This window comes from Sphingobium phenoxybenzoativorans (assembly GCF_018286635.1).
In the GTDB taxonomy this organism is placed as follows: Bacteria; Pseudomonadota; Alphaproteobacteria; order Sphingomonadales; family Sphingomonadaceae; genus Sphingobium; species Sphingobium phenoxybenzoativorans.
The window spans coordinates 3,332,087-3,752,500 of sequence record NZ_CP073910.1 but is presented as its reverse complement, the minus strand read 5'-3'; the positions used below and the strand labels follow the sequence as shown (position 1 = coordinate 3,752,500).

Genomic DNA, 420,414 nt, shown 5'->3' with positions numbered 1-420,414 from the left:
AGAGCCAATTGCTGTCCCGCCGGATGCAATCGCTGATTTTCGTCGCGGCGGGCGTGTGCGCGGCCTGGCTGCTTGCGGAGATACTGTTCCTGCAATTGTCGGATATGGCGACGGCCGTAAGCAAGGGGCTGAGCTAACCAGACTTCCCGCGAAGGCCCTACCTTTACCGTCAGCGCAGATAGAGTATCGAGACCTGCAACGTCCGCAACGTCGTCATGGCGATCCGATGCTATTGGCCAAGCGTCACTGAAACAAAAAAGCCGCCGGATCGCTCCAGCGGCCTTTTTTGTTTTTACCCGCATGCCGGGCGGCGGCAGTACCGGCCCGATCAGGCGGTCTTGTTATGCTCGCCCTTGACCCAGCGGACAGTGCCCGTGCTGGCGCGCATCACGACGCTCTCGGTGGTCAGCTTGCCGCCGGGCAGGCGCTTTACGCCGCTCAGCAGGGAGCCGTCAGTGACGCCGGTCGCCGCGAAGATGCAGTCGCCGATCGCCAGTTCCTTAAGGTCATAGACCTTGTCCAGATCCTTGATGCCCCATTTATAGGCGCGCTGCTTCTCATCCTCATTGCGGAACAGCAGGCGGCCCTTGAACTGGCCGCCGACGCAGCGCAGCGCTGCACAGGCCAGAACGCCCTCCGGCGCGCCGCCCGAACCCATATACATGTCGATCGTCGTTTCCGGGTCGGTGGTGGCGATCACGCCAGCGACGTCGCCGTCCGGGATCAGCATGATGCCGCAGCCGATGGCGCGCAGCTCGGCGATCAGTTTTTCGTGACGCGGACGGTCGAGTACGCAGACGATGATCTCGCCGGGCGTCACGCCCTTATGCTTGGCGACCGCCTCGACATTCTCCTTCACCGACTTGTTGAGGTCGATAATGCCTTCAGGATAGCCGGGGCCAACCGCCAGCTTCTCCATATAGACGTCCGGCGCATTCAGCAGGCCGCCTTCCTCGGAGATCGCCAGCACGGCGAGCGCATTCGGTCCTGCCTTGGCGGTGATCGTGGTGCCCTCCAGCGGATCGAGCGCGATGTCGATGCGGGGGCCGCTGCCGATGGCGCTGCCGACCTTCTCGCCGATATAGAGCATGGGGGCTTCGTCGCGCTCGCCTTCGCCGATGACGACGGTGCCGTCCATATAGAGGTCGTTAAACGCGATTCGCATCGCTTCGACGGCGGCGGCATCGGCAGCCTTTTCGTCGCCCCGGCCGATCAGCTTGGACGCTGCGATGGCGGCGGCTTCGGTAACCCGCACCATTTCCAGCACCAGAACGCGATCGAGGACCGAACTTGCCTGCACCATATGGAGAATCCCCTAAATTCTTGACGTCGCCGCCCGGATAGGCCGTCCCGCCAGTCTTGTCGAGCATGGGCGCGCGTCCTTTTGTTCCGTTCTGGGGCGTGAGGAAACAGTTTCGCGACAAGGACGTTAGCATCGGAAGGAAGGGTCCGATGATAGCATTCATGCTCGCCATTGCCGTTACGGCTTCCGCGACCGCCGGAGCGCAAGGCCATGGATCGCGCGCCACCGACGGACGGCCCTGCGCCTTGAGCGGAACATGCGTGAACATGCGCAGCGAGGGGGATGATATCCGGCTGTCCCGCTCCCTGCCGCCGGGCGAGGACCGGAAGATGGACGCCTATAATATGTCGCCAAGCCGTCAATGCGGCCTTATCGGCGGCCAGAGATGCCCTGGAAAGGGGCGTCAGATATGGCGGCTGGGCGAACCGGTCCGTCATACGATCGCCCGCAGCTTCGGGCTGAATTGACCCTCGCCAGGCAGGCCGGCGTCAATCGAGGATATGCATGACCATCGGCGCGTCGAGCAGGCTGTCCGACCCGGCCAGCCGCGCCAGCGTATCCGCGATGCGATATTCCTGGCCCTCATGCGTGACGATGGCCATCAGCACGCCGTCCTTCCGGTTGGCGCCACGCTGGATCATACTTTCGATGGAGACGCCCGCATCGCGGGTCGCCGCTGCGATCTCGGCAAGCACGCCCGGCCGGTCCTGCACTTCAAACCGCAGATAGGCTCGTCCGGTCCGCTTGCCCGCATCGGCCTTATGCTGCGCCAGCAGCGACGCGACCGGCATGGCGAAGGGATCGCCATATTCGTCGCGCGCCACGTCGATCAGGTCTGCGACCACCGCCGACGCCGTGGGGCCATCGCCCGCGCCGCGCCCCTGGAAGAACAGCCGGCCGACAAAATTGCCGTCCGCCACCACGGCGTTGAGCGATCCATCTACATGCGCCAGCGGATGATCCATCGGCACCAGCATCGGGTGCACGCGCTGGAACAGGCCCGCCGGGCCATTTTCCGCCATGCCGACCAGCCGGATGCGGAACCCCAGCGCCGCCGCTTCCGCAATGTCCGCGGCGATGACGTGCCGGATGCCGGTGATGTTCACGCCCGCAAAGTCCAGCTCCGTGCCGAACGCCAGACTGGCCAGGATGGACAGCTTGTGCGCGGCGTCCACGCCGTCAATGTCGAAGCTTGGATCAGCTTCGGCATAGCCAAGGTCCTGCGCTTCCTTCAGCACCTCATCGAACCCGCGCCCATCCTTTTCCATCGTGGTCAGGATGTAATTGCAGGTGCCGTTGAGGATGCCATAGACGCGGCTGATCTCATTGGCCGCCGCGCCTTCGCGCAGGCCCTTGATGACCGGGATGCCGCCCGCCACCGCCGCTTCATATTTCAGGGCGACGCCGGCCTTCTCCGCGATCGTCGCAAGGGAAAGCCCATGATGGGCGATCATCGCCTTGTTCGCCGTGACGAAGGGTTTCCCGGCCGCCAGGCATTGCCGCGCCAGGGTGAGGGCGGGGCCGTCCGATCCGCCGATCAGTTCGATGACGACGTCGATATCTTCTCGCGCCGCCAAGGTCGTCATGTCGTCGACCCATTCATAGGATGACAGGTCGACGCCCCGGTCCTTGCTGCGGTCCCGCGCCGAAATGGCCACGACCTCGATCGGACGGCCTGCGCGGCGCGCGATGAGGGCGCTGTTGGTTTCCAGCAGCCGGATGACGCCGCCGCCAACCGTGCCGAGTCCGACTATGGCCAGGCGCAGCGGCCGTTGATCTGTCATGCGTCTTGTCCGATCCCTGAATCACTGACCCCAGAATGCCGGCCAGAGAATATAGGCCAGAGGGTAGGAGGCGCTGATAGACGGACGTCCCGCCCTTTCCAAGGGCTGTCGTTCCCCAATCCGCTTATCCGGCCGTGCGGGTCCTGCCGCACTGCCCCAATCCCGCGCGGACAATCGCATAATCCCGCTTCGCGGCCTCCGCGTCGGTGACGCCCAATGTGCGTGTGGAGGCGATAGGAAGCGTCTGGGGCAGGCTGCAGGCCAGACGATACCAGAGCAGCGTGCCGCGCTGCGGCGTCGCCGCGGCCTCGTCCACCACCTCGCCCAGGGCGACGGCCCATTGCGCCTGCTCGCCGGGGCGGCTGATGATTGACAGCGACACTGGCTGCCCATTTTCGGTTTTCAGGAAAATCTGGGTCTCGCCTTCCCCTGCGATCGTGCCCGCAACATGGAATGCGTCGCCCACGCCCACAATATGCGGCGGCGCATCCTGACCCAGCAGTTCGGAAACCAGCGCCTTTGCGGTGGAGTCCGCCGTCGGCGTCCAGTCGATCTGCGCATCGCGCGCAACGAGCTGCAACTGGCCCGGCCTGGCGCCACGCTGGGCGAAGATCAGCACTTGCCGCTTCTTCAATTTCGGCGCCTTGCCCTTCCGGTCAAGGGGGGCGTCGTAAAGGTAGGAGACGGTCGGCGATATTCCGTTCTCGCCGCGAATCAGTCCAACCACTTTGGCTTCTATATAGAAGCGCTTGAAGCCCGCCGGGACCCCCGTCGCCTGCTTCGCGCTGAGCGCTGTCGCCTGTGTGATTTGTGCTTTCGCTACCACGGGTGCGGCCACCGCCAGATCGGCGTAATCGGCATAGGAAAGGGCGGTCGCGGAGGGAGAAACTGTTGCGGATGATTGAGCAGAAACGGACTGGAATCCATGGTTTGAGGCTAAAATGAGGCATCCGGCTAACAGAATGCGCAGTTTGGGCATGGCGGGTATTTGCATAAGGTTCGTCCTGCTCATTGGGCGTGGCGGCAATGCCACAGGCAAGTGTTTTCCCGGTCGTATAGTGAACGTATTCATCATAATCGATAAAGCGTTTGCGTCACGCGATTGCCCGCGATAGGAGTTGATGAGATAGCAAACAAGCGGACTAGGGCCAAAAGATGAACGGGGAGACCCGGTCACCTGTTGGCCTTTTATGGCCGGTCGGTCGCCAATTTATTGAGAAGTCGAGTTAAGGAGTGTCGTTGCTGAATGGCTTACGCTGACCACTCACAATCTTCGAGTCGCACGATTTCGATCGTCATCGTCGCCATTATCCATGCGGTATTGGGATATGCGTTCGTTACCGGACTTGGCATGAAATATGTCAAAAAAGCGGCAGAACAGTTGAACGTCATCGACGTGAAGGAAGAACCGCCGCCCCCTGACGAGGAGCCGCCGCCCCCGCCGCCCGAAAAGCAGGTCGAGCCACCCCCCGTGGTCGCTCCTCCGCCGATCGTGCAGACGCCGGTCGTCGCCCCCCCGATCCAGACGGTTCGTACGCCTCCGCCGGTGTTCAACCCGGTCCCGGTTGCGGCTCCGCCGCCTCCGCCGGCACCCGTGGTCAGCAAGGCTGCTGGCGCCAAGGGCAATCCCGCAAGCTGGGTGTCCTCGGACGATTATCCCGCGTCGGCCCTTCGCGCCGAAGCGGAAGGCACGAGCGCCATCACCTGGGAGATCAACGAACAGGGGCGTGTCGAAAACTGCCGCGTTACCTCGTCCAGCGGCAATGCCGATCTTGATGAGGCGGCATGTAAGGCGATGACCCGTCGTGGCCGTTACACGCCGGCAGTCGACCAGAATGGCAGCCCCATTCGTTCGAGCCAGTCGCGGCGCATCGTGTGGCGCCTGCCGCAGTGATCTTTCTTTACGGGAAGCAGCCGGCGGCCTTCGCCGGCCCGTTTCTCAATCTTGATTTCTATTTGAGAGGGAAGTGTTGAACATGTTGATCGAAATCGCAGCAGCCGCCGCCCCGAAGGCGGCTAACCCGTACGGCCTTATGGAAGCGCTCGAACAGGGCGGTGTTATCGCCTGGACCGTTTTCATCATTCTCTGCGGCATGTCCGTGGGCACCTTCTACATCCTGTTCACCAAGCTCATCGAGCAGCAGAAGGTGATCAACCAGTCGAAGAAGGTCCGTGCGACTTTCTGGCGCGCCGCCAGCCTGAAGGAAGGCTCGGCCAAGCTGGAGAAGAACTCGGCTTACAAGCAGCTCGTCGATGACGGCATCGCCGCTCAGGAACAGCACAGCAAGCTGACCGACCCCGTTGAAGCCCATGACTGGCTGCACGGCTCGCTCGCCCGTTCGGAAGCCGCAATCAACTCGAAGCTGGGCGGCGGTCTCGCCTTCCTCGCGACGGTTGGCGCGACCTCGCCGTTCATCGGTCTGTTCGGTACGGTTATCGGCATCTACCGCGCGCTGATCAAGATCGGCGCTGCCGGTCAGGCATCGATCGACGCGGTTGCCGGCCCGGTCGGTGAAGCTCTGATCATGACCGCGCTGGGTCTGGCCGTGGCCGTTCCCGCCGTTCTGGCCTACAACTTCCTGCAGCGCCGTAACAAGTCGATCGCCGAGGGCCTGTCGGCCTTCTCGACCGACCTGCTCGGCTACCTGGTTTCCGGCGGCGCCGTGAAGCCGGTTGGTTCGGCTGCTCCGGCTCCGGTTGCGAAGCCCGCGACCGCCGCAGCGACCAAGGCCTGACCTCCAAGTCTCCTGGATGGCGCTCTCGCGCCGTCCAGGCTGCCGGGGGCGATGGAGGGGAAACCCGTCTCGCCCAGGTCACCAAAAGATTGATATGTTAGGATACTGATCAATGGCAATGAGCGTTGGATCCGACGGCGGCGATGAAAAGCCGATGTCCGACATCAACACGACGCCTCTGGTGGACGTCATGCTGGTGTTGCTCATTATCTTCCTTATCGCGGTTCCGGTCGTGGTACAGACGGTCGACCTTAAGCTTCCCAAGGTCGCTTTCGAACCGACCACGACCAAGCCGGAGAATGTCTCGCTCTCCGTCACCTCGGCTGACGATGGCAGTTGCGCGGTTTACTGGAACATGACGAAGGTCAATTCCGAAGATCTGCTCAACCGGGCGGTCGCCAAGCTGGAAGCCGACGTCAAGAAGGCTGGCGGTGTGGAAAACCTGACCCCGGAGGATCTGCCTGAAGTGCATATCCGCGGCGACATCAATGTGCCCTACCGGTGCATTGGCGGCACGATCTACACCATGCAGCGCGCTGGTTTCCCCAAGGTCGGGTTCATTTCCGAGCCGGAGCCGGGCCAGAACGTTCAGCGTCTCTGATCGGTTGAAGCGAGAGGATATTAGCGGATGGCAATGAGTGCAGGCTCAGATGATGGTGAGCCGATGATGGAAATGAACACGACGCCGCTCATCGACGTCATGCTCGTTCTGCTCATCATGTTCATCATCACCATCCCGATCCAGACCCATGCGGTAAAGATCGACCTTCCGCAGAGTTCGCCGCCGACACCGGATCAGATCGACCCTGTAAAGAACAAGGTGTCGATCGATCCGGCTGGCACGATCGCCTGGAACGGTACGCCGATCGATCTGCTGACCCTGCGTCAGTATCTCAATGAATCGCTGAAGCTCCCGGTGGAGCCGGAGCTGCAGTTTCAGCCGGACGCGCAGACCCGCTATGTCGTGGTCGACGAGGTTCTGGCGGAGATCAAGCGGGCTGGGGTCACCAAGATGGGCTTCGTCGGCAACGAACAATATGGCAGCTTCTGATCGCAAATCAGGTCGCGCATAAAAAGACTAGGAGTTTTCGACAATGGCAATGAGTGCTGGCTCTGATGATGGCGAGCCGATGATGGAAATGAACACGACGCCGCTCATCGACGTCATGCTCGTTCTGCTCATCATGTTCATCATCACCATCCCGATCCAGACCCATGCGGTGAAGATCGACCTGCCGCAGAGTTCCCCGCCGACCAATGAGATCATCGACCCTGTGAAGAACAAGGTGTCGATCGATCCGGCTGGCACGATCGCCTGGAACGGTACGCCGATCGATCTGCTGACCCTGCGTCAGTATCTCAATGAATCGCTGAAGCTTCCGGTGGAGCCGGAACTGCAGTTTCAGCCTGACGCGCAGACCCGCTATGTCGTGGTCGATGAGGTTCTGGCGGAAATCAAGCGGGCAGGCGTCACCAAGATGGGCTTTGTCGGCAACGAACAGTACGGCAGCTTCTGATCGTAACCGGATATCGATAAATAGAGAAAAAGGGCCGCTTCTGCGGCCCTTTTTTAATCCAGTTTAAGGCGAATGCGCGATTGCTTGGTTCACGGTTAACCCGTTTGTTACACATGCCTTTTATCAGGAAAGGCGAATATAGGGTCCACAAGACCACGGGTAGCGCACAGTGTCTTACAATGTCTCCGAGGGACGGTCGACCGACCGGCATAATGTCCTGATAGGTGTCCGGCTTCGCCGGCCCGGCGAGACGTGGTTTACCAGCCGCATCGCAGATCTTTCCGTTGGCGGCTTCCGGTTACAGAGCTTCATCAAGCTAGTTCCGGGCATGGAATTGTGGATCATGCTGCCGGGGTTCGAGGGCCGGAAGGCGCAGGTTACCTGGGCAAAGGGGCATGAGGCTGGCTGCGCTTTCGAAAGCCCGCTGCACCCGGCCATCCTTGACCATATTCTGAAAGTCGGCGCCTCCCCCCGCAGGGTCGCGGCCCGATAATCCCGGCCATCCTGTATCCGTCGGCCTGTATCCGGCCGCCTGTCAGCCCGCAGGAGCGTCCTGAAACTGCAGCCGCGCCAACCGGGCATATAGTCCGCCCTTGGCATAGAGCGTCGAATGCGTGCCCTGTTCCGCGATCCGACCATTGTCCATGACGATGATCCTGTCCGCCGCGCGCACCGTCGCCAAGCGATGGGCGATGACGATGGTCGTCCGGCCCTTCATCAACACCTCCAGCGCATCCTGCACCAGCCGCTCTGACTCCGCGTCCAGCGCGGACGTCGCCTCGTCCAGCAACAGGATGGGCGCATCGCGCAGAAGCGCGCGGGCAATCGCCACCCTCTGCTTCTGTCCGCCGGACAGGCGCGTCCCGCCTTCGCCCATATAGCTGTCCAGACCTTCGGGCAGGGCGCGCAGGAACGTCTCGGCATTCGCCGCGCGCGCCGCTGCCCAGATCTGCTCATCGGTCGCGTTCCAGTTTCCGTACCGCAGATTGTCGCGCGCGGAGGCGGCAAATATCACGCTCTCCTGCGGCACCATCGCCATTGCGCTCCGCACGTCGGCCGGGTCGGCATCCTTGAGCGAAACGCCGTTCAGCCGCACCGCCCCGGCATCGGGATCATAGAAGCGCTGCGCCAACTGGATGAGCGTGGATTTCCCCGCGCCGGAAGGTCCCACCACCGCGACGGTCTCACCGGCCTCTATGGTCAGGTTGAAATGCTCCAGCGCGGCGGTGTCTGGTCGTGTGGGATAGCGGAAAGTGACATCCTCGAAGCTTAACCGCGCGCCCGCGCCGCCTGGTATCTGCTGCGGATTCGGCGGGGCGGCGAGATCGGGCCTGGCGACCATAAGTTCGTTCAGGCGGCTGGCGGCTCCCGCGCCGCGCAGAAGGTCGCCCCAGGTCTCGGTCAGCGCGCCGAACGCGCCGGCGACCAGGCCGCCGGTCAGGACGAAGGCCGCGATGCTTCCGCCCGACAGGCGTCCGGCGGCGACATCCAGAGCGCCTTGCCACATCACCAGCACGATGGAACCGAACACCAGGGATATCACGACGCCGGTCATGCACGCGCGCAGGATGATCCGGCGCTTGGCCGTCGCAAAACCCTGCTCGACGGCGGACGCGAAACGCTGCTGCTCCCGCGCTTCCTGTCCGAAAGCCTGCACGATCTTCATCGCGCCGAGCACCTCCGCCGTGATGCTTCCGATGTCGGCAAGCCGGTCCTGGCTGGACCGCGAAAGAGACCGCACGCGCCGTCCGATAGTGACGAGCGGCAGAAGGATGATCGGCAGGCCCAGCAAGAGCAGCCCGGTCAGTTTCGGCGCTATGGTGAACAGGTAGATGATGCCGCCAAAGCCCATGACCGTATTGCGCAGCGCCACCGAAACCGTCGACCCCACCACCTGTTCGATAATCGCCGTGTCCGCGGTCATGCGCGATGCGATCTCCGACGGCCGGTTTTCCTCGAAGTAACGGGGCGCCTGACGCAGCAGGTTGCGTTGCACCGCATTGCGGATATCGGCGACGACCCGTTCGCCCAGCCAGGAGACGAAATAGAATCGGGATGCCGTCGCGACCGCCATGATCGCCACGATCATCAGAAGATATTCGAACCAGCGGCTGATATCCTCCGGCCTGCCGCCGACGAAGCCCCGGTCTATGACCAGCCTGAAACCGCTGGGAATCGCCAGTGTCGCCGCCGCGGCGACAAGCAGTGCGATGGCCGCCGCGACGATCCGCCACGGATAATGCAGGGCCGTCGCCCAGATCATCTTGAGGCTGCCGAGGCGGCGGTCGTTCGGATTTTCCGCCGTTGGCGCGGTTCGGGAGTCTGTCATGATGGGGCCGCTTAGCAGGGGTACCCTGCCGTCTCAATCAGGTACAATGGAACCAAGGTCCAAGCGTAGGAATTTTTGCGTTGCGGTATATATTGGATTAAGGCTCCGCACCGCCCGCTCCGGCGGTGCAACAGAAACGGGATTCGCGATGCTTTACAATGCCTATGAGGTTCAGCGCAGTTTGTTGGCAGGCGCCAGCGCTTGGGCGAATGCGGGCGTGGAGCTGCTCAACAATCCGGCCAATCCGCTGGCCTATTTTGGCGGCGGCCCCGTCATGGCGTCGGCGCTCAACGTGTTCGCGCATGCCGCGGCGCCGCGCGGCAAACCGGAATTCGGCCTGGATCACACCATCATCGATGGAAAGACCGTCGAGGTTTCCGAACGGATAGAGGCGCGGAAGACCTTCGGCCAGCTCAAGCATTTTGTCCGCGAGGGCGTTGCGCCCGGCGCGCCGAAGCTGCTGATCACAGCGCCCATGTCCGGGCATTTCGCGACGCTGTTGCGCGGAACGGTGGAACGGATGCTGCCTGGCCATGATGTATGGATCACGGATTGGCGGGACGCGCGGAATGTGCCGCTGTCCGAGGGCAGCTTCGATCTGGACGATTATGTCGATTATCTGAAGGACTGGCTGATCCATATTGGCGAGGGCGCGCATATGCTTGCCGTTTGCCAGCCTTCCGTGCCGTCCTATGCCGTCGCTGCGCTGATGGCGGCGGAAAACCATCCCTGCCGTCCGCGCACGCTGACCATGATGGGCGGGCCGATCGACACGCGGGAAGCGCCGACCGTGGTCAATACGCTGGCGACGGAGCGGCCGCTGAGCTGGTTCGAGCAGAATGTCGTGGCGACGGTGCCGTTCCAATATCCGGCCAATGGCCGCCGGGTCTATCCGGGCTTCATGCAGCTTGCCGGGTTCATGACGATGAACCTTGGCAACCACATGATGAGCCATTGGGAGATGTTCAAGCATCTGGTCGAAGGCGATGATGAAAGCGCTGACGCCACCAAGGAATTTTACGACGAATATCGGTCCGTCTGCGACATGACGGCCGAATTCTATCTGCAGACCGTGAGTGAGGTGTTCCAGAAGCATAGTCTGCCCAAGGGCGAGCTGATGCATCGCGACACGCTGATCGATCCCACCGCGATCAAGGACATTGCTCTATTGGCGATTGAGGGCGAACGGGATGATATTTCTGGGCTGGGTCAGACCAAGGCCGCGCTGACCATCTCTACCAACCTGCCCGCCAAGCTGAAAAAATATCATATGGCCCCCAATGTCGGCCATTATGGCATCTTCAACGGCAGCAAGTGGCGGACGAAGATCGCCCCCATCGTCGAGGCGTGGATCAAGACGCACGACAAGTAAGTATGTTTGGGGGATAGGATGCAGAGTTTTTCTATCCTGACCAGCCATTAGGCGCAGCGCGCTCCTGCGCAGGCAGGAGCCTGGTTCGGATAGCGGGACTGGCTCCTGCCTGCGCAAGAGCATGTCTCCGGCCAATCAAGACAAGCTCTAGCTGGCGATTTGCGCCGCCAGTTCCAGCGCGCGCGCCGGAGCCACCGCGCCGGTGACCGCGAATGCGACGTCGCCGACCTCCCAATAGGCAATGCTCTCACCCGATCGCGTGGCAAGCAGGGGCTTTGCCTCGGCCGGCGTTTCGGCCTTGCCGGCAAAGAGCGACACGGGTTCTCCTCCCGGAGCGGTCAACGACACGGCGACGGCGGGACCATCGGATGTCGGATAGAGCTGCACATCGCGCACGGCCCATCCTGACGGCATGACGGGCAGTTGAATGCCGGTCGACCGCGCGATTTCCGCCCTGTCCAGCTTCGGGCTTTCGACCTGCGACCGCATTGCCTGGCGCAACAGGCCGTTGCGGTGAGAGGCTGCGGCTTCGTCCACGAAGCTGTTCGCTTGCGCGGCTGCGGGAAATTCTCCCATGGCGCCGCGCGCTATCCATCCGGTGGCGATGAGCGCTGCAATGCCTGCGGCGCGGGCGGCATGCCGCCATGTCCGTCCATTGTCGTTCGCCGCGAGCGGGACAAGGCCGTTTATATTCCTGCGTCCGACCAGCGTCCCCTTGGTCCCGTCGGTTTCCAGGGCGAAGTCGATATCCGTCCACTGCTTTCGCCAGCGGCGCGCGACCAGCCGCTCCCCCGGACGCGCCGCATCGTCCAGCAGGATGACGCCGCCCGGCGCCAGCCGCGAAAACAGGCTGTCGGCGGCGCCGCGAACCAGCGGATGCACGGACCAGGGCGGCCCGTCGATGATGATCATGTCGATCTGATCGGGCAGCGCATCTATATCATACCAGCGTCCCGGCCAGCCTTCGACCTCAGCCTCCAGCGGCGCATGACGGATATCGACCGTCAGGCCATTCTCGGCCAGCCAGTGGCGGGTCGCATCGACAAAGCCCTCATGCTGGTCAAAACTGAGCAGCCGTCCTCCGCCGTTCAACGACAACGCCTTTGCCGTGACCAGCGTGGATGCGCCCGCGCCCAGCTCGACCACGATGCGGGGCCGGAGCCGTTCAATCTGGGTGACGATATGCCGCAGAAATCCGGTATCCGCCTTCCAGCTCCCCAGATGGGGCAGGGCGTCATGCGCAAGGCCCAGCCTGTCCATCAGCGCGCGTTTGTCGGCCTTGCGGCCGCCCCACAGGCTGCGCAGCAACCAGGGCCAGCCGATCGCGCCAAAGGCCATGCGCCAGGCGAAATCGCTCGCCTGCTGGCCAAGGGGCCGCCCCGGCACGGAGTCGTCAAGAGAGAGGAGGCCCGTAAGTTCGCGCGATGTCACATGAAAATCCTTAGCCTTGGGGGAGGGCGTCCCGTTTCTAGCCCGATGATACTGCAGGGGAAAGTCCATCTGCTATTTGCGAAAACGCACTGAGTCTCTATTGGGGTGCGCGTGGTCAAACTGCTCTCCGCAACCGTCGAACGCTGGCCGGTGGCCGGCTCCTTCATCATCAGCCGTGGGGCCAAGACGCATGTCGATGTGATCGTCTGCGAAGTCGGCGACGGCGCGCATGTCGGCAGGGGGGAAGCGACGGCAATCTATTATGAGGGGGAGACCGCCGAGGACTGCGCTCTGGCCATCCGCTCCTATGATGGCCCGCTGGATCGGCAGGCTTTGCTTGGGAAGATGGACAGGGGCGCCGCCCGCAATGCGCTGGATTGCGCCCTGTGGGATCTGGAAGCCAAAATGGCGGGCCGGCCGGTGTGGCAACTCGCCGGACTTGACCGGCCCGGCCTGCTGCCCACGGCCTTCACCATCAGCCTGAACGACCCCGCGCAGATGCAGGCGGACGCCCGCGCCGCCGCCGCACGGGGTTTCGGCCTGCTCAAATGCAAGCTGACGGGCGAGGGAGACCGGGAGCGGATAAAGGCCGTGCGCGCGGGCGCGCCCTCGGTCCGGCTGATCGTCGATGCGAACGAGAGCTGGGCCAATATGGACATTGGCGCGGAGGCGGACGCGCTTGGACGGCTGGGCGTCGAACTTGTTGAACAGCCGGTGCCTCATGGGCGGGAGGATATGCTGGACGGGGTGCGTTCCTCCATTCCCTTCTGCGCTGATGAAAGCTGCCACACCAGCGATGATCTGGACCGGCTGACCGGCTTTTCCGCGGTGAATATCAAGCTCGACAAGGCGGGCGGTCTGACGGAGGCGTTGCGCCTGCGGTCCGCCGCGCGGGCGCGAGGTCTGAAGGTGATGGTCGGCTGCATGCTCGGCACATCGCTTGGCATCGCTCCGGCGGCGCTGGTGGCGCAGGGCGCGGACTGGATCGATCTGGACGGCGCGTTGCTGTTGGCGAAGGATCGGGACGGCGCGCTCATGATGCATGATGGCTTGCTGGAGCCGGGAACTCTGTGGGGAGAGGTTGACGGCGTTGAATCCGCGTAACAAAAGGGCGAACGGGCAGCGGGGCGCCAGCCGATCGGGGATAGCGGTCCTTCGCCTGTGTGATCGACGGGTTCACCCGCAATGGAGCCGCATATGGCCGAACCAGAATTGATCGCCGGGGCGCTCGCCGGCTGGCAGCGGACAATGACCAACTATGGCTGCGTCCTTACCATTCAGGTCGGGGAGAGCGAGGAGCAGTTCGAAACCCACGAATATCAGCGGGTTCTGGTTGCGCTGAACGACCGCCAATTGCGTTCGCTGGCGCGAGACCTGCAACGCGCCGCCGAAACGCGCGGCATCCAGTTGTGGGGCAAGCCGGGCTTCTTCTCGCGCATTTTCCGCCGTAAGAAACTGCCGGATGTTCAGGTGCACCCGCTGGTCGAGGCGTAACCGTCCGGGGCTGATCGCCAGCTCCCTAGGACTTTGCCAATCCGGCCATGGCCTCGCGCAGCGGTTCCGATCGACAGAAGGAGAATGCGCATGTCCTATATCGACGGGTTCGTCCTCGCGGTTCCGACCGCCAACAAGGATCAGTTCATCGCGCATTCCCGGCTGGGGGATTCCGTGTTCATGGAGCTTGGAGCAACCCGCATTCTCGAATGTTGGGGCGATGATGTGCCGGATGGGAAGCTGACCGACTTTCGCCGCGCTGTGCAGGCTACGGCAGACGAAACAGTAGTCTTTTCCTGGATAGAATGGCCCGACAAGACCACCCGCGATGCGGGCATGGCGCGGCTGGACGATCTGGTGAAAACCGATGACCGCTTCAATCCTGAGAAGAACCCGGTCCCGTTCGACGGGAAGCGTATGATCTATGGCGGATTCGCGCCTGTCGTCACGCTTGGGGAATAGAGCGGTTGTTCAGCGGCGGTTGGCCGGGCGTCGCCGACATCCCGTCCTGACTTGCAATTATCAGGGCTAAGGATCAGCATCCGAGACGCCGTGGAGCGGATAAAAAAGGGGAGTGCCATGAAGCGTTCAATCCTGCCGGTATCCGGCCTCGCCGCCATCTTGATATTGACCGGGTGCATGGAAACCATGCCCAGACCGGATCGCCCGCGTCCTCCCCGTCCTCCCCGCCCGGAAAAGCCGATCTGCACGCGAGAATATGCGCCGGTCTGCGCGACAAAAGGGTGGCGGCGCAAGACGTTCAGCAATGAATGCATGGCGCGCGCGGAGCGCTATACGGTGATCAGTCCAAAGCCATGCGATAAAGACAGAAGATAATATTCTGTCGCCAGAGTCCTATAGGGTGAAGGTGATGAGACCTGTCCTTATTCGGCGCTTTTGCCGGTCTGCGCCTTCAATCCCCTTTCAGGATAGGGCATCACCGCCCGTCCGTCCGGCGCGGCAGTGAAGCTCATCTGGGTGGGATAGGCGAACTCAATTCCCTCCTCGTTGAACCGCTTCAGAACGGCGAGGCCGACCTTATGGCGAGTCATGAAGAAGTCATTCTTGTCAGGATCGGGTACGTCGAAATCCATCTCGAAGTCCAGTGAGCTTGCGCCGAACGCGACCAGCCCCGCCTGAATGAACATCATGCCCTGTGCTTCTACCACCTCTCTCAGCATGGCTGGAATCGCCTCCGCAGTTTCCTGCGGCGTCTGATAGATCACGCCTAGCGCGAACTTCACCCGACGGCGTGCGAGCGTCTGCAGACTGGTGATTTCCTTCTGCAGCAGATTGGCGTTGGATATGACCTTCTTTTCGCCGCTGATAGCGCGCAAACGCGTGCTCTTGAGGCCGATCTTCTCCACTCGCGCCGTCGTGGTGTCATAGGTGATGATCTCGCCCCGGCGGAACGGCTTGTCGAAGATGATGGAGAGCGCGGCGAACAGGTCGGAGAAAATGCCCTGCGCGGCAAGGCCGATGGCGATGCCGCCAATGCCGAGACCGGCAACGAGGCCGGAGACGTTGACGCCCAGATTGTCGAGCACAACGACGGTCGCAATGGCGAACAGCGCCACCGTCACGAGAATGCGGATGATCCCCATCGCATTGGCCAGCGTGTCGTTGTCCGCGTCCTCGCCCGTGCGCCGCTCGATGAAGCCGATAATGATTTCGCGCGCCCAGATCGCGCCCTGGAACACGGCGGCGACAGTGAAAAGAAACTGGACGGTCTTGAGCACCAGTTCCGGCGGATTGGCGTAGCCGGCGACCAATCGCGCGGACACCATGACCATGAAGAAATGCGTCGTCTTGCTGATCGCCCGTCCCAGCAGCGCGCCGAAGCTGAGAAATTCCGATTTGCGGGTGAGCCGTTTCCCAAATTCGCGGAACGCCGCAAGCAGAAGGTAAATGAGGACGCCCGCGCCCACGGCGATCATGATCTGCACGGCGTGCAGCGAAAACCAGGCGAGGGTAGTGTTCCACAATTCGGTCAGACTGACCGGGGTGATGGGCAGATCCAGGGCGGCCGCTTTCTTGGCGCTCATAAACTTCCTTCTTCGGTCAGGCCGCCAGCTTCGCCGGGGCGGCGTCGCTGACCTCCAGCGCCTCAAGCAGCGCGATCAGGCCCCGTTCGTGGCGGGACAGATAGCGCGTCTTGCGCGGCAGGCGAAGCCCCTCGCGCCACTGGCTGCGCCCATTTTTCGCTAGATCGAGCAGGGCAGGGTGGATATAGCTTTTCCGGCTGATCGCGGGCGTGTTGCCAAGCGCCTCTGCGACCGGCTCGATCATCTGTTTGAGCGACGCGGCCCCGTCGCCCAGCGCCTCGAACGCCAGCACCGATGCGCCCCAGGTGCGGAAATGCTTGGCTGTGAATGCATCGCCCATCGCTTCGGCGATATAGGCGTTGACGTCCGATGAGGTGACGGGATGCGCCACGCCGTCCTCGTCGAGATATTGGAACAGATGCTGGCCGGGCAGGTCCTGCATCGCGCGCACGAACCGCAGCAGGGCTGAGTCAGTGATCGCCAGCGTCCGCGCCTTGCCGGACTTGGCGCGGTAGGACAGGCGCAGGGTGCGCCCCTTCACATCGGCATGGCGGCGGCGCAGTGTGGTCGCGCCATAGCTCTTATTCTCCCGCGCATATTGCTCGTTGCCGACGCGCACCTTGCCAAGGTCGAGCAACCGCACGACGGCCGCCACCGTGCGGTCCTTGCCCAGTGCGCGCGTGGCGAGGTCGCTTTCAATCCGGGCGCGCAGCAACGGCAGCGCCCGGCCAAAGGAGGCGCAGGCGTCATATTTGGCGGCCTCCCGCGCGGCGCGGAAATCGGCGTGATAACGATATTGCTTGCGCCCCCGGTCATCGAAGCCGGTTCCCTGGATATGGCCATGCGGTGACGGGCAGAACCAGCAGTCGCCATAGGCGGGCGGCATGCCGATCGCGTTCAGCCGGTCGATTTCCTCCCGATCAGTGATCCGCGCGCCGTCCGAGTCATAATAGCCCCAGCCGAGCTTCATTTTCTTGCGGGTGATGCCGGGCAGGCTGTCGTCAACATAGACAAGACCTTTTTTCGGCATCGGGCGGCATCCTTTCCCGGCGGCATTTTCCGCCTGCCTGGATCAACCCGCCGTTCAGGGCTTCGTTCCGGGAGAGCGTCGTTCCGGGAGGGGGGCGTTCCGGGAGGGTGGTCAGGGCTGCCGCTGCAGGGGGCGGGTCGGCCATCGCAGCCTGATCGCGCCAAGCCAGCGCCGTCCCGGCCGTTCGACCAGATGGTAGAGCAGGACTGAGGCGGCGAAGGTCAGGACAAGAAACGACGCCATGGTTACGGGCGGTATCGCCGCCGCATCGTCCACAAATCCGATCTTGAACCAGATGAACAGCATGAAATGCACCATGTAGGTGGCGTAGCTGATCTCGCCCAGATAATGGAGCGGCCGCCAGTGGAGCGGGTTCCGCCGCAGGGTGGAGGCATGGGCCAGCGCCAGGATGAGGCAGGCGGCACCGGCGGGGAAGGCCCAGGTTTCGCTGCCCAGGCCGAGCAGCCACTGGCCCCAGAACATGCCTGCCCCGGCAAAGGCGATGAACATCGCCCGTGCATCCCTGTCCGGCCCGCGCAGCCAGAAAGCGCAGAGCAGCGCTCCGCACCCGAATTCGATCAGGCAACGCAGCAGGCCGAAGCGGGGGATATCGCCGCCCAGCGTCTGTTCCCCAAAGGCCGCCAGCGCCAGATGCAGCGTCGCTAGCAGCACGATCATGGCCGCCAGCAGGTTGGGCCGCCGCACCCGCGCGACCGGCGTCCATAGGACCAGTAGCGGAAACAGCAGATAGGCGGCGAACTCCGCGCTGATCGACCAGGCCGGGTGGTTCCAGCTCAGCGCCGGCGTGAAGCCCCAATTCTGCATCATCGCGATATGCAGCGGCAGCTCCGCCCAGGGATAGTTGGCGTCGTCGCGGCCGCTCATGCGCAGCAGCAGGGCGAACATGACCGTCAACCCAAGCATCACGCCATAGAGCGGATAGATGCGTGCGAACCGCCGCGCCAGGAAAGCGGGCACGGCCGCCGCTCCGCCGGTCAGGATCGCGCGGTGCGCGGACAGGTAGATGACGAAGCCCGACAACAGGAAGAAGAAGTCGACCGCGAGATAGCCCTTGTGCGCGACCTCCATCAGCCATGCAGGCGCCCAGTTTGCGCCGCTGCGGATATGGTAGATCACGACCATCCAGGCGGCGATGCCGCGGGCGGAGGTCAGGCTGCGCAACTCCCCCGTCATGCAATCGCGCCGGTGCGTTGGGCCTGTGCGAAGATGGGGGCGTCGCCCTCCGACTTGCGCAACCGGGTCAGATAAGTGTCGAGGCCGATCTGCAGCGCCAGCAGCATGAACACGAAGGGCTGATAGGCGATGCCGATGAACAGCGCGCCGAGCAGATAGACGATATGCCCCTGTTGCAGCGCCAGCGCCAGGGGCGGCACCCATGCGGTCTTGGCCTCGTCCCGCTTCAGGTAGAAACGCCGCAGCCATTCGGTCCGGGCCAGCGATATGCCGTGGATCATCGCCCAGATCAGGAAGCCCAGATAGCCCTGTTCGCCCAGCATCTCGAAATAGGCGCTGTGATAGGCGCGGCCCTTGTCGATGATCACCTGCCGCTCGGCGGTCAGCAGATTGCCCTTGCCGGTGACCTTGTGCGATTCATAGCGGAAGCTGTTGCCGCGATAGGCGTCGAAGCCCCCACCGGCCGGATGGTCCTTCACATAGTCGAGCGTCCATTTCCACACCGCGATCCGGGTCGATGCGCTCTCGTCGCTCTGATAGGTTTCGATCGTGTTCATGCGGCTGGTGAAGCTCGCCGGCAGGAAGGGCACGGACACGATCGCGACCAGCATCAGCAGGCTGCCATAGAGAAATCGCCGCTGCATATGCATCAGCATCAGCCCGCCCAGCAGGATGATGCAGAGCAGGCCCGTGCGGGTTTCCGTGCCGATCGGGATCAGCAGGCAGGCGAAGCACAGGGCATAGGCGAAGCCGCGCACCCGCCAGTCGGACGGGAAGATCGTGCCATATTTGGCGAGGTACAGGATCAGTGGGATGATCGCGATCGCAACGGTGGAGATCGTGCTGCCTTCGTAGAGGCCGCTATTGTCGTCGACCATCAGGTTGAGCACGCCATAGCCGCCGCCCGACAGCACCGTCTTGATGCCGCCGGTGATGATGATGGAGCTTGCGCACAGGCACATGACCAGCGCCAGCGCCTCTATCCGCAACCGCGTGCGCAGGGTGAGCGGCAGGAAGATGGCAAAGACCAGCGCCTTCCATACCCAGTTCCACTTGGTCGCGGCGTCGATGGGGAAATCGGCATGCGATGTCGTCCACGCGCACCAGCCGAGCAGGGCGATCATCAGCAATTGCCGGAAGGACAGGCGGCTGTCGGCCTTCTTGTCCGCAAGCAACCATGCGCCCGCGGCCAGTGCGAAGGCGATCAGCGATATCGGCACGCTGTTCAGCAGATAATAGGACAGCCGCTGCGGCGATACGATGTCGATATAGGCGTAGACCAGCACCAGCAGGAACGGCCGCCGCAGGGCGAGGGCGAATGCCGCCGCCAGAAATGCCAGGAAAAACAGGTCACGCATCGGGGGTACGGTCCACGCTGCGCCGCCGCCGTTCGCTGTCGAGGTCCGGCCGGCTGAGCAGGCGCCAGAAGGCGATCACTATCAGGCCATGACTGACGAGCAGGGAGAACATGTCGATCATCGATGCTGTGTTCCGGTTCCCTGCGTCCAAAAATGCCGCGCTCCAGCGCTTTTCATGGCCTTACCCGTTCGGGGTTGACGCGACGTTAATCCTTTTAGGTCATTTGCTTGGGCCTATGACGCGCATCCTCCACGTCCTCGACCACAGCCTGCCGCTGCATAGCGGCTACACATTCCGCACACGCGCCATCCTGCGCGCGCAAATGGCGCAGGGGTGGGACGTGCGGAGCATTACCGGCCGCCGTCATGGCGCGGATGCGGGCGCGGTCACGGAGCCGGACGTCGAGACTATCGATGGCCTGATCTTTCATCGTACGCCGGGCGAGGTGGCGTCGGGCAACGCCCTGATCCGCGAATGGCGCGACATCGGCGCGCTTGCCGAATCGATGGAGGCGCTGGTTCACCGGTGGAAGCCGCATCTGATCCATGTTCATTCGCCGGTGCTGAATGCTCTGGCCGCGCAGCGGGTCGCCCGCCGCCACAATATCCCGCTCGTTTATGAAATTCGCGCCTTCTGGGAGGATGCCGCCGTCGGCAACGGCACAGGGACGGAAGGAAGTCCGCGTTACTGGCTGACCCGCCAGCTCGAAACCCACGCCGTCCGCGCAGCGGATGCCGTCGCGGTGATCTGCGAAGGTCTGAAGGGCGACCTGATCGCCCGCGGCATCAGCGCCGACAAGATCATCGTATCGCCCAACGGCGTTGATATGGAAATGTTCGGCACGCCCGTCGCGCCCGACCCGGCGCTGCGCACGCGGCTTGGCCTTGATGGGGCGGAGGTCATCGGCTTCATCGGCAGCTTCTACGATTATGAGGGGCTGGACGATCTGATCGCCGCCATGCCCGCGCTTGCCACCCGTCGCCCGCTGGCCAAGCTGCTGCTCGTCGGCGGCGGCCCGCGAGAGGAAGCGCTGCGCAATCAGGTCGCTTATTCGCCGGTCGCTGATCGTGTCGTATTTGCGGGCCGTGTCGCGCACGGGCAGGTGGAAAATTATTACAGCCTGATCGACATCCTTGCCTATCCGCGCAAGTCGATGCGGCTCACCGATCTTGTCACGCCGTTGAAACCGCTGGAGGCGATGGCGCAGGGCAAGCTGGTCGCTGCGTCCAGCGTCGGCGGGCATTGCGAACTGATAGAGGATGGCGTCACCGGTACGCTGTTCGCGCCCAATAATCCGGCCGCCATAGCGCAGGCGCTGGCCAAGCTGTTCGAGGCACGCCCGGCATGGGATGCGCGCCGCGCCGTCGCGCGCCGCTTCGTTGAGACAGAGCGTAACTGGTCGTCAAATATTTTGCGTTACGAACCGGTTTACCGGCGGCTCCTGAACGGCGCCCGGCGCGCCCGCGCGGCGTGACGGAGCAGGGAAGGGGCTGATGAAGATCAGGCTTCGGGCCTCGCAACGGGCGGCCATATGGGCTGCATCCGGCGCGGCGTTCGCGGTCCTGACCTTTCCGGCGGGGTTGATCGAGGTGGCGGCTACGTCGTCGGGCATCTCGGAGGTTCTGCCGGCCGCCGCGCCGCCGCTGGGCACGACCGCCCGGCTGCTGCTGGCGGGTTTTGCAGGGGTGATGGCGGCGGGCGCCGCGCTGGCGTTCCGCCGGCAGAGCGCTCCGGCCAAGGGAGTAGAGAAGATGGGTTTTGCACTTTCACGCCTGACCGGCCTCGCCAGGCGCCGCGCCCGCAAGCCGGAACCGCTGGTGAGCGATATGCCGATATTGCGGCGTGCCGACGCTCATCCCGATGCGCCGCCGCGCCGCCCCATCTTCGCCAACAGCGACTTTGGCGGCACCGGCATGTTTTCCGAAATGCCTGCTTCGCCCGAAGATCAGACGCCCGATATCGCCGCGCCGGAGATCGAGGCCGCATTTACAGAATCATTGGCGTCTGTTGATGATCCCGTGATCGACGCCGCGATTCAGGACGCGGCATGTGCTGCCGAGGAGCAGCCGGCTCCCCTGCCGCTGGACGGCATGTCTGGTGAGGAAGTGCTGTCGGGCTTTGCGCCGCTGGCCGCGCCCGTGCCGCCTCCCGGCATGGAAGCCCAGCCCGAAGTCCCGGCCGCTGCGCCGCCAAGGGAACCGCGCCCACCCCTCGATGGCCTGACCATCGCCCAGCTTGCCGAGCGGTTCGAACTGGGGCTGGCGCGCCGCGCCATCGCCCGGCCGGTCGCGCCTTTTGATGCGCCCCCGGTGCAGATCGTGCCGGTTGCCGCCCAGCCCGTTCCGCGCGTTATTGCCGACATTCCGCCCGTGCCGCCTGTCGCGGTGAAGCCCGATGTGGATATGCAGGTCGATGAGGCGCTTCGCGCGGCGCTCGGCACGTTGCAGCGCATGAGCGCGCGCTGATCCTCACCAGTCCTCGATAAGCAGCGCTGACAGGGCGACCCGCACCTGGGGCGGGTCCAGCGCTGCATTGGGGTCCGTCCAGCGGCCGTCTATCGCCAGATCGGCGACGATATGTCCGTTTATCGCAAATTCCGCCTCCGGGGCCTGGTCGATGAACAGCGCCACCCGCTGCTGCGCATTGTCGCCAGTGAAGATCAGCACGATCTTGTGGCGTGACCCCTGGAATGTCGCGCTGGCCCAGGGGTGGACCGAGATCGACTCCACGCTGGCGTTTGGACCCGCAAGGGCAAGGATCGACGCCATCAGGCGCTTGTGCGGATCGCGGCGGGCTGGCCGGGGATGATCGGTGGGCGCCATCCTGCTCATCGCGCACCCTCCGATTGATATTTGTTCATGAAATGTTCTACACGATTTTTCATGCGTTCTCCCGGTTCCCGCCCGTTTCGCATGTCGAGCACCAGGCGGGGATCGCGCACCGCCTCACGGCCGAAGCGAGTGGCGGGCATCCCGGTTTCCTTCAGGAAGCGCTCGATGGTCCGCAGTAAATGCATGTCTCTGTCTCCTCCGCCGGTTCCGGCGCGACTCGCCGGTGAATAGGGAGATTCTTATCTCATAGGAAATTTCCTACTTGTCTATAGGATGTTTCCTATTGTATGAAACCGCAATGGATGATTTCTCCGCCCGTCAGACACTCGACCGGCTCATCGTTGAGCGGCGGGACAATTATGGCGCTCTGTCGCGGATGCTGGGGCGCAACTCCGCCTATATCCAGCAATACATAAAGCGCGGCACGCCCCGGAAGCTGGATGAGGCGGACAGGCGGAAGCTGGCCCGCTATTTCGGCGTGGACGAAACGCTGCTCGGCGGGCCGGAGGTCTTGCCCGCGCGCACGGTGGCGAGGGGCGCGATCTTGCCGGTGCCCCGTCTGGCGCTGGGGGCGTCGGCCGGGGCGGGGTCTCTGGATGAGGATGAGCGGAACGCGGGGACCGTGGGGTTTGATCGCGGCTGGCTGCGGACCCTGGGCGTCCGTGAGGATATGCTGTCGATCATCAGCGTCGATGGCGAATCGATGGCGCCGACGCTGGGGCATGGCGATGACATCATGGTCGATCGCGGCGATGACGGCGCGCGTCTGCGCGATGGCATCTACGTACTGCGCCTCGACGGCATGTTGATGGTCAAGCGGATCGCGATGGGGCCAAGGAGCGGGCGGTTTTCGATATTGAGCGACAATCCGCTCTATACCCGCTGGGAGGATATTGATCCGGCGCTGGTGGAGATTATCGGCCGGGTGGTCTGGACCGGGCGGCGGCTGGGCTGAACGGGGATGCTGGTCAGAGGGCTTGCGCTCCCGCGGCGCCTTCGCCACATCGAGGGTCATGAGCACGCCGCCCCTGAAAGCCGTCATCGTCCCTGTGACCCCGCTCCAGCAGAACTGCACGCTGTTCTGGTGCACGCAGACCAACAAGGCCGCCTTTGTCGATCCTGGCGGCGATCTCGACCGGCTGAAGGCCGCGGCGCAGCAGCAGGGCGTGGAGATTGAGAAGATCCTGATCACCCACGGCCATATCGACCATTGCGGGCAGGCGGGCATATTGGCGAAGGAACTGGGCGTCCAGATAGAGGGACCGCATGAGGCGGACCGCTACTGGATCGCCAAGCTCAGCGAAGAAGGCGGAAAATATGGCATCAACGGCCAGGTGTTCGAACCGGACCGCTGGCTTGTCGACGGCGATACGGTGACGGTCGGCAATCTGACCCTGGATGTCATCCACTGTCCCGGCCATACCCCCGGCCATGTCGTCTTTCACCACGCCCCTTCAAAGCTGGCGATTGTGGGCGATGTGCTGTTTCAGGGGTCGATCGGCCGTACGGATTTCCCGCTCGGCAATCATCAGGATCTGATCGACGCGATCACTGGCAAGCTTTGGCCGCTGGGCGGGGACACCGCCTTTGTGCCGGGGCATGGCGCGATGAGCAATTTCGCCCATGAGCGCCGCTCCAATCCCTTCGTGGCGGACCGGGTGACTGGCCTGGCGTGATCGGGCCAGAGGCTGGACTTGACGCTGAACCGAAGCCTCCCCCTGTTCAGACATGCGCGGCGAGGGTGGGCGGCGCTTCGACCTGCCGCATTGATCCATAGGCGACATAGAGCGCGGCTATGGACAGGATGATGATCGTCGCGAACGTCACCAATATGCCGATCATCCGCGCCTTGTGCGGCGTGTCATGATCCATGCCGAATGCGTGCGCGATCCGCGCGAGGATATAGACCAGCGCGAGCAGCCACAGCCATGTCTGTGGGCCGGTCGCCAGTTCGATCAGGCCGAACAGAATGATGACGAACGGCGTATATTCGACGAAGTTCGCCTGCGCCCGCATGCGCTTGACCAGCGGCTCGCAGCCGCCGTCGCCATGCAGCACCTTGTTGGACATGCGCGTGCGGCCGACCCGCATCGCCAGCCACATGTTGAGAAGCGCGGCGGCCGCGGCGAGAGTGAGGGTGATCGGCAGCAGCATGGAGAAGCGTCCTCTTTCTTTGGTGATTGGACATTGGCGGTCCCGTGGCGCAGGGGCAAGGAATGACTTGCGCATCGCGCGGAAATAGCTATAGGCGCATGGCTTCGCGATTGTCCGGGCCGCATGGGTCTGCGGCCTTTTGGTCCGTCAGGTTCCGCATCGGCGCTGATACTATCGCACTGAACTTTGATATACGGAAACAGGTGCCGACATGGCTGTCCCTAAGAGGAAAACATCTCCTTCCAAGCGCGGTATGCGCCGGAGCCACGATTCGCTTCGCGTCGAGGCGTTTCAGGAGTGCTCGAACTGCGGCGAACTCAAGCGCCCGCACAACCTGTGCTCGTCCTGCGGCCACTATAACGGCCGCGAGATCATCGCCGTCGGGGCGTAAGAATCAAGAATTTCTCCTAAAAAGGGGGATGAAGTGAGCAAGCAGCCGCGGATCGCAATCGACGCGATGGGCGGCGATGAAGGCGTGCGCGTGATGATGGCGGGCGTCGCGCTCGCCCGCCGCCGCCATGAAGGGCTGCGCTTCACGCTGTTCGGGGACGAATCGCGCATCAAGGTTGCGCTGGACAATCACCCCAATCTGCGCGCCGCATCGGAAGTGGTGCATACGGACCAGGTCGTCGAAGCGACCGACAAGCCAAGCGTCGCGCTCCGCAAGTCAAAGAACAGCTCCATGGGCCTCGCCATCCAGGCGGTGAAGGCGGGGGATGCCGGCGCGGCTGTCTCGGCCGGCAATACCGGCGCGCTGATGTCGATGGCGAAGGTCGCGCTGCGCACCATGCCGGGAATTGACCGCCCGGCGCTGGCGGCGCTGCTGCCCACGCTCGGCTCCAACGACGTCGTCATGCTTGATCTGGGCGCCAATACGGAATGCGATGCCCGCAATCTGGTGCAGTTTGCGGTGATGGGCGGCGCTTACGCCCGGACCGTGCTTGACTTAGCGCGGCCGCGCGTGCGCCTGCTCAACATCGGCACCGAGGATTTGAAGGGCACGGACGAGATTCGCGATGCCGCTGCGACCCTGCGCGGGGCGATCGCGCTGCCCATGGACTTTGAAGGCTTTATCGAGGGCGACAAGCTGGCGTCGGGCGATGCCGACGTCATCGTCTGCGATGGTTTTGCGGGCAATGTCGCGCTCAAGACGGCGGAGGGCACGGCCCGTTTCGTCACTGACCTGCTGCGCCGCGCCTTCACCAGCTCCATCCGGTCGAAGATCGGCTTCCTGATTTCTAAGCCGGCGATGCACCTGCTGCGGCATCATCTGGACCCGAACAACCATAATGGCGCGGTGTTCCTGGGTCTCAACGGCGTAGTGGTGAAAAGCCATGGCGGCGCGGATGAGAAGGGCGTCGCCAATGCGGTTCATGTCGCCGCGCGCCTGCTGGAAGAAGATATAACGCGCCGGATCGCCGAAGATCTGGCCAATATCGGCGCGCTCGCGCCTGTGGAGATGCCCGCAAAATGATCCGTCGCGCCGTTCTGCTCGGCACAGGCTCCGCCCTGCCGCCGCGAGTTGTCAGCAACAGCGAACTGGCGGAAACGGTCGACACCAGTGATGAGTGGATCGTCGAGCGCACTGGCATCCGTCAGCGCCATATCGCCGCCGATGGCGAGACGACAGCGACGCTGGCGACGGAAGCCGCGCGCAAGGCGCTTGCCGCTGCGGGTGTCGCGCCGGAGGAGATCGGCCTCATCATCCTGGCGACAGCAACGCCGGACCAGACCTTCCCCGCCAGCGCGACTCTGGTGCAGGCGGCGCTGGGCATAGATGATTGCGTCGCCTTCGACGTGGCGGCGGTATGTTCCGGCTTTCTCTACGCCCTTTCGGTGGCGGACAATATGATCCGGGGCGGGGCGGCGGATAAGGCGATCGTCATCGGTTCCGAAACCTTCAGCCGCATTCTCGACTGGGACGATCGCGGCACCTGCGTCCTGTTCGGCGACGGCGCGGGCGCGGTCGTGCTCGGCGCGGAGGAAAGCGCCGATGGCAAGCGTGGAATATTGGCCAGCAAGCTGCATGCGGATGGGCGGCACAATCAGCTCCTCTATGTCGATGGCGGGCCTTCGACCACGGGCACGGTCGGCAAGCTGCGCATGAAAGGGCAGGAAGTGTTCCGCCATGCCGTCGTCAATCTGGCGACTGTCATGCGCGAAGCGCTCGACGCCGCGAACCTCTCCGTCGAGGATGTGGACTGGGTGGTGCCGCATCAGGCGAACGCCCGCATTCTGGACGCGACCGCCCGCAAGCTGCGCCTCGCGCCGGAAAAGGTGGTCATCACCGTGGACCGGCACGCCAACACATCGGCGGCCTCGGTTCCGCTGGCGCTGGACGTCGCGGTCAGCGATGGCCGCATCCGTCAGGGCGACCTGGTTGTCCTGGAAGCGATGGGCGGAGGATTTACCTGGGGCGCCAGCGTTTTACGCATGTGAGACAAGCCGAGCGCCAGTCGCTTGCGAATCGCGGTGAAATGCATCACAGCTAAGGCTAGTCGTTGGCACCTGACGGCTGCTGGGGGAGTAGGTGCATAATGTGTGGGGACACATGGCAGGTAATGGAACGCTCACGCGTGCGGATTTGGCGGACTCGCTTAATCGCCAGATAGGGCTTTCGCGCGCCGAATCGGCATCGATGGTGGAAAGCATTCTCGACATGATGAGTGTCGCGCTCGAAAAGGGTGAGAATGTGAAGATATCCAGCTTCGGCACATTTGTTTTGCGGGATAAGACCGAACGGGTCGGCCGCAATCCAAAGACGGGAATTGAGGTTCCCATCGCACCGCGCCGGGTGCTGACCTTCCGGGCCAGCCAGTCGATGCGGGATCGTATTGCGCGAAGCTGATCGCTAAGGCTCGGCCCGTCGCCCGATGGTTGACCGGGCCAGCGGCGAAGGTGCACGATAGAAGTCATGGAAAAGGCCGAAGGCGCATTTCTCACGATTGGTGAGCTGGCTACGGAGCTTGGTCTCCCGCAGCATATCCTGCGTTACTGGGAAACCCGCTTTCCGCAGCTCCGTCCGCTTCAGCGATCGGGCAACCGCCGCTATTACCGGCCGGCCGATGTCGCCCTGGCGCGGCGGATAAACCGGTTGCTGAACGTGGAAGGCTTCACCATCCGCGGGGCGCAGAAGGCGCTCGCCGACGGCTGGACGGAAAGCACGCCGGTTGAAAAGAAGCCTGCGCCAGTCGCTGAAAAAAGCCTGCTTTCGCGGCTGGAGGCGATTCGGGATGATCTGGCCGCCGCGCTGAAGGACTAGGGGCGCTACATCTTCCGCGCGTAGACCATATCTTCGAACGGAACATCGCCGACCATGAAGGTCATGCGGCCGATTTGCTCAAAGCCCTGCCGCGCATAAAAGCGGCGGGCTTTGTCATTCTGTGGATAGACCGCCAGCAGCAGACGTTTCGCGCCGCGTTCCCGCGCAGCCTCAAGAGCCATCTCCATCAGCGCATGGCCATGACCGCCGCTCTGCCATGGTCCCAGCAGATAGATGCGTTTCAATTCATAGTCGTCCGGTTCGGGATCGACCGGCAGATTGGGCGGTGTCAGCAGCGCATAGCCAACCGGCGCGCCCAGCGCGGTTTCGCCGATGATGACATGCTGTTCCGGGTCGGCGAGCGCGGCTTGATAATAATCCAGCCCGTGCGCCTTGCCGATATGCGCGATCAGGGCGTCGCCCGGATGATCATGCGCGAAGCTGGCGAGAAACGTCGCGCCGCCGAGCAGCGAAAGCGCCGGCGCATCGGAAGGGTCAGCCCTGCGCCAGATGACCGGCGTCACTTACGCTTCCGGCCCCAGTGCGGGGTCCAGGTCGCGCGGCCGGGTGAAGCTGGTGAGGGACGCGCAGTCCTTCTCCACATCCGCCCAGCTCTCGACGGACAGGTCCATGACAGCCAGGCTGGCGGTGGGAAATTTGATCTCCACCTCATCGCGCAGCGGACTTTCGCCATTATCGGCGACCAGGGTGAGGATCAGGTCCTCCAGGCCGGGATTGTGGCCCGCAAGCAAGGCGGTTTCCGCGCTGTCGGGGATATCCCGGATGACGTCGATCAGCGTGACCGAGGAGGCGAGATAGATCCGCCGGTCCCATTGCGGTTCCAGGCGCTCACCATAGCCTTCGAAAAATGTGTCCAGCGTTTCGATGACGCGGACGGCGGGCGATGCGACCAGATGATCGAACGCCATGCCCTTTGATTTCGCGAACTGCCCGATCAAGGCGGCGGCGCGTTCCCCCCTGCCGTTGAGCGGGCGGTCGAAATCACGTTTTACCGGGTCGTCCCAATCCGACTTGGCGTGGCGTAACAGGGTCAGCCGCTTCATTCTCGTCCTGCTGCCTCTCCATGGGTGGCGACGCGAGGGTCATGCACGAAAGCATCGCCGGAGCCAAGCCGTTCGCTGACGGAAACTATGGCCTCATCCAGCGTGACGCGCCGGATCGGGACACCTTCGGGAAAGGCGGACAGCAAACGGCTGGGCATGGCGGCGGACAGGATGACGAAAGTGCCGCGGTCGTCGGCCCGGCGAATCAGGCGGCCGAACGCCTGCGCCAGCCGGGCGCGCACGATGCGGTCGTCATAGGCGCTGCCGCCGCCCGCCAGCCTGCGCGCGGCATGCAGGACCGAAGGTTTGGGCCAGGGCACGCCCTCCATCGCCACCAGCCGCAGCGAATGACCCGGCACGTCCACGCCGTCGCGCAGCGCGTCCGTACCCAGCAGGGACGCGCGCGGATCGTCGCGAAAGATATCGACCAGCGTGCCGGTGTCCATCGGGTCGACATGCTGCGCGAACAGCGGCAATCCGGCGCGCGCCAGCCGGTCGGCGATCCGCGCATGCACCGCGCGCAGCCGCCGGATCGCGGTGAACAGCCCCAGTGTCCCGCCCTGCGCCGCCTCGATCAGCCGGGCATAGGCCCCCGCCATCGCGGGAATATCGCCGCGCTTGATGTCGGTGACGATCAGCACCTCGGCCTGGGCCGGATAGTCGAACGGACTCTGCGCCTCGAACCGGGCGGCGGGGCGGTCCATGTGCAGCGACCCGCTGCGCGCCTCCGCGCTGCTCCAGTCGCCGCCGCCCTTCAGCGTTGCCGAGGTGACGATCACGCCATGCGCGGGTTTCAGCACCGTTTCGGCAAGCGGCCGCGTCGGGTCCAGCCAGTGGCGGTGAATGCCGATGTCGAACTCGCGCCCTTCGAACCGGTCCACGGCCAGCCAGTCGACGAAGTCCGGGTCTGCCGGGCCGCCGATGCGCGACAGGATCGACAGCCATGCCGCCACCAGATCGCATCGCCAGGCAAGCGAGGAGATCGCCCCCTCGATCCGCGCCCGCGCCGCGCCGTCCAGCCAGTCCGGCGCATCCTCAATCACCGCCTCCAGCCGCTTGCCGAGGCGGGTGAGGGGGCGCAGCAACCCGTCCAGCGCCTCCGCCGCCGTCTGCGCCGCGTCGACCAGCGCGCCGTCCGGCTCGGCCAGTTCCGTCTCCAGCCCGTATCCGGCGTCTGCATCCTGCCCCTCGGCCCGCGCATAAACGGTGCCGCGCACGGCGGCGAGCAGCGCCTCGACCGGCCCATAAGGCTCGCCCGCATTGACCCGCTTCAGCCATTCGTCGGACGGCAGCACCTGCGCATTTTTCCGCGCCGCCTCGATCGCCTCGCCGCCCTCAGCATCATAGCTGGCAAGGTCGGACAGACGGGCGGACAGGCCCCGCCGCCGCCCGCGTGACGTTCCCTCCGGCCCGATCACCCATCGGCGCAGCTCGATCGCCTCCTGCCCTGTCAATGCAGCGGAGAAGGTCGAATCCGCAGCGTCGAACAGATGATGCCCCTCATCGAACACCATCCGCGGCGGGCGGGTCGCGCTTTCCCGCCCGCGCGCTGCGTTGACCATCACCAGCGCATGATTGGCGATCACGATATCCGCATCGGCCGATGCCCGCGACGCCCGCTCGATGAAGCATTTCCGGAAATGCGGGCACCCGGCATAGATGCACTCGCCCCGCCGGTCAGTCAGCGCGGTGGTGCCATTGCGCCGGAACAGGATCGGCAACCAGCCCGGCAGGTCGCCGCCGATCATGTCGCCATCCTTGGTGAACGCCGCCCAGCGCGCGACCAGATGCGCCAGGATCGCTGCGCGCCCGGCAAAACCGCCTTGCAGCGCATCCTCCAGATTGAGCAGGCATAGATAATTTTCCCGCCCCTTGCGCACCACGACGCGCCGCTTGCGCACAGATGCGTCGGGGAACAGCCGCTCGCTCTCCCGGTCCAATTGCCGCTGCAGCGCCTTGGTATAGGTCGATATCCACACCGGCCCGCCAGCCTCCGCCGCCCAGAGCGAGGCCGGGGCGAGATAGCCCAACGTCTTGCCGATCCCCGTGCCCGCCTCGGCAAGCAGCATGTTCGGCTGATTGCGCAGCGCCCGCGGCGCGAAACTCGCCGCCGCCGCCTCGGCATAGGCGCGCTGTCCCGGCCGGGCCTCCGCGCCATGCCCGGTCAGCGCGTCCAGCCGCTCCAGCACCGCTTCGCCGTTCAGCGTCACCGTGCGCGGCGCGGGGCGGGCGGCGGCCTCCTCCCATTCCGGCAGCTTGGAAAACAGCCAGCGCTCGGCCTCTTTCGGCGTCGGCAGATGCGGCGTCACAAGCTGCGCCCAGGGCCAGCGCAGCCGGTGCAGCGACTGCGCCGCCGTCCACGCCCCCTCGCGCTCCGCCCATTCCGGGTCGGCCAGCGTCGCAATCAGCGCCTGCGCGGCGGCATGGTAGAGCGCGGGAATGTCGCCCTCCCGCTGCGGCGTCTCCAGCCCCAGCGCTTCGGCCAGCCCCTTCGGCGTCGGCACCAGAAAGCGCGCCGGATGGACGAACGCCCACAGCTCCAGCAGATCGAGGCCGTTCAGCTCAGGATAGCCCAGCCGTTGCCCGGCAAGCGGCGCATTCAGCAGAATGACCGGCGTTTCCGCCGCGATGGAGATGGCCCGCCCCTTGGACGCCTCCCGCGTCTCGTCACCCTCGCGCATCCAGATGCCGCCATGGCTGGCGTGCAGCGCCGGGAAGGAAAGGGGGGAGGGGGATGCCATGCGCTTCCCCTCTTAGGGAAAGCGGAACAAAGGGGAAACCTGGATTTTGCTTTGGCCGGCCCTTCCTTTTCTTCCGTCATCCCAGCGCAGGCTGGGATCTCAGGCGCAGCAGCGCATCCTCTCCTGAGATGGCGAGACAAGTCCCGTGCCTCGTCTCGCCCTGCGCTGGCGCGACGGCAGAGGGGGAAGGTGGAACGATTTCCTCAAACTCCCCTCCCTGTAAGGGAGGGGGCAGGGGTGGGTCGCGAGCGAAGCGAGCACACGGCCTTCCCCGGCAAGCTGCCGCTGACCCGGCATACTTACCCCTAGCTCCTCCCTTGCAGGGTAGGGAACTTAGCGACTGAAATGGGTGGGAAGCGGACATATCCCTATTTCGTCATCCCGGACTTGATCCGGGATCCATGAGCGCAGGCGCTGGTTCAGTCATGCCGGCGTGGATCCAATAGATCCCGGATCAAGTCCGGGATGACGGTAAGGGCATGACGAAGCTTCGTATCTGGCGGTTCTGGAACGCCCGGCCAAAGCCAAACTCCTGTCCTACAGCCCTGGCTCCATGCTCTACTTCCCCACATGGAACAGCATGCAACACCCGCCGTGCGGGGCATCGCCCAACGATCCAGCCAACGCGCCAATGCGACGCAACCGGGACGTATGTGCGACCTTGTTGCGACTCATGTGGGACGTAAGTGCGACGCACATGGGACGCACATGGGACGCAGGTGCGACGTATGTGAGACGCAAGTGGGACCTACATGGGACTTTTGTGGGACTTTTGTGGGACTTTATTGGGACTTTCCGGCCAAAAACACGTCGCAACCCGCAACTTCCGCAACTTCGTTGGATTTATCGGCCCGAAACGCGCTTCGGGTCCTCCGGATTGCAGTCGTCAGCGCGCCACCCGCCGCCCGAATCCTCCGCGCGCCGCCGCCGCTTGCCTCGGCAATGGCGGCATGTTCACCGCCGCCCGCGCCATTTCCAGCGCCGCATGGAGCGGGCCTTCGCTCAGGGGGAAGGGGAAGCGGACGCCCATGCGGTCGACTTCCGTCCACATTACGCGGCCAAAAATACTGTATCCATCCAGATCGATGACGATCTGCGTGCCGGCGGACATGCTGGCCCCGGTGATCAGCGCGCCGTCCTCTGTCAGGTCGACGATCGTGCCCGGCTGGGAGTCAAGCACGGTGGTCACCGTCACGGCGATCTCAACCGCTATCCGTTCGCGTCCGCGTGCCTGCATCGTTCCACCCTTTCGCGGGTATCGTTACGCCTGCATGGTTAATTTTTCGGAAAGCTTAAATGGACCACATCCTACCCCCGTTCGCTTCGAGCGTAGTCGAGAAGCCTTGCGCGCGGCTTCTCGACTACGCTCGAAGCGAACGGGGGAATGATATTCATCTCCAACGCATCGCGCCACTGATCGTCCAATTACGCGCCCTGCTGCGCGACGATCATCCGGTGCAGCTTCTCCGCCTCCGGGATCGCCGCCGCCACGAAACGGTCGGTCACCCGGTCGCCGTCGCTGTCGACATGGCTGCCGGTCTGGATGCTGAGCGTGCCCCAGCCGTCGCGCGCCACCGTAAAGTCGATGGGTCCCATCCGGTCGATGCGGACGGATTCGACCTTGCGCTGCTTGCCGTCGATCACGCGGATCAGGCGGCGGTCGGTCAGGCCGTAAATGGTCCGGCGCGCTTTCGCCCGGTTGGCGAAGGGCTGGTTCAGCATCCACACGCCCACAAGGATGAAGGGGAAGCCGAACAGGGGGAAGGCGATGCCGAAGCCCCATTCCATTTCCGTGCGCGGCATCCGCACCAGCCAGCTACTGGCGGCAAGCCCGGTCCAGACGCAGGAAAAGACCGTCCAGGGAATGGCGAAGGCCCAGATGACGAAATCCGCCTTCATGCGCCGGGCGTCTGGCGCGCCGCTCCACAATGTGCGCTCGCCGGGGGCCAGTTCGGCCTGCAGCAAGGCGCGCATGGACCGGTCATGAGCCTGGGCGCGGAGGACGGGATCGTTACGCATGCGCCTTCCAATAACGGCGGAGACTGAAAAAGACTTAAAGAGACGGGAAACTACCGCTAAAGGCCAGCGCCATGACCGACATCACCACCCTGCGCGACGCCGCGCTCGCATCGAAGGCCTGGCCCTATGAGGAAGCGCGCAAGCTGCTGAAGCGCTATCCCAATGGCGCGCCGGATAAAGGGCATGTGCTGTTCGAAACCGGCTATGGCCCCTCCGGCCTGCCGCATATCGGCACTTTCAATGAGGTTCTACGCACGACAATGGTGCGGCAGGCGTTCCATGCCCTGTCGGACATTCCCACGCGGCTGATTGCGTTCAGCGACGATATGGACGGTCTGCGCAAGGTGCCGGACAATGTGCCGAACAAGGAAATGCTCGCCGGACATCTGGGCAAGCCGCTGACCGAAATTCCCGATCCCTTCGGCAAGTTTGAGAGTTTCGCGCATCATAACAATGCGATGCTGCGGGATTTCCTCGACCGCTTCGGCTTCGACTATGAATTTATGTCGTCGACGGAGCAATATCGCTCCGGCGCGTTCGACGAGGCGTTGAAGGGCGTGCTGCGCCATTATCAGGCGATCATGGACATCATGCTGCCTACGCTGCGCAAGGAACGGCAAGCGACCTACTCGCCGGTGCTCCCGATCAGCCCGAAAAGCGGCATCGTGCTGCAGGTGCCGCTCGAGGTGGTGGATGCCGAGGCGGGACTGGTCCGCTTCGTCGATGAGGGAGAGACGGTCGAGCAGTCGATCCTGTCCGGCGGCGCGAAGCTGCAGTGGAAGGTCGACTGGGCGATGCGCTGGGTCGCGCTGGGCGTCGATTATGAGATGGCGGGCAAGGATCTGATCGATTCCGTCACGCAAAGCTCGAAAATCTGCCGCGCGCTCGGCGCCCGCCCGCCGGAGGGCTTCAACTACGAGATGTTCCTCGACGAGAAGGGCGAGAAGATTTCGAAGTCGAAGGGCAATGGCCTCAGCCTCGAACAATGGTTGACCTACGGCCCGCAGGAGAGCCTGGCCTTCTACGCTTATCGCGAGCCGAAGAAGGCGAAGCAGCTCCATATGGGTGTCATCCCGCGCGCGGTGGATGAATATTGGCAGTTCCGGGGCAATTATCCGAACCAGCCGATCGAGCAGAAGCTGGGCAATCCGGTCCACCATATTCATGACGGCGCTTTGCCGCAGGGCAGCCTGCCGGTGACGTTCGGCCTGCTGCTCAACCTTGTCGGCGTGATGGGCGACGCCAGCCGGGATCAGGTGTGGGGCTATCTGCGCAACTATGTCGCGGACGCCAGCCCCGAAACCTATCCCGACCTTGACCGGCTGATCGGCCATGCGTTGGCCTATCACCGCGATTTTGTCGCCCCGACGCTCAAGCGCCGCGCGCCGGAGGCCAATGAGGCGGCGGCGCTGCGCAAGCTGGACGCGGAACTCGCGGCGCTGCCGGACGGCGCATCAGCGGAGGACATCCAGAACATCGTCTACGCCATCGGCAAGGATGAGGCGTTCGGCTTCGCCGAACTGCGCGACTGGTTCAAGGCGCTGTACCAGACCCTGCTCGGCGCTGATCAAGGCCCCCGCATGGGCAGCTTCATCGCGCTCTACGGCATAGAAAACAGCCGGAAATTGATTGCAGAGGCGCTGGCGGAGGGCTGAACGGAACTCTTTGCCTGCTGCGGTGTTGCAGGCTTTGGTCCATCCCCTTTCGGACTGATGCCGCCAGTCGCGGTGTCGGCCGCGTCTGCAGGCTTTCGCCAGCGGCGCGGCCACGGGGATGCCGCCGGGCCGCGAGCGCTAGGGCTTTACCTCGCCCTCGATATAGTCGATGCGAATGCGCACCCATGTCCCGATTTGCGGCCGTCCGCCGATCCTGGGCGGGATCACCCGGAACTGCCACGCGGCAAGCCGGACCGCGCGCGCGAAACCCGACCCCATGGGCGATTCGCCCAGCGCCTGGCAGTTTTCCACATGATAATCCTCGACCGTCTTGCATGCGACCAGGCCCCAGCCCGTCTGCCTGTTGCCCGGCGGCATATAGGTCGCAAGCTCGGCATGTGTGGGTTTGCGATACCAGTCGGCGTCATAAAGCTGTTCGCCGCCGGGCCCTTCGCCGGGACCATAGGCGGCGGCGCTGCCCTTGCCGCTGTCCGGTCCCGCTGATTGTCCCGCTCCCGCACGCGGAGGCATCTTGGAAATGTCGGCGGCGGCGAAATCCTCCCTGCTCAACGTCACGAAGGGCAGATCGGGTAGGGGCGGTTTGGGCGTAACGGGTTTTTCGACAAGCTTTTCCGCAGGCTTTTTCGGTGCCCCGCCGCTGGCCTTTTTCGTCTCGGCCCCGGACTCCTTCTGCTCCGCCGCCTGTTTCCGGTCGGGCGTCAGCGAGAAGGTGGTTGGCATGCGCTCCATCTTGGGCAGATGCACGGACGGGGCCAGCGTGAAAAATAGCAGCAGGATGAGCGCATGCAGCGCCACCGCCAGCAACAGCGCGAGGCTCCGGCGCCGCAACGGCGCGCTATCGTCGTCAGACAGATGCCGGGGGGAGGCAAAGGGCATTGATCAGGTGCCTAGACGCGGTGCGCCCACGCCGCAATCCGACCGGTCGCTTTATCAGGCATCTGACTCAGATGTAATGTTGAGGGCGACCGGGCGAAGATTCCGGTTTCGTCCGGCCTATATGCTGCAATCGCCCTTGCGCGCGAACGCTGAACGCCGCGCGCAAGGATGGCCTTTGGCCGTGTCGTTTATTCCGGTTGGGGCACGATCCGCAGATAGGGGCGGGGCGCTTCCCATCCATTGGGATAAATGGTCCTGGCTTCATCGTCCGACACCGACCCGGCGATGATCACCTTGTCCCCATCCCGCCAGTTGACGGGGGTCGCAACGCGATGCCGGGCGGTGAGCTGGATGGAGTCCAGCACACGCAGTATCTCGTCGAAATTGCGACCCGTGGTCATGGGATAGCTGAGCATCAGCTTGATGCGCTTGTCCGGTCCCACGATGAAAACCGTCCGCACGGTTGCGTTGTCGGCGGCGGTGCGGCCGTCCGAACCGCCGTCAATATCCTCCGGCAACATGTTGTAGAGTTTGGCGACATTCAGGTCGGTGTCGCCGATCATCGGATAGTTGGGCGCTGTTCCCTGGGTTTCGGCGATGTCCTCCGCCCATTTGGCGTGATTGCCGACCGGGTCGATGCTGAGACCGATGATCTTGGTGTTCCGCTTGTCGAACTCCGGCTTCAGCTTGGCCATATAACCAAGCTCGGTCGTGCAGACGGGCGTGAAATCCTTGGGATGGGAAAACAGGATCGCCCAACCGTCACCGATCCATTCATGAAAATCGATCGTGCCCTGTGTGGTCTCCGCCGAAAAATTGGGGGCCTGAGCGTTGATGCGAAGTGACATGGATTATATCTCCTGAAAGCTGGCGCTGGATGTAACGCCGCTGCCGTATGTCGGGTTGGACGTATCGAATTCCTTCTCCGCGGCTTCCTATGCCCCTCTTTCCGTTACGGCAATGATAACGCCCGCGTCATAACAAGGGTGGCAGCTTTGCCGAAAGGCGAAGCTAATGCCGGGACGGATGCATGGCGGAACGCGCGGCGCACCGGGCGAAAATGCACAGGCCGGGGATTGGCGCGCCCGGCAGGATTCGAACCTGCGACCACCCGCTTAGAAGGCGGGTGCTCTATCCAGCTGAGCTACGGGCGCTCCCCGGCAGCGCAATAACCGGGGCGGCGCTTCGTTGCAAATGCTGCAACGCGCCATGGACGCATTGCAAAGTGGCACGGGCAAGATATGCAGGGCCATGGCCATATCCGCGGACGAACCCATGACGATAATGAAGGTGGAGGCGGACGCCATTGGCGGACGGCCCCTGCGCTATTTCGATTTCTTCATGGCCGCCTTCGTCGCGATCCTGCTGCTGTCGAACCTGATCGGCGCGGCGAAGCTGTCCACCGTCGGCGATTTCACCTTTGGGGCGGGCATTCTGTTCTTTCCGCTCGGCTATGTGATCGGCGACGTGCTGACGGAGGTTTATGGCTATGCCCGCGCCCGTAGATGCGTCTGGGCGGGCTTCGGGGCCATGCTGTTCATGGCGCTGATGAGCTATGTCGTGGTCAGCCTGCCGCCCGCCGACGGCTGGCCGGACCAGAAGGCCTATGAAGCGGTGTTCGGCAACACCTGGCGGATCGTCGCCGCGTCCCTGCTCGCCTTCTGGGCGGGCGAATTCGCCAACAGCTTCGTTCTCGCCAAAATGAAGTTGCTGACGAAGGGCAAGCATCTGTGGATGCGCACCATCGGCTCGACGATCGTGGGGCAGGGGGTGGACAGCCTGATCTTCTACCCGCTCGCATTCCTCGGCATCTGGCAGACGCATCAGGTCGCGCTGGTCATGGTCACCAACTGGGCGATGAAGGTCGGCTGGGAAGCGGTGCTGACGCCGGTGACCTATGCCGTGGTCGGCTTCCTCAAGCGCCGCGAGGGGCTGGATGTCTATGACAGCGGCACGGATTTCACGCCCTTCCGCACGCGGGTCTGATCCATTCCATGAGCGTGACGGACATCGCCATTTTCTGGGGCGGCATAAAGATAGCGGTGGAAGATTATCTCGACCTGTCGTCCGACGCCCTGCATGTGCATGTCAGCATCCTGCTGCTGCTGTTTTTCGCGCTGGTCACGCGGCGGCGGCTCTATCATCCCCTGCCTTATGTGCTGCTGTTCCTGGTGGAGTGCATGAACGAGTTCATCGACATGAACCAGCCGGTGGGCAGCATCGAAAGCAACTGGCCCGCGTCGCGCCACGATATCCTGAACACCATGTTCCTGCCGACGGTGCTGATGCTATTGCTGCGGTGGCGCAACCGGAGCTTCATGCGGCCGGATGGGTAGGAGGAGGGGTTTGTAAAAAGCCTCCCTCCGTTCGGGCTGAGCCCTTCGACGGACTGCAAGGCAGGCGCTCAGGAGAGCCTTGTCGAAGCCCTGCACTCTATTGGTAAGAAGGACAGCCCTTCGACAAGCTCAGGGCGAACGGACCTGGTTACTCAAGCCTTCGTCAGAAAACTCTCGACCAGCCCCTCGAATAGCCGCCGGCCATCGGTGCAGCCATGCGCCGGTTCGATCACGCGCTCTGGGTGCGGCATCATGCCCAGCACATTGCCGGTGTCGTTCAATATGCCGGCGATATTGCGCGCCGACCCATTCACCTGTTCGGCATAGCGCAGCGCCACGCGGCCTTCGCCTTCCAGCCGGTTCAGCGTGTCCGCATCGGCGAAATAATTGCCGTCATGATGCGCCACGGGATAGGTGATGGTCTCACCCGTTTCGTAGCGGCTGGTGAAGGCGGTCTGGCTGTTCTCGACGGTCAGCGCCACGTCGCGGCACACGAAATGCCCGCCCGCATTGCGGAGCAGCGCGCCGGGCAGCAGCCCTGTCTCCGTCAACACCTGGAATCCGTTGCAGATGCCGAGCACGAACGCGCCGCGCTCCGCCGCCTTCGCCACGGCCTGCATCACCGGGGAACGCGCCGCCATCGCGCCGGAGCGCAGATAGTCGCCATAGGAAAAGCCGCCCGGCACGCCGATCAGGTCGATATCGTCGGGCAGCTCGGTCTCGCGATGCCAGATCATCTCCGGCTTGCGGCCGCTGACTTTTTCGAAGGCGACGGCCAGGTCGCGGTCGCAATTGCTTCCCGGAAAGACGATGACCGCGCTTTTCATGGTCAGATGCCCTTTTCGATCCGGTAGTTTTCGATGACGGTGTTGGCGAGCAGCTTCCTGCACATCGCGTCGATATCCTCGTCGCTGGTGCCGTCAGCCAGGTCCAGTTCGATCAGCTTGCCCGCGCGCACGTCATTCACGCCGTCAAAGCCAAGCCCTTCCAGCGCGTGATGGATCGCCCGGCCTTGCGGGTCGAGCACGCCGCCCTTCAGGGTGACGAAGATGCGGGCTTTCATGTCCGGTCATTTCCTTTGCGGGGTTTCGCGCACCCGATAGGCCGGTGCGGGCGAAGGGGCAAGGGGGTTGGGTGCGAGATTGTCACGCAAACGCGATCCTGTGCTGGACATCGATGACTGAAGAAACGTCTCGTCATGGCTGACGACCGGCATGCCGCCGCATCCTCCCGCCATTCCGGCAAAGGCAATCGCCGATTGCGCGGGCTTGCGTCGCTCCGCTATCCCGCAACGATGAGCGAAGAGAATGACGATCCCTCCGGCCCCGCCCACTGGATACGCGAACGCCTGGGCGTGATTATCGGTATTGTGGGCCTCGTCGCCTGGTTCGCGATGCTGTGGTTGATGTTCGGCGACGTGCTCTGACCAAAAGAAAAGCCCCGCCCTTCGGAAAGGGCGAGGCTAATGTCTCCTGCAATGCGTAGGCTGAAAACCCTCAGCCGCCCCGCTTCTTGCGATGCGTGTCCAGGTCGAGAACCGTCGTGTCGGCCCCTTCCGGCAGCAGGCCAAGACGGCGCGCGACTTCCTGATAAGCCTCGACTTCGCCGCCCAGGTCACGGCGGAACCGGTCCTTGTCCAGTTTCTCGTTGGTTTCCATGTCCCACAGGCGGCAGCCGTCCGGGCTGATCTCGTCGGCCAGGATCAGGCGGGCGAAATCGCCGTCCCAAAGGCGTCCGAACTCCAGCTTGAAGTCGATCAGGCGGATGCCGATGCCCGCGAACAGGCCGCACATGAAGTCATTCACGCGGATCGCCATGTCGGCGATGTCATGCATTTCTTCCTGGCTGGCCCAGCCGAAGCAGGCGATATGCTCCTCGGAGATCAGCGGGTCGCCCAGCGCATCGTCCTTGTAGCAATATTCGATCAGCGTCCGGGGGAGCTGCGTGCCTTCCTCGATGCCGAGGCGCTTGGACAGCGTGCCCGCAGCGACATTGCGCACCACCACCTCGATCGGCACGATCTCTACCTGCCGAACGAGTTGCTCGCGCATGTTGAGGCGGCGGATGAAGTGCGTCGGCACGCCGATCTGGCCGAGCAAGGTGAAGATATGCTCGGAAATGCGGTTGTTGAGGACGCCCTTGCCGGAAATCGTGCCCTTCTTCTGGGCGTTGAACGCGGTGGCGTCATCCTTGAAATATTGGATCAATGTGCCTGGCTCAGGACCCTCGTACAGGATCTTTGCCTTGCCTTCGTAGATTTGGCGGCGACGGGCCATTGCGCTGTCCTTGCCTTAAAACAATGCGCCCCGGCACGCGAATCACGGAATGATCGGCGAGCACCGGGGCTGGTCGATCAGGCCCATAGACCAATATTTGGGGGCGTGCAAATGGGCGGGCGAGGCGGTGATCGATCCGGCCCGATTGGCGTGCAAATTCACATGCCGGTCACAAATCGTAAAAGGGCCGGATTTCGATCTCGCTGGGTCCTGGCATGGGGTTGGGGCAGCGCTTCACCCAGGCGACCGCCTCCTCCATATCCTTGACTTCCCAGAGCCAGAAACCCGCGACCAGATCACGCGCCGGGGTGAAGGGTCCATCTATGACGGTGCGGCCGGGGCCGTCGAACGCCACGCGCTTCGCCTGCGAACTGGGCTGCAGGCCGTCGGCCATCAGCAGGATGCCGGCATCGCGCAATGCGTCGTTGAACTTGCCCATCGCGGCCATCATTTCGGTCGTCCAGGGTTCGGGGAACAGTCCCTTTTCGCTGTCGTCGGTGGCTTTCACCAGCACCATCACACGCATCTTCTGTCTCCTGGTTTGGACCGGCCAAGCCGGTCTTATATCGTTACGACGAACGGCTTTTCAGAAATCGGCATCCCGCCGCAAATTTTTTTGGGGCAATTGCCTTCTGCGCCTACTCTCCCCACCATAGGCGCCGTGACACTATCTGACTCGCCGGATCTTGCCGGACTTCCTTCGCCGCCACCTTCTCTCCTCCATGGCGCCGCGCTGTTCCTCGACTTTGACGGAACGCTGGTGCCGCTGACCGACGCGCCGGAGTCTGTGGAGGTGGACGCCGCGCTGATCGGCCTTCTCGCCCGTGCGCGCGATGCGCTTGGCGGACGGCTGGCGATCGTCAGCGGCCGCTCCGTCGCGACCTTGCGCGGCCTGTTCGGGCTGGACGATTTCCTGCTGGCTGGCACGCACGGACTGGAGTTTGCCGAGCCCGGAAAGCCCGCGCATGGGCCCGAACGGCTGAAGGCGGTGGACGAAGCTGAGGCAATCTTCACCAACTTCATCGCTGACAAGCCCGGGCTGCTGGTGGAGCGCAAGACGCTGAGCGTCGGCCTCCATTTCCGCCGCGCGCCGGAATGGATGGAGACGTGCCGTGCGCTCGCCGAAGAAGTGGCGCTGGCGACCGGCCTGATGATCCAGCCGGGCAAGATGCTGTATGAGCTGCGCCCCGGCGGCGCGGACAAGGGGACGGCTGTCGCGGAACTGATGAAATCCGCGCCAATGGCTGGTGGCATGCCGATTTTCGTCGGCGACGACCTGACCGATGAGGAAGGGATGCTGGCGGCGAAGGCGCTGGGCGGATGCGGCATATTGGTCGGGCCGCTCCGCGTTACGGCTGCGCAATGGCATTTGGAACAGGTTGGGGCCGTTAGGCATTATCTCTCTATAATGCCCTGACCTGCCGGTCCGGGCACCTTTGTCCTGCGTCCGCTCCGGGGGTGAAATTGCCGCTAATTGCATATTCCATTTGGGCTGAGTTCGCCAAAGTCCGGCCTTCTTCCCGAAATACCCCGCTGCATCGGCTGGGTGGGTGGTAATGCGTGAACCACCTCAGGCATCCCCGCCGCATGAACGCGATCTTGACCTCTGGCCTATCGGTAATTGTCAGGCATCGGCGCTGATCGATCGCGCCGGTCGCATGATCTGGGCCTGCGTGCCCCGCGTCGATGGCGATCCGGTGTTTTCCGCCCTGCTGGATCAGGGCGACTATGACGCGAAGGACACGCGCGGCTTCTGGGCGATAGAGTTGGAAAATTGCGCGAAGGTTGAGCAATCCTACGTCCGCAACACGCCGATCCTGATGACGCGCCAGACCGACGGGGATGGCAACGCCATCGAGACCTATGATTTTTGCCCCCGCCATCCGCACAAGGGGCGTATGTATCGCCCGGTCGCTTTCGCGCGGATCGTGCGGCCAGTCGCCGGCTCCCCCCGCATCCGCATAAAGCTGCGCCCGACAACGAGCTGGAATGCGGAGCATGTACCCATCACCTACGGCTCCAACCATGTCCGTATGGTCCTCTCCTATATGGCGATGCGCCTCACCACGGATGCGCCCATCGGCCTGATCAGCCAGGAAAGCTTCTTCCGGCTCGAACATGTGACGCATTTCTTCCTGGGACCGGACGAAAGCTTTTCCGACGCCCTGCGTCCCGCCGTCGAGCGCATGTATGACGAGACCGTCCAGCATTGGCAGCTCTGGGTGCGCGGTCTCGCGATCCCGCCCGAATGGCAGGAAGCGGTCATCCGCTCCGCCATCACCCTGAAACTCTGCCAGCATGAGGAAACCGGCGCGATCGTCGCGGCGCTCACCACGTCCATCCCGGAACATGCCGACAGCGGACGGAACTGGGACTATCGCTATTGCTGGGTGCGCGACGCCTATTACACGGTGGAGGCGCTGAACCGCCTTGGCGCGCTCGACGTGCTGGAGGGCTATCTCGCCTATCTGCGCAACATCGTCGACGGCGCGAAGGGCGGCCATATCCAGCCGCTCTATGACGTGCGCGGCAATGCGACGCTGGAGGAGTGGGAGGCGGAAAAGCTGCCCGGCTATCGCGGCATGGGACCGGTCCGTGTGGGCAATGCCGCCTACAGTCAGGTCCAGCACGACGCCTATGGCCAGATCGTTCTTTCCTCGGTTCAGGGTTTCATTGATGAACGGCTGCTGCGCATGGCCGGCCATTCGGACTTTGAGGCTCTGGAGGCCGTGGGCGAACGGGCATGGAAAGTCTATAATCAACCCGACGCCGGTCTGTGGGAGTTGCGCACCCGCCTGCATGTCCACAGCTACAGCGCTGTCATGTGCTGGGCCGCCTGCGACCGCCTTGCGCATGCGGCGCAAGCGCTGGGCCTCTATGAACGGGAAACCTATTGGGCGCATCGCGCAAGCATCATGAAGGAGGCGATCCTTCAGGCTGCCTGGCGGCCGGAAAGCGGCGCGCTGTCCGCGAATTTTGAGGATGACGCCCGCGACGCCTCCCTGCTTCAGCTTCTCGACTTGCGCTTCCTGACCGCGGACGATCCGAAATTCACGGGTACGCTCGTCGCGCTGGAAAAGGATTTGCGGCGCGGCTCGAATATGCTGCGCTACTCCGCGCCTGATGATTTCGGCGCGCCTGTGACAGCGTTCAACGTGTGCACCTTCTGGCTGATCGAGGCTTTGTATAGAACAGGGCGCAAGGCCGAGGCGCGCACCTTATTTGAGGAGATGTTGTCGCGAAGAACGGCGGCGGGCCTCCTCTCAGAGGATATCGACCCGGATACGGGAGAGCTTTGGGGTAATTATCCCCAGACCTATTCGCTCGTCGGCATCATTAACTGCGCCGTCCTGCTGAGCAAGCCTTGGAGTGAGTGCCGATGAGCCGCCTGATCGTAATTTCGAACCGGGTCAAACGCCCCGGCACCGGTGCGGAGCAGGGCGGCTTGGCGGTTGCGCTGTCCTCGGCCCTGCGCGAAAGCCGGGGTATCTGGGTCGGCTGGTCGGGCGAGACGACGGAGCGGTTCACGGGCCAAATCGCCTTTAACGAGGATTCCGGCGTCAAGACCGCGACGATCGACCTGGAGGAGCAGGACGTCGACGAATATTATAACGGCTACGCCAACAAGACGCTGTGGCCGCTGTTCCACTTCCGTATCGACCTGGCCGAATATGCCCGCGATTTTGAGGGCGGCTATAACCGGGTCAATGAGCGTTTCGCCGACACCGCCAGTCCGCTGATCGAGCCGGAGGATGTTGTCTGGGTCCACGATTATCATATGATCCCGCTGGGCCAGATGCTCCGCGACCGGGGGCACAAAAATCGCATCGGCTTCTTCCTGCACATCCCATGGCCGCCGACGCGCCTACTTGTCTCGCTTCCGCATCACAGCGTTTTGGTGGAAACGCTGTTCGCCTATGATGTTGTAGGCTTCCATACCGAAGAATGGCTGGAGTCCTTCCGCCATTATGCCGAGCGGGAAATGGGCGGCACAGTCAGTGGTGATTTCATCACCGTTGGAAACCGCACCATACAGGCGGTCGCCTGCCCGATCGGCATCGACACGCAGGAATTTGTTGCCGCCAGCAATAGCGAGGAGGCGGCGATAATGCGCGAGCAGGTTGATGTTTCTATGCAGGGCCGTTCCCTTATCGTCGGCGTCGACCGGCTGGATTATTCCAAGGGGCTTGAGGAGCGCTTCAACGGCTATGCCCGCCTGCTGAAAGACAATCCGGAATGCCATCGCAATGTCGTGCTGCTGCAAATCGCGCCGCCCTCGCGCGGGGAGGTGGAAAGCTATCAGGAAATCCGCGCGACTTTGGACTCGCTCGCCGGGCGGCTGAACGGCGAATATAGCGACGTCGACTGGACGCCGATCCGCTATGTGAACCAGGGCTATCCGCGCGACCGGCTGGCGGGCGTCTACCGCGCCGCCCGGATCGGGCTTGTCACGCCGCTTCGCGACGGCATGAACCTGGTCGCGAAGGAATATGTCGCCGCGCAGGACCCGGAGGACCCCGGCGTCCTCGTCCTTTCTCGCTTTGCGGGCGCCGCGCTTCAGCTAAAGGATGCGCTGCTTATCAATCCCTATTCGCCGGAGGAGATGGCGGACGCGATACTAAAGGCGCTGGCCATGCCGCTCGAAGAACGCAAGCGCCGCTGGCGCAAGATGATGGACAGCGTGGAGCAGCAGGATGTGATCTGGTGGCGGACCTGCTTCACGGGACGGCTGACGGGCGAAGTTCTCAACCCTGCCGAAGCAGAAACCGCCGCCGGACCTTTGGTCTGATCGGCGCCAATGCGGCAGCCAGGCGGACAGGGATTTCCGCCGGTTTGAATGCCGGCATCCGGGAGGGCGGCCGACGCCCAAAAAATAGTCGTTGAAATTCATGGCCGTGGATTTGTCCCGCCGGGGAATCGCCCAAAATGGATGTTGCGCTTTCCACAAGACGCTATTCATCGACGATAATGCACATTTGGCCGCGCAAAAAATGGATTGTCGTTTCGGGCGTCGCTGTTTGCGCCCTGATCCTGTCCTTTGCCGCGGGCTTTGCCTCGGCCTATCGAATGGGCTTCATATATCGCAACACGATCCGGGCGGTTCGCTGGGTCATGCCTTTCCGGCCGGATAATGATGTTGTCTGGCGCGTGCAGAGCCAGTTGTTTCGCCAACAGCCGCTAGAGGGCGACGTCACCTTCTTGGGCGACTCCCTCATCGCCTTTGGCGACTGGCGGATATTGCTGCCCGGCTACTCCATTCAGAAACGAGGCATAGCGGGCGAAACCACCGCCGGCGTGCGGGAGCGGCTTGAACGGGGAGAAAAGATCCTTCCCGTCGTGGCCGTGATGATTGGAGTAAACGATCCAATGCAAGGCATCCCGCTGGCTCAGACGAAGGACAATCTGAAGGCGATCGTCCATATGCTGCGCGGCCGCCGGATCATCCTGCTCTCAACCCTCTATACCGGGTTCGACTATACCAACGCAGCCGTGACGCAGATGAACCGTTATGAGGCCGAACTATGCAAAACCGGCGCATGCATCTTTGTGGACCTGAACAAAGCCATGTCTAGCGGGGGCAGGATCAGGCCGGAAATGGCGATTGATGGCGTCCATCTCGGCTGGCGCGGCTATTACACATGGGCCGCCCAGATGGGACCGGTGCTCGCGCAATAGGGCCAATCGACATTCAGAAGATGACGTGCGGAAAACCGCCATTTGCAGGTCGTCAGGGCTGAATGCCGATTGGCCCTAGCTGCATCCCGCCTTTTCCGGCTTATTCATAATGAAACCCCGGCGCAGACCAGGATCCGGGCCATGCGCCCGGACCCAGGACTACGCCGGGGTGCCAATTCGCGGACCAGCCGTCACTTGGTGGTGCGTCCCGCCACGGCGCGCCAGGGTGCCGCATATTCGATATGGTTGAGCACGCAGAACGCCTGCATGATCGCCTTCAGCAGATCGCCGAAACCGGCGGAAATCGCCTTGTGATTATCGGCCCAGATGCGCCCGTCAATTTCATCGCGCATGGTCAATTCCTTTCTTCTATCAATGGGTTGTAAATATGGTCAGCTCAGGCGAGGCCCGGTTGGAAATGGCCGCTCGCCGCCGTCTGGGGGTGCGAGAGGCTGGCGGCGCTGGCCGGGCCGATGGCGCTCAGCAGCACGGTGGAACTTAGCAGCAGCGCGAAAAGCGCTGCGGCCAGCTTGCTGCCTATGGCGTGATTGTCGTCATGCATTTTCCTGTCTTTCTTGTGATCTTCCTTGTGTGCAGCCTGTGTTTGCCGGTCGTTCCGGCCCCGTCCATATGGCGAAAACCGTAACGGCGCGCCAACAAAAGGCTGGACAGCATATATAAGCTCAATTTATGGATCGGATATGTCCAATCTTCCGCCATTGGCATCAGTCCGCGTGTTCGAAGCCGCCGCCCGGCTGGAGAATTTTACGGCTGCGGGACAGGAACTGGGCATGACCCAGGCGGCGGTCAGCTATCAGGTGAAGTTGTTGGAGGAGCGGCTGGGCGTCAGCCTTTTCCACCGCGCGGGACGCAAGGTGCAACTGACGGAGCGCGGCCGTTCCCTCGCCCCGGTCATCATCCGCGCCTTTGACGAGATGCGCCAGGGTTTCGCTGCACTGGCGGGCGAGGACAGCTCCGTGCTGACGATAAGCTGCACCAACAGCTTCGCCAATCTCTGGCTGGCTCCGCGCATCGGCGGCTTTCAGATGCGGCAGCCGGGCCTTGCCGTGCGGATCAGTTCATCGGACGCGCTGGTCGATTTCGCGCGGGATGGGATCGATGTGGCGATCCGGGGCGGCAAGGGCGAATGGCCCGGCCTCGACGCGCGCCTGCTTTCGCACAACCGCCTCGCGCCGCTGTGCAGTCCGGCCTTCCTCGCCGCCAATGGGCCGCTGGCCGACGCCCGCGCCCTGCTGGCTCTGCCCCGGCTCTCGCCCAATGACATCTGGTGGTATGAATGGTTCGCGGACATGGGGGTGGAGGTCGATGCCTCCGTCATTCCGCCTTCGATCGCGCTCGATTCCCAGGTGATGGAGGGCAGGGCGGCGATAGCGGGGCAGGGGATCGCCATCCTCAACACCTATTTGTGGAAGGCGGAGATAGAAGCGGGCCTGCTGGTGGAGGCGGTGCCATCCGATGTCATCGAAATCCGCGCCTATTGGGTGGTGAATCCTCACCACGCCCGCAACACGCCAAAGGTGAAGGCCTTCCGCGACTGGATCAGCGCGGAGTTCGCTGCAGAAATCGCGAAGGACCCGGAGGGACGGTTTTTGCCGAGGGGGTAGGGCGGTTCGATGTTGCTAGGCTGGGACGGGCTGCATGAACTGGCTAAGCTCCTGCAGCGCTGCAATGGGGTCACGCAACCTTGGGTCCTGCATTGTTTCCAGAAACCGATCATGGTCAGGATGCAAGGGCATGAATATGGCTTTGCTGGCATATTGCGCCGGAGTAAATGTGCCCCAGTTGGTCAGGCGAAAGAACCCCATACTGTCAGCGCCATAATGATGGGCCAAGTCGACGGCGTCTCCCATTTCCCGGTAATTGTCCGCCTGCACAACGAATGTCAGGTCCAGCCGGTCGATCAGGCCCTTGGCTCTCAGTTCGCTTGCAAAGGCGAGATTTTCTTCCATGACGTGCCAGCGCGCGCCACGCCGTAACAATTCGTGGGTTGGGCCAGTGGCCGCGTCGAGGCTGATGCGCAGGAATGCCACGCGATTGTGAAGGGCGGGGAACCGCTCCCATTCCCGGCGTGTAAAAAGCATGCCGTTCGTCATGATCTGGAAGCGCAGATCAGGATAGTCTTCGGGGCCCAACCGTTCCATGAGCCTGCGAAAATTCTTGCTGGCGAATGGGTCGCCCGACCCGGTTACAAAAACAAGTTTTGTTTGGCGCAGGAGAGGGAGCACGGCTTCCTCTTGCAGTTTATCATACCGGGCGCGTGTTTCGGCATCTGCGGCGAACTTCTTGCTTCGGCAACTGGGACAGGACAGGTTGCATGTCGGGTCATAGGCCAGGTTTACGCGATGTGGCCCCTTGTCCATCCTGACTTTGTTGTTTTCGATGATGTCGCGCCAATGATCGGATCTGGCGGCGACCTCGGACTTGGATGGCAATTGATGTCCGCCGATGAAAGGACAGGCGATCTTGTTGCAATAGCGGAAACTGCCGTCGAGTATGCTGTCGCGTATGTCCAGAGCGACATCGGAATTCCAGACATCCTCCCAATGCTGTTCCGCCAGATTGCCGACAGACGGCAAAACCCAGTTTGAGCAGCACAGGTGGCTGGTGCCATCAAGAACGTCGAGCACCTCAAACGGGATTTCACAGAAGCGGTCGCTAAGATCGTAAACCGGATTTGCGGGATCAATTAGAGATCGGATGTGGAAAATTGCGCCCTGAGCCAGCGTCAGCAGGCTGTTGGTTATCGCGATGGGTTCAATCCTTTTGAGCGCTTCTTCCGGATGTCCGCTGGCGGCCAGGCAAAGCTCTCGCAAAATGCGCGCCTGCAGCTTGAAAAGAAGCTCTATTTCTATTCTGCGGTCAAAGGCCTGAACAATGTCAGGATAGAGATTTAGGACTGTCGGCAGCATCGTCCAGAGATCAGGATGATCCAGCGTGTCCAGAACCTCGATCATCAACGCTTCTACGACGAGGTCGGCATCGCCCATGAGTCGGCACCGCAATTCAAAGACAGCGCTGCGGAAGTCCTTCGCCGTTCGCGTATGTCCAGCGGTTACAAGAAATTGCTCGGCATCGCCCTTTCTGCCGGATGCTGCGGTCAAGGCGGCAAGGAGCAGAACTGTGCCATCGGCAAGGTCCATTATATGGCCTGCTCCATCAGGAAAGTTCGCCAGTCTCAGTAAGTTGGCGGATTCTTCCGCCGTTTCCGCGTCCAGTCTGGAAATCAGCGCATAGGCATCGGCATTGGAGAAATTCTGTTCTAGAGCTTCCAGAAGCTGAAAAATCGCTTCGATCAGCACAGATTGCGCCTGTGCGTCAGATGGCGATATTCCTGCTCGGCGGAGATCGTCGAATGCAAGTTCGATTGCGTCGATGCCTTCATTGCTGATGCGGCTGAGCGCTCGGATGACGACATCTTCATCCGTTGCGGAAAGATGAGCAGAAACGAAGTTCTCAGGCTCTTGCACGGCAGCAACCCCAGCAATCTAAAGAGCCAGAAAAGTAGAGAAAAATTGGTTAATGCTTTGTCAATTCTTTGGGTGTGAGTTGATCGGATTTGGATCAATTCCCCTTTTGCCGGCAGGTTCGGGGTATCGGGGGATCTTCGCTCGGCTTTTAATGCTCCGCCGCCCGGTACGCCCCGATTCCCGTTTCCGACCTTATACGCTGTTCCCGATACCCTGCCTTGTCCACGGCCGCGCGGGGCGACCTGTCCAGCACTGAGAACAGCCAGATCGCGAAGAAGCCGACTGGCACGGAAATGATCGCCGGGGAGGTGTAGGGGAAGGGCGCCGCCTCAAGATGCAGCACATTCACCCAGATTGCGGGCGACAGCACTGTCAGTATGAAGGCGGTCGCCAGCCCCAGCAGACCGCCGATCATCGCGCCCCGCCCGGTGCATCCCTTCCACAGCAGCGACAGGATCAGCACCGGGAAATTGCCGGACGCCGCCAGCGCGAAGGCAAGGCTGACCATGAAGGCGACATTCTGCTTCTCGAACGCGATGCCCAGCAGCACCGCGACGCCGCCCAGCACCAGCGTCGTCACCCGCGACACGCGCAGTTCATCCTTGGAGCTTACTTCTCCCTTGCGGAATACCGTGGCGTAGAGGTCATGGCTCACCGCCGACGCGCCGGAGAGTGTCAGCCCCGCCACCACCGCCAATATGGTGGCGAAGGCGACGGCGGAGATGAACCCCAGGAACGCATCGCCGCCAATGGCGTGGGCCAGGTGGATCGCGGCCATGTTGCCGCCGCCGCGCAGCCCGCCATTGGGGTCCAGATAGCTGGTGTCGGTGGCCACCAGCACAATCGCGCCAAAGCCGATGATGAAGGTCAGCAAATAGAAATAGCCGATCCAGGTCGTCGCCCACAGCACGGATTTCCGCGCTTCGCGGGCATTGGGCACGGTGAAGAAGCGCATCAGGATGTGCGGCAGCCCGGCGGTCCCGAACATCAGCGCCATGCCGAAGGATATGGCGGATATGGGGTCCTTGATGAAATTGCCCGGCCCCATGATCGACCGGCCCTGAACTGCGGCGTCGGCGGGCGTTGCGCCCTTGGCGGCCGCAAGACCGGTCTTGACCTCCACGGCCTTGGCGAACAGCGCTTCGGGAGAGAAGCCGAAGCGGGCCAGCACCATCACGGCGATGAAGGTCGCCCCGGCGAGCAGCATGATCGCCTTGATGATCTGCACCCATGTCGTCGCCCGCATGCCGCCGAACAGGACATAAAGCATCATCAGCACGCCGACGATGATGACGGCATAGGTGTAGGGAAGGCCGAACAGCAGTTTGATCAGTTGCCCCGCGCCCACCATCTGCGCGATCAGGTAGAAGGCGACGACGAGGAGCGTGCTGATCGCCGCGAAACTGCGCACCGGCGGCTGGGCGAAGCGGTAGGATGCGACATCGGCAAAGGTGTAACGGCCCAGGTTTCGCAGCTTTTCCGCCATCAGGAACAGGATGATCGGCCAGCCCACCAGAAAGCCGGTGGAATAGATCAGCCCGTCATAGCCGTCGGTGAAAATCTGCGCGGAAATGCCCAGAAAGGACGCAGCCGACATATAGTCGCCCGCCATCGCCAGCCCGTTCTGAAACCCGCTGATGCCGCCGCCCGCCGTGTAGAAATCCGACGCCGTCTTGGTCCGTTGCGCCGCCCGGCGCGTGATCCACAGCGTCAGCGCCACGAACAGCGCGAACATGCCGATCGCGATCCAGTTGGTCTGTTGCTGCTCCGCCTCGCCTTCAAGGGCGGCGGCGAGTGCCGGTCCCGGCAGGATCAGCAGGATGGCGGCAAGCGCAATGCCGGATGCCCGCCTCATGCTTCCGCCCCGGCGATAATCTCCTGCGTCAGCCGGTCGAACGCGCCATTGGCCTGCCGCACATAGATGGCGGTCAGCAGGATCGCGAGCAGGATCAGGCCGAAACCGACAGGAATGCCCAGCGATGTTACGCCTGCGCCGATGGGCGCTGCAAGCAGTTCCTTGTTGAACGCGACCAGCGCGGTAAAACTGAAAAAAGCGCCGAGCATGATGGCGGTGAGCAGCCAAGCGAGCCGCGTCCGCGCCTTGGTGAGCCGGTGATAGCGCGGATCGGTCTCGATCCTTGCCAGCATATCCTCATCCATTGGCGAACCTCCCACCTGTCTTTTCTCGCGACACCTATGACGGGAAACGAGCGAACAGGCAAAGCGCGCCAGTGGAAGGATGATCGTCCAATTTACCGCGCGGCAACATACTCACATCCGTTCGGGCTGAGCTTGTCGAAGCCCTGTCTTTTTCTTGAATGGCAGGACAGCCCTTCGACAAGCTCAGGGCGAACGGAGTTGCACATGATTTCCCTACCCCGTTTCCTTCACGCAAAGTCGAGAAGCCAGGACGCCGTATTATTTCGCCGCGCATCCTTCCCAATGCGCCGTCAGCAATCGCCGCCATGCCTCCGCGCCCCGGTCCATGCCGGTCAGCTCAAGCCGGAAATCCTTATATTCCGCATGATTGGGCCGCCCAAACCGCGCGGATACGATATGTCCGCGCTTGGCGTCGATCTGCATCACGCCGCCCCCCTTTTCCCCAAAGGCCGGCCCTTCGACCGCATAGCTGATCAGCCCGTTCTTCGTGCCCGTGTAGCGGGCCTGCGCCGCGCCCAGCCAATGCAGCATGTCGTCCGGCCGCGCCGGGTCCAGCCACACTAATGCGAGGCTGAACGCGAGGCTCTTTTGGGGGTCTTTCAGATGCTCCGTCGCTACGGACAGGCTGGCGAGGTCGAAATCATACAGGTGCCAGGGCCGGGACCCGATGGCCACCTGCTCTCGCACTGTCCGGCCTTCTTTGTCGAAGGTCATCACGATCCGGCCATTCTCCTCGGCCAGTGTCGCAAACGCCTCCCGCCCGGCGCCGGGCAACAGGCGTCCGCCGGACAGATGCGTCGCCTCCCATGTTTCCGGGTTCAGCTTTGCGATGACATAGGCGGCGTTGGTGCAGCGCGCCCGCATCTTCACGACTTCCAGCGTGGTTTCATCCTTGCGGTATACATGCACCGCCTCGGCCTCGCTCCCGTCGCTGTTGGACCGCACATAATGGCGGATTTCTCCCACGGCATCGGGCGAAACGGCGAGAAGTAGGGCGGCAAACAGGCTCATGTGTATTATTTATATAATACAGTTATTGTCTATGCAATATACCCTCGCATTCCCCTTCGCCTTTGCACTCTCGCCTCCCGCCAAAACCCCTGCTATCGCGGTTAACGATGACCGACTTTCGCGATCCCTTCGACAGCATCAAAGACCATCCTTTCGACGCCGCGCTGTCCGAACGCTATCTTGTCTATGCCCTCTCGACGATCACGGCCCGTTCGCTGCCGGATCTTCGCGACGGGCTGAAGCCTGTTCATCGCCGCCTGCTCTGGGCAATGCGCCTTCTGAAGCTGGAGCCCAGCAATGCGGATGCGGCGGCGGGCACGGCGGCGGCGGCCCCGGCGCGCAACACCACCGCATACAAGAAATGCGCCCGCGTCGTCGGCGACGTTATCGGCAAATACCATCCGCATGGCGATGCCTCCGTTTATGACGCCATGGTCCGTCTGGCGCAGGACTTCTCGCTCCGGACGCCCCTTGTCGAAGGGCAGGGGAATTTCGGCAATATCGACGGCGATAATGCCGCGGCCATGCGCTATACGGAGGCGCGGCTGACCCAGGCGGCGTCGGACCTGATGCAGGGTCTGGACGAAGGCGCGACCGACTATCGCCCGACCTATAATGGAGAGGATGAGGAGCCGGAGATTTTCCCCGGCCTGTTCCCCAACCTCCTCGCCAATGGCGCGTCCGGCATCGCCGTCGGCATGGCGACCAGCATCCCGCCGCATAATGTCGCCGAACTGATCGACGCGGCCGTGCTGCTGATCGACAATCCAGCGGCCGAACATGCTCAGCTTATGGAGATCGTACAGGGGCCGGACTTCCCGACCGGCGGCGTGCTGGTCGACGGTCCCGCCATCTTCTCCGAAGCCTATGCCACCGGCCGCGGATCCTTCCGCGTGCGCGCGCGATGGCACAAGGAGGAAGGCAGCCGGGGAACCTGGGTGGCGATCGTCACCGAGATTCCGTTCCAGGTCCCCAAGTCGAAACTGATCGAGCAGATCGCCGCGCTGATCAACGACAAGAAGCTGCCGATCCTCGCCGACGTCCGGGACGAGTCCGACGCCGAAATCCGCATCGTCATCGAACCGCGCACCCGTGCCGTCGATCCCGACGTGCTGATGGACAGCCTGTTCCGGATGAGCGATCTGGAAAACCGCTTCGGCCTCAATCTCAACGTCCTCGACGCCACGCATACGCCGCGCGTCATGGGACTGAAGCAGGTGCTGACCGAATGGCTGGCGCATCAGATCGATGTGCTGGTCCGCCGCGCCAATCATCGTCTGGACAAGATCGCCGCACGCCTCGAACTGCTCGACGGCTATATCATCGCCTTCCTCAACCTTGATCGCGTGATCGAGATCATCCGCACCGAGGATGAACCGAAGGCGGTGATGATGGAGGAATTCCAGCTCACGGACCGTCAGGCCGAGGCGATCCTCAACATGCGCCTGCGCTCCTTGCGCAAGCTGGAGGAGATGGAGCTTCGCAAGGAGCATGCCGAGCTGGTCAAGGAGCGCGAGGAGCTGCAGAAGCTGGTCGAAAGCCCGGCCCGCCAGCGCACCCGGCTGAAGCGCGACCTTGCCGAACTGCGCAAGCGCTACGCGCCGGAAACGGAGCAGGGCCGCCGCCGTTCGCTGGTGCAGGAGGCCGGCCCCGCCAAGCTGATCCCGATCGAGGCCTTTATCGAGAAGGAGCCGATCACCGTCATCCTGTCCCAGCGCGGCTGGATACGGGCAATGAGCGGCCATCGCGACCTCGCCGCCGCCGACACGCTGAAATTCAAGGAAGGCGACGGCCCTGCCCACGCTTTCCACGCGCAGACGACCGACAAGCTTTTGCTGGCCGGTTCGGATGGCCGCTTCTACACGCTGGGCGCGGACAAGCTGCCCGGCGGCCGGGGCTTTGGCGAGCCGGTGCGGCTGATGATCGACCTCGACAATGCGACCGAGATCGTGACGCTGTTCCCGGCGAAATCCGGGGGCAAATTGCTGCTGGCTGCTTCCGATGGACGCGGTTTCCTGGCGTCGATGGATGAGATCATCGCTGAAACCCGCAAGGGGCGTCAGGTCGTCAACGTCCGTACGGGCGCGAAATTGCGCATCGTCCGGCCTGTCGTGGCGGAGGCGGACAGCGTGGCCGTTATCGGCGACAACCGCAAACTGCTGGTATTCCGCATTTCGGAACTGCCCGAAATGGCGCGCGGGCAGGGGGTTCAGCTTCAGCGCTACCGGGACGGCGGTCTGTCCGACGCCATCACATTCCGTATGGAGGACGGCCTGAGCTGGGCGATGGGCGGCGAAAGCGGCCGGACCCGGACGGAGGCGGACATGGTTCCGTGGCGCGTGACCCGCGGCGCTGCGGGCCGCATGCCGCCCAATGGCTTCCCCAGGGATAACCGTTTCGGCTGACAAAGCGCGGCGGTGCGATGATCGCACTGACCATATCTTTGTTTTTACAAAAATTTACCATCGTGCCGTATCTAGTGCGCATGGACGGCATGCCGGTGCGAACATGGACAGGGGAAAGTGCGGACTTTGACGCCGCTCCTTTCGATTCGCCCATGGACCGGGCATGCGCCTCTCCCTGCGCCGATTGGCTCGATGCTTTGCCGCAGGCAGCCGCCATTTTGCGCATGGATGGCGAGGTTCCGACCGTTGAGCAAGCCAACGACTTGCTGCTGACGGCCTTTCCCGCATTCAAGCAATCCGGTGGCGCAGACCTGTTCGGCGCGGAAACCAAATGGGTCGAGCGAATCGCGGAATTTCACGCTTCGAAAGGCAAGTCGGACAGCTTCGAAATCCGCCGTGACGGAAAGCTTGGTCCGGAATTTTTCGCCTGCACGGTGGGGCGCCTGCCCAGCCCCAACCGCCTGCTGTTCACGGCCATCGACCGGAGCAGCGAACGCCAGACCGAACGCAACCTGCGCCGCGAGCTCCTGTCCGACAGCCTGACCGCATTGCCCAACCGCACAGGTTTTGGTGAGGAAATCGATGACCGGCTCGCCAATGGCCATTGGCCGTCCGAATGCGGCTATGCCGTGCTCGCCATCGATCTGGTGAGGTTCAGCCGCATCAACGAATCGCTTGGCGCGCTCGCCGGGGACGAACTGATCATCACTGTGGCGAAGCGGCTGAAATCCAGCCTGCGCCAGGGCGATGTGCTCGCCCGAATCGGCGGTAATGAATTTGCGGTGTTCGCGCGCCTGAACAATGGGTTGTCCGACGCCCTGCACATCGTCCAGCGGATCAATGACAGCCTGTCCTCGCCGATCCGTCTCTCAAACCTGCAGATCGGCGTGGATTGCGCCATCGGCTGTTCGCTGTCCAATACGCTGGGCGACGACCCGGACGATATCGTCCGGCAGGCGCAATCCTCGGTGAAGGTCGCCAAGCGCACAGGCAAGCTGGAAATCTATCGCGTCGGTGCGCTCAAGGAAGCGCATCATCGCTTCAAGATGGAAAGCCGCCTGCGCGAAGCCTTGGCCAATGGCGGCCTGACGCTGGCGTTCCAGCCGCTTGTCCATCTGCGGACGGGAGAGGTGACCGGCTTTGAGGCGCTGGCCCGGTGGATCGACCCGGAACTGGGTGAGGTCATGCCGACCGAATTCATCCCCGTTGCGGAGGAATCGGGCCTGATCGTGCCGCTCGGCCGCTGGGCGCTCTATGAAGCGATCCAGACGTTGGCGCGCTGGGACCTGATGCATGGCGAAGCGCTGCCCGTTGGCGTGAACGTCAACCTGTCGGCGATCCAGATGGCGCGTGACGATGTGCCCTCGATTGTCGAGGAGGCTCTGCGTTTCGGCGGCATTTCAGGGAAGCGCCTGACGATCGAGCTGACCGAAAGCGCCATCGTCGCTGACCCTGAAAAGGCGCGCCATGTTCTGGGCGCGTTGAAGGGCCTGGACGTTTCCATCGCGATGGATGATTTCGGCACCGGCTTTTCCAACCTCGCCAGCTTGCAGAGCCTGCCTATCGATTCGCTGAAGATCGACCGCAGCTTCGTGTCCGGCATGCTGATGGACCGGGACAAGGACGCCATTGTCCGCGCTGTCCTGTCCCTTGCCGACTCGCTTGACCTCAACGTGACGGCTGAAGGCATAGAGACCCAGGCGCTTGCCCAGACGTTGCAGAAGCTGCGCTGCTGGCAGGGGCAGGGCTACTATTTCGCGCAGGCGATGCCGGAACAGGAAGCCTTTGATTACTGGCGCGCGCGCTGGAACTTCGAAACGATCTGATCGACGATCTCGCCGACCCGCGTCTCGCCGGGAAAGCCCTCCGCCACCCACTGATCTTCCACCGCCTTCAGGGCGGCCGCTATGTCCGGCCCTGCCGTCAATCCTCCGGCGATGAGCCGTCCGCCGGTGACGCCCAGCACTGGCGGTTGCCAGTCTATCAGAGGAGTGACGCTTTCCACACCGGCTGACCTGTCGAGCAAGAGCCGGTCGATCGCGCCTTCTGTTCCAATGCGGTAGGCCAGCGCTTCAACCGAGCGTGCGTTCTCTACGGTCGGGCCGAGCGCGAGCGCGATCCGCTTGCGCGCGCGGTTGGACAGTTTCAGCCGGGCCGCCACCGCTTCGCCCGTCGCCGCATCCTGGGGCAGCAATGCGCAGAGCCTCCGCAGCGCTGCGCCCTCCACGCCTGCCAGCTTCTCCCGCTGCACCATATCGGCCAGACGCGTGACTCCTGGTTCGGTGATTTCCGGCAGGATCGGCGTCAATATGCCGCCATCAACCATAAGTCTGACCACAGGCGCAGGGTCAGCGGTCGCCAGCAATTTCAACAGCTCATCCGCAATACGTTCGCGCGAGAGGGCCATCAGGCTGTTCGCCTGCGCTACGCATGCCGCATAGGCTTCCCGGTCCGGCTCACCGCCGCCGAACCGCGCCAGGAAACGGAAAAAGCGCAGGATGCGCAGATGATCCTCTGCGATCCGGTCCTCCGCCTTGCCGATAAAGCGCACATGGCGAGCGGCCAGATCAGCGACCCCGCCGAAAAAATCAGTGATCTCCCCGGTCGCCGGATCGGCGTAGAGCGCATTGATCGTGAAGTCCCGCCGGGCGGCGTCCTCGCGCCATTCGGTGGTGAAGGCGACGGTGGCGCGCCGCCCGTCGGTGGATACGTCCCGGCGCAGGGTGGTGACTTCGGCCGGCCTGCCCTCGATCACTGCCGTCACTGTCCCATGTGCAATGCCCGTGGGAACCGCCTTTATCCCAGCCGCCTTCACACGGCGGACGATCTCGTCCGGCACATGAATGGTGGCGATGTCGATATCCTCGACCGGCAGCCCCAGCAGCGTGTCGCGCACGGCGCCGCCGACGAATCGCGCATCGCCGTCCGGCGCGCCCAGCGCATCCAGCAGCCGGTCCAGACCCGGCCGATGCCGCCACGGCGCGTCAGGCAGCGTCTGCGCGGTCATAGCCAAGGCGTTTGGAAAGATTGGCGAGGATGGCGGCGGTCACGCCCCAGATGCGGCGATCCTCCCACATGATCTCATAATAGGAGCGCGCCGTGCCCTGAAACTCCATGGTTCTGCGCATCCGGTTCACCGGGTCGAGCGCATAGGCCAGAGGGAGTTCGAACCAGCTATCCACTTCCTCCGGCTGGGCGATGAGCGGAAGGTCGGGCGGCACCACGCCCAGGACAGTCACAATGTCGAAGCCGGTGAAGGTGTGATAGCGGTCGGATACGCCGATAATGTCGACCGCATCGCGGGGCAGGGCGATCTCCTCCTCCGCTTCCCGCAGGGCGGCGGCGATCTCGCCCGCGTCGCTCTGGTCCACGCGGCCGCCGGGGAAAGCGATCTGGCCCGGATGCTTGCGCAGGGCGGCTGACCTTTGGGTCAGGATCAGACCGGGTTCCGGCCGGTCGGTGATCGCCACCAGGACGGCCGCCGGTGACAGGGCTATGTCTCCGACGATGCGCGGGTCGCGCACTTCCGCCGGGACCAGCATCGCTTCATGCGCATGCCCTTCCTTCAACTGGAAACGCAACCGGTCGGCCAGCGTCATGCGCTGCCCTCTAGCGGGAAAAACGCGCCCCCGCTCCAGATGCCGGGTGTTTCACCCGCCTCGTCCAGCGCGATATTGGCCAGTTCATAATAGACGCTGCGCGCGATCAACGCCTCCAGCCCGCCGCGCACCGCCAGATAGGGGTGGGGACCGTCCGCGCCCTGCCTTATCGTGATGGGATTGTCCCGTCCGGCCACCACGATGTCGCCGGTGTTCAGGCGGAATGCCAGATCGGTCGTATTTCCTTCGCCTTCAATCTTCACTTCGACAGCAACGAACGGAGCGTCCTCTACCGTAATGGAAAGTTTTTCGACCGGCGTGACCAGTACGAACGACCCGTCGGATTCGCGACGCAATATGGTGGAGAACAGGCGGACCATCGCCTCCCGCCCGATCGGCGATCCCTGATGGAACCAGGTGCCGTCGCGCGCGATCCGCATTTCGCTGTCGCCACAATGGTCCGGGTTCCATTGCTCCACCGGCGGCAATTTCTTTTCCTGCAACAGGCGCGCGATATCGCTCAGGGAAAGCGTCGCCAGGTCAGGGGGAGCATCCATCGGCATAGGGCCGAGATAGGGTGCCCGGCGCGCGAACGCAAAAGGGAATAGCGGCGGCGCGAGGGTTCAGGCCGCGATCTTCTGCCGTGGACCCAGCAATCCTTCGTTCGGAACAGGGCCGCCGTTGACGGAAAGCGCCAGCAGCCTTCGCCGCTCAACCGGGCCAGGCACGGCCCAGACGCCGGTCGAATCGGCCGAAAAGCCCCAAAACCGGCCATAATATTCTGGATCGCCGATCATCATCAGCGGGGCGCTGCGCAATGCGCGCGCCTCTGCCACCACCTTGTCCATCAACGCACGGCCATATCCGCCGCCCTGCCGTTCCGGCACGACAGCCACCGGGCCGACCATGATCAGCGGGTCGCTGCTCCCGTCGGGTCTGCGCAGCGACACGGGCCAGCTTTGCAATGTGCCCACCAGCGCTCCGGCTTCGTCCAGCGCCGCGAAGGACAGTTCGGGCAGCCATTCCATGCCGCTGCGAATAGCGTAGGCGGTTCGGCCTCGCCTGTCCGTGCCGAAGGCTGCGTCGAGCAATTGCTCGATCGCGATCGTCGTCTGGGACTGGAGAGGGAGAATCGTTGCCAAGTCTTGCTGTTCCGTGTGCAAAGGGGCATGAGCGCCCCGAAGCGCGGGGCTTTAGCGCCCCACGTTCAAATGAAAAGTAAAAACAAACGGGTCGGCGTGCGCCTCCCCCAACGGGCATGGCATCATGGAATTGCAGAACGAAGACTATCTGATCCTTGAGGTCGAGAATCTCGACGTCAACGTGCTTACCGGCATCTATTCGGAGGAGACTCATCTTCCGCAGCCGTTGCGCATCTCCATCAGGGCGCGGCTTAAGATGGCGGATCGCTATGATCCCGAAACGCCGTTGCGCGCGTCGAAAAATTACATGGACCTGAAACATGCGGCGACTGCCGCGATTCCCTCCGACCGGCATTTCACGCTGATCGAGGCGGTGGCCGAACATATCATCGACACGGTTTTTCTGCAGGATGACAAGGTCGATCAGGTCGAAGTGAAGATCGTGAAGCTGGCCCTGAGCGAACGGGGCGAGAATATCGGCATCACCATGTCGCGCCGCCGGAAATAATCCTCGCGGCCAACGACCTTCGAACGTCCGGGCGCTCAGGTCATGATGAGGCCGATCTCCATCAGCCGTTGGCGCAGATAGTCATGCGCGCTGATCGGCGGGTCGCGGCGCGGATTGTCCGCGCTGACGCACTGCGGCAGCGCGTCGATGATGAAGTCCGGGCGCAGGTGCAGGAAGAAGGGCATGGAATAGCGGGAAAAGCCGCGCCGTTCGGGCGGCGGATTCACCACCCTGTGACTGGTGGAGGGCAGGACGTGGTTGGTCAGCCGCTGCAACATGTCCCCGACATTGATGACCAGCGCCCCTTCCGGCGGATTGACCGGCAGCCAGTGGCCGTCACGGGTGAGCAACTGCAGCCCGCCTTCCTCCGCGCCCAGCAGCAGGGTGATCAGGTTGATGTCTTCATGCGCCCCGGCGCGCACGCCAGGCGCGTCGGCGGACACCGGCGGGTAGTGGAGCAGGCGCAGGATGCTGTTGCCGTTATGCACCGGCTCGGCGAACCAGTCCTCCGGAAGGCCGAGATAAAGCGCGATCGCTGAAAGCAGCAGGCCGCCCACCCGGTCGAACTCCGCATAGAGCCGGGTAAAGCTATCCTGAAACCCCGCTATCTCCTGCGGCCAGACGTTGGGCGGCATAGTCGCAGCCAGCGGATCGCCGGTTGGCAGGTCGCGGCCGACATGCCAGAACTCTTTCAGATCATTCTCGGTCGCATTCTTGGCGATTTCGGTGCCGAAAGCCGTATAGCCGCGCTGCCCGCCATTGGCGGCGGCGTTGTAGGCCTGCTTGGCGGCCTCCGGCAGTGCAAAAAAGGCCTTGGCCTTTTCCCACCCGTCCGCAATCAGCGCCCGGTCCATGCCATGGTCGCGCACCATCGCAAAGCCGAAGCGATGAAAGGATTCGCCAAGCGCCTGGGCGAAATCCGCCTTGCCGCTGTTCGCCATCGAAAGCGTGGGCATGGTGTCCAGAATGGACTGCGGCACCGGTTATATCTCCTTGGTCTGATCTCAGCATCCTAACGGCGCGGCATGCGGATGTCATCTTGGACAAGCGCGCTTCGCCCCGCTATTGGCCAGGCAGACCACACTGCAGGATGGCCCACATGCACTATTGGCTGATGAAATCGGAACCGGACGTTTTTTCCTGGGACGATCTCGTCAAGAAGGGCAAGGCGGAATGGGATGGCGTCCGTAACCATCAGGCGCAGCTTAATATGAGGGCGATGAAGAAGGGCGACCTTTCCTTCTTCTATCACAGCAATATCGGCCTTGAGGCGGTGGGCGTCATGGAGATCGTCGAGGAAGCCGCGCCCGACAGCACCGACGATAGCGGAAAATGGATCGCGGTTCATGTCGCGGCGCGGGATAAATTGGCGAAACCAGTGACGCTCAAGGCCATGAAGGCCGATCCGAAGCTTGCCGATATGGCAATGCTGCGTCAGTCCCGTCTGTCCGTGTCCCCGGTCAGCGAGGCGGAATTCCGCCATATCCTGGCATTATCAAACAGATGACGCCGGTTTCCGTAACGGCAGCGTGACGATTGCGCAGCGTGCAATCGTTCGAACGGTTTTTGCGATTGCCGCGACATTGCATTGCACAATAAGTCGGGCCTCGAAAGAAAAGACAGAGGTGTTTGATCGGCATTCCAAAGGAGTAAACCTATGCGAATGCTGTCCAAGATTGTTATCGCCGGTGTTGCCGGTTCCGTTTCCCTGGCTGCTCCGGCAATTGCCGAAGACGCCGCCAAGTCCCGCTTCGTTCACGAAGGCTATACCTATGTATACCAGGTGAAGGACAGCAAGGACGGCAAGCAGACCATTTCCGGCACCCGCTATCCTGGCGCCACTGCTTTCAACCTGCGCGTTCGTGACGGCAAGGTTTCGGGCATTTCCGGCGGCCAGTCGGTTGCTTTCAATGTTGAGGAAGCGCGCGGCGCAGCCAACTGATCAGATCGCGCCGGTTCAGCCGGCAGTGATGAAAAAAGGGGCGATCCAGCATCTGGATCGCCCCTTTTTCGTTATGATCGACCTTTTAGCGGCAGCGGCGCTTGCTGTCGATTTCCTTGCCGAGCAGCGCACCCGCAGCCGCGCCAAGCACGGTGCCGGTGGTGCGGTTGCCATCGGTATCGATGGCGCGGCCGGCCAGAGCGCCGCCAACGCCGCCGATGATCAGGCCGGTGGTGCCGTCGGACTTGCGGCAATATTGGCGGCCGTCGCGGCCGCGCCATTCGCGATATTCATAGTCGCGATGCCGGCGCGCCTCCGCCTGGTCGGTGGGCAGCACAAAGGTCGCGGGGATCGCAACCGCGGCCGCAGCGAGGGAAAGTATGAGAGTACGCATGGGTTGCTCCTTCCTGGTACTTAACTTCAATCAGTGAACCCGTTCATCATGACGGGGGTTGCATGAACCTCCGGCAACAAGCCAAATGTCTGAAATAAATACCGTCTTTTTAAGAGACAGGCCGTTGAAACCGTACGCCGGACTGATGCAAATCCAGCGCGCCGCGTATATGCTCACACCGGCTTTGGAGGTCGCATGTGCTGAAACACCGGATGGATGATGCCGATGGCATTTTCGAGATAGAGGTCGATGGCAGCATCGACGCTGACAGCTATCGTTCCGTGGTTCAGAACCTGGAGGCGGAGATCAAGGCCAGAGGGAAGATCGCCGTTCTGGAAACGATCCACAGCATAGGCTGGATCAGCCCGGAGATATGGCTGGAGGATCTGTTCTGGTCATCCCGGCATATGGGGTCCTTTTCCCGCGTGGCGCTGGTGACGGACACAAGCTGGCTCGCCAGCCTGGCGGCGACGGCTGCGCTGGCCTTCCCGGTCAAGCTCAAGACCTTTCCTCTGTCGGAGATTGCGGGCGCGCGCGCTTGGCTTGCGGCATGACGGATGCAAGGGCGCTGATCGCCGCGCTTGACCTGCGACCGCATCCTGAGGGCGGCTGGTATCGCGAAACATGGCGCGCGCCGCATGCGGAAGGGGAGCGGGCCGGGGGAACGGCGATCCTGTTTCTGTTGGAGGAGGGGCAAAGGTCGCATTGGCATCGTGTCGATGCAACGGAGATATGGTTCTGGCATGCGGGCCATGCCCTTCGTCTCGCCACGGCCGCGAGCGATGCGGGACCAATCAGCGATATGGTGCTTGGGCCTGACATATTTGCCGGAGAAAGTCCGCAGGGCGTCATAACCGCCGGTCACTGGCAATCGGCGGAAGCGGACAAGGGCTGGGTGCTGGTGAGTTGCACGGTGACGCCGGGCTTTGAATTTCAGGGCTTCACCCTCGCGCCGCCGGGCTGGGAACCGGCATCCCGTTGATCTTGGCTGCTTATTGCGCGCGGGTGTTTTCGGGCCGGATTTTTATCCACATCAATCCACAGCTTTCGCGCGCAGGTAGTTGAAGATTCATCTGAATTCCCTTTGTGCGACTCGCTTTTCATGACAGCTTCAAGACATCGGAAGACGGATAGGACGCCGGAGCGATCCGGGGTTGCGGAAGGGAAACCGGAAGCGAAGTCAGCCGATGATGCCGGAGCCGGAGAAAGGGCGTCGCAAGATGCCGGATCGAAGGGGAAGGCGGGAAAGAACTGACAGACAATCAAGTGCGCGCGCAAGCGAACGCCGGGTTGAAAGGACGTTGTTTCCAGCAATCACTGTCCTTCGGGATGGTGTTGCGAACGCGATGCGGTTCTCCTTGGAGAAAAGCGCGCGGCACGCCGGGGAAAGCGCAGGAGACCCGCAAGGGCCACCAGTGAAGGAACCAGCGGAAGTGGGGACCGGCAGCAATGCCGGCCCCCATTTTGCTTTGAGGGGCTAGGCGCGGATATCGGGGCTTTCTGTTTCAGACGCCCATATCATCCGAACATCCTATCATCCGGCTATGTGAGCTGCCCTGCGCCCTATCGGCAATATCCTTCCTTGCCGCTTTGCACGATCAGGCAGTTCGTCTTGTCCGCCAGATATTTGAAACCGGTCTCTACACCTGCGCCGGGCCGGATCGTCTCCGTCTTGCCGTTGCGCTCAAAAACGATCGTCCCGTTCTGCACCGCGCCTATATAGTCGCCTTGGGTGTCAAGATTATCCTTGATAGTCAGAGCGAAATGGCCGGGCTGTCCGTCCTTTGATGGTTTGATGTCCAGGAACAGCCCTTCCGGTCCCGTCCATCGGCCTGCCCATCCGGCCACCGCTGAAGCCGCCGCGATGTCATCCCCTGCACTCACCGAATCGCTGTCCTCTGCGATATTGGTGATGTCTGCATCGGCGGCAGCGGCATTCTCGGTCGTGTTTTCATTGCCAGCCGGGTTCTGCGGCTGACCGCAAGACACCGCCAAAAAGAATAATGGCAGTCCGATGATAGCGGATTTCTTCATGATCTTTGGCCTCCATTCAGGCTGACCGAACGGACGAGCGGCCGCTTTGATCCTGTATGCCGCCGCAACCATGTCTTTCCCTTGCCCGTCGCACAAGCCTGACTAAAGATGGTGCGGGGCAGCATGAAAACGGGTCGTGCAAGGGGGACAAGGTGGGCAGGGCATCATTTGTAAGGGAATCAGCGGACGTTAGGCGTCAGGCGCTGATCGACGCGACGGCGCGATGTCTGGCCGAACGTGGTGCGGGCGGCGCATCCGTGCGCGTGATCTGCGCGATGGCCGGCGTGTCTCCCGGTCTCCTCACCCATTATTATGAAGGTATTGAAGCGCTGATCCTGGCGACATATCGCGATGTCGGCCGGCGTGTCGGGGAGGCGATGGATGCCGCGGCGGAGAGCGCCGGAGATGACCCCAGGGCGCGGCTGGACGCTTATGCCACCGCCAGTTTCCGTCCTCCGGTATTGGATCCCGATCTGCTTGCGACGTGGGTGGCCTTCTGGAGTCTGGTCAAATCCACCCCGCCGATTGCGGAAGCACATGCGGAAATTTATGCCGCTTACCGGGATGCGATGGAGCGGTTGATCGCGGTCTGCAGACCCAACATGGAGCCTTGTAAAGTGCGCCTGAATGCCGTCGCAATCACTGCGCTGGTGGATGGCTTCTGGCTCGAACTTTGCCTGGATACCAGCAGTTTTACGGCCGAAGAGGCCTGCGACATGACCCGGAAATGGATATCCGATCTGCTCGATTCCTAGCGGACGCGCTTTGATCGATTTTTTCTATCTTTAAGGACCAAAAAAACAATTTCGACATTTGTGCAACCGCACATAAATACGCTCTGCCACACAACAAGACAGGAGCGTTCATGTCCGTACTCAATACACCCATCAAGCCGTTCACTGCGACCGCCTTCAAGCAGGGCAAGTTCGTTGACGTGACCGACGCCGATGTCAAAGGCAAATGGGCGGTTTTCTTTTTCTACCCGGCCGACTTCACTTTCGTCTGCCCGACCGAGCTGGAAGATCTGGCCGATATCTACCCGACCCTTCAGGGCATGGGCGTAGAGGTGTTCTCGGTCTCGACCGACACGCATTTCTGCCACAAGGCCTGGCACGACACGTCGCCGGCGATCGGGAAGATCAATTATTACATGGTCGGTGACCAGAACCACACCATCTCGAACAATTTCGAGGTTCTGCGTCCTGGCGTTGGCTTGGCCGATCGCGGCACCTTCGTCGTCGATCCGGAAGGCACGATCCAGCTTCTGGAAATCACGCCGGAGGGCGTGGGCCGGAACGCGACCGAACTGCTGCGCAAGATCAAGGCGCTGCAATATTGGGTCAGCCACCCCGGCGAAGTCTGCCCGGCCAAGTGGGAAGAAGGCGAAGCAACGCTCGCGCCTTCGCTCGACCTCGTCGGCAAAATCTAAGCGAATCCCCTTGGGGTCGCAGCGTCCGGGGCCGGTTTCGGCCGGTCCCGGAACGTATCGGCCGGGGGATGCATGGGCGGCGGGGCCTTCACCCCATGCTGTCTGATGTTTCGGCGCGGCCTTTGGCGCGCCTTTTTTTACCCCTTTTATAGAATGGAGCCGTCATCATGTTGGACGCCAATCTCAAGCAGCAGCTTTCCGGCTATCTGACCAACATCACGCAGCCGATCGAACTTCTCGCATCGCTCGATGACGGAGCGAAGTCGGCTGAGCTTCTCGGCCTGTTGAACGACATCGCCGCATTGTCGGACAGGGTGTCCGTGGTCCGCAAGGATGATGACAAGCGCAAGCCGTCCTTCATGATCCGCCGTGTGGGCACGGATATCGGCGTCCGCTTCGCCGGCATTCCGATGGGGCATGAATTCACGTCGCTGGTGCTGGCGCTGCTGCAGGTCGGCGGCCATCCGTCAAAGGCGGCGCAGGAGGTCATTCAGCAGGTCAAGGATCTGGACGGCGACTTCGCTTTCGAAACCTATTTTTCGCTCTCCTGCCAGAACTGCCCGGATGTGGTGCAGGCGCTGAACCTGATGAGCGTGCTCAACCCCCGCATCAGCCATACCGCTATCGATGGCGGTCTGTTCCAGGATGAGGTCAGCGAGCGCAAGGTGATGGCGGTGCCCACCATCTTCCTCAACGGCGAACCCTTCGGCCAGGGCCGGATGGAGTTGGAGCAGATCGTCGCCAAGATCGACAGCGGCGCCTCGTCGCGCGCTGCCGAGAAGATCAAGGCGAAGGACCCCTTCGACGTTCTGGTGGTTGGCGGCGGACCTGCTGGCGCTGCCGCGGCGATCTATGCCGCACGCAAGGGAATCCGCACAGGCATCGCCGCAGAGCGTTTCGGCGGGCAGGTGCTCGACACGATGGCGATCGAGAATTTCATCTCGGTACCACATACCGAAGGACCGAAGCTTGCCGCGCATCTGGAGCAGCACGTCAAGGATTATGACGTCGACATCATGAACCTGCAGCGGGCCGAAAAGCTGATTCCGGCGCGGACCGAGGGCGGCTTGCATGAGGTTCGTTTGGAAAATGGCGCTTCGTTGAAAGCCCGCACCGTCATCCTGTCCACCGGCGCGCGCTGGAGGCAGATGAACGTGCCCGGCGAGGACGAATATCGGAACAAGGGCGTTGCCTATTGCCCGCATTGTGACGGCCCGCTGTTCAAGGGGAAGCGCGTTGCTGTAATCGGCGGCGGCAACAGCGGTGTCGAGGCGGCGATCGATCTTGCCGGCATCGTTGCTCACGTCACCCTAATCGAGTTCGACAGCGACCTGCGCGCCGACGCCGTGCTCCAACGCAAGCTGGCCAGCTTGCCGAACGTCAAGGTCATCACCTCCGCGCTTACAACGGAAGTGCATGGCGATGGCGAGAAGGTGACGGGCCTCAGCTATAAGGACCGCAACCGCGATACCCGGCATGATGTCGACCTGGAGGGGATATTCGTCCAGATCGGCTTGGTGCCCAATACCGAATGGCTGAAGGGCGCGATCGCCCTGTCGCCGCGCGGAGAGATCGAGATCGACCATCGCGGCGAAACCTCGCAGCCGGGCATCTTCGCAGCGGGCGATGCGACGACTGTGCCGTACAAGCAGATCGTCATTGCCATGGGCGCTGGATCGACTGCGGCGCTGTCCGCCTTCGACTATCTGATCCGTCTCGCCCCGGCGGATGCAGAGGCCGAGGCGGCGTAACGCGCTGATAAATGCTTCGCGGGCGGGGTTAGGAGCGCATTTCTAACCCCGCAACTTCCGCAACTTCGTAACCCGCATAAGGTGTGGGTCATGCGGAAATGCGGCTTGCTTCCTGGCGCATCCGCCCTCAATATCCGGCGGTTAGTGTGCGCTTTTTCCCCGCAACCGTCCTATTCCGATCACGGCAGCCACAATGACTGCGCCGACGGCCAGACCCAATATGGCCGATGCGCCTGCACTGACGATCCATTCGACAGCGCCTTGCGCAAAGGGCGCGGCGCGGCCCGCGCTTTCGGCGATAGCGTGGATGGCATGGGGCAGGGCGGTGATATGGAAATGCTCCATCCCGTGGACCAATATGCCGCCGCCGACCCACAGCATCGCCGCTGTGCCGACCGGCCCCATCACTGCAAGTATGCGCGGCATGGCATGCACAAGTCCGCGGCCAAGTGCCCGGCGCGCGCCACTACCGCCGCTCGCCATTTTCAGGCCGATATCATCCATCTTCACGATTAACCCGACCACGCCATAGACGCCCGCCGTGATGACGACAGCCACCGCCAGCAGCGCGATGGCCTGATCCAATAGAGGCTCGCCGCTCAACGTGCCCAGTGCGATCGCCATGATCTCGGCCGACAGAATGAAGTCGGTGCGGATTGCGCCGCTGACACTGGCTTCTTCCAGTTCCGCAGGATCGGAGAATTGTTGCGCCTCTCCACCGGCATCATGATGTGGCAGGAAGCTTTCCGCGACCTTCTCTGCCGCTTCGAAGCATAGATAGCTGCCGCCGATCATCAGCAGCGGCGTCAACGCCCAGGGCGCGAAAGCGCTCAGCGCCATCGCGCCGGGCAGGATGAACAGCAGCTTGTTCTTCAGCGATCCGCGAGCGATCTTCGCAATCACCGGCAACTCGCGCGCTGGTGACAGGCCCGTCACATAGCGGGGGGTGACAGCGGCATCGTCAATCACGACCCCGGCGGCCTTCGCGCTCGCCTTGCCGGTTGCGCCCGCCACATCGTCGATCGATGACGCCGCCAGTTTCGCGATTGCAGCGACATCGTCGAGCAGCGCCATCAGGCCAGAAGGCATGGAAACTCCCTTGGAATATATGTGGTCATGCAGATGCGGCGATTTCCGGCAACGCCCAGTCGATGGGTTCGATCCCTTTCGATTCCAGAAAGCCATTGGCTTGCGAGAAATGCCGGCAACCAAAAAAGCCGTTATGTGCCGACAGCGGCGAGGGATGGGGCGCTTTCAATACCAGGTGCCGGCTGCCGTCGACAAATCCGGCCTTGCGCTGGGCATAGGCGCCCCACAGCATGAAAACGACGGGGTCCTGTTTTTGGTTTACCAGCCGGATCACGGCATCCGTGAAAAGCTCCCACCCTTTACCCTGATGCGCGGCGGCCTGCCCCATCTCGACAGTCAGAACGCTGTTCAGCAGCAGCACGCCCTGCTTCGCCCAATGCTCCAGAAACCCGTGCCGCGCTGGGCGGACGCCCAGATCGGTGCCCAGCTCCTTGTAGATATTGACCAGCGACGGTGGCGTACGCACCCCTGGCCTCACGCTGAAGCACAGGCCGTGCGCCTGCCCTTCGCCATGATAGGGGTCCTGCCCCAATATGACGACGCGGACTTGATCGAGCGGAGTCAGGTCGAGCGCCCGGAAATACTCACTGCCCTTGGGGAAGACTCGCGCTCCGGCCGCCTTGCGGTCGATCAGGAACTGCCGGAGCTTCTGCATATGCGGCGTGGCGAACTCGCCGGCCAGCGGCGTCTTCCAGCTTTCATGCAGTTTGACGCTGTCGCTCATTGATCCCCTCTGTCCCTGAGCCGCTGGATCAAGTCAACCATGGTCGCGCTTACTGGCCGGAAAGGGCTTGCCTGCAGTCTTGTATTGCTCGACTGTCCAGCCATGCTTCTTTTCCGCTCCGGTTCGGCATTCCTGCTTTCGCTGATGCTGGCAGTGTCTCCGCTGCCGACGGCATTCGCGATAGGACCGGCGAACGCGCCCGCCCCGCATATGAGCGCGGAAGACAGCCTGCGTGCCGAATTTGCCCGCTTCGCCACGATGACCGACGGCACGGTCGGCATTGCCGTACGCCGGATCGGCGACGATCATGCGGTGATGCTGAATGGTAATACGCTGTTCCCGATGGCGAGCACTTACAAGGTCGCTGTCGCAGGCGCGATCCTTACCCAGGTGGACAGGGGGCAGGTGACGCTGGACACCATGATCCCCGTCGATCGGAGTATGATGGTGTCGGATGGCATCGCGGACATGATGCCGCATCCCGGCCTTTCTCTGTCGGTCTATAATCTTCTCGAACTCATGCTGACGCGCAGCGACAACAGCGCGACTGATGTGCTGGTGAAGCAGGCTGGCGGTCCGCAGGCGATCACCGGATGGCTCCGTTCAGTCGGCATTCGCGATCAACGGGTGGACGGGAATACGGCCCAGCTTCTCTACCGCGCCATGGGCATTTCCCCGGCGGGCGGCAGCTTTGCGCGCAATGTGGACATGGCGCTGCAGGCTGATCCGGCGCTGCGCGAACGCGACGCCCGGGATTTGCCCAACCTGGCCTTCGCCGCCGACCCGCGCGACACCTCCACCCCGGAGGCGATGCTCGATCTGCTGACGAGGATCGCGCAGGGCAGGGCGCTGAAACCGGACACGACACGCACCCTGCTCGATATCATGGCGCGGTGCCATACGGGTCAGAACAGGCTGAAGGCGCTATTGCCGCCGGGGACGCCCATCGCGCACAAGACCGGGACGCTGAACGGCTTGGCCAATGACGTGGGTATTGTAACCCTGCCGGATGGTTCAACGATGGCAATCGCTGTCTTTGTTATGAAGGACAGCAAGGGCAGGGACGTCCGTGACCGCATCATGGCGGAGGCTGCGCGCGCAGCGCACGACTATTATCTTTTTTCAAAGGTCTGACGCGGCCGGGATATGGAAAGGGCGGGCCCTCCCCCGAAGGCCCGCCCTTGCATCCGCGCCCGGCAAGGGCTGCGGATGATTGGACTGCAGTCAGGCTGCGTCCGAAACCGTGTCGTCCGCCTTTGCCTTAGCAGCGAAGCGGCGGCGAGCGACCAGAGCCGCCGCTGCAGCACCGAATAGCAGGATCATTGGCGGCGCGGGAACGTCTGTGCCGCCGCTGCTGCTGCTCGATCCACCGGAGGAGGAGCTGCTAGACGAAGAACTGCTGGAGCTGCTGCCTGAACTGCTCGACGTAGTGGTGCCGAAGCTGGAGGAGCCCGTCGACGTGCTCGACGACCCGCTGCTGCCGGTCGAGGATGACGATCCTGTCGATCCGCCATTGCTGGTCGTGCCGCCGGAGCTGCTCGACGAGGATGATGAGGACGATGAAGAACTGGACGAGGATGAGCTGGACGAGGAGGACGTGCTGCTCACGCCGGACGACGTGCTGACATTGCCCGAAGATGTCGACACGCCGCCCGTAGACGTGGATACGCCGCCGGTAGAGGTTGAAGTCGACACGCCGCCGGTGGAGGTCGAAACGCCCCCCGTCGAAGTCGAGACGCCGCCTGTAGATGTGGAAACACCGCCTGTGGATGTCGACACGCCGCTGGACGTGCTTGTCGATCCGGTAGAACTGCTGGTCGAGGAAACCACAACGCTTCCGCCGCTACCGCCGCCGCTTCCCCCAAAGAAACCGCCGAAAAATCCGCTCGACCCGCCGCCGAAGCCGCCGCTGCCGCCCATCACGACAGGAACCGGCCCGCCGCCGGAAACGACCGAAGGTCCAGCGGCCAGCGGTGCGACGGGAGCCATCGGCATTGGCGGAACGGGCTGCCCGGCGACTGTGACGACGGCTGGCGTGCAGGACGTGACTGTCCGCACCGTCTTGCGCTTCACGGTCCGCGCAACATGACGCGGCTTGGCATAGGCTTTCTTCGTCTGCTTGACGACCGCAGGACGCGGCGATTCAGCGACATGGACCGCGCCGCCACCGATGATTGCTCCACCACATGCGCATGCGCAGAGTTTCGCCATGGCCATTCTAACCGACATATCCGACACTCTTGTTATCACCCCGCCCAACGCCTGGTCCTTGGCGCGCGGAGGCATCTATTAGGGTCAGAAACGCAAAAGACGGGTTAACTGCAACCATATTAACCCTGAATGTGCGTGCCGGATCGGGAAACATTGAACAGTCCGATCAACGAATATGGTTAATGTTCCGCGCCGGGACGCGGTGATTGGCAAAGGTAAACAGGGGGTTGGCTGCGGGCCGTTATGCCGACTTATCCCCAGCCATCGTTAACGGTCTTGCCGTTGCAGTTATTGAACGCTTGTGTCGCCCTATGCCGCTGGCTATAGGCCCGCTCAATCAGCAGTATCGGTCGGCAGGACGATCCACCTGCCGCCCCTCGTTTCGGAGAGCCAGATGGCAACGGTCCAAAGCCCTGACAAGGGCGGAGTCCCTCCTTCGAAGGCAGCCATAGATTTGCCCGATGATTACCGCCCCTCGGCCGACGAGGAGTTCATGAACCCCCGGCAGCTCGAATATTTCCGCCAGCGCCTTCTGGCCTGGAAGAAGCAGATTCTGAGCGAAGCCGAAGGCACTCTGGCTGTTCTCCAGAATGAGCCTTTGCGGGAGCCGGACCTGAACGACCGGGCGTCGAGCGAGACGGACTGGTCCATCGAACTGCGCACCCGCGACCGCCAGCGCAAACTTATCTCGAAAATCGACTCGGCTCTTCGCCGCATCGATGACGGGGAATATGGCTATTGCGAGGTAACCGGCGAACCGATCTCGCTCGGAAGGCTGGAAGCCCGGCCGATCGCCACTATGACGGTTGAGGCGCAGGAACGTCATGAGCGCCAGGAAAAAGTCTCACGCGACGATTAACGCCATATTCGGCAAGCCGCTGAATAATCCGTACAATTCGATACCGCTCCGCGCAGCTCCAGTCAGCGGCGTGATGATCGGACGGAGAATCTTGTCTAGTTAACGGTTTTTCCATGCTTTTCTGACAGTCCCGATCGTACGGTGGAACACCCTATCGGGCAGAAATCATGGGAACGGAATTGGAAGATTCGGACGAAAGAGGCCCGGCGCGTATCGCGCCGCGCGATAGCCTATTTCTGCTGACCTCACTCACCACCTTGCAGGGCGCTTCGCTGGGCAAGGCGCGCATCCGTAATCTTTCGGCGACCGGCATGATGGCCGATTGCGAAGCCGCGCTGGCCAAAGGGCAGCAGGTTATTATGGATCTGCGCGGCGTGGGTCAGGTGTTCGGCAAGATCGCCTGGACCCGCAACGACCGGGTCGGCATTGTCTTTGATCAGGCCATAGATCCGCAATTGGCGCGTAAACCGGTGGCCGAGGGGCGCGGGTCGCATAAAATGCCGGATTATCTTCGTATGACAGGAAAGACCCTTCGCCGCTAAGGCGGTTATGGGTCGAAAATTACGCGCCCAGGCGGAGCAATTGCCCCGCCGGACGCGATCGGGATGCGCCTAACGCGGACGCATCTCCTCTTTTAGCCGCAACTTCTGCTTCTTCAGGGTGGCAACCAGAACGGCGTCGGGCATTGGCCGACTCACTTCCGCCTTGATTCGGGCGTCGAGGCCCGCATGCTTTGCCTGCAGTGCTGAGATGTGGCTTGCTTCCATGACAATCTCCTTGCTTGAGGGGTCTGGATAATCGAGTAGATCACGAATTTTAGAGTCTTCTGTGGTTGCCGCCCTTGAAGCAAGAGGTTTCTGATCCGGTGGGTAAGTGATCGAGTGCGGTCTTCTGTAAGGCCTATAACTGCGGCACTTTCAGAAGCCGCTGGCCGGTATGGTGATCTGCGGATCAGGTCCAAATCTGACTCTCGAGCTGCAATGCTCACGACTCTAAACTGGTTTTCCTTATCCAGATCTGTTCGATCATTTTGCCCATTCGGGTCGTCGCCTTCTCACTCCCCCGATCCGGCGGCAAGCAGGTTTGCTGGCATGTCGATCATGCCAACACTGCTTGCGTCGGAACTTGATAATCCTCGTTTTTCGTCAGCAAAGCCCAGATTGTCCGCGCCATCTTGTTGGCCAGCGCGATTGCCACGAGCATCCGCGGCTTTCGGGCCACCATGCGTGCCAGCCAAGAAGTTTCCGGGATCGATTTGCGACCCACCCAGTTCAGCCGCGACATCGCGCCAATAATCAGCAGCCTGCGGATGTCAGCCTGCCCGGCTTTGGATATTCGCCCGAGCCGCTCCTTTCCGCCGGAAGAGAACTGGCGCGGAACGAGGCCGAGCCATGCGGCAAAGTCGCGTCCGCATTTGAAGTTCTCCATCGGCGGTGCAAATGCCTCCACCGCCAGCGCAGTCAGTGGACCAACGCCGGGGATTGTTTGCAACCGCCGTGCCGTATCGGCCTCGGCAGCCAACTTCTTGATCTTCGCTGTTCGATCATTGATGCGTATGGTCTGCTCAGCAATCTGATCCAGCAACTCCGTGCATTCCTCTTGCATCAGATCGGGCAAATCACTGTTTGGTGCATCCAGTATCTCGGCGATCCGCTTTATCTGGTGCGCTCCTTGCGGAACAGTATGGCCATATTCGTAAAGGCAGGCTCTCAGCGCGTTGATCAGTTCGGTGCGCTGGTGGACGAGCCGTTCGCGGGCGCGGAACAGGATGGCACGGCTTTGTTGTTCGGCAGACTTCGGCTCGACAAAGCGCATCTCGGGCCGTTGCGCCGCGACCACGATCGCCTCAGCGTCTGCAGCGTCATTCTTCTGTCGTTTCACGAACGGCTTCACATACTGAGCCGCTATAAGCTTCACCTCATGGCCAAGCCGGACCATCTCGCGCGCCCAGTAATGCGCGCTGCCACACGCCTCCATCACCACCACTGCTGGTGGCTGTTCCGCCATGAACTTGCCGAAAGCCTGCCGCGACAGCTTCTTCCGATACTGCAGCTGCCCATTCATCGACGCCGCGTGGAGTTGAAAAACATTCTTTGCCAGGTCCACCCCGATCATCGTATCCTTCTTCATGGTTGCCGTCCTTTCCGCTCAGTGGCCTTTCAACTCCACTATCTTGGCACATTGCGATGCCGTCTGGGGAGGGCGGCAACCAACCCATCTGTCTTTAGGCGAATCGCGGTTTGCGATATTTGCAATCATGGTTGCGATGATCCGCTTTGCGGATATTGCGCTGGGCAGGAGTTTTGTAAGCGGCGCAAGGGAGGCCGATTGCGGGACCGAGGTTGAGATGGCGGGGTAATGACCACTGAAGACATCATGCGCCGTCTGGAAATCCTCCGGGTGGAACATCGCGATCTGGACAGCGCCATCATGGCGTTGTCGGACAGCGGGACCAGCGACCAGCTTCAACTCGCCCGCTTAAAGAAGCGTAAACTGCTTCTGCGCGATGAAATCGCCATGCTTGAGGACCATCTGGTCCCCGACATCATCGCCTGATCCCGCTATCGTTAATGTGCCGATCCGGGACGCTTTCGTAACCGCTCTGTAACAAGAAGATTAACGCGACTGACAGCGCCGCGCCGCTGTGGCAGCGTTTTTCTCATGCCATTTTCGGGACATATGAATCGCGGTCTGCATGGCCGCCTGGTCAACAGCCTGTATATCGAGGCCATGGTCATGGCGGACGAGGCTCGCGCTTATTTTTCCGCGCAGGGCGATGCTGATCGCGATGAACTGGCGGTCCCCGCCCGGATCGGATTTTCCTGCGAGTCTCTGAAAGTGACCACCCGGCTTATGCATGTGATCGCCTGGTTGATGGCGCAACGCGGCTGGCAGCGCGGCGAAATAGGGGAGCATGCCCTTGCCGATCCGAAATATCTGCTGGGCGAAGCTGCTCCGACAGATGCAGTCGTACTGGCCGATTTTCCTTTCGCCGCCCGCGCTTTGATCGAGGGAAGCGCCGACCTCTATGATCGCGTTGCCCGCCTTCAGGCCATGATGCGGGGGGAGCGCGATGCGGCGGAGGGCGCCCGCGCGCTTATGGACCGGCTGGAGCAGGCCTTCTGACAAGCAGGCTTATGGCCTCGGCTGGGCGCAAAAAAGCGATGATTGTGTAGCTTCTGCACTGGCGTCTTGAGGGGGATGTGGTCTAGATATCGCCGGATGTCCTCAAGCCCGCGGTTTCTTCGCCATCGCGCGCGCTATTCCCGCTTTGTCCGATCCATTTTGCTGGCCGTGGCGCTTCTTCCCATGGGGGTTGCGGCGCAGGAGCAAATTGTGCCGGACACAGAGACGCCGCTCGCCAATGAACCAGGAATTGGCGTTGATTGGCCTGACATGGGGGAAGCGGACACGGTATCGTCTATCGAACCCGAACCAGGCGATGCCCAACCCGAAGTCGTAGTTGATCAGGCGGCCGCCCCTGGGCAGGAACCGGGGGATATGGCGGAGGACCAGCCGGACGTGCAGTCCGCCGGCCGCTCCGACGGAATGGCGGAGCAGCGCTACACCACCGTCCTCAATGGACTGGACGCCATTCTGAATGACCAGTTTCGCACCCGCTTCAATGAACTTTCCGTATTGAAGCAGGGCGAAGGGAAGCCGGCGAATGTCGCCCAGATTAATCGGCGGATAAAAGAGGACAGCGATCTTCTGGACCGGCTGTTACGGGCCAAAGGCTATTATGATGCGCGCATTCGCGGCGGCATCCGCGCGCCGGTTGATGGCAAGCTCCGCGCTGTGTTCGAGATTACGCCGGGAACGCAATATTTACTCGCTTCGGTAGATTTGTCGGGGCTGGAGGCTGCAGGCGATCGCGCCGATATTCTTCGCGCGGCCTTCCCGGTGAAAGCCGACGATCCGGTCGATGCCGACAATATCGTGATGGCGCAGGGCGCGCTGACACATGCGCTCGGTGAAAATGGGTTCCCCTTCGCCAAGGTGGAGGAACCGGTCGTTCGCATCGATCATGAAGCGCGCAAGGGTGATCTCGACATGATCATCGCGACCGGTGGTTACCGCACTTTCGGCCATATTCTGGTCAAGGATGATTCCCTGTTCAGCGCCCGGCATATTCAGCGGATTGCGCGTTTCGACCCCGGTGACACCTATATGGCGTCGGATGTCGAGGATCTGCGCAAGGCGATCATCGCTACCGGGCTGGTCTCCTCCGCGACGCTGACGCCGCAGGATGCGGGGGATGGCGAGCATGTCGATGTCGCAATCGACGTGTCGCCTGCGCCATTCCGTACGATCGCAGGCGAACTTGGCTATGGCACGGGCGAAGGAGTGAGGGTTGAGGGCAACTGGCAGCATCGCAACTTCTTCCCGCCGGAGGGCGCGGTGCTGGTGCGCGGCGTCGTGGGCACGCAGGAGCAGCTTGCGTCATTTACGTTCCGCCGGAACAATTTTCGCCGCCGGGATCAGGTGTTCACTGCGCTACTTTCCGCGGCCAATACCAACCGGGACGCCTATGCCGCCCGAACGCTTACTTTGTCTGGCACGCTGGAGCGCCAGACCAACATCATTTTTCAGAAAAAGTGGGTCTGGAGCATTGGCGCGGAACTGGTTGCATCGGACGAGCGGGACAGTTTTAGCCGGATTGCGGGCGGCGGCCGCCGCACATTCCTTATCGGCGCCTTGCCGGCCAACCTGACGTATGACGGCAGCGATGACCTGTTGAATCCATCCACCGGATTTCGGCTGGGGGGACGGGTTAGCCCTGAGCTGTCTTTCCAGAACAGCACTTTCGGCTATGTCCGCGCGCAACTGGACGGCAGTGTCTATCAGCCTGTCGGTGACCGGGTTGTCATGGCTGCACGCGCCCGGTTCGGCAGCATTTTCGGGTCAAGCGTTCGCCGGATCGCGCCATCCCGCCGCTTCTATGCTGGCGGCGGCGGTTCAGTGCGCGGCTATGGCTATCAGGATATTGGTCCGCGTGACGCCAATAATGATCCGATCGGCGGCAAAAGCCTGGCGGAATTTTCCTTGGAATCTCGAATCCGTTTCGGAAATTTCGGTGTCGTTCCTTTTGTGGATGCGGGCAATATCTCCACCCAGTTCCTGCCGGACTTCCGCGACCTGCGGATCGGCGCTGGCGTAGGCGTCCGCTATTACAGCAGTTTCGGGCCGATCCGCGTTGATGTGGGAACACCTATCAATCCGCAGCGGGGCGATCCGCGCATCGCTGTCTATGTCTCGCTTGGACAGGCCTTCTGATGGTGGACGAGGCCGCCATCGAAACGCCGCCGTCGTCGCCGTCGCCGCCGCCGCCGCCGCCGCGCCGCCGGGTCGGCTGGCAGCAGTGGCTGCTCGGTGCGCTCCTCGCTGTGGTACTGATCGTCGCGGGGGCGATGCTTTGGCTCGACACAACTTCCGGTCATCGGTTCCTTGCCGGGCGGATCGCCCGGATTTCGCCGCAATCCGGGCTGCGGATAGAGGTCGGCGGCATTGATGGCAGCATTTACAGCAAAGCGGTGCTGCGCGACCTGCGTTTGTCCGACCCGACCGGAGCCTTTTTCACCGCGCCGCGCGTTCAACTCGACTGGTGGCCCTTCGCCTGGTTTTACAATCGCCTGGACATTGACCGGCTCATCATTCCTTCGGCCACCCTGCACAAATTGCCGAAGCTGAGGCCCACAGGCAGAGAGGGGCCGATCCTCCCGGATTTCGATATCCGCATGATGGAGTTTTCGGTCGGCAGGCTTGTCATCGAAAAGCCGATCGTAGGGCAGCGTCGCGTGGCGACATTGCGGGGGGATGCCGACATACGGTCCGGCCGCGCCGTTATAGACCTTTCGGCCCGTGTTCTGGACGGGGCGGATGTGATGCTCCTGTCGCTGGATAGCAGGCCGGACGATGACAAGTTTGATGTCGATATCACCGTGAATGCGCCAAAGGGCGGCGTGCTGGCGGCTATGGGCGGCCTGCGTCAGGACGCGAATCTGCGGGTGAGAGGCAAGGGTAGCTGGACCGAATGGCAGGGTGGGCTAATCGCGACGCTCGACCGCAAATCCGCAGCAGCGATGCGTATTGTCGCCCGGCGCGGCTTTTATACGCTGACCGGCAATGTCGAGGGCGCGGCGATTGCTGGCAATGGTCTTGTTCGGCGCATGACAGCGCCGCAGCTCCTGCTCTCGGCAAAGGGCACGTTCGAAAATCGCCTTATCAAAGGTTCGTTGACGGCCAGTTCGGCTTCCATGACGATGACTGCAGACGGTGGCGTCGATCTGGCGCGCAATGCGTTCGACAATCTTCTGCTCAACCTGCGGCTGGATCGCCCTCAAGCCCTGCTCAAAAATATGACCGGGCGCGACGTGATTGGCCGTGCGCGGTTGGATGGTGCGTTCGCAAGCCCCGGTTTCGAATATATCCTGTCCGCTCGCCAACTCATATTCGGCAAGACGGCGCTCAGCGATGTGCGCGCGGCGGGCAAGGGCAGAAAAGCCGTCGGCGCTCCTCTGGTCCTGCCGCTCAGTCTCTCGGCGCGACGGCTTGACGGCCAGGGAGATATTGTTGCGTCGATCCTGCGGAACTTCCGGCTGGACGGTACGCTCCAGATTCAGGGCCAGCGGATCGTCAGCAATCCGATGCGGGTGCGTGCCGATAAGCTGAATGGCGAAATAGTCGCTCTCGCCGACTTGAAAAGCGGCCGTTACGATGTCGGCCTGACCGGAGATATTCGCGGCTTGGTGATCCCCGGCCTTGGCATTGTCGACGTCCGGTCCAAGGTGCAGGCGGTGCCCGGCATAAAAGGCGCTTTCACGCTGAAGGGGCAGGCGCAGGCCAATATGCGCCGTCTGGACAATAGTTTCTTCCGGACGTTGGGCGGCGGCTTGCCGCGCCTGCGCTCCGGCCTTTCACTGGGGCCGGATGGACGGCTGCTGCTATCGGGTCTCAAGCTCGATACGCCGCTGCTTACCCTTTCCGCCAACGGGTATCGCCGGCCCGACGGCACTTTCCATTTCGACGGTAAAGGCGCGCATAAAACCTATGGCCCGCTGGATTTGAAGCTGGAAGGCAAGATCGACCGGCCGGAAGTGGATCTGCTTCTCGCCCGCCCGTTTGATCCCGGCGGCCTGAAAGATGTGAAGCTTTATCTGGATCCGACAGCGACTGGTTATGATTTCACGGTCCAGGGCGGATCGGTGCTGGGGCCGTTTACGGGGGACGGCCGCATTGATCTGCCACGCGGTGCAGACGCCACCATCGCGGTAGAACGGCTTGCCGTCAGTGGCACGGTCGCGCGGGGCAATATTCATCCGGTGACTGGCGGACTCAACGGCCGGCTGGACATTAGCGGCGCGCTTACGGGCTTTGTCGCGCTTGAACCGGTCAATGGCGTGCAGAAAATCGCGACGGAACTTACCGCCCGCGATGCGCGCTTCGACGGGCCTTTGCCTATTGGAGTTTCGCGAGGAAAGTTGACTGCGACGATCATGCTTGATCCGGCGGGCACGACGATTGATGCGAACGCTGACGCACGGGGACTTCTTGCAGGAACGGTGCGGATCGGACGCCTTACCGGCACGGCAAAGCTTGTGAACGGTTCCGGCACGGCCAACGCCACGCTGATCGGGCAGCGCGGGCGTCAGTTCCGGTTGCAATTCAATGCGGATGTTGCGCCGGAGAAAGTGCGTATCGCTATGACCGGCATGCTGGATCGCAAGCCGATCACGCTGACGGTCCCCGCCGTCCTCACACAAACGGAAGATGGCTGGCGGCTCTCGCCTGCGACAGTCAGCTATATGGGCGGCACTGCGCAATTTGCCGGTCGCATGGGTGGGGAAACGACACAGATTGAGGCAAGACTGCAACGGCTTCCGCTCTCGCTTCTGGATATTGCGAAGGATGAGCTTGGGCTTGGCGGCACCGCGACCGGTACCCTTAGTTTCCTCAAACCTCGCGAGGGTGCGCCGACCGGCAAGGCGGATTTGCGCATCCGCGGCCTTTCGCGATCGGGCCTGGCGCTCAGTTCCAAGCCGATTGATCTCGGCCTCAATGCGGCGCTAACCGCCGAACGTCTCGGCGCACGCGCCGTGGTGGTGAGTGAGGGCAAAACTATTGGTCGCGCGCAAGCGTTGATCAGCCCGCTGGGGTCCGGCGACCTTGCGACGCGTCTTCGCACTGCGCCGCTCTTTGCCCAGCTCCGCTATAATGGCACGGCCGATACGCTTTGGCGTCTGACAGGGGTCGAGATTATCGATCTTAGCGGACCGGCGGCGGTGAGTGCAGACGTGCATGGCACCTTGGACAATCCGGTCATTTCCGGTTCGCTTTCCAGCACCAACGCAGTCATTGACAGCCCGGTGACGGGTATGCACCTGACCAATGTGAAGGCGCAGGGCCGTTTCAACGGGTCTCAACTCGTCATTTCCAACCTGTCCGGCACAGCGAAAGGCGGTGGGACAGTTACAGGCAGCGGCCGTTTCGAATTCAGCGCACAGGGCGTTGGCATCGACCTCGCTATGCAGGCGGATAACGCATCTTTGCTGGAACGCGATGATATCGCCGCCACTGTCACCGGGCCGATCACGATCAAGTCAAATGGCAATGGAGGCACCATTGGCGGTGATCTGGATCTGATCCGCAGTCGCTTCACAATGGGTCGCGCGGCGGCCGTGGCCCAGATTCCAGAACTGCGCGTGATCGAGGTTGACCGGCGGGGGACGGAGTTTGAGCGGGAAGCGCCCGCTGCGCCATGGAATCTCGACATTCACGCCCGCGCGCGCAACCGGCTGACGGTGACGGGGCTTGGTCTCGACAGTGAATGGCGCGCCGATCTGCAACTGGGCGGGACGGTGGTCAATCCCGCCATCAAGGGCACAGCGCAGCTTGTGCGGGGCGGCTATGAATTTGCGGGCCGCCGTTTTGATCTGACCGAAGGCATGATCCGCTTTGACGGATCGACGCCAGTCAACCCGACGCTGGACATCGAGGCGGAGGCGGACGTCAACGACATTAGCGCCACCATAAAGGTGACTGGCACTGGCCTTGCGCCACAAATCAGCTTCACCAGCATCCCTGCGCTGCCGGAGGATGAATTATTGTCGCGTATCCTGTTCGGCAGTTCGATAACGGATCTCTCCGCGCCGGAGGCATTGCAATTGGCATCTGCGGTGGCGGCGCTGCAGAGCGGAGGCGGCGGGCTTGATCCGATCAATGCTGTGCGCAAGGCTACCGGCCTCGACCGCCTGCGCATCCTGCCCGCCGATCCGACAGTCGGACAGGGAACCTCGGTCGCCGCAGGCAAATATCTGACGCGAAAAACCTATGTCGAACTGATTACGGATGGGCAGGGCTATTCGGCAACCCGTATCGAATATCAGGTTACTCGCTGGCTTTCCCTGCTGGCCAGTGTTTCCACCATCGGGCGGCAAAGCGCCAACGTCCGCGTTTCAAAGGATTATTGATATGGCCGGCGCCCGCCAGCGTCTGCGGATAGACGCAACTGCTGCAATCAGCGTAACGGACCTGTTCACGATCGGCATCGGCCCATCCAGTTCGCATACCGTCGGGCCGATGCGCGCGGCGCGCATGTTCATGGAAAGCCTGCCGTCTCAGCCGGAGCGCATTTCCTGTGAATTGTTCGGGTCTCTCGCCCTCACCGGCCGCGGCCACGCGACGGACAAGGCCATCCTGCTCGGCTTGTCAGGAGAGCGGCCGGAAACCGTTGATCCTGATGCGGTCGAGATATTGGTGGATCGTATCCGTTCCTTCCATGCGCTCACCTTCGGCGACTGGACGATCCCGTTTGAAGGGGATCGCGATCTCCTCTTTCGGATGGGTGAGTTTCTTGATGAACATAGCAACGGCATGCGTTTCACGGCATGGCTTGGGGATGGACGGGAGATCAGCCGCGATTATTTCTCGGTAGGCGGCGGGGCTGTGCTGGCGGGTGAGGCAATGGGTTCGGACGGTCCTATTGGTCACAATATCGTCCAGCCTTTTCCTTTTTCGTCCGCTGCCGAGATGTTGGCTCAGGGTGAAGAAACCGGCCTGTCGATCGCGACGCTGGTGATGCGCAACGAAGCCGCCTGGCGGACGCGCGCGGAAACAGAGGCGTTTCTGGACCGGGTCGCCGATGCGATGTCTGCATCGATTGACCGGGGGTTACGGCAGGAGGGCATTCTGCCTGGCGGCTTGAAGGTTCGGCGGCGCGCCAAGACCATTCACGCCCGCCTGCGCGCGGGACAGGAAGGGATGCAACCCGCCGCCGTGTTCGAATGGGTCAGCCTGTTTGCGCTTGCGGTGAATGAGGAGAATGCGGCTGGCGGTCGTGTCGTCACAGCGCCCACCAATGGCGCAGCGGGCGTCATCCCGGCCGTGCTTGCCTATTATCGCAAATTCGTGCCCGGCGCGGACCGGGAAGGTGAGCGCACCATCCTGCTTACCGCCGCCGCCATCGGCTTCCTTTACAAGAAACGCGCCTCAATCTCTGCGGCGGAGATGGGCTGTCAGGGGGAGGTCGGCGTTGCCTGTTCCATGGCGGCCGCCGGACTTGCGGCGGTTCTTGGCGGCACCAACCAGCAGGTGGAGAATGCGGCGGAGATAGGCATGGAGCATAATCTCGGCCTCACCTGCGATCCGATCGGCGGCCTTGTCCAGATACCCTGCATCGAACGCAATACGATGGGCGCGGTGAAGGCGATCAACGCCGCCTATCTCGCCCTCCAAGGCGATGGCCGCCACATCGTCAGCCTGGATGCGGTTATAGAGACGATGCGTCAGACCGGAGAGGATATGGCTACGCGCTACAAGGAAACGAGCCTTGGCGGCCTGGCGGTTAATGTGGTGGAGTGCTGAGGCGGAGGATTGGTCAGGCGAGGGGGAAGGGGATGGGCGATGAGACGGGAAAACGGATTGTCACAAGGCGGGCGGTGTTGCGCGCCGGTGGGGCTGGAGCGTTGTTCGCCGCAACGGGCTGCTCGACCGGGATGTCGCCCGTGACAGCGCCAGCGATCGGAAAGCAGCGTCCGTCGCGAGATAGCCTGGAAGCGTCACTCCAGCGTATAGCCGATCCTGCAGGTGAGGGCGCGCGCGCCTTTCTTACCCTCTATCGCGATGATGCCCGCAGGGCAGCCGATGCGTCCGATGCGCGCTTTGCGTCCGGAACCTCTCTCGGCCCGCTCGACGGAATCGTGATCAGTATCAAGGATCTGTTCGATGTTGCGGGCGAGCCGACCCGCGCGGGTTCCCGTATCCTGAGCGATGCGCCGTCCGCGAGGACGGATGCTGTAGTGGTGCAGCGGCTCCGTCGCGCAGGCGCGGTGATCATCGGCAAGACCAATATGGTGGAATTCGCCTTTTCCGGTGTGGGCGTTAACCCGCATTATGGCACGCCGGGCAACCCGGCAGACCGCCAACGGGTGCCCGGTGGCTCCTCCTCCGGCGCGGGAGTCGCTATCGCCGATGCAATGTGCGAGATTGCGATTGGTACGGACACTGGCGGCTCGACCCGCATTCCCGCCGCGTTATGCGGCGTGGTGGGGTTCAAGCCGAGCAAAGCCCGCATACCGACGGATGGCGCTTTTCCGCTCTCAACGGCGCTGGATTCCGTCGGCCCGCTAGCAGCCAATGTAGCGCAGTGCGCTCGCGCAGATGCCGTCATGGCCGGGGAAATGCCTTGGGATTTACAGGCGGCCTCTCTCGACGGTGTGCGTTTCGGCGTCATCCAGGGGCTACCACTTAACGATCTTGACCGGACGATTGCGGATCGATTCTCAAAGGCCCTTACCGCCATCGGCCGGGCGGGCGCCAAGCTGTCCGACCTGCGGTTCGCAATCCTGGACGACATGGCCCGTGTGAACGCGCCTGTGCCGCTTGTGTCGGTGGAGGCCTATGCCGTTCACCGGGAGCGGCTTGCTGCGCGGGGACCGGATTTCGATCCTTTCGTGCGCAGCCGGATAGAGACGGCGCGCAGCGTTACCGCAGATGATCACGCTCATATGCTGGAAGAACGTAAGCGGCTGATAAGGGCGATGGACGCCGAGCTTGCCGATATCGATGTGCTTGTTCTCCCGACTACGCCAATTGTCGCGCCGCTGATGGCTGAAGTCGCTGATCCGGACGCTTTCATTGCCCGGAACCGGCTCCTGCTGCGCAATACCGCGATTGCCAATTTCTTCGACCTGTGCGCCATCTCATTGCCTATGCCCCCGGTATCGTCAGGTGACCTGCCAGCCGGTCTGATGCTGGTCGCCCGCAATGGACAGGATCACCGGCTTTTTCAGATCGCCGCAGCGGTCGAGAAACGGCTCGCTTAAAAGAATAATTTGCGGAAGCTGAGCGTCACAGCGCGGCCGATCGGATCAAGATAGCCGGGCTGATAGCGCAAGGGCGTCGCGCCCGTCGCATCCGTCACATTGCGGCGGGTGTTGAAAATGTTGGTGATGCCCAGCGAAACGCGCGCGCCGCGCAGGAAGGGATGGTTTTTCACCAACGCCGGCATCTGGCCCAGATTGGCGAACAGGCGCAGGTCGGCGGTGGCGAGACTGCCGAAATCCAATCGCGAATTGCCGCCCAGCGCGCCATCGACATGCGTGCCGCTCTCCCAATTGACGCTCAGCCGCGCGCCAAGGCCGTTATTCACATAGCCTGCCCGCGCCTCTATCTCATGCCTTGGCTGGCCGCCCGATGATCCGGTGGCGTCGCCGTCCAACAGATCAAGCATCGGCACGCCGGGCGCGATGAGGATCGATTCCGTCAGATGCCAGGTGTGGTAGAGGCTGAGCTGGATGCGCCCGCCGCCCTGACCGCCGCCCGGTCCCCGACCGCCGCCAAATCCGCCGCCGCCGGGTCCACCGCCACCCGGACCACCACCGCCAGGGCCACGATCGCCGCCGGCGCCTTGACCGGGACCGCCCGGTCCCTGATTGCGCTGGTTGTTGTCATCCCGGTTGCCGCCTTCGCCGCCCGGCCGGTCTCCACCGGGACCGCGATTGCCGAACAGCGCGCGCAGGTCCGTCGGGCGTTCCTCCGGCTTCGATCCATTCGCGCGCCATGCTTCGAACTTTTTCTGGATCGCCGACTTGATCGGGATGGAGAGGTCGACGCCCCAGCGCAGTTGTTCGCTCTGCGACCGCAGGAAATTGATCGGCCGGGAATCGATTTGCAGCAACGCTCCATCCTCGTCCCGCATGAAGCGTTGCGGGAAGGCCGCCTCGATCGCTGGAGTGGGCGAGGGGAAGGCGGAAATAGGATTGCTGGTCCGGCTGTTAAGATAGTTGGCGGTCAGTGTCAGGTTGGTTTTTTGCAGCGGCTTGATCGTGACCCCCACCCGGAACTGGTCGCGCACGCTTTCATTCAGCGCCGCATTGCCGCCGGAAATCTGAGTGATGAACACCGTCTCGCCACGAGCATAATCGAATACCGATACGTTGGGCGTGATGATCGACGGGTCGTTGATCTGCTGTCCGGTCGGCGCGGCGCGGTCCTGACTTGCGGAAACGAGGAATCGGACCTGTGTCACGGGAGTCCAGCGCAGGCCATAACCGAGCGTGGACAGCGTGCCGAAATCCGAAAGCTCCTGCACGCCTGCATTGATGTTGACGCCCAGATCGCCGATCGCGCCAAGAACGTCCCGGCTGCGGCTTGTGATCGGCAGATCGATGCTCGCCTGTCCGCTCACAATCTCGCGGGAATAGCTGGCATTGAACGCTGTCCCTGATCGCATCGAACTGCTGTCGAAGCCATTGGCCGACGCGCCCAAAGTGATCGATGTCGTTGCCGTGCCTGCGGGGAGGTCGAACAGCGACCCGCTGAGCAGCAGGTCACCGACAACGGCGCGATACCGCGATTTTGCCCGATCGGTCAGACGGTCCGACAGCACAGCGTCGGGCAGCGCGCCATAGGGATTGAATGTCCCGTCACCAGCATTCAGCAAGGATTGAGCGGCATTCGGAGAAAATCCGCGATCCGTCCGTGTCCGCGTGTCGGACAGGTCGCCCGCACCGGTGAAGGACCATTGCCACCCCTTCATCAACCCGCCGTTCAGCGTCACGCCAACATGGCCGGTCGTCCCGCGCACCTGCTGCGCCAGCGCGCCGGCCTGATCGAGATAGCGGTAGAGCCGCGTGTCATTGACGAAGGGCGAAAAGGGGCTTCCGCCCGGCAGCGTGAGCGCCAGTGACGGCAGCCCCTGAAGAGAATCGCTATCGCTCAGCTCGATCCTGCCGTTAATCGAGGTCGAGACATTGCCCAGCGCGCGGGCCAGCGTCGCATTGGCGGAAAAGCTCTCCGTCGCGGGGCTAAGTGTGCGATAGCGGCTGACATCGCTTACGCTGGCGCTGTTGGCCCCCGCCACAAAATCGCCCAGTGCGGGCGCTGCGTTGGCCGCGCCTCCCGGCACTGGAGCCACCGTCACGGTTTGACCGGCCAGCGCGGAGAGCGAAGGATCGATCTCGCCGCCGGTGGTCAATGCAGTGATATTACCGCCCAGGGCGAAGGGACGGGAAGGGGCCGCGGATGTGACGCCCCTCTCACTTTCCAGCAATTGCGCCGCCCGGCTGTATTTCAGATCCAAGGTAAAGCGGTTGTCGCCCCTGATCCGCAATATGCTGCCGTTCAGATTGCCATTCTCCCGCCCGCCATCAGTGGCGATGCCGCCGCGCACATCCGCCAATTCGGCGCGAAACCGCTGGCGCAGGACAATGTTCACGACCTTCTGATTGGGGGAATAGCCATAGCTGAGCGCCACCTGCTCCGGCAGGATATCCACCCGTGCGATCGCCTCGGCTGGCAAATCCTGGATTTCGGCGAAGGCGGATATGCGCTTCCCGTTCAGCAACACTACGGGGCTTCCGCCCGCGGCGTTGACCTGCGGAGCGAGTTCGCTCAGCAATTCGGACACGGATGTCACGCCGAAGGCGCGGATATCGGCGGGGCTGAGCTGCTGCTCCGGCTTGATATCCCCCATCACCGATCCGCGCTGCCGCTCACCGGTAACGAATATTTCCTCGCCCAGATCGTCCCCCGCCATGTCCTGCGAGGCGCCCGTCGCCATGCGGGGACGGTCGGCATCCTGTGCCAGCACCGCGCCGGGCGCAGCGCCCAGCATCAGGGAAAGGCACAGCGCAGAAGAACGACGAATCATGAAACCCCCAAATGATGTTCAGCCCTGCCCTCCTAGAAATGAACTGTCGCAGAACAGTGGCAGGGCATGGGGCAGTTTGTCGCAAAGTGTAACGGGGATGCGACCGGCCGGAGGGCGAAGTTGCGGAAGTTGCGGGTTGTGAGCGGTTTTGGCCGGGAAATCGCATGTAGGTCGCACAAAAGTCGCATGTTGGTCTCACATGCGTCTCACATGCGTCTCACTTGCGTCGCATGTACGTCTCACTTGAGTCTCACCCACGTCGCACTTGGGTCGCATGTGCGTCTCATCCACGTCGCAGGTGCGTCTCACCTGAGTCTCATCTGCGTTGCATGTAGGTCTCATGCGCGTCGCACCTGCGTCGCACTGTGTTCGCAGGGGAGCGCCATATGCGCCCCGGTTGCATAGCATCGGAAGCACGGGTTGGATCATCGCCTGGGCGTGGCGCAGGGTATGTGCCTGATGCTGTTCCATGTGCGGAAGTAGAGCATGGACGCCGGGATGTAGGACAGGAATTTGCCCTTCGCCGCCGCTGCCCCACATAGCAGCCGTGTGTCCGTTAACCCCTCCGGCTCCACCAATTTCCCACCAGCGCCACCAGCACCGCGGCGCCGACCGCTACAATCGTCTCCTCGATCGAATGGCGATTCCAGTCCCAGAATTTCAGGCCCTCCAGCACCGGCATATTGGCCCTCAGGCCGTGCCCATAGGCTTCGATCCATCGATATTCATGCTGCGTTATCTCACGGATAATGCAGGCTATGCTTGCCGCGAAGCAGCCCATCCAGAGGGCGGGGGCCGTCGGTATGCGGAGGCGACGTCCCAATGCCCAGCACAGAAATTGTATGGCGATCGCGACGGGAACATGGGCGAACATGTACGGGCCTATATCAGCTCCCGTCGCGGATTGATCCCCATTCCGCATCTGGGCTAGGGTTGCGCCATGACCGATATCGCTGCAGCGCTTGAAACCTATGCCCTCGAACGCATCGCGGAAGGCCACACTGTCACGCTGTTCTTTGGATCGCATTCGCTGTTGGCGAAGACACTGGCGGTTAGCCCCGACATGCCGGGCATGTTAAGCGGGGAAGGGATGGATGAGACCCAATTCCTCGTCTCCGCCGCCGGCCTTGTCGCTGTGCGCGCCAACAAGATCGAAGCTGTGGAATCAACAGTTGGTTTCCGCAAGGGCTGACGCCCGCAAAATTGTCCTCAGACCAAAGAGCGTCTCATGCATATATTGGGCTTGATCATCCTCGGCATTGTCCTGGCCGGATTTGTGGCGTTCGGCATTTTCCTGTTTATGGCCCGCCTCGGTCATAAGCGCGCCTGGAAAGAATATATCGAGCAGGACAAGGAACGGCGCGCAAGGCGGGAGCGGGAGGGCGCGATCCCGTCTCCAATCAAGCATATGCCGGAAGATTGAGCAGAGGTTTCCGCCGCGCCGCGCGGGAACGCTGATCCCGATAGCGGGTCCGGGCGCGTTGATCATTAAGCGATAACAAAAAAGACCCGGCTGCCTCGCACAGCCGGGTCTTTCCGTTCAACGTCTGATCAAGGGATCAGCCGCTGTAATACATGTCGAATTCAACCGGCGACGGGGACATTTCCCAACGCGCGACTTCCGGCCACTTTAGTTCCAGATAGGCGTCGATCTGGTCCTTGGTGAACACGCCGCCCTTCAGCAGGAATTCCTGATCGGCTTCCAGGGCGTTCAGCGCCTCGCGGAGCGAACCGCAGACCGTCGGCACCTTGGCCAGTTCCACCGGCGGCAGATCGTACAGATTCTTGTCCATGGCTTCGCCCGGATGAATCTTGTTCTGGATGCCGTCGATGCCGGCCATCAGCAGCGCTGCGGTCGACAGGTAGGAGTTGGCGAGCGGATCGGGGAAGCGGAACTCGACGCGCTTCGCCTTGGTGCCTGCGCCGTAGGGAATACGGCAGGAGGCGGAGCGGTTGCGGGCCGAATAGGCGAGTAGCACGGGGGCTTCATAACCCGGCACCAGGCGCTTGTAGCTGTTGGTGGTCGGGTTGGTGAAGGCGTTCAGCGCCTTGGCGTGCTTGATGACGCCGCCGATGAAGAACAGGCAGGTCTCCGACAGACCGGCATAGCCGTCGCCCGCGAAGGTGTTCGTGCCCTTGTTCCAGATAGAGATATGCGTGTGCATGCCCGAACCATTGTCGGCCTTGATCGGCTTCGGCATGAAGGTCGCGGTCTTGCCATAGGCCTGCGCAACCATCTTCACGACATATTTGTAGATCTGGATGCGGTCGCAGGTTTCCACCAGCTTGCCGAAGGTCAGGCCAAGCTCATGCTGGCTGCCCGCAACTTCGTGGTGATGCTTGTCCATGGGCAGGCCCATTTCCAGCAGCGTGGTGACCATTTCGGCGCGGATGTCGGTGGTGACGTCGACCGGGCCGACCGGGAAATAGCCGCCCTTGGCGCGCGGACGGTGGCCGAGGTTGCCGCTCTCGTAAGAGGTGCCGGTGTTGGTCGGCAGTTCGACGTCGTCCAGCTTGTAATAGCTGGAGTTGTAGGTGTTATCGAACTTCACGTCGTCGAACATGAAGAATTCCGGCTCAGGGCCGATGTAGACGGTGTCGCCCAGGCCGGTCGACTGCAGATAGGCCTCGGCGCGCTTGGCGGTCGAGCGGGGGTCGCGCGAATAGAGCGAACCGTCCGAAGGCTCGACGATGTCGCACACCAGGATCATCATCGGCGTCGCGCTGAACGGATCGACATAGACCGCATCCAGATCCGGCTTCAGGATCATGTCGGACTCGTTGATCGCCTTCCAGCCCTCGATCGAGGAACCGTCGAACATCAGGCCGTCGGTCAACTCATCCTCGCCGATCACGCCCGAACACATGGTCAGGTGATGCCAAACGCCTTTGGGATCGGTGAAACGGACATCGACCCATTCGATCTCCTTTTCCTTGATCATGCTCAGAATATCTTTGGGCGTGTTCGCCATGAGTAACCCTTCCTTGGTTGTGGCTTATAGAAGCGATTGATTGGCCAATTTTCCGCGGGCCCCCCTTGGCCCATGTGCGAAACTTGTAATGATCAGATGGCGTCGTCGTCGCGCTCGCCCGTGCGGATACGCAACGCGGATTCGATCGCGGTGACGAAAATCTTGCCGTCGCCAATGCGGCCGGTCTGCGCAGCGGCGGCGATCGCCTCGACCACGCGCTCGGCCAGGCTGTCCTCGACCACAACCTCCAGCTTCACCTTGGGCAGAAAGTCGACAACATATTCAGCGCCGCGGTACAGTTCGGTATGGCCCTTCTGGCGGCCGAAGCCCTTGGCCTCGGTCACGGTGATGCCGGACACGCCGACTTCGTGAAGGGCTTCCTTCACCTCGTCCAGCTTGAACGGCTTAATGATGGCTTCGATCTTCTTCATTTTGCCTTTTCCAACCCCTCTGGCGCATGGCCCGATGTCCAACCCGGACACCCGTTCGATATAATCCCAAAGGTCATAGACAGGCGCCCCCGCGCTCTGCTGCCTCCGGTTAACAATCAATTACCGTGCCAAATGCCGAATCGCCAGACGAGCTTCGGCGATGCAGCAATTTTTGTCCAGAATGCCCAGAATCCGGGCAATTATCGCACTTTCTGCCTATTTTTTTGGCATGGGCTTATATCCTTTCCGCTCCACAACCGATTTGCGCGAAGCTACACTGCCGGGATGGCGGATGCGGACGAGAATTGGGTGAAGGTCAAAGTGCAGATGATGCACGGCGACGAGATCGCGATGGGGCCGGGAAAGGCCGCATTGCTTGACGCCATCGCCCGGACTGGATCGATCTCCGCGGCCGGCAGAATGCTTGGCATGAGTTACCGTCGGACATGGATGCTGGTCGATGTGATGAACCGTAGCTGGCGGAGCAAGCTGGTGGAGACGCAGGCCGGCGGCGGAGCCGGGCGGGGCGCACGCCTGACAGCGGATGGCCAGCATGTGCTCAGCGCCTTTCGCGCCATCGAGGCTGCGATTGGCGATACCGTCCATGGCCCGCTTCTGGACCGGCTCGACGCCCTGCGCAGGCGCGACTAGACCTTCATCCGATTCTGATTGAATCAAAATCTCGGTCTAGTCCTTTGTTATGTCGTGATTTCCCAGTCGCGAAATGTTCCATTTCACTCGAAATCACTCCAGTTCATAAATTCCGGCCGCACGCCTTTGCGGGCAGGGCAAAGCGCGGATCGGTGAGGAATTTCTGATCCGTCAAGCTTTCCATGAACGCGATCATGTCCGCCATCTGCACGCCGGTAAGCGAAACGCGATGCATATGGATCGCTTCGGCCATCGTGCTTGCCGATCCATCATGCATATAGGGGGCGGTGACAGCCACATTGCGCAGCGATGGCGTCCGGAATCGGCCTTTGTCCGCAATATCGCCTGTTTTCTCGAACAGGCCGAGATCTGTCGTAGAGCTTACAGGCAATGTGTGCAGGCTGTCGTTGGTAAGGTCCTGGCCTTGATGGCAATTCCGGCAGCCCGCCGCATTGAATAGCTGTAAACTCCTGCGGGCAGCCGGGCTTAGCGCCGACATGCCGCCCGCCAGAAACCGGTCATAGGAGCTGTCGAGGGATGTCAGGGTGCGCTGGAACGCGCTTAGGGCGGCGGCGACATTCGGAAGATCGATCCGGCCGCTGGTTTCGGGGAAAGCGCGAGCAAACATGATGCGGTAACAGGCGTCCCTGCCAAGCCTGCGGCCTATTTCCGCCTCCTGCCCCTTCATGCCGAGTTCGATGGGATGATCGCCGAGCAAGGGGATGGCCACCTGGGCTTCAAGCTGGTTCAGGCCCGTGTCCGCCCAGGTGAGGTGCCGCCGCCATGCGACGTTCGCCAGGCCCGGCACATTGCGACGGCCGGGATCGCCATGCACTCCCGGCCTTGTGCGATTGCCATCGGCGAAGCCGCGCTTCTGCTCATGGCAGGTCGCGCAGGCCATGGTTCCGTTGATCGACAGGTCCGCTTCATAGAATAGCCGTCGCCCCAGTTCGACCTTTGCGGCGTTCATCGGATTGTCCGCCGTAACGGGTGGAGGGGCTGTTCCGCGCGGGATGCGCCATTGCCAGCTATGGGGAGCGGTTGCGGCCAGCGTCAGGCCGACAAGGGCAATGGCGAATAGCCTGCCTTTCACGGCATCCGGATGATCATCAGCGGCAAAGCCGCATCGCCATTGGCGGCGATCTGCAGGACATGGCGGCCGGGCTTCAGGGGGAAATCCACCATCTTGCGAATGCCCGAACATTCCGGTCCATGTCCGTGTGCGGTCGACTGGATAGCGCTCTTGCCTTCAAGCACGTCGATCCACGCCCCGGACCCAAGCGCCACGCGATATGTGCCCGCTTCCTTCACGGTAAAACGGAACAACCCGCCATGGCTCACCGAACCGCCGGGCTTTTCCGGGCGCGTGAGGTAGCTGATTTCGGGGGTGTTCCGCAGATTGGCCCGCGCCGCCTGCCCAATGTTTATTTCTGCGGCGGCCAGTCCCTTTGCATTGCTGGCCGCGTCAATTGAGACGGGCTGCGCCCATCCCGTAAATTCAGGAGGAAGCGCCGCCGACTGCGCGCATTGCGCCGCATGCGCATGATCAGCCTGATCCATTATCTGAGCGTGGAGTGGCGTCGCCGCGAAGGCGAGGGCGATCAGAAATTTGCGCGGCACGGCTTTTCTCCAGGCGTTCGAACTATATACGGCCATATACAGCGAATCATGCTGCACAAGCAGTTTCGAACATGAAGGGGAACAGGGTTTCATGCGTATTTCAACCAGCATGGCCGCGGGCATAGCGATGGTCATTGCGTCACCGGTCGCGCAGGCTGCCGAGGCCGGTGATCAGGCGAGCGGCGCGTTCACCCTGGGGCAGATCATCGTCACAGCGCCGCGGCCGGAAGATTTGACGATCAACGGCTCTGCTCTGTCCGCGGAGGCGATTTACACCTTCAATCGCAACACGCTCGATGAAGCAGTGAACCTGATGCCCGGCGTTTCCTCGTCGAACAGCGGCGGTTCGCGCAACGAACGCCTTATCTTTGTGCGCGGCTTCGACCGGTTTCAGGTGCCGCTCTCTCTCGACGGCATCCGCGTCTACCTGCCAGCCGACAACCGGCTCGATTTTGGCCGTTTTCTGACCCCGGACATTGCGGAGATCCAGATAGCGAAAAGCTATGCTTCGGTCCTTGACGGTCCGGGGGCGATGGGCGGCGCGATCAATCTTGTCACCCGCAAGCCGACCAAGGAGATTGAGGGGGAGGCGCGGGGAACGCTCAATCTGGACAGCGATGCCGATTATGGCGGCTATAACGTCTTTGCCTTGCTCGGTACGAAGCAGGAGCTGTGGTATGCGCAGGCATCCTACACGCGCAATGTGGTCGATCATTGGGACCTTCCGGGCGGCTATGATCCGGTTCCGGGATCGGCGGAAAATGGCGGCGCGCGAGACTTTTCGGATACGCGCGACTGGCGGGTGAATGCGAAGATCGGCTTCACCCCCAACGCCACCGACGAATATGCGATCAGCTATACCCGGCAGGAGGGCAGCAAGAATGCGCCGCTGCACATAACCGATCCTATCTCGACGCCGCTTCCCGCCGGCGCCCCCAATCCGCGTTTCTGGTCCTGGCCCTATTGGAATATCGAGAATATCTATTTCCTGTCGACCACGGCGCTGGACGACAAGGCCACGATCAAGACCCGCGCCTATCGTAACAGGTTCGACAATCTGCTGCGCTCCTTCGACACGGCGGCCCAGACGACGCAGACGTTGGGCCGCGCGTTCAACAGCTATTATGCGGACGAGGCATGGGGCGGATCGGCACAGTTGGACGTGGATCTCAGTGATGCCTATCGCTTCAGCCTGACGACCCATTACCGGCGCGATAAGCATGTGGAATGGCAGCAATCCTTCCGCACCGCCGCGCCGCTGACCTATACCGAGCCGAAACAGACCACGGTTGAGGACACTTACAGCATCGCGGCGGAAAACCGCTTCATGCTCTCGCCTGCGCTCACGCTGACGGCGGGCGTCAGCTATGATTGGCGCGACACCCAGAAAGCGGAGGAGTTTACCGGCGTTGTCGGTCTCTCATCGGCCACTTTTTTCCGCTATCCGGTGAAGAATGTGGATGCGTTCAATGCGCAGGGGCGGGTCGACTGGACGCCGGGCGCTGACACCACCATCCATGCCAGCGTGTCGTCGCGCGCGCGCTTCCCGACCATCTTTGAACGGTTCAGCACCCAGTTCGGCAATGCGGCGTCCAACCCCGGTTTGAGCCCGGAACGCGCAACAAATTTTGAGCTTGGCGGATCGCGTCAGTTCGGCCCCGCAAGACTCGAAGGCGCGCTGTTCTACAGCCTTATCAGCGACGCCATTGTCTCCGTGCGGCCGGACAATTTCCCCGCCAATACCAGCCAGCGCCGGAACCTCGGTTCGGCCGACTATTATGGGGTGGAACTGGCGCTCAGCGCGCAATTGACGCCCTCGGTCGAATTCGGAGCCAACTATACCTACACGCATCGCTCTTTCGATATTGGCGCCGACCCGCAGGTCACCGCGAATGCGCCCATATTCCGCCTGACGGATGTGCCGTCGCACAAGGGCTTCGTCTATTTGTCCTGGGCGCCCATCGATCAGCTCAAGATCGTGCCGAATGTGGATGTCGCTTCGGATCGCACGACGCTTGACACCTATAATATCGCTGCGCCTTCGGTTACCCGCTATTACCGGACGGGCAGCTATGCGATCGCCAATATCCGTGTGGATTTCGCGGTAACGGAGGGCATCGATATCGGTGTCGGCGCGTGCAATCTGTTCAACGATTATTATGTCCTCAGCGATGGCTTCCCGGAGCAGGGACGCAGCTTCTTCGCCAGCCTGCGTGCGCGATATTGAGGCGGTTCGCCAGCGGAATATGCATGGGCTCCAGCAAGAGCTGGAGCCCCGGACAGACCTCTAAACTGGACTCCTGCTTTCGCAGGAGCACATCTCAGCGAGCGTTATTGTCAGGGTTTCAAGCTATTTCCCTGTCGCGTCGTCCACCGCGCCGCCGATCTTGTCGGCGGTCTGACCGACGGACTGGGCAGCGCCTTCAACCGCTGCATCCTTGCTGTTTTCCTGTGCTACCAGGAAATAGGCGGCGACCGCGACAATGACGACGAGCAGAAGGGCGATCAGCAAGGCCGCCCCTCCGCCGCGCTTCTCAACGATGATCCGTTCCTGCGTTTCGGCCATAATCCTTCTCCTCTTTGAGGGAAGGAAATCGCTGGGCGTCACGAAGGTTCCGGCGCAGCGGCGACCGGCGGCCAATACGCCTATTTATAGGGCGGGCAGTCCCGGCCTGTGGGGCTTTTGGTGAAAATCTCGCATCCCGTCTCGGTGATGCCGATGCTGTGCTCGAACTGGGCGGATAGCGACCGGTCGCGGGTGACGGCCGTCCAGCCATCCTCCATCATCTTCACGCCGGGCTTGCCGGTATTGATCATCGGTTCGATGGTGAAGAACATGCCAGGCCGCAGTTCCGGCCCGGTGCCCGGCCGCCCGATATGCACGACCTCCGGCGAATCATGGAATACGCGGCCAAGGCCATGGCCGCAGAAATCGCGGACCACGCCATAGCGGTGGCGCTCGGCATAACGCTGGATGGCGTGTCCAATGTCGCCCAGCGTGTTTCCCGGCTTGGCCTGCTCAATGCCCAGCATCAGGCATTCATAGGTTATCTCGACCAGCCTGCGCGCCTTCACCGGCGCATCCCCGGCAATATACATGCGGCTGGTGTCGCCATGCCATCCGTCCACGATCGGCGTAACATCGATATTGACGATATCGCCTTCCCGCAATTCGCGGCCGCCGGGGATGCCGTGACAGATCACATTGTTGATCGACGTGCAGCAGCTATGCGTGAAGCCGCGATAACCAAGCGTCGCGGGAACCCCGCCACCCTCCAGCGTCATGCGGCGAACAATGTCATCCAGCTCTCCCGTCGTCACGCCGGGCACCACATGAGGGGCCAGCGCGTCCAGGATCTCGGCCGCCAGCCGTCCCGCCTTTCGCATCCCGGCAAAGCCGGCTTCGTCATATAGTTTGATAGCGGTCGAGCGCGACACGGGCGCGTCGGCGGTCATCGTCATATATTGGGTCATTGGCCCTTTATAGGGCGAAAAGGCCGGAATTGCGAGCGCCGGATTTTCTCATGCGTCCAGATAGCTCACTATGCAGGCCTGTCCTCAGCCGCTATGGCGCAGCCCATGACCGCCGACGCCGCCCGCATCTGGACCGCCGCCCTGATCATTATCGGCGACGAGATATTGTCCGGGCGGACGCAGGACCGCAATGTGTCGCAGATCGCCGCATGGCTGAATGTCCAGGGCATCCGCCTCCGGGAAGTGCGTGTCGTTGCGGACGATACCGACGCCATCGTGGAAGCCGTCAATATCCTGCGCGCCCGCAACGATTATCTGTTCACCACCGGCGGCATCGGTCCGACGCATGACGACATAACCGTGGACGCCATTGCGATTGCCCTGGGCGTGAGAGTCGAAATCCATCCGACGGCGCGGGCGGTGCTCGCGGAATATTATGAGACGCGCGGCGGCTTGACCGAGGCGCGGCTGCGCATGGCGCGCGTCCCCGCGGGCGCGAGCCTGATCGAAAATCGCATGTCCGGGGCGCCAGGCATCCGCCATGGCAATATCTTCATCATGGCCGGCGTTCCGCACATCACTGCGATGATGCTGGAAAGCCTCAGCGGTCAACTGGAAGGGGGGCTACCCCTGCTTTCCGCGCAGATTGGCTGCTGGGTGCCGGAAAGCGAAGTGGCCGAACTGTTGCGTGAGACAGAACGCACGCATGAGGGCTGCCAGATCGGCAGTTATCCTTTCTTCCGGGAGGGAAAGGTCGGCGCGAATTTCGTGATCCGGTCGACCGACCGGCAGTCCCTGGACGCTTGCATGGTGGCTTTGACAGCCGGACTGGAAGCGGCGGGATGGCCAGTGACGCAAGACGGCATCTGACCGGAAACGGGCGGTCCGAAAGCTGGACCGCCCATCTCGGGGGTTATCAGTGTCCGCGCGAAGCGACGACCAGGTAGCCGTTCGCAGCAGTTTGTACGGCGCGGGGATCGCTCATTGCGCCAGCCTTTGCTTCGTCGAAGCAGGCGTAATAGTCGCGCGGCTGCCGCAGGCCATAGCTGCCATTATAATCGCACACCGCCTTGGCGGCGAAAGTGACGCGGCGTTCCAGCCTCTCGCGGCCCTGAGCGGTGCCGAGGTTGATATCCGAAATATCGACCTTCATGGTGCGTGTGATGGAGCCAGCGTCGGCGGTCGGTTCAACCACCAGGTCTGACTGGGCATAAGCTGCCGTAGCGGAACCCAGCGTGGCGAGGGCAAGAAGGCCCAAGGCTCCGGCGGAGCGGCGAGAAATAGTCATTGGCATCCTCCTGACAGGGTTCGCCCTTTGGACAATACCCCAAGTGAAATAGCGTTGCGGACGCCCGGAGGGACCGGGCATGGCCCTAATTGGGCGTTCCGCCGCAGTTTTTCAAGCGTTCCACATGTTTCCAAACGCTGGATTCCGTAGAGGATGTGGCGCCGCTCGCTGAACATTGTGCAACTGCACACGCAAATTTCATTTGCGTGACAACGAATCATGTGTCAGCTTTCGCATAAGCACAAAATGCTCAATTGAATGGTAATGGTTTGGAAAGATGAGATGCTTTCCAGAGCATGTGGTGATTTGCAAATTTTTTATGCGATATTCAGTGTAAAACTGAATATAAAAATTTGAATTTTCTTGAATAACTTCGAAATTATCTCTGCTTGTTCTGCCTGTGTGTGGAGCGGTGAGAGGAATCGTGCAAAAATTTACATGTAATATTCAAGTGTGTTCGGGTTTTTAATGAAACTATTTGAAGCCGATTTCCATGGGCGGATTTTGCGCAGGGGTTCTGCGCCGTTCAGGCCGGGTCTCCGCTTGGGCTTTTTGCGTGCGCGAGGCGCTTTTCGTTGCTCTGCCGCGCGGGGCCATTTTTTTTCAACCGTAAAATTTTTTTCTTCCGCAGCCCATTTTTTATGGCGGGATTGCGCGCAGCCTTCGTTGAAACTGCAAGACCATTTCGCAATGCGCCGCAAATGGGAGGGAAGAAAGCGGATTATTGGGCATCGCAGGACGGTGTGAAAACCGGCGCTGCAGATGGATTTTTAAACAGGGCAAACAAAAAATAAGGTGATCAGGGAGAGGCTCCAACAACGGTAAAAAACAGGGGGCCATAATGAAATTCGTGGGTCTAATTTCCAGTGGCGCGATGGCAGTCGCGCTATGCAGCGCCGTTCCGGCGGTTGCGCAGGAGAGCGCCTCTCCGCAGGCGGCGGACAATGAAGCCGGCGCGGCTATCATCGTCACCGGCACGCGCCGTACCGACCGTACAGTTCTCGACTCGCCGACGCCGATTGACGTCTACAGCGGCGAGGAACTGACCAAGCAGGGTTCGGCCGACATGAATCAGGTCATCCAGAACCTGGTTCCCTCCTTCTCCGTGGCGCGTTACGCCATTGGTGACGGCTCCTCCTTCGTCCGTCCTCCCAACCTTCGCGGCCTCGCGCCTGACCAGACGCTGGTGCTGATTAACGGCAAGCGCATGCATCGCTCCGCTCTGGTGCAGATCGGCGCGAACGCACAGTCGGCTGGCGCCCATTCCGCTGACCTTGCACAGGTTCCGGCGATCGCGATCAAACAGGTGGACGTTCTGCGCGACGGCGCGTCGGCGCAATATGGTTCCGACGCTATCGCGGGCGTTATCAACATGTCGCTGAAGGACGGTAGCGACGGCTTTTCCGGCTACGCCCGTTACGGCCAGTTTTACGAAGGTGACGGCAAGGATTATCAGGTCGCCCTTAATGGCGGCTTCAAGCTGGGCGAAGTTGGTTTCATCAACATCAGTGGCGAATATGTGAATTCCGGCAAGACCAGCCGTGGCGTCACCCGCCCAGGCGCTCTGCAACTGTCGCTGGAGCAGCCCAACATCGGCGTTCCCGCGCTGGCGCAGCGCTATGGCAACCCTGAACTCGAGTCCTATCGTTTCTTCGTGAATGGCGGCTTCGATCTGGGCGATGACAGCAGCGTTTATTTCTTCGGCAATTATGGCCACAGCTTCCAGGAAGAAAGCTTCAACTACCGCCAGTCGGTGAACGCGACCGGCTTCGGCAAGAACGGTATCTTCAACGACTATTTCACCGACTTCGACAATACGCTGCCTGGCATCCAAAGCGGCGCGGCGGGCGGCAACGTCTATGCTCCAAACGGATACAGCCCGATCACGCGTGATTATACGCAGGTTTCGACCTGTTCGGATCCGCTGGTTCAGAACTGGAGCTGCGTCTACTCCGGCGGCTTCACGCCGATCTTCTTCGGCAAGATCGACGACATCTCCGGCACGGCGGGCTACAAGGGCACGCTTGGCTTTGGCCTGAACTACGATATTTCGGGCAGCTATGGCCAGTCGACGCTCAAATATACGATGAACGGCACGATGAACCCGTCGCTGGGCATCACGTCGCCGACGTCCTTCTATCTCGGCAAGCTGGAGCAGCGCGAAACGCTGTTCAACGCGGACTTCAGCTATCCCTGGGAAGTCGGCTTCGCCAGCCCGATCAACATTGCGTTCGGCGGCCAGTATTTTCGGGAGTCCTATGAACTGGGCCTCGGCGACCCGGCCTCCTATGCGATCGGACCCTATACCGGCAATCTGGTCTTCCATCAGGACGGCGCGCCGGTTCTGAATGCTGACGGCAGCCAGCTTTCTGTTGCCCTGCCGGTGGGCGCTAACGGCTTCCCGGGCTATGGTCCGGCGATCGCGGGTGAGAGCAGCCGCAACTCGAAGGGCCTCTACATCGACGTGGAAGCCGATATCACCGAGCAGTTCAACTTGGGCATTGCGGGCCGTTACGAGCATCTGTCGGACTTCGGCAGTTCGACGGTTGGCAAGGTGCGGGCGCGCTATGCGGTCATTCCTGACGTGCTCGCCCTGCGCGGCACGGTCGGCACGGGTTTCCGCGCGCCGACGCCGGGTCAGATCAACACCAGCAGCATCGCGACCACGTTCAATCCGGGTAATCCGAACGCGATCGAGTTCATGACGCTGCCGGTGGCCAGCCCGGTCGCCCAATATCTGGGCGCTATCCCGCTGACGCCGGAAGAGTCGGTCAGCTTCTCCGGTGGTGGCGTGTTCACGCCGGCGCCTGGCGTCTCGCTGAGCATCGACTATTATAACATCAAGGTGAAGGACCGTATCGGCACGACCGGCTCTCGCGTTATCGAGGATGCCGATCGCCCGACGCTGCAGTCCCTTGGTCTGGCCAACTACGCCACGGTGAACGAGGTGCAGTTCCTGACCAACGCCTTCGATACCCGCACGCAGGGTGTCGACGTGGTCGGCAATTACCGCCTGGTCACGGACAGCCTGGGCACGTTCAGCACTACGATCGCCTTCAACTATAACAAGACGAAGGTGATCCGCGTTGGCGTCGACCCGATTTCGGGTGGTCAGGTGATCAGCGACACTCGCATTCAGCAGTTGGAAGGCACGCTGCCCAAGACGCGCGTTGTGTTGACGGAAAACTGGTCCAGCGGCCCGTTCTCGGTGCTCGGCCGCATGAACTGGTACGGCAAATACAAGCTCTATGATGATGGCGCTGGCCTCAATGGCGCAACCTTCGTCGAGCAGAGCTTCAGCAGCGAATTCGTGTTCGACTTCGAAGTGAGCTATTCGTTCAACGACATGTTCACGCTGACTGCCGGTGCGCAGAACATCTTCGACAACTATCCGGATAAGTTCGACAACCGGGCTGGTGGCCTGGGTCCGGTCTATGCCACCACTGGCGGCCGCTTCACCGGCGACGTCTATCCGGACGCTTCGCCGTTCGGCTTCAACGGCGGCTTCTGGTACCTGAAGGCCGGCTTCAAGTTCTGACCGGACTATATTATTGGGGAGGGCGGCCCTGCGGGGTCGCCCTCCTTTTTTGTTATGCCGCGTAACGGCATAGGACCGGGGTCAAGATGACCAATGATATGGCTTCTCCCCATGAGGCGTTCACGCATCGTACGGCCACGCGCGGGGATATAGCCGCCCTTTCGACCGTCATTGACGCCGCGATCGGTGAATTGCAGAAATCTTTCCTGACGCCCGGTCAGATCATCGCCAGCCGCCAGATCATGGGGCTGGACACCCGGTTGATCGATGACGGCACCTATTTCATCATTGAACGGCATGGCGCGATCGCCGGCTGCGGTGGCTGGAGCCGACGTGCGACGCCCTATGGCCACAACGCTTCCGCAAACCGCGATGACCGCCTTCTCGATCCCAGGACCGAGCCTGCCAAAATCCGCGCCATGTATACGCATCCGGCCTACGTACGGCGGGGTATCGGCAGGATGATCCTTGCCTTATGCGAGGAGGCGGCCCGAAAGGAGGGCTTCTCGCGGCTGGAACTGACCTCGACCCTGGCCGGGGCGCCCCTCTACCACGCTTGCGGGTTTCAGGACGTCGCTCGTCTAACTGATAGTAGCGTGCCGATCATCCTCATGCAGAAAATCATCGAGCCAAAAGGGTTTTAGTCTAATGCTTCAATCGGGAAGGGCGCGCGCAATCATGTCGCGGAGCGCCAGTCGCAGCGTTGTTGGATATCGGACCTGCCGGGTTCGCGCCGGGGGTCAGTTCTGATGGATATGGCGCATCTTTCTACGATATTGATCCCGCTGGCCGCTATGCTCGGAGCCGGACTCTTCGCCGGTTTCGCCGCGGGCATATTCGGCATCGGCGGCGGCTTTGTTGTCGTGCCTGCGCTGTTCGTGGTGTTGCCGTTGCTTGGCGGCACGCCCGAAGCGATCGCGCATGTCGCAATCGGCACTTCGGCGGCCACGATCATCGTCACCTCCATTCGCTCATTGCTTGCGCACGCAAAGCGCGGCGCGGTAGAGTTTGAGATATTGCGCGCCTGGGCGCCATGGATTGTCGTGGGCGACGGCATAGGCGTTTTGCTGGCCGGCCGGGTCGATGGCCATGTGCTCACCATGATCTTCGCCGTTGGCGTATTCCTGATGTCGCTCAATTTCCTTTTGCCGAAAATCGGCGGCAAGGTGATCAGTCAGGATATGCCGTCGGGTGTCGCGCGCATGGGTATCGCGGGCGGGCTTGGCACCTTTTCTGCCCTGCTCGGCATTGGCGGCGGCACCATCGCCATCATGGTGATGACCCTGTGCGGCCGTTCCATTCACCGCGCCATCGCCACAGCTTCGGGTATCGGCACTCTGATCGCCATTCCCAGCGCGATAGGATTTGCGATCATCGGGTTGAAGGAAGGGGGACTTCCCTGGGGTTCGCTGGGCTATGTGAACATCCCGGCAGTGATCGCCATTTCCTGCATGTCGATCATCACCGCGCCGTGGGGCGTCGCTGCGGCCCACAGCCTGCCTGCTCCCCTGTTGAAGCGGGTGTTCGGCGTCTACCTGATATTCATCGCCTTCGTGATGTTCCGTAACGCACTCAAGATGTGATCGATCTTATCCTAGGTTAAACGGGTTTTAATGTTCCCTGTTCGTGCTCCGTTCGTCTCGCCTGACGAACGGAGCGCCAGCTTTCGAGCCATTTCTGCGGCAAAGACGCCGCGGGTGGCTTTTCTTTACATCAAATCTGGTCCCTTGAAGGCTTAGAAATGAGCGGACGCGCCGCTGCGACAGAGCGGCGTCCGTCCAGCATCATTCGGGTCGCTATACGGGGATATTATGCGTTTCATGAAAGTGTCCGGCCTGCCTCTGGTGGCCATCATGCTCAGCCTCTCGGCCTGTGGCGGCGATGATGGCGGCGCTGTGCAGGTCGCGCCAATGGGCGCGTCGTCCGAGACGGTGGCGATCGCCGCGCCGGCGCCCTCCGTTGCGCCGTCCAGCACGGTCGTTTCCGATGACGCCGCTGCAACCGTGACGTCCGCAGCCACTGCGGCCACGGCGGTCTATCCCATGCTGCGGGGTATCAACATTGCGGGCGGCGAGTTCGGCAGCAACGCACCTGGACGGATGAACACCGACTATATTTATCCGACAAAGGCGGAGATCGACTATTACGCCAATCTCGGCTTCAAGATCATTCGCGTGCCGTTCAAGTGGGAACGCATCCAGCCGACATTGAACGGCGCGCTGTCCGTCGCGGATCAGCAGGCGATCCGCACGGTCATCACAAATGCGACGGCGCGCGGCATGACCGTCGTGCTGGACATGCATAATTATGGCCAGCGGGCGACAGGCTCCAACTATCAGACGATGGTCAATGTCGGCACTACACAGGTCCCAGGCTCCGCGCTGGCCGACGCATGGATCAAACTGGCCTATGAATATCGCTATAATGGGAGCGTGTGGCTGGGTCTGATGAACGAGCCGCATACGATGAACGCAGCGACTTGGTGGCCGATCGTCAAGAAACTCGTTGTTGATATTCGCGCTGCGGGGCTGTGGAACAAGCTGCTGGTGCCGGGCACGGCGTGGACCGGCGCGCATTCATGGGTTTCGTCGGGAAATGCGGCGAGCTATAACGGCTTCACCGACCCAGCGAACAATTTCGCGCTGGAGGTTCATCAATATCTTGATGCGGACTCCAGCGGCACCTCGGCAACCTGTGTGGCCGGTTCGGGCACCCGCGTAGCGGAAGTCATCAACTGGTCCAAGTCAAAGGGCGGCGTGAAGCTGTTCATGGGGGAGATGGGCGCGACCTCCGGCACCCAGTGCGGCATCGAATATCGCGATATGCTCAACCGGATGGAGGCGTCCGGCGTGTTCCGGGGCTGGACCGCATGGGGCGGAGGCTCGTGGTGGCCTTCCAGCTATATTTTCCGCACCCTGCCGCTGGCATGGCCGAACACGGCGACGCCGACGCCGCATATGAAATATCTGCTTGAATATGTGAACAAGTAAGACGCGCAGAGATGTGGCTGGCGAAACCCGGCTAGCGCGCCAGCTTTGCCGCTACCATTTCAGCGATCGCCAGGCTTGATGTCAGACCGGGGCTTTCAATTCCGAACAGATTGACCAGACCCGGAATGCCATGATCGCCGGGTCCTTCGACGAGGAAGTCGGCGACTGGCGCGCCGTCCCGCGACACAATCTTTGGGCGGACGCCGGCATAGCCCGGCTCCAGCGCTCCGTCGGGCAGGCCGGGCCAATATTTGCGGATGCCGTCATAGAATTTTTCGGCCCGCGCCGGATCGACTTCATATTCCGGTTGCGCCACCGGTTCGGAATCTGGCCCAAACTTGCCGCGGCCGTCCAGACCAATGGTGATATGGAGCGAATGCCCACCCTGGTGCAGCGAAGTGCCGCCCTGGTGCAGAGGGTAGATCGGCCGAGTGAAAGGCGTCTTTCCAGTCAGGGTGAAGTAGTTGCCTTTGACGAAGCGCGCTTCCGGCACCAGATGCGCAGGATAGCCCTGCGTCCGCGCCGCCAGCGCACAGGCGGAAAGCCCAGCCGAATTCACGAAAAGGTTCGCCTTCAACTTGATCGGATCGCTCCCGCCGATCGACACCAGATGGCCATCTTCGCCCAATATGACGTGATCGACGGGCGAATGCAGCACCAGTGACGCGCCGTTCGCCTCCGCGTCGCCCAGCAGGGCGGTCATATAGCCGTGCGCGTCGATGACGCCGGTGGACGGCGACATGACGGCGGCGGCGCAGCGCAGGTTCGGCTCCAGCGCCTTCGCTTCCTCCGCAGTCAGGCGATAGAGCGCGGCCTCTGGCTCCAACCCCTGTTTCGACGCCGCATCCTCGATCCAGTCGAGCTGCGGCAGGTCCTCCGGGTCGGTCGCGACGACCAGCTTGCCGGTTTTCTTGTGATCGATGTGCCGCTCCTCACAATAGCGATAGAGGAGCTGGCGACCACGCACGCAGAGCGAGGATTTGAGCATGCCCGGCGCATTGAATACGCCAGCATGGATCACCTCGCTGTTGCGGGATGACGTTCCCTGACCGAATGCGCCCTCGCTTTCGAGGATCAGCACCTCGCGCCCCGCCATCGCCAAAGCGCGGGCGACGGCAAGGCCGACCACGCCGGCCCCGGCAATGATGACATCCACTTTTTCGGTCATAGCTAAATTATTCCGAAGGCTCGGCCCGCTTGCGGGCATGGTCCAGCTTGCGGCGCTCAATCAGGAGATAGGCGTAGAACCCGCCCGCAATCGCGAAGGAAACGCCAATCACGCTCGCATCAAAGAGGGTCATTCGCTGTCCTCCAGGACCAGCAGATTGTTGATCTGCACCGCCATGAACATGAACGCGACCGCAGCCAGAATCCATGCGCTGGTTGCGATCGCGCCTTTTCCCTCTCCCCAGCGGTTGAACGCCGTCAATAACTGCACCAGCGCCCCACCGTTGAGCAATGCGGATACCCGTCTGACCTTTTCATTGAAGCGGACAGCGCGGATATCCTTCATTGGCCGGGTTATTTCACTCCGCCGGGACGGGCTGGCCCAGACCGAACAGCTTGGCCTGTTCCTCACGCAGACGATCGATGGTCCGGCCTTCCGGCAGGATCACATCGTCATAGGTGAGCACCTTGTCCTTCGGCACCGCATGCTTGAGGATGCAGTTTACCGCGACGCCCATCGGCAGCAGATTTTCCTGCGCCGTGACATCGGCCCGCTCGCACTGGCCGTAGGTGGTGTAGCCGCCCAGATCGTCGATGGTCTCACCCGCTTCCAGATCGCGCTTGGCAGTGGCGACCACCTCGACCAGCGGGGCGCCCAGCGGCTGGAGCACCGGATCGCGCAACAGCACGACGCGGGCGACCGACAATGGCACCTCGAAATGGCAGAGATGATAGGGGGTATAGAAGCTGTAGAGCGGGCCTTCACCCAGCTTATACAGGTTCAGATAATGCTTCTGCTTGGGGTCGTCATGCGTCGCCAGGACATAGACGCCCGGTCCCGGCTTGGTGCCGACGACATAATCGACCGCGCCGCCGACAGCCTTCAGAGCTTCGACGTCATACATGCCGGTCAGTTCGTCGACATGGCCGCGATGGTCATAGCCGGTCATGCCCCGCTTCAGGATCGACATGCCGGTGCCGTTAGCGACGATCGCCTGCTCGAAGCTGATCTTCGTGCCGTCGGCGAAGCTGGTCACCATATAGGGGTCCTGGCCCCACTGCTTGGCGAAGCCTTCCTGCGTGGTCGGGTTGCGATAGGGGTCCTGCAGGCCCTTGATGTTGCCGCACATCAGTGGGGTGAGGCCGATCGACTTGACGAAGCGGAAGAGGTTCATCTCCACGCCCGGCTGATCGCCATCGGTGGCGGTGAAGATGACGCCGGCTTCGTCCGCCTTCTTCTTCAGCAGGCAGCCGACCGTCGCATCCAGTTCCGCGTTCATGGTCACCATGTCACGGCCATGCGCAATCGCGCCCAGCGTGATGTCGGCGCCATATTCGACTGCGCCGGTGGCGTCGATCAGGCAGTCCAGATCGTCGCTTTCATAGAGGATCGCGGGATCGCTGGTGATGGCGGGCTTGCCGTCCTTGATCGCCTGCGCCAGCTCCTTGACGGAGCTGACCTCGACCCACTCCTGGCCAGCCTGCTCATAGGCGGCCTTCGCCTTGTCGAGATTGCGGTTGCAGATCACCGCCAGCACCATGCCGGGCACGGAGTGCGCGATCTGATTGACGATGCCCTTGGCCATGAAGCCCGCGCCGTACATGCCGACCTTGATCGGACGGCCCTCGGCTTCGCGCTCCTTCAGCAGCCTGTCGGTGACTACATTACCCATAAGTACCTCCCTTGCGTCAGAGCCCCTTCATCAGCTCCACGCCGTGATATTCCTCGTTGAAATCCTGCCAATTGGCGTCCTTCTCCGAAATGATCGCGCCATCCAGCGGCCAGGTGATGCCGATCTTCGGATCATTCCAGCGCAGCCCGCGCTCGGCCTGCGGATTGTAAAATTCGCTGGCGAGGTAGAGCGTCTCGGTGTCCGGCTCCAGCGTGACGAAGCCATGGGCGAAGCCGCGCGGCACATAATAGGCCAGGCGGTTTTCCGCCGTCAGTTCGACGCCATGCCACTTGAGGTAAGTGGGCGACGTCGGCCGCAGATCGACGATCACGTCCCACAGCGCGCCCTTGATGCAGCGGACGATCTTCACCTCTGGCGAGGGGGGAAGCTGATAGTGCAGCCCCCGCAGGGTCCCCGCCTCCGCATTGAAGGAATTGTTGGCCTGAACGAAGCGGGTTTCGAGGCCCGCCTCCGCCATTTCCTTCTCGCAGAAGATGCGCTGGAACCAGCCGCGGGAATCCCCGCGCTGTTCCGGCTCGATCACATAGACGCCGTTCAGCGGCGTTTCGTGGAACTTCATGCAGCCAGCCTCAGGTCAGGGGCCAGCACGCCCTCATCGCACAGACCGTTGAGGATCTTCAGGCGGATGAAGTTGGACTGGCGGAAATTGGCGTCGTTGAAGCCGGCCTTGACGAAATTGTCGCGCAGTTCGGCGATCGTGCCTTCCAGCGTTTCGAGCGGCTGATGGTCGGGCGCCAGCTTCTCGAACAGCGAGAAATCGACGCGATACGACCGGTTGTCGGCGGGCGGCGAGGTCGCGATCGTGACCTTGGCGCTGGGGATCATCTTGCCCACGGCGTTGGCGAGGTCGCGGACCTGCACGTTCCACCGCTCCGAACCGGCGTTGATCTTCAGGAACTGGCCGCCGGCCTCCTTGTCGCGGACGATCGCCCATTCAATCGCGCGGCACATGTCGCGGACGTGGATCAGCGGACGCCAGGGCGTGCCGTCCGACAGGACGTCGACGGTGTTGCTGGCGACGGCGCCGGCGACGAAGTCGTTCAGCACGAGGTCGAGGCGCAGGCGGGGCGAGGCGCCGCAGGCGGTCGCGAAGCGCAGCGCCGTCACGGTCATGTCGCCTTCGAGCTGGGCCAGGCCCTTCTCCGTGTCGATCTTCGAATGGGCATAGGCGGTCAGCGGCGCGACCTGGCTGCTTTCCGTGCGGGGCTGACCGTCGGCGGCCGCGCCGTAGATCGAGCAGCTCGACGCGAACACGAAGCGGTCAACGCCGGCTTCGGAGGCGAGCTTTGCGGTCGAAAGGACCGCCTTGCAGTTGATCTCGTCCGTGACGAGCTCGAACCGCTTGCCCATGGCATCGTTGGAAATGGCGGCGAGGGCGACGACCGCGTCGAAACCCTTGAGGTCGTCGACAGTCAGATCGCGGACATCCTTGAACCACTGCTGGTCGAGGACGGCTTCCGGTAGGCGCGACGGATCGGACAGGCAGCTTGCGAACCAGCCGCGATCGACGCCGACCAGGAAAGAGTCGGGAAAGCGCTTGCGCAGGTGCTGGGCAAGGACCGGGCCGATATAGCCCATGTTTCCGGTGATCAGGATACGCATTCTATCTTACTCCCACACGCGCCAGGGCGCTTGTTTCTTGTTCCACAAACCTTCGAGGTAATTCTTGTCGCGCAGCGTATCCATCGGCTGCCAGAAGCCGTCATGCTGGTACACGCTCATCTGGCCCTGGGCGACCAGGGTCTCCAGCGGGCCTTCTTCCCAAACCGTCGTATCGTCGGTGATCGTCTCTACCACTTTGGGGCTGCAGACGAAGAAGCCGCCATTGATGAGGCCGTCGCCGCCCTTGGCCTTCTCGCGGAAGCCGGTGACCTGATTATTCTCGATATGCAGATTGCCGAAGCGGCCCGGAGGCTGAACGGCGGTGACGGTCGCCAGGCGGCCTTCTTTCTTGTGGAGCGCCAGCAGGGCGGGAATGTCGATGTCGGCGACGCCGTCGCCATAGGTCAGGCAGAAGGCTTCCTCATCCTTGATATAGGGATAGACGCGCTTCAGGCGGCCGCCGGTCATCGTGTCGGGACCGGTGTCGACCAGCGTCACCTTCCACGGCTCGGCGCGGTTGGAATGGAGCGTTGTCGTGTTGTTCGACAGGTCCACCGTCATATCGGACAGCATCGTGTGATAATTCACGAAGAAGTCCTTGATGACCTCGCCCTTGTAGCCAAGGCAGATCACGAAATCGTTGATCCCGTAATGGGAATAGATTTTGAGGATGTGCCAGAGGATGGGGCGGCCGGCGACCTCCACCATGGGCTTTGGACGCACAGACGTTTCCTCGGAAATCCGGGTGCCAAGGCCACCGGCAAAAATGACTGCTTTCACTACGCTTTCCTCAATCTTGAATCGACTTCATTCGGGCTGGGCTTTTCCACCCATGATCCAAATTCATCAGGGAGCATAACGGCCCGGCTTTTGCCGTTTCCGATTCGCTGCGTCTGTTCTCCCGCGCTAACCCGAAGACGTTTATTTTTTGCGATAGGGAAACGGCCATGCCTGCGCCGGCTCTTATCCAAGCGCCATCTGGCTGCGTTGTGTTGTCGGATTCCCGATCGATTTTTCCGCTGCAAGGGCGATCGACGCCATCTTGTCCAACCGGCTTTCCAGTTCCGCCGTATGCTCCAGCCCCAGCGTATCGAGGATTTGCGCCCAGCGATGCGCCCAGTCATGCCGTTTCAAACATTGCGCCGCGTTGGTGACCCGCGCAAGCGCCATACGTTCCGTTTGCGCGTCGAGATCGGACAGAAAGCCGCGCAGGTCGGCAACATCCTCGGGGAGGTCGATCACTGCGTCTTCCCAGTCGAAATATTCGCCAAACTCCTGACAGCCGGGGGCCGAACCCAGGACCACGGAGCCGCCAGCCGCACCTTCGAAATAGCGGGTGGACAGCGCCTGTTCCTTGAAATTCTTGCTCTCGCTGCTGGGGTCCACCACCGCATGATTATAGGCGATGAAATATTTGCTGCGCTTGATCGTGTTGGCGGTCATCAAACGATGCTCATGCCAGTTGGTGATCGCGCCCTGCTTGCTGGTGTCATGAGAATACATGAAGCTGTTGTCGGCCCCCGCCAACGCGACCAGCTTTTCATGGATGGGCACTGACCTGCGTCCCATGCTGAACACATCGACAAAGCGTTCCGGGTTTTCCGGGAAAGGCGTGGAAAGGAGGCAATCAGTCGCCGTCGACAGAAACGAAATCGGGACGGTCACATATTTCCGCAGGTTCGGAATGCATTCCCGGTTCAGCACAAACACATGATCGAACTGGTTCAGCAGAGCCAGTTCGGTCTTGGTCGACTCATGCACATGGGACCAGGTTTCCAGAATGAAGGCTACCGCCTTGCCGCACCGCTTACGCCAGTTCTCGATCTGGCCGAGCGCGGTCAGCTCCACCGGGAACTGGCACATGAACATAAACAGATCATAGTCGCGATCGACATGCACGGGCTGCATGTTCGACTGCCCCGCCTTGCCGAACTTTCGCAGCAATTGCGACTGCGACCGGCAGAATAATTCTCCAAACAGGTAGGAGAAACTGGGCCGAATGGCGCGGCCAGCCGTATATTTGGCGCCGGGAGGGGCGAGCACGTCGGCATTTTCGACACCAGCTACGACGTTCAAAAACGCATAGCATTGACCGTTAAATACTTCAGGCCAGGCGTTGTAATTTGACGACAGCAAAACAGATCGCGCAGTCACCACACCGTCCCTTCAGACCCACCGCTAACCCAGCGGCTTGTTGCAGGCGCGATGCGCCAGACGTCTTTTCCCGGCGTCAACCGGGGCTTAAAAGCCGGGGGATAGGGCCGTGGCGACCTTGGTGCCCAAAACCAGCTTCACAAAACCGCCCCCCGGTCGAAAATTGTGAAGAATATAAAATATCACGCTTGGATCATTCATCTGTCCAATGCTGCAAATGCTAAATCGTCGCAGGATGCTGGTCAACGGCATTTACTGGTTTACGGCAGGGTTACGCTGTCCTGAATCTAGACATAGCCGGGTGTTGATTGACGGGTTGCGCTGAAAGCTGACGAAGGACAGAATAAAGGCATTTCTAAGCTGTTGGAACGGAACAAAATGCCTGGAAAATCAGCGGAAAAACGCCGTCCCGGCACATGGGGCTTTGTGGATCGGCGGCACTACGCCATCGAGCTTGGCCTGGCCGTCGTCACGTCGTGCCTTGTCGCCGCGAGCACCATTGCGACTTCGCCGGGCGTCACTGCTCCGCCGGGTTCCGCCAGGCAACCGCTTTACGGCATCAACCTTGCCGGAGGGTCATTCGCGCCGGAGAAGCTGCCCGGCCGTCTTGGCACGGACTATATCTACCCCGACAGAGCGGAGGCCGAGCTGTTTACGGCGCAGGGGTTCGATATGCTCCGGCTGCCGGTATTGTGGGAACGCATTCAGCCTGAGCCGTTCAAGCCGCTTTCCGAACAGGAAATGGCGGCGGTCGACGAGAGCATAAGAAGCGCCGAAGGCTTCAAGACCATCCTGTTCGACGTTCATAATTATGCCCGATATCGGGGCAAGCGGCTGGATCAGGCAGAGGATGGCGGCGCGATGCTTGCCGATCTTTGGACCCGCCTTGCAGAGCATTACAAGGGGTCGCCAAAAATCGCCTTTGGCATCATGAACGAGCCGTTCGACATTGATGCGCCGACATGGAGAAAGATCAACGATCAGGCCGTCGCCGCCATAAGGAAAACTGGAGCAACCAATATGCTCCTGATTTCCGGCACGCGCTGGACCGGCGCGCATAGCTGGACAGAGGGCGGATCGGGTTCCAACGCCGCGGCGTTCGAGGATTTCCAGGATCCGGGCAATAATTATCTGTTTGAAATGCACCAATATCTCGACCCCGACAGCTCCGGCACGCAGGACAAATGCCTGGATGCCGAAGCGGGGAGCCGCAGGCTGGAGGAGGCGACCCAATGGCTGCGGGCGCACAAGGCGCGCGCCTTGCTTGGCGAATTCGGCGCGACCTCAAGCCCTGTTTGCCTCAAAGCGCTTGAGAATATGATGACCTACATCAACGCCAATACGGATGTATGGGCGGGATGGAGCTATTGGGCGGCGGGCGCATGGTGGGGCGGATACCCGATGAGCATTCAGCCCGGCGATGACGGTAGGCAGAAGCCGCAAATGGCGGTGCTGCAACGCTACATGCAACGCTAGGCGTCGCGCGGGATCAGCCTATCGCAACATGCCGGCGATCGCCGGACGTCTGGGCGTTAAAGGCACAGGCATGGGAGTTGGCGTCCCATGCTCTGCAACTTCCTGTCCCGGCTCAACTTCATCCCTTTGCGAGCGCATGAAGCCCGCCAGGAACCACAGCATGCTCGCGACCTTGATTGTGAAGATAGACGTGCCTGCGACCACGAGCGAACAGGCGATAAACAGGCCCGCCGAATATGCGAAGCGTTTCTGGGATGCCGTGCTCTGAGGGAGATAGAAGGAGATGAACATCCATAGCAGAATGAGGCCGGGCAGGGTGGCGGCGTAGATGAAATAGGGATAGCCGCTGTCCACGAAAGCGTAGGATTCCATGATCTTCTGGCCGAGCGCGCCCTCCAGATCCAGTTTCTGCAGCGTTCGAATGGTCAGAGAGAGGCGTCCCGCAAAATCGTCCGCATATGGTCTGTTGGGATCCTCGATGAACCAGGCCACTGCGATCAACAGGGGCGCGATGATGACGTTCAGATAGCGCGGCATCCGCGGATACAGAAAATATCCGGCAGGCGCGATCACCGCCAGGATCAGCGACGTGCGCGTGTTGTTCGTGACCAGAATCGCCACAATCACGGCGATGAAGAAAATTTTCCGCCACGCCGTGAGCTTGGGCCAGAGGCTCATCAGATAGACCGTGAGGAAGGCGGCGAAATTCGCCATCGACACCTGTTCCAGGAAAATGGACGAGGTGCGGTGCGCGGTCAGGCCAAAGCTGAATCGTTCCTTGAAACCCAATGCATTGCCGAAAAGGCCGCTCTTGTCCCAATCGGGAATCTCAAGCCCGCGGGTCTTAAAGAAATATTGCGCCGGCTCGAACAATTGGACGTACATCGGCGTGTCCACAATTTCGATGACAAGCACGACCGCCGTCAGGATCGTCGTAACCAGCACCGCCATGTTCAGCGTGCTCAACCGCGCCCGCAAACCCAGCATCGTGAAAAGGGCGATAATCGCCATATTCCGCATCGTGTCCGGGAAAAACACCTCGTTGATCGCGGACAGATAGATCGTGATCGCCAGAAAGGAGAAAGCCAGCAACAGGCTCGGCAAATCATCTCTGGTGAAGCTGATCCGCAGAATGGCGAGCAGGGCGGACGCCAGGATGACAGGCTCTATGATCAGCACGGAGGTCGCGCTGATCGGCAGTCCCGCTGCGCCGGCCATAGCGAGCAGGCCGTTATAGAAAACGGCCATCACGGCCAGCGCGCCAAGAACGAATTGGTATCGCGTGTCCCGCGCTGTCGCTGCTGCGGTATTGAGCGGCGATACCGGCTGTTCCGAAAAGCGGATGATCGGCGGTTGAGTGGAACGCCGCATTATATCATTGCCTCCCGAAGCGCCTGATCAGGACATCATCACCACGGACGTCTGGGGAACGCCCTTCAGGGTGATCATGTCCACCAGGGCACGCAAATCATTCATCGATGACTCATGCTCACGGACAGCCAGCATCGCGCCATGGACGCCAATCGCGGCACGAGCCACGAGCGGCGCCAGCAATGATCCGCATTCGATGATCACCGCGTCAAAGTCCTCCATCGCGGGAAGCAGGCGATGAACGAGCTGCTCGCGCTCTAGCAGGGCGGACGCGTCAGGACGGGACGGACCAGCGGGAATGACCCACAGATTGTCGATCGCCGTCTGCATGGCCAGGCGGAGCGGCGCGTCCGTCGACGCCAGCAGGGTGCTTACGCCGCTGCGGTTGTTGATACGGAACAGGTGGTTGTGCACCGGCTGATCCAGATTGGCGTCGACCAGCAATGTGCGGGTGCCGCCCTGCGCGCAGACGACGGCCAGGTTGGCGGCGACGAGCGCGGATTCGCGGGCGGCCTCGACGCCGGACACCAATACGATCTTCGCCGCGCCCTGGGTGCTCAGCATGATGCCCAGGTTGAGCAGCATGACCTTGATGCGCTCGACAAATTCATGATGCGGGTCGAAGGCCGCGATAACCCGGTGATCGACCGACTCATCATCCGGCGAGAGGACCTTCACGCCATGCTGACGCTCCTGCGCAATGCGGAGCATCGCAGGCGTGACGAGGCCCATTTCAACCGACGCTTCGCCGAACAGCTTGCCGGTGTTGGACTGGTGATCGAGGATCGATTCCACCTGATCGTCACGCAGGGCGCCCAGGCCGACAAGGACTTCACCCAGGCGGCGCCAGTCCTTCCGGGACTGACGGCCGACCTCAAGATTGTTCGGCAGGTTGTTGCTGGCGGAAGAACGAAGACGCATCAGTTTGCACTCGCATCGGTGAGCATACGGGGAGTCTCGCGGGGCAGGGAGAGACGTGCGACGACCGGCACGCCAATGAGCTTCTCCACATTCGCGAGCGTCCGTACCCTCGGATTGAGATATTCGAGCAGGATGGCGACACCAGCGCCGATCGCAAGGCCCATCATGACGGCGAGCATCGACAGCAGGCCAACTTTCGGGCTGGTCGGGCGGTCGGGCGCTTTCGCCGTGTCGAGCTGCGATACGTTGGCCAATGGCAGGGCGCCGCGAAGCTGCATCTGCGAAGCGCGGCTGCTCAGGTCATTATATCGCTGCTGGGCGGTCGCAAGGTCCTGCTGCAATGTCGCGAATTTGCCAAGGTTGCTCGACATTTCAACCAGTTGCGACCGCTGTGCGTTTGCTGCGCTCTGCAACTGGCCTGCGCGGGCGGCGGCGGCGGCGCTTTCAGCCGCGATGGCCGCCTGGCGAGACCGGACAAAGGCGTCGGTGGCGCTCCGGCGTTCGGCATTGAGGCGCGCCTTAATTGTCGCCAGCTCAGCTTCAGCCGCCTGCAGTGTCGGGTGATTGGGGCCGAGCGTGGCCTCATATTGGCTGACTTGCGCCGCCTTTGTAGCATATTCGGTGCTCAGGCGCTGAACAGTCTCCGTATTCTGCGCGTCGGCGACGCCCTGGGCATCCGATCCGCCCATATTGGCGGCACCGGCGGCGGCGGCCTGCGAACCGGCCAATTGCGACACGGTGGCGGCGAGCGCGCCAGCGCTGGCCTGCGTGTCACCGGAGATGCCGGTCGCCTTCACGAAGCTGCTGAGCGCGCCTTCCGCCCGCTCCACATCCTTGCGTGCTGCGGACATGTTGCCGGACAGGAATTTGGCGTAGGCCTGGGCCGGGCCAGTGCTCAACTCGCGCTGCGCATCAACATATCCGGTCGCGAAACGGTTGGCGAGCTCGGCCGCCTTTTCCGGCTCAGCGGCGACAGCATTGATCGCCAGAACCTTGGTATCGGCCTGTGTCGTCACGGAGATCGCCGACAGCAGCTTGGCGCGGAGCCAGTCGTCAAAAGGCTGACCGCTTTTGCTCTGGCTGCCCCATTTCGCTTCATATTCCTTGCGCTCAGCCGCAGGAATGGCCTGGACGACACGCTGCACGACCTTTGAGCTGCGAATCACCTCTGCCTCTGTCGCGAGGCGATTGTCCTGCTGCGGACCATTATTGTCGCTTTTCAGCGGATCAGGCGCAGACTTGTCGAAATAAAGGCTGGCTGATGCCTGATAGGTGCGGGGAGCAAAGACCAGATATACCGCCATCAATGCGACGATGACGGCGGTGATGATCGCCACCACCTTCCGCCGGAACCATACGACCTCGAACCAATCCGTTAAACTTCTCATGCTTGTTCCCTCGCATAGGACGGCATGGTTCCCTGGGGCTGAGTCAACTCAAGCGCGACTAGCAGGAACTGTGGTGCCAGGCTGTCTTTGAATACCACGAGGTCGCCCTCGCTCGTTATGGCCGAACTCAGCCGCGCCGCAGCGGTTGAAAGGTCCCGTACGGAACCGGATGCCGCTTCCGACATCACCAATTCCTTGATGTCGCTGACATCCAATCCCCGGCGATGCGCGGCTTTCCGCGCGAAATCGGCCAGGCTTTCCGGATGGTCCGCCTCCGCCTGAGCCAGTTGCTTGAACAGGTCGGCGTCGTCAGTGTTGAACTCATTCCATTCGACGAACGCAGCCTCGATACCGCCCAGGACGGCGCCGACCGTAACGGTCGCGACATTATCGTCCAGCGCGACGCAGGCGGCGTGCATCCCGAAAAGGCGGGCGTGGTAGGGCGACCCACAAGCAAGCTCGGCGATTTTCTTCTTGGCGTCGGTCGTGAACACCAATCCGCTGATATTCGCGCAGATATCCAGGATCGTGCAGACTTCCTCGTCTGTCAGAGGCTCGATGGACACCGGCGTAACGTGACGGCGAAGGGAAGGGTGAGCATCGATGAGCGCGGGCACGTCGGACGCAATGCCAACCAGCAGGAACGACACCGGCAAACGCGCATCCGAACTCAGCTTCAGCAGCGACGCCACCTCCGACCGGGTCTCCATATTCTCGATCCGGTCAAATTCGTCGAGGATGAAGATCACGCGGGAATATTTGATTTCAGCGAGATAATTGACGAGATTTCGGGCGCTGCAGTTCGTCCGCGCCTGATCGATCGCGTCTTCGAGCAGTTGCTGATCCCGCGGGTCGAAACAGGTTTTCGGGATCTGTTCGACATAGGGAAGCATCAGTTCCGGGAAAGTGATGCTGCCGATGCTGGCCATATAGAGAACGACTGCGCCTTCTTCATCGGCATAATCGCCAAATACGCGCGCCAGCGACGTTTTGCCCGAACCGCGAGGGCCATAGATGAAGGCGTGGTTGCCGCCATAGAGCGTGCCGCTGAGCAGCGCGGTCAGTTTCGAATCGCGGCCGCGCAGGGCGTCTCGCGAACTGACGGGCTGAGATACGTCGAAGGCCAGCGAAACGCGCTGGCGCTTACGCGCCGATTCCAGCGGGCTTGTGCGCGTGATCTCGGTCGGTTCCGGCACGAAAGGGGCCGGAAATTCCGTGACCTTCGCGCCCGCGCCCAGCTTGAATTCCGGAAAGGCGGGAGGGCTGTCGGCTGTGGTCGACGCTTCATCCTCCGCCGTTTCCGCGGCTTCGGCGGGGACCTCCTCCTCAAAACGGGAGGATTTCTTGCGGCTGAAGAGATCGGAGAACCAGCTCATGATTGATACAGGCCTTTTACTATCCAGCGTTCGAAACCCACCGGCGCACCACTGATCGGCGTGGCGCGCCCGGAATACCCAGAAAACAGCGGAAACATCTCACGGCTCCCGACAGTGCGGAAGCCCGAATCGCTGAAATGTTCGTGCGACGGATGATAACTGCCGCCGCTTTCAGTCTTCTTGGTATTCACACTTGTCGCAGCCATCGACTGACAATTCCTAAACGAAAGGCATTCTTCTCCGCGTGCGACCGGTTATCATTGCTTTTGCCCGAAACAGAAAAAGGGGCCGTCTGCGCGGCCCTCAATTCCCTTAGAGCCGTCCGACCAGATTCACGCCGAATTCAAACCGGTTATATTCCGGTCCGAAAGCGGCGCCGTTAGACGTCCTCTTGGTGTAGGCCGCCTCCGCGTTGATCTCGAAATGACGGTTGGCCAGATAGCGGACGCTGCCGCGAACCTGCGCCAGCTTGTCCTCGCGGTTGATGCCGCGATAGGTGTTCACATTATATCCCGCCGTTCCAGACAGAATGATGTAGCGCAGCAACTCATGGTCGACGCGCGCATTCACACCGGTCGTGAACTGTGCCGAAATGTTGGGATCGCCGCTTTCGGTGATGTTCCGGAAGCCGTTCAGCGTGACCGTGGTCAGGCCGCTGGCATAATAGACCATCTGACCCGTCAGTGCGAAGCCGCCGAAATCGCGATAGAGCGCGGAGTCAAATACGCGGCGGGTGTAACCAGCCGCGACCGTGCCGCGCAACTTACCCGAATCGATTCGCAGGCCGGCCAGACCTTCATATTGGTCGCCGTCACGATTGGCGACGCCAGGCGTGATGAACGAACGGGTGTAGTTGACGTTGGAATAACGTCCCTCGACGAAGCCGCTTGTCGCGCCCGTCAAAGAGGCTTCGACGCGGCCAGTGCCGCGCAGCACCGTGCGATCACGGAAACCCTGATCGAAAGACGTGCCAGCGGCCAGCCTTGCATTGTTGAACTGGGTTTTGTCGACATCGACCGCCACGGTTCCGCGAATGCGGCTGCCGCCGGCGCGGAAGCGCAGATAACCGATATATTGCGCGTAGCGGATAGGCGCGAGCGCGCCGGTCGGGAAGCTGCCCGAATCCTGCCGCTCATAATTGCGGCGGGCCGATGCGCCGCCAGCGAGATAATTGCCGCCGCCCATAGGCATGGTGGCCGATACTTCCGCGCCCAGGCCGGTTTCGTTCGCCGCCTTTTCATCAGCGAAACGGCGAAGCGCCGCATCCACCTTTGCCTGGAAAGAGGCGGTGTCGTCGTTCCCGCCACGCTTTGTGATCGTCAGCGAAGGATCGACGCCCAACCAGAAATCGTTGCTCGCGCCAGTGGCGGTGCCGAACACGTTGCTGGTGTAATTGGCGCCGACGCCAACCTGGGGCAGGACGGTGAGAACGCCGAGCGGAATGCCGCTGGCCTGAAATTCGGGGCGATACCGCTCGGATACGCTGACGCGTTCGCTGGGATAATCGCTAGGCAGGACCGGGATGGGATTCGTCATCACCTGCGCCCAGGCGGGTACCGGCACCAGTGCCGCACCAGCAATCGCTAGGTTGCTGACTTTCTTCGAAAACTTCATAGTTGCCATCTGGCCCCCCAATATTATGGCCCTATTACAATATAGCAGCCTTGCCATATTTGTGCACTGCACATTTGGCTCCGGTCATGCAATAGTCGCCTCATGCCCGAACAAGATACGGGTGTATAGCTGAACACGCCAGATTGAGGGTCATGTTCAGGAATGACACATGTCCCCGCTACCTAGCGCATCGCGCCGCAATCTATTGCACCGCATGATAACGCAGTGCAATAAGGATGCTGCTGTAGCAAATATCGGGAATGGGTAAATCAAATGCTTAAAGCGACATCGAAACAGGCGAGGAGTGTTTACTGGAGAGCCGGAACCGTGGTCTTGCTGGCTGCGATTTGTTCCGCTTGTGTATCAGGTACTCTGCCACCATCCTCGACAACAGAAGTGACTGCAGGGTCCATGCAGCAATATAAGCTGGGCGCTGGCGACAAGCTGCGAGTGATCACATTCGGCCATACGGATCTGAGCGCCGAGTTCCTGGTTTCCGACAGCGGCGTCATCGCGTTCCCGCTGGTTGGACAGGTGAAGGCGGCTGGCCTGACGCTTGATCAATTCCAGCAGAATCTTGCGGCGCAGCTCAAAAATGGCGGTTATGTCGTCAATCCGAACGTCAGCGCCGAAGTCATCGAGTACCGGCCATTCTATATTCTGGGCGAAGTTCAGAAGCCGGGCGCATATCCCTATCAGGCGGGGCTTACCGCTGTAAGCGCGATTGCGACTGCGGGCGGCCTTACCTATCGCGCCAATCAGCGCAAGATTTTCGTACGCCGGGCGGGCACCGCAACCGAAGTTGAGATTTCGGTCACCGCCGCGACGCCGATTTTCCCAGGCGATACCGTGCGTATTGGCGAACGCATTTTCTGATTGATCTATGATGAAACGGCCCGCGCCGGGTAGGCGCGGGCCGTTTCCTTTGCCGGCATCGCTCTATGGGGGAGGATGGCTTCCTTCCACGCGGCCCCATGCCCGTGTCGGATTGCATTGCCGCAAAAACTCTCCATATCCGTAGTATCTTACGGGCGATGAATATCGCAGTTCGCGGTCTTTCCGGTGTCCGGGCCGAGTCCGGCTTTTGGGCATCCCCGTTTTGCAGACCTTGAGGAAAAGGCAGAGATGGAACCAATCTACATTGTTTCGGGCGTTCGCACGGCCATTGGCGACTTTGGCGGCAGCCTCAAGGATTTTGCTCCAGCGGACCTCGGCGCGAAGGTGATTGCGGAGGCGGTCAACCGCGCCGGCGTTCAACCAACCGACGTTCAGCATGTCGTCATGGGTCAGGTCATTCCCACCGTTCCCCAGGACGCCTACATGTCGCGGGTCGCAGCCATCAAGGCCGGGATTCCTGTGGAAGCGCCTGCGCTCACGCTCAATCGCCTGTGCGGTTCGGGGGTTCAGGCAATCATATCTTCGGCGCAAATGGTCGCTCTGGGAGAAGCGGATATTGCGGTTGCCGGTGGCGCGGAGGTGATGAGCCGTTCGCCTCATTACGTCTCGGCCGCGCGTTTTGGCCAGAAAATGGGCGCCATCGAAATGGTGGACGCCCTCATTGCGACGCTCAGCGATCCATTCGAAGGGTTCCATATGGGGATCACCGCGGAAAATGTCGCGGCGGAATATGATATCAGTCGTGAGGCGCAGGATGTGGCCGCCGCGGACAGTCATGCCCGCGCCGCGCGCGCTCAGGCGGAGGGCCGTTTTGCCGATCAGATCCTTCCGATTGAGATCAAGGAGCGCAAGGGCGTTCGTCTGTTTGATGCGGATGAGCATGTTCGCGCGGAAACGACGGCCGAGAGCCTGGCTGGCCTCCGTCCGGCCTTCAAAAAGGATGGCTCGGTAACGGCCGGCAACGCCAGCGGCATTAATGATGGCGCGGCTGCGGTGGTGCTCGCGTCCGGCAAGGCGGTGAAAGAACGAGGCCTTAAGCCGATGGCTCGCATCCTGGGCTGGGGCCATGCGGGTGTCGATCCCCATGTGATGGGCATCGGTCCCATAAAGGCGGTGCCGATCGCGCTTGAGCGGGCGGGTCTGTCACTGTCTGATATGGACGTTATTGAATCGAATGAGGCTTTCGCTGCCCAGGCCTGCGCCGTGTCCAAGACGCTGGGTTTCGATCCTGAGAAGGTCAATCCGAACGGATCGGGCATCTCGCTGGGGCACCCGGTTGGCGCCACCGGAGCTATCCTGACCGTGAAGGCGGCTTATGAACTGGCCCGCACGGGCGGCCGCTATGGTCTGATCACCATGTGCATCGGCGGTGGGCAAGGTATTGCGATGGTGATCGAGCGCGTTTGATTATTGGTCTGGCAAGCGTCACCGGCCCGCCAGTCAGGCGGCCGGGGCGCTGACCAGTTCCAGAACCCGATCGGCCCATTCCTTTCTGCAGATCAGAAGGTCGGGCATATACACGTCTTCCTGATTGTAGATCAGCGGCGATCCATCGACGCGGGATATATGCAGGCCGTGAGCGGCAGCCACGGCGGCAGGCGCACAGCTATCCCACTCATATTGGCCGCCCGTGTGCAGATAGATTTCCGCTTCGCCCCGCACGACGCTCATGGCTTTTGCGCCTGCCGACCCCATCGGGATCAATTCCGCGCCCAGCGCCTCGGCCACTGCAAGGGCTTCTTGCGCAGGCCGGGTGCGTGACACGACCATACGCGGCGGGTTCGCGCCAGCCGGCAACGCCGTTTGCCGATCCGTTCTCAGCACAATCCCGCCGTCAAGGCCGGGCAGGGCGACCGCGCCGATGACGGGTTCGCCATCCACCGCAAGCGCCACATGCACGGCCCAATCGGATCGCGCCTCCCCATATTCGCGCGTCCCGTCGATAGGATCGATGATCCACACCCGCGATTTGGAAAGACGGGAGCCGTCGCATTTGCTCTCCTCGGACAGCAGGCCGTCATCCGGGCGCGCTTCCCTGATCGCTGCCACAAGGAACTGGTTTGCGGTGAGGTCCCCCGCCTTGCCCAGCGCCTTGGGGCTGAAGATGCCCGATGCGCGGACTTCCATTAGGATGCGGCCAGCGGTTTCCGCAAGATGGGCCGCCAGTTCTGCGTCGCCCATGCTCAAAGGTCGGGACTCCATATCCCGATGACGCGCTCCACGATCAGGTCGGCGGCGGCTTCGGCATCCAGCTTGCTCGTGTCGATACGAATTTCGGGCTTTTCGGGCACCTCATAGGGGCTGTCTATGCCAGTGAAGTTCTTGAGCTGTCCTGCCCGCGCCTTTGCATAAAGACCCTTCACGTCCCGTTTTTCCGCTTCGGCGAGGCTGGTGTCGATATGCACCTCCACAAACTCGCCCACCGGCAACATCTGCCGCACCATCTCGCGCTCCGAGCGGAAGGGGGAGATGAAGGCTGTGATGACGATAAGGCCCGCATCGGTCATCAGCTTGGCGACCTCGCCAACGCGGCGGATATTTTCCACCCGGTCGGCGTCGGTGAAGCCCAGATCCTTGTTAAGCCCATGACGCACATTGTCTCCATCGAGCAGGAAGGTATGCCGCCCAAGCGCGTGCAACTTCTTCTCGACGATGTTCGCGATAGTGGACTTGCCGGAGCCGGACAGCCCCGTGAACCAGAGCAGCTTGGGTGACTGCCCCTTCTGCGCGGCGTGCGCCTCCCTGGTGATGTCTACCGCTTGCCAATGGATATTGTCGGCGCGGCGCAGGGAGAAGTGAAGCATGCCCGCCGCGACTGTGGCATTGGTCATCTTGTCGATCAGGATGAACCCGCCAAGATCGCGATTATCGGCATAGGCTTCGAAAGGGATCGGCCGGTCCGTCGACAGATTGGCGACACCGATAGCGTTCAGGTCCAAAGTCCTTGCCGCCAACTGCTCCATCGTGTTGACGTTGACTTGATATTTGGGCTGCTGGACCGTCGCGGTTACCGTCTGCGCGCCGATTTTCATCCAATAGGGACGGCCGGGCAGCATCTCCGCCTCGTCCATCCAAACAATCGTCGCCTCGAACTGGTCTGCGACCTGCGGCGGGCTATCGGCGCTGGCAATGACGTCTCCGCGGGAGCAATCCACTTCGTCGGCCAGCGTCAGTGTAACGGACTGCCCCGCAATCGCATGGTCCAGATCAGCGCCGAGCGTCACGATCTGCTTGACCGTGCTGGTCTTGCCGGACGGCAGGATGCGCACGGCATCGCCAGGGCGGATCGATCCGCTGGCGATCAGGCCGGAAAATCCCCGGAAATCAAGGTTTGGCCGGTTCACCCACTGAACCGCCATGCGGAACGGCTTGCGCGCATCGACGGTGGCGTCGACCTCCACCGTTTCCAGGTGCTGCATCAGCGAAGGCCCGGAATACCAGGGCGTATTCGCGCTCAGGCCGGTGATATTGTCGCCCTTGAATCCGGAGATTGGCATGGCGACAAAACTGGAAATGCCGATCGAGCAGGCAAATTCGGTATAGTCCTTCAAAATCCCGTCGAAAACAGCCTGATCATAATCGACCAGATCCATCTTGTTCACGGCCAGGACAATGTTGCGGATGCCGATCTGGTGCGCGAGGAAGCTGTGCCTGCGGGTCTGGGTCAAAACGCCTTTGCGCGCGTCGATCAGGATGATGGCGAGGTCGGCAGTCGAAGCGCCAGTCACCATGTTGCGGGTATATTGTTCATGCCCCGGCGTGTCGGCGACGATGAACTTGCGTTTCTCCGTCGCGAAGAAACGGTAGGCGACATCAATGGTGATGCCCTGTTCCCTCTCGGCGGCGAGGCCATCGACGAGGAGGGCGAAATCAATCTCCTGCCCCTGCGTACCCACGCGCTTGCTGTCCGCCTCCAGCGCGGCGAGCTGATCCTCGAAGATCATCTTGCTGTCATAGAGAAGGCGCCCGATCAGTGTCGATTTGCCGTCGTCCACTGACCCGCAGGTGATGAAGCGCAGCATCGTCTTGTGCTGGTGCACGTCCAGATAGGCGTCGATGTCCGCTGCGATCAGCGCATCCGTCTGGTAGATTGGCTCAGGCGTGAGGGTCTCGCTCATCAGAAATACCCCTCCTGCTTCTTTTTCTCCATGCTGGCGTCCCCGGCGTCGCGGTCGATAGCGCGGCCCTGCCTTTCCGATGTGGTGGTCAGCAGCATTTCCTGGATCACTTCCGGCAGGGTTTTGGCCTCGCTCTCGACAGCGCCGGTCAGCGGATAACAGCCCAGCGTGCGGAAGCGGATCGAGCGTTCTACCGGCACTTCGCCTTCCTTCAGGCGGAAGCGGTCATCATCAACCATCAGCAACATGCCGTCCCGTTCGACCGTCGGGCGCGGCGCGGAGAAATAGAGCGGAACGATCTCGATCCCCTCCAGATGAATATATTGCCAGATGTCCAGTTCGGTCCAGTTGGAGATGGGGAATACCCGCATGCTCTCGCCCTTGGATTTCCGCGCGTTGTAGAGATGCCATAGCTCCGGCCGCTGCGCCTTGGGATCCCAACGGTGCGACGCGGTCCGGAAGGAGAAGATGCGTTCCTTCGCCCGGCTCTTTTCCTCGTCCCGCCGCGCGCCGCCAAAGGCCGCATCGAAGCCATATTTGTCCAGCGCCTGCTTCAGCCCTTCGGTTTTCCACATATCGGTGTGAAGCGGGCCATGGTCGAAGGGGTTGATGCCTTTCTCCAATGCTTCCGGGTTCTGATAGACCAGAAGCTCCATGCCCGCCGCAGCGGCCGCCTTGTTGCGGAGCGCGTACATGTCGCGGAATTTCCAGGTCGTATCGACATGAAGCAGGGGGAAGGGCGGAGGTGAGGGATAGAAGGCCTTCTTCGCCAGATGCAGCATCACGGCGCTGTCCTTCCCCACGGAATAGAGCATGACTGGCCGTTCGGCCTCCGCCACGACTTCCCGCATGATGTGGATCGCCTCTGATTCCAGCCGCTGCAGGTGAGTCAGCGACGAGGGAGACGGGACGGCGGAAACGGAATTCATGAACGGCAACCTTCTGGGAAACTGTCAGCGGCCACTATCAGGATCGTCTTACAAACATCTAATAAGAAAAACTTTGGCCAACTGTTACTATCCTAGCCGTGACCTAAGTTGATACAGATGCCGCAGAAGGGCGGCATCAAAACGCTTTCGAAACGCCGCCGGATTCCGCATGAGCGGGTCATCATTTCCTGACCTGCTTATGGAAAGCCCGGCCGATGCTCCGTCAAGCCCGCAATTTCATGCTCGAAAAAGGGTTCTGGTCCGAGCGTACGGCCGAACTTGGTGAGGTGGCGGCGCTCGTCCGGCGCATGCGGCCGATGCAATCATCCATTCCCTTGCGCCGCCTTGGCGGCGCGAATGGCGGCGGATATCTGATCCCGGATGATCTGGAAGGCATAAAGGCATGCATTTCGCCGGGCGTATGGATCGAATGCACCTTTGACGAGGCCGTTGCCGACCTGGGGCTGGACGTGCTCATCGCCGATGCGGCGGCGGATGGCCCACCCGCCCGGCACGATCGCTTTACCTTCACCAAGAAATCGGTCGATTCCTTCACGGGCGATGATCGCATCACCATGGACGACCTCTGCCGTAACATCCGCCCTGGCGAGGACCTGCTGCTCGATATGGATATTGAGGGGGCGGAATACCGTGTATTGAGCGCCATTTCCGACGATCTATTATCCCGCTTCCGGATTATGACGATCGAATTTCATCATCTGGGGAACATGCATACGCCCTTCGGTCTCAGCGAGATTGGCGGCGTGTTCGACCGGCTGCTCAGAACGCACAATATCGTTCACATTCACCCCAACAATTCACTGACCGCAGTCAGCCGCGGCGGGATCGCCATCCCGCCGGTCATGGAGTTTACCTTTCTGCGCAGGGATCGGGGCAGCTTTACCCCTTCGACGGGGCCTTTCCCGCATCCTCTGGACGCAACCACAGAGCCGCATCTACCGGAAGTCGTCCTTCCGGCATGCTGGTACGCGAATTGAGGCTAATGCGGCGGGGCTGCGGCCCGTCTATTTCACTTTGGCCAGGTTGGCTGTCATGCGCTTTGCGGCAAAGGGCGGCAGCTTCACTGCCTTGGCTTTCGTAAGGTCAGCCGGCGTGGCTGAGCCAACCTGTATCAGCGCGACCATGCCCATCGCATAATGCGGCAGGCATTTGATGCCATACAGGCCGGGCTTGGTAACCTTCAGCACCGCCTCTTTGTTCATCATGCCCTTCATCGGCGCGGCCCCAGCGGGCAGCATGTCCGGCATTGTTTCGGCATTGTGCGATGGGTCAGTGGGGAGAAAATGGATGACGTCGCCAACGGCGGCCTTCACGAATGACGGTTCAAAAACCATTACTCCGTCTGCGCCCTGATTCTTCATCTGGACGTTTATGTCCTTGGCGAAAGCGGGGCTGGCGCCAGCCAGAAGCATTATAGCGCTCGCGATCCCCAATGATGAAATTCGCATTTATCTCTCCTGTTGCCAGCCGACGAATCTGGCTGTGCGGATTTCTTTCCACCCTAGCAGATGAACAGGCCATGTCCGCCGGGACAAGCAGGATTTGGCAGGTTACAGCTTTGCATTAATCGGAATATTGGGAAGCCGGAAATGGCTTCGCGGCCATGAGGGGAAATCCTATATGGATAATATACTACATAATATTTATCCGAATATATCTGTTTCCGGTTCTGGTTATTTTTAACCCACTGAAGGGGTTTGCGGCATAAGAGCCTATATGGTGCAACAATATATCTGTGCCGTCTTGGTTGTTCGCGTGAGATTGTTCGATGACGGGGCATCGGCTCTTTGGACTGCGCATCAGGAGCGTGACCATAAGGCAGCGGTTCTGCAGATAAGCAAGGTTCGACGGCCGTCAGTCTTGAGCTTTGTCAGATGCGGCGGACCAGTCGCGCTAACCTGGCGCGGCGCTGCTCAATCCAGAGACTGACACACCATTATGTAGGCTTACCGGTTTGCTCCGGTCACCATTCTCGACGCAGCGCGCAGCGAGAGTTGATCGAACTTCATGCGCATGGTCACATAGGGTCCCTGGCGGGTGTAGCGGTCGGCTTCGAAATCGCGGTCGCGATAGCCGCTGATATTATAGCCTGCGGTTATCCAGACATTCTGCGCCGGGGAAACGCCGGCCGACGGGCCGAAGCTGAACGATTTCGCGCCGTCCTTCCAGGCGTGCTGCATGCTGCCAGAGAAGCCGACATCGAAATGCCGGCCGATATCCTTGCGGATTTCCGTTCCGATCACGTCGATGAAGCCATCATAGACATCATCGGCATAGCGTCCCCGGACATATTTCGCACCATAATAGAGGCTGACCTCCAGCCCGTGCCCAGCGCCTTCGTCGCCGGAACGATAGTTTATGGCGATGTTGTTGATCGCCCTTGTGGTCGTTTGGTCACCGTCAGCGAAGGAGGGTACGCCAAGCGTATTATTATTGGAGATGCCAGCGTCGGCGCGGTCGTGACGCAGTTCAAAACGCTCCAACAGCGACCAGCGGCTGTCCAGCGGGCGATAGGCAATGGCGATGTCGGCCGAAGCGAAGGAGGCAACGGCCCCGTCCTTGTCCTTCACCTTATACATGCGCAGTCCGGCGGCGATTGTCTTGCCCTCGCCCAATGTGCGCAGGACATTGGTGGTGACGCCCCAACGATCGGATTCGCTGCCGGTGCGATATTCCAGGCGGCCATTCCAGGACCAGCGGTCCGCGCGGTAAGTGCCGCCGATCGTGGCGGACTGATAATCGCCGTTGATCTGTTCCTGGCCGAGCGATCCGCCCGATGCGGCGGGGTGGAAGGGATTGATGATGTCGCCGGTCGGAATGCGCCCCTTCACCGTCTTGCTGGCGTCCAGCGTTGCGTCGATCGTCCAGCTCTTGCCGATCGGCAGTGACTGGCTGAGGCCATATTGCGCAAAGGTGCGCGGGCCATTCTCGCCAATGGCTTCCTGGTTGAGGGTGCTGAGCAACTTCGCGCCGGTCCAGGGGGCGACATCGAAGCCGAAGCGTGTGCTGTGCGCCTTGAACTTGTCGCCCTCCGCGATCTCATGCTCGGCCAGCACGCGAATGCCGTTGCGGATCTCATAAGCCGCACCGACTGTATGACGAACGGGGAAATCAACGCTGTCATCTGCGCCGCCAAGGGCGAACTGGGTCTCGCCCTTGATCTCCAGCTTCTGGCCGAAGAAGCGCTGGGTTGCGCCCAGCATAAGCAATTTGGACTCGCGCTTCTCGCCGGACAGGGTGGTGTCGGACGCGATCTGCGCGCCGGCATAGAGCAGCCCCTTGTCCCGGCGATATTCGGCGCGGACGTCTCCTGCGGTGCGGCTACCCGCATCCTCCAGATTGTCCTGATGCCAGGCCGATCCAGCGATGCTGATCCGGTCTGACAGGCGAGCGCGGCCATCGACACCGAATTTCCGGGTGCCGGTCTCGCCGCCATTCTGCTGGCCAACGCCGAAGGTCTCGCCCTGCTGCCGGACATAGGCGGTGCCGTCGATCACGCGGCCGTGATGTTCGACCTCGGCCAGCCAGGCGCGACCCTCGCCGATGCCGCCGCCACCGCCGGACGCCGCCTCTGCGCGAATCTCGGTGTTCGGCGTGACGCGTGCCTTGATGTCGATGCCGCCGACTGTCGCGCTGCCGATGGTTTCGTCGCGGATCAGGCTGGCGCCGACCTCCACCTTGCCATCGGCAAAGCGGGTGGCGACGCGGCCGCCAGCGGCGAACTTGCGCGAGCGGCCGCCATAGGTTTCATAGTCAACGACGATGAAAATGGGATTGAGATCCGCATCGCGGCTGAGGATCGGTTCGCGAAAACGGATCGTGCCCGCGTCGGCGTCGATGTCATAATCGATGTGGCGGGTGAGTTGCTTGCTGTCGATGATCCGCTCGGACCGGAAGCGGTCGCGCACCTCGATGCGGATCTTATCCGTATTGGGGACGATGGCGCGGCCGGAGAGGCGATAGGGACCGGACAGGCCGTTGCCCTGAATTTCATCGCGCCCATAGAGCTGGTCGCTGTTGGCGGCGAAGCCGTTGAAGGTGATCCGTTCGCCCTGATATTCGGCCTTCACGCCGTTCAGCGTTCGGCTGTAGCGGGTCAGTTTGGTGTCGACCAAACCAGTCTCAAAATCGCCGAACAGGGCGTAAAATTCCCGGCGCTCCAGCCGCAGGTGGAGTTTGCGACGGGTGGCCGCGTCAAACATCTGGCGGCTGCCATCGCCATAGACAGTATAGTAGCGATCAGGATCGATCGTCCCCAGCAGGCCGCGGTCGGGATCATATTTCTTGTCGCTGTCATAGGCGATGGTGAGCAGCCAGGAGCCTCTAACCTGTCCCTTGGCGTAGAAAGAGAGCTGCCCGTCCGTCACAACCTGGTTGCGTTCGCCCTTGGGTAGAGCGCTGGAGCGGGATTTGAGCATGTCATAGCCGACCGTACCCTTGCCGAAGCCGACAATGACCCAGTCCTGCATCGATGCGGCCAGCCAGGGACGGAATTCGCTGGTCTGGGTGATGCCCTGATCCTGCAGCGTGACGGTGACATGGGCAGCGCCTGCCTGGGTGGTGGGTTCCAGCGAAATGAAGGCGATGCCCTCATCCCCGACCACGCGGGCGGTCGCGCTTGTCTTTTCGCGACCGGCGAGCTGGCGGCCCTGCTGCAACTCAGCCTCTTGCGCAGCAGTATAAGGCTGGTCCACGGAGAAGGGGGCCATGGTGCCCGCACGGACGGGCTTGCCGTCCCGGTCAGTGAGGCGCACGGCGATCAGCGGGCGGGTAAGGCCATCGGCGACGAGGCGGGATTTTTCCGGCACGAAGGTCGCACGCACCGCCTGATTGGCGTAGTGGACCGTTCTCTGCAGCGTCTGAACCACCGCGCCGGAGGCATCCAAAACCGTGGCATCCAGCACATTGTCGCGTTCGCCGAGCGGCAGGCCGGTCCACACAGACACCGAAACGCCGGTTGTATCGTCCGTGTCCGTGCCATCGAAAGTCAGCGGATCGACAATAGCGCCATTGAGGCGAAGCGCGACACGCTGTCCGGGAAGATGCTTTATCACAACGCGGAGCGCCGGCGCGCGGGGGTTGTGATCCGCCAAGGGGAATAGCCAATCGATGCCAGGCGTTTGGTCGGCAAGCCAATTTGGTTTGTTGCCCGCGGCGTCAGCGTCTGACGCCGCATTTATGGGAAGCGCGCTCAACTTCGGATCGGCCGCTCTGCCCGTGCGGCGGAGCTGGAAATCGACACGGTTGAGGCTGCCGCCGCCCGCATCGACGAAACGGGAGAGGGCGCTACCCGCCTGGCGCGTGTCGCTATCGCAGGCGAAGGCCTCATGCGTGGCGGGGATGCTGCGCTGGTCGATCTGAACGACATGCGTGCCGGGCCGGACCCCTTCGACATGATAGAGGCCATCCCGGTCAGTGATGACGAAGGTCCCGTCCTCCATGATCAGCCGTATGCCGGGAATGCCCTTGCGGTCTTTCAGCGGATCGCCGCAGTCTCCTTCCGTAACCCGTCCGATGATCGTCAGGGCGTCGGTGAACAGCAGCGACTTGATGCGTACGGACGCGCTAGCTTCGTTGCTGGCTGCGCCATTGCTGATGGCGACCGCGCGATTGAGCGCTTCGCCCACGGGCGCACCCGGAGCAATATCAACGACATAGCGGATGTCACGCGCTTCGCCGGCGGGAAGGTCCAGTCCGGTGAAGCGGAGTGTTCTGCCGTCGCTCGATACCTCCGGCTCGGCCGTTCCGCGTGTCGATCCGCGTTTGTACCGCAGGCCTGTTGGCAAGGTGTCGTTGATGGCCGGCGCATAGGCAATGCTGTCCGAACTGCGGTTCGTCATGCGCAGGCGATATTGCACAAAATCGCCAGGCGACGCCTGACGAACCGATACGGTCTTTTCCAATGTTATTTCTGAACCAGTTGGTCGATCGATGGGGATGTCGATCTTTACCGGGTCAGGGTCCTTCAACTCGAACGTGCCTCCATAGGAAGCATCGACGATGATAAATGCCCCTTCCGGTCCCTGAAGCTGTCTTATCTCCTCCGGCTTCACGACCGATGGCGCCGTATAACCAGCAGGAGGCTCAATTTTTAACCTATAATGCCCGGGCGGCGCCAGCGGGAAACGGAACGTGCCTTTATCGAAATAATAGTTCCAACCTCCTGAATCCGTGACCGTCGATCCAGTGACGACCCGGTTCGGATAGGCGCTGACTCCATCGTCGCCGAACACCCTAGCGGCGGGAAGCCCTGTCGCCTCATCGATCAGGGTCACGATCGCGCCGTCAATCAGCGCAGCGGTGCGCGAATCGAACACATGGCCTTCCGGGTCGATCAGCAGGGAGGTGGATGAGGACTGGCTGAACGCGTCCCCGGCGAAATACAGGCTGAGCGATCCCTTATTGTCCCTGGTGATGTCGCATTCGCTGTTTCGTCCGGTGCGGCGGCCGCTTGGCGGAACGGCGCCTGCGAACACGCCCGTATCAGGCCCGGTTTCCGTCAACATGATCTGTAATTGACGCACGCCGGAATCGCCAATGACGGTGGAGGTTTCACGCACGGCCGGATCATGATTGCCGCCGGCATTGTCGAGGACGATGACCAGAGGGTTGTCGATATCCAGCGACTTGAGCGGCGATGCGCCCGCGAGTTGATCCGCGCTGACGCCATTTGGCGTGAACCGCAACGGGTCCTTATCGCATTTCAGCGTGGGATAATCGATCTGGTAGCCCGCAGGTAGCCGGCGGAAGCTCAATTTGGTTAGATATCGTGTGTGAATGGCATCCAAAACGGTTCTGTTGGATTGAACGGTCTTTTCTCCGGCGGTTGTGCCGAAGCTGAGTGTGGCGACATTCTCGATCCGCGTTTGCGCGAACGCGCTCCCCGTGATGAGGAGCGCGGCCAGGCCCATCAGGGCAGCGACGACGCGAAGGAGATGCCGGAGTTTCCGCATTATCCGCTCCGCCTCCGGCGCATCGCTGGATACGCCGGAGGCCAGAACCACGGTTTCATGATCGTCAGTTGACGGTGACGCGGAAGGCCGCCGCGACCGGCGCGTTCACGCCGAGCGAGGAGATATTCGCTCTGACTGTGGTGCCGTCGAATGATCCGCCATAAGGATCGCTCTCGTCAGCGCCGCTGGTGTCGTCATCCTCCGTCGAGCCGGCAAGGGTGCAGGCCCCGGCGATGCCCGGTGCGCCCACATTGAGCGAATTGGAGATATAGGTCGTGCCGGCGGGCACGGCGTCGGCCAGGATCACGCCGGTTCCCGTACCCGGACCCGCGTTGGTGACGGTAAGGCAATATTCAATCACCGCCCCTGGGATCGCTTTTGGATTTACGCCCAGATTAAGTGGATCGCTGACGACAGTAGCCGTTTTCGTCATGGAGATTGCGGCAGTCGCGATCTTGTAGCTGTCAAAAGCCCGGCCTTTGCCATCGCGGGCGGGGTCGTTCAGCGAACCCGCGCTATCGGCAAAGACGATATCGACGGTCGTCGGAGAGTCTGCGGTCAACAGGGATGTGGCGACGAGCGCCGCGCCCTGCGTGCCGCTTTGACCGCCAGCCGCCGCTTGCGCCACGAGCGAAACGATCGCGACATCCGCACCGGCGGTGTTCGGGATATTTGCGACGATGAATACCGTAACCGAGGCATCGGCCGCCAGCTCATCGATGAAAGTGGCGGTGTCGACGCCCGCATCATAGGTGCCGTTGCCGTTGGAATCGACGAACACGCGCATGTTGGTGACATCGAAATTGTCGGTGCCGAGCATTGGCAGCGACACGCTTTGCTGATCAGGTGTCAGGATGAAGTCCTGAACCGCGTTTGTGAGGTTGGTAACCTGAAACGTGGTGACCTGATCAGTCGCGCCGATCGCGGTGGAGGTTGCCGTGCCGCCGACTTCCGTAACCGTCAGGTTGACCTTGCGGTCGACCAGGAAGGTCGCAGTATTCGACTGCGCCGTCTGGGTTGAGCCGCCGACCGTATAGGTGACGCTTGCGGTGTTCGCGATGCTCGTGCCGGCGGTTGTGCCCGCCGCCTGCGCCGCGCCGCTCCAGGCCGAGATCGCGGCCGCCGCGGACAGCATTGCAATCTTCGTGATTGCCTTGAACACGGAAATCTCCTGTTTCAAAATCGATGCGAAGCCCAGCGGCCGGAATGTGGGAAAGGTTTGTCCGGTCATTTCAGAACGGCTTCGAAGGCGACCTTGCCGGCCGCGCCTGCGGGGAGGGCGTTGGCGATGCGCCAGCGGACATGGGTGACATCTTCCGGCCGAGCAGCGTGCCAGGCACCATCCGCCCCGCGCACTTTAAGCGTCGCGAGAGGGCCATAGGTCTTGCCGTCTACCGACACTTCGGGCGCGGGCGATCCCTGCGCCGGTCCACGATAGGCCAGCGCATCCGGCAATGGGTTGTTGAGGGTCAAGCCCTCGATCGGCTGCGCACCGCCATTGCGGTAAGCGAGTTGATAGACCACGCGGTCGCCGGGCGTGACCCGTGTGGCGGGCGTCAGGGCAATCCTGGTGGTGCCGTCGGGCGCGGTCGATCGCTGCTGCGCGAATACGGTGTTGGTGACGGTCAGCCCGGCGCCGAAGGCCGGGGCGGCCGTCAAAGCGGCGACGGCCGTGCACAGGCCAATAGGAAAGCGCATGATGGATATCCTGTTCATTGGATTTTCACCTGAAATGTCACGACGCGGGTCGTGGGCTGATCAATGTCGCCAAGGGCGACAAGGATGGAGGAACCTTCGAAACGGCCATTGTCGGCATCAGCGGCGTCGCTGAGCGATGCGCCGTCAATTTTGAGCGATCCGGGCAGATAGGTCGTGCCCGCGGGAATGGGGTCGGCCAGTTGCGCGGCGGTCAGCCGCGCGGACGAGCGGGTGACGACTTCCAGCCGGTAGGTGATCGTCGCGCCCGACACGGGGGAGGAAGTTCCATCGGGCGCGACGACCTGCTGCGACTTGACGACGCTGGCGTCGGCCTCCGTCGCAGTGAAAGGGGTTTCCGCTGCGGCGGCTGCGGATGTCGATCCGACGACTGCGTCAGTGCCATTGTCGCCACGCCCTGCGAAGGTCGTGCCGGGTGCGCCGGCGCCCGTGGCGGATTGGGCGTGAAGCGAGATGACGCCCGCGCCGGCCTGGTTCGACGCGGGGATGATGACGAGCAGTTGCAGGGTCACGCCGGGGCCAATTTCCGGCGTTGCTCCGCCCGCGCCTATGGCGGTATCGATCGCCGGGTCGAATTCGCCGTTGCGGTCGGCATCGATGAACAAAGTGCCGGCGGGCAACGCCGCGCCGCCCGCCGTGGCGCTCAGGACAAAGGCTTCACTGCCATTGCCGCTGTTGGTGAGCAGGAAGGGAATGCCGCGATCCGCCTCTCCGGTCGATACCTCAACCGTGCCTGTGCCCAGCGCCTGTAGTCTGACATCCAATATCTCGCCAACGCGCGTGGCGACCAGATTTGAGGAAATGCTGGCGTTCTCGCCATCCACGGAGAAATGGAGCGATGCGACATTGGTGATCTGGGCGCCGGCCGACGCCTGTGCGCGGGCCGGGGAGGCGGCGCACAGCAAAAGGGCTGCGCAGAATGCCGAAGCATGCGCCCTTTGCCGCCATTTCCCTGTTATAACCGCCCGCATTCAATGTTCCCGCTGGAATACCGGGGAATGAAGGGGCTTTCGGAGTTAACAAATTCAGCAACAATCGGAACGAAAAGGGTACAGTTCGACTAACGTCTAGTCCGCCGTTCCTTTTTCACGGGGGATTATGCGCTCCGGTTGAGGCTTTCGAGGACCTTGCGAGCCGCTTCATGGGCGGCCGGAAGGGCCGTCAAATCTCCGTGATCGACCGTGGACCATTGCTTGCTGAGGGCGGCAAATCCCATGGTGCCCGCCATGCCCGCAATATTGTGCGCGATACGCCCGATATTCTGTCCCTCGTCCAGAGCGTTCAACGCCTCCGTAAGCGACCGGGCGAAACCGGCAAACAGCGAAGCGGCGCGCTCCCGCCCGGCCAGCCGGACCATCCGATATTGCGGGTTTTCGGCATCACGGAAGGGATGGTCCGACACAGGCCCGCTCCAATTTTCCAGCATGGCCATGAACCGGGCCTGGTCCAACGGTGGATCGATCCGATCGTTCATGCCGCCCACAGGCTCAAAATCGGCCTCCGCATACAAGATGGCGGGTATTCCAGCCGCGAAACCAGGTAATGCGCGTATTTCGGTAATCGCGGCGGCTATGGTTTTTGCGCCCGCAGCGCCGTCCAGCAGGATGATCGCCGCGCCGTCCTTCGCATGGGCCGCCGCAGCCTCTATATCCGAAGCCTGCAGGCACGACCATCCGAAGGGCGCCAATACGCCAGTAATCCACTGCTGCAGGGCGTCGTCACGGCTCAAGACGGTAAGCGCGCTTTGCTGGCTCATTGTCGCCTCAAAATCACCAGTAGTGCCATTCTGGTTCGATCTGCTTGATTAATCCTCGACAGGCGTTCGTCAAGGGAGCATGTTTTTGAAAAAGCGGCACTACCTGCTGAGGCGGTCAAAAATATGGTGCGTGAGGGGCGAATATTGTTGGCGGATGATCATCCGCTGGTCCGTGAAGGATTGCAGATAGCAATTCGTGCGCGCTTTCCGGGCATGATTGTCGATGCGGTCGACAGCATAGAGGCGGCGGAAACCGCAGTGCGCGCGCACAAAGCCTATCGATTGATGCTGCTGGATTACCGGTTACCTGACAGTGACGGCTTTTCCGGCTTCTTCCGGATGCAGCATGTATTGGGCACGACGCCCATCGCCATCATTTCCGCCCATGATGAGAAAGCGATTGTCACTGCCGCGCGCGCCATTGGCGCCGCCGGCTTTCTTTCCAAAACCCAGCCGCTCGATGAATTGGCGCGATCCATCGAAACCCTGTTGAATGGAAAGATCGTTTTCCCTGCGAATCTTGGGACGACAGGGGACCTCACAAAGCTGAAGGAACGGATTGAGAGCCTTACCACCGCCCAGATGCGCGTGCTTTCAGCGCTCGCTCGCGGGCATCTCAACAAACAGATTGCGGGCGACCTGGATCTTTCCGAAGCAACCATAAAGGCACATTTGACCGCAATATTCAGGAAGCTGGAGGTTAATAACCGGCTTCAGGCGATGTTGGCGGTTCGAGCCTTCTTCAATCCGGAGGACAAGGGCACGTGATGATGGCCGGTGGAACGCCTAATCTCTGGCGTAATCTGCTTGTGGCCGCTCTTATCTCGATTGCACTCGTTTCGACTGCGTTATGGTTTGGCACTGAATATCGGCGCACAGCGGATACGACCGCTGCCGTCAATCTGTCCTTCCGGCAGCGGCTGGCCATTGAATCGGTCTTTTCGGAAATGAAGGACGGAGAAACCGGTCAGCGCGGCTATGTCATCACCGGTAATCCCGATTTCCTGCAGCCCTATAATAAGGCGCTCCGCGAAATGGACGGTACGCTGGCCAATCTGAGCCAGTTGCTGAAAAACGAGCCGGGAACGGCGCGAGATCTCCAGATATTGCGCCAATTGATCGAGCAGAAATTTGTCGAGATGAAGCGGGTCATCGACGTCAGGCAGCGGCAGGGGCTAAATGCTGCGGCGAGCGTGGTCATGGATGGCCGCGGCAAGCAGCTTATGGACTCGCTGCGTACGCATGTGTCCAAGATGGTGATGGCAAGGAATGCGGCGCTTGCGCAGGATCTGGAATCGGAAAGCAACCGGACGGTCCACACCCTTGAAATCATATGGGGTGGTGTGGCGCTTGCCTCATTAGCTGCCTTCATCATTGCCTATATGCTGTGGGCAAGCCGCCGGGACAGCTATACCGCGCAGCGGCAAGCGATGGATCACCTGACCCGCCAGACCGCGATCTTCAAGAATACGCCAAGCCCGGTGATATTGATCAATCCCAGCGGCAGCATGGAAATCCTCAATCCAGCGGCTGAACATCTGTTCGGTTATCCCTCCACGGACCTTTTGCGCAGGGATATCTCCATCATCGCCAATATCGCGCCGGGAGAGGGGGCCTTTCTGGACCGGCTGGGCGTTACCGGCGATCATATAGCCGAACCCTCCCGCCCGAATGTCGGGGCGCGTAGAAGTGATGGCAGCGTCGTGCCTGTGGATATCACGTTGGGCGTCATGCCTCTGGAGGATGGCATCCATATCGTCGCATCGTTCAGCGATATTTCCGAGCGAGAGAAAATCGAACGGATGAAGGACCAGTTCCTGTCCACAGTAAGCCATGAACTTCGCACGCCGCTTACGTCCATTGTCGGCTCTTTGGGTCTGCTGCGCGGCGGTGTCGCGGAGGAGCTTGCGCCAGGCGCGCAGCGATTGGTGGTCATCGCGGAGAGCAATGCGAACCGGCTTATCCGCATCGTGAACGATCTGCTGGATGTGGAGAAACTACAGTCCGGCCAGATGACGTTCGATTTCCAGCCGCTTGATCTGCGGACGATCGTGGAGAAGGCGGCGGATGCGATGCGCGGTCTATCGGCCACGCGGAATATCCGCATAGAGATTGGTGAGAGTGATGGTCCCGTCATCGTTCGCGGCGACGGCGATCGCCTTATACAGGTTGTTACCAATCTGGTGTCCAATGCCGTAAAATTTTCTCCGGAAGGGTCCACTGTCTCGGTGCTCTGCGGAACGCAGGGAAGCCATGCAAACATCAGGGTCGCGGATCAGGGGCCTGGCATTGAACCCGGTCTCAGGGAGCGTTTGTTCACCCGCTTCGCTCAGGGTCTGGGCTCCTCGACCTCCGCCACGCAGGGTACGGGCCTTGGCCTGGCGATTTCGCGTGAGATTGTGCGGAATCATGGCGGCGACATCTGGCTGGAGGATGCGGCTGGCGGAGGAAGCGTCTTTGCCTTCAACATTCCTCTATGGAATGTTCTGACCGGGCAGGAGGACCTGAATGGTGCTCCCCGCCTGCTGGTCTATGCCGATGCGGTCGGCGCAGAAACGATAAGCGCTGGTTTCGCCGAGCGTGAGATCCGCGCGGATGCCGTCAGTTCACCGGAGGCTGCTCTGGCGGCGATTGAGGGCCGGTCCTACGTCGCGATGGTCCTGGATTTTCAGTTTGCCGCTGATGACGCATTGCCCCTTCTGGGAGTGATACGGTCGCATCCCCGCGCCCGGAATTTGCCGGTCATCGCGATCTCCAGCGAAGATCCGCCGCTGGAGGCGGCGCAGACAGCCTCGCTCGACATTATCGACTGGATAGAAAAGCCGATACAATCTGCGCGCCTGAGTGACGCAATCGAATCCGCTATCAAGCGCACCTCCGGGCATATCCCCCTGGTATTGCATGTCGATGATGACAGCGATCTGCTGGAAATCACCGCCAAGGCGTTGAGCGGCCTTGCGCGGATAGCCCAGGCGACGGACGTGGCCTCCGCCCGCGCATTCCTTGCGGAGCACCGGGTGGACATAGCGATCATAGATTTGGCCCTGCCGGACGGATCGGGTCATGATATATTGGCTGATCTGAACGCGCGGCAGGGGCCTGCGACGCCCGTCATCATCTATTCCGCACAGGATGGTGGACTGGCGCTGGCGCGGGATGTTGAGGCGGTGCTGACGAAATCCAAACGCTCGTTGCCAAATCTTGTCGAAACTGTGCTGTCTATCGTGGAGCGTCGGAAGGGAGAGGAGGGCCTATGACTGAACGGCTGAAAATCCTCTATGTGGATGATGAACCGGATATCAGGATCATTGTGGAAATGGCGCTGGGGCTGGATGAGGCCATGGACGTCAAACTGGCCGAATCCGGGTATGAGGGGCTTGAATTGCTGGGTCGCGATGGCTGGATTCCCGACATTGCGCTGATCGACATGATGATGCCCGGCATGTCCGGCATGGATATGCTCGGCGCGATGCGGGCGCGGGAGGATGTTCGCGCCGTACCCGTCGTTTTCGTGACGGCAAGCGCGCGGCAGGACGACATGAAGCGCTATGTCGATGCCGGGGCGATCGGTGTGATAAGCAAGCCCTTTGACCCTATGAGCTTGGCAAGGACCGTGCGGGAATATTCCGAGCGGTAGCAATTGGGCGCTACCCGTGCCCGAATGAGCGGGTCGCCGACCGGCTTCATGACCCAAGGAACAATATGGCGTTTGGAGGCAGTGTCCTATCGACGGGCGCTGCCTTCGTTCGTAAGGGGGAGGGCCAGGGGAGGAGCAGTAAGGATAATGATGAAACCGGCCGATAGTTTGCCAGCAATTCTCTGCCTGTTTTCAGGCTTTGCCGTTTCTTGCTCCGCAATGGCTCAGGAGCCGGTCGATACAAGCTCGGACATCGTGGTTCTTGGCCAGGGCCTGCCTCTGCCCCCCGGCACGCCCGCCTATGGGTCAGTGACAATAGATCGTGATCGATTGACCAATTCCGCATCCGGCCGGATTGAAAGCGTGCTGGGCGATGTTGCGGGCTTCCAGCAGTTCCGCCGTTCGGACAGCCGTTCGGCCAACCCGTCGGCGCAGGGCGCGACCTTGCGCGCCCTTGGAGGCAATGCGTCCAGCCGTACCCTGGTGATTCTGGACGGTGTTCCGATGGCCGATCCTTTCTTCGGCTATATCCCGTTCAGCGCGTTGGTCCCCGACCGGCTTTCCATGGTGCGGGTGACGCGCGGTGGTGGGGTCGGCGCATTCGGCGCCGGGGCGGTTGCCGGATCGATCGAGCTGGCGAGCGCCACGCGGGAGGAGCTTCCCACGGTATCCGGCAGCGCCTTTTACGGCAGCAAGGACGCGACCGAAGTTTCGGCAAGCTTCACGCCCGATGTCGGCAACGGCTTCATCTCGCTGTCGGGCCGGTGGGACCGCGGCGATGGCTTCCTGACAACACCGCGCGATCAGCGCGTCGCCGCCACCGCGCCCGCCGCCTATGATGGCTGGTCGGTCGGCCTGCGCGCCGTCGCACCGCTCTCGCCCGATATGGAAGTCCAGTTTCGAGGCCTTGTCTTTCATGACGACCGTACGCTGCGCTTCGCAGGCGCGGACAGTATGAGCCAGGGCCAGGATGGCAGCATCCGCTTCGTCGCGCGTGGGCCGTGGAAGGTGGATGCCCTAGCCTATATCCAGGCGCGCAACTTCAGCAACATCGTCATCAGCTCGTCAACTTTCCGTAAGTCGCTCGACCAGCGCAACACGCCTTCGACGGGTCTGGGCGGCAAGATTGAAATCCGGCCGCCCGTCGGTGATGCGCATGTCCTGCGGGTGGGCGTCGATACGCGCCTGTCGAACGGCGATATGTATGAGGTCGCCTATAACGCCAATCTCGCGGCCAATCCGGTGACGGCGCGCCGCCATGCGGGCGGAAAGCAGAGCACCACCGGCTTCTTCGTCGAGGATGACTGGACGATCGGCCGCCTGATCCTGACCGGCGGTGCGCGCGCCGACCGATGGACGATCACTGACGGCTTCTTCGAAACGCGCAACCCGGCCGGAACCGTCACCGGCGATACGCGCTATGCCGACCGCAGCGACTGGCAGTTCAGTGGCCGCGCTGGCGCTCTGTTTCGGCTGAGCGATGCGGTGGCGCTGCGCGGTGCGGGCTATACCGGCTTCCGGCTGCCGACCCTCAACGAACTCTACCGCCCGTTCACGGTCTTTCCGATCACGACGCAGGCGAACGCGGCGTTGGTGCCGGAAAAGCTGAAGGGCGTGGAGGCTGGCGTCGACCTGACGCCGGTAAAAGGCGTGACGCTGGGCCTCACCGCCTTCTATAACCGGCTCGACAACGCTATTTCCAACCGGACGATTAACGCGACGACCCGCATCCGCGAGAATGTCGACGCCATTGTCGCCAAGGGCGTGGAGGTGACGGCGAGCGCGCACCTGACGCCGGCCCTGTCTCTGTCGGGCTCCTATGCCTACAGCTACAGCACCGTGAAGGCGCCGGGGCAGTTGTTCAACGGTTTCACGCCCCTGCAAAGTCCGCGCCATGCCGCCAGCGCGACTATCGCCTGGCAATCGGAAACAGGACCGTCTCTCTCAACCACGCTACGCTATGTGGCGAAGCAATATGAGGATGACCTGCAGACCGACATATTGCCGGATGCATTCACGATGGATGCTGTTGTAAAACTGCCGCTCGGTCATGGCATGGCCCTGACGGCGCGTGGAGAGAATCTTTTCGACGCGACTGTCGTGACGCGCAATGTCGGAGGATCAATGGATCTGGGCACGCCGCGCACATTGTGGATTGGTTTTGGATTTTCTTATTAGGCCAGGAGTAGCAGCAGCAAATGTCCGAAAATCTTTTTCCAGTGCCCGCAGAATGGTCCTCTGGCACTTCGATGACGAAGAATCGCCGCGCTGCCGATCATGCCCGTTCGCTTGACGATGGTGAGGGCTATTGGCTGGAGCAGGCGCGCCGTCTCGATTGGGTGACGCCGCCGTCCAGGGCGAATGAGAGCAGCTTTGCCGAGGGCGATTTCGGCATCAAGTGGTTCGCCGATGGCGTGCTTAACGTGTCCGCCAATTGCATCGACCGGCATCTGGCGACACGCGCTGATGACGTTGCGATTATCTGGGAGCCGGATGATCCCAGCGAAACGCCGCGTATCTTCACCTATCGCGAGCTTCATGAAAATGTCTGCCGTTTCGCCAATGTGCTGAAAGGCGCGGGCGCGAAGAAGGGCGACCGGGTTACCGTCTACATGCCGATGATCCCGGAGGCCGCCTTCGCGCTTCTCGCCTGTGCGCGCATCGGCGCCATACACAGCGTCGTGTTTGGCGGGTTTTCGCCGGAAGCGCTTGCCGGCCGGATTACGGATTGCGATTCCAATATCGTCATCACCGCCGACGAAGGCCGGCGTGGTGGCAAGAAGGTTCCGCTGAAAACCAATGTCGACGAGGCGCTGAAGCATTGCAATTCGGTGCGGAAGGTGATCGTCGTGAAGGCGACCGGCGGCGCGATTGCAATGGAGCCGGGCCGCGACTTATGGCTTGACGAAGAAACCGCAAAGGTTTCTTCTGAATGCCCCGCTGAACCTATGTCCGCCGAGGACCCGCTCTTTATCCTGTATACGTCCGGTTCGACCGGTAAACCGAAAGGCGTCCTGCATACGACTGGCGGTTACCTGCTATGGGCGAGCCTGACGCATGAGCTGTGTTTTGATTACAGGCCGGGCGACGTCTACTGGTGCGCGGCCGACATTGGCTGGGTGACGGGCCATTCCTATATCGTTTACGGTCCGCTTGCGAATGGCGCGACGACGTTGATGTATGAAGGGTTGCCGAACTGGCCGACGCCAAGCCGCATCTGGCAAGTCGCCGAACGGCACAAGGCGCATACGGTGTTCACCGCGCCGACCGTGCTGCGCGCGCTTATGAAAGAGGGCGATGATTTCGTTACCTCGGTGGACCGGTCGTCGATCCGCCTGCTCGGCACGGTGGGCGAACCGATCAACCCCGAAGCCTGGCGCTGGTATCATAGCGTTGTGGGTGAGGGGCGCTGCCCGATCATCGACACCTGGTGGCAGACCGAGACAGGCGCAGCGATGATCGCGCCGATGCCCGGCGCGACCGATCTCAAGCCGGGCAGCGCAACATTGCCCATGCCGGGCGTCGAACCACAGATCGTGGACGGCGATGGCAAAATCCTCGATGGCGCCTGTGAGGGCAACCTCGTCATCGCCCGGTCGTGGCCGGGCCAGATGCGGACGGTCTATGGCGATCATGATCGATTCTTCCAGACCTATTTTTCGACTTTCCCCGGCAAATATACGACCGGGGATGGCGCGCGGCGCGATGCTGACGGCTATTACTGGATCACCGGGCGGGTCGATGATGTCATCAACGTGTCCGGCCATCGCATGGGCACGGCCGAGGTGGAAAGCGCGCTGGTGCTGCATGAGACTGTCGCGGAGGCCGCTGTGGTCGGCATGCCGCACGACATTAAGGGGCAGGGCATTTACGCCTATGTGACGCTGAATGCGAATGAGGAGCCGAGCGAGGAGTTGCGCAAGGCGCTAATCAAATGGGTTCGTACGGAAATTGGCCCAATCGCAACGCCGGATGTCGTGCAGTTCGCGCCAGGCTTGCCCAAAACCCGTTCCGGCAAGATAATGCGGCGGATATTGCGCAAGATTGCGGAGGGTGAAGTCTCTCCGCAAGCGCTGGGCGACACCTCGACTTTGGCCGATCCGTCGGTTGTCGATAATCTGGTGGCGAACCGTGTAGGTTAGGAAATGAAATGAAAGTAGCGGCGCCGATTGTGCGCCGCTACTTGATGCTTCCTATTTTCTGGGCGCAACTCTCGCCCGCAGGTTATTTCCCTTTGGGAGCCTTTGCGGCGATCGCCTCTATCTCGATAAGGAAATAGGGCCCGGCCAGCCCCGCCACCTGAACCGTGGAGCGGGCGGCGAGGTTGGGATTTTCCGCCGTTCCGAAAAATTCCTTATAAGCGGCGTTGAACCCGGCAAAATCCATCTTGCCTCCCAGTTTCGGGTCACCGGCGACGAACACGGTCAGCTTCACGATGTCGGACATGGAATAGCCGATTTTCGCCAGCGAAGCCTTTATCTTGGTGAAGGTGTTGACGGCCTGGGTATGCGTATCGCCGAACGCCTCGAAACTGTCGGTTTTCCCCTCCTCGATGGGGGAAGCAATCGCGCCGCTGAGGATCACGATTTCGGAATTGGGCGGAATGGTCACGCCGTCAAGGATGATCGCGGGTGGCGGATTGGTATGCCGTTCAATGCCCGCGGCTAAGGCTTGGCCCGCGAATGCCAGTTGGCCGGCCAGTGCCGCTGCAACAATATATGCCTTCTTCATCCTAAAAACTCCTTGCCGGGTTTGGGCGGCTCAGCATCATGCTGCCGCCGCGGTTCCTTTCACATGGCCAGCGATACCGGCGATGGCGCGGTGAGCCGAAAGAATGGCCCCCTCCTGCCATCCGGTAAGACGGCTTAGCCAGTCCGCCGCGAACCAGACTCGTCCGTCCGGTTCGTTAAGTTGCGCGTAGGCAGCCTGGGCATCCGGCAAATCGGTCTGGCCAACGCAGCCCAATTGATACGGTATCTGCGCCCAGTTGATGTAGATCGGCTTTGTCAGGTCGCCGCCATGACCGGGATGAAGAATTTCAACTGAACGGCGAGATTCTGCGAGCTTGCCGCTCATGTCGAGCTTCCCGAATGGCGTGAGCGAACCGTCATCCTCTCTTTCAAGATTGAAGCCGGCAACGATTACGCCTTTGTCAGAGAAAAGCTTCGCGCTGGGATACCAAACCAGGTCCACCATCTCCTTCAGGAAAGAGATACCGCCATAGATGTTATTTTCCTTTTCCCAGAAACGCGGCGCTTCCCACGCCACCTTGTAAAGCGCATTCGCCTTGATCGCAGTGGCGGCGGCGATCGTCTGGCGAGAAAGGCCCTTTACGCTTTTCAGGATCGGCGCGGGCATGGTGCATATGCAGAAATCGGCGTGCAGCTTTACCGGTTTGCCGCTTTGGGTGCAGGTTACCTCCACACCCCGGGCGGTGTTCCGGATCTCGCTCACCGGGGACTCATAGCGGACGATATCGCCCAGCGACGCGGCAAAGGCGTATGGGATGCGGTCCATGCCGCCGACCGGCTGGAACATCGTCGCCTGCCAATCAATATGTTCCTCGTAAAATTCCCCTTTGGTCATGTCGGCTTCAAGCAGTTCCGACAAAGGAATAGGCGTGTGGAATTTCTGCTGGACCGGTCCAGCGCCGCGCGCGACCGCATATCCGCCGCGCTCTGTGCCCTTATATTTCATGTCCGCGTCAAGGTCGCCGAAGCCCTTGACCAAATAGCGCAGCTTCTTCAGCTCCTCCGGCGTCATGAGGTCGTCCAGCGTGTGCTGATCGATGGCCTTGGCCAGCAACTCCGCAAGATGCCCGCGCGTGTCATGCATCACCCGGCGCTGTTCAACGGGTTTGCCGCCATTCATCGCGGCCGACTGCATCAGCGCGGAGCGGGATGTGTTGATCTCAACTTCAAGTTCGACGCCCAGTTCGGAACAATATCCCAGCACATGCTTGTGGATGGACGGCAGGCGGGCCGGCCCCATGTTGAAATAATGCCCTTCGTCCCACGAACATTCCTGTTTCGTACCGTCGATGAATTCGACCGTCGTGCCTTTGCGCGCTGTCCAGTTGCGTCCGCCGGGGCGCTTTGCAGCCTCCAGCACGACAGGTTCGAATCCCGCCTTGCGCAGTTCATAGGCAGCGGTCAGGCCCGCTATTCCGCCGCCAGCAATGACGACTTTGCGCCCCTTGCCGAAATCGGCGGGCATCGACGGCAGCGTCGATGCCTCCGCGCGCGGGATCATGCCCAGAGCCTGCATGGCGGAAAAGGTTGCGGCATAGCCGCCAGCGATGGCGACCTGGTTCAGGAAATCGCGGCGGGTGATGCTCATGCGCCCACCCCCCTGAAAAGCTTTTCCGCCTTCTTGTCGGCGACACCTGTCTGCTTGGATGGAATCATACCCGTTACGCCCCTCGAACCGGTTGATACAGCGAGGCTAGTGCGTGGTTAATGAGCGGTCAAGCAGCAGCGAGAATGGTGATTTCCTCCTTAAAACATCATGTCCGTAACGGCCGCAACGGCGCAATGAGCGGATCGATTTCGATGCCGGGATTTGTTACGGCCTCCGCGTGGATGATATAGAGCAACTCACCGAGAGACAGCGCGACTGCCTGCGTCTGGTCGTTTCCGGGCATAACTCGAAGGGCATTGCTCGCCTGTTGGGCATTTCACCTCTCACCGTTGACCAGCATTTGAAAGCCGCGATCAAGACATTGCGCGTTTCGTCACGGGGCGAGGCCGCGCGAATGCTGGCGGCTTATGAAAATGCGCATCCCCAGACTTCGGGTAGCCAAGCGGCACCCATTGCCCAACCCCTCCTTTCCCCCATTATGGACCCATCTGCTGGGGGCGAGGGTGGACAGGAAATGCGGCGGTCGCCGGTTCCTTTCCTCCCTCCCATAGGGGGAGACCGTCATGACCTGACCATCAATCAGAAAATATTCGCAATACTGCGTGTTGCGGTGATCTCTGCCGGCTCTGTCGGCGCTCTGGTCGCCGCCGGGTATTGGATCAACTACATGGTTTCTTGATCCGAAACCCATCCAGACCACCACATCGTCGATCCATTTGACGTGCCGATGCGTCGGCGCGAGGGAGAATTTGCATGCCTCAGATCCAACGGGCCAATCGTTCGGCCAAGAGCGAACTTCACCTGGATTATCGCCGTGGAAAGGCGCTGACTGATCAGATCAAGACTATCTACGCAAACCTGGACGCCGCCGTCGTCGAGACCCTCCGGCTGAATGCCAATATGATCGAAACCGCCCGCGACATTGGACTTGCGCCCGAAAAGGGGCAGAAGCTTTTCAACGGCCTCAACAAATGCGCGTCGACCATGATCGAGAGCCGCGAGGAGTTTATCACCGCCCATCGCACGGCGACCGGCATACGCATGCAGACTAATCAGGCGGAAACCGACTGGGGATGCTTGCCCCCGCCGAACAGCCAGGTGAATGAACCGCATCTGCAGGCTGTGGCATAGAGGATAATTCGGCTTGACCGGCTCGGCATATCATGGTCCGGTCAAGCCGTGATCGTCGCAATCGCTTTCACCATCGCGGTGGTCGTTTCGTGCCTCTACGTCGCCCTTTATGGCGGGCGGACGGGACGATGGGGCGGCGGCATCCTGCTGTCGACATGGCCCATGTCCTGGGCGCTCAGCAAATTGATGCCATCCTACGGCAAGGCCATCCCTGTGCTTTTCCTGGTGGATTTGATGGTATTTATCGGCCTGCTCGTCATAGCTCTCCTGAGCACGAGGCGGTGGCCGATCTGGTGTGCTGCGTTTCAACTCAACACGGTTGCGGCGCACCTCGCCATCATGCTGTCGCCAGTGGTTCTCGGTCAGGCCTATTACGCGATGATCAGCATATGGGGCGTACCCATGCTGTTCGTGATGGTGGTCGGCACATTGCTGGACCGTCGCGCCGAACTCAGGCGCGCATAGGCCGGGTCGCCAAAGTTTAGAAGGATAATGAAGTGGATATCGGTAATCCCGCGCAAATTGCGCAGGCCAGAGCGCGTCTGCGCAATTTGCTGGACGATATGGACAGCATCTCGCGCGAGGGCGGCGATGGCGACCGGCGGTCGAAAATCTTCACAGATGGCGAGGGCAGCAATCTGGCGCTTGTCGCGCGCCGGTTGCTGAAGGAAAGCGATCTGCGGGGCGCGTTTTTCGGTCCCGCATCCTTCTCTGATCCCGCCTGGCATATCCTGCTCGACCTTTTCGTCGCCGCGGCCGAAAGGAAACGGGTGTCCGTCAGCAGTCTATGCGTTGCCGCGCGGGTGCCCTCCAGCACGGCGTTGCGCTGGATCAAACATCTGACTGACGCGGGATTGATCGGCCGCACGGCCGACCATGAAGACCGCAGGCGCTTTTTCATCCACATTGAGCCACAGGCATTTGCCGATATGGCTGCCTATCTTGCCCGCATTTCTGGCGGAACTTCGCCGGTCACTCAGGAAATGGCGGCTCCCCGCCAAGGCTGATGATCGCGAGGCTCAGATGCGAGGCCGCCAGATGTTCGCCCATGCTGTCCAGCATGGCCAGGGCGTCGAGCATCAACGCTATCGCCTCCGCCCGCCGGGCGATGTCCGCCACTTCCGGCTTCGCGCCGCCTGTGGTGTCGTTAGATATTGCCATCCCCACCATTTGGCGGAACTCCATGGTCGCTGACGCCGGATGGGGATGGCGTTGCGCGCCGGACCGGTTTCCGAGTCATCTTTGGTATCCTTATAGTGCGCAAGAACCATGTCGGCGCGCCGAAAGCAATGAGACGATGGTCGACGTTGCAAACTGGGTCACTATTGCCGCCCGGCTTGCGCCATATGCGTAAGTGAAGGTCTTCAGGACTGGATAGAGGATGGCGTTCCTGATCTTGACGCCAGCCAGCGTCCGGACCGGGCGCGGCCGGCGCGTGGAACGGAACAGCTATCTGAATGCTCCAATGCCTGTATAGTCTCGCCTGACGGCAGCGTCAGCCACAGGCGGCATGGCCTTTCATGGTGAAGCCCATGACCGCCGTCAGAGCCAGGGCAGATTGACGAACAGATAAAGCGCATTGCTGACAATAGTTTAACCGGTATGGTGAGTGCTGCAGGCAATCGAATGGAGCAACGGCCATGAAAAATTATCCCATAAAAGCCGTTGTGGCCGTGATGGCGGCAGCCCTGGTTTGCGGCCCCGCCTTTGCCGAAACACAGTATGTGCGGGCCGGCAGGATGGTCGACACGGAAAAGGGAGAGGTTCTGACCGACCGCCTTATCCGTATTGACGATGGCCGTATCGTTTCCGTTACGCCCTATACGCCTCCGCCTGCAGGGGCGAAGCTTGTCGACTGGTCCGCCTTTACCGTGTTGCCTGGTCTGATCGATATGCACACGCATCTTGCCGATTGGGGGCAGACGAACAACGTCGCGGAGCCGTTGCTCCACAGCCAGCAGGAAATCGCCTATGTCGGCGTCCGCAATGCGCGCGCTACGTTGATGGCGGGCTTTACGACAGTGCATGATGTGGGCTGTTTCCGGGCGTTCAGCGATGTTGAACTGCGCAAAGCGATCAACCGGGGCGACGTAATGGGTCCGCGAATGAATGTGGTCGGCGCCTATGTCACCGTTCCGGGCGGCGGCGGTGAAGTGACCGGTTTTGCCCCGGACGTGAAAATTCCCGACGATATGCGCGTGGGTGTCGTTACCGATGCCAATGATACGCGGCTGAAGGTCAATTATCTGTTCCGGCATGGCGTCAACTCAATCAAGCTGATCGCCACCGGGGCGGTTCTTGCGGAAGGGACCGAGCCTGGCGTGCAGGAACTGACGGACGAGGAGATGCGCGCCGCCGTTGACGCCACGAAGGCGAATGGCGGCTGGGTTACAGCCCATGCGCATGGGGCGGAGGGCATCAAGGCCGCCATCCGTGCGGGCGTCCGCGCAATCGAGCATGCGTCGCTGATCGACGATGAGGGCATCGCTCTGGCAAAAGCCAAAGGCGTGTTTCTCGACATGGATGTCTATAATGGCGACTATATCAATGAAATCGGCGCCAAAGAGGGATGGCCGGAGGATCATCTCCGCAAAAATCGGGAAACCACCGATGCGCAACGCGAGGGATTCCGCAAGGCTGTGAAGGCCGGCGTGAAGATCAGCTTCGGCACGGATGCCGGCGTCTATCCGCACGGCCTAAATGCCCGTCAGTTCAAATATATGGTCCGGTACGGCATGACGCCGATGCAGGCGATCCAGGCGGCGACGGTGGTCGCGGCGGACCTGCTGGAATGGTCTGCCGATGTGGGGGCCATCGCGCCTGGCCGTTATGCCGACATGATTGCCGTCGCCGCCGATCCTTTGGCGGATGTCGGCGCGCTCGAACATGTCGATCATGTCATGAAGGGCGGTGAAGTGGTGCGCTGACCGTAGCGGGCCGCCGTCAGGAAAAGCGTTTTAACAGGGTGAGAAGGCTGTCGACGCCCTGACGCGATCCTGCCTGATGATGCGTCATCGCCTTATCCAGAACCTTTTCGACAAAAGCGGATTCGCCTTCAAAGGCGAGCGCCCAGCCGCCAAACTGTCTTTCATTGAGAACCCTGACGCTTAACGTCGTCACATTCCTGTGCCGCGCATCATTCCTGATGCTGGCTTGCAGCGCCGAAATGCTGTCGAATGGCCCTTCCAGAAATTGCACGAACCGCGTCCCGGAAAAGAGCAGCGCTCCTGTGACGTCCAGTGTCGCATTGCGCGAACGCGAGACTTTAATGATGGCCTCTATCGCTGAAGGCGTCTCGCCGAAACTCAAGGTGCTTTCGCTGATATACAGCCATGAATTCAGACCCGTGCGCATGCCGGCACCATAAGGAACGGCATTGAAAAATCCAGATCGGTTCGCCTTACGACGAATGTCTAATTGCCTCTTTTTTTGCAACGCAGCATTCGCACAAATGGTTAACGCCATCGTAACGCGGAAGGGGCGAGATGCGGTTGATAAGAGTCATGACAGTCGACGATTGCGCCGTCGCCCGGCATATGGTGAAGCTGCTCCTCGCCGATCAGCGCGGCATGGAAGTCGTGGCGGAAGCCGCATCTTTCGAGGAGGCTTCCGCCACGCTCGCTGGGAAGCAGATTGATGTCATTACCCTCGATCTCAATTTGCCCGATGCCGCTGGGCTTCCCCTGATCGAGAAATTCACATCGGCCGTGCGCGGGATCGTCGTCATTTCGGGAAATGCTGAACAGCATGCGGACGCTCTGAAGCTGGGCGCGGTCGCATGCCTTGAAAAGTCCCGGATCGTGGATGAGAAGGCGCGGCTGGTGCGCTCCATCCATCAGGCCGCCAAGAAGCGCGGGCCAGCAAAGCGGTTTCCCATCCTTGGACGTCAGGCGGTGCGGGACGCATTCTCTGGCTGGAATGGTTTGGTTGCGTCTGCAAAAGGCGGCGGCTTGCTGAAATAATATCCTTTAATCTCCACGACGCATCAGGCGCACGTCCCATTCCGTTACGCGCGCCCGGTTCTGTCCTGTTCTCTATCTTCCACTATCTGGACAGCCGGTTTCAAAGGCGTATAGCCCCGCCCAACGCACATGCAGCAGAGCGAGGGATTCCGGCCTTATGACCGTTATCAAGGAAACCGACCTGATCGAGAGCGTCGCGGACGCGCTCCAGTTCATCTCCTACTATCACCCGATGGATTATATCCGGGCGCTGGGTGAGGCCTATGAGGCGGAACAGTCCCCCGCCGCGAAGGACGCCATCGCGCAGATTCTGACCAACAGCCGCATGTGCGCGGAGGGGCATCGCCCGATCTGCCAGGACACCGGCATCGTCAATGTGTTCGTGAAGTGGGGCATGGACTGCCGCATGGACGTGACGTCCAAGTCGCTGCAGGAAATCGTCGATGAGGGCGTGCGCCGCGCCTACCTCCACCCGGAAAACAAGCTGCGCGCCTCGGTTCTCGCCGATCCCGCCTTCACGCGCCGCAACACGAAGGACAACACGCCGTCTGTCCTGCATGTCGAGATGGTGCCCGGCTCCAAAGTGACCGTTGATGTCGCGGCCAAGGGCGGCGGGTCCGAGAACAAGTCGAAGTTCAAGATGATGAACCCCAGCGACTCCATCGTCGACTGGGTGCTGGAGATGATCCCGCAGATGGGCGCAGGCTGGTGCCCGCCCGGCATGTTGGGCATCGGCATTGGCGGCACGGCCGAACACTGCGTCCACCTCGCCAAAAAGGCGCTGATGGAGCCGATCAATATGGGCCAGCTCAAGAAGCGCGGGCCGCAGAACGATATCGAAGCGCTCCGCATCGAGATTTTCGACAAGGTGAACGCGCTCGGCATCGGCGCGCAGGGGCTGGGCGGCCTGTCCACCATCCTCGACGTCAAGATCATGGATGCGCCCTGTCACGCCGCGGGCAAGCCGGTCGCGATGATCCCCAACTGCGCCGCCACCCGCCACGCCCATTTCACGCTCGACGGCTCCGGCCCCGCCTATCTGGAGGCGCCCAAGCTCAGCGAATGGCCGGACGTCAACTGGACGCCGGACAAGGCGGCGATCCGCGTCGATCTCGACACGCTGACGCCGAAAGTCGTGCAGAGCTGGAAGCATGGCGACCGCCTGCTGCTGAACGGCAAGATGCTGACCGGCCGCGACGCCGCGCACAAGCGGATCAAGGATATGCTGGACGCGGGTGAGCCTCTGCCGGTCGAGTTCGCCGGGCGCGTCATCTATTATGTCGGCCCGGTCGATCCGGTGGGCGAGGAAGTGGTCGGCCCCGCCGGTCCCACCACCGCGACGCGCATGGACAAGTTCACCCGCATGATGCTGGAGCAGAACCTCCTCGCCATGGTCGGCAAGGCAGAGCGTGGCCCGATGGCGATTGACGCGATCCGCGACCACAAGTCCGCCTATCTGATGGCGGTCGGCGGCGCGGCCTATCTGGTGGCGAAGGCGATCAAGGGCAGCAAGGTCGTCGGCTTCCATGATCTGGGCATGGAGGCGATCTATGAGTTTGAGGTGCAGGACATGCCCGTCACCGTCGCGGTCGATAGCGCGGGTGAGAGCGTCCACCATCTCGCGCCCCTCGTTTGGCGGGACAAGATCAAGAAGGAAAAGCTTCTCGAAGGCGCATAACGCCGGGGCGGCCGCCGGGTGATCACATCTCCCATCTGGCTGCCCGCCACGCTGTTCGCTGGGGCGGTGCAGGCGTGGCGGACGGCGCTGCAGAAACGTGTCAGCCAGAATCTGTCCGTCAATGCGGCGGGACTGGTGCGTTATCTATATGGTTTACCCTTCGCATTCCTGATGCTTGGCCTCTACCAATGGGCGTTCGCGCCCTCCGCCTTCCCAGCGCTTGGGCGGTTGTTCCCGCTCTTTTGCGCCGCCGGTGGTCTTGCGCAGATTATCGCGACGAATTTGTTGTTGATGGCGTTCAATCATCGCAACTTTGTCGTCGGCACCGCCTATTCCAAGACGGAGGCTGTGCAGGGCGCGATCCTCTCCTTCCTGCTGCTTGGCGAAACGCTGAGCGCGCTGAGCTGGGTTGGCATCTTGTGCGGCGTTGCAGGCGTGATGATCCTGTCGACCGGCGGCAAGCGAATGGAGCCGGCCGATTTTGTGCGCGCGCTCGGCAAGCCCTCCGCTTTGTGCGGAATCGCCTCCGGCCTTTTCTTCGCCCTGACAGCCATCGGCATACGGCGCGCGACGCAGGAGGTGGCCACGCCCGACCATATCCGGGCCGCGCTGATCGTCCTGTGCTGCACCATTACGATGCAGACGGTGATGCAGGGCGTCTGGCTGTTCTGGCGCGAGAGGGAACAGGTTTCGCGGATATTCCTCACCTGGCGCTCGTCCGGTCAGGTCGGCTTTCTGGCGTCCCTGGGGTCCGCCTGCTGGTTTACCGGTTTCGCCACCGCGCCTGTCGCGCTGGTGCGGATCGTGGGGCAGGTGGAGGTGATCTTCACCCTCGCTTTCTCGCATTTCTACCTGCGGGAGAAGATGCGGGGCAGCGAAGTGTCGGGCCTGCTCCTCATCGCAATGGGTGTCATATTGGCGCTTGCCGGAACGATGCGCTGAAGCATCTTCCTGCGTCTGCGCATAATGCTAGGGTTTTGCGCAGAAATGGTCTAAGGGGCCGCATCGCGCGGACCATGTGGTTCGCCGCCTGCTGCTCATGAGCAGCCATATCATTGAGAGTTCATGTCTTTTAACAGCCTCCCCACGCTTCTGTCCGAAGCGCTTTCCGCCCGTGGTTATGCCGCGCCCACACCGGTTCAGGCCGCCGTGCTGGAACCGGAAGCCATCGGCCGCGACCTTATCGTTTCCGCCCAGACCGGGTCGGGCAAGACCGTCGCTTTCGGCCTCGCTTTATCTGGCGAATTGCTCAATGCGGAGGGGTTCGCAATGCCGACCCGCCTGCCGCTGGCGATCATCATCGCGCCGACCCGCGAACTGGCCTTGCAGGTCAGCCGGGAGTTGATCTGGCTCTATGGCCCGACTGGCGCGCGCATCGCCACCTGTGTCGGCGGCATGGATGCGTCCAAGGAGCGCCGCAATCTGGCGCAGGGCGCGCAGATCGTCGTCGGCACGCCCGGCCGCCTGCGCGACCATCTGGAGCGCGGCGCGCTCGACCTGTCGGAACTGCGCGCCGCCGTGCTCGATGAGGCCGACGAAATGCTCGACATGGGCTTTCGCGAGGATCTTGAGGAAATATTGGATGCGACGCCGGAGGGGCGGCGCACGCTGCTATTCTCTGCGACCATGCCCAAGCCGATCGTGGCGCTGGCCAAACGGTACCAGCAGGATGCGCTGCGCATCTCTACGGTCGGCGAAGATCGGGGCCATGGCGATATCAGTTATCAGGCTGTAACGGTCGCGCCCGCCGACATCGAAAATGCCGTCGTCAACCTGCTCCGCTTCCACGAAGCGGAGACCGCGATCCTGTTCTGCGCCACCCGCGACAATGTCCGCCACCTGCATGCCGGCCTTACCGAGCGTGGTTTCCAGGCCGTCGCCCTGTCCGGCGAGCATAGCCAGAATGAGCGCAACGCCGCCCTCCAGGCCCTGCGCGACCGTCGCGCCCGCGTATGCGTCGCCACCGATGTCGCGGCGCGCGGCATCGATCTGCCGACCCTCAGCCTTGTCGTCCATGTTGAGTTGCCGCGCGATGCCGAAACGCTGCAGCATCGCTCTGGCCGCACCGGCCGCGCAGGCAAGAAGGGGACGGCCGTGCTGCTGGTTCCCTATCCCCGCCGTAAGCGCGTCGAGTCCATGCTGCGCGGCGCGAAGATCAACGCTGAATGGATTCAGCCGCCGACGGCGGACGATATTCGCCGCAACGATCGTGAGCGTCTGATGGCCGCTCTGCTGGAGCCCGTGGAGGTGGATGACGAGGATCGCGCGCTGGCGCAGCGTCTGCTGACCGAGCGCAGCCCGGAGGAGATCGCCGCCGCGCTCGTCCGCGCGCACCGCGCCAGCATGCCTGCACCAGAGGAAATGCTGGACGCCAGCGCCGCCCCCCGCCGGGATGGGCCGCGTCCTGGTTTTGAGGATACCGTCTGGTTCCGTATGAATATCGGCCGCCGCGACAATGCCGATCCGCGCTGGATATTGCCGCTGCTCTGCCGCCGCGGCCACATCACGCGTAGCGAGATTGGCGCGATCCGCCTCGCCCAGTCGGAAACGCTGTTCGAGGTGCCCCGCCAGGTTGCCGCACGCTTCATGGATGCGGTCAAGCGCACCGTGGCGGATGACCCGGATGGCGAGGGGCTGATCGTCATTGAACCGATCCAGGGCACGCCGCGCGATGAGGCGAAGCATAATCGCCGCAATGACCGTCGCGCCAATGACGGTCCGCCGCCCAAGCGCTATGACGCCAAGCCTGCAGGCCGCAAGACGTTGGGGGCGAAACCCTTCGGTGGACCGGGCGGCGGCAAACCCGGCGGGGGGCGGCCATTCAAGGGGAAGCCCGGCGGCGGGAAGCCTTTTGCGGGCAAGCCCCGGAACAATCGGCCGGGATGATTTGACCTTTACGCCGTTCGTCCTGAGCTTGTCGAAGCTGAGCGCCTGCCTTGCAGGCAGTCGAAGGGGACTGCCTTTTTCTTCAAAGAAGGGCAGGGCTTCGACAAGCTCAGCCCGAACGGTATATAGGTTAAAACCTACCGGATATCTTCATGCCCCGCATCCTAGTCGACGCTGACGCCTGCCCCGTGAAGGAGGAGATCTACAAGGTCGCCTTCCGTCACGAGGCGCCCGTCACCATCGTCAGCAACAGCCCGATCCGCGTGCCGCAGCATCCGCTGATTGGCCGGGTTGTGGTCAGCGACAGCTTTGACGCCGCCGACGACTGGATCGCGGAACAGGCGGCAGGCGATGCCGTGGTGGTCACAGCCGACATCCTGCTCGCCGATCGTTGCCTGAAAGCCGGGGCGAAGGTGCTCGGTTCCAACGGCAAACCCTTCACCACCAGCTCGATCGGCAACGCCATCGCCACCCGCGCGATCATGGCGGACCTGCGCGCGGATGGATCGGCCATTGGCGGTCCGCCGCCTTTCTCAAAGGCCGACCGTTCGCGCTTCCTGTCCGCTTTGGATGAGCTATTGGTGAAGATGAAGCGCGCAGGTTGATGACGGGGGAAGGCATTGGTTGAACTGCTGAAGGCTCGCGCCCTCGATGGCGTTCCGCACGGCTTCCTCGGCCGGATCGGCGGCGTGTCGACGGGTCTCTATGCCGGACTCAATGTTGGCCTGGGATCGGACGATGATCGCGACGCCATCCTGCGCAATCGCGACATCGCTCGTAATGCGGTGCTGCCCGGCAGCATGCTTGTCACCGTGCGGCAGGTGCATTCGCCCGACGTTGTGACCGTAACAGCGCCGGTTGGCGAGGATGAACGTCCGGCTGCCGATGCGCTGGTCACGGATCGCCTCGGCCTGTTGCTCGGTATCCTGACCGCGGACTGCGTGCCGGTGCTGTTCGCCGACATATCTGCAGGCGTTGTCGGCGCCGCGCATGCAGGGTGGAAAGGCGCGATCAATGGCGTCACGGATCGAACGCTTGAAGCGATGGAAGCGCTGGGCGCGGATCGCGCAAACATCGCCTGCGCCATCGGTCCCTGCATTGGCCGCGCCTCCTATGAAGTACGCGAGGATTTCGCTTTGCGCTTTGAAGATGCCGACCCGGACAATGAACGCTTCTTCCTCGCCGGGCGCGAGGGGCATCGCATGTTCGACATAGAGGCCTATGTCGCCCACCGCCTTGCCGCCGCTGGCGTCCAGCGCGTCGAGGCGCTGGGCGAGGACACCTGCAGCCAGCCCGAACGCTTCTTCAGTTACCGCCGGTCCTGCCTGAGGGGGGAGGAAGGTTATGGGCGGCAGATATCGCTGATCGGCTTGTCCGGCTGAGGCATCACCCTTAGCTTGTCCTCACGAGATGCGCCCCAACGGGCGCACAGATGAGGATAGCCATGACTGACAATAATGAAGCCGACCTGACCGGTACGACCCCGCGCCGCCGCCCCAAGCCCGACATCATGGAAATTGGCGGACGCAGGCTGAAGCCCGCCACGCTGATGATGGGGCACGGCTATGATCCGGCGCTATCGGAAGGCGCGCTGAAACCGCCCATCTTCCTCACCTCCACCTTCGCGTTCGAAAGCGCGGCGGCGGGCAAGCGGCATTTTGAGGGCGTCACCGGCATCCGCCCCGGCGGGTCTGAGGGGCTGGTCTATTCCCGCTTCAACGGACCCAATCAGGAGATTGCGGAGGATCGCCTCGCCGTCTGGGAGGATGCGGAGGATGCGCTGCTGTTTTCGAGCGGTATGTCGGCCATCGCCACCGCCCTTATCGCGCTTGTCCAGCCGGGCGACGTCATTGTCCATTCCGCGCCGCTCTATGCTGCGACGGAGGGGCTGATCGGCAAAATCCTCGGCAAGTTCGGCGTGTCCTGGCTCGACTTCCCGGCCGGCGCGACGGCGGAGGAGATCGGCGCGGTGATCGAGAAGGCGAAAGGCATCGGCCGGGTCGCCATGATCTATCTGGAAAGCCCCGCAAATCCCACCAATGTCCTTGTCGATGTGGAGGCGGTCGTCGCGCGCCGCGATGCGCTGTTCGGGGAAGGGGCGGACAGCCCGCCGGTCCTGATCGACAATACGTTTCTCGGCCCGTTGTGGCACAAGCCGCTGGCGCACGGCGCTGACCTCGTAATCTATTCCCTCACCAAATATGCGGGCGGGCATAGCGATCTGGTGGCGGGCGGCGTGCTGGGGTCAAAGGCGCTGGTCGACCGCATCCGCCTGATGCGCAACACCATCGGCACCATCCTGGACCCGCACAGCGCCTGGATGCTGCTCCGCAGTCTGGAGACGCTGGAACTGCGCATGACCCGCGCGGGCGAAAATGCGGCGAAGGTCTGCGCCTGGCTCCGCGACCAGCCGCAGGTGGAAAAGGTGGTCTATCTCGGCTTCCCGGAAAATGCGCGGCAGCAGGATATTTATGATCGGCACTGCGCCGGCGCGGGCTCAACCTTCTCGCTCTACCTGAAAGGCGGGGAGGCGGAGAGCTTCGCTTTCCTTGATGCATTGAAGATCGCAAAGCTGGCGGTCAGCCTTGGCGGGACGGAAACGCTCGCCAGCCATCCGGCGGTGATGACGCACCTGTCCGTTCCGGCGGAGCGCAAGAAGGCGCTGGCGATCGGCGACAATATGGTTCGCATCTCAATAGGGTGCGAGGATGCGGATGACCTGATTGCCGATTTTGAGCAGGCGTTGGCGGCGATTGGGTAACTAGCTAGACATCACAATCATAAACCGTTCGTCCTGAGCTTGTCGAAGGACTGTCCTTTCTTGCGAGGAAGGGCAGGGCTTCGACAAGCTCAGCCCGAACGGGATGAGGGTTACATACTCTCAATCCCAATCCACCCTAGTCCACCCGCGCGCCAGCGCCAGCTTCGCCAGCGGCCTGTGCGGGTTTGCCGCAAAAGCCTCGTCCGCAAATTCCAGCATCGGCGCATCCGACACATGGTCGGAATAGGCGCGGATATGCGTATCCGTGCGCTCCATCCCCCGCGCCGCCATCCACGCCTGGATCATCCGGAGCTTGCCGGTGTCATAGCAATTCTCGCCTGAAATCTTGGCCCGCAGATAGGGCAGGTCCTGGATCAGGTGATCGGTCGCGATCACCGCGTCAAAGCCCAGCCGCCGCGCGATCGGCTCTACATAAAGGCGGAAGGACGCCGTCGCGAGGACCAGCGTATAGCCCTCCGCCCTATCCGCCGCGATCCGCGCCTTCGCCTCGCCGCGAATATTCCCCTGCATCACCTTTTCGGCATAGCTTTCAAGGCAGGGCGCCAGCTTTGTCCGGTCCACGCGGGATCCGATCATCAGCGCCTGGTTGATCTCCTTCAGCTTCACCCGGTCGATCAGCTTCAGAATATAGGCCAGCATGACGAACGGCACGAACACCACCATCACCAGCCGCCAAGGGGAAAGGGCAAGGGCGATATGGACCAGAAAGCCGGTATAGGTTCCGACGAACGTCACGGTCCTGTCCATGTCGTAGAGCGCCAGCTTTTCCGTCATGCCGTTTCCGAAACCTTTATCACCGTCTATTGTTCTATCTCGTGGTTGGGCCGTTTCGGCTTGCCGCGCAACAGATAATGGACCACTAAATTCCCCGCATGAACCGACCGGCAGAACTTAGCGAGGAGACGGGCGATAATGGCGCCGTGCTCCGCCTGTCCGGCAATCTGTCGGTCAGTTGCCTGGGAGAACTGCCGAACCGGCTCGATGCGATTGAGGGGCCGGTAAAGACGCTGGACATGTCCGACGTCGATCATATCGACACCATCGGCGCATGGACCATCCATCGGTTCGTCGCCCGCGTGGATGCCCGGATCGAGGGCGCAAGCGATGACGCCACCCGCCTGATCGAGGAAGTGAACAAGGTCGACGAACCCGTCGCCATCCGCCCCGACAGAACGCCGCCTTTCCAGCGCGTGCTCGGCGAAATCGGTGACGCGACGATCACGGCCGGGCAGACGCTGCTTGGCCTTCTGGGGTTTTTCGGCGCGACATTGGTGACGGCCTGGACGTTGATCCGGCACCCCCGCCGTATTCGCGTCAATGCCGTTGTTCAGCGCTTTGAAGTGGTCGGCGTTTCAGCGCTCGCGATCATCGGCCTGATGAGCTTCCTGATCGGCATCGTCATTGCGCAGCAAGGCTCCGTGCAGCTTCGCCAGTTCGGCATGGAGGTGCTGACGATCAATCTGGTCGGCCGCCTGACATTCCGTGAACTGGGCGTGCTGATGACGGCGATCATGGTCGCCGGGCGGTCCGGATCGGCATTCGCCGCGCAGCTTGGCACCATGAAGCTGACCGAGGAAATCGACGCCATGCGGACCATTGGCGTGTCGCCGATGGAGGCGCTGGTGATGCCACGGGTGACGGCTGCGGTGGTGATGATGCCCTTGCTGGGTTTCTATTCGTCCATCGTCGCGATCATCGGCGGCGGCTTCCTGTGCGCCGTATCGCTCGACATTCCGCCGATCACATTCATTCAGCGCCTGCGGGAAGTGGTGCCGATCACCGACCTCTGGGTTGGGCTGATCAAGGCGCCGGTATTCGGCCTTATCATCGCCATCTCCGGCTGCTTTCAGGGGTTGCAGGTGAAGGCGAATGCGGAGGAAGTCGGACTGCGCACGACCTCGGCAGTGGTTCAGGCGATCTTCCTTGTCATCGTCATCGATGCGTTCTTTGCGGTATTCTTCACTTGGGTAGGCTGGAATTGACCGCCGAGGAAGAAGCCAATGCCGCAGAGCAGGCGCGCGTCGACGAGGCCGTCGAGAAGGCGAAGTTCGCCATTCGTGTGCGCGGCCTGAAAAACAGTTTCGGCAAGCAGGTCGTGCATGAAAATCTCGACCTTGATGTGCGCAAGGGGGAAATCCTTGGCGTGGTCGGCGGTTCGGGCACTGGCAAGTCGGTGCTGATGCGCTCCATCATCGGCCTGCAAGTTCCCGATGAGGGAACGGTCGAGGTTTTCGGCGAATCCATGGTCGACCGGAACGAGGCCGAGGCCGTCGCCATCCGCAAGCGCTGGGGCGTGCTGTTTCAGGGCGGCGCGCTTTTCTCGACCCTGACCGTCGCCGAAAATGTCGAGGTGCCGCTGCGCGAATATTATCCGAATATCGGATCGCAATTGCGCGACGAGATCGCCGCGTACAAGATTCACATGACTGGCCTTCCCGCCGAAGCCGGTCCCAAATATCCGTCCGAACTGTCGGGCGGCATGCGCAAGCGGGCGGGGCTGGCGCGGGCGCTGGCGATCGACCCCGACCTTCTGTTCCTGGATGAGCCGACCGCCGGTCTCGACCCCATCGGCGCGGCGGCGTTCGACGAACAGACGCGCAAGCTGCAAAAGGTGCTTGGGCTGACAGTGTTTCTGATCACGCATGACCTGGATACGCTCTATTCGATTTGCGACCGGGTCGCCGTGCTGGCGGACAAGCAGGTGATCGCCGTCGGGACGATCGACGAACTGCTGGCGACCGACCATCCCTGGATACAGGAATATTTCAACGGCCCACGCGGCAGGGCCGCCACCGAAGCGCAGCAGCGTGCAAAGGCGAAGGGGAACGCGACGGTGTCAGGCAAGCGCAAACTGGACGGCGACGCGCCGGGAAGGCAGTAGGGAAGCGATGGAAACACGGTCCAACAACATCCTGGTGGGCAGCGTGGTGCTGGTGCTCCTCGCGGCCGTCATGATCGCCGCATTCTGGTTCTCCCGCATCGCGGGCGGCGAGGATGCGCTGTACGACATCTATTTCAAACAGTCGGTCAACGGTCTCGCGAAAGGGTCCAGCGTCAACTATTCCGGCGTGCCCTCCGGGCAGGTGAAAGACATCGAGCTTTGGAAACGCGATCCCAGTTTCGTGAAGGTCCGTATTGCCGTGAAGGAGGGGACACCGATCCTGCAGGGGACGACGGCAACGATTGCTGGCGTCGGCTTTACCGGCGTGTCGGAAATCGTTCTGGACGGAGCCGTGAAGGGCGCGCCGCCGATCGTCTGTCCGGCGGAGAATATCACTGGCGCCTGCCCCGATGGCGTGCCGGTCATTCCGACCAAGCCAGGCGCGTTGGGCGAATTGCTGAACAATGCGCCGCAGCTCCTGGAGCGCCTGTCGACGTTGACCGAGCGGTTGACCGAATTGCTCAGCGACAAGAATCAGGCGCACATCTCCGGCATATTGGGGCATCTCGACACGGTGACTGGAGCCTTGGCGAACCAGAGCCCGGAGATTGAAAAGACGCTCGCCGAGACGCGGCTTGCCGTGCAAAAGGCGGGCATCGCGGCCGAGGAGATCGGCAAGCTGTCTGCCACGACCAACGCCCTTCTGGATCAGGAGGGCCGGCCGCTGATGGCGGATCTGCGCAAGTCGATCCAGTCGGCGGACGCCAGTATCCAGACGCTTAACGGCGTGATCGCTGAGGCGAAGCCGGGCGTTCAGGTCTTTTCCAAGCAGACCATGCCGGAGGTCGGATTGTTGATCCGCGACCTGCGCGAAATGTCGCGGTCTTTCCGCGCCATTTCGGAGAAGCTTGATCAGCAGGGCGCCGGCTCGATTATCGGGGCGCCGAAGCTGCCCGACTACAAACCCTGAGCAGAGAGGCATGAAGCCATGAGGAACACTGTCATCTTACCTGCCCGCCTGCTGATCGCCATGCTTCTGCCTGCCGCTGCTTTGACGCTGCCCGGCTGCGTCTCATTCGGCGGCAAGGCTCCCTCGATGCTCCTGTCGCTCAGCGCCGAACAGAAGGTTGCGCCGGGCACGGTTCGCAGCGGCGGTTCGGGCGTCAGCGTTACGGTGGTGGAGCCGGAAGCGCCCAAGAAGCTGGATACCGTCCGCATCCCGGTTCAGGTAAGCCCGACCTCCGTCGCCTATATCCAGAAGGTGCAGTGGGTGGACACGCCCCGGCATCTTTTCCGCAGCCTGCTGTCGGAAACGATCAGCGCATCGGGCACGACCATTGTGCTGGATCCCGGCCAATATTCCGCCGATCCGGGGCGGCGTTTGTTGGGAGAGCTTGTCGATTTCGGGGTCGATGCGCAGTCCCGGATGGCTATCGTGACCTATGACGCGACCTTGGCCGCGCCCGACGGCCGGTCGATCAGCAAGAAGCGCTTTTCCGCCAGCGTGCCGGTTTCGAATATTGAGGGCGGGTCTGTCGGCGGACCGCTCAATCAGGCCGCGAACAAGGTCGCGGCGGAGGTCGCGGCCTGGGTCACGGCAGGGTTGAACGGATAAGCGTTCAGGCGAGGCTCTTGCTCGCCTGTTCGGTCACATCCTTCGACAGGCCAGGCTGGGCGAGGATGCGCTTCAGCGCATTCTGCATCATTTCCCCACGCTCGACATCGAACCGCCGCCAGCGTCCGAGCGGCGGCACCAGCCGCGCGGCCGTCTGCGGATTGATCGGGTCGAGCGCGATGATCAGGTCGGCGACCATGCGATAGCCCTCGCCCGATTTGTGGTTGAACGCCCACTGGTTTGCCGCGAACGCGCCATAAAGCGAGCGCACCCGGTTGGGGTTGGTCAGGGTGAAGGACTTGTGCTGCGCCAGTTCCTTCACATGGGCGACGATATCGGGATGAAAGGCCAGCGCCTGCGTCTGGAACCATTTGTCGAGAACAAGCGCATCCCCCGAATAGCGATTGTAAAAGACGTCCAACGCGATTTCGCGCTTCTCGCCGCTGCTGTTGCTCAGCACCGCGAGCGCCGCCTGCCGCTCCGTCATATTGTCGGCGCGGTCGAACTGGTCGAAGGCCAGATCGTCGGCATCCGCCGCCCCCGATCCGGCCAGATAGGCAAGCGCCGCATTGCGCAGCTTGCGCGCGCCGCGCGCCTGCGGAGACAGGGAGAATCCATTGGCCTCTGTCCGGGCGTGAATATCCCGCCAGAGAGGCTCAAGCGCCTTGCCGATCTTCGCCTGCAACCGGTCGCGCGCGGCGTGGATCGCATCCGGGTCAACGATCGCCATCTGATCACCCAGATAGGATTCGCTGGGCAGCCTGATCGCCTCCGCAATGAAGGCCGCATCCAGGGCGCTGTCATTTGCCGTGTCGCGGATCGCGGCGATCACTGGCGCATCGTCCAGCGGATGCCCGGCGACATCGCCGACCAGCGTGTTCACCATCAATTGCTGCATCGCCTCATAGCGGGCGAACGGATCGTCATCATGCGCCGACAGGAACGCCAGTTCATCCTGGCTGCGTTCCGTCTCGACAATGATCGGTGCGGAAAAGCCGCGATTGATGGACAGGATCGGCGGCGTGTCGAAGCCGGTAAAGGCAAACTCCTGCTCCGCCTGAGTGAGCGTAAGCAGCGTATCGCCGCCATGCTTGCCGCTAGCGCGGTCGAACAGGGCGATGCGGATGGGAATGGCCATCGGTTGCTTGACGGGCTGGCCGGGCGTGGCCGGGATCGTCTGGCGCAGGATGAGCCGCGCCTCGCCGCTCGCATGATTATGCGCCAGCAGCGCCTTGACCCGCGGCGTGCCGGCCTGCTCATACCATAGCCGGAACTGGCGCAGGTCGATGTCCCCGCCATCCTCCATCGCGCGCACGAAATCTTCGCAGGTCGCCGCTTGGCCGTCATGCCGGTCGAAATACAGGTCAGTGCCCTGGCGGAAACGCTTTTCGCCAAGCATCAGCGCCATCATGCGGATCAGCTCGGCACCCTTGTTGTAGATGGTCGCCGTGTAGAAATTGCCGATCTCCATATAGGATTCCGGCCGCACGGGATGCGCGAGCGGACCGGCATCCTCCTGGAACTGCGCGGCGCGCAGGGCGCGGACATCCTCGATCCGCTTGACCGGCGGGGAGCCCATGTCGGCCGAGAAGCTCTGATCGCGGAATACGGTGAAGCCTTCTTTCAGCGAAAGCTGGAACCAGTCGCGGCAGGTGACGCGGTTGCCCGACCAGTTGTGGAAATATTCATGCGCGACAACGCCCTCAACCGCGTCGAAGTCCATGTCCGTCGCCGTATCCGGGTCGGCCAGGATGTAGCGGGAATTGAAGATGTTGAGGCCCTTATTCTCCATCGCGCCGAAATTGAAATCGGCGACGGCGACGATGTTGAACACGTCCAGATCATATTCGCGGCCATAGACCTTCTCGTCCCAGGCCATCGAATGCTTGAGCGCCGTCATGGCGTGGCCGGTGCGGGGAAGGTCATTTTCCTTGACCCAGATGCCGAGTTTCACCTCCCGGCCGGACAGGGTTGTGAAGCTGTCGGCGTTGCAGGCCAGATCGCCCGCAACCATGGCGAACAGATAGCAGGGCTTGGGAAAGGGGTCGTTCCATTCCGCCCAGTGCCGGTCCCCCTCCAGTTCGCCCGCGCCCACCGGATCGCCATTGGCGAGCAGCACCGGATAAAGTTTCCGGTCGGCCTCCATCCGCACATGATAGCGGCTGAGAACATCGGGCCTGTCAGGGAAGAAGGTGATCCGCCGGAAACCCTCCGCCTCGCACTGCGTGCATAGCAAACCGCCGGAGGCGTACAGGCCCATCAACTGCGTGTTCGCGGCTGGCGAGATATCCACCAGGGTTTCCACGACATGCTTTTCGCCCGTCAGCGGGACAACCAGCGCGCCATCCTCCAGCGCATAATCCGCCGCATTCAGCGCGCGCCCGTCAACCAGCACCTCGCGCGGGACAAGCCCGTCGCCGTCAAGGCGCAGCGGGCGATCATGCGCGCCATTGCGGGTGACCGAGAGGCGGGCGCGCACGCGGCTGCTTTGCGCGTCCAGCGTGAAGTCGAGGGCGATTTCCGGCACCAGCCAATCGGGTGCGCGATAGTCTGAACGGCGAATAATGACTGGCGGCAGCGCCGCACTGGTGGTTTGAATATCGGCCATTATTCTCTCCTATGCGGCGATGACACCGCGCACAAGCACCGGCTTGCTGCAGGAGAGGCAGCGCCTCAAAGTGAGGCGGTTAGCTGCCGTTCGGGCCAGGACCGGTCGGGCCACCGCCGCCACCCATGCCGCCAGCGCCCACAGCGCCGATATTGCCGAAGATTTCCTGGAACAGGCTGCGATGCCGCCCAAGCGTTGGCGTCTTGTCGCCGCTCGGCGAAATCTTCTGGACGGTCTCCAGGCCGGTGCGCGACACCTTGGAGACATTGCCCGCTCCATCGAAACTCACGCGCAGCACAGTCTGCGAGACGGGCTTGGGGCTGGCGAAAGCCAATTGGCGCATGTCGCGCGACAGATAATACCAATCGCCCTGACCGAACTGTTCGGAAAAGGTGGGCGTGCCAAGGGTCGCCTCAACCGATGCGCGATTGTCGATTCCGGGCTGAATCGAATCGACCAGCAGCTTGTCGACCTGATAGCCCTGGTGCGTGCGGATGCGCGTGCAGCCTGACGTCATGACCGCAGCAGCGATTACAGCCGTGGTGAGGATAAGACGCCCGCCCCGGAAACGGTGGGAGGATTGGCGCATGATAGTCTCCTGGAGGCCGCGTGGGCTGCTTAGATCACAATTCCGTGCAAGGCCATTGCATTGACGGGCATGCCAATCAATATGGAAATGCGCCGGGGCAGACAAGTGCCGCGCCGCCGGGCGCATCGTCCGACCCCGCAACTCGAACGTCCCGGCCAGTTCGGGCCAGAAACCGGTCATGTCCTTCCTGTCCCGATTATTCCAGCGCCGCGATCCGCGCGACACGATGATCCCGCTTTATAATGCCATCGTGACGGAGGGGCGGCGGCCGCATTGGTATGCGGATGGCGCGGTGCCCGACACGCTGGACGGCCGGTTCGACATGATCGCCGCCATTCTGGTGATGGTGCTGTTGCGGCTGGAGGGCGAAGCGGATCTGAAACAGGAAAGCGTCTGGCTGACCGAGATATTCGTCGAGGATATGGACGGCCAGCTTCGCCAGATCGGCATTGGCGACATGATCGTTGGCAAGCATATCGGCAAGATGATGAGCGCGCTGGGCGGCCGCCTGACAGCCTACCGGCCCGCCATGCAGCCGGGCGGCGATTTGCGGGGCGCATTGGAGCGTAACCTGTATCGTGGGCAGGCGCCTGCGGAGCCGGCGCTTGCGCATGTCGAGGAGGGATTGCGCCTGTTCCGCGCCGGGCTGGACAGCATGGCGGCTGATGCCATTCTCTCCGGCCAGCTTCCCCAATGACGGAGCAGTCCCCCGAATTTTCGCGCATTGTGAAGCTGGATCAGGCGGGCAAGCTGTCCGGCGAGCAGACCGTGAAGCCCACGGAGGAGGAAAGGCTGGCCCTTGCCCGCCGGTTCGGCCTGCTGAGTCTGGACGATATGGAGGCGCGCTATAGTCTCGCCGAGGAAAATGGCGCGTTGACGGCGCGCGGCAGCCTGCGCGCGACACTTTCCCAGTCTTGCATCGCCACCGGAGAGCCGGTGCCCGAGGAGGTCGACACATCCTTTGCCGTCCGGTTCGTTCCCAGCAGCGCCGAGCCTTCGGACGATGAGATCGAACTGGATGACGACGATTGCGACACTATTTTCTACGCCGGTGAAAGCATCGATATTGGCGAGGCGGTGGCGGAAACGCTGGCGCTGGCGATGACGCCCTATCCCCGGTCGCCGAACGCGGACGCCTATCTGAAGAAGATGGGCGTCATGAGCGAGGAGCAGGCCAGTCCCTTCGCGGCGCTGCTGGCGCTCAAGGATTCGAAAAAGGCGAAATAGGCTGCGGGTTCCTTCTTTGTTCCTATCCGTCTTTCTGGTAGGGCAAGGGCATGGACGAAAGCGCGCCTCCGCTGAGGAAGATCATCCATATCGACATGGATGCCTTCTATGCATCGGTCGAACAGCGCGACGATGCAGAGCTTCGGGGGAAGCCGGTCGCGGTCGGCGGCGGTGGGCCGCGCGGCGTGGTGGCCGCCGCAAGTTATGAAGCGCGCGCATTCGGCGTCCGGTCCGCCATGCCCGGCGCCCGCGCCCGGCGGTTGTGCCCCGATCTGATTTTCGTGCCCCCGCGTTTCGACATGTACCGGCAGGTGTCCGGGCAGGTGCGCGGGATTTTCGAGCGGTTCACGGACATCATTCAGCCCCTGTCGCTGGACGAGGCGTATCTGGACGTGACCGAAAACAAGATGGGCCTGGCCTCCGCCACGGAGATCGCCCGTCAAATCCGACGGATGATCCGGGAGGAGACGGGGCTGACCGCTTCTGCGGGCGTGTCCTACAACAAGCTGATCGCCAAGCTCGCCTCCGACGAGAATAAGCCGGACGGTCTTTGCGTTATACGCCCGGCCGAAGGGGCGGCCTTTGTCGCGAAGCTGCCCGTGCGCCGCATTCACGGCGTCGGGCCAGTGACGGCGCGCAGGATGCAGTCGATGGGCATTGAGACGGGAGCGGATTTGCGGGACCGGGACCTGCCGTTTCTGGAGCGGCATTTCGGCAAGGCGGCGCTCTATTATTATCGGGCGGTGCGGGGGCGGGATGATCGCCCGGTTCACGCGCATGAAGGCCGCAAGTCAGTGAGCGTTGAGGATACCTTCTTCACCGATCTTGTGACCCGCGAGGAATTGATCGCGGAGCTGGACCGGATTTCAGAGCGCCTCTGGGAACGGATATCGAAGGCGCGGGCCTATGGGCGGACGGTGACGTTGAAGATCAAGTTCGCCGATTTCGCGATCATCTCCCGCTCCCGTTCTTTCCAGGCGCCAGTGCGGGATCACGCAACGATCGCGGAGGCGGGCAGGGCGCTGTTGCTTGCGCAACTGCCCCTGCGCATGGGCGCGCGACTGCTGGGCCTGGGCGTGCATAATCTGGAGGACCCGGAAGCGGATATGGAAGCCGGACAGCTCGCGCTCGCGATCTAGAGCGGTTGATCCGATTGTACCGGATATGCCGCTCTAGGCTTTTGGGTTTTGCGCGATTTCCCGGTCATCGGGTGATTGCGCCTGATTGGAATCGCTCCAGCGATCAGAAGGGCACCCAGTTCCGCTTTTCCGTGAACTTCATATAGCCCGCATTCACGCCAAGCCGGTAACCGACGCCAAGGCGGATCGGGATCAGCACGATGTCGCCGCGGCGCAGATAGCTGGCGTGGAAACCGCCAACGAAATAGGCCGCGCCTTCGCCTGCCGGGAAGCGCTTGTAGATGTCCTGCGTATCGTAAAGATTATAGACGAGGACGAAGGTATTGCCGGCGTTTCCGCCCGCGTCGAAGCCTATGGACGGGCCGGTCCAATAGACGTCCCGCTTGCCCTCTATCTTGTGGTTCAGCGTGCCGGAGCCGTAGCGCAGGCCGACGACCAGCGCGCCGGACGCTTCGCGCCCGGCGATATAGGCGTTGGGTTCGCCCTGTTCCTTCAAGATTTTCTCGATGATCCCGGCGAGGCCCTCCGCGCCCTTGCCGAATACGCCTTCGGCCGCGCCGATCAGATCGTCCTGCTTGTAGGACGTGCTGGAATCGGGTGCCGCAGGCGGCGTGGCCGCCGTGACGGGCTGGCCGGTCGCTGTCTGCGGTTGCTGGGGCGGGGGGCTGGCGCTGCCGCTGTCATAGATATTCGGATCGGCCGGGGGCGTGTCCGCCGGCGGGGTGCGATTGTCGGGCAGGGGAGCAAGGTCCGCGTCGATCGATGTGTTGGGATCGACGGTCCTGACCTGTGCAAGCGCCGGAGCGGCAATAGGAGCAAGCGTCAGGCCAACTATGGCGGCAACGAATGACGCCGCGCGCGTAATCCGCACGGCCTGAATCTTTATATTCCGGCGCATCGCCCGGCTCTCCCCGATAATAACCCGCTCGCAAATCGAAGCGCCGACTATCGGCCTCGCACATGAAACGGCAATGAACGAACGGCGACCTGAGTCGATTCTGCGCCAGTCCGAATCGATTTTCCCGCCTGTTTGCGCTTTGGAGGACAAAGCTTCCCGGTGAGCGCGCAAAATAGATGTGTCGATGAAGCGTAAAGCGCCGTTGCCTTGCGCGAAACGCGCCGCTATAGCCCGTCGCTCAGCAGCCTCCTGCCCGTGCCTGTGCGGGTGCGAAGCGCCATGTGGAGACGTGGGTGAGTGGCTGAAACCAGCGGTTTGCTAAACCGTCGTGCCCTTAAGGGGGCACCCCGGGTTCGAATCCCGGCGTCTCCGCCAGAATCGCCAACCAAGTAGCTCCTAACGGTCCCAAAAGGGGCTGATTTCCGTCTCGTTTCCTGCTATGTTCTTTTCCGAATAGTCCCATTCGATGCCACCCCAAGCCGGGGGTATCAAGGGTACGATCTGGGGTAGAATTTGGGAGGTCGGGGTATCGGATGTTGACGGATGCACAGGTGAGGGCGGCGAAGCCCCGCGACAAGGCATACAAGATGGCCGACTCCGGCGGTCTCTATCTATATGTGGCTAAGACCGGCCTGCGGTCGTGGCGCATGAAGTTTCAGTTCCAGAACAAGGAAAAGCTGCTGACCTTCGGTCCTTACCCGGAGGTGTCGATAACAGCTGCCCGCGATAAGCGAGACGAGGCGCGGCGGCTCCTGCGGGAGAATATCGATCCATCCGGTGCACGGCAGCGCGCTCGGGCTGAGAAGGAAGAGATCCGGGTAGCCAAGGCCAAGGAAATGACCTTCGAGAAGGTGGCGCGCGACTGGCATGCTTTGCAATCCCCGCGCTGGGCGCCGGTCCATGCGGCCGATGTCATCACAAGTATGGAGCGCGACGTTTTCCCGGATCTGGGCAAGCTGACGCTGCGAGAGATCGAGCCGCCCACCGTATTGGCTACTCTACGCAAGGTTGAAGCCCGCAACGCCATCGAGACGGCCAGACGGTTGCGCCAGCGCATTTCGGCTGTGTTCGCCTATGCCATGTCTGAAGGATTTGCGGCGACCGACCCGGCAGCAGTCGTCATGCGGGCGCTTAAGCCACTGCCTAAGAAGGGCAAGCAGCCTGCAATCGTTAAACTGGATCAGGTGCGCAAGGTCCTGGTCGCGGCCGAAGGATCCGGCGCATCACCCGTTACCAAGCTGGCATCGCGTCTGTTGGCACTGACCGGCGTCCGGCCGGCGGTGGTTCGCGGTGTGACGTGGGACGAGTTTGAAGACGTCGACTGGACGGGGGAGGCAATCGGACCGCGGCGCCCGATATGGCGAATCCCAGCGGCGCGTATGAAGCTGGTTTTGGACCGGAAAGACGAAGAAGCCTTCGAGCACATCGTTCCGCTGTCGTGGCAGGCAGTAGAAGTGCTGCGCGAGACACGGCGCTTATCCGGGAGGGGCAAGCTGGTCTTTCCGGGCCATCGGCACGCCCATAGGCCACTCAGCGAGAATGCGATCGGCTATCTCTATAACCGAGTCGGGTTTCATGGTCGGCACGTCCCGCACGGCTGGCGGGCGGCATTTTCCACAATCATGAACGAGCGCGCGGAGAGGGCCGGAAGCAGGCACGATCGGGCCGTGATCGACCTGATGCTGGCACATATGCCGAAGGACAAGGTCGAGGCGGCTTATAATCGCGCGGCCTATCTGACCCGGCGACGCGAGCTGGCGCAGGAATGGGCTGACATGCTCATTGTGGACTTGATGCCCCCAGCGGACCTGTTGCTTAGGATCGAGGAGTGATGATGCGACCTCACCGCCGCCATTGCGACTGCCCGTGCCCCCGCCATCCACCGCTTACAGAAGAGCAAGACGCCGCGGTTGGCGAGGCGGCTTCACGGAGGCTCCAAGAAATTCTGAAAAATGTTCCGCCCCGAAAAAGGTGGAAGCCGAAATAACTCCATCCTCAGCAGGGTGGATAATGCGAGCCCCGCCCTGTGATAGGCGAGATTGCCTTTCGCTGCCTTGCGACGGGGGTCCCCTAGGATTCCTAGGGACCTCAACTGAAAAAAGGGCCTGGCGTGCAAGGAAGTACGCCAGGCCCAGAGAAGTGCTACGAATCATAACACTTCGGGTCGCTCGCGCGCCGTGCGCCATGATTGTGTCACCAGCAATAAATTGAGTTAGATAATAGGATTTTCATTACACGTCCGAATAATCGTCCTTCGGCTCCGGCGGTGGCCAGTCGTCATCCCGAGGCCGGAAGCGCCTGGGGCGCGCCGAGCCCTGCTCCACCGGCAGCGTCGGGATCGTTCCGTCGAAGGTCACGCGGATGACCGCGCCAAAGGTGTCGTCGCGCTGGAACACCGCCCGGATGTCCGCCAGATGCTGCCCGATCCATTGCGCCTGTTCTGCCGGCACATAACCGATCTGGACGCCGCGCAGGGGATAGACACCGATCGCGCGGCTGTCGGCCGGATTCTTCGGCTCCCGCTTCATCACCATCGTTTCACCGGGCTTGCATATCGCTATTTCGAACCGGCGGGTCGGCCCCTTCGCATTGGGATAGTCGGCACCGACGACAGCGATGGACATGGGAGGGCGGGACATTTTACCCCATAAAAGTAAAACTCAGTTCGTTTTCTGTTTGACGAGAAAACGAACTGAGTTTAATACTATACCTGTCAGACGGAGAGGGAAGCCACCTGATCCCGCTGACAAACCCGAAAGGAAAGAGAGATGCATCTCTCGATCCGGCTTCGGATTTGGAAACTGATCTTCACGATCACGCTCCAAGCCTAGAAGCCCCCGCCCCGGTCACCACAACCGGGGCGGGATAGGGTGAGAAATAGTGGAGGTTGGGCAGCGATGCAACCACATGAGCTTAAGGCGATCAGGCAGGCGATGCGGATGACACAATCTGAGTTAGCCGAGAAGCTGGGCATCACGAAAGAATTTGTGAGTATGATGGAGCGCGGCCGGACGATCGAACCCCGGACGGCCCTCGCCGTCCAGCGGCTATTTGATACGACCCCGCGCTTGGGACCCGAGGGCGGCATCCCCACCACGCTGGTTGAGCGCATGGCCTGCGCTATCTATGGGCAGAAGGTCGGGAACCCGAACTATTGGGGCGCGGTGACGGAGGCGGAGATCAAGGAAGCAAGGGCAGCGCTGGCCGCCCTTCGCCAGCCGACCGAGGCAATTTTGAAGGCTATGCGAGATACAGTGCCGATTGACGGACACGAATGGGAATATGTCGAAAGCGGCGCGGCGGAACATTGGCAAGCCATGATCGACGCAGCGCTGGCGGAGGAAGGGTGATGGCCAAAAACCCGGCAACGGTGCTGATGGGTTATGTACGGCAGGCTTTCCCCAACCGAGAAATCATCCCTGAGCATTTCGCGGCAGCATACGGCCAAGCCGACGGTAGGGGCGACCTAGCGACGATCTGGCTAGAGGGCTGGAGGGCCGGCATCATAGAAGGCGAAGAAAGCCTGTCAGTATTCAATCCATACGCTGATGATACGGAAATCGCGCTGTATGAGGCGTGGCAGGCGGGGTTTGACGCGGCGGGGTGGAGTGGAGCTATGCAGCTTGTTCCCGAACCGCCGTTGATCATCACCGCATCAGAAGCTGAGCTGCGCGCCCTCCGATCCGCCCATGGCGGCCGATCCACTGAGGAGGGTACGGATCTTCACGCCATGTTCGAAGCTATGGCTAAAAAAGGTTGGGTGAAGGAAGTCACGCTAACGGGCGACGGCATTGCGTGGAAGCTGACCCGCGATGGGATAATGCTGGCCCACGGGCAATAAGCGTGGCGAGGGCCAAGATTGGTCCGTTCCCGATTTATTCTTGAAGCGGGACTTACTCCGAATCGTCCGGGTCGCTATAAGCAAAAACGCCAGCCTGACTTGGGGAAGTAGCTGGCGTTTTCGATAATCGATCAGGGAGATCAACTATGTCTAAGGGAGCGTATCTAGGGAATGCGTTAACTCGTCAAGGTCTCCATCGATCCTATATGGAGATTTCTTTATATGACGGACTCTACTTCTAACCAGCTTGCGCTGGTTCCTCATACTTACCAAGCGTCGTTGATCCATCAGCGCTCCGGCGACGGCTACATTAATGCGACAGCGATGTGCAAGGCGGCCGGCAAGAAGTGGAATGATTATTTCCGCATCGGCACCACGAAGGCTTTCCTGGCCGAGCTTTCGACCGTGGCGGGAATCCCCGCAACGGCTCTTGTTCAATCCATACAGGGCGGGAGTCCTGAACTTCAAGGCACGTGGATACACCCCCAAGTCGCCATTCACCTCGCGCAGTGGCTTTCGCCAGAATTCGCAGTCCGGGTCACCGAGTGGGTGTATGAATGGATGTCAGGCAGGCATCCGTCTGAGCGGGTTTGGCGGCAGTTCGAGGATCGCATCTCGCTGGTCTACGACAATGTGCCGCTTGGCTATTTCTGCGTGTTCCGCGCGATCGCAGACCTTTTCGCTTCCATGATTGCCAACGGCGCTGATTTTGGGACGCGAATGATACTGGATATCAGCGTCGGTGGCTGCTGGGCGGCACACTGGAAGTCAGCTAAGCTCTCGGACAAATTTGGAGAGCACGCGAAGTTCCCTCATTATTATCCCGGCTATTTTCCCCAATCATTCTCCAATCCGCAGATGGCTAATTGCTATCCTGAGGACGCGATCCCGACATTCAACCGTTGGCTGCGCGATGTCTACGTCCCTCACAAAATGCCAGCTTATCTGAAAAAGCTCGTGTCGCAGAAGAAGCTGCCGCCGCAGATTGCGAACAATACGCTAGCTGCCTTGGCGGCTCGTGAGGCAGGGCGCGCGTTGCCATCCCCGAATCGGTGAAAGCCTCCGGCGCAGTCTCACGGCTGCGCCAACGCTTCCCGGAGATTCTCCCATGACCGGATCATAAGATCTAGGTTCCGGGCGTTTGTGGTGCAGGCCTTGACGTCGGGCTCATCCACGATGGCCAGTCGACCTTGCAGGGGTTCAGCGGACAGGATGGGATACCGGGCCACACCGGGGGCGGAGGGGGCGCTGCAATCGATCGTGGGCGCTGATTGCAGGCGGTCATCGACATGAGCGATATCATCAGCAAGAGCCTTGTCGCGTTCATCCTGAGCTTCCTTGATGCGGAGATTGGCGTTTTTCTCAGCCGTCAGCGCGGCCAGCTTATTCTGAGCAAAAGCGGTCGCCGTCTTGTCGATGATCGCCACCTCGAAGGCGCGCCGCTCCTCTCTCGCCCACTTCAGGTCGCCCTCAATTTTCGCGCTATGAGTTTGCTCCCACGCGAGCCGGACAGTTTGAACGGTGAGACCAAGGGCGAGCGCAATCGCGGCCCCGCCGAATATCTTGGCGGAGAGGACGGAGAAAATGTTCATTCATCGTCCCCTTGCTGCCACTGATCCCGCGTTTCCATGCCATGTCCGGCAAGCCAGATCGTGACCGCAAAAAGCGCGACAATGATAGCCGCGAATATGCAGCCAGCGACCTGGCCGAAGGACATCAGATGATCCACGTGACCAGGAGACCAAGGGCAAAGCCTATGGCGGTTCCGGCATAGACGTTTCTGGACTTGTACCAGGCCTTGGCGCTGGCGATCTCGTCAGAATAGTTGGGAAGGTCGATCATTTCACATTCTCCGTTGGGATAGGGTTGTTTGTGTCGTTGGCGATTTCCGCTTGGACCGGAGCCGTCGGCGTGGCGTTGGCGCTGGCGGTGATTGCTTCGAAAGCTTTGGCGGTATTGTCCGCGCGCTTCGCATCGGCCGCTTCAGCGCCGAATTTGTTGACGAAGTAGAAGCCGAGCGCAGTCAGAGCCATGCCGCTGATCTGCCCGATGATATAGACAATGATGTCCTTGTTGGCCTCGGGGATCGTCTTGAAAACGAGCAAGGGGAGGGTGGCCACAAAGGCGCTTATGAGGAAGAAAGCGAGGAAGTTTCGGAAGCGCTCCTGCCCCATGCCTGCCGGAGTTTTGTCTACTCCCAGGACGCGGCGCACCGCGGCGTCGAGTTCTTCTTCGCGGGTCATGCTGGCCATTCGGGTAGCGGAACGGTTTGCCCCGACAGTTCATGGGTGCAGTCCGTCAGAAACTGGATTTGGCCGTCAGTGACAAAGGAGTGGCAGATCGAGCATTTCAGTTCAGGAAATTCATCCTTGTCATCCCAGGTGCAATAGCATCCGTCGCCGGGCGGTTGCCCGGGCGCGTAGTGGCCACTTCGGATCAGGATGGAGGGCGTGAAGGTTGGGGCGGCAGGATTGTCATTATATCCCCAGCGAGGCCCGGAGCCTTCGCCCACTGGTACTTGGTGCGCTTGATCGCACCCGGGGCACCAGAATAGCAGACGGTCATCCGCGGCTTGGCGAAGGATTGGCGATAGGGCGCTCATCCCCAGCCACCCAGCACCAGCGCATCCTGAAACCGCCGCGCATATTCGGCGATGCCGGCAGCGCGATCGGTTCCGTTGATGATCCGCCGCGCCTCAGTGAATTGGACAACTGTCCCGAGTTCAGCGGGAAGATAGTCACCGAGACCCTTGCCCGTGAACCACGCTTCCTCCATGCCACGCACGAGTATTTCGGTCGCGATCTGTGGCTTAAGGGCGAGGCCGAAATCCTTCAGCAGTGCGCCGCCAAGGTTGAGCTCTTTGTCCGCACGTTCATAATTCCGGTCCCAGGTGAGCTGGACTAGCCCCCGCCCATATTGAGCCTGACCATACTTGCCGGGCTGTCCATAGGGGCGGCCCTTGCCCTTGCCGATTTCCTCGATCGGCCTGAGGCGCGCCTCGTGCCACGCCGTGGCGAGGCCATATGCGAGCCATGACGTCGACCACCGCGAAGCGGCTTTCAACAGACTTTCGATCACCTCGACCTGAACTTGATCAAGCGGTCCAGTCACGCCGCGGACGCCGGAATAGAAGGTCGCTGGGGTCGATAGATTACGGGTGTCGCCACCGAGCGCGCGCATGATAGCGTTCGCTGTATTTGGCCCCCAGACGCCATCAGGGGTCACTCCCACTTTGCGTTGGATATCAGCTAGCGTCGTCATGTGTCCCCCTTGCGCTTCGCCATCTCGTTTCGAACAGCGCGCTCAATTTCCTGCTCGCGATGGATTTCCCGGGTCAGCTCCAGCGTCTCGCGCATGGTCCCGTCCAGATTTCTGATCGAGGTTGTCAGATCGATCATGACCTGGCGCTCCATGAAGCTGCCCGCCAACAGGACACCTTCGCCCTTCGGCTCGTCAGGCTTGGCTTTCTTTCGCCCAGTCAGGATCCCGCCGACGATGGCCCCGAAACCCGCGCCCAGCCACAGAAGTTGCTGAAGCCATTCCGGCGTTTCAACCGGCATAACTCAATCCCTCCCTACGCCTGAAGGCGGCACGACGGCCGTCGCCAGCAGCGAAGGATAGGGACATGGTGTCCATCACAAACAGCAGGGCGAGATAAGCTATTGCGGGTGAACCCCAGTCGACGCTGAGAGCGCCCCAACATAATCCACCCCATAGCATTATCCGAAAACCACAGCCGATTTGACGAAAGAAGGGCGTGCGGTGCCACGCTCCGTTGATGAGGAGGACAAGCAAGCTCATCACTCCAATAAGGAATGACAGCCACCCCCAGACTGGCTCGGACCAGATCCTGGCCAATGGAGCGAAGAACGGGCGATCAAACAGCGGCTCGGGCTGAAGGACGATCAGGCCCCAGATCGCCTGGGCGGCCGATGTCCCCCATTCCGGCATGCGCTCTCGGAATGTCTCGCGGAAGCGGACGATCAGCATGTTGCCGCTTCCGCCGCAATGGCGAAGCATCCCGCCCGCCCTCCATGTGCATACGTGCGGGAGGGCGGGCGTTCAGCTGTCGTGCGGTTGTCAAAGCCAGCGTTTAGCCTATTGGGCATCGGGCACGCCATAGCGGCTCTTGCTATTCTGGACGCGGTGAGATGACTGCATGCGGAATCGGCTGTGACAAGTTTCGCGGCGAGGCGCGCGCCATGGGAACCCAAGCAAACGAAACACCCATGCGGGGCATTTCGCGCGTTTAACCCTGACCCCGCGTGTTCCAAGTCGGACGTAAGCGGCGGACGAAAAGGTGGCCATGTCGCTCATTCCGCTTCAAGAAATCGATCGATGCGGCCCGGCACCAACGCACCGCGGAAGTGTGCGTTCACGGCAGTCTTGATCAGATCGCGGTCGTCGGGACTTATTTCGATCTCGCCGCCGTCCACAATCTTCATAGCCAGCGCCAGTCGCTTCGACCGCTCACCGATCGACTGCTTTTCCTCGCCATTTTGCGGTGCGATCAGTGCGTCAGCGCATGCGGCGCCAAAAGTCAGCGTTTTCCCGAAGGTTTCGTCCATCTTGGTTTGTATCAGCGCGCCGGCGGTTTCGCCGATATCGTCGGCGATTTCGTTTAGGGCGGTCAGCACAGCCTCGACCGTCACGCCGACGCGGATGCCGGAATTGCGCAGGTCATTGATCGCGCTCGAAAAGTCACGCTTCATCATATTCTCCTGGGTTTGTGATGTCAGGCGGCCAGCGTTCTTTCGATCTGGCCGATGCGGTTTTCGTGATCGTCGACCACGAAAATGGTCTCCTGCAGCGCGACCGCTGCTTTCATGTAAAGGATGCTGTACGCCAGCTCGTAGTGCGTGCTGCCATCATCATTGGCCGCTTTGTTCACCAGCCCCGGCGAAACCTTCAGCGCCTCTTGAGCTATGAGACCCAGATATTCTTTGCCATCATCCCCTTCGTATTTGAGACGATAACGGCGGAAGCGTAACTTACGGAAATCGTCGACCTGCGAGCGAGCGTCGACAATATGATGCTTGAACTTCCGGTCTGAGATGCCGCCCCAGCTGTTGTTCCTGTTGACGCCGTTGCCGCTGGAATAGATCCGCGCGGCATCCCCGACCGTGTCGGTGCAGGTGAGGAAGGTTTCGCTGGTATTGTTGGGCGAGAATGCGTCGAAAGTGATCTGGACGCCGCGAGGGGATGATCCATGCCCATTGGAGACGCGAAGCGCGAACGTGTTCTGGGACTGGCGCAGCTCGTGATATGAACCGCTGGCGAGGAACGTCCCGAGATTGGCCGCTTTGAAGTAGCCCTTCACCTCCAGCGCATTCTGTGGACGCGTGGTGTCGCCGATCCGCGTATTGCTGAAGATCAGGTTAGGCGCAGACCCCGCCACAAACAGATTATATTTGTTCGTGCCGTCCGAGACCTGCGACCGATAGCCAATGGTCTGAGCCGCGCCGCCGGTAATGTCAGCCTGGTCGTAACCGATTGCCGTCCCGGTAATGCGGGAAGCATGCCCAATGTTGCCGCTATAGAAGCTGCGGATGTTGCCGATCGCTCCCGTGCCATCGAGCAGATCGACATCCTGGGCCATGAACACGGTTGCCTCGGCGATCGTGCCGCTGCCCTCATTGGCGATATGGCCTTCCCAGATCCGCGCCGTCGTGATGTTGCCGGTCGAGCTGCCCAGCCGCCCGAGACGGATGAAAGCCTGAGTATAATAGGCGAACGTAACGGTGCCGCCGGAATGCGTAAATTCCATAGCGCCATTGCGCCCGATCACCTGCGCCGCGCTGTTGCCGCCCGCATATGTGTTTTTCTCTACCCACGCGCGGAAATCCGTCGTGCCGCCGCTATGACCGCTATAGGTTCGTTCGACGATCGTATCGCTGGTGCTGCCCGCTGGGAGCGCTCCCAGCGTTTTAGCCCCCAGCTGGCCCTGCAGCGCGCTTAGATAGGCGCGCAAGTCAGGCATGCTCACGTCCTGTCCATCAATAAGGATGTCGGCGATATCGGCCATCTGCTATGTACCCCTTGGTTAAGGTTCGAGCGCGTCCAGACGGGCGCGAATGTCGTCAATGTCGGTTTTACCGTACGTGCCGCCCAGAAGGGCCGCGCTGTCGGCTTCCAGCGGCACTGCTTCGGCCGCATCCGGCGTCGCCGACGATTGCTTGGGCAGCAGCACGGGCTCCGCATAAATGTCCGCATTTTCTTCACGCAGGCCCAACGCGACGCCATAGTCCTGGCTCAGGCTCCATCCGTCGATCGCCCATGTATAGTTGGACAGGCCATAGCGCGCCGTTCCCAGTTGCACGGTTTGCATCGCCCGCGTTTCCAGCCCAGCGATGTTCATCGGCCAATCCACGCGCTTCTCGCATTGGGCGCGGCGAAGCATGATCTCCAGGATGCGTTGTGCGCGCGTATGACTCGTCACATGCGCCAGATCATAGTCCACCTGCCGGATATCGGCTGCCGCTACCCGCCGGGTCGGGATCGGACCAGGCTGGTACAAATCCTCGGGATCGACGAACGTCCCGCTCACGTCTGTGGCCACCGCCTCCGCATCGAGCATCGGGGAGACCCGGATGCCGCCGGCAAGGTCGCGCTCATCCAGCGTCATGGACGGCGGCACCCAATATCCTGGGCGCATCAGGAACACGCCTTCCGAGAAGGTGAAGCCGCCCGCACAGCACGTGACGAACGTGTCGCGTACCTGGCTGGGCGGCGCGCCGACCTCGATCAGGCTGTCGAAGGCATAGCGCTTCTCTGTCCCTCCACTGCCATTGTCGACATTTTCATCGCAGATATTGGTCCAGGCGGACAGCAGCGCGTCGCCCGGTATCTCATCGGCAGCCGCCCCGAATCCTCCTTCCTCGCGCGGCATCGCGAGCCACCAGTAGAAAGCTGGCGTCGCGAGGTTCGTGTAGCCAACCGTTCCGGTGCGGGGGTCGCGAATTTCGTCGCTTCCCTCGATCTCCGCCGACATCGTCGGCATGCCTGCGGACACGACATCCTTGGTCATCTCGAACTTCGCGTAGATCTTCGCCACGCCATAGCCGACATGATCGATTGTCCATTTGCCGCCCGTCGCGGCCCGCCAGCCCGCGGGGGTTTCGTCCGTGTCGTAGGAGCCCCGGCCGAACCATAACCAGGCATGATTGGCATAGACGCCGCTGGTCACCTTGCCGGAGCCGTCTACGGTCACCTCTTCGTCGTTCAGAAACCATTTCGTCACGCCCTTGCAGCGGTGACCGGCCGCAGCCCAGATGAAATAGCGCTCCGTTTTCCCGACAGGATGGTAGAATACCAGCTTGCCGCCCTGCCGCCGCTTGCCGATGATGATGAAGCTGTTCGACACAGAATTGCGGAAGTTGATCGGCGTAGCTTTGGCAGAGGCTGGTTTTCCTGCGAGCTGCTGCATGATAACCCCAGCCGCCACGGATAGCGCTGTAGCGATCAGTGCGGTCGCCAGACTGGTGGCCAATGCAGTCGCGGTAGTTGTACCCAGAGCGGAAAGCAACGCCGGAGCCAGTGCCGGCGCGAGCACGGCTATACCAATCGCGAGACCGAGGCCCACGATACCTTTCACAACCTTTCCCATTACTCAACCCGCCAAGGCAGTCACAGGCCAGGCCTCATCAACCTGACGCATCGGGATCATCGCGCCGCCATAAAATTCGGCGTCCTCGCCCCGGCAGATGCCGATCGCCCAACCGCGCCGGACCACATCGCCACGCTTTGCGACACGGGGATCGACAGGCGTTCCATGCACGGCGCTGATGACAGCGGACATCGTCCTCACCCCAAGCCGCCGCATCATGGCAGCCCACGCGCCAGCGCTGCGCGGCGATGGACCGACGACCGTGCATATGTCCCGCCCGGTGCTGTCCAGAACATGGCCTCGCCACAGGTCTCCGCAGTGATTGCTCCAGTCGGGATCTCTCATACGACAGGATCCTGCTTTTGCTTCGCCCAGAGCAGCGGCACCTCTGTCAGCTTCGGCGCATATTCGAAGAATTTGTCATTGGCATATTTGCGGCGGTGATATTCGTCCGTGAACCGCTTGATACTTGGCCGCTTCTGGTCAATCGCGCGGCTCTCACCCCCCGCGGTGACGGTGATGCTTTCGCCCAAATCATCGATCACATAGGATTGCAACGTCCCCTTCCAGATGCGCTTAACGGCGCGGACCGTCTGGAAATCCGGCGCGAACGCTCCAAGGTAAAGCTCGTATAGGCATCCACGCACAGCCTGGTCGGCAATATCATTGCGAAACTCGCTGGGGATCTGGAACAACGTCGCCTCGATCCCCTGCGCGGAACCGTCGGTGCTTTCCGTCGCCGCGCCGATCGATGCGACACCGTGGATACCCAGCCATTGCCGCATTGCTCCATCGACGGAGGCGAAGGACATCGCGCCCTTGCCAGTGAACGCATAGACGGGATCGGGAAATTCGATCCGCAACGCAAGGAAAGGCTGCAATGTGGGGGCCAGGATTTCCGCCGCCAGCGACGGCGGTAAGTCGCGCCGGTTCATCAGGTCAGATCCTCGGTAAATTCGAGCGCGTAAACGCTTGCCTGACCAATCTCTTCATCGTTCTGCCCCGCATCCTCGCCGCTCAGCCGGAACAGGGATGTTGGTTTCATCGTCACCGCCCGCCCCGACCCGATCGCCGAAGCGAGAGGCGGGTCGAAAGTTACGGTGGTCCGTCCGCCAGCGTCCGCGACCGTGCTGCTATGGATCAGATGGGTCCGCCCATCACCGCCGAAATAATCCCCGGTCTGGAATGGCCGCTGGCCCGGCTTGAAGCCCTTGAAAACCATGCTACTTGCGCCCTGGTCGGCAACATCGTTTAAGGGTTCCGGTGTACCGCTGATAGCGAAGCGCTCGCCGCCCGTGAAATCTTCGCCACCCGTGAAGGTGAAACGCTGTCCAGCGAAACCCTGATAATATTTGCGCAAGCCAATAGGATAGGGTCGCCTGAAGTCCCAGAGTGCCATTCTGTTCGCACCACCGGCCATCTGAATAATCAGGCTGTCGAGTAGGGGCGGGACAAGGGCCGCCGGATGATCGATTTCGCTGGCGACGCCCCGAAATGAGAGCTTGCAGACCCAGCGCGGCGCGGAAAGCGTGTAGACCTTGCGTGTCCGGGTCAGCGGACTTTCCGCCCCGCCCACATGCGGCTGCAGGTAGAATGTCATCCGGAACGGCGAAAGGCCACTTGGCCAAGTAAGATCCGCCATCAGCCTGACCGCCTACCAGATTCGCGAACGCCTTTAATCGCGGCAGCCCTCGCGGCATCAGCGACACGATAGACTTCGGCTCGCGTCGCCAGATCGACGGCACCGGTGAACTGTATGGTCTGATGTACAACCGTCTGAGCAGCCGACCGACCTGCCCCGGCGTTAGCCAGGATGCGGCCGTTAACCTCCGGCACAAATACCTCAGGTCTCTTCTCACCAACGAGATATGCTTGGCCCGCAATCACCGGTCCGCCAAATTCGCGCTTGCCCGAAATCAGGTTGGAAACAAAATCCCCAGCACCACTCGCTGACTTTTGCAGAAAGCCCGACCCACCTCCACCCATCCCGCCGAGCAGATTATTGACGATCGTCTGCTGGATCGCGACGCGGATCAGATCCGAGATGATTTGCTTTGCTACGCCCTTGAAAACGTCCCCAAGGTTCTTCGCGCCCATGATCGCATCGGTAAGGCCGTCATTCAGGTTCTGAAGCCCGCGAACCTGAATGCTCTCCATCTCATCGCTGATGTTTTTGCCCACGCCGCTGACTTCGCGACGATAGCGATCGAGCGGTCCCTCATACTGGCGATTGATGTTCTCCCGGCCCTGGTCCTGCAGGCTGCCCAGGATCGCCAGGCGGCGGCGAGCGATCTCTTTCTGCGTTTCCGTTGCGCTGCGGCTCGCCAGCACGGCGTCCAGTTCGATGCGTTCCTGCTCGAAAGCCAGATCGAGCAGGGAAAGCTCAATTGCCTGCCGTTGGGTGCGTGTATCAGCAAGCCCGGCAGATGCCTGAAGATCATCCCGCGCGTTGGCGTTCGCCGCCTTGGCGAGTTCCTGCGCTTCCTGCGCCAGAGTGTCATCCAGATCGCGGTTGATCCGTCCGGTAAGGATCCCCGGATTGACGCTTGACCCATCGTCCGATCCGTACAGTCGAAGGAGCGCCGCCTTCTGCGCCGCCTTCTGTTCCGCGGTGAAATGCTTATCGGCATCGACTTGGGCGACCCGCTCACGATACTCGGCGCGGAGCAGTTCGAACTGGAGATCCGCGCGCTCGCTGGCATCGGTGACGAGGTCCGCGCGCGCCGCAAGCTCCTCCTGGTTCAGCCGCGCCATTTCCTGAATATGACGCTGCTCGATTTGCTCCGCCGTTGGACCCGATGGCTTCTTCGTCTTCGGCGGTTTTGGGCTGGCCGGGTTCGGCTTTTCCTCGAACGCGGACTCGGGTGTCGCGTTGACTATGCCGGCTTGCTGCTTCGCCAGCTTGATGATCTCGTCATTCTCGGCGATTTTGGCGGCGCGCTCACTGCGCTTCTTATCAGGGTCGTAAATGCCCGAACCGCGCAGCACTGCGTTCGCAACCGGAGCGGCATATTTTAGGATGCTGCCCGATTGATCGGCCTGGCTCTGCTTCGCGCGGAGCTCGGCATTGGCGGTCTCAGCCGCATGAATTCTCGACTGAATGAGGGCAAGTTCAGCGAGCTTGGTGTTCTTCGCCAAAGCAGCCGCCTGCTCGGCAGCAAACTGAAATGCCCCTCCCAGGCCAATGAACTTCCCGGTTGCCGTAGTGGCAGCAGAACCGGCCGTTCCGACGTTGACCCCGGCGGCCTTGGCGCGATCAGCGGCTTTAGCCAGGGCCGCCTCGGCGGAATCAACGGTGCCGATCAAAGCATCCATCTCCGCTTTCGCTTTGATGGACTGGGCCGCCACATAAGACAGGCCGACAACGACAGCGGTGATGGCCAGCCCGGCCGGTCCGCCAAACGCGCCGAGCAGCGCCGACCCAAGCGAACGCGTCGCCGTCGCAGCGGCGAGCGCGCTGCGCACGTAGCCAACCCCCAACCCGGTCACGATCGTAGCAATGGCGGGAATGACGGTTTCCAGATTATCAGCCAACGCCCCGATAGCCGCCGTGAGCGCGGCAGATGCACCGCTAGTTTTCGACGCCTCACCGAAGTAGACCGTGAGGGCATTGTTGAGTTGGGTCATCGCCGCGGCTACGGTCAGCGTGGCTGCGGAGGCTTGTTTCTCCAAGCCGTCGGTGCCTTTCAGGAATGCCTGAAAGAATTCCTGGCTGGTGACCTTCCCCTCAATCACTTCCGCACGGAGCTTCGCTACCGAACCCCCAAAACGATCAATATTACTGGCCACAGCCTGCAGGATCGGGCGAGCGCCCTCATTGATCGAATTGAATTCTTCAGCGCGGACGACGGCGCCGCCAAGCGCCTGCGTCAGCTGCAGGATGGCCCCCGCCGTGGATTCGGCTGTCCCCCCTTGCACCTTCAGCGCCGCTGCTACGCCATTGGAAAATTTCAGTAGGTCGTCCTGTGTGGCACCCAGCTCCTTTCCGCCTTGCGACAGGCGGCCGAACAGTGCGGACAGGCTTTCGATAGAAGTGCCGTATTTCTGGGCCGACGCGAACAGGGCGTTCTGAACGCTTTCGAGGCGCTGCCCCTCCAGTCCTGCGACCTTCAGGCTGTTCTGCATGCGGGTGAAGCCGTCGGTCAGGCTGATGAGTTCGCGGCCACTAAGATAGAGCCCAAACGCACCGGCGAGATTGCGGATCGAATCGCGAATACGGCTGGTCGATGCCTCGATCTGGGCCTGCGCCATCTTGGCGCTCGTCCCGAGCCGCCCCATCGACGAATAGGTTTTTGCAAAGCGCCCATCCAGCTTATCAAGAGCGCGATCGCCGGCCTGTTGGAACCGGTTGAAGATCTGCTCTCCCTGGGCGAGGTTCTTGCGCAGCAGTTCGACTGATGCATCCACTTGGAGCATCAGGGCTTTGACGTCTGTGTCTGCCATGTTGCCCCTGATTGAATTCAGCGCACTGGGGCCGTACCTCTTCCAGAAAGAAGGAGACGGTCATGTTCCCGGCTGGAATTTTACTGTGTGTGTTCGGCGCGCTTTCGGGCGCTTATGCGGTGTTGGCGGGCATGGGCTATCATGCCGCCGACGAGGCCGCTCAAATCGGCCTACAGCAGGTAAGTGCAGGCTTTCTCGCGCTGGTCGGACTGTTGCCCGGCGCGATCTTGATTGCGGGCGCGTCCATCCGGGACGCTATCGTAAGCGGGCGTTAATCCGCTTTCGCCGTGTTCATCTTCTTCCATGCCTCAACGGCAGACCAGAATTCAGCGGGCGTGGAGGACCAGAACTGGCGGGGCGTCCAGTGTAGTGCGGCCGAGGCTATTCCTGCGAGTTGACGACGGGGGTCTCGGTCGTCTGGTTCGTCGTCCCCGTCGTCTTCGCTTTTCCCGAGGCGGCGCATCCCCCTGATACGGCCATCCATAAGATGACCCCCAGCCGGGCGACCACTTCGACCAGGCCGGCCTCATAGACCATCTCGGTGATACGTTGCAGCTGCACGGCCTGAAGCGACGATTGAGTTTCCCGGCCATACGCCCGGATGCACTCCGTCACGACTACAGACGACTCCTCCAACGATATCGCCAGTGCGTCTGACGCCCTTGCCAATTCGAGAAGGGTCTTACCTGTGCCGCGTTCAAAGGCGATAATCGCCTCATAAGAGGGGCGAAGCGTATAAGCCTCGCCCTCTAGTACGAGATCGAATTCCCCGCGAAGCGCGTTCGCAGGCGGGCTTGCGTCCTCCATTATGCGAGCGGCGGCGTCGGTGCGGGATCGACTTTGAGCAGCTGCGCGACAGCGACAGCAACTTCGGTCAAGCCATGTTCGGCGATAGCCCGCGACAAGTCGGCAATGGCCGGTGCATCATCGCCAAGGTAGGGGGCGAGCGCGCCCGCTACATGGTGCGCAAGGGGATTGGCTTGGAGGAGCCGAACCACTTCCGCAGCATTCAGGCCCATCGACGCTATTAGCGCGCCGTCGATATCTGAGGGCTTTTTGACGGTAAATGTTTTGTCGCCGATCTTGATCGTCATAGGTCTTCTCCGATTCGAGGATCAGGCGAGGGTGTCGACTGTGGGGGCGGCAGCCAGGGTTAGCTGCGAAGTGACTTTCAACACGTCATTCTTTGACATGTCGGTGTCGAAATTGCCGATGTAGAGCGAGGCCTGAAACACGACGTCGTCATTATCGCCGGAAGAGCCGCCCTTGCGCACCTGCATGTTTACCGGCGCGCTGCCCTGCGCCAGCGTTTCATAGCGGGTGTAGCCGGTATCGGGCAAGTTGGGGAAAAGCTCGACGTCGATGGTCAGCGACTTGAGACCAGGCGCCTGCGTTCCATACGGAAAATCATCCTTGGTCGAGGTGTCGATCGTATTTGCCTGGCGAGAGATCTTAAGGGTCGTTTGACCCTTCAGCTCCGCATAAGTGCCAGCGACCGCAGTCTCGACCCAAAGCCGATAATTATTCCCGAGTAATTTAGCCATTTTGATGCTCCGTGGACAATAAAAAGGCCCGCCGAAGCGAGCCTGTTGGGTTCAAATGGCTTGCCTCTAGTCGGCGCTTGGGCCGGCTATTTGCCGCGGCAACTGGTTCAGTCTTTCAGCGCGAAGATGTCAAAAATGGAGGTGCCGACATAGCCATCCCCCTCAGGCGTCAAGGTTGCCGTTGACGTTGCAAATGTGAATGTCAGCGTCCAGGGCGCCAAAGCTTCGCTGACGTCGGAGAGGATGCTCTCAATCTGCTGCAAAAATCCAAGGACGGGCTTGCGCTCCTCTCCATCGGTCACGACGAGAATAGTCAGCGCTATCTTCCGATCTGGATCGCCTTTCTCACCAAGTGGAACCGCTTCCATATCGCCAATTATAACCACCGGCGGTAGTGTATCCTCCGGTACGTTTTCAAACACCGACGCGCCTGAAATGGCTATACTGCCCCGAACCCCTGTCAGTAACTCAAAGGTGACCTTTTCCAGGGCATCCATAGCGCTAATCATCGTTACCTCCGGACGCTGCCTTCTTCAGGACGCGATCCCACACAGACTTCAACCGTTGGTTGAGCAGATTGCGAACATCTGGCATGCGCCCGGTGACAAAGCGGCGACCTGAGAAACCTCGCACACGCATCACATATGGTTCGCCCGCGACCTTTCGCCCGCGGACTAGCACGGACCCGGCGACCTTGCGGCGCGTAACCGTGACCAGTTGCGACCGGCGGCCGAGATCGACGATACGGCCATAAAATAGCTTCGCCCGGCCCTTGGGCGTACCGAGCAGGCCAACCCGAAGGCGTAGCGACTTTCGAAGCACCCGCTTCTTGATTCCCGCAGCCAGCTTGCCAGTCCGGCGCGGAGTCCGAGCGATCATGGCCTTCTGGATATCGGCGCCCCCCTGATCGAGGACATCTTCCAACTCCCGATGCATTGCATCGGGCATATTCTTTAATAGCCGACGGAAGGACTTGCCACCTTTCCAGCGTCCCCGCCGTGGCATCAGGTCGACACACCGCTTTCGCAGGTAAGCTCGTTCCTGTCCGACCGCCCATACGGGTCATCGATCGCCCTAATGTTCCAGATCTTGCCGCTGACCTTCTCAACCAGCCGGTGCTTTGTGGTCACATCATCACGGTAGCGGATGACGAAACGCGCGGTGCTTGTGGAGCGCAGAACATTGTCGCGAAGGACTTCATCCCCCCGCATGGGAATCTTCTCTGACCAAATTTCGGCAAGAGGGGTCCACACCTTCGAATGGCCACCCTGGCCGTTAGACGCCAAACTCTCACCCTCGATCCTGATGCGGCATCTGAGCCTACCGACTTGCAGCGGTGTCCAAGCCATCTAAACTGCCCAATTCCGCAAATTGCGACACAGGGCCTTAGCCACATTTTCAGCCCTATTGCCCCCGTCTGCTGCGCCGCGATTGTCGTAATATTCAGTCAACATGATTTTCATCGCCCTCAGGAGATTGGGGGCGAAGTCGATCATTGCGGCAGCATCGGTGAAACCCGCGGTCAGCGAGACCGATATACGGGTGTTTGGAAGGAGCGCTGGGAAGCGCACGCCTGGGGCAGCCGTTATCCTTGCCGGCCGCGTTGTTAGCTGAGCGGTATAATCCGCTGAAGCAAGCGTCTGCGACAACCCATCGGTGTCAGTGTAGCTTATGGTCTCGAGGGTTGTGATCGGCCACGCGCGCAGCCGCGCGTCAAAGGCCGAAACAGATTCAACGATTGCCCGCGAGGTGAGGATCAGGCCGGTGTAATCCTCAACCCACCCCCGTGCTTCGACGATGCAGCTACTGATAAGATCATCCTCATCGTCACCGTCGACGCGAAGGTGCGCTTTGGCTTGCTGAAGACTTAGCGGTTCGCCCACAATTGCCTCATTCTGCACGGTTCGCCGCGCGATCAATTACCAATGGAAATGGCCCCGAGTTTCGCGGCCTTATAAGGTTGTTTCTCCGATGATCCTCCGGACCGTGTCGGCCGCTTCGCCTAAGACACCATTCGGAACTGAAGCAGCTGCTCCTAAATCATCCGTTCTACTTTATCGGGCTGTGACGCTAAACGACGACCGCCAAAAACTCGGCATTGGTCCAGCTCCTATCGTTTGGCCTGCGCGGGTTCGCCCAACCGTCAGCCGGAGGTAGAAGCCTAACGCCCGCGCTGCGTTTTCTGTGATTTAGTTTATCTGAATATTCCGCCCTCGGACCACTATGACGGATATGATGTAATGAAGCGACACCAGCAATCTCCGCTTAAGATAGGCCCTGTAGGATCCGCCTGCTTTTAGTGAGGTACGATATGGAAATGATCTGGATGATGAGATACGATGTCGGGGACAGGCAAGAATTTTACATAGCTGGCGTTGAAACCAAACGGCAGGCGCTAGAGCTTGCTGCTCACAAGGGAGTTGCCGGTGAGCCTGCAGTTATCAAAAAGGTCGTAAATCGGTTTGGACTTCACGCTGGCCAATTTAGTCAACCTCCCATTACCTGACAGCTGAATTGAAGCGCAGCTTGTGTCGCATGGTTGATTCATGATCTCGCCGATCTGAGCAAGCAGGAGGTCGTTAGGATGTATCACCTCCACACCCGCACATAATCTACCTGCATTGTCTGCGGCAGCGTGTATTCTGGCTTCACTGGGGCCTGCATGTTGAGTGTCAGCAGCCAGTAAAAGCGGCTTTGGAAAAATTCATCATCCGCGGCGAACCGGGCGACCTCTTTGCGGTCCTGATAAAAGACCACGGCTTTCCGGCCATCCAGTTCGGATATGCCGCGCAGGTCTACGCCGTGCGTGTGCCACTTGAAGTCCGCCAATTCCGGCACGCCCGTATAATGGCTGCTGTGGACATCCTTTTGCCCCGCATAATGCCAGCGGTGGAAGCTGTGGTGATGGCCCTTGGCGTCGCCCTCGCCGTAATATTCGATGACATCCAGTTCGAGGTGCCCGCGTGACTTCGGATCGTCCGGGGAGAGCAACCAGAAGCCGCCCCATGTGCCTTGGGCGCGAGGAAACCTGATCTTCGCCTCCCAATAGCCGCCAGCTTGTGAAAAGCTGTTCGCGGTTGTCATCGGAGCGCCAGAACCGGCTTGGTCGATGGTGACCGTCTGGACGTTGCCACAGCGAACATCGCCCTTTTCGTCCTTGTAGGCGGTGATATTCAGAACACCGCCGCCGATCTCGTAAGCCTGCCCTGTATGAGGGTCGAACTTGCCGCCTCCATAGTCGGCGTGCTGACGCGCAAAGAGCTTAGGGCCGTATAAGGTGGTGCCCGCGTTGAAGTTCTGCTGATATTTCCCATCGCCGGATATACCGACCAGCGGTTGCCCCTTGAAGGCTTTGGACCACGGGCCGTTCATGCATAAACCTTGAAATTGTCAAAATGCAGGCCTGTATTTGCGCCACTTACATTTGAGAGGTTTCTTATTCCAACCGCCCCCGACGCGGCAAAAGACGTGTCATTGAGATTTATAACCTCAACGTCATTGACGTAGCATCTGATGTTTGAGCCGGAGAAGGCCATCCTAAGCTTGCTTGTTTGCCCGGCAACGGGTGTGTAGGGGACCGACGCAAGCTCGGTGAGCGAGCCGGCGACGTACCTGATCAATGCCCACCTATCAGACCCGCGCAGACCAAAATTGTAGTTGTTAATATTATCGACTTGGCGGCCAATCAGATATTGGGCCTGATTTGTTACTACTGATTGGAAGGTCACTTCAGCTTCGACCGAGTAATCAGCACTTGGTAGGGTGACACCCAATGTATACATGCTTGGGTTCGCAGAAATGTAGGCTGCGTTCGCTCCATCAATAAGTACGCTACCGCTGATTGCGGTCCATGACTGTCCTGTATCAGCCGGGCGAGCCGTGAGATTGGTGCCGTTCGATCCCGTGAAGGTATCAACGGCCAGGGCATTGGCGATGGGCACGGCGCACGCCAAGTCTGCGATCGCGCCAAGGGAATCAGTCACCCGCAAAGTAAAGTTATAGGTGTTCGCGGTCGTCGGTGTTCCAGCGACGGCCCCTGTTGACGGGTTGAGCGATAAGCCAGCAGGAAGCGTCCCCGCAGTGCGCTGGAACGTGAATGGTCCCGTACCGTTCACAACCGTTGGCGTGAAAGAATAAGGAATTCCGATTGCGCCGGATGGAGGATTGCCAGTGAGCGCCAGCGCGCCTGCCGCCATTATGTTAGGTACGATTGCGGTTGCCGCATTCTGAAGAAGCGTCCACATCGTTGCACTTGGGTGCGTGCCGTCAGCAGTCGCATAGTTCGCGGCGCCAGTAACCTTCCAAACGGAGGGCGTGCCGGCGTCAACGACTGTACTCAACAGGTCGATTACACCATCAATCTCGGTGCCGACACGGGCCAGTATCCACGTGTTGAGAGTTTCCTTGTCGCCCCCTACAGTAAAACGAGCTAATGGGGTTTGATTTGCGGCCGTTGCCCAACTGTCTGTGCTAGTCGTGCGAGGCCAGATCAGCGCCTGATAGACTTTTTTGCCCTTAGCCTTGGCAGCTGCCCAGATCGTCAGAAGATTAGCTTGGATGGCGGCTAGAGTGTAATTACCGCCAGACGCTTGGGTAAGATCGTTCGTCCCAAGGTTGCACAACAGCACATCGCAATAATCCAGCGCAGCCTGCCAACCCGTCTGTGTCGCATAAAGATATGCTTGGGAAGAACTCCGCGAATAGTCAGCGAATGGGTAAGGGCCGCCGGAACCAGCGTACAAAGCTGGTTTGATGTATCCGATGTTCCCGTGGCCGTCTCCCACATTGTCATAACTAGCTGCAGAAAAGAGGCTATCGCCCAATAAAAGCGCAGTATTTTTTGTCTTGATGCGCGTGGTCTCGACAAACGCAGCCATGATAGCTGCGGACTGAATTGCGCCACCCGCCGGTATGCTCAGCGCGCCCGTACCGCCTAGCTGAGAAACGGCAGCGGTACTCCCAACAAATGTTTCCCCTATATTTGCGTCCCGATTTCCGCCAGGCATGAGCTGCTGTCCAGATGCAACCAAGAAGCCGACGCGCTGATAATATTCGGCATTAGGCGGGATAGTGATTCCAGCCATTGCGTCAGACGCGTAATCTGTAGCCCCGGCTGGGATCGTGCCGAGAAGGTTACCGCCAAACGTGACCTGAGTGGAGACCCCGTTTCGCTCGATCCATAATTCGACCTGAAGATTGCTTGGCTGATTCTGTTGACCGACATTGTAAAAGAAGCCGTTGAAATGAAATTTCGGACTAGAAATGCCGTCCGGTCCGGCTTTGCAAAGGATACGCGCTTCAAAGCGTGTGTAATTCGATCCACCGCCTCCAACGAGCGAAGAAGCATTCATTGCCTGGCCGCGGGTGCTCGCGATCCTTGCTACCGCAACCGCTCCCGCTGGGCCGCTCCCATAGGCGTAAGCGTTCCGGATATTTCTATTCCGCAATGCAGATCGCGTCATAACCTAGCTCCAAATATGAAAGGGCCGCTCAGCGATGAGCGACCCGACGAGTACGGTCAGTTCATGCGATCCTTTGGTTCTTCAGGTTCTGAGCAACTGCGCTCTCATCAGAAGTCGTTGGATCATTAAAATCGATCCTCACCGCTTCCGCCGTTGCGGTCTCACGTGGGTCATTGTCGACCGCCGGATGCGACAGATCGATGTCAGGTACGATCTGGTGCGGGGCGCCGGAGGCCTCAAAATCTTCAGCGGGCGCAACATCGGCATGCGCGCCATCGTCAGCAGCTAATGCCTGTTCAATAGGACCCATTACGCCAGACCGGGTCTTTCCGCCCTTCTCAGCCGCAAGCAGAGCATTCAGGTCATCCTTCGAAAGGCCTTCCAGCCCGGCAACGACCGTCTCGACATTATTGTCGAGCAGTTTCAGCAAATCACTCATGATGTTCTCCAATGAAATGGGCCGGGGATTTCCCCGGCCCGACAGCCCCCAGACTCAACCTGCGATCAGGTCGAGATTTTCAGAGCCTTCATAGCGTCTGGATTCTTGACCCCGCCGCCCACGCGCTTCGTGGTGTAGAACTGGACGAAGGGCTTGTTGGTGAACGGATCGCGCAGGACCCGAATTCCATAGCGATCAACGACGATGTAGGTTTCCGCCATATCGCCATACAGCGCGACGATATTGTTTGCGCCAACGATCGGCATGCCCGGGATGTCGACGATCGGCACACCGGAGATGGTCGATGGCTGGCCAGCTTCAAAGGCCGGCTGCCAGATGTAGTTGTTACCCGCATCCTTGAGCTTGCGGAGCGCGCCGACGCTGCTGCGGTTTATAAACAGCTTGGCATTCGCCTCATAGTCCGCCGGCAGATCGTAGATGATCCCGAGGATGCCATCAGTCGTGATCGCGGCTCCCGCTCCGCTGTTCGTGACCTTGATATCGCCCCAAGGATGACGCGCGGCATTAGCTGCGCCGGTCACATAGGTAAGAAGGCCATGCGGCTTATTCGAGCCGTCGCCGGACAGGAACGCGATACCTTCCTGACGCGCGAACTCCGTGGAGACCTCGCCTGCCAACCAGGCTTCGATATCGACCTCAGCATCGTCGATCAGGCCCTGGGTGGCGCCGGGGTTCGCGTACAGTTCTCCCAAGGGGAAAGCCAGGGACGTGAACGCCGGCGTGCTGGTGGCGGGACGCGATGCCTGCTCTCCAACCCAACCCGAGCCGATAGCCCGGTCGGTAAAGACCTTGGTGAAGCCCGCACCGCTGATCGTCTGAACCGTTGCATACTCGCGGATTTTGGAAATCTGCTTGAGCCGGCCGGATAGGGTGCGATCCCACTCAACCGGTGCGAGATAACCGCCCTCGCCATCGGTCTTTGTAGCGGCAGCGCGGATCTCCTCCATCTTTTTCGAGGCCACATCTTTCCGGAAGTAAGCCGAGAAATCAGCAGTATATTCCGCATCACGGGGCTGCTCTTTACCGCCGTTCAACTTCGCAGCAGCGATCTGGATGGTGATTTCCTCGATCGATTTTTCGAGATCATCCATCGCCCCATTGAGACGATCGACCTGTTCGCTCAGGACAACATCCGCCTTGCCCTTCAGGGTCTCGTCATTCTTGGCCTTGAATTCCTCGAAGGTCTTGTTGAACTGCGCGAACAGATCTTTGACGTCAGTCGAGACTTCGGCGCGGACGCTAGCGGCAACGATAGCGCGCGGCAGCTTGGGCAGATCGAGCGTCGGCGCAATCAAGGGGTTCACCTCATCTTCGGGCGCAAGCGCCTGCAGGCGGGTAAACGGAAGCGTCAGGTACACGGATGCGGCCGCCAGCAAGGCGGGGATAGACATCTTTTTCATGATAAAATTCCTATTCCAGGATTTTCTTCAGCATGTCGGCGAATAGGGCCGACACTTCGGAGGTGCCGCCAGCGTCCTGCTTGGCGGCGGGGTCCAGGACAGCGTCACGCTTGCCCTTGAGTTTGTTGATGCGGGCGCGCGCCTCACTGCGGGTCGCGCCGCTTGCCATAAGGCTGCGCTCCATCACGCGAACATCGTTGGCGTCACGATCGGCCGCCTTCGCCTTTTCGTCTATCGTCACCTTGTCGGCCGACAGCAACTCATCGGCAAAACCACGCTCGATTGCGGTGGAACCCGACATATAGGTTTCCGCGTCCATCCATTTCGCAATCTCGGCCGCCTTCTGGCCGGTGCGCTGCGCGTATACATCGCACATCGCAGTATCGAATGGTGCGAGGAATTCCGCCGTTTCCTGCATGTCGTGCCGGTTACCGATCGCGATGACCCAGCAATTATGGATCATGATGAAGCTAGCAGCGCCGATCTCGATAGTGTCGCCAGCCATTGCAATGATCGACGCGGCCGAAGCCGCCATACCCATCACCTTGACCGTGATATCATAGGGGTGCTCGCGTAGCACATTGTAGATGGCGAGCCCTTCGAACATGTCGCCGCCAGGGCTGTTGATTTGGACCTCGACAGGGCGATCCCCAATCGCGCGTAGCTGCGCCGCGACCTTCTTCGCCGTCACCCCGCCGCCCGTCCACCAATCCTCACCGATGATGTCAAACATGGTAATGACATTGTCGCCCTGCTCCAAAGCAAGCGGTCGCACTCCGGCCGCGTCGGCCGACCAGCGATCCAGAACCTTGCTGCTGGTCAAGGCAGAGACCGACCGTTCTGCAGGGAGGGGCAAAGCAGCCGGACGCTCGCGCGCGAAGATGCGCGGGAATGAACGATGGCTATTCATCCTTGGGTTCCTTTTTGGCATTCGCTGGTGCTGACGGTGACGGCGGCAGATTTTCGCCGCCCGAAATTGGGTTCATGTCGAACGCGCCCCGGACCTCGTTCGGCGTGCGGTAGGGGGCCTGTCCAAGCGCCTTGGCGAAGAACTCAGCCTGATCTTTCAGAGAGCCACGCAGCAAAGCGCCTTCGTTGAACTTCACGTACAGCTCGTCGGCGTCCTGCTCGGCGATCGTCAGACAGGACCGCTCGATCGCCTGTTCCCACGCGACAAACCACGGCATCAGGCAATAGGTCACGAAGAACAGGCCGAGCGCCTCGATTCCAGAGCCCCAGCTCGTTTCGTCGAACATCAGCAGCGGGCGCGGCACACCCGTGATCCTAGAGATTTCCTCAGCTTGGCGGCGGCGCAATTCATCGAACTGACTGTCTTTGGCGCTGGCGATAAACGGCTTGGCCTTCAGGCCCTCTTCCAGCACCAGCCACGCGCCGGCGTTTTCCACACCCATATTCTGATCGGCCATGCTTTGCTTTAGCCGCGCGATCGCCTCCTCTCCGAGAGTTTCGTCGCTTTCAAGAGCCCCGCCGGCCATCACGCCACCGCTCAGCAACTTGCCGGCCGCACGCTCGGCTTGCGACGCGATGCCGATCGCGTTGAGGGCGATGTCCACCAAGTTGACGCCGATCAGCCCGTCTCGCGTCATTGGATGACGGAAATGAAAAACTTCCTCTTGCTGAAGCGTGACAGTGCCGCCCTTCGGCCGCCGATACTCGAATGTCAGCTTCCAATCGTCCGAAAGTTTCGGTGTAATCACTTTCCTTGGAAGCGGAATGATCTGCAGCACCTCTCTCCGCGGATCGCGGAGGATCAGTCCGTAAGCGTTGCCATCGAGCAGCGCCAAAGTCTGCATGTAGCTTTTGAATTCGAAGGCTGTCTGATAGCTATTAGGGCGCTTTAGCAGCACCCGATACAACTTCCTGTCCTTCGCCTTCTCTATGGTTCCGTCCGGCTTGCGCCGCATCAAATGCGCCGGCAGCATTCCCATGCTGGCCGCAATAAGATTTACCGCACGAAAGAAGGTGCTGTTGCGCAGCGCCATCTTTTCGCTGACGCCAACACCTGTCACGGACTCCGGTCCTTCGCGCAAGAAATCGCGAAGGACCGGGCTGTCCATGTCGTACGAGGTCCACGCCATGACGCCAGGTCCCGAAGGCGGAGACATTGCAACCCGGGTGCCCGACGCACTGTTACGCCGCCCGCCGGCGGCGCGAATATAATCGTTGGGGGAGAGGCCAGCCATTTACCCTCCCTCAGACCCGCAGGACGCCGCGCGTGGCGTAGACCGACTTTTTCTTCGGCTTGTCTGCCGTCGTGGCGGCACCGACCCCCATCGCGATCGTCACCATGCCGTCAATGCGTCCGCGCGAACGGGCCTTCTCGAAACAGCGATTGCCCTGCCCGTCCTCATCCAGGACGGCGTTTGCCGCGCAGGAATAGGTGACAGGCGAAGCGTCGATGACGATACGCTCTTCCAAAATTGCGTCTTCAGTCCGCGTAATCGAATGAGGCATGCACAGCTGCTTGTCCTCAAACCTGATGCGCTTACCCTGCGCGTGGCTGATGATCTTCAGCCCGCGCCCTTCCGGCTTACCCGGCCCCTCATATCGCCAGACAGGAAGCCCAACGACCTCGCAAGCGGTGATAAAATCCGCGATAAATGCCGGATCAACGACCAGTGCTTCAATGTTGTGCTCGGCCACCAGCACTGAAATTTGTTCGGCCACAAATGTATAGTCGATCGTCGCGCCAGGCGTGGCGGTCAGATAGCCGTCTTGCTCCCACTCGACATAGGGCGCGCGATCTGCCTCTGCGCGATCAGCGAGACCATCCTTCGTGGTCCAGTACCAGGTCTTGGACCAAAGAAACCCTTCAGGGTTGCGCCAAGTCGCGGTCAGCGCGGTAAGGTCATTCTTGCGCGACAGATCCAATGACAGCCAGCAGGCCAAGCCCTTCATGGCGCGGCTATCGACCGCGCCCTGCACCGCCGCCCACTTGTCTTCCGACAGCCAGAAGTCGGCCGCCCCAATATCGATCCCGAAGTAGAGCCGCTTCACAGACGACTTCGTCGACGGCCGCAACACGGCTCCTGCCACCGTCTCGCGCAAATTCTCGATCGGAAACGTCTCGCCCAGCGCGGGCAGCGCCTTCGGCCAGTTGTCCTCCGTCTCGAAGATCGATTCCCGGTCGGCTTTGTCGACCCGGGCAACGAATGCAAAGGCCGTGTCGTCCTTCGCTTCGCCCTTGGCGATCGACTGATACATGTCCGAATAGGACGTGCCGACGATCTGCGTCGTCGCAGGCGTGTTTGTCCCCAGGAGCATAAGGGCGTTGCCCCCGACCTTATCGATCGCGCGCTTCCAGTTCTCTAGCGCAGCGTCCGACTTGAATTCGTGGATCTCATCCGCCGCCACATACGAAGGGCGGGGGCCTGACTGGGCATCCCCTCCCGCGAGGGTGCGAAAGAACGATCCGCTGTCCGGGTGTTCCAGCTTCCAGGCGTTATCGCCTTCGCCGCGCACGATGATCTCACCGCGGCTTTCGAGACTGTCCCCCTCATCCTCATCTGGGATCTGTCCCCGGCACATAGCGACCGCGTCGCGGAACAGGACCGTGGCGGTCGCCTTGTCCTGGCCGATCGCGAAGCACTGCGCGCGCGGGATGTTGCAATAGCCCATCACATAAACGCCAAGGGCGCCCATGAGCGGCGACTTTGCCTGCCCCTTCCCCGTCTCCAGCCAGCCAGAGCGAAACCGCCAACGATTCGATGCTGTCCGCCAGCCGAACAGGCTGCCGACCACAAAGGTATGCCACTCCAAGGGGTAGAAAGGCTCGCCGGCGCGAGGCCCGTCCGTCACCGAAAATACGGCAGGCAGAAAGCCCAGCGCGTGCGCTGCCCCCTCAACGCTCCAATGCAGCCCCCGACTTGGCGCATCGCGCAGATCGCGAATGTGCCTCTCGGCGGCGTGCCGCAGCAAGTCGCCAGCTATGAAGTCTCCGCGAACCGCCGCCTCTGCCCAGGCCGTGGTCGGGTCGACCTCGGCCAAATACTTATTCCGCAACCGGCCTCAAGTAGGCAGTCGCCGCGCTGGGCTTCCGCTTCCTCGTAGTGACTTTCGCGCCAGCGCCGCGATCGCGCGGCGAGAGGCATAGATCTTTTTCGGCTGCCGCCGCCGCAGACGCCGCGTTCTGCATCGTAGTCCACCAGGGATTGTACGTCGGGACTTTCGTGCGCGGCGCCTTCATCACCGGCCCGAGCTTGGCGACCTCCTTCGCGGATCGATCGAAATTCACATAGGCGACGACCAGACGGATGATCGCATGTCCATTTGCAACCGACAGCTTCTCGGCCGCCCGAAGCTCGCGAACGATCACGCCCCAATATTCGGCGGCGCGCGCGCGGTCCAATTTACGGCTGAAGAATTTGATCCAGTCAGGCTGGGGCGGAACGCCGTCACCGCCATCAACAGCGGGAAGGGTCATATCAGGTCTCCCGGGTTGCGGGTTCGAAACCCTCCCCCCTCAATCTCAGCCTAAAATGCGCACGGAGAGGCCGTCCGGTGTCCAGGCATCAAGCCACGAAACTTTTGACCCGGGGGGCGTAATAATGTTGCGCCTATTCGATCCGTGCGCCGCCGCGCAACAATGTTACGCGCCTCGGTTCCAAGGGTGATCAGCACTCGTCGGTCGCCCGTCCCTGCCCACGCCCACCGCCTTGATCGGTGCGGCATGGCCGAACTGCTCGGCAGTCACCTCATCATGGCAGTCATCGCACAGGTTGCGCGTGTTGCTGTCCACGTCGAGGCCGCCCAAGGCCAAGGGTGTGTTTCGGCGTGCAAGTGGTGCCCACCTGACTCGGTGATCGGCGCCTAATCGGGGACCACCCCCGGGTCATCTATTGTCGCTCGCGATTGAGGCAGGCGACGAGGCGGAGGATGACGACGGTGGAGACGATTGGACGGATCAGGCGTGCGTATTTCGTACAGCGGCAGTCGGTGCGAGAGATTGCGCGGCGGCTGCATGTTTCGAGGAAGACGGTCAGGAAGGCGATCGAGGCCGAGGACTGCAAGTTCAGCTACGATCGGGCGGTTCAGCCGATGCCCAAGCTCGGTGCCCACATTGCCGAGCTCGAGCGGTTACTGGCGGAGAACGAGCGCAAGCCGCGGCGCGAACGGCTGACGCTGATCCGGTTGTTCGAGGCGCTGCGGGCGCAAGGATATGAGGGCGGCTACGATACGGTTCGCCGCCATGCCCGCCGCTGGCAGCGCGAGGAAGTGGGCCGGACGGCGACCGCGTTCGTGCCGCTGAGCTTCGAGCCCGGCGAGGCTTGCCAGTTCGACTGGAGCCACGAGGTCGTGGTGCTGGCGGGTGTGACGACGACGGTGAAGGTCGCCCATATGCGGCTGTGCCATAGCCGGATGTTCTTCGTGCGAGCCTATCCCCGCGAGACGCAGGAGATGGTGTTCGACGCCCATGCCCGAGCGTTCGCTTTCTTCGGCGGTGTCTGCACGCGCGGGATTTACGACAACATGACCACCGCGGTGGATGCGGTCTTCCTGGGTAAGGAGCGCAAGTTCAACCGCCGCTTCCTGCAGATGTGCAACCATTACCTGGTCGAGCCGACCGCATGCACGCCGGCGGCGGGGTGGGAGAAGGGGCAGGTTGAGAACCAGGTTGGCGTTGTGCGCGAACGATTCTTCACGCCCCGGCTGCGCTTCGCCAGCTACGCGGAGCTGAACGCCTGGCTGCTCGATCGTTGCCTGGAACACGCCAACGCCCATCGGCATCCTGAGCTTCGGGACCGCACCATCGCTGATGTGTTCGAGGACGAGAAGCTCGCGCTGATGCGCATGCCGAACGCCCCGTTCGACGGCTTCCACGCTGTCGCGGCGTCGGTATCCAAGACGTTGCTCGTGCGGTTCGACTACAACAAGTACTCGGTGGCAGCCCGCGCCCTCGGGCGTCCCGTTGAGGTCCACGGCTATGCCGACCGCATCGTCATCCGTCAGGGCGACGATATCGTTGCCGAGCACGATCGCCGCTTCGGTCGCGAGCAGACCGTCTATGATCCCTGGCATTACGTGCCGGTTCTGGCGAAGAAGCCGGGGGCGCTGAGGAACGGGGCGCCGTTCAAGCAACTGGCCTTGCCACCAGCGCTGGAACGTCTTCGCGGCAAGCTGAAGGGCAGCGATGATGGCGACCGGCAGATGGTCAAGATTCTGACTGCAGCTACGGTCGATGGCCTCGATGCGCTGGAAGCGGCTGCCTCCGAAGCGTTGGCCCAGGGAGTCACGAGCGCCGATGTCGTGCTCAATATCCTGGCCCGGTCCCGATCGGCGCCGATGGAGCCCAGCATCGCCACACCCGAGCATCTACAACTCAAGATCGAGCCCGTCGCCGATGCGGGCCGATATGATCGGCTACTGCCCGTGCGGAGGGCCGCATGATGATGGAGCGCCATGAGATTATCGGCCTGATGGCCGAGTTGAAGCTTGCCGGCATGCGTCATGCCTATGACGAGGTCATCGCCGATGCCCTCAAGCGCCAGCATCCCGTCCAGCACGTCGTCGGCGACCTGCTGAAGGCCGAAGTTGCGGAGAAGCACGCCCGTTCCATCAAGTACCAGATGACGGCCTCCAAGCTGCCGCTCGCCCGAGAGTTGGACGGCTTCGAGTTTACCGGCACGCCGATCAACGAAGGGCTGGTTCGCGACCTTGCCGCCGGCGACTTCCTCGCCAGCCAGCGCAACGTCGTGCTGGTCGGCGGTACGGGATCGGGAAAGACCCATCTCAGCATCGCCATCGCCCGCAACTGCATCCGTAGCGGCGCCCGCGTCCGGTTCTACAACACCACCGACTTGGTGAACCTGCTCGAACTGGAGACCCACCAGGGCCGGACCGGCAAACTAGCCGAACATCTCTCCCGGCTCGACCTGTTGATCCTCGATGAGCTGGGCTATCTTCCCTTCGCCCGAACCGGTGGCCAGTTGCTGTTCCACCTCGTCAGCCGCCTTTATGAGCGCACCTCGATCATCGTCACCACCAACCTTGCCTTCGGCGAATGGCCCACCGTGTTCGGCGACGCCAAGATGACCACGGCACTGCTCGACCGCCTTACGCACCACTGCGACATCATCGAGACCGGCAACGACAGCTGGCGCTTCAAAAACCGCAGCTGAACCCCGCCTGCTTGGGAAAGAAGACGATTTACGCCGTGCCGGAACGCCTCCGGGCTACGCCCTCCGCCATTCCGGCACGGCGTTGTCAACGGGCGCCGAAGATTCCGCAAAAGTGGGCATCTAAAATTCCCTAGTTTGGCGGGAGGGTTTGTTTCGGTGATCAGCCGTGATGGAGATCGGGCTTTTCCTTTGCTGGCGGGCGGCCGCGCCGTTTCGGCAAGGGCGGTGGGTTGATGGACGTTGCCATGCGCGCATGCTCGGGCAGGAGGTCGGCGTGCTGTCGCATGCGATAGCTGGAGCCCTCGATCTGGATGACGACAGCGTGGTGAAGAAGGCGGTCGAGCAGCGCGGTGGCCACCACCGGATCGCCAAAGACATCACCCCATTCGGCGAAGCCGCGGTTGGACGTCAGGATCATGGCACCCTTTTCATATCGGGCGTTGACGAGCTGGAAGAAGAGATTGCCGCCCCCGGGCGTGACGGGAAGATACCCGATCTCATCTACGACGAGCAGGGAGGATCGGCATAGGAAGCGGATCCTCTCGCGCAGCGTGCCCTCCCGTTCCGCCTTGGTCAGTGAAGCGATCAGATCGGCGAGCGGGATGAAGTAGACGCTCTTGCCCGCCTTCACGGCCTCGACAGCAAGGGCAGTGGCGATATGGCTTTTCCCGGTACCGGGAGGACCCAACAGATGCACCACCTCGGCCCGGTTGATGAAGTCCAGGCCAGCGAGCGCCAGGATGCGGTTCCGGTCGAGCGATGGCTGGAAGGAGAAGTCATATCCGTCCAGAGTCTTGATGATCGGCAGCCTTGCCATGCGCAGGGCCGCCTTGATCCTGCGGTTCTCCCGGAGCGACAGTTCTTCGTTCAGCAATATGTCGATGGCCTCGATGCCATCGATTTTGCCCTGCTCTATGCCGCGCAGGGTGGCGTCGAGCATCTCCAGGCGCGTGGCATTTTAAGATGGACCAGGCTGCGGCGGATATTATCGACGCGGGATGCGGCACCCCCATGGTTCATGGCCGTTCTCCCCGCGCCAGTTGGCTGCCGATCGCCTGATAGATGGCCAGGGAGCGCACAGCGACATGCTGGCCTATACGACCGATGGCGATTACCTCTTTGCCATGGATACGGCGCTTGGCGCCGCTGCCGCCTGTCCGATGCGTAGGATCGATCCTGTACTGTCGGCGCCCCTCAAGAACCGGGTGCTCGGCAATGACCTGGCCCAGGTCTACGATCCGGATCTTGTCGGGCAACTGCTGGATTTCGACGACGCGCCGGTGCGATCGGGAACGCTGTAGTAATTGCCGCCGACCGACCATCCCATCGTGGCTGACGCGGCGCTCCAGCTTCAGAACAGCGTCAAAGCGGCCCGCCGGAAGCAGCTGCAACTCAGGCTGCTCGGCGGCGAAGGCTTCAGCAATAATCCGCTGCGTCGTGCCGTGGACACGGACGTTGGCGACGGTATCGAGCCAGTCGATCAGCTGGACATTGAGATCGTCCAGATTGCGGAAGCTCCGGCCCAGGAAGAAGTCTTTGCGGAATAGCTGAATGGCCGCTCGACCTTTCCCTTGGTCTTGGCCCGTAGGGACGGCAGGCGCGCGGCACGAAGCGATAATGCCCGGCCAGAGCCAGCAATGATCGATTGTAGATGATGTGGCCCTGATCGTCTTCCCCGGTCACAGCGGTTTTCATGCGATCGTAGAGGATCTCGATCGGGACGCCGCCGAGCGCTTCAAAGGCCTGCATATGACAGCGCAACAGGCTTTGGAGATCCTGATGCATGACGTAGCGCGCAAACAGGAAGCGCGAATGTCCCAGCACCAGGCTGAACAGCCAGACGATCCGGCTGACGCCGGGCTCATCGGTAAATTCGACGACGAACCGGGCAAAGTCGACCTGTGCCTGCACGCCAGGCGGCGTCTCGAACCGAACCTCAAAGGGCTTAGGGCCGTTTTCCGGCCGGATCGCTGCCAGGAACCGCTTTACCGCGGTATAGGCGCCCATATACCCCAGCTCACGGATTTCCCGCGTCAGACGCGCCGCCGTCAGATCGGGAAAGGCCGTCACTCGCTCACGCAAAAATTCCAGATAGGGTGCCAGTTTGTTCGGTCGCCCCAGCATGCGAGGGCCGTAAACCGGGGCCTCGATGCCCCGTTCGATATATTTTCGGATGGTTTTGGGGTCGCGACCAGTGCGTCGGGCAATGGCGGATATCGATACGCCCTGCCGATGTAGTTCGAGGATCATCATCAATTCTCCAAGTCGGATCATCGGCCCCGTCTCCGTGTCTGCAAAGGAGATGAGGACAATGTCGGCTCATCTCATTCTGCCGGGGCTAGCCCCGGCAGAATGAGATGAAGGGGCCACCAACTAGGGAATTTTCAAAGCCCACTTTTGCGGAGAATTGCACGACCGATGACAGGCGTAAGCGCGCATCAAACCCCGGTCCCCTATTGAACGCCGATCCCGGTCCCCGTTTGCGCGCCGATTGACAGTCCATCCGACAGGGTAATGCGGTATACCTGCCGCTCGCCCTGGGGGAATATGCCTGTCACTTCAGATGCGGCCCCGTCGTGAGAAGCCAACTCGTCACCTATATTCAGGCTGCCCATCTGAACCCAGCCAGTGGGCGTCAGAACCTTGCAGTCGTCGGGTTGCGCCTTCCCCATGCTGGCTCGGGCGCCGACCAGCACATAGTCTCCCGGCCTGATGCCATCGGTGAGCTCATTGAAGTCGGACCAACCATACACGAGCAGCCCGGCTTCTATTTCGCCCCGCGCCAGCGCATCGATTCGATCGAGGGCCTCGGTGTAAGCGTCCCCGAAGCGAGCATTACGCTTCACGGCAGATCGAGACTGCACTTCGGTAATTCCCGCCTCGACCGCTTCCGCAGTAAGGCCAATGTCCTTCGACAAATCTGAGAGACTGGCCGCCGCGTGGAGCAGTTGATCGCGCAGGGCTCTTCGGCGCGCCATGTCAATGACATGGTCGACGGCGCCTACCCCGGCGGAGGCATATAGGCTATCCGAGAGACCCAGCAGATACTTTGCTCCGCCAAGTTCGGCAAAGGCTGGCTCCGAGGAAAGCGCCCGTGAGACGGAGATGGCATTAGCTTCGACGCCGGTTGCTAGGATGTTGCCTATTTCGGAATAGACCCTGCCAAATATGGCTTCCGAGAAATGTTCGGCGCGTAGCCGCGCCGCAACTCCGTCATAGAACTTGTTGTGGGCGAGCAGCGCAGCAATTATTCCGCCTTCGGCCTCGGTGGTGCTGGGCAAGGAGATGTCATCAAGAGTCATGTTTCTCACGCAAAAGGCGCTTCAGCGCTTTGCATGCTTCTTAGCCCTTCTATGATAGATCCTGCCTCGGGCGGAATTTGCTGATCGGGCCAGTTATTGCTGTCAGCGAACCACTCAACAAATATCTGAAAACTCTGCAAGGTGCAGGTGCTGCCGGCGCGGAGCCTCTCGAAGAACGCCCCTCGATTGACTACGATTGTAGCGATTCTAGCGAGGGAGCGTCCGCGGCGATCTGCCGAGGCCGTCTCATAGCTCTCGGCCAGACCGAGCAATATTTGTCGTAAATCCAGCATCATGTCCAAATACGGTACAGATACCGCACCGTCAACGGTATATTTACCGCGTTCTCCCCGCGGTATTTCGCGGTATAGGTGCCGCATGGATGGCAAGAATGACATTATTGCGTTGCGGGCACAGGCGGCGCTGACGAAACTTGGGCTTTCAGCGAGGGCTGCGTCCCTGGCTGCAACAGGCCAACCTGACACTCTCCGTTTTGTGTTTTCGAGGGGGGTTGTGCCCTCTTGGCAGAAGATCACCGACTTGGCGGCTGTGCTTCAGCTGCCCCCAGCCTATCTCGCCGGGAATTCTGACGACCCCACGCTCGACGCACGCACGCGGCGGTTTCTCAATAAGATCCGGCTGGAGAAAGGCCTGCCTCAGATAGACGATAGCGGGGCGCTTATCGAGCAGCGTTTTGCCAGCGGTGATATCGCCGCTACGCGCCGATCGGATGTTGAGGCGCTTATCGAAGAGGCTGGCGGCACAGAATCAATCCCAATCTTCGAAGACTTCGGGCATTTGAACGACTTTGTCTTTGTCGATGAATTTGGGGAAGTGGTTAGCGACCAGCTTCATAGCATCGATCTCAAAGAAGCGGCCGCGCGGGCTCGGAGGCCCAGTGGGGCTGAGGGTTATGGTATTCTTTACGGGACCGTCTTGTCGCAGGCAGTTACATCCCACCTCACCGCTAAACCCGAGCTTTTTATCTTCTCTATCGATAGAGAGCCCAAGCCTGGTGATTTTGCCCTACTGCACATTCGAGATGCAAAATTGACGAAGGCAATGCGGTTCATGTTTGTGCGCGTGATAGCATATGCGATCGAGCATATCGAAGTAGAGCGCCCCAGGGATCGCGCGCGGTTGCTCGTGCCACGCACAATTGCGTTGGGCGCACACCGGATGTTGTCAATGTCCGACCTCCTAGGATTGAACTAGTGCGGTAAACCTACCGCACATTTTTATTGACGCGGTAAATATACCTCGTTAACGTTGGTCCATCAGCTGATCGACCGTGTGGTCCGAAGACGCTGAAAACGCAGGAACGCGCTGACGGCGGCAATCGCTTAACACCATCAGCTGCTCGGCCGATCCTGCGCTCTACGACAGGAGGACCCGACGTGCCTAACAGCATTCAGTCGCGGGGCGATAGCGCCTTGCGAGCAGCAGAAATGCGTCGTCAGCTGGCGCAATTCCGAAATAACCCCCTCACGAAGGCCGACCGATCCGTATCGGTTGCAGCTTTCATACGGCGTCACGCCAAGGTCTGCGCTGTGGGAGGGCTTTGAAATGGAACCGATCACAGACTTCCGCATGTTCGATGGCTCGCGTCCGTTTTGTGAGGAAGACGCCCAGCGGTTTCTGAGCCAAGCGTATGCGATGACGCAACTTCTTAGGGTCGCGATCGAGGACGGCGAAAGCGTCACGCAGCACAGAGAATGCTATGATCGGGCGAACTGCCCGAAGGACTGGCCGTCTAAAGTCTATGGCGAGGTCCCCGAAAGCGCCATTGAGGAAATGACGCGGGCGTCGAGAGAGCTCGCGATAGGGGGAATTCGAACGCTGATAGCGCTTGGTGCCCACATCGCTGAGACCGAAGCGGATGCGCTCCGAGCGGAAATTCGCTCTCTGAAAAAAGGTAACGCGGCGTGAGCCTTCAGTGGGAGGCCGCCCTTACGGCATACCGCGCCGCGCGCACCGCAGAGATGGCTCACGACATAGCGACTGGGATAGACGCGTGGCGCGCAACTCCAGACGCGCCGGACTATATCGCTCCTGAGGTGTGGGCCGAGGCAGACCGGCTTCAGGACATCACTGCCGATGCCGAAGAAGCTCTGATGGCAATACCCTCTCCGAGCGCTGGTGCATTTGCATTCAAATATCTGATTGCGAAGGGCGACAAGCGGGGAGCTGACTGTTGGGATGCAATGTTCGAGGCGGAGGCCAAGCGCTTCGCCGCAGTACCGGACTGGCCGCCTTCGCAAGAATTTTCGCTTGCGTATGCAGAATGGCAGCGGCTCCGCGCATTAGCAGATGAGCTGGTGGAGGCGGACCCCAGCGATGGGGGGCTAGGAGAGAAAGCGTTCGCCGCGGCGGGCGATCAGGCCGATCGCGCCATCGCAGCGCCAGTCTCCTGCATCCAGGATCTGGAGGCGAAGGCCCGATTGATAATCAGCGAATATGCATGCTCGACTAAGCCAGATTGGCTAATCGAAGCGCTTGCGGCCGATGCGCGCCGTCTGACCGGTGCCGCATGAATTGCGGTGATTGCGTTTTCTGGCGCCCAGGCGCGCCGGTGCACTCGATGCTTCGGGCGCCGGAGGAATCGTCGTCCGAGATCGGGGTGTGCGAGCTAAAACCTCCTCAGGTCATTGCGGTGAACCACGCAGCAATGAGCGTCCAGCCTGTGACGCATCGGACCCGCGCGTGCGGATCATATGTCCCGATGGAGGAGGATGGCGATGATCCTGGCGGAGGCGAGCCCGTCGACCTGCAAAAATTCAGAGAACAGCGCGCGTCGCGCGCGAAGGAGGCAGCATGAAAGTCGAACAAATCACGCCTTTTTTCCCGGATGATGAGCAATCCCGCCTCTATCAAGCATTTCTGGATGCCAATGCCGCCCACACCATAGCGTGTGCGACGCCAAGCAACACACGAGAGGATCGCGTTCGGGCGGCGATGCTCGTCAGCAAAACACTGGCCGATTTTATGAAGGCCAGTGGCTGCCTGCATCAAGGCAGCCCCAACTCGGACGAGCGTGTCAAGGCGGCCGAGTCTGAGCGGGACAAATTGCTTGATGCCATGAGCGAAGCGTACGCGCTTATTTCGGCGGTCATGAAGGGCGACATGCTTTCATCGGTGCCGCCCGAACGGAGCGAGGCGCGCTGGCATAACATCGCCTGGGTGCTCCTAACGGAGTGCGAGCGCAAGCTACACGCTGCCGTCGGACACACTTTCTGATGGACGAACGCACCATCAGGCCTCGGCAAAACTACGCTTTCGCCGTCTGCCGCAACGGCGCGAGACTGGAGCGGACGCGCTTTGAAACGGTGGGCGAGGCCGGCGAGGAAGCCGAGCGTCAAAGCGCCAGGAATCCCGGCCGCCGATACATCGTCCTGAAGGAAATTGCTCGCGTCATCACCCAACCAAATCCAGCCGCAAAGCCCCCGCCTGCGGCTGGTGGAGCCGGGCGGCAACGCCCCCCCCGTCGCCCGGCTCCAAAGGGCGAGGCCGATAATGCCAGCCGCCGCGCCGTCGATCCGATCATGGATAAATAAGGGTCGGGAGCCCGAGCCTTGGGTGCGCGCCTATATGGTCGGCGAGCGCCAGCCCAACGGCACGTTCCTTATCAAGACGAAGCGAGGGCAGGCGCGCGTGCACGTAGGGTTCGCGGCCATCGAGCGGAACGGAGAGCCGTGGACGATGCATCCCGATAGCGTGAAATCCTTCGTTGCGGAACTTGAAGAAGGCGAGGCCGGATATGGAAACCTGCCCCGTACGCCGTCCAGCGGGCCGGAAGCGGAAGTTGCGCCGCGGGATGACGATACAGATGAGATCACACGTCGCATCCGCGCGAGTAGCGATATCGCTACGCGACCACAGCCCAAGGTCAAAGCAGTTGTGGCGATATCGCCACAACCAACGAGGACAGCGGTCGCTCGGAAGGCAAAGTTCGCCCCGCCACTCGGGATGCCGCCATCGATCGAGAATCGGAACCCGGCAGAGCTCAACATTGACGATGGCTATCAGCGGTCGATCGACACCGGGCCGAGCAAGGCCCTGATTGAGAGGATCGCGCGGTCATGGGATTGGCGGATGTGCCTGCCGCTGGTCGTGTCGAAGCGCGATGACGGGTCGCTATGGGTAATCGACGGCCAGCACCGGCATGCGGCCGCGATGTTGCGCGGCGATATCTCATATCTGCCTTGCTGCGTTGGCGTCTACGGCAGCGTGGCGGACGAGGCAGCGATGTTCGTGGCGATGAACCGCGCCCGGCGCGCCATCAATCGGCTAGATGATTTCCATGCTGCCCAGGCTGGCGGGGATGCAGAGGCGCTTCAGATCGCGGAACTGATAGAGGCGGCTGGCTTCACTGTCTCGCGAAAAACCGGCGTGGCGTCGTGGGTGCCGGGCGAGGTGGCATTCACCTCGGCGATCGGGGCCGTGCTTCGGAAGCATGGCGCTGCCGTGGTCAGCCAGGCCCTCGACATGATGGCGAAGGCCTTCCCGGGCGAGCGCCTCGTCGCCGGCTCCCCAGTATTCACCGCGCTCTGCCGCATCCTGGTCCGACCGCCCGATAACTTCGACCCGGAGCGGCTCGCGGCGGGACTGCGAACCTTCGACATGAAGGGCTGGGCCAGTTTCTTGGCCCAGGCGAAGGGCGGAGACGAGCGGGCGCAGCGGCTCCGGGAAACATTGTTGATGGCGTATGATGATGCTGGAAGGGTGAACGTATGAGCCGGGAGGCCGAACTCCGGGCGAGCGAGCAAATGCGTGATCGCATTGCTGCCTTTCTTCTAGGGGAGGCGCTTAAGAGACGCATGGATTCAGGTGGGGGGAGGGTTCGGCGCGCGCTAATCGGGGTGGCACGAGAGATCGCGGCCATGCCAGGCGAGTTGTTTCATCCGACCGATGGCGACTGCGGCCTCGCCGGCTTTTTCAAGCTCATAAAAGAGCAAGATGATCGCTATTTTGCCGAACTTCGCGAGCGAAGGGAAGGTGGGCCGTGAGGTGTCCCATGGAATCCCAAGGAGCCTCGCTCCCAGCACTTTTGCTTCCGCAGAAGCCCGAAGATCCTCACGGCTGTGAGTGTCTGTCTTGCCTTGATCCGCGCCGGATCTACCCCTGCCTATTGGAGGATGATGATGAACGATAACCTCCCGCCTTCATATGAGGAGGGCGCTATGGCCGTTGCGAAGCACCTTAATACAATGCTGGCCCCGCTCCCCTCGCTCGACGCCGCCCTTCGCGCCGCAGAGGAATGGAAGCGCGGAGATATGGGTCCGGAGATCACGGTCCCGCAAATATGGATCCGTATCGTAACCGCCGCCTTTGAGGCGCAAGTTCTCGGTCGGCGAAACCGCGAATTAAATGCGAAGCTAGGCCTGGACCGACCACAAGCGCCTATGGACGATGAGCTTATGGATGACGTTGCCGCAGATCTGGCGAACGTTGCAGCCCAACGCACATTTCAGCCATCGGAGGCTGCCGGGGTCCTTTATCGGGCGGCCACGATCATTGCGGTGGCCCATATACCACCGGAACGGGCACTGAAGGCTCTCGATGAGATGGCTGCAATCGTGCGCGCCGACGTTGCGCTTGCTATTGGGCATGGAGCGACGAAGCAATGACCGAAAAGACCTACGCCACTGGGAAGCCTCTTCCGCCGCGCTCAGAATGGGTGCCACGCCTGTTTTTTCGGAAAGAGGGCTTTTACGTCATCGACCTCCCAAGCGATGACGATCTGAACGCGCACGCAGAGGCGAACCCAGGCACCGTTCGGATAGAGGATGCTGCCGGCAACCTCCTGTGGCCAGAGGGCACGAAGCAATGACCGACCGGTCCAAAGACAACTTCTGTCGCCTGGCCGACGTGAAGGCCAGAACACGGCTCTCGCGGACAACCATATACCGCCGCATCGCCGCCGGCAGCTTTCCTCGGCCGGTCCAGCTCAGCGCCGGGCTGGTGGCGTGGTACGAATCGGATATCGATTCCTGGGTTGCCAATCCCATGGGGTGGGTGTCGGCCGCATGACAGCGGTAGGGGTATAAGTTGGGGTATCGGAATTAGGTAAGCTTTAAGAACCACGCAATTTAGCCGAAAATGTCCGTAGTTGTGATGGGCGGCGTCTCCGCCAAAAGTCCTTTTCACGACGCGCAAGACTATCGTGAGGGATCGGCTAATCCTTTTAAAATCGGATGCTTAACTTGCCGGCTTGGCTTTGAGCCGGAAAGAGGCGCATCGCAGCTTGGCTGCGCAATTGGGCGGCGGCCCGATACGCGATCTCGCCGGCGAGCGTCGACGCTCATTTAAGGGCGATTTCATACTTCCTATCTAGCGAGCATGCGAGCAGGCGCTCCAAGCGATTTACTCCGGTCTCAAAACGGTATTTTTTGACGAGGCGCGCCGCCTTGCCAGCCGGACGCCGTTGGCGTACCGGAAACCCGTCAAGCCTTGGGCCGGTCGATAAAATGGCTGGCGCATTGCGTTCAACTCCATGCACTTCATGATGGTGGGATTACGATGAGCATCTACCTGGATTACTTGGCCGAAATCAAAAGCAGAGAAGAGCAGGGGCTTGCCCCCAAGCCGATCGACGACGGCATACTTCTTGGTGAGGTCATTGCCCTGATCGTGGATGCGGGTAACGAGCATCGCGCCGACGCGCTCAAATTCTTCATCTACAATACGCTCCCCGGCACAACGAGCGCCGCGGTGGTCAAGGCCGCCTTCTTGAAGCAGATCATCCTGGGCGTCACCGCCATCCCGGAGATTACCCCCGCCTTCGCCCTTGAGCTGCTGTCGCATATGAAGGGCGGTCCCTCGGTTGAAGTGCTGCTCGACATCGCGCTCGGTGACGATGCCGCGATCGCCAAGCAGGCGGGCGAAGTGCTCAAGACCCAGGTTTTCCTTTATGACGCCGACATGTTCCGTCTGCGGGATGCCCTCCAGGCGGGCAATGCCGTCGCGAAGGATGTTCTGGAAAGCTATGCCGCGGCCGAGTTCTTCACCAAGCTTCCAGATGTCGAAGATGAGATCAAGGTCGTCACCTTCATCGCCGGCGAAGGCGATATCTCGACCGATCTGCTGTCCCCCGGAAACCAGGCGCATTCGCGTTCGGACCGCGAACTGCATGGCCAGTGCATGATTTCGCCCGAAGCGCAGCAGGCCATTGTGGCGCTCAAGGCGCAGCATCCCGACAAGCGCGTGATGCTGATCGCCGAAAAGGGCACGATGGGCGTCGGCTCGTCGCGCATGTCCGGCGTGAACAATGTGGCGCTGTGGACCGGCAAGCAGTCCAGCCCCTATGTGCCCTTCGTCAATTTTGCGCCCGTGGTGGGCGGCACCAACGGCATCTCGCCGATCTTCGCGACCACCGTCGACGTGACCGGCGGCATCGGCATCAACCTGAAGAACTGGGCCAAGAAGACCGACGGAGAGGGCAAGCCGATCATCAACAATGACGGCAACCCGGTCCTTGAACAGAAATTCTCGGTCGAAACCGGCACTGTGCTGAAAATCGACGTGAAGAACCGGAAGCTCTGCGACGAGAATGGCGAGGAGCTGGTCGACGTCGCGGCCGCATTCACGCCGCAGAAGATGGAATTCATGAAAGCCGGCAGCTCCTATGCCATCGTCTTTGGCAAGAAGCTCCAGTCCTTCGCCGCCGAGACCCTTGGGATCGAACCAACCCCGGTCTACGCGCCGAACAAGGAGATCACCGTCGAGGGCCAGGGCCTGACCGCGGTCGAGAAGATCTTCAACCGCAACGCCGTGGGCGTGACGCCGGGCAAGATATTGCACGCCGGTTCGGACGTGCGCGTGAAGGTGAACATCGTCGGTTCCCAGGACACCACCGGCCTGATGACCGCACAAGAGCTTGAAGCGATGGCGGCGACCGTCATCTCTCCGCTTGTTGACGGCGCCTATCAGTCGGGCTGCCACACGGCGTCCGTCTGGGACAAGAAGGCGCAGGCGAACATTCCGAAGCTGATGAGCTTCATGAACAATTTCGGCCTGATCACCGCCCGCGATCCGAAGGGCGTCTATCATTCGATGACGGACGTCATTCACAAGGTGCTGAACGACATCACCGTGGATGACTGGGCGATCATCATTGGCGGCGATAGCCACACCCGCATGTCCAAGGGCGTGGCCTTCGGCGCGGATTCCGGGACGGTCGCGCTAGCGCTTGCGACCGGCGAGGCGACCATGCCGATCCCGCAGTCGGTGAAGGTGACGTTCAAGGGCACGATGCAGCCGCACATGGACTTCCGCGATGTGGTGCATGCGACCCAGGCGCAGATGCTGGCCCAGTGCGGCGACAATGTCTTCCAGGGACGCATCATCGAAGTCCATATCGGCACGCTGCTCGCCGACCAGGCGTTCACCTTCACTGACTGGACGGCGGAGATGAAGGCCAAGGCCTCGATCTGCATCTCGCAGGATGAGACGTTGATCGAATCGCTGGAGATCGCCAAGTCGCGCATCCAGATCATGATCGACAAGGGCATGGAAAATGCCGCAGGCACGCTGAAGGGCCTGATCGCAAAGGCCGACGCCCGCATCGCCGAGATCCGCTCTGGCGTGAAGCCCGCGCTCGCACCCGACGCCAATGCAAAATATTTTGCCGAGGTCGTGGTGGATCTGGATATTATCGACGAGCCGATGATCGCCGATCCCGATGTGAACAATATCGATGTATCCAAGCGCTACACCCACGACACGATCCGCCCGGTTTCCTACTATGGCGGGACCAAGAAGGTCGATCTGGGCTTCGTGGGCTCGTGCATGGTGCACAAGGGCGACATGAAGATCGTCGCGCAGATGCTCAAGAATATCGAGAAAGCCGACGGCAAGGTCGAGTTCAAGGCGCCGCTGGTCGTCGCTGCGCCGACTTATAATATCATCGACGAACTGAAGGCCGAGGGCGACTGGGATATTCTGCAGAAATATTCGGGCTTCGAATTTGATGACGTGAAGCCGAAAACCACCAATCGTACCGAGTATGAGAATATCCTCTATCTCGAACGTCCGGGCTGCAATCTGTGCATGGGCAATCAGGAAAAGGCCGAGAGGGGCGACACCGTGCTCGCCACGTCCACTCGTCTGTTCCAGGGCCGCGTGGTCGAAGATTCCGCCGAAAAGAAGGGTGAATCACTGCTGGCCTCGACCCCGGTCGTGGTGTTGTCGGCCATTCTCGGCCGCACGCCTAACGCCGAGGAGTATAAGTCTGCCGTCGAAGGGATCGATCTTACCAAGTTCGCACCGCCGAAATCCGCTTCGGCCGGTTCCTCGTCCGTGCACTTCTAGGTTTCGAACCGGGTTCTAGAGGAAATATACTGGCGGCAGGCGTCGCGGGCATAGGGCCTGCGGCGCCTGCTGCTTTTCTCGGCGGCCGTTAAAGCCCCGACAGTGAAAGCTCGCGCGCGGCTTGCCGCAACGCTGGCAGATGGCGCGCGCGCAAATCCGCAAGTGAAGTCCGGTTCGCCTGCAGCCCTATATTTATTGCGCCGATAATGCCTGTCTTGCCGGTGATCGGCACTGCGATCGATCGCAATCCGGCTTCAAGCTCCTGATCGACCACGGCATAGCCCTGCTCTGCGGTCTGCGCGAAAATGGCGCGGAGTTTCACGGGGCTGGTTTCAGTCCTGTCGGTACGTTGGATAAGCGCAGTGCGCGCCAGATAGGCGTTCTGCTCCTCAATGCTTGCCGCGGCGAGGAGCACGCGGCCCATCGATGTGCAGTAAAGCGGCAGCCTGCTGCCCACACGCAAGGCAATGGACATGATCCGCTCGGTTTCCGACCGGCCGACATAGACCAGCTCGTCGCCGTCGCGGACGCCCAGCGAACAGGATTCGTGCAATGTCTTGCACACATGATCCAGAATCGGCTGCGCGATCGCGGGCAGATCGCTGGACGACAGATAGGCATATCCCAACGTCAGCGCCTTGGGCATCAGGGTGTAGTGGGGGCCGTTCCGCGCCGCATATCCCAGCTCCACCAGCGTATGGAGACAGCGGCGCGTCGCCGCCTTGCTCAATTTTGTCAGCCCGCTCGCATCGGCGACCGTCAGCGGGCGGCGCTGTTCGGCGAAACAGCTCATCACGCTCAACCCTCGCGCCAGGGACGTCATGAAATCGGGGTCGCTGGCGCTGCTCATAGATATTCCTTGCGAGACATATCGCTCCGATAGCATCCAGTTTCATTGCGGGAAAGTCCGATAATCGGATTATAATCCGATTATCGGTTGACTCTCTTTTGCGGCGGGATCACAGGTGGGTCTACGGAATGGGGAAGTGATATGATCGACAAGGGCGTGCCTACGCCGGCGGCGGCGGTCGCAGGCATCTTCCACGGCGCATCCGTCATGATCGGCGGTTTCGGCACGGCGGGCATGCCCGACCAGTTGATTGACGCCCTGATCGATCAGGGTGCGGGCGATCTGACGATCATCAACAATAATGCGGGAAATGGCGAAACGGGGCTGGCGGCGCTCATAGCCGCCGGGCGGGTGCGGAAGATCATCTGCTCCTTTCCCCGGCAGTCTGACTCGCACCATTTCGACGCCCGTTACCGCGCGGGAGACATAGAGCTGGAGCTTGTGCCGCAGGGCAATCTGGCCGCCCGCATTCATGCCGCCGGGTCCGGGCTTGGGGCCATTTTCACGCCCACCGGTTTCGGCACGCTCCTGGCCGAAGGGAAGGAAACGCGGGAAATCGACGGTAAGAATTATGTTCTCGAATATCCAATCCATGCCGACTTTGCGTTGATCAAGGCGGAGGCGGCGGATCGCTGGGGTAATCTTGTCTACCGCAAGACGGCGCGCAATTTCGGTCCGATTATGGCGATGGCGGCGAAATGCACAATCGCGCAGGTCGCCCGGATTGCGCCATTGGGCGGCATCGATCCCGAAACCATCGTCACGCCGGGCATTTTCGTCCAGCGCATCGTCCATATCGCATCCGCCGCCCCGTCCGCGGCGCAGGCCGCCTGACCGGGATGCCGCCATGCAAAGATTGAACCGGGAGCAGATGGCGCGGCGCGTGGCGCGGGACATTCCCGAAGGGGCCTATGTGAATCTGGGCATCGGCCTTCCGACCCTGGTGGCGAATTTCCTTCCGGCCGAGCGGGAGATATTCCTGCAGAGCGAAAACGGCCTGCTTGGCATGGGACCTGCTCCCGCGCGGGGGGCGGAGGACCCCGACCTCATCAATGCCGGCAAGCAACCCGTGACGCTGTTGCCGGGCGGCAGTTTCTTCCACCATGCGGACAGTTTCGCGATGATGCGCGGCGGGCATATCGACATCTGCGTGCTTGGCGCATTTCAGGTCTCGACGCGGGGCGACCTGGCCAACTGGCACACGGGCGCGCCGGATGCGATCCCGGCGGTCGGCGGAGCAATGGACCTGGCGATCGGCGCAAAGCGGACTTTCGTCATGATGGAATTGCTCACCAAGACGGGCGAGAGCAAGCTGGTCGATCAATGCACCTATCCCATCACGGGGATGGCCTGCGTTTCCCGCATCTATTCCGACATCGCCATTTTCGACATCGCTCCGCAGGGCGCGAGCGTCGTGGAAATGGCGGAAGGGCTGACGCTGGATGAGCTGCGCGCATTGACCGGAGTACCGCTGATCGCCGGGGCGGCGCTCCAGCCCGGCTGAGCGCTTTTCCAGAGGATATGCCAATGATTGACGCCTTCATCTGCGACGCGGTCCGCACGCCTGTCGGCCGCTATGGCGGCATATTGTCGCAGGTGCGCGCCGACGATCTGGGCGCGGTCCCGCTGCGCGCGTTGATCGCCCGCAATCCGGCGCTGGATCCGGCGGCGATCGAGGAGGTCTTTTACGGCTGCGCCAACCAGTCGGGCGAGGACAATCGCAATGTCGCGCGGATGAGCCTGTTGCTTGCCGGCATGCCGCAGGAGGTGCCCGGCGTTACGCTCAACCGCCTTTGCGCGTCGGGGCTGGAGGCGGTCGGCGCAGCGGCGCGCGCCATCCGCAGCGGGGAAATGGCGTTGGCGATCGCGGGCGGCGTGGAAAGCATGACGCGCGCGCCCTTCGTCATGGGCAAATCGCCCGGCGCCTTTGGCCGCGCGCAGAAGCTGGAAGACACGACGATGGGGTGGCGTTTCGTCAATCCGGCCCTCGACGCGCTCTACGGGACGGAAGCGATGCCGCGCACGGCGGAGAATGTCGCGCAGGACTATCATATATCGCGCGCGGATCAGGACGCTTTCGCGCTTCGCAGTCAGCAGCGCGCTTTTGCTGCGCAGCAAAATGGCTATTTCGCGGAGGAGATCACGCTCGTTGCGGCGCCTAGCCGGAAGCGGGGCGAGGTCGTTGAAGCGGCTGTGGATGAGCATCCGCGGAAGGACACTACGCTGGAAGCTCTGTCTGCGCTGAAGCCCCTGTTCGGCGGCGAGGGCACGGTCACGGCGGGTAACGCATCCGGGATCAACGACGGCGCCGCCGCCATGATCATCGCCAGCGAGGAAGCGGCGAAGGCTCATAACCTTCGGCCGCGCGCCCGCATATTGGGCATGGCCTCGGCCGGCGTCGCGCCGCGCGTCATGGGTATCGGGCCGGTCCCCGCAACGCAGAAGCTGATGGCGCGGCTTGGCCTCTCCATCGCTGATTTCGATGCGATAGAATTGAACGAAGCCTTTGCCAGCCAGTCGCTTGCCGTTCTTCGCGCTCTTGGCCTGTCCGATGATGCAGCGCATGTGAATCCGAATGGCGGCGCGATTGCGCTTGGTCATCCGCTGGGCATGTCCGGCGCGCGGATCGTAATGACGCTTGCGCATCAGCTTGAACGCAGCGGCGGACGCCTGGGCCTGGCCACTTTGTGCATTGGGGTGGGAATGGGCCTCGCGCTGGCCATTGAGCGAGTATAGCCCGCGAGCGGCCGCCCCGCATAAAATGCTTTCGCCTGGAACTGTGGTGATGGAGTGACCGCGCCGTCATGCCGGGATGCGCATCGGCTTTCTTTTCAATCATGATCAGGTTCATCAGGTCGCCCACAGCCTTCCCATTGCGATGGCGCTCGCCAGAAGCGGCCTGGGCCATGACATCGTCATCGCGACCACCAACCCCCGGTTGAAGGCGGCGGTTGGACGGCTGATGCGCGGTTTTGGCCATAAGATTGAGCATGTCGAACTCGGCCTGGAGAGCAAGACGTCCAGATGGCTAAGCGGCGCGCTGGAGCATGTCGTGCCCGCGACAAAGATACTCGTCTATCGCGACAATCTGGATTTCTTCCGGTCTCTGGACATTCTTGTCGTGGCGGAAAAGACGTCCCTTATCCTCAAGACGCGCTATGGGCTTGAGGACCTGAAGATCGTCCATACCCGCCATGGCGCCGGGGATCGTGCGATAGGATTCGACAAGGCCAGCGCCGGTTTCGACCATGTGCTGGCGTCAGGCGAAAAAATTCGCGACCGGCTGATAAAGGACGCTGGCTTGCCGCCTTCGAAAGTTTCAGTGGTCGGCTATCCCAAATTCGATCTTTCCCGGAAGGATGATGCGCCTTTCTTCGGCAATGGCCGGCCGACGGTGCTCTACAACCCGCATGTCTCGCCGCATCTGTCCTCCTGGTACAAGGCCGGGCGGCAGGTGCTGGACTTCTTCCTGCGCAATGACGATTTCAACCTGATCTTCGCGCCGCACGTCATGCTGTTCGAACGGCCGTTTTCGGTCAGTATCGACCGGCTGCGCATCGACCGCGCCGGGCGTATCGACCCGCGCTTCCTGCGCGCGCCCAATATTCATATCGATCTGGGCAGCCTGGCGTCCACGGATATGACCTATAGCAATGCCGCCGACATATATCTTGGGGATGTCAGCAGTCAGATATATGAATTTCTGCGGCGTCCGCGACCATGCCTGTTCCTGAACACGCATGGCGTGCATTATCGGGAAGATCGCAACTATGCGCATTGGCAGAGCGGGCCGGTGATAGAGGATGCGGGCCGCCTGGGCGATGCCCTTGCCGACGCCATGGCCACGCATGACCAATATCTGCCGGTTCAGCGGGCCTTGTTCGATATGAGTTTCGACCTGACCGCCGAACCCTCCGCCGACCGCGCCGCGCGGGCGATCCTGGCCCTGGTGAATGCGGAGGCAGAGGCGCCGCAATGGCGCGCGGTCGCCTGACATGTCCGGCCCGCGTATCGCCTATATCATCAATTCTCTGGAGGGCGGCGGCGCTGCGCTTCCCGTGCCCGATGTGATCGGGACGATGATCCGGTCCGGGGCACAGGTCCGGCTGTTCGCCCTGTCCCGCCGGGATGGCCGCGCAGCCAGCGCACTGGACGCCGCCGGGATCGACTATCGGGTTTCGGAGGCGGGAAAGTCGGACCATCTGGCGGCGGCCCGCTGGCTGCGCAGGGAATTGAAGGCGTTCGGCCCGACCGTGATCTGGACATCGCTGACGCAGGCGACGATCATCGGCCAGATCATGGGGCTGTTGATGCGGACGCCAGTGGTCAGTTGGCAGCATAACGCCTATCTGAAACCGGCGAACCGCCGCTTGCTCGCGTTGACGCGCCGCCTCAGCCGCCTCTGGGTCGCGGATTCCCGGTCGGTCGCGGCGCTCACCCACAGCCAACTGGGCATCGACCCGGCCGACATCATGATATGGCCGCTATTCCACGCTGACCCCGATGCTCCGGCCTCTTTGCTTCCACGAAATGACGGCATGTTCCGCATCGGCAGTCTTGGCCGCCTGCATCCAAACAAGGGATATGACATACTCGTGGCGGCCCTCGCCATTGTCTCGCGTGATGCGCCGGAGGTTGCCGGGCGGTTGCAGGTCGTGATCGGCGGGGAGGGCGCAGAGCGGGACCGTCTCACCGGGCTGGCCAGTCAATATGGCGTCACCAACCTGCTGCTTGCCGGATACCAGGCGTCGCCAAGGAATTTCCTCGCCGGTCTGGACGGTTATATTCAACCCTCCCGCGCCGAGGGGCTGTGCATCGCCGCGCATGAGGCGATGCAGGCGGGATTGCCGGTCATCGTTTCCGACGTTGGGGAAATGCCCCATTCCGTATTGCCTGGCGAGACGGGCCTGATCGTACCCCCGGAAGATGCGCAGGCGCTTGCCAGCGCCATTATCGCGCTGGTCCGCGATCCGGCGCGGGCAGGGTCGATGGGGGCCAGCGGCCGGGCGCGCATCCTGTCCGAATTCAGCGCCGCCCGGTTCGAAGCGGCTGGCCGGGCCGTCATGGCGCGCATCAGCGAATGGGGCGTCGCCGCGCCGCGCACCGGCATTTCAAAAAATAACCCTTTGCCCGACTGAGGTGGCCGATCCCGCCTGACGTCATGCGCTTCGACACGATGCTGACGGCAAATAAGGGACGCAAGCAATGACGAACGCGCAACGGCTGGACGCAGATATTCCCGGCCCATCGGTCGATGTCGCGCGGGCGGCACCAGACGCTCGTCCTGCGATCCAGATTGTGCCGCGCGCCATCCCGGTTCCCATCTCGATCTTCGATCTCGATCGCACCCTTACCCGGCACGGTACCTACACGCCGTTCCTCATCTATGCGGCGTTGCGTATCGCGCCCTGGCGCATCGCATTGCTGCCGCTGATGCTTTTCGGCATGATCGCCTACAAGCTGGGGTTCGTCAGCCGTTGCCAGCTCAAGGTGCTGCAGCATGGCTTGCTGATCGGCCGGTCGCTGCCCAGGCGCAGGATCGATTCCCTCGCCAGGGGGTTTGCCGATCGTCTGTGGCGGAAGGGGATATTGAAAAAAGGAGTCCTCCGGATCGCACAGGAGCGCGCGGAGGGCCGCCGCGTCATGCTCGCCACCGCCGCGAACAGCTATTATCTTCAGGCGATAGCCGACCGTATCGGTATTTCCGAAGTCATCTCAACCCGGTCTGTCTGGCACGGCGACATATTGCGCCCCACCATCGAAGGCGACAATTGCTACGGCGCGGCCAAGCGCAGCATGACGATGGCCTATCTGGAGGATGCCGGGCTTGACCGGAGCGATCTGCACCTGCGCTTTTTTTCCGATCATGTGTCCGATCGCCCGACTTTCGAATGGGTCGATGAACCGATCGCGGTCAATCCGTCGCCAAAGCTGATGAAATTCGCCAGGCAAAAGGGATGGGAAGTGCTCGACTGGACATGAGCGGGCTTTCCGTTCCGGCCAAAGTCATCCGGCGCCATCCGCCGGATTCCAAAAATATGCTTTCCCAATAAGGCCGCCTCTGCGAACAGTCGGGTATGAGTTCGCATCAGGATAATGGTCTGAAGGCGCTCTATGCTGTGCACCGCACCGAGTTGCTGCGCTTCCTGACGGCGCGCACCGGCGATGCGGCGGAGGCGGAGGACCTGCTCCAGGAATTATGGCTGCGCACAACCCGGCATGATAGCGGGCCGGTCGGCAATGGGCGGGCCTATCTTTACCGCATGGCGCAGAATCTGATCGTTGACCGGCTGCGGGAGAAGCAGCGGCGCATGGCGCGCGAACGGCGATGGGCGGACCAGGAGACGGACTTTGTGGCGGCCGGAACAGAACCCGCCGACCGGAGGCAGACGGCGGAGGAGGACATGCTGGCGCGCGAGGAAGTCGCGACCCTTGTCTCTGCGGTGATGAACCTGCCGGCCGGGGCGCGGAAGGCGTTCGAACTGCATAAGCTGGAGGGTTTCAGCCATGCGGAGGTCGCCGCGCAGTTGGGCATAAGCAAGAGCGGCGTGGAAAAGCATATGGCCGTCGCCATGAAATATTTACGGCGCGCATTGCTGGACTGAGGTAGGTGGGGAACGGGGACGTCTTGATGGATGTAAAGGGAGAAGGGACACGCTTGCCATGAAGGCGCGGCCGGAAATAACAGAGCAAATGCTGGACGAGGCGCTGGCCTGGCACATGACGCTGGAGGCCGATGATGCCGATTGGGACGGCTATACGGCATGGCTGGAGGCGGATCCGCTCCACCGGGACGCCTTTGATGCGGTGGCGCTGGTCGATGCGGCGGTGATGGACAATCGTACGGCGATCAGGGACCTGGTGGCCATCCGGCAGCCCGAATCTTCCACTGCGTCGCCATCGCGCCGCTGGATGCTGGGGGGAGCGATTGCGGCGGCGATCGCGCTTGTCTTTGCGATCCCCATGCTCCGGAAGGATGGCGCAGTTTCCACCTACCGCACAGCGCCGGGCGAAAGCCGCGACCTTGCATTGGCGAACGGCACGAATGTCACCCTGTCCCCCGCCAGCACCATCATCGTCACGGGCAAGGATGCAGCGAAGATCGAACTGGCCAGCGGAGAGGCCTATTTCGATGTCAGGCATGATCCAGGCCGCACATTGACCGTCGCCGTGAATGGCTATCAGGTCACCGACATCGGGACCCGCTTTGTCGTCAATGCGGCTGGCGGCCAATTCCATGTTGGCGTGTCGGAAGGCATTGTGTCCGTAACCTCGCCAGATGGCGGACGGGCGGTTCAGATCAATGCCGGTCAGCAGATGTTCAGTGGAGGCGGCGCCGCGACGATTTCCTCCGTTCCCGCTGCCGATATTGGTAGCTGGCGCTCCGGCAGGCTGTCCTATAGTGACGCTCCATTGCCCATCGTCGCTGCGGATATCGCGCGTTATTCGGGCAAGGCCATCACTGTCGATCCGTCGCTGGAGAAGAAGCATTTTTCGGGCATACTGGTCATCGGTGACGGAACCAGGCTGGTCGACGATCTCGCGACGGTCATGGATATCCGGGTCAGTCCTCAAAAGGACGGCTATCGCCTCGGCGCTGCTGCTTCTCGCTGAGGCCGGGGCGTTTCCCACGAGCGCGTGGGCGCGGGAGCCGCGCTATGAAATGGATATTCCCGCCGGGCCGCTGAGCGCCAGCTTGGCCGCTTTCTCTCGGATTACCGGGCTTTCCATCGGCTTGCCCGGCGCGATGCCGCGCGCGACGTCCCGGCGGGTTTCCGGCGCGATGTCGGCCGATGCGGCGCTGCGCCGTCTGCTGCGCGGCACGGGGTTGCGCGCCGTCCGCTTGAGCGCGGCCGTATACCGCATCGAACCCGTCCCCGCCGTGCGGGGGCAGCCGGTGGAGGAGCCGCCCTCTCCGCCGCCTGGCGGGGCTGAGTTGCCTGCGGCCGATATTGTCGTGACTGCGCAAAAGCGGCCCCAATTTCTCGCTAATGTGCCATTGTCCATTTCCGTGCTGGCGGCGGCGGACATGCCCGGCGGCATTGCTTCCCCGGAAAGCCGGAACATCGTCTCAGCCACCGAAGGGCTGGCGATGACCAACCTTGGCCCCGGCCGGAACCGGCAGTTCATCCGGGGCGTGGCGGACAGTCCGTTCAACGGCCTCAGCCAGTCGACGGTCGCCGTGCAGATGGATGAGGCGCGGGTGACCTATGACGCGCCCGACCCGGACCTGCGCCTGTTCGATATTGATCGGGTCGAGATATTGAAAGGGCCGCAGGGGCCGCTCTACGGTTCCGGCGCGCTTGGCGGCATTTATCATATCGTCACCCGGAAACCAGACCTGGACGCCATCGCGGCGACGGCGCGCCTGACATCGGAAGCCGTGCAGCATGGCGGCATTGGCGGCGGCGTCGATGCAGTGATCAACATGCCGGTTGTGGACAACCGGCTGGCGATCCGTTTCGTTGGCTACCGTTCCTATGCCGCAGGGTGGATCGACAATGTGAACCGGCGGGACGATACCAATTCCAGCCGGACATTGGGGGGGCGGCTGGCGCTACGCTGGCGGCCTTCGGATGACTGGACGGTCGATGTCGGCGGGACGCTGCAGGACCTGAATGTGAATGACAGCCAATATGTGCTGGCGTCCGACGATACGCTCGAACGCGACAACGCCATTGCCGAACCGAATGACAACGATTTCCGCATGGTGAACGCCACGGTGCGGGGGCAGCTTGGCGATATGCGCCTGCTCTATGCGGCCAGCTTCATCGACCATGATGTCGATTATACGCTGGAGGCGACCGCGGCTTCGCCCTTTTTCGGCCTGTCCGGCCCCTCCGCCTATCGCAACAAGCGGGAATATAAGCTGTTCAACCAGGAGGTCCGCCTGTCCGGCGGCCGCTGGCTGGTCGGCCTTTCCTATATGCACGCGAAAACCCACGACATAGGGACAATCCAGCAAGCGCAGGGCGACCCGCAGGCGGTGAGCATAGAGGATCGCTCGGCCACCGAATATGCGGCCTTTGGCGAGGCGAGTTTCCGGCTATTCTCGTTGATCGACGGCACGGTTGGCGCGCGGCTCTATCACTCCGTGACTAGCGACGAGAATGATGAGCAGGATGGACGGCGGGAATTGCGGCTGCACAAGACCGTTCTATCGCCAAGCATATCGCTATCCATGCCGCTTTCGGATCGCGGCCTGGTGTATCTGCGTTACGCGCGGGCGGTGCGGCCCGGCGGTCTCGCCTCTGCCGGAACGCCGGGGGATTCCCGGTTCGCATCCGACGAACTTGGCACCGTCGATCTGGGCATGAGGCGATCATCGCGAGATGGCCGGCTGTCTGCATCGGCAAGCCTCTATTACACGATATGGACCGATATCCAGTCGGACTATCTGTTACCCAATGGCCTGGTGTCCACGCGCAATGCAGGCCGCGGCCGCATCGTTGGCGCTGAAGCTGCGGTCGAATGGACGATTGGGGGCGGGTTCACCCTTGCCGCCGGGGCCAGCGCCCAGAGCACGCGCCTGACCCATGCCGAAGATGATCTGGAACTGGAGGATCGCCGCCTGCCGATCGCGCCGGACATAACCGGGCGGATCATCCTGTCCAAAGCGTTCAGCCTTGGCGACTGGCGGGCGCTGATTTCCGGTCAGGCCAATTATATCGGCCATGCGCGCCTCACCTTCGATCAGGACCTCGACCGGAAGATGGGCAATTATACGCTATATGCCCTGAATGCGTCGATGGCGCGCGGGCCGCTCACCCTGACGGCGCGGATCGACAATCTGTTCGACGTGAAGGGCGACAACAGCTTTGCCTTCGGCAATCCCTTTTCCATCCGCGCCGCCGAGCAATATACGCCGCTCCGCCCGCGCACGCTCACCCTGTCGGTCAGCCGCGCCTGGTAAGGGCGGTCAGGCGAAGGCCGGTTCCGGCAATCCCCGCAATATCTTGTCCAGCGTCAGCGGATAGTCGCGGATGCGCACGCCGCAGGCATTGTAGACAGCGTTGGCGACCGCCGCGCCCGCGCCGCAAATCCCCAACTCGCCGATGCCCTTCGCCTTCATCGGTGAGGATTTGTCATCCAGTTCCTCAACGAACAGCACATCCTGATCGGGAATGTCGGCGTGCACGGGCACCTGATATTCGGCCATGTCGTGATTGACGAAATAGCCGAAGCGGGGATCGACGATCAGTTCCTCCATCAACGCGGAGCCGACGCCCATCGTCATTGCGCCGATCACCTGGCTGCGCGCCGATTTCGGGTTGAGGATCCGTCCGGCCGCGAAAGCGCCGCCCATGCGCCGCACCCGCGTTTCGCCGGTATGCATGTCGACGCCCACCTCGCAGAAATGCGCGCCGAATGTCGCCTGCGCATAGGCCTTGTCCAGATCGCCATATTCCATGCTGTCCTCGGCGGAGACGCCCTCGCGGCCCGCTGCCTGCTTCAGCGGAATGGAACGGCCGCCGGACTTGATCATCCCGTCCTCGAACGTCGCGTCCTCCGCATTGAATCCCGCTTTCTGCGCCAGGATGCCGCGCGCTGCGACACAGGCCGCATAGACGCCAGCCGTCGAACTGTTCGCCCCCCATTGGCCGCCTGATCCCGCGGATTCCGGAAACTTGCTGTCGCCCAGGCGAACCTGCACGGCTTCCAACGGCACGCCAAGCATTTCGGCGGCTGTCTGGGCAATGATCGTGTAGCTGCCGGTGCCGATGTCGGTCATGTCGGTCTCAACGATGACGCCGCCCTTGCCGTCCACTTTCACCCGCGCGCCGGACTTGCCGACCAGATTGTTGCGGAACGCCACCGCCATGCCCATGCCGACCAGCCATCGCCCATCGCGCACCTGGCCGGGCCGGGGATTGCGTTTCGCCCAGCCGAACCGGTCCGCGCCCTGGCGCAGACATTCGACCAGCTTGCGGCTGGAGAAGGGACGGCCGGGTCCGGCCTCCGGATCATATTGCACATCGTTGCGGATGCGCAGTTCGACCGGATCGACACTGCATGCCTCTGCCAGCTCATCCATCGCGATTTCCAGCGCCAGCAGGCCGACCGCCTCACCCGGCGCGCGCATCGCATTCCCCTCCGGCAAATCCAGTGTCGCCAGCCGGTGCGCGGTCATCCGGTTCTTGCCGCCATAGAGCAGCCGGGTCTGCATGGCGCCCGTCTCAGGACTGCCGCCGGGCAGGTCGCCCGACCAGCATTCATGCCCGATCGCATCGATCACGCCGTTGCGATCCGCACCGATCCTGATCCGCTGGATGGTGGCGGGCCGGTGCGTGGTATTGTTGGGAATCTGCGGCCGCGCGAGCGCCACCTTGACCGGCCGTCCCGCCGCCCGCGCGCCCAGCGCCGCCAGAACCGCGTCCGCGCGCACAAACAGCTTGGACCCGAATCCGCCGCCGATATAGGGCGACATGACGTGGATATCCTCGCGCTTCATCTTGAGCGTCAGGGCCATCTCCTTCACGGCCCAGGCGATCATCTGGTTGGACGTCCACAGCGTCAGTCGCCCGCCCAGCCATGCCGCGGTCGTCGCGTGCGGCTCCATCATCGCATGGCTGTGATCGGGGGTCGTATAGGTCCGATCGATCTTGACCGCGGCCTTCCCGAATGCGCCTGCAAAGTCGCCCACCGCGCTGTCGGGATCGCCGCCGAAGCCGGCAGGGGGCTTCACCGCAGTATCTTTTTCGGCGGCGAGCACGAACTTCCCCGCCTCCTGCGCATAATCGATCCGCACCAGCTTTGCGGCGTCCCGCGCCTGTTCCAGCGTCTGCGCGACGACCAGCGCCAGCGCCTGGTCATAATGTTCGATCTTCGGCCCGCCGAGCAGATAGGCCGTGTTCATCGATCCTTTGCCCAACGGTCCGGCATTTTCATGCGTCACCACGGCAAGAACGCCGGGCGCGGCCAGCGCATCGCGGCTGTCGATGGACTTGATGCTGCCCTTGGCGATGGCCGATCCGACGATCCAGCCGTAGGCTGCGTTGGGTGCGACATCATGCCGTTCATAGGCGTAGGGCGCGCTGCCAGTTACTTTCGCCGGTCCGTCGATCCGGTCATGCGGAATGCCGACCACCTTACCGCGGTCGATAGGGTTGATGGTTGCTGGCTGATCGAACTTCATGCCCTTGCCTCCGCGAAGATGGACGCCAGCGTCCGGGCCGTCAGATCCTTTTTGAACGCATTGTCCCGCGTGGTTTTGGCTCCGCTCAACGCTGCTTCCGCAACGGCCTTTGCCCCCTGCGCCGCAGCCGTATCGGCCGCATTGACCCGCCATGGTTTCGGCGCCAGTCCGCCAAAGGCGAAGCGGCCGCCCTTGTCGGGAGTGAACACGGCCGCGACCGACACCAGCGCAAAGGCGTAGGAGGCACGGTCCCTGACCTTGCGATAGATATGCGTTCCGCCAATGGGCTTTGGCAGGGTGACAGACAGGATCAGTTCGCCAGGCGCGAGCGCGCTCTCCACCTCCGGCCTGTCTCCCGGCAGCCGGTGGAAATCGGCGATGGGGATCGACCGTTTCGTCCCGTTCGGCGCGACCGTATCGACTGTCGCGTCGAGCAGGCGCATGGCCACGGCCATGTCCGACGGATGGGTGGCGATGCAGGCGTCGCTCGTGCCCATGATCGCCAGATTGCGGCTGATGCCTTTCATCGCGGCGCATCCGGTTCCCGGCTTGCGCTTGTTGCACGGCTTGGTCGTGTCGTAAAAATAGGGGCAGCGGGTCCGTTGCAGCAAATTCCCCGCCGTCGTCGCCTTGTTGCGCAATTGCCCCGAAGCGCCGGCCAGCAGCGCCCGGCTCAACACGGCATAGTCGCGCCGCACGCGCTTGTCCGCGGCAAGATCCGTATTCCGCACGAGCGCGCCGATACGCAGGCCGCCCTCATTGGTCGCTTCGATCTTGTCCAGCTCAAGCCTGTTGACGTCGATCAGATGCGCGGGCGTTTCAATCTGCAGCTTCATCAGGTCCAGCAAATTGGTGCCGCCCGCGATGAAGCGCGCGCCGGGGCGGGAAAGAGCGGCGGCGGCGGCCTGCGCGGGGCTTTCCGCGCGTTCATAGGTAAACGCCTTCATGCCTTGTCCTCCCCTGCCACGTCGCGGATTGCGGCGATGATGTTCGAATAGGCGGCGCATCGGCAGATATTGCCGCTCATCCTCTCGCGCGCCTCCTCGTCCGAAAACGCCACATTATTCAGGTCGTGGGTGACATGGCTGGGAATGCCCGCCTCGATCTCGTCCAGCACAGCGACAGCGGAACAAATCTGCCCCGGCGTGCAATAGCCGCACTGATATCCGTCATGCACGACGAACGCCTTCTGCATGGGATGCAGCTTTTCGGGGGATCCCAGCCCCTCAATCGTTGTGACTTCCTGTCCGTCATGCATCACGGCGAGCGTCAGGCAACTGTTGATCCTGCGCCCCTCGACAATCACGGTGCACGCGCCGCATTGCCCGTGATCGCATCCCTTTTTGGTGCCGGTCAGGCGCAGATGCTCACGCAGCGTATCGAGCAAGGTCGTGCGCGGGTCCAGGGTCAGGTGATGATCCTTCCCGTTGATCCTGAGCGCTACGGGCACCATCGCATCGTCTCCCTTGGCGGGTGTGGCGGCCTGCGCGCGCGGGATCGCAGAGGTCGCGCATGCGGCTGCGCTCGCGCCTAGAACAGTCCTGCGGGTCACAACGCCGAAATCGCCCACCGTCATATAGCCTCCGCGCGTGATGTTTTGCCGTTGTAAAGACGAAGCAGGGACCAAATTGATCCATGACGTCTGGAGAGTCAGCCGCCCAAATCCTCGATTCTATCGATGTCCACGAGCGTAACGGGGTCAGCGTATATGAGGTGCGCGCTTTGCAAAAGGGCCTTCGCCCCTGCACCTCCTCGCAAATCTTGGAGTTGTGCGAAATGTTCGCGTCCGAACAGGGCTGGGGGCATCGCGGCCTTGCCATCGGAGGACGCCACGACAGGGAAATTGTCGCGGTCATGCGCATCGATGATCCTGCGGATATGATCGCCGGAGACGAAGGGCATATCGGCCAGGCAGATGAGCGCTGCGTCGATTTCCGGCAGTTGCGATGCCGCCCGTATCGCCATGGCGATGGAATGCGCCATTCCGGCGGAGGGCCGCGAGGGGTGGACGACAGCGAAGCCTTCCGCTCTTGCAACGTCCGGCGTTTCCCCGCCGGCGGCGCATATCGCCATCAGCGCGCCAAACTCCATGCCCGCCAGCATAGCGGCTGCATGCGCCATGAGCGGGCGGCCCTGCAGCACAGCCAGCAGCTTGTCATCCGGTCCGAACCGCTCCGAACGTCCCGCCGCGAGCAGGATCGCAGCGATCCGCCGTGGCCCATCCATCACCCATTCCGTCCGTTGAGCGCCTTCACCATCCCTGCGCAGATCGACAGGGCGATCTCCGCGGGGCCGATGGCGGCGATGTCGATGCCCGCCGGTCCTTCGATCCTGGCAAGCTGCGCGGCGGAAAAGCCTGCGGCCGCAAGGCGCTCAAGCCGGGCGGCATGGCTTTTGCGCGATCCAAGGGCGGCAATATAGCCGGTTGGCGCGCGCAGCGCCGCCATCAGGCCCGGATCATCGATCTTGGTGTCGTGGCTCAACGTCACGACCGCAGTGGCGCTGTCCGGTTTCAGCGCAGCAATCGCCTCGTCGGGCCACCGGTCGTCCAGCTCCACGCCGGGAAACCGTTCGGGCGTCAGGAACCGGCCGCGCGGATCGACGATGATCGTCCTGACGTTCGCATGCTGCGCTATCGCGGCGAGCGATTGGGCGATCTGCACCGCCCCCACGATGATCATCCTGCGCGGCGGCCGGTATATGTTGACGAACATGCCGGGGGCGTCTCCGGCGCGGCTGACTCCGCTTTCCAAATTGGTGGAAATTGTGAAGTGGTGGCCGGACGATCCCGCCTGCGCGGCCTCCTCCAGCAAGGCGAGGGGAAAGGAATGATCGCTTACCGGCTGGACCAGCACGGCGATCTCCCCGCCGCACGGCAGGCCGACTTCCCACGCATTGTCGTTGCTGACGCCATAGGAGCGCGATCGCGCAATGCCGTCCGCGATGACGCTTGCGGCGGTCTGCAATATGTCCCCCTCGACGCAACCGCCGGATACCGACCCCTCGAACCGGCCATCTGCGTTGATCAGCATATGGCTTCCGCGCGGCCGTGGCGCTGAACCCCAGGTGGAAATCACCGTCGCCAGAGCCATTGGGTCGTCTCGCCATTCGCGGGCCTTCGCCCACAGCTTTTCGGTTTCGGTCATGAACCCCGGTGTCGTCGACAGGTTGAGCGGCCAATATAACGTGGCGCGGCCGAATTTCGATCCCGCGCCGTCAATGGCCCGCGTCATCAAAGTAAAGCGCGGGCGCTTCCTATCCGGCGAAGGGCGTTTCGGCGACGCCGGGAACATCCACCGTAAAGCGGAATATCGCGCCCGATAGCGGTTGCTCCGCCAATTCGCTTTCGCTGAGGCCGGCGCGCGCGGTAGTGACATAGGCGGTGCGCATATCCGCGCCGCCAAAGGCGATCATCGTCGGACGTTTCACGGGCAGGGGGACTTCCGCCACTATTTCGCCTGTCGGCGAGAGGCGAACGACGCGGCCGCCGTCGAACAATGCGGTCCAGTAATAGCCCTCGATATCCACAGACCCGCCGTCCGGCCGTCCCTCTCCCATGGGGAACTGGTGCAATATGCTGCGGCCTGACAAGGCGCCGGACGCTGGGTCTGCGGCATAGCGGCGCAAGGCATGGCTTGGCGTATCGGTGTGGAAAAATGTTGCGCCGTCGGCCGTGAACGCCGCGCCGTTGCAGGTCAGCATGCCGCCCTCAATCTCGCTGATCCCGCCATCCGGATCCAGGCGGTAGAGCGCCGCGTCCTGCGCCGATTTCGCCATATTGACGCTGCCCGCCCAGAAGCGTCCGGCGGGATCGGTGCGGCCATCGTTGAACCGGATGTCCGGGCGTCCGGCGAAAATCTGTTCGCCAAAGGGCATCGGTTGCGCGTCCCAACCGGCAATGGTCGCAAAGCCGTCCTTCATCGCCAGCAGCAGCCCTCCGCCAGCGCGGAAAGCGAAACAGCCTATGGGCGCTTCGAAGGCGCGGCATTCATCCCGCCCGCTGACCGGATCGAAACGGTGCAATTCGTTCCGCGCAATATCGACCCAGTAGAGCCTCGCCTCGCCATGATGCCAGCGCGGACCTTCTCCAAGCGTTGCGCGGGCGTCAAGCGCGACGTCCCATTGTGTCATAATGGCCGCAACTCCGCTATTTTTTGATGCTGGCTAAAGGCGCCGATTGCTTATTCGGCTTGGCGCTTTAAGCACAATGATGCCCTTCACGAAAGGCTGGACATGGCAAAGCCCGAACCTTGGCGACTGTCTCTGGATATCTATCCCTTCATCTCCACGATTGAGACCCGGTATCAGGATCTCGATATCATGGGCCACGTGAACAATGTGGCGATGGCCGGAATTTTTGAAACGGCGCGGGTGCGCTTTCATCGCCATCTGGGCCGTCATCCCCATGATTCCGGCGTGCGCTGGCTGATTGCCGCGGTATCGCTCAACTATCTTCAGGAAGCGCATTATCCGCAGGAAGTCACGGTCGGCTGCGCGATCGACCGCATTGGCACGACGAGCTGGACAGTGACGTCTGCGGCGTTCCAGCATGGCGAATGCGTGGCGACATGCGACACGGTGGTCGTCACCCATGGACCGGAGGGCCGCCGCAACATCGACGATTTCCTGCGCGAGGCGATGGACGCGAACGCCATACACAGGCCCTGACCCGTCTCCTGATCCGGCCTTCCCTCAATCCATGAAAAGGGGAGGGCGCTTGGTCATCTCCGCCGCGACCGCCTCCCGCTGATTGGGCTGTCCCAGAATGTCGGCTTGCGCCAGGCTTTCCGCCTGCAGGATCGCCGCGCGCTCCGCATCCTCGGTCAGTCCCGCAAGCTGCTTGGCGTGGCGGATGGCGTCCGGGTTCCGGCTGGCGATCGTCCGCGCCATTTCCAGCGCGGCCGCATGGGCGTCGGGCGCCATGCGCGTGACCAGGCCGATCGTCTCCGCCTCTGCAGCACCGACTGTCCGCCCCGTATAGGCCAGTTCGCGCAGGACATCGCTGCGCACCAGACCCCGCGTCAGGGCGAATGCCCCCATGTCCGGCACCAGCCCCCATTTGATTTCCATCAGCGACAAAGTGGCGTCGGGTGATGCGATGCGGATGTCCGCGCCGAGCGCGATCTGCAATCCGCCGCCGAAGCAGGCGCCGTGGACGGCGGCGATGACCGGCATCGGCAGGTCCCGCCACAGCATCGCGGCATGCTGGAACAGATTGCTGTTCCCGAACCGGCGGGGCAGCAGGTCGGGGAACCCCTGACCGAAGCTCGCAATGTCGATCCCCGCGCAAAAGGCGCGGCCTTCTCCCGACAGCAGGACCGCGCGGACATCGCGCCGCGCCCGCAGCGTTTCGCCCGTCTGCGCGATGGCCTCCAGCATGGCATTGTCCAGCGCATTCATCTTGTCCGGGCGATTCAGCCGGACCTGCGCCACGCCCTCCGCGATCGACAAAGCCACTCTTTCGCTCATCGCCATCCTGTCCTTCCGCTTATGCTTTCCATGATCTTAACCATTTGTTGAGATATAGGGCATAGCGTTCCTCGCCAAAGAGGTGGACCGCCAATGCAGATTTTCACGCGCACTCGCGATGATGGGGCCGAGGACCGGGATCATGACCCGCGTCCGGTGTTGCGCCGCATCCGCCTGCTGGTCGTGGATGAAAATGCGACGGCGCTGTCGGTCATGGGCCGCCGCCTTTCCCACATGGGCTATGATGTGGTGCTGGCCGAAAACGGCTTTGTCGGCCTCAACACCCTTATGGCGCAGAAATTCGATCTGATCATCATCGACATGGGCATGCAGATGCTGAGCGGCATCGCGACGATGAAGAAGATGCGCGCTTCCGGCTTGCTGGGTCAGGCGTCGGTCATGATGATCACTGGACAGAGCGACAGCGCCGGGATCGTCGAGGCGCTTGAGGCCGGTGCGGACGACCAGATCGTCAAGCCCTTCGATTTCGAGATACTCGATGCGCGCATCCGCCATGTCGTGACCCGCGCGCAGCGGATCGGCGAACTGTCCCGCTATAATGACGAACTGGACGCGCGCATCGCCCGCCGTGCTATGGAGCTGGGCGAGGCCCGCGCCACGCTGGAAGAAATGCAGGCGGACCGCGCCCGCCTCGTCGCCTCCATCCAGGCGCTGCATGACGAACTGGAACGGGTCAATCTGGCGAAGGGTTGATCTTATCCCGGGGCAAAACCCGCCCCCGTTCGGGCTGAGCAAAGTCGAAGCCTTCCACTGAACGAAGTGAAGTGGCTTCGCTGTCGCTCAGCAGAGCCCTTCGACTTCGCTCAGGGCGAACGGAGCGGTATTTACACCATTCCAGTGGTTATCGCTTGAGCCAATGGCTCGCGATAAACCACGCCGTTATCGCCCCCGCCAGCGCCGCGCAGACCCCCACCACGCCCCAGAAGGCCCAGGGTTCATGCGCATAGGGAATGCCATCCACATTCATGCCGAGCAGGCCGGTGATGAAGGTCAGCGGCAAAAACACCAGCGCAACGATCGATATGATCAGCGCCTGCAGGTTCATCTGTTCCGCGCGCAGGTCCGTCAGCCCTTCATGCGCCAGCGCCGAGCGTTCCCGCACCGCCTCCAGCTCCTCGGCCATGCGTGCGCAGCGGTCGGCCGCTTCCTGCAGGTGCAGCCGGTCGTCATCCTCCAGCCAGGGCGCTTCGGCCATCGCCAGCCGCTCGATCGCCTGCCGCTGCGGCGCGATGAACCGGCGATAGGCGATGGCGGTCGCACGGATGGCCGACACCCGCCGCCGCGACTCCGTGGGGCCTTCCTCGCTGATCTCGCTCTCAATATCGTCCAGCGTGTCGCCCAGTTCGGCCACTTCCGGGTCCAGAACGTCGGTGATCTCCTGCGCCAGGCAGGCGATCAGGTCGCCGGGATCGTGGATGGTTCCGTTCATCATCCGCGCCATGATCGGCTCCAGCGCCGCCAATGTGCGGTAGCTGACGGAAATGACCCGGCCCTTCTGCGCCCAGATGCGGATCGAGACCAGAGCGTCGCCAAAATCGCCCTCCGCCTCCACGCCCGGTCCGCGCAGGTTGATCAGCGCGCCCGGCCCCATGAAGGTGCAGCGCGGCCGCGTCTCCTGCGCCACCAGCGCGCTGATTGCGGGTTCCGGCATGTCGGACAGACGCCCGGCGATGTGCCGCGCATCTTCCTTGCGTCCATCGATATGCAGCCAGACGAAATAGGGCGTCGTGGGGGAGGCGCAGAAGGCGTCCAGATGCTCCTCATGCGTCGTCTGCCCGTCATGCACGAACACCCGGCTCATCGCGGCATCTCCAGCCAGAGGGACAGGCCCGGCGGGGGCGAAGCGGGCGGCATATCGGCGGCGATGCGGACGGCATCGGCCCGCGCCCGGTTCAGTATCGCGCCGGGCACATCGGGATGATGATAGACATGATCCGCCTCGCCGAGCAGCCGCGCGGCGCGCAGGGTCAGTTCGTCGGGATCGGTTGAGTTCAGGCGGATCGTTTCCAGCCCGTCGGGGCTGCCGGTCTCTCCGCCCTCGACCCATTTCTCCACGGCGTCCGCCGCATCGTCGCTGAGCGGATCGAGCCTGCCGCCCGCCGCCAGCGCCGCGTCGATGGCGCGCCTACGTTCCGCCGCGCCGGGCCATTTCGCCTTGATCGCCGGCCGCGCCGCCTCCAGCGCCTTCGCCAACACACCTAGACGCGCGGGCAGCAGCGCCTCGATCCGCTGCCGCACCGACTTGGCCAGCCCCGCAGACGCGCCGCCGGTGCCGATGGCGATCAGCACCGGGTCCCGGTCGACAATGGCGGGCAGGGTGAAATCGCACAGCGCCGGGCGGTCGACGGCGTTGACCAATATGCCCCGCGCCTTCAACCGCGCGATCGCGGCCTCCGCCTGCGCTGCATCTTCGATCGCCACAATCGCCAGCGCCGCTGCAGTCGTCTCATCCGCCACGATCGCGCCCGCCCGCTCCAGCAACCGCCGCTTCGCCGCCGCCGCCTCGCCATCGCCCAGCAGGATCACCGGCCGGTTCGTCAATCGTACGAACAGCGGCAGGCTGTGCATCGCGTTACGCCTTTACCCAGTCGGGGATGCTGTCGCCCGCGATCAGCGTTTCGATGGGCGAGCGGGCGCGCACCACGGCCCATTTGCCGCCCGATACCAGCACCTCCGGCGTCAGCGCCCGGCTGTTATAGGTGTTCGCCATCGTCGCGCCATAGGCCCCCGCGGTCATGAACGCCACCAGATCGCCCGGCTCCACTTCCTCCATGTCGCGATTGGTGGCGAAGGTGTCGCCGCTCTCGCACACCGGCCCGACGACGCTTGCCGTCACGCGCTTCTCGGTCGCCTTCACCGCGCGGATATTGTGCCAGGCGTCATACAGGCTCGGCCGCAGCAGGTCGTTCATCGCCGCATCGACGATGACGAAGGGCTGCGTTGCGCCCTGCTTCACCCGCACGACGCGCGACACCAGCGCGCCCGCATTGCCCACGATCACCCGGCCCGGTTCGAACAGCAGGCGCACGTCCCAGTCCGCCGTCACCCGCGTCACCATCGCGCCATAGTCGGCGGGGCTGGGGGGCACGGGCTGGGACGGGTCGTAGGGGACGCCAAGCCCGCCGCCCAGATCGGCGGTGCGGATGACATGGCCGTGATCGCGCAGCACTTCGATCAACGCGCCGACCTTCTCGAACGCCGCCTCCAACGGGGCGAGGTCGGTGAGCTGACTACCGATATGGACGGCGACGCCCTGCACGTCGAGGCCCGCAAGCTGCGCCGCCCGGTCATAGGCGGCGACAGCATCGGCATAGGGAATGCCGAACTTGTTCTCCGACTTGCCGGTGGAGATTTTCGCATGCGTACCCGCATCGACATCCGGGTTGATGCGGTAGGCGACGGGTGCGATCCTGCCCATCGACAGCGCCACCTGCGACAGCATTTCCGCCTCCGGCTGGCTCTCCAGATTGAACTGGTAGATGCCCTTGTCCAGCGCCAGCCGCATTTCCTCCTCGGTCTTGCCGACGCCGGAAAAGACGATGCGGTTCGCAGGGATGCCAGCCGCCAGCGCGCGCAGCAATTCGCCGCCCGACACGACATCCGCGCCCAGGCCAAGGCCCGCCAGCGTCGCCAGCACGGCGGCATTGGGATTGGCCTTCACGGCAAAGGCGACCAGCGGGTCTTTCAGCTTGTCGAGGGCCGCGCGGAATACGCCCACATGGCGGGTCAGCGTGGCGGTGGAATAGACGTAAACGGGCGTGCCGACGGCATCTGCAATCTCTGCGAGCGGCACCTGCTCGACATGCATGGCGCCGCGCCGGTAATCGAAATGATCCATTGTCTCTTTGTCTGTCTCTTAATGTTCTGGGGGCAGTTCGAACGGGTCGTCCTGCCGCTCGTCCGACTGCCGGAGCAGTTCGGCATTGCGTTGCGGGCGCGCCTGCGTGGGTGCTTCCATCAATTGCTGGGCGGTCGGTACTTCGGTGGCACCGCGCGGGATGGGGGGCGTGCCCTGGCCCTCGGCGGGTTTGAGCGCCTGACGTCCGCCGCATGCGGCTAATGCGACGGTGAATGCGACGGTGGTCGCCAGTTTCCACATCATGCCTTGGCCTCCAGTGCGGCGCGCGCCTGCGCTATCCGCTCGCGCACCTGCGCGGGCGCAGTGCCGCCATGACTGACGCGGCTCGCCACCGACGCATCGATGCTCAGCACCGCAAACAGCCGCTCGTCAATGCGCGGGTCGATGGCCTGAAGCTCTGCAAGCGACAAAGCGGGCAGGGACACGCCCTTGTAGTCCGCCGCCTTCACCGCGCGCCCGGTGATATGGTGCGCCTCGCGGAACGGCACATTCGCCTCCCGCACCAGCCAGTCGGCCAGGTCGGTCGCGGTCGCATGGCCGCTTTCGGCAAGCGCGCGCATCCGGTCGGTGCGGAACGTCACCGTCTCGATCATCCCCGTCATGGCCGCGATTGACAGGCCCAGCAGGTCGTGCGCCTCGAATACTGGCGGCTTGTCGTCCTGCATGTCCTTGGAATAGGCCAGCGGCAGGCCCTTCATCGTGATCACCAGCGCGTTCATGCACCCGGCGATCCGCCCGGCATGGCCGCGCACCAGTTCGGCGGCGTCCGGATTGCGCTTCTGCGGCATGATGGAGCTGCCGGTCGAATAGGCGTCGGGCAGCGACACGAAGCCGAAGGGCTGGCTCGCCCAGATGATGAACTCCTCGGCCAGCCGCGACAGGTGGAGCGAGCACTGCGTCGCCGCCATCAGATAATCGAGCGCGAAGTCCCGGTCGGACACGCTGTCCAGGCTGTTGTCGGTCGGCTTGGCGAAGCCCAGCGCCGCCGCCGTTGCGTGCCGGTCGATCGGGAAACCGGTCCCGGCCAGCGCCGCCGCGCCCAGCGGGCTTTCATTGAGCCGCGCCCGCGCATCGGCAAAGCGCGACCTGTCCCGCCGGACCATCTCATAATAGGCCATCAGGTGATGGCCCAGCGTCACCGGCTGCGCCGATTGCAGATGGGTAAAGCCCGGCATCACGGCGTCGGCATTGTCCTGCGCCCGCCCAACCAGCGCCGTCTGCAGGGCGGAGAGGCCCGCATCCACCTCGTCCATCGCGTCGCGCACCCACAGGCGGAAATCGGTCGCCACCTGGTCGTTGCGCGACCGTGCCGTATGCAACCGCCCCGCCGCCGGACCGATCAGTTCGGCCAGCCGCGATTCGGTGACCATGTGGATATCCTCCAGGTCCAGGTTCACCGGAACGCCGTTCGCCTCATATTCGGCGGCGATTATATCCAGCCCCGTGCTGATTGCGACCGCGTCTCCGTCCGCGACGATGCCCTGCTTGGCCAGCATCGCGACATGCGCCTTGGACCCGGCAATGTCCTGTTTCCACAATCGCTTGTCGAAGGGGATGGAGGCATTTATCTCCCGCATGACTGAAGCGGGGCCGGCCGCGAAACGCCCGCCCCACATGGAATTGGAGATGTCCTTGCGATCCGTAATTGCCCTGCTCCTGCTGACCGGCGCGTTGAGCGCATGCGATAGGCAATCCGCACCCAAGGAGCAAGCGAATGGCTCCGCCGAAATCACCGCGGATGAGGTCGCTCCCGACGAAGTGAAGGATAGTGCGGCAGGCGATGGTGAAGGCGCCTTCAAATATACGCTCGATCGCAGCAAGGCGGGTACGCCCGCGCCCGATTATGCGTTCGTCTCGCCCGATGGCGGCGACGCGACTCTGAAGGATTTCGCGGGCAAGCCGCTGCTGGTGAACCTGTGGGCGACATGGTGCGCCCCCTGCGTCGCGGAAATGCCGACGCTGGACGCCATTGCCGGGGAATATCAGGCGCAGGGGCTGCAGGTCCTCACCATCTCCCAGGACAATCAGGGCGCGAAACAGGTCGACCCCTTCTTCGCCAAGCGCAAGTTCACGCATTTGAAGGCGTGGCTCGACACGGAAAACCGGTTCAGCCTGGGCTATGGCACCGGCATGCTGCCGACAACGGTGCTCTACGACGCCGAGGGCAAGGAAGTCGCCCGCGTGATCGGCGCGATGGACTGGCACAGCAAGGAAGCCAAGGCGCTGATCGCGGAGACGCTATAGGCGCGCGTGAGGGGAGGGAGAGGTTGTTGGCTTCCGCCCGCTTCTCCCACATCCGTTCGTGTCGAGCGAAGTCGAGGCACCCCGCGCAGTCGGCGGATCAGGTGACCGAACAATGATCACCCTACCATCGTTCGGGCTGAGCTTGTCGAAGCCTTGTCCTTCCTTCCACGGTCTAATGAAGAAAAGGGCAGTCCTTCGACAAGCTCAGGACGAATGGGGTTGGTGAAGGAAATCAGCCGAAGCCGCCTCACCTCACATCAGGATATAGCGCGACTTCCAGCAATCCGGCCTGGCGTTCTTATCCTTGACCGCAGCCTTGTGCACATGCCGATGCTTGCCGCAATCCCACGCGAACATGTCCTTCATCGCCGCAATGGGCGCGAGGCTCAGCAGCAGCGGCGCCAGCGCAAGGGAAAGAATGGCGGAAAGCTCCATAGCGCAGCTTTATTGCGCTGGCGTTCCTTTCTCCAGCATGAATGTGCTATACGGAGCTGATAGAGCCGTTTGGTCAGGAGCCACCGTTTGCGAGCATTGCATAGATCAAGCAAAGTGGTTGCATGAAAGAAGATATGCGCGTTTACCGAAAGACCTTTATTTCCGGTAGTTTGATAGTGATGACGAGTGCAATTGCACTTGCCTTCACAGGTAGCGTCATAATTTTCGATCCACATCGACAAGTCGCTTCCGCAAATGTCATTGACGGTTGGGGACGGCGGCAGAAACTTTTCTATGTAGGGGTCGGCCATATTGGTGTGCCAAAGCTTGAGGGCGCCGTGGAAATCAGGTGTGTTAACGGTGATGTCGTTCAGAGCTACTATGTAACTAGAGGCGTCCACACATGGCTGAGCGTGGGTAGCATTGGTAGTTGCGCGGCCCGCTAGGTGTGGTCCGCCTCCTTCCTTTCTTCATCCCAGTGACGGCTGAGATATCATGAGGCTGGATCGGTCCAGCTTATGCTAAGGTGACGGATGAAGGCGCTTTAACTCCGACGTCCAAACTCACACATGCGCGACCGTCGTATGCCCCGCGCAGCAGGCCGCGCGGCTCTGTTCGACATACTCCGCTTCCTGCCACCAATAATGCTGGTGCGCATCGGCGAGGCGGGGGAGGATCATATTCTCCGCCGCCGCCGCTTCCTGCTTCTCGAACGGCGCGATCAGCGAGTCCGGGGTGTGGACGAAGCCGTTCATCACCACCTGCCGCACGGCCGCCACATCGTCGATCTTCTTGAGGGGGTCGCCCTCCACAAGGATCATGTCCGCCAGCATCCCCGGCGCGATCCGGCCGATCGGCTCATCCAGAAATTCGCCGCTGTTGCGCGTGGTGGACAGCAAAGCCTCATGCGGGGTCATGCCGAACCGCACCATGCCGCGCATCGCGAGGTGGAGGCTGATCGCGACCAGGTCGATCGGCGCGTCAGTGCCGTTGATGACGTGCCAGCCAAAGCCCATCGTCTGCTTGATCTGGGCGACCTGCCGTTCCAAGCTTTCCTTGAACGGCGTGACGTCCATTTCCTTCATCGCCTTCACCCGCGCCATCAGCTTGGCATATTCCCAGGGCGGGAACAGGGTGCGGATGCGCTTGTCCTCGGCAATGCTGCTGTCCTCGCCCAGAAGGTAGGAGGCGATGAACAGGGTGGGGGTGCGGCTGCCCTTGGCCCCCGCGAACAGGCCGTTCACATCCTGATAGCCGCCGCCCAGCGCCGTGATTGTCCGCGAATAGCCATAGCGGTTGGTCGCGCCCAGATGCTCCATACAGTCCATGCCGCTGTGCAGCGCCGGATAATGATAATGGGATGACAGGTGCATGCCCATCTTGTGCGACGCATCGACGACCGTTTTCTGCACGTCATGGGGCAGGCGGACATAGGTTTTCACCATGTCGTAGGACAGGGCGTCGGCGCGGGCGAGTTCCAGCTCCATCTGCCCCGGCTCTGTCACCGGACGCATGAAATTGTAGAAGATGCGCGATCCATCGATCGCCTCGCCGGTGGCATAGTGCCGCGCCGCGATGCGCGCGCCGCTGTCAATCGCCTCCCGGTCCTCAACCATATGATAGGCGGGGCAGCCGGGGGAGCGGGTAGCGGTGATCCCCATCGCCAGCCAGGCGCGGCCCATGCGGTCGCCATAGCCATAGCCCGCCATCTGCCGGTGGGTGTGCATGTCGATCAGGCCGGGCAGCAGGACCAGGCCGGAGCCGTCAACGACCTTGGCGTTCGCGTCGGTCGCGCTGCCCTTGGGCAGCACCGCCGCGATCTTGTTGCCCTCAACCACCACGTCCATGTCGGTCTTATATTCGGGCGCTGTGGCGTCCCACATCCGCCCGGCCCTGATGACGGTGCGACCCGCGGGCTTGGCATTGGCCCAGTCCAGGCGGCAGGGGACTGTGCGCGGAACGCCGCCGGCGGCCGGCACCATCCGCAGCTTCCCGTTGGAGAGATAGAGGAGCGAGGCGGAATCGCCGCTCCAGCTTGGCGCGTCGGTCACTTCCGTCGTGATCTGTTTCGGCGCGCCGGTGAATTTGCCGGCCTCATCCACCGCCACGACCCACAGGGTGCTGGCAAAGACATAGGCCATGCTCTTGCCGTCCGGCGACCAGACCGGGCCGTCGACGCCGCGCACGCCCAACGACTTGCCCGGCGCGACGGGGGCATAGCCGCCCTTGCCAGTGGCGCGGTCGACGGTCAGTATCTCGCTCAATCCCTCGCGGTAACGGGCGGAGATCGGCTTGAACGCGGAATAGGCGATGGTCTTGGCGCCGGGGCCGAAGGTCGGGCGGCCCGGTTCCCACAGCGCGTCATAGACTTTCTGCACAGCGCCGCTCGCAACCTCGACCGTGTGCAGCGCGCCCTCCTGATCCAGGAAAGCGATCAGCGCGCCGTCCTGCGACCAGGCCGCATAGGTCGCCGCCTGATTGGGCAGGTTGGTGAGTTGTTTCTCCTTCCCCGTCTTTACGTCATGCAGGAAGATGTCGAGTGTGCCGTTCCGGTCGCTGGAATAGGCGATGGTTTTGCCGTCCGGCGACCAGGCCGGGTCGCATTTATGATAGCCGTCCTTCACCAGCCGCTTGGGCCGCCCGCCGATGGGCAGCAGCCACAGGTCATTGAGCGCGACGAACGCCACCTGCTTGCCGTCGGGCGACAAAGCGGGTCCGGCGATGCCGACCACCGGCTTTGGCGTCGTCGAATCGAAATCGCGGGTCTTTTTCTTGTAGTCGGGCGTAGTGACCGGCACCGAGACCTTGAACGGCACGACTTCCGATGCGCCGCTGGGGGAACGCCGCCTGATCTTGCCGTTCGATCCGTAGAGGAACCCGCCGCCGGGCAACCACCCGGCGCGGAAGGGATAGAGATCCTCCCCGGTCACCACATCCTTGCCGTCATGGACCAGCGTCATCGTGCCGGGGCCAGCGCGCGTGTAGGAAATGCTGCCGTCCGGCGCGAAGCTGGGGGCCTGGATCGCCGAGGGGCGCATCCGGTCGGCGGAGGCGGGCACGGAGGCCAGTTGCGTGGCTGCGCCGTCCAGGCCGCAGACCATCAGCTTGGTGCCGTCCGCCACATAGGCGATCTTTTTGCTGTCCGGGGACCAGCAGGGTTCGGAATCGTTGGATTTGCCCTGCGACAGCAGCTTCACCGCGCCGCTGGCGACATCGAGGAGGTAAATGGCGTAACGCCCCTCCGCCCGGTCGCTGGCGAAGGCGATGGTCTTGCCGTCGGGCGACCAGCGCGGTTCGCGGTCGTCGAACAGGCCGTCGGTATGCTGAGTCAGCGGACCGCCTTCGGCCGCGACCGACCAGAGGTGGAAATTGCCGGTGCGATAGGACTGAAAGATGATCCGGCCGCCGTCCGGCGACCAGTCCGGCTGGCCAAGATCGTCAAAATCGCCGGTCAGGCGCTTGGCCGCGCCGCCCGCGACCGGCATGGTCCACAACAGGCCGAGCAGGTCGAACGCCACCATCTTGCCGTCACGCGACACGGAAAGGGCGACATTGGTTGCGTCCTCCACGGTGACGCTGGTCTCGGTTCCGGGGCCGGGTTTCCCCGTACCGCCGCCCTGCGCCAGCGAGCCTGCGCTCCCCGCCGCAAGTAACCCCACGCCGCCCAAAGCCAGAGCTTCGCGGCGGTTGAGCGAACCGATCGCCTTTTTCATCATCATCTCCGTCAGAAATATGGGGCGATGGAGTGCCCAAGAAAACGGCCGCCCGAATATCGGGCGGCCGCGAGGGGATCAGAAATTGAAGTTGATCCGTCCGTAGTAAAGTCCGCCGCTGATGCCGTAGGGCGAGTAGGCGTTGTAGTAGAGCTGGCCGCCGAACTGGTTCACCGGTGATAGCTTTGTCGGATAGATGTTGAACAGATTGTTCGCACCCACCGAGATCTTGATGCCTTCGGAAATCTTGTAACCGGCTTCCAGGTCGAAGATCACCTTGGGCTTCACTTCCTCGTCGACGAACTGCAGCGAACATCCTGCCGATCCCGCCGCGCAGGCGACGCCTGCATCGGTGGCGAGAACGCGAGACGCCGCCATCTGGGTGATCTTGCCGTACCGCGTGGCGCGCAGGTTCAGCGAGAAGTCGTCCAGATTCCACAGCACGTTGCCGATGAACTTGTCACGCGGCGTGCCCTTGGTGAAGTCGCCCTGCTTGGCGCGGCCGATCAGGACGAGACCTGAACTGGCGAGCACGGCCGGGATGTCGTCGATATGGGTGAACACGGTCTTGTTGAAGTTCGCCGACAGGCTGAACGTCGCTGTGCCCGCCCCGCCCAGGTCGGCGCGATAGGTGCTGACGATATCGAGACCGCGGGTGCGGGTGTCTGCGGAGTTGGAGAAGTAGAAACCGCCAGCAACGCCGGGAATGCCAGCCGCGCTCAGCACATTTCGAACCAGCGTGCCGCTGAGCGTTTCGCTCAGCATGATCCGGTCCTTGATCTTGATCTGGTAGGCGTCGATCGTGATGTTCAGGCGCGGTATCGCGGTAAAGACTATGCCCGCCGAATAGTTGGTCGATTTTTCCGGCTTGAGCGGCTGGGCGCCCAGCGCGATCGCCGCCGCCGAGTCGACCGGAAGGGCCTGCACGGGCAGAAGGACGTTCACGCCGTTGACCGGCACGCCGATGGTGCTGGACGAGGCATAATGCTGCTGCTGCAGCGTCGGGGCGCGGAAGCCGGTGCTGGCCGTGCCGCGAACCGCGAAGCCGGTGACCGGCTCGATGCGGACGGAGGCCTTGCCAGTGTCGGTGGTGCCGAAGTCCGAATAATCCTCATGCCGTCCGGCCAGGCCGATCTCGAACCCTTCGACGATCTTCTGCTCCAGGTTCAGATAGGCGCTCCAGTTGTTGCGATCCCAGGTGCCCGATCCTTCCGGCAGGAAGCCGGTGACGCCCTGAGCGCCCGCCGTGCGGAGCACGCCGGCGAGGTAGGTGCCGGGGGGCGAACGATATCCGCCATCGATATAGGATGCCGGTTCGCCAGCCCCGATCGTGAACTTGTTCTCACGATATTCGGCGCCCGCCGCAACGAATAGCGGTTCCGCAAGGCCGATTTCCAATTCCTTCTGCAGGTCGAAATTGGTCGTCCATTCGGTGGACTTCACCAAGCCGAGATAGAAGGTAGTCGGGCTTGCCGGACCCATCGAGGCGTTCAGCGATGTCGTATGCTCATACTTCACCTCATCTTCCGAATAGGTGGTGCTGAGGTCAAAGTGGATGCCCGCCGGGCCGTCGCCGCGAATGCCGCCAGCGAACTGGAAGTCGGTGTCGCGGACGTGGATGCGCGGAATATAGCCTTCAGGATATACCTCGTAGATGTTGTTGCTGGCGGCTGGGGTACGGAATGTCAGCCATCCAGCGGCATGACGCTTTGAAAAGGTCCCAAAGCTGTAAAGCTCTAAGGCATCGCCAACAGGCACCATGGCGTCATAAGACACATTGCCGCCGACAACTTCCGGCTGGCCCGGTTTTGTGCGGAAACGGTTCGTCGTCGCGTCGCGCGGATCGAGGACGCCGCCAATGTTGGGATAGAAGGGGCTGGCCGTGATCTGCGTGCCGCGGATCGTGTTTTCCTGCATCGATCCATCGGCGGACAGGTGGATATATCCGCCGTCGCCCAGCGCGAAGCCCTTGTCGATCTGGAAACGGCCCTGCTCGCCGCCGCCGTCGAGATAGGCGCCGCCAAGAACGGAGGCGCTGCCCGACGTGTCCTTCTTCAGGATGACGTTGACGACGCCTGCGATCGCGTCGGAGCCATATTGCGCCGACGCGCCGTCGCGCAGCACTTCGATCCGCTCGATCGCATTGCCCGCGATCAGGTCGAGGTCGGGCGGGGACTGGCCGTTCTGGACTGATCCGTTGATGAACAGCGTCGCGGTGTTGTGGCGGCGCTTGCCGTTGACCAGCACGAGCAATTGGTCGCCGCCCAGGCCGCGCAGCGACAGGGTGCGGACGGCCCAGCTTGCGCCTGCGCCATTGTTCGACACGTTGATGGACGGGACGAGCGTGCCCAGCAAGTCGCGGACGGACTGCTTGCCGCTGGTTTCCATGTCCGCCTTGCTCAACACGTCGATCGGCGCAAGGCTGTCGGCAACCGTGCGGGTCGTCTGGCGGGTGCCGGTGACGATGATCGGGCTGGCGTCCTGTTCATCCTCCGGCGCGGCCGAAGGCGCCATCGCCAGTACGCCTGCGTCCGTCGGATTGGCGGTCGCCGCCTGCGCGAACTGCAGCGAAAGCGGGCTGCGCCGCGCCGCCGAGCGGGTGCCGCTGGGGGCCAGCGCAATCACGCCGTCCCCGGCTTCGGAATGTTTCAGCGGCGTTCCCGCCAGCAACTGGTCCAGCGCCTGTTCGGTGGAAAGCCAGCCGGAGACGCCGCGGCCGCGGAACGGAGCGACCTCATCATAAGGAAAGAGAATCCGCATGCCCGATTGCGCCGACAATGCGCGCAATGCTTCGCTGAGCGGTTGCGGCTTGATATCGAACTTGTGGCGGGCGCTGATCGTCGAACTCAGCTTTGATGTCGCGGCCATGGCGGCGGGAGAGGCGGCGGAGGCCATAAGTCCGGCAACAATTGCCGTGGCTGCTACGCCTGTAAGCGAAATATTCATGCGTCGAAAGAAGTGCATATGTTTCCCCTGTCAAATCAGATGCGCTAAATTCTCGATTTATTATCGTTATGATTTTATTCGATTTTCCCTTTTTCTAACCTCTCCGTTGTATTTGTTCAGAGCAAGCAGCTCCCTGTTCGCGCGGATGGCTCCGGCAAACCAATAATGGCTTGGCTCGATGTAACTGGTCTTTGTTATGCAGCGTGAGGCTGCTTGCTAGGAGTAACGAACCGTTGTCATAATTCCTCCATCACGGAGGTTTTATTTCAACAAGGGTGTAAAAACCGCGTTCTCCGTTACGTCATTCATGCGCAATTTCGATCCGCTGCGCGCCCAGCCGCTCCGCCTCCGCAGGGTCGTGCGTGACATACAGGATCGGCAGATGCAGCTCGTCGCGTATCCGTTCGATCACGGTCATCACTTCTTCGCGCCTGGGTCTGTCGAGAGAGGTCAGCGGTTCGTCCATCAGCAATGCGCGCGCGCCGGACAGGAGCGCCCGGCCGATGGCGACCCGTTGCGCTTCGCCGCCGGAAAGGGAGGCCGGCCACCGGTCCAGCAGCCCGCCAATCCCCAGGAAGGATATGGTTTCCTCCAGGCTGATCCACCGGTCGCGCGCTTCCGCCAGCCTGTGTCCGTACAGCAGGTTGCCGCGAACCCGCCGGTGCGGGAAAAGCCTGCCATCCTGAAACACATAACCGATGCGCCTTTTATGCGCGGGCATATCGGTCCCCGCCGCCGCGTCGAACATCGTTTCGCCGCCGATGCGGATATGGCCGCTGTCTGGCCGCAATATCCCGGCGACCATATTCAGGATCGAGGTCTTGCCCACACCCGACGGACCGAACAGCACGGTTACGCCATCGGCCGGAGGAATGCGCGCGGAGACGGTGGTCCCGCCCATTCGCCGCGTTACCTGCACGTCAAAGGACATGGCCGCTCCTGCCGGTCGATGCCCGCCGCGCCATGGCCTCCGACGCGACTAGGGCGGCCAGCGACAGCAGCACGGATATTACGGCCAGCCGGAACACGGCGCTGTCGCCGCCGGGCGTCTGCAAGGCGCTGTAGATTGCGATGGGCAGGGTGCGCGTCTCCCCCGGAATGTTGGATACGAAGGTAATGGTCGCGCCAAACTCCCCCAGCGACCGGGCGAAGCCCAGCACCGCGCCCGTCACTATGCCCGGCAGGGACAGCGGCAGCGTAACCGTCAGGAACACATGCCACCGGTTCGCGCCGAGCGTGCGGGCCGCCGCCTCCAGCCGGTGATCGATCGCCTCGATGGACAGGCGGATGGCCCGGACCATTAGGGGGAGCGCCATGACCCCGGCGGCGATGGCCGCGCCGGTCCAGCGGAACAGCACGCTGACGCCGAACCAGTCGCGCAAAAGGCCGCCCACCGGTCCCTGCGGTCCGAACGCCAGCAGCAGCAGCCAGCCGACAACCACCGGCGGCACGACCAGCGGCAGGTGCACCAGTCCGTCGAGCAGCAATTTTCCGGGAAAGCGTCCGCGCGCAAGCAGCCATGCGAACAGGAAGGCGAAGGGCAGGGTGGCGATGACCGCCGCCAGGCTGACCTTCATCGACAGGCCGATGATCGCCCAGTCGTCAGGGGACAGGATGGCGCTCAACGCGGTGTGAAGCCATAGCTGCGGAAAATCGCCTTGCCCCTCGCCGACAGCAGAAACTGGCGGAAGCCTTCCGCCTCCGCGCTTGGGGCGTCTTTCAGCAGGGCGATGGGGTAGGTTATGGGCGGATGGCTGTTCGGCGGGAACAGGCCAGCGATGCGCACCTTGGCGGATGCGCGCGCATCGGTTGTGTAGACGATGCCATAGGGCGCAATGCCTCGCTCCACCATCGCCAGCGCGGCGCGCACGCTTTCCCCGCGCGCCGTGCGATCGGCGACGCTGTTCCAGACCCCAAGCTTGATCAGCGCCGCTTTGCCATATTTCCCGGCGGGCACGGCGTCAGGATCGGCCATGGCGAGGCGGCCGCCGCCAAGCGCGCGGGCCAGCGGAAATCCCGGCCGGATCGCCATCCGTCCTTTCTGCGTCACTGGGGCGATCAGCACCAACTGGTTCGACAGGAAGGACCGGCGCGTCCCGGCCCTTATCTTCCCCTGTTGCTGCACGGCGTCCATCCATTCCTCATCGGCGGAGATGAACATGTCCGCCGGGGCGCCGGACTGAATCTGGCGGGCGAGGGCGGAGGAGGCGGCAAAGGACAGGACCGGTTTCGCATGACCCTGCGCCGCCCACATGTCCGCCGCCTTGGTCAGCGATTCCTGCAGGCTGGCGGCCGCCAGCACCAGCGGCGCCTTTGTTTGCGCCATGCCATGCTGCGCCGTCGCGAGGGCGAGGATGAACAGAATTTCCTTCAGCCGGCGAAACATCGGCACTTCCCTGTTAACGCGCTATATTTGTCCAGCTATAGCGTCAGCAGGAAGAGACTACAGGATAAATTGCGGCGGTTCAGTGGCCCGCGCGGCGATTAAGGTCGTGCCCCAGCGCCAGGATCATCACGCCGATCACGGTATAGACGCCTTCCTCGCTGCCATGCGGCAGGTTGAGCGCGCCAGCCATGATCCCCAGGCCGAGCGCGCCGATGGCCGCCGGCATCATGAACCCATGGGCTATCGCGCCGTTGCCGAGCGCCACCGCGCCAAGGACGATCGCCAGGAAAAGGCCGGTCTCATGGAATATCGGATTGGCAAAGAATCCACCGGCGGAGGAGAGTGCGCCCAGCAGAATCGCCGTCGTCAGGCAATGTGCGGCGCACAGGCCGGACAGCGCGACGGCCAACCGGTCCAGTGATCCTCGTGAAAGCGCATTCTGAAACATCAATACCGTCCTGGACACGCACATAGTCCGGGAAGGTTTAAGATACAATATATCATTGCAGAAATTTGTGGAGGCAGTGTGAACTTTCCTCATGGTCCCAGCCCCGTTCTCGACCCCCTCCTCGACATTGCCGAGCCGAAGGGAGTAGGGGGAATTTATGACCGACTCCTCCCCAATCCCGGCGGCGCAGCCCGCCATCGCCATCGAGTCCCTGTCAAAAGTCTATAAGGGCGGAAAGCAGGCGCTCGACAATGTGACCTTCAACGTCCCGCGCGGGCAGATTTTCGGATTGCTCGGACCCAATGGCGCGGGCAAGTCGACGCTGATCAACATCCTGTCCGGCATGGTCAACAAGACCAGCGGCACGGCGCGCATCTGGGGCTTCGACATCGACGCCAATCCGCGCAACGCGAAGAATTCGATCGGCATCGTGCCGCAGGAAATCGTGTTCGATCCCTTCTTCACGCCGTTCGAGACGCTGGAGAACCAGGCGGGCTTCTATGGCGTGCCGAAGGATCAGCGCAAGACGATGGAGCTGCTGCGCGCGGTGCATCTGGAGGACAAGGCGAACGCCTATGCGCGCACGCTGTCCGGCGGCATGAAGCGCCGCCTGCTTGTCGCCAAGGCGATGGTGCATTCGCCGCCGATCCTGGTGCTGGACGAGCCGACGGCGGGCGTGGACATCCAGCTTCGCCAGCAGCTCTGGGCCTATGTGAAGCATCTCAACAATCTGGGCGTCACCATCGTCCTCACCACCCATTATCTGGAGGAGGCGGAGCAGCTTTGCGACCGCATCGCCATCATCAACCATGGCCGCCTGATCACGGACAAGCCGACCCGTGAACTGGTCGGCATGGCGCAGGAGAAGGTGGTGGTGGTGACGGTGGACCGCGCGCTTGCCGAAGTGCCAGTCGCGCCCTGCTTTGAAAAGGTGGAGCTGACTACCGACCGGACGCTGACCATCACCTATCAGAAGGACAAGGCGAACGCCGGTCAGGTGCTGGCCGCGATCCAGGAAAAGGGGCTGCAGATCGTCGACGTGTCCACGCGCGACCCGGATCTGGAGGATGTGTTCCTGAACCTCACGGCGGCGGCCGCCTAGCGCGCGTCCTGCAATTCCGTCCGGGCTGAGCTTGCCGAAGCCCCGCACTTTCTTAAGAAGGACAGCCCTTCGACTTCGCTCAGGGCGAACGGGCAAAAGATAACGTCAGGAAGAAGATGTCCACCACCACCTATGACGTCGTTATCATCGGTTCCGGCGCGGCCGGCCTGACCGCCGCGATCAATCTGGCGCAGGACAAGAAGGTTCTGGTGCTGGCCAAGGGCGCCCTCGACGGCGGGTCGACCAACTGGGCGCAGGGCGGCATTGCCGCCGTGCTGGATGGCGGCGACAGTTTCGAACAGCATGTCGAGGATACGATGGTTGCGGGCGCCGGCCTCAACAATCGGGAGACGGTGGAGTTTGTGGTCTCCAACGCCCCCGCCGCGATCGAGCGGCTGGCGGCGCTTGGCGTCCCGTTCAATGCGGGCGAGGATTTCGGCGAACGCTGGCACCTGACGCGCGAGGGCGGGCACAGCCACCGCCGTATCGTGCATGTCGATGATGCGACCGGCGCGGCCGTGCAGCAGGCGCTGGTGAAGGCGGCGCAGGCCAATCCCAACATCACGCTCGCCACCGACATGGTCGCCATCGACCTGATCACCAGCCGTCATGGCGAGAAATATTCCGGCGACGGCCATGTCTGGGGCGTCTACGCCTTCAACCGCAAGACCAAGCATGTTGATGCGCTGCTGGGCAAGGCGACGATCCTGTGCACCGGCGGGGCGGGGCGCACCTATCTGTTTTCCACCGCGCCGCGCGGGGCGACCGGCGACGGCATCGCCATGGCTTGGCGCGCTGGCTGCCGCGTCTCCAATATGGAGATGAACCAGTTCCACCCGACCTGTCTCTATAATCTGGAGGTGAAGAACTTCCTGATCACGGAGGCTGTGCGCGGCGAGGGCGGCCTGCTGAAACTGCCCCCTGGCGTGCCCGGCGGCGGCAAGCGCTTCATGGACCGGTTCGACAAGCGCGGCGAACTCGCCCCCCGCGACGTCGTCGCCCGCGCCATCGATCATGAGATCAAGCGCCTCGGCCTCGACTATGTGCATCTCGACATCAGCCACAAGCCGCCGGAATTTGTGAAGCATCACTTCCCGACCATCTACGCCCGGCTGCTGGACCTAGACATCGACATCACCAGGGAGCCGATCCCGGTCGTTCCGGCGCAGCATTATACATGCGGCGGCGTGGTCATCGACCTGGACGGCAAGACCGACCTGCCGGGCCTTTACGCCGCGGGCGAGGTGACGGAAAGCGGCCTCCACGGCGCGAACCGCCTGGCGTCCAACTCCCTGCTCGAATGCTTCGTATTCGGCGAGGCGGCCGCCCAGCATATCCGCGCGCATTGGGATGAGCTGCCAGCCCCGCCGCCGATCCGCGCCTGGGACGAAAGCCGCGTCACCGATTCCGACGAGGAAGTCATCGTCCAGCACAACTGGAAGGAAATCCGCCGCTTCATGTGGGACTATGTCGGCATTGTCCGCACCACCAAGCGGCTGGAGCGCGCCCAGCACCGCGTCAACCTGCTCGCGCAGGAGGTCGACGACTATTATGGCAATTTCCGCGTGACGCCGGACCTGATCGAGCTGCGCAACCTGCTGGAAGTCGCGCGCCTCATCGTCCGCTCGGCGCTCCACCGCAAGGAAAGCCGGGGCCTGCACTATACGCTCGACTATCCCGAAAAGCTGCCGGAGGCGGTGGATACCGTTCTGGCCCCCTGATTTGCGCGGATGACGGAACGGCACTGCGCCTGCTATGCGGGGTCATATGAGCCGTTATCCCCTGCAATGCGCCACATGCGCGGTACGCGAACAGGCCGTCTGCGCTGCGCTGACGGAGGCCGAGCGCGGCGAGTTGATGCGCATCGGCGAGCATCGCACGCTGGAGCGGGGCGACGCGCTGATCGATGCGGGGGAGGATAATTACGCCTGCGCCACGCTCATCTCCGGCGCGCTGAAGATCAGCGCCATCGACCGGGATGGCACGGAACGGATCGTAGCGCTGGTGCATCCCGCCGGGTTCGTCGGCGAATTGTTCACGCCGACCGCGCATCATCATGTCACGGCGCTGACGGACAGCCTGGTCTGCCTGTTTCCGCGCAAGCCCTATGAAAAGCTGGTCGACGCCTATCCCCACATGGCGCATGCGCTGCTGCGCCGGTCCGCGCTGGACCTTGCCGAAACGCGGTCCATTATCGACTTGATCGGGCGCAGGGGATCGCGGGAGCGGGTCGCCGGGCTGCTGCTGGTCTTTGCGCGGGCGGCGGCCTGCGATCCGGGCGGCGTTGCGACGCAGTTCGATATGCCCCTGACGCGCGGCGAAATCGCCGGCCTGCTTGGCCTGACGATTGAGACGGTGAGCCGCCGCCTGACCGATTTCAGCCGGGAAGGCATCATCAAAAAGGAAGGCGCGCGAGGGGTCAAAATCCTCGACGCGCCCAAGTTGGAGGAGCTGGTTCGATAAGGATCAGCGCACCATCGCCGCGATCAGTGCGATGCAGATCCCCCAGATCAGGATCAGCACCGGCATGATCAGCACCTGGGTCGCCGCCCCCGTTCCGCTGACATGGCCGGTCATGCATTCGAAGCCCTCGCGCATGAAGGCGCTCATCGTCCGCGGCCATCCCGGCGGCGGCGGGGCCATCCGGGCGAACAGCGCCGGGGTGCCGAACGCGGCCAGCACGAACAAGACGAAGATCGCCATCGGGATGACCAGATCGGGCGCCATGAAGGCGATGCCCATGACGGCCAGATAGGCCAGATAGCCGCCAACCGTCATGGCGTAGAGGGCGGGGGGCAGGTCGAATGTCCGCCCATATTCCCCGCGCGCCGCCGGAACGGGCCGGGCGATGGCGATCTGGTCACCGGTGATCTTTTCGGCGGCGAAATGTTCGGCTGGATAGTGGCGGGTCATTGTCAGGCTCCCGTGAAAGAGTATGGAGCCGGTTTAGCGGCGCCTGGCGCGCGCTGGCTTTGACGCCCGTCAAATTCCCTTCAGAAAATCGGAAAGCGCGGCGGTGAACAGCTTCGGCTGATCCGCCATCACCATATGGCCGCTGGGGCCGATCGGCGTCAGCACCGCATTGCGGGCGGCGGCATAGGCGGCGCGGAACTGCTGGACCAGGCTGGCGCGGATGCGCGCATCGGAAGGCACGGCGTAGAGCACGCGCAGCGGCACGGCCAGTTTCCCCAATTGCGGGCCGAGATCGGTATGCGCTAGCTCGGTCAGCGCCTTGGCGATCACGTCCGGGTCGCTGCCCTTGGCTCCCGGCTGCCGCGCCAGCATTTCGGCGAACATGTCCCGCCCGGCCTTGGTTCCGGTGAAATATTGGCCGAGCTGATCCGCCAGATAGCCCATGCCGCTGGCCGTGCCGCCGATCATGCCTGCGCCCTCCGGCAGCATGTCGATCACCATCGCCCGGCCCGCCGCGCCGCGCAGGGCGAGCATCATGGCCAGCGTGCCGCCCATCGAATGGCCGACAACCGCCGGCCGCGCCAACCCCATCGATGACATATAGCGGGCGATCTCATCCGCAAGCGGCGCTATCAGCGGGCCGGTCTTGTTGAGGTCGGGCGGCAGGCCCGCAAAGCCGCGGACCTGCACCAGATGATAGCGATAGCCCGACACGCTGGTTATCGCCCCGTTCCATATGCCCGGACCACTGGCGAGGCCGGGGATCAGGAGGACATCGCGTCCGGTCCCGCGAACCGTGACCGCGATCCTGCGGGATGCGAATGGCGTGGCGGCGAAGCCCGGAATGGCGCTGATGGCCAGCAATGCGCCGCCGCCCAGCACTGCGCGGCGCGTCGTTTTGATGTCGATCGTCATCCATTCATCCTGCCAAATGCGCCTTTAACCGTAGATGAGCGGCGCATTCAGGATTGTTAAGGCTCCTTACACCCTATTTTCAGAATCATCCGTCGCAAACGCTTTTGCGCTTTACAGGCGCGCGAGGATGTTATGAACTTGAAATCTGTGGGCAAAAGGACGGAAAGTGCGGGGAATTGAGCGGCGGGCGACCGCCGATCGCATCATCATCAGGCGCGGGGGCGCTCGGAATGGCCTAGGTGGCAAGACGGTCGCGGGACTGCTGGCCGCAATAGCCCTTGCCGCCTGTGTCGGCCCGGCGACGCCGCGTCCGGTCACGTCTCCGCTGGCTGGACCTCCCCGGCCGGTCGCCAACCCGCCTGCGCCTTTCCAGGATTATAACCCGCGTTCGCGCCCGTCTCCGGCGCTTGTGTCCATCATCCAGTCGCTCGGCCGGGGCTTTAACGGCCATGCCGGCATTGCCGTGAAGCGCGTCGATGCCGACTGGGTTGTTTCCTATAACGGCAATGAGCTGTTCCCGCAGCAAAGCGTGTCGAAGCTCTGGGTGGCGATGAACCTGCTCGACAATGTCGATCGCGGCAAGCTGAAGCTGACCGACAGCGTGACGCTTGGGCGCAGCGACCTCACTCTGTTCCATCAGCCGCTGGCCGCGATGATCGGCAAGGACGGCTACACCACCACCTATGCCGACCTGTTCCGCCGCGCGATGACGCAGAGCGACAATACCGCCAATGACGCAATGCTGCGCCGTTCGGGCGGGCCGGATGCGGTGCGCGGTTTCCTTGCCCGCCGTTTCATCTCCAACATCCGCTTCGGCCCCGGCGAGCGCCTGCTGCAAAGCGCGACGGCGGGTCTGGACTGGAACCCCAGCTACTCGCTCGGCCGCAACTTCTACACCGCCCGCGCCAACCTGCCGATGTCGGTGCGGAACAAGGCGCTGGACGATTACCTCGCCAATCCGCCGGACGGCGCCGCGCCGATCGGCATCGTGACCGCGCTCGCGAAGCTCAAAAAGGGGGACATGCTCTCCGCCACATCCACCCGCTTCCTGCTCGATACGATGCATGAGGCGAAAACGGGGCCGCAGCGGATCAAGGGCGGCGTGCCCGCCGGCTGGACCTATGCGCACAAGACCGGCACGGGGCAGGACCTGCCGCCGCGCTCCACCGGCTTCAACGATGTCGGCATCATGACCGCGCCGGACGGCACCAGCTATGCGGTCGCGGTGATGATCGGCAGCACGACGGTCTCCATCCCCGAACGCTGGGCGCTGATGCAGGGCGTGGCGCGGGCGATAGCGGCGAACCACGACAAATATTGAGCGGCGTTTTGCGTCCGTTCTTGTAGGTGAACCTTCGCCGATTTCGTCACCCCGGGCTTGACCCGGGGTCCCGCTTTAATCTTTGAAACGAACCCGAAAATAGCGGGACCCCGGATCAAGTCCGGGGTGACGACAAACATAGGTGCTCTTAACCCGTCATCCCGCACCCACTGGAGACCCGGCGGGTTAACCGCTATCTCCCTCCCCATGTCCGAGAATCAAACCGCCGCCGCGAAACCCAACCACCTCTACCTCGTCGACGGCAGCGGCTATATCTTCCGCGCCTATCATCAGCTTCCGCCGCTCACCAACCGGCACGGGCAGCCGGTCGGCGCGGTCTACGGCTACACATCAATGCTGTGGAAGCTGGCCGCGGAGCTGGACAAGGCGGACGGTCCGACCCACCTCGCCGTGGTGCTGGACAAGGGCAGCCATACCTTCCGCAACGACATGTATGACCAGTATAAGGCGCACCGTCCGCCGCCGCCGGAGGATCTGGTCCCCCAATTCCCGCTGATCCGGGACGCGACCCGCGCCTTCTCGCTGCCCTGTATTGAAGAGGCTGGTTTCGAGGCCGACGACATCATCGCCACCTACACCTGCCGCGCGGTGGAGGCGGGGTGGAATGTCACCATCGTCAGCTCCGACAAGGACCTGATGCAGCTCATCCAGCCCGGTGTCGACATGTACGACACGATGAAGAATGAGCGGCGCGGCGCGGATTATGTCGTGGGCAAGTTCGGCGTGCCGCCCGAAAAGCTGGGCGATGTGCTGGCCCTGATGGGCGACAGCGTGGACAATGTCCCCGGCGTCCCCGGCATCGGCCCCAAGACCGCGTCGAAGCTGATCACCGAATATGGCGACCTGGAATCGGTGCTCGCCGCCGCGCCTTCGATGAAGAAGTCGAAGATGCAGGAAAACCTGATCGAGCATAGCGACATGGCCCGCCTCTCGCGCAAGCTGGTCGCGCTCCATTGCGAGATGACGCTGCCGGAGCCGCTCGACGACCTGACGCTCAAGGGCATTCCGGAAGAACCGTTGCGCGATTTCCTTGAGCATCACGGCTTCAAGGCGCTGCTTAATCGCCTGGGCGGACCGGCCGCGGCCGTAGCCGTGGCCGCGGCGTCCGCCGCTATCACTTCCGGGACGCCTCCGCCGCCGCCCCAGATCGAGGACGCGCCGCCGATCGACTGCTCCGCCTATGAAACGGTCGTGACGGAGGAGGCGCTGGATCGCTGGATCGCTGCCGCCTATGCCGAAGGGATCGTGGCGGTGGATACGGAAACGAGCGCGCTCGACGCGGTGTCCGCCGCGCTTGTCGGGGTCAGCCTGTCCACCGGACCCAACCTCGCCTGCTACATCCCGGTCGGGCATGGCGGGATGGACATGTTCGCGGAAAAGCCGTTGCAGCTTCCGCTCGATCTGGTCCTCGCAAAGCTCAAGCCGCTGCTGGAGGACGACAGCATCCTGAAGGTCGGGCAGAATATCAAATATGACCTGACTGTTCTGGGCCGCCACGGCATCACCGTCGCGCCGTTCGATGACACGATCGTCATGAGTTTCGACCTCGACGCCGGGCAGAGCCTTGCGGGACATGGCATGGATGAGGCGGCCAAGACCCATCTCGGCCACACCTGCATCAGCTTCAAGGATGTGGTCGGCTCCGGCAAGAACCAGATCAGCTTCGCCGAGGCGCAACTGGACAAGGCGACCGCCTACGCCGCCGAGGATGCCGACGTCACCCTGCGCCTGTGGAAGCTGTTCAAGCCGCGTCTGCATCAGGAAGGGGCGACCCGCATTTATGAAATGGTCGACCGCCCGCTCGTCCCCGTCATCGCGAAGATGGAGCATACCGGCATCAAGGTCGACCGCGAGCATCTCTCGCGCCTGTCGAGCGAGTTCACGGACGGCATCGCCCGGCTGGAGGGGGAAATCCATGCGCTCGCCGGTCAGCCCTTCGCCATCGGCTCCACGCAGCAGCTTGGCGCGATCCTGTTCGACAAGCTGGGCCTGAAGGGCGGCAAGAAGGGCAAGTCCGGCGCTTACTCCACCGATGTCACGATCTTGGAGAAGCTGAAGGCCGAAGGGTCGGAGATTTCCGGCAAGGTGCTCGACTGGCGGCAGCTATCCAAGCTCAAGTCGACCTATACCGACGCGCTGCAGCAGCAGATCAACGCGCAGACCGGCCGCGTCCACACCAGCTACTCGCTGACCGGCGCGCAGACCGGCCGCCTGTCATCCAACGACCCCAATCTTCAGAACATTCCGATCCGCACGGAGACCGGCCGCCAGATCCGCCACGCCTTCGTCGCGGAGCCGGGCAATGTCATCCTCGCCGCCGACTATAGCCAGATCGAACTGCGCCTCGCCGCCCATATGGCGGACGTGCCCGCGCTCAAGGAGGCGTTCGCGAACGGTGAGGACATTCACAACCGCACGGCGGAGGAACTGTTCGGAGAGGTCAACCGCGACACGCGCGGCCGGGCCAAGACGATCAACTTCGCCATCCTCTACGGCATCAGCCGCTGGGGCCTCGCCTCCCGGCTGGAGATCAGCGCGGACGAGGCGCAGGACATGATCTCCCGCTATTATGAGCGTTTCCCCGGCATCAGCGTCTACATCAACGAGACGCTGGAGAAGGCGCGGGCGCGCGGCTACACCGAAACCCTGTTCGGCCGGAAAACCTGGTTCCCCCGCATCCGCGCCTCGATCCAGCATGAGCGGCAGGGGGCCGAGCGCGCCGCGATCAACGCGCCGATCCAGGGCACCAGCGCCGACATCATCAAGCGGGCGATGGCGCGCATGGGACCTGCGCTGGAGAAGGCGGGGCTGCCGGACGTGAAGATGCTGCTGCAGGTCCATGACGAACTGGTGTTCGAACTGCCCGAAAGCGATGTGGAGGCGGCCAGCGCGATCATCCGCGACACGATGGCGGGCGCGGCCGAACCGGCGGTGAAGCTCAGCGTGCCGCTGGGGGTAGAGATCGGCACCGGCCCAAGCTGGGGCGCGGCGCATTAAAGAGCGACGCTAAGCCGACAACACCCCATGCTCCTGCGCAGGCAGGAGCCCAGTCCCACCGTCTGAACTGGACTCCTGCTTTCGCGAGACCCTCATATCCCCCTCCGTTCGCCCTGAGCTTGTCGAAGGGATGTATTTCCTTCGACTGCATCGAAAGAAAGGACAAGGCTTCGACAAGCTCAGCCCGAACGGAGGAGGCATAAGTGATTTACGCAAAGGTACTCCCCGCGCAGGAGCACACTTCAATGCGCTCCACCCCCTTGGCCAAAATGCCAGTTGTGCGCGTCCGGAATCTTCCTCAAAGCGCGGCTCCGTCTCACCAAAAGGCCATCGATGTTTCACATAACGCACGATCCGCGGACCAATGTGCTGCGGATCACCGTGAAGGGTTTCTGGAACCCCGCCGACGTTCCCGAACTTGCAAAGGGCATCGACGCCAGCCTGCGCGAGATCGGGGACGATTTCGACGCGATCGTCGAATCCTTCGACTTTCCGGTCCAGGCCAATGATGTCGCGGACCTGCTGACCGCCGTCATGCGCGGCGGCATGGCCCGCACATCCGGCCGCGCGGCGGTGGTCGTGGGCAGCCTGCTCAACCGCGCCCAGGCCGAACGCACGCTGGTCCATCCGCGCGTGCGCATATTCATGACGATGGAGGAAGCGGAAGCCTGGCTGGCGCTCCCCGCCCAGGATGCGGACATATCCCCTATTTCGTCATCCCGGACTTGATCCGGAATCCATGAGCGCAGGCGCTGGTGTAGTCACGTGGGCGTAGAGCCAATAGATCCCGCATCACGTGCGGGATGACGAAGGGGTGGAGCGCGGCAATTCTCATCATCGTCATCCCAGCGCAGGCTGGGATTTCAGGCCCCGTGACGTGACCTCTCGTGAGATGGCGAAACGAGTCCCGTGCCTCGTTTCGCCCTTCGCTGGCATGACGAGAAGGGGTGGGGAGTGGACGGTCTGCTACTCCTTGATCCGTTCGGGCTGAGCCTGTCGAAGCCCTGTATTTTCTTAAGAAGTGCAGCCCTTCGACAAGCTCAGGGCGAACGGAGAGTGAGAGTCCACAAATGGTCGCCTGCTGACTGGCAGGTTTCTGCACGCGTTGAGGGCGAGAGAATGATCCATTTCTGCGAAATCGGGTGGATTTCAGTCTGGCCGCTTTCGTAACACCTTGCTCATTTGTCTATGTCGACGCAAATAGTTCAGCATGAAAAGAAAGCATATTCATGCAGGCACGGCTTTGTCGCTCACTGGATTTGCAGTATCCCTGACGTTGGCGACGCTATACCACGCCGCAATTTCTGAGAGTGAGGCGGCTATCAACGCTCTGCTTGGCCTTGCGGGCGGCAGTCTTCTTGGCTGTGCCTATTTCCTGCCACGATCCGTGAGGCTATGGATACGGAAGCCTTCACCACGCCGGTAATATCCGCTTTCGGGCAGAGCGATCAATCTCGCCAATGGCAAAAACTGGCCGCCTTAAGACTGGCTGCCTTCCATGCATCTCTTGCGTCAGGCGACCGCCATGAGGGCTTTTGAATAGCCCTGTCCTACATCCCGGCGGCCATGCTCTACTTCGGCACATGGAACAGCCGTCCGCACCCGTCGCGCGCCAGGCCAGAGCGATGATCCAGCCTATGCGCCCTAACCGCGACGCATATGGGACGCACCTGCGACCCAAGTGCGACGTAGGTGAGACTCAAGTGAGACGCACATGCGACGCAAGTGAGACCTACATGAGAGGTAGGTGCGACGTACATGAGACCTACATGCGACTTTTGTGCGACCTACATGCGACTTCCCGGCCAAAACCGCTCACAACCCGCAACTTCCGCAACTTCGGCTCGGATGTGGCCCGATTGCCCCTAGCTTCGCGGCCGCGCCTGGCGGTAGGTGCCCAGCACCCGCACCCATTTGGTGTGGAACTCCAGCTCCTTCAGCGCACGGTCGACGCCCGGGTCCTCCGGACTGCCTTCGATGTCCGCAAAGAATTCGGTCATCGAGAAGCTGGCGCCGCGCTGGTAGCTTTCCAGCTTGGTCATGTTGACGCCGTTGGTCGCAAAGCCGCCCAGCGCCTTGTAGAGGGAGGCGGCGACATTCTGCACCTCGAACATGAAGGTCGTCATCACCGGTCCGCCGGGGGCGGGCATCGACCCTTCGCGCGCCAGCACAAGGAAGCGGGTCATATTATCGTCGCTGTCCTCGATATTCTCCGCGACCATGCGCAGGCCGTAAAGCTCGGCCGCCAGATGGGGCGCGATCGCGCCTTCGCCCGGCTGGCGCGTCTCAGCGATCAGCGCGGCTGCGCCCGCCGTATCGGCATAGCTGACCGGCTGGATGCCCCGCGCGCGCAGATAGTGGCGGCACTGGCCCAGCGCCTGCGGATGGCTGGTCGCATTCTTCACTGGACTGTCGTCGACCGCCATCAGGCAGTGGCGGATGCGCAGAAAATATTCGTCGACGATGTGCAGGCCCGATTCGGGCAGCAGGAAATGCATGTCGGCGACGCGGCCGTGCAGCGAATTTTCGATCGGGATGATGGCCCGGTCGGCCTTCCCATCCCGCACTGCGTCAATGGCGTCCTCAAAGGCGAAGCAGGGCAGCGGAATGCAATCCGCCGCATAATCCAGCGCCGCAAGGTGGGAATTGGCCCCTGGCGCGCCCTGATAGGCGATTGCGCGCGACGGATCGGCCGCCGCCTTTTCGGCCATTTCGGCGACCAGACGCCGGGCGGGGAGAGGATAGTTTTCCATTGGCGTCCGCGCGCTTACGGGCTTCATCGGGTCCACGCAAGCCAAGCTTGCGCGTTCGCGCTTGCGTCATTATGGCGGGCTACTTAAGGGGTGGCGCGAAAATCAGGGCGCCGGCGAAGAATCGGGAGGAAATCGGACGCATGGACGATCGTTTCAATACTATTGCCGGCTGGGCGTTGTTCGCGGGCATCATTGCGCTCGGCGGCGGCATCGTCAGCAGCAAGTTCTTCCATGAAGAGCGTCCAGAGAAGATGGGCTATGAAATTGAGGGCGTCGAAGCCGAAGGCGGCGAAGGGGCCGCTGCCGGTCCGGGCCTGAACACGCTGCTCGCCAGTTCCGACGTGGCGGCGGGTGAGAAGGTGTTCGCCAAGTGCGCGGCCTGCCACACCATCGCCGCTGGCGGCGCGAACGGCATCGGCCCGAACCTGCACGAAGTGGTGGGTGACAAGGTTGCGACGGGCCGTGGCGGTTTCGCTTTCTCCGACGCGCTGAAGTCGAAGGGCGGCACCTGGACGTTCGAGGCGCTGGATCACTGGCTCACCAGCCCGCGTGAATATGCGCCGGGCACGAAGATGACCTTTGCGGGTCTGGGCAATCCGGTTGATCGCGCCAACCTGATCGCTTATCTCAATACGCAGGGTTCCAACCTGCCGCTGCCGGCCGCCGACGCGGCCCCCGCCGCCGCTGGCGACAATGCGGGCGCGGCGAACGCTGCGGAGGGCGAGGGCAATGCCGCCGCTCCGGCCGAGGCGGCCAACGCCGCGGAGTGATCCCGTCGTGGCGGATGGCATGGCTGGGGCATCCGCCATTGCCGTCCGCGACCTGACCGGCGCATCGCTGATCGATGCGCTGGACGGTCTGGCTGATCTGCGCATCGCCGTGTTCCGGGCTTTCCCCTATCTCTATGAGGGGGACCGCGCCTATGAGCGCGATTATCTCAGCGCCTATGCGGAGAGCGGCGGCGCGCTGGTTGCCGGGGCGTTCGACGGGGACCGGCTGGTCGGCGCGGCCACAGCGGCCCCCATGGCCGACCATGCGGCGGAGTTCGCCGCGCCGTTCCGTGACCGGGGCATGGATATCGCCGACATCTATTATTTCGGGGAATCGGTGCTGCTGCCGGAATATCGCGGGCGGGGCGTGGGCCACGCCTTTTTTGACCGGCGGGAGGCGCGCGCGCGGGAATTGGGTTTCGCCCATGCCAGCTTCTGCGCGGTCATACGGCCCCCGGACCATCCGGCGCGGCCGGCGGATTATGCGCCGCTCGACCCCTTCTGGCGGCGGCGCGGCTTTGCTCCGGTCGAGGGCCTGACCGGCGCATTTGGCTGGCGCGACGTGGGCGATTCTATGGAAACCCAGCATCCCATGCAGTTCTGGCTCAAGTCCCTCCGGTAGCGGTCAGCCATGCGGCAATCGCGTCGCGGCCTGCGCCGCTGATCCGCACCAGCACCCGCCGCCTGTCGCCATCGTCATGCTGCCGTTCGACCAGGCCCTGCCGCTCCAGCTCACGAAGCCAGCGCTGCGCCGTCGTCACCGGAACGGCCGCCGCCACGCAGGCGCTCGTCACGGAAACCGCCTGTCCCTCCGCGCTGGCGGCGAACAGGTCGAGCAGGATGTCCCAGGCCGGATCCGCAAACAGGTCGGCGGGCAGATATCTGCCCCGCAGTCGGCGGTTGCGGAGAATATTTCTGGCGGCCTTTGCAAGGCCCAGATAGCCTTCCCCGGCATATTCAGCGGGGAGGGGGCGGCCGGTATCGCCTGTGCGGTCGGTGGTGGCGCGCCCGGATGGATCAGGCTTCATCTTGCCGGTTGTGAAGTTCATGCCCGTTCCCGGAACGCTGCCGCCTCCCCCTGGCATAGTCGTCCAGCATGATGCCAAAGGGCATTACGAGCTGGACCGGTATGCTCCAGAAGCTTTCCAGCGCCTGATAGACTTTCGGTACAAAGACCGGATTGATGGCGGTCGCGATATGCGTGCACACGCTCAGCGCGTGGAAGGCCGCCATCCATATTGGCCAATAGCTGTGGCTGCGCAGCGCCAGGATGACGAGACCCGCCAGCAGGGCGAGATCGACCGCAAAGACCGCCATGTTGGTGCTGGCCCAGTGGACGTCTATCCATGACGCGGGGATGGTCAGCATCGCCGCCGACATCAATAGAAAGGCCGCCCACCGGCCATCCCGCCCGCCCCGCAGGAATGCGTAGCCGCAACTCAACAGGAGCAGGGCGAGAAAGGAAAGCTGCATGGTGGCCATGGCCGGACCCGATCACGACGGGATCATGCCGGTCAAGCCGTAATGGCCGGACGCCTTCACGCCGCCGATACCGGGACGTCCGCGGCCGAGGCCAGCGGCCCGGAGCCGAGGCATCCATAGTCCACAACGCTGAGATTGCTCTCGCCCTTGATGACCGTAAGCGCGCGGTGCGCGGTCATGATCTCTTTGCGGCCCTCGACCACCTTGTTGAAACCGGCGGCCACCGATTCGAGCACCTTCTGGCCCTTTGCGGCGGACAGGTCGGCTCCCTCGCTGGCTTCCAGCAGCGATACGGTCAACCGCGCGGTGTTGAGCAATGCGCCGTCGATCCCGGAAAACACGTTGCGGACATCGGCGGCAACGGTGTGGCCGGCGGCGTAGGTGAATGTGGGCATGGCTTCTCCTTTCGCGCCCGGACGGCGCGTTGGCCTGAGTGTCGCATGGGAAGTGGGGGAGCATCCTCACGTGCTGAGAAGATGCATCGCTCCCTCGATCAAAGTGACGATGGCGGACATCGCCAGCGCCGCGACGATCGCCACCTTGGCGATCTGGGCGAGGGTCTCGGAGACATTCAGGTCATGCTGGCGTCCTCCAAAAGGGGGAACCCGCCATGACCAGCGTGGCCGTGCGCCCTGTGGCGGTCCGGGCTTTTCGCCCGCGTCGCGCCACTCACCGCCGCCCGCCGCGCCATGCTGTCCCCCATGTTGCGTCGGCGACCAGTCATCCGCCGGGGAGGCGGCCTGTGCAATGGACGCCGGTGGTGATCCTGATTTTTGGGAGTGCTCCAAATCCTGCAATCGCCGCGCCGCATCCCGGCGATTGGTCGCGCCGGTCCGCGCCATGGCCGCCTTTACATAGGTATCGACGGTCAAGGGTGTGAGGTTCAGTTCCTTGGCGATTTCCTTGGACGACATGCCTTTCGCGACGAGGCGAAGGCAGGCCTTCTGACCTTCCGTCAGGGCATATGGCATTTCGTCCGGCACATGACCGCTATAGGCAGGCGAAAGAAGCGGTGGGTAGCGTAAGCCTCAGGAATGGATGCATCTCACCCGCAACCGGGCATCGCATCATCCTTGTAGAAATCACACACGGCGCGCCAACCTTCTTCGGCCGTTTCCACCCAGGTAATCAGGTCGAGGTCCGCCTCCGAGATGACTCCCTCCTCCGCCAGAGCGGAGAAATCGACGACCCGAGTCCAGAACTCCCGGCCGAACAGAAGGATCGGGATCGGCTTCATCTTGCCGGTCTGCACCAGAGTCAGCAGCTCGAAAAACTCGTCGAAGGTGCCAAAGCCGCCGGGGAAAACCGCCAGCGCCCGCGCACGCAGCAGGAAATGCATCTTGCGCAGCGCGAAATAATGGAACTGGAAGCTCAATTCCGGCGTGACATAGGAATTGGGCGCCTGCTCGTGGGGCAGAACGATATTCATGCCGATCGACTGGGCGCCTGCGTCGTCCGCGCCGCGATTGGCTGCCTCCATGATCGAGGGGCCGCCGCCTGAACAGACGACAAAATGACGGCATCCGGCCTCATTGGGCGGATAATCCGCCGCGATCCGCGCAAGCTTGCGCGCTTCGTCATAGTAACGCGCCTTCTTCGCCAGATTCTCGGCGATCAGCCGCTGCCGGTCATCGGTCGCCGCGTCGATGCGAGCCTGCGCCGCCTCCGGCTCCGGGATGCGCGCCGACCCGTAAAAAACGAAAGTGGACTCGATTTTCGCTTCATCCAGCAAGAGTTCGGGCTTCAACAGCTCCAGTTGAAACCGCACCGGGCGCAGGTCCTCCCGCAGGAGAAATTCCGTGTCCTGGAACGCCAGCCGGTATGCGGCGCTGCTGGTTTGCGGGGTTTCTATCGCCTTCTGGGCGTCACGCGCTTCCTGCCGCGCGGGGCGGAACTTGCGTTCCTCTATTTCTTTTTTTGTCATGAGGGGCAGGTAGCGATCCGGGCGGCGCCTGCCAAGGTGTGAGCCATATTAGCCGCGCCCGACCCGTCAGCGGCAATAGCCGCCTTTCCCGCCCATATCGAAATGCAGATGGTCGTGATGTGCGGCGTTGTAATCCGGGCTGAGCACTGTGCGGAACCGCTTGCAAGCGCTTGTCCGGACCACGCGTAGAAACTCCCGCACCCGTTCGTCATTGCTGTTCCAGCCGGCACGAATGTCAATGCGGCGGCCGTCGGCGAGAGTGAATGCAGCGACATCGACCGCATTGCTGCTGGCATGTTCGCTGAGCTTCGAACTGCCCGCAATGGGGCGGCAGTTATAGGTGCCGAAGGTTTCCACCTTCACCAGTTCGCTGCCCAGGATGAGCCGCGCGGCGGGCGTCACGCCATAACGCGCCCAGGCGGAAAAATTGGCGGCGAGGCCGCATGTCATCGCGCCCAGATTGCTGGTGGGAACGCCGATATCCGTCAGCTTCACCGCGCCGATCGCGCTGCACCCGCCACCATAGCTTTTGTCGGGCAGCCGTTCGAACATGATGCCGGTGGACGCCAGCCTGCCCATGCATTGCCGCGTTTCCTCCGCCTGCGCCGCTGAAACATGGGGCGTTGTGCCGGGTCGCCGCCCGGACTTTGGACCCACGGAGCATCCCGCGAGAAGGGAAAGGATCGCCAGCGCAGCGATTGAACGGCGCTTGGCGGAAACGATCTGGATAACCCGGCTGGCCCGCATGGCGCCGGGCTATAGCATATCATGGTTAGCGCGCCACAATTAAGCTGCCGGAATATGCAATTTCGCGCTGATTTGAACGGCTTGTGCTCCGCTCACGCCCCATGCGCCGAAAAGGGCCTTTGGAGTCCTTCTCCATCGGGTGTAAAGGGACAGATAAACAGGGGGAGTCGAGCAATGAACCGCTTCGCTTATCTTGTATTCGGCATAATATCCTATCTGATATTCTTCGCCGCCTTTCTGTATTTTATTGCTTTTGTTGGCAATTTTCCGCTGGTGCCATTTACCGTCGACCAAGGCCGGCCAATCCTGCCGGTGTGGCAGGCCGCTGCGATCGACATTTTCCTCATCGCCCTGTTCGGCGTGCAGCATAGCGTGATGGCGCGGCCCGCATTCAAGCGCGCCTGGACGCGGATCGTGCCCGAACCGGTCGAACGCAGCGTCTATGTGCTGTCCGCCAGCATCGTTCTCATGCTGCTCTGCCATTTTTGGCATCCGATCCCCGCAGTTTTGTGGGATGCGGGGAGCGGGCCGCTGGCGATGTTGCTGCTCGCCATCTTCGCACTGGGCTGGCTGATCGTATTGCTCAGCACATTCCTCATCAGCCATTTCGAACTGTTCGGGCTGAAACAGGTGTGGAGCAACATGCTGGGTCATGGCGCGACAGAGCCGGTATTCCGCACGCCATTCTTCTACCGGCTTGTCCGTCATCCGCTCTACAGCGGTTTCATCCTCGCCTTTTGGGCGACGCCCAGGATGACGGTGGGGCATGTGCTGCTGGCGGTTGGGATGACCATCTATATTCTGATCGCGATCCGTCATGAGGAGCGGGATCTGACGGCATTGTTCGGCGAAAAATATGTGGCGTATCGCGGACGGGTCGGCATGCTGACCCCTCGCCTGAGACGTTAGGCCAGTCTCCAGCTTCGACCTTCGTCTCCTCCTCCTTGGTGGTTGACTATTAACCGGAACTCTTTAGGAGCGCCGGCGGGCCACGCGGTCCCAACGCCGCGCGTGCTCTCTGCAAGGAGATGCATTACATGACTGACGTTACCGAAGCCGGCGCCACTATTGCGCCTGCCGCCAAGCCCGCAACCAAGCCGGCTCGCCCCTATTTCTCCTCTGGTCCCTGCGCCAAGCCTCCGGGCTGGAGCGCCGCCAAGCTGGCCACCGAATCGCTCGGCCGCTCGCATCGCGCCAAGATCGGCAAGACGCGCCTCGCCTATTGCATCGACCTGATGCGCGAGCTGCTGCGCCTGCCGGAGACGCACCGTATCGGCATCGTGCCGGGTTCCGACACGGGCGCTTTTGAAATGGCGATGTGGACGATGCTGGGCGCGAAGCCCGTCACCGCCGTCGCCTGGGAAAGCTTTGGCGAAGGCTGGGTGACGGACGCAGCCAAGCAGCTTAACCTGAACCCCACCGTTGTCAGGGCGGACTATGGCCAGCTTCCCGATCTCAAGCAGATCGACTGGTCGAACGACGTCCTGTTCACCTGGAACGGCACGACTTCGGGCGTGCGCGTGCCGAACGCGGACTTCATCCCGGCGGACCGCGAAGGGCTGTCCTTCGCCGACGCGACCAGCGCCGTGTTCGCCTATGACATCGACTGGGCGAAAATCGACGTCGCCACCTTCTCCTGGCAGAAGGTGCTGGGTGGCGAGGGCGCGCACGGCGTGCTGATCCTTGGCCCCCGCGCCGTCGAGCGGCTGGAGACCTACACGCCCGCATGGCCGTTGCCCAAGGTGTTCCGTCTCGTTTCCAAGGGCAAGCTTGCCGAGGGCGTGTTCAAGGGCGAGACCATCAACACCCCGTCGATGCTGGCGGTGGAGGACGCGATCTTCGCGCTGGAATGGGGCAAGTCGATTGGCGGATCGGCAGGTCTGATCAAGCGGTCCGACGCCAATGCGGCTGCGCTGGACAAGATCGTGGCGGAGCGGGACTGGCTCGGCCATCTCGCGACCGATGCGGCCTCGCGCTCCAAGACCAGCGTCTGCCTGACGGTAGAGGGCGCGGACGAGGCGTTCATCAAGACCTTTGCCGGGCTGCTGGAGAAGGAAGGCGCTGCCTATGACGTCGCGGGCTATCGCGACGCCCCGGCGGGCCTGCGCATCTGGTGCGGCGCGACGGTCGACACGGCGGATATTGAAGCGCTGGGACCGTGGCTCGACTGGGCCTACGCCACCGCCAAAGCGGCTTAAGCTCTCCTCCATTAATCGTCATTCCGGCGAAAGCCGGAACCCATCTCTCCCCACGCTCAGGCATTGCCAAGACGCACATGGGTCCCGGCTTTCGCCGGGATGACGAGCTTTTAGATCAAAGGATCACCAAAATGCCCAAAGTATTAATCAGCGACAAAATGGACCCCAAGGCGGCCCAGATCTTCCGTGATCGCGGCGTGCAGGTCGATGAGATCACCGGCAAGACCCCGGAGGAGCTGAAGGCGATCATCGGCGATTATGACGGCCTCGCCATCCGCTCCTCGACCAAGGTGACGAAGGAAATCCTCGACGCCGCCACGAACCTTAAGGTCATCGGTCGCGCAGGCATCGGTGTCGACAATGTCGATATCCCCTACGCTTCGTCGAAGGGCGTGGTGGTGATGAACACCCCGTTCGGCAACTCGATCACCACGGCCGAGCACGCCATCGCCCTGATGTTCGCGCTCGCCCGCCAGCTTCCCGAAGCCGACGCCTCCACCCAGGCCGGCAAGTGGGAGAAGAACCGCTTCATGGGCGTCGAAGTCACTGGCAAGGTGCTGGGCCTGATCGGTGCGGGCAATATCGGTTCGATCGTCGCCGACCGCGCGCTGGGTCTGCGCATGAAGGTCGTCGCCTATGACCCGTTCCTGACCCCGGAACGCGCCATCGACATGGGCGTGGAGAAGGCGACGCTGGACGAGCTGCTGGCGAAGGCGGACTTCATCACGCTGCACACGCCGCTGACCGACCAGACGCGCAATATCCTGTCGAAGGAAAACCTCGCCAAGACCAAGAAGGGCGTGCGCATCGTCAACTGCGCGCGCGGCGGCCTGATCGACGAGGCAGCGCTGAAGGAAGGGCTGGACAGCGGCCATATCGGCGGCGCGGCGCTCGACGTGTTCGTGACCGAGCCGGCCAAGGAAAGCCCGTTGTTCGGCACGCCCAACTTTGTGTCCACCCCGCATCTGGGCGCGTCGACAGACGAAGCGCAGGTCAATGTCGCGATCCAGGTTGCAGAGCAGCTCTCCGACTATCTGCTGGACGGCGGCGTCACCAACGCCCTCAACGTGCCCAGCCTGTCGGCCGAGGAAGCGCCGAAGCTGAAGCCCTATATGGCGCTGGCCGAAAAGCTGGGCAGTCTGATCGGTCAACTTGAGGGCGATGGCATCAAGGGCGTTGCGGTTGAGGTTGAGGGCCATGCCGCCGAACTCAATCCCAAGCCGATCACCGCAGCCGTGCTCGCCGGCCTGATGCGCGTCTATTCGGACACGGTGAACATGGTCAATGCGCCGTTCCTGGCCAAGGAGCGCGGCCTTGACGTACGCGAGGTGCGTCATGACCGCGAGGGCGATTATCAGACGCTGGTCCGCGTCACCGTCACCACGGACAGCGGTGAGCGGTCGGTCGCGGGCACCCTGTTTGGCCATGCGCAGCCGCGCCTTGTCGAACTGTTCGGCATCAAGGTGGAGGCGGACCTTGCCGGGACGATGCTCTATATCGTCAACAAGGATGCGCCGGGCTTCATCGGCCGCCTCGGCTCCACCTTGGGCGCTGCGGAAGTGAATATCGGCACCTTCCATCTCGGCCGCCGCAACCAGGGCGGGGAGGCGGTTCTGCTTCTGTCCGTCGATGGCACCGTCACCGAGCCGCTGCGCTGGGAAATCTGCAACCTGGCTGGCGTGAACACGGTGAAGCTGCTGCGTTTCGCCTAAGTCACTTCATACCTAAATTCCGTTCGGGCTGAGCTTGTCGAAGCCTTGTCCTGATCTTTTCCAGGATAAGGGCAGTCCTTCGACAGGCTCAGGACGAACGGAGGGTGGATAAGCGCGCCAAATCCGCTAAAGGCCCATCCATGACTGCCGCTCCGCCCCGTGGCGCCCAGGGCTTGTTGCCTGAGGGCCTTTCCGACCGCCTGCCGCCGCAAGCGGAGGCGTCCGCGCGGTTGGCGCGCAAGGTTCTCGATACCCTGGCGGCCCATGGCTATGACCGGGTGATGCCGCCGCTCGCGGAATTTGAGGAAACGCTGATCGGCCGGTTGAAGTCGGCGCGGGCGCAGGACTTGCTGCGCGTCGTCGATCCGGTGTCGCAGCGGACGCTTGCCATCCGGCCGGACATGACGGCGCAGGTCGGCCGCATCGCCACCAGCCGCCTTGCGGGAGCGCAGCGGCCCTTGCGCCTGTCCTATTCCGGCCCCGTCGTCCGCCTGCGCGCCAACCAGTTGCGGCCGGAACGGGAGCGGTTGCAGGTCGGTGCGGAACTGATCGGCACGGACAGCGTCGCCGCCGCCGTAGAGATCGTCAATGTCGCGATCGAGGCGCTGCAGGCCGCCGGAGTTACCGGCATCACCATCGACTTCACTCTGCCGGATCTGATCGACACGCTGGCCGCCGGTCCGTTGCCGCTGAGCGAGGACGAGATTGAGAGCGTGCGGGCCGAACTGGACGCGAAGGATGCGGGGGCGCTTGTTGCGCTGGGCGAGGGGCCTGCCGCCTATCTGCCGCTGATCGAGGCGGCGGGGCCGTTCCACGCCGCGATGGAGAAGCTGGAGGCGCTCGACATTGGCGGCGCGCTCGCCAGCCGCATTGCTGGCCTGCGCGCCATCGCCAAGCCCATCGGCTGGGACATCACCCTGACGCTCGACCCCACGGAGCGGCACGGCTTCGAATATCAGCTCTGGTTCGGCTTCTCGATTTTCGCCGAGGGGTTTGTCGGAGAGATCGGCCGTGGCGGCAGCTACGCCATTGTCCGGCCCGATGGCAGCGAGGAGCCTGCAATGGGCTTCTCCCTCTATCCCGACCCGCTGATCGACGCCGGGTTCGGCCGGGTGGAGGCGCGGCGGGTGTTCCTGCCCATCGGCCATGATGGAGAGCAGGCGGCGAAGCTGCGGGCGGAAGGTTGGCAGACGATCGCCGCCTTGTCCGAAGGCGAGGATGGCGCGGCGCTTGGCTGCACGCACTGGCTCGAAGGTGGGGCGCTCAGCGCCTATTGAGAGCGAACGCTTCGGCCAGCCAGGCGTCCACCACAGGCGTTGCGGCATAGTTCAGGTCGCCCAGCGACCGGTTGATCTCCATATGCCCGCGCAGCCCCGTACCCTCAACGCCCTTCACTTCGGCGGGCGTTCCCGCCTTCCGTAATGCCGCCGCCAGCGCCTCCGACTGCGCCGCGCCATCCTCCCGTTGGACATGGAGAATCAGGAAGCGCGGGGCATTGGGCTTTGCGGCCTGATAGGTAGGAGACAGCGCCTTCTGTCGCGCCGGATCGTCCCCGAAAGCCTGCAGGTAGGTGTTACGCATGAAGCGGCCGCCCTCGGCGATCTGGCGGGGCACGTCATAGGCCGCCCCGTCCAGCGGAATCACGCCCCGGATCGCATCGGGGCCAAGACCGGCCTTCGTCAGATAGCGCATGTCTGTGCCGACCAGGGCAGCCAGATGCGCGCCCGCGCTATGCCCCATAATGGCGACGCGGCGCGGATCGAAACCAAGCTCGCCCGCCCGCGCGATCAGCCAGGCGGTGGCGTCGGCGACGTCCTGGGCCTGCTGTTCGACGGTATTTGCGGGAACCAGCCGGTAATCGATTGAGGCGAAGGCATAGCCCAGACCGAGGAAATGCGTCACCTTCGTCCCACCGGTGGCGTTATCCTTGTCGCCGCGTTTCCATCCGCCGCCATGCACGAAAATCACCAGGGGCGGGGGCAGGGGCGGACCGGGTTGCGCCGCTTTCCAGAAATCCAGCTTTTGCAAAGGATCGGCGCCATAGGCCATTTCCTGCGCGGGTGGCGGTGGATCGGCCTGCCGCCGCTGCATCAGCCGGTCGCGCAACGGCCCGGCAGTCGCGATGTGGCTGTGCATCGGCATCAGCATTGTCGCGATGAACCAGACAGCCAGACCGGCAAGGATCAATCTGCGCATCGTTGCAATTCCCGCAGCCTATCGATGTGCCAGATATCGCCTTGCAGGGAGGGGCGGGTAAAGGTCCACATTTGTCATAAAGTGTAACGCCCCATCCCGCGCAGCATCCATCATGGAGCGCTTGACGCCTCCGGCGCGGGGGGCTAACCGCCGCCCCGCAGGGCGTATGCCCAACCGATTCATGCCCGGCTGCCGAGTCCTGTCGAAGGGCGGCCTGGGTTCGCTCTGGCAGGGCGGAGTCGTATATCCATGGCAAATGTGACCGTGATCGGCGCCCAGTGGGGCGATGAGGGCAAAGGCAAGATCGTCGATTGGCTGGCGGAGCGCGCCGATGTCGTCGTTCGCTTTCAGGGCGGGCATAATGCCGGGCACACGCTGGTCGTAGGCGAAAATGTCTACAAGCTGTCCCTGCTTCCCTCCGGCATCGTGCGCGGCACGCTGTCGGTGATCGGCAATGGCGTTGTCCTCGACCCCTGGCACTTCAAGGAGGAGGTCGCCAAGCTCGCGGGGCAGGGCGTCACCATCACGCCGGAGAATCTGCAGATCGCCGAAACCTGCCCGCTGATCCTGCCTTTCCATCGCGACCTTGACGGTCTGCGCGAGGATGCGAGCGGCGCTGGCAAGATCGGCACGACCCGCCGCGGCATCGGCCCTGCCTATGAGGACAAGGTCGGCCGCCGCGCCATTCGCGTGTGCGACCTTGCCCATCTCGACGATCTCGGCCCGCAGATTGACCGGCTGACGGCGCATCATGACGCCTTGCGCGCGGGCTTCAACGAGCCGCCGATCGATCGCGACGCGCTGATGGCCGAACTGCGCGCTATCGCCGACTTCATCCTGCCCTTCGCGAGACCCGTCTGGCTGACCCTTAACGAAGCCAAGAAGCGCGGCGACCGCATCTTGTTCGAGGGCGCGCAGGGGGTGCTGCTCGATGTCGATCATGGCACCTATCCCTTCGTCACTTCGTCCAACACCATTGCCGGGACGGCGGCGGGCGGATCGGGCCTTGGCCCCTCTGCGGTCGGCTTCGTGCTTGGGATTGTGAAGGCTTACACCACGCGCGTCGGCTCCGGCCCGTTCCCAAGCGAGCAGGAGAATGAGGTCGGTGAGCGGCTGGGCACGCGCGGGCATGAATTCGGCACCGTCACGGGCCGCAAGCGCCGCTGCGGCTGGTTCGACGCTGTGCTGGTGCGCCAGTCGGTTGCGGTATCCGGCGTAACCGGCATCGCGCTGACCAAGCTTGACGTGCTGGATGGGTTCGACGAGCTGAAGATTTGCACCGGATACCGGATCGGCGACCGGCATTATGATTATCTGCCCGCCCACAGCCAGGATCAGGCGAAGGCCGAGGCGGTCTATGAAACCATCGAGGGTTGGCAGGATACGACGGCTGGCGCGCGGAGCTGGGCTGATCTTCCCGCACAGGCGATCAAATATATCCGCCGGATCGAGGAGCTGATCGGCTGCCCGGTGACGCTGGTGTCGACCTCTCCCCAGCGTGACGACACGATTCTGGTGCGCGATCCCTTCGCGGATTGATCCAGCCAAGTTGCGGAAGTTGCGGGTTGCCATTGCATCCCGCAACTTTGCCTTTTTGAGCGCTCGTGGGTTGGCGAGTGGCAGCGGCAACCGGCTGTTGGCGTAAAGCGGAGACAGGCTGATTCCATCCGGCATTGTTGAGGCTCCCGACAGATTGTTCGGCGCGGGAAGGTTAACATTGGAGTGGTGGTGTAGGACAGGAAGCTCCACAGGCCATCCCGTGGCGGCTTTCGAGCCTAACCCTTCAAACGCCCGAACGGCAGCAGGGTCCGGGACAGGTCTGCCGCCGCCTTCCCCTTATTGGCGCGAAGGGAGGGAAGGATCGCTGCGGCGTTGCGCTTCATAAGCTGATCGAGCGGCGCGACGGCTGGAGCCGCAATGGCCGCTTCGGCCAGTTTGCGGGCGCTGTCGACATCGTCGCTGTCCTGCCGGATCGTCATCATCGCGGCGAGGCCGGGGAAGAAGGCGCGGTTCCGGCCAAGGGCCACTGCCCGGTCCAGCGCGGCGTCGCCCACCGCCCTGCGCGCGCCAAGCACCGTGCGGGCGATGAAGCCGCCAAGCTGGTCTATGGCGTCCAGGTGCCAGCCGGCGACCACCATCTGCGCCTCCGCATCGCGCGGGTCCTTCGCCGCCAACGCCTCGAATATCTTCAGGGATGTCTGGGCGTCGGTGCGGCTTTTGGTCAGCTTCGCGCGATAGCCGATGCCGATCCCCCGTTGCAGCGTCGCCTCCCGGTCGCCGGGGGACTTCGCCAATATGGCGTCGGCGGTGGCGATGGCGCGGTTTATCAGGGTCAGCGCGGTCGCCTTGTCGGCTGTCTGGAATGCCGCGACAGTCAGGATTTCACGGGGCGTATCCGCCATGGCCGGGCAGGGGACCAGCGCCGCGCAGGCCGCGACCCCAAATAGATATCCGCGCACTGGCCGTCCTTTCTTCTCAATCGAAAACGATCCGGCCCCGGCTATCCTCAGTCGTCGCGGGACCTCACACTAATCATGCTTCGGCGGCGGCGTCCATTGCACAGATGCTTGGTTGATCGGCTTTTCCGCATGCGGCATGTCTTGTCCGCCCCCATGATGGAGAGACGAACCGATGGCCCTTTCGATCCTCATTCTTTACGGCTCCTACCGCGAAGGCCGGATGGGCATCCGCCTGGCCGACTATCTGGTGGCGGGTTTCAACGGGGCTGGGCATGCGGCGGAGCTGATCGATGCGAAGGCGGTCGGCCTGCCCATGCTCGACAAGCGGTATAGCGACTATGCGGTGGGGGAAGCGCCACAGGCGATGGCCGCGCTGGCGGAAAAGCTGCGCGCGGCGGACGCCTTCGTCTTTGTCGCGGGCGAATATAATCGCGGAGTGCAGCCGGGCCTTAAAAATCTGGTCGATCATTATCTGGCCGAGTTCGCCCGGCGGCCCGCCGCCATCGCTAGCTATTCCGCCGGACGTCTGGCCGGGACGCATAGCAACGCAGCGTGGCACGTCACCCTGTCCGGCATGGGCATGGCGGTCATCCCCAACACGCTGACCGTGGGGCAGATCGGCCAGACGCTCGATGACAAGGCGCAGCCTATGGGTGAGGGCGGCGCGGCGCTGGAGCGCGGCTTCCCGAAGTTTGCAAATGAGCTTGCCTGGTGGGCGATGGCGGCGAAAGGCGGCCGGGGCTGATCAGCGGACGGATGTTCGCGCCATCGCCCGATCCACCCACAGCACGGCATAACCGGCCAGAATGAAACCGGCGGCAATCGCTGTGCAGTTGATCGCGACCTGCGTCCAGCCCAGTTTCGCGACGTTGATGAAGGGATAGGCATAGCCGTCGCCAGACAGGCCGCGCGCCAATGCATAGGGCAGATAGAGGGCGGGAAAGATTGCCCATAGCAGCGGGTCGGTGCGCTGTGATGCGCCCTTGGAGGCGAAAGCCAGCCACCAGAGCGGCACCAGCACCGGCGTCACCTTGTGCAGCAGCATATCGGCCAGGAGCGCGCCGCCGCTCAGTTCCAGCAGGCCGCGCAGCAACAGCATATAGACGATGCCGACCAGCATGATCGCCAGCATGACCCCGGTGATCATGCGGGGGGAAACGGCCCGTCCCACAGCCAGGGCGGTGAACAGGATGGCGACCAGCAGGTTGGTCGTCACCGTGAAGAAGCGCAGCAATATCCAGAGGGTCTGCGCGGCCGAGCCATTCTGTCCGAAGGTCGCGGCGAACTGTATGCTAAGCCCTGCCCAGGCGATGACGGCGACACCCGCCGCCGCCAGCCGGGGCAGCGCCCCGGTCACCTCTTGCGGCTGCCGCTGACCATATCCTCGGCCAGATCCAGACCTGCCCGTCCGTGCGAGGCCGTGCGTGATGGGGCGTGGGGCCGCTCCTCATATTCCGGTTCCTCGACCTCCAGCATGCCTTCCCATTTGGTGATGACGGATGTGGCGATGGCGTTGCCGATCACATTGGTCGCGGTGCGGCCCATGTCCATGAAATGATCGACCGCGAGGATGAAGGCGACGCCTTCGACCGGCAGGTTGAACTGGCCCAGCGTCGCCGCGACGACGACCAGCGATGCGCGGGGCACGGCGGCGATGCCCTTGCTGGTGACCATGAGGACCAGGAGTATGGTGATCTGCGTGGCGATGGGCAGGTCGATATTATAGGCCTGCGCGATGAACACCGTCGCGAAGGACGCGTACATCATCGACCCGTCCAGATTGAAGCTGTAGCCCAGCGGCAGCACGAAGCTGTAGATACGGCGCGGCACGCCGAACTTGTCGAGCTGCTCCAGCATCTTGGGATAGGCGGCCTCCGACGATGCGGTCGAGAAAGCGATCAGCGCAGGTTCCCGGATGTACCGGGCCAGCGTGAACATGCGCTTGCCCAGGAACAGGAAGCCGACGAACGCCAGCACCGCCCAAAGCACCGAGAGAGACAGGTAAAATTCGCCGATAAGCTGTCCGAACGTCACCAGCACGCCAAGGCCCTGCGTGGTGATCGACGATGCGATCGCGCCGAATACGGCGACCGGGGCCATGCGCATGACATAACCCGTCACCTGCAGCATCAGCTCGACCAGCGATTCGACCACGGTGACGATCGGCTTGCCCTTTTCGCCGATGGCGGTCAGCGCAACGCCGACGAACAGGGAGAATACCACGATCTGAAGGATGGAATTGTCCGCCATCGCGCCGATCATGGATGTCGGAAATACGTGCAGCACGAAGTCGCGCAGGTTCAGCGCCTCTGTATTGACGCCCGATTCCGCGCCGCTCCTTACCAGATTCAACCCCTCGCCGGGCGAGAACAGATTGACCGAGACAAGGCCGATGGAAAGCGAGATCAGGCTGGCGATGATGAACCAGGCGATCGCCCGTCCACCGATCCGCCCCAGCGCCGCGCTGTCGCCCATATGCGCGATGCCCGCGACCAGCGTGGAGAACACCAGCGGCGCGATGATCATCTTGATCAGATGCAGGAAGATGTCGGCCAGCAGGTGGAAATAGCCAGCGACCTCCTCCGCCAGTTCCTTGTTCGGGCCTATCCAGGCATGTGCGACATAACCGGTGATAACGCCCAGAAGCATGCCGATAAGAATGAAGGAAGTAAGGCGTTTGGCCATTGGGTCCCCGGATTTACATGGTCGGGCTGCGATGGACCCGGTTCGTCTAGGCTTTGGTCGAGCCTATCAAGCTAAGACGTATGGCGCAACGCATGCCGCCAGTGGGAGGAGAGGCGAGGGCGGATTTTGCGTTCGGGATGGGGAGCATGGAGGCCCCCTTGTCGTCCTTCTTCGCGAAAAGGCGGTGCTTCGGCAAGCTCGGCCCGAACGGTTGCTTTCTGGATATAATCACCCGCACTGGGCGCGGTGCAGCATCATCTGGTCGGCCAGCACAAGGGCCATCATCGCCTCCACCACCGGAACGCCGCGAATGCCGACGCAGGGGTCGTGCCGTCCCTTGGTGATGATGTCCGCCGCCTCGCCCTCGCGGGTAATAGTGTCGACGGGGATCAGGATGGAGCTTGTCGGCTTGAAGGCGATGCGGACCTTGATCGGCTGACCGGTGGAGATGCCGCCCGCAATGCCGCCCGCATGGTTCGCGCCGAACAGGGGAAGGCCGTCTGGGCCGGGGCGCATCGGGTCCGCATTCTGTTCGCCGCGCAGGCGGGCGGCGGCGAAGCCATCGCCGATCTCCACGCCCTTCACGGCGTTGATGCTCATCATCGCCGCCGCAAGCTCGCTGTCGAGCTTGGCGTAGAGCGGCGCCCCCCAGCCGGCCGGCACGCCGCTGGCGACGCATTCGACGACAGCGCCCAATGACGATCCGTCCTTGCGCGCGCCATCGACCAGCGTTTCCCAGCGCTTCGCAGCGATGGGGTCCGGGCAGAAGAAGGGGTTTTCGTCAATCTGTGCGGCGTCGAACCGGGCATAGTCTATCGCATCGCCGCCAATCTCGCTGACATAGGCGAAGATATCGACATCCGGGATCACCAGCCGCGCCACCGCGCCCGCTGCGACCCGGCTCGCGGTTTCCCGCGCGCTCGACCGCCCGCCGCCGCGATAGTCGCGAAAGCCATATTTGGCGTCATAGGCATAGTCGGCATGGCCGGGGCGGTACGCCTTGGCGACGTCGGAATAATCCTTCGACCGCTGGTCGACATTCTCGATCATCAGGCTGATCGGCGTACCGGTCGTCTTGCCCTCGAACACGCCGGACAGGATGCGGACCTGATCCGGTTCCTGCCGTTGCGTGGTGAATTTGGACGTGCCGGGCCGGCGCTTGTCCAGGAAAGGCTGGATATCAGCCTCGTTGATCGCCAGCCCCGGCGGGCACCCGTCCACGACCGCGCCGATAGCGGGGCCATGGCTCTCCCCCCAGGTCGAGAAACGGAATACACGGCCGAAGCTGTTGAGGCTCACTTCTCCAGCGCCATGTCCGGCGCGTCCTCGGCCTTCATGCCGATGACGTTATAGCCTGCGTCGACATGATGGATTTCGCCGGTCACGCCGGAGGCGAGGTCGCTCAGCAGGTAAAGGCCCGCGCCGCCGACATCCTCGATCGTCACGTTGCGACGGAGCGGAGAGTTATACTCGTTCCACTTCATGATGTAGCGGAAGTCGCCGATGCCGCTTGCCGCCAGCGTCTTGATTGGCCCGGCGGAGATGGCGTTGACGCGGATATTCTCCGGCCCCAGGTCCATCGCCAGATATTTGACGCTGGTTTCCAGCGCGGCCTTGGCCACGCCCATCACGTTATAATGCGGGATCACCTTTTCCGCGCCATAATAGCTGAGCGTCAGCAGCGATCCGCCATCGGGCATCAGCGCCCGCGCGCGTTTTGCCACTGCGACGAAGCTGTAAGCGGAAATGTTCATGGTCAGCAGGAAATTGTCCAGGCTGGTGTCGACATAGAGGCCGCGCAGCTCATTCTTGTCCGAAAAGCCGATGGCGTGAACCACGAAGTCCAGCGTGCCCCATTTTTCCTTGATCGTGTCGAACGTCGCGTCCAGCCCCGCCATGTCCGACACGTCGCACGGAATCAGGAAATCCGATCCGACTTCCGCGGCGAGGGGCCGCACGCGCTTTTCCAGCGCCTCGCCCTGATAGGAAAAGGCCAGTTCCGCGCCTTGCGCGTGCAGCGCCTGCGATATGCCCCAGGCCAGCGACTTGTCATTGGCGAGACCCATGATGAGGCCGCGCTTTCCCTTCATCAGGTTGCCCGTGTTAGATGCAGTCATTCGGGCTTAACCTCCTGTATTCCTGCCGCGGCATCATGTTCCTCCTCAGGAAACTCGGCCAGCGACGCATTGAGTTCGGCGCCAATTACCACGCCAAGCCCGACGAGAAAGAAAAAAATAAGCACGATCATGACACCGGCCAGGCTGCCATAGGTCAGGGCATAGCCGCCAAGCTGCCCCAGAGCGACCGGAAGCAGCAGCAATGTGCCATACCACCATGCCGTCGTCAGCACCGCGCCGGGCCATTTGGGGAAGCGCGGATCGCGATAGGCGCTGGGCGTGAGCGCGGCGAATAGAAAGTAAAGCGCGACGGCCAGGATCGCCATCGGCGCCAGCTTTGTCGCCGCCACTATGTTGATCGCGTCATCGGCGAAGGGCAGCAGGCGATGGAGAAATTCGTCGGCCGCGGTGATCATCACCTGAAGGGAGAAGGCGAACATCGCCGCCAGCACGCTGACCACGATGATGCCGATCGATCCGAGGCGATATTGCCAGAAGGCGCGGCCGCTCTTTGTGCCATAGGCGCGGCGTAATATGTCGCGGATGGTTTCTATCAGGCTACCGGTCGTCCACAGGCCGACCAGGCCGCCAAGCCAGAGAAGGCCGCTGGACGAGCGGGCGGACAGCACATCCTCTATCGGCGCGCGCAGCACGTCGGCGACGCTGGGCGGCACGGTGAACAGGAAGGCGTTGACCGCCTGTATGCCGTCCTGCGTCCGGCCGAAGATGCTGGCGATGGCGGCGGCCACGATGAAGAAGGGGAACAGCGCCACCAGCGAGAGATAGGCGAGGTTCCCGGCATGAATGAAGCCGTCCGTATAGACGCCAACCGCCACGCGCTTGACCACTTCGATGGCATAGGCCCCGTGGCGGAGGCGGTAGGGGCTGTATTTCGCGCGTTCCCGCCCATCGCGGCGATATAGCCTGCGCGCTTCGGGCGATTGGGGTGATATGTCCCTCATGCCCCTGGGATGATCCTAGACGCCCAGATTTCCGCGCACGGGCCGGGTGTCCGTCCACCCCTCCAGGAAACTCGCCAGGGCATCATCAGCGGCGGGCACATCGACGATCAGGGTGACGAGCTGGTCGCCGCGCTGGCCGTTCTTGCCCGTAAAGCCGCGCCCCTTGAGGCGCAGGGTCTTGCCGGATGACGACCCGGCGGGAACGCCCAGCATCACCGGGCCATCGACTGTCGGGACGCGGACCTTCGCGCCCTTCACGGCTTCGTTGATGGTGATGGGCAGGTCCAGCCGCACATTGTCGCCGTCGCGGGTGTAGAAGGGGTGGGGCTTGACCTCTATCGTGACGATCGCATCGCCTGCGCCGCCCGCGCCCGGCTGACCCTTGCCGGACAGGCGCATCTGCGTGCCGGTTTCCGCGCCTGCGGGCAGTTTCAGGTCGATGGTCTTGCCATCCTGCAGGGTGATGCGCTGCGGCGCCAGCGTTGCCGCATCGACGAAGCTGACGGCAAGGCGATAGGCGGTGTTTGCGCCCTTGGGGGGCGGGCCTGCGCGTCCGCCCCGGCCAAAGCCGCCAAATCCGCCGCCGCCACCGGCCGCGCGCCGTCCGCCGCCGAATATCCCCTCAAAGATATCGCCGAAGTCCGCGCCCTCGCTGTTGAATTCGAAGCCGCCGCCTTGTTGGCCGCCGCGGCCGCCGAAGCCGCCACCGCCAAACCCGCCGCCGCCGAACGGATTGGTCGGGTTGCCGTCGCCGTCAATCTCCCCCCGGTCGAAGCGTGCGCGCTTGTCCTTGTCAGTCAGAAGGTCATAGGCGCGGGTAATCTCGGCGAACTTGTCGGCCGCCTTGGGATTGTCCTTGTTCCGGTCCGGGTGATGCGTTTTGGCGAGCGTGCGGTACGCCTTTTTGATGTCGCCTTCGCTCGCGCCGCGGGCAACGCCCAATATGCTGTAGGGATCGGCCATTCTTGCCCTGTTCAGTGTCCGGATATGTTTCTGGCCTGCATGTGGCGAAGAAATGCCCGCGCTTCAAGTTTGTTGCAAAAAGCGGGAGACCCCGGAACGGACTGGTAACCTCCCAACACTCGTCCCAACACCCGTCATCGCGGACCTGATCCGCGATCCATGAGCGCAAGCCTCAGCCCGTTCGCGCTATAGAGAGCCAATGGATCCCGGATCAGGTCCGGGATGACGAAAAAGGGCGGCGGGGATCTATAATCCCCGCCGCCCCAATATCTTCCGATATTCAGTAAAGGCTTATGCAGCGAACTGGTTCATCGTGTTGTGGATGCCGCCGGCCTTCAGGGCTGCTTCGCCAGCGAAATATTCCTTGTGGTCGTCGCCGATGTCGGAACCAGACATGTTCTGGTGCTTGACGCAGGCGATGCCCTCGCGGATTTCCTTGCGCTGCACGCCCTTGACGTAACCCAGCATGCCCGCATCGCCGAAATATTCCTTGGCGAGGTTGTCGGTGCTGAGCGCGGCCGTGTGATAGGTCGGCAGGGTGATGAGGTGGTGGAAGATGCCGGCGCGCGCCGCCGCATCCTTCTGGAAGGTGCGGATCTTCTCGTCCGCCTCGTCGGCGAGCGCCGTGCCGTCATAATCGACGCTCATCAGCTTCGTGCGGTCATAGGCCGAAACGTCCTTGCCCTCGGCTGTCCACGCATCGAACACCTGCTGGCGAAAGTTCAGCGTCCAGTTGAACGACGGCGAGTTGTTGTAGACCAGCTTCGCGTTCGGGATGACTTCACGGATGCGGTCGACCATGCCGGCGATCTGCTCGATATGCGGCTTCTCGGTTTCGATCCACAGCAGGTCGGCACCGTTCTGCAGCGACGTGATGCAGTCGAGGACGCAGCGGTCCTCGCCAGTGCCCTTGCGGAACTCGAACAGGTTCGAAGGCAGGCGCTTGGGACGCAGCAGCTTGCCGTCGCGGTTCAGGATGACGTCGCCGTTGCGCGCCGTCGCCGGATCGATTTCCTCGCAATCGAGGAAGCTGTTGTAAAGGTCGCCAATATCGCCCGGCTCCTTGGAAACGGCGATCTGCTTGGTGAGGCCGGCGCCCAGCGAGTCGGTGCGGGTGACGATGATGCCGTCCTCAACGCCCAGCTCAAGGAAGGCGTAGCGGCAGGCGCGGACCTTGGCGAGGAAGTCCTCGTGCGGCACCGTGACCTTGCCGTCCTGGTGGCCGCACTGCTTCTCGTCGGACACCTGGTTCTCGATCTGCAGGGCGCATGCGCCGGCCTCGATCATCTTCTTGGCGAGCAGGTAGGTCGCCTCGGCATTGCCGAAGCCCGCGTCGATGTCCGCGATGATGGGAACGACATGGGTTTCATAATTGTCGATGGCGTGCAGCAGGCGCTGCGCCTCAACCTCGTTGCCGGTCTCGCGCGCCTTGTCCAGATCGCGGAACATCAGGCCCAGTTCGCGGGCGTCGGCCTGGCGCAGGAAGGTGTAGAGTTCCTCGATCAGCGCGGGAACGCTGGTCTTTTCGTGCATCGACTGGTCGGGCAGCGGGCCGAAGTCGGAACGCAGCGCGGCGACCATCCAGCCGGACAGATACAAATAGCGGCGGTCGGTCGACTGGAAGTGCTTCTTGATGGAAATCATCTTCTGCTGGCCGATGAAGCCGTGCCAGCAACCCAACGACTGGGTGTATTGCGCAGGATCGGCGTCATAGGCGGCCATGTCCTTGCGCATGATCGCGGCGGTATAGCGCGCAATGTCCAGACCGCTCTGGAAACGGTTCTGCAGGCGCATGCGGGCGACGGATTCGGCGCTGATGCCGTCCCAGGTGCCGCCCTGGCTCTGAATGAGGCCAGTGATCTGGCTGATATGATCTTGATAGGACATCGCGTCTTCCTCGTGGTTCGAAAACTTCGGGTTCGGAAACAGTGGCGCCCGGTTACATTGCATCGCAGCAGGGGCGTGAGAGGCGGCGAGGTCCATCTGTAAAACTTTACAGATTTTCATTGTAATGTTGTAAGGAAGATACAAACCGCAGGATTCGTGGGAATTATGGCTAACGAACGTCCAGTCTATATGGGGCCGCGCCTCAAGCGTCTGCGCCGGGACCTTGGCCTTACACAGGCGCATATGGCGGCCGACCTGGAGATATCCTCCTCCTATGTCGCCCTGCTGGAGCGCAACCAGCGGCCGCTGACCGCCGATATGCTCCTGCGCCTTGCCCGCACCTACAAGATGGACATGACGGAGCTGGCCGGGGATGGCGGGGCGGAATTTACCGCCCGGCTGCAATCCGTGCTGAAAGACCCGATGTTCGCCGACATCGACCTGCCGCCGCTTGACGCCACTGACGTCGCGACCAGCTATCCCGGCGTCACGGAGGCGCTGTTGCGGCTCTACACCGCCTATCGCGAGGAGCAGTTGGCGCTGGCCGATCATGGCGTAGAGGCGCGGGCGGCGGATGGCGCATATGATGCCGATGCGTCCGATCCGGTCGGCGATCCCGTGGCGGAGGCGCGGCGCTTCCTGGCCGCGCGCCGCAACAGCTTCCCTTTGCTCGACGATTCGGCGGAACGGCTGGCCCAGACCTTCGGAGTGCAAGGGGCGACGGGGCAGGAGGGGATCATCGGGCATCTGAAGGCGCGCTACAATCTGCGCGTCCGGCGGCTGCCCTCCGACGTGATGATGGGGTCCATGCGGCGGCTGGACCGGCATCGCGACGAATTGCTGATCGACGATTCGCTCGATGCCGCCAGTCAGATGTTCCAGCTCGCGCTCCAGCTTTCCTATCTGGAACTGCGGCGGGAAATCGACACGGTGCTGAAGGAAGGCAGTTTCGCCACCGAGGCGGGGGAGCGGCTGACGCGCAAGGCGCTGGCGAGTTACAGCGCCGCCGCCTTGCTGATGCCCTATTCCGCCTTCGCCCGCGCCGTCGAACAGCGGCGCTATGATGTGGAGGCGCTGGCCCGGCAGTTCGGCACCAGCTTCGAACAGACGGCCCACCGCCTGACGACCCTGCAGAAGCCGGGGCAGGAGCGGGTGCCCTTCTTCTTCATCCGGATCGATCCCGCCGGGAACGTGTCGAAGCGGCTGGACGGGGCGGGGTTTCCCTTCGCCCGGCATGGCGGCGCCTGTCCGCTATGGTCGGTGCATCAGGCGTTTCGCACGCCGCGCCAGATCGTAACCCAATGGCTGGAACTGCCGGACGGGCAGCGCTTCTTTTCCATCGCGCGCACGGTGACCGCGGGCGGCGGCGCGTTCGGGGCGCAGCGGGTGGAGCGCGCCATTGCGCTCGGCTGTTCCGCCGAACATGCGGGGAAGCTGGTCTATACCCGCGACCAGCCCGACGCCGCCTCCGTCGCCGCGACGCCCATCGGCGTCACCTGCCGCCTGTGCCATCGCGCCAATTGCGCCGCCCGCTCGGCCCCGCCGATCGGCCGCCAGATATTGCCCGACGACTATGTGGGTTCGAGCGCGCCGTTCACCTTCGCGGATGTTTAGCCGCGCTGCGTAAACCATCCGTTCGCCCTGAGCTTGTCGAAGGGCTGTCCTTCTTCACGACGATGAAAGGAAGGGCAGGGCTTCGACAAGCTCAGCCCGAACGGATATAGGTTGGCGGATTACCCTAACTCAAAACCCCGCACTGACCGTACTGAACGTCTGGCAGGGGGCCAGTGAGTAGCCATCACGCCGCCGCCCGCCGCTCCTTCAGTTCCTCGTTCAGCATCTCGGCTAGCAGGAACGCCAGCTCCAGGCTTTGCGCCGCGTTGAGCCGTGGATCGCAATGGGTGTGGTAGCGGTCGGCCAGGCCCTCGTCGGTGATGGCGATCGCACCGCCGGTGCACTCCGTGACGTTCTGGCCGGTCATCTCGCAATGGATGCCGCCACCGAAGCTGCCTTCCGCACGATGCACGGCGAAGAAGCCGCGCACTTCGGCCAGGATGCGGTCGAACGGCCGGGTCTTATAGCCATTGGCGGCCTTGATGACATTGCCGTGCATCGGGTCGCACGACCACACCACCGGCTGCCCTTCGCGCAGGACGGCGCGGACCAGCTTGGGCAAGCCCGCCTCGATCTTGTCATGGCCGTAGCGAGTGATCAGCGTGATGCGGCCCGGCTCCCGCGCCGGGTTCAGCGTATCGAGCATCCGCAGCAGCGCGTCCGGCTCCAGGCTCGGCCCGCATTTCAGGCCGATGGGATTGCCGATGCCGCGCAGATATTCGACATGCGCAGACCCTTCGAACCGGGTGCGGTCGCCGATCCACAGCATATGCGCGCTGGTGTCGTACCAGTCGCCGGTGATGCTGTCCTGCCGCGTCAGCGCCTGCTCATAGGGGAGCAGCAGCGCCTCATGGCTGGTATAGAAGCTGGTGCCGCCAAGCTGCGGCACGGTTTCGGGCGACAGGCCACAGGCGCGCATGAAGGCAAGCGACTCGCCGATCCGGTCGGCGACGGCGTCGAACTTCGCGGCCAGAGGGCTGCGGCCCATGAAATCCAGCATCCAGCCATGGACGCGATCAAGGCTGGCATAGCCGCCGGTCGAGAAGGCGCGGAGCAGGTTCAGGGTCGCCGCCGACTGGTTATAGGCGCGCACCATGCGCTGCGGGTCCGGCTCCCGGCTTTCGGCCGTGAAGGCGATGTCGTTGATATTGTCGCCGCGATAGCTGGGCAGCTCCACGCCATCGATGGTTTCCGTGTCGGCGGAGCGCGGCTTGGCGAACTGGCCCGCCATGCGGCCGACCTTCACGATGGGCAGCTTGCTGGCGAAGGTCAGGACAACCGCCATCTGCAGCAGCACGCGGAACGTGTCGCGGATGTTGTTCGGGTGGAACTCGGCGAAGGACTCGGCGCAATCGCCGCCCTGCAGCAGGAACGCCTCGCCATTAACGGCGCGCGCCAGATCGGCTTTCAGCGCGCGGGCCTCGCCTGCAAATACCAGCGGAGGAAAAGTGCCAAGCTGCGCCTCTGCGGCGGCAAGCGCCTGTGCGTCACGATAGGTCGGCATCTGCCGCCCTTCATGAGTTCTCCAGCTCTGGGGCGTCCATTTCGCCGCCACGGCACTATCTCCTTCTGTTACACGGATGGGCAAAAATTAAGGGACGCCCTATGCGCGTGGCCGACACATAAGGCAAGTCCACTCCGTCAGGAGCTTTACCTCCTTACCCTAAAGCCCGCCTTCGCGAAAATGGATTGCCTGGATTACTCTGATCGGCCCGTTGCCCGGTTCAACTCCAGCAGCCTTGCCGCCATCGTAAGCAGCATGGCGGCCGCGGCCGCGAACCAGAGCGCGTTGATGGCGAAGGCGTTCCAGGCGAACGCGCCAGTGATCGCGCCCATTGCAAGCGCCGCCCATAGCATTGCGAAGGGCAGCCATTTCCGCCGGTCGCCTCCCCGCAATGCCGACGCGATCTGCTGACCGGTCTTCACCAATGTTCCGGTCATATAGGTGAGCCCGATCGTGACCTCTCCGTCGCGTTCGAACACGGCGTTTTCCGTCCCCATCGCCAGCGCGGTGATAAAGGCGGCGACAAGGGCGTGACCGGACGCGCCGCATGCGGCCGCGAGGATGATCAACAGGGTCATCAGGGCAAGCACCGTCTGTTTGCGCGCCGCGCCGGCCGACGCCCCGGCCAGTGAGGCAATGATGACTCCCAGAAGGAATGTGCCGATCAACCCCCCGGCCATGGCCACATCCCGGCCATGCCCGGCGATGCCAACGCCCAGCCGCGTGGTATTCCCGCTCATGAAAGAGACGAAGAAGCCGCCCAGCGCCATATATCCGACAGCATCGACATAACCGGCCAGCGCGGACAGACAGGCGGCAAGGGCCTGTGTGCGTCGGTCATAGCGCGTCATGCTGCCTGTCCCCCCGCGCGGTTAATCCAGCCGGATATTCCACTCCCAGCGCAGCGGATCGCCGTCCATCACATCTACGCCTTTGGCGATCAGCGCATCGCGGATTGCATCCGACGCCGCGAAATCCTTCGCCACGCGCGCAGCCTGGCGGCGGTCCAGTTCGGCCTCTATCTCCGCCTCGCTAATCTGTGCGTCCTTCGGCCGGAGGCGCAGGTCCGCACGGCTGAGCGCAAGGATATTGAGGCCGAGCGCCTTGTCCATGATCGCGATGGCGGCCAACGCCTGATCGGCCGGAAATTGCTTCGTCGACAGCACCAGTTCAAAATGTGTGAGTGCGCGAACCGTATTGAGATCGTCCGCCAGAGCTTCGTCGAAAAGCCGGATTTGTTCGATGAGCTTCGGATCAGAGATGTGCTCCTGCGAAAGCAGGAGCCCAGACGATAGGGCCGTACTAGGTTCCTGCTTTCGCAGGAACACCGGCTCGTCAGGGGTGCGTTTGCGCAACGCTTCCATGGTGATGATCAGGCGCTTCAACCGCGTCAGCGCTGCGCCCACGATCTCGCCGGAAAACTCCAGTTCGCTGCGATAATGCGCAGACAGGCAGAGCAGGCGATAAGCAAGCGGATGCACGCCTGCGTCGATCAGCGAGAATAGCGTGGTGAAGCCGCCCTTCGACTTGGACATCTTCCCCGATCTGTCGACCAGGAAATTATTATGCATCCACCAGCGCGCGCCGGTGAAGCCAGCCCCGACGTCCGAAGCCGCGTCCGAGCATCCGCAGAACGCCTGGTTCTGGGCAATCTCATTGGGGTGATGAATCTCGCGGTGGTCGATGCCACCGGTATGGATATCGAACGGGTGGCCGAGCTTCGCATGGCTCATCACCGAGCATTCCAGATGCCAGCCCGGCGCGCCCTTGCCCCAGGGCGAGTCCCATTCCATCTGCCGGTTCTCGCCGGGCGCGGACTTGCGCCAGATGGCGAAGTCCTGCGTGTTGCGCTTGCCGGCGACCGGGTCGATCCGGCCCTCGCCTTCATCGTCCTTCGTCCGGGCGAGGCGGCCGTAATCGGGAACGGTCGACACATCGAAATAGAGGCCGCTGTCAATCTCGTAGCAATGCCGGTCGGCGATGGTCTTTGCGAACTCGATCATCTGCGGCACATAGTCGGTTGCGACCGTCCATTCGCTTGGCTCTATGATGTTGAGCGCGGCGATATTGCTCTTGAAGGCGTCGGTATAATGGGCCGCGATGTCCCAGATGCTCTTGGCCTGTGCGCGGGCGGCGGCCTCCATCTTGTCGTCCCCGGCGTCGGCGTCGCTGGTCAGATGGCCTACATCCGTGATGTTGATGATGTGGGTGACGGCATAGCCCTTCCACAGCAGCGTCCGCCGCAACGTGTCGGTAAACACATAGGCGCGCAGATTGCCGAGATGGGCATAATTATAGACGGTAGGCCCGCAGCTATAGACGCGCGCCTCGCCCGCCATGATCGGCGTGAAGCTCTCCACGGAGCGCGTAAGGCTGTTGAACAGGCGCAGGGGGGCGGTGTCGGTCATGCCGGGTGCATGGTGCGGTTGCCGGAGAAGGTCAATCCTCGTCGAACAGTCCCGCAAGCTGCTCGACCATCGTCCCGCCAAGCTGTTCAGCGTCCATGATCGTCACGGCGCGCTTATAGTAGCGGGTCACGTCATGGCCGATGCCGATGGCGACGAGCTGCACCGGCGAGCGGTTTTCGATCCATTCGATCACCTGCCGCAAATGCCGCTCCAGATAGGTGCCGCTGTTGACCGAGAGGGTGCTGTCGTCCACTGGCGCGCCGTCCGAGATGACCATCAGGATGCGGCGCTCCTCGGTCCGCCCGATCAGGCGGTTATGCGCCCAGAGCAGCGCTTCGCCGTCGATATTCTCCTTGAGCAGCCCCTCGCGCATCATCAGGCCCAGATTCTTGCGCGCGCGCCGCCAGGGTTCATCGGCCTTCTTGTAGACGATATGGCGCAGGTCGTTGAGGCGGCCGGGCAGGGGAGGCCGTCCCGCCGCCAGCCAGTCCTCGCGACTCTGCCCGCCCTTCCAGGCGCGGGTGGTGAAGCCGAGAATCTCGGTCTTGACGCCGCACCGCTCCAGCGTGCGCGCCATGATGTCAGCGCTGATCGCGGCGATGCTGATCGGCCGCCCGCGCATGGAGCCGCTATTGTCGATCAGCAGGGTGACGACGGTGTCGCGGAACTCGGTGTCCCGCTCGATCTTGTAGGAGAGCGACCGGGTCGGATCGATGATGATGCGGGCGAGGCGGGCGGCGTCCAGCATGCCCTCCTCCTGGTCGAAATCCCAACTGCGTGACTGCTGCGCCATCAGGCGGCGCTGCAGCCGGTTGGCGAGTTTCGTCACCGCGCCCTGCAGGCTGACGAGCTGCTGATCGAGGAAACCGCGCAGGCGGGTCAGCTCATCCTCGTCGCACAGGTCGGTCGCGAATACGATCTCGTCATGTTTGGTGGTGAAGGCGGTGTAATCGAAGCCCGGCGGCAGATCCGACATCGGCCGGTTGGGGCGGACGGGCATCATGCCTTCCTCACCCATATCGTCGGCGCCGGCGTCGCTGTCCGCGTCAAACTCCTCGCTATATTCGCTGTCGCCGTCCTCGCTTTCGCCGCTTTGCTGTTCGGCGCGCGCTTCGGTCTGGGCGTCGCTGTCCCCGGTCTGCTCCTCGCCCTGGTCGCCCTCGTCCTGCTGCTGCTCCTGGTCCTCGCCGTCTTCCTCGCCCTGCTCGTCCGTCGGTTCAGGCGGGGAGTCGGCGTCGACCAGCTCCAGATGCTCCAGCATCGCGGTCGCCAGCTTCTGGAAAGCGCGCTGGTCGTCCAGCGCCAGGCCAAGCGCGTCGAGATCCGGCCCCGCCTTATCCTCTATCCACTGGTCGACCATATCCATGCCGTCCCGCGCGGCTTCAGGCGCGGGCTGTCCCGTCAGCCTTTCCCGGACCTTGAGCGCTATGGCGGTGCTCAGCGGCACTTCATCCCTGTTCCGCGCGCGGATGATGGGATCGGACTTCAACCGCATTTCCAGCGCGTGGTTCAAATTCTCCCGCACGCCCTCCATCTGGCGCGATCCAATGGCCTCGACGCGGGCTTGCTCGACAGCATCGTAGACGGCGCGCGCCACGGCCTCGGCCGGGAGGGCCGATCCATGAATCTTCGGATTATGATGGCGCAGCTTGAGCGTATTGGCGTCGGCAAAGCCGCGTGCGATCGCCACCTGATCGCGGGGCAGGTTGCGGCCCGGCGTCGGCACCTTGATCTGCTTGCCCGACATGTGCGGGGCATCGGCGGTGAAGCCGACCTCGACTTCCGCATCGCGCGCCATCGACCGCGCCGCGCCGGACAGCACATCCTTGAAAGCGTCGAGGTGGGAGCGTTCGGCCATCAGTCGAGCAGCAATGCGCGGATCGTCCGCTTTGCGTCCGCATCCACGCCGATCGACGCCAGATAGCCGTCCACGCCGCCATGGCTGGCGTCCAGCTCGTCGAAAAATGCGTCCAGATAGGCGGTGTCTGCGGCCAGCAATGGCGCGATCAGCTCCGGCGCGCTCTGGGCGACGCGGGCGACCTTGGTGTTGCGCCGGCCGAACAGCATGGGCCAGTCGGCATGGTCGTTGGTGAGGAGATAATCCTCATCGATCAGCGGACGCGGAACGCCGAGCATCGTCAGGATCAGGGCAGCGCCAACGCCGGTGCGGTCCTTGCCCGCCGCGCAGTTGATCAGCAGGGGGGCGTCGCCACGCGCGAGCTGGGCGAACATCGCGCTGTAGGACGGGGCATGATCGGCCGGGATTTCGCGATACAGATGGGTCATCGCCTGGCGCATTTTTTCCGGCGTCGCCGCCTCATCCTTCAGGATTTCCGAAAGGACGCCGCTGCTTTCGATATAGTCCCGGCTCCAATAGGCGATGCCGGCCGGCTCATGCCAGCGCGTCGGTTCCGCCTTGCGCTCATTTGAGCGGCGGAAATCGCATATGCTGCGGATGCCCAACGCCCGCAGATGATCCTCATCCGCTTCGGTCAGCAAGGTCATCGTGCCTGAACGATAGAGCATGCGGCGCTTCACGACCCGGCCATCGCCCGTCGGATAACCGCCGAAATCGCGCAGGTTGAAACTTGCCTGCAACGGAATGAGACGAGGGGAATGTTCAGCCTGAACGGTCACCCGGCCTTGCCCACAACGCTTTCCGGCAGATCCTTTCCGAACACGCGCTGGTAATATTCGGCGACCAGCACGCGCTCCGCCTCATCGCATTTGTTGAGGAAGGACAGGCGGAAGGCGAAGCCGACATTCTTGAAGATCAAGGCGTTCTGCGCCCAACTGATCACCGTGCGCGGGCTCATGACGGTCGAGATGTCGCCGTTGATGAAGCCCTGGCGGGTCAGTTCCGCCACCTTGATCATATTCTCCACTTCCTTGCGGCCGCCCTCATGGTCGTACTCGCCCGACTTGGCGAGGACGATCTGCGCTTCCGTGGCGGCGGGCAGATAGTTGAGCGTGACGACCAGGTTCCAGCGGTCCATCTGGCCCTGGTTGATCTGCTGCGTGCCGTGGTAGAGGCCGGTCGTGTCGCCCAGGCCGACGGTGTTGGACGTCGCGAACAGGCGGAACCAGGGGTTCGGGCGGATGACCCGGTTCTGGTCGAGCAAGGTCATCTTGCCGTCCGTCTCCAGCACGCGCTGGATGACGAACATCACGTCCGGGCGGCCGGCGTCATATTCGTCGAACACCAGCGCGACCGGCCGCTGCAACGCCCAGGGGAGCAGACCCTCCCGGAACTCAGTGACCTGCTGCCCGTCCTTCAGCACGATGGCGTCGCGGCCGACCAGGTCGATACGGCTGATATGCGCGTCCAGATTGATGCGGATGCATGGCCAGTTGAGGCGGGCCGCGACCTGCTCGATATGGGTCGACTTGCCGGTGCCGTGATAGCCCTGCACCATGACGCGGCGATTGTGGGAGAAGCCCGCCAGGATCGCCAGGGTGGTGTCCGGGTCGAACACATAGGCGGGGTCAAGGTCGGGCACGCGCTCGTCCGCCTCCGAAAAGGCCGGGATCTTCATGTCGACATCGACGCCGAACGTCTCGCGCGCGTCAACCTCCCGGTCGGGCGAGTCCAGCAGCGTCTCGCTGCGCGTGTCTGGCTGGGTGTTGGGGATGTCGGTCATATGTGCAAATCTTCCTGCGAGTCCCCCAAAGCCCCTAACCGATTGGGGAAGGCGATGTCGATAGATTGAGATAAGGCAAAAACAGGATCAAGCTGTCCATTCGGCCAGATGATCCTCCTGCCCGATGAGCGCCAGCCCATGCGCGATGGAGGTAAGCTCTCCGCCTGTCGCAATCTGGCCGGCGCCGAAACGCCGGTCGAAAATCGCCCGGATTGCGGGAATGAGGGACGATCCGCCGGTCAGGAACACGCGATCGATGTCCTGCGGCGTCACGCCCGCATTTGCCAGCGCCTGATCGACGCTTGTCTCGATTCGGGCGATATCTTCGGCGATCCAGCGCTCAAAGTCGGAACGGGTTACCTCGGCCTCGATGCCCAGACCGCCCCCGTCGAAATGAAAATGCGCGCTGTCCGCGCTCGACAGGGCGCGCTTGAGCTGTCCGACCGCATCGTAAAGTGGATAGCCAAGCTCCTGTTCGATCAGGGCGATCATGCGGCCGATGGCGTCCGGATCGGCCGCGCTTTTCTGAAGCCGCTCCAGTTCGGCCATGGTCTTGCGGTTACGCATCAGGGCAAGGCGCGACCAGTCGGCAAAGTCCGCGAAATAGCTGCGTGGGATTTCCAGGTTTTTGCCGAACGACCGGTAACTGCCGCCCTTGCCAAGCATCGGAAGCACCAGATTGTCGACAATACGATAGTCGAAACGGTCTCCGGCAATCCCGACGCCCGCCGAACCCAGCGGGATGCAGCGCCGCTCCGATCCTGGCGTGCCTATCTTCACGATGGAAAAATCGCTGGTGCCGCCGCCAAAGTCCGCAACCAGGATGGTGGCCGGTTCGGTAATGCGCGAGGCGTAGCTGAACGCCGCGCCCAATGGCTCATAGACATAATGTATGTCCGTTCCCCAGGCGGAGAACATCGCGTCATACCGTCGCCGGGCGAGCGCCTCATCGGGCCGCGATCCTGCATATGTGACCGGACGTCCGACGATTATCCGGCTGGGCAGGGCCTTCAGCGCGCCGCCGCCATGCTCGGCCATGCGTTCGAGGAACATGCGGCCGAGTTCCTCGAACGCATAGCGTTTCTCGAACACGGTCGCATGTTCGAAGATCGGGCTTGCCGCCACTGATTTGAACGACTGGATGAACCGGCTGTCCTGCGGATATTCCAGATATTCCGCGATCGCCCATGGCCCGGCCTCATGCGCCATCCCGCCCCTGACCCCATCGTCGTGCCAGAAGCACAGGGCGGAACGGAACACCGGACCGGTCGCCTGTTCCCCGGCAAATTCCACCAGATCGGAACGGCCGCCTTCGCCCAGCGCCGCGACGCTGTTGGTCGTGCCGAAATCTAGGCCCAGAGCGCGTGCGCCGGTCTGCATGGAAAGTCTCCGGGAATCTGTGGAAGGGCCGGGGCCTATGGCAGCGAAGCAACGCCATCACAAGGGCGCCGCCAGGATAAGGCCGCTATGCGAAAGCGGGCGCTTTTCTCAACTGTCCATAGGCTGCGATGACATCCTGCAACGCCTGCTCATGGCTACGGTCGCCGCCATTATGGTCGGGATGGAAGCGGCGGACCAGTTCCGTATAGCGCGCGCGCAGCGCCTTGCGATCGGCGTCAAGGTCAAGGCCCATCAGGTCCATCGCCTTGCGGTCATCGGGCGAGACGAACTTGCCGTCGGCCCGTTGGCGATTGGCCTGTTCGGCCCGTTTCATGCGATCCCGGAACTTCGCCCCGATGGCGTCCAGTGGATCGGAAAAGTCCGCCCAGCGGGGCGGCGGGCTGGCCGCATTGCTGGAAAAGGCGCGGGTTTCCCGTTCCCATCCGGCATAGGGGCGCTGCGCGTCGGCGATTTGTTCGGCGCTCATGCCGTTGAAGAAATTATATTTCTGGTTGAACTCGCGAACATGATCCAGGCACAGCCAGCGCCAGCGCGGACCGTCCGACCCTGTGCCATGCCCGCCCTCCGGCGGCGCGCGGAATTCGCCCGCTTCCTCGCAGCCGGGCACAGCGCAAGGACTGCCCTGGCGTTCCACGCGGCCATGAAAGCGGTTATGCCGTTTCGTCGAGAAGGGATCGGTAGCCAAAATCGTCCTGATGCAAACTAAGCCGGTTCGCTTATATAAGGCCCATGACCAAGGAATCGAAAGGCCCCGTGGCCACTGAAATTGAAGCGCGTCTACGCGCCGCCCTGAATCCCGCCCGGCTGGCGGTGATCGACGATAGCGAGATGCATCGCGGACATGCCGGCCATGACGGGTCGGGCGAGAGCCATTTCACCGTGGAGGTGGTGGCGGACGCCTTCACCGGACAGAGCCGCGTGGCCCGGCAGCGGATGGTGAACGCCGCCCTGTCCGACCTGCTGCGCGACAAGGTTCATGCGCTGGCGATCAAGGCGCGCGCGCCGCAGGAGGCTTGACGATCCGGGCCTTATCCTCTTTCCCTTGGCGGAGGAGGGCGCGAGAAATGGAGAAGCGAGCATGGCGGATTCGTCTGACTCGGGCGCCTATGACTTCTGGTACTGGCCCAGTATCCCCGGCCGCGGCGAGTTCGTCCGGCTGACTCTGGAGGCGTGTGGCATTCCCTATAGGGACCGCGCGCGGGAAGATGGGGCCGAAGCAATGATGAAGGACATGGCCGGGCATGTGGAAGGCCCGGCTTACGCTCCACCCTATATCGGCATTGATGGTCAGACGGTTTCCCAGACCGCAAATATCCTGATGTTCCTGTCGGAACGGCATGATTGCGGCCCTACGACGATGAAGACGCGCTACTGGCTGAACCAGGTGCAACTGACCATCATGGATGTCGTGGCAGAGGCGCATAATGTGCATCATCCGGTGGCCGCCATGCTCTATTATGAGGATCAGAAGGCAGAGGCCGCGCGTGCCGCGGAGCAATTTCGCAAGGAACGGATACCGGGATATTTCGCCTGGTTTGAAAAGGCGTTGAAGGCGGCGGCGGGGGACTGGCTGACCGGCAGCCGCTGGAGCTATGCCGACCTGTCCCTGTTTCAGCTCGTTTCCGGCCTGCGCTACGCGTTTCCGAAACGGATAAAGAGCATAGAGGGCGACTATCCCCGGCTGATGAAACTGTGCGATCTGGTGGCCGCCATGCCGGAACTGAAGGACTATTTCCGCAGCAACCGGCGAATCGCATTCAACAATGACGGCATCTTCCGTCACTATCCGGAGCTTGACGCTGCATGACCGAAATTGGCGGGCCGCAAGGCGACCTGATCATCCAGACCATCACGCCGACCAGCCACAATCTGGGCGACTTCCGCGTTTATCGCAGCCTGCCGGTGAAAGAGCGGACGATGGTTGGCCCTTTCATCTTCTTCGACCAGGCGGGCCCCGCCAAATTCGGTCCGGGGGAGGGGATAGATGTGCGCCCGCATCCGCACATCAACCTGGCCACCGTGACATATATGTATGAGGGCGCTTTCCTCCACCGCGACTCCCTTGGATCGGAACAGTTGATTGAGCCGGGCGCCGTCAACCTGATGACGGCCGGGAAAGGCATCGTCCATTCCGAACGATCGCCGCAGGAGGAGCGCGACCGGGCTTCCAAGCTCTCGGCGATCCAGACATGGCTTGCGCTGCCCGACCGCAATGAGGAAATGGACCCGGCCTTCGAGCATGTATCGGAGGACAGGTTGCCCGTCCTCAACGACCGGGGGGCCAGCGCCCGCGTGATCATGGGCAGCCTATGGGGTCAGTCCGCGCCGGTCACGACCTACGCCAACACCATCTATGCGGACATCATGCTGCGTCCGGGCGGGTCGATCCCCATCGATGCGGAGGCGGAGGAACGGGCGCTTTATGTCTCCGGTGGCGATGCGGGGCTGGATGGCGTCGCCCTTCTGCCGCAGACGCTCTATGTCCTGCGTCCCGGCACCCGCGCCACATTGCACAGCGTGGATGGCGGCCGGGTGATCCTGTGCGGGGGAGAGGCTTTTGTGACGCCGCGCCATGTGTGGTGGAACTTCGTGTCATCGACAAAGGACCGGCTGATGCAGGCGCGTGAGGATTGGGAGGCAATGCGTTTCCCGCTGATCCCCGGCGATGATCAGGAATTTATCCCGATACCGCAGGGGCGGCCCAAGACTGTCAGCTATCCCTGAACAGACCCATGCAATTCGCGCATTTCGACGCCGGGCGGTTCCTGGCCGACTATTGGCAAAAGAAGCCGTTGCTGATTCGCAACCCGTGGCGGTCATGGGCGAATCCGGTCGAGCCTGACGAGCTTGCCGGTCTTTCCTGTGAGGAGGATGTCGAATCCCGGTTGATCGTGCAGGCCCGCGGCGGGTGGAAGGTCGAACATGGCCCTATCCCGGAATCGCGTTTCGGCAAGCTGGGCAGGAACCCCTGGACGCTGCTGGTGCAGGCAGTGGACATCCACGCGCCGGACGTCGCCGCGCTCATCGCGCCATTTCGCTTCATTCCCGACTGGCGCATCGACGATGTGATGGTGAGCTACGCCACCGACGGGGGCGGCGTAGGCCCGCATTTCGACCAGTATGACGTGTTTCTGATCCAGGGTCTTGGCAGGCGGCGCTGGCAGGTTGGGGCGATGTGCGACGCCGCCACGCCATTGCTGCCGCATGACGATCTGCGCCTGCTCGCCGATTTTGATGTGGCGGAGGAATGGGTGCTTGAGCCTGGCGATATCCTCTACATCCCGCCCCGGATGGCGCATAATGGCGTGGCGATCGGCGATGATTGCATGACCTATTCGATCGGTTTTCGCGCGCCGTCCCGCAGCGACCTGATCGAGAATTGGTGCGGCGACTTGCTCGGCCGGTTGCAGGACGACGACCGATATGAGGACCCGGAGCCTGCGCCGCAGGACAATCCGGGGGAAATTTCCGCGCCGGCGATTGCGAAGCTGCACGCAATGATCATGGAGACCATGGGCGACCGGGCCGCCTTTGCCCGCTGGTTCGGGCAGCATAACAGCGCCCCCAAATATCCTGAGGTGGATTTCAGGCCCGAACAGCCGGTCACCGGCAGGGATGTGCAGGCCTTCATCGCCGATGCCGTTCCGCTGACCCGCAATCCGGCCAGCCGCTTCTCCTTCATCCGGCAGGACGCCGACTCGCTGTTGCTGTTCGTCGACGGGCAATGTTTCGAATTGGCCGGTGAAGCCGCCGCGCTGGCGGAACGGCTGTGCGCGGGAGGACGGATCGAGATGGATCAGGCGCTTGGGCGGTCGGCTGCAGCAATGGAATTGATCGTCGCCCTGTTCAATCAGGGTAGCGTGGCTTTCGAAACCGGGGATTGAGGGCGGCTGGTCCGGCGGCCGCTTCCCGCCATGCGCCGGGCTGCAAGCCGTCGACCGTCCATTCGCCGATGCTCCACCGCACCAGCCGCAAGGTCGGATGGCCCACCGCCGCCGTCATGCGGCGCACCTGCCGGTTGCGTCCCTCCCCGATCGTCAGCCTGATCCAGCAGTCGGGCACGCTCTTGCGGAATCGCACCGGCGGATCGCGGGGCCATAATGCGGGATCGTCGATGCGTTCGGCCTCGGCCGGGCGGGTCGGGCCATCCTTCAACTGCACGCCGCGGCGCAGAGCGGCCAGGCTGTCCTCGCCAATCTCCCCCTCCACCTGCACCAGATAGGATTTGGGCATTTTGAATTTCGGATCGGCGATCTGCGCCTGAAGCCGGCCATCGCCGGTCAGCAGCAGCAGGCCCTCGCTGTCCATGTCGAGCCGCCCGGCCGGATATATGCCGGGCAGGTCGATGGCGCTCGAAAGGGTCGGCCGGTCCGAACCCATGGTCCCCCGATCGGTGAACTGTGAGAGCATGCCATAAGGCTTGTTAAACAGGATCAACCGCGCCACGCTTTGCTCATTCCTGTTTAGGGAGACCAGCGTCACCATTAGGGAAATCCATCGCCTTCACCAAGGGGCGGGATTGACGCATGGCGCGGCGCGCAATCTGGCGAAAATATGATCCCGATACAGGGGGATAACTTGCTCCAGATTAATACTTTGGTCGATCAGGCGCTTCCAGCAAGGCCCCGTTCCACTGATCATTAACCTCCGGATGCGATGTGCGGCCGGGCGAGAAAGCCTATGGGCGCGGCGGAAGTTATCGGGAGTTTCATGGTGGGCGAGGGACAGGATTCCGGGCCATTTTCGGTCCGCAGGGACATTGCGACGGGCATTGTCCATGTAACCGGCAACGGCTTCTGGACGATGGCGGACATCGACCGGCATTTTGAGAAACTCGGCAATTCCGTGCGGTCTGCGCGTACGGCCGGCGCGCGGGTCATGGCGCTGGTCGATCTGCGCGGCGCGGTCACCCAATCGCCTGAGCTGGTGTCTCACCTCGCGGACCGCGCGGGCGCGGTTTATACTGAAGGGGACAGGATAGCGATCGTCGTGCATTCAAACCTGGCGAAGATGCAGATGCGCCGGGTCGTGCAGAGCGCCGAGTTCGAAATGTTCCTGATGCCCGATGCTGCGGAGGCATGGCTGATGCAGGACCGGCCGGCGGAGGCGGGCAGGCCGGGCTGACCGGCAACATCCCCGACAGCAATCATTGCCCTTTGCCCTTACCCCGCGTAAAGCGCGCGGATTATGGCCCGCCCGCTCATCATCGCCATTCCCAAGGGACGCATCCTGGAGGAAGCGCTGCCCCTGCTCGCCCGCGTCGGCATAGAGCCGGAGGCGGACTTCCATAACAGCAAGAGCCGGGCGCTTCGCTTCGCCACCAACCAGCCCGATGTGTCGATCATCCGGGTCCGCGCCTTCGACGTCGCGACCTTCGTGGCGCATGGCGCGGCGCAGCTCGGCATTGTCGGATCGGATGTCGTCGATGAGTTCGACTATTCGGAGCTTTATGCGCCGGTTGACCTGAACATCGGCCATTGCCGCCTGTCGGTCGCGGAGCCGGAGGGGCTGGCGGCTGAGGATCAGGCGACGATGAGCCATGTGCGCGTCGCCACCAAATATCCCGGCCTCACCCGCAAGCATTTCGAGGCGATGGGCGTGCAGGCGGAATGCGTGAAGCTGAACGGCGCGATGGAGCTTGCGCCTTCGCTCGGCCTGTCCCGCCGGATCGTCGATCTTGTGTCGTCGGGCGCGACGCTGAAGGCTAATGGCCTGGTCGAGACCAGCGTCATCATGGACGTGTCCGCCCGGCTGATCGTCAACCGGGCGGCGTTCAAGATGCGGTCGGGCGAACTGACGCCGCTGGTCGAGGCGTTCCGGCGGGCCGTGGGGGTCAAGGATGCCGCTTAGGCTGGACAGTCGGGATGCCGGTTTCGCCGCCGCCTTCTCCGCGCTGGTCGATGCCCGGCGTGAGGCCGACGAGGATGTGTCGCGGGATGTGACCGCGATCCTGAAGCGCGTTCGCGCCGAGGGCGACGCGGCGCTGGCGGACTATACGCAGCGGTTTGACCGGCATGATCTGGAAGCGAGCGGCTGGAGCGTGACCGCCGCCGAGCGCCGCGCCGCGCTCGATGGCCTTTCGACGGAATTGCGCGACGCGCTGGAACTCGCCGCCGCGCGCATCGCCGCCTATCATGAAAAACAGCGGCCGCAGGACAGCGACGGAACGGACAGCGCCGGGGTCCGCCTTGGCGCGCGCTGGAGCGCGGTGGATGCGGCTGGTTTGTATGTGCCGGGCGGCCGCGCGGCCTATCCCTCGTCGCTGCTGATGAACGTCATCCCGGCCAGGGTTGCGGGTGTCGAGCGCATCGCGATGGTGACGCCGACGCCCGGCGGCGAGATGAACCCGCTTGTCCTGGCGGCGGCGGAGATTGCCGGGATTGGCGAAGTGTGGCGGGTCGGCGGCGCGCAGGCGGTGGCGGCTCTGGCCTATGGCACGGAAAAAATCCGTCCCGTCGATGTGATCGTGGGGCCCGGCAACGCCTGGGTCGCGGAGGCGAAGCGCCAGCTTTATGGCGTGGTGGGCATCGATATGGTCGCCGGGCCGTCGGAAATCGTGGTGGTGGCGGACGGCAGGAATGATCCCGACTGGACCGCCGCCGACCTGCTCAGCCAATCCGAACATGACCCGACTAGCCAGTCGATCCTGTTCACTGACGATGCGGCCTTTGCCGACGCCGTGGCGACGGCGGTGGAGCGGAAGCTTCCCAAGCTTACGACGAGGGAAACGGCGACGACGAGCTGGAACGCCAATGGCGCGATCATCCTTGTCGAGGATCTGGTTTCCGCAATGCCGTTTGTCGACCGCCTTGCGCCGGAACATCTGGAGCTGGCCGTGGACGATCCCGATGCGCTGTTCGCGCTGGTCCGTCATGCGGGGTCCGTGTTCCTGGGCCGCATGACCCCGGAAGCGGTGGGCGATTATGTCGCGGGTCCCAACCATGTCCTGCCGACCGGCCGCCGCGCCCGTTTCTCCTCCGGGCTTTCGGTGCTGGACTTCATGAAGCGCACCAGCTTCCTTGCGCTCGATCAGCGCGCGATCGACGCGATCGGCCCGGCCGCGGTGGCGCTCGCCAAAGCGGAGGGCCTGCCCGCCCATGCCGCATCGGTGGCGCTGCGCCTGAAATAGGGGCGTCCCTGTCGCTGTCCCCTGTTGACGGGGCCGCTGACGACTGGCGAGGGACGCTCCCCTCCCTTGCAGGGAGGGGACCTGAAGGCTGGAATGGGTGGTTAGCTGCCTCATCTATTCCATGCCTCGTCATTCCCGCGACCCGAAGGGCGACCGTAGGTCAACGCGGGAACCCATCTCGCCTCCCACGCCTTGTGTGCCCAAGGCGTGTTGGGTCCCCGCTTTCGCAGGGATGACGGAAAAGGGTGGATTGCGGACCGACAGCTTTCTGGACAAATCAGGGCTAAAGCGGACCAGCGATTTTGCGGAAAGCCTAACGAGAAAGCCTTGCCGGTAAGACAACCGTCAAGGGCTTCGATCTCTTGATTATTGAATGTTGCACCATATCGCGAATATGCCTGCAATCGCCGACTGCGCCCGCCATCAATCACATCTACGGTATAGTATTCTACCGAGTTGGTCAGGCGCACCATTCCAGCTTTGGGGTTCTTTCGCTGTCGCAAAGACAAGCGGCCTCCCCAGTTTTTTCCCAGACAAAAGGCGATTTCGTCTAATGATCGTTCGGTTTAGCCCTCAAAAGCAAGTCGGTCAGAGGTGGGGTCATCACCACTTGTATGAGACGGGATAAAGAAGACAGCCGCAAATCCGATCAAGCCCAAGACGCCTGTCCACGGGACATAGCGATCAAATGGGTCTAGTCGAAACATTCTCATGGATCAGGATATAGCTGGCTGCGGCAGGTTGGGGAAAGACGGAGATAGTCGCTGGATGTCCTCAAATGGTCGCTGTCCGCCTTAAACTTTGCGTGGAAGCACCATGCTTAATATTCCGCTGCTGGCGATCACAAAGCACATTCCGAGAAATAGAATTTGCGTGAGGGGCCGCGTTCCAAACTCATCATCCGCGCCGCTTTGAATGTCGAAATAATATCCTGTGGCAACAGCGATGGTAGGTATGATTGATGCTGCCGTCCAAAGCATCATCCGCCGTCTCCAGATCAGCCAGAAGACGAGCAAGCCCCACATAGCAAAGATGATCATGCCCAAACCCATTAAGACGGATTTATCAGGGCCATACGAAATGCGGAAGGGCCGCTTTTGGTAAGGCGCTTTTAGCGAGCCAACGTCTAATTCTGGTCGCTTCCAGACCGGCTGCTTAATTCAGCCCGCCTGACGAGTTGCAGCCATTCCGCCAAATGCCTGTCCTACATCCGGGCGTCCGTGCTCTACTTCCGCACATGGAACAGCATTCTGCCCCCGCCGCGCATCACGCCGTAGCGATGATCCCGCCGATGCTTCAGAGGCGTCCCGACTGCGACGTAAATGAGACGCAAGTGAGACGTACATGCGACGTGGATGAGACGCACGTGCGACCCAAGTGCGACGTGGGTGAGACTCAAGTGAGACGCACATACGACGCAAGTGAGACGCATGTGAGACGTACATGCGACGCAGGTGCGACGCAGATGAGACCAACATGCGACTTTTGTGCGACCTACATGCGACTTTCCGGCCAAATTCGCGCACAATCCGCAACTTCCGCAACTTCGCTCCCCCGGATCATGCGCGAGGGCCGCGAAAGCGCCGTCAGCAGGGGGTTTCTGGCCTCACGCTCCGTACCGGATTTCGACCGGCTCCACCTCATCGATCATGCCCACCACGGTTTCGCCCGGCAGGATCGGTCCAACGCCGGCCGGCGTGCCCGTGAAGATCAGGTCGCCGGGAGCCAGTCTGACGTAGGTCGACAGGATGGCGATAACTTCCGGCACGCTCCAGATCATGTCGGCGATACGCCCCGACTGCCGCAACGCGCCATCAATGGTAAGGGCGATTGCGGCGTCCGCCGGTGGCGCGCCGGCTTTGAGCGGACCCATCGGCGCGGACTGGTCGAAGCCCTTGGCCATGTCCCATGGACGGCCGCCCTTCTTGGCCTCCGCCTGAAGGTCGCGCCGGGTGAGGTCGATCCCGACAGCATGACCGAATATCAGGGCATTCGCATCGGCAGGGTCGATATCGCCGCCGCCTTTGCCCAGCGCCACGACCAGCTCGACCTCATGATGCAGGTCCTTTGTCATGGAAGGGTAGGGCAGCAGGCCGCCCGGCGTCACGGCGTCGCCCGGTTTGGTGAAGAAGAAGGGAGGCTCCCGCTCCGGATCGCTGCCCATTTCACGGGCATGCTCGGCATAGTTGCGCCCAACGCAGAAGATGCGCCGCACGGGAAACATCTCGCTCGACCCGGCTATGGCTATCGCGGGGGCCGCGACTTCCGGCAAATCCATGCGCAAGACCTCTATCTGGAGGAGAGGCTTGCCCCATTGCACGGAAGGCTGAATGAAAGCCACTACCGATGTGGCAGGCTCTATCTCCCGCCTTTACCGGAAAGGGAGCGACCAAAGCAGCTCCCCTCCCTGCAAGGGAGGGGTTGGGGGTGGGTAGCGAGCGAAGCGAGCAACTGATCCCGCTGATGTGGCCGTCCCGCTTCGGCTTCTCCCTTGCGGCGAGGGAGCCGCCCTTCAGTTCTCGACAAGGCCGAACCGGACGGAGTAGGGGGAACCCATGAACGAACGCTCGAAATCCCGCTCCGCCGCGCGTCTGGCCGCCGTGCAGGCGCTGTATCAAAAGGAAATGGAAGGGACGCCGCTCCCGATCCTGCTGCATGAATTTCATCAGCACCGGCTGGGCGCGACAATTGAGGATGTGACCTACGCCCCTGCGGAGGCGTCCTTCTTCGACGATGTGGTTTCGGGGGTCGATGCGCGGGCGGAGGAAATCGACGCGCTGATCGCGAGCAAGCTGGGCAAGGGGTGGACGCTGGAGCGACTGGACAAGCCGATGCGGCAGATATTGCGCGCGGGGACCTATGAGTTGCTGGCGCGGATCGATGTGCCCACCGGGTCGGTCATCAGCGAATATGTCGATGTCGCCCATGCTTTCTACGACAAGCGCGAATCGGGTTTCGTCAACGGCCTGCTCGACGCGGTGGCGAAAACGGTCCGCGCCTGATTGACCGGCGAGTCCGCCTTCCTTTCCCTGCTCCGGGCCGGAGCCGCCGATCCCGCCGCCCGGGGGCTGATGGATGATGTTGCGGTGCTGGATGTGGGCGGGGCGCGCCTGATCGTCACCAGCGACACATTGGTCGAATCGGTCCATTTTCTGCCCGGCGATCCGCCCGAAACCATCGGGTGGAAGCTCGCGGCGGTGAACCTGTCCGATTTGGCCGCCAAGGGCGCGAAGCCGGTGGCCTGCCTGATGAACTATGCGTTGTCGGGTGATGCGGCGTGGGATGCGGCGTTCCTGTCCGGCTTGCAAGAGGCTCTTGACCGCTATGGCATGCCGCTGGTCGGCGGCGACACGGTAGCGATGCCCGCGGGCGCGCCGCGCAGTTTCAGCCTCACGGCGATCGGGGAGGCGACTTCCGAAGTCATCCCGGCCCGCTCCGGGGCGCAGGCGGGCGATATTCTCTACGTCACCGGTCCTGTCGGCGATGCGGGCGCGGGATTGACAGTGCTGCAGGCCGGCCGCGATGCGCCGGCCGCGCTGATCGAATCCTATCGCCGCCCTCGGCCGCGGGTCCGGGAGGGCGGGACCCTCGTCTCCGCCGTCCATGCGATGATGGATATTTCCGACGGCCTTCTGATCGATACCGCCCGGATGGCTCAAGCCAGCGGTCTGGCGGCTGTCATTGAACATATCCCGGTATCGACGGAACTCGCCGGACTTGCGGGCGGTGGTATCGGCGCATTGCTGGCGGCCGCCACCGCAGGGGATGATTATGAGCTTCTGTTCGCTCTGCCCGATGGGGTCGATCCACTGGTTGCCGCGATACGGGTCGGACGTTTCGAGGCTGGGGAGGGGCTGACATTGTTTCTGGACGGGGCATCCGTGCCTCTGCCGCCTGCGCTGGGGTACGAACACGGGACATGATCGGCCGTTAAGCGGCTTGACGCGGCGCGTCCCGCCGATACTCTAACCTTTCGATTTGTTCAGCTTCGGATGAGGAGGCCGGCCATGCCCATGCGCCGCCCAATGCCCGGACTGCCAGAGCGACCGGAATGGACCCTTCCGGCCGCGCTTCCCCTTTGCGCTATCATGCTGCCCGGTTTTCCCTGCGGAGCGGCCATGACCTAGACAACAACGGGGGAGAGGAACCACAATGACAATAGTATATATCGCCATGGCGTGCGGCGTACTCGCCGTACTCTACGGCATAGTGACAAGTCAGCAGGTGCTCGGCGCATCGCCGGGCAATGAGAAGATGCAGGCGATCGCGGCCGCGATCCAGGAAGGCGCAAAGGCCTATCTGACGCGGCAATACCGCACCATCGCCATGGTCGGCATCGTCGTTGCGATATTGGTGCTGATCTTCCTGGGCGTGACGTCCGCTGTCGGCTTCCTGATCGGCGCTGTCCTGTCCGGCGCGGCCGGATTCGCGGGCATGAACATATCGGTGCGCGCCAATGTCCGGACGGCGGAGGCTGCGCGCGGTTCCCTGCAGAGCGGCCTCACCGTCGCTTTCCGGGCGGGCGCGATCACGGGGATGCTGGTGGCGGGTCTTGCGCTGCTCGCGATCTCGGTTTTCTTCTGGTATCTGACCGGCCCCGCCGGACACGCGCCGGATGATCGCGCGGTCATCGACAGCCTTGTGGCGCTGGCCTTCGGCGCTTCGCTCATCTCCATCTTCGCCCGTCTGGGCGGCGGCATCTTCACCAAGGCCGCTGACGTGGGCGCTGACCTGGTCGGCAAGGTCGAGGCCGGCATTCCGGAGGATGACCCCCGCAACCCGGCGGTCATCGCGGACAATGTCGGCGACAATGTCGGCGACTGCGCGGGCATGGCCGCCGATCTTTTCGAGACCTATGTGGTCACGGTGGGCGCGACGATGGTGCTGACGGCCTTGCTGGTCACAGGCATCGACAATGCGGAACTGATGAAGCTGATGTCCCTGCCGCTGCTGGTTGGCGGCGTGTGCATCATCACCTCGATCATCGGCACCTATCTGGTCCGGCTCGGCTCCAGCCAATCGATCATGGGCGCGCTCTACAAGGGCTTCTGGACGACAGCGCTGCTGTCGATCCCTGCCATCTATGTTGTTACAAACTATGTGCTGGGCGGCATGAACATCGTGTTCGGCGCTGATTTGGACGGCAATGGCGGCTACACCGGCATGGCGCTGTTCTGGTCGATGATGGTGGGCCTGGGCGTCACCGGGCTGCTGGTCGTCATCACCGAATATTATACCGGCACCAATTATCGCCCGGTCCGGTCCATCGCGAAGGCTTCGGAAACCGGCCACGGCACCAATGTCATTCAGGGCCTGGCGATCAGCCTGGAATCGACGGCGCTGCCAACGCTCGTCATCGTGGTTGGCATCGTCATCGCCTATCAGCTTGCGGGCCTGATCGGCATCGCTTTCGGCGCAACCGCGATGCTGGCGCTGGCGGGCATGGTCGTGGCGCTCGACGCCTATGGACCGGTGACCGACAATGCGGGCGGCATCGCCGAAATGTCCGGCATGGAGGACAGCGTCCGCGTCAAGACCGATGCGCTCGACGCCGTGGGCAACACGACCAAGGCTGTGACGAAGGGCTATGCCATTGGATCGGCGGGCCTTGCTGCGCTGGTGCTGTTCGGCGCCTATACGGAGGATCTGAAATTCTACAACGCTGCGCTCGGCCTGACCGAGCCGGTCGATTTCAGCCTCTCCAATCCCTATGTCATCGTCGGTCTGCTGCTCGGCGCGCTGCTGCCCTATCTGTTCGGGGCAATGGGCATGACTGCGGTCGGCCGCGCGGCGGGCGACGTGGTGAAGGATGTGCGCGAGCAGTTCGCCACCAACACCGGCATCATGGCCGGCACGTCGAAGCCTGACTATGCCCGCACCGTCGATCTGGTGACGAAGGCGGCGATCAAGGAGATGATCATCCCAAGCCTGCTGCCAGTGCTTGCCCCGATCATCGTCTATTTCGCGATCGCCAAGGTCGCCGGGATAGCCAATGGCTTCGCGGCGCTCGGCGCGTTGCTGCTGGGCGTCATCGTCTCCGGCCTGTTCGTCGCCATTTCCATGACCAGCGGCGGCGGCGCATGGGACAATGCCAAAAAATATATCGAGGACGGCAATCACGGCGGCAAGGGGTCGGACGCGCACAAGGCGGCCGTAACCGGCGACACCGTGGGTGATCCGTACAAGGATACGGCGGGTCCCGCGGTCAACCCGATGATCAAGATCACCAATATCGTCGCGCTGCTTCTTCTGGCGGCGCTGGCGCACGGGGCATGATCGTCTGATCCGGCCAATCTGGATCAGTCTCCCGAATATGCATTGAAGAAAATAGAAGGCTCTTTCGCTATCCGGCAGCGAGGGAGCCTTTTATTCTGGGGGGACAGGGTGCGGTTTTTCACAAAATGTGCGGGTTTGGCCGGAGCGGCGTTGCTGGCTGCGGCCTATCCCGCCGGAGCGCAGGATGCTGTCAAGGACCCGGCGGGTTCCGCAGTCAAGCGGTGGCCGGTCGAAGCCTTCGCTGAGCTTCCCTTCATGGATAATCCCCAGCTTTCCCCCGCCGGAGACAAGATCGCCGCCCGCGTCGCCATCAATGCGGAACAGCGTTTCGTCATCATGGATATTCATGGGGCGCATGATAACAGGTCGCGCATCATGTCGCTGGGCGACAATGACCTGAACTGGTGGACATGGGTCAATGATGATTGGCTGCTTCTGGGCCTTGGCGCGGAACAGCCGATGGAAGGCATGCCCTGGTACATTACGCGGGCGGTCGGGCTGAGCGTCCAGACCGCAAAGGTCAATATGCTGGCCTCCCGCACGGCCGCGCAGAATGGCGATGACGCGATATGGATAGCGCGGGATGGAACGCCGCGCATATTGCTGTCCTATCAAACCTCAATTTATGGCGACAATGTCGGATTCTGGCCGAAGGTGGACGAAGTGGACATCTCGACTGGGAGGCTGCGCACTGTCGTTCCGTCTCATAGTAACGTCAGGTCCTGGTATGCCGACGCGTCGGGCGCCGTCCGCATAGGGATCGGATACAATGACGCCCAACGCACGTCGACGATGCTCTATCGACCGGACGCAAAGACGGCTTTCAGGACAGTTGCGCGGGCGAACCGGCGGAAAGATGAATCCCTGATCGTTCCACAACTTTTTCTGCCCGAAGCGGGAAAGGCAATCGCCAGCGACGACAGTGATGGCGCGGAAGCGCTATATGAGTTCGATCTTACCACGCTGGAATTGGGCAAGAAGATTTTCGAGGTTCCCGGTTATGATATCGGTGAGATCGTCCCCGATCGCACGCAGACCGGGCTCGCCGGCGTCCGCTATACCGATGAGCGGCGGCGCGTGCATTGGTTCGACTCTGATCTCGCCACCGTGCAGGCGGATATAGACAAAGCGGTCGGGACTCGTCGCGCCACCATCACATCCATGTCGCGCGATCAGTCCAAGCTGCTCGTCCATGTCGGGGGACCCGACCGCCCCGGCGCTTATTATTATTTTGATCGTCCGTCAGGCGCGATGAACCTGCTCGCCAGGGTGAATGAGACGATAGGTCTGGCGCGCCTCGCACCTGTCCGCACCGTCCGGTACAAGGCGCGGGACGGACTGGAGATCGCGGCCGTGCTTACCGTGCCGGAAGGCCGCCCGGAAAAGAACCTGCCCCTGATACTCATGCCGCATGGCGGCCCGTTTGCGCGGGATGAGGAGAGTTGGGACTGGTGGGTCCAGTTCCTGGCCAATCGTGGCTATGCGGTGCTCCAGCCAAATTATCGCGGATCGTCCGGCTATGGATCGAGTTTTGCCGAAAAGGGCGAGGGGCAATGGGGTCTGGCCATGCAGGACGACCTTAATGACGCGGTTGACTGGGCGGTGAAGGAGGGAATCGCGGATCCCAAGCGCGTGTGTATCGCCGGCGCGTCATATGGCGGCTATGCGGCCATGCGCGCCGCGCAACGCGACGGCGGCAAATTCCGCTGCGCCATATCCTATGCCGGGGTATCCGATCTGGCGGCGATGATGCGCTATGACAGCCGATTCCTGTATCATGGCGCGCGCAGCGATTGGCTGAAGGCGCAAGCGCCCGACTATCGCGCCGTGTCTCCCGTAAATTTCGCCTCCAGTTTCTCTACGCCCATCCTGCTGATGCATGGCAAGAAGGACCGGCGAGTGCAGGTTGGCCAGTCGCGAGAAATGGCGGAAAGGCTGAAAGCGGCGGGCAAGGATTATATCTATGTCGAGCAGCCGCTGGGCGATCACCATTTTTCGCGCGAGGCCGACAGGCTGGACTTCCTGAAAAGGCTGGAGGCGTTTCTGGCCGAGCATAATCCGGCCTGACGTTCTGGCGCGCTCGATGCCGCTTTGCACCGCCTTCCCTAGCGCCTAAAGGGGCGGCATGGCGATCTGGGAAACGCATATCCGGCAACTTGCCCTGCTTGAAGAAAAAGGCCGCCTGCGCGCGCTTTCTCCGCGCACTGGCCGGGACTTCGCATCCAACGATTATCTTGGCCTGGCGTCGGACCCGACGATCGCGCAGGCGGTGGCGGATGCGATCGGGAATGGCGTGCCGGTCGGTTCCGGCGGGTCGCGCCTGTTGCGCGGCAATGCGCCGGAGCATGAGGCGCTGGAGGCGAAGGCGGCCGCATTTTTCGGGGTGGAAGCGGCGCTGTTCCTAGCCAATGGTTTTGCCGCAAATCTCGCGCTTTTCTCCACTCTGCCCCAGCGGGGCGACCTTGTGGTGGCCGACGAGCTGATCCATGCCAGCGTTCATGACGGGCTGCGCCAGTCGAAAGCAGCAACTCTCTTTGCTCGCCACAATGATCCGCAATCCTTCCATGATCTCATCGCCGGATGGCGCGCGAAGGGGGGCAAGGGAACAGTCTGGATCGCCGCGGAAACGCTCTACAGCATGGATGGCGATATCGCGCCCATCGATGCGCTGGCGGCGATAGCCGACCGCCATAGCGCCATGCTGGTGCTGGATGAGGCTCATGGAACAGGTGTGTTCGGGCACAAGGGCAAGGGCATCGCGGCGCATCTGGATGGGCAGGCCAATGTCGTCTCGCTCCATACCTGCGGCAAGGCGCTGGGTGCGGAGGGCGCGTTGATCTGCGGCCCACGGCTGGCGATCGACTATCTGGTCAATCGTGCGAGGCCGTTCATCTTCTCGACCGCGCCATCGCCCTTGATGGCGGTGGCGGCGAGCGCTGCGTTGGATCGCGTGGCCGACGGAGACGATCTGCGGTCGCGGCTGTCCGAATTGCGGGGGGAGGCGGATGACGCGATCTGCGCGCGGCTGGGGCTGCCCATGTCGCGCAGCCAGATCATCCCGATCATGATCGGTGACGACAAGCGCACCATGGCGGCTGCGGCGGCGCTGCAAGCGGCGGGCCTGGACGTGCGCGGCATTCGCCCACCGACCGTTCCCACCGGGACTTCGCGATTGCGCATCTCCCTGACGCTGAATGTTGGGAAGGGCGATATCCGCGAACTCGGCGAAATCGTGCAAGGCATCATCCCATGACCCAGGCCCTTGTCGTGACTGGCACCGATACGGGCATAGGCAAGACTGTCTTTGCAGCCGGTCTGGCGGGTGCGCTCGGCGCGCACTATTGGAAGCCGGTGCAGGCGGGCGTCGATCCAGAGGGAGACAGCGAGACCGTCGCGCGCCTCTCCGGTCTGTCGCCCGATCATATTCTGCCGGAGGCTTATCGGCTGACGGTCCCCGCTTCGCCGCATCTTGCCGCCCGGATGGATGGCGTGACCATCGATCCTGCGCGTCTCGCGCTGCCGGTGCTGGGGAGGCAGCGGCTGGTCGTCGAGGGGGCGGGCGGCGTACTGGTTCCGCTGTCCGAAAGCCTCAGCATGGCGGACCTGTTCGCCAGGTGGCAGGCGCCGGTCATCCTTTGCGCCCGCACAGGGCTGGGCACGATCAACCATAGCCTGTTGAGCATAGAGGCGCTCAAGGCGCGGGGCGTGCCCATGCTCGGCGTCATCTTCATCGGCGAGCCGCATGGCGAGAATGAGCGGATCGTGCCGATGCTGGGCCAAGTCAGGTCACTGGGCAGGCTGTCTGTAATCGACCCGCTGACGCCCGGCGGCCTTGCGCGCGCGATGCGCGAATGCGTTGATATATCGGCAATCGAGGCGGCGCTCGATGCGACGATCGAGAGCAAGCCTTGAGCTCGCCGGTCTGGCATCCCTTCACCCAGCATGGGCTGAAGGAAGCGGTCCCTCACATCGTGCGCGGCGAGGGAGCGGTTCTCCATACGGCTGATGGCCGGACGCTGATCGACGGCATTTCGAGCTGGTGGGTGACCACGCATGGCCATTGCCATCCGCGCATCGCGGCGGCCATTGCGGAGCAGGCGTCTCGGCTGGATCAGGTGATTTTCGCCGGATACACCCACGATCCGGCAGAGGAGGTCGCGCGGGGCCTTGTGGAGATGACGCCGGAGCCGCTGGCCCATGTCTTTTTTTCCGACAGCGGATCGACGGCGGTGGAAGTCGCGCTGAAGATGGCGCTTGGATATTGGCACAATATCGGAAACCCCCGGCACCGCATCCTGGTGCTGCAGCATGGCTATCATGGCGACACGATCGGCACGATGTCAGTGGGAGAAAGGGGGGTCTATAATCGCGCCTACGCTCCGTTGCTGTTCGACGTATCGACAATTCCCTTTCCAGCGATTGGTGTCGAAAAAGAGACGTTGCTCGCGCTGGAGGCCGCCTGTTCCGCCGGTGAGCCGCCCGCTGCCTTCATTGTGGAGCCGCTGATCCTGGGTGCAGGCGGCATGCTTACTTATGATGCTATGATCCTGCGCGAGATGGCCGACATCTGCGCCCGCTATGGTGTCCTGTTCATCGCCGACGAGGTGATGACGGGATGGGGGCGGACAGGCACATTCCTGGCTTGCGAGCAGGCGGGCGTGACGCCGGACATCTTATGCCTGTCCAAAGGGATTACCGGTGGATCGCTGCCGCTGGCGGTCACGCTGGCGACGAAGCCGATTTTCGACGCCCATTATTCCACCGACCGGTCGCGGCAATTCTTCCATTCCAGCAGCTATACCGCGAACCCGATCGCCTGCGCCGCCGCGGCCGCCAATATTGCGATATGGCGGGAGGAGGATGTGCTCGCGTCCGTCGACCGGCTGTCGCGTAGACTCGCGGAGCATATGGCGACACTCGCTGCGCACCCGGCATTCGAGAATTCACGTCAGGCCGGTGCGATAGCTGCGATCGACATGAAGGTAAGGGATGCCGGCTATCTTTCCGATCTCGTGCCAAAGCTCCGCGCATTCTTTCTGGACCGCGGTATCTTGCTGCGGCCGCTTGGCAACACCATCTATGTCATGCCGCCTTATTGTATCGATGACGATCAACTGGCGCACATCTTCGATGCGATAGGAAAGTCTGCAGCCTTGTCCTGACGACGATGGGCACGGTTCGGCTTTTCATTCGCGGCTTTTGGCGCTATGGCGGCGCGAATTTTCTCAGGCTTATCGGAATATATGGCGAAAGAAGAACTTCTTGAAATGCGCGGATCGGTTGTGGAGCTTCTCCCCAACGCCATGTTCCGCGTGAAGTTGGAAAATGATCACGAAATCCTCGGCCACACCGCTGGCAAGATGCGCAAGAACCGCATCCGCGTGCTGGTGGGCGACGAAGTGCTTGTCGAACTGACGCCTTATGATCTGACCAAGGGTCGGATTACCTACCGCTTCAAATAATCGGAATTGGGCGAGATGCGCCTGATCCTTGCATCGGCATCGCCGCGCCGCCTCGATTTGCTGAAGCAGATCGGCGTGACTCCTGATGCCGTTGATCCCGCCGACATTGACGAAACTCCGCGCAAAGACGAGCCGCCTGCGCGTTACGCCGCGCGTGTTGCGGCGGAGAAGGGCGCGGCCGTGGCCGAGCGCCATCCCGGCGCCCTGATCCTGTCCGGCGACACCATTGTTGCCGCTGGCCGCCGCATATTGCCCAAAGCGGAAACCGTGCAGGATGCGCGCATGTGTCTGGAACTGTTATCCGGCCGCCGTCATCGTGTGCTGAGCGCAGTCACCCTGATCGCGCCGGATGGAAAGGCGCGTCATCGGTTGTCGGAGAGCATCGTCACGTTCAAGCGTCTGCATCCCGATGAGATCGACGCTTATATCGCAAGCGGAGAGTGGGAAGGGAAAGCGGGCGGATACGCCATACAGGGGCGCGCCGCCGGGCTGATCCGCACTATTCAGGGCAGTCATCCTGGGATCATGGGGCTGCCGCTCTATGAGGTGCGGACCTTGCTTCTTGCAGTGGGATATCCTTGTGACTGAATGGCTATATGAGGAAGGCGTTGGCGAAAGCCGGGCTGCGCTGATTGAAAAGGGCCGGCTGGCCGAGGCGTTGGTCGAGCGTGAGGGACGCCATGTGCTGGCCGGGGCCGTGGCGCAGGGGCGGCTGGTCCGCACCGTCATTCCCCGAAAACGCGGCATCGCCCGCCTCGACAGCGGCGAGGAAGTGCTGATCGAGCCGATCCCACCGAAGATCGCCGAGGGCGCGGTCGTGCTCATCGATATTCTGCGCGAGCGCATTGGCGAGGAAGGACGCGACAAGCTGGCCAAGGGGCGCATTGCCCAGCCGGGGACGAAGGCGCGGCCGGGACCGAGTCTGCTTCAGCGGCTGCGCGCGACCGGCATCCCGATCACCCCCTGTCCGGCGCATGAGGAGGATCGGCTGGAGGCGCATGGCTGGTCCGAAACGCTGGAGGAGGCCATGACCGGCGATGTCGGCGCGGAAGATGCGGCGCTCCGCATTTTCCTGACGCCCGCCATGATCCTGATCGACGTTGACGGCTCGTTGCCCCCGGCGCAGCTAGGTCCGAAGGGTGCGAAGCTGGCCGCGCAGGCGATCCGGCGTATGGGGCTGGCAGGTTCCATTGGCATCGATCTGCCGACAATGAACAACAAGGATGAGCGCGCCATCGCAGCGGCGCAGATCGACAAGATCTTGCCGCTGCCGTTCGAGCGGACCGCCGTAAACGGTTTCGGGTTCATCCAGATCATCCGCAAACGGGAACGGCCAAACCTGATGGAGATTGTGCGGGAGGATAAGGTGCTGACCGCAGCTCTTGCGCTTATCCGCCGGGGAGAACGGCATGGCAATGGCGGCCCGGTGACGCTGGTTTCCGCGCCGGCCGTGATCGACAGATTGCACAAAGCGCCGGACTGGATTGCCATCCTGGAGCGCCGTCGCGGTGGCCATGTCAGCTTGCGCGCCGATGCTGCGCTCGCCATATCCGCTGGCTATGCCGAATAAGACTCATGTCTGCCCCGTTTGCGGCAAGCCGCAGACGCAGGAACAACGCCCCTTCTGCTCGACCGCCTGCCGGGATCGGGACCTTCTCCAGTGGCTGGGGGAGGGGTATCGGGTTCCCGGACGGCCCGTTGCAAACGAGTCAAGCAATCATGAAAATGACGAGGATTAAAGGGTAGACATCAGGCCCGGCCCGCGCCTATAGGCAGCGCTCCCAATCGCGCCACACTTCGCTGGCGCGCTCGCCCGGGTAGCTCAGTTGGTAGAGCATGCGACTGAAAATCGCAGTGTCGGCGGTTCGACTCCGTCCCCGGGCACCATTTCCCTGTTCATCATTGTTCGTTGCCGGCCGCAAATGACGGAATGGTCCGGCTCCCGTCCTCCGTATCCAGGCGGCGCCTGATTTTTTGCATTCCGGCAAGCAGAATGTCTGGAAGGCGCGGGCAGACGGGCCATGGCGTGCAGGCGTAATAAGGGGCAATTTCTCCGGTGGCGTCATGTGGGAGCAGTTCGCCAAGACCGTTGTTGAGAATCGCGCGAACGGATCGATGCCGCAATCCATATTTCGCCGGTCACGGGACAGTCCATTGCAATGATTGCCTGGTGATGCGCGTCCCTTTGGTCGCCTGAAGCCTGTGATTTAAGCCATCTGACGTGGGTCATTTCCCCGCCAGAAATTTTTGTTGCACGCTGCCTAATAAACTGTAACATGTGTGTGCGTTTTAATCGTATCGATATAAGAACGATGGGACGGAGAGGACATGCCAGATAACGCTCTTACCAAGGGGGTGAACGCGCGTACCGGACGGGAGCCGCGTTCGTGAGCCAGCAACAGCCGACGGCGCAGGTCGCCGCTTTCCTCAACCGCGCGCACGCCATGCTCATTGGCGGCGATTGGGTCCGCGATGCGAGCGCTGGCGAGACGTCTATACTCGACCCGGCGACGGGGGCGTCCGTTGCGTCGGTTCCGGCGGGAGGGCAGCAGGAAGTCGATCGGGCAGTTGTCGCCGCAAGGGCCAGTTTCGCTGATGCCCGCTGGCGGGGCCTGCCCGCCAATGAGCGTCGCCGCATTCTGTGGCGTTTCGCTGATCTTATCGAAGCAAATAAGGGCGAATTCACGCAACTCGAAGTGATCGATAATGGCATGCCGCTGGCGTTTGCGGAGTGGGAGATCAGCGCGTGCGTCGATTGGCTCCGTAATGCTGCAGGTCTGGCTACGCAGCTTTATGGCCGCAATGCGTCCAGCGCGATGTCGGGCGGTGGCATGGATATGCACGCCTATACGGAGGTCAGTCCGGTCGGCGTCGTTGCGCTGATTGTCCCGTGGAATGCGCCAGCCGGAAACCTGATGATCAAGCTCGCGCCTGCGCTTGCCGCCGGCAATAGCTGTGTCGTGAAACCGGCTGAGGAAACGCCGCTGTCCACGCTGCGGCTTGCCGAACTGGCACTGGAGGCCGGGATTCCCGAAGGCGTTTTGAACGTCGTCCTTGGCCTTGGGCATGTCGCTGGGCAGGCTCTGGCGGATCATCCCGGTGTCGACAAGATTTCGTTCACCGGCTCCACTGAGACGGGAAAGAAGATTGTCCGGGCGTCTGCCGGCAATTTGAAGCGTGTGACGCTGGAGCTTGGGGGAAAATCACCCGCTATCGTTTTCGATGACGCTGATCTGGAAGCCACGATCCCGCAAGTCGCCATGGGCATTTTCGCCAATACCGGACAGGTCTGCTTCGCCGGGTCCCGGCTGTATGTTCAGCGCGGCGTCTATGACAAGGTGGTTGCGGGCGTGGCGGATTTCGCGCGTTCGCTCAAGATCGGCAGCGGCTTCGACCCGGCCAATATGCTCGGCCCCCTCATTTCCCGGAAACAGCGTGACCGCGTAACCGGCTTTATCGGTAGCGGCCGGGAGCAGGGTGGCGAGGTTGTGACTGGCGGAAACGCGGTCGGCGACAGCGGCTTTTTCGTCGAGCCGACGATCTTCGCGAACGTCCATCGCAATATGGACATCATGCGTGAGGAGATTTTCGGCCCGGTGCTGGTGGCGACGCCGTTCGACGGGATGGATGAGGTCGTCTCTGCCGCGAACGACACCCGCTATGGGCTGGGCGCCGGGATTTTCTCGCGTGACGTCAACAAGGTGCATCTGATTGCGCGCCGCCTGGAGGCGGGCAATGTCTGGGTGAACTGCTATGGCGTCGTCCACCCCTCGCTCCCGTTCGGCGGGTTCAAGGAAAGCGGGTGGGGCCGGGAAATGGGTGCGGAAGGGTTCGCAGCCTTCACGGAGGTCAAGTCGGTATTCGTGAAACTGACGGCGTAACCCGGTCACAGAGCCGAATCGCCAAAGGGAGAAGGTGATGGGTAAGTCGCGTTGGATATTGGCGTCGGCTTTTGTGGCGATAGTTGTTGCCACTGCCTCTTGCGCCCCGCGGCAAGCGGAGGTTTCCTCTCCCGCGCGCGACCGGCTGGCCGAAGCCGCAAGTGAACCGCAAAACTGGCTGACCCACGGCGGCACCTATGATGAGCAGCGCTTCTCCAGCCTGGCCTCAATCAACGCAACAAATATTGGGCAGCTCGGTCTTGCATGGTTCCATGATCTGGGCACCACGCGCGGGCTGGAGGCGACGCCGCTGGTGGTCGACGGCGTCATGTATGTCACAATGCCTTGGAGCAAGGTCGTTGCACTGGATGCGGAGACCGGGCGCGAGATTTGGACTTATGATCCGCAGGTGCCCGGCAGCTTCGGTGTCAGCGCCTGCTGCGATGTCGTCAATCGTGGCGCGGCATATCATGACGGGCGCGTTTTCGTCGGCACGATCGACGGCCGTCTGATCGCCCTGGACGCAAAGAGCGGGACGCTTGTCTGGTCCGTGCAGACGACTGATCGTGACAAGCCCTACACCATCACCGGCGCGCCGCGCGTGGCGCGTGGTAAAGTCTATATCGGCAATGGCGGCGCTGAATATGGCGTGCGCGGCTATGTTTCTGCTTATGATGAAAAGACCGGGCAACTGGCGTGGCGTTTTTATACCGTCCCCGGCGACCCGTCGAAGCCGGACAACGCAGCGTCCGACGCCATCATGGCGAAGCTGGGCCGTGCCACCTGGTTCGGCGACGCCTATTGGAAATTCGGCGGTGGCGGCACCGTCTGGGATTCGATCGTCTATGATCCCGATCTCAACCGGCTCTACATCGGCGTCGGCAATGGCGGGCCATGGAACCGCAAGATCCGGTCTGAGGATAAGGGCGACAATCTGTTTCTTGGTTCTGTGGTCGCGCTCGACCCAGACACCGGCGCCTATATCTGGCATTATCAGGAGACGCCGGGCGACACGTGGGACTTCACTTCGACCCAGCAGATCACACTTGCGACGCTGAGGATCGAAGGGCGCGATCGCAAGGTCATCATGCACGCGCCGAAAAACGGCTTTTTCTATGTGATCGACCGGGAAACCGGGAAGCTGATCTCCGCCGACAAATTTGTGCCGGTGAACTGGGCGGAGAAAGTCGATCTCGCCACTGGCCGTCCGGTCGAGTCGGAGGGCGCGCGGTTTCAGGACAAGCCCTTCCTGGCGAATTCCGGCGCATCGGGCGCGCACAACTGGCACCCGATGGCTTACAGCCCTGCAACCGGCCTTATGTATATTCCGGCGCAGCAGGTGCCCTTCCTTTACGTCAAGGACTCGAAATTCCGGTATCAGCCCGGTCTCTGGGCGCTTGGCGTTGATATGATGAGCACGCCGCTTCCCCAGACGCCTGCCGAAATCGCGGCAATGAAGCAGGCGCTGCAGGGCCGCCTGATCGCCTGGGACCCTGTGGCGCGCAAGGAAGTATGGCGCGCACCCCATTCGGGCACATGGAATGGCGGCATTCTCGCAACCGCCGGCAATCTCGTTTTCCAGGGCCTCTCCGACGCCACCTTTCGCGCCTATCAGGCGGACAATGGCAAAGAATTGTGGAAGTTCGATGCGCAGACGCCGATCCTGCCTGGCGCCATTTCCTATAGCGTCAAGGGCACGCAATATGTCGCGATCGCAGCCGGCAATGGCGGCGGCTTTGCCCTGTCGCTTCCCGCTTTCGACGGACCTCGCCCCCGTCCGACCGGACGGGTCCTAGTGTTCAAGCTTGACGGTAACGCCAAGTTACCGCCGGTCGAGGGTGGCGTCATGGATGCCAATCCGTCTTCAGACCGCTTCACCCAGGCTCAGGTGGAGGAAGGCAATCAGCTCTTTGGCCAGATATGCGCCGCCTGCCATGGCATGGGGACTATCAGCGGCGGCATTGTACCCGATCTGCGGCGCTCCGGCGCGCTGGCCGACAAGGACATGTGGCAACAGATCGTGATCGGTGGCGCTCTTGAAAGCCAGGGCATGGTCGGTTTCGCCAAATATCTCTCGCCCCAACAGGCGGAGACGATCCGGGGTTATGTCTCGGCGCAGGCGGACAAGCTCAAGGCAAAGGGGAAGGAGTGAGGACATGCCGACGCTGCTGACCCACATCCTCGTCAAACCGCACGCGCAGGAGCGATGGGAGGAAATCCTCCGCGATATGGTGCGGCACACTCATGCCGAGGAGCCGGGATGCCTCCGCTACGAATATTGGCGGGGACAGGAGCCGGGGCGCTACTACGCCTTATTGTCTTTCGAGGATGTACAAGCCTTCTACGCGCATCAGGTGAGCGCCTATCACGACCATTATCTCGACGATTTCGCGGATATGTTCAGCGACATGCGGCTGGAATGGATTGATCCGGTAACCGATGGCGGTTCGGGCCTGCCCCGGACCCTTAGCGCGGCTCTGGATGACGATGCGCCCGCGAAATTGAGGACGCAACTCGCCCTTTACCCGATCCTTGTCGCCCAATGGTGGAGGGACGCAGACCCAGGAAGCTGAGGCAATACCGGTCCGACCGCAGGCGACATGCGGCGGCCATTTTAACAGGAGAGGATGAATGAGTAGGACGGCATATCTGCTTGTCTCAGCGGCGGCGCTCGCCCTCGCTGCACACATACCGGCTTCGGCACAGACGGCTTCGACACCGGCGCCTCCACAGGGGGCCGATGAAGAAACCAGCGGTCTGGCCGATATTGTTGTAACGGCGACCCGCCGCGACACCAACCTGCAGCGCACAGCCATCGCGGTATCGGCGGTGGACCAGTCGATCATCGAACAGTCCAACCCTCGCTCGCTCGGTGATCTGGCCGTGTTCGTCCCCAACTTCTCGGCGGCGACCGTGACGAACTTCAATGCCGCATCCTTCTCGATGCGCGGCATTGGCCAGAACACGATCATCATTTATTTCGAGCCGCCGGTCGCCGTTCTGGTCGATGATTTCGTCATGCCTTCGGTCCAGACCCAGTTGCTCGACACATTCGATGTCGCCCAGGTGGAGGTGTTGCGCGGCCCACAGGGGACGCTGTTCGGCAAGAATACCACCGGCGGCGCAGTTGTTGTGAAAACGAAGAAGCCCGAACTCGGCACCATCGGCGCGGAACTGCGTGGCCAGGTTGGCGATTTCAAGACACGCAAGCTGCAGGGCGCGTTCAATGTGCCGATCGGCGATACCCTCGCGTTCCGCGGCGTCATTGGTTACGAATATTCGGACGGCTACTATCGCAACGGGGCCTGTTACGGGCTGGTCGTGTCCTTTGTTCCTTCAAAATTCGCCGGGCGCACCGGCTGTGGGGATGGTGAGCGCCTTGGCGGCCGGGACGTTTGGAACGCACGGGCGAAGCTGCTGTGGGAGCCGTCCAGCAATTTCAACGCCCTTCTGCAATATGAGAATATCCGGGACGATTCCGAGAGCATTCCTGGCGTCAACGAAACCAATACGGGCGTTCTGTTCGATATTCTTGGCGTCGGCCGGTCCAATCCCGCAAGCAAGGACCCGCTCAACAATGCGGGCATCAGCAACCGTGACGATACCCTGCTGTTCATGCAGAAGGGGCATCGCGTTTATGTGGACGGCCTCTATCTCAACATGAACCTGAATGTCGGGTTCGGCACCTTCACCTCGGTCAGTGGCATCCGTAAGCAGAAGTCGCGTTTGCCCAGCACCTATCCGGATCAGGCGCCGGTCGCGGCGGATGGGGAAATTCTTTCGCTGTTCGACGCATCGCGCGATGACGACCGCAAGACATGGCAGCAGGAACTTCGGTTCGCTTCCGACCTTGGCGGCGCCTTTGATTTCGTGGCCGGCGGTTTCTATCAGCATGACGAAGCAAGCTATTGCGTTACCGAGACGCTGGGCTTCCAGGATTTGGTGACTGCGCCGACACCCTACGGGACTTGGAACCAGACACCCTATATCCTCTGCAACGCGCAGAAGGGGCGTTCTACAGCGGTCTTTGCCGAGGGCACATTGAAGCTCGCGGAAGGGCTGACCCTGACTGGCGGCGCGCGTTATACCTGGGAAAAGAAACGGTGGTGGGGCCGCCAACAGGTGTTCATCCCGCAACTCAACGGCGGCAACGATCCCTCAATCATCGTCAATGAGGCGCTCGACGCCAATGTCTTCGACTATCCTGCGGGCGTCATCCAGATCGGGGCGAAAAGCAGCGATCCGACATGGCGGGCAAGCATCAGTTATCAGGCAAATCCAGACCTGTTTCTCTACGGCACCTATTCACGGGGGTTCAAAGGTGGTGGGTTCAATGACCAGATCGGTACGTTTCATCCCTTCCTGAACGCTGATGGCTCTGACAACAACGCCTTGTTCGCCGCGGCTGCGGCGGCGACCAAGCCGGAAACGGCCGACAGTTTCGAGATTGGCGTAAAGAGCGAGTTCCTGGATCGCAGGGTCCGGTTCAACGTCACCGGCTTCCATGTCACCTATAGCAATCTGCAAAAGCAGATTGTGGTGCCGTTGATAGTGAACGGCCAGCCTTTTCAGGTCACAACCTTCTTCAATGCGGCCAAGGCCGTGGTGAAGGGGGTTGAAGCGGAACTGACAGCAATCCCAGCACGGGGCCTGACGTTGCGGGGCGTATTTGGATATCAGGACGGCAAATATAAGGAATATGTGACGCCGATTCCGGCGGGCTATAATCTCGCCGATGCGCCGCTGGACCGTGCGCCGAAGGTCACCTGGTCGGCGGATGCAACCTATGAATTGCCCATCAGCGACTTCAAACTGCTGCTTAATGGCAATGTGAACTATGTCGGCCGCAACCTGTTCACCCAGTCGATCGACAGTCTTGCTGACAATACTTACCTGAACGCACGCACATTGCTGAATGCCTCGATCACTTTGGCGCAACAGGATGACAGCTATTATGTCCGCCTAATCGGTCAGAATCTCGCGGACAAGCGCTACAAGACCGCGTCGCAGGTGGTGGGCGGTCTTTGGCAGAACAGCCAATATGGTCCGCCGCGTTACTTCGGGCTGGAGGTTGGCCTCAAATTCTCCTCAGCGGCCAACTGACAAACTGGACGGCCGGGGCATGTCTCCGGCCGCCCTATTTTACGGGACCGACTTCCAGTTCGGCGCGCAGTGCCGATAACTCCTTGTGCAATTTCTCCAGCCTGTCCGCTATACGCGGCCGGAAGGCGTCATTCGCGACGCTCAGCGCCGTCATCAGGAAATTCACTTTCAACTCGCGGGCCATGCATTCGTCCGGCACCCGGCCGGTCGCCCATTTGTGAAAGAGGACATATTCCGTGTCCGTCTGATACATGGCGATCCGTTGCAGATCGATGCCGGGTAGCAATTCCCCGCGCTGTTGCGCATTGACCAGCCATTTTTCGATGCGTTGATAGGGCACGCTGCGCAGATCCTGTAAAACGGCTTCGCGCGGCTTGGACGCAAAATAAAAATTGATGATGAGCCGCGCAAACTCCGGTCCACGGAATAGTTCCTCCGCAATCCAGTCATATTCCCGGAACACTGCATCGACATCCTGCCCGCGCGGCTTGTGCGAGAGCACTGTGGTCAGCGATCCCATATGCTCGGCAAGCGCGGCATAGATAATGCCCTCACGGTCGCCAAACGCGCGATAGAGCGTCCGGGCTGCGACTCCCGCCCTATCGCAGAGCCTGGCGATCGTCAGATGCTCCTCGCCGCCCTCGTCCAATATTTCGATGGCGGTGCGCAATATCCGTGACCGCCGCGCGATCATCTCCGCACTGAGATAAGGGCCGAGGGAGCGGCGCTTCCTTGGATTTTTGCGAGGCTCAGTCATGCGGCCCCGGATAGCGCAGCCCGGCCTTCTAGAAAACCGGTTCGAAACAATGAACGAGAGTTTGGCGATCACGAGGCCATGCATGGCAATGCCAAAGAAGCGCATCCGTGTTAAGATTGACGCGCCTTCGGCCTCGGATTACCTCTCTGCAGGCGGTTGCCGCAGAGTAGCCCGATGGGAGATTCTTGATGGCTGCCCTGGCAATTCCCGACCATATTCCACCGGAACTTGTCGTCGACCTCGATATTTATGACCTGCCGGGCGCCAGCGATGACCCGCAGCGCGCCTGGCTTAACTTTCGAGGTTTCGGGCCGATCATCTGGTCGCCGCATAATGGTGGCCATTGGGTTGCTACGGAGGGTGCCGACGTCGCAGCCTTCTTTCGCGACCACAAGCGTTTCTCTAGCGCCAGCGTTACTATTCCAAGCGTACCCGCCGATCCCTTGCTGCCGCTGGAGGCGGACCCGCCCACGCATGGCGATTATCGCCGGGCGATCATGTCCTTCCTTACGCCTGTCCGCGTCCGCGCGTTGGAACAGGACATTCGCGTCCTTACCGGCGAATTGATCGATGGCTTTCTTCCGGCTGGCGCTTGCGAATTTATTGGAGACTTTGCGCATCGATTGCCGCTGATCATCGTGTTGCGGCTCCTCGACCTTCCGATTGCCGATCGCGCCTGGTTGCATGCCCGCACCGAAGTTTTTGCGCGCCATCCCGATCTTGAAGCCAAGCTTACCGCTTATGGCGAAGTGCGCGCTTATCTTGATGACCGGATCGCCGAGCGCTGCTCCAAGCCGGGCGACGATTTGATCAGCCATCTCCTGTCGGCGGAGGTCGATGGCCGTCCGTTGAACTCCGGCGAACTGTTATCCACCTGCACCATGGTTACCTTTGCCGGTCTTGATACCGTGGCGGCTATGTTTGGCTTCATCGCGCTCTTTCTGGCGCGGAACGCAGAGATGCGGCGCTTTATCGTCGGCCATCCCGACCATATGTCCGCAATCGTGCCGGAGCTACTGCGCCGTTATGCCACCAGCAATATGGGCCGGGTGCTGGCGGAAGATGTGGTGCATAACGGCGTGACGATGAAGCGCGGCGATCATATCATGCTGTCGCCGAGCCTCCATAACCTTGATCCGGCGATCTTCCCCGACCCCGAACGGATCGATTTCGGCAGGCCGCCGCGTCACATCAGCTTCGGTACAGGCGTGCATAGCTGCGCTGGCGCCCAGCTTGCTAGGATGGAGGTTCAGATATTCATTGAGGAATGGCTCCGCCGCATCCCGGACTTTTCGGTCGCCGCAGGTGCTGAAGTCCCGGCGCGTGCGGGGCCGGTCAACACCATCGATCATCTCCCTCTGGTGTGGAAACCGCCATCATAGTTGAGCGCCATAACGCATAAGTGGCGCAAGCACTCTCTGATCCATTAGCTTGTGGTTCCAGAAGCAGGCGTCATGATGCGATGACCGAGGGGAGAGAGGAATGGCGTTCAATATCACCCTGCCGCGATTGATGCGGATCGGCGCGGGCGCTGTGCGGGATCTGACCGAGGTTCTAACGTCGTTCGGGCTTAGCCGTCCGTTGATCGTAACCGACCGCTTTCTGTTTGAAACAGGGCGGGCTGCGATGCTGCAGGATGCCGTTGCCGCAGCAGGACTGGAGGCTCGGATATTCTTCGACACAGTGGCTGAGCCAACGGCGGCATCCATTGAAGCGGCCCTGGCTTTTCTTCTGGAAGGCGATAATGATTGCGTGGTCGGTTTCGGCGGCGGCAGCCCGATCGACAGTGCAAAGGCGATCGCCGTGCTTGCCGTTCATGGCGGGCGCTGCCGCGACTATAAGGCGCCGCATCTCCAGGATATGCCGGGGTTGCCTATCATCGCCATTCCGACGACTGCGGGCACTGGTTCGGAAGCTACGCGCTTCACAATCATCACCGATGAAGTCAGCGACGAGAAAATGCTCTGTGCGGGCCTCGCCTATCTTCCAGTCGCGGCGCTCATTGACTTTGAGCTGACTCTGACGATGCCGCCCCGCTTGACTGCGGATACGGGGATAGATGCGTTGACGCATGCGATGGAAGCCTATGTGTCGCGGCGCGCAAACCCATTTTCGGACGGATTTGCCCTATCAGCGATGCGAGCGATCGCGCCGAATCTCCGCCGTGTCTGGGCTGATCCGGGCAATCGTCAGGCTCGCGAGGCGATGATGCTCGGTTCGACGCAGGCGGGGATAGCCTTTTCAAACGCCAGCGTTGCGCTTGTGCATGGGATGAGCCGGCCGATCGGTGCGCATTTCCATGTGCCGCATGGATTGTCGAATGCTATGCTGCTGCCAATGGTGACGGCCTTCTCCGCGCCTGCGGCACTGGCCCGTTACGCCGACTGCGCCCGCGCCATGGCCATTGCAGGGGATGAGGAAAGCAATCAGGGAGCGGTCGGCAAGCTGTTGGAAGAACTGGAGCGGTTAAACGCAGACCTGCAAGTTCCGTCTCCAGCAGCCTATGGCATTGATCCTGACAAATGGTTCGCCTTGTTGCCCCTCATGGCGGAACAGGCGCTCGCCTCCGGATCGCCAGGTAATAACCCCATTGTCCCGACCGTCGAACAGATGGTGGAAATCTATCGCCACGCATGGGCTGCTTAGCGTGCGGTCAAGCGGCTGAGGCCCGTTCTTCGATCAGCGCGTTCTGCATCGCGATGGCGTTGCGCTTCGGCGGCGCGCCAAACATGCGCGCATATTCGCGGCTGAATTGCGAAGGACTTTCATAGCCGACCTGAAAGCATGCCGTTTCGACATTGACGGCGGTCGAGACCATAAGGCGGCGCGCCTCCAGCAAGCGCAGTTGCTTTTGATATTGAAGCGGCGTCATCGAGGTCAGCGCCTTGAACTTACGGTGAAAGGCGGAAGGGCTTAGCCGGGCGATGGCGGCGAGTTCTTCAATCCTTACAGTTTCCCTGAAGCGATCCCGCAAATCGTGCAAGGCGTCCATCACTGGACGCGACGGGCTGTTCGCCAGGGTCATTCTGGCGATGTCGCCGCTATGCGGACCGGTGAGTAGCCAGTAGCAGATTTCCCGCATGATTACGGGATATAGCGCCGATATCGCCTGCGGCGTGTCGAGCAACCGCACAAGGCGCAGCGCGCAATCGGCGAGCGGTCCCTGAAAATCCGTCACGAGGACGCCCCGGCCAGGCTCTCCATTCGATCTGGGCGGTTCCTTCAGGCCTTCGGCGACGCTTCGCATGATAGCGACATCCAGCTCAAACGCGAGAACCAGGCACGGTTCGCCGGGTGTCGCCTCGATCACACGGCCGACAGAGGGCGTCTCCACGCCAATGACGAGCGCCTGTCCCGCCCGGTACTCCAACTGGGTGCCTCCAAACGTCGCCCATTTTGCGCCCTGGGCCACGACGCACATGGAAGGTTTGAAAATCATGTGCGCCGGCGGCTTGGGATGGTCGGACCGCATGATCGCCATGCCATCGATAGCCGTCATGAACGGAGAGTCTCCGGGATGGCGTTCTGTATATCGCAACAGCGCATCCGCCAACGGATTCATACCCATGCCTTCATGCTGAACCTGATCCAGACAATATATGTAGAGCAGGAATAGGCAAGAAATAGATCGGTTCTGGCATTCCGAGTGACGGCGTGAACGCTGCATTATGTGGCCATAATTTTCCGCCTCTCCATCCTTTCGAGAAAGAAAGCGAAGTTATGTCAGATAGTAAGATCGCAATCATTACCGGCGGCAGCCGGGGAATTGGCCGGAACACTGTGCTTTGCCTGGCCGCACGCGGCGTCCGCACGATATTCACGTATAAGTCTAATCGTGCAGAAGCGGAGAAAGTGGTGGCGCTTGCTTTGGAAGCGGGCGGGGAGGCGGTTGCTCTCCCTCTCGATGCCAGCGATGTTGCGTCGTTTGACAGCTTTGTGGATCAAGTGCGGGCCACCTTGGCTGTGCTGGGAACGGAGCGGTTCGACTATCTCGTCAACAATGCAGGCACCTCATCCAATGCGACCTTGGAGACAATCACCGAGGCGGAAATGGATGCGCTCTACAATGTGCATTTCAAGGGCGCGATGTTCTTGTCGCAGAAGCTGCTGCCGCTCATGAATGATGGCGGCCGTATCGTGAATATATCCTCCGGTCTCGCCCGTTTCGCTATGGCGGCGCGCATCGGCTATGGCCCGATCAAGGCGGCCGTGGAGGCTTTGAGCCGGAACATGGCTCTGGAACTGGCGCCGCTCCGGATCGCTGTGAATGTCGTTGCGCCAGGCGCGATCGCCACCGATTTCAGCGGTGGGATCGTCCGGGACAATCCGGAGGTGAACAAGGCGGTCGCCGCCCACACGGCGCTTGGCCGCGCTGGTTTGCCCGAAGATGTAGGACCGGTGATTGCCGGGCTGCTCTCGGATGCATTTGGCTGGGTCAATGCCCAGCGTATCGAAGTCGCTGGGGGTGTTCATATATAGGAGTTTGCCGGACGCCCGGCCAGCGTTCCAGAATGTTGGATGTGATGTGCAGGACGGGCAAGGTCTATTGCTCGTTCCGCCGCCTTTCTTTTTCCTCCGTTTGCCACACCGTCTCGCCGGTTTGCCATTGAGTCGGGCAGCCCTTGCAGTCCTTCATCCAGGCGTCCTGGAATACCGCGAAACGTAGTTTGACGCCCTCCATTGTCGCACCCTCCAGGTTCGCCTCGTAGAATTTCGCTTCCATGAGGTCCGTGTTGACGAAGCGCGCGCCATGAAAAGTCGCGCCCTTCAGCAGAGCCTTTTCCAAAGTCGCCGCCGTCATATCGCTACGGTCGAATATGGCCTTTGCCGCCCGGACGAAGGAGAGGTCAGCGCCGCGTAAGGACGCGCCGGTGAGGTTCGCCCCTCCCATGAACACTGTCGTCATGCGTGCGCCTTCCATGTCTGCGCCAGTCAGGTTCGCGCCTGAGAGATTGGCATGCCGCAGATCGGCGCGTGACAGTTTCGCTTGCGAAAGGTCCGCGCCTGTCAGGTCGGCATTGGATAGGTCGGCGAAGCGGAGGTCCGCGCCGGGGCATTTCGCCGCGGGTCCAATGTGGCATCCATTGATGATCCATGGGTCGGGGCGTTCTTCGACATTGACGATCACCTGTTGCGCCTGAACGGGGGCGGCGATGCACAGGGCGGCATATATAAAACTGGCTATTCGCATGGCGTCATCCTCGGAAAGCAAGGCCGCCCGGCACGACCGGCGAGGGAGGTCGCTGGTCGTGCCGGGCGGCGGTATGTCCGGGCGTTCGCTGCACCCGGAATACCGGTAGGAATCAGGCTTCGGGCAGTTCAAATACCCAGAAGGACCCGCCTTGGCTGACCGACTTGGTTAGGTCCGCCATGTCGCCGCCCCAGAGCGGAACTGCGCCGCCATAGCCGGAGGCGAGGCCGATATATTGCTTGCCTTCCGACTCCCAGGTGATGGGCACCGACACGACGCCCGATCCGGTCTGGAATTTCCACAGTTCTTCGCCTGTCTTGGCATTGAACAGCTTCACATATCCATCGCTGGTGCCCTGCACGACGATATTGCCCTTGGTCGTGAGGTTGCCGCCCCAGAGCGGCAGATGCTCCTTGGCTTCCCAGGCGATCTTGCCGGTCGCCGGGTCCATGGCCCGCAGCACGCCGACATGCGTGTCGAACTGCTTGCGGATGCGGAACCCCTGACCGAGATAGGCAGCGCCCTTGTTATAGGTGACGTTCTCCGTCCAGTAGTCCTCCGACCAATCGTTCGAGGGGATGTAGAAATATCCGGTGCCGGGGTTGTAGGACATCGGCATCCAGTTGGTGCCGCCAAGGAAGTTTGGCGTCACCTTGATGCTTTCGCCCTTGTCCTTGCCAGGGGCAGGGGGCGGCGGACGCTGGCCGGGATTCTCATTCGGGCGGCCGTTCGCCACATCCCAACTACTGGCCCAGCTAATGTCTGGCACAAACGGGTAGATGCCCAGCGCCGATCCCTTCTGCTTGCTGATCTTGCCGTCGCGCTTCGTCAGCTTGTCGAGATCTGTCAGGAAGAAATAGCCGTTGCGATCGGCATGCGCGCCGGCGCGGATGGTCTTGCCGTCCTTCTTGTAATCGAACAGCACGATCGGGTTGTTGCCCGAAAAGTCCCAGGCGTCATTGGGCGTGTGCTGGAAGAAACCGACCGGCTCACCTGTCGACGGTTCAATATAGACCTGCCCCGACGTGTAGAGGCTGTCGCCCGGCGAACGCTTCCATGTGTTCCAGGGGGCGGGGTTGCCGGTGCCGATGATGATGGTGTTGGTTTTCTCATCATAGGTGGCCGACTGCCAGGGAGCGCCGCCGCCATGATTCCATGCCTCAACCTTCTTGCCGTCCTTGTCGTTCGGCCAACTGGGCGCCTTGGGATCGCCTGTGAAGGTCGAAGGCTTGCCGTTCAGGCGGCCCTGATGCCCTTCGACCATCGGACGCATCCAGATTTCCTCACCGGTGTCCGGGTCTCGGGCGTAGAGCTCGCCGACTACGCCGAATTCGTCACCTGATGATCCGTGGATCAACAACACCTTGCCGGTTTTCTTGTCCTTCACAATCGTCGGCGCGCCGGTCATGGTGTAGCCCGCCTTGTGATCCTGGAACTTCTTGTTCCAGATCACCTTGCCGGTCTTGCGGTCCAGCGCGACCATGCTGGCGTCGAGCGTGCCCATGAAGATCTTGTCGCCATAAATGGCGGCGCCGCGGTTCACCACGTCGCAGCAGGGGCGGATGTCATCCGGCAGACGCGCGGCATAGGACCAGATTTTCTTGCCGGTCTTGGCGTCGAGCGCAAAAACGCGGCTGTAGGAAGCGGTCACATAGATAACGCCATCGTAGAAAAGCGCTTGGCTCTCCTGCCCGCGTTGCCGTTCGTCGCCGAAGGAGAATACCCATTTGGGCACCAGCTTTTTCGCTGTATCGGTATTGATCTGGTCAAGTGTGCTGTACCGCTGGGCGCGCACGCCAAGGCCGTACATCAGCACATTGTCGTTGGTTTTCTCGTCATTGAGAATGTCTTCCCAGGTCACGCCGGGCAGCTTGAAATCATGCTTGGGCGCTGCATTCTGCGCCAGTACCGGCCCCGCCAGCATCATCGCCAGTGCGGACACCGCCAGACGCCCCCGTCTTCCTTCCATCGCATCCTCCTTTGACCAGCAGCGTTCGTCGCCGCTTACAGGGAGGAGAGTAGAGAGGGTTTCTGAGATGGTCCTGAGATGATCCTGAGAAGTCTCTCAGAATGACTTATGCTTTGGTCCCATGCCGCAGGGCAAATCCGATGCCGCGCACAGTCGCAAGATCGGGCGCGGACGGGTGGTCGGCGAACCGCTTGCGCAGATAGCCGACATAGACGTCGACCGCATTCTCGGTAACATCGGCATCGGCACCCCATGCGCTGTCCAATATCTGGCCGCGGGTCACGACTTGTCCCGGCTGACGGGCGAGGAACAGAAGCACGTCAAACTCACGGCGGCTGAGATCCAGATCACGGCCCTCGACCTGCGCGGTGCGGCCCCGGACGTCCAGCGCCAGCGACCCTATGACCAGCCGGCCCTCGCTTCGCGCATCGCTGCGGCGGATCATCACCGCCAGTCGAGCGAGCAATTCTTCGAATGAGAAGGGCTTGGTCAGATAATCGTCCGCGCCGCAGCGAAAGCCCTCCAGCTTCTCGTCCAGACTGGCGCGCGCAGTCAGCATGCAGATCGGCACATCAACGCCGTCAAGTCGCAGGACCCTGCACAAATCCGCCCCGTCCATATCGGGCAGGCCCAGATCGAGGATAGCTGCGTGGAACAGGCCGGAGGACAGGCGCGGGCGGGCGCGCTTGCCGGACGTCTGCCATTCCACAGCGTAGCCTTCCGCCATCAGTCCGCGATGGATGAACCGCCCGATGCCGGGATCATCCTCCACCAGCAGGATATTCATGACAACACCGGCAAAGACAGGGACACGCACAGTCCGTCGCCGTTGCGATGATTGGCGGCCATGATATTCCCCCCATGTTTGTCGGCGATCCAGCGCGCCAGTGACAGGCCAAGGCCAGTACCCCCCCGACTGCGGCCGGCGGCGGTCTGCACATAGGGATCAAAGATACGATCCAGCTCAATCTCCGGCACGCCTGGTCCCTCATCGCTGATCGCAATCCGCGCACGATCCTTATCGGCCTGCAGATGCAGCGTTACAGACCCCGCTGGAGGCGAGAATTTGACGCCATTGTCGATGATTGCGACCAGCGCCTGACACAGGCGTTCCTGATCCCCGGCCACCGGTACAATGTCCGGCGCACAGTCTAGGTTCAATGTAATGCCGCTTGCCAGCGCGAAGGGCGCGGCCATGCCATAGGCGTCACGCACGACCTCGCCTAGATCGAACCGGTCGCTGTTCAGCGCCAGCGCGCCATCCTCCGCGCGTGCCAGCGTCAGCAGATCGTCAAGACGGCGCTGGAGGAACAGGCTGCTGTCCAGAATATGCGTGAGTGCGTCATGCAATGCGTTTCTGTCTCCAGGATGACGCAACGCCACCTCCGCCTCTCCGCGCATTACGGTAACGGGCGTCCGCAATTCATGGCTGACCTTGGACAGGAACAGGCGGCGTCGTCCGTCAATGTCCTTCAACTCGTCATTCGCGCGTTGCAGCGCTCCGGTGCGGCGTGCGACCTGATCCTCCACTGCGCTCGCCATGCTGTTGAAGCGGGTGGCGAGGTTTCGCAATTCGCCCAAACCGGCGGGTCTCACTCGCGCGGGCCGTTGTTCTATGGCGATTTTGCCCGTGCCTTCCACAAGCGCCGCGATGGGCATCACTATACCCCGCCATAAGAGGAAGCCGATCATCGCGCACAGAAGCAGGATGAAAAGCGCAACACTCCAGATCATCGCGTCAATTCGCGCCTGAACATCCTGAATCGAAAGGGTCGCTTCCTCCGCTTCCTGTTTCTCACGCAGGGCGATTTCATGAGACAGGCGGCGAGCCTTCATCCAGTCCAGCGTTTCGTCAGGCCCATCGATCATCGCTGCAAGATGCTGCGCAGCATTCCCCTCCCGCGCCTGATGCTCCTGGCTTTCATCATCCTGACCAATGAGCGCGCGTTCGCTCTGGATTGTGGCGAGATAGTCGGGGACGCTGATCCTGACGGATTGGTCCAGCACATGCTTTTGCCGGTTGTCGGCGACCGTGCGCGCCATGATGTCGGCCTCCAGCCGCGTGACCAGCAATGCCTGCCGGTGCGCCATATCGACGCGCGCCAGCAGGCGAGCGCCGGACGAATGGCTCCAAACGGACGTAGCAATGAGAATGCCGAGGGATGACAGCAACGCGATTGCGCTAAGGACCATTGTCGTCCTGAAGGTCATATCCTTGCCTGCCCCGTCTCTCCACGCGCCTGGCCGTCGGGCGGTCAAGCTGGCCGCGGGATGCTAACAGCCAGCGGAGGTTCGGCGCATTATACTTTAGGCCAACGGCTGTTCACGGCGCATAATCTGCGGTGGCTGTTCCGACTCCGCCCTGGCTGGGACATGCAGCGACACCGCAACTGGCATTGCCTATTGACCGGATGCGAGGTTGGCGGTTCAGACGGTTTCGAAATATCGAGGTCGCCAATGTCTGACAGTTCCTATCTTCTCACCCTGTCCTGCCCCAATCAGCCGGGTATCGTCGCGAGGGTGACCGCAAAGCTGTTCGAGCATGGCGGCAATATTCTGGAAGCGCATCAGTTCGACGACACCGAAACCGGCCGCTTCTTTACCCGAATCCTGTTCAATCTCACCGTTGGCGACAGCGCCGGGCCGCTCATCGAGGACTTCGATGCCGTGGGTGAACATTATGGGATGGACTGGGCGATCCGGCCTGCGAGCACGCGGCGGAAAGTGCTGCTGCTGGCTTCCAAATTCGATCATTGCCTGGTCGATCTGCTCTACCGCTGGCGCAATGGCGAGTTGAAGATGGATGTGGTGGGCATCGTCTCCAACCATCCGAGAGAGACTTTCGGCGCGGCGGACTTTGGAGAGGTTCCCTTCCACTATCTGCCAGTGTCGCCCAGCACGAAATCGGAACAGGAAGCACAGATAAAACATATCGTGCAGGCCAGCGGCGCAGAGCTGGTGGTGCTCGCCCGCTATATGCAGATATTGTCGGATGACCTGGCGGCTTTTCTGGCGGGGCGGTGCATCAACATCCACCACAGTTTCCTGCCGGGCTTCAAAGGCGCCAAACCCTATCATCAGGCGCATGCGCGGGGCGTCAAACTGATCGGCGCAACGGCGCATTATGTTACCGCCGACCTGGATGAGGGGCCGATCATCGCGCAGGATGTCGAGCGCATCAGCCATCATGACTCGCCCGACGACCTGATCCGCAAGGGGCGCGACATTGAACGGCGCGTTCTGGCGCGCGCCGTGGCCGCCCATCTGGAGGGGCGATCATTCACCAACGGACACAAGACCGTCGTCTTTCGCGAATGACACCGTTGTCGGCGGAGTCGCGTCAAATATCCGCGATTCCGCGACGGCAATGCTGTTCACATTACGGTTAATTGCTGCATATGGAACCGCGCACACCGAATGCCGTGGAGACTGGCGTGGATAATGAAATTGCAAGGCTGACGGAGGTGCAGAAAAAATGCCTGCGTCTTGTCGCCGAAGCAAAAACATCCAAGGAAATCGCCATCGAAACGGATCTGACCCCCATGACGGTCGATCAGTATCTGCACCGGGCAATGGCGATTCTGGGGACGACGAGCAGGCGGGAAGCCGCGCGGCGATTCGTCGAGTGGGAGGCGTCCCAGCAGTTAAGACGGTTTGAATTCAAATCGACGCCGGTTGCGGAGCCGCAGGAATCCGCCAATCCTCCAGTCACAGTTCGCGGTAAGAACTGGTTGGCAGCGCTCAGGCTGCCACCGACAGGAGGAAAGCCAAATGACCTCGACTCCGTAACCAGACTGTTCGCGATCTTCCGGATCGCGCTTGTTTCGACGGTGGTTACAATCGCCATCGTCATTATCGCAAAAGGCGGCTTCATTCTTCTTTCGTAAGAACAGCGCCGCCTATCCCAGACATCCAGAAGCAAACAACGCTGCACCCTTCGGGCAGCGAAGGAGGACTCATGCAAGGATATAATCCAATGACCGCCCGCCGGATCGTGGTGGAAATCAACCGCACTCATGCGGCGATCGACGCATCGCTGATGCGGATGACCCAACTTACGTCGAGTTTCTTGGCCGCCAACAACGAAGCCAAGCTGCCGGCATCGGCTGCACAGGTTGCCCTGGAGGATATGGTGAAAGGCCTGACCACGATCGTAGAGGGTCGCGGCCAGTTCGTGTCCGCCCATCACAAGATGGTGGAAATGAAGAACGCGTCGAACCTGAAGAACACGGAAATCGGCTGCTCGCCCGGCCCGATCTGCAACCCCTTCCAGCCGGTGCAGCCGCAAACGTCGCACCTGCGCGAGGTGTCATAAGCAGCGTGACGGTCTTGACTGATATCGAGAGCTGCTAAAGTGCAGCAACAGATGACGCTCCTGCACCTCTATGTGATCTTCACCCTATGCTGTTGCGGTTACGCACTGGCGGCGGGCGGCGTGACCGGCAGGGCAGGGGCGGCAGTCATCCTGATCAAGACCGTGCTGGACCTGTCTACGGCCTGGATCGATTACTCCTGGCAGGGAACGATGTATCCGTTGTTGTTCATCGACGTCGTTTGCCTTGCCTGTTTCATGGTGCTCGCCATGCGGAGCGATCGGTTGTGGCCCCTATGGGCTGCGGGTTTCCAGTTTGTGGCGGTGCTGATCCATCTGGCTACATTCTGGCAGATCGACGTCGCTCCAAAGGCCTATCAGGCGCTCCAGCAGGTTTGGACCATTCCCATGCAGCTCGCGATGCTGTCGGGGATCATGGCTGATCAGCGATCCCGGTTCGCCAAGGGCCTGTTCCGGCGAGAGCCGGACGCCGGCTGACATAACCCCGGCAGGTCTTTCAACAAGAAAGGCTCCGGGACTTTACAGGAAAAGACAATGACAAAGGGTCACACAAATGCCCTTCCGGGCATTCCTGAATCGAAAAAGCATGCACAACGCACGCTTGAACATCTCAAGGAAATCGCTGCGAATCCGGACAGGATGGCGATGCCGGTCTCATTCCCGTCGCGGCCCCGCAAGGAAGGCCGGGCGGGTGCCGTGAGCCATTATCTGCGGATGCGCCGCTACCGCGAGAAACTGTTCGGCGAAATCTTTGCAGATCCGGCGTGGGACATGCTCCTCGAACTCTATCTCGCCGAGTTGGAGAAGCGTCAGTTGAGCGTGACCGCTGTGTCGGTTGCCGGCGCGGTTCCGCCCAGCACTGGTATCCGCTGGATCACCACCATGACGGAAGCGGGCATGATAGAGAGGGTGGCAGACCCCTATGATCGCCGCCGGACCTATCTCCATTTGTCCAGAACGACCTATGACCTTCTGGACGAGTGGACATCGCGGGCGATGGTCGCCGAATAGCCTGTCAAATTATCCGCCGAGTCAGGGCATCTGGCGCGGCGGCGCCATGGAAAGCTTATTGGAACGCCAGCGACTTGACCTCGCATTCATTGGCCAGTTCCAGCAAAGCCTTTCGCGAACGGCTCGGCGGCATGCGCCCGGCGAGTTTGCGATAATTGCGCGCGGCGGCGCTGAGGCGTTCAAGCTCGGTCATTTCTGCAAATCGCGCGATCCATAAAAAAGTTCCACCGCGCTGAAAAATTGGGAGATTTTCAGGAATCCGTGTCGACTTCATCGGTATGGACCTGGAAGGAGACGAGCGTGGCAGTGCCGAAAGCAGTGGTTAGCGCTGTTTCCGTCGCGTCCCTTCCACAAGCCATGAGGATGCGCCCGATCCGCGGCACATTATGCCGCGCGTCATAGGTGTACCAGGCACCGTCGACATAGGCTTCGAACCATGCGCTGAAATCCATCGGCGCATCGACGGGCGGAATGCCGATATCCCCCAGATAGCCAGTGCAATAGCGCGCCGGGATATTCATGCAGCGGCACAGGGTGACCGCCAGATGCGCGAAATCGCGGCATACGCCTACCTGTTCTGAATAGCCGTTCCAGGCGGTACGATCAGCGCGGGCATGCTCATAGCCAAAACATATATGGTTATGGGCGAAATCCACGATCGCCTCGATCCGGCCGCGTGCCGAAGCAATGCCGCCGAACTGGTTCCATGCCACCTGCATCAGTCTGTCCGTTTCGCAGTAGCGGCTTCCCAATAGGTAGATGAGCACGTCGTCGGGCAGGTCCTCGACCGGCATCTGCGGCCCATCGGGTGCGCGCACGTCAGGCTCCCCCTTATCGGCTATTACGAAATCGGTCGAGAGGGTGACGCGGCCGGGTGGTAGCGTCAGCCGCGTGCACAGGTTACCGAACATGTCGATATGGTTGCGCATGGCGATATCCGGCGACACAGCGATCTGGTGGGGCGTGCGCAGATCCTTCTCGCGCGAGGGATGAATATTCAGAAGCGCCAGCATTGCCGTGGGCGCCGGTATATCGAAGGCGATCTCATATCCCGCGCGGATCAGCATAGATGCGCTATTCCTTCCGGCATGCGGCCAGCATGAGAGGGCAAACCGGTTCGTGTCCGGCATCATGCTTAACGCGTTGCTGTGAATGCCGTTCCAGAGGCCATCATCGCTGGACAAATTCCAGTGATCCCTGTTTGGATGGCGTCCGGCGAATGGAACCAAAAAGAGGTCGCCGGATTATGAAAGCACTATAATCAGAGAGGTGCCGCCATGATCCGGCTTGCTATAATTTCCCTCGTCATCGCTGCCGTACTTGCCGTTCTTGGTTTCGGTGGAGCGGCAGGCACATTTGTCGGAATTGCGAAGATTCTGTTCTTTATCGCGCTCGCCATTTTTGCGTTGTTCCTTGTCATGGGCCTTCTGGCCGGCAAGGGAATCAAGAATGCGATAGACTGACAGCGGGCTTTTCAGGGGCCGTCACTCGGAAAGACTGGTGATGGCCCCTGTCAAATGGTCCCGCACGTGCCGTGCCATATTGAGGGGATCGAAAGGCTTGCGGATAAACCCCATTGCTCCCACGGCGCGGTATTTGGCCAGATCGGACGGCTGATCGTTGGCGCTGACAAAGATAATGGCGATATCCGCCATATGGTCTGACGCTCGCATGGCGTTGGCAAGCTGACACCCGTTCATTTCCGGCATCATCATGTCCAGCAGGGCGAGGTCAGGTATCCACTCCCGCTGATTTAGGAGCGCCAGCGCTTCTTCGGCTGACCCCGCCGACCGGACCTCCATCAAGGGGTCCATTTTCAAGGCAAGTTCCAAAACCGCCCTGATATCAGGTTCATCATCGACGCACAGGATGCGCAGGATGGAGGAGGAGTGATCAGGGGGCGTATTCGTCATCGTGATAATGCGGCGCGAGCTTTATACATCGAAACAGCCTTCCCCGACGCCCTCATTGCGATAAGGTTTTCTGACATATGCTTTCGACTCTACGTCGAGCGACACCGGATTTCTATGGTTAGTCTTGAGTGCCGGAAGTTGTCGATACTACATTCGTCGGTTTCTGAATTGTTAACGATGAACAGAGGCTGTTTTGCTTCAGATTGCTGGATTAGAATTTTTCCGGGGGAGCGTTAGCAAGGTAGTGGCCGCGCGAACCCGATTGCCACCATGCCGGAAGGGCGATAAAGGCCGATGTTGCGATGCAACAGAATCGAAAAACCTTATCAATCAAGATGGCGAAGGATCAGCTTCCTGATCTCTCGCCCGACGATCCCGCCAATCTGATCGCTCAGGCCATTCAGGTGCGGGTGTGTTTGACCGCTGTATATAACAAGGCGTCTTTCCTGATGGCGCCGCATATCCTGTATACGAAGCATGATGACCTGTTCATCGACGCGATGACGGTTGAATGCGACGGGAAAGCGCCGCGTGAACCAAAGCTTGGCACATTCAAGCTGTCCGGACTGAACGATGTGGCGATGACAGGACAGCGGTTCACGCCGCTGGAGGGCTTCGATCCCACGGATCGGAAATATTCGGAAAATACGGTGCGCGCTATCCGGCTGTAGGAGAAAGTGGCCTACTCGCCGCCGCTTTCCTGCGCCGCGCCCTTGAAGCCCTGAGCCACCACATACCATTCCACGCTGCCCTTGCGGCTCGCGGGCGGCTTGGCGTGTTTGACCGTGGTGAAATGCTTCTTCAGCACCGCCAGCAGCTCTGTGTCAGTGCCGCCCGCAAAAGCCTTGGCGACGAACGCGCCGCCGGGACGCAGATTTTCGATCGCGAACCATGCGGCCGCCTCGACAAGGCCCATGGTGCGGAGATGATCGGTCTGGGCGTGGCCGACCGTATTGGCCGCCATGTCCGACAATACCAGGTCCGGCGCGCCGCCCAGTGCATCGAGCAATAGGTCCGGAGCCTTGTCGTCCATGAAATCCATCTGAAACAGGGTCACGCCGTTGATGGCGTCCACCGGCAGCAGATCGATGCCGACCACCTGCGCTTTGGGAGCAAGCTTGCGGACCACCTGCGCCCAGCCGCCCGGCGCTACGCCCAGATCGACGACATGGCGGGCGCGGCGGAGGAGAGCGAACTTCTCGTCCAGTTCGATCAGCTTGAAAGCGGCGCGGCTGCGCCATCCTTCCGCCTTGGCGCGGCGCACATAAGGATCGTTGAGTTGCCGCTCCAGCCAGCGGTTTGACTGGGCCGTGCGTCCCTTGCTTGTCTTGACCTTTACCCGGCCGCCTGCGCCCCTCATCGCGCGCTTCCATCCCGGTCCATAAGGCCGCGTAATATCCCCTCCCGAATGCCGCGATCAGCAACTCCCAGGCTCTTGGCGGGCCAGATATCCAATATGCATTCCAGTATCGCGCATCCCGCAACGACCAGATCGGCCCGTTCATTGCCGATGCAGGGCAATTGCCGCCGTTCGGCGATAGACATGGCCGCCAGCCGGGAGGAGATGCCGCGCATGGCCTCGGCAGGTACGATCAGCCCGTCGATCGCCTGCCGGTCATAGCGCGGCAGTTCCAGATGAATGCTGGCCAGCGTCGTGACCGTGCCCGAAGTGCCGAGCAAGCGGATATCATCGGCATCCCTGGGCAACCGGCTGGCGAGCGCCTGAAACGCGTCCTTTACGCGCGTGCGCATGCGGTCATAGGCAAGCAGGCGCTCGGACGGGCTTTCGGGGTCGAATATCTCGCTTTCGGTCAGCGACACCACGCCCCAGGGCGCACTTTGCCAGTCGAGAATCCGGGGCGTCTCCGTGCTGGTGTCGACCAGGACCAGCTCCGTCGATCCGCCGCCAATGTCGAAGATGAGCGCCGGGCCGTCTCCCGGCTCCAGCAGGGCATGGCATCCCAGCACCGCCAGGCGCGCTTCTTCCTGCGCGGTGATGATGTCCAGCGCTATGCCCGTTTCCCGATAGACTCGTTCGATGAAGTCATTGCCGTTGCTGGCGCGGCGGCAGGCCTCCGTCGCCACGGAGCGGGCGAGGGTGACATGACGGCGCTTGAGCTTTTCCGCGCAGATGGTGAGCGCGGCGATGGCGCGCTCAATCGCCGCGTCGCTGATCCGGCCAGTGCCTGCCAGCCCTTCGCCCAGCCTGACAATGCGGGAAAAGGCGTCAACCACGACAAAGCCATCGGCAGAGGGGCGTGCGATCAGCAGCCGGCAATTGTTGGTGCCAAGATCGATCGCGGCATAGGATTTGCGATTCTGCCAGCCCGCGCGGGGTCTGACCGCCGCTGCCTTGGCCATCTGGTGAGCCGCAGGGGCGCCCCCGCCCTTTGCTGAACCGGCTGGGGGTGTCTGCGGCGTTGGGCTGCTGCGCTGCGCCAAGGCCGTACTCATCTTATGCTCTCCGCGCGCCGGAAAGGCGGCGGTACTTGATGTCAGAGTAAGCCGGTGGCGGCCAAAGCGCAAGTTGGCCTCTGGCGCTATGCCGCCCGTGCTGTGTCATATCCCGGAACAGTGCAGCGTGAACGGTCTTGACCATCGTAAAGCACCGGCCTATCTGCGCCCTTCGCTCCGGCCGTGGCCGGATGCTGGTGCCCCGTCGTCTAAAGGTAAGACTACGGACTCTGACTCCGTCAATCGAGGTTCGAATCCTCGCGGGGCATCCACTTTCCCATGCTGTATTTTGTTCGCCCGCCTGTGGTAGAACCTGTCCATGGACATCGTGCAGATCCTTGGCGTGGCCGCGAGTGTCAGCCTACTGGCCGGTTGGCGTCTGTATCTGTGCATATTTGCGGTCGGGATGGCGATGCGATTCGGCTGGGTGGCGACGCCGGAGCATCTTCAGGCGCTGAACGTGCTGTCCAATGGCTGGATCATCGGTATTGCCGGGACCGGCGCCGTGGCGGAGTTCCTGGCGGACAAGGTGGCGGTGGTCGATACGGTCTGGGACGCGGTGCATACGCTGGTCCGCCCGGTCGGCGGGGCGTTGCTGGCGCTGGCGCTGGTCGACGCCGGCGATCCCGCCTGGCAGGTCGCGACGCTCCTGCTGGGTGGCGGAGCGACGCTGCTCACCCATTCGGCCAAGGCCGGCACACGCGCCATTGTGAACACCAGTCCAGAGCCGTTCAGCAACGCCATCGTGTCGACCGGGGAGGATGTGGTGTCGGGCGGGATGCTTATCGCGGTGCTGGCCAATCCGGTGCTGGCGGTCATATGCGCGGCGATAATCCTGGCAGGGACGATTGCGGCGCTGCTCATCCTTCGCCGTCTGCTATTCCGACGTCGCGCCGGGCCGCCGGATACGCAGTCCGGCAGAATTTTCGATCCTCCGGCGGCGTAGTTAATGATGTTCTCATCTTTCCCCGTCACATTGGCCCATGAACGGGCTTTTCGGGGTAAAGGGATCATGACGGCATTCGCAGCGCTGACTTACGGGTTTCTGGCCAGCTTCATCCTGTCGGCGGCAAGCCGCAACAACAAGCTGCAACGGCCGCATCCGCCCGTGCTCATCTATGTCGGCTATGTGCTGTGCGGGCTTTCGCTTGGCGCGTCAGTCATTCTGGGCGTTGTCGCCGTCAGGCATTTCGCCTGACAGACTGCAATCCGTTTCAGGCCATCAAGGCGAGAAGCGAGATCGTGGCAGTAATGAAGGCGAAGGTCGCGCCGATTTTGAACAGGAACCGCGCGCTGTCGGCATGTTCCTTGTAGAACAGGGTCAGCTTGTCGTTCCAATCCAGTTCCACCTGCTCGGGCGCACTGACGACCGGATGGAGATCTGTCGTGGGGCTGGAATTCATCTAACCACTCCTACCTCGTGCCCTATCTGCGCATTGCAATACGCTTTTCGGGCGAACCGGCTTCCTGTATTTTCGCCTGAATTTCTGGCGGGGGTGGACCGGTTCTTTACGGTTCGCGCTTGATGGTTGCCCGTATGGACTCAGCAAATTCGGGCATCGCGACCTGCCGTGTTTGCCTATGGCGATTCTTGCTCTTGCCCATTTTCTACTCAATTCGCCGCAAAAAGGCAATAATGGAGCATTAACCCTATTGACGTCCGCGCCAACGCCGGAAAGCCGCCACTCCCATGACCACCGCGCTGGCGATCGCGGCGATCCCTGCGGAGATGACCAATAGCGCCCATGCGCCGGCCACGATGAGGCCGGTCAGGAAATCGACGAGGATGAGGGTTAGGTGGATCAGGGGCCGCTTCCGGGACGGCTACTGCCCCGGCTCCCCCAGCGCCTTGGCTTCCTGATATTTCAGTTCAAGAAAGCGATTCTGCGTCGCCAACTTGTCGAGGTCGCCGCTGGCGAGCTGTTCTGTCATCCGGTCAATCTCGCCGTCGATGACGGACAGGCCGTCGATCAACTGCTGTTCCGGCACGCGGCCATTACGTTCCTCGCGGCGCAGCGGCTCTGGAATGCTCTGATAGCCAGTGACCAGTTCAGGCAAATGATCGGACAGCAGCTTGCGCACCTCCACCGCCGCCGGTTCGTGCGGATTGAGCCGGCTGAGCTGGGGGGCAAGCGTTTCCAGGCGCACGCCAATGCTGTCGATCAGCTTGACCGCGGGCGGAGGCAGGGCCTTGCGCTGACTTTCCAGCCATATTTCGGTCTGGAGGGGCAGGGCCTTCAGGTCGGTTTCCGCAAGCGCCGCCGCCTTCACTGTCCGTTCGGACGGCAGGACGGCGATCAGGAGGGTGGCGGCAATGATTGCGCCGAGCACGATCATCACCCCATTAGGACCGAGCGGCAGGAACCAGCCAGTCACCACAGCGGCAATCAATATGGCGAAGGCGGCCGCCGCTATTCGTCCAAGCTTACGCAGCATGCCCGCATTGCGCCGCGCGCGGGCGCGTGAGGACAGGCTTTGCCCACGCTCGCTGTGACGGCGTAAAATCGCCTCCGCATCGGCGAGAACCTGATCGGACCGGCCCATCGCTTACGCCTCGATAGCGCTCAGCAGGGGATTGCTGGCCGCGCCGCCGCTCAGTTGCGCCTGCGCCTGGCCCTCGGCGCGAGCGATATAGCCTTTCGACTTCTCCACTTCGTTGGAGAGGGTGCCGATCGTCGTCTTCATCGATTCCAGCGCCTTGAGCTTGAACGTGTCGATGCTGTCCATCGTATCGTATATATTCTGAAAGGCGCGTTGCAGCGTTTCGATTGGGATCGTGCTCGACGCGGCCTGCTCATGGATTTGCGCGGTCTGGGTCTTGAGCATCTCGCCGGTGGAATCGATCATGTTCGCGGTCGTGGTGTTGAGCGCGGTGATCTGCTCCAGCACCAGCTTCTGCCCGACCAGCGCCTGGGCGACAGTGACGGCGGTGCGGAGTGCCGCAACGGTGGTGGTCGACGCGCGGTCGACTCCCTTCACCAGCTCGACATTATTCTTCTTGACCAGATCGAGCGCCAGATAGCCCTGCACTGTCACCGCCATCTGCGTCAGCAGGTCCTGGCTGCGCTGGCGGACGTAGAAAAGCGCAGTCTCGCGGATGGCCTTCGCCTTGGCCGGATCGGTGGAATCAAGCTCCAACGCCTTGGTTTCAAGGCGGCTGTCCATCGTCTTGCTGATATGGATCATCTGCTCCAGCTTGCCCATGGACGCCCACATATTCTGGCGCTCCACGTCGATGGCGGCATTGTCCTTGATCAGCGTGTCCTTGCCGCCCGCCAGGCTGCCGAGGATGCCGTTGATATGGCCTTGCGCGCTTTTGTAGCCGTCGAAATAATTGCGCATCCGGTTGCCGAACGGGATGATGCCAAACAGCTTGCGGGGCGCGGTCAGGCTGCCGCGCTTCGCCGGGTCAAGGTCCTCGACCGTGCGGCGCAGTTCGGCGAGGTCGGCGCCAACGCTGTTATCGGAATCCATGGCGCGCACGGGACGGTCGAGGAAGCGGTTGCTATGCCCGGCGGCGTCGGCAATTTCCTTGCGGCCCATATTGGTGAGTTGGTCGACCCGCATGCCAAATTCGGGACTGTTCGCATCCTGGGCGACCAGATCCTCGATAAAAGCGTCAACCTTCTCGTCGAGTTTCGACCGTTTGCCGTCGTCCAGCGGCACCAGTCCCGCCGCCTTTTCCGGCGTCACGGTCGGCACGGGATTGGGCGCCTCCAGGGTGAGAGCGCCAATCTCTTGCTGCGTGTCGGTCGTGGTCGCGGTCGAAGCCATATCATCTCCTCTGGTGTTATATGTATATAAAACACCTCGGCATCAAGTGGGATGCGGCAACCGGTATAACGGTGATGGCCCCGCTACGGAAGCCGTACAGCATCATCCATTCCGCCGCTTTCCGTTGCATTCCGCCGTGCTTCACATAATGATAACCATATTAGGGGATGCCTGTGGCTGACAAAGCGCCGTTTGGCGGCGCATTGGGGGGAAGCCATATGGAGCCATATGATCTGGTGGTGATCGGCAGCGGCCCGGCAGGGCGCCGCGCCGCAGTGCAGGCCGCGAAGCTTGGCAAGTCGGTTCTCGTTGTGGAGGGCCGCCGGCGGGTGGGCGGCGTTTCCGTCCATACCGGCACTATTCCTTCCAAGACATTGCGGGAAACCGTCCTCAACCTTTCCGGATGGCGCGAGCGGGGTTTTTACGGCCGCTCCTACCGCGTGAAGAAGGATATCGACGGCAGCGACCTCGGCACGCGCCTCAACAAGACGCTGGAGCATGAGGTCGATGTGCTGGAGCATCAGTTTCAGCGCAACGGCGTGCGCACCATGTCCGGTTTCGCCCGCTTCCTCGACCCGCACAGGGTGGCGATCACGTCGCCGGACGAGAGCGAGCTGATCGTCCAGGGCGAGAAGATATTGATCGCGGTCGGCACAGCGCCGTACCGCCCGGCCGATATTCCCTTTGATGACGTCTCCATCCTCGACAGTGACGCCGTGATTGAAGCGCCGCGCGTGCCGCGCAGTCTTACGGTGGTGGGCGCCGGAGTCATCGGCATCGAATACGCCACCATCTTCAGCGCGCTGGACGTGGCCGTTACGCTGGTCGAACCGCGCACGACCTTCCTCGATTTCATCGATCGGGAAATCATCGAGGAATTCATCCACCAGTTGCGCGACCGGGGCATGATCATCCGGCTGGGTTCGCCGGTCTCCACGGTGGAAAAGGACGACAGCGGAAAGGTCGTCACCACGTTGGAGGATGGCCGGGCGATCCGCACCGATATGCTGCTCTATGCAGCCGGGCGCGTGGGGGCGACAGCCACGCTGGGTCTGGACACATGCGGGCTTGAAACCGATAGGCGCGGCCGCCTTACGGTCGATCCCGCGACGTTCCAGACTTCCGTGCCGCATATCTATGCCGCCGGCGATGTGATCGGTTTCCCCAGCCTCGCCTCGACATCGATGGAGCAGGGGCGGATCGCCGCCTGTCACGCCTTCAATCTGCCGATGCCGCCCGCCCCCCAATATTTCCCCTATGGCATCTATGCCGTTCCGGAAATCTCCACGGTCGGCATGAGCGAACAGGAAGTGCGCGAGAAGGGAATCAAATATGAGTGCGGCGTCGCGCGGTTCCGCGAAACCTCGCGCGGGCACATCATGGGACTCGATCAGGGCCTGATGAAGATGATCTTCTCGCTCAAGACCCGGCGTCTACTTGGCGTCCATATATTGGGCGAAGGCGCGACGGAACTGATCCACATCGGCCAAGCAGTGCTTAACCTGCACGGAACGCTCGATTATTTTATCGAGAATACATTCAACTATCCGACATTGGCGGAGGCGTACAAGATCGCGGCGCTTGATGCATGGAACCGGATGCCGCGCGTCTGACATGTTGCAAGATGAAACAATTCGCTGTTAACGGGGCCAGTAACCATGATGCCGCGATTTCACCCTAGTCTATTGGCGCAAGACGTGGCTATTTGCGAATCCTGTTTGTCCTGTTTCTGATCTTTGGTTAACGGCATCCGATGACAACCGACCCATCAAGGCAGATATGGAAAGCCGGTGTCGCGCTCAGCGACGCCTGGCTGCATTTTGCCGAACAGGCGGTGCGGGAGGAGCATGAGAGCAAGCCGGGGTTCACCGGTACGCTCCAGCATCTGGTCGCCGTGGCGCAGAGCACGCGGGACGGGAAGAAGATATTGTCTGCCCTGCAGGAAGTGGGAAAAGCGCATCTCGACAAGCTGGAAAGCCGCAAGCTGCTGCAGGACATGCTGATCGAGGTTCTGGCGACGGATCATCTGATCGCCACCGGTTATGCGGGGAAGGACAAGAAGGCCGCCCCGGTCCCCATCGATCCATCCTTTTTTGCCGAGGCCAGCGCGGATTGGGATAACAGCGTCGTCCGTCTGAACGGCACCACCTATGAGCGGGTGCGGATCACCGATCCCGCCGCCATTCCCGCCGCTGCAGCCAAGCCCGTGCTGGAACTGGCGACGATCGCCGAAGCGGAACCGGTCGCGGAAACGCCGCCTGCCGCCAAGGTGGAAAAGCCCGCCGCCAAGGTGGAAAAGAAGGCCAAGCCGTCAAAGCCCAAAGCAAAGGTGAAGGCGAAGAAGCCGCCAGTCCTCCCGTCGAAACCCGTCCAGCCGTCGAAGAAGGCGGCGGAAAAGCCGGCGAAGGCGAAAGGGAAAGCGAAGGTGGAAACGCCATCGCCAGCACCGGTCCCGGTCGTCGAGGCTGTTGCGGCGGTCAGCTCCGCGCCCGCTTCCGCCGCGCGCTCCAAGGTGAGCGAAGGCATCCATGCGGCGCTGGAGAAGCTGGTCGCGTCGGAGGCCGGTTTTGCCGACCTCAATCGGCGGAGCGCTGCGCAGAAAATCCGCGATGAGCTGCATGCCGCCTATGAGAAGGGCAACGGCCTGAGCGATCCGAACCTGGCGCGCTATATCCGCAAGAAGTGCGGGTTAAAGACCGTAAAGCACTGATCCCACCGGCGTCCGGGTCCTTTCCGCCCATTTTACCGCGCTGTTGCGGTGCAGCGGACTTTCCGCTAAGGGCGCGCCCAACAGTCCTCACAAAATGAGCAGATCCTTCATGAGCCTCCGCAATGTGGCCATCATCGCGCACGTCGATCATGGCAAGACCACGCTGGTTGACCAGTTGTTCCGCCAGTCCGGCACGTTCCGCGAAAACCAGCGCGTCGAAGAACGCGCGATGGACAGCAACGACCTGGAAAAAGAGCGGGGCATCACCATTCTGGCCAAGCCGACGTCAATCGAGTGGGAAGGCACGCGGATCAACATCGTCGACACGCCCGGCCACGCCGACTTTGGCGGCGAGGTGGAGCGCATCCTGTCGATGGTCGACGGCGTGATCCTGCTGGTCGATTCCTCCGAAGGCGCGATGCCGCAGACCAAGTTCGTGACCGGCAAGGCGCTGGCGCTGGGCCTGCGCCCGATCGTCGTCGTCAACAAGGTCGACCGTCCGGACGAGCGCATCCAGGAAGTGCTGGACGAGGTGTTCGACCTGTTCGTCAGCCTGGAGGCCACTGACGAGCAACTCGACTTCCCGGTGCTCTATGCGTCGGGCCGCAACGGCTACGCCAATGAGGATCCGTCGCTGCGTTCGGGCACGCTGACGCCGCTGTTCCAGAAGATCGTCGACCATGTGCCGCCGCCGGCGCTGGACGTCGATGCGCCTTTCACCTTCCTGGTGACGCTGCTCGACCGCGACAATTTCCTGGGCCGCGTGTTGACCGGCCGCGTGACCAGCGGCACCGTCAAGGTCAATCAGGCGATCCATGCGCTCGATATGGAGGGCAAGATCATCGAGACTGGCCGCGCCTCCAAGATCATGTCGTTCCGTGGGCTGGAGCGCGTGCCGGTGGACGAGGCGAAGGCGGGCGACATCATCTCGCTTGCCGGCCTGACCGTCGCGACTGTCGCCAACACGATCGCCGACACCACAGTGACCGAGCCGATCCAGGCGCAGCCGATCGATCCGCCTACGCTGTCGATGCGCTTTGCCGTCAATGACTCGCCGATGGCGGGCCGCGAGGGCAGCAAGGTGACGAGCCGCATGATCCGCGACCGCCTGGAGCGCGAAGCAGAATCGAACGTCGCCATCAAGGTGACCGAGAGCGCCGACAAGGACAGCTTCGAAGTCGCTGGCCGCGGCGAGCTTCAGCTTGGCGTGCTGATCGAGACGATGCGCCGCGAGGGCTATGAGCTGGGCATCAGCCGTCCGCGCGTGCTGTTCGGCGAGGATGAGAATGGCGGCAAGACCGAGCCGTATGAAACCGTCGTCATTGACGTGGACGAGGAGTTTTCCGGCACCGTCGTCGACAAGATGAACATCCGCAAGGCCGAGATGACCGACATGCGTCCGTCCGGCGGCGGCAAGACCCGCATCACCTTCTCCGCCCCATCGCGCGGGCTGATCGGCTATCATGGCGAATTCCTGTCCGACACGCGCGGCACGGGCATCATGAACCGGCTGTTCGAGAAATATGGTCCGCACAAGGGCAAGATCGAGGGCCGCAAGAATGGCGTGCTGATCTCCAACGGCGCGGGTGAGGCGAATGCCTACGCGCTGGGTCCGCTGGAGGAGCGTGGCATCCTGATGGTTGGCGTTGGCGAGGCGCTCTATGAAGGCATGATCGTCGGCGAGAACGCCAAGCCGGAGGACCTTGAGGTCAATCCGATGAAGTCGAAGGCGCTGACCAACTTCCGCGCCAGCGGCAAGGACGACACGGTGCGCCTGACGCCGCCCCGCCGCCTGACGCTGGAGCAGGCCATCGCCTATATCGACGATGACGAAATGGTCGAGGTGACGCCCAAGTCGATCCGTCTGCGCAAGCGCTGGCTCGACCCCAATGAGCGCAAGCGCCAGTCCCGCTCCAAGGCGGCCTGATCGGGCCGGGCGGACGTCCGCCCGCTGAACATCTAGTTAACGCCATATTCCCGTCCGGTTCAGCCGGGCGGGAATATTTCTTCTCCTACAGGCTGGCGGCGCCCCCTCCAGCCCGGATGAGGAGGAGCGTGAAGATGAACATTTTGTGGAAAGGCGTGACTGCGGTCCTGATCGCGGGCAGCGCCATGATCGCGGCGTCGGCCCCCGCGCAGGCGCATGACCGGTACGGCTGGCGCGGCGACAATTACCGTGGCGATTATTATCGCGGGGATCGCTGGCGCGGCGACCGCTGGGACCGGTATGACCGCCGCGACTGGCGCCGGGACCATCGCCGTTCCAACTGGCGCGGCGACCGCCGCCGGTGCTGGAACGAGTGGCGGTATGACCGCTATCGCCATCGCGATGTCCGGGTCCGCATCTGCCGCTGATAGCATAAGCCAGGCATGAGGTTTGGCCGTCGATCGCTCCTACAGGCGGTTGACGGCCCGGCCGCATCGGCGCTAGGCGCTCTGCCATGACAGACACGCCGCCAGATCGCCTTTCGACCAACCCGCGCAGCCCCCATTTCGACATGGATGTGCTTCAGCGGGGCATCGGCATCCGCTTCAAGGACCGGGTGCGCACCGATGTCGAGGAATATTGCATTTCCGAGGGCTGGATCCGCGTCGCTGCGGGCAAGACCCGCGACCGGCATGGCCAGCCGCTGACGATCAAGCTGTCGGGACCGGTCGAAGCCTGGTTCGAAAATGCGGCCGAAAGCGACGGGGAACGCGAGGGTATATAGCTTTTTCGCGCTTTTCGGGTTCCGGATTACTCCAGAAATTTCATATATTTGCGCGATTCCAACACAAGTTGGATTTGTTGGAACCCTCGCCTTTGTTGGACAGCTCCGCCGGGCCGCTGCGGCGTCCCGGAACCGGCCGATTAGCGGCCGCCGGTGTTCCTGCCGAGCGCGGCGATCTGGGTGGGGGCGCCGGGCGTCTTGTGCGCTTCCGGATAGATGAAGCCGTTGGCCGGGTTGCTGCGGATGCCGAGGTCGCTGATCGGGCCGTACCAGACGCGCACGTCGGTCCAGTCATTGTTCGGCGATACGTCGATGGCGCGCACATCATGTTCGATGCCGCCGCGATAGGACCAGTTGGCGTGGTCCAGCAGCACTTCGCGGGAATTGACGATGCGGCTGACGACGGCGACATGGCCGGCGGGCATTGCGCGGCTGGCGGCGAAGGAGAGGACCGCGCCCTCGCGGGGTTCCTGACCCTTGTCGTACAGACCGTCCGCCTGCGCCCACCAGTTGGCGGCGCGGCCGAAAAGCTGAATGCCGGAAACCTGACGGGCATAGGGCGCGCATTGCAGAACGCCAGCGACGGCCGGATTTGCGACCGTCAGACAGCCAAGCGCCAACACCAGCGCAATGGCTGCGCGAAACCCTTTAATCATGCGATTGCGACCCCTCGCTCTCTTGTTGGAAGGGTTAAGGCAGGTCGCGGTTAATAAGAAAATACGACGAACGTCGATCCTGCGATGAGTCGTTGCTGCAGCGCGTCAAAGAACGGTTCGCCGCATAAGGCGCGACCCGGCCATGGTCAGGCGGGGCGGATATGCCCCTGTTCGACGTGCAGGCGGGTCGCCGCGCCGAGGGCCGAGAAAAGTTCGGATTCGGTGCCGGTCATCCATACCTGCCCGCCGGTTGCAGCGAGCCGGTCGAACAGGGCCGCGCGCCGGGCGGGATCAAGATGCGCCGCCACTTCGTCCAGCAGCAGCACGGGCGGACGGCCGGACCGCTGCGCCACCAGGGCGGCATGGGCGATGATGATCGACAGCAGCAGCGCCTTCTGCTCCCCCGTCGAACAAAGCGCGGCGGGCTGGCCCTTTTCCGCGTGGATGACGGAGAGGTCGCTGCGGTGCGGGCCGCTGAGCGCGCGCCCGGCGGCGGCGTCCCTCCGCCGCCCTTCGCGCAATTGGTCGACCAGCGGTTCGCCGTCCGCACGCCATCCCTGTATGGACAGGAGCGGGCGGGCGAAGGGACCATCCGGCTGATCCATGAGAGCCAGTCCGAGCGCCGTTACCGTATCCTGACGGGCGGCCGCCAGCGCCGCGCCATGCTCGTCCATCTGCGCCTCCAGCGCCGCCAGCCAGGACGGGTCGGCCGGGCGGTCGTCGGTCAGCAATTTGGTGCGGGCGCGCATCGCCGCCTCATACCGGGCGCTGTGCGTGGCGTGGCCGGGGTGCAGCGCCAGCGTAAGCCGGTCCAGAAAGCGCCGCCGTCCCCCCGGCGCTTCAGTGAACAGCCGGTCCATCGCCGGTGTCAGCCACAGCACGGCCAGATGTTCGGGCAGGGCGGTCGCGGTGCTGGCGGTTCCGCCAACGCGCACCTGCCGCCGGTCCGGCGCGTCCGCGACGATGCCGGTGCCCAGCGTTACGCCGTCCACCTGCGCCGCAATGCCGAAGCCGCCGCCGCCGTCCTGCCGCGCCATTTCCCGCAGCGGCGCGCCGCGCAGGCCCCGGCCGGGGGCCAGCAGCGATACGGCCTCCAATATATTGGTCTTGCCCGCGCCATTGTCCCCCGTCAGCACCACAAAAGGGTGCGCAGGGACGATCAGCGCATCTTCATGATTGCGAAAGTCGCTGACGGTCAGGCGGCTGAGCATCGCCGGGCTGTAGCGGGCTTTGGCGGCGATGGGCAGGGAAATCAAAAGGCCCGCCACGGCAAATAATGCCATGACGGGCCAGTCTTTCCTCCCCAGGAAAGCTCGGTGTGGCGGACCCGGCGTTTAGCCGAGGCGGCCCAGGCGATGATAAAGATTACTGAACTTCGCCGACTCCGGCTTGTCCTGTATCTTCTTGATGTAGTCTGCAATCGCTTCCTTCATCAGCCCAAAATCTTCGGTCGAGAAGACGGCGCGGGAACGTGTAGGTTCGGTCATGGTCTTGCTCCTTCTGTCCCAAGCATGTGGCCGAGGCGGCGGAACAAGGCGAGAAATTTTGTAAAGATTTGATGTGTATCTGTCGCGATGAAATGCAAATCGGTTGTAAATTTGTAAAAATTCATACAAGTTGGACGCGGTATATCGGGGTGCTCTTTCGGGGGCGGCAGGATTTAATGGGCGGCAGGGTAAATCATGGCGGCGCATAGCAAGCTTTTCGCGGGGCACGCCATCCGCCGGCTGCGCCGTTCCGCCGGGTTGACGCAGGTGGCGTTGGCTGACGCGCTCGATATTTCGCCCAGCTATTTGAACCTGATCGAGCGTAACCAGCGATCGATCTCCGCCGCGCTGATGCTGCGCCTGGCCGAACGGTTCGACTTCGATCCGCGCCGGTTGGGAAGCGAGGAGCCGGGCGGCGGCATGGACGGCCTGCGCCGCCGTCTGGCCGATCCGATGTTTGCGGACCTTGGCATCGACCGGGCGGAAATGGAGGAATGGCTGGCCGCTGCGCCGGGCGGGGCGGAGGCTTTCGCGCGCGCGTTCGACCGGATGGGGCAGGGCGGCGGCGCGCAGGCGCCGGATACCGGATCGATCACCCTGGTTCGCCGGGAAATAGAGCGGTGGCGCAACCATTTCGCCGATCTGGACGCGCAGGCGGAAACGGCGGCCGACGAACTGCGCCTGACCGCCGGAGACCTGTATGGCGCGCTGTCCGAGCGGCTGCGCGTGCGGCACCAGCTTACGATCCGAATCCTGCCGGCCGACACCTTGCCGGACCAGATTCGCCGGCTGGACCTGCATGCCCGCCAGTTGCAGTTGTCGGAGATGCTGGACGGCGCGTCCCGGCTGTTCCACGCCGCCTATCTGCTCGGCGACCTGGAGGCGCGGGACCAGATCGACGCGCTGGTGGCGGGGGCGGGCTTTGCCGACCGAACGGCGGACCGGCTGTTCCGCCGTCACCTGACCGCCTATTTCGCCGCCGCCGTGATGATGCCCTATGCGCGTTTCCTGCGGGCCTGCGAGGGCAGCGGTTATGACCTGCTGCTGTTGCAGCGGCGGTTCGGCGCGAGCTTTGAACAGATCGCCCACCGGCTGACCACCCTGCAGCGTGTCGGCGCGCGGGGGCTGCCCTTCTTCATGCTGCGCATCGACCGGGCGGGGCAGGTGTCGAAACGCTATGCCGGGGCCAGCGCAGCGCCGCTGGTCGAGGCGGATGGGCGGTGCCCGCTCTGGGATATTCACGCCGCCTTCGATTCGCCCGGCCGGATCGTCCCGCATCTGATCGCGCTTGAAGATGGCGAGCGCTGGTTCACCCTGTCCCGCACCGTCGAAGGGCAGGGCGCGGGACTGGGCCAGGAACGGTCGATATTTTCTGTGGCGCTGGGGTTGCAGGCCGGTTTCGCAGCGCCGATGCTGCATGCGCGCGGGCTGGATCTAGAGGGCGGCGCGGCGCAGCCGGTCGGCCTTGGCTGCCCAGCGTGCACGCGCCCGGACTGCACCCAGCGCAGCGCGCCGCCGCGCGGCCGGACGCTGCAGTTCAGCGAGCGGGAGCGGGGCCTGTCCCCCTTCGCCTTTGCCGCGGATTGAGGCGGGCCGCTGGAACGATCATGGCGGCCGGGTCGTTATCTCCCTTAAGGAAGGGAGATTTCTCATGGCCTACAGGTCGGTCAACGACAGCGAGGGCTGCAACTCTCCATTGCCCCTTAATGCGCAATCCCGGCTGCACGGGAATGGTGTGATTATCGCCATTGTGGCGATTGCGCTGATATTGGCCATAGGCTTTTTCTATGTCGCGTCGGAACGCCGGGATGATGCGCGCTCCAATGCCGCGATCGGCGCGGCCGAAGCGGTGGACCAGGCCGCGCGGAATGTGGGCGACGCGACCAAGAAGGCGGCGGAAAAGCTCCAGTCCGGGGAGTAGGGCGGGGCTGCCCTTCTCAGGCTTTTCGTGACGCCGTTCGACTGTGCGCGCCAAAGGGGTCCTTTGTCTCAAAGGAAGTGCAGGGCTTCGACAGGCTCAGCCCGAACGGGTTTGGATAATCCGCTCTGGATAGGGCCGATCAGTTGGACATGCGGCGTGCTCCTGCTTTCGCAGGAGCACGCTTTATCCAGGCCGGACACGGTCCAGATCCAGGCCGGAGACGGTCTAGTTAGCCGGTCATTCAGGAAATATTGGTGATTTTGCGCGACACTCTTGTCAGTGTCGGGAATATTGACATGCGTGTGTAAACTTTCCCGCTCTCCGGTGCCGGAACAATGCAGGAAGCGATGAACGCATGGTCAGACTGTTCAAACATTATGTTCCCCATGCGGTATTGCTGCTCGGCCTGCTCGATTTCATGTTGCTTCTGGCGGCCGCCGAAGCCGGATGGGTGCTGCGCGCGCAACAGATCGGCATGGCGGTCCACGGCATTCAGGAACGCTATGCGCCGCTGCTGAGCTTCGGCATTTCGCTGCAGGTCGCGATGATCGCGGTCGGTGTCTATGGCGTGGAATCGCTGCAGTCGATCCGCTTCGCCGTGGCGCGGCTGATCGTCGCCATCTCGCTTGGCGTGATATTCCTCTCCGTTCTCTATTTCCTGATCCCCGGCATGACGCTGTGGCGGTCCAACTCGCTTTACGCGATGATCTTCGCCTTCCTGTTCCTTGTCACCCTGCGCATCGTGCTTGGCTCCATGCTGGGCGGGGAAGCGTTCAAGCGCCGCCTGATCGTGCTGGGCGCGGGGCATCGCGCCGACCGCATCCGGCAGCTTGAACAGCGCCGGGGCGCGGGCTTCCTCGTCGTCGGCTATATCGGCATGAATGACGGCGAGCAGGTGGTGGCGGAGGCGATCAACCGCACCGCCATTTACAACCTGGCCGATTTCGTCGTGAAGCTGGGCGCGAGCGAGGTGGTACTGGCGCTGGAGGAGCGGCGCAACGCGCTGCCGATGCAGGACCTGATCCGCATCAAGACGACCGGCGTGCATGTGAACGACCTGTCCACCTTCCTTGAGCGCGAGACGGGCCGGGTGGACCTGGACACCGTCAACCCGAGCTGGCTGATCTTTTCCGACGGCTTTTCGGCGGGGCGGCGCATTTCCAGCTTCGCCAAGCGGATGTTCGACATTCTGGCCAGCGCGATCCTGCTGATCCTGACCGGGCCGATCATCGCGATCGCTGCGCTGTGGGTGAAGCTCGACAGCAAGGGGCCGGCTTTCTACCGGCAGTTGCGCATCGGTCTCTACGGGCAGGAGTTCCAGATCATCAAGCTGCGCACGATGCGGCAGGATGCGGAGGTGCATGGACAGGCGATCTGGGCGGAGGTCGACGATCCCCGCATCACCCGCCTTGGCCGCTGGCTGCGCAAGCTGCGCATCGATGAGCTGCCGCAGAGCTGGACGGTGCTGAAAGGCGAGATGAGCTTCGTCGGCCCGCGGCCGGAGCGCCGCCAGTTCGTCGAGGATCTGGAACAGCATCTGCGCTATTATGCCGAACGCCATATGGTGAAGCCGGGCATCACCGGCTGGGCGCAGATCAACTATCCCTATGGCGCGTCCATCGAGGATGCCCGGCACAAGCTGGAATATGATCTCTATTACGCCAAGAATTACACGCCGTTCCTGGACCTGCTGATCCTGCTGCAGACGCTGCGCGTCATTCTGTGGCCGGAGGGGGCGCGCTGAGGCGGCCATGAGCAGCATGCTGCAATTTCTGGGAGACTGGGGACATGCCCTGGCGGCGGCGCTTTTCGCGGCGCTGGCGGTATGGGTGTCGCGCGGGCAGGGCAGCGGCGCGGAACGCCGCCTGCTGGTGACGGCGCTGGGCATGACCGCCTTCTGGGCGCTGTACGCGGCGTTCAGCGGCATGCGCGGCGCATTCCTGGGTATTTCCGAATGCCTGCGCAACGCCGCATGGCTGCTGTTCATCTTTGCGCTGCTGCACCGGGGCGAGGGGCGGCAGACGGCGCATCCGCGCGCCGTGACGGTGATATACGGCGTGCTCGGCATATTGCTGGCCCTGCAGATCGGCATTGCGCTCTATGCGATGGAGATCGGCCGGGACACGGACTTTTTCGTGACCGCGCTGGATACGGTGAAGGTGCTGCGGATGATGGTAGCGGCGGGCGCGTTGCTGCTCGTCCATCATCTTTTCACCATTTCGGCGCCGGAGGGGCGCGCGCGCATCGGGCTGCTGATGGCGGCGCTGGTGGCGATGTGGACTTATGACCTCAACCTCTATGCGCTGAGCTATCTGTCCGGCGGCGATGTCGATGAACTGTTCGCCCTGCGCGGCATCGTCATGGCGTTCGTCGCGCCGGTGATGGCGCTGAGCGCGCGGGCGGCGGGCGGCGGGCGCTTGCGTTTGTCCCGCACGGTGGCCTTCCGCTCGCTCTCGCTGGTGGCGGTCGGCGTCTATATAATCGTCGTCGCGGTCATCATGATGGGCATCGACTGGATCGCCGGACCCTATGCCCGGATCATAGAAATCGGCGCGATCTTCTTCCTCGCCGTGGCCGTGCTTGGCCTGGTTCCGGCGCGGGGATTGCGCGCTCTGATCAAGGTGCAGGTCGCCAAGCATTTCTTCCAGCATCGCTATGATTATCGCGCGGAGTGGATGCGCTTCACCGATACGATGGGCAGGCCCGGCGAGGACGCCGCGCCCTTCGACCAGCGCGTCATCAAGGCGGTGGCCGACATCACCGAATCCCAGGCAGCCTTGCTGATGCTGCCCAGCGAGAGCGGCGGCCTGGTCCTGCAGGCGTCGTGGAACTGGAGCGATTCGGGCGCTCCGGTGCCCGCCATTTCGGCGAGCGATGCCGCAGCGATCGAGAGCACCGGCTGGATCGTTGATCTGGACAGCGTGCGCGCGGGCAAGAGCGACTATGCGATGCCCGAATGGATGCTGGCGGACCGCAATGCCTGGGCGCTGGTGCCGCTGATCCATTTCGACCGGCTGGCCGGGGCGATCCTGCTGGCGCGTCCGCTGGTCGATCGCAAGCTGGACTGGGAGGATTTCGACATGCTGCGCGCCGCGGGGCGGCAGGTCGCAAGCTATATCCGCGAGGCGCAGGGGCAACAGGCGCTGGACGATGCGCAGCGGTTCGACGAATTCAACCGCCGCTTCGCCTTCATCATGCATGACATCAAGAATCTGGTGAGCCAGCTTTCCCTGCTTGCCCGTAATGCCGAGCGTCACGCCGACAATCCTGAGTTCCGCGCCGACATGGTGCTGACGCTGCGCGAGTCCGTGGGCCGGATGAACGAGATGCTGGCCCGCCTATCGCAGCATAACAGGATGACGCAGGAGGAGCCGCGCGCAATGCCGGTCAGCCCGATTGCGGAGCGGGTGGTGCGGACCAAGGGCAAGGCGCATCCGGTCGAGATAAGCGGGGAGGGCGTCGACGCCTTCGCCGATCCCGCGCGCGTCGAGCAGATATTGGGGCATCTGGTGCAGAACGCCATCGACGCCAGTGGTCCCGGCGCGCCGGTCATCGTGCGGCTGGGCCGGAACCGGGATTGCGCGACGATCGATGTCGTGGACCGGGGGTGCGGCATGACCGCCGAGTTCATCCGCCGCGACCTGTTCAAGCCCTTTTCCTCCAGCAAGGCGGGCGGGTTCGGCATCGGCGCATTCGAGGCGCGCGAACTGGCCCGCGCCATGAACGGCCGGATAGAGGTGCTGAGCCGTCCGGGCGAAGGAAGCTGTTTCACGCTGTTCCTGCCGCTGGCGGCGCAGAATGGCGGCCATCATCATCGTGAAAGGGCGGCCTGATGGCTGATACGCGACCCAAATTGCTGATCGTCGAGGACGATGCCGGCCTGCAGCGCCAGTTGCGTTGGGCGTATGAGGATTATCAGCTTTTCATCGCGGGGGACCGTGAGGAAGCGATGGAGATCATGCGCGCCGAGGCGCCCGATGTCGTGACGCTGGACCTTGGTCTGCCGCCCGATCCCGACGGCACGACCGAAGGTTTCGCGACGCTGGCGGAAATATTGCAGGTAAAGCCCGATACCAAGGTCATCGTCGCGTCAGGGCATGGCGCGCGGGAAAGCGCGCTGAATGCGATTTCCGGCGGGGCGTATGATTTCTACCAGAAGCCGGTCGACATCGACGAACTGGGCCTGATCGTCGGCCGCGCTTTTCATGTGCATGCGCTGGAGCAGGAAAATGCCCGTCTGGCGGACCGGCCGGGCGAGGATAATCGCGCCCTTGGCCGCCTGATCACGGCAGCGCCGGAAATGCTGAAGGTCACGCGGACGCTGGAGCGCGTCGCCACGGCGGACGTCTCCGTCATGCTGCTGGGCGCCAGTGGGACCGGCAAGGAGTTGCTGGCGCACGGGCTGCATGACGCCAGCCATCGCCGCGAGGGGGCCTTCGTGGCCATAAACTGCGCCGCCATTCCCGAAACGCTGCTGGAATCCGAACTGTTCGGGCATGAAAAAGGCGCGTTCACCGGCGCGATCAAGACGACTCCGGGGAAGATCGAGCAAGCCGAGGGCGGCACGCTGTTCCTGGACGAGATTGGCGACATTCCGCTGCCGCTGCAGGTGAAGCTGCTGCGGTTCCTGCAGGAGCGGGTGATCGAACGGGTTGGCGGGCGTCAGGCGATTCCGGTCAATACCCGCATCGTGTGCGCCACCCACCGCAATCTGGACGCGATGATCGCGGCCGAGACATTCCGCGAGGACCTCTATTACCGGCTTGCGGAAATCGTCGTGCATATCCCGGCGCTGAAGGACCGGCCGGGCGATTCCGTGCTGCTGGCCCGCCATTTCCTCACGCGCTTTGCCGGGGAGATCAACCCTGCGGTCAAGGGGCTGTCCCCCGACGCGCTGGCCGCGCTCGACGCCTGGCCCTGGCCCGGCAATGTGCGCGAGCTGGAAAATCGCATGAAGCGGGCGGTTATCATGGCCGACGGCAAGATGGTGACGGCCGCCGACCTCGATCTGGACGGAGAGGGCGGCGAGGGCGCGGAGGTCATCAACCTGAAGGCTGCGCGCGAGATCGCCGACCGCAAGTCCATCCGCCGCGCCATCGCCCGCAGCCAGGGCAATATCTCCAGCGCGGCCAAGATGCTCGGCATCAGCCGCCCGACGCTCTACGACCTGCTCAAGCAATATGAGATGCAGGATTGATGCGCCGCCATTGGATTTTCCTGGGCGCGGCGCTGGTCGCGGTGCCGGCGCTGGGCGTGCCGTTGATGATGCTGCGCGCCGGGACGCACGATCCGCAGGCCAGCATGGCGAAGGGGCTAGACGCGCTTCAGAAGGGTGATCCGCGCACCGCCCGTGTCGAGTTGATGAACGCCATCAAGGCGCGGCCGGACTGGGCCGATGCGCGCATCGCGCAGGCGCGCGTGCTGATCGACCTGGGCGATGGCGTCGGCGCGGAGGCTGAGCTGCGGCGGGCGCGGGCGCTTGGCTCCGCCCCCGGCAAGACCCGGCACCTGATGGCGAACGCCTATCTGCTACAGGGGGAGGCGGACGAAGCGATTGCCGAGGCGCAGACCCCGGACGCCATGCCCGCGCAGCGCGGCTATGCGCTGCGCATCATCGGCCGCGCCCGGCTGGCCAAGGGGCAGACCGGCGCGGCGGAGCAGGCGCTATCGCAGGCGGTCGCCCTGTCGCCGCGCGATCCGGCCGCATGGAATGACGTGGCGCGGCTGCGCATCGCCAGCGGGGATCAGGCAAGCGCCATTCAGGCTTCGGAAAAGGCGGTTTCGCTCGCCCCCCGCAATGTCGAGGCGGTCACGTTGCGCGCGATGCTGATCCGCGATCAATATGGGTTGAAGGCTGCTCTGCCCTGGTTCGACCGGGCGCTGGCGCTTGATGCCAACCATGTTCCCACTCTGACCGAATATGCCGCGACGCTGTCCGACATCGGGGAGGCGCGGCGCGCGCTGGCGATGACACGCCGGGTGATCGCCCTGGAGCCGCATAACGGCCGGGCCTTTGCGCTGCAGGCTTTGATGGCGGCGCGTGCGGGGCGCTATGATCTGGCGCGCGCGATGCTGAACCGCGCTGGAGGCAATGGCGGGGCTTCGGCGCTGCTGGTGAGCGGCATACTCTATCTGAAGGGCGGCAATCCGGCGCTGGCGCAGGGCGCCTTCGCCAAGCTGCTGACGGATCAGCCCGACAATGCGCAGGCGCGCCTGCTGCTCGGCAGGGCGCTGTTCGACCAGGGGAATTTTGCTGAGGCCGCCGGGGTGCTCGCCCCGCTGATCGACCGGGGGGAGGCGGGGAGCTATGCCTTTACGCTGGCCGCGCGGACGCAGGAGGCTCTGGGCAACCGGGCGATGGCGGACATGTTGCTGGCGAGGGCGGCCGCGCCCGGCCAGACGGCCATCGGCGCGCTGGCGACAGGCGGCGACATGGCGGCGCTGGCCGAAGCAGCCTCGACCCATCCCGATGCCGCGCCGGCGGTGATCCCCTATGTCCGGGCGCTGCTGTCCACGGGTCAGGCGGGCGCTGCGGTGTCCCGCGCGACCACGCTGCGCAACGCCAATATGGGCGCGCCGGCGGCGCATGTCATTCTGGGCGATGCGCTGCTGGCGGCCGGGCAGCCGGACAAAGCGGCGCGCGCCTATGAACAGGCGGCGGACCTGCGTTTTTCGGAGGATGTCGCGCTGCGGCTGGTGTCGGCGTGGCGGCGGGCCGGGCAGCCGGAGCGCGCCGCGCAGATATTGAGCCTCTATCTCAGCCAGAATCCGGGAAGTTTCGAAGCGAACCGGATCGCCGCATCGGCATGGCTCAGCGTCCGCAACTGGGACCGGGCGATCGCGCTGCTGGAGCCGCTTTCGGCGCGGGCGGGCAATAATGACGCGCTGTTGATGGCCGACCTCGCCTGGGCATGGCTCGGCAAGGGTGACAAGCCGCGGGCGCTTGCTTATGCGGCCAAGGCCTACAGGCTGCAGCCGCTCAATCCCGTTGCGGCGGACGTCTATGGCTGGACGATGCTGCAGGCCGGGCAGAAGCAGCGCGCCGTCGATGTGCTGGAAAAGGCGCTGGCGCTGGCGCCGGGGCATCCGATGCTGAAAGGGCATCTGGACAGGGCCTATGCGGCGGTTGGCGAAAAGGCGAAGCTGGCGGCGCTTTAGGCGGCCTGATGCGTTGGGAATGCAGCGTGCTCCTGCGAAGGCAGGAGTCCAGTTCAGACGGGGGGACTGGGCTCCTGCGTTGGCTTCGCCGCCCTTCGGGTCGCAGGCGCACGCGGCTTTTACATAGGACGCCAGACATCGAGAGGGCGCGTGTCTGTGCTTCTCGACTTCGCTCGAAGCGAACGGAAGCGGGGGAGTGCGCCTGATCAGGCGGGTGTCAGACCCGGTCAGCCTGCACGACGATTTCCAGCGAGCGCAGCGCCGACAATATCCGCATCAGATGGGCGGCGTCCTGCACCTCCAGGTCGATAATGTCGGTGTGGAACGGCCCTTCGCGGTTCACAAGCTGCAGGTTGAGGATGTTCGCCTTATTCGCGCCGAAGATGTTGGCGACCGACGCCAGCGCGCCGGGCTGGTTCTTGACGATGATCGACAGGCGGGCGGTGCCGCCCTTCGACTTCACGTCCCAGGCCAGGTCGACCCAGTCGGCGTCCGCGCCAGCCTCCAGCGATGAACAGTCGATCGTGTGGACCTCGATCGGTTCCCCCGTGCGTCGGATGCCGACGATGCGGTCGCCGGGCACCGGGTGGCAGCAATCGCCAAGCTGATAGGCGATGCCGGGCGTCAGGCCGCGGATCGACACCGGGTTATGCTGGCGGGGATGCGCTTCCTCCGCGCCCTCACCGCTGGTGGAGCCGGGGATCAACGCCTCCATGACCTCGCCGTCAGTGACGCGATGCGTCGCGATGGCGATCATCAGTCCGGCGCGGTCGGTCAGTTTCAGGCGCTTCAGGCCCGCCTTCATCGCCTTCTCGCCGACCTCGACGGGCAGGCGGCTGGCGATTTCCTCGAACAGCTTCTCGCCCAGCGCGATTGTCTCGTCCCGCTGCTTGTGGCGGATGTAGCGGCGGATGGCGGCGCGCGCCTTGCCAGTGATGGCAAAGGTCAGCCAGCCGGGCTGCGGCTCCTGCCCGTCGGATTTGAGGATATCGACCTGATCGCCATTTTCCAGCGTGGTGCGCAGCGGCACGACCCGGCCGTTTACCTTCGCGCCGACCGTCTGGTTGCCAAGGCTGGTGTGCACGGCATAGGCGAAGTCGACCGGCGTTGACCCCTTGGGCAACTGGTGCAGCTCCCCCTTGGGCGTGAAGGCGAAGATGCGATCCTGATACATCGCCATGCGGGTATGTTCGAGAAGCTCGTCCGGGTCCTGGCTCTGCTCCAGGATTTCGACCAGATCGCGGAGCCAGCCAGCCTGGCCGTCCGGCTTGCCTTCACTCTGCTTATAGGCCCAGTGCGCGGCGAGACCGAACTCGCTGTCCCGGTGCATTTCGCGGCTGCGGATCTGAACCTCGATCCGCGCATTCTCGCTCATGATGACGGTGGTGTGCAGCGACCGGTAGCCATTGCGCTTAGGCGTGGAGATATAATCCTTGAACCGGCCGGGCACCATCTTGTGCTTCTGATGGATGATGCCCAGGGCGCGATAGCAATCCTCCGTGCTGTCGGTGATGACGCGGAACGCCATGACGTCGGTAAGCTGCTCGAAGCTGATGTGCCGCTCCTGCATCTTGCGCCAGATGGAATAGGGATGCTTTTCCCGGCCGGACACAGTGACGCGGATGCCCGCATTGCCCAGCAGCATCTGCAAGCCGGAGGCGATCCGCGCCACCTTGTCGCCGCCGCCTTCCTTCAGTTGCTCCAGCCGCCGGGTGATGCTGTCATAGGCTTCCGGTTCCAGTTCGCGGAACGCCAGCAACTGCATCTCGCGCATGAAATCATACATGCCGATCCGCTCCGCGAGCGGGGCGTAGATATCCATCGTCTCGCGGGCGATGCGGCGGCGCTTCTCCTCATTCTTGATGAAGTGCAGCGTGCGCATATTGTGCAGCCGGTCGGCCAGCTTCACCAGCAGCACGCGGATATCGTCCGACATCGCCAGCAGGAATTTGCGGAGATTTTCGGCGGCGCGCTCGGTTTCGGATTGCGCCTCTATCTTGCTTAGCTTGGTGACACCATCGACCAGTCGGGCGACGTCCTTGCCGAACACGCTCTCAATCTCGTCATGCGTGACCAGCGTATCCTCGATCGTGTCGTGCAGCAGCGCCGTCACGATCGTCTGATCGTCCAGATACAGGTCGGTGAGGATGCCCGCCACCTCGATCGGATGGCTGAAATAGGGGTCTCCGCTGGCGCGCTTCTGGCTGCCATGCTTCTGCACGGAAAAGACGTAGGCGCGATTGATCATCGCTTCGTCCGCGTCCGGATCGTAGCGTTTCACACGTTCAACAAGTTCATACTGGCGCAACATATGTTTACCGATGTGGGGGATTTTTGTCGCTATGCAACAAAAAAGGCACGGTCAGGCATATTGGCGGAACGCCTTGGTTTTTTGGCCACACCCCAGAAGCCGGGCGGACGTTCAGGGCATTGATACGTTTTGATTGTAAACTTATATTGCAAAATGATTCCGCGCGGCGGTCACAATTTTGCAACACCGCGCGATTTGGAGTATCTACGGAGTCATGCTGGACGAAGTTTCCCGTGAGCAGTTATCCTGCGCCCCGATTTGCGGCCTGCCCAGCGCGCTTGAGGCGATGGGGGAGAAATGGTCGTTCCTTATCCTGCGCGGCGCGTTGGCCGGTATCCGGCATTTCGAGGATTTTCAGTCCACGCTGGGCATCGCCCGCAACATCCTGGCCAATCGCCTGGCGCGGCTGGTCGAAAAGGGCATCATGGTGCGGGAGACGATGACCTGCGACCGGCGCAAGGTGGAATATCGCCTGACCGAAAAGGGCAAGGAACTGGCCCCGGTGATGATCGCCCTGCGGCAGTGGGGCGAAAAGTGGGAATGCGGCGTGCCGTCCGTGCCGACGCTTGCCGACCGCCGCGACGGTCAGCCGATTCAGCCGATCCACATCCTGTCGCATGACGGCCGCACGCTCGGCCTGTGCGATCTGGTGTGGATTTACCCGGACGAAATCGCGCCGGTGGGCGGCGAAGAAGAAATCGCCGCCTGATCCTGCGTCCGCGCGTCAGCTTGCCCTTCACCCTTTTCCGATAATTCGCTAGTCTCTGCCGGATGTCGGTCACGCCACTTCAAGCCGAACCGTTTTTTGCGGACAAGAATCGCGCTTTCTGGAATCTGCAGACGCTGGGCTGGCTTGGCGCCTTCCTGCTTCGCGCTTCGTCCACCGTGGCCAATGGGCAGCCATTGTCCAGTCTGGTGCCGGTGCTGATCTCCACCGTCACCGGCTATTCCGTGACATTGTTGATGGCGGTGATCTTCCGCCTGCTGCTGCGCCAGCGGCCTCTCGTCACCTGGGGCGTGTCGATCCTGGTGATTCTCGTGGCGGCGGGCATGTGCGCGTTCATCGACTCCTGGGTCTTTTCCACCCAGAACCGGGGCAGCGATACGGCGGGGCTGCAGCTTTTTCTGGGCGCTGCCTATCTCAGCACCACGCTGCTCGGCGCATGGTCGGCCCTCTATTATGCGATCAACTTCTATCTGACGGTCGAGCAACAGGCGGACCAGTTGCTGCATCTGGAAACCCAGGCGAGTTCCGCGCAGCTCGCGATGCTGCGCTACCAGCTCAATCCCCATTTCCTGTTCAACACGCTCAACAGCATCTCGACCCTGGTGCTGCTCAAGGAAACCGACCGGGCGAACGCGATGCTGTCCCGCCTGTCATCCTTCCTGCGCTACACGCTGATCAACGAACCCACGGCGCAGGTGACGCTGGAGCAGGAGGTGGAGACGCTGAAGCTCTATCTGGACATTGAAAAGATGCGGTTCGAGCATCGGCTGCAGTCGGTTTTCGCCATCGACTCCTCCGTCTCGCAGGCCCGGCTTCCGTCCCTGTTGCTGCAGCCGTTGGTGGAAAACGCCATCAAATATGCCGTCGCGCCAAAGGAGGAGGGCGCCGAAATCACCGTCACGGCGCAGCCTGCCGGTGAAAATGTGCGGATCGTCGTGTCCGATACGGGTCCGGGATTGAATGAAGCCAATGTCAGGCCGAACCTGTCCACCGGCGTTGGCCTGGCGAATATCAAGGACAGATTATTCCAGGCCTATGGGGAACGACATTCGTTCGATGCGCGTTCCACGCCGGGAGGCGGTTTTTCTGTGACCATAGAAATGCCCCTCGTAACGGAAGAACAGACGAAAGTGGCCGCATGACAATCAGAACGATCCTCGTGGATGACGAAAGCCTTGCCATCCAGGGGTTGAAACTGCGCCTTGAGGCGCATGAAGATGTCGAAATCATCGACACATGCATGAACGGCCGTGAAGCCATCCGGTCAATCAAGACCCACAAACCGGACCTTGTTTTCCTCGACATCCAGATGCCCGGATTTGACGGCTTTTCCGTCGTGCAGGGCATGATGGAGATCGAGCCGCCCCTGTTCATCTTCGTCACCGCGTTCAGCGATCATGCGATCCGCGCGTTCGAGGCGCAGGCCGTCGATTATCTGATGAAGCCGGTGGAGCAGGACCGCCTGGCCGACGCGCTGGACCGCGTGCGCCAACGGCTGGGCCAGAAGCGGCAGGTGCAGGAAGCGGAACGGCTGCGCGAGGTGCTGGCCGAGGTCGCGCCGCAGGCGATGAGCGATTTCGTGACGGAGGAGGATACGCCTGCCTCCAGCCGGTTCGAAAAGCTGATCAACATCAAGGATCGCGGCCAGATATTCCGGGTGGACGTGGATTCGATCGAGCGGATCGACGCCGCCGGCGATTATATGTGCATCTACACCGCCGACAATTCGCTGATCCTGCGCGAGACGATGAAGGATCTGGAAAAGCGGCTGGATCCGCGCAATTTCCAGCGCGTCCACCGCTCCACCATCGTCAATCTGAGCCAGGTGCGGCAGGTGAAGCCGCACACCAACGGCGAATGCTTCCTTGTGCTGGAATCCGGCGCGCAGGTGAAGGTCAGCCGCTCCTATCGCGATGTCGTGGCGCGTTTCGTTCACTGACCGCGCACACCGGTTTTGAACGCAATCGCCGGGAAGCGCAGGCGAACCGCATCGGCCATAGGATGTCCTGCAAAACAGACGGCCCCGGATTTTCGCGGCCCGTCTGCAGGACAAGGAGATATGTCATGGCCTATTCGCGCAAGATCATTGCTTCGCCGGTCGGCGCCCTGACGCTGGTCGCCAGCGACAAGGGGCTGGCGGCGATCCTGTGGCATGATGACGATCCCGGCCGGGTGCGCCTGGGGCCGGTGTCGGACGCGGCGGATCATCCGGTGCTGGAGGAAGCGGCGCGCCAGTTGGCGGCCTATTTCGAGGGGAAGCTGAAAGTCTTTTCCGTGCCGCTCGATTTCCGGGGAAGCGAATTTCAGCGCGCGGTCTGGGGCGCATTGCTCACCATCCCCTTCGGCGAAACCCGCAGCTATGGAGAGATTGCGAGCCAGATCGGCAAACCCTCCGCATCACGTGCGGTTGGCGCGGCAAATGGCAGGAATCCGATTTCCATCATTGCGCCCTGCCACCGGGTGATCGGATCGACCGGCAAGCTGACAGGTTTTGCCGGCGGTCTCGCCGCCAAACAGCATCTGCTCGATCTGGAAGCGAAGGCGGCTTAATCCAGATTAAGATAATGAATGTTTCGATAATTCAATAAGGGAAGCATTCGTAACGGTTGCAGTTGGCATTGTGCTCGACTTGGAGGTCGGACAGGTTCACTTTTTGAGCAAGGTCGTTCGTCCTTGGATGAGGGAACCATTTTCTGGAGAGCACAGGTCCCCTGGCTGATGAGCGCGGTCGCGCAATGCCCAGGCTTTGGCGGAGCCTGGCGGTTGCCGCGATATTGCCCATAGGGCTGACGATATTGGGCCTGTCTCTCAGTTCGGCCTATCAGCGCAATCTCCACAATCTGCATGACGCCTCCCTCTCTCTGAGGCAGGCGAATGCGGCGCAGACGCTGCTCCGCGACGTGAAGGATGCGGAGCGGAGCCAGCGCGGCTATGCGCTGACCGGCGACAGAAGTTTCCTGGCGCCGTTCGAGCGAGTGGAAAGCGGGCTGGCGGCGCAGCTTTCCGCGCTGGACCGTCTCGCCGCCGCCAGCGACAGCAATACGCAGACCACCCTGCGGCATCTGGACCGCCTGACCGAAGCCAAGTTCGTCGAGATGCGCAGCGTGATTGAGGCGCGCGACCAGTCCGGGCTTGCCGCCGCAGCCGCCATGGTGGGTTCCGGCCGCGGCAAGGCGCTGATGGACTCCATAGAGGCGGAAACCGCCAAGCTGATCCGCCTGCAGGATATCAGGGTGGCCAGCAGCGAGCAGCAAGCCGCCGACCGGTCCGGCATGGCGCGGCTGATCTATTGGTCCATGGTGTTGTGCGTCTCGCTCATAGGTTTCCTGATCGCCTATGTGATGTGGAGCAACCGGCGTGGCCGCTACTTGGCCAACCGCGCCGCGGCGGAGGCCTATAATCGGCAGGCGGCGCTGTTCGAAAGCGACTTTAACGCCGTGGTCCTGATCAACCCCAGCGGCGGAATAGAGATATTGAACGGGGCGGCGGAAAAGCTGTTCGGCTATCCCAAGACCGCGCTGATGCGCCGCGACATATCGCTGATCGCCGACCTCGCGCCGGGGGAAGGGGCGTTTCTGGACCGGTTGGGCCTGACCCCGGAAGGGCTGGCCCAGCCGTTGCGGACTCATGTGAAGGCGCGAACGGCCGATGGCGGGACCGTTCCGGTGGAGGTTGCGCTGGGCATCATGCAGCAGGCCGACGGAGCGCATATCGTGGCGTCTTTCCGCGACGTGTCGGAGCGGGACAAGGTTGAACAGCTCAAGGACCAGTTTCTCTCCACCGTCAGCCATGAACTGCGCACGCCGCTGACCTCCATTGTCGGATCACTCGGCCTGCTGCGCGGCGGGGCGGCGCATGACCTTCCGGCGCCGGTGCAGCGGCTGGTCGTCATCGCGGAAAACAACGCCAACCGCCTTATCCGCATCGTCAACGACCTGCTGGATGTGGAGAAGATGCAGTCGGGCGAGATGCGGTTCGATTTCCAGCCGATGGATTTGCGCATCGTGGCGCAACAGGCGCTGGACGGCGTGCGTCCCGTCGCGGACCTGCATAATGTCTTGCTGGAGATCGACCTGCCGGGCCAGCCGGTCATCGTCCGCGGAGACCAGGATCGTATCGTGCAGGTGGCCACCAACCTGCTGTCCAACGCGATCAAATTCTCGCCCGCCGGTTCGGCCGTCACCCTGACCCTTGGCGTGCGGGACAATGATGCGTGCATTTCCGTCCGCGACCGGGGGCCGGGCATAGACGCGGAGTTGCGCGCGCGGCTTTTCACGCGGTTTGCTCAGGCGATGCGCCGGTCGGACACGGCCGGGCCGGGGACGGGCATCGGCCTCACTATATCGCGGGAAATCGTGCATAATCATGGGGGTACGATCTGGTTTGAGGATGCGGAGGGAGGCGGAAGCCTGTTTGCTTTTGCGGTCCCCCTCTGGAACGCCCTTACCGGGCAGGAGGATCTGAACGGCGCGCCCCGCCTGCTGATCTATGCCGATGCGGCGGAAGCGCAGGCGATCAGCACAGGCTTTTCGGTGCGCGCCATTCGCGCCGACCTTGTCCATACGCAGCAGGAGGCGCTGGCGGCCATCTCTGCGCGTCCCTATCTGGCGTTCGTTCTGGATTTCCAGTTCGCCGATGGCGACGCCGTGGGAATCGTGCAGGCGATCCGCGACAATCCCGCGGGCCGCAACCTGCCCGTGATCGCGATCGCGCCCAGCGACCCCGTGGTAGAGCCAGCGCAGATGGCCGCTCTGGACATTATCGACTGGATAGCCAAGCCGATTGCCGCCAACCGGCTGGACGAGGCGGTGAACGCGGCCATCCGGCGCGCATCGACGTCAATGCCGCTGGTCCTGCACATTGATGACGACAGCGACACGCTGGAGATCACCGCCAACGCGCTCAGCGGCCTTGCCCGGATCGCGCGGGCGACGGACCTCGCCTCCGCGCGGGCGTTCCTCGCCACGAACGCCGTCGATATCGCGATTGTGGACATTGCGCTGCCCGATGGATCAGGCCTGGACATTCTTCCCGCCCTGTCCCCGGCAGGCGGGCCGGCCACGCCAGTCATCATCTATTCAGCGCAGGATTCCGGTCATGATCTGGCCGCCGATGTCGAGGTGATATTAACCAAGTCCAAGAAATCATTGCCTAATTTGGTCGAAACAGTCATGGGGATTCTTGATCGCCAGCGGGGGGAGGGGGCGTCATGACCGACAGGTTGAAGATTTTATATGTCGATGATGAAGCGGATATCCGAACCATCGTGGAAATGGCGCTCGCGCTCGATCCGGGGATGGAGGTGCGCCTCGCCAGTTCGGGGCAGGACGTGCTGGAGATGTTGCAGCAGGGGGCATGGGTTCCCGATCTTGCCCTTATCGACATGCTGATGCCTGGCATGACCGGCACGGATGTGATGGCGGCGCTGCGCGAGCGCGGCTGGACCGCGAATATCCCGATCGTGTTCGTCACCGCCAGCGCCTGGCAGCGGGATATCGACCGTTTCATCGATGCGGGCGCGCTGGGCGTTATCGCCAAACCCTTCGATCCGCTGACGCTGGCGGATACGGTGCGCAGCTTCGCGGAGCAGGCGAAGGCGGAATGAGGGAAGGCGGGAGGCGGCCGCCGGTCCGGCATTTTTGCCGCATATGGGTTGAAATTGCGCGACTCTGCTGGTAGTGGGCCTGCCACACGACGCGGGCTGCGCCTGCGGCGAACCCGTTTTATTGCATTTCGGTTGGCCCGTCAGGCAGGGAATGTCCTGGCGAACCACCGTTTTTCGATTGGAGACTGAAGGCGTTATGCAAATCATCGTTCGCGATAACAATGTCGACCAGGCGCTGCGCGCTCTCAAGAAGAAGCTGCAGCGCGAGGGCGTGTATCGCGAGATGAAGCTTCGCCGTCATTACGAGAAGCCGTCTGAAAAGCGCGCTCGCGAAAAGGCCGCCGCCGTGCGCCGCGCCCGCAAGCTGGAGCGCAAGCGCGCCGAGCGCGACGGCGTCCGGTAAGGACTGCCGGTAAGACCGAATATCGGGGGCGGCGCGGCTGCCGCCGCTTCCTGACCTATCCCTCGACATAGCAAGGCTCCCGCCATGTCCACCGTTACGGCTGTCCCGCTTCTCCCGATCGCCAAGGGGTCGCTGACCCGGCTGTGGATAGGCGTTGCGATCCTTCTGCTGGCGGCCGGCGCCTTGGCCTGGGCGGGCACCGTGTCTCTGCAGCCGCTGGGCTTCGAGGTGCTGGAGGAAGGCGAAGGCCCCAGCCCGACGCTCGACGATGTGGTGCTGGTCTCCTATGTCGGCAAGCTGACCGACGGCAAGGTCTTTGACCAGAGCGAGCAGCAGGCATTCCCCGTCGGCGAAGTCGTCCCCGGCTTCAGCCAGGCCCTGCTGAAGATGAAGAAGGGCGGCCATTACAAGGTCACCATCCCGCCGCGCCTGGGCTATGGCGCGAAGGCGGCTGGCCCGATCCCCGCCAATTCCACGCTGATCTTCGACGTGCATCTGCGCGACTTCAAGTCGAAGGAAGAAATCATGCGGATGCAGCAGCAGATGCAGATGATGCAGGGTGGCACAGGCGGCCCGCCGATGCCGGGCGCTGCGCCGGGCCAGTAAGCCCGAATCGCCTGTTTTTCTGGAAATGATCGCAGGATTTTAGGCCCGCGCTGTCGCGGATTTGGCGGCGCGTCGCAATTTTCTGCGACTTTGGTATGGTGTTGCCGCCACGGCGCGCCCGCTTAATTTTTGCGAAAGGATATGGAGCCGACTGAGGATTCTCCATCAGTGGGATCGACAGTTTTGCGCGCCATATCTCCATCCACCCCCGAATCCGGCTCATTGTTGATGCACGTCCAGTGGACGCCATCTGCCATCGGCGAGGCGGAGTTCAGTTCCGGCCTGGACCTGGACACGCAGACCGTCCGCGTCTCAAGCGGCGGCCTATGGACGCAGGCGGATGCCGAACGGTCATTGGTGGTGCATAAGCGGATCATCCGGGAAGCGCGGCTGCGTTTCGGCAGCGTCAAGGCGATGATCGACTTGCGCGACGTGATCCGGCCGACCCTGGAATCGGCCCTGTGGTTCCAATCGACAAATTCCGAAATCTATCGGGAGGATGACCGGATCGCCGTGGTGGTGAAATCGTCCGTTTTCAAAATCCAGCTTCGTAAAGCGTTGATGGTCGGCACGCGCGAGGCGTTTTTGTCGATGGATGCTGCGGAAATGTGGCTCCAGGCCTATTCCATGATGAACGGCCGCGTCGCGTGAAGCGATCCCGCGGCGCGGATCACGCCGCCTTTCGCCGTCCCTTCGCCCCGGCCATCGCTTTCGACCGCTCCTCCAGATAGACCTTGATCATCGCGACGATCGGGTCGGCGAGGAACAGGCCCATGATGCCGAACAGCGCGCCGAACAATATCTGCGCGCCCAGCACGAGGGCGGGGGCGAGGTCGGTGGCGCGCTTCGCCACCATCGGCACGATCAGATAGCCGTCGACCATCTGCACCGCCAGATAGACCCCGAACGCATAGAGTCCCGTATCCGTGCCGCCGGAAAATCCGACGAGGATGATCAGGATGCCGGAGATGATCGAGCCGATATTGGGCAGAAAGGCGAAGATGCCGGTCAGCACGCCCAGCAGCGCCGCCATCGGCACGCCGCCCGCCCACAGCAACAGCCAGGTGCCGATGCCCTCGACCAACATGCCGATCAATCGCCCGAACATCAGCCGCCGCAGCGTCCAGCCCATCCGGTCAGCGATGACGTAGAAATTCTCCCGCTTTTCCATCGGCAGCATCCAGGCGACGCCGCGTTCGTAGAGTTTGGGTTCGATCGCGATGAAGATCGCCAGCACCAGCATCATGACCATGCTGGTGATCGCGCCGACGGCGGTGCTGACCGCCTGAGTCACGCGGCCGAGCGAACGGAGCGCCTGATTGCCTAGCGTTTTCAGATCTTCCGGCGTGGTGGTGATGCCCAGTTGCTGCGCCCAGCCGCCGATGCGGCCGACCTGCAGCTCCACAATATGGCGCATCGCCTGCGCCTGCGCGGCGAGGTTCGATCCGGTCAGATAGACCGTCCAGCCCATGAAGGCGACGACGCCCAGCAGGACGATAGCCAGCCGCCAGCCGCGCGAGATAGGCAGGACCCGCTTCAACAACCGCGCGCCGCCGTCCATCATCGTTGTGAGGACGAGCGCGCCCAGGATCAGCATGATTGGCTGGGCCAGCAGGACGAGCAGCGCCACCATGATGCCCAGACCGAACCAGACGCCCGCCCGTTTCAATTCCTCCCGCACCAGCGGGCTGCGCATTTCCGAGGGGCCGGGGGCCTCTACATGGTCCTGCGCATCGCTCATCGCTGCGCCGGTCCGGCGGTGGCGGGGTGCAGGCTGTTGCCGGCCCGGCCGCTGCGGAGCGAGGTGATCCAGCTCAGCGGATTGAAGGTCGCGTCACCGTCCAGCGAGAATGTGATAAATTCCGCCCGGCCGCCAATCGCCTCATAGGGCACCGCGCCGCCAAGGCCGTTTTCGGCGAGCGTCGCGCGGCTGTCCGCGCTGTTGTCGCGATTGTCGCCCATCAGGAAAACATGGTTAGGCGCCACGCGCACCGGACCGTACCAGTCCAGTTCGCTCGGCCCGACGTCTATGATCGTATAGCTTTTGCCGTTGGGCAGCGTCTCGCGCTTCACCGGCAGTTCGCAATATTTGCGTCCGTCCCGGTCCTCCACCAGCGCGCCGGGGAACTGGCTGGGCGGGCAGGGGGCGTTGGCGTCGACGGGAATGCGCAGCGGGGCCAGCGTCTGTTGCGGTACCGGTACGCCGTTCAGCAGCACCTGACCGCCGCGCACCTCTATGATGTCGCCGGGCAGGCCGATGACGCGCTTGATATAATCCTCCCGCTTGTTCTGCGGGGAGGCGATGACGATGTCGCCGCGTTCCGGCAGGCTGCCGAAAATGCGTCCCTTCATGAACGGCAGCGGGTGGAAGCTGGGCGACACATAGGACCAGCCATAGGGATATTTGCTGACCACCAGCCGGTCGCCCTTCAACAACACCGGCATCATCGATTCCGATGGAATGTAAAAAGGCTTGGCCACGAAGCTGTGAAAGGCGAGCACCGCCAGGATCAGCAGCGATATGCTCTTTATCTCTCCCCACCAGTCGATCGGCGGCTTTTCCTGTGCGGCCGTCTCGGGTGCGGCTGCCGGTTGGTCGTCTGTCTGCATCTCGGCTGCCGTCGTCATCAGGGAGTCACCATGTGTGTCCTGCGCCTTATTGGGGCAAGGCTTCTATAATTACAAATGCCTGCGCCCATGGATGATCGTCGGTGAGCGTCAGGTGAATGACCGGGCGGTGGCCCGCAGGCACCATAGCCTCCAGCCGCGCCAGCGCGCCGCCCGTCAGGTGCAGGGTGGGGGCGCCGCTGCGCGCATTGACGACGCCGATATCCTTCATGAACACGCCGGCCTTGAACCCCGTTCCGACCGCCTTGGAAAAAGCCTCCTTGGCGGCGAAGCGCTTGGCCAGCGTGCCAGCCTTGGTGAAGGGGCGGCGATTGGCCTTGGCCTGTTCGACATCAGTGAATACGCGCCGCTCGAATCGTTCGCCGAAGCGGTCGAGAGACTGCTGGATTCGCTCGATATTGCAGAGATCGGAGCCGAGGCCGATAATCATGACGGCCTGAGATCCCAGCCTGCGCTGGGATGACGCGCTGTGTTGAGATGAAAGGCTGCGCCCCTCACCGCACCAGGTCCATCTGCCGCCGCATTTCGCGGATGCTTTCCTCCAGCCCGCCGAAGATCGCCTCGCCGATCAGGAAGTGGCCGATATTGAGTTCGGCCAGTTGCGGGATCGCGGCGACGGGACCGACATTGTCAAAGGTCAGGCCATGGCCGGCATGCGGTTCGATCCCGTTCTTCGCCGCCAGCGCCGCGCCATCGACGATGCGGCGCAATTCCTCGGCGCGTTCGGCGCCGGTCACATGGGCATAGCGGCCAGTGTGAAATTCCACCACCGGAGCATTCAGCCGGATCGCGGCGTCGATCTGCTTGGGGTCGGCCTCTATAAACAGGCTGACGCGAATGCCGGCGTCCAGCAGCTTGCCGACGATCGGTTGCAGCGCCGTGAATTGCCCGGCGGCGTCCAGTCCGCCCTCGGTCGTGCGCTCCTCGCGCTTTTCCGGCACGATGCAGGCGGCGTGCGGCCGGTGGCGCAAGGCGATGTCCAGCATCTCATCCGTCGCCGCCATCTCCAGATTGAGGGGGACGGTCAGCGCCGCCATCAGCGATGCGATATCCTCATCGCGAATATGCCGCCGGTCCTCCCGCAGATGGGCGGTGATGCCGTCAGCGCCCGCCTTTACGGCGATCAGCGCCGCCTTCACCGGATCGGGATGTTCGCCGCCGCGCGCGTTGCGGATGGTCGCGACATGGTCGATATTGACGCCTAGCCGCAGGAAAGTGCCCGGCGTCATCGATCAGACCTTCCTGCTGCCGGGCTTGATCGCCGGGATCGCCGCCAGTTCAGGCGGCAGGTCTTCAGGATCGTAGACCGGAAAGTTGATCTGAACGAGCGGATAGAAGGGAACGCCCAAATCCGCTTCGCCGGCGGAGCGGTCCACAAGCGCGACCTCCGCCAGTATTTCCGCGCCTTCCGCGCGCGCCGCATCCATAGCCTGCCGCGAGGAAAGGCCGGTAGTGACGACATCCTCGACCATCAGCACCTTGGCGCCCTTGCGCAGAGAAAAGCCCCGGCGCAGCTCGAACGTGCCTTCCGGCCGCTCCAGGAACATCGCGTCGACGCCAAGGGCGCGGCCCATTTCATGCCCGATGATGATGCCGCCCATCGCGGGGGAAATCACCGCTTCAATCTCATTGCGCAATTCGCGCGGCAGCTTCTGCGCAAGGCCGCGGGCGAGGGCCGAGGCGCGTTCGGGATTCATCAGTACGCGCGCGCATTGCAGATAGTTGGCGCTGCGCTTGCCGGACGAAAGAATGAAATGGCCCTCCAGAAGCGCGCCCGCCGCCCTGAATTCGGCCAGTGCCTCGTCTTCTGTCATGCCATCATTACCCCTTGTTGTGCGGCAAGGCAGATAGGCGGCGGCAAGCCACGTTGCAACAGCGAAGAAAATAGGCTTTTAGACGCTTGAGGCATGGGATAAGCATCCCTATAAGCCGCCGCAGTCCAAGGATTAATAGCTCCTGAAAAGGGGGCGCGACTGGACCGCGTGGACGGAAAAAGGGGCTAGGGGTACATAACGCTTATGAAAATGGTGAAATCGCTTGTTCTCGCAGGATTGCTGGCCTTTTCGCCAGCCCTGGGAATGACGCAGACTGCCTTTGCGCAGGACAATGCCGCCTCTGCCGAATCTGCCGCCGCCCCGGTCGCTGAAGCCGCCGCCCCCGCTGCGGCGGCTCCCGCCGAATCGGCTGCCGCGCCCGCCGCTGCTCCTGCAGAAAAGGTCGCCCCGCCGCCGCGCATGAAGCCCACCGAGGGCATCGGCATGCCGATGCCGGGCGAAATCACCATCCAGAAGCAGTTCACCGACACCGGCCGTCAGGCGCTGTGGATGCATGACTGGCTGCTTCTGCCGATCATCACCTTCACCTCGATCTTCGTGCTGGTCCTCCTGGCGTGGACGATGTTCCGCTATCGCCGTGCGGCCAATCCTGTGCCGTCGAAAACGTCGCACAACACCCTGATCGAGATCATCTGGACGGTCGCCCCGGTCCTGATCCTGCTGGTGATCGCGGTGCCGTCGATTGGCCTGCTTGCCGACCAGTATAAGCCCGCGCCGAAGGATGCGCTGACCGTCAAGGTCACTGGGTATCAGTGGTATTGGGGTTATGAATATCCCGACCAGGGCATTCCTGAATTCGTGTCCAACATGCTGACGAAAGAAAAGGCCGCCGAAAATGGCGAACCTTATCTGCTGGCGCCGGACAACCGCCTTGTTCTGCCCGCTGGCAAGCCGATCAAGCTGATCATCACCGGCGCTGACGTGATCCACAGCTTCGCCGTGCCCTCGCTCTGGGTGAAGATGGACGCCGTTCCCGGCCGTCTCAATGAAAAGAGCTTCACCATCGACAAGCCCGGCGTCTATTACGGCCAGTGCTCCGAGCTTTGCGGCGCGCGCCATGGCTTCATGCCGATCGCGATCGAGGCTCTGCCCCCCGCGCAGTTCGACCAGTGGGTGCTGTCGCAGGGCGGCAACCCGAAGGGCAAGGCGGAAACGCCGGCCACGACCGCAGCCGCAGCGCCCGCCAGCGCACCAGCCAAGATTTGATGTAAGGGCCCCACACCCATGACGACCACCACAGCCAATCCCGACGATTTCCACGGGTCCCACGCGCATGACGATCATGGCGATCATCTGCCCGGCTTCTTCGCCCGCTGGTTCATGTCCACGAACCATAAGGACATCGGCACGCTCTACCTGATCTTCGCGATCATCGCGGGTATCATCGGCGGCAGCATTTCCGGCCTGATGCGCGCGGAGCTTGCGCATCCCGGCATCCAGTATCTGCACACCTGGGCGCAGATGATGGACGGCCCGGACGCATCGCTCGACCAGGCCTATCATCTGTGGAACGTGCTGATCACCGCCCACGGCCTGATCATGGTGTTCTTCATGGTCATGCCGGCGATGATCGGCGGCTTTGGCAACTGGTTCGTGCCCATCATGATCGGCGCGCCGGACATGGCGTTCCCGCGGATGAACAACATCTCCTTCTGGTTGCTGATCCCCGCCTTCGTGCTTCTCCTCGGCTCGACCTTCGTGCCCGGCGGCACCGGCAATGGCGCGGGCACCGGCTGGACGGTCTATGCACCGCTCTCGACCAGCGGTTCGGCCGGTCCGGCCGTGGACATGGCGATCCTGTCGCTGCACATCGCGGGTGCCAGCTCGATCCTGGGCGCAGTCAACTTCATCACCACCATCTTCAACATGCGCGCGCCGGGCATGACCCTGCACAAGATGCCGCTGTTCGTATGGTCGGTTCTGGTCACCGCCTTCCTGCTGCTGCTGGCACTGCCGGTTCTCGCCGCCGCGATCACCATGCTGCTGACGGACCGCAATTTCGGCACCACCTTCTATGACGCGGCCGGTGGCGGCGATCCTGAACTGTACCAGCATCTGTTCTGGTTCTTCGGCCATCCCGAAGTCTACATCATGATCCTGCCGGGCTTCGGCATCATCAGCCAGATCGTCTCGACCTTCAGCCGCAAGCCGGTGTTCGGCTATCTCGGCATGGCCTACGCCATGGTCGCGATCGGCGTCGTCGGCTTCGTCGTGTGGGCGCACCACATGTTCACCACCGGCATGTCCGTGAATGTGAAGATGTATTTCACCGCCGCCACGATGGTCATCGCGGTTCCGACCGGCATCAAGATCTTCTCGTGGATCGCGACGATGTGGGGCGGATCGATGAGTTTCAAGACCCCGATGGTCTGGGCGATCGGCTTCATCTTCATGTTCACCGTCGGCGGCGTGACCGGCGTGGTCCTCGCCAATGGCGGCGTCGACGACGTGATGCACGACACCTATTATGTCGTCGCGCACTTCCACTATGTGCTGTCGCTGGGCGCGGTCTTTGGCCTCTTCGCCGGGTTCTACTACTGGTTCCCGAAGATGAGCGGCAAGATGTACAACGAGTTCCTCGGCCAGCTCCACTTCTGGGTGTTCTTCATCGGCGTGAACCTGCTGTTCTTCCCGATGCACTTCCTGGGCCTGTCGGGCATGCCCCGCCGCTATCCCGACTATCCGGAGGCCTTTGAGAAGTGGAACACGCTCGCCAGCCATGGTTATGAGATCATGGCGGTCGGCATGCTGATCTTCTTCGTGAACCTCATCTGGTCGCTGGCCGCCGGCAAGAAGGCCGCCGACAACCCGTGGGGCGAAGGCGCGACGACGCTGGAATGGACGCTGAGCAGCCCGCCGCCGTTCCACCAGTTCGAAACCCTTCCGGTTATCGACTGACAGGCATAGCCCCTTCCGTTCGCGGAAGGGGCAGGGTGGGAAGGCCCACGCCTTCGGGCGCTGCGCCTTTCCCGACCCCTCCCTTCAATGGGGAGGGGAGGAATTGAAATGACGACCGCTACGTTAGACGCACGCACCTTGCCCGCCCACTGGCGCGATTTCCTGGCGTTGACCAAGCCCAGGGTGATGACGCTTGTCGTTTTTACGGGGCTTTGCGGACTGCTTGCGGCGCCCGGCGGCATCCACCCGATCCTGGGCTTCACCACCATATTGTGCATCGCGCTTGGCGCTGGCGCAGCGGGCGCGCTCAATCAGTGGTATGAGGCGGAGATCGACGCGCAGATGAAGCGCACCGCCGGCCGTCCGCTGCCCGCCGGCCGCATGGACCGGCAATCGGCGCTGCATTTCGGTGTCGGCCTGTCCTTCTTCTCGGTCATTCTTCTCGGCCTCGCCGCCAACTGGCTGGCGGCAGCGATCCTGGCGGTGTCGATCCTGTTCTATGTGATCGTCTACACCATGTGGCTGAAGCCCCGGACCGCGCAGAATATCGTCATTGGCGGCGCGGCCGGAGCCTTTCCGCCGGTTATCGGCTGGGCGGCGGTCACAGGCGATGTCAGCGCGCTTCCGGTCGCGCTGTTCGCCCTGATCTTCTTCTGGACGCCGCCGCATTTCTGGGCGCTCGCCCTGTTCGTCAAGACCGACTATGCGAAGGCGGGCATCCCGATGCTGCCGGTCGTCGCGGGCGAAGTGGCGACCCGCCGCCAGATATGGCTCTACACCGCGATCATGGCCGCGGCGGCGATGGCGCCGGTTCTCCTGCGGCTTACCGGGCCGATTTACGGCACCGTCGCGTTCCTGGGCACGGCGCTGTTCGCGATATTCGCATTTCAGGTGTCCGTCCGCCGCGAGAGCGATCCTGAAAAGATGCAGCCTGAGCGGCGCCTGTTCAAATATTCCATCCTCTATCTTTTCCTGCTGTTCGGGGCGATCGTCATTGACCGGTGGGTGTTCGCATGACGCCCGATGAGGAAAAGGAAGTCCGCGCCCGCCAGCGGTCGCGCGCTATGGTCATGGGCCTGCTGCTGGGAGCGCTGGTCATCCTGTTCTACGGCATCACCATCGCAAAGATCGCGAACCACTGATGGCGACGGCGCCCCAGACGCTCGCGCATCGCAATCGCCGCACCATGCGGATCGCCTTGCTCGTGGCGATCGGTTCGCTGTCGATGGGCTTCGCCTCCGTGCCGCTATACCGCATATTCTGCGAACAGACCGGCTTTGGCGGGACGACCCAGCGCGCCGACGCGGCCACGAAGGTCAAGGTTGCGACCGGGCACACCCTGTCCATCCGCTTCGATTCCAATGTGACGCCGGGCATGCCGTGGAAATTCTATCCCGAACATCGCACGGATACCGTGACGGTCGGCGCGCGCGACATGGCGATATTCGTGGCGAAGAACATGTCGGACAAGCCGGTGACTGGCACTGCCGCCTTCAACGTCACGCCGACGCAGGCCGGGGCCTATTTCACGAAGATCCAGTGTTTCTGCTTCACCGAGCAGACGCTGCAGCCGGGGCAGGAGGTCCGCATGCCGGTCCTCTATTATGTCGACCCGAAGATCCTCGATGACCCGGACAATAAGGATACGCAGCAAATTACCTTGAGCTACACCTTCTACCCGGTTGAGAACGGGAAAAAGCCAAGCTAAGGCAGTCGATAGATAACGAACAGGGAAGACGAGACGATGGCAGGCGCCAAGAACCACGATTACCACATTCTCCCGCCCAGCATCTGGCCGCTGTTCGGCTCGATGTCGGCTCTGGTCATGGCGTTCGGCGCGATCATGTGGATGCATCCCGATGCGCTGCCCGCGCATGGCGGCTGGGTCTTCTTCGCTGGCGTCGCGGGCGTCCTGTTCACTTTCTATAGCTGGTGGGCGAAGGTCATTGGCGAGGCGCATGCCGGCGATCATACTCCGGTGGTCCAGCTTCACCTGCGCTACGGCATGATCCTGTTCATCGCGTCGGAGGTCATGTTCTTCGTCGGCTGGTTCTGGGCCTTCTTCGATTTCTCGCTGTTCCCTTCGGCCCTGCCGCCGATCGACGGCCTGTTCCCGTCGAAGGGCATCGAGGTATTGAACGCCTTCGAACTGCCGCTGCTCAACACGCTGATCCTGCTCTGCTCCGGCACCACCGTCACCTGGGCGCACCATGCGCTGATCCACGGCGACCGTGACGGCCTGATCAAGGGCCTGTGGTGCACCATCCTGCTGGGCCTGCTCTTTTCCTGCATCCAGGCCTATGAATATGCGCATGCGCCGTTCGACTTCGGCGGCACGCCTTATTCCTCCGGCTTCTACATGGCGACCGGTTTCCACGGTTTCCACGTTATCGTAGGCACGATCTTCCTGATCGTGAACCTGGTCCGCGCCTATAAGGGGCATTTCACCCCGCGCCAGCATTTCGGTTTCGAGGCGGCAGCCTGGTACTGGCACTTCGTTGACGTGGTGTGGCTGTTCCTTTTCTGCGCCGTCTATGTCTGGGGCGGCTGGGGCGCGCCCGTTCACGCTGGCTGATAGAGCGAGAGGCGCTTCGATGACCGGGCAGGATTACCATCTCGCTCAGGTGAACATCGGGCGCCTCGTCGCTCCCAAGGGCGATCCGCGCGTCCAGCCTTTCTTCGACGCGCTGGACCGCATCAACGCGCTGGCGGAGGCGTCGCCCGGCTTCATCTGGCGGTTGAAGGATGAGGGCGGCAACGCCACCGATATCCAATATTCGCCGGACCCGTTGCTGATCCCCAACATGTCGGTCTGGGCGGATGCCGAATCCCTGTTCGATTTCGTCTATCGCAGCGCCCACACCCCGGTCATGGCCCGCCGCCGGGAATTTTTTGAGCGGTTTCAGGGCGCATATCAGGCGCTCTGGTGGATTCCCGCCGGAACCGTCCCCACCGTCAATGACGCGCTCTCGCGGCTCTGGCTGCTCGATCGCTTCGGCCCAAGCGCTGACGCCTTCACCTTCAAGTCGCGTTTTCCCAAGCCGGGTCTGGCCGGGCCGCCGCAGGATTTGCGGCCGGACCCCTGGTGCATGGGGCGTGCCTGATACCCAGCCGCAGGCCGGCGCGTCGGCTGCGATGCCGTTGCTCATCGCATCGGCGCGGGGATTGTGCCCGCAATGCGGCCAGCCCACCCTGTTTGCTGCGACGGTTCGCTTCTCAAAGGACTGCCGCGCCTGCGGGCTTTCCTTCGCGCAATTCAATGTGGGCGACGGGCCAGCGGCCTTCCTGATCCTGATCGTTGGAGCGCTTGTCACCGCTCTGGCCGTGATAACGGAGGTCAAGGCGCATCCGCCCTTCTGGCTGCATATCCTGCTGTGGTTGCCGCTGACGATCGTGGCTGTGATGGGATTGTTGCGCATCGCGAAGGGCGCGCTGCTGATCCTGGAATATCGCAACAAGGCGCGTGAGGGCACGCTGGCGCGGCCGGGGTCTGCGTCATGATCCGCCGTCTGCCGCTCATTCCGACGCTCCTCGTCGCTATCGCCATTGCGGTCATGATCGGCCTTGGCGTCTGGCAATGGCAGCGAAGCGGGGAGAAGGAGGCGATGATCGCGATCCTGCGCGCCAATCCCGCCAAGCCTTCCACCAGTTTCCCCGCCATTGGCCCGGTTGCCCCGGAACTCTTGTTCCGCCGCTCGTCGACCCATTGCCTGCGCGTCGTCGGCTGGCGGGATGAGGCGGGAAGGGCGGCGGACGGCTCCATGGGCTTTCGCTATATCGCCGAATGCGCGACCGGGGCCGAGGGACCGGGCGTGCTCGTCAATCTGGGCGTGGGCGGCAAGCCCGGATTGAAGCCCGGCTGGACTGGCGGACAGGTAGAAGGCTGGATCGCGGAGGAGCCTGATCACCGCTCCCTGCTCTCGCGCCTGGTTGAGAAGCCCATGCCGCTGCGCCCGATGCTGATCGCCAGCGCTCCTGCGGCTGGGCTGAAGGCGGCCGCACCGCCGAAGGTCGAGGACGTGCCGAACAACCATATCGCCTATGCCGTGCAATGGTTTCTGTTCGCGGGGATCGCGGCAGTGATCTACGGGCTGGCGGTGCGCAGGCGGCTCGCCGGTACTCCAGACACCCGTTCGCCCTGAGCTTGTCGAAGCTTCGAACGAGTCACGCGCCTCGTTCGAACCTGAGCGCCTGCCTCGGCAGGCGGTCGAAGGGGGCTGTCCTTCTTTGAAGGTAAGGACAGAGGTTGACCTACGGTCGACTGCGTCTCGACCGGCTCAGCCCGAACGGTACATAGGAGTTCCCTTAGCGCTAAACCCTTGCTCCCCGGCCCGCACAACGCTACCGCGCCAGCCACCATGAAATATATAAGCACCAGGGGGAGCGCGCCCGCGCTCGGATTTGAGGAGGTCACGCTCGCCGGTCTCGGATCGGACGGGGGGCTGTATCTGCCCGAAGCCTGGCCGTCTTTCACGCGAGATCAGATCGCGGCCCTCGCGGGTCTCTCCTATGTCGAGACCGCCGTGCGCGTTATGGCTCCCTTCGTCGCCGGATCGCTCAGCGAAGAAGAACTGCGCGACCTGTGCACGCAGGCCTATGGCCGTTTCAGCGTGGATGCGGTGACGCCGCTGGTTCAACTCGATCACCAGCATTGGCTGCTGGAACTGTTCCACGGACCGACGCTGGCGTTCAAGGACGTCGCGCTGCAGCTTCTGGGCCTGTTGTTCGAGAAGTTCCTGTCGCGCCGTGACGATCATCTGACCATCGTCGGCGCGACGTCCGGGGACACCGGCTCCGCCGCCATCGATGCCGTCGCGGGGCGGGAGAAGATCGACATCTTCATGCTGCATCCCGATGGCAGGGTGTCCGATGTGCAGCGCCGCCAGATGACAACGGTGCGCGCGCCCAATGTCCATAACATCGCCATTGATGGCAGCTTCGACGACGCGCAGGCGCTGGTGAAGCAGATGTTCAACGATCCCGGCTTTTCCAGCCGCTTCCGTCTGTCGGCCGTGAACAGCATCAACTGGGCGCGGCTGATGGCGCAGGTCGTCTACTATTTCTACGCCGCTGTACGGCTTGGCGCGCCCGAGCGGGAGATCGCCTTCTCCGTGCCGACCGGCAATTTCGGCGATGTGTTCGCCGGCTATGTCGCCTCGCGCATGGGCCTTCCGGTGAGGCAGCTTATCGTGGCCACCAACGTCAACGATATTCTCCATCGTGCGCTCAGCGATGGCGATTACAGCCAGGGCAAGGTCGTCGCCACCGCCACACCCAGCATGGACATCCAGGTCAGCTCCAACTTTGAGCGGCTTCTGTTCGATGCGGGCGGACGTGATGGCGCGGCGCTGGCCGAACAGATGCGCGGGTTTGAAGCGACGAAGGCCATGCGCCTTACCAATGCGCAGCGGGAGGGCGCCGCCGGGCTATTCTCCTCCGCGCGCGTGGATGCCGATGGCATGACGCTCGCGATGCGCTGGGCCTATGAGGGCGGTGGGCAGGTCATTGATCCGCATACGGCAGTTGGCCTCTGCGCTGCGAAGGGGGCGGATATCGATCCCGCAATCCCCATCGTCACGCTGGCGACCGCGCATCCGGCGAAGTTCCGCGACGCCGTGGAACGCGCAACCGGAACCCGGCCTGCATTGCCCGCTCGCATCGGCAGCCTGTTCGATCGCGAGGAAGCCTACACGAAGCTGCCCGCGACGTTCGAGGCGATTACCGGCTTCGTAGCGGAGCATGCGACGGCGAGGGGCTGACGTTTTTCTTCCACCGTTCGTCCTGAGCTTGTCGAAGGACTGTCCTTCCTCTTAAGAAAGTGCGGGGCTTCGACATTCAGGCGAGCCACGCGTCTCGCTTGAACAGCCCGTACGGATGACAGATGGACCTCCAAACCCTCATCGGCGAACCCTGGCCCGATTATGGCCTGATCGATTCGGGCAATGGGCGGAAGCTGGAGCGCTATGGCTCCTACCGTTTCATTCGCCCCGAACCGCAGGCGATGTGGGCGCCCGCCACAACCGACTGGGCGTCGGATGGCGAGTTTATTCCCGGATCGGACGATGAAGGCGGCGGCCGATGGTATTATGACAGGCCGGTTCCGAAGGATGGCTGGCCGCTGGCGTGGAACGAAGTGACGTTTCAGGCAAGCTGTACGCCATTCCGCCATCTTGGCTTCTTCCCGGACATGGCGCCGGTTTGGGAGTGGATGCGCGGACAGGTAGCCGGCAAGGCGGAACCGCAGGTGATGAACCTGTTCGGCTATACCGGCGTCGGCACGCTGGCGATGGCGGCCAGCGGCGCGCAGATGGTGCATGTCGACGCCTCCAAGAAATCCGTTTCCGCCGGTCGCGCCAATGCCGAGCTATCGGGCCTTGGCGATCGCCCGATCCGCTGGATCGTCGATGACGCCGCCAAATTCGCCGCGCGGGAGGTGCGCCGGGGCCGCCGCTATGACGGCATCCTGCTCGACCCGCCAAAATATGGCCGGGGGCCGGATGGCGAAGTGTGGCGGCTGGAGGAGGATTTGCCCGGCCTGATCGGCAATTGCCGCGCTTTGCTCGACGCCGACAGCAATTTCCTGTTCCTGACGGTCTATGCCGTCCGCATGTCGGCGCTGGCGATTGGCGAGTTGCTCGCCCAGTCCTTCGCGGACCTGCCGGGCAAGGTCGAAGCAGGGGAACTCGCCGTGCGGGAGGAGGCGAGGGGGCTGCTGCTCCCCACCGCCATCTGGGCGCGGTGGTCGCGTTAGGGTTCGATCCGTCGCAGCGCGATTATCCGCAAATGCCGTGAACTCCTGCGGAGGCAGGAGGCCAGTTCATGCCCAGCAACGCGGCGCGTGCGTTCAAACCACATCCTCCAGCGGCCGTCCCTTGCGCGCGCGCAGGTCGGCCAGCAGCGTGCGCATCGCCCATCCGCACGCCTTGGCCATTTGCGCGCCAGTCAGCCCCCAATGGTCGCGCATTTCGAGCCAGGGCGTCGTGTGCAGCACCTGAAGCATGGCGGTGGCGAGCAGTTGATCTTCCTCGCTCAGATCCTGCGTCGCGTCCGCCGCCGCCGCGCGATAGCTTTCCGTGCGGCGCTTGCGCTCCGACATGCGGACCGCGCGCCCTTGCGGGGTGGACCGGATGACCGTCGCCAGCGGCGCAATCCTGTCAAACCCTTCATAGATGGCGGGGAGGGATGAGAGCATCTCCTCCTCTGACCGGGGAAAGGTGACCGATGGTCCCGCCAGCCCCGTCACGCGCTCCCACACCGACTGCATCAGGCTCTCGCGGTCCGGGAAATAGCGATAGACGGTGCGCCGCCCGATTCCGGCGCGCTCCGCCACCCGGTCGTGATTGATGTCGCTGCCCTCGGCGATCAGTGCGATCAGGGCGTCGACCATCCGCGATCGTGCATTTTCCTTGGCGTCCGTGCGACCAACGGGCGTATCATTCTTATCTGTCATGCCGACCCGATAGTGCGTGGCATAAAAAGTGTCAAATTATGATTGACACATTTTGTGCCATCCTTATGAGGCGCTGCCACAGCGAATGAGAAAGGGGCAAGCCCATGTTGTTTCATCTGTCCATCGCAGCCCATGAGCCGCGCCATGTGGCGGAGGTTATCGCGGAATTTTGGGGAGGGGAGGCGCTGCCCTTTCCGCCGGTTTGCGAAGGGTGCTGGATCGCCTTTGCAGGGGATGAGCGCGCCACCGCGATGGAGGTCTATCCGATCGACACGCGCTTGAAGGAAGCGGATGGCGACGCCGACGCCTATGGCGAGCGGGGGCATGAGGGGCGCTACACGGCGACCCACGCCGCCATCGCGACGATACTTTCCCAGGATGAGGTGCTGGCGATCGCCGCGCGGGAGGGCTGGCCAGCGAAATATCGCAAGCGCGGCGATCAGTTCGGCGTCATCGAATTGTGGATAGAAGGCCGCCAGATGATCGAGCTTCTGACATCCGAGATGCAGCGGGAATATTTCGCGACCACAACCATCGCGAACTGGAAAGCGATGTTGGCAGCGGAACCGGTCAGTGCCTGACGCGCTGGCCCGCTCCCTGTCCTTTGGCCGGTTGCAGCATCTGGTTCAGGCCATCGCGCTATTCGGCCTGACCGGATTGCTGGCCCCGCTGGCCGCGGACATGGCGCGCAGCCTGATGCGGTTCGCCGCGCCCTATCTGGGGCGATCCTGACCCGCGCCGGTCCGGCCGTGGAGGGAGTCCCACAGCTTCGCCGTTCCGGCCTCCTGCGCCTTGTTCACATATTGCGCGGCCACCAGCCATCCTTTGATGGGCCGTAACGGAAGGACAGTGGTGATGAGCAAGATCGGCAGGCCGACGAGCAAATGGACCCAGAGCGGCGGGCGGGCCAGTATCTCCAGCATCACGATGAAGATCACGCCCGGCACGCAGGCGAAGAGCTGTACGAACACGGCCGGGCCATCGGCGGGATCGGCGAAGGAATAATCCAGCCCGCACGCCTCGCAATGGTCCCTGATGGTCAGGAAGCCCTGAAAAATATGACCCTCGCCGCAGCGTGGACAACGCCCCAGCGCGCCGGTCTGCACCGGGGAAAGCATCCGCCGGGTCCCATTTGCTTCGCCTGCCGCAGCGCCATTATTCCATGCGTCCATCGGAAATCTCCTTGGCGGCGATATCGGACGGCGCGGCGGCGCATTCAATTGCGCATTTTGTCCCAGGCCCGCAGGCTGCAGCACCCCTTATTTCGGGCAGCTTTCCTCTGGCCCGGCGATGATATCCAAGCATTGCCCGTCAATCTCTCCCCTGGGCACGGAAAGGCCGATGGTTGCAGCGAGCGTCGGCATGATGTCCGCCGTTTCCACACCCAACGGCTGTTCAAAGCCCGCCAGCCCTTTGCGCCAGAACAGGATCGGCACCCGCCGGTCCAGGTCCCATGGGCTGCCATGCGTTGCGACATAGCCTTTGGTCGGATCGGCGATCGGCGTGATGCGAGGTTTCAGCATGACGAGGAAGTCGCCGGACCGGCCGGGATAGAAGCTCGCGCGCGCCTCCTGGATCAGGCTCCAGCTTTCTGGCGGGCCGGACGGGCTGGGCGTCGCCGCGATCTCGGCATTGGTCAGCACTGTCTGGATCTGCGGATGGGTTTTCCAGATCGCCATCAGCGCATCGGCGACTTTTTTGCGCTGAGCCGGCGAAAGCGTCCTGGCCAAATACATGTCGCCAGCGGGACCATCCCCATAGAGCAGCGTGCCGGACAGGCCCGTCTTTGCCGCCAGTGTCGCGTTCAGCGCCCTCGGTTCGAGCGCGGGGTCGATGCGCGCTTCCATCGGCATGGCGTTCTGGCGATGGCGTTCGGGAAGGTCGTGACCGCCATGATCGGCGGTCAGCATCACTTCATAGTCGATGCCGTCCGCATCCAACCGGTCAAAGAAGGCGCCGAGCTCGCGATCCAGCGAATATTGCTGAATGCACATCTCCGCGCCCTCGGTGCCGTAGGTGTGGCCGATATAGTCGTTTGCCGACAGGCCGATGGAGATGATATCGGTCTGCGACTGCTTGCCGAGGCCCATATTCTCGATCAGTGCGGCCGCCAGCACCAGCGTTGCGGCATCCTGTTCGGGGGAGGCGCGGAACGCCCTGGCGTCGCCCGCCTTGCGGGCGAAACGGCCAGTGCCGACGCTCTTGCCCGCGCCGATATCGACGGCGAAATCGCGTGACGCGCATTCGGCGGGAAGCTCCATTCCCGGACGATCCTCGTTCAGCATCTTGGCGACGCCGGCATTCACCTGCGTTACCAGTGCGTTGTCCACCCTTCCTTTCAGCGTGACATAACCCTTGCCGCCCCACCACCAGAGCTGATCGGCGGTCGGCCCGCCCATCATGATTGCCGCCCGGTCCTTGCCCGCTACGGACACGACGCGGGTTGCGGGGTTCGCCGCCTTCATCCGTCCGCCAAGCGTCGGGACTTTCAGATGGAGGGCGGAGGCGACATAGGCCTCGCTAGTCGTTTCCGGTTGGCTTTCATCTTCTGCGCAATAGACGGCCTTGTCCGCCCGCGCCGTTTCCAGATCGAACCAGGTATTGGCGATGATGCCGGTGCGCGACGGGCGGCTGCCGGTCAGGATGGTGGAATGGCCGGGGCAGGTTTCTGTTGCGGCATGGCTTTGATAGCCGCGCGGGAATACCGCGCCCTGCGTCATACGCTTCATGCCCGCGATATAATGCTGGCGATATTCGTTAAAGAGATCGCCCGAAAACTGGTCTACGGAGATCGCGACGATCAGCTTCGGCGGCGTGGCGGGCACGGCGGGCGTCGCGGCGGCCGGAGTCGCGCTTGCAGCGGCGCTCTGGGCGTTCAACAACGCTGGAGCGCAGAGGGCGGCCATCGCGGAGGCAGTGGCAAGAGCGCGGCGAAAGATCACGGGGGAAACTCCTTGCTTGACGGCTGCACCGGCGAGACCTAGCCCGCGCAGGGGGTGCTGCACAGAGGCCCGATGCGGATTTTTCATTTCCTCCTGATGACAATGGCGGCGCTGCTGCTTGCTCCAGTGCAGGCTGTTGCGCAGTTGCCGGGCGCTGCGGGCGCCGATCACATCGCCGCCCGGTTGGTTGCGGAGAGCGACGCGCCCGCGCCGGGCAGCCGCGTGACTCTGGCCTTTGTCATGGAACCGGAACCCGGTTGGCACGGCTATTGGGAAAATCCAGGCGACGCCGGTCTGGGCATGACGGTCAAATGGACGCTGCCGTCCGGCGTATCGGTGGGAGCGTTACGTTATCCAGTGCCGGAAACGCTGTTGATCTCCGGCCTGATGAACCATGTCTATGAGGGGCGATATGCTATCCTCACGACACTCGATATTCCTGCATCCCTGAAGCTGGGAACGAAGCTTCCGCTGCGTGTCCGCGGGGACTGGCTTGCTTGCACGGACCAGATATGCGTACCGGCCGGGGCCGACCTTGCGCTCGACCTGACGGTTGGCGACGGCGCGATTTCTCCAAAAATGCGTGCGGTATTTGATGGTTATCGCGCACATTTGCCACGACCTCTTGGATCGCAGGCGCGCTTTGCGTTGGCCAATGGCAAATTCCGCCTCGCCATTCCCTTTCCCGCCGCCGCGCAGATTTCCCAGCCCTGGTTCTTCGCGCTGACCGACGGCGCGTTCAAATATGCCACGCCGCAGCGGGTCACGCGCAATGGCGACATGCTGATCGTCGAGAGCGATGCGGCGGAAACGGCCCTTAAGGAAGTGAAAGGCGTTTTGCGCACAGGCGATCATGTCGGCCTGTCGATCGACGCCCGGCCCGGCGCCGTCCCCGCCGCCGGAACGCCGGTAGGCGGCGGGCAAGGCGCAACCGGAGGCCCCGGTGGCCTTTCGACGATCCTGTTCGCATTTGGCGGCGCGATCCTCGGCGGCCTGATCCTCAACATCATGCCTTGCGTCTTTCCGATCCTCAGCCTCAAGGCATTAAGCCTCGCCAAGGCGGGCGGCGATGCGGCGGGGGTGAAACGGGAAGCATGGGCCTATGCCGCTGGTGTGATCGCGACCTGCCTGGCGCTCGGCGCTGGCCTGCTCGCCCTGCGGGCGGGCGGGGCGGCCGTGGGCTGGGCGTTTCAGCTTCAGGACCCGCGCGTCATTCTGCTGCTGCTTGTGCTTGTCACCGCCATCGCCCTTAATCTGGCGGGGTTGTTCGAACTGCGGGCGATCGGCGCGGGGCAGGGACTTGCCGGCAAGCGCGGCGTCGCCGGCGCATTCTGGACCGGCGTGCTTGTCGCGTTCGTTGCGACGCCCTGCACCGGACCGTTCATGGGCGCGGCGTTGGGGGCTGCGCTGGTGTTGCCTGTGCTCGCCGCGCTGGCGATATTCGCCGGGCTGGGAATTGGGCTGGCTCTGCCCTTCCTCCTCATCGCTCTCGTGCCCTCGATCCGCGCCCATATGCCAAAGCCGGGCGCATGGATGGGCGCATTCCAGCGCTGGCTCTCCATTCCCATGTTCGTCACCGCGCTTGCGCTCGCCTGGCTGCTGGGGCGGCAGGTGGGCGTCAGCGGGATGACTATTGGCCTTGGGGCGGCGCTTGCGACTGGTCTGCTGCTTTGGCTGGTCGGCCTGCGTCAGCATGCGGGGCGGACCACCGCCATCGTCGCGCCGGTTCTTGCCGCCTTGATCCTTGTGGGCGGAATGGTCCTTCTGCCGCCCGCCGGATCGGCATCCGCCGCAGCCAGCAGCTCCACTGCGAGCATCCCGTTCGACGAGGCCCGGCTCTCGCAACTGCGTGGCGAGGGAAAGCCGGTGTTCCTCTATTTCACGGCCGACTGGTGCCTGACCTGCAAGGCCAATGAAGCCGCCGCCATCGACCGCTCAGAGGTTGCCGAAGCCTTCGCAAAGGCGGGCGTCACCATGATGGTCGGCGACTGGACCAATGCCGATCCCGCCATCGGGCGCTTCCTCGAAAGTCATGGCCGCTCCGGCGTTCCGCTCTATCTGTGGTATGCGCCGGGGAAAGACGCGCAGGTCTTGCCGCAGGTGCTGACCCCCGCCACTTTGACGGCGCTCGTCAATGGCTAAGCAGCGCGCCGACCAGATGCTGGTCGACCGGGGACTGGTGGAGAGCCGCTCCCGCGCCCAGGCGATGATCCTTGCGGGCCTCGTTTTTTCGGGCGACCGGAAGGTCGAGAAGGCCGGGCAGCAGATCGCAGAGGACGCCGCCATCGAGGTGCGCGGCCGCGACCATCCCTGGGTGTCGCGCGGCGGCATCAAGCTTGCCCATGCGCTCGACCATTTCGGCTGGGATGTGACTGGCGCGGTGGCCATGGATGTCGGCAGCTCGACGGGCGGGTTCACGGACGTATTGCTGAGCAAGGGCGCCGCCCGCGTCTATGCGGTCGATAGCGGCACCAATCAGCTCGCCTGGAAATTGCGGTCCGACCCTCGCGTCATCGTCCATGAAAAGACCAGCGCCCGCATCCTTACCCCGGACCATATTCCTGAGCGTGTCGATATCATCGTGTGCGACGCCAGCTTCATTGGTCTTGCCAAGGTTCTGGACCGTCCCTTGACCTTCGCGGCTCCGCAGGCGCGCCTTATCGCCCTTATCAAACCGCAGTTCGAGGCCGGGCGGGAGGAAGTGGGGAAGGGCGGCGTGGTTCGCGATCCCGCCATCCATGACCGGGTTTGCGGCGAAGTGCGCGCATGGGTCGAAGGTCTGGGCTGGCACGTCGATGGCATCGTGCCAAGCCCGATCACCGGGCCGGAAGGCAATGTCGAATTTCTTATCGCCGCCCGGCATGGCCATGGGCATGGTGGACTGTAACCGAAACTTCGTTGAGGCGCAGTAGGCAAGCACTGTTGCATGGCAGCAAGACACGGAGTAGCGCACCTATCCATGCGATATCTTGGGGTTACATGCGTCGCGGCGCTCTTTCTTGCCGCATGTGGCAATGGCGGCGACAAGAGGGAGCGTCCTGCGCCCCTGGTCGAGGCGAAGCCGGTTGGCCAGGCGACCTTTTCCGACGCCGTGGATGCGGTCGGCACGGCGCTCGCCAATGAGCAGGTGATATTGTCCGCGCCGGTGACGGAGCGGATTACGGCGATCCATTTCACTGATGGCGGCTTTGTTCCGCGCGGCGCGATCATCGCTACGCTGGCGCAGGCGCAGGAGCGCGCAGAGCTGGCGGCGGCGCAGGCCCGCGTGCAGGAGTCCGGGCTGCAGCTTACCCGCGTCAAGGCGTTGAAAGATCGCGGGTTTGCGACAAACGCCAGCGTGGAAAACCAGATCGCGGTAGCTGATGAAGCGCGCGCCACGGCGCAGCAAGCCAATGCCACGATCGGAGACCGGATCATTCGCGCTCCCTTCGCCGGCTATGCCTCGCTGCGCACCGTTTCGGCGGGAGCTGTCGTCACGGCGGGCACGCCCATCGCCACGATCAGCGATATTTCCAGGATCAAGCTGGACTTCACGGTCCCGGAAACGCAGTTGACCTCCATAAGGGAGGGCCAGTCGATCGTGGCGATGGCCTCCGCGTTCGGGGACAAGCCCTTCCGCGGCACGATCGCGACGATTGATCCCGTGATCGACCCGACATCCCGCGCCGTGCGCGTGCGCGCGATCCTGCCCAATCCCGACAAGGCGCTGAAGCCGGGCATGCTGATGACTGTGCGCATACTTTCACGGGAACGTACGGCCATGGCCGTGCCGGAACTGTCCCTGGTCGGGGATGGCGAGGACCGGTACGTGTTCGTCGTGAATGACGACCGGAAGGCGAAACGGGTCAAGGTTGTCACCGGCACGCATCAGAATGGCGTGGTGGAAATCATCAGCGGCATCTCGCCGGGACAGCGGATCGTGACCGAAGGCGTCGTGAAACTGTCCGATGGCTTGCCTTTCCGCCTGGCGGAGGATACGCCGCCGGCTGCAAAGGGCGCGGCGCCTGCGGCGTCCGGGCATTAGCGGCTGAACCATGCAACTTTCCGACCTCTCGGTCCGCAGGCCGGTATTCGCCGCCGTCGTGGCGGTTCTGCTCTGCATCGTGGGCGTGGTGGGCTATGTCAGCCTGTCCGTCCGGGAATATCCGGATACGGACCCGCCCGTCGTGTCCGTCGAAACGACCTATACAGGCGCGGCCGCATCAGTCATCGAAACCCGCATCACCCAGATATTGGAGGATGCGATCTCCGGCGTTCAGGGCATCCAGACCATTTCCTCCCGGTCGGAAGATGGCCAGTCGCGCATCAGCATCGAATTCGACCCCAGCCGCGACATCGACTCCGCCGCCAATGACGTGCGCGACCGCGTGGGATCGGCAGTCCAGGATTTGCCGGAGGAAGCGCTGGCGCCGCAGATCCGCAAGGTCGACGCCGATGCGCGCCCCATATTGTTTATCGTGTTCACCAAGCCTGACTGGAGCCATGTCCAACTCAGCGATTATGTCGACCGCAACCTTTCCGACCGCTTCTCCGCCATAAATGGCGTAGCGCGCGTGTTCATAGGCGGCGAGGCGCGGCCATCGACCCGCATTTGGCTGGATGCGGAAAAGCTGGCGGCGCTTGGCCTGACGCCAGCCGATGTGGAAAATGCGCTGCGCTCGCAGAATGTGGAACTGCCCGCCGGACGGCTGGAATCGAAGGATCAGAATATAACGCTGCGCGTCGAGCGCGCCTTTCTGTCGCCGGAAGACTTTGCGACGCTGGTCGTCCGGCGCAGCGCCGATGGGTATCAGGTCAAGCTGGGCGATGTCGCCCGGATCGAGGAGGGAGCGGAAAACCCCTATAGCGACTTCCGCGTGAACGGCGCGACCTCCGTTGGTCTGGGCATCATCAGGCAGTCGGGCGCGAATACGCTGGACGTCGCCGCCAACGCCAAGCAGATGATCGAGGAGATACGTCCAACTCTGCCCAAGGGCATGGTGGTAACGATCGGCACAGACGAGTCCCTGTTCATCAGCCGCGCGATCGAGAATGTCTATCACACGCTGGGCGAAGCGGCGGTCCTCGTCATCCTGGTCATTTTCATATTCCTGGGCAGCATCCGCGCGACGATAATCCCCGCGGTCACAGTGCCTATCTGCCTGTTGGCGACATGTGCGGTGATGTGGCTGCTCGGCCTGTCGATGAACTTGCTGACGCTGCTCGCCTTCGTGCTCGCCATTGGACTGGTTGTCGATGACGCGATCGTGGTGCTGGAGAATGTCTATCACCGGATCGAGCAAGGGGAGGACCCACTCGTCGCGGCTTTCCTGGGTACGCGTCAGGTCGGCTTCGCCATCCTTTCGACGACGCTGGTCGTCTGCGCGGTATTCGTGCCTGTCATGTTTCTAGCCGGGCAGACGGGCCTGTTATTCCGCGAACTTGCGATTGCGATGATCGCCGCTGTCGCCTTTTCCGGCTTCATCTCGCTCAGCCTGGCCCCGATGCTGTGCTCGAAACTGCTACGGCGGACGGAACGGGGCCGCTTTACGCAGTGGATTGATGAAAGATTTCAGAAGCTTGAGACCCGTTATGCAAACTTTCTGGACAGGGTGATAAGGCGGCCTATTCTATCCGTGGTGGTCATCGTCCTGTTTCTCTCCGTATCCGGCGGACTTTTCCTGACGCTCGGCAACGAACTGGCCCCTGCAGAGGATACTGGCGTTGCCGAAGGCACAGTGATCGCGGCCGAAGGCACCGGTTTCGACAAGATGCGCAATTATATGATGCAAATCGAAAAGGTGCTGTTGCCAATCAAGAAGGAAGGCGAAATCGGCAATGTCGTTATAATCACGCCTGGCGGCTTTGGCCCCAGCGACGACTATAACAGCGGCACTGTCATCGTGTTCCTGCGACCGTGGGAGGAACGGAAAACCAATACCGCTCAATTGGTTGACCGTATCAACAGGATACTTACCCAGCAGCCCGGCACGCGTGGGAATGTGGCGCCGCGTTCCGGCCTGTCGCGCGGACGCGGCCAGCCGGTCAACCTTGTTATCGCCGGTTCCACCTATGAAGGACTGGTCGCCGCGCGCGACCGCATCATGGCGGCGGCCGCCAGCAACCCCGGACTCATCAATCTGGACAGCGATTACAAGGAAACCAAGCCGCAGATGCGGATCGACGTGAATACACGGCGGGCGGGCGACCTAGGCGTATCGGTCGACGATGTCAGTCAAGCGCTGCAGAGTATGCTGGGCTCACGCCGCGTATCGACCTATGTCGATAGGGGAGAGGAGTATCGGGTTCTGGTGCAGGCGGACAGACCGGGACGCCAGACGACGGCCGATCTCGCACGAATACAGGTGCGGACGCGGGACGGCGCGCTGGTGCCCTTGTCATCGGTGGTGACGGTGCGCGAGATAGCCGGACCCCGCCAGCTCAACCGCTACAACAAGTTGCGCGCCATAACGCTCACCGCTGGTCTGGCGCCGGGCTATTCCCTGGGTTCGGCCTTGCAGTTCCTGGAGGATCAGGCGCGTCAATCGCCCGAAGTCTCGGCCATCGGCTATCGCGGCGAAAGCCAGTCGCTGCGCGAAACTGGAAGCGCCATCTGGCTGGTCTTTGGCCTCACCATCCTGATCGTCTACCTGCTGCTGGCGGCGCAGTTTGAAAGCTTCATCCATCCCGGCATCATCATCGCCACCGTTCCGCTGGCGGTGGGCGGCGGCATTATCGGTCTTGCGCTGACGGGGGGTACGATCAATCTCTACAGTCAGATCGGTATCGTCATGCTGGTCGGCCTGGCGGCCAAGAACGGCATTCTGATCGTGGAATTCGCCAATCAGCTCCGGGACGAAGGGCTGGAGTTTGGCGAGGCGATCCGCCGCGCGGCGACGCGCCGCCTCCGCCCGATCCTTATGACCTCTGTGGCGACCGTGATGGGCGCGGTGCCGCTGGTCATCGCCACCGGGGCGGGTGCGGCATCGCGCGCCAGCATTGGCGTTGTGGTGGTGTTCGGCGTTTCCTTCGCCACACTGTTAACCCTGTTCCTGATCCCAATCCTCTATTCGCGGGTTGCAGGGCGAACCGTTTCCCCGCAAACGGTAGGACGACGGCTCGATTCGGCGCTGGGGGATGCGCCGGATAAAGCTCCCTGAAAGCCTTCTTCCCGGAGGAAATCACCGCCGATGAACGAAATCGCGTCGAAAGGGCAGTTGCGGTTGTCCTATCTGCGGTGGGCATTGTTCACCGTACCGGCCGTTGTTTTCCTTGGGTTCCTGTCGGCTCGCGTGTCGAACAGCGGCTATGGCAATCGCTGGTTCGTGCAGTTGGTCAAACCCGATTTCATGCCGCAGCCATGGGTTTTCCCGGTGGCCTGGACGGCGTTCTATATCCTGATGGGTCTTGCGCTGGCGGTGATCCTGCATGCGCGCGGCGCGCGCCTGCGAGGGCTGGCGATCCTGTTTTTCCTGCTGCAACTGGTGGCCAATCTGGCCTGGTCGCCCTTGTTCTTCGCCATGCACAAGGTGACCCCGGCGCTCTACCTGATCGGCGGGATATTCGTTCTGGCGTTGATCACCACGATCCTTTTCCTCCAGATCCGCAGGGCTGCAGCGCTGCTGATGCTGCCCTATCTCATCTGGTTGGGCTTCGCCGCTGCATTGAACTATGAGATCAAGCGGCTGAACCCGGAGGCCGAAAGCCTTGTCACACCGGCTCTGCGTACCCAGATATAGAGCCGTATTGGTGATGTAAGTCACCGGATTGAACAGACAGGTGCGTTATGCAAAGTGAAAACCGTTTCTTCGACGATCTCGCCAAGCTGATCAACGGCGCGGCCGGGACGATCGCGGGCGTCGGCCGCGAGGTTGAGTCCAATGCGCGCGAGCGGGCGAAAGACTGGATCGGTGGTCTGGATTTCGTCAGCCGGGAAGAATTCGATGCCGTAAAGGCGATGGCCGCAGCCGCGCGCGAGGAAGTGGAAATCCTCAAGGCGCGCCTCGACGCGCTGGAGGGCAAGGCGCCTGCGCCCCGCAAGGCTGCGGCGAAGAAGCCTGCATCCAAGGCAAACTGACCGGCATTATCCACAGGCCGTCCACATATTCGTTCACAGCGCGCGCCTGTCTTTTGCGGGGGGCTGGTGCTAAGAGAATGGGGCAGGGATCAGCCGAACAAAGACAAGTGGCATGATGGATAGCGACGAATATGAAAATGAGGGGCAGGAGGCTGCTCCCATCGATATGCTGGCCGCCTATTTCGAGGCGCATGGCTGGGCGTTCGAGCATGCTGGCGAGGATGAGATCATCGCCAACACGCAAGGAAGCTGGGCGCAATATGAACTGCGCGCGATCTGGCGCGAGGATGATCAGGTTCTGCAGCTTCTGGTCCTGCCCGACATTCGCGTCGCGGACGACAAGCGCAGCGCGATCTATGAAACCATCGGCCTGATCAACGAGCAGCTCTGGCTTGGCCATTTCGAGCTTTGGTCGTCCAGCGGTATTGTCCTGTTCCGTCATGGCGCGCTGTTGGCGGCGGGCGAAACGATGACGCTGGATCAGGCGCAGATCCTTGTTGAGACGGCCCTCGACGAATGCGAACGCTTCTATCCAGTGTTCCAGTTCGTGCTGTGGGGGGGCAAGACGCCGGCAGAGGCCATTTCGGCCAGCATGATCGAGACGCGCGGCGAAGCCTGACCGCCGTCCGCCGGAAGGAAACCTGAATGGTCGATGCCTGGCCCCAGCATCTGTTCATGGTCGGCTGCGGCAATATGGCTGGGCAGATGCTGTCCCGCTGGCTTGCTTGCGGCCTCGACCCCGCCAGCGTCACGGTGCTGCGACCCAGCGGCAAGCCCGTTGCGCCGGGCGTTGAGGTCATCACGCATTTCCCCGCGCGTTTTCCCGATGGGACTGCGCTGATATTGGGCATGAAGCCCCATCAGTTCGAAAATGTGGCCGCAGAGCTTGCCAAGGTCGCGGGCACGCCGACCATGTTCATTTCCATCCTGGCCGGTACAACCGCTGCGCAACTGCGCGCTGCCCTGCCCGAAGGCGCGAATATCGTTCGGGTCATGCCGAATACGCCGGTGGGCGTGGGGCAGGGGGTGTGCGCGCTCTATACCGATGAGCTGACGGAATTGGCCGCCCGCTCCGCAGCCGAAGCGCTGATGCGGCCGCTGGGCCTCGCTGAGTGGATCGCGGATGAGGCGCAGTTTAATCTGGTGACGGCCCTGTCAGGCTGCGGACCGGCCTATCTGTTCCGTTTCATTGACGCGCTGGGCATTGCTGCGGCGCGGCTGGGCTTGCCGGAGGATCAGGCGGCTCGCCTGGCGCTGGCGACCGTGCGGGGGGCATCAACCCTTGCCGTGGAGGCGGGCGAGAGTCCCGGCATACTAGCCGATCGTGTCGCCAGTCCGGGAGGAATGACACGGGAGGGCATGAATGTGCTCGATGCGGGGGAGAGCTTGATTGCCCTCCTCACCGAAACCCTGCGCGCTGCGCGTGATCGGGGCGAGGAAATGGCGCGGAAGGCTTAGGGGCAAGATCGGTTGGGCGGGCCTGTTGAACGGCTCAAGAATCTATTCTGGCTTTCTCTTTACGCCCGAACCGCAATTCGCTGACAATGACGCCTGCGACGATCAGGAAGCCGCCGAGCAGCGCCGCGGCGGGCAGGCGTTCCCCCGCCATACGGCCGATGATGCCTGCCCAGACCGGCTCACCGGCATAGATCACCGTCGCGCGCGTAGGCGAAACCGTCCGTTGCGCCCAGTTCATCACCACCTGGATCACGGCGCTCATCAGGCCAAGCCCGCACGCGGACAGAAGGAGCAGCCAGGAAAAATGCGGAATCGCTTCCCCAGCGGGGACCATGCATAGGAACGCCGCAAGGGATGTAAAGCCAAGCTGAATGACGGTCACCCGCAATACATTGACCTGACCCGCCCACATGCTGATCAGGATGATCTCCACCGCAATGGCCAGCGTGCTGACGAGCGTCAGCAACTCCCCCTTGCCCAACGCCAATCCCTGCTGCGGCCCCGCCACCAGCAACAGTCCGCCAAAGGCCAGCGCAACGCCGATCCAGCTCATCAGATGCGGGGGACGGCGTAATATTGCCCATTGGAGCAGCGGCACCAGCGGCACATAGACAGCGGTTATGAATGCCGACGTGCTGCTGGGAATGGTCTGCAGCCCCCAGGTCTGCAGCGTGTAGCCGATGAATATGCCAAGCCCGATCGCGCTGCCGGCAATCCATTCCTTGCGGGTCACGCCGCGCAGGAGGGGGGCGGCCACAATGGCTGCCGCGACGGTGGCTGTGGCGAAGCGCAACCCGACGAAGAACAACGGCCCGGTAACCGTCATGGCGTTCTTCACGATCAGGAAAGTTGCACCCCACAGCAAAGTAATGCCGATCAGCGCAAGTTCGGCGCGGCCGATCATCAGCCGCGGCGCAGGGGTCTTGTCTAGGGAAGGATTGTGCAACATACTGCGCAGACCGTTATGAGCACTATATTGCACAGTCAAGAGGAGAGTGCCGATCGCTCGCGCCCCGATGTTTTGGCGCATGTCGGCACCAATCTGCGCCGCATGCGGCAGGAAAAGGATCTGAGCCAGTCAGCGCTTGCGGAGAAGTCAGGCATCAGCCGCCGCATGATCGTGGGTCTGGAAAGCGGGGAGGCCAATATAAGCCTTTCCAGCCTGGATCGTCTGGCCGCGGCGCTCGACGTCAGCTTTTCGGAAATGGTGCGGTCGCCGGATGCGCCGGACAACCGGCGAATAGGCACGCTGGCATGGGCCGGCGCGCACCCCGACAGCCATGCGACGCTGCTGGGGACAACCCCGGCCGCACGGGAGGCGGAACTGTGGCTGTGGTCACTGGGTGAAGGGGAGCGCTATCCTGCGGAAGCGGACGCGGGTCACTGGCATGAGATGCTGTTCGTGATCGAAGGGACGCTTGTGGTGGAAACGACGGAGGGCGCGCATGTGGTGGAACCGGGCGACTATCTGATATTCAGCAGCGCCCGGCCCTATGTTTTCTCCAACGGATCGGCCGGTAATGTGCGCTTCGTGCGCAACGTCGTTTTCTAAAAAACGGGCCGCGCCAAGGCGCGTCAGTCCTTCTTCATATCCTTGCCGGCCTGCTCCAGCGTGGACCCAACGTCCTTTTGCGCCTTGTCCACTTCGTGCCCCGCCCTTCGGGCGGCATTGGAGGCTGCATCGCCGATCTGATCGCCGGTTTGCTCAATGGCGTTGCCTGTCTTGTGCAAGCCGGACTGGATATGATCGTCTGCGTTGTTGACGCCGCGGGTAATGTCGCTGCCAATCGCATCGCCTGCATCCTCAACCTTGTCCGCCGCCTTTTCCGAACATGCGGCGAGGCCCAGCGACAGGACTGCTGCTGCCGTAATGATTGATATGCGCATGGTTGCTCCTTTGGGGATTGTTGGGCTGCGCTATCAATCGATGGGCTAGCGGAAGGGTTCCTCTGCAATGCTGCAGAGGTCAGCCATTGCCCCGGAGGGCCGCCACCATTGAGCGGTCCTCAACGGGAATCAGCCCCTCCAGAACGCGCCAGAATCCCGTGACGGAGCCTTGCCCCGCCTGCGTATAGGCGGCGGCCATCCTTTCGCGCAGGGCGCGGAACAGTTCGGCCTCCAGCGCAACGCCCGATTCCGTCAATCGCAGCAGCTTTTGCCGGCGATCGCGTATGCCAGGACTGGTCTCAATATATTTCCGCTCTATCAGTTCATTGAGGACGCGGCCCAGCGATTGCTTGGTGATCGCCAGCACCCGCAGAAGTTCGCTGACCGTCAGATCCGGCTGGCGCGATATGAAATAGAGGGCGCGATGATGGGCGCGGCCAAGCCCTTGCGGCTCCAGCATCTGGTCGATCGAACGAATCAGGTTGCTGTACCCGAAATACAGCAGTTCCACGCCGCGACGGATTTCATCCTCACGCAGGAACAGGGGGGAGGCGGGTGAGATTTGAGCGGTCATGTCTATCTGTTTTTGCCGGGCTATCGGTGAGCGTCTCTCATACAGATTCTCCGCCGTCTGCATAATGCTGATCTCGCATAGGAAGGCGGATATGTAATCCGGATTGCAAAGGGATTTGCCGGGTTCCATTTCACGACCGAAGCGCTATAGGCCGTGGCTCCGGCGAGAACCGGAGCCTGCTGGGGCGTCGCCAAGCGGTAAGGCAGCGGCTTTTGATGCCGCCATACGCAGGTTCGAATCCTGCCGCCCCAGCCAACCGAACTATAGAAATAACGAAGGTGATTCTACGCCGGTTTGGGCCCTTACGCTCAGGGGAGAATCACCTTCGCTGGTCTCCGCCGGGCGGCTATCCGAAGGGCTACGCCTTCCACCCGAAGCCTCATGCCGTGGGCACCGTGCCTCCGTCGATTATATATTCGGCGCCGGAAATCGACGCTGCGCGCGGTGAGCAGATGAATGTAATGAGATCGGCAACTTCCTCAGGCTTAGCCGGCCGGCCCAGCGGGATGCCGCCGAGGGCATCCATGATGATTTTCTTGCCGCCTTCATAATCGGTCCCGGCTTTTGCGGCGAGCCGTTCCGCCATCGCCACGGCGGCGTCGGTCTCGACCCAGCCGGGTGAGACGCGAACCACGCGGACACCCTTTGGCGTTACTTCCTTCGACAGGCTCTTGCTGTAGGTCGCAAGGGCGGCCTTTGCAGCGGCATAGGCGGTGGTGGAATCGGGCAGCGGCAATATGTGCTGGATCGACGTGACGTGGATGATCACGCCCTTTCCCTGCGCAATCATCGCGGGCAGCAAGGCGCGGTCGAGCCGGACCGCAGGCATGAGATTATGGTTCAGCTCCTTTTCCCATTCCGCATCGTCCAGTACGGCAAATCCGCCGCCGGGCGCGCTCGATCCACCGAGCACATTGACGAGGATGTCCACGCCGCCAAGCCGGTCGAGCGCCACGGCGGCGAGGTGGGCGCATCCTTGCGCCGTCATCAGATCGGCAGCGACGTAATGCAGACCGTGCTGTTCTTCGGAAGGCACGGTGCGGGCCGCAGCGATGACGGTAACGCCCGCTTCGAGGAGGCTGGCGACCACCGCCGCGCCCACGCCTTTCGTGCCGCCGGTGACGAGCGCACGCTGGCCGCTCAAGCCGAGGTCAAAGCTCATGCCCTGATCTCCAGACGGGCGATTTCGTCGCCCGCAAGGGTGAAGGCGTAGCGCAGGTCGACAGGGCTTCCTGGGAAATCGCCAGTCAGATGCGCGGTGACGACCTGTTCGCCGCCGTCCGCAGTGATCGCAATCGGTTCGGCGAGGTAGCGATAGCGCGCGGATGCTTCCGCCTTCCAGCGGGAGATCGCTTCCCGGCCATGATGGGTCTCATTCTCGTCAATCACCACAGCGTCGATCGTGAAGCAGGCCGCGATCGAGCGGCCCTCAGCGGCATCGGCGGCGAAATAGGCGGATATGGGATCTGGCAGGGCAAGGGGCATGATTGATCTCCGGTATCGATTGTGCGCCGGAGACATCGCGCCTACTGTAGGAAAGAACAAGAACGCACGAAAAAGTAAGGTACTTACGGAAAAGTATGCAGAAGGAATATACGCAGGAAACGGCGGCCGAAGGCGTGCAGAATGCGCTGAGCCTGCTCGAAGGGCGCTGGAAACTCATCATCCTGTTTCACCTGTTCGGCGGGCAGATCATGCGCTTTTCCGAACTGGAGCGCGCGATCCCCAAGGTTTCGCAGAAGATGCTGATCCAGCAGTTGCGGCAGATGGAGGCCGACGGCATCGTGCGGCGTATTGTCCATCATCAGGTGCCGCCGAAGGTGGAATATGGTCTGACCGATTGGGGCCAGGCATTATGCCCCGCGCTGGACGCGCTGCTCACATGGGCAGAGCAGCGCTAGCATCTGTTCCATCCGTCGAGTGGGCGGCCGCCCGATCCTTGGGATTTCAATCTCTGTCCATTTCAACAGCAGAGCAGATTTTCAGGCGCTCACGCATTGCGCTTGTAATGCGGCGCCGTCGCATAACCGACATCGGATGCTCTACGCCATTTGGAGTAGCCAGATGCCGTTGAGGAATGTGTACGGGAAAAAGGAGGGAGCACGCCGTAGGCGCGTGCTCCCCCAGGGGGCAGATCAGAATTTGACGCTCAGACGCCCGTAATAATAACCGCCGTAGAAACCGAACGGCGAGTTGGCGGCGTAGTTGCCGGTGCCGATCGTGTTCACCAGCGTCATGAGGTCGGGATAAATATTGAACAGGTTGTTCGCGCCGACTGCGACCGTCGTGCTCTCCGTCAATTTATAGCTTATATCGAGATCGGTGATCCATTTCGCGCTGAAATGCTGGTCGTTCACCGCGGCAGACTGAATATAATCGATCTTGCCGTAGCGCGTTTCGCGCAGGTTGACGCTGAGGCCGCCCAGCGACCAGTCGCCGCTCAGGACCAGCTTCGTCGTCGGCGTATTGTCGGTGATGAAGCCCTGCTGCTGCCGGTTGAACATCGTGACGTTCAGCCCGGACAGTTCCGGCGGATTGGCCGCAAGCTTGTGAATCTTGGTCTTGTTATAGTTGAATGCCGCAGATAGTCGCAGCGATCCGAGATCACCCAGCCGCGTGTTGTAGGTCGCGACGACATCGACGCCCTGCGTGTTGGTATCGAGCGCGTTGGTGAAGTAGCGAACGGAGTAGGGCTGGAACCCGTTTGTAGCGAGGATCGCGTTGACGCCCGCGCCGGTCAAAAAGCTGGACAGCAGGATGCGGTCGCGCAGTTCGATGCGATAGGCGTCGGCCGTTACCGAGAATCCCGGCAATGGCGTCAATGAAAGACCAGCCGAGAGGTTCAGCGATTTTTCCGGCTTCAGCGGTTGTGCGCCAAGCGCGATGCCGACCGGGGAATCGGTTTTTACCGTTTTAGAATCAATCGGCTGGATCACGCCATTCACGACGAAAATCTGCGTCGAGGTCTGGGCGAAGCCGATCTGCGACAGGGACGGCGCGCGGAAGCCGTTGCTGACGGTGGCGCGCAGCGCCACGCCATCCATGATTTCATAGCGCGTCGACAATTTGCCGCTGAACACATCGCCGGAACTGTCATCATAATGCTCGAAGCGTCCTGCGGCGTTCACAAACCATGGATCAGTGATGTTGGTGGCAAGATCGATATAGGCGGCATAGCTGTTCCGCGAGAGGTCTGCGGCATCGCTGGGATGAAGGGTGATCGCGCCCTGCGCGCCCACCTGTGCCGCCTGACCGACCAGGCCGCCATAATTGGCGGGATAGATATATCCGCCATTTCTGTAGGCCGCTTCATCCTTGGGCACCGTCTTGAAATTCTCCCACCGGTGCTCAAGCCCAAAGGCCAGGGTGAGAGGCTTGGCGAAGCCGAGTTCGAGATCACGGGTGACGTCGAAATTGGTCGTCCACTGATTGAACGCCGATGTGAACGTCGTGAACTCCGTGGGGCTTAGCGGACCCAGCGATGCGTTAAGCGAGTTTTGCGAGCCATGGGTGTCGAAGTTGCGGCCGAAGGTGGACGAGAGATCCCAGCTCCACGGACCCGCCTCGCTGCGCACGCCGGCGAGGAACTGGAAATCCTTCTCGCTCAGTGTGTAGTCCGGCGCGAAACCATCCGGGTGGACCTGAAGGATGTTCTGATTGCTGTTCGGCTTGCGGAAACCCTGGCCGATGGTCGCGTCACGATAGCCGAGGGTGCCGGTTGCATAAGCCTCTACGCCGCCGAAATCATAACCGGCATTGGCGATCATGTTGATCGAGCTGGTGCGCGGCAGGCCGCCCTTGACCAGCCAGTTCCTGTCAACCGTAGTCTCGCGCGGATCGGGCTGGCCATTGACCCGGAAATAGAGCTGTTCGGTGTGGGTGGAGTTGCGGACGGTGCGGCTCTGGTCGCGTCCGGCGACCGTCAACGACAGGAAGCCGGCGTCGCCGAGCTTGAAACCCTTATAAAGATCGAACGAGTAGGTTTCGCCATCGGAACGGTCATGCCATTTATAGCGCTGACCCGCATTCAGGACGAGTTGTCCGCTGTCATCTTCCTTGAGGGTGATATTGATGACGCCAGCGATCGCGTCCGAACCATATTGCGCGGACGCGCCGTCACGCAGCACCTCTATGCTGCGGATCGCACCGTTCGGAATAAGGTCCAGGTCGACGGGATTGCTGCCGCTCGACATGCTGAAGCTGGACAGGTTGATAAGGGCGCTGTTGTGACGCCGCTTGCCATTGACCAGCACGAGGACATGGGCGCCGCCCAGGCCACGGAGACCCGCAGGGCGGGCAAGGCTGTCCCATGAAGATGAGGCGACTGTCTGCGCCTGAAAGGACGGGACCAACTGCGTAAGCACATCGCGGAGCGATGTCGCGCCGCCCATTTTTTCGAGCTGATCGCCGCTGACCACATCGATCGGCGCGGCGCTTTCCGTTACCGTCCGCGGCTGGCCACGCGTTCCCGTGACCACGAGCACGCCGTCGCTTGGCGTTTCTTCCTGCGCAAATGCCTGACCGCTACCCATGAACGCCAGGGCGGCGACAGTTCCCCAAAGTCGGCTCTTGTATGTCATTTTAGGTTCTCCGCAACTTGCTGAAACTGAAAATCGAGAACCTCTCCCTGTCTCGTCCCTGTTTGGTTTTTTGTCTGTTTTTCTGTGTGTTCACGACGCTTCGCTGAGAGTGCGCCAATCAATCCGCGCGAATTTTGTCCGGAGATCCTTGCTCTATTTGAGCGCATCCGGCGGTGAGGGTTTGAGCAGCGGCTTGGGCACATGGCGCGGGACGAACAGGCGGCCGTCCTTGATCACGATGTTGCCGTTGCGGATCACCGTTTCGACCTTCGCAAGATCGTCCAGATTTTGATCCGGGTTGCCGTCCACGACGATGACGTCGGCCAGCTTGCCTGCCTCCAGCGTTCCCAGCTTGTCGTCCATATCCATGATCTGCGCATTGGTCCGCGTCGCGGCGATCAGCGCCTTGGCTGGCGTGTAGCCCGCTTTCTGCAGGAATTTCAGTTCCGCGATGTAGATATTGGGCGCGCGCTCAAAGCCTTCCGAGCCGGTATCGGTGCCAACGCCGATGATTACCCCGGCCGCGATCAGCTTCTTGAGCATATCGAAATTGCCCTGCGCATTCATCGAGAAGCGCCGCGACGTCGGTCCGGTATAGAGGCCGCCACGCATGTCGAGCACCTGTTGATAAAGCTGCATCGTCGGAATGGCGGCCACGCCCTTCTTGGCCATCAGCTTGATGGTCTCTTCGGTGCGCGGCAGCGGGTGTTCGATAGAATCAACGCCTGCTTCAACGGCCATCTGCGTGTAGATGGTCTCGCAGTTGCAGGTGACCTTCAGGCCAAGGCTATGGGCTTCCTCGACGGCCGCCTTTACTTCGTCAGGGGCGAAGTGGCTGGCGATCTTGATGTGGCTGGCGCCCATCTTGAACGTCTCGCGCACGGCCTTGCGCCAATCGTCGGCCCCGTTCGCTTCGCGCGTATAGACGGGCTGCTCACCGCCAGCTCTTTGCGTTTCCAGGATCATCGCATGATAGGTGGAACCCCGATTGGCGCTATGGCCGCCGGTGCCGGTAATGATATGGCCAGCCGCAAAGACGCGGGGGCCCGGCGCCATATCCTTTTCCAGCCATTCGCTGATGATCGTGCCGGCGTCGCGCGGCCCGCCCAGGTCGCGTATCGAGGTGACGCCATTTTCCAGATAGAGGCGGAGGTTGCGTAGCGCCCGAAGGGTTGCATTGCCTTCGCTGCCGATCTGATCAGCCGGTGTTTCCGGAATCGGATATGTCGCATGAACATGCATGTCGATCAGGCCGGGCATGATTGTTTTCCCGGTTACGTCCATCACGGTCGCATCCGCCGGCCAATCGGTCGAAGCGGCCGGAAGCACGGCCACGACCTTGTTCTGCCTGATGACAAGCGACCCGGCATAAGCCGCATCCTTCACGGCATCGAAGATGCGGCCGCCGCGAAGGACCAGCGTGCCATCGAAGCCCTGCTTTTTAGGGAGAACGGGCACGCGCTGCGGATTATCCGCAGTTACCTGATCAGGGGTCTGTACCGTCCGCCTGTCATGGAAATCCTGGGCCAGCGCCGGCACTGATAGACCGGCCAGCAGACACGCCAATAGCCGTCCGAAATTCGTCATTCCTTTACCCCCGAAATCATGCATTCGCTCCCTGATAGAAGCGCCGGTCACCGCAGCGTTTCAGGCGGTGAGGGTTTAAGCAGCGGCTTAGGTTCATGGCGCGGGACGAACAGGCGGCCGTCCTTGATCACGATGTTGCCGTTGCGGACCACCGTTTCGACCTTCGCAAGATCGTCCAGATTTTCATCGGGTCGCCCGTCAACGACGATGACGTCCGCAAGCTTGCCCGGCTCCAGCGTTCCCAGCTTGTCGCCCATGTCCATGATCTGCGCATTGGTCCGCGTGGCGGCGATCAGCGCCTTGGCCGGCGTGTAGCCCGCTTTTTGAAGGAATTTGAGTTCCGCGATGTAGTAATTGGGCGACTTTTCGAATGCCGGAAGGCCCAGGCTGTCCGTACCGACGCCGATCGTGACGCCGGCGGCGATAAACTTTTTGAGCATGTCGAAATTGGATTGCGACGTCATGGAGAACCGGCGCGAAGGGGAGCCTGTGTAGGCGCCGCGCATGTCGAACAGATCCTGATAGGTCTGCATCGTCGGGATGGCGGCTACGCCCTTCTTGGCCATCAGCTTGATGGTCTCGTCGGTGCGCGGCAGCGGGTGCTCGATCGAATCGACGCCTGCCTCAACCGCCATTTGCGTATAAATCGTCTCGCAATCGCAGGTGACCTTAAGCCCCAGATTATGGGCTTCCTCAACGGCGGCCTTCACTTCGCCGGGGGCGAAGTGGCTGGCGATCTTGATGTGGCTGGCGCCCATCTTGAACATCTCGCGCACCGCCTTGCGCCAATCGTCAGCGCCGTCGGCCTCGCGCACATAGATCGCGCTGTAGGTGGATGAACGCTCGGCCGCATGACCACCCGTGGCGGTGATGATATGCCCGGCTGCAAAGACGCGCGGTCCCGGCGACATGTCCTTTTCCAGCCATTCGCTGAGGATATAGGATGCGTTCATCACGCCGCTCATGTCGCGAACGGATGTAATGCCGTTCTCCAGCGAATAGCGGAGATTGGTGAGGCCGCGCAGAACGGCATAGCCTTCCATGGCCTTAAGGTCGGCCGGCGTGTCGGACGAGGTTACGTTCGGGGAATAGATATGGACGTGCATGTCGATCATGCCGGGCATGACCGTCTTGCCGGTCACGTCCATGACCGTTGCGTCAGCAGGCCAATCAGTCGATCCGGCCGGAAGCACGGCCGCGACCTTGTTCTGCTTGATGACGAGCGATCCGGGATAGGCGGCGCTTTTCACGGAATCGAAGATGCGCCCGCCCTTCAATACCAATGTGCCGTCGAAACCCTGTTTCTTTGGAATGACCGGTATGCGCTGGGGATTGTCGGACGTCGCCTGATCGGGAAACTGCACTGTCCGCCGATCATGAAAATCCTGAGCGGCAGCAAGCCCGGCGCACAATGCCGCCAGAATGGACGCCCCCGCCAGTCGTACAATTCCAGCCTTCATTTTCGCCCCTTGCCGCTTCCTGTGGAGGATGACGCAGGCGCAAAGGGAAGCCGCATGCCGGAAATCGCCGGAGATGCGTTAGGTGATGTTAGTTTTCGTTAGAATGACGGAAAGTGGCTTGAATTCGTTACGAATGATTGGATTTTTGCAAAAAATGCAAAGGAGAAACCCGATAAACTGGAGGTCGCGCGGATAACGCACTTCCTGGCGCCGCTCGTTATCAAATGTGCGGTGAGAACAGCGAAGCGGCACGATTGCGAGGCGGTTCTGACACAGCAAAACGGAGGAGAGGAGGACAGGAACTCAGGGGGATGAGGGAATGGAATCTGCGCACAAATCGACCGCGCCGTGCGGCGGGATGACGCTGAGCAGTTACATACCGGCGCTCAGAGCCTTCTTCGTCCGCAATGTCCGCGATCAGACCCTCGCCGATGACATGACCCAGGAAGTCATGCTTCGCCTGCATGTGCGCCAGGAAAACAAGACAGCCATAGAGAATATGGAAGGCTATCTCTTTCGAATTGCGGCGAGTGTGATGACCGATAATGCGCGGCGGGACAAAGTCCGTCACCGGTCGTCTCATGGAGAACTGTCCGAATTGGATCATCCCGTTGAGGAATTGTCTCCAGAGCGCGTCCTCCAAGGAAGGGAACAGATAGCCCTTGTCGCGGCAGCGTTGGAAGAACTGCCAGAGCGTACGCGGGACGTCTTTGTTCTCAGACGGTTCGAGGAACTATCTTATGCCGAGATCGCCCATAGACTCGATATATCGGTTAGCGCGGTTGAAAAACATGTCGCCAAGGCAATGCGGCATATCCTGCGCCGGACTGCCGGCTGATGGATGTCGCTGACGGATGGCGAAGGGAGATCCTGCCAAGGCGCGCATAGAAAGAGCGACGGAGCTTTTTGCGCGGCTCCAGAATGAAGGCGCGACCGGCGAGGATCGGGAGGCTGCCGCTATATGGCGGCGCGAGGCGGCCGAGAATGAACAAGCCTGGCAGGAGGTCGCTGCGCTATGGGCGTTTCTTGGTGAAGCCCGGCATGAGCCGCTGCTGGCCAGCATGCGTGCGCGCACACAGGACAATATTGCGTCCGTTCCGGCTTCTGCCGCGTCCCGGCGGTGGTTGCCAATGGCGTTGGCGTCATGTCTGATCGGGCTGATCTGTGCGCCGGTCATTTGGTGGAGTCTGCACCAGAAGGACGATCCCGGCGTGAAGGCCGCTCCGGCCATGGCGCGCGACGGTTATATGCGGCAAATCTATGCGTCGGATGTGGGGCAGCGCAGGATTGTGAGCCTGTCCGACGGATCGACAATTGAACTGAACAGCGGCAGCGAAGTCATGGTCGCCTTTTCCAGTCATCGCCGCGATGTGCGGCTGGTGAAGGGCCAGGCGCTCTTTTCCGTGAGCAAGGACAAGAGCCGCCCCTTCGTGGTTGATACCGGCGCGTTGAAGGTGATTGCCGTCGGCACCGCCTTCGACGTGCGGAGGGGGCAGGATGGCGCGGACATTACGACGATGGAGGGTTTGGTCCGCGTCGAGCCGCATGTGCGTTCCGCTGCGCTGCAGCCGACTCTGGTGCCGGCAGGAAGCAAATTGTCGATGCTGTGCGATACCCTGAAGGTCGGCAAAGTCGATGTTCGCAAGGAAACGATCTGGACCAGGGGGCTGATCGTCTTTGACGGCCGGTGCCTGAGCGATGTCGCCGAGGAGATGAATCGCTATTCCCAACGCAAGCTGACGGTCAGTCCGTCAGCCGCGAACCTGACGATCAGCGGGACTTTCCAGGCCAGCAACGCACTGGCTTTCGCCCGCACCCTGCAGCAGCAGGGATTGATTGAGATGGACGACACAGGCCGCGAAATTCGCCTGTCCGCCCAGTCTCCCGCCGTGATGACCCACGCCCTTTGCCGTCGCAAAAAAATATGATGCTTAGCCAGTAAATGCTGACCCCCGGTCAGAGCGGAGACTCGCCAAAAAGCGGCCCACAAAAGCGACGGGGAATGCGACGGTGATTCGATTTTTTGCGATATGAAAGAATATTCCGATTGTTGGATAAATAGGGTGGATATCATTCGAATTTACGTGGAACATGAAAAAATATACGAAAAAAATCGGATGAATTAGAGAGCACCTTTCATCGAAAGTTCGGCATAAAGGCGAGGTCAAAAGCCTTTATGGAGTGTCCTAAATGTCCCTGCTGGAGAAGTTCGAACGGTATCCGCTCACATTCGGCGCGACGCCGATTGAGCATCTGCCCAGGCTTACCGAAGCCCTTGGCGGCAAGGTGCAGATTTACGCCAAGCGGGAGGATTGCAATTCCGGCCTCGCCATGGGCGGCAACAAGCTGCGGAAGCTGGAATATATCGTTCCCGACGCGATCGCGTCAGGCGCCGATACATTGGTATCTATCGGTGGCGTGCAGTCCAACCACACCCGCATGGTCGCCGCGACAGCCGCCAAGATCGGCATGAAAAGCGTCGTTATCCAGGAAAAATGGGTGCCGCATCATGACGCGGTATATGACCGGGTGGGCAATATCCTGATGACCCGCCTGATGGGCGCGGACAGCCGCCTTGTCGAGGACGGGTTCGACATCGGCATCCGCAAAAGCTGGGAAGATGCGATCCAGTCGGTCAAAGATGCGGGCGGCAAGCCCTACGCCATTCCGGCGGGCGCCTCGGTGCATAAATTCGGTGCGCTCGGCTATATCGGCTTTGCGGAGGAAGTCGCCGAGCAGGAGAAGGAGCTTGGCTTCACCTTCGATTATATCGTGGTGTGCGTTGTGACGGGCTCCACCCAGGCCGGCATGGTCGTGGGTTTTGCGGCCCAGGACCGGGCGGACCGGGTGATCGGCATCGATGCTTCGGGCACGCTTGAACAGACGCGCGCGCAGGTCCGGCAAATTGTCGACAATACGGCCGAACTGGTCGGTCTTGGCCGGGAAGTGCGCGAGGATGAAATCGTCATCAATCCCGACTATGCCTATCCCGCCTATGGCGTCCCTTCCGAGGAGACGAATGAGGCGATCCGCCTGGCCGCTCGCACGGAAGCCATGATGACCGACCCTGTATATGAGGGCAAATCGATGCAGGGCATGATCGACCTGACCCGGAAGGGCTTCTTCCCCGAAGGATCGAAGGTGCTCTACGCGCATCTGGGCGGCGCGCCCGCCCTCAATGGCTACAGCTATTATTACAGGAACGGCTGACCTTACGCTTCGCAAGCCCTTGGGCTTCGCCAGCATTGACGTTTCGCACTGGGGATAGGGCTGGCGTCTGGCCAGCCTGATCCAAAGCCGCACGCGCATTTCCATTGTGCCCCTGCGCTTGCCGGTCTCCCGGCAAGCGCAAGGATTTTACCTGCACATTTCAAACGCAAGGGAGCGTATCATGCAAATATTCCGGTGGTTGAAATCCTCCATTCTGTCCACGGCCGCTATCGTGGCCGCCGCTGCTTTGACGCCTGCGCAGGCCGCAGAGGTCAAGAATGTCGTCATTGTGCATGGCGCTCTTGCCGACGGTTCGGGATGGCGGAAAGTGTATGATCTGCTCTCCGCCAAGGGCTATAAGGTGACTATCGTGCAGGAGCCGATGACGTCTTTGCAGGATGATGTGAATGCGACGCATCGCATTCTCGCCATGCAGGACGGGCCAGCCATTCTGGTCGGGCACAGCTATGGCGGTGTCGTCATCACTGAGGCGGGCAATGCGCCGAATGTCGCGGGCCTGGTCTATATCGCCGCATTTCAGCCGGATGCCGGGGAAACGCTGCTAAGCCTGGCGGGTCAGCAGCCTGCCGCGACCAAGGGCATATTGAGCACCCCGGATGGCTTCCTGTATCTCGACCCGAAGGTCTATGCGCAGGATTTCGCCGCGGACGTACCGCAGGCCGATGCGGAATATATGGCCAGGTCGCAGGTTTTTCCGGCGCAGGAAAGCTTCGCCACCAAGATAAAGGCGCCAGCCTGGAGAGCCAAGAAAAGCTGGGCGCTGGTCGCGTCCGAAGATCGCGCCATCCATCCCGATCTTCTGCGCATGATGGCCAAGCGCGCGGGCAGCAAGTCTGTCGAAGTTGCGGCCAGCCACGCCGTTTTCATGTCCCAGCCAGCGGCCGTCGCGGCGCTGATCGAGGATGCGGCCAAGGGCGTTTCCGACTAATCGGCTATTGCCCCGAAATACAAAAGGCCGGGCCGGACAGTGAAGTCCGGCCCGGCCTTTTTGTGTTCGCCGTGACCGGTCAGGTGACGATCTGAAGCGGTGTTTCAACCAGATCGCGGAAGGCGGCCATGAATTGCGCGGCAACCGCGCCGTCTATCGCACGATGATCGAAGCTGGCGGTGGCGGCCATGATGGTCGCCAGCGCGATCTCCCCATTCACCTTCCAGGGCTGCTCGACGCCTGCGGCAACGCCCAGGATCAGCGCCTGGGGCGGATTGATGACCGGGAACATCTCATCAATGCCGAACATGCCCAGGTTGGAGATCGAGGCGGTGCCGCCCTGATATTCCTCCGGCGTCAATTTGCCCTCCCGCGCCTTGGCGGCCAGAGCCTTGCTTTCCAGAGCGATGGCCGACAGCGAGAGCGAACCGGCATCCTTGATGACCGGCGTGATCAGGCCGCCCTCAATAGCCACGGCCATCGAAATGTCGGCGCGGCTAAAGCGATGCAGATCATCGCCGCCGAACTGCACATTCGCGTCGGGGACCCGATGAAGCGCAAGCGCAAGCGCCTTGATCAGGAAATCATTGACGCTGAGCTTGATGCCGCGCGCGGCGAGGCTGCCGTTGAGATCGGCGCGCAGGGCAAGCAGGCTGTCCAGATTGCAGCGCGCAGTCAGGTAGAAGTGCGGAACGGTCTGCTTGCTCTCCGTCAGGCGCTTGGCGATCGTGCGCCGCATGTTCGAGAGCTTGATCGTTTCCACCGGCACGCCAGCGGGCGGCGGCGCGATTTTGGCGGCCGCCAGAGCGAGGGGGGCGGCGTCATTGGCTGGCGCCGGACGGACCAGAGGCGGCAGGCGCAGGTCGGCCTGAACGATCTTTCCACGCGCGCCCGATCCCGTGATCGACGCGAGAGAAATGCCCTTTGCCGCAGCAACCCGGCGGGCGAGGGGGGTCGCGTTAACGCCTGCTTCCACCGTCAGTGGAGCGGCGGCGGGGGCAGGAGCAGGAGCCGCCGCTGGCGCCGGCTTGGGCGTGTCGATGACGGCCACTGCCGCTTCGGACGGTTGCGGCGACGCCTTTGGCGCTTCGGCCGCAGCGCTGGGTTGCGCGGCGGACGGCGCTGGAACGGATTCGCCTTCCTCGGCAAGCAGGGCGATGACGGTGCCGACCGGGACGTCATCCGTGCCCTCCGTCACGACGAGCCGGGCGATGCGCCCTTCATCGACAGCCTCAAACTCCATCGTCGCCTTGTCGGTCTCAATCTCCGCGATCAGATCCCCGGCCTTGACGCTGTCGCCTTCGGTCACGAGCCATTTGGCAAGCGTGCCTTTCTCCATCGTGGGGGAAAGGGCGGGCATTTTCAGTTCGATCGGCATGTCAGTTCCCCAGGAAGAGTTCGGCGGCCGCTTCGACGATGGCGTCGGCGTCCAGCCGGTAGGTGCGGTAGAGATCCGGAAGATCGCCGGTCTGGCCGAAACGGTCCGTGCCCAGCGGGCTGACGCGCATGCCCTTCACGCCGCCCAGCCAGGACAGCGCGCCCGGCGATCCGTCGAGCACGGTGATGAGACCCGCGCCCGGCGCGAGCGATGACAGCAATGTGTCGGCGTGGCAGGGTTCGGCGTCCTTGCCGTTCCAGCGCGCGGCGCCCTTTGCCGACCAGCCGCGATGCAGCAGGTCAGGCGAGGTGACATTGAGCAGGCCCAGCCCCGGAATATCCTCGACAAGCTGTTCCCATGCCTGGAGCGCTTCGGGCGCGACGACGCCCGTAAAGACGATCGCCGCCTCGGCGCCGGCCGCCGGCTTGCGCAGCCAGTAGCCGCCCTTGAGGGCATCATCTTCCCAGCCGCCATCTTCCCGGACCGTCTGTTCAATCGCGCGGGTCGAAAGGCGCAGATAGACGGACGATCCATCCGGCTTCTGCATATCGTCAAAGGCAAAGCGCATCATCAGCGCCAGCTCGTCCGCATAGGCCGGTTCGAAATAGGTGAGGTTGGGCTGACCCATGCCGATCAACGGCGTGTTGATCGACTGATGCGCGCCGCCTTCGGCAGCCAAAGTGATGCCCGATGGCGTTCCCACCAGCAGGAAGCGGGAGTCCTGATAACAGCCATAGTTCAGCGCATCGAGGCCGCGCGAAATGAACGGGTCATAGACCGTGCCGACAGGCAGGAGCCGGGTGCCGAAATGCGGAGCGGCGAGACCCAGCGACGTCAGCATGATGAAGAAGTTATTCTCCGCAATGCCCAGTTCGATGTGCTGCCCGGCCGCATGCTGCGCCCATTTCTGCGCCGAAGGAATCTTGGCCTTGTGGAAAACGTCGGCCAGTTCCTGACGACGGAACAGTCCGCGCTGATTGACGAAGCCGCCCAGATTGGTGGTCTGCGTGACGTCCGGCGCGGTCGTGACGATATGATCGCCCAGCGGTTCGCCCGATTTGGCCAGGTCCAGCAAAATCCTGCCGAACGCAGCCTGGGTGGATTGCTCCGCGCCGTCGGGAACAGGCAGGCGGGCGGGAACCGGGACGGCAGCGGCAACCGGCTCCGGATCTTTCGACGCCAGCGGGCTGGCCTCGACAAACGCCTTGAGCTGCGCAGCGGCATTGTCGCCAAGGCCGCCCCAAGGTTCCCATTCCCGTCCCTCGTCAATGCCCAGGCTGGCCCGGAATTTTTCCATCTGGGCCGGGTTCATCATGCCCGAATGATTGTCCTTGTGGCCAGCCAGCGGCAGGCCAAAGCCCTTGACGGTATAGGCGATGAACAGGGTGGGCCGGTCGTCATTCGCGCCGTCGAACGCCTCGATCAGCGTTTCGACGCAGTGGCCGCCCAGATTGGTCATGAGTACGGCCAGCGCATCATCGTCGAAACTGTCCAACAGCTTCTTGACGTGCGGCTTGCCGCCAATGTCGGCGATCAGCCGTTCGCGCCACGCCGCGCCGCCCTGATAGGTCAGCGCCGCGAAATCCGCATTGGGGCAATTGTCGATCCACTGTTCCAGCGTCTTGCCGCCGGGCCGCTCAAACGCTTCGCGCTGCCGCTTGCCATATTTCAGGGTGACGACCCGCCATCCGCAGGTTTCGAAAATGTCGTCGAAACGGCGGAACATGCGGTCGGCGGTGGTATTGTCCAGCGACTGGCGATTATAGTCGACGATCCACCAGCAGTTACGCAGGTCGTGCTTATAACCCTCGATCAGGCATTCGTAGATGTTGCCCTCATCGAGTTCGGCGTCGCCCATCAGGGCGATCATGCGGCCCGCATCCTGCTCCTTCATCTGGCCATGCGCGATCAGATAGTCCTGAACCAAGCTGCTGAAGGCGGTGACAGCGACGCCAAGGCCGACCGATCCGGTCGAGAAATCGACAGGAATGGCGTCCTTCGTGCGGGACGGATAGCTTTGGACGCCGCCCAGGCCGCGGAAGCGCTGCATCCGGTCCAGCGACTGATTGCCCAGCAGATAGTGGATGGCGTGCAGGACCGGGCCTGCGTGCGGCTTGACCGCAACCTTGTCCTGCGGGCGCAGCGCATGGAAATAGAGGGCGGACATGATCGCCGTCATCGAGGCGCAGCTCGCCTGATGGCCGCCGACCTTCAGCCCGTCCCGCTTGGGCCGGATGTGGTTGGCGTTATGCACCATCCAGGAGGAGAGCCATCTGAGGCGCACTTCCAGCGTGCTGATGGCGCTGACGACGTCCTGTCGCTCATTAGGGATGGTCTTGATCATGTTCGTCCTCTGCCCAAACCGGGAATATCGTCGATTAGCGCCCCAATGGGCGGCATGTCCTTGCGAATTCGCATGGCGGGCAGCGCATTTTTGGAATATAATGCCAATATATCAGGTTTTGGATTATATATATGCCAACATACGATCTTGATGAGCTGGACTGGAAGATTCTTGAGCAGGTTCAGACCGACGGACGCATCACCAATCATGAACTGTCGGAGAGAATAGGCCTATCCCCAAGCCCCTGTCTGCGGCGGCTGAAGCATCTGGAAGCCGAAGGGGTGATCTCACGCTATGTCGCACTGGTGGACCCCGGCCAGGTCGGCCTGGGGGTCAGCGCGTTCATCCGCGTCCGGCTGGACCAGCAGGGGGACCATCATCTCGACGCTTTTGAAAAGGCGGTCGCCGAAATTCCCGAGGTGATGGAATGCTATCTGATGACCGGCGACGCCGATTATCAACTGCGCGTACTGGTCGACTCGCTGGCGTCCTTCGAGGACTTTCTTCGCTATAATCTGACCCGCATGCCCGGCGTGTCGCAGGTGACCACGAGTTTTGCGCTACGCCCGGTCGTATACCGGACGGCGTTGCCCGCCCTTTCGAAGAAAAGCGCCAAGAGCCGCGACTGACGGACAGGCTGGGCATCGGCTGGGCGGGTTTCCGATTGCCTTATGACAATGCCAAGTGGATACCGGCCGAGGCCGGGTGCTGGATTTCGGCTGTTCCCTCTGAGCGGAGAGGCTGATCATTACGAGCGAAGGCAGAATGAAGCGAAAGGCGTGGTCGGCATCGCATGCGCGGGTGCAGCAGATGGCGGACAAGCGCGAGCGTATATTGGATGCCGCGCGCGACCGCTTCCTGGCCGAAGGATTTTCGGCCGCGAGCATGGACAGAATCGCTGAGGAAGCCGGCGCGTCGAAAATGACGCTGTATCGCCACTTCAAGAGCAAGGAGGCGCTCTTTCTGGCGGCGATCAACCGGGACTGCGCGCAAATCTATGCCGTGGAGGAGCATGACCCGGCGATCACGCGGGAGGCAGCCGCGCAATCGCTGTCGGATTTCGGCCAGACCTTCGTCATGGCCATCACAGAACCGGGCGTGCTGGGCCTGTTCCGCATGCTGATGGGCGAAATGGCCCGGTTTCCAGAGCTTGGCCGCCTTTTCTACGACGCCGCTCCGGCGCGATCGATCGCCGTGATCGAACGCATCCTCTCCGGCCTGCTGCCCGCGGCCGAAGCCGATATGCGGGCCAGGGCATTCATGCATCTGTTGATGGGAGACACCTATCAGCGCCTTGCCCTGGGCAAGATCGATTTCGCGCAAAGCGCGACGGACTTCCCCGCTCAGATCAGTCTGGCGGTGGAATTGATCCTGTCCGGAATAGGAAAGGTCACCCCCGAAGAAAGACCTTGATGCGATACCCAATAGTATCGTATTAAACTGTGTGCACTTTGGCGGTAAGCCTGAGGTGCTGCAGAGAGGATTCGGGAGAGCTTCATGAGTGAGGACAAGGTTGCGCCGGGCCATGACCTGGCGCGGGATACGAAGGGCTGGAGTTGCTATACGACCCCTCCGGCGGAAAGCCTGGAGCTGTTCGAAAGCGCGCGGGCGCGCTGTCCGGTCGCCCATAGCAGCGAACATGACGGCTTCTACATGCTGCTCGACCATAAGGATGTCCGCAAGGCGATGGCGGATTACCGCACATTTTCTTCGGAGCCGCAGGTGCTGCGCCCCATGTTGCCGCGAAAGCAGATTCCGGCGCTGGAGATGGACCCGCCCCGGCACAGCGCCTGGCGCGCCCTGTTCAATGCAGCCGTCACGACCGCCACGCCCGCTGCGATGGAGCCTTTTGTGCGGCAGGACGTCCGGCGGCATATCGCAAGCTTCATCGGCAAGGGATCATGCGACATCGTTGCGGAACTGGCGGAACCCGTACCGGCCGAGACCATCTGCCACCTTGTCGGCATAGATGATGACAAGGTTCCACCGATCCGGGAAGCCGCCCTCGCCATGTTCGCGGCGCAGGGTGATCCGGAGGAATTCGGCAAGCGACAGGCCGTTTTCGGCGCGCTTACGGTGACGGAGGTCCATGAACGGCGCGCGCGGCCGCGGGAGGACTTCTTGACCTCCCTTGCCGATGTGGAGGTTGAGGGCAGGTCGCTGGACGACAATGACTATGTTGTCCTCCTCTCCGCTTTCCTGGGGGCGGGGCATCACAGCACGACATCCGCCATGGCCAGCCTGATCTATGAGGTGTTTTCCCGGCCGGATGTCCGCGACCTTTTGATCCGCGACCCCGGCAAGATTCCGGTGGCGGTGGAGGAAGCGCTTCGGCTGAGGCCGCCTTTCTTCGGCTTTTTCCGGCGCACGACGAAGGCGGTGGACGTGCAGGGCGTGGAAATACCGGCGGGCAAGGACGTGTATATGGGCTGGGCGGCCGCCAACCGCGATCCGCAGATATTCGAGCGCCCGGCCGAATTTTCGATCGATCGCCCGGCCAGCCGCCATTTCAGCTTCGGCTTCGGCATCCATATCTGCCCTGGCGCGCCCCTCGCCAGAATGGAGCTGTGCGTGATGCTGGAAGAATTGCTGAGGATGATACCGGATATGCGGATCGAGAGCGGCGCTCCCGTCTATCAGTTCGGGGGCGGGGATTATTCCTTCATTCCAGAATTGCATGTGTCGTTCGCGCCGCGGGAGGCGTAGCACTGATCATCGGGATAAGAACCGGCATCGCTTCTTTTGCGAGGCGATGCCGGATGGCCTTTAGGGACGCTTACCGGTCATCGGGCGCGATATCGTGATCGATCAGTTTGCGCAGGCAACGCATGAAGGTGGCGCGGTCTTCCTCTGACAATGGCGCAAGTATTTCACGCTGGGCGGCCTGCACCTTGGGCAGATTTTCCAGCAGCAGCTCGGTGCCCATGGCCGTCAGGTGCATGGTCCACGCCCGGCTGTCGGCCTTGTCCCGTTCGCGTTCCACCCAGCCGCGCGCGACCATGCGGCCAAGCATCTCCTTCAAGGTGCTCTTGTCGATGCCTGTCGCCTCTACAAGATCGCGCTGGGACGCTCCCGGCCGCTGGCCCAGCGCCAGCATCAGTGCGAATTGCTGCCGCGTCAGGACGTCGCCGACAAGGCGAGTGAAGATATCGAATGACCGCTGGTGATTCCGGCGCAGCAAATGACCCGGCGCGGACATAAGGTCGAAGTGACGCAATTTCGCGGGCAGATTGTGATCCTTCACGTCTTCGGCTTTCTTTCCCTTGTCCGACCGCCGCCCCTATGCAGCATCGGACGAAGGAAATCACGCCCTCACGGAAAACTCCACCCGTCCAAGCTTCTGCACAAGGAGGCGAACATGCTGTCCCGGCGCGAGATGTTCGGCGGCGGTGGCGCCCCCGGCCATGACGATATCCCCCGCCTTCAAAGGTTCGCCGGCGCTGTCCGCCAGACGCGCGGCCGCCACGAGCGAGCGGAGCGGGTGACCCAGAATGGCTGCGGACGATCCTATCTGTACCGGCTGCCCATCAATTTCCAATATCATTCCCAGATTGGAGATGTCGGCCGCGGGGTCGGTCCATGGACCGACGACGAAGCTGGATGACGAACTGTTGTCGGCAACCACATCGGTCAGCGAGAATTTGAAATCCTTGTAACGGGAATCGATGATTTCCAGTGCGGGGGCGATGCCGCCGACCGCCGCCAGCGCTCCGGCCGGCGTCACCTTGCCGGCAAGGGGCGCCTTCAGGACGAAGGCGATTTCCGGTTCGACGCGCGGGTGCACATAGGCGGAAAAATCGATGCTGCCGCCATCCTCGACCAGCATCTGATCCGTCAGGCGGCCCCAGATCATTTCATCGATGCCCATCTGGGCCATTTTGGCGCGGCTGGTGAAACCCATCTTTATGCCAACGCGATTTTCGCCGCGCTGATACCGGCGGCCCAGCGATGCCGCCTGAACCCGGTAAGCGTCGTCCAGCGTCAGAGGGTCTTCCAACTGCGGGGTGGCGGTCGCGTTGCGCGCGGCGTCATCGAGCCGCGTGGCGATGTCCATGATCTCAGGCATCGGCCTGCTCCTTTTGTTTCAACATATCGAGCGCGACGTCGACGATCATATCCTCCTGTCCGCCGACCATCTTGCGACGGCCCAGCTCCACAAGGATGGCCCGCGTGTCGAGGCCATGATCCGCCGCCGCCTTTTCGGCGTGGCGCAGGAAGGAGGAATAGACGCCCGCATAACCGAGCGTCAGCGTCTCGCGGTCTACCCGCACCGGGCGGTCCTGCAGCGGCCGAACCAGATCCTCGGCCGCGTCCATCAGCGCATAGAGATCGCAGCCATGATTCCAGCCATAGGTATCGGCGGCGGCGATAAAGACTTCCAGCGGCGCATTGCCCGCGCCCGCGCCCATGCCCGCCAGACTGGCGTCGACCCGGACTATGCCATTCTGGACAGCGACGATGGAATTGGCGACGCCGAGCGACAGATTATGATGGGCGTGGACGCCGCGCTGCGTCTCCGGCTTCAGCACCCGGTCATAGGCCTGGCACCGTGCGGCATAGCCGTCCATCGTCAATGCGCCGCCGCTGTCAGTCACATAGACGCAATGCGCGCCATAGCTTTCCATCAGCTTGGCTTGGCTCGCCAGCGCGTCCGGTTCGCTCATATGGCTCATCATCAGGAATCCGGACACGTCCATGCCCAGATTGCGGGCGGCCTCGATATGCTGTTTCGACACATCGGCTTCAGTGCAATGGGTCGCGATCCGCACGGACCGGACGCCCATTTCATAGGCATGCTTCAGGTCATGTACGGTGCCGATGCCGGGCAGCAGCAGGGTGGTGAGGATGGAATGCTCCAGCACCTCGGCAACCGCGCCGATCCAGTCCCAGTCGGTATGAGCGCCGAAGCCGTAGTTGAAGCTCGACCCCTGAAGGCCGTCGCCATGCGCGACCTCTATGGCGTCGACCTTGGCGCGGTCGAGCGCGCGGGCAATGGCCTGCACATGGCCCAGGCCATATTGATGCCGAATGGCGTGCATGCCGTCGCGCAGCGTCACGTCCTGAATGTAAAGCTTTTGTGTTGTGGGATCGAAGGCCATGGTCCGGTCCTGATAAAAGGGGTCAATAGCGCCTTAAGCGGCGATCTGCTCACGGTCGCGCAGGGCGATCTTTTCCGCGGTCTTGAGCGCCGCGGAAGTCATGATGTCGAGGTTGCCGGCATAGGCGGGCAAATAGTGGGCGGCGCCTTCCACCTCCAGGAACACCGAGACCTTGAGGCCGGTAAATTCGCCATCCATTTCCGGGATGCGGAGCGGCTTGTTGGAGCCGATATGTTCGAACTGCACCGCCTGTTTCAGGCGGTAACCCGGCACATAGCTCTGCACTTCCTTCACCATCTGCTCGACGGACGCGGCGATAGCCTCCTGATCTGCGTCGTCGGTGAGGCAATATACGGTGTCGCGCATGATCAGGGGCGGTTCCGCGGGGTTCAATATGATGATGGCCTTGCCGCGCGCCGCGCCGCCGACATCGACGATCGCCTGGCTTGTAGTCTCAGTAAACTCATCGATATTGGCGCGGGTGCCCGGACCGGCCGATTTCGACGCGATCGATGCAACGATCTCGCCATAACGCACCTTCGCCACGCGATTCACGGCGGCGACGATGGGGATTGTCGCCTGTCCGCCGCATGTCACCATGTTCACATTGGGCGCATCCAGATTGGCGTCGCCATTGACGGGCGGGATCGTATAGGGGCCGATCGCGGCGGGCGTAAGGTCGATCACCCGCTTGCCATGCGCGATCAGCGCTTCGCTATGCCGGGCGTGCGCGCCTGCGGATGTGGCATCGAACACGATGCCGATATCGGCAAATTCGGGCATGGCCATCAGTCCATCCAGCCCGCCGGCAGTGATGGGAACGCCCATGCGCGCCGCACGCTTCAACCCATCGGATTCCGGGTCGATGCCGACGAACGCTCCCATTTCCAGCACGTCGGACAGCCGCATGATCTT

At 62.3% G+C, this 420,414-nt stretch carries 422 protein-coding genes, 5 tRNA genes and 2 pseudogenes (2 of these 429 only partly in view); 222 read left to right on the top strand and 207 right to left on the bottom strand.

Going from position 1 to position 420,414, the window contains the following annotated elements; translation table 11 throughout:
- Positions 1–137, top strand: the 3' end of a protein-coding gene (locus tag KFK14_RS18625) for a PilZ domain-containing protein (RefSeq protein WP_212608718.1). Its footprint begins 418 nt before the window's first position; the window shows 137 of its 555 coding nt (coding positions 419–555); the start codon falls outside the window, past its left edge; it ends in the stop codon at positions 135–137.
- 191 nt (positions 138–328) lie between these two features.
- Here KFK14_RS18625 and glpX read toward each other — a convergent pair whose 3' ends face one another.
- Complete coding sequence (gene glpX, locus KFK14_RS18620; RefSeq protein WP_070156287.1) at positions 329–1,303, bottom strand: class II fructose-bisphosphatase; 975 nt, start codon at positions 1,301–1,303, stop codon at positions 329–331.
- Positions 1,304–1,452: 149 nt separating this feature from the next.
- On the opposite strand from glpX, the gene KFK14_RS18615 reads away from it, so the two are divergent.
- A complete protein-coding gene (locus tag KFK14_RS18615) occupies positions 1,453–1,770 on the top strand; it encodes a hypothetical protein (protein WP_212608717.1) in 318 nt (105 codons plus the stop codon).
- A 21-nt stretch (positions 1,771–1,791) separates the two neighbouring features.
- On the opposite strand, the gene KFK14_RS18610 is transcribed toward KFK14_RS18615, so the two are convergent.
- Positions 1,792–3,087: a homoserine dehydrogenase gene (locus KFK14_RS18610; protein ID WP_212608716.1), complete on the bottom strand. Its 1,296-nt coding sequence runs from the start codon at positions 3,085–3,087 to the stop codon at positions 1,792–1,794.
- 124 nt (positions 3,088–3,211) lie between these two features.
- On the bottom strand, positions 3,212–4,081 hold the full coding sequence (locus KFK14_RS18605; RefSeq protein ID WP_212608715.1) for a hypothetical protein: 870 nt from the start codon (positions 4,079–4,081) through the stop codon (positions 3,212–3,214).
- A 252-nt stretch (positions 4,082–4,333) separates the two neighbouring features.
- Here KFK14_RS18605 and KFK14_RS18600 point away from each other — a divergent pair, with 252 nt between their 5' ends.
- From KFK14_RS18600 to KFK14_RS18575, 6 genes are all read left to right on the top strand, one after another.
- The gene (locus KFK14_RS18600; RefSeq protein ID WP_070156284.1) at positions 4,334–4,981 is read left to right on the top strand and encodes an energy transducer TonB; all 648 of its coding nucleotides are present in this window, start codon (positions 4,334–4,336) and stop codon (positions 4,979–4,981) included.
- 82 nt (positions 4,982–5,063) lie between these two features.
- Positions 5,064–5,822: a MotA/TolQ/ExbB proton channel family protein gene (locus KFK14_RS18595; protein ID WP_070156283.1), complete on the top strand. Its 759-nt coding sequence runs from the start codon at positions 5,064–5,066 to the stop codon at positions 5,820–5,822.
- A gap of 112 nt (positions 5,823–5,934) precedes the next feature.
- Positions 5,935–6,423: an ExbD/TolR family protein gene (locus tag KFK14_RS18590; protein ID WP_070156282.1), complete on the top strand. Its 489-nt coding sequence runs from the start codon at positions 5,935–5,937 to the stop codon at positions 6,421–6,423.
- Positions 6,424–6,450: 27 nt separating this feature from the next.
- Entirely contained in the window at positions 6,451–6,873 is a 423-nt protein-coding gene (locus KFK14_RS18585; protein WP_212608714.1) for an ExbD/TolR family protein, read from the top strand.
- A 43-nt stretch (positions 6,874–6,916) separates the two neighbouring features.
- Positions 6,917–7,339 carry an ExbD/TolR family protein gene (locus tag KFK14_RS18580; RefSeq protein WP_070156280.1) on the top strand — a complete coding sequence of 141 codons (423 nt, stop codon included), beginning with the start codon at positions 6,917–6,919 and terminating at the stop codon, positions 7,337–7,339.
- A 169-nt stretch (positions 7,340–7,508) separates the two neighbouring features.
- On the top strand, positions 7,509–7,832 hold the full coding sequence (locus KFK14_RS18575; protein ID WP_070156279.1) for a PilZ domain-containing protein: 324 nt from the start codon (positions 7,509–7,511) through the stop codon (positions 7,830–7,832).
- A gap of 42 nt (positions 7,833–7,874) precedes the next feature.
- Here the strand turns inward: KFK14_RS18575 and KFK14_RS18570 are convergent, their stop codons facing one another.
- The gene (locus tag KFK14_RS18570) at positions 7,875–9,668 is read right to left on the bottom strand and encodes an ABC transporter transmembrane domain-containing protein (protein ID WP_212608713.1); all 1,794 of its coding nucleotides are present in this window, start codon (positions 9,666–9,668) and stop codon (positions 7,875–7,877) included.
- A 148-nt stretch (positions 9,669–9,816) separates the two neighbouring features.
- On the opposite strand from KFK14_RS18570, the gene KFK14_RS18565 reads away from it, so the two are divergent.
- The gene (locus tag KFK14_RS18565) at positions 9,817–11,040 is read left to right on the top strand and encodes a polyhydroxyalkanoate depolymerase (protein WP_070156277.1); all 1,224 of its coding nucleotides are present in this window, start codon (positions 9,817–9,819) and stop codon (positions 11,038–11,040) included.
- Positions 11,041–11,187: 147 nt separating this feature from the next.
- On the opposite strand, the gene KFK14_RS18560 is transcribed toward KFK14_RS18565, so the two are convergent.
- On the bottom strand, positions 11,188–12,471 hold the full coding sequence (locus KFK14_RS18560) for a class I SAM-dependent methyltransferase (protein WP_212608712.1): 1,284 nt from the start codon (positions 12,469–12,471) through the stop codon (positions 11,188–11,190).
- Between the two features lie 111 nt (positions 12,472–12,582).
- Between KFK14_RS18560 and dgcA the strand changes: the two genes are divergently transcribed.
- The 4 genes from dgcA (at position 12,583) to KFK14_RS24360 (ending at position 14,802) form a co-directional block, all read left to right on the top strand.
- Positions 12,583–13,575, top strand: coding sequence for an N-acetyl-D-Glu racemase DgcA (dgcA, locus tag KFK14_RS18555; RefSeq protein ID WP_212608711.1), 993 nt, complete (start codon positions 12,583–12,585; stop codon positions 13,573–13,575).
- Positions 13,576–13,668: 93 nt separating this feature from the next.
- Entirely contained in the window at positions 13,669–13,965 is a 297-nt protein-coding gene (locus tag KFK14_RS18550) for a hypothetical protein (protein WP_212608710.1), read from the top strand.
- 90 nt (positions 13,966–14,055) lie between these two features.
- Positions 14,056–14,427 carry a DUF1428 domain-containing protein gene (locus KFK14_RS18545; RefSeq protein ID WP_212608709.1) on the top strand — a complete coding sequence of 124 codons (372 nt, stop codon included), beginning with the start codon at positions 14,056–14,058 and terminating at the stop codon, positions 14,425–14,427.
- A 117-nt stretch (positions 14,428–14,544) separates the two neighbouring features.
- Positions 14,545–14,802 carry a Kazal-type serine protease inhibitor family protein gene (locus tag KFK14_RS24360; RefSeq protein ID WP_212608708.1) on the top strand — a complete coding sequence of 86 codons (258 nt, stop codon included), beginning with the start codon at positions 14,545–14,547 and terminating at the stop codon, positions 14,800–14,802.
- Between the two features lie 47 nt (positions 14,803–14,849).
- Here KFK14_RS24360 and KFK14_RS18535 read toward each other — a convergent pair whose 3' ends face one another.
- From KFK14_RS18535 to KFK14_RS24270, 5 genes are all read right to left on the bottom strand, one after another.
- Positions 14,850–16,010 carry a mechanosensitive ion channel family protein gene (locus KFK14_RS18535; RefSeq protein WP_212608707.1) on the bottom strand — a complete coding sequence of 387 codons (1,161 nt, stop codon included), beginning with the start codon at positions 16,008–16,010 and terminating at the stop codon, positions 14,850–14,852.
- A 16-nt stretch (positions 16,011–16,026) separates the two neighbouring features.
- Positions 16,027–17,040, bottom strand: a complete 1,014-nt coding sequence (locus KFK14_RS18530; protein WP_212608706.1) for a DNA topoisomerase IB — start codon at positions 17,038–17,040, stop codon at positions 16,027–16,029.
- A gap of 111 nt (positions 17,041–17,151) precedes the next feature.
- Positions 17,152–18,234: an acyltransferase family protein gene (locus tag KFK14_RS18525; protein WP_212608705.1), complete on the bottom strand. Its 1,083-nt coding sequence runs from the start codon at positions 18,232–18,234 to the stop codon at positions 17,152–17,154.
- Positions 18,231–19,592, bottom strand: a complete 1,362-nt coding sequence (locus KFK14_RS18520) for a putative O-glycosylation ligase, exosortase A system-associated (protein ID WP_212608704.1) — start codon at positions 19,590–19,592, stop codon at positions 18,231–18,233. The genes KFK14_RS18525 and KFK14_RS18520 overlap by 4 nt, the downstream gene beginning before the upstream one ends.
- Positions 19,585–19,713, bottom strand: coding sequence for a hypothetical protein (locus KFK14_RS24270; RefSeq protein WP_281417165.1), 129 nt, complete (start codon positions 19,711–19,713; stop codon positions 19,585–19,587). Before KFK14_RS24270 ends, KFK14_RS18520 begins: the two co-directional genes overlap by 8 nt.
- 115 nt (positions 19,714–19,828) lie before the next feature.
- On the opposite strand from KFK14_RS24270, the gene KFK14_RS18515 reads away from it, so the two are divergent.
- Together KFK14_RS18515 and KFK14_RS18510 are read left to right on the top strand one after the other, a co-directional pair.
- On the top strand, positions 19,829–21,067 hold the full coding sequence (locus KFK14_RS18515; RefSeq protein WP_212608703.1) for a TIGR04063 family PEP-CTERM/XrtA system glycosyltransferase: 1,239 nt from the start codon (positions 19,829–19,831) through the stop codon (positions 21,065–21,067).
- A 19-nt stretch (positions 21,068–21,086) separates the two neighbouring features.
- Positions 21,087–22,058: a hypothetical protein gene (locus KFK14_RS18510; RefSeq protein ID WP_212608702.1), complete on the top strand. Its 972-nt coding sequence runs from the start codon at positions 21,087–21,089 to the stop codon at positions 22,056–22,058.
- A 3-nt stretch (positions 22,059–22,061) separates the two neighbouring features.
- On the opposite strand, the gene KFK14_RS18505 is transcribed toward KFK14_RS18510, so the two are convergent.
- Both KFK14_RS18505 and KFK14_RS18500 read right to left on the bottom strand, forming a co-directional pair.
- Positions 22,062–22,424, bottom strand: coding sequence for a hypothetical protein (locus KFK14_RS18505; protein ID WP_212608701.1), 363 nt, complete (start codon positions 22,422–22,424; stop codon positions 22,062–22,064).
- Positions 22,421–22,609: a hypothetical protein gene (locus KFK14_RS18500; protein WP_212608700.1), complete on the bottom strand. Its 189-nt coding sequence runs from the start codon at positions 22,607–22,609 to the stop codon at positions 22,421–22,423. Before KFK14_RS18500 ends, KFK14_RS18505 begins: the two co-directional genes overlap by 4 nt.
- 113 nt (positions 22,610–22,722) lie before the next feature.
- On the opposite strand from KFK14_RS18500, the gene KFK14_RS18495 reads away from it, so the two are divergent.
- Positions 22,723–23,379 carry a S24 family peptidase gene (locus tag KFK14_RS18495; protein ID WP_212608699.1) on the top strand — a complete coding sequence of 219 codons (657 nt, stop codon included), beginning with the start codon at positions 22,723–22,725 and terminating at the stop codon, positions 23,377–23,379.
- 58 nt (positions 23,380–23,437) lie between these two features.
- Positions 23,438–24,100 (top strand): MBL fold metallo-hydrolase, encoded by a 663-nt coding sequence (locus tag KFK14_RS18490; protein WP_212608698.1) that lies wholly within the window; start codon positions 23,438–23,440, stop codon positions 24,098–24,100.
- A 46-nt stretch (positions 24,101–24,146) separates the two neighbouring features.
- Here the strand turns inward: KFK14_RS18490 and KFK14_RS18485 are convergent, their stop codons facing one another.
- Complete coding sequence (locus KFK14_RS18485; RefSeq protein ID WP_212608697.1) at positions 24,147–24,578, bottom strand: MAPEG family protein; 432 nt, start codon at positions 24,576–24,578, stop codon at positions 24,147–24,149.
- Positions 24,579–24,789: 211 nt separating this feature from the next.
- Here KFK14_RS18485 and rpmF point away from each other — a divergent pair, with 211 nt between their 5' ends.
- The 5 genes from rpmF to KFK14_RS18460 all read left to right on the top strand — a co-directional run bounded on the left by rpmF (position 24,790) and on the right by KFK14_RS18460 (position 27,840).
- Entirely contained in the window at positions 24,790–24,969 is a 180-nt protein-coding gene (gene rpmF / locus KFK14_RS18480; protein ID WP_070156263.1) for a 50S ribosomal protein L32, read from the top strand.
- Between the two features lie 33 nt (positions 24,970–25,002).
- Complete coding sequence (plsX, locus tag KFK14_RS18475; RefSeq protein ID WP_083276890.1) at positions 25,003–26,052, top strand: phosphate acyltransferase PlsX; 1,050 nt, start codon at positions 25,003–25,005, stop codon at positions 26,050–26,052.
- Positions 26,049–27,017 (top strand): beta-ketoacyl-ACP synthase III, encoded by a 969-nt coding sequence (locus KFK14_RS18470; protein WP_212608696.1) that lies wholly within the window; start codon positions 26,049–26,051, stop codon positions 27,015–27,017. Before plsX ends, KFK14_RS18470 begins: the two co-directional genes overlap by 4 nt.
- A gap of 112 nt (positions 27,018–27,129) precedes the next feature.
- Positions 27,130–27,426, top strand: a complete 297-nt coding sequence (locus KFK14_RS18465; RefSeq protein WP_070156261.1) for an integration host factor subunit alpha — start codon at positions 27,130–27,132, stop codon at positions 27,424–27,426.
- Between the two features lie 66 nt (positions 27,427–27,492).
- Complete coding sequence (locus KFK14_RS18460; protein ID WP_070156260.1) at positions 27,493–27,840, top strand: MerR family transcriptional regulator; 348 nt, start codon at positions 27,493–27,495, stop codon at positions 27,838–27,840.
- Between the two features lie 5 nt (positions 27,841–27,845).
- Here KFK14_RS18460 and KFK14_RS18455 read toward each other — a convergent pair whose 3' ends face one another.
- The 5 genes from KFK14_RS18455 to KFK14_RS18435 form a co-directional block, all read right to left on the bottom strand.
- Positions 27,846–28,364 (bottom strand): GNAT family N-acetyltransferase, encoded by a 519-nt coding sequence (locus KFK14_RS18455; protein ID WP_212608695.1) that lies wholly within the window; start codon positions 28,362–28,364, stop codon positions 27,846–27,848.
- On the bottom strand, positions 28,365–28,904 hold the full coding sequence (locus KFK14_RS18450; protein WP_212608694.1) for a SixA phosphatase family protein: 540 nt from the start codon (positions 28,902–28,904) through the stop codon (positions 28,365–28,367).
- Complete coding sequence (locus tag KFK14_RS18445) at positions 28,901–31,645, bottom strand: ATP-dependent DNA helicase (RefSeq protein WP_212608693.1); 2,745 nt, start codon at positions 31,643–31,645, stop codon at positions 28,901–28,903. The genes KFK14_RS18450 and KFK14_RS18445 overlap by 4 nt, the downstream gene beginning before the upstream one ends.
- Before the next feature lie 886 nt (positions 31,646–32,531).
- Positions 32,532–32,882 (bottom strand): PilZ domain-containing protein, encoded by a 351-nt coding sequence (locus KFK14_RS18440; protein WP_212608692.1) that lies wholly within the window; start codon positions 32,880–32,882, stop codon positions 32,532–32,534.
- Between the two features lie 188 nt (positions 32,883–33,070).
- On the bottom strand, positions 33,071–33,664 hold the full coding sequence (locus tag KFK14_RS18435; protein WP_070155016.1) for a hypothetical protein: 594 nt from the start codon (positions 33,662–33,664) through the stop codon (positions 33,071–33,073).
- 71 nt (positions 33,665–33,735) lie between these two features.
- On the opposite strand from KFK14_RS18435, the gene KFK14_RS18430 reads away from it, so the two are divergent.
- Positions 33,736–35,319, top strand: a complete 1,584-nt coding sequence (locus tag KFK14_RS18430) for a lysine--tRNA ligase (RefSeq protein ID WP_212608691.1) — start codon at positions 33,736–33,738, stop codon at positions 35,317–35,319.
- A gap of 138 nt (positions 35,320–35,457) precedes the next feature.
- Here the strand turns inward: KFK14_RS18430 and KFK14_RS18425 are convergent, their stop codons facing one another.
- The 3 genes from KFK14_RS18425 to KFK14_RS18415 form a co-directional block, all read right to left on the bottom strand.
- On the bottom strand, positions 35,458–36,216 hold the full coding sequence (locus KFK14_RS18425; protein ID WP_212608690.1) for a hypothetical protein: 759 nt from the start codon (positions 36,214–36,216) through the stop codon (positions 35,458–35,460).
- A 188-nt stretch (positions 36,217–36,404) separates the two neighbouring features.
- A complete protein-coding gene (locus tag KFK14_RS18420; RefSeq protein WP_070155008.1) occupies positions 36,405–37,064 on the bottom strand; it encodes a peroxiredoxin in 660 nt (219 codons plus the stop codon).
- A gap of 229 nt (positions 37,065–37,293) precedes the next feature.
- Positions 37,294–37,370: transfer RNA gene (locus KFK14_RS18415), tRNA-Arg, on the bottom strand.
- A 121-nt stretch (positions 37,371–37,491) separates the two neighbouring features.
- Between KFK14_RS18415 and KFK14_RS18410 the strand changes: the two genes are divergently transcribed.
- Positions 37,492–38,202 carry a queuosine precursor transporter gene (locus KFK14_RS18410; RefSeq protein ID WP_212608689.1) on the top strand — a complete coding sequence of 237 codons (711 nt, stop codon included), beginning with the start codon at positions 37,492–37,494 and terminating at the stop codon, positions 38,200–38,202.
- Positions 38,203–38,210: 8 nt separating this feature from the next.
- Complete coding sequence (locus KFK14_RS18405; RefSeq protein WP_212608688.1) at positions 38,211–38,552, top strand: hypothetical protein; 342 nt, start codon at positions 38,211–38,213, stop codon at positions 38,550–38,552.
- Positions 38,553–38,704: 152 nt separating this feature from the next.
- On the opposite strand, the gene purQ is transcribed toward KFK14_RS18405, so the two are convergent.
- Together purQ and purS are read right to left on the bottom strand one after the other, a co-directional pair.
- On the bottom strand, positions 38,705–39,379 hold the full coding sequence (purQ, locus tag KFK14_RS18400) for a phosphoribosylformylglycinamidine synthase subunit PurQ (protein ID WP_212608687.1): 675 nt from the start codon (positions 39,377–39,379) through the stop codon (positions 38,705–38,707).
- A gap of 2 nt (positions 39,380–39,381) precedes the next feature.
- Entirely contained in the window at positions 39,382–39,615 is a 234-nt protein-coding gene (purS, locus tag KFK14_RS18395; protein WP_212608686.1) for a phosphoribosylformylglycinamidine synthase subunit PurS, read from the bottom strand.
- 135 nt (positions 39,616–39,750) lie between these two features.
- On the opposite strand from purS, the gene KFK14_RS18390 reads away from it, so the two are divergent.
- Positions 39,751–39,978: a hypothetical protein gene (locus KFK14_RS18390; RefSeq protein ID WP_212611286.1), complete on the top strand. Its 228-nt coding sequence runs from the start codon at positions 39,751–39,753 to the stop codon at positions 39,976–39,978.
- Between the two features lie 70 nt (positions 39,979–40,048).
- On the opposite strand, the gene purC is transcribed toward KFK14_RS18390, so the two are convergent.
- A complete protein-coding gene (gene purC / locus KFK14_RS18385; RefSeq protein WP_070154934.1) occupies positions 40,049–40,828 on the bottom strand; it encodes a phosphoribosylaminoimidazolesuccinocarboxamide synthase in 780 nt (259 codons plus the stop codon).
- Positions 40,829–40,997: 169 nt separating this feature from the next.
- Positions 40,998–41,354, bottom strand: a complete 357-nt coding sequence (locus KFK14_RS18380; RefSeq protein WP_212608685.1) for a YciI family protein — start codon at positions 41,352–41,354, stop codon at positions 40,998–41,000.
- Between the two features lie 135 nt (positions 41,355–41,489).
- Here KFK14_RS18380 and otsB point away from each other — a divergent pair, with 135 nt between their 5' ends.
- From otsB to KFK14_RS18360, 4 genes are all read left to right on the top strand, one after another.
- A complete protein-coding gene (gene otsB / locus KFK14_RS18375; protein ID WP_212608684.1) occupies positions 41,490–42,245 on the top strand; it encodes a trehalose-phosphatase in 756 nt (251 codons plus the stop codon).
- A 139-nt stretch (positions 42,246–42,384) separates the two neighbouring features.
- Positions 42,385–44,211, top strand: a complete 1,827-nt coding sequence (locus KFK14_RS18370) for a glycoside hydrolase family 15 protein (protein WP_281417164.1) — start codon at positions 42,385–42,387, stop codon at positions 44,209–44,211.
- Positions 44,208–45,617, top strand: coding sequence for an alpha,alpha-trehalose-phosphate synthase (UDP-forming) (locus KFK14_RS18365; RefSeq protein WP_212608683.1), 1,410 nt, complete (start codon positions 44,208–44,210; stop codon positions 45,615–45,617). Before KFK14_RS18370 ends, KFK14_RS18365 begins: the two co-directional genes overlap by 4 nt.
- A gap of 179 nt (positions 45,618–45,796) precedes the next feature.
- Positions 45,797–46,504, top strand: a complete 708-nt coding sequence (locus KFK14_RS18360) for a GDSL-type esterase/lipase family protein (protein ID WP_212608682.1) — start codon at positions 45,797–45,799, stop codon at positions 46,502–46,504.
- A 191-nt stretch (positions 46,505–46,695) separates the two neighbouring features.
- On the opposite strand, the gene KFK14_RS18355 is transcribed toward KFK14_RS18360, so the two are convergent.
- Both KFK14_RS18355 and KFK14_RS18350 read right to left on the bottom strand, forming a co-directional pair.
- Entirely contained in the window at positions 46,696–46,857 is a 162-nt protein-coding gene (locus KFK14_RS18355; protein WP_171905810.1) for a hypothetical protein, read from the bottom strand.
- Between the two features lie 44 nt (positions 46,858–46,901).
- A complete protein-coding gene (locus KFK14_RS18350) occupies positions 46,902–47,066 on the bottom strand; it encodes a hypothetical protein (RefSeq protein ID WP_171905809.1) in 165 nt (54 codons plus the stop codon).
- Positions 47,067–47,205: 139 nt separating this feature from the next.
- On the opposite strand from KFK14_RS18350, the gene KFK14_RS18345 reads away from it, so the two are divergent.
- A complete protein-coding gene (locus tag KFK14_RS18345) occupies positions 47,206–48,129 on the top strand; it encodes a LysR substrate-binding domain-containing protein (RefSeq protein ID WP_212608681.1) in 924 nt (307 codons plus the stop codon).
- A 15-nt stretch (positions 48,130–48,144) separates the two neighbouring features.
- Here the strand turns inward: KFK14_RS18345 and KFK14_RS18340 are convergent, their stop codons facing one another.
- The 4 genes from KFK14_RS18340 to KFK14_RS18325 all read right to left on the bottom strand — a co-directional run bounded on the left by KFK14_RS18340 (position 48,145) and on the right by KFK14_RS18325 (position 53,163).
- The gene (locus KFK14_RS18340) at positions 48,145–49,992 is read right to left on the bottom strand and encodes a radical SAM protein (RefSeq protein ID WP_212608680.1); all 1,848 of its coding nucleotides are present in this window, start codon (positions 49,990–49,992) and stop codon (positions 48,145–48,147) included.
- Between the two features lie 148 nt (positions 49,993–50,140).
- On the bottom strand, positions 50,141–51,847 hold the full coding sequence (locus KFK14_RS18335; RefSeq protein WP_212608679.1) for a cation acetate symporter: 1,707 nt from the start codon (positions 51,845–51,847) through the stop codon (positions 50,141–50,143).
- A complete protein-coding gene (locus KFK14_RS18330; RefSeq protein WP_212608678.1) occupies positions 51,844–52,152 on the bottom strand; it encodes a DUF485 domain-containing protein in 309 nt (102 codons plus the stop codon). Before KFK14_RS18330 ends, KFK14_RS18335 begins: the two co-directional genes overlap by 4 nt.
- Positions 52,153–52,410: 258 nt before the next feature.
- A complete protein-coding gene (locus tag KFK14_RS18325; protein WP_212608677.1) occupies positions 52,411–53,163 on the bottom strand; it encodes a hypothetical protein in 753 nt (250 codons plus the stop codon).
- Positions 53,164–53,270: 107 nt separating this feature from the next.
- Between KFK14_RS18325 and parC the strand changes: the two genes are divergently transcribed.
- Together parC and KFK14_RS18315 are read left to right on the top strand one after the other, a co-directional pair.
- Positions 53,271–55,568, top strand: a complete 2,298-nt coding sequence (gene parC / locus KFK14_RS18320; protein ID WP_212608676.1) for a DNA topoisomerase IV subunit A — start codon at positions 53,271–53,273, stop codon at positions 55,566–55,568.
- 80 nt (positions 55,569–55,648) lie between these two features.
- Positions 55,649–57,394 carry a putative bifunctional diguanylate cyclase/phosphodiesterase gene (locus KFK14_RS18315; RefSeq protein WP_070155040.1) on the top strand — a complete coding sequence of 582 codons (1,746 nt, stop codon included), beginning with the start codon at positions 55,649–55,651 and terminating at the stop codon, positions 57,392–57,394.
- On the opposite strand, the gene KFK14_RS18310 is transcribed toward KFK14_RS18315, so the two are convergent.
- Genes KFK14_RS18310 through KFK14_RS18295 form a run of 4 tightly spaced genes read right to left on the bottom strand, consistent with a single transcriptional unit; the run spans position 57,358 to position 60,309 of the window.
- Entirely contained in the window at positions 57,358–58,575 is a 1,218-nt protein-coding gene (locus tag KFK14_RS18310; RefSeq protein WP_212608675.1) for a CCA tRNA nucleotidyltransferase, read from the bottom strand. The two genes, KFK14_RS18315 and KFK14_RS18310, sit on opposite strands and share 37 nt — an antisense overlap.
- A complete protein-coding gene (locus tag KFK14_RS18305) occupies positions 58,553–59,167 on the bottom strand; it encodes a CoA pyrophosphatase (RefSeq protein ID WP_212608674.1) in 615 nt (204 codons plus the stop codon). The genes KFK14_RS18310 and KFK14_RS18305 overlap by 23 nt, the downstream gene beginning before the upstream one ends.
- Entirely contained in the window at positions 59,164–59,730 is a 567-nt protein-coding gene (locus tag KFK14_RS18300; RefSeq protein ID WP_212608673.1) for a DUF1285 domain-containing protein, read from the bottom strand. Before KFK14_RS18300 ends, KFK14_RS18305 begins: the two co-directional genes overlap by 4 nt.
- Positions 59,731–59,790: 60 nt before the next feature.
- Entirely contained in the window at positions 59,791–60,309 is a 519-nt protein-coding gene (locus KFK14_RS18295) for a GNAT family N-acetyltransferase (protein ID WP_212608672.1), read from the bottom strand.
- Between the two features lie 124 nt (positions 60,310–60,433).
- On the opposite strand from KFK14_RS18295, the gene KFK14_RS18290 reads away from it, so the two are divergent.
- Positions 60,434–60,817: a dihydroneopterin aldolase gene (locus KFK14_RS18290; RefSeq protein WP_212608671.1), complete on the top strand. Its 384-nt coding sequence runs from the start codon at positions 60,434–60,436 to the stop codon at positions 60,815–60,817.
- Positions 60,818–60,852: 35 nt separating this feature from the next.
- Here KFK14_RS18290 and KFK14_RS18285 read toward each other — a convergent pair whose 3' ends face one another.
- Positions 60,853–61,797 carry an isopenicillin N synthase family dioxygenase gene (locus KFK14_RS18285; RefSeq protein ID WP_212608670.1) on the bottom strand — a complete coding sequence of 315 codons (945 nt, stop codon included), beginning with the start codon at positions 61,795–61,797 and terminating at the stop codon, positions 60,853–60,855.
- Positions 61,798–61,916: 119 nt separating this feature from the next.
- Between KFK14_RS18285 and KFK14_RS18280 the strand changes: the two genes are divergently transcribed.
- Together KFK14_RS18280 and KFK14_RS18275 are read left to right on the top strand one after the other, a co-directional pair.
- Positions 61,917–62,324 carry an EVE domain-containing protein gene (locus KFK14_RS18280; protein WP_212608669.1) on the top strand — a complete coding sequence of 136 codons (408 nt, stop codon included), beginning with the start codon at positions 61,917–61,919 and terminating at the stop codon, positions 62,322–62,324.
- Between the two features lie 156 nt (positions 62,325–62,480).
- Positions 62,481–62,759 (top strand): hypothetical protein, encoded by a 279-nt coding sequence (locus tag KFK14_RS18275; RefSeq protein WP_070155038.1) that lies wholly within the window; start codon positions 62,481–62,483, stop codon positions 62,757–62,759.
- An 85-nt stretch (positions 62,760–62,844) separates the two neighbouring features.
- Here the strand turns inward: KFK14_RS18275 and KFK14_RS18270 are convergent, their stop codons facing one another.
- Complete coding sequence (locus KFK14_RS18270) at positions 62,845–63,153, bottom strand: glycine zipper 2TM domain-containing protein (RefSeq protein WP_070154900.1); 309 nt, start codon at positions 63,151–63,153, stop codon at positions 62,845–62,847.
- A gap of 197 nt (positions 63,154–63,350) precedes the next feature.
- Between KFK14_RS18270 and KFK14_RS18265 the strand changes: the two genes are divergently transcribed.
- Both KFK14_RS18265 and KFK14_RS18260 read left to right on the top strand, forming a co-directional pair.
- The gene (locus tag KFK14_RS18265; RefSeq protein ID WP_139139241.1) at positions 63,351–63,707 is read left to right on the top strand and encodes a SpoIIAA family protein; all 357 of its coding nucleotides are present in this window, start codon (positions 63,351–63,353) and stop codon (positions 63,705–63,707) included.
- A complete protein-coding gene (locus KFK14_RS18260; RefSeq protein WP_212608668.1) occupies positions 63,704–64,135 on the top strand; it encodes a cupin domain-containing protein in 432 nt (143 codons plus the stop codon). The genes KFK14_RS18265 and KFK14_RS18260 overlap by 4 nt, the downstream gene beginning before the upstream one ends.
- A 581-nt stretch (positions 64,136–64,716) precedes the next feature.
- Here the strand turns inward: KFK14_RS18260 and KFK14_RS18255 are convergent.
- Entirely contained in the window at positions 64,717–65,187 is a 471-nt protein-coding gene (locus tag KFK14_RS18255) for a hypothetical protein (protein WP_212608667.1), read from the bottom strand.
- Positions 65,188–65,339: 152 nt separating this feature from the next.
- Between KFK14_RS18255 and KFK14_RS18250 the strand changes: the two genes are divergently transcribed.
- The 3 genes from KFK14_RS18250 to ahpF all read left to right on the top strand — a co-directional run bounded on the left by KFK14_RS18250 (position 65,340) and on the right by ahpF (position 68,367).
- Complete coding sequence (locus KFK14_RS18250; protein WP_246524699.1) at positions 65,340–65,942, top strand: TetR family transcriptional regulator C-terminal domain-containing protein; 603 nt, start codon at positions 65,340–65,342, stop codon at positions 65,940–65,942.
- Positions 65,943–66,052: 110 nt separating this feature from the next.
- Entirely contained in the window at positions 66,053–66,616 is a 564-nt protein-coding gene (gene ahpC, locus KFK14_RS18245) for an alkyl hydroperoxide reductase subunit C (protein ID WP_212608665.1), read from the top strand.
- Positions 66,617–66,783: 167 nt separating this feature from the next.
- Entirely contained in the window at positions 66,784–68,367 is a 1,584-nt protein-coding gene (gene ahpF / locus KFK14_RS18240; protein ID WP_212608664.1) for an alkyl hydroperoxide reductase subunit F, read from the top strand.
- Positions 68,368–68,508: 141 nt separating this feature from the next.
- Here the strand turns inward: ahpF and KFK14_RS18235 are convergent, their stop codons facing one another.
- Together KFK14_RS18235 and ung are read right to left on the bottom strand one after the other, a co-directional pair.
- The gene (locus KFK14_RS18235; RefSeq protein ID WP_212608663.1) at positions 68,509–69,456 is read right to left on the bottom strand and encodes a DUF808 domain-containing protein; all 948 of its coding nucleotides are present in this window, start codon (positions 69,454–69,456) and stop codon (positions 68,509–68,511) included.
- Positions 69,457–69,481: 25 nt separating this feature from the next.
- Complete coding sequence (gene ung, locus KFK14_RS18230; protein WP_212608662.1) at positions 69,482–70,180, bottom strand: uracil-DNA glycosylase; 699 nt, start codon at positions 70,178–70,180, stop codon at positions 69,482–69,484.
- Positions 70,181–70,219: 39 nt separating this feature from the next.
- On the opposite strand from ung, the gene bla reads away from it, so the two are divergent.
- The 4 genes from bla (at position 70,220) to KFK14_RS18210 (ending at position 73,792) form a co-directional block, all read left to right on the top strand.
- The gene (bla, locus tag KFK14_RS18225) at positions 70,220–71,314 is read left to right on the top strand and encodes a class A beta-lactamase (RefSeq protein WP_343227765.1); all 1,095 of its coding nucleotides are present in this window, start codon (positions 70,220–70,222) and stop codon (positions 71,312–71,314) included.
- Positions 71,315–71,393: 79 nt separating this feature from the next.
- On the top strand, positions 71,394–72,269 hold the full coding sequence (locus KFK14_RS18220) for a hypothetical protein (RefSeq protein WP_212608661.1): 876 nt from the start codon (positions 71,394–71,396) through the stop codon (positions 72,267–72,269).
- Positions 72,270–72,785: 516 nt separating this feature from the next.
- On the top strand, positions 72,786–73,250 hold the full coding sequence (dksA, locus tag KFK14_RS18215) for an RNA polymerase-binding protein DksA (protein ID WP_070154886.1): 465 nt from the start codon (positions 72,786–72,788) through the stop codon (positions 73,248–73,250).
- 167 nt (positions 73,251–73,417) lie between these two features.
- Positions 73,418–73,792, top strand: coding sequence for a PilZ domain-containing protein (locus KFK14_RS18210; protein WP_070154885.1), 375 nt, complete (start codon positions 73,418–73,420; stop codon positions 73,790–73,792).
- A gap of 69 nt (positions 73,793–73,861) precedes the next feature.
- On the opposite strand, the gene KFK14_RS18205 is transcribed toward KFK14_RS18210, so the two are convergent.
- A complete protein-coding gene (locus tag KFK14_RS18205) occupies positions 73,862–74,017 on the bottom strand; it encodes a YdcH family protein (RefSeq protein WP_070154883.1) in 156 nt (51 codons plus the stop codon).
- 331 nt (positions 74,018–74,348) lie between these two features.
- The gene (locus tag KFK14_RS18200) at positions 74,349–75,380 is read right to left on the bottom strand and encodes an IS110 family RNA-guided transposase (RefSeq protein WP_212608660.1); all 1,032 of its coding nucleotides are present in this window, start codon (positions 75,378–75,380) and stop codon (positions 74,349–74,351) included.
- A gap of 228 nt (positions 75,381–75,608) precedes the next feature.
- Here KFK14_RS18200 and KFK14_RS18195 point away from each other — a divergent pair, with 228 nt between their 5' ends.
- The 6 genes from KFK14_RS18195 (at position 75,609) to KFK14_RS18170 (ending at position 85,573) form a co-directional block, all read left to right on the top strand.
- The gene (locus tag KFK14_RS18195; RefSeq protein ID WP_070154881.1) at positions 75,609–75,806 is read left to right on the top strand and encodes a YdcH family protein; all 198 of its coding nucleotides are present in this window, start codon (positions 75,609–75,611) and stop codon (positions 75,804–75,806) included.
- Between the two features lie 105 nt (positions 75,807–75,911).
- The gene (locus tag KFK14_RS18190) at positions 75,912–76,376 is read left to right on the top strand and encodes a DUF1465 family protein (RefSeq protein WP_212608659.1); all 465 of its coding nucleotides are present in this window, start codon (positions 75,912–75,914) and stop codon (positions 76,374–76,376) included.
- 96 nt (positions 76,377–76,472) lie between these two features.
- Positions 76,473–78,527 (top strand): autotransporter assembly complex protein TamA, encoded by a 2,055-nt coding sequence (locus tag KFK14_RS18185; protein ID WP_212608658.1) that lies wholly within the window; start codon positions 76,473–76,475, stop codon positions 78,525–78,527.
- Positions 78,527–82,720 carry a translocation/assembly module TamB domain-containing protein gene (locus KFK14_RS18180; RefSeq protein WP_212608657.1) on the top strand — a complete coding sequence of 1,398 codons (4,194 nt, stop codon included), beginning with the start codon at positions 78,527–78,529 and terminating at the stop codon, positions 82,718–82,720. Before KFK14_RS18185 ends, KFK14_RS18180 begins: the two co-directional genes overlap by 1 nt.
- Position 82,721: 1 nt before the next feature.
- Positions 82,722–84,113, top strand: a complete 1,392-nt coding sequence (locus KFK14_RS18175; protein ID WP_212608656.1) for an L-serine ammonia-lyase — start codon at positions 82,722–82,724, stop codon at positions 84,111–84,113.
- A gap of 32 nt (positions 84,114–84,145) precedes the next feature.
- Entirely contained in the window at positions 84,146–85,573 is a 1,428-nt protein-coding gene (locus KFK14_RS18170; protein WP_212608655.1) for an amidase, read from the top strand.
- Here the strand turns inward: KFK14_RS18170 and KFK14_RS18165 are convergent.
- Both KFK14_RS18165 and KFK14_RS18160 read right to left on the bottom strand, forming a co-directional pair.
- Positions 85,570–88,401: a TonB-dependent receptor gene (locus tag KFK14_RS18165; protein WP_212608654.1), complete on the bottom strand. Its 2,832-nt coding sequence runs from the start codon at positions 88,399–88,401 to the stop codon at positions 85,570–85,572. The two genes, KFK14_RS18170 and KFK14_RS18165, sit on opposite strands and share 4 nt — an antisense overlap.
- A gap of 556 nt (positions 88,402–88,957) precedes the next feature.
- Entirely contained in the window at positions 88,958–89,275 is a 318-nt protein-coding gene (locus KFK14_RS18160) for a hypothetical protein (protein WP_070154870.1), read from the bottom strand.
- Positions 89,276–89,341: 66 nt separating this feature from the next.
- Here KFK14_RS18160 and KFK14_RS18155 point away from each other — a divergent pair, with 66 nt between their 5' ends.
- Together KFK14_RS18155 and KFK14_RS18150 are read left to right on the top strand one after the other, a co-directional pair.
- A complete protein-coding gene (locus KFK14_RS18155; protein ID WP_212608653.1) occupies positions 89,342–89,593 on the top strand; it encodes a hypothetical protein in 252 nt (83 codons plus the stop codon).
- A 36-nt stretch (positions 89,594–89,629) separates the two neighbouring features.
- Positions 89,630–89,824: a hypothetical protein gene (locus KFK14_RS18150; RefSeq protein ID WP_212608652.1), complete on the top strand. Its 195-nt coding sequence runs from the start codon at positions 89,630–89,632 to the stop codon at positions 89,822–89,824.
- Positions 89,825–89,960: 136 nt separating this feature from the next.
- Here KFK14_RS18150 and glnA read toward each other — a convergent pair whose 3' ends face one another.
- Both glnA and KFK14_RS18140 read right to left on the bottom strand, forming a co-directional pair.
- Positions 89,961–91,373: a type I glutamate--ammonia ligase gene (gene glnA / locus KFK14_RS18145; protein ID WP_070154864.1), complete on the bottom strand. Its 1,413-nt coding sequence runs from the start codon at positions 91,371–91,373 to the stop codon at positions 89,961–89,963.
- Between the two features lie 92 nt (positions 91,374–91,465).
- Positions 91,466–91,804, bottom strand: coding sequence for a P-II family nitrogen regulator (locus tag KFK14_RS18140; protein ID WP_070154862.1), 339 nt, complete (start codon positions 91,802–91,804; stop codon positions 91,466–91,468).
- A gap of 285 nt (positions 91,805–92,089) precedes the next feature.
- Between KFK14_RS18140 and KFK14_RS18135 the strand changes: the two genes are divergently transcribed.
- Entirely contained in the window at positions 92,090–92,455 is a 366-nt protein-coding gene (locus KFK14_RS18135) for a winged helix-turn-helix domain-containing protein (RefSeq protein ID WP_212608651.1), read from the top strand.
- Between the two features lie 103 nt (positions 92,456–92,558).
- Here the strand turns inward: KFK14_RS18135 and KFK14_RS18130 are convergent, their stop codons facing one another.
- The gene (locus KFK14_RS18130) at positions 92,559–93,548 is read right to left on the bottom strand and encodes a cytochrome c peroxidase (RefSeq protein WP_246524697.1); all 990 of its coding nucleotides are present in this window, start codon (positions 93,546–93,548) and stop codon (positions 92,559–92,561) included.
- Complete coding sequence (locus KFK14_RS18125; protein WP_246524696.1) at positions 93,545–94,075, bottom strand: homogentisate 1,2-dioxygenase; 531 nt, start codon at positions 94,073–94,075, stop codon at positions 93,545–93,547. The genes KFK14_RS18130 and KFK14_RS18125 overlap by 4 nt, the downstream gene beginning before the upstream one ends.
- 91 nt (positions 94,076–94,166) lie before the next feature.
- Here KFK14_RS18125 and KFK14_RS18120 point away from each other — a divergent pair, with 91 nt between their 5' ends.
- Positions 94,167–96,302 carry a TonB-dependent receptor plug domain-containing protein gene (locus KFK14_RS18120; RefSeq protein WP_212608649.1) on the top strand — a complete coding sequence of 712 codons (2,136 nt, stop codon included), beginning with the start codon at positions 94,167–94,169 and terminating at the stop codon, positions 96,300–96,302.
- 123 nt (positions 96,303–96,425) lie between these two features.
- Here the strand turns inward: KFK14_RS18120 and KFK14_RS18115 are convergent, their stop codons facing one another.
- Both KFK14_RS18115 and map read right to left on the bottom strand, forming a co-directional pair.
- The gene (locus tag KFK14_RS18115; RefSeq protein WP_070155069.1) at positions 96,426–96,641 is read right to left on the bottom strand and encodes a hypothetical protein; all 216 of its coding nucleotides are present in this window, start codon (positions 96,639–96,641) and stop codon (positions 96,426–96,428) included.
- Between the two features lie 80 nt (positions 96,642–96,721).
- Positions 96,722–97,549: a type I methionyl aminopeptidase gene (map, locus tag KFK14_RS18110; protein ID WP_212608648.1), complete on the bottom strand. Its 828-nt coding sequence runs from the start codon at positions 97,547–97,549 to the stop codon at positions 96,722–96,724.
- A gap of 105 nt (positions 97,550–97,654) precedes the next feature.
- Here map and KFK14_RS18105 point away from each other — a divergent pair, with 105 nt between their 5' ends.
- Positions 97,655–98,419, top strand: a complete 765-nt coding sequence (locus tag KFK14_RS18105; protein ID WP_212608647.1) for a competence/damage-inducible protein A — start codon at positions 97,655–97,657, stop codon at positions 98,417–98,419.
- Positions 98,420–98,465: 46 nt separating this feature from the next.
- Here the strand turns inward: KFK14_RS18105 and KFK14_RS18100 are convergent, their stop codons facing one another.
- The gene (locus tag KFK14_RS18100) at positions 98,466–98,837 is read right to left on the bottom strand and encodes a UrcA family protein (RefSeq protein ID WP_070155073.1); all 372 of its coding nucleotides are present in this window, start codon (positions 98,835–98,837) and stop codon (positions 98,466–98,468) included.
- Positions 98,838–99,412: 575 nt separating this feature from the next.
- Here KFK14_RS18100 and KFK14_RS18095 point away from each other — a divergent pair.
- The 5 genes from KFK14_RS18095 to KFK14_RS18075 all read left to right on the top strand — a co-directional run bounded on the left by KFK14_RS18095 (position 99,413) and on the right by KFK14_RS18075 (position 105,365).
- Positions 99,413–99,631, top strand: a complete 219-nt coding sequence (locus KFK14_RS18095) for a hypothetical protein (RefSeq protein WP_212608646.1) — start codon at positions 99,413–99,415, stop codon at positions 99,629–99,631.
- A gap of 47 nt (positions 99,632–99,678) precedes the next feature.
- Positions 99,679–102,375, top strand: coding sequence for a TonB-dependent receptor plug domain-containing protein (locus KFK14_RS18090; RefSeq protein ID WP_212608645.1), 2,697 nt, complete (start codon positions 99,679–99,681; stop codon positions 102,373–102,375).
- Between the two features lie 86 nt (positions 102,376–102,461).
- Complete coding sequence (locus KFK14_RS18085) at positions 102,462–103,019, top strand: GNAT family N-acetyltransferase (protein WP_246524695.1); 558 nt, start codon at positions 102,462–102,464, stop codon at positions 103,017–103,019.
- Between the two features lie 111 nt (positions 103,020–103,130).
- A complete protein-coding gene (locus KFK14_RS18080; RefSeq protein ID WP_212611225.1) occupies positions 103,131–103,958 on the top strand; it encodes a sulfite exporter TauE/SafE family protein in 828 nt (275 codons plus the stop codon).
- A gap of 228 nt (positions 103,959–104,186) precedes the next feature.
- Complete coding sequence (locus KFK14_RS18075; protein ID WP_212608644.1) at positions 104,187–105,365, top strand: glycoside hydrolase family 5 protein; 1,179 nt, start codon at positions 104,187–104,189, stop codon at positions 105,363–105,365.
- A 31-nt stretch (positions 105,366–105,396) separates the two neighbouring features.
- Here KFK14_RS18075 and KFK14_RS18070 read toward each other — a convergent pair whose 3' ends face one another.
- The 8 genes from KFK14_RS18070 to KFK14_RS18040 all read right to left on the bottom strand — a co-directional run bounded on the left by KFK14_RS18070 (position 105,397) and on the right by KFK14_RS18040 (position 111,904).
- Positions 105,397–106,533 carry an NAD(P)/FAD-dependent oxidoreductase gene (locus KFK14_RS18070; RefSeq protein ID WP_212608643.1) on the bottom strand — a complete coding sequence of 379 codons (1,137 nt, stop codon included), beginning with the start codon at positions 106,531–106,533 and terminating at the stop codon, positions 105,397–105,399.
- A gap of 7 nt (positions 106,534–106,540) precedes the next feature.
- Positions 106,541–106,666: a hypothetical protein gene (locus tag KFK14_RS24265; protein ID WP_281417163.1), complete on the bottom strand. Its 126-nt coding sequence runs from the start codon at positions 106,664–106,666 to the stop codon at positions 106,541–106,543.
- Positions 106,663–106,878 (bottom strand): hypothetical protein, encoded by a 216-nt coding sequence (locus tag KFK14_RS18065; protein WP_212608642.1) that lies wholly within the window; start codon positions 106,876–106,878, stop codon positions 106,663–106,665. Before KFK14_RS18065 ends, KFK14_RS24265 begins: the two co-directional genes overlap by 4 nt.
- Positions 106,879–106,891: 13 nt before the next feature.
- Positions 106,892–108,205: an NAD(P)H-dependent oxidoreductase gene (locus KFK14_RS18060; RefSeq protein ID WP_212608641.1), complete on the bottom strand. Its 1,314-nt coding sequence runs from the start codon at positions 108,203–108,205 to the stop codon at positions 106,892–106,894.
- 16 nt (positions 108,206–108,221) lie between these two features.
- Positions 108,222–108,785 carry a dTDP-4-dehydrorhamnose 3,5-epimerase gene (gene rfbC / locus KFK14_RS18055; RefSeq protein ID WP_212608640.1) on the bottom strand — a complete coding sequence of 188 codons (564 nt, stop codon included), beginning with the start codon at positions 108,783–108,785 and terminating at the stop codon, positions 108,222–108,224.
- On the bottom strand, positions 108,782–109,828 hold the full coding sequence (locus tag KFK14_RS18050) for an NAD-dependent epimerase/dehydratase family protein (protein WP_212608639.1): 1,047 nt from the start codon (positions 109,826–109,828) through the stop codon (positions 108,782–108,784). Before KFK14_RS18050 ends, rfbC begins: the two co-directional genes overlap by 4 nt.
- Positions 109,829–109,834: 6 nt before the next feature.
- A complete protein-coding gene (gene rfbF / locus KFK14_RS18045) occupies positions 109,835–110,608 on the bottom strand; it encodes a glucose-1-phosphate cytidylyltransferase (protein ID WP_070155085.1) in 774 nt (257 codons plus the stop codon).
- Positions 110,609–110,791: 183 nt separating this feature from the next.
- Positions 110,792–111,904 (bottom strand): glycosyltransferase, encoded by a 1,113-nt coding sequence (locus tag KFK14_RS18040; protein ID WP_212608638.1) that lies wholly within the window; start codon positions 111,902–111,904, stop codon positions 110,792–110,794.
- A 456-nt stretch (positions 111,905–112,360) separates the two neighbouring features.
- Here KFK14_RS18040 and KFK14_RS18035 point away from each other — a divergent pair, with 456 nt between their 5' ends.
- On the top strand, positions 112,361–113,458 hold the full coding sequence (locus tag KFK14_RS18035; protein ID WP_212608637.1) for a glycoside hydrolase family 5 protein: 1,098 nt from the start codon (positions 112,361–112,363) through the stop codon (positions 113,456–113,458).
- A gap of 18 nt (positions 113,459–113,476) precedes the next feature.
- Here the strand turns inward: KFK14_RS18035 and KFK14_RS18030 are convergent, their stop codons facing one another.
- The 6 genes from KFK14_RS18030 to KFK14_RS18005 form a co-directional block, all read right to left on the bottom strand.
- Positions 113,477–114,829: an ARV1 family protein gene (locus KFK14_RS18030; RefSeq protein WP_212608636.1), complete on the bottom strand. Its 1,353-nt coding sequence runs from the start codon at positions 114,827–114,829 to the stop codon at positions 113,477–113,479.
- Between the two features lie 27 nt (positions 114,830–114,856).
- Positions 114,857–115,750, bottom strand: a complete 894-nt coding sequence (locus KFK14_RS18025) for a cyclic di-GMP-binding domain-containing protein, MshE-related (RefSeq protein ID WP_070155089.1) — start codon at positions 115,748–115,750, stop codon at positions 114,857–114,859.
- Positions 115,750–117,138 carry a GumC family protein gene (locus KFK14_RS18020; RefSeq protein WP_212608635.1) on the bottom strand — a complete coding sequence of 463 codons (1,389 nt, stop codon included), beginning with the start codon at positions 117,136–117,138 and terminating at the stop codon, positions 115,750–115,752. Before KFK14_RS18020 ends, KFK14_RS18025 begins: the two co-directional genes overlap by 1 nt.
- Positions 117,135–118,514 carry an ATP-binding protein gene (locus KFK14_RS18015; protein ID WP_212608634.1) on the bottom strand — a complete coding sequence of 460 codons (1,380 nt, stop codon included), beginning with the start codon at positions 118,512–118,514 and terminating at the stop codon, positions 117,135–117,137. The genes KFK14_RS18020 and KFK14_RS18015 overlap by 4 nt, the downstream gene beginning before the upstream one ends.
- A complete protein-coding gene (locus KFK14_RS18010; protein ID WP_212608633.1) occupies positions 118,511–118,720 on the bottom strand; it encodes a hypothetical protein in 210 nt (69 codons plus the stop codon). The genes KFK14_RS18015 and KFK14_RS18010 overlap by 4 nt, the downstream gene beginning before the upstream one ends.
- A gap of 106 nt (positions 118,721–118,826) precedes the next feature.
- Positions 118,827–120,137 carry an outer membrane beta-barrel protein gene (locus KFK14_RS18005; RefSeq protein WP_212608632.1) on the bottom strand — a complete coding sequence of 437 codons (1,311 nt, stop codon included), beginning with the start codon at positions 120,135–120,137 and terminating at the stop codon, positions 118,827–118,829.
- A gap of 402 nt (positions 120,138–120,539) precedes the next feature.
- Between KFK14_RS18005 and KFK14_RS18000 the strand changes: the two genes are divergently transcribed.
- Both KFK14_RS18000 and bktB read left to right on the top strand, forming a co-directional pair.
- Entirely contained in the window at positions 120,540–121,004 is a 465-nt protein-coding gene (locus KFK14_RS18000; RefSeq protein WP_171905815.1) for a polysaccharide biosynthesis/export family protein, read from the top strand.
- Between the two features lie 249 nt (positions 121,005–121,253).
- A complete protein-coding gene (bktB, locus tag KFK14_RS17995; protein WP_212608631.1) occupies positions 121,254–122,432 on the top strand; it encodes a beta-ketothiolase BktB in 1,179 nt (392 codons plus the stop codon).
- Positions 122,433–122,465: 33 nt separating this feature from the next.
- On the opposite strand, the gene KFK14_RS17990 is transcribed toward bktB, so the two are convergent.
- The 3 genes from KFK14_RS17990 to cysD are packed head-to-tail and all read right to left on the bottom strand — an operon-like array spanning position 122,466 to position 126,072.
- Positions 122,466–123,206, bottom strand: a complete 741-nt coding sequence (locus KFK14_RS17990; RefSeq protein WP_212608630.1) for a 3'(2'),5'-bisphosphate nucleotidase CysQ — start codon at positions 123,204–123,206, stop codon at positions 122,466–122,468.
- A 2-nt stretch (positions 123,207–123,208) separates the two neighbouring features.
- Entirely contained in the window at positions 123,209–125,143 is a 1,935-nt protein-coding gene (gene cysN, locus KFK14_RS17985; protein WP_212608629.1) for a sulfate adenylyltransferase subunit CysN, read from the bottom strand.
- Positions 125,143–126,072: a sulfate adenylyltransferase subunit CysD gene (gene cysD, locus KFK14_RS17980; protein WP_070155107.1), complete on the bottom strand. Its 930-nt coding sequence runs from the start codon at positions 126,070–126,072 to the stop codon at positions 125,143–125,145. Before cysD ends, cysN begins: the two co-directional genes overlap by 1 nt.
- Before the next feature lie 215 nt (positions 126,073–126,287).
- On the opposite strand from cysD, the gene KFK14_RS17975 reads away from it, so the two are divergent.
- Positions 126,288–127,070 (top strand): FkbM family methyltransferase, encoded by a 783-nt coding sequence (locus KFK14_RS17975; protein ID WP_212608628.1) that lies wholly within the window; start codon positions 126,288–126,290, stop codon positions 127,068–127,070.
- 27 nt (positions 127,071–127,097) lie between these two features.
- On the opposite strand, the gene KFK14_RS17970 is transcribed toward KFK14_RS17975, so the two are convergent.
- From KFK14_RS17970 to KFK14_RS17945, 6 genes are all read right to left on the bottom strand, one after another.
- Positions 127,098–127,541 carry a pseudoazurin gene (locus KFK14_RS17970; RefSeq protein ID WP_070155111.1) on the bottom strand — a complete coding sequence of 148 codons (444 nt, stop codon included), beginning with the start codon at positions 127,539–127,541 and terminating at the stop codon, positions 127,098–127,100.
- Positions 127,542–128,039: 498 nt separating this feature from the next.
- Positions 128,040–133,046, bottom strand: a complete 5,007-nt coding sequence (locus tag KFK14_RS17965; protein ID WP_246524694.1) for a hypothetical protein — start codon at positions 133,044–133,046, stop codon at positions 128,040–128,042.
- Positions 133,047–133,110: 64 nt separating this feature from the next.
- Complete coding sequence (locus KFK14_RS17960; RefSeq protein WP_246524693.1) at positions 133,111–134,277, bottom strand: DUF11 domain-containing protein; 1,167 nt, start codon at positions 134,275–134,277, stop codon at positions 133,111–133,113.
- A complete protein-coding gene (locus KFK14_RS17955) occupies positions 134,274–134,744 on the bottom strand; it encodes a hypothetical protein (RefSeq protein WP_212608627.1) in 471 nt (156 codons plus the stop codon). The genes KFK14_RS17960 and KFK14_RS17955 overlap by 4 nt, the downstream gene beginning before the upstream one ends.
- A 14-nt stretch (positions 134,745–134,758) precedes the next feature.
- Positions 134,759–135,733, bottom strand: a complete 975-nt coding sequence (locus KFK14_RS17950; RefSeq protein WP_212608626.1) for a hypothetical protein — start codon at positions 135,731–135,733, stop codon at positions 134,759–134,761.
- Between the two features lie 125 nt (positions 135,734–135,858).
- Positions 135,859–136,518 carry an Hpt domain-containing protein gene (locus KFK14_RS17945; protein ID WP_212608625.1) on the bottom strand — a complete coding sequence of 220 codons (660 nt, stop codon included), beginning with the start codon at positions 136,516–136,518 and terminating at the stop codon, positions 135,859–135,861.
- A 123-nt stretch (positions 136,519–136,641) separates the two neighbouring features.
- Here KFK14_RS17945 and KFK14_RS17940 point away from each other — a divergent pair, with 123 nt between their 5' ends.
- The 5 genes from KFK14_RS17940 to acs all read left to right on the top strand — a co-directional run bounded on the left by KFK14_RS17940 (position 136,642) and on the right by acs (position 144,297).
- Positions 136,642–137,286 carry a response regulator transcription factor gene (locus tag KFK14_RS17940; protein ID WP_246524692.1) on the top strand — a complete coding sequence of 215 codons (645 nt, stop codon included), beginning with the start codon at positions 136,642–136,644 and terminating at the stop codon, positions 137,284–137,286.
- Entirely contained in the window at positions 137,286–139,775 is a 2,490-nt protein-coding gene (locus tag KFK14_RS17935) for a CHASE3 domain-containing protein (protein ID WP_246525064.1), read from the top strand. The genes KFK14_RS17940 and KFK14_RS17935 overlap by 1 nt, the downstream gene beginning before the upstream one ends.
- Entirely contained in the window at positions 139,772–140,155 is a 384-nt protein-coding gene (locus KFK14_RS17930; RefSeq protein ID WP_212608623.1) for a response regulator, read from the top strand. The genes KFK14_RS17935 and KFK14_RS17930 overlap by 4 nt, the downstream gene beginning before the upstream one ends.
- Before the next feature lie 219 nt (positions 140,156–140,374).
- Positions 140,375–142,333 carry a TonB-dependent receptor plug domain-containing protein gene (locus tag KFK14_RS17925; protein ID WP_425516691.1) on the top strand — a complete coding sequence of 653 codons (1,959 nt, stop codon included), beginning with the start codon at positions 140,375–140,377 and terminating at the stop codon, positions 142,331–142,333.
- Positions 142,334–142,353: 20 nt separating this feature from the next.
- Entirely contained in the window at positions 142,354–144,297 is a 1,944-nt protein-coding gene (acs, locus tag KFK14_RS17920) for an acetate--CoA ligase (protein ID WP_212608622.1), read from the top strand.
- Between the two features lie 82 nt (positions 144,298–144,379).
- On the opposite strand, the gene KFK14_RS17915 is transcribed toward acs, so the two are convergent.
- Both KFK14_RS17915 and KFK14_RS17910 read right to left on the bottom strand, forming a co-directional pair.
- Positions 144,380–144,886, bottom strand: coding sequence for a RidA family protein (locus KFK14_RS17915; protein ID WP_212608621.1), 507 nt, complete (start codon positions 144,884–144,886; stop codon positions 144,380–144,382).
- Between the two features lie 36 nt (positions 144,887–144,922).
- Positions 144,923–146,494 carry a flavin monoamine oxidase family protein gene (locus tag KFK14_RS17910; protein WP_212608620.1) on the bottom strand — a complete coding sequence of 524 codons (1,572 nt, stop codon included), beginning with the start codon at positions 146,492–146,494 and terminating at the stop codon, positions 144,923–144,925.
- 238 nt (positions 146,495–146,732) lie between these two features.
- On the opposite strand from KFK14_RS17910, the gene KFK14_RS17905 reads away from it, so the two are divergent.
- The 4 genes from KFK14_RS17905 (at position 146,733) to KFK14_RS17890 (ending at position 148,653) form a co-directional block, all read left to right on the top strand.
- Positions 146,733–147,194 carry a helix-turn-helix domain-containing protein gene (locus tag KFK14_RS17905; RefSeq protein ID WP_212608619.1) on the top strand — a complete coding sequence of 154 codons (462 nt, stop codon included), beginning with the start codon at positions 146,733–146,735 and terminating at the stop codon, positions 147,192–147,194.
- Between the two features lie 74 nt (positions 147,195–147,268).
- Positions 147,269–147,646: a hypothetical protein gene (locus KFK14_RS17900; RefSeq protein WP_070155133.1), complete on the top strand. Its 378-nt coding sequence runs from the start codon at positions 147,269–147,271 to the stop codon at positions 147,644–147,646.
- Positions 147,647–147,694: 48 nt separating this feature from the next.
- Positions 147,695–148,111: a hypothetical protein gene (locus KFK14_RS17895; RefSeq protein ID WP_212608618.1), complete on the top strand. Its 417-nt coding sequence runs from the start codon at positions 147,695–147,697 to the stop codon at positions 148,109–148,111.
- Positions 148,112–148,143: 32 nt separating this feature from the next.
- Positions 148,144–148,653 carry a MarR family transcriptional regulator gene (locus tag KFK14_RS17890; protein ID WP_246524691.1) on the top strand — a complete coding sequence of 170 codons (510 nt, stop codon included), beginning with the start codon at positions 148,144–148,146 and terminating at the stop codon, positions 148,651–148,653.
- Here the strand turns inward: KFK14_RS17890 and KFK14_RS17885 are convergent.
- Positions 148,619–148,816: a hypothetical protein gene (locus tag KFK14_RS17885; RefSeq protein ID WP_246524690.1), complete on the bottom strand. Its 198-nt coding sequence runs from the start codon at positions 148,814–148,816 to the stop codon at positions 148,619–148,621. The genes KFK14_RS17890 and KFK14_RS17885 overlap by 35 nt on opposite strands.
- Before the next feature lie 470 nt (positions 148,817–149,286).
- Between KFK14_RS17885 and KFK14_RS17880 the strand changes: the two genes are divergently transcribed.
- Positions 149,287–150,573 carry a Xaa-Pro dipeptidase gene (locus tag KFK14_RS17880; protein WP_212608617.1) on the top strand — a complete coding sequence of 429 codons (1,287 nt, stop codon included), beginning with the start codon at positions 149,287–149,289 and terminating at the stop codon, positions 150,571–150,573.
- Between the two features lie 16 nt (positions 150,574–150,589).
- On the opposite strand, the gene KFK14_RS17875 is transcribed toward KFK14_RS17880, so the two are convergent.
- Complete coding sequence (locus KFK14_RS17875; protein WP_212608616.1) at positions 150,590–151,111, bottom strand: BLUF domain-containing protein; 522 nt, start codon at positions 151,109–151,111, stop codon at positions 150,590–150,592.
- A 38-nt stretch (positions 151,112–151,149) separates the two neighbouring features.
- On the opposite strand from KFK14_RS17875, the gene KFK14_RS17870 reads away from it, so the two are divergent.
- From KFK14_RS17870 to KFK14_RS17840, 7 genes are all read left to right on the top strand, one after another.
- On the top strand, positions 151,150–151,608 hold the full coding sequence (locus KFK14_RS17870; protein ID WP_212608615.1) for a response regulator transcription factor: 459 nt from the start codon (positions 151,150–151,152) through the stop codon (positions 151,606–151,608).
- 157 nt (positions 151,609–151,765) lie between these two features.
- Positions 151,766–153,286, top strand: a complete 1,521-nt coding sequence (locus tag KFK14_RS17865; protein ID WP_212608614.1) for a fumarate hydratase — start codon at positions 151,766–151,768, stop codon at positions 153,284–153,286.
- A gap of 18 nt (positions 153,287–153,304) precedes the next feature.
- On the top strand, positions 153,305–154,228 hold the full coding sequence (locus KFK14_RS17860) for a DMT family transporter (RefSeq protein ID WP_212608613.1): 924 nt from the start codon (positions 153,305–153,307) through the stop codon (positions 154,226–154,228).
- Between the two features lie 123 nt (positions 154,229–154,351).
- Positions 154,352–156,172 carry a DEAD/DEAH box helicase gene (locus KFK14_RS17855; RefSeq protein WP_212608612.1) on the top strand — a complete coding sequence of 607 codons (1,821 nt, stop codon included), beginning with the start codon at positions 154,352–154,354 and terminating at the stop codon, positions 156,170–156,172.
- A gap of 152 nt (positions 156,173–156,324) precedes the next feature.
- Entirely contained in the window at positions 156,325–156,777 is a 453-nt protein-coding gene (locus tag KFK14_RS17850; RefSeq protein WP_212608611.1) for a YaiI/YqxD family protein, read from the top strand.
- Positions 156,778–156,792: 15 nt separating this feature from the next.
- A complete protein-coding gene (gene pgeF / locus KFK14_RS17845) occupies positions 156,793–157,554 on the top strand; it encodes a peptidoglycan editing factor PgeF (protein ID WP_212608610.1) in 762 nt (253 codons plus the stop codon).
- A gap of 62 nt (positions 157,555–157,616) precedes the next feature.
- Positions 157,617–158,933, top strand: a complete 1,317-nt coding sequence (locus tag KFK14_RS17840) for a cystathionine gamma-synthase family protein (protein ID WP_212608609.1) — start codon at positions 157,617–157,619, stop codon at positions 158,931–158,933.
- A gap of 120 nt (positions 158,934–159,053) precedes the next feature.
- On the opposite strand, the gene KFK14_RS17835 is transcribed toward KFK14_RS17840, so the two are convergent.
- Entirely contained in the window at positions 159,054–159,728 is a 675-nt protein-coding gene (locus KFK14_RS17835; RefSeq protein ID WP_212608608.1) for an HAD family hydrolase, read from the bottom strand.
- 98 nt (positions 159,729–159,826) lie between these two features.
- Here KFK14_RS17835 and KFK14_RS17830 point away from each other — a divergent pair, with 98 nt between their 5' ends.
- The 4 genes from KFK14_RS17830 to KFK14_RS17815 are packed head-to-tail and all read left to right on the top strand — an operon-like array spanning position 159,827 to position 163,450.
- Positions 159,827–160,936 carry an MlaE family ABC transporter permease gene (locus KFK14_RS17830; RefSeq protein ID WP_212608607.1) on the top strand — a complete coding sequence of 370 codons (1,110 nt, stop codon included), beginning with the start codon at positions 159,827–159,829 and terminating at the stop codon, positions 160,934–160,936.
- On the top strand, positions 160,933–161,835 hold the full coding sequence (locus KFK14_RS17825; protein WP_212608606.1) for an ABC transporter ATP-binding protein: 903 nt from the start codon (positions 160,933–160,935) through the stop codon (positions 161,833–161,835). The genes KFK14_RS17830 and KFK14_RS17825 overlap by 4 nt, the downstream gene beginning before the upstream one ends.
- A gap of 7 nt (positions 161,836–161,842) precedes the next feature.
- Positions 161,843–162,805 (top strand): MlaD family protein, encoded by a 963-nt coding sequence (locus KFK14_RS17820; RefSeq protein WP_070155164.1) that lies wholly within the window; start codon positions 161,843–161,845, stop codon positions 162,803–162,805.
- Positions 162,806–162,823: 18 nt separating this feature from the next.
- Positions 162,824–163,450, top strand: coding sequence for an ABC-type transport auxiliary lipoprotein family protein (locus KFK14_RS17815; RefSeq protein ID WP_070155166.1), 627 nt, complete (start codon positions 162,824–162,826; stop codon positions 163,448–163,450).
- Positions 163,451–163,454: 4 nt separating this feature from the next.
- Here the strand turns inward: KFK14_RS17815 and pepN are convergent, their stop codons facing one another.
- Both pepN and KFK14_RS17805 read right to left on the bottom strand, forming a co-directional pair.
- Positions 163,455–166,058: an aminopeptidase N gene (pepN, locus tag KFK14_RS17810; RefSeq protein WP_212608605.1), complete on the bottom strand. Its 2,604-nt coding sequence runs from the start codon at positions 166,056–166,058 to the stop codon at positions 163,455–163,457.
- A 79-nt stretch (positions 166,059–166,137) separates the two neighbouring features.
- Positions 166,138–166,647, bottom strand: a complete 510-nt coding sequence (locus tag KFK14_RS17805; protein WP_212608604.1) for an outer membrane protein assembly factor BamE — start codon at positions 166,645–166,647, stop codon at positions 166,138–166,140.
- Between the two features lie 178 nt (positions 166,648–166,825).
- On the opposite strand from KFK14_RS17805, the gene KFK14_RS17800 reads away from it, so the two are divergent.
- From KFK14_RS17800 to dinB, 3 genes are read left to right on the top strand one after another with little or no spacing between them, the layout of a single operon-like run.
- Complete coding sequence (locus tag KFK14_RS17800) at positions 166,826–167,344, top strand: ubiquinol-cytochrome C chaperone family protein (protein ID WP_212608603.1); 519 nt, start codon at positions 166,826–166,828, stop codon at positions 167,342–167,344.
- Positions 167,341–167,874: a YceD family protein gene (locus KFK14_RS17795; RefSeq protein ID WP_212608602.1), complete on the top strand. Its 534-nt coding sequence runs from the start codon at positions 167,341–167,343 to the stop codon at positions 167,872–167,874. The genes KFK14_RS17800 and KFK14_RS17795 overlap by 4 nt, the downstream gene beginning before the upstream one ends.
- 50 nt (positions 167,875–167,924) lie before the next feature.
- A complete protein-coding gene (gene dinB / locus KFK14_RS17790; protein ID WP_212608601.1) occupies positions 167,925–169,013 on the top strand; it encodes a DNA polymerase IV in 1,089 nt (362 codons plus the stop codon).
- Positions 169,014–169,116: 103 nt separating this feature from the next.
- Here dinB and KFK14_RS17785 read toward each other — a convergent pair whose 3' ends face one another.
- On the bottom strand, positions 169,117–169,911 hold the full coding sequence (locus KFK14_RS17785; RefSeq protein WP_070155176.1) for a DUF1134 domain-containing protein: 795 nt from the start codon (positions 169,909–169,911) through the stop codon (positions 169,117–169,119).
- 283 nt (positions 169,912–170,194) lie between these two features.
- On the opposite strand from KFK14_RS17785, the gene KFK14_RS17780 reads away from it, so the two are divergent.
- Both KFK14_RS17780 and KFK14_RS17775 read left to right on the top strand, forming a co-directional pair.
- Positions 170,195–170,286 (top strand) — tRNA-Ser (locus KFK14_RS17780).
- Positions 170,287–170,498: 212 nt separating this feature from the next.
- Complete coding sequence (locus KFK14_RS17775) at positions 170,499–171,743, top strand: tyrosine-type recombinase/integrase (RefSeq protein ID WP_343227764.1); 1,245 nt, start codon at positions 170,499–170,501, stop codon at positions 171,741–171,743.
- 399 nt (positions 171,744–172,142) lie between these two features.
- On the opposite strand, the gene KFK14_RS17770 is transcribed toward KFK14_RS17775, so the two are convergent.
- The gene (locus KFK14_RS17770) at positions 172,143–172,550 is read right to left on the bottom strand and encodes an HIRAN domain-containing protein (protein ID WP_246524689.1); all 408 of its coding nucleotides are present in this window, start codon (positions 172,548–172,550) and stop codon (positions 172,143–172,145) included.
- Between the two features lie 258 nt (positions 172,551–172,808).
- Between KFK14_RS17770 and KFK14_RS17765 the strand changes: the two genes are divergently transcribed.
- The 3 genes from KFK14_RS17765 (at position 172,809) to KFK14_RS17755 (ending at position 174,808) form a co-directional block, all read left to right on the top strand.
- Entirely contained in the window at positions 172,809–173,261 is a 453-nt protein-coding gene (locus tag KFK14_RS17765) for a helix-turn-helix transcriptional regulator (RefSeq protein WP_281417161.1), read from the top strand.
- Positions 173,261–173,752: a hypothetical protein gene (locus KFK14_RS17760; protein ID WP_212608598.1), complete on the top strand. Its 492-nt coding sequence runs from the start codon at positions 173,261–173,263 to the stop codon at positions 173,750–173,752. Before KFK14_RS17765 ends, KFK14_RS17760 begins: the two co-directional genes overlap by 1 nt.
- Positions 173,753–173,974: 222 nt before the next feature.
- Positions 173,975–174,808, top strand: coding sequence for a KilA-N domain-containing protein (locus KFK14_RS17755; protein ID WP_212608597.1), 834 nt, complete (start codon positions 173,975–173,977; stop codon positions 174,806–174,808).
- Between the two features lie 17 nt (positions 174,809–174,825).
- Here KFK14_RS17755 and KFK14_RS17750 read toward each other — a convergent pair whose 3' ends face one another.
- The 15 genes from KFK14_RS17750 to KFK14_RS17695 all read right to left on the bottom strand — a co-directional run bounded on the left by KFK14_RS17750 (position 174,826) and on the right by KFK14_RS17695 (position 185,801).
- Positions 174,826–175,344 carry a hypothetical protein gene (locus tag KFK14_RS17750; RefSeq protein WP_212608596.1) on the bottom strand — a complete coding sequence of 173 codons (519 nt, stop codon included), beginning with the start codon at positions 175,342–175,344 and terminating at the stop codon, positions 174,826–174,828.
- Positions 175,341–175,469 carry a hypothetical protein gene (locus KFK14_RS24260; protein WP_281417160.1) on the bottom strand — a complete coding sequence of 43 codons (129 nt, stop codon included), beginning with the start codon at positions 175,467–175,469 and terminating at the stop codon, positions 175,341–175,343. Before KFK14_RS24260 ends, KFK14_RS17750 begins: the two co-directional genes overlap by 4 nt.
- Positions 175,469–175,594: a hypothetical protein gene (locus KFK14_RS24255; protein WP_281417159.1), complete on the bottom strand. Its 126-nt coding sequence runs from the start codon at positions 175,592–175,594 to the stop codon at positions 175,469–175,471. Before KFK14_RS24255 ends, KFK14_RS24260 begins: the two co-directional genes overlap by 1 nt.
- Complete coding sequence (locus tag KFK14_RS17745; protein ID WP_212608595.1) at positions 175,591–175,995, bottom strand: hypothetical protein; 405 nt, start codon at positions 175,993–175,995, stop codon at positions 175,591–175,593. The genes KFK14_RS24255 and KFK14_RS17745 overlap by 4 nt, the downstream gene beginning before the upstream one ends.
- Complete coding sequence (locus KFK14_RS24090) at positions 175,992–176,354, bottom strand: ubiquitination-like system serine protease family protein (protein WP_246524688.1); 363 nt, start codon at positions 176,352–176,354, stop codon at positions 175,992–175,994. Before KFK14_RS24090 ends, KFK14_RS17745 begins: the two co-directional genes overlap by 4 nt.
- A complete protein-coding gene (locus tag KFK14_RS17740; protein ID WP_212608594.1) occupies positions 176,351–176,932 on the bottom strand; it encodes a lysozyme family protein in 582 nt (193 codons plus the stop codon). Before KFK14_RS17740 ends, KFK14_RS24090 begins: the two co-directional genes overlap by 4 nt.
- A 77-nt stretch (positions 176,933–177,009) precedes the next feature.
- Entirely contained in the window at positions 177,010–177,312 is a 303-nt protein-coding gene (locus KFK14_RS17735) for a hypothetical protein (protein ID WP_212608593.1), read from the bottom strand.
- A complete protein-coding gene (locus KFK14_RS17730) occupies positions 177,302–177,742 on the bottom strand; it encodes a hypothetical protein (RefSeq protein ID WP_212608592.1) in 441 nt (146 codons plus the stop codon). Before KFK14_RS17730 ends, KFK14_RS17735 begins: the two co-directional genes overlap by 11 nt.
- Positions 177,743–178,065: 323 nt before the next feature.
- Entirely contained in the window at positions 178,066–178,467 is a 402-nt protein-coding gene (locus KFK14_RS17725) for a hypothetical protein (protein WP_212608591.1), read from the bottom strand.
- Between the two features lie 20 nt (positions 178,468–178,487).
- On the bottom strand, positions 178,488–179,732 hold the full coding sequence (locus KFK14_RS17720; protein WP_212608590.1) for a tail fiber domain-containing protein: 1,245 nt from the start codon (positions 179,730–179,732) through the stop codon (positions 178,488–178,490).
- Between the two features lie 63 nt (positions 179,733–179,795).
- Positions 179,796–181,346, bottom strand: a complete 1,551-nt coding sequence (locus KFK14_RS17715; protein ID WP_212608589.1) for a phage tail protein — start codon at positions 181,344–181,346, stop codon at positions 179,796–179,798.
- A 15-nt stretch (positions 181,347–181,361) separates the two neighbouring features.
- Positions 181,362–181,703 (bottom strand): DUF6950 family protein, encoded by a 342-nt coding sequence (locus KFK14_RS17710; RefSeq protein ID WP_212608588.1) that lies wholly within the window; start codon positions 181,701–181,703, stop codon positions 181,362–181,364.
- Positions 181,700–182,293 carry a hypothetical protein gene (locus KFK14_RS17705; RefSeq protein WP_246524687.1) on the bottom strand — a complete coding sequence of 198 codons (594 nt, stop codon included), beginning with the start codon at positions 182,291–182,293 and terminating at the stop codon, positions 181,700–181,702. Before KFK14_RS17705 ends, KFK14_RS17710 begins: the two co-directional genes overlap by 4 nt.
- Positions 182,293–183,000: a hypothetical protein gene (locus KFK14_RS17700; protein WP_212608587.1), complete on the bottom strand. Its 708-nt coding sequence runs from the start codon at positions 182,998–183,000 to the stop codon at positions 182,293–182,295. Before KFK14_RS17700 ends, KFK14_RS17705 begins: the two co-directional genes overlap by 1 nt.
- Positions 183,000–185,801, bottom strand: coding sequence for a tape measure protein (locus KFK14_RS17695; protein ID WP_212608586.1), 2,802 nt, complete (start codon positions 185,799–185,801; stop codon positions 183,000–183,002). The genes KFK14_RS17700 and KFK14_RS17695 overlap by 1 nt, the downstream gene beginning before the upstream one ends.
- Before the next feature lie 62 nt (positions 185,802–185,863).
- On the opposite strand from KFK14_RS17695, the gene KFK14_RS17690 reads away from it, so the two are divergent.
- Positions 185,864–186,076 carry a hypothetical protein gene (locus KFK14_RS17690; RefSeq protein WP_212608585.1) on the top strand — a complete coding sequence of 71 codons (213 nt, stop codon included), beginning with the start codon at positions 185,864–185,866 and terminating at the stop codon, positions 186,074–186,076.
- Here KFK14_RS17690 and KFK14_RS24355 read toward each other — a convergent pair.
- From KFK14_RS24355 to KFK14_RS17605, 17 genes are all read right to left on the bottom strand, one after another.
- Positions 186,073–186,264, bottom strand: a complete 192-nt coding sequence (locus KFK14_RS24355; protein WP_425516690.1) for a phage tail assembly chaperone — start codon at positions 186,262–186,264, stop codon at positions 186,073–186,075. The genes KFK14_RS17690 and KFK14_RS24355 overlap by 4 nt on opposite strands.
- Positions 186,183–186,608, bottom strand: a complete 426-nt coding sequence (locus KFK14_RS17680) for a hypothetical protein (RefSeq protein ID WP_212611285.1) — start codon at positions 186,606–186,608, stop codon at positions 186,183–186,185. Before KFK14_RS17680 ends, KFK14_RS24355 begins: the two co-directional genes overlap by 82 nt.
- Complete coding sequence (locus KFK14_RS17675) at positions 186,608–186,895, bottom strand: hypothetical protein (protein ID WP_212608583.1); 288 nt, start codon at positions 186,893–186,895, stop codon at positions 186,608–186,610. Before KFK14_RS17675 ends, KFK14_RS17680 begins: the two co-directional genes overlap by 1 nt.
- A 21-nt stretch (positions 186,896–186,916) precedes the next feature.
- Positions 186,917–187,345, bottom strand: coding sequence for a phage tail tube protein (locus KFK14_RS17670; RefSeq protein ID WP_212608582.1), 429 nt, complete (start codon positions 187,343–187,345; stop codon positions 186,917–186,919).
- 107 nt (positions 187,346–187,452) lie between these two features.
- Entirely contained in the window at positions 187,453–187,842 is a 390-nt protein-coding gene (gene gp17, locus KFK14_RS17665) for a tail completion protein gp17 (protein ID WP_212608581.1), read from the bottom strand.
- Positions 187,843–187,846: 4 nt separating this feature from the next.
- A complete protein-coding gene (locus tag KFK14_RS17660; RefSeq protein WP_281417158.1) occupies positions 187,847–188,350 on the bottom strand; it encodes an HK97 gp10 family phage protein in 504 nt (167 codons plus the stop codon).
- Complete coding sequence (locus tag KFK14_RS17655) at positions 188,350–188,694, bottom strand: phage head closure protein (protein WP_246524686.1); 345 nt, start codon at positions 188,692–188,694, stop codon at positions 188,350–188,352. Before KFK14_RS17655 ends, KFK14_RS17660 begins: the two co-directional genes overlap by 1 nt.
- Positions 188,695–189,228 carry a head-tail connector protein gene (locus tag KFK14_RS17650; RefSeq protein ID WP_212608578.1) on the bottom strand — a complete coding sequence of 178 codons (534 nt, stop codon included), beginning with the start codon at positions 189,226–189,228 and terminating at the stop codon, positions 188,695–188,697.
- A gap of 706 nt (positions 189,229–189,934) precedes the next feature.
- On the bottom strand, positions 189,935–190,717 hold the full coding sequence (locus KFK14_RS17645; RefSeq protein ID WP_212608577.1) for a family 16 glycosylhydrolase: 783 nt from the start codon (positions 190,715–190,717) through the stop codon (positions 189,935–189,937).
- Positions 190,714–192,807, bottom strand: a complete 2,094-nt coding sequence (locus tag KFK14_RS17640) for an Ig domain-containing protein (RefSeq protein WP_212608576.1) — start codon at positions 192,805–192,807, stop codon at positions 190,714–190,716. Before KFK14_RS17640 ends, KFK14_RS17645 begins: the two co-directional genes overlap by 4 nt.
- 61 nt (positions 192,808–192,868) lie before the next feature.
- Entirely contained in the window at positions 192,869–193,246 is a 378-nt protein-coding gene (locus tag KFK14_RS17635; RefSeq protein WP_212608575.1) for a hypothetical protein, read from the bottom strand.
- 65 nt (positions 193,247–193,311) lie between these two features.
- On the bottom strand, positions 193,312–194,667 hold the full coding sequence (locus KFK14_RS17630; protein WP_212608574.1) for a phage major capsid protein: 1,356 nt from the start codon (positions 194,665–194,667) through the stop codon (positions 193,312–193,314).
- 10 nt (positions 194,668–194,677) lie between these two features.
- Positions 194,678–195,577: a head maturation protease, ClpP-related gene (locus KFK14_RS17625; RefSeq protein ID WP_212608573.1), complete on the bottom strand. Its 900-nt coding sequence runs from the start codon at positions 195,575–195,577 to the stop codon at positions 194,678–194,680.
- Positions 195,570–196,871: a phage portal protein gene (locus tag KFK14_RS17620; protein ID WP_212608572.1), complete on the bottom strand. Its 1,302-nt coding sequence runs from the start codon at positions 196,869–196,871 to the stop codon at positions 195,570–195,572. Before KFK14_RS17620 ends, KFK14_RS17625 begins: the two co-directional genes overlap by 8 nt.
- 10 nt (positions 196,872–196,881) lie before the next feature.
- Positions 196,882–198,675, bottom strand: coding sequence for a terminase large subunit (locus tag KFK14_RS17615; RefSeq protein WP_246524685.1), 1,794 nt, complete (start codon positions 198,673–198,675; stop codon positions 196,882–196,884).
- Between the two features lie 4 nt (positions 198,676–198,679).
- Positions 198,680–199,111: a P27 family phage terminase small subunit gene (locus KFK14_RS17610; RefSeq protein WP_212608571.1), complete on the bottom strand. Its 432-nt coding sequence runs from the start codon at positions 199,109–199,111 to the stop codon at positions 198,680–198,682.
- Positions 199,112–199,276: 165 nt separating this feature from the next.
- The gene (locus KFK14_RS17605; RefSeq protein ID WP_212608570.1) at positions 199,277–199,426 is read right to left on the bottom strand and encodes a hypothetical protein; all 150 of its coding nucleotides are present in this window, start codon (positions 199,424–199,426) and stop codon (positions 199,277–199,279) included.
- Positions 199,427–199,563: 137 nt separating this feature from the next.
- Here KFK14_RS17605 and istA (KFK14_RS17600) point away from each other — a divergent pair, with 137 nt between their 5' ends.
- On the top strand, positions 199,564–201,075 hold the full coding sequence (istA, locus tag KFK14_RS17600; RefSeq protein ID WP_212608569.1) for an IS21 family transposase: 1,512 nt from the start codon (positions 199,564–199,566) through the stop codon (positions 201,073–201,075).
- Positions 201,075–201,806, top strand: a complete 732-nt coding sequence (istB, locus tag KFK14_RS17595; RefSeq protein ID WP_281417191.1) for an IS21-like element helper ATPase IstB — start codon at positions 201,075–201,077, stop codon at positions 201,804–201,806. Before istA (KFK14_RS17600) ends, istB (KFK14_RS17595) begins: the two co-directional genes overlap by 1 nt.
- 160 nt (positions 201,807–201,966) lie before the next feature.
- On the opposite strand, the pseudogene istB (KFK14_RS17590) reads toward istB (KFK14_RS17595), so the two are convergent.
- From istB (KFK14_RS17590) to KFK14_RS17580, 3 genes and pseudogenes are all read right to left on the bottom strand, one after another.
- Positions 201,967–202,826, bottom strand: a pseudogene (gene istB / locus KFK14_RS17590) (IS21-like element helper ATPase IstB).
- Positions 202,823–204,080, bottom strand: a pseudogene (gene istA, locus KFK14_RS17585) (IS21 family transposase). Before istA (KFK14_RS17585) ends, istB (KFK14_RS17590) begins: the two co-directional pseudogenes overlap by 4 nt.
- Positions 204,081–204,259: 179 nt before the next feature.
- Positions 204,260–205,108, bottom strand: a complete 849-nt coding sequence (locus KFK14_RS17580) for a DnaB-like helicase N-terminal domain-containing protein (RefSeq protein WP_212608568.1) — start codon at positions 205,106–205,108, stop codon at positions 204,260–204,262.
- A 378-nt stretch (positions 205,109–205,486) separates the two neighbouring features.
- On the opposite strand from KFK14_RS17580, the gene KFK14_RS17575 reads away from it, so the two are divergent.
- The 11 genes from KFK14_RS17575 to KFK14_RS17525 all read left to right on the top strand — a co-directional run bounded on the left by KFK14_RS17575 (position 205,487) and on the right by KFK14_RS17525 (position 214,417).
- Complete coding sequence (locus tag KFK14_RS17575; RefSeq protein ID WP_212608567.1) at positions 205,487–206,323, top strand: hypothetical protein; 837 nt, start codon at positions 205,487–205,489, stop codon at positions 206,321–206,323.
- 351 nt (positions 206,324–206,674) lie between these two features.
- Positions 206,675–207,037 (top strand): hypothetical protein, encoded by a 363-nt coding sequence (locus KFK14_RS17570; RefSeq protein ID WP_212608566.1) that lies wholly within the window; start codon positions 206,675–206,677, stop codon positions 207,035–207,037.
- The gene (locus KFK14_RS17565; RefSeq protein WP_212608565.1) at positions 207,034–207,642 is read left to right on the top strand and encodes a hypothetical protein; all 609 of its coding nucleotides are present in this window, start codon (positions 207,034–207,036) and stop codon (positions 207,640–207,642) included. Before KFK14_RS17570 ends, KFK14_RS17565 begins: the two co-directional genes overlap by 4 nt.
- Positions 207,643–207,922: 280 nt before the next feature.
- Positions 207,923–208,345 carry a hypothetical protein gene (locus KFK14_RS17560; protein ID WP_212608564.1) on the top strand — a complete coding sequence of 141 codons (423 nt, stop codon included), beginning with the start codon at positions 207,923–207,925 and terminating at the stop codon, positions 208,343–208,345.
- Complete coding sequence (locus KFK14_RS17555; protein WP_212608563.1) at positions 208,345–208,662, top strand: hypothetical protein; 318 nt, start codon at positions 208,345–208,347, stop codon at positions 208,660–208,662. Before KFK14_RS17560 ends, KFK14_RS17555 begins: the two co-directional genes overlap by 1 nt.
- Before the next feature lie 22 nt (positions 208,663–208,684).
- Positions 208,685–209,842, top strand: coding sequence for a DUF6551 family protein (locus KFK14_RS17550; protein ID WP_212608562.1), 1,158 nt, complete (start codon positions 208,685–208,687; stop codon positions 209,840–209,842).
- Entirely contained in the window at positions 209,839–210,114 is a 276-nt protein-coding gene (locus tag KFK14_RS17545; RefSeq protein WP_212608561.1) for a hypothetical protein, read from the top strand. The genes KFK14_RS17550 and KFK14_RS17545 overlap by 4 nt, the downstream gene beginning before the upstream one ends.
- 174 nt (positions 210,115–210,288) lie before the next feature.
- Positions 210,289–210,735, top strand: a complete 447-nt coding sequence (locus KFK14_RS17540; RefSeq protein WP_212608560.1) for a hypothetical protein — start codon at positions 210,289–210,291, stop codon at positions 210,733–210,735.
- A complete protein-coding gene (locus KFK14_RS17535; protein ID WP_212608559.1) occupies positions 210,732–210,938 on the top strand; it encodes a hypothetical protein in 207 nt (68 codons plus the stop codon). The genes KFK14_RS17540 and KFK14_RS17535 overlap by 4 nt, the downstream gene beginning before the upstream one ends.
- Positions 210,935–211,138, top strand: a complete 204-nt coding sequence (locus KFK14_RS17530) for a helix-turn-helix transcriptional regulator (RefSeq protein WP_212608558.1) — start codon at positions 210,935–210,937, stop codon at positions 211,136–211,138. The genes KFK14_RS17535 and KFK14_RS17530 overlap by 4 nt, the downstream gene beginning before the upstream one ends.
- Positions 211,139–211,627: 489 nt before the next feature.
- Positions 211,628–214,417, top strand: a complete 2,790-nt coding sequence (locus KFK14_RS17525; protein ID WP_212608557.1) for a bifunctional aconitate hydratase 2/2-methylisocitrate dehydratase — start codon at positions 211,628–211,630, stop codon at positions 214,415–214,417.
- A gap of 88 nt (positions 214,418–214,505) precedes the next feature.
- Here KFK14_RS17525 and KFK14_RS17520 read toward each other — a convergent pair whose 3' ends face one another.
- A complete protein-coding gene (locus KFK14_RS17520; protein WP_212608556.1) occupies positions 214,506–215,267 on the bottom strand; it encodes an IclR family transcriptional regulator domain-containing protein in 762 nt (253 codons plus the stop codon).
- 141 nt (positions 215,268–215,408) lie between these two features.
- On the opposite strand from KFK14_RS17520, the gene KFK14_RS17515 reads away from it, so the two are divergent.
- The 9 genes from KFK14_RS17515 to KFK14_RS17475 all read left to right on the top strand — a co-directional run bounded on the left by KFK14_RS17515 (position 215,409) and on the right by KFK14_RS17475 (position 225,180).
- Entirely contained in the window at positions 215,409–216,101 is a 693-nt protein-coding gene (locus KFK14_RS17515; protein ID WP_070155182.1) for a 3-oxoacid CoA-transferase subunit A, read from the top strand.
- Positions 216,102–216,114: 13 nt separating this feature from the next.
- A complete protein-coding gene (locus KFK14_RS17510; protein WP_212608555.1) occupies positions 216,115–216,771 on the top strand; it encodes a 3-oxoacid CoA-transferase subunit B in 657 nt (218 codons plus the stop codon).
- Positions 216,772–216,794: 23 nt separating this feature from the next.
- A complete protein-coding gene (gene pcaF / locus KFK14_RS17505; RefSeq protein WP_212608554.1) occupies positions 216,795–218,003 on the top strand; it encodes a 3-oxoadipyl-CoA thiolase in 1,209 nt (402 codons plus the stop codon).
- Between the two features lie 76 nt (positions 218,004–218,079).
- On the top strand, positions 218,080–219,261 hold the full coding sequence (locus KFK14_RS17500; protein WP_212608553.1) for a hypothetical protein: 1,182 nt from the start codon (positions 218,080–218,082) through the stop codon (positions 219,259–219,261).
- 1 nt (position 219,262) lies between these two features.
- Positions 219,263–220,405: a glycosyltransferase family 4 protein gene (locus KFK14_RS17495; RefSeq protein ID WP_212608552.1), complete on the top strand. Its 1,143-nt coding sequence runs from the start codon at positions 219,263–219,265 to the stop codon at positions 220,403–220,405.
- 67 nt (positions 220,406–220,472) lie between these two features.
- Positions 220,473–221,249: an HAD family hydrolase gene (locus tag KFK14_RS17490; protein ID WP_212608551.1), complete on the top strand. Its 777-nt coding sequence runs from the start codon at positions 220,473–220,475 to the stop codon at positions 221,247–221,249.
- A gap of 95 nt (positions 221,250–221,344) precedes the next feature.
- Positions 221,345–221,872, top strand: a complete 528-nt coding sequence (locus KFK14_RS17485; protein ID WP_212608550.1) for an RNA polymerase sigma factor — start codon at positions 221,345–221,347, stop codon at positions 221,870–221,872.
- A 58-nt stretch (positions 221,873–221,930) separates the two neighbouring features.
- Positions 221,931–222,881, top strand: coding sequence for a FecR family protein (locus KFK14_RS17480; protein WP_212608549.1), 951 nt, complete (start codon positions 221,931–221,933; stop codon positions 222,879–222,881).
- Positions 222,882–222,930: 49 nt separating this feature from the next.
- Positions 222,931–225,180 (top strand): TonB-dependent receptor, encoded by a 2,250-nt coding sequence (locus KFK14_RS17475; protein ID WP_212608548.1) that lies wholly within the window; start codon positions 222,931–222,933, stop codon positions 225,178–225,180.
- Between the two features lie 6 nt (positions 225,181–225,186).
- Here the strand turns inward: KFK14_RS17475 and paoC are convergent, their stop codons facing one another.
- The 6 genes from paoC to KFK14_RS17445 form a co-directional block, all read right to left on the bottom strand.
- Positions 225,187–227,403 carry an aldehyde oxidoreductase molybdenum-binding subunit PaoC gene (gene paoC / locus KFK14_RS17470; protein WP_212608547.1) on the bottom strand — a complete coding sequence of 739 codons (2,217 nt, stop codon included), beginning with the start codon at positions 227,401–227,403 and terminating at the stop codon, positions 225,187–225,189.
- Complete coding sequence (locus KFK14_RS17465) at positions 227,400–228,350, bottom strand: FAD binding domain-containing protein (protein ID WP_212608546.1); 951 nt, start codon at positions 228,348–228,350, stop codon at positions 227,400–227,402. Before KFK14_RS17465 ends, paoC begins: the two co-directional genes overlap by 4 nt.
- Positions 228,347–228,979 (bottom strand): aldehyde dehydrogenase iron-sulfur subunit PaoA, encoded by a 633-nt coding sequence (gene paoA, locus KFK14_RS17460; protein ID WP_212608545.1) that lies wholly within the window; start codon positions 228,977–228,979, stop codon positions 228,347–228,349. The genes KFK14_RS17465 and paoA overlap by 4 nt, the downstream gene beginning before the upstream one ends.
- A gap of 74 nt (positions 228,980–229,053) precedes the next feature.
- Positions 229,054–229,629 carry a nucleotidyltransferase family protein gene (locus tag KFK14_RS17455; RefSeq protein WP_212608544.1) on the bottom strand — a complete coding sequence of 192 codons (576 nt, stop codon included), beginning with the start codon at positions 229,627–229,629 and terminating at the stop codon, positions 229,054–229,056.
- Entirely contained in the window at positions 229,629–230,549 is a 921-nt protein-coding gene (locus KFK14_RS17450) for an XdhC family protein (protein WP_212611213.1), read from the bottom strand. Before KFK14_RS17450 ends, KFK14_RS17455 begins: the two co-directional genes overlap by 1 nt.
- 109 nt (positions 230,550–230,658) lie before the next feature.
- A complete protein-coding gene (locus tag KFK14_RS17445; RefSeq protein WP_212608543.1) occupies positions 230,659–231,534 on the bottom strand; it encodes an SMP-30/gluconolactonase/LRE family protein in 876 nt (291 codons plus the stop codon).
- 102 nt (positions 231,535–231,636) lie between these two features.
- On the opposite strand from KFK14_RS17445, the gene KFK14_RS17440 reads away from it, so the two are divergent.
- Positions 231,637–232,071, top strand: coding sequence for an acyl-CoA thioesterase (locus tag KFK14_RS17440; RefSeq protein ID WP_212608542.1), 435 nt, complete (start codon positions 231,637–231,639; stop codon positions 232,069–232,071).
- A gap of 24 nt (positions 232,072–232,095) precedes the next feature.
- Here KFK14_RS17440 and KFK14_RS17435 read toward each other — a convergent pair whose 3' ends face one another.
- Entirely contained in the window at positions 232,096–232,872 is a 777-nt protein-coding gene (locus KFK14_RS17435) for a crotonase/enoyl-CoA hydratase family protein (protein WP_212608541.1), read from the bottom strand.
- 93 nt (positions 232,873–232,965) lie between these two features.
- Between KFK14_RS17435 and KFK14_RS17430 the strand changes: the two genes are divergently transcribed.
- A complete protein-coding gene (locus KFK14_RS17430; RefSeq protein ID WP_070155211.1) occupies positions 232,966–233,586 on the top strand; it encodes a response regulator transcription factor in 621 nt (206 codons plus the stop codon).
- Between the two features lie 148 nt (positions 233,587–233,734).
- Here KFK14_RS17430 and KFK14_RS17425 read toward each other — a convergent pair whose 3' ends face one another.
- The 5 genes from KFK14_RS17425 to argH are packed head-to-tail and all read right to left on the bottom strand — an operon-like array spanning position 233,735 to position 238,368.
- Positions 233,735–234,694 (bottom strand): zinc transporter ZntB, encoded by a 960-nt coding sequence (locus tag KFK14_RS17425; protein WP_212608540.1) that lies wholly within the window; start codon positions 234,692–234,694, stop codon positions 233,735–233,737.
- Complete coding sequence (locus tag KFK14_RS17420; RefSeq protein ID WP_212608539.1) at positions 234,691–235,461, bottom strand: precorrin-2 dehydrogenase/sirohydrochlorin ferrochelatase family protein; 771 nt, start codon at positions 235,459–235,461, stop codon at positions 234,691–234,693. Before KFK14_RS17420 ends, KFK14_RS17425 begins: the two co-directional genes overlap by 4 nt.
- A 4-nt stretch (positions 235,462–235,465) precedes the next feature.
- Positions 235,466–236,731, bottom strand: coding sequence for a diaminopimelate decarboxylase (gene lysA / locus KFK14_RS17415; protein ID WP_212608538.1), 1,266 nt, complete (start codon positions 236,729–236,731; stop codon positions 235,466–235,468).
- Between the two features lie 18 nt (positions 236,732–236,749).
- Positions 236,750–236,995, bottom strand: a complete 246-nt coding sequence (locus tag KFK14_RS17410) for a hypothetical protein (protein WP_212608537.1) — start codon at positions 236,993–236,995, stop codon at positions 236,750–236,752.
- The gene (gene argH, locus KFK14_RS17405; RefSeq protein ID WP_212608536.1) at positions 236,992–238,368 is read right to left on the bottom strand and encodes an argininosuccinate lyase; all 1,377 of its coding nucleotides are present in this window, start codon (positions 238,366–238,368) and stop codon (positions 236,992–236,994) included. The genes KFK14_RS17410 and argH overlap by 4 nt, the downstream gene beginning before the upstream one ends.
- Before the next feature lie 10 nt (positions 238,369–238,378).
- Between argH and KFK14_RS17400 the strand changes: the two genes are divergently transcribed.
- Positions 238,379–238,996 carry a TlpA family protein disulfide reductase gene (locus KFK14_RS17400; RefSeq protein WP_246524684.1) on the top strand — a complete coding sequence of 206 codons (618 nt, stop codon included), beginning with the start codon at positions 238,379–238,381 and terminating at the stop codon, positions 238,994–238,996.
- A gap of 252 nt (positions 238,997–239,248) precedes the next feature.
- On the opposite strand, the gene KFK14_RS17395 is transcribed toward KFK14_RS17400, so the two are convergent.
- The 7 genes from KFK14_RS17395 to KFK14_RS17365 all read right to left on the bottom strand — a co-directional run bounded on the left by KFK14_RS17395 (position 239,249) and on the right by KFK14_RS17365 (position 248,924).
- Positions 239,249–239,431: a hypothetical protein gene (locus tag KFK14_RS17395; RefSeq protein ID WP_070158115.1), complete on the bottom strand. Its 183-nt coding sequence runs from the start codon at positions 239,429–239,431 to the stop codon at positions 239,249–239,251.
- Positions 239,432–239,994: 563 nt separating this feature from the next.
- Positions 239,995–243,144 carry an amidohydrolase family protein gene (locus KFK14_RS17390; RefSeq protein ID WP_212608534.1) on the bottom strand — a complete coding sequence of 1,050 codons (3,150 nt, stop codon included), beginning with the start codon at positions 243,142–243,144 and terminating at the stop codon, positions 239,995–239,997.
- Between the two features lie 78 nt (positions 243,145–243,222).
- Positions 243,223–246,039 (bottom strand): TonB-dependent receptor, encoded by a 2,817-nt coding sequence (locus KFK14_RS17385; RefSeq protein ID WP_212611212.1) that lies wholly within the window; start codon positions 246,037–246,039, stop codon positions 243,223–243,225.
- A gap of 352 nt (positions 246,040–246,391) precedes the next feature.
- Positions 246,392–247,021 carry a molybdenum ABC transporter ATP-binding protein gene (locus KFK14_RS17380; RefSeq protein WP_212608533.1) on the bottom strand — a complete coding sequence of 210 codons (630 nt, stop codon included), beginning with the start codon at positions 247,019–247,021 and terminating at the stop codon, positions 246,392–246,394.
- Entirely contained in the window at positions 247,011–247,706 is a 696-nt protein-coding gene (gene modB, locus KFK14_RS17375) for a molybdate ABC transporter permease subunit (protein WP_212611211.1), read from the bottom strand. The genes KFK14_RS17380 and modB overlap by 11 nt, the downstream gene beginning before the upstream one ends.
- A 5-nt stretch (positions 247,707–247,711) precedes the next feature.
- Complete coding sequence (modA, locus tag KFK14_RS17370) at positions 247,712–248,476, bottom strand: molybdate ABC transporter substrate-binding protein (protein WP_212608532.1); 765 nt, start codon at positions 248,474–248,476, stop codon at positions 247,712–247,714.
- Positions 248,477–248,555: 79 nt separating this feature from the next.
- Positions 248,556–248,924: a MerC domain-containing protein gene (locus tag KFK14_RS17365; protein ID WP_246524683.1), complete on the bottom strand. Its 369-nt coding sequence runs from the start codon at positions 248,922–248,924 to the stop codon at positions 248,556–248,558.
- 157 nt (positions 248,925–249,081) lie between these two features.
- On the opposite strand from KFK14_RS17365, the gene KFK14_RS17360 reads away from it, so the two are divergent.
- The 3 genes from KFK14_RS17360 to KFK14_RS17350 all read left to right on the top strand — a co-directional run bounded on the left by KFK14_RS17360 (position 249,082) and on the right by KFK14_RS17350 (position 252,489).
- Positions 249,082–250,026, top strand: a complete 945-nt coding sequence (locus KFK14_RS17360) for an ABC transporter ATP-binding protein (protein ID WP_070153117.1) — start codon at positions 249,082–249,084, stop codon at positions 250,024–250,026.
- A gap of 116 nt (positions 250,027–250,142) precedes the next feature.
- Entirely contained in the window at positions 250,143–251,747 is a 1,605-nt protein-coding gene (nadB, locus tag KFK14_RS17355) for an L-aspartate oxidase (RefSeq protein WP_212608530.1), read from the top strand.
- 46 nt (positions 251,748–251,793) lie between these two features.
- Positions 251,794–252,489, top strand: a complete 696-nt coding sequence (locus KFK14_RS17350; protein ID WP_212608529.1) for a Crp/Fnr family transcriptional regulator — start codon at positions 251,794–251,796, stop codon at positions 252,487–252,489.
- 3 nt (positions 252,490–252,492) lie between these two features.
- Here KFK14_RS17350 and KFK14_RS17345 read toward each other — a convergent pair whose 3' ends face one another.
- Positions 252,493–252,939, bottom strand: coding sequence for a hypothetical protein (locus tag KFK14_RS17345; protein ID WP_212608528.1), 447 nt, complete (start codon positions 252,937–252,939; stop codon positions 252,493–252,495).
- A gap of 69 nt (positions 252,940–253,008) precedes the next feature.
- A complete protein-coding gene (locus tag KFK14_RS17340) occupies positions 253,009–253,854 on the bottom strand; it encodes an alpha/beta fold hydrolase (RefSeq protein ID WP_212608527.1) in 846 nt (281 codons plus the stop codon).
- Between the two features lie 208 nt (positions 253,855–254,062).
- Here KFK14_RS17340 and KFK14_RS17335 point away from each other — a divergent pair, with 208 nt between their 5' ends.
- The 3 genes from KFK14_RS17335 to KFK14_RS17325 all read left to right on the top strand — a co-directional run bounded on the left by KFK14_RS17335 (position 254,063) and on the right by KFK14_RS17325 (position 258,922).
- Complete coding sequence (locus KFK14_RS17335; RefSeq protein WP_425516689.1) at positions 254,063–255,175, top strand: serine hydrolase; 1,113 nt, start codon at positions 254,063–254,065, stop codon at positions 255,173–255,175.
- A 207-nt stretch (positions 255,176–255,382) separates the two neighbouring features.
- Entirely contained in the window at positions 255,383–258,193 is a 2,811-nt protein-coding gene (gene polA, locus KFK14_RS17330; RefSeq protein ID WP_212608526.1) for a DNA polymerase I, read from the top strand.
- A gap of 333 nt (positions 258,194–258,526) precedes the next feature.
- On the top strand, positions 258,527–258,922 hold the full coding sequence (locus KFK14_RS17325; RefSeq protein WP_212608525.1) for a hypothetical protein: 396 nt from the start codon (positions 258,527–258,529) through the stop codon (positions 258,920–258,922).
- Between the two features lie 1,136 nt (positions 258,923–260,058).
- Here the strand turns inward: KFK14_RS17325 and KFK14_RS17320 are convergent.
- A complete protein-coding gene (locus KFK14_RS17320) occupies positions 260,059–260,946 on the bottom strand; it encodes a prephenate dehydratase (RefSeq protein WP_212608524.1) in 888 nt (295 codons plus the stop codon).
- Between the two features lie 140 nt (positions 260,947–261,086).
- Here KFK14_RS17320 and KFK14_RS17315 point away from each other — a divergent pair, with 140 nt between their 5' ends.
- Together KFK14_RS17315 and KFK14_RS17310 are read left to right on the top strand one after the other, a co-directional pair.
- Complete coding sequence (locus tag KFK14_RS17315) at positions 261,087–261,716, top strand: c-type cytochrome (RefSeq protein ID WP_070153101.1); 630 nt, start codon at positions 261,087–261,089, stop codon at positions 261,714–261,716.
- 19 nt (positions 261,717–261,735) lie between these two features.
- Positions 261,736–262,338, top strand: coding sequence for a GNAT family N-acetyltransferase (locus tag KFK14_RS17310; RefSeq protein ID WP_212608523.1), 603 nt, complete (start codon positions 261,736–261,738; stop codon positions 262,336–262,338).
- Here KFK14_RS17310 and KFK14_RS17305 read toward each other — a convergent pair.
- The 6 genes from KFK14_RS17305 to KFK14_RS17280 form a co-directional block, all read right to left on the bottom strand.
- Positions 262,322–262,765, bottom strand: coding sequence for a MarR family transcriptional regulator (locus tag KFK14_RS17305; protein ID WP_212608522.1), 444 nt, complete (start codon positions 262,763–262,765; stop codon positions 262,322–262,324). The genes KFK14_RS17310 and KFK14_RS17305 overlap by 17 nt on opposite strands.
- Positions 262,734–263,198, bottom strand: a complete 465-nt coding sequence (locus tag KFK14_RS17300) for a hypothetical protein (RefSeq protein WP_212608521.1) — start codon at positions 263,196–263,198, stop codon at positions 262,734–262,736. The genes KFK14_RS17305 and KFK14_RS17300 overlap by 32 nt, the downstream gene beginning before the upstream one ends.
- Positions 263,199–263,254: 56 nt before the next feature.
- Positions 263,255–263,593, bottom strand: a complete 339-nt coding sequence (locus KFK14_RS17295) for a hypothetical protein (protein WP_212608520.1) — start codon at positions 263,591–263,593, stop codon at positions 263,255–263,257.
- A 66-nt stretch (positions 263,594–263,659) separates the two neighbouring features.
- Positions 263,660–264,169 (bottom strand): helix-turn-helix domain-containing protein, encoded by a 510-nt coding sequence (locus tag KFK14_RS17290; protein ID WP_212608519.1) that lies wholly within the window; start codon positions 264,167–264,169, stop codon positions 263,660–263,662.
- A gap of 74 nt (positions 264,170–264,243) precedes the next feature.
- Positions 264,244–265,122 (bottom strand): LOG family protein, encoded by an 879-nt coding sequence (locus KFK14_RS17285; RefSeq protein WP_070153089.1) that lies wholly within the window; start codon positions 265,120–265,122, stop codon positions 264,244–264,246.
- Positions 265,123–265,188: 66 nt separating this feature from the next.
- Positions 265,189–265,869 (bottom strand): extensin family protein, encoded by a 681-nt coding sequence (locus tag KFK14_RS17280; RefSeq protein ID WP_070153086.1) that lies wholly within the window; start codon positions 265,867–265,869, stop codon positions 265,189–265,191.
- Between the two features lie 174 nt (positions 265,870–266,043).
- On the opposite strand from KFK14_RS17280, the gene mddA reads away from it, so the two are divergent.
- From mddA to KFK14_RS17260, 4 genes are all read left to right on the top strand, one after another.
- Positions 266,044–266,778, top strand: a complete 735-nt coding sequence (mddA, locus tag KFK14_RS17275) for a methanethiol S-methyltransferase (protein WP_212608518.1) — start codon at positions 266,044–266,046, stop codon at positions 266,776–266,778.
- Between the two features lie 128 nt (positions 266,779–266,906).
- Complete coding sequence (locus tag KFK14_RS17270; RefSeq protein ID WP_212608517.1) at positions 266,907–268,067, top strand: phosphoserine transaminase; 1,161 nt, start codon at positions 266,907–266,909, stop codon at positions 268,065–268,067.
- A gap of 131 nt (positions 268,068–268,198) precedes the next feature.
- Positions 268,199–269,779: a phosphoglycerate dehydrogenase gene (gene serA / locus KFK14_RS17265; RefSeq protein WP_070153077.1), complete on the top strand. Its 1,581-nt coding sequence runs from the start codon at positions 268,199–268,201 to the stop codon at positions 269,777–269,779.
- Between the two features lie 140 nt (positions 269,780–269,919).
- Positions 269,920–271,056 (top strand): ATP phosphoribosyltransferase regulatory subunit, encoded by a 1,137-nt coding sequence (locus KFK14_RS17260; protein ID WP_212608516.1) that lies wholly within the window; start codon positions 269,920–269,922, stop codon positions 271,054–271,056.
- Here the strand turns inward: KFK14_RS17260 and KFK14_RS17255 are convergent.
- Positions 271,043–271,870, bottom strand: a complete 828-nt coding sequence (locus KFK14_RS17255) for an alpha/beta hydrolase (RefSeq protein WP_246525060.1) — start codon at positions 271,868–271,870, stop codon at positions 271,043–271,045. The genes KFK14_RS17260 and KFK14_RS17255 overlap by 14 nt on opposite strands.
- Before the next feature lie 354 nt (positions 271,871–272,224).
- Between KFK14_RS17255 and KFK14_RS17250 the strand changes: the two genes are divergently transcribed.
- Positions 272,225–273,514 (top strand): adenylosuccinate synthase, encoded by a 1,290-nt coding sequence (locus KFK14_RS17250; RefSeq protein WP_070153070.1) that lies wholly within the window; start codon positions 272,225–272,227, stop codon positions 273,512–273,514.
- Positions 273,515–273,750: 236 nt separating this feature from the next.
- On the opposite strand, the gene KFK14_RS17245 is transcribed toward KFK14_RS17250, so the two are convergent.
- Entirely contained in the window at positions 273,751–274,377 is a 627-nt protein-coding gene (locus tag KFK14_RS17245; protein WP_246525059.1) for a hypothetical protein, read from the bottom strand.
- Positions 274,378–274,606: 229 nt separating this feature from the next.
- Here KFK14_RS17245 and KFK14_RS17240 point away from each other — a divergent pair, with 229 nt between their 5' ends.
- Entirely contained in the window at positions 274,607–275,179 is a 573-nt protein-coding gene (locus tag KFK14_RS17240; RefSeq protein ID WP_212608514.1) for an NADPH-dependent FMN reductase, read from the top strand.
- Here KFK14_RS17240 and KFK14_RS17235 read toward each other — a convergent pair whose 3' ends face one another.
- The 7 genes from KFK14_RS17235 to KFK14_RS17205 form a co-directional block, all read right to left on the bottom strand.
- A complete protein-coding gene (locus tag KFK14_RS17235; RefSeq protein WP_246524682.1) occupies positions 275,180–275,791 on the bottom strand; it encodes a Pr6Pr family membrane protein in 612 nt (203 codons plus the stop codon).
- Complete coding sequence (locus tag KFK14_RS17230; protein ID WP_070153052.1) at positions 275,788–277,119, bottom strand: dicarboxylate/amino acid:cation symporter; 1,332 nt, start codon at positions 277,117–277,119, stop codon at positions 275,788–275,790. The genes KFK14_RS17235 and KFK14_RS17230 overlap by 4 nt, the downstream gene beginning before the upstream one ends.
- Before the next feature lie 228 nt (positions 277,120–277,347).
- Positions 277,348–278,418, bottom strand: a complete 1,071-nt coding sequence (gene aroC / locus KFK14_RS17225; RefSeq protein WP_212608513.1) for a chorismate synthase — start codon at positions 278,416–278,418, stop codon at positions 277,348–277,350.
- On the bottom strand, positions 278,415–279,209 hold the full coding sequence (gene fabI, locus KFK14_RS17220; RefSeq protein WP_212611207.1) for an enoyl-ACP reductase FabI: 795 nt from the start codon (positions 279,207–279,209) through the stop codon (positions 278,415–278,417). The genes aroC and fabI overlap by 4 nt, the downstream gene beginning before the upstream one ends.
- Positions 279,210–279,232: 23 nt before the next feature.
- Entirely contained in the window at positions 279,233–280,198 is a 966-nt protein-coding gene (locus KFK14_RS17215) for a YihY/virulence factor BrkB family protein (protein ID WP_070153042.1), read from the bottom strand.
- Between the two features lie 15 nt (positions 280,199–280,213).
- Entirely contained in the window at positions 280,214–281,161 is a 948-nt protein-coding gene (locus KFK14_RS17210) for a DnaJ C-terminal domain-containing protein (protein ID WP_070153040.1), read from the bottom strand.
- Between the two features lie 291 nt (positions 281,162–281,452).
- Positions 281,453–283,048 carry an isocitrate lyase gene (locus KFK14_RS17205; RefSeq protein WP_070153037.1) on the bottom strand — a complete coding sequence of 532 codons (1,596 nt, stop codon included), beginning with the start codon at positions 283,046–283,048 and terminating at the stop codon, positions 281,453–281,455.
- Between the two features lie 165 nt (positions 283,049–283,213).
- On the opposite strand from KFK14_RS17205, the gene KFK14_RS17200 reads away from it, so the two are divergent.
- Entirely contained in the window at positions 283,214–284,662 is a 1,449-nt protein-coding gene (locus KFK14_RS17200) for a helix-turn-helix domain-containing protein (RefSeq protein WP_070153034.1), read from the top strand.
- 184 nt (positions 284,663–284,846) lie between these two features.
- Here KFK14_RS17200 and KFK14_RS17195 read toward each other — a convergent pair whose 3' ends face one another.
- The 8 genes from KFK14_RS17195 to KFK14_RS17160 all read right to left on the bottom strand — a co-directional run bounded on the left by KFK14_RS17195 (position 284,847) and on the right by KFK14_RS17160 (position 294,301).
- Positions 284,847–286,217: a class II 3-deoxy-7-phosphoheptulonate synthase gene (locus KFK14_RS17195; protein ID WP_070153031.1), complete on the bottom strand. Its 1,371-nt coding sequence runs from the start codon at positions 286,215–286,217 to the stop codon at positions 284,847–284,849.
- 143 nt (positions 286,218–286,360) lie between these two features.
- Positions 286,361–287,017: a YoaK family protein gene (locus KFK14_RS17190; protein ID WP_212608512.1), complete on the bottom strand. Its 657-nt coding sequence runs from the start codon at positions 287,015–287,017 to the stop codon at positions 286,361–286,363.
- Between the two features lie 21 nt (positions 287,018–287,038).
- The gene (cysS, locus tag KFK14_RS17185; protein ID WP_212608511.1) at positions 287,039–288,574 is read right to left on the bottom strand and encodes a cysteine--tRNA ligase; all 1,536 of its coding nucleotides are present in this window, start codon (positions 288,572–288,574) and stop codon (positions 287,039–287,041) included.
- Positions 288,575–288,605: 31 nt separating this feature from the next.
- On the bottom strand, positions 288,606–290,432 hold the full coding sequence (gene cobT, locus KFK14_RS17180) for a cobaltochelatase subunit CobT (RefSeq protein WP_212608510.1): 1,827 nt from the start codon (positions 290,430–290,432) through the stop codon (positions 288,606–288,608).
- A complete protein-coding gene (locus tag KFK14_RS17175; RefSeq protein WP_070153013.1) occupies positions 290,432–291,211 on the bottom strand; it encodes a tyrosine-protein phosphatase in 780 nt (259 codons plus the stop codon). Before KFK14_RS17175 ends, cobT begins: the two co-directional genes overlap by 1 nt.
- Positions 291,208–292,215: a cobaltochelatase subunit CobS gene (cobS, locus tag KFK14_RS17170; RefSeq protein ID WP_212608509.1), complete on the bottom strand. Its 1,008-nt coding sequence runs from the start codon at positions 292,213–292,215 to the stop codon at positions 291,208–291,210. Before cobS ends, KFK14_RS17175 begins: the two co-directional genes overlap by 4 nt.
- An 87-nt stretch (positions 292,216–292,302) precedes the next feature.
- Complete coding sequence (locus KFK14_RS17165) at positions 292,303–293,595, bottom strand: Hsp70 family protein (protein ID WP_212608508.1); 1,293 nt, start codon at positions 293,593–293,595, stop codon at positions 292,303–292,305.
- Between the two features lie 85 nt (positions 293,596–293,680).
- A complete protein-coding gene (locus KFK14_RS17160; RefSeq protein WP_070153004.1) occupies positions 293,681–294,301 on the bottom strand; it encodes a J domain-containing protein in 621 nt (206 codons plus the stop codon).
- 44 nt (positions 294,302–294,345) lie between these two features.
- On the opposite strand from KFK14_RS17160, the gene KFK14_RS17155 reads away from it, so the two are divergent.
- From KFK14_RS17155 to KFK14_RS17140, 4 genes are all read left to right on the top strand, one after another.
- Complete coding sequence (locus KFK14_RS17155; RefSeq protein ID WP_212608507.1) at positions 294,346–294,633, top strand: BolA family protein; 288 nt, start codon at positions 294,346–294,348, stop codon at positions 294,631–294,633.
- Between the two features lie 61 nt (positions 294,634–294,694).
- A complete protein-coding gene (locus KFK14_RS17150; protein WP_070152998.1) occupies positions 294,695–295,423 on the top strand; it encodes a glutathione S-transferase in 729 nt (242 codons plus the stop codon).
- Positions 295,420–296,340, top strand: coding sequence for a pirin family protein (locus KFK14_RS17145; protein WP_212608506.1), 921 nt, complete (start codon positions 295,420–295,422; stop codon positions 296,338–296,340). The genes KFK14_RS17150 and KFK14_RS17145 overlap by 4 nt, the downstream gene beginning before the upstream one ends.
- Before the next feature lie 8 nt (positions 296,341–296,348).
- Entirely contained in the window at positions 296,349–297,500 is a 1,152-nt protein-coding gene (locus KFK14_RS17140; RefSeq protein ID WP_212608505.1) for a cupin domain-containing protein, read from the top strand.
- On the opposite strand, the gene KFK14_RS17135 is transcribed toward KFK14_RS17140, so the two are convergent.
- On the bottom strand, positions 297,463–298,062 hold the full coding sequence (locus KFK14_RS17135) for a pseudouridine synthase (protein WP_246524681.1): 600 nt from the start codon (positions 298,060–298,062) through the stop codon (positions 297,463–297,465). The genes KFK14_RS17140 and KFK14_RS17135 overlap by 38 nt on opposite strands.
- Before the next feature lie 264 nt (positions 298,063–298,326).
- On the opposite strand from KFK14_RS17135, the gene KFK14_RS17130 reads away from it, so the two are divergent.
- The 3 genes from KFK14_RS17130 to hisD all read left to right on the top strand — a co-directional run bounded on the left by KFK14_RS17130 (position 298,327) and on the right by hisD (position 300,745).
- Positions 298,327–298,740, top strand: coding sequence for a hypothetical protein (locus KFK14_RS17130; protein WP_212608503.1), 414 nt, complete (start codon positions 298,327–298,329; stop codon positions 298,738–298,740).
- A gap of 63 nt (positions 298,741–298,803) precedes the next feature.
- Complete coding sequence (gene hisG / locus KFK14_RS17125; RefSeq protein ID WP_070152982.1) at positions 298,804–299,466, top strand: ATP phosphoribosyltransferase; 663 nt, start codon at positions 298,804–298,806, stop codon at positions 299,464–299,466.
- Positions 299,456–300,745, top strand: a complete 1,290-nt coding sequence (hisD, locus tag KFK14_RS17120) for a histidinol dehydrogenase (protein ID WP_212608502.1) — start codon at positions 299,456–299,458, stop codon at positions 300,743–300,745. Before hisG ends, hisD begins: the two co-directional genes overlap by 11 nt.
- A 794-nt stretch (positions 300,746–301,539) precedes the next feature.
- Here the strand turns inward: hisD and KFK14_RS17115 are convergent.
- Complete coding sequence (locus KFK14_RS17115) at positions 301,540–301,785, bottom strand: hypothetical protein (RefSeq protein WP_212608501.1); 246 nt, start codon at positions 301,783–301,785, stop codon at positions 301,540–301,542.
- A 566-nt stretch (positions 301,786–302,351) separates the two neighbouring features.
- The gene (locus KFK14_RS17110; protein ID WP_212608500.1) at positions 302,352–303,023 is read right to left on the bottom strand and encodes a fumarylacetoacetate hydrolase family protein; all 672 of its coding nucleotides are present in this window, start codon (positions 303,021–303,023) and stop codon (positions 302,352–302,354) included.
- A gap of 277 nt (positions 303,024–303,300) precedes the next feature.
- Here KFK14_RS17110 and nusB point away from each other — a divergent pair, with 277 nt between their 5' ends.
- The 16 genes from nusB (at position 303,301) to KFK14_RS17030 (ending at position 321,467) form a co-directional block, all read left to right on the top strand.
- Positions 303,301–303,747, top strand: a complete 447-nt coding sequence (nusB, locus tag KFK14_RS17105; protein WP_070152970.1) for a transcription antitermination factor NusB — start codon at positions 303,301–303,303, stop codon at positions 303,745–303,747.
- Positions 303,748–304,668, top strand: a complete 921-nt coding sequence (gene thiL, locus KFK14_RS17100; RefSeq protein WP_212608499.1) for a thiamine-phosphate kinase — start codon at positions 303,748–303,750, stop codon at positions 304,666–304,668. It begins immediately after the preceding gene.
- Positions 304,669–304,897: 229 nt separating this feature from the next.
- Complete coding sequence (locus KFK14_RS17095; protein ID WP_212608498.1) at positions 304,898–307,021, top strand: sodium-translocating pyrophosphatase; 2,124 nt, start codon at positions 304,898–304,900, stop codon at positions 307,019–307,021.
- Between the two features lie 108 nt (positions 307,022–307,129).
- Positions 307,130–309,088, top strand: a complete 1,959-nt coding sequence (locus KFK14_RS17090; RefSeq protein WP_212608497.1) for an alpha/beta hydrolase family protein — start codon at positions 307,130–307,132, stop codon at positions 309,086–309,088.
- A gap of 58 nt (positions 309,089–309,146) precedes the next feature.
- A complete protein-coding gene (locus KFK14_RS17085) occupies positions 309,147–310,274 on the top strand; it encodes an 8-amino-7-oxononanoate synthase (RefSeq protein ID WP_212608496.1) in 1,128 nt (375 codons plus the stop codon).
- The gene (gene bioD / locus KFK14_RS17080; RefSeq protein ID WP_212608495.1) at positions 310,271–310,933 is read left to right on the top strand and encodes a dethiobiotin synthase; all 663 of its coding nucleotides are present in this window, start codon (positions 310,271–310,273) and stop codon (positions 310,931–310,933) included. The genes KFK14_RS17085 and bioD overlap by 4 nt, the downstream gene beginning before the upstream one ends.
- Positions 310,930–312,183, top strand: coding sequence for an adenosylmethionine--8-amino-7-oxononanoate transaminase (locus KFK14_RS17075; protein ID WP_212608494.1), 1,254 nt, complete (start codon positions 310,930–310,932; stop codon positions 312,181–312,183). Before bioD ends, KFK14_RS17075 begins: the two co-directional genes overlap by 4 nt.
- Before the next feature lie 81 nt (positions 312,184–312,264).
- Positions 312,265–312,483, top strand: a complete 219-nt coding sequence (infA, locus tag KFK14_RS17070; protein ID WP_037524582.1) for a translation initiation factor IF-1 — start codon at positions 312,265–312,267, stop codon at positions 312,481–312,483.
- Positions 312,484–312,498: 15 nt separating this feature from the next.
- A complete protein-coding gene (locus KFK14_RS17065; RefSeq protein WP_212608493.1) occupies positions 312,499–313,071 on the top strand; it encodes a Maf family protein in 573 nt (190 codons plus the stop codon).
- Entirely contained in the window at positions 313,064–314,053 is a 990-nt protein-coding gene (locus tag KFK14_RS17060; protein ID WP_212608492.1) for a ribonuclease E/G family protein, read from the top strand. The genes KFK14_RS17065 and KFK14_RS17060 overlap by 8 nt, the downstream gene beginning before the upstream one ends.
- The gene (gene yacG / locus KFK14_RS17055; RefSeq protein WP_212608491.1) at positions 314,043–314,222 is read left to right on the top strand and encodes a DNA gyrase inhibitor YacG; all 180 of its coding nucleotides are present in this window, start codon (positions 314,043–314,045) and stop codon (positions 314,220–314,222) included. The genes KFK14_RS17060 and yacG overlap by 11 nt, the downstream gene beginning before the upstream one ends.
- A 72-nt stretch (positions 314,223–314,294) precedes the next feature.
- Positions 314,295–314,370: transfer RNA gene (locus tag KFK14_RS17050), tRNA-Phe, on the top strand.
- A 500-nt stretch (positions 314,371–314,870) separates the two neighbouring features.
- Positions 314,871–316,364: an aldehyde dehydrogenase family protein gene (locus KFK14_RS17045; RefSeq protein ID WP_246524680.1), complete on the top strand. Its 1,494-nt coding sequence runs from the start codon at positions 314,871–314,873 to the stop codon at positions 316,362–316,364.
- Positions 316,365–316,401: 37 nt separating this feature from the next.
- Positions 316,402–318,516 carry a PQQ-dependent dehydrogenase, methanol/ethanol family gene (locus tag KFK14_RS17040; RefSeq protein ID WP_212608490.1) on the top strand — a complete coding sequence of 705 codons (2,115 nt, stop codon included), beginning with the start codon at positions 316,402–316,404 and terminating at the stop codon, positions 318,514–318,516.
- Between the two features lie 4 nt (positions 318,517–318,520).
- Positions 318,521–318,937: a putative quinol monooxygenase gene (locus KFK14_RS17035; protein WP_212608489.1), complete on the top strand. Its 417-nt coding sequence runs from the start codon at positions 318,521–318,523 to the stop codon at positions 318,935–318,937.
- Between the two features lie 58 nt (positions 318,938–318,995).
- Positions 318,996–321,467 carry a TonB-dependent receptor gene (locus tag KFK14_RS17030; RefSeq protein WP_212608488.1) on the top strand — a complete coding sequence of 824 codons (2,472 nt, stop codon included), beginning with the start codon at positions 318,996–318,998 and terminating at the stop codon, positions 321,465–321,467.
- 34 nt (positions 321,468–321,501) lie between these two features.
- Here KFK14_RS17030 and KFK14_RS17025 read toward each other — a convergent pair whose 3' ends face one another.
- The gene (locus KFK14_RS17025) at positions 321,502–322,224 is read right to left on the bottom strand and encodes a TetR/AcrR family transcriptional regulator (protein ID WP_212608487.1); all 723 of its coding nucleotides are present in this window, start codon (positions 322,222–322,224) and stop codon (positions 321,502–321,504) included.
- A 188-nt stretch (positions 322,225–322,412) separates the two neighbouring features.
- Between KFK14_RS17025 and KFK14_RS17020 the strand changes: the two genes are divergently transcribed.
- Complete coding sequence (locus KFK14_RS17020) at positions 322,413–323,606, top strand: cytochrome P450 (protein ID WP_212608486.1); 1,194 nt, start codon at positions 322,413–322,415, stop codon at positions 323,604–323,606.
- Between the two features lie 100 nt (positions 323,607–323,706).
- Positions 323,707–324,870, top strand: a complete 1,164-nt coding sequence (locus tag KFK14_RS17015; protein ID WP_212608485.1) for an iron-containing alcohol dehydrogenase — start codon at positions 323,707–323,709, stop codon at positions 324,868–324,870.
- A gap of 7 nt (positions 324,871–324,877) precedes the next feature.
- Here the strand turns inward: KFK14_RS17015 and KFK14_RS17010 are convergent, their stop codons facing one another.
- A complete protein-coding gene (locus KFK14_RS17010; protein ID WP_212608484.1) occupies positions 324,878–325,723 on the bottom strand; it encodes an AraC family transcriptional regulator in 846 nt (281 codons plus the stop codon).
- A 221-nt stretch (positions 325,724–325,944) separates the two neighbouring features.
- Between KFK14_RS17010 and KFK14_RS17005 the strand changes: the two genes are divergently transcribed.
- Entirely contained in the window at positions 325,945–326,703 is a 759-nt protein-coding gene (locus KFK14_RS17005) for an SDR family NAD(P)-dependent oxidoreductase (protein WP_212608483.1), read from the top strand.
- Between the two features lie 64 nt (positions 326,704–326,767).
- Here the strand turns inward: KFK14_RS17005 and KFK14_RS17000 are convergent, their stop codons facing one another.
- The 4 genes from KFK14_RS17000 to KFK14_RS16985 all read right to left on the bottom strand — a co-directional run bounded on the left by KFK14_RS17000 (position 326,768) and on the right by KFK14_RS16985 (position 331,577).
- Positions 326,768–327,415, bottom strand: coding sequence for a pentapeptide repeat-containing protein (locus KFK14_RS17000; protein ID WP_212608482.1), 648 nt, complete (start codon positions 327,413–327,415; stop codon positions 326,768–326,770).
- A gap of 112 nt (positions 327,416–327,527) precedes the next feature.
- The gene (locus KFK14_RS16995; protein ID WP_212608481.1) at positions 327,528–329,384 is read right to left on the bottom strand and encodes a methanol/ethanol family PQQ-dependent dehydrogenase; all 1,857 of its coding nucleotides are present in this window, start codon (positions 329,382–329,384) and stop codon (positions 327,528–327,530) included.
- A 106-nt stretch (positions 329,385–329,490) separates the two neighbouring features.
- Positions 329,491–330,201 carry a response regulator transcription factor gene (locus KFK14_RS16990; protein WP_246524679.1) on the bottom strand — a complete coding sequence of 237 codons (711 nt, stop codon included), beginning with the start codon at positions 330,199–330,201 and terminating at the stop codon, positions 329,491–329,493.
- On the bottom strand, positions 330,168–331,577 hold the full coding sequence (locus KFK14_RS16985) for a sensor histidine kinase (protein WP_246524678.1): 1,410 nt from the start codon (positions 331,575–331,577) through the stop codon (positions 330,168–330,170). Before KFK14_RS16985 ends, KFK14_RS16990 begins: the two co-directional genes overlap by 34 nt.
- Positions 331,578–331,841: 264 nt before the next feature.
- On the opposite strand from KFK14_RS16985, the gene purU reads away from it, so the two are divergent.
- The 5 genes from purU to KFK14_RS16960 all read left to right on the top strand — a co-directional run bounded on the left by purU (position 331,842) and on the right by KFK14_RS16960 (position 334,728).
- Entirely contained in the window at positions 331,842–332,702 is an 861-nt protein-coding gene (gene purU / locus KFK14_RS16980) for a formyltetrahydrofolate deformylase (protein ID WP_212608479.1), read from the top strand.
- A 116-nt stretch (positions 332,703–332,818) separates the two neighbouring features.
- Positions 332,819–333,271 (top strand): helix-turn-helix domain-containing protein, encoded by a 453-nt coding sequence (locus KFK14_RS16975; protein ID WP_171905753.1) that lies wholly within the window; start codon positions 332,819–332,821, stop codon positions 333,269–333,271.
- An 89-nt stretch (positions 333,272–333,360) separates the two neighbouring features.
- Positions 333,361–333,699, top strand: a complete 339-nt coding sequence (locus KFK14_RS16970) for a hypothetical protein (RefSeq protein WP_083276685.1) — start codon at positions 333,361–333,363, stop codon at positions 333,697–333,699.
- Between the two features lie 51 nt (positions 333,700–333,750).
- Complete coding sequence (locus KFK14_RS16965) at positions 333,751–334,194, top strand: hypothetical protein (protein ID WP_070152781.1); 444 nt, start codon at positions 333,751–333,753, stop codon at positions 334,192–334,194.
- 57 nt (positions 334,195–334,251) lie between these two features.
- Positions 334,252–334,728: a helix-turn-helix domain-containing protein gene (locus tag KFK14_RS16960; protein ID WP_070152778.1), complete on the top strand. Its 477-nt coding sequence runs from the start codon at positions 334,252–334,254 to the stop codon at positions 334,726–334,728.
- A gap of 55 nt (positions 334,729–334,783) precedes the next feature.
- Here the strand turns inward: KFK14_RS16960 and KFK14_RS16955 are convergent, their stop codons facing one another.
- Together KFK14_RS16955 and KFK14_RS16950 are read right to left on the bottom strand one after the other, a co-directional pair.
- Positions 334,784–335,002 carry a hypothetical protein gene (locus KFK14_RS16955; protein ID WP_212608478.1) on the bottom strand — a complete coding sequence of 73 codons (219 nt, stop codon included), beginning with the start codon at positions 335,000–335,002 and terminating at the stop codon, positions 334,784–334,786.
- On the bottom strand, positions 334,980–335,795 hold the full coding sequence (locus tag KFK14_RS16950) for a transglutaminase-like domain-containing protein (RefSeq protein ID WP_212608477.1): 816 nt from the start codon (positions 335,793–335,795) through the stop codon (positions 334,980–334,982). The genes KFK14_RS16955 and KFK14_RS16950 overlap by 23 nt, the downstream gene beginning before the upstream one ends.
- Before the next feature lie 210 nt (positions 335,796–336,005).
- On the opposite strand from KFK14_RS16950, the gene KFK14_RS16945 reads away from it, so the two are divergent.
- Entirely contained in the window at positions 336,006–336,191 is a 186-nt protein-coding gene (locus KFK14_RS16945) for a DUF1328 domain-containing protein (protein ID WP_070152773.1), read from the top strand.
- Positions 336,192–336,212: 21 nt separating this feature from the next.
- Here KFK14_RS16945 and KFK14_RS16940 read toward each other — a convergent pair whose 3' ends face one another.
- Positions 336,213–336,641 carry a response regulator gene (locus tag KFK14_RS16940; protein ID WP_070152770.1) on the bottom strand — a complete coding sequence of 143 codons (429 nt, stop codon included), beginning with the start codon at positions 336,639–336,641 and terminating at the stop codon, positions 336,213–336,215.
- Between the two features lie 335 nt (positions 336,642–336,976).
- Between KFK14_RS16940 and KFK14_RS16935 the strand changes: the two genes are divergently transcribed.
- A complete protein-coding gene (locus KFK14_RS16935; RefSeq protein WP_212608476.1) occupies positions 336,977–337,312 on the top strand; it encodes a hypothetical protein in 336 nt (111 codons plus the stop codon).
- Between the two features lie 11 nt (positions 337,313–337,323).
- Here the strand turns inward: KFK14_RS16935 and KFK14_RS16930 are convergent, their stop codons facing one another.
- Positions 337,324–338,001, bottom strand: a complete 678-nt coding sequence (locus KFK14_RS16930; RefSeq protein WP_070152767.1) for an RlmE family RNA methyltransferase — start codon at positions 337,999–338,001, stop codon at positions 337,324–337,326.
- Positions 337,998–339,083 (bottom strand): Ppx/GppA phosphatase family protein, encoded by a 1,086-nt coding sequence (locus KFK14_RS16925; RefSeq protein WP_070153137.1) that lies wholly within the window; start codon positions 339,081–339,083, stop codon positions 337,998–338,000. The genes KFK14_RS16930 and KFK14_RS16925 overlap by 4 nt, the downstream gene beginning before the upstream one ends.
- Before the next feature lie 210 nt (positions 339,084–339,293).
- Here KFK14_RS16925 and KFK14_RS16920 point away from each other — a divergent pair.
- The 3 genes from KFK14_RS16920 to KFK14_RS16910 all read left to right on the top strand — a co-directional run bounded on the left by KFK14_RS16920 (position 339,294) and on the right by KFK14_RS16910 (position 340,293).
- Positions 339,294–339,367, top strand: a tRNA-Gln gene (locus tag KFK14_RS16920).
- Between the two features lie 47 nt (positions 339,368–339,414).
- A complete protein-coding gene (locus KFK14_RS16915) occupies positions 339,415–340,041 on the top strand; it encodes a DUF4126 domain-containing protein (RefSeq protein ID WP_212608475.1) in 627 nt (208 codons plus the stop codon).
- Positions 340,042–340,107: 66 nt separating this feature from the next.
- Positions 340,108–340,293, top strand: coding sequence for a hypothetical protein (locus KFK14_RS16910; RefSeq protein ID WP_212608474.1), 186 nt, complete (start codon positions 340,108–340,110; stop codon positions 340,291–340,293).
- A 16-nt stretch (positions 340,294–340,309) separates the two neighbouring features.
- Here the strand turns inward: KFK14_RS16910 and KFK14_RS16905 are convergent, their stop codons facing one another.
- The 3 genes from KFK14_RS16905 to KFK14_RS16895 form a co-directional block, all read right to left on the bottom strand.
- A complete protein-coding gene (locus KFK14_RS16905; protein WP_070152760.1) occupies positions 340,310–340,498 on the bottom strand; it encodes a hypothetical protein in 189 nt (62 codons plus the stop codon).
- A gap of 421 nt (positions 340,499–340,919) precedes the next feature.
- On the bottom strand, positions 340,920–341,639 hold the full coding sequence (locus tag KFK14_RS16900) for a hypothetical protein (RefSeq protein ID WP_212608473.1): 720 nt from the start codon (positions 341,637–341,639) through the stop codon (positions 340,920–340,922).
- Positions 341,640–341,642: 3 nt separating this feature from the next.
- Positions 341,643–342,869: a toxic anion resistance protein gene (locus KFK14_RS16895; RefSeq protein ID WP_212608472.1), complete on the bottom strand. Its 1,227-nt coding sequence runs from the start codon at positions 342,867–342,869 to the stop codon at positions 341,643–341,645.
- Between the two features lie 173 nt (positions 342,870–343,042).
- On the opposite strand from KFK14_RS16895, the gene sthA reads away from it, so the two are divergent.
- The 5 genes from sthA (at position 343,043) to KFK14_RS16870 (ending at position 348,290) form a co-directional block, all read left to right on the top strand.
- Positions 343,043–344,482, top strand: a complete 1,440-nt coding sequence (sthA, locus tag KFK14_RS16890; RefSeq protein ID WP_246524677.1) for a Si-specific NAD(P)(+) transhydrogenase — start codon at positions 343,043–343,045, stop codon at positions 344,480–344,482.
- A 140-nt stretch (positions 344,483–344,622) separates the two neighbouring features.
- Positions 344,623–345,579, top strand: a complete 957-nt coding sequence (locus KFK14_RS16885; RefSeq protein ID WP_212608471.1) for a hypothetical protein — start codon at positions 344,623–344,625, stop codon at positions 345,577–345,579.
- Between the two features lie 109 nt (positions 345,580–345,688).
- Positions 345,689–347,506, top strand: coding sequence for a translational GTPase TypA (gene typA / locus KFK14_RS16880; protein WP_212608470.1), 1,818 nt, complete (start codon positions 345,689–345,691; stop codon positions 347,504–347,506).
- A gap of 134 nt (positions 347,507–347,640) precedes the next feature.
- Positions 347,641–347,934, top strand: a complete 294-nt coding sequence (locus tag KFK14_RS16875; RefSeq protein ID WP_212608469.1) for a hypothetical protein — start codon at positions 347,641–347,643, stop codon at positions 347,932–347,934.
- 86 nt (positions 347,935–348,020) lie between these two features.
- Entirely contained in the window at positions 348,021–348,290 is a 270-nt protein-coding gene (locus tag KFK14_RS16870) for a DUF3297 family protein (RefSeq protein ID WP_070152739.1), read from the top strand.
- A gap of 140 nt (positions 348,291–348,430) precedes the next feature.
- On the opposite strand, the gene KFK14_RS16865 is transcribed toward KFK14_RS16870, so the two are convergent.
- The 3 genes from KFK14_RS16865 to KFK14_RS16855 all read right to left on the bottom strand — a co-directional run bounded on the left by KFK14_RS16865 (position 348,431) and on the right by KFK14_RS16855 (position 350,433).
- The gene (locus tag KFK14_RS16865) at positions 348,431–348,946 is read right to left on the bottom strand and encodes a CHAP domain-containing protein (protein ID WP_212608468.1); all 516 of its coding nucleotides are present in this window, start codon (positions 348,944–348,946) and stop codon (positions 348,431–348,433) included.
- 146 nt (positions 348,947–349,092) lie between these two features.
- On the bottom strand, positions 349,093–350,157 hold the full coding sequence (recF, locus tag KFK14_RS16860; RefSeq protein WP_212611204.1) for a DNA replication/repair protein RecF: 1,065 nt from the start codon (positions 350,155–350,157) through the stop codon (positions 349,093–349,095).
- 123 nt (positions 350,158–350,280) lie between these two features.
- Entirely contained in the window at positions 350,281–350,433 is a 153-nt protein-coding gene (locus KFK14_RS16855; protein ID WP_171905941.1) for a hypothetical protein, read from the bottom strand.
- 195 nt (positions 350,434–350,628) lie between these two features.
- Here KFK14_RS16855 and KFK14_RS16850 point away from each other — a divergent pair, with 195 nt between their 5' ends.
- From KFK14_RS16850 to KFK14_RS16825, 6 genes are all read left to right on the top strand, one after another.
- Complete coding sequence (locus tag KFK14_RS16850) at positions 350,629–352,020, top strand: helix-turn-helix domain-containing protein (protein WP_070158103.1); 1,392 nt, start codon at positions 350,629–350,631, stop codon at positions 352,018–352,020.
- 64 nt (positions 352,021–352,084) lie between these two features.
- The gene (locus tag KFK14_RS16845; protein ID WP_212608467.1) at positions 352,085–352,354 is read left to right on the top strand and encodes a hypothetical protein; all 270 of its coding nucleotides are present in this window, start codon (positions 352,085–352,087) and stop codon (positions 352,352–352,354) included.
- 355 nt (positions 352,355–352,709) lie between these two features.
- Entirely contained in the window at positions 352,710–354,098 is a 1,389-nt protein-coding gene (locus KFK14_RS16840; RefSeq protein ID WP_212608466.1) for a TIGR03013 family XrtA/PEP-CTERM system glycosyltransferase, read from the top strand.
- Between the two features lie 7 nt (positions 354,099–354,105).
- Positions 354,106–356,187 (top strand): XrtA/PEP-CTERM system histidine kinase PrsK, encoded by a 2,082-nt coding sequence (gene prsK / locus KFK14_RS16835; RefSeq protein ID WP_212608465.1) that lies wholly within the window; start codon positions 354,106–354,108, stop codon positions 356,185–356,187.
- Positions 356,187–357,551 (top strand): PEP-CTERM-box response regulator transcription factor, encoded by a 1,365-nt coding sequence (gene prsR, locus KFK14_RS16830; protein ID WP_212608464.1) that lies wholly within the window; start codon positions 356,187–356,189, stop codon positions 357,549–357,551. Before prsK ends, prsR begins: the two co-directional genes overlap by 1 nt.
- Positions 357,551–359,512 carry a tetratricopeptide repeat protein gene (locus KFK14_RS16825; RefSeq protein ID WP_212608463.1) on the top strand — a complete coding sequence of 654 codons (1,962 nt, stop codon included), beginning with the start codon at positions 357,551–357,553 and terminating at the stop codon, positions 359,510–359,512. The genes prsR and KFK14_RS16825 overlap by 1 nt, the downstream gene beginning before the upstream one ends.
- A 217-nt stretch (positions 359,513–359,729) precedes the next feature.
- Here KFK14_RS16825 and KFK14_RS16820 read toward each other — a convergent pair whose 3' ends face one another.
- Complete coding sequence (locus KFK14_RS16820) at positions 359,730–361,823, bottom strand: RelA/SpoT family protein (RefSeq protein ID WP_212608462.1); 2,094 nt, start codon at positions 361,821–361,823, stop codon at positions 359,730–359,732.
- A 214-nt stretch (positions 361,824–362,037) separates the two neighbouring features.
- Here KFK14_RS16820 and KFK14_RS16815 point away from each other — a divergent pair, with 214 nt between their 5' ends.
- The 9 genes from KFK14_RS16815 to KFK14_RS16775 all read left to right on the top strand — a co-directional run bounded on the left by KFK14_RS16815 (position 362,038) and on the right by KFK14_RS16775 (position 369,815).
- Positions 362,038–362,532, top strand: coding sequence for a winged helix-turn-helix transcriptional regulator (locus tag KFK14_RS16815; RefSeq protein WP_070154292.1), 495 nt, complete (start codon positions 362,038–362,040; stop codon positions 362,530–362,532).
- A 62-nt stretch (positions 362,533–362,594) separates the two neighbouring features.
- On the top strand, positions 362,595–363,692 hold the full coding sequence (locus KFK14_RS16810) for a sensor histidine kinase (protein WP_212608461.1): 1,098 nt from the start codon (positions 362,595–362,597) through the stop codon (positions 363,690–363,692).
- Positions 363,689–364,489, top strand: coding sequence for a LytR/AlgR family response regulator transcription factor (locus tag KFK14_RS16805; RefSeq protein WP_070154288.1), 801 nt, complete (start codon positions 363,689–363,691; stop codon positions 364,487–364,489). The genes KFK14_RS16810 and KFK14_RS16805 overlap by 4 nt, the downstream gene beginning before the upstream one ends.
- A 125-nt stretch (positions 364,490–364,614) precedes the next feature.
- Positions 364,615–365,100 (top strand): methylated-DNA--[protein]-cysteine S-methyltransferase, encoded by a 486-nt coding sequence (locus KFK14_RS16800; protein WP_212608460.1) that lies wholly within the window; start codon positions 364,615–364,617, stop codon positions 365,098–365,100.
- Positions 365,101–365,285: 185 nt separating this feature from the next.
- On the top strand, positions 365,286–367,763 hold the full coding sequence (locus KFK14_RS16795) for an ATP-binding protein (protein ID WP_212608459.1): 2,478 nt from the start codon (positions 365,286–365,288) through the stop codon (positions 367,761–367,763).
- Complete coding sequence (locus KFK14_RS16790) at positions 367,760–368,155, top strand: response regulator (RefSeq protein ID WP_212608458.1); 396 nt, start codon at positions 367,760–367,762, stop codon at positions 368,153–368,155. The genes KFK14_RS16795 and KFK14_RS16790 overlap by 4 nt, the downstream gene beginning before the upstream one ends.
- A 196-nt stretch (positions 368,156–368,351) precedes the next feature.
- Positions 368,352–368,558 (top strand): 30S ribosomal protein S21, encoded by a 207-nt coding sequence (gene rpsU, locus KFK14_RS16785; protein WP_004208618.1) that lies wholly within the window; start codon positions 368,352–368,354, stop codon positions 368,556–368,558.
- Between the two features lie 84 nt (positions 368,559–368,642).
- Positions 368,643–369,164, top strand: a complete 522-nt coding sequence (locus tag KFK14_RS16780) for an FKBP-type peptidyl-prolyl cis-trans isomerase (protein WP_212608457.1) — start codon at positions 368,643–368,645, stop codon at positions 369,162–369,164.
- 168 nt (positions 369,165–369,332) lie between these two features.
- On the top strand, positions 369,333–369,815 hold the full coding sequence (locus KFK14_RS16775) for a hypothetical protein (RefSeq protein WP_212608456.1): 483 nt from the start codon (positions 369,333–369,335) through the stop codon (positions 369,813–369,815).
- Between the two features lie 19 nt (positions 369,816–369,834).
- Here KFK14_RS16775 and KFK14_RS16770 read toward each other — a convergent pair whose 3' ends face one another.
- The 5 genes from KFK14_RS16770 to pyrE all read right to left on the bottom strand — a co-directional run bounded on the left by KFK14_RS16770 (position 369,835) and on the right by pyrE (position 373,606).
- Positions 369,835–370,905 (bottom strand): AI-2E family transporter, encoded by a 1,071-nt coding sequence (locus tag KFK14_RS16770; protein WP_212608455.1) that lies wholly within the window; start codon positions 370,903–370,905, stop codon positions 369,835–369,837.
- Entirely contained in the window at positions 370,902–371,774 is an 873-nt protein-coding gene (gene lepB, locus KFK14_RS16765; protein ID WP_246525057.1) for a signal peptidase I, read from the bottom strand. Before lepB ends, KFK14_RS16770 begins: the two co-directional genes overlap by 4 nt.
- A 46-nt stretch (positions 371,775–371,820) precedes the next feature.
- A complete protein-coding gene (gene acpS, locus KFK14_RS16760) occupies positions 371,821–372,222 on the bottom strand; it encodes a holo-ACP synthase (RefSeq protein ID WP_070154269.1) in 402 nt (133 codons plus the stop codon).
- A gap of 64 nt (positions 372,223–372,286) precedes the next feature.
- On the bottom strand, positions 372,287–373,021 hold the full coding sequence (locus tag KFK14_RS16755; RefSeq protein ID WP_212608453.1) for a pyridoxine 5'-phosphate synthase: 735 nt from the start codon (positions 373,019–373,021) through the stop codon (positions 372,287–372,289).
- Between the two features lie 3 nt (positions 373,022–373,024).
- The gene (gene pyrE / locus KFK14_RS16750; RefSeq protein WP_070154265.1) at positions 373,025–373,606 is read right to left on the bottom strand and encodes an orotate phosphoribosyltransferase; all 582 of its coding nucleotides are present in this window, start codon (positions 373,604–373,606) and stop codon (positions 373,025–373,027) included.
- A 204-nt stretch (positions 373,607–373,810) separates the two neighbouring features.
- On the opposite strand from pyrE, the gene coxB reads away from it, so the two are divergent.
- From coxB to KFK14_RS16700, 11 genes are all read left to right on the top strand, one after another.
- The gene (gene coxB / locus KFK14_RS16745) at positions 373,811–374,833 is read left to right on the top strand and encodes a cytochrome c oxidase subunit II (protein ID WP_212608452.1); all 1,023 of its coding nucleotides are present in this window, start codon (positions 373,811–373,813) and stop codon (positions 374,831–374,833) included.
- Positions 374,834–374,851: 18 nt separating this feature from the next.
- Positions 374,852–376,525: a cytochrome c oxidase subunit I gene (ctaD, locus tag KFK14_RS16740; protein ID WP_212608451.1), complete on the top strand. Its 1,674-nt coding sequence runs from the start codon at positions 374,852–374,854 to the stop codon at positions 376,523–376,525.
- A 108-nt stretch (positions 376,526–376,633) separates the two neighbouring features.
- On the top strand, positions 376,634–377,542 hold the full coding sequence (locus KFK14_RS16735) for a heme o synthase (protein WP_246524676.1): 909 nt from the start codon (positions 376,634–376,636) through the stop codon (positions 377,540–377,542).
- Entirely contained in the window at positions 377,539–377,667 is a 129-nt protein-coding gene (locus tag KFK14_RS24250) for a hypothetical protein (RefSeq protein WP_281417156.1), read from the top strand. The genes KFK14_RS16735 and KFK14_RS24250 overlap by 4 nt, the downstream gene beginning before the upstream one ends.
- Complete coding sequence (locus KFK14_RS16730; protein ID WP_212608449.1) at positions 377,667–378,233, top strand: cytochrome c oxidase assembly protein; 567 nt, start codon at positions 377,667–377,669, stop codon at positions 378,231–378,233. Before KFK14_RS24250 ends, KFK14_RS16730 begins: the two co-directional genes overlap by 1 nt.
- Positions 378,234–378,269: 36 nt before the next feature.
- Positions 378,270–379,100, top strand: coding sequence for a cytochrome c oxidase subunit 3 (locus KFK14_RS16725; protein ID WP_070154254.1), 831 nt, complete (start codon positions 378,270–378,272; stop codon positions 379,098–379,100).
- A gap of 19 nt (positions 379,101–379,119) precedes the next feature.
- A complete protein-coding gene (locus KFK14_RS16720) occupies positions 379,120–379,629 on the top strand; it encodes a DUF3291 domain-containing protein (RefSeq protein ID WP_212608448.1) in 510 nt (169 codons plus the stop codon).
- Positions 379,630–379,660: 31 nt separating this feature from the next.
- Positions 379,661–380,026, top strand: a complete 366-nt coding sequence (locus tag KFK14_RS16715) for a DUF983 domain-containing protein (protein ID WP_212611203.1) — start codon at positions 379,661–379,663, stop codon at positions 380,024–380,026.
- Positions 380,023–380,667 carry an SURF1 family cytochrome oxidase biogenesis protein gene (locus KFK14_RS16710; protein WP_212608447.1) on the top strand — a complete coding sequence of 215 codons (645 nt, stop codon included), beginning with the start codon at positions 380,023–380,025 and terminating at the stop codon, positions 380,665–380,667. The genes KFK14_RS16715 and KFK14_RS16710 overlap by 4 nt, the downstream gene beginning before the upstream one ends.
- A gap of 216 nt (positions 380,668–380,883) precedes the next feature.
- Complete coding sequence (thrC, locus tag KFK14_RS16705) at positions 380,884–382,284, top strand: threonine synthase (protein ID WP_212608446.1); 1,401 nt, start codon at positions 380,884–380,886, stop codon at positions 382,282–382,284.
- A gap of 122 nt (positions 382,285–382,406) precedes the next feature.
- Positions 382,407–383,276 (top strand): class I SAM-dependent methyltransferase, encoded by an 870-nt coding sequence (locus KFK14_RS16700; RefSeq protein WP_212608445.1) that lies wholly within the window; start codon positions 382,407–382,409, stop codon positions 383,274–383,276.
- A 93-nt stretch (positions 383,277–383,369) separates the two neighbouring features.
- Here the strand turns inward: KFK14_RS16700 and KFK14_RS16695 are convergent, their stop codons facing one another.
- Positions 383,370–383,975 carry a TetR/AcrR family transcriptional regulator gene (locus KFK14_RS16695; protein WP_212608444.1) on the bottom strand — a complete coding sequence of 202 codons (606 nt, stop codon included), beginning with the start codon at positions 383,973–383,975 and terminating at the stop codon, positions 383,370–383,372.
- A gap of 104 nt (positions 383,976–384,079) precedes the next feature.
- Here KFK14_RS16695 and KFK14_RS16690 point away from each other — a divergent pair, with 104 nt between their 5' ends.
- Positions 384,080–384,556: a hypothetical protein gene (locus tag KFK14_RS16690; protein ID WP_212608443.1), complete on the top strand. Its 477-nt coding sequence runs from the start codon at positions 384,080–384,082 to the stop codon at positions 384,554–384,556.
- A complete protein-coding gene (locus KFK14_RS16685) occupies positions 384,549–384,707 on the top strand; it encodes a hypothetical protein (RefSeq protein ID WP_212608442.1) in 159 nt (52 codons plus the stop codon). Before KFK14_RS16690 ends, KFK14_RS16685 begins: the two co-directional genes overlap by 8 nt.
- Here the strand turns inward: KFK14_RS16685 and KFK14_RS16680 are convergent.
- Positions 384,689–385,147 carry a DUF983 domain-containing protein gene (locus KFK14_RS16680; RefSeq protein WP_212608441.1) on the bottom strand — a complete coding sequence of 153 codons (459 nt, stop codon included), beginning with the start codon at positions 385,145–385,147 and terminating at the stop codon, positions 384,689–384,691. The two genes, KFK14_RS16685 and KFK14_RS16680, sit on opposite strands and share 19 nt — an antisense overlap.
- A gap of 87 nt (positions 385,148–385,234) precedes the next feature.
- A complete protein-coding gene (locus KFK14_RS16675) occupies positions 385,235–386,881 on the bottom strand; it encodes an alkaline phosphatase family protein (protein WP_212611202.1) in 1,647 nt (548 codons plus the stop codon).
- A gap of 108 nt (positions 386,882–386,989) precedes the next feature.
- Between KFK14_RS16675 and KFK14_RS16670 the strand changes: the two genes are divergently transcribed.
- The 8 genes from KFK14_RS16670 to proC all read left to right on the top strand — a co-directional run bounded on the left by KFK14_RS16670 (position 386,990) and on the right by proC (position 396,431).
- Positions 386,990–389,059: a protein-disulfide reductase DsbD family protein gene (locus KFK14_RS16670; RefSeq protein WP_212608440.1), complete on the top strand. Its 2,070-nt coding sequence runs from the start codon at positions 386,990–386,992 to the stop codon at positions 389,057–389,059.
- A complete protein-coding gene (locus KFK14_RS16665; RefSeq protein WP_212608439.1) occupies positions 389,052–389,804 on the top strand; it encodes a TlyA family RNA methyltransferase in 753 nt (250 codons plus the stop codon). Before KFK14_RS16670 ends, KFK14_RS16665 begins: the two co-directional genes overlap by 8 nt.
- A gap of 72 nt (positions 389,805–389,876) precedes the next feature.
- The gene (locus KFK14_RS16660; protein WP_212608438.1) at positions 389,877–390,941 is read left to right on the top strand and encodes an efflux RND transporter periplasmic adaptor subunit; all 1,065 of its coding nucleotides are present in this window, start codon (positions 389,877–389,879) and stop codon (positions 390,939–390,941) included.
- A 10-nt stretch (positions 390,942–390,951) separates the two neighbouring features.
- On the top strand, positions 390,952–394,056 hold the full coding sequence (locus KFK14_RS16655) for an efflux RND transporter permease subunit (RefSeq protein WP_212608437.1): 3,105 nt from the start codon (positions 390,952–390,954) through the stop codon (positions 394,054–394,056).
- 30 nt (positions 394,057–394,086) lie between these two features.
- Entirely contained in the window at positions 394,087–394,635 is a 549-nt protein-coding gene (locus tag KFK14_RS16650; RefSeq protein WP_212608436.1) for a TspO/MBR family protein, read from the top strand.
- A gap of 47 nt (positions 394,636–394,682) precedes the next feature.
- Positions 394,683–394,973: an accessory factor UbiK family protein gene (locus KFK14_RS16645; RefSeq protein WP_070154229.1), complete on the top strand. Its 291-nt coding sequence runs from the start codon at positions 394,683–394,685 to the stop codon at positions 394,971–394,973.
- A gap of 112 nt (positions 394,974–395,085) precedes the next feature.
- Positions 395,086–395,592, top strand: a complete 507-nt coding sequence (locus KFK14_RS16640) for a type III secretion system chaperone family protein (protein ID WP_070154227.1) — start codon at positions 395,086–395,088, stop codon at positions 395,590–395,592.
- Between the two features lie 26 nt (positions 395,593–395,618).
- Entirely contained in the window at positions 395,619–396,431 is an 813-nt protein-coding gene (proC, locus tag KFK14_RS16635; protein ID WP_212608435.1) for a pyrroline-5-carboxylate reductase, read from the top strand.
- Positions 396,432–396,465: 34 nt separating this feature from the next.
- Here proC and KFK14_RS16630 read toward each other — a convergent pair whose 3' ends face one another.
- Complete coding sequence (locus tag KFK14_RS16630) at positions 396,466–397,380, bottom strand: DMT family transporter (RefSeq protein ID WP_212608434.1); 915 nt, start codon at positions 397,378–397,380, stop codon at positions 396,466–396,468.
- A 27-nt stretch (positions 397,381–397,407) separates the two neighbouring features.
- Between KFK14_RS16630 and KFK14_RS16625 the strand changes: the two genes are divergently transcribed.
- Complete coding sequence (locus KFK14_RS16625) at positions 397,408–397,983, top strand: helix-turn-helix domain-containing protein (RefSeq protein ID WP_246524675.1); 576 nt, start codon at positions 397,408–397,410, stop codon at positions 397,981–397,983.
- Between the two features lie 23 nt (positions 397,984–398,006).
- Here KFK14_RS16625 and KFK14_RS16620 read toward each other — a convergent pair whose 3' ends face one another.
- Positions 398,007–398,318: a hypothetical protein gene (locus KFK14_RS16620; protein ID WP_212608432.1), complete on the bottom strand. Its 312-nt coding sequence runs from the start codon at positions 398,316–398,318 to the stop codon at positions 398,007–398,009.
- 79 nt (positions 398,319–398,397) lie between these two features.
- On the bottom strand, positions 398,398–398,892 hold the full coding sequence (locus KFK14_RS16615) for a MarR family winged helix-turn-helix transcriptional regulator (protein ID WP_070154319.1): 495 nt from the start codon (positions 398,890–398,892) through the stop codon (positions 398,398–398,400).
- Positions 398,893–399,072: 180 nt separating this feature from the next.
- On the opposite strand from KFK14_RS16615, the gene KFK14_RS16610 reads away from it, so the two are divergent.
- Positions 399,073–399,147: transfer RNA gene (locus tag KFK14_RS16610), tRNA-Gln, on the top strand.
- 124 nt (positions 399,148–399,271) lie between these two features.
- On the opposite strand, the gene KFK14_RS16605 is transcribed toward KFK14_RS16610, so the two are convergent.
- Positions 399,272–400,054 (bottom strand): SDR family oxidoreductase, encoded by a 783-nt coding sequence (locus KFK14_RS16605; RefSeq protein WP_212608431.1) that lies wholly within the window; start codon positions 400,052–400,054, stop codon positions 399,272–399,274.
- Positions 400,051–400,377: a nuclear transport factor 2 family protein gene (locus tag KFK14_RS16600; protein WP_212608430.1), complete on the bottom strand. Its 327-nt coding sequence runs from the start codon at positions 400,375–400,377 to the stop codon at positions 400,051–400,053. The genes KFK14_RS16605 and KFK14_RS16600 overlap by 4 nt, the downstream gene beginning before the upstream one ends.
- Positions 400,378–400,472: 95 nt before the next feature.
- Here KFK14_RS16600 and KFK14_RS16595 point away from each other — a divergent pair, with 95 nt between their 5' ends.
- Entirely contained in the window at positions 400,473–400,793 is a 321-nt protein-coding gene (locus tag KFK14_RS16595; RefSeq protein ID WP_212608429.1) for a winged helix-turn-helix transcriptional regulator, read from the top strand.
- 234 nt (positions 400,794–401,027) lie between these two features.
- Here KFK14_RS16595 and KFK14_RS16590 read toward each other — a convergent pair whose 3' ends face one another.
- The 3 genes from KFK14_RS16590 to KFK14_RS16580 all read right to left on the bottom strand — a co-directional run bounded on the left by KFK14_RS16590 (position 401,028) and on the right by KFK14_RS16580 (position 406,519).
- Positions 401,028–403,472 carry a TonB-dependent receptor plug domain-containing protein gene (locus tag KFK14_RS16590; protein WP_212608428.1) on the bottom strand — a complete coding sequence of 815 codons (2,445 nt, stop codon included), beginning with the start codon at positions 403,470–403,472 and terminating at the stop codon, positions 401,028–401,030.
- A 153-nt stretch (positions 403,473–403,625) separates the two neighbouring features.
- Positions 403,626–405,059: an amidohydrolase family protein gene (locus KFK14_RS16585; RefSeq protein WP_212608427.1), complete on the bottom strand. Its 1,434-nt coding sequence runs from the start codon at positions 405,057–405,059 to the stop codon at positions 403,626–403,628.
- A gap of 47 nt (positions 405,060–405,106) precedes the next feature.
- Positions 405,107–406,519, bottom strand: coding sequence for an amidohydrolase family protein (locus KFK14_RS16580; RefSeq protein ID WP_212608426.1), 1,413 nt, complete (start codon positions 406,517–406,519; stop codon positions 405,107–405,109).
- Positions 406,520–406,838: 319 nt separating this feature from the next.
- Between KFK14_RS16580 and KFK14_RS16575 the strand changes: the two genes are divergently transcribed.
- From KFK14_RS16575 to KFK14_RS16560, 4 genes are all read left to right on the top strand, one after another.
- Positions 406,839–407,357 carry an RNA polymerase sigma factor gene (locus KFK14_RS16575; RefSeq protein ID WP_343227763.1) on the top strand — a complete coding sequence of 173 codons (519 nt, stop codon included), beginning with the start codon at positions 406,839–406,841 and terminating at the stop codon, positions 407,355–407,357.
- A 16-nt stretch (positions 407,358–407,373) separates the two neighbouring features.
- Positions 407,374–408,447: a FecR family protein gene (locus KFK14_RS16570; protein ID WP_212608425.1), complete on the top strand. Its 1,074-nt coding sequence runs from the start codon at positions 407,374–407,376 to the stop codon at positions 408,445–408,447.
- A 262-nt stretch (positions 408,448–408,709) separates the two neighbouring features.
- Positions 408,710–409,729, top strand: coding sequence for a 1-aminocyclopropane-1-carboxylate deaminase (locus tag KFK14_RS16565; RefSeq protein ID WP_070154198.1), 1,020 nt, complete (start codon positions 408,710–408,712; stop codon positions 409,727–409,729).
- Positions 409,730–409,910: 181 nt separating this feature from the next.
- Positions 409,911–410,678 carry an alpha/beta fold hydrolase gene (locus KFK14_RS16560; RefSeq protein WP_212608424.1) on the top strand — a complete coding sequence of 256 codons (768 nt, stop codon included), beginning with the start codon at positions 409,911–409,913 and terminating at the stop codon, positions 410,676–410,678.
- 79 nt (positions 410,679–410,757) lie between these two features.
- Here the strand turns inward: KFK14_RS16560 and KFK14_RS16555 are convergent, their stop codons facing one another.
- A complete protein-coding gene (locus KFK14_RS16555) occupies positions 410,758–412,056 on the bottom strand; it encodes a pyruvate dehydrogenase complex dihydrolipoamide acetyltransferase (RefSeq protein WP_212608423.1) in 1,299 nt (432 codons plus the stop codon).
- A 1-nt stretch (position 412,057) separates the two neighbouring features.
- Positions 412,058–414,400, bottom strand: coding sequence for a transketolase (locus KFK14_RS16550; RefSeq protein ID WP_212608422.1), 2,343 nt, complete (start codon positions 414,398–414,400; stop codon positions 412,058–412,060).
- Positions 414,401–414,531: 131 nt separating this feature from the next.
- Between KFK14_RS16550 and KFK14_RS16545 the strand changes: the two genes are divergently transcribed.
- The 3 genes from KFK14_RS16545 to KFK14_RS16535 all read left to right on the top strand — a co-directional run bounded on the left by KFK14_RS16545 (position 414,532) and on the right by KFK14_RS16535 (position 417,106).
- The gene (locus tag KFK14_RS16545; RefSeq protein ID WP_212608421.1) at positions 414,532–415,029 is read left to right on the top strand and encodes an Lrp/AsnC family transcriptional regulator; all 498 of its coding nucleotides are present in this window, start codon (positions 414,532–414,534) and stop codon (positions 415,027–415,029) included.
- 136 nt (positions 415,030–415,165) lie between these two features.
- Entirely contained in the window at positions 415,166–415,813 is a 648-nt protein-coding gene (locus KFK14_RS16540; protein WP_212608420.1) for a TetR/AcrR family transcriptional regulator, read from the top strand.
- A gap of 84 nt (positions 415,814–415,897) precedes the next feature.
- Positions 415,898–417,106: a cytochrome P450 gene (locus KFK14_RS16535; protein WP_212608419.1), complete on the top strand. Its 1,209-nt coding sequence runs from the start codon at positions 415,898–415,900 to the stop codon at positions 417,104–417,106.
- A gap of 70 nt (positions 417,107–417,176) precedes the next feature.
- On the opposite strand, the gene KFK14_RS16530 is transcribed toward KFK14_RS16535, so the two are convergent.
- The 4 genes in view from KFK14_RS16530 to KFK14_RS16515 are tightly spaced (at most 60 nt apart) and all read right to left on the bottom strand, a layout consistent with a single transcriptional unit that may run on beyond the window.
- Positions 417,177–417,644: a MarR family winged helix-turn-helix transcriptional regulator gene (locus KFK14_RS16530; RefSeq protein ID WP_212608418.1), complete on the bottom strand. Its 468-nt coding sequence runs from the start codon at positions 417,642–417,644 to the stop codon at positions 417,177–417,179.
- A 60-nt stretch (positions 417,645–417,704) separates the two neighbouring features.
- Positions 417,705–418,466 (bottom strand): 2-keto-4-pentenoate hydratase, encoded by a 762-nt coding sequence (locus KFK14_RS16525; protein ID WP_212608417.1) that lies wholly within the window; start codon positions 418,464–418,466, stop codon positions 417,705–417,707.
- Complete coding sequence (gene dmpG / locus KFK14_RS16520; RefSeq protein ID WP_070154181.1) at positions 418,459–419,499, bottom strand: 4-hydroxy-2-oxovalerate aldolase; 1,041 nt, start codon at positions 419,497–419,499, stop codon at positions 418,459–418,461. The genes KFK14_RS16525 and dmpG overlap by 8 nt, the downstream gene beginning before the upstream one ends.
- A gap of 33 nt (positions 419,500–419,532) precedes the next feature.
- On the bottom strand, positions 419,533–420,414 hold the 3' portion of the coding sequence (locus KFK14_RS16515; protein WP_212611199.1) for an acetaldehyde dehydrogenase (acetylating). The gene runs 63 nt beyond the window's last position; only the last 882 of its 945 coding nucleotides appear in the window; the start codon falls outside the window, past its right edge — the gene reads right to left on this strand; it ends in the stop codon at positions 419,533–419,535.

Excerpts from the sequence above, each read along its gene's own strand:
- KFK14_RS17705 (WP_246524687.1), bottom strand. The coding sequence starts at position 182,293 with ATGAACCGGCGCGACTTACCGCCGTCGCTGGCGGCGGAAATCCTGGCC.
- KFK14_RS18010 (WP_212608633.1), bottom strand. The coding sequence starts at position 118,720 with ATGGCTGCGACAAGTGTGAATACCAAGAAGACTGAAAGCGGCGGCAGT.
- KFK14_RS17745 (WP_212608595.1), bottom strand. The coding sequence starts at position 175,995 with ATGACCCGCGAAGAAGAACTCGACGCCGCGGTGCGCCGCGTCCTGGGA.
- KFK14_RS18470 (WP_212608696.1), top strand. The coding sequence starts at position 26,049 with ATGATCCGTCGCGCCGTTCTGCTCGGCACAGGCTCCGCCCTGCCGCCG.
- KFK14_RS17950 (WP_212608626.1), bottom strand. The coding sequence starts at position 135,733 with ATGCGGGCGGTTATAACAGGGAAATGGCGGCAAAGGGCGCATGCTTCG.
- KFK14_RS18060 (WP_212608641.1), bottom strand. The coding sequence starts at position 108,205 with ATGGGTAATGTAGTCACCGACAGGCTGCTGAAGGAGCGCGAAGCCGAG.
- KFK14_RS17425 (WP_212608540.1), bottom strand. The coding sequence starts at position 234,694 with ATGAGCCGGGTGTTCGTGCATGACGGGCAGACGACGCATGAGGAGCAT.
- KFK14_RS17830 (WP_212608607.1), top strand. The coding sequence starts at position 159,827 with ATGAACCGACCGGCAGAACTTAGCGAGGAGACGGGCGATAATGGCGCC.
- KFK14_RS16585 (WP_212608427.1), bottom strand. The coding sequence starts at position 405,059 with ATGACGAATTTCGGACGGCTATTGGCGTGTCTGCTGGCCGGTCTATCA.
- KFK14_RS17740 (WP_212608594.1), bottom strand. The coding sequence starts at position 176,932 with ATGCGCGCGCTCGGTGGCGACACCCGTAATCTATCGACCCCAGCGACC.
- KFK14_RS17130 (WP_212608503.1), top strand. The coding sequence starts at position 298,327 with ATGGTGGGCGAGGGACAGGATTCCGGGCCATTTTCGGTCCGCAGGGAC.
- KFK14_RS18365 (WP_212608683.1), top strand. The coding sequence starts at position 44,208 with ATGAGCCGCCTGATCGTAATTTCGAACCGGGTCAAACGCCCCGGCACC.
- KFK14_RS18485 (WP_212608697.1), bottom strand. The coding sequence starts at position 24,578 with ATGCTGCTGCCGATCACCCTCACTCTCGCCGCGGCCGCCGCGCTTCTC.
- KFK14_RS17145 (WP_212608506.1), top strand. The coding sequence starts at position 295,420 with ATGACCGAAATTGGCGGGCCGCAAGGCGACCTGATCATCCAGACCATC.
- KFK14_RS17640 (WP_212608576.1), bottom strand. The coding sequence starts at position 192,807 with ATGACGCGATCTGCATTGCGGAATAGAAATATCCGGAACGCTTACGCC.
- KFK14_RS17765 (WP_281417161.1), top strand. The coding sequence starts at position 172,809 with ATGCAACCACATGAGCTTAAGGCGATCAGGCAGGCGATGCGGATGACA.
- KFK14_RS18605 (WP_212608715.1), bottom strand. The coding sequence starts at position 4,081 with ATGCAAATACCCGCCATGCCCAAACTGCGCATTCTGTTAGCCGGATGC.
- KFK14_RS17670 (WP_212608582.1), bottom strand. The coding sequence starts at position 187,345 with ATGGCTAAATTACTCGGGAATAATTATCGGCTTTGGGTCGAGACTGCG.
- KFK14_RS16550 (WP_212608422.1), bottom strand. The coding sequence starts at position 414,400 with ATGATCAAGACCATCCCTAATGAGCGACAGGACGTCGTCAGCGCCATC.
- KFK14_RS17580 (WP_212608568.1), bottom strand. The coding sequence starts at position 205,108 with ATGACTCTTGATGACATCTCCTTGCCCAGCACCACCGAGGCCGAAGGC.
- rfbC (WP_212608640.1), bottom strand. The coding sequence starts at position 108,785 with ATGAAGTTCCACGAAACGCCGCTGAACGGCGTCTATGTGATCGAGCCG.
- KFK14_RS17300 (WP_212608521.1), bottom strand. The coding sequence starts at position 263,198 with ATGGCCACCATGCAGCTTTCCTTTCTCGCCCTGCTCCTGTTGAGTTGC.
- KFK14_RS17150 (WP_070152998.1), top strand. The coding sequence starts at position 294,695 with ATGGCGGATTCGTCTGACTCGGGCGCCTATGACTTCTGGTACTGGCCC.
- KFK14_RS17630 (WP_212608574.1), bottom strand. The coding sequence starts at position 194,667 with ATGAAAAAGATGTCTATCCCCGCCTTGCTGGCGGCCGCATCCGTGTAC.
- KFK14_RS17940 (WP_246524692.1), top strand. The coding sequence starts at position 136,642 with ATGGTGCGTGAGGGGCGAATATTGTTGGCGGATGATCATCCGCTGGTC.
- KFK14_RS16595 (WP_212608429.1), top strand. The coding sequence starts at position 400,473 with ATGCAGAAGGAATATACGCAGGAAACGGCGGCCGAAGGCGTGCAGAAT.
- KFK14_RS18155 (WP_212608653.1), top strand. The coding sequence starts at position 89,342 with ATGACCGATATCGCTGCAGCGCTTGAAACCTATGCCCTCGAACGCATC.
- KFK14_RS24250 (WP_281417156.1), top strand. The coding sequence starts at position 377,539 with ATGACGCCCGATGAGGAAAAGGAAGTCCGCGCCCGCCAGCGGTCGCGC.
- KFK14_RS24360 (WP_212608708.1), top strand. The coding sequence starts at position 14,545 with ATGAAGCGTTCAATCCTGCCGGTATCCGGCCTCGCCGCCATCTTGATA.
- cobS (WP_212608509.1), bottom strand. The coding sequence starts at position 292,215 with ATGACCGACATCCCCAACACCCAGCCAGACACGCGCAGCGAGACGCTG.
- KFK14_RS18565 (WP_070156277.1), top strand. The coding sequence starts at position 9,817 with ATGCTTTACAATGCCTATGAGGTTCAGCGCAGTTTGTTGGCAGGCGCC.
- KFK14_RS16770 (WP_212608455.1), bottom strand. The coding sequence starts at position 370,905 with ATGAGCGATGCGCAGGACCATGTAGAGGCCCCCGGCCCCTCGGAAATG.
- KFK14_RS17435 (WP_212608541.1), bottom strand. The coding sequence starts at position 232,872 with ATGAGCGAAAGAGTGGCTTTGTCGATCGCGGAGGGCGTGGCGCAGGTC.
- KFK14_RS16755 (WP_212608453.1), bottom strand. The coding sequence starts at position 373,021 with ATGACGCCGGGCACTTTCCTGCGGCTAGGCGTCAATATCGACCATGTC.
- KFK14_RS18535 (WP_212608707.1), bottom strand. The coding sequence starts at position 16,010 with ATGAGCGCCAAGAAAGCGGCCGCCCTGGATCTGCCCATCACCCCGGTC.
- KFK14_RS17945 (WP_212608625.1), bottom strand. The coding sequence starts at position 136,518 with ATGAGCCAGCAAAGCGCGCTTACCGTCTTGAGCCGTGACGACGCCCTG.
- KFK14_RS18570 (WP_212608713.1), bottom strand. The coding sequence starts at position 9,668 with ATGACAGACTCCCGAACCGCGCCAACGGCGGAAAATCCGAACGACCGC.
- KFK14_RS17015 (WP_212608485.1), top strand. The coding sequence starts at position 323,707 with ATGGCGTTCAATATCACCCTGCCGCGATTGATGCGGATCGGCGCGGGC.
- fabI (WP_212611207.1), bottom strand. The coding sequence starts at position 279,209 with ATGAAGGGAAAGCGCGGCCTCATCATGGGTCTCGCCAATGACAAGTCG.
- KFK14_RS24090 (WP_246524688.1), bottom strand. The coding sequence starts at position 176,354 with ATGAGCGCCCTATCGCCAATCCTTCGCCAAGCCGCGGATGACCGTCTG.
- KFK14_RS17965 (WP_246524694.1), bottom strand. The coding sequence starts at position 133,046 with ATGCGGAAACTCCGGCATCTCCTTCGCGTCGTCGCTGCCCTGATGGGC.
- KFK14_RS16790 (WP_212608458.1), top strand. The coding sequence starts at position 367,760 with ATGACCGACAGGTTGAAGATTTTATATGTCGATGATGAAGCGGATATC.
- KFK14_RS18590 (WP_070156282.1), top strand. The coding sequence starts at position 5,935 with ATGGCAATGAGCGTTGGATCCGACGGCGGCGATGAAAAGCCGATGTCC.
- KFK14_RS18270 (WP_070154900.1), bottom strand. The coding sequence starts at position 63,153 with ATGCGTACTCTCATACTTTCCCTCGCTGCGGCCGCGGTTGCGATCCCC.
- KFK14_RS17385 (WP_212611212.1), bottom strand. The coding sequence starts at position 246,039 with ATGGCCTCCGCCGCCTCTCCCGCCGCCATGGCCGCGACATCAAAGCTG.
- KFK14_RS17255 (WP_246525060.1), bottom strand. The coding sequence starts at position 271,870 with ATGCAGCGGCGGCAGGCCGATCCACCGCCACCCGCGCAGGAAATGGCC.
- KFK14_RS17900 (WP_070155133.1), top strand. The coding sequence starts at position 147,269 with ATGCCTCAGATCCAACGGGCCAATCGTTCGGCCAAGAGCGAACTTCAC.
- KFK14_RS18075 (WP_212608644.1), top strand. The coding sequence starts at position 104,187 with ATGCGTTTCATGAAAGTGTCCGGCCTGCCTCTGGTGGCCATCATGCTC.
- KFK14_RS18585 (WP_212608714.1), top strand. The coding sequence starts at position 6,451 with ATGGCAATGAGTGCAGGCTCAGATGATGGTGAGCCGATGATGGAAATG.
- KFK14_RS16675 (WP_212611202.1), bottom strand. The coding sequence starts at position 386,881 with ATGGCCGCCCTCTGCGCTCCAGCGTTGTTGAACGCCCAGAGCGCCGCT.
- KFK14_RS17450 (WP_212611213.1), bottom strand. The coding sequence starts at position 230,549 with ATGACCGAAACCGAAAAGCTGTGGGCGAAGGCCCGCGAATGGCGAGAC.
- KFK14_RS17210 (WP_070153040.1), bottom strand. The coding sequence starts at position 281,161 with ATGGCCGATCCCTACAGCATATTGGGCGTTGCCCGCGGCGCGAGCGAA.
- KFK14_RS18165 (WP_212608654.1), bottom strand. The coding sequence starts at position 88,401 with ATGATTCGTCGTTCTTCTGCGCTGTGCCTTTCCCTGATGCTGGGCGCT.
- bktB (WP_212608631.1), top strand. The coding sequence starts at position 121,254 with ATGGAACCAATCTACATTGTTTCGGGCGTTCGCACGGCCATTGGCGAC.
- KFK14_RS18490 (WP_212608698.1), top strand. The coding sequence starts at position 23,438 with ATGAGCACGCCGCCCCTGAAAGCCGTCATCGTCCCTGTGACCCCGCTC.
- rpmF (WP_070156263.1), top strand. The coding sequence starts at position 24,790 with ATGGCTGTCCCTAAGAGGAAAACATCTCCTTCCAAGCGCGGTATGCGC.
- KFK14_RS18450 (WP_212608694.1), bottom strand. The coding sequence starts at position 28,904 with ATGAAGCGGCTGACCCTGTTACGCCACGCCAAGTCGGATTGGGACGAC.
- KFK14_RS16605 (WP_212608431.1), bottom strand. The coding sequence starts at position 400,054 with ATGAGCTTTGACCTCGGCTTGAGCGGCCAGCGTGCGCTCGTCACCGGC.
- KFK14_RS18030 (WP_212608636.1), bottom strand. The coding sequence starts at position 114,829 with ATGCGGCGTTCCACTCAACCGCCGATCATCCGCTTTTCGGAACAGCCG.
- polA (WP_212608526.1), top strand. The coding sequence starts at position 255,383 with ATGTCCGAGAATCAAACCGCCGCCGCGAAACCCAACCACCTCTACCTC.
- KFK14_RS17525 (WP_212608557.1), top strand. The coding sequence starts at position 211,628 with ATGAGCATCTACCTGGATTACTTGGCCGAAATCAAAAGCAGAGAAGAG.
- KFK14_RS16645 (WP_070154229.1), top strand. The coding sequence starts at position 394,683 with ATGCAAAGTGAAAACCGTTTCTTCGACGATCTCGCCAAGCTGATCAAC.
- KFK14_RS16700 (WP_212608445.1), top strand. The coding sequence starts at position 382,407 with ATGGACCTCCAAACCCTCATCGGCGAACCCTGGCCCGATTATGGCCTG.
- KFK14_RS16805 (WP_070154288.1), top strand. The coding sequence starts at position 363,689 with ATGACAATCAGAACGATCCTCGTGGATGACGAAAGCCTTGCCATCCAG.
- KFK14_RS18330 (WP_212608678.1), bottom strand. The coding sequence starts at position 52,152 with ATGGATGAGGATATGCTGGCAAGGATCGAGACCGATCCGCGCTATCAC.
- KFK14_RS18210 (WP_070154885.1), top strand. The coding sequence starts at position 73,418 with ATGGGAACGGAATTGGAAGATTCGGACGAAAGAGGCCCGGCGCGTATC.
- dksA (WP_070154886.1), top strand. The coding sequence starts at position 72,786 with ATGGCAACGGTCCAAAGCCCTGACAAGGGCGGAGTCCCTCCTTCGAAG.
- KFK14_RS17500 (WP_212608553.1), top strand. The coding sequence starts at position 218,080 with ATGCGCATCGGCTTTCTTTTCAATCATGATCAGGTTCATCAGGTCGCC.
- hisG (WP_070152982.1), top strand. The coding sequence starts at position 298,804 with ATGGCCCGCCCGCTCATCATCGCCATTCCCAAGGGACGCATCCTGGAG.
- KFK14_RS18420 (WP_070155008.1), bottom strand. The coding sequence starts at position 37,064 with ATGTCACTTCGCATCAACGCTCAGGCCCCCAATTTTTCGGCGGAGACC.
- KFK14_RS17800 (WP_212608603.1), top strand. The coding sequence starts at position 166,826 with ATGTCCTTCCTGTCCCGATTATTCCAGCGCCGCGATCCGCGCGACACG.
- KFK14_RS18615 (WP_212608717.1), top strand. The coding sequence starts at position 1,453 with ATGATAGCATTCATGCTCGCCATTGCCGTTACGGCTTCCGCGACCGCC.
- KFK14_RS17455 (WP_212608544.1), bottom strand. The coding sequence starts at position 229,629 with ATGGATGGGCCACGGCGGATCGCTGCGATCCTGCTCGCGGCGGGACGT.
- cobT (WP_212608510.1), bottom strand. The coding sequence starts at position 290,432 with ATGGCCGAACGCTCCCACCTCGACGCTTTCAAGGATGTGCTGTCCGGC.
- KFK14_RS18255 (WP_212608667.1), bottom strand. The coding sequence starts at position 65,187 with ATGAAGAAATCCGCTATCATCGGACTGCCATTATTCTTTTTGGCGGTG.
- KFK14_RS18100 (WP_070155073.1), bottom strand. The coding sequence starts at position 98,837 with ATGACTATTTCTCGCCGCTCCGCCGGAGCCTTGGGCCTTCTTGCCCTC.
- istB (WP_281417191.1), top strand. The coding sequence starts at position 201,075 with ATGATGGAGCGCCATGAGATTATCGGCCTGATGGCCGAGTTGAAGCTT.
- KFK14_RS17515 (WP_070155182.1), top strand. The coding sequence starts at position 215,409 with ATGATCGACAAGGGCGTGCCTACGCCGGCGGCGGCGGTCGCAGGCATC.
- nadB (WP_212608530.1), top strand. The coding sequence starts at position 250,143 with ATGTCCACCACCACCTATGACGTCGTTATCATCGGTTCCGGCGCGGCC.
- KFK14_RS17805 (WP_212608604.1), bottom strand. The coding sequence starts at position 166,647 with ATGCGCCAATCCTCCCACCGTTTCCGGGGCGGGCGTCTTATCCTCACC.
- KFK14_RS17285 (WP_070153089.1), bottom strand. The coding sequence starts at position 265,122 with ATGACAAAAAAAGAAATAGAGGAACGCAAGTTCCGCCCCGCGCGGCAG.
- KFK14_RS16810 (WP_212608461.1), top strand. The coding sequence starts at position 362,595 with ATGTCGGTCACGCCACTTCAAGCCGAACCGTTTTTTGCGGACAAGAAT.
- ahpF (WP_212608664.1), top strand. The coding sequence starts at position 66,784 with ATGTTGGACGCCAATCTCAAGCAGCAGCTTTCCGGCTATCTGACCAAC.
- KFK14_RS17240 (WP_212608514.1), top strand. The coding sequence starts at position 274,607 with ATGGCCCTTTCGATCCTCATTCTTTACGGCTCCTACCGCGAAGGCCGG.
- KFK14_RS17350 (WP_212608529.1), top strand. The coding sequence starts at position 251,794 with ATGAGCCGTTATCCCCTGCAATGCGCCACATGCGCGGTACGCGAACAG.
- KFK14_RS17675 (WP_212608583.1), bottom strand. The coding sequence starts at position 186,895 with ATGACGATCAAGATCGGCGACAAAACATTTACCGTCAAAAAGCCCTCA.
- KFK14_RS17245 (WP_246525059.1), bottom strand. The coding sequence starts at position 274,377 with ATGGCGGATACGCCCCGTGAAATCCTGACTGTCGCGGCATTCCAGACA.
- argH (WP_212608536.1), bottom strand. The coding sequence starts at position 238,368 with ATGTGGGGCGGGCGTTTCGCGGCCGGCCCCGCTTCAGTCATGCGGGAG.
- KFK14_RS17695 (WP_212608586.1), bottom strand. The coding sequence starts at position 185,801 with ATGGCAGACACAGACGTCAAAGCCCTGATGCTCCAAGTGGATGCATCA.
- proC (WP_212608435.1), top strand. The coding sequence starts at position 395,619 with ATGGTCGATGCCTGGCCCCAGCATCTGTTCATGGTCGGCTGCGGCAAT.
- KFK14_RS17095 (WP_212608498.1), top strand. The coding sequence starts at position 304,898 with ATGACAATAGTATATATCGCCATGGCGTGCGGCGTACTCGCCGTACTC.
- KFK14_RS17465 (WP_212608546.1), bottom strand. The coding sequence starts at position 228,350 with ATGAAGGCGTTTACCTATGAACGCGCGGAAAGCCCCGCGCAGGCCGCC.
- KFK14_RS16575 (WP_343227763.1), top strand. The coding sequence starts at position 406,839 with ATGGAATCTGCGCACAAATCGACCGCGCCGTGCGGCGGGATGACGCTG.
- paoC (WP_212608547.1), bottom strand. The coding sequence starts at position 227,403 with ATGAAGTTCGATCAGCCAGCAACCATCAACCCTATCGACCGCGGTAAG.
- KFK14_RS16800 (WP_212608460.1), top strand. The coding sequence starts at position 364,615 with ATGGCCTATTCGCGCAAGATCATTGCTTCGCCGGTCGGCGCCCTGACG.
- KFK14_RS17065 (WP_212608493.1), top strand. The coding sequence starts at position 312,499 with ATGCGCCTGATCCTTGCATCGGCATCGCCGCGCCGCCTCGATTTGCTG.
- KFK14_RS18465 (WP_070156261.1), top strand. The coding sequence starts at position 27,130 with ATGGCAGGTAATGGAACGCTCACGCGTGCGGATTTGGCGGACTCGCTT.
- KFK14_RS18185 (WP_212608658.1), top strand. The coding sequence starts at position 76,473 with ATGTCCTCAAGCCCGCGGTTTCTTCGCCATCGCGCGCGCTATTCCCGC.
- KFK14_RS17230 (WP_070153052.1), bottom strand. The coding sequence starts at position 277,119 with ATGGCCAAACGCCTTACTTCCTTCATTCTTATCGGCATGCTTCTGGGC.
- KFK14_RS18105 (WP_212608647.1), top strand. The coding sequence starts at position 97,655 with ATGACCGCCGACGCCGCCCGCATCTGGACCGCCGCCCTGATCATTATC.
- KFK14_RS17110 (WP_212608500.1), bottom strand. The coding sequence starts at position 303,023 with ATGGATTTGCCGGAAGTCGCGGCCCCCGCGATAGCCATAGCCGGGTCG.
- ung (WP_212608662.1), bottom strand. The coding sequence starts at position 70,180 with ATGAGCGACAGCGTCAAACTGCATGAAAGCTGGAAGACGCCGCTGGCC.
- KFK14_RS18170 (WP_212608655.1), top strand. The coding sequence starts at position 84,146 with ATGGGCGATGAGACGGGAAAACGGATTGTCACAAGGCGGGCGGTGTTG.
- KFK14_RS16695 (WP_212608444.1), bottom strand. The coding sequence starts at position 383,975 with ATGACAGATAAGAATGATACGCCCGTTGGTCGCACGGACGCCAAGGAA.
- KFK14_RS17390 (WP_212608534.1), bottom strand. The coding sequence starts at position 243,144 with ATGAAAAAGGCGATCGGTTCGCTCAACCGCCGCGAAGCTCTGGCTTTG.
- KFK14_RS17555 (WP_212608563.1), top strand. The coding sequence starts at position 208,345 with ATGGACGAACGCACCATCAGGCCTCGGCAAAACTACGCTTTCGCCGTC.
- thrC (WP_212608446.1), top strand. The coding sequence starts at position 380,884 with ATGAAATATATAAGCACCAGGGGGAGCGCGCCCGCGCTCGGATTTGAG.
- KFK14_RS17475 (WP_212608548.1), top strand. The coding sequence starts at position 222,931 with ATGGATATTCCCGCCGGGCCGCTGAGCGCCAGCTTGGCCGCTTTCTCT.
- hisD (WP_212608502.1), top strand. The coding sequence starts at position 299,456 with ATGCCGCTTAGGCTGGACAGTCGGGATGCCGGTTTCGCCGCCGCCTTC.
- dmpG (WP_070154181.1), bottom strand. The coding sequence starts at position 419,499 with ATGGCCTTCGATCCCACAACACAAAAGCTTTACATTCAGGACGTGACG.
- KFK14_RS17485 (WP_212608550.1), top strand. The coding sequence starts at position 221,345 with ATGAGTTCGCATCAGGATAATGGTCTGAAGGCGCTCTATGCTGTGCAC.
- glpX (WP_070156287.1), bottom strand. The coding sequence starts at position 1,303 with ATGGTGCAGGCAAGTTCGGTCCTCGATCGCGTTCTGGTGCTGGAAATG.
- KFK14_RS17035 (WP_212608489.1), top strand. The coding sequence starts at position 318,521 with ATGCCGACGCTGCTGACCCACATCCTCGTCAAACCGCACGCGCAGGAG.
- KFK14_RS17620 (WP_212608572.1), bottom strand. The coding sequence starts at position 196,871 with ATGGCTGGCCTCTCCCCCAACGATTATATTCGCGCCGCCGGCGGGCGG.
- modA (WP_212608532.1), bottom strand. The coding sequence starts at position 248,476 with ATGTTTCGCCGGCTGAAGGAAATTCTGTTCATCCTCGCCCTCGCGACG.
- rpsU (WP_004208618.1), top strand. The coding sequence starts at position 368,352 with ATGCAAATCATCGTTCGCGATAACAATGTCGACCAGGCGCTGCGCGCT.
- KFK14_RS16955 (WP_212608478.1), bottom strand. The coding sequence starts at position 335,002 with ATGAAGTCGACACGGATTCCTGAAAATCTCCCAATTTTTCAGCGCGGT.
- KFK14_RS18015 (WP_212608634.1), bottom strand. The coding sequence starts at position 118,514 with ATGAGCTGGTTCTCCGATCTCTTCAGCCGCAAGAAATCCTCCCGTTTT.
- KFK14_RS17955 (WP_212608627.1), bottom strand. The coding sequence starts at position 134,744 with ATGCGCTTTCCTATTGGCCTGTGCACGGCCGTCGCCGCTTTGACGGCC.
- parC (WP_212608676.1), top strand. The coding sequence starts at position 53,271 with ATGACCGACTTTCGCGATCCCTTCGACAGCATCAAAGACCATCCTTTC.
- KFK14_RS17710 (WP_212608588.1), bottom strand. The coding sequence starts at position 181,703 with ATGAGAGATCCCGACTGGAGCAATCACTGCGGAGACCTGTGGCGAGGC.
- KFK14_RS18140 (WP_070154862.1), bottom strand. The coding sequence starts at position 91,804 with ATGAAGAAGATCGAAGCCATCATTAAGCCGTTCAAGCTGGACGAGGTG.
- KFK14_RS16840 (WP_212608466.1), top strand. The coding sequence starts at position 352,710 with ATGGTCAGACTGTTCAAACATTATGTTCCCCATGCGGTATTGCTGCTC.
- paoA (WP_212608545.1), bottom strand. The coding sequence starts at position 228,979 with ATGACGGTGGGCGATTTCGGCGTTGTGACCCGCAGGACTGTTCTAGGC.
- KFK14_RS17795 (WP_212608602.1), top strand. The coding sequence starts at position 167,341 with ATGACGGAGCAGTCCCCCGAATTTTCGCGCATTGTGAAGCTGGATCAG.
- KFK14_RS17310 (WP_212608523.1), top strand. The coding sequence starts at position 261,736 with ATGGCTGGGGCATCCGCCATTGCCGTCCGCGACCTGACCGGCGCATCG.
- KFK14_RS16875 (WP_212608469.1), top strand. The coding sequence starts at position 347,641 with ATGAACATTTTGTGGAAAGGCGTGACTGCGGTCCTGATCGCGGGCAGC.
- KFK14_RS18370 (WP_281417164.1), top strand. The coding sequence starts at position 42,385 with ATGCGTGAACCACCTCAGGCATCCCCGCCGCATGAACGCGATCTTGAC.
- KFK14_RS17855 (WP_212608612.1), top strand. The coding sequence starts at position 154,352 with ATGTCTTTTAACAGCCTCCCCACGCTTCTGTCCGAAGCGCTTTCCGCC.
- KFK14_RS16560 (WP_212608424.1), top strand. The coding sequence starts at position 409,911 with ATGCAAATATTCCGGTGGTTGAAATCCTCCATTCTGTCCACGGCCGCT.
- KFK14_RS16710 (WP_212608447.1), top strand. The coding sequence starts at position 380,023 with ATGATCCGCCGTCTGCCGCTCATTCCGACGCTCCTCGTCGCTATCGCC.
- KFK14_RS16780 (WP_212608457.1), top strand. The coding sequence starts at position 368,643 with ATGTCCACCGTTACGGCTGTCCCGCTTCTCCCGATCGCCAAGGGGTCG.
- KFK14_RS18120 (WP_212608649.1), top strand. The coding sequence starts at position 94,167 with ATGCGTATTTCAACCAGCATGGCCGCGGGCATAGCGATGGTCATTGCG.
- KFK14_RS17570 (WP_212608566.1), top strand. The coding sequence starts at position 206,675 with ATGGAACCGATCACAGACTTCCGCATGTTCGATGGCTCGCGTCCGTTT.
- KFK14_RS16665 (WP_212608439.1), top strand. The coding sequence starts at position 389,052 with ATGGCTAAGCAGCGCGCCGACCAGATGCTGGTCGACCGGGGACTGGTG.
- KFK14_RS18135 (WP_212608651.1), top strand. The coding sequence starts at position 92,090 with ATGGCGGATGCGGACGAGAATTGGGTGAAGGTCAAAGTGCAGATGATG.
- KFK14_RS17850 (WP_212608611.1), top strand. The coding sequence starts at position 156,325 with ATGCCCCGCATCCTAGTCGACGCTGACGCCTGCCCCGTGAAGGAGGAG.
- KFK14_RS18405 (WP_212608688.1), top strand. The coding sequence starts at position 38,211 with ATGAGCGTGACGGACATCGCCATTTTCTGGGGCGGCATAAAGATAGCG.
- KFK14_RS17735 (WP_212608593.1), bottom strand. The coding sequence starts at position 177,312 with ATGCCGGTTGAAACGCCGGAATGGCTTCAGCAACTTCTGTGGCTGGGC.
- KFK14_RS16970 (WP_083276685.1), top strand. The coding sequence starts at position 333,361 with ATGACCGCCCGCCGGATCGTGGTGGAAATCAACCGCACTCATGCGGCG.
- KFK14_RS16535 (WP_212608419.1), top strand. The coding sequence starts at position 415,898 with ATGAGTGAGGACAAGGTTGCGCCGGGCCATGACCTGGCGCGGGATACG.
- KFK14_RS17260 (WP_212608516.1), top strand. The coding sequence starts at position 269,920 with ATGACTGCCGCTCCGCCCCGTGGCGCCCAGGGCTTGTTGCCTGAGGGC.
- KFK14_RS17835 (WP_212608608.1), bottom strand. The coding sequence starts at position 159,728 with ATGACGGAAAAGCTGGCGCTCTACGACATGGACAGGACCGTGACGTTC.
- ctaD (WP_212608451.1), top strand. The coding sequence starts at position 374,852 with ATGACGACCACCACAGCCAATCCCGACGATTTCCACGGGTCCCACGCG.
- KFK14_RS18550 (WP_212608710.1), top strand. The coding sequence starts at position 13,669 with ATGGCCGAACCAGAATTGATCGCCGGGGCGCTCGCCGGCTGGCAGCGG.
- KFK14_RS16855 (WP_171905941.1), bottom strand. The coding sequence starts at position 350,433 with ATGACCGAACCTACACGTTCCCGCGCCGTCTTCTCGACCGAAGATTTT.
- KFK14_RS17010 (WP_212608484.1), bottom strand. The coding sequence starts at position 325,723 with ATGACGGCTATCGATGGCATGGCGATCATGCGGTCCGACCATCCCAAG.
- KFK14_RS17155 (WP_212608507.1), top strand. The coding sequence starts at position 294,346 with ATGACCAAGGAATCGAAAGGCCCCGTGGCCACTGAAATTGAAGCGCGT.
- KFK14_RS16525 (WP_212608417.1), bottom strand. The coding sequence starts at position 418,466 with ATGCCTGAGATCATGGACATCGCCACGCGGCTCGATGACGCCGCGCGC.
- purU (WP_212608479.1), top strand. The coding sequence starts at position 331,842 with ATGTCTGACAGTTCCTATCTTCTCACCCTGTCCTGCCCCAATCAGCCG.
- KFK14_RS17930 (WP_212608623.1), top strand. The coding sequence starts at position 139,772 with ATGACTGAACGGCTGAAAATCCTCTATGTGGATGATGAACCGGATATC.
- KFK14_RS18315 (WP_070155040.1), top strand. The coding sequence starts at position 55,649 with ATGGACGGCATGCCGGTGCGAACATGGACAGGGGAAAGTGCGGACTTT.
- KFK14_RS17910 (WP_212608620.1), bottom strand. The coding sequence starts at position 146,494 with ATGAGCATCACCCGCCGCGATTTCCTGAACCAGGTCGCCATCGCTGGC.
- KFK14_RS16915 (WP_212608475.1), top strand. The coding sequence starts at position 339,415 with ATGGACATCGTGCAGATCCTTGGCGTGGCCGCGAGTGTCAGCCTACTG.
- KFK14_RS18305 (WP_212608674.1), bottom strand. The coding sequence starts at position 59,167 with ATGACGCTGGCCGACCGGTTGCGTTTCCAGTTGAAGGAAGGGCATGCG.
- KFK14_RS17530 (WP_212608558.1), top strand. The coding sequence starts at position 210,935 with ATGACCGACCGGTCCAAAGACAACTTCTGTCGCCTGGCCGACGTGAAG.
- KFK14_RS17785 (WP_070155176.1), bottom strand. The coding sequence starts at position 169,911 with ATGCGCCGGAATATAAAGATTCAGGCCGTGCGGATTACGCGCGCGGCG.
- KFK14_RS24260 (WP_281417160.1), bottom strand. The coding sequence starts at position 175,469 with ATGTCCTTCGGCCAGGTCGCTGGCTGCATATTCGCGGCTATCATTGTC.
- KFK14_RS17870 (WP_212608615.1), top strand. The coding sequence starts at position 151,150 with ATGACAGTCGACGATTGCGCCGTCGCCCGGCATATGGTGAAGCTGCTC.
- KFK14_RS17975 (WP_212608628.1), top strand. The coding sequence starts at position 126,288 with ATGCTCCGTCAAGCCCGCAATTTCATGCTCGAAAAAGGGTTCTGGTCC.
- KFK14_RS18090 (WP_212608645.1), top strand. The coding sequence starts at position 99,679 with ATGAAATTCGTGGGTCTAATTTCCAGTGGCGCGATGGCAGTCGCGCTA.
- bioD (WP_212608495.1), top strand. The coding sequence starts at position 310,271 with ATGACCCAGGCCCTTGTCGTGACTGGCACCGATACGGGCATAGGCAAG.
- KFK14_RS16935 (WP_212608476.1), top strand. The coding sequence starts at position 336,977 with ATGGCGAAGGATCAGCTTCCTGATCTCTCGCCCGACGATCCCGCCAAT.
- KFK14_RS17625 (WP_212608573.1), bottom strand. The coding sequence starts at position 195,577 with ATGAATAGCCATCGTTCATTCCCGCGCATCTTCGCGCGCGAGCGTCCG.
- KFK14_RS17250 (WP_070153070.1), top strand. The coding sequence starts at position 272,225 with ATGGCAAATGTGACCGTGATCGGCGCCCAGTGGGGCGATGAGGGCAAA.
- KFK14_RS17360 (WP_070153117.1), top strand. The coding sequence starts at position 249,082 with ATGACCGACTCCTCCCCAATCCCGGCGGCGCAGCCCGCCATCGCCATC.
- KFK14_RS17340 (WP_212608527.1), bottom strand. The coding sequence starts at position 253,854 with ATGACGATCGACATCAAAACGACGCGCCGCGCAGTGCTGGGCGGCGGC.
- KFK14_RS18260 (WP_212608668.1), top strand. The coding sequence starts at position 63,704 with ATGACGGATGCAAGGGCGCTGATCGCCGCGCTTGACCTGCGACCGCAT.
- KFK14_RS17380 (WP_212608533.1), bottom strand. The coding sequence starts at position 247,021 with ATGTCCTTTGACGTGCAGGTAACGCGGCGAATGGGCGGGACCACCGTC.
- KFK14_RS24265 (WP_281417163.1), bottom strand. The coding sequence starts at position 106,666 with ATGACCCTCTTTGATGCGAGCGTGATTGGCGTTTCCTTCGCGATTGCG.
- KFK14_RS18190 (WP_212608659.1), top strand. The coding sequence starts at position 75,912 with ATGCCATTTTCGGGACATATGAATCGCGGTCTGCATGGCCGCCTGGTC.
- KFK14_RS18425 (WP_212608690.1), bottom strand. The coding sequence starts at position 36,216 with ATGCCCTTTGCCTCCCCCCGGCATCTGTCTGACGACGATAGCGCGCCG.
- KFK14_RS18520 (WP_212608704.1), bottom strand. The coding sequence starts at position 19,592 with ATGCGTGACCTGTTTTTCCTGGCATTTCTGGCGGCGGCATTCGCCCTC.
- KFK14_RS17865 (WP_212608614.1), top strand. The coding sequence starts at position 151,766 with ATGACCGTTATCAAGGAAACCGACCTGATCGAGAGCGTCGCGGACGCG.
- KFK14_RS17540 (WP_212608560.1), top strand. The coding sequence starts at position 210,289 with ATGGCCGTTGCGAAGCACCTTAATACAATGCTGGCCCCGCTCCCCTCG.
- KFK14_RS17480 (WP_212608549.1), top strand. The coding sequence starts at position 221,931 with ATGAAGGCGCGGCCGGAAATAACAGAGCAAATGCTGGACGAGGCGCTG.
- KFK14_RS16720 (WP_212608448.1), top strand. The coding sequence starts at position 379,120 with ATGACCGGGCAGGATTACCATCTCGCTCAGGTGAACATCGGGCGCCTC.
- KFK14_RS16950 (WP_212608477.1), bottom strand. The coding sequence starts at position 335,795 with ATGCTGATCCGCGCGGGATATGAGATCGCCTTCGATATACCGGCGCCC.
- KFK14_RS17215 (WP_070153042.1), bottom strand. The coding sequence starts at position 280,198 with ATGAGGGACATATCACCCCAATCGCCCGAAGCGCGCAGGCTATATCGC.
- KFK14_RS18325 (WP_212608677.1), bottom strand. The coding sequence starts at position 53,163 with ATGAGCCTGTTTGCCGCCCTACTTCTCGCCGTTTCGCCCGATGCCGTG.
- coxB (WP_212608452.1), top strand. The coding sequence starts at position 373,811 with ATGAAAATGGTGAAATCGCTTGTTCTCGCAGGATTGCTGGCCTTTTCG.
- KFK14_RS17320 (WP_212608524.1), bottom strand. The coding sequence starts at position 260,946 with ATGGAAAACTATCCTCTCCCCGCCCGGCGTCTGGTCGCCGAAATGGCC.
- KFK14_RS17510 (WP_212608555.1), top strand. The coding sequence starts at position 216,115 with ATGCAAAGATTGAACCGGGAGCAGATGGCGCGGCGCGTGGCGCGGGAC.
- KFK14_RS17915 (WP_212608621.1), bottom strand. The coding sequence starts at position 144,886 with ATGAAGAAGGCATATATTGTTGCAGCGGCACTGGCCGGCCAACTGGCA.
- KFK14_RS16885 (WP_212608471.1), top strand. The coding sequence starts at position 344,623 with ATGACAACCGACCCATCAAGGCAGATATGGAAAGCCGGTGTCGCGCTC.
- KFK14_RS17885 (WP_246524690.1), bottom strand. The coding sequence starts at position 148,816 with ATGGTGGGGATGGCAATATCTAACGACACCACAGGCGGCGCGAAGCCG.
- KFK14_RS18545 (WP_212608709.1), top strand. The coding sequence starts at position 14,056 with ATGTCCTATATCGACGGGTTCGTCCTCGCGGTTCCGACCGCCAACAAG.
- KFK14_RS17700 (WP_212608587.1), bottom strand. The coding sequence starts at position 183,000 with ATGGCGGATCTTACTTGGCCAAGTGGCCTTTCGCCGTTCCGGATGACA.
- istA (WP_212608569.1), top strand. The coding sequence starts at position 199,564 with ATGACGACGGTGGAGACGATTGGACGGATCAGGCGTGCGTATTTCGTA.
- KFK14_RS16570 (WP_212608425.1), top strand. The coding sequence starts at position 407,374 with ATGGCGAAGGGAGATCCTGCCAAGGCGCGCATAGAAAGAGCGACGGAG.
- KFK14_RS17200 (WP_070153034.1), top strand. The coding sequence starts at position 283,214 with ATGGCTAACGAACGTCCAGTCTATATGGGGCCGCGCCTCAAGCGTCTG.
- recF (WP_212611204.1), bottom strand. The coding sequence starts at position 350,157 with ATGCTCAGCCGCCTGACCGTCAGCGACTTTCGCAATCATGAAGATGCG.
- purS (WP_212608686.1), bottom strand. The coding sequence starts at position 39,615 with ATGAAAGCCCGCATCTTCGTCACCCTGAAGGGCGGCGTGCTCGACCCG.
- KFK14_RS17440 (WP_212608542.1), top strand. The coding sequence starts at position 231,637 with ATGGCAAAGCCCGAACCTTGGCGACTGTCTCTGGATATCTATCCCTTC.
- KFK14_RS18430 (WP_212608691.1), top strand. The coding sequence starts at position 33,736 with ATGACCGACATCACCACCCTGCGCGACGCCGCGCTCGCATCGAAGGCC.
- KFK14_RS18290 (WP_212608671.1), top strand. The coding sequence starts at position 60,434 with ATGGAATTGCAGAACGAAGACTATCTGATCCTTGAGGTCGAGAATCTC.
- KFK14_RS18050 (WP_212608639.1), bottom strand. The coding sequence starts at position 109,828 with ATGCGTATCCTGATCACCGGAAACATGGGCTATATCGGCCCGGTCCTT.
- KFK14_RS16825 (WP_212608463.1), top strand. The coding sequence starts at position 357,551 with ATGCGCCGCCATTGGATTTTCCTGGGCGCGGCGCTGGTCGCGGTGCCG.
- KFK14_RS17025 (WP_212608487.1), bottom strand. The coding sequence starts at position 322,224 with ATGACTGAGCCTCGCAAAAATCCAAGGAAGCGCCGCTCCCTCGGCCCT.
- KFK14_RS17445 (WP_212608543.1), bottom strand. The coding sequence starts at position 231,534 with ATGACACAATGGGACGTCGCGCTTGACGCCCGCGCAACGCTTGGAGAA.
- KFK14_RS17750 (WP_212608596.1), bottom strand. The coding sequence starts at position 175,344 with ATGAACATTTTCTCCGTCCTCTCCGCCAAGATATTCGGCGGGGCCGCG.
- KFK14_RS18235 (WP_212608663.1), bottom strand. The coding sequence starts at position 69,456 with ATGCCTTCTGGCCTGATGGCGCTGCTCGACGATGTCGCTGCAATCGCG.
- KFK14_RS18280 (WP_212608669.1), top strand. The coding sequence starts at position 61,917 with ATGCACTATTGGCTGATGAAATCGGAACCGGACGTTTTTTCCTGGGAC.
- KFK14_RS17520 (WP_212608556.1), bottom strand. The coding sequence starts at position 215,267 with ATGAGCAGCGCCAGCGACCCCGATTTCATGACGTCCCTGGCGCGAGGG.
- KFK14_RS16600 (WP_212608430.1), bottom strand. The coding sequence starts at position 400,377 with ATGCCCCTTGCCCTGCCAGATCCCATATCCGCCTATTTCGCCGCCGAT.
- KFK14_RS16735 (WP_246524676.1), top strand. The coding sequence starts at position 376,634 with ATGACGACCGCTACGTTAGACGCACGCACCTTGCCCGCCCACTGGCGC.
- KFK14_RS17935 (WP_246525064.1), top strand. The coding sequence starts at position 137,286 with ATGATGGCCGGTGGAACGCCTAATCTCTGGCGTAATCTGCTTGTGGCC.
- bla (WP_343227765.1), top strand. The coding sequence starts at position 70,220 with ATGGTCGCGCTTACTGGCCGGAAAGGGCTTGCCTGCAGTCTTGTATTG.
- KFK14_RS18300 (WP_212608673.1), bottom strand. The coding sequence starts at position 59,730 with ATGCCGATGGATGCTCCCCCTGACCTGGCGACGCTTTCCCTGAGCGAT.
- cysN (WP_212608629.1), bottom strand. The coding sequence starts at position 125,143 with ATGAGCGAGACCCTCACGCCTGAGCCAATCTACCAGACGGATGCGCTG.
- KFK14_RS18035 (WP_212608637.1), top strand. The coding sequence starts at position 112,361 with ATGCCTGGAAAATCAGCGGAAAAACGCCGTCCCGGCACATGGGGCTTT.
- KFK14_RS17880 (WP_212608617.1), top strand. The coding sequence starts at position 149,287 with ATGAAAAATTATCCCATAAAAGCCGTTGTGGCCGTGATGGCGGCAGCC.
- KFK14_RS18205 (WP_070154883.1), bottom strand. The coding sequence starts at position 74,017 with ATGGAAGCAAGCCACATCTCAGCACTGCAGGCAAAGCATGCGGGCCTC.
- KFK14_RS17925 (WP_425516691.1), top strand. The coding sequence starts at position 140,375 with ATGGCTCAGGAGCCGGTCGATACAAGCTCGGACATCGTGGTTCTTGGC.
- KFK14_RS16930 (WP_070152767.1), bottom strand. The coding sequence starts at position 338,001 with ATGAGGGGCGCAGGCGGCCGGGTAAAGGTCAAGACAAGCAAGGGACGC.
- KFK14_RS18505 (WP_212608701.1), bottom strand. The coding sequence starts at position 22,424 with ATGAGCAGGATGGCGCCCACCGATCATCCCCGGCCAGCCCGCCGCGAT.
- KFK14_RS18440 (WP_212608692.1), bottom strand. The coding sequence starts at position 32,882 with ATGCAGGCACGCGGACGCGAACGGATAGCGGTTGAGATCGCCGTGACG.
- purQ (WP_212608687.1), bottom strand. The coding sequence starts at position 39,379 with ATGAAAAGCGCGGTCATCGTCTTTCCGGGAAGCAATTGCGACCGCGAC.
- KFK14_RS16795 (WP_212608459.1), top strand. The coding sequence starts at position 365,286 with ATGCCCAGGCTTTGGCGGAGCCTGGCGGTTGCCGCGATATTGCCCATA.
- KFK14_RS17775 (WP_343227764.1), top strand. The coding sequence starts at position 170,499 with ATGGCCGACTCCGGCGGTCTCTATCTATATGTGGCTAAGACCGGCCTG.
- KFK14_RS16670 (WP_212608440.1), top strand. The coding sequence starts at position 386,990 with ATGCGGATTTTTCATTTCCTCCTGATGACAATGGCGGCGCTGCTGCTT.
- KFK14_RS17575 (WP_212608567.1), top strand. The coding sequence starts at position 205,487 with ATGGATGGCAAGAATGACATTATTGCGTTGCGGGCACAGGCGGCGCTG.
- KFK14_RS17495 (WP_212608552.1), top strand. The coding sequence starts at position 219,263 with ATGTCCGGCCCGCGTATCGCCTATATCATCAATTCTCTGGAGGGCGGC.
- KFK14_RS17730 (WP_212608592.1), bottom strand. The coding sequence starts at position 177,742 with ATGCTGATCGTCCGCTTCCGCGAGACATTCCGAGAGCGCATGCCGGAA.
- KFK14_RS17140 (WP_212608505.1), top strand. The coding sequence starts at position 296,349 with ATGCAATTCGCGCATTTCGACGCCGGGCGGTTCCTGGCCGACTATTGG.
- KFK14_RS18355 (WP_171905810.1), bottom strand. The coding sequence starts at position 46,857 with ATGCGCGATGAAATTGACGGGCGCATCTGGGCCGATAATCACAAGGCG.
- KFK14_RS17815 (WP_070155166.1), top strand. The coding sequence starts at position 162,824 with ATGAGGAACACTGTCATCTTACCTGCCCGCCTGCTGATCGCCATGCTT.
- KFK14_RS18335 (WP_212608679.1), bottom strand. The coding sequence starts at position 51,847 with ATGAGGCGGGCATCCGGCATTGCGCTTGCCGCCATCCTGCTGATCCTG.
- KFK14_RS17030 (WP_212608488.1), top strand. The coding sequence starts at position 318,996 with ATGAGTAGGACGGCATATCTGCTTGTCTCAGCGGCGGCGCTCGCCCTC.
- mddA (WP_212608518.1), top strand. The coding sequence starts at position 266,044 with ATGAACCGCTTCGCTTATCTTGTATTCGGCATAATATCCTATCTGATA.
- KFK14_RS16865 (WP_212608468.1), bottom strand. The coding sequence starts at position 348,946 with ATGATTAAAGGGTTTCGCGCAGCCATTGCGCTGGTGTTGGCGCTTGGC.
- KFK14_RS17085 (WP_212608496.1), top strand. The coding sequence starts at position 309,147 with ATGGCGATCTGGGAAACGCATATCCGGCAACTTGCCCTGCTTGAAGAA.
- KFK14_RS18580 (WP_070156280.1), top strand. The coding sequence starts at position 6,917 with ATGGCAATGAGTGCTGGCTCTGATGATGGCGAGCCGATGATGGAAATG.
- KFK14_RS17645 (WP_212608577.1), bottom strand. The coding sequence starts at position 190,717 with ATGAACGGCCCGTGGTCCAAAGCCTTCAAGGGGCAACCGCTGGTCGGT.
- KFK14_RS18195 (WP_070154881.1), top strand. The coding sequence starts at position 75,609 with ATGACCACTGAAGACATCATGCGCCGTCTGGAAATCCTCCGGGTGGAA.
- purC (WP_070154934.1), bottom strand. The coding sequence starts at position 40,828 with ATGGCCCGTCGCCGCCAAATCTACGAAGGCAAGGCAAAGATCCTGTAC.
- KFK14_RS18175 (WP_212608656.1), top strand. The coding sequence starts at position 82,722 with ATGGCCGGCGCCCGCCAGCGTCTGCGGATAGACGCAACTGCTGCAATC.
- KFK14_RS17970 (WP_070155111.1), bottom strand. The coding sequence starts at position 127,541 with ATGCGAATTTCATCATTGGGGATCGCGAGCGCTATAATGCTTCTGGCT.
- KFK14_RS16995 (WP_212608481.1), bottom strand. The coding sequence starts at position 329,384 with ATGGAAGGAAGACGGGGGCGTCTGGCGGTGTCCGCACTGGCGATGATG.
- KFK14_RS18435 (WP_070155016.1), bottom strand. The coding sequence starts at position 33,664 with ATGCGTAACGATCCCGTCCTCCGCGCCCAGGCTCATGACCGGTCCATG.
- KFK14_RS16690 (WP_212608443.1), top strand. The coding sequence starts at position 384,080 with ATGTTGTTTCATCTGTCCATCGCAGCCCATGAGCCGCGCCATGTGGCG.
- KFK14_RS17400 (WP_246524684.1), top strand. The coding sequence starts at position 238,379 with ATGTCCTTGCGATCCGTAATTGCCCTGCTCCTGCTGACCGGCGCGTTG.
- KFK14_RS18275 (WP_070155038.1), top strand. The coding sequence starts at position 62,481 with ATGCTGTCCAAGATTGTTATCGCCGGTGTTGCCGGTTCCGTTTCCCTG.
- KFK14_RS16715 (WP_212611203.1), top strand. The coding sequence starts at position 379,661 with ATGCCGTTGCTCATCGCATCGGCGCGGGGATTGTGCCCGCAATGCGGC.
- KFK14_RS16620 (WP_212608432.1), bottom strand. The coding sequence starts at position 398,318 with ATGCGCATATCAATCATTACGGCAGCAGCAGTCCTGTCGCTGGGCCTC.
- KFK14_RS16650 (WP_212608436.1), top strand. The coding sequence starts at position 394,087 with ATGAACGAAATCGCGTCGAAAGGGCAGTTGCGGTTGTCCTATCTGCGG.
- KFK14_RS17000 (WP_212608482.1), bottom strand. The coding sequence starts at position 327,415 with ATGCGAATAGCCAGTTTTATATATGCCGCCCTGTGCATCGCCGCCCCC.
- KFK14_RS16630 (WP_212608434.1), bottom strand. The coding sequence starts at position 397,380 with ATGTTGCACAATCCTTCCCTAGACAAGACCCCTGCGCCGCGGCTGATG.
- map (WP_212608648.1), bottom strand. The coding sequence starts at position 97,549 with ATGACCCAATATATGACGATGACCGCCGACGCGCCCGTGTCGCGCTCG.
- glnA (WP_070154864.1), bottom strand. The coding sequence starts at position 91,373 with ATGGCGAACACGCCCAAAGATATTCTGAGCATGATCAAGGAAAAGGAG.
- KFK14_RS17165 (WP_212608508.1), bottom strand. The coding sequence starts at position 293,595 with ATGCAGACCGGCGCACGCGCTCTGGGCCTAGATTTCGGCACGACCAAC.
- KFK14_RS16985 (WP_246524678.1), bottom strand. The coding sequence starts at position 331,577 with ATGGTCCTTAGCGCAATCGCGTTGCTGTCATCCCTCGGCATTCTCATT.
- KFK14_RS17190 (WP_212608512.1), bottom strand. The coding sequence starts at position 287,017 with ATGACGCGCTATGACCGACGCACACAGGCCCTTGCCGCCTGTCTGTCC.
- KFK14_RS18495 (WP_212608699.1), top strand. The coding sequence starts at position 22,723 with ATGGATGATTTCTCCGCCCGTCAGACACTCGACCGGCTCATCGTTGAG.
- KFK14_RS16680 (WP_212608441.1), bottom strand. The coding sequence starts at position 385,147 with ATGGACGCATGGAATAATGGCGCTGCGGCAGGCGAAGCAAATGGGACC.
- KFK14_RS17315 (WP_070153101.1), top strand. The coding sequence starts at position 261,087 with ATGGACGATCGTTTCAATACTATTGCCGGCTGGGCGTTGTTCGCGGGC.
- KFK14_RS17560 (WP_212608564.1), top strand. The coding sequence starts at position 207,923 with ATGAAAGTCGAACAAATCACGCCTTTTTTCCCGGATGATGAGCAATCC.
- KFK14_RS18525 (WP_212608705.1), bottom strand. The coding sequence starts at position 18,234 with ATGACGGGGGAGTTGCGCAGCCTGACCTCCGCCCGCGGCATCGCCGCC.
- KFK14_RS18460 (WP_070156260.1), top strand. The coding sequence starts at position 27,493 with ATGGAAAAGGCCGAAGGCGCATTTCTCACGATTGGTGAGCTGGCTACG.
- nusB (WP_070152970.1), top strand. The coding sequence starts at position 303,301 with ATGAACGAACGCTCGAAATCCCGCTCCGCCGCGCGTCTGGCCGCCGTG.
- KFK14_RS18310 (WP_212608675.1), bottom strand. The coding sequence starts at position 58,575 with ATGACCGCGCAGACGCTGCCTGACGCGCCGTGGCGGCATCGGCCGGGT.
- KFK14_RS16540 (WP_212608420.1), top strand. The coding sequence starts at position 415,166 with ATGAAGCGAAAGGCGTGGTCGGCATCGCATGCGCGGGTGCAGCAGATG.
- KFK14_RS17820 (WP_070155164.1), top strand. The coding sequence starts at position 161,843 with ATGGAAACACGGTCCAACAACATCCTGGTGGGCAGCGTGGTGCTGGTG.
- prsR (WP_212608464.1), top strand. The coding sequence starts at position 356,187 with ATGGCTGATACGCGACCCAAATTGCTGATCGTCGAGGACGATGCCGGC.
- KFK14_RS24355 (WP_425516690.1), bottom strand. The coding sequence starts at position 186,264 with ATGCGCCGCCTCGGGAAAAGCGAAGACGACGGGGACGACGAACCAGAC.
- lysA (WP_212608538.1), bottom strand. The coding sequence starts at position 236,731 with ATGGATCATTTCGATTACCGGCGCGGCGCCATGCATGTCGAGCAGGTG.
- KFK14_RS16820 (WP_212608462.1), bottom strand. The coding sequence starts at position 361,823 with ATGTTGCGCCAGTATGAACTTGTTGAACGTGTGAAACGCTACGATCCG.
- KFK14_RS16905 (WP_070152760.1), bottom strand. The coding sequence starts at position 340,498 with ATGAATTCCAGCCCCACGACAGATCTCCATCCGGTCGTCAGTGCGCCC.
- KFK14_RS18005 (WP_212608632.1), bottom strand. The coding sequence starts at position 120,137 with ATGGCAACTATGAAGTTTTCGAAGAAAGTCAGCAACCTAGCGATTGCT.
- KFK14_RS17020 (WP_212608486.1), top strand. The coding sequence starts at position 322,413 with ATGGCTGCCCTGGCAATTCCCGACCATATTCCACCGGAACTTGTCGTC.
- acs (WP_212608622.1), top strand. The coding sequence starts at position 142,354 with ATGTCCGAAAATCTTTTTCCAGTGCCCGCAGAATGGTCCTCTGGCACT.
- KFK14_RS17660 (WP_281417158.1), bottom strand. The coding sequence starts at position 188,350 with ATGCCACGGCGGGGACGCTGGAAAGGTGGCAAGTCCTTCCGTCGGCTA.
- KFK14_RS17990 (WP_212608630.1), bottom strand. The coding sequence starts at position 123,206 with ATGGGCGACGCAGAACTGGCGGCCCATCTTGCGGAAACCGCTGGCCGC.
- KFK14_RS17295 (WP_212608520.1), bottom strand. The coding sequence starts at position 263,593 with ATGCCCACATTCACCTACGCCGCCGGCCACACCGTTGCCGCCGATGTC.
- KFK14_RS17725 (WP_212608591.1), bottom strand. The coding sequence starts at position 178,467 with ATGATGAAGCGTGACTTTTCGAGCGCGATCAATGACCTGCGCAATTCC.
- KFK14_RS17345 (WP_212608528.1), bottom strand. The coding sequence starts at position 252,939 with ATGACCCGCCACTATCCAGCCGAACATTTCGCCGCCGAAAAGATCACC.
- KFK14_RS16725 (WP_070154254.1), top strand. The coding sequence starts at position 378,270 with ATGGCAGGCGCCAAGAACCACGATTACCACATTCTCCCGCCCAGCATC.
- typA (WP_212608470.1), top strand. The coding sequence starts at position 345,689 with ATGAGCCTCCGCAATGTGGCCATCATCGCGCACGTCGATCATGGCAAG.
- KFK14_RS16565 (WP_070154198.1), top strand. The coding sequence starts at position 408,710 with ATGTCCCTGCTGGAGAAGTTCGAACGGTATCCGCTCACATTCGGCGCG.
- KFK14_RS17545 (WP_212608561.1), top strand. The coding sequence starts at position 209,839 with ATGAGCCGGGAGGCCGAACTCCGGGCGAGCGAGCAAATGCGTGATCGC.
- KFK14_RS18360 (WP_212608682.1), top strand. The coding sequence starts at position 45,797 with ATGCACATTTGGCCGCGCAAAAAATGGATTGTCGTTTCGGGCGTCGCT.
- KFK14_RS17760 (WP_212608598.1), top strand. The coding sequence starts at position 173,261 with ATGGCCAAAAACCCGGCAACGGTGCTGATGGGTTATGTACGGCAGGCT.
- KFK14_RS18500 (WP_212608700.1), bottom strand. The coding sequence starts at position 22,609 with ATGCATTTACTGCGGACCATCGAGCGCTTCCTGAAGGAAACCGGGATG.
- KFK14_RS16545 (WP_212608421.1), top strand. The coding sequence starts at position 414,532 with ATGCCAACATACGATCTTGATGAGCTGGACTGGAAGATTCTTGAGCAG.
- KFK14_RS17840 (WP_212608609.1), top strand. The coding sequence starts at position 157,617 with ATGACTGACAATAATGAAGCCGACCTGACCGGTACGACCCCGCGCCGC.
- KFK14_RS17205 (WP_070153037.1), bottom strand. The coding sequence starts at position 283,048 with ATGTCCTATCAAGATCATATCAGCCAGATCACTGGCCTCATTCAGAGC.
- KFK14_RS16900 (WP_212608473.1), bottom strand. The coding sequence starts at position 341,639 with ATGGGCCGGTCCGATCAGGTTCTCGCCGATGCGGAGGCGATTTTACGC.
- pepN (WP_212608605.1), bottom strand. The coding sequence starts at position 166,058 with ATGGCCGATATTCAAACCACCAGTGCGGCGCTGCCGCCAGTCATTATT.
- KFK14_RS16945 (WP_070152773.1), top strand. The coding sequence starts at position 336,006 with ATGATCCGGCTTGCTATAATTTCCCTCGTCATCGCTGCCGTACTTGCC.
- KFK14_RS18115 (WP_070155069.1), bottom strand. The coding sequence starts at position 96,641 with ATGGCCGAAACGCAGGAACGGATCATCGTTGAGAAGCGCGGCGGAGGG.
- KFK14_RS17490 (WP_212608551.1), top strand. The coding sequence starts at position 220,473 with ATGACGAACGCGCAACGGCTGGACGCAGATATTCCCGGCCCATCGGTC.
- KFK14_RS17610 (WP_212608571.1), bottom strand. The coding sequence starts at position 199,111 with ATGACCCTTCCCGCTGTTGATGGCGGTGACGGCGTTCCGCCCCAGCCT.
- KFK14_RS18510 (WP_212608702.1), top strand. The coding sequence starts at position 21,087 with ATGAAGATCAGGCTTCGGGCCTCGCAACGGGCGGCCATATGGGCTGCA.
- gp17 (WP_212608581.1), bottom strand. The coding sequence starts at position 187,842 with ATGGATGCCCTGGAAAAGGTCACCTTTGAGTTACTGACAGGGGTTCGG.
- KFK14_RS18515 (WP_212608703.1), top strand. The coding sequence starts at position 19,829 with ATGACGCGCATCCTCCACGTCCTCGACCACAGCCTGCCGCTGCATAGC.
- KFK14_RS16590 (WP_212608428.1), bottom strand. The coding sequence starts at position 403,472 with ATGACATACAAGAGCCGACTTTGGGGAACTGTCGCCGCCCTGGCGTTC.
- KFK14_RS16640 (WP_070154227.1), top strand. The coding sequence starts at position 395,086 with ATGATGGATAGCGACGAATATGAAAATGAGGGGCAGGAGGCTGCTCCC.
- acpS (WP_070154269.1), bottom strand. The coding sequence starts at position 372,222 with ATGATTATCGGCCTCGGCTCCGATCTCTGCAATATCGAGCGAATCCAG.
- KFK14_RS16960 (WP_070152778.1), top strand. The coding sequence starts at position 334,252 with ATGACAAAGGGTCACACAAATGCCCTTCCGGGCATTCCTGAATCGAAA.
- KFK14_RS18345 (WP_212608681.1), top strand. The coding sequence starts at position 47,206 with ATGTCCAATCTTCCGCCATTGGCATCAGTCCGCGTGTTCGAAGCCGCC.
- lepB (WP_246525057.1), bottom strand. The coding sequence starts at position 371,774 with ATGCAGACAGACGACCAACCGGCAGCCGCACCCGAGACGGCCGCACAG.
- KFK14_RS18020 (WP_212608635.1), bottom strand. The coding sequence starts at position 117,138 with ATGAGAAGTTTAACGGATTGGTTCGAGGTCGTATGGTTCCGGCGGAAG.
- KFK14_RS17960 (WP_246524693.1), bottom strand. The coding sequence starts at position 134,277 with ATGACCGGACAAACCTTTCCCACATTCCGGCCGCTGGGCTTCGCATCG.
- ahpC (WP_212608665.1), top strand. The coding sequence starts at position 66,053 with ATGTCCGTACTCAATACACCCATCAAGCCGTTCACTGCGACCGCCTTC.
- KFK14_RS17720 (WP_212608590.1), bottom strand. The coding sequence starts at position 179,732 with ATGCCTGACTTGCGCGCCTATCTAAGCGCGCTGCAGGGCCAGCTGGGG.
- KFK14_RS17875 (WP_212608616.1), bottom strand. The coding sequence starts at position 151,111 with ATGGCGTTAACCATTTGTGCGAATGCTGCGTTGCAAAAAAAGAGGCAA.
- KFK14_RS17635 (WP_212608575.1), bottom strand. The coding sequence starts at position 193,246 with ATGAGTGATTTGCTGAAACTGCTCGACAATAATGTCGAGACGGTCGTT.
- KFK14_RS16895 (WP_212608472.1), bottom strand. The coding sequence starts at position 342,869 with ATGGCTTCGACCGCGACCACGACCGACACGCAGCAAGAGATTGGCGCT.
- prsK (WP_212608465.1), top strand. The coding sequence starts at position 354,106 with ATGAGCAGCATGCTGCAATTTCTGGGAGACTGGGGACATGCCCTGGCG.
- KFK14_RS18610 (WP_212608716.1), bottom strand. The coding sequence starts at position 3,087 with ATGACAGATCAACGGCCGCTGCGCCTGGCCATAGTCGGACTCGGCACG.
- KFK14_RS24255 (WP_281417159.1), bottom strand. The coding sequence starts at position 175,594 with ATGATCGACCTTCCCAACTATTCTGACGAGATCGCCAGCGCCAAGGCC.
- KFK14_RS16940 (WP_070152770.1), bottom strand. The coding sequence starts at position 336,641 with ATGACGAATACGCCCCCTGATCACTCCTCCTCCATCCTGCGCATCCTG.
- yacG (WP_212608491.1), top strand. The coding sequence starts at position 314,043 with ATGCCGAATAAGACTCATGTCTGCCCCGTTTGCGGCAAGCCGCAGACG.
- KFK14_RS18410 (WP_212608689.1), top strand. The coding sequence starts at position 37,492 with ATGACGATAATGAAGGTGGAGGCGGACGCCATTGGCGGACGGCCCCTG.
- KFK14_RS18150 (WP_212608652.1), top strand. The coding sequence starts at position 89,630 with ATGCATATATTGGGCTTGATCATCCTCGGCATTGTCCTGGCCGGATTT.
- KFK14_RS18085 (WP_246524695.1), top strand. The coding sequence starts at position 102,462 with ATGACCAATGATATGGCTTCTCCCCATGAGGCGTTCACGCATCGTACG.
- serA (WP_070153077.1), top strand. The coding sequence starts at position 268,199 with ATGCCCAAAGTATTAATCAGCGACAAAATGGACCCCAAGGCGGCCCAG.
- KFK14_RS16580 (WP_212608426.1), bottom strand. The coding sequence starts at position 406,519 with ATGAAGGCTGGAATTGTACGACTGGCGGGGGCGTCCATTCTGGCGGCA.
- KFK14_RS17325 (WP_212608525.1), top strand. The coding sequence starts at position 258,527 with ATGTTTCACATAACGCACGATCCGCGGACCAATGTGCTGCGGATCACC.
- KFK14_RS17755 (WP_212608597.1), top strand. The coding sequence starts at position 173,975 with ATGACGGACTCTACTTCTAACCAGCTTGCGCTGGTTCCTCATACTTAC.
- KFK14_RS18000 (WP_171905815.1), top strand. The coding sequence starts at position 120,540 with ATGCAGCAATATAAGCTGGGCGCTGGCGACAAGCTGCGAGTGATCACA.
- pyrE (WP_070154265.1), bottom strand. The coding sequence starts at position 373,606 with ATGACAGAAGACGAGGCACTGGCCGAATTCAGGGCGGCGGGCGCGCTT.
- KFK14_RS17680 (WP_212611285.1), bottom strand. The coding sequence starts at position 186,608 with ATGGAGGACGCAAGCCCGCCTGCGAACGCGCTTCGCGGGGAATTCGAT.
- KFK14_RS18065 (WP_212608642.1), bottom strand. The coding sequence starts at position 106,878 with ATGAAGGATATCCGCGCTGTCCGCTTCAATGAAAAGGTCAGACGGGTA.
- KFK14_RS17290 (WP_212608519.1), bottom strand. The coding sequence starts at position 264,169 with ATGCCATATGCCCTGACGGAAGGTCAGAAGGCCTGCCTTCGCCTCGTC.
- KFK14_RS18595 (WP_070156283.1), top strand. The coding sequence starts at position 5,064 with ATGTTGATCGAAATCGCAGCAGCCGCCGCCCCGAAGGCGGCTAACCCG.
- KFK14_RS16850 (WP_070158103.1), top strand. The coding sequence starts at position 350,629 with ATGGCGGCGCATAGCAAGCTTTTCGCGGGGCACGCCATCCGCCGGCTG.
- KFK14_RS17420 (WP_212608539.1), bottom strand. The coding sequence starts at position 235,461 with ATGCACAGCCTGCCGCTGTTCGTACGATTGACGAACCGGCCGGTGATC.
- KFK14_RS17655 (WP_246524686.1), bottom strand. The coding sequence starts at position 188,694 with ATGGCTTGGACACCGCTGCAAGTCGGTAGGCTCAGATGCCGCATCAGG.
- KFK14_RS17270 (WP_212608517.1), top strand. The coding sequence starts at position 266,907 with ATGACTGACGTTACCGAAGCCGGCGCCACTATTGCGCCTGCCGCCAAG.
- KFK14_RS18600 (WP_070156284.1), top strand. The coding sequence starts at position 4,334 with ATGGCTTACGCTGACCACTCACAATCTTCGAGTCGCACGATTTCGATC.
- cysD (WP_070155107.1), bottom strand. The coding sequence starts at position 126,072 with ATGAATTCCGTTTCCGCCGTCCCGTCTCCCTCGTCGCTGACTCACCTG.
- KFK14_RS18070 (WP_212608643.1), bottom strand. The coding sequence starts at position 106,533 with ATGACCGAAAAAGTGGATGTCATCATTGCCGGGGCCGGCGTGGTCGGC.
- KFK14_RS18445 (WP_212608693.1), bottom strand. The coding sequence starts at position 31,645 with ATGGCATCCCCCTCCCCCCTTTCCTTCCCGGCGCTGCACGCCAGCCAT.
- KFK14_RS17410 (WP_212608537.1), bottom strand. The coding sequence starts at position 236,995 with ATGATGTGGAAACTGGCGACCACCGTCGCATTCACCGTCGCATTAGCC.
- KFK14_RS16845 (WP_212608467.1), top strand. The coding sequence starts at position 352,085 with ATGGCCTACAGGTCGGTCAACGACAGCGAGGGCTGCAACTCTCCATTG.
- KFK14_RS16870 (WP_070152739.1), top strand. The coding sequence starts at position 348,021 with ATGACAGACACGCCGCCAGATCGCCTTTCGACCAACCCGCGCAGCCCC.
- KFK14_RS18380 (WP_212608685.1), bottom strand. The coding sequence starts at position 41,354 with ATGCGTGTGATGGTGCTGGTGAAAGCCACCGACGACAGCGAAAAGGGA.
- KFK14_RS17690 (WP_212608585.1), top strand. The coding sequence starts at position 185,864 with ATGTTCCCGGCTGGAATTTTACTGTGTGTGTTCGGCGCGCTTTCGGGC.
- KFK14_RS17430 (WP_070155211.1), top strand. The coding sequence starts at position 232,966 with ATGCAGATTTTCACGCGCACTCGCGATGATGGGGCCGAGGACCGGGAT.
- KFK14_RS18160 (WP_070154870.1), bottom strand. The coding sequence starts at position 89,275 with ATGTTCGCCCATGTTCCCGTCGCGATCGCCATACAATTTCTGTGCTGG.
- KFK14_RS24270 (WP_281417165.1), bottom strand. The coding sequence starts at position 19,713 with ATGATCGACATGTTCTCCCTGCTCGTCAGTCATGGCCTGATAGTGATC.
- KFK14_RS17115 (WP_212608501.1), bottom strand. The coding sequence starts at position 301,785 with ATGATCATCTTTGCTATGTGGGGCTTGCTCGTCTTCTGGCTGATCTGG.
- KFK14_RS18530 (WP_212608706.1), bottom strand. The coding sequence starts at position 17,040 with ATGCCGAAAAAAGGTCTTGTCTATGTTGACGACAGCCTGCCCGGCATC.
- KFK14_RS16910 (WP_212608474.1), top strand. The coding sequence starts at position 340,108 with ATGACGGCATTCGCAGCGCTGACTTACGGGTTTCTGGCCAGCTTCATC.
- pcaF (WP_212608554.1), top strand. The coding sequence starts at position 216,795 with ATGATTGACGCCTTCATCTGCGACGCGGTCCGCACGCCTGTCGGCCGC.
- KFK14_RS18080 (WP_212611225.1), top strand. The coding sequence starts at position 103,131 with ATGGCGCATCTTTCTACGATATTGATCCCGCTGGCCGCTATGCTCGGA.
- KFK14_RS18180 (WP_212608657.1), top strand. The coding sequence starts at position 78,527 with ATGGTGGACGAGGCCGCCATCGAAACGCCGCCGTCGTCGCCGTCGCCG.
- KFK14_RS18390 (WP_212611286.1), top strand. The coding sequence starts at position 39,751 with ATGGCTGACGACCGGCATGCCGCCGCATCCTCCCGCCATTCCGGCAAA.
- KFK14_RS17040 (WP_212608490.1), top strand. The coding sequence starts at position 316,402 with ATGGGTAAGTCGCGTTGGATATTGGCGTCGGCTTTTGTGGCGATAGTT.
- KFK14_RS16615 (WP_070154319.1), bottom strand. The coding sequence starts at position 398,892 with ATGACCGCTCAAATCTCACCCGCCTCCCCCCTGTTCCTGCGTGAGGAT.
- KFK14_RS17535 (WP_212608559.1), top strand. The coding sequence starts at position 210,732 with ATGACCGAAAAGACCTACGCCACTGGGAAGCCTCTTCCGCCGCGCTCA.
- KFK14_RS18025 (WP_070155089.1), bottom strand. The coding sequence starts at position 115,750 with ATGCGTCTTCGTTCTTCCGCCAGCAACAACCTGCCGAACAATCTTGAG.
- KFK14_RS16730 (WP_212608449.1), top strand. The coding sequence starts at position 377,667 with ATGGCGACGGCGCCCCAGACGCTCGCGCATCGCAATCGCCGCACCATG.
- KFK14_RS16965 (WP_070152781.1), top strand. The coding sequence starts at position 333,751 with ATGACGCTCCTGCACCTCTATGTGATCTTCACCCTATGCTGTTGCGGT.
- KFK14_RS17005 (WP_212608483.1), top strand. The coding sequence starts at position 325,945 with ATGTCAGATAGTAAGATCGCAATCATTACCGGCGGCAGCCGGGGAATT.
- KFK14_RS16660 (WP_212608438.1), top strand. The coding sequence starts at position 389,877 with ATGCGATATCTTGGGGTTACATGCGTCGCGGCGCTCTTTCTTGCCGCA.
- KFK14_RS18350 (WP_171905809.1), bottom strand. The coding sequence starts at position 47,066 with ATGCATGACGACAATCACGCCATAGGCAGCAAGCTGGCCGCAGCGCTT.
- KFK14_RS17280 (WP_070153086.1), bottom strand. The coding sequence starts at position 265,869 with ATGCGGGCCAGCCGGGTTATCCAGATCGTTTCCGCCAAGCGCCGTTCA.
- dinB (WP_212608601.1), top strand. The coding sequence starts at position 167,925 with ATGGACGAAAGCGCGCCTCCGCTGAGGAAGATCATCCATATCGACATG.
- cysS (WP_212608511.1), bottom strand. The coding sequence starts at position 288,574 with ATGACCGACACCGCCCCCCTGCGCCTGTTCAACAGCCTTACGCGCTCC.
- KFK14_RS17305 (WP_212608522.1), bottom strand. The coding sequence starts at position 262,765 with ATGAACTTCACAACCGGCAAGATGAAGCCTGATCCATCCGGGCGCGCC.
- KFK14_RS16815 (WP_070154292.1), top strand. The coding sequence starts at position 362,038 with ATGCTGGACGAAGTTTCCCGTGAGCAGTTATCCTGCGCCCCGATTTGC.
- KFK14_RS16555 (WP_212608423.1), bottom strand. The coding sequence starts at position 412,056 with ATGCCGATCGAACTGAAAATGCCCGCCCTTTCCCCCACGATGGAGAAA.
- KFK14_RS17365 (WP_246524683.1), bottom strand. The coding sequence starts at position 248,924 with ATGTTTCAGAATGCGCTTTCACGAGGATCACTGGACCGGTTGGCCGTC.
- KFK14_RS17770 (WP_246524689.1), bottom strand. The coding sequence starts at position 172,550 with ATGTCCCGCCCTCCCATGTCCATCGCTGTCGTCGGTGCCGACTATCCC.
- KFK14_RS16655 (WP_212608437.1), top strand. The coding sequence starts at position 390,952 with ATGCAACTTTCCGACCTCTCGGTCCGCAGGCCGGTATTCGCCGCCGTC.
- infA (WP_037524582.1), top strand. The coding sequence starts at position 312,265 with ATGGCGAAAGAAGAACTTCTTGAAATGCGCGGATCGGTTGTGGAGCTT.
- KFK14_RS18200 (WP_212608660.1), bottom strand. The coding sequence starts at position 75,380 with ATGAAGAAGGATACGATGATCGGGGTGGACCTGGCAAAGAATGTTTTT.
- KFK14_RS17395 (WP_070158115.1), bottom strand. The coding sequence starts at position 239,431 with ATGGAGCTTTCCGCCATTCTTTCCCTTGCGCTGGCGCCGCTGCTGCTG.